476 protein-coding genes, 5 tRNA genes, 1 other RNA gene and 14 pseudogenes (2 of these 496 only partly in view) are annotated in these 461,373 nt (G+C 37.7%); 277 read left to right on the forward strand and 219 right to left on the reverse strand.

The features are described 5' to 3' along the window. The 6 genes from Sdiek1_RS06450 to Sdiek1_RS06480 all read left to right on the forward strand — a co-directional run. On the forward strand, window positions 1-185 hold the 3' portion of the coding sequence (locus tag Sdiek1_RS06450) for a CHAD domain-containing protein (protein ID WP_087438429.1). It extends 703 nt beyond the left edge of the window; only the last 185 of its 888 coding nucleotides appear in the window; the start codon falls outside the window, past its left edge; the stop codon is at window positions 183-185. A 2-nt stretch (window positions 186-187) separates the two neighbouring features. Further along, window positions 188-691 carry a M48 metallopeptidase family protein gene (locus Sdiek1_RS06455; protein WP_087438430.1) on the forward strand — a complete coding sequence of 168 codons (504 nt, stop codon included), beginning with the start codon at window positions 188-190 and terminating at the stop codon, window positions 689-691. Window positions 692-738: 47 nt separating this feature from the next. Then, window positions 739-1,011 carry a DUF4258 domain-containing protein gene (locus tag Sdiek1_RS06460; RefSeq protein ID WP_087438431.1) on the forward strand — a complete coding sequence of 91 codons (273 nt, stop codon included), beginning with the start codon at window positions 739-741 and terminating at the stop codon, window positions 1,009-1,011. Between the two features lie 3 nt (window positions 1,012-1,014). Beyond that, window positions 1,015-1,317: a hypothetical protein gene (locus tag Sdiek1_RS06465; RefSeq protein WP_087438432.1), complete on the forward strand. Its 303-nt coding sequence runs from the start codon at window positions 1,015-1,017 to the stop codon at window positions 1,315-1,317. 48 nt (window positions 1,318-1,365) lie between these two features. Next, on the forward strand, window positions 1,366-2,517 hold the full coding sequence (locus Sdiek1_RS06470; RefSeq protein WP_087438433.1) for a hypothetical protein: 1,152 nt from the start codon (window positions 1,366-1,368) through the stop codon (window positions 2,515-2,517). Between the two features lie 387 nt (window positions 2,518-2,904). Then, window positions 2,905-3,711, forward strand: coding sequence for a PhzF family phenazine biosynthesis protein (locus Sdiek1_RS06480; RefSeq protein WP_238099212.1), 807 nt, complete (start codon window positions 2,905-2,907; stop codon window positions 3,709-3,711). 15 nt (window positions 3,712-3,726) lie between these two features. Here Sdiek1_RS06480 and Sdiek1_RS06485 read toward each other — a convergent pair whose 3' ends face one another. From Sdiek1_RS06485 to Sdiek1_RS06515, 7 genes are all read right to left on the reverse strand, one after another. Further along, a complete protein-coding gene (locus tag Sdiek1_RS06485; RefSeq protein WP_087438435.1) occupies window positions 3,727-4,200 on the reverse strand; it encodes a hypothetical protein in 474 nt (157 codons plus the stop codon). Between the two features lie 195 nt (window positions 4,201-4,395). Continuing rightward, a complete protein-coding gene (locus Sdiek1_RS06490; RefSeq protein WP_087438436.1) occupies window positions 4,396-5,211 on the reverse strand; it encodes a hypothetical protein in 816 nt (271 codons plus the stop codon). Between the two features lie 24 nt (window positions 5,212-5,235). Beyond that, complete coding sequence (locus Sdiek1_RS06495; protein ID WP_087438437.1) at window positions 5,236-6,276, reverse strand: substrate-binding domain-containing protein; 1,041 nt, start codon at window positions 6,274-6,276, stop codon at window positions 5,236-5,238. Window positions 6,277-6,422: 146 nt separating this feature from the next. After that, window positions 6,423-7,613, reverse strand: a complete 1,191-nt coding sequence (locus tag Sdiek1_RS06500; protein WP_087438438.1) for an APC family permease — start codon at window positions 7,611-7,613, stop codon at window positions 6,423-6,425. 114 nt (window positions 7,614-7,727) lie between these two features. Then, window positions 7,728-8,642 carry an alpha/beta fold hydrolase gene (locus Sdiek1_RS06505; protein ID WP_087438439.1) on the reverse strand — a complete coding sequence of 305 codons (915 nt, stop codon included), beginning with the start codon at window positions 8,640-8,642 and terminating at the stop codon, window positions 7,728-7,730. 99 nt (window positions 8,643-8,741) lie between these two features. Then, a complete protein-coding gene (locus Sdiek1_RS06510; RefSeq protein WP_087438440.1) occupies window positions 8,742-9,617 on the reverse strand; it encodes a DMT family transporter in 876 nt (291 codons plus the stop codon). 53 nt (window positions 9,618-9,670) lie between these two features. After that, entirely contained in the window at window positions 9,671-10,273 is a 603-nt protein-coding gene (locus tag Sdiek1_RS06515) for a Crp/Fnr family transcriptional regulator (protein WP_087438441.1), read from the reverse strand. A 210-nt stretch (window positions 10,274-10,483) separates the two neighbouring features. On the opposite strand from Sdiek1_RS06515, the gene Sdiek1_RS15730 reads away from it, so the two are divergent. The 3 genes from Sdiek1_RS15730 to Sdiek1_RS06525 are packed head-to-tail and all read left to right on the forward strand — an operon-like array spanning window position 10,484 to window position 11,936. Further along, a complete protein-coding gene (locus tag Sdiek1_RS15730) occupies window positions 10,484-10,687 on the forward strand; it encodes a multidrug resistance efflux transporter family protein (protein WP_501207408.1) in 204 nt (67 codons plus the stop codon). Then, window positions 10,638-11,363: a DMT family transporter gene (locus tag Sdiek1_RS06520; protein WP_238099214.1), complete on the forward strand. Its 726-nt coding sequence runs from the start codon at window positions 10,638-10,640 to the stop codon at window positions 11,361-11,363. Before Sdiek1_RS15730 ends, Sdiek1_RS06520 begins: the two co-directional genes overlap by 50 nt. 48 nt (window positions 11,364-11,411) lie before the next feature. Continuing rightward, window positions 11,412-11,936 carry a hypothetical protein gene (locus Sdiek1_RS06525; protein ID WP_087438442.1) on the forward strand — a complete coding sequence of 175 codons (525 nt, stop codon included), beginning with the start codon at window positions 11,412-11,414 and terminating at the stop codon, window positions 11,934-11,936. Here the strand turns inward: Sdiek1_RS06525 and Sdiek1_RS06530 are convergent. After that, on the reverse strand, window positions 11,933-13,081 hold the full coding sequence (locus Sdiek1_RS06530) for a GGDEF domain-containing protein (RefSeq protein ID WP_087438443.1): 1,149 nt from the start codon (window positions 13,079-13,081) through the stop codon (window positions 11,933-11,935). The genes Sdiek1_RS06525 and Sdiek1_RS06530 overlap by 4 nt on opposite strands. A 112-nt stretch (window positions 13,082-13,193) precedes the next feature. Beyond that, window positions 13,194-14,048, reverse strand: coding sequence for a D-amino-acid transaminase (locus tag Sdiek1_RS06535; protein ID WP_087438444.1), 855 nt, complete (start codon window positions 14,046-14,048; stop codon window positions 13,194-13,196). A gap of 284 nt (window positions 14,049-14,332) precedes the next feature. Here Sdiek1_RS06535 and Sdiek1_RS06540 point away from each other — a divergent pair, with 284 nt between their 5' ends. From Sdiek1_RS06540 to Sdiek1_RS06565, 5 genes are all read left to right on the forward strand, one after another. After that, window positions 14,333-14,686, forward strand: coding sequence for a helix-turn-helix domain-containing protein (locus Sdiek1_RS06540; protein WP_087438445.1), 354 nt, complete (start codon window positions 14,333-14,335; stop codon window positions 14,684-14,686). Between the two features lie 34 nt (window positions 14,687-14,720). Then, window positions 14,721-15,212 (forward strand): AraC family transcriptional regulator, encoded by a 492-nt coding sequence (locus Sdiek1_RS06545; protein ID WP_087438446.1) that lies wholly within the window; start codon window positions 14,721-14,723, stop codon window positions 15,210-15,212. Window positions 15,213-15,354: 142 nt separating this feature from the next. Beyond that, entirely contained in the window at window positions 15,355-16,152 is a 798-nt protein-coding gene (locus Sdiek1_RS06550; protein WP_087438447.1) for an alpha/beta fold hydrolase, read from the forward strand. Between the two features lie 848 nt (window positions 16,153-17,000). After that, the gene (locus Sdiek1_RS06560; RefSeq protein ID WP_087438449.1) at window positions 17,001-17,756 is read left to right on the forward strand and encodes a hypothetical protein; all 756 of its coding nucleotides are present in this window, start codon (window positions 17,001-17,003) and stop codon (window positions 17,754-17,756) included. Between the two features lie 4 nt (window positions 17,757-17,760). Further along, entirely contained in the window at window positions 17,761-18,552 is a 792-nt protein-coding gene (locus Sdiek1_RS06565) for a DUF5677 domain-containing protein (protein WP_087438450.1), read from the forward strand. A gap of 267 nt (window positions 18,553-18,819) precedes the next feature. On the opposite strand, the gene Sdiek1_RS06570 is transcribed toward Sdiek1_RS06565, so the two are convergent. The 3 genes from Sdiek1_RS06570 to Sdiek1_RS06580 form a co-directional block, all read right to left on the reverse strand. Next, on the reverse strand, window positions 18,820-20,805 hold the full coding sequence (locus Sdiek1_RS06570) for a methyl-accepting chemotaxis protein (protein WP_238099216.1): 1,986 nt from the start codon (window positions 20,803-20,805) through the stop codon (window positions 18,820-18,822). A gap of 409 nt (window positions 20,806-21,214) precedes the next feature. Further along, the gene (locus Sdiek1_RS06575) at window positions 21,215-21,691 is read right to left on the reverse strand and encodes a GNAT family N-acetyltransferase (protein ID WP_087438451.1); all 477 of its coding nucleotides are present in this window, start codon (window positions 21,689-21,691) and stop codon (window positions 21,215-21,217) included. A gap of 48 nt (window positions 21,692-21,739) precedes the next feature. After that, window positions 21,740-22,204, reverse strand: a complete 465-nt coding sequence (locus Sdiek1_RS06580) for a hypothetical protein (protein WP_087438452.1) — start codon at window positions 22,202-22,204, stop codon at window positions 21,740-21,742. A gap of 180 nt (window positions 22,205-22,384) precedes the next feature. Here Sdiek1_RS06580 and nifH point away from each other — a divergent pair, with 180 nt between their 5' ends. From nifH to nifK, 4 genes are all read left to right on the forward strand, one after another. Continuing rightward, window positions 22,385-23,296 (forward strand): nitrogenase iron protein, encoded by a 912-nt coding sequence (nifH, locus tag Sdiek1_RS06585; protein ID WP_087438453.1) that lies wholly within the window; start codon window positions 22,385-22,387, stop codon window positions 23,294-23,296. Between the two features lie 115 nt (window positions 23,297-23,411). Then, window positions 23,412-23,771 carry a hypothetical protein gene (locus Sdiek1_RS06590; protein WP_087438454.1) on the forward strand — a complete coding sequence of 120 codons (360 nt, stop codon included), beginning with the start codon at window positions 23,412-23,414 and terminating at the stop codon, window positions 23,769-23,771. 30 nt (window positions 23,772-23,801) lie between these two features. Continuing rightward, the gene (nifD, locus tag Sdiek1_RS06595; protein WP_087438455.1) at window positions 23,802-25,256 is read left to right on the forward strand and encodes a nitrogenase molybdenum-iron protein alpha chain; all 1,455 of its coding nucleotides are present in this window, start codon (window positions 23,802-23,804) and stop codon (window positions 25,254-25,256) included. A 10-nt stretch (window positions 25,257-25,266) separates the two neighbouring features. Next, window positions 25,267-26,817, forward strand: coding sequence for a nitrogenase molybdenum-iron protein subunit beta (nifK, locus tag Sdiek1_RS06600; RefSeq protein ID WP_087438456.1), 1,551 nt, complete (start codon window positions 25,267-25,269; stop codon window positions 26,815-26,817). Window positions 26,818-26,852: 35 nt separating this feature from the next. On the opposite strand, the gene Sdiek1_RS06605 is transcribed toward nifK, so the two are convergent. Genes Sdiek1_RS06605 through Sdiek1_RS06615 form a run of 3 tightly spaced genes read right to left on the reverse strand, consistent with a single transcriptional unit; the run spans window position 26,853 to window position 28,901 of the window. Beyond that, entirely contained in the window at window positions 26,853-27,233 is a 381-nt protein-coding gene (locus tag Sdiek1_RS06605; RefSeq protein WP_087438457.1) for a hypothetical protein, read from the reverse strand. Next, window positions 27,230-28,279 (reverse strand): sensor histidine kinase, encoded by a 1,050-nt coding sequence (locus Sdiek1_RS06610; protein ID WP_087438458.1) that lies wholly within the window; start codon window positions 28,277-28,279, stop codon window positions 27,230-27,232. The genes Sdiek1_RS06605 and Sdiek1_RS06610 overlap by 4 nt, the downstream gene beginning before the upstream one ends. Beyond that, window positions 28,266-28,901, reverse strand: coding sequence for a response regulator transcription factor (locus tag Sdiek1_RS06615; RefSeq protein ID WP_087438459.1), 636 nt, complete (start codon window positions 28,899-28,901; stop codon window positions 28,266-28,268). The genes Sdiek1_RS06610 and Sdiek1_RS06615 overlap by 14 nt, the downstream gene beginning before the upstream one ends. A gap of 131 nt (window positions 28,902-29,032) precedes the next feature. Here Sdiek1_RS06615 and Sdiek1_RS06620 point away from each other — a divergent pair, with 131 nt between their 5' ends. The 3 genes from Sdiek1_RS06620 to Sdiek1_RS06630 all read left to right on the forward strand — a co-directional run bounded on the left by Sdiek1_RS06620 (window position 29,033) and on the right by Sdiek1_RS06630 (window position 31,573). After that, the gene (locus Sdiek1_RS06620; protein WP_087438460.1) at window positions 29,033-29,383 is read left to right on the forward strand and encodes a DUF1104 domain-containing protein; all 351 of its coding nucleotides are present in this window, start codon (window positions 29,033-29,035) and stop codon (window positions 29,381-29,383) included. Window positions 29,384-29,533: 150 nt separating this feature from the next. Beyond that, window positions 29,534-31,099: a bifunctional GNAT family N-acetyltransferase/carbon-nitrogen hydrolase family protein gene (locus tag Sdiek1_RS06625; RefSeq protein ID WP_087438461.1), complete on the forward strand. Its 1,566-nt coding sequence runs from the start codon at window positions 29,534-29,536 to the stop codon at window positions 31,097-31,099. A gap of 12 nt (window positions 31,100-31,111) precedes the next feature. Beyond that, complete coding sequence (locus Sdiek1_RS06630) at window positions 31,112-31,573, forward strand: ribonuclease HI (protein ID WP_238099218.1); 462 nt, start codon at window positions 31,112-31,114, stop codon at window positions 31,571-31,573. A 170-nt stretch (window positions 31,574-31,743) separates the two neighbouring features. Here the strand turns inward: Sdiek1_RS06630 and Sdiek1_RS06635 are convergent, their stop codons facing one another. From Sdiek1_RS06635 to Sdiek1_RS06655, 6 genes are all read right to left on the reverse strand, one after another. After that, complete coding sequence (locus Sdiek1_RS06635; RefSeq protein ID WP_087438463.1) at window positions 31,744-32,034, reverse strand: sll1863 family stress response protein; 291 nt, start codon at window positions 32,032-32,034, stop codon at window positions 31,744-31,746. 21 nt (window positions 32,035-32,055) lie between these two features. Beyond that, window positions 32,056-32,205, reverse strand: coding sequence for a lmo0937 family membrane protein (locus Sdiek1_RS14745; RefSeq protein WP_121494813.1), 150 nt, complete (start codon window positions 32,203-32,205; stop codon window positions 32,056-32,058). Between the two features lie 14 nt (window positions 32,206-32,219). Then, window positions 32,220-33,005 (reverse strand): BON domain-containing protein, encoded by a 786-nt coding sequence (locus Sdiek1_RS06640; protein ID WP_202819589.1) that lies wholly within the window; start codon window positions 33,003-33,005, stop codon window positions 32,220-32,222. Then, the gene (locus tag Sdiek1_RS06645; RefSeq protein ID WP_087438464.1) at window positions 33,002-33,238 is read right to left on the reverse strand and encodes a hypothetical protein; all 237 of its coding nucleotides are present in this window, start codon (window positions 33,236-33,238) and stop codon (window positions 33,002-33,004) included. The genes Sdiek1_RS06640 and Sdiek1_RS06645 overlap by 4 nt, the downstream gene beginning before the upstream one ends. Window positions 33,239-33,552: 314 nt before the next feature. Next, on the reverse strand, window positions 33,553-34,476 hold the full coding sequence (locus tag Sdiek1_RS06650) for a PA2778 family cysteine peptidase (RefSeq protein WP_087438465.1): 924 nt from the start codon (window positions 34,474-34,476) through the stop codon (window positions 33,553-33,555). Then, window positions 34,473-34,853 carry a PA2779 family protein gene (locus Sdiek1_RS06655; protein ID WP_087438466.1) on the reverse strand — a complete coding sequence of 127 codons (381 nt, stop codon included), beginning with the start codon at window positions 34,851-34,853 and terminating at the stop codon, window positions 34,473-34,475. Before Sdiek1_RS06655 ends, Sdiek1_RS06650 begins: the two co-directional genes overlap by 4 nt. A 258-nt stretch (window positions 34,854-35,111) precedes the next feature. Here Sdiek1_RS06655 and Sdiek1_RS06660 point away from each other — a divergent pair, with 258 nt between their 5' ends. Genes Sdiek1_RS06660 through Sdiek1_RS06670 form a run of 3 tightly spaced genes read left to right on the forward strand, consistent with a single transcriptional unit; the run spans window position 35,112 to window position 37,859 of the window. Next, window positions 35,112-35,825, forward strand: a complete 714-nt coding sequence (locus Sdiek1_RS06660) for a response regulator transcription factor (protein ID WP_161492008.1) — start codon at window positions 35,112-35,114, stop codon at window positions 35,823-35,825. Continuing rightward, on the forward strand, window positions 35,822-37,399 hold the full coding sequence (locus Sdiek1_RS06665) for an FIST N-terminal domain-containing protein (protein WP_087438468.1): 1,578 nt from the start codon (window positions 35,822-35,824) through the stop codon (window positions 37,397-37,399). The genes Sdiek1_RS06660 and Sdiek1_RS06665 overlap by 4 nt, the downstream gene beginning before the upstream one ends. A 34-nt stretch (window positions 37,400-37,433) precedes the next feature. Beyond that, entirely contained in the window at window positions 37,434-37,859 is a 426-nt protein-coding gene (locus Sdiek1_RS06670; RefSeq protein ID WP_087438469.1) for an ATP-binding protein, read from the forward strand. Between the two features lie 66 nt (window positions 37,860-37,925). On the opposite strand, the gene Sdiek1_RS06675 is transcribed toward Sdiek1_RS06670, so the two are convergent. The 10 genes from Sdiek1_RS06675 to Sdiek1_RS06715 all read right to left on the reverse strand — a co-directional run bounded on the left by Sdiek1_RS06675 (window position 37,926) and on the right by Sdiek1_RS06715 (window position 44,376). After that, complete coding sequence (locus Sdiek1_RS06675; RefSeq protein ID WP_087438470.1) at window positions 37,926-38,222, reverse strand: sll1863 family stress response protein; 297 nt, start codon at window positions 38,220-38,222, stop codon at window positions 37,926-37,928. Between the two features lie 12 nt (window positions 38,223-38,234). Next, the gene (locus Sdiek1_RS14850; protein WP_161492009.1) at window positions 38,235-38,378 is read right to left on the reverse strand and encodes a hypothetical protein; all 144 of its coding nucleotides are present in this window, start codon (window positions 38,376-38,378) and stop codon (window positions 38,235-38,237) included. 341 nt (window positions 38,379-38,719) lie between these two features. Continuing rightward, the gene (locus Sdiek1_RS06680; RefSeq protein WP_087438471.1) at window positions 38,720-39,559 is read right to left on the reverse strand and encodes an ABC transporter substrate-binding protein; all 840 of its coding nucleotides are present in this window, start codon (window positions 39,557-39,559) and stop codon (window positions 38,720-38,722) included. A gap of 147 nt (window positions 39,560-39,706) precedes the next feature. Further along, window positions 39,707-41,134, reverse strand: a complete 1,428-nt coding sequence (locus tag Sdiek1_RS06685) for a glutamate synthase subunit beta (RefSeq protein ID WP_087438472.1) — start codon at window positions 41,132-41,134, stop codon at window positions 39,707-39,709. A 1-nt stretch (window position 41,135) separates the two neighbouring features. Then, window positions 41,136-41,483, reverse strand: coding sequence for a hydrogenase maturation nickel metallochaperone HypA/HybF (locus Sdiek1_RS06690; protein WP_087438473.1), 348 nt, complete (start codon window positions 41,481-41,483; stop codon window positions 41,136-41,138). A 6-nt stretch (window positions 41,484-41,489) separates the two neighbouring features. Continuing rightward, window positions 41,490-41,963 carry a 4Fe-4S dicluster domain-containing protein gene (locus Sdiek1_RS06695; RefSeq protein WP_087438474.1) on the reverse strand — a complete coding sequence of 158 codons (474 nt, stop codon included), beginning with the start codon at window positions 41,961-41,963 and terminating at the stop codon, window positions 41,490-41,492. Between the two features lies 1 nt (window position 41,964). Further along, complete coding sequence (locus Sdiek1_RS06700) at window positions 41,965-43,053, reverse strand: hydrogenase large subunit (RefSeq protein WP_087438475.1); 1,089 nt, start codon at window positions 43,051-43,053, stop codon at window positions 41,965-41,967. Continuing rightward, window positions 43,046-43,540 carry an NADH-quinone oxidoreductase subunit C gene (locus Sdiek1_RS06705; RefSeq protein WP_087438476.1) on the reverse strand — a complete coding sequence of 165 codons (495 nt, stop codon included), beginning with the start codon at window positions 43,538-43,540 and terminating at the stop codon, window positions 43,046-43,048. Before Sdiek1_RS06705 ends, Sdiek1_RS06700 begins: the two co-directional genes overlap by 8 nt. Then, window positions 43,541-43,966: a 4Fe-4S binding protein gene (locus tag Sdiek1_RS06710; RefSeq protein ID WP_161492010.1), complete on the reverse strand. Its 426-nt coding sequence runs from the start codon at window positions 43,964-43,966 to the stop codon at window positions 43,541-43,543. Then, entirely contained in the window at window positions 43,963-44,376 is a 414-nt protein-coding gene (locus tag Sdiek1_RS06715; protein ID WP_087438478.1) for an NADH-quinone oxidoreductase subunit B family protein, read from the reverse strand. Before Sdiek1_RS06715 ends, Sdiek1_RS06710 begins: the two co-directional genes overlap by 4 nt. Window positions 44,377-44,578: 202 nt before the next feature. On the opposite strand from Sdiek1_RS06715, the gene Sdiek1_RS06720 reads away from it, so the two are divergent. Next, complete coding sequence (locus Sdiek1_RS06720) at window positions 44,579-45,142, forward strand: HDIG domain-containing metalloprotein (protein ID WP_087438479.1); 564 nt, start codon at window positions 44,579-44,581, stop codon at window positions 45,140-45,142. A gap of 1 nt (window position 45,143) precedes the next feature. Here the strand turns inward: Sdiek1_RS06720 and Sdiek1_RS06725 are convergent, their stop codons facing one another. From Sdiek1_RS06725 to cstA, 10 genes are all read right to left on the reverse strand, one after another. Then, window positions 45,144-45,935: an NYN domain-containing protein gene (locus Sdiek1_RS06725; protein ID WP_087438480.1), complete on the reverse strand. Its 792-nt coding sequence runs from the start codon at window positions 45,933-45,935 to the stop codon at window positions 45,144-45,146. Window positions 45,936-45,974: 39 nt separating this feature from the next. Then, the gene (locus Sdiek1_RS06730; protein ID WP_087438481.1) at window positions 45,975-47,186 is read right to left on the reverse strand and encodes an MFS transporter; all 1,212 of its coding nucleotides are present in this window, start codon (window positions 47,184-47,186) and stop codon (window positions 45,975-45,977) included. Window positions 47,187-47,195: 9 nt separating this feature from the next. Next, a complete protein-coding gene (locus Sdiek1_RS06735) occupies window positions 47,196-47,771 on the reverse strand; it encodes an isochorismatase family protein (protein ID WP_087438482.1) in 576 nt (191 codons plus the stop codon). A gap of 10 nt (window positions 47,772-47,781) precedes the next feature. After that, a complete protein-coding gene (locus tag Sdiek1_RS06740; RefSeq protein ID WP_087438483.1) occupies window positions 47,782-48,213 on the reverse strand; it encodes a MarR family winged helix-turn-helix transcriptional regulator in 432 nt (143 codons plus the stop codon). Between the two features lie 384 nt (window positions 48,214-48,597). Further along, window positions 48,598-49,071, reverse strand: a complete 474-nt coding sequence (locus tag Sdiek1_RS06745; protein WP_087438484.1) for an FKBP-type peptidyl-prolyl cis-trans isomerase — start codon at window positions 49,069-49,071, stop codon at window positions 48,598-48,600. A gap of 19 nt (window positions 49,072-49,090) precedes the next feature. Beyond that, window positions 49,091-49,504 (reverse strand): YiiD C-terminal domain-containing protein, encoded by a 414-nt coding sequence (locus Sdiek1_RS06750; protein WP_087438485.1) that lies wholly within the window; start codon window positions 49,502-49,504, stop codon window positions 49,091-49,093. After that, window positions 49,501-50,628: an aminotransferase class I/II-fold pyridoxal phosphate-dependent enzyme gene (locus Sdiek1_RS06755; protein ID WP_087438486.1), complete on the reverse strand. Its 1,128-nt coding sequence runs from the start codon at window positions 50,626-50,628 to the stop codon at window positions 49,501-49,503. Before Sdiek1_RS06755 ends, Sdiek1_RS06750 begins: the two co-directional genes overlap by 4 nt. Before the next feature lie 78 nt (window positions 50,629-50,706). Then, on the reverse strand, window positions 50,707-51,753 hold the full coding sequence (locus Sdiek1_RS06760) for a CobW family GTP-binding protein (protein ID WP_087438487.1): 1,047 nt from the start codon (window positions 51,751-51,753) through the stop codon (window positions 50,707-50,709). Then, complete coding sequence (locus Sdiek1_RS06765) at window positions 51,734-51,931, reverse strand: YbdD/YjiX family protein (protein ID WP_087438488.1); 198 nt, start codon at window positions 51,929-51,931, stop codon at window positions 51,734-51,736. The genes Sdiek1_RS06760 and Sdiek1_RS06765 overlap by 20 nt, the downstream gene beginning before the upstream one ends. 53 nt (window positions 51,932-51,984) lie before the next feature. Then, entirely contained in the window at window positions 51,985-54,108 is a 2,124-nt protein-coding gene (gene cstA, locus Sdiek1_RS06770) for a pyruvate/proton symporter CstA (protein ID WP_087438489.1), read from the reverse strand. 349 nt (window positions 54,109-54,457) lie between these two features. Between cstA and Sdiek1_RS06775 the strand changes: the two genes are divergently transcribed. From Sdiek1_RS06775 to Sdiek1_RS06795, 6 genes are all read left to right on the forward strand, one after another. Further along, entirely contained in the window at window positions 54,458-55,276 is an 819-nt protein-coding gene (locus tag Sdiek1_RS06775) for an aldo/keto reductase (RefSeq protein ID WP_238099220.1), read from the forward strand. Then, on the forward strand, window positions 55,269-55,586 hold the full coding sequence (locus tag Sdiek1_RS15175) for an aldo-keto reductase family protein (RefSeq protein WP_238099222.1): 318 nt from the start codon (window positions 55,269-55,271) through the stop codon (window positions 55,584-55,586). The genes Sdiek1_RS06775 and Sdiek1_RS15175 overlap by 8 nt, the downstream gene beginning before the upstream one ends. A 1-nt stretch (window position 55,587) precedes the next feature. Further along, window positions 55,588-57,225, forward strand: a complete 1,638-nt coding sequence (locus Sdiek1_RS06780; RefSeq protein WP_087438490.1) for an L-aspartate oxidase — start codon at window positions 55,588-55,590, stop codon at window positions 57,223-57,225. Window positions 57,226-57,235: 10 nt separating this feature from the next. Then, complete coding sequence (gene nifT, locus Sdiek1_RS06785) at window positions 57,236-57,445, forward strand: putative nitrogen fixation protein NifT (RefSeq protein WP_087438491.1); 210 nt, start codon at window positions 57,236-57,238, stop codon at window positions 57,443-57,445. An 83-nt stretch (window positions 57,446-57,528) separates the two neighbouring features. Next, window positions 57,529-58,926, forward strand: a complete 1,398-nt coding sequence (locus tag Sdiek1_RS06790; RefSeq protein ID WP_087438492.1) for a sigma 54-interacting transcriptional regulator — start codon at window positions 57,529-57,531, stop codon at window positions 58,924-58,926. Next, window positions 58,913-59,743 carry an SIR2 family protein gene (locus tag Sdiek1_RS06795; RefSeq protein WP_087438493.1) on the forward strand — a complete coding sequence of 277 codons (831 nt, stop codon included), beginning with the start codon at window positions 58,913-58,915 and terminating at the stop codon, window positions 59,741-59,743. Before Sdiek1_RS06790 ends, Sdiek1_RS06795 begins: the two co-directional genes overlap by 14 nt. 75 nt (window positions 59,744-59,818) lie before the next feature. Here the strand turns inward: Sdiek1_RS06795 and Sdiek1_RS06800 are convergent, their stop codons facing one another. The 3 genes from Sdiek1_RS06800 to Sdiek1_RS06810 form a co-directional block, all read right to left on the reverse strand. Next, window positions 59,819-60,211 carry a class II SORL domain-containing protein gene (locus Sdiek1_RS06800; RefSeq protein WP_087438494.1) on the reverse strand — a complete coding sequence of 131 codons (393 nt, stop codon included), beginning with the start codon at window positions 60,209-60,211 and terminating at the stop codon, window positions 59,819-59,821. A gap of 133 nt (window positions 60,212-60,344) precedes the next feature. Further along, the gene (locus tag Sdiek1_RS06805; RefSeq protein ID WP_087438495.1) at window positions 60,345-61,190 is read right to left on the reverse strand and encodes an HdrB C-terminal domain-containing protein; all 846 of its coding nucleotides are present in this window, start codon (window positions 61,188-61,190) and stop codon (window positions 60,345-60,347) included. A gap of 10 nt (window positions 61,191-61,200) precedes the next feature. Further along, window positions 61,201-61,878 (reverse strand): DUF5644 domain-containing protein, encoded by a 678-nt coding sequence (locus tag Sdiek1_RS06810; RefSeq protein ID WP_087438496.1) that lies wholly within the window; start codon window positions 61,876-61,878, stop codon window positions 61,201-61,203. Between the two features lie 154 nt (window positions 61,879-62,032). On the opposite strand from Sdiek1_RS06810, the gene Sdiek1_RS06815 reads away from it, so the two are divergent. From Sdiek1_RS06815 to Sdiek1_RS06835, 5 genes are all read left to right on the forward strand, one after another. Next, entirely contained in the window at window positions 62,033-62,857 is an 825-nt protein-coding gene (locus Sdiek1_RS06815) for a thiamine-phosphate kinase (protein WP_087438497.1), read from the forward strand. A gap of 96 nt (window positions 62,858-62,953) precedes the next feature. Next, entirely contained in the window at window positions 62,954-64,039 is a 1,086-nt protein-coding gene (truD, locus tag Sdiek1_RS06820; RefSeq protein ID WP_087438498.1) for a tRNA pseudouridine(13) synthase TruD, read from the forward strand. A gap of 12 nt (window positions 64,040-64,051) precedes the next feature. Next, an RNA gene (gene rnpB / locus Sdiek1_RS06825) (RNase P RNA component class A) lies at window positions 64,052-64,410 on the forward strand. Between the two features lie 27 nt (window positions 64,411-64,437). Continuing rightward, a complete protein-coding gene (locus tag Sdiek1_RS06830; RefSeq protein ID WP_087438499.1) occupies window positions 64,438-65,625 on the forward strand; it encodes a cation:proton antiporter in 1,188 nt (395 codons plus the stop codon). A gap of 4 nt (window positions 65,626-65,629) precedes the next feature. Further along, window positions 65,630-68,575, forward strand: coding sequence for a cache domain-containing protein (locus tag Sdiek1_RS06835; RefSeq protein ID WP_161492011.1), 2,946 nt, complete (start codon window positions 65,630-65,632; stop codon window positions 68,573-68,575). Here Sdiek1_RS06835 and Sdiek1_RS06840 read toward each other — a convergent pair. Beyond that, window positions 68,572-68,748 carry a helix-turn-helix transcriptional regulator gene (locus tag Sdiek1_RS06840; protein ID WP_439951338.1) on the reverse strand — a complete coding sequence of 59 codons (177 nt, stop codon included), beginning with the start codon at window positions 68,746-68,748 and terminating at the stop codon, window positions 68,572-68,574. The two genes, Sdiek1_RS06835 and Sdiek1_RS06840, sit on opposite strands and share 4 nt — an antisense overlap. A 186-nt stretch (window positions 68,749-68,934) precedes the next feature. Between Sdiek1_RS06840 and Sdiek1_RS06845 the strand changes: the two genes are divergently transcribed. The 9 genes and pseudogenes from Sdiek1_RS06845 (at window position 68,935) to Sdiek1_RS06880 (ending at window position 75,583) form a co-directional block, all read left to right on the forward strand. Continuing rightward, complete coding sequence (locus tag Sdiek1_RS06845; protein WP_087438502.1) at window positions 68,935-69,534, forward strand: GGDEF domain-containing protein; 600 nt, start codon at window positions 68,935-68,937, stop codon at window positions 69,532-69,534. A gap of 205 nt (window positions 69,535-69,739) precedes the next feature. Next, a complete protein-coding gene (locus Sdiek1_RS06850) occupies window positions 69,740-70,012 on the forward strand; it encodes a hypothetical protein (RefSeq protein WP_151897982.1) in 273 nt (90 codons plus the stop codon). Between the two features lie 32 nt (window positions 70,013-70,044). Further along, on the forward strand, window positions 70,045-70,848 hold the full coding sequence (gene thiD / locus Sdiek1_RS06855) for a bifunctional hydroxymethylpyrimidine kinase/phosphomethylpyrimidine kinase (RefSeq protein WP_087438504.1): 804 nt from the start codon (window positions 70,045-70,047) through the stop codon (window positions 70,846-70,848). After that, entirely contained in the window at window positions 70,845-72,056 is a 1,212-nt protein-coding gene (gene cytX / locus Sdiek1_RS06860; protein WP_087438505.1) for a putative hydroxymethylpyrimidine transporter CytX, read from the forward strand. The genes thiD and cytX overlap by 4 nt, the downstream gene beginning before the upstream one ends. Then, window positions 72,035-72,841 (forward strand): hydroxyethylthiazole kinase, encoded by an 807-nt coding sequence (thiM, locus tag Sdiek1_RS06865; RefSeq protein WP_087438506.1) that lies wholly within the window; start codon window positions 72,035-72,037, stop codon window positions 72,839-72,841. Before cytX ends, thiM begins: the two co-directional genes overlap by 22 nt. A gap of 70 nt (window positions 72,842-72,911) precedes the next feature. After that, window positions 72,912-73,427: a ferritin-like domain-containing protein gene (locus tag Sdiek1_RS06870; protein ID WP_087438507.1), complete on the forward strand. Its 516-nt coding sequence runs from the start codon at window positions 72,912-72,914 to the stop codon at window positions 73,425-73,427. Between the two features lie 702 nt (window positions 73,428-74,129). Continuing rightward, window positions 74,130-74,396, forward strand: a pseudogene (locus Sdiek1_RS15675) (methyl-accepting chemotaxis protein); the annotation flags it as partial. A gap of 144 nt (window positions 74,397-74,540) precedes the next feature. Continuing rightward, window positions 74,541-74,804, forward strand: coding sequence for a CZB domain-containing protein (locus tag Sdiek1_RS15680; RefSeq protein ID WP_238099282.1), 264 nt, complete (start codon window positions 74,541-74,543; stop codon window positions 74,802-74,804). 38 nt (window positions 74,805-74,842) lie between these two features. Continuing rightward, on the forward strand, window positions 74,843-75,583 hold the full coding sequence (locus Sdiek1_RS06880) for an MBL fold metallo-hydrolase (protein WP_087438509.1): 741 nt from the start codon (window positions 74,843-74,845) through the stop codon (window positions 75,581-75,583). A 3-nt stretch (window positions 75,584-75,586) separates the two neighbouring features. On the opposite strand, the gene Sdiek1_RS06885 is transcribed toward Sdiek1_RS06880, so the two are convergent. From Sdiek1_RS06885 to motA, 4 genes are all read right to left on the reverse strand, one after another. Continuing rightward, on the reverse strand, window positions 75,587-75,886 hold the full coding sequence (locus tag Sdiek1_RS06885) for a hypothetical protein (RefSeq protein WP_087438510.1): 300 nt from the start codon (window positions 75,884-75,886) through the stop codon (window positions 75,587-75,589). A gap of 39 nt (window positions 75,887-75,925) precedes the next feature. Then, window positions 75,926-77,752 carry an ABC-F family ATP-binding cassette domain-containing protein gene (locus Sdiek1_RS06890; protein ID WP_087438511.1) on the reverse strand — a complete coding sequence of 609 codons (1,827 nt, stop codon included), beginning with the start codon at window positions 77,750-77,752 and terminating at the stop codon, window positions 75,926-75,928. A 133-nt stretch (window positions 77,753-77,885) separates the two neighbouring features. Continuing rightward, window positions 77,886-78,680 (reverse strand): flagellar motor protein MotB, encoded by a 795-nt coding sequence (gene motB, locus Sdiek1_RS06895; protein ID WP_087438512.1) that lies wholly within the window; start codon window positions 78,678-78,680, stop codon window positions 77,886-77,888. A gap of 10 nt (window positions 78,681-78,690) precedes the next feature. Beyond that, on the reverse strand, window positions 78,691-79,464 hold the full coding sequence (gene motA, locus Sdiek1_RS06900) for a flagellar motor stator protein MotA (RefSeq protein ID WP_087438513.1): 774 nt from the start codon (window positions 79,462-79,464) through the stop codon (window positions 78,691-78,693). A gap of 191 nt (window positions 79,465-79,655) precedes the next feature. Between motA and Sdiek1_RS06905 the strand changes: the two genes are divergently transcribed. From Sdiek1_RS06905 to Sdiek1_RS06920, 4 genes are all read left to right on the forward strand, one after another. After that, window positions 79,656-80,315: a TetR/AcrR family transcriptional regulator gene (locus Sdiek1_RS06905; protein ID WP_238099224.1), complete on the forward strand. Its 660-nt coding sequence runs from the start codon at window positions 79,656-79,658 to the stop codon at window positions 80,313-80,315. Between the two features lie 110 nt (window positions 80,316-80,425). After that, entirely contained in the window at window positions 80,426-81,586 is a 1,161-nt protein-coding gene (locus Sdiek1_RS06910; RefSeq protein ID WP_087438514.1) for an efflux RND transporter periplasmic adaptor subunit, read from the forward strand. Between the two features lie 3 nt (window positions 81,587-81,589). Then, window positions 81,590-84,718 carry an efflux RND transporter permease subunit gene (locus Sdiek1_RS06915; RefSeq protein ID WP_087438515.1) on the forward strand — a complete coding sequence of 1,043 codons (3,129 nt, stop codon included), beginning with the start codon at window positions 81,590-81,592 and terminating at the stop codon, window positions 84,716-84,718. Further along, window positions 84,708-86,132: an efflux transporter outer membrane subunit gene (locus Sdiek1_RS06920; RefSeq protein WP_087438516.1), complete on the forward strand. Its 1,425-nt coding sequence runs from the start codon at window positions 84,708-84,710 to the stop codon at window positions 86,130-86,132. The genes Sdiek1_RS06915 and Sdiek1_RS06920 overlap by 11 nt, the downstream gene beginning before the upstream one ends. A 417-nt stretch (window positions 86,133-86,549) precedes the next feature. On the opposite strand, the gene Sdiek1_RS06925 is transcribed toward Sdiek1_RS06920, so the two are convergent. The 5 genes and pseudogenes from Sdiek1_RS06925 to Sdiek1_RS06945 form a co-directional block, all read right to left on the reverse strand. Next, window positions 86,550-87,293 (reverse strand): TIGR03915 family putative DNA repair protein, encoded by a 744-nt coding sequence (locus tag Sdiek1_RS06925; RefSeq protein ID WP_087438517.1) that lies wholly within the window; start codon window positions 87,291-87,293, stop codon window positions 86,550-86,552. Then, a complete protein-coding gene (locus Sdiek1_RS06930; protein WP_087438518.1) occupies window positions 87,293-88,525 on the reverse strand; it encodes a putative DNA modification/repair radical SAM protein in 1,233 nt (410 codons plus the stop codon). The genes Sdiek1_RS06925 and Sdiek1_RS06930 overlap by 1 nt, the downstream gene beginning before the upstream one ends. Window positions 88,526-88,679: 154 nt before the next feature. Further along, window positions 88,680-89,310: pseudogene (locus Sdiek1_RS06935) on the reverse strand (NAD(P)H-dependent oxidoreductase). An 82-nt stretch (window positions 89,311-89,392) separates the two neighbouring features. Continuing rightward, on the reverse strand, window positions 89,393-90,742 hold the full coding sequence (locus Sdiek1_RS06940; RefSeq protein ID WP_087438519.1) for a cryptochrome/photolyase family protein: 1,350 nt from the start codon (window positions 90,740-90,742) through the stop codon (window positions 89,393-89,395). A 2-nt stretch (window positions 90,743-90,744) separates the two neighbouring features. Beyond that, on the reverse strand, window positions 90,745-91,692 hold the full coding sequence (locus tag Sdiek1_RS06945) for a YbgA family protein (protein WP_087438520.1): 948 nt from the start codon (window positions 91,690-91,692) through the stop codon (window positions 90,745-90,747). A gap of 9 nt (window positions 91,693-91,701) precedes the next feature. On the opposite strand from Sdiek1_RS06945, the gene Sdiek1_RS06950 reads away from it, so the two are divergent. The 3 genes from Sdiek1_RS06950 to Sdiek1_RS06960 are packed head-to-tail and all read left to right on the forward strand — an operon-like array spanning window position 91,702 to window position 93,515. Further along, on the forward strand, window positions 91,702-92,964 hold the full coding sequence (locus tag Sdiek1_RS06950) for an HNH endonuclease signature motif containing protein (protein WP_202819590.1): 1,263 nt from the start codon (window positions 91,702-91,704) through the stop codon (window positions 92,962-92,964). Continuing rightward, on the forward strand, window positions 92,961-93,251 hold the full coding sequence (locus Sdiek1_RS06955) for a nucleotidyltransferase domain-containing protein (RefSeq protein ID WP_087438521.1): 291 nt from the start codon (window positions 92,961-92,963) through the stop codon (window positions 93,249-93,251). Before Sdiek1_RS06950 ends, Sdiek1_RS06955 begins: the two co-directional genes overlap by 4 nt. A gap of 24 nt (window positions 93,252-93,275) precedes the next feature. Further along, window positions 93,276-93,515 (forward strand): virulence RhuM family protein, encoded by a 240-nt coding sequence (locus Sdiek1_RS06960; protein WP_192866781.1) that lies wholly within the window; start codon window positions 93,276-93,278, stop codon window positions 93,513-93,515. Between the two features lie 205 nt (window positions 93,516-93,720). On the opposite strand, the gene Sdiek1_RS06965 is transcribed toward Sdiek1_RS06960, so the two are convergent. Genes Sdiek1_RS06965 through Sdiek1_RS06985 form a run of 5 tightly spaced genes read right to left on the reverse strand, consistent with a single transcriptional unit; the run spans window position 93,721 to window position 99,113 of the window. Then, window positions 93,721-95,019, reverse strand: coding sequence for a phenylacetate--CoA ligase family protein (locus tag Sdiek1_RS06965; RefSeq protein ID WP_087438522.1), 1,299 nt, complete (start codon window positions 95,017-95,019; stop codon window positions 93,721-93,723). Between the two features lie 15 nt (window positions 95,020-95,034). Next, window positions 95,035-95,469, reverse strand: coding sequence for an ACT domain-containing protein (locus Sdiek1_RS06970; protein ID WP_087438523.1), 435 nt, complete (start codon window positions 95,467-95,469; stop codon window positions 95,035-95,037). Next, window positions 95,466-96,767, reverse strand: a complete 1,302-nt coding sequence (locus Sdiek1_RS06975; RefSeq protein ID WP_087438524.1) for a phenylacetate--CoA ligase family protein — start codon at window positions 96,765-96,767, stop codon at window positions 95,466-95,468. The genes Sdiek1_RS06970 and Sdiek1_RS06975 overlap by 4 nt, the downstream gene beginning before the upstream one ends. Beyond that, entirely contained in the window at window positions 96,764-97,300 is a 537-nt protein-coding gene (locus Sdiek1_RS06980; protein WP_087438525.1) for a 2-oxoacid:acceptor oxidoreductase family protein, read from the reverse strand. Before Sdiek1_RS06980 ends, Sdiek1_RS06975 begins: the two co-directional genes overlap by 4 nt. A 1-nt stretch (window position 97,301) precedes the next feature. Then, window positions 97,302-99,113, reverse strand: a complete 1,812-nt coding sequence (locus Sdiek1_RS06985) for a thiamine pyrophosphate-dependent enzyme (RefSeq protein ID WP_087438526.1) — start codon at window positions 99,111-99,113, stop codon at window positions 97,302-97,304. 215 nt (window positions 99,114-99,328) lie between these two features. Here Sdiek1_RS06985 and Sdiek1_RS14855 point away from each other — a divergent pair, with 215 nt between their 5' ends. Continuing rightward, window positions 99,329-99,496, forward strand: a complete 168-nt coding sequence (locus Sdiek1_RS14855; RefSeq protein ID WP_161492012.1) for a symporter small accessory protein — start codon at window positions 99,329-99,331, stop codon at window positions 99,494-99,496. Further along, window positions 99,496-101,136 (forward strand): sodium:solute symporter family protein, encoded by a 1,641-nt coding sequence (locus Sdiek1_RS06990; RefSeq protein ID WP_087438527.1) that lies wholly within the window; start codon window positions 99,496-99,498, stop codon window positions 101,134-101,136. The genes Sdiek1_RS14855 and Sdiek1_RS06990 overlap by 1 nt, the downstream gene beginning before the upstream one ends. Before the next feature lie 23 nt (window positions 101,137-101,159). On the opposite strand, the gene Sdiek1_RS06995 is transcribed toward Sdiek1_RS06990, so the two are convergent. Genes Sdiek1_RS06995 through flaG form a run of 4 tightly spaced genes read right to left on the reverse strand, consistent with a single transcriptional unit; the run spans window position 101,160 to window position 103,886 of the window. Continuing rightward, a complete protein-coding gene (locus tag Sdiek1_RS06995; protein WP_238099226.1) occupies window positions 101,160-101,423 on the reverse strand; it encodes a hypothetical protein in 264 nt (87 codons plus the stop codon). Beyond that, window positions 101,398-101,775 carry a flagellar export chaperone FliS gene (fliS, locus tag Sdiek1_RS07000; RefSeq protein ID WP_087438529.1) on the reverse strand — a complete coding sequence of 126 codons (378 nt, stop codon included), beginning with the start codon at window positions 101,773-101,775 and terminating at the stop codon, window positions 101,398-101,400. The genes Sdiek1_RS06995 and fliS overlap by 26 nt, the downstream gene beginning before the upstream one ends. A 20-nt stretch (window positions 101,776-101,795) precedes the next feature. Beyond that, a complete protein-coding gene (gene fliD, locus Sdiek1_RS07005; RefSeq protein ID WP_087438530.1) occupies window positions 101,796-103,520 on the reverse strand; it encodes a flagellar filament capping protein FliD in 1,725 nt (574 codons plus the stop codon). Window positions 103,521-103,523: 3 nt separating this feature from the next. Next, on the reverse strand, window positions 103,524-103,886 hold the full coding sequence (gene flaG / locus Sdiek1_RS07010) for a flagella length regulator FlaG (protein ID WP_087438531.1): 363 nt from the start codon (window positions 103,884-103,886) through the stop codon (window positions 103,524-103,526). A 119-nt stretch (window positions 103,887-104,005) separates the two neighbouring features. Between flaG and Sdiek1_RS07015 the strand changes: the two genes are divergently transcribed. The 19 genes and pseudogenes from Sdiek1_RS07015 (at window position 104,006) to Sdiek1_RS07105 (ending at window position 119,321) form a co-directional block, all read left to right on the forward strand. After that, entirely contained in the window at window positions 104,006-104,368 is a 363-nt protein-coding gene (locus tag Sdiek1_RS07015) for a hypothetical protein (protein WP_087438532.1), read from the forward strand. Beyond that, a complete protein-coding gene (rsmD, locus tag Sdiek1_RS07020; protein WP_087438533.1) occupies window positions 104,358-104,945 on the forward strand; it encodes a 16S rRNA (guanine(966)-N(2))-methyltransferase RsmD in 588 nt (195 codons plus the stop codon). Before Sdiek1_RS07015 ends, rsmD begins: the two co-directional genes overlap by 11 nt. Next, window positions 104,935-105,639 (forward strand): DUF1003 domain-containing protein, encoded by a 705-nt coding sequence (locus Sdiek1_RS07025; protein WP_087438534.1) that lies wholly within the window; start codon window positions 104,935-104,937, stop codon window positions 105,637-105,639. Before rsmD ends, Sdiek1_RS07025 begins: the two co-directional genes overlap by 11 nt. Before the next feature lie 57 nt (window positions 105,640-105,696). Continuing rightward, entirely contained in the window at window positions 105,697-106,749 is a 1,053-nt protein-coding gene (locus Sdiek1_RS07030; RefSeq protein WP_191342090.1) for a flagellar basal body P-ring protein FlgI, read from the forward strand. Then, window positions 106,749-107,057 (forward strand): rod-binding protein, encoded by a 309-nt coding sequence (locus Sdiek1_RS07035; RefSeq protein WP_087438536.1) that lies wholly within the window; start codon window positions 106,749-106,751, stop codon window positions 107,055-107,057. The genes Sdiek1_RS07030 and Sdiek1_RS07035 overlap by 1 nt, the downstream gene beginning before the upstream one ends. 61 nt (window positions 107,058-107,118) lie before the next feature. Next, window positions 107,119-107,319 carry a flagellar biosynthesis anti-sigma factor FlgM gene (locus Sdiek1_RS07040; RefSeq protein ID WP_087438537.1) on the forward strand — a complete coding sequence of 67 codons (201 nt, stop codon included), beginning with the start codon at window positions 107,119-107,121 and terminating at the stop codon, window positions 107,317-107,319. 26 nt (window positions 107,320-107,345) lie between these two features. Beyond that, window positions 107,346-107,774 carry a hypothetical protein gene (locus Sdiek1_RS07045; RefSeq protein WP_087438538.1) on the forward strand — a complete coding sequence of 143 codons (429 nt, stop codon included), beginning with the start codon at window positions 107,346-107,348 and terminating at the stop codon, window positions 107,772-107,774. Between the two features lie 3 nt (window positions 107,775-107,777). Further along, window positions 107,778-109,625, forward strand: a complete 1,848-nt coding sequence (flgK, locus tag Sdiek1_RS07050; protein ID WP_087438539.1) for a flagellar hook-associated protein FlgK — start codon at window positions 107,778-107,780, stop codon at window positions 109,623-109,625. Continuing rightward, window positions 109,625-110,436 (forward strand): annotated as a pseudogene (locus Sdiek1_RS07055) (ABC transporter permease). Before flgK ends, Sdiek1_RS07055 begins: the two are co-directional and overlap by 1 nt. Beyond that, window positions 110,426-111,178 (forward strand): TIGR02757 family protein, encoded by a 753-nt coding sequence (locus Sdiek1_RS07060; RefSeq protein WP_087438540.1) that lies wholly within the window; start codon window positions 110,426-110,428, stop codon window positions 111,176-111,178. Before Sdiek1_RS07055 ends, Sdiek1_RS07060 begins: the two are co-directional and overlap by 11 nt. A gap of 8 nt (window positions 111,179-111,186) precedes the next feature. Next, window positions 111,187-112,881 carry a SulP family inorganic anion transporter gene (locus Sdiek1_RS07065; RefSeq protein ID WP_087438541.1) on the forward strand — a complete coding sequence of 565 codons (1,695 nt, stop codon included), beginning with the start codon at window positions 111,187-111,189 and terminating at the stop codon, window positions 112,879-112,881. A 4-nt stretch (window positions 112,882-112,885) separates the two neighbouring features. Beyond that, complete coding sequence (locus Sdiek1_RS07070; RefSeq protein ID WP_087438542.1) at window positions 112,886-113,092, forward strand: 2-hydroxymuconate tautomerase family protein; 207 nt, start codon at window positions 112,886-112,888, stop codon at window positions 113,090-113,092. A gap of 59 nt (window positions 113,093-113,151) precedes the next feature. Beyond that, complete coding sequence (locus Sdiek1_RS07075) at window positions 113,152-113,829, forward strand: F0F1 ATP synthase subunit A (RefSeq protein WP_087438543.1); 678 nt, start codon at window positions 113,152-113,154, stop codon at window positions 113,827-113,829. 11 nt (window positions 113,830-113,840) lie between these two features. After that, window positions 113,841-114,122: a hypothetical protein gene (locus tag Sdiek1_RS07080; protein WP_087438544.1), complete on the forward strand. Its 282-nt coding sequence runs from the start codon at window positions 113,841-113,843 to the stop codon at window positions 114,120-114,122. Further along, window positions 114,097-114,654, forward strand: coding sequence for a thiamine phosphate synthase (locus Sdiek1_RS07085; RefSeq protein ID WP_087438545.1), 558 nt, complete (start codon window positions 114,097-114,099; stop codon window positions 114,652-114,654). The genes Sdiek1_RS07080 and Sdiek1_RS07085 overlap by 26 nt, the downstream gene beginning before the upstream one ends. Window positions 114,655-114,669: 15 nt before the next feature. Continuing rightward, window positions 114,670-116,100, forward strand: coding sequence for an Asp-tRNA(Asn)/Glu-tRNA(Gln) amidotransferase subunit GatB (gene gatB / locus Sdiek1_RS07090; protein WP_087438546.1), 1,431 nt, complete (start codon window positions 114,670-114,672; stop codon window positions 116,098-116,100). Window positions 116,101-116,112: 12 nt separating this feature from the next. Next, entirely contained in the window at window positions 116,113-117,000 is an 888-nt protein-coding gene (locus tag Sdiek1_RS07095) for an NAD(P)H-dependent glycerol-3-phosphate dehydrogenase (protein ID WP_087438547.1), read from the forward strand. A gap of 75 nt (window positions 117,001-117,075) precedes the next feature. Beyond that, window positions 117,076-118,002 carry a glycoside hydrolase family 3 N-terminal domain-containing protein gene (locus Sdiek1_RS07100; protein WP_238099229.1) on the forward strand — a complete coding sequence of 309 codons (927 nt, stop codon included), beginning with the start codon at window positions 117,076-117,078 and terminating at the stop codon, window positions 118,000-118,002. A gap of 86 nt (window positions 118,003-118,088) precedes the next feature. After that, a complete protein-coding gene (locus tag Sdiek1_RS07105; RefSeq protein ID WP_087438548.1) occupies window positions 118,089-119,321 on the forward strand; it encodes an amidohydrolase family protein in 1,233 nt (410 codons plus the stop codon). Window positions 119,322-119,340: 19 nt separating this feature from the next. Here Sdiek1_RS07105 and truA read toward each other — a convergent pair whose 3' ends face one another. Genes truA through glmU form a run of 6 tightly spaced genes read right to left on the reverse strand, consistent with a single transcriptional unit; the run spans window position 119,341 to window position 125,060 of the window. Next, window positions 119,341-120,075, reverse strand: a complete 735-nt coding sequence (truA, locus tag Sdiek1_RS07110) for a tRNA pseudouridine(38-40) synthase TruA (protein ID WP_087438549.1) — start codon at window positions 120,073-120,075, stop codon at window positions 119,341-119,343. A gap of 6 nt (window positions 120,076-120,081) precedes the next feature. Further along, entirely contained in the window at window positions 120,082-121,071 is a 990-nt protein-coding gene (locus Sdiek1_RS07115; protein ID WP_238099231.1) for an LptF/LptG family permease, read from the reverse strand. A gap of 29 nt (window positions 121,072-121,100) precedes the next feature. Next, complete coding sequence (locus tag Sdiek1_RS07120; protein ID WP_087438550.1) at window positions 121,101-121,829, reverse strand: prepilin peptidase; 729 nt, start codon at window positions 121,827-121,829, stop codon at window positions 121,101-121,103. A gap of 6 nt (window positions 121,830-121,835) precedes the next feature. Further along, a complete protein-coding gene (locus Sdiek1_RS07125; RefSeq protein ID WP_087438551.1) occupies window positions 121,836-122,558 on the reverse strand; it encodes a hypothetical protein in 723 nt (240 codons plus the stop codon). Next, complete coding sequence (gene coaBC / locus Sdiek1_RS07130) at window positions 122,555-123,766, reverse strand: bifunctional phosphopantothenoylcysteine decarboxylase/phosphopantothenate--cysteine ligase CoaBC (RefSeq protein ID WP_087438552.1); 1,212 nt, start codon at window positions 123,764-123,766, stop codon at window positions 122,555-122,557. The genes Sdiek1_RS07125 and coaBC overlap by 4 nt, the downstream gene beginning before the upstream one ends. Then, the gene (gene glmU, locus Sdiek1_RS07135; RefSeq protein ID WP_087438553.1) at window positions 123,756-125,060 is read right to left on the reverse strand and encodes a bifunctional UDP-N-acetylglucosamine diphosphorylase/glucosamine-1-phosphate N-acetyltransferase GlmU; all 1,305 of its coding nucleotides are present in this window, start codon (window positions 125,058-125,060) and stop codon (window positions 123,756-123,758) included. The genes coaBC and glmU overlap by 11 nt, the downstream gene beginning before the upstream one ends. Before the next feature lie 124 nt (window positions 125,061-125,184). On the opposite strand from glmU, the gene fliP reads away from it, so the two are divergent. The 3 genes from fliP (at window position 125,185) to Sdiek1_RS07150 (ending at window position 127,422) form a co-directional block, all read left to right on the forward strand. After that, on the forward strand, window positions 125,185-125,919 hold the full coding sequence (fliP, locus tag Sdiek1_RS07140) for a flagellar type III secretion system pore protein FliP (RefSeq protein ID WP_087439854.1): 735 nt from the start codon (window positions 125,185-125,187) through the stop codon (window positions 125,917-125,919). Further along, window positions 125,873-126,727, forward strand: a complete 855-nt coding sequence (locus Sdiek1_RS07145) for a D-hexose-6-phosphate mutarotase (RefSeq protein ID WP_087438554.1) — start codon at window positions 125,873-125,875, stop codon at window positions 126,725-126,727. The genes fliP and Sdiek1_RS07145 overlap by 47 nt, the downstream gene beginning before the upstream one ends. 104 nt (window positions 126,728-126,831) lie before the next feature. Further along, complete coding sequence (locus Sdiek1_RS07150) at window positions 126,832-127,422, forward strand: NAD(P)H-dependent oxidoreductase (protein WP_087438555.1); 591 nt, start codon at window positions 126,832-126,834, stop codon at window positions 127,420-127,422. Window positions 127,423-127,458: 36 nt separating this feature from the next. Here the strand turns inward: Sdiek1_RS07150 and Sdiek1_RS07155 are convergent, their stop codons facing one another. The 4 genes from Sdiek1_RS07155 to Sdiek1_RS07170 are packed head-to-tail and all read right to left on the reverse strand — an operon-like array spanning window position 127,459 to window position 131,364. After that, window positions 127,459-127,974, reverse strand: coding sequence for a diacylglycerol kinase (locus Sdiek1_RS07155; protein ID WP_087438556.1), 516 nt, complete (start codon window positions 127,972-127,974; stop codon window positions 127,459-127,461). 51 nt (window positions 127,975-128,025) lie between these two features. Beyond that, window positions 128,026-128,337, reverse strand: a complete 312-nt coding sequence (locus tag Sdiek1_RS07160) for a thiamine-binding protein (RefSeq protein ID WP_087438557.1) — start codon at window positions 128,335-128,337, stop codon at window positions 128,026-128,028. Between the two features lie 21 nt (window positions 128,338-128,358). Further along, window positions 128,359-129,606, reverse strand: a complete 1,248-nt coding sequence (locus tag Sdiek1_RS07165) for an MgtC/SapB family protein (RefSeq protein WP_087438558.1) — start codon at window positions 129,604-129,606, stop codon at window positions 128,359-128,361. A gap of 42 nt (window positions 129,607-129,648) precedes the next feature. Then, window positions 129,649-131,364, reverse strand: coding sequence for a YgiQ family radical SAM protein (locus tag Sdiek1_RS07170; protein WP_087438559.1), 1,716 nt, complete (start codon window positions 131,362-131,364; stop codon window positions 129,649-129,651). Between the two features lie 116 nt (window positions 131,365-131,480). Here Sdiek1_RS07170 and Sdiek1_RS07175 point away from each other — a divergent pair, with 116 nt between their 5' ends. Beyond that, window positions 131,481-132,746, forward strand: a complete 1,266-nt coding sequence (locus Sdiek1_RS07175; protein WP_087438560.1) for a glucose-6-phosphate isomerase — start codon at window positions 131,481-131,483, stop codon at window positions 132,744-132,746. A 27-nt stretch (window positions 132,747-132,773) separates the two neighbouring features. On the opposite strand, the gene Sdiek1_RS07180 is transcribed toward Sdiek1_RS07175, so the two are convergent. After that, window positions 132,774-133,163, reverse strand: coding sequence for a tellurite resistance TerB family protein (locus Sdiek1_RS07180; RefSeq protein WP_238099284.1), 390 nt, complete (start codon window positions 133,161-133,163; stop codon window positions 132,774-132,776). 137 nt (window positions 133,164-133,300) lie between these two features. Between Sdiek1_RS07180 and Sdiek1_RS07185 the strand changes: the two genes are divergently transcribed. The 10 genes from Sdiek1_RS07185 (at window position 133,301) to nikR (ending at window position 144,871) form a co-directional block, all read left to right on the forward strand. Beyond that, entirely contained in the window at window positions 133,301-133,870 is a 570-nt protein-coding gene (locus Sdiek1_RS07185) for a TetR/AcrR family transcriptional regulator (RefSeq protein WP_238099233.1), read from the forward strand. Beyond that, entirely contained in the window at window positions 133,867-134,757 is an 891-nt protein-coding gene (locus tag Sdiek1_RS07190; protein WP_087438563.1) for an NADH-quinone oxidoreductase subunit B family protein, read from the forward strand. Before Sdiek1_RS07185 ends, Sdiek1_RS07190 begins: the two co-directional genes overlap by 4 nt. Then, a complete protein-coding gene (locus tag Sdiek1_RS07195; protein WP_087438564.1) occupies window positions 134,744-136,087 on the forward strand; it encodes a nickel-dependent hydrogenase large subunit in 1,344 nt (447 codons plus the stop codon). Before Sdiek1_RS07190 ends, Sdiek1_RS07195 begins: the two co-directional genes overlap by 14 nt. Window positions 136,088-136,329: 242 nt before the next feature. Next, complete coding sequence (locus Sdiek1_RS07200; RefSeq protein WP_087438565.1) at window positions 136,330-137,487, forward strand: hydrogenase small subunit; 1,158 nt, start codon at window positions 136,330-136,332, stop codon at window positions 137,485-137,487. 15 nt (window positions 137,488-137,502) lie between these two features. Continuing rightward, window positions 137,503-139,251, forward strand: a complete 1,749-nt coding sequence (locus tag Sdiek1_RS07205) for a nickel-dependent hydrogenase large subunit (RefSeq protein WP_087438566.1) — start codon at window positions 137,503-137,505, stop codon at window positions 139,249-139,251. 20 nt (window positions 139,252-139,271) lie between these two features. Then, a complete protein-coding gene (cybH, locus tag Sdiek1_RS07210; protein WP_087438567.1) occupies window positions 139,272-139,949 on the forward strand; it encodes a Ni/Fe-hydrogenase, b-type cytochrome subunit in 678 nt (225 codons plus the stop codon). Between the two features lie 12 nt (window positions 139,950-139,961). Continuing rightward, window positions 139,962-140,501 carry a HyaD/HybD family hydrogenase maturation endopeptidase gene (locus Sdiek1_RS07215; protein WP_087438568.1) on the forward strand — a complete coding sequence of 180 codons (540 nt, stop codon included), beginning with the start codon at window positions 139,962-139,964 and terminating at the stop codon, window positions 140,499-140,501. Next, entirely contained in the window at window positions 140,498-142,171 is a 1,674-nt protein-coding gene (locus tag Sdiek1_RS07220) for a hypothetical protein (protein WP_087438569.1), read from the forward strand. The genes Sdiek1_RS07215 and Sdiek1_RS07220 overlap by 4 nt, the downstream gene beginning before the upstream one ends. Further along, window positions 142,161-144,380, forward strand: coding sequence for a carbamoyltransferase HypF (gene hypF, locus Sdiek1_RS07225; protein WP_087438570.1), 2,220 nt, complete (start codon window positions 142,161-142,163; stop codon window positions 144,378-144,380). Before Sdiek1_RS07220 ends, hypF begins: the two co-directional genes overlap by 11 nt. Window positions 144,381-144,457: 77 nt before the next feature. Further along, window positions 144,458-144,871, forward strand: coding sequence for a nickel-responsive transcriptional regulator NikR (gene nikR, locus Sdiek1_RS07230; protein WP_087438571.1), 414 nt, complete (start codon window positions 144,458-144,460; stop codon window positions 144,869-144,871). Between the two features lie 3 nt (window positions 144,872-144,874). On the opposite strand, the gene Sdiek1_RS07235 is transcribed toward nikR, so the two are convergent. Further along, on the reverse strand, window positions 144,875-145,558 hold the full coding sequence (locus Sdiek1_RS07235; protein ID WP_087438572.1) for a hypothetical protein: 684 nt from the start codon (window positions 145,556-145,558) through the stop codon (window positions 144,875-144,877). A 102-nt stretch (window positions 145,559-145,660) separates the two neighbouring features. Here Sdiek1_RS07235 and hypB point away from each other — a divergent pair, with 102 nt between their 5' ends. The 7 genes from hypB to Sdiek1_RS07270 all read left to right on the forward strand — a co-directional run bounded on the left by hypB (window position 145,661) and on the right by Sdiek1_RS07270 (window position 150,463). Continuing rightward, on the forward strand, window positions 145,661-146,512 hold the full coding sequence (gene hypB, locus Sdiek1_RS07240; RefSeq protein WP_087438573.1) for a hydrogenase nickel incorporation protein HypB: 852 nt from the start codon (window positions 145,661-145,663) through the stop codon (window positions 146,510-146,512). A gap of 2 nt (window positions 146,513-146,514) precedes the next feature. Beyond that, window positions 146,515-146,784, forward strand: coding sequence for a HypC/HybG/HupF family hydrogenase formation chaperone (locus Sdiek1_RS07245; RefSeq protein ID WP_087439855.1), 270 nt, complete (start codon window positions 146,515-146,517; stop codon window positions 146,782-146,784). Between the two features lies 1 nt (window position 146,785). Then, window positions 146,786-147,901: a hydrogenase formation protein HypD gene (gene hypD / locus Sdiek1_RS07250; RefSeq protein ID WP_238099286.1), complete on the forward strand. Its 1,116-nt coding sequence runs from the start codon at window positions 146,786-146,788 to the stop codon at window positions 147,899-147,901. After that, on the forward strand, window positions 147,898-148,902 hold the full coding sequence (hypE, locus tag Sdiek1_RS07255) for a hydrogenase expression/formation protein HypE (protein ID WP_087438575.1): 1,005 nt from the start codon (window positions 147,898-147,900) through the stop codon (window positions 148,900-148,902). The genes hypD and hypE overlap by 4 nt, the downstream gene beginning before the upstream one ends. After that, window positions 148,902-149,243: a hydrogenase maturation nickel metallochaperone HypA gene (gene hypA / locus Sdiek1_RS07260; protein WP_087438576.1), complete on the forward strand. Its 342-nt coding sequence runs from the start codon at window positions 148,902-148,904 to the stop codon at window positions 149,241-149,243. The genes hypE and hypA overlap by 1 nt, the downstream gene beginning before the upstream one ends. A gap of 78 nt (window positions 149,244-149,321) precedes the next feature. Then, a complete protein-coding gene (locus Sdiek1_RS07265) occupies window positions 149,322-149,822 on the forward strand; it encodes a GNAT family N-acetyltransferase (protein WP_087438577.1) in 501 nt (166 codons plus the stop codon). A gap of 5 nt (window positions 149,823-149,827) precedes the next feature. Further along, window positions 149,828-150,463: an HAD family hydrolase gene (locus Sdiek1_RS07270; RefSeq protein ID WP_087438578.1), complete on the forward strand. Its 636-nt coding sequence runs from the start codon at window positions 149,828-149,830 to the stop codon at window positions 150,461-150,463. Here the strand turns inward: Sdiek1_RS07270 and Sdiek1_RS07275 are convergent. Further along, window positions 150,456-152,840 (reverse strand): YhdP family protein, encoded by a 2,385-nt coding sequence (locus Sdiek1_RS07275; protein ID WP_238099235.1) that lies wholly within the window; start codon window positions 152,838-152,840, stop codon window positions 150,456-150,458. The two genes, Sdiek1_RS07270 and Sdiek1_RS07275, sit on opposite strands and share 8 nt — an antisense overlap. Before the next feature lie 269 nt (window positions 152,841-153,109). Between Sdiek1_RS07275 and mltG the strand changes: the two genes are divergently transcribed. The 9 genes and pseudogenes from mltG (at window position 153,110) to Sdiek1_RS07320 (ending at window position 162,325) form a co-directional block, all read left to right on the forward strand. After that, window positions 153,110-153,901: an endolytic transglycosylase MltG gene (mltG, locus tag Sdiek1_RS07280; protein WP_238099237.1), complete on the forward strand. Its 792-nt coding sequence runs from the start codon at window positions 153,110-153,112 to the stop codon at window positions 153,899-153,901. Window positions 153,902-153,974: 73 nt separating this feature from the next. After that, entirely contained in the window at window positions 153,975-156,212 is a 2,238-nt protein-coding gene (locus Sdiek1_RS07285) for an NADP-dependent isocitrate dehydrogenase (protein ID WP_087438579.1), read from the forward strand. Window positions 156,213-156,243: 31 nt separating this feature from the next. Then, a complete protein-coding gene (mdh, locus tag Sdiek1_RS07290; protein WP_087438580.1) occupies window positions 156,244-157,197 on the forward strand; it encodes a malate dehydrogenase in 954 nt (317 codons plus the stop codon). A 123-nt stretch (window positions 157,198-157,320) separates the two neighbouring features. Next, window positions 157,321-158,491: pseudogene (gene sucC / locus Sdiek1_RS07295) on the forward strand (ADP-forming succinate--CoA ligase subunit beta). A gap of 2 nt (window positions 158,492-158,493) precedes the next feature. After that, window positions 158,494-159,366, forward strand: a complete 873-nt coding sequence (sucD, locus tag Sdiek1_RS07300; RefSeq protein ID WP_087438581.1) for a succinate--CoA ligase subunit alpha — start codon at window positions 158,494-158,496, stop codon at window positions 159,364-159,366. A gap of 96 nt (window positions 159,367-159,462) precedes the next feature. Next, window positions 159,463-159,759: a 4Fe-4S dicluster domain-containing protein gene (locus tag Sdiek1_RS07305; RefSeq protein ID WP_087438582.1), complete on the forward strand. Its 297-nt coding sequence runs from the start codon at window positions 159,463-159,465 to the stop codon at window positions 159,757-159,759. A gap of 31 nt (window positions 159,760-159,790) precedes the next feature. Continuing rightward, entirely contained in the window at window positions 159,791-160,924 is a 1,134-nt protein-coding gene (locus Sdiek1_RS07310) for a 2-oxoglutarate synthase subunit alpha (RefSeq protein ID WP_087438583.1), read from the forward strand. Further along, window positions 160,924-161,757: a 2-oxoglutarate ferredoxin oxidoreductase subunit beta gene (locus Sdiek1_RS07315; RefSeq protein ID WP_087438584.1), complete on the forward strand. Its 834-nt coding sequence runs from the start codon at window positions 160,924-160,926 to the stop codon at window positions 161,755-161,757. Before Sdiek1_RS07310 ends, Sdiek1_RS07315 begins: the two co-directional genes overlap by 1 nt. A gap of 10 nt (window positions 161,758-161,767) precedes the next feature. After that, complete coding sequence (locus Sdiek1_RS07320) at window positions 161,768-162,325, forward strand: 2-oxoglutarate:acceptor oxidoreductase subunit OorC (protein WP_087438585.1); 558 nt, start codon at window positions 161,768-161,770, stop codon at window positions 162,323-162,325. Window positions 162,326-162,398: 73 nt separating this feature from the next. Here Sdiek1_RS07320 and Sdiek1_RS07325 read toward each other — a convergent pair whose 3' ends face one another. Then, a complete protein-coding gene (locus Sdiek1_RS07325) occupies window positions 162,399-164,081 on the reverse strand; it encodes a ShlB/FhaC/HecB family hemolysin secretion/activation protein (protein ID WP_087438586.1) in 1,683 nt (560 codons plus the stop codon). A gap of 12 nt (window positions 164,082-164,093) precedes the next feature. Next, window positions 164,094-168,479, reverse strand: a complete 4,386-nt coding sequence (locus Sdiek1_RS07330) for a beta strand repeat-containing protein (protein WP_087438587.1) — start codon at window positions 168,477-168,479, stop codon at window positions 164,094-164,096. Between the two features lie 193 nt (window positions 168,480-168,672). Between Sdiek1_RS07330 and Sdiek1_RS07335 the strand changes: the two genes are divergently transcribed. Then, entirely contained in the window at window positions 168,673-170,433 is a 1,761-nt protein-coding gene (locus tag Sdiek1_RS07335; protein WP_087438588.1) for a 7TM diverse intracellular signaling domain-containing protein, read from the forward strand. Here the strand turns inward: Sdiek1_RS07335 and Sdiek1_RS07340 are convergent. The 3 genes from Sdiek1_RS07340 to Sdiek1_RS07350 all read right to left on the reverse strand — a co-directional run bounded on the left by Sdiek1_RS07340 (window position 170,430) and on the right by Sdiek1_RS07350 (window position 171,555). Then, the gene (locus Sdiek1_RS07340; RefSeq protein ID WP_087438589.1) at window positions 170,430-171,089 is read right to left on the reverse strand and encodes a response regulator; all 660 of its coding nucleotides are present in this window, start codon (window positions 171,087-171,089) and stop codon (window positions 170,430-170,432) included. The two genes, Sdiek1_RS07335 and Sdiek1_RS07340, sit on opposite strands and share 4 nt — an antisense overlap. 65 nt (window positions 171,090-171,154) lie before the next feature. Continuing rightward, window positions 171,155-171,454 carry a hypothetical protein gene (locus Sdiek1_RS07345; RefSeq protein WP_087438590.1) on the reverse strand — a complete coding sequence of 100 codons (300 nt, stop codon included), beginning with the start codon at window positions 171,452-171,454 and terminating at the stop codon, window positions 171,155-171,157. A 26-nt stretch (window positions 171,455-171,480) separates the two neighbouring features. Continuing rightward, window positions 171,481-171,555: transfer RNA gene (locus Sdiek1_RS07350), tRNA-Gly, on the reverse strand. 111 nt (window positions 171,556-171,666) lie between these two features. Between Sdiek1_RS07350 and Sdiek1_RS07355 the strand changes: the two genes are divergently transcribed. The 4 genes from Sdiek1_RS07355 (at window position 171,667) to Sdiek1_RS07370 (ending at window position 175,072) form a co-directional block, all read left to right on the forward strand. After that, window positions 171,667-172,539: a VIT1/CCC1 transporter family protein gene (locus tag Sdiek1_RS07355; protein WP_087438591.1), complete on the forward strand. Its 873-nt coding sequence runs from the start codon at window positions 171,667-171,669 to the stop codon at window positions 172,537-172,539. Window positions 172,540-172,636: 97 nt separating this feature from the next. Further along, window positions 172,637-174,028, forward strand: coding sequence for a class II fumarate hydratase (gene fumC, locus Sdiek1_RS07360; RefSeq protein ID WP_087438592.1), 1,392 nt, complete (start codon window positions 172,637-172,639; stop codon window positions 174,026-174,028). A gap of 109 nt (window positions 174,029-174,137) precedes the next feature. Beyond that, complete coding sequence (locus tag Sdiek1_RS07365; protein ID WP_087438593.1) at window positions 174,138-174,635, forward strand: thioredoxin domain-containing protein; 498 nt, start codon at window positions 174,138-174,140, stop codon at window positions 174,633-174,635. Then, window positions 174,632-175,072 (forward strand): ankyrin repeat domain-containing protein, encoded by a 441-nt coding sequence (locus Sdiek1_RS07370; protein ID WP_087438594.1) that lies wholly within the window; start codon window positions 174,632-174,634, stop codon window positions 175,070-175,072. Before Sdiek1_RS07365 ends, Sdiek1_RS07370 begins: the two co-directional genes overlap by 4 nt. 30 nt (window positions 175,073-175,102) lie before the next feature. On the opposite strand, the gene Sdiek1_RS07375 is transcribed toward Sdiek1_RS07370, so the two are convergent. Next, window positions 175,103-176,404, reverse strand: coding sequence for a TolC family protein (locus Sdiek1_RS07375; protein ID WP_087438595.1), 1,302 nt, complete (start codon window positions 176,402-176,404; stop codon window positions 175,103-175,105). Between the two features lie 130 nt (window positions 176,405-176,534). Between Sdiek1_RS07375 and Sdiek1_RS07380 the strand changes: the two genes are divergently transcribed. From Sdiek1_RS07380 to Sdiek1_RS07395, 4 genes are read left to right on the forward strand one after another with little or no spacing between them, the layout of a single operon-like run. Next, entirely contained in the window at window positions 176,535-177,692 is a 1,158-nt protein-coding gene (locus Sdiek1_RS07380) for an HlyD family secretion protein (protein WP_087438596.1), read from the forward strand. A gap of 32 nt (window positions 177,693-177,724) precedes the next feature. Then, a complete protein-coding gene (locus Sdiek1_RS07385) occupies window positions 177,725-179,314 on the forward strand; it encodes an ATP-binding cassette domain-containing protein (RefSeq protein ID WP_238098866.1) in 1,590 nt (529 codons plus the stop codon). Next, window positions 179,311-180,393: an ABC transporter permease gene (locus tag Sdiek1_RS07390; protein WP_087438597.1), complete on the forward strand. Its 1,083-nt coding sequence runs from the start codon at window positions 179,311-179,313 to the stop codon at window positions 180,391-180,393. The genes Sdiek1_RS07385 and Sdiek1_RS07390 overlap by 4 nt, the downstream gene beginning before the upstream one ends. A gap of 35 nt (window positions 180,394-180,428) precedes the next feature. Continuing rightward, entirely contained in the window at window positions 180,429-181,490 is a 1,062-nt protein-coding gene (locus tag Sdiek1_RS07395) for an ABC transporter permease (protein ID WP_238098868.1), read from the forward strand. 70 nt (window positions 181,491-181,560) lie between these two features. On the opposite strand, the gene Sdiek1_RS07400 is transcribed toward Sdiek1_RS07395, so the two are convergent. Next, on the reverse strand, window positions 181,561-182,079 hold the full coding sequence (locus Sdiek1_RS07400) for a MarC family protein (protein WP_238099289.1): 519 nt from the start codon (window positions 182,077-182,079) through the stop codon (window positions 181,561-181,563). A 154-nt stretch (window positions 182,080-182,233) separates the two neighbouring features. On the opposite strand from Sdiek1_RS07400, the gene Sdiek1_RS07405 reads away from it, so the two are divergent. The 3 genes from Sdiek1_RS07405 (at window position 182,234) to Sdiek1_RS07415 (ending at window position 184,998) form a co-directional block, all read left to right on the forward strand. After that, window positions 182,234-182,839, forward strand: coding sequence for a hypothetical protein (locus tag Sdiek1_RS07405; protein WP_087439857.1), 606 nt, complete (start codon window positions 182,234-182,236; stop codon window positions 182,837-182,839). A 74-nt stretch (window positions 182,840-182,913) separates the two neighbouring features. Then, window positions 182,914-183,570 (forward strand): DUF1847 domain-containing protein, encoded by a 657-nt coding sequence (locus tag Sdiek1_RS07410; protein ID WP_087438598.1) that lies wholly within the window; start codon window positions 182,914-182,916, stop codon window positions 183,568-183,570. Window positions 183,571-183,618: 48 nt separating this feature from the next. Then, the gene (locus Sdiek1_RS07415) at window positions 183,619-184,998 is read left to right on the forward strand and encodes a diguanylate cyclase (RefSeq protein WP_087438599.1); all 1,380 of its coding nucleotides are present in this window, start codon (window positions 183,619-183,621) and stop codon (window positions 184,996-184,998) included. Here Sdiek1_RS07415 and Sdiek1_RS07420 read toward each other — a convergent pair. The 10 genes and pseudogenes from Sdiek1_RS07420 to murJ form a co-directional block, all read right to left on the reverse strand. Then, window positions 184,991-185,668 carry a YggS family pyridoxal phosphate-dependent enzyme gene (locus tag Sdiek1_RS07420; RefSeq protein WP_087438600.1) on the reverse strand — a complete coding sequence of 226 codons (678 nt, stop codon included), beginning with the start codon at window positions 185,666-185,668 and terminating at the stop codon, window positions 184,991-184,993. The two genes, Sdiek1_RS07415 and Sdiek1_RS07420, sit on opposite strands and share 8 nt — an antisense overlap. After that, complete coding sequence (rseP, locus tag Sdiek1_RS07425; RefSeq protein ID WP_087438601.1) at window positions 185,658-186,716, reverse strand: RIP metalloprotease RseP; 1,059 nt, start codon at window positions 186,714-186,716, stop codon at window positions 185,658-185,660. Before rseP ends, Sdiek1_RS07420 begins: the two co-directional genes overlap by 11 nt. Beyond that, entirely contained in the window at window positions 186,716-187,258 is a 543-nt protein-coding gene (pgsA, locus tag Sdiek1_RS07430; protein WP_087438602.1) for a CDP-diacylglycerol--glycerol-3-phosphate 3-phosphatidyltransferase, read from the reverse strand. Before pgsA ends, rseP begins: the two co-directional genes overlap by 1 nt. After that, window positions 187,255-188,022: an enoyl-ACP reductase gene (locus Sdiek1_RS07435; protein ID WP_087438603.1), complete on the reverse strand. Its 768-nt coding sequence runs from the start codon at window positions 188,020-188,022 to the stop codon at window positions 187,255-187,257. The genes pgsA and Sdiek1_RS07435 overlap by 4 nt, the downstream gene beginning before the upstream one ends. Continuing rightward, window positions 188,022-188,915, reverse strand: a complete 894-nt coding sequence (dapA, locus tag Sdiek1_RS07440) for a 4-hydroxy-tetrahydrodipicolinate synthase (RefSeq protein WP_087438604.1) — start codon at window positions 188,913-188,915, stop codon at window positions 188,022-188,024. The genes Sdiek1_RS07435 and dapA overlap by 1 nt, the downstream gene beginning before the upstream one ends. A gap of 1 nt (window position 188,916) precedes the next feature. Next, window positions 188,917-190,176 carry a M16 family metallopeptidase gene (locus Sdiek1_RS07445; RefSeq protein WP_238098870.1) on the reverse strand — a complete coding sequence of 420 codons (1,260 nt, stop codon included), beginning with the start codon at window positions 190,174-190,176 and terminating at the stop codon, window positions 188,917-188,919. Between the two features lie 48 nt (window positions 190,177-190,224). Further along, the gene (locus Sdiek1_RS07450; RefSeq protein WP_087438606.1) at window positions 190,225-191,289 is read right to left on the reverse strand and encodes a quinone-dependent dihydroorotate dehydrogenase; all 1,065 of its coding nucleotides are present in this window, start codon (window positions 191,287-191,289) and stop codon (window positions 190,225-190,227) included. Window positions 191,290-191,363: 74 nt separating this feature from the next. Then, a complete protein-coding gene (locus Sdiek1_RS07455) occupies window positions 191,364-193,079 on the reverse strand; it encodes an ABC transporter ATP-binding protein (protein WP_087438607.1) in 1,716 nt (571 codons plus the stop codon). After that, window positions 193,080-194,479: pseudogene (cysS, locus tag Sdiek1_RS07460) on the reverse strand (cysteine--tRNA ligase). It lies immediately after the preceding gene. Beyond that, a pseudogene (gene murJ, locus Sdiek1_RS07465) lies at window positions 194,466-195,876 on the reverse strand (murein biosynthesis integral membrane protein MurJ). Before murJ ends, cysS begins: the two co-directional pseudogenes overlap by 14 nt. Window positions 195,877-196,007: 131 nt before the next feature. Here murJ and Sdiek1_RS07470 point away from each other — a divergent pair. The 9 genes from Sdiek1_RS07470 to Sdiek1_RS07510 all read left to right on the forward strand — a co-directional run bounded on the left by Sdiek1_RS07470 (window position 196,008) and on the right by Sdiek1_RS07510 (window position 205,629). Beyond that, window positions 196,008-197,939 (forward strand): flagellar assembly protein A, encoded by a 1,932-nt coding sequence (locus tag Sdiek1_RS07470; RefSeq protein ID WP_087438609.1) that lies wholly within the window; start codon window positions 196,008-196,010, stop codon window positions 197,937-197,939. Then, window positions 197,936-198,493 carry a Holliday junction branch migration protein RuvA gene (gene ruvA, locus Sdiek1_RS07475; RefSeq protein WP_087438610.1) on the forward strand — a complete coding sequence of 186 codons (558 nt, stop codon included), beginning with the start codon at window positions 197,936-197,938 and terminating at the stop codon, window positions 198,491-198,493. Before Sdiek1_RS07470 ends, ruvA begins: the two co-directional genes overlap by 4 nt. A gap of 13 nt (window positions 198,494-198,506) precedes the next feature. Further along, window positions 198,507-199,541 carry a D-alanine--D-alanine ligase gene (locus Sdiek1_RS07480; RefSeq protein ID WP_087438611.1) on the forward strand — a complete coding sequence of 345 codons (1,035 nt, stop codon included), beginning with the start codon at window positions 198,507-198,509 and terminating at the stop codon, window positions 199,539-199,541. Window positions 199,542-199,594: 53 nt separating this feature from the next. After that, entirely contained in the window at window positions 199,595-199,819 is a 225-nt protein-coding gene (locus tag Sdiek1_RS07485) for a type II toxin-antitoxin system Phd/YefM family antitoxin (RefSeq protein WP_087438612.1), read from the forward strand. Window positions 199,820-199,930: 111 nt separating this feature from the next. After that, a complete protein-coding gene (locus tag Sdiek1_RS07490) occupies window positions 199,931-200,530 on the forward strand; it encodes an alpha/beta fold hydrolase (protein ID WP_238098872.1) in 600 nt (199 codons plus the stop codon). Further along, window positions 200,527-200,796: an acylphosphatase gene (locus Sdiek1_RS07495; protein WP_087438613.1), complete on the forward strand. Its 270-nt coding sequence runs from the start codon at window positions 200,527-200,529 to the stop codon at window positions 200,794-200,796. Before Sdiek1_RS07490 ends, Sdiek1_RS07495 begins: the two co-directional genes overlap by 4 nt. A 5-nt stretch (window positions 200,797-200,801) precedes the next feature. Further along, window positions 200,802-202,241 carry a Mur ligase family protein gene (locus Sdiek1_RS07500; protein WP_238098873.1) on the forward strand — a complete coding sequence of 480 codons (1,440 nt, stop codon included), beginning with the start codon at window positions 200,802-200,804 and terminating at the stop codon, window positions 202,239-202,241. 71 nt (window positions 202,242-202,312) lie between these two features. Next, a complete protein-coding gene (gene pta / locus Sdiek1_RS07505) occupies window positions 202,313-204,421 on the forward strand; it encodes a phosphate acetyltransferase (protein WP_087438614.1) in 2,109 nt (702 codons plus the stop codon). After that, window positions 204,418-205,629 carry an acetate/propionate family kinase gene (locus Sdiek1_RS07510; RefSeq protein ID WP_087438615.1) on the forward strand — a complete coding sequence of 404 codons (1,212 nt, stop codon included), beginning with the start codon at window positions 204,418-204,420 and terminating at the stop codon, window positions 205,627-205,629. The genes pta and Sdiek1_RS07510 overlap by 4 nt, the downstream gene beginning before the upstream one ends. 48 nt (window positions 205,630-205,677) lie before the next feature. On the opposite strand, the gene Sdiek1_RS07515 is transcribed toward Sdiek1_RS07510, so the two are convergent. Continuing rightward, window positions 205,678-206,124, reverse strand: coding sequence for a GatB/YqeY domain-containing protein (locus tag Sdiek1_RS07515; protein ID WP_087438616.1), 447 nt, complete (start codon window positions 206,122-206,124; stop codon window positions 205,678-205,680). 81 nt (window positions 206,125-206,205) lie between these two features. Here Sdiek1_RS07515 and flgH point away from each other — a divergent pair, with 81 nt between their 5' ends. Next, the gene (flgH, locus tag Sdiek1_RS07520; RefSeq protein ID WP_087438617.1) at window positions 206,206-206,913 is read left to right on the forward strand and encodes a flagellar basal body L-ring protein FlgH; all 708 of its coding nucleotides are present in this window, start codon (window positions 206,206-206,208) and stop codon (window positions 206,911-206,913) included. Window positions 206,914-206,937: 24 nt separating this feature from the next. Then, window positions 206,938-207,381 (forward strand): hypothetical protein, encoded by a 444-nt coding sequence (locus Sdiek1_RS07525; protein ID WP_087438618.1) that lies wholly within the window; start codon window positions 206,938-206,940, stop codon window positions 207,379-207,381. 48 nt (window positions 207,382-207,429) lie between these two features. Here the strand turns inward: Sdiek1_RS07525 and Sdiek1_RS07530 are convergent, their stop codons facing one another. From Sdiek1_RS07530 to Sdiek1_RS07600, 16 genes are all read right to left on the reverse strand, one after another. Beyond that, a complete protein-coding gene (locus Sdiek1_RS07530) occupies window positions 207,430-208,671 on the reverse strand; it encodes a type II secretion system F family protein (RefSeq protein ID WP_087438619.1) in 1,242 nt (413 codons plus the stop codon). Then, entirely contained in the window at window positions 208,668-210,419 is a 1,752-nt protein-coding gene (locus tag Sdiek1_RS07535) for a GspE/PulE family protein (RefSeq protein ID WP_087438620.1), read from the reverse strand. The genes Sdiek1_RS07530 and Sdiek1_RS07535 overlap by 4 nt, the downstream gene beginning before the upstream one ends. 64 nt (window positions 210,420-210,483) lie before the next feature. Further along, complete coding sequence (locus tag Sdiek1_RS07540) at window positions 210,484-211,224, reverse strand: tetratricopeptide repeat protein (protein WP_161492013.1); 741 nt, start codon at window positions 211,222-211,224, stop codon at window positions 210,484-210,486. 138 nt (window positions 211,225-211,362) lie between these two features. Further along, entirely contained in the window at window positions 211,363-212,172 is an 810-nt protein-coding gene (locus Sdiek1_RS07545) for an ATP-binding protein (protein ID WP_087438622.1), read from the reverse strand. After that, window positions 212,165-213,634, reverse strand: a complete 1,470-nt coding sequence (mshL, locus tag Sdiek1_RS07550) for a pilus (MSHA type) biogenesis protein MshL (protein WP_087438623.1) — start codon at window positions 213,632-213,634, stop codon at window positions 212,165-212,167. Before mshL ends, Sdiek1_RS07545 begins: the two co-directional genes overlap by 8 nt. A gap of 81 nt (window positions 213,635-213,715) precedes the next feature. After that, a complete protein-coding gene (locus Sdiek1_RS07555; RefSeq protein WP_238098874.1) occupies window positions 213,716-214,117 on the reverse strand; it encodes a hypothetical protein in 402 nt (133 codons plus the stop codon). After that, the gene (locus Sdiek1_RS15190) at window positions 214,114-214,452 is read right to left on the reverse strand and encodes a hypothetical protein (RefSeq protein ID WP_238098875.1); all 339 of its coding nucleotides are present in this window, start codon (window positions 214,450-214,452) and stop codon (window positions 214,114-214,116) included. The genes Sdiek1_RS07555 and Sdiek1_RS15190 overlap by 4 nt, the downstream gene beginning before the upstream one ends. Window positions 214,453-214,486: 34 nt before the next feature. Further along, on the reverse strand, window positions 214,487-214,732 hold the full coding sequence (locus Sdiek1_RS15195; protein WP_238098876.1) for a hypothetical protein: 246 nt from the start codon (window positions 214,730-214,732) through the stop codon (window positions 214,487-214,489). A gap of 23 nt (window positions 214,733-214,755) precedes the next feature. Continuing rightward, on the reverse strand, window positions 214,756-215,262 hold the full coding sequence (locus tag Sdiek1_RS07565; RefSeq protein WP_087438624.1) for a hypothetical protein: 507 nt from the start codon (window positions 215,260-215,262) through the stop codon (window positions 214,756-214,758). A 5-nt stretch (window positions 215,263-215,267) separates the two neighbouring features. Then, window positions 215,268-216,167, reverse strand: coding sequence for a hypothetical protein (locus tag Sdiek1_RS07570; RefSeq protein ID WP_087438625.1), 900 nt, complete (start codon window positions 216,165-216,167; stop codon window positions 215,268-215,270). A gap of 175 nt (window positions 216,168-216,342) precedes the next feature. Then, window positions 216,343-217,233: a GTPase Era gene (gene era / locus Sdiek1_RS07575; RefSeq protein WP_025344631.1), complete on the reverse strand. Its 891-nt coding sequence runs from the start codon at window positions 217,231-217,233 to the stop codon at window positions 216,343-216,345. 13 nt (window positions 217,234-217,246) lie between these two features. Further along, complete coding sequence (hslU, locus tag Sdiek1_RS07580) at window positions 217,247-218,572, reverse strand: ATP-dependent protease ATPase subunit HslU (protein WP_087438626.1); 1,326 nt, start codon at window positions 218,570-218,572, stop codon at window positions 217,247-217,249. Further along, entirely contained in the window at window positions 218,569-219,114 is a 546-nt protein-coding gene (hslV, locus tag Sdiek1_RS07585; protein WP_087438627.1) for an ATP-dependent protease subunit HslV, read from the reverse strand. The genes hslU and hslV overlap by 4 nt, the downstream gene beginning before the upstream one ends. 5 nt (window positions 219,115-219,119) lie before the next feature. Then, entirely contained in the window at window positions 219,120-219,566 is a 447-nt protein-coding gene (gene rplI / locus Sdiek1_RS07590) for a 50S ribosomal protein L9 (RefSeq protein WP_087438628.1), read from the reverse strand. 13 nt (window positions 219,567-219,579) lie between these two features. Further along, window positions 219,580-220,002 carry a rhodanese-like domain-containing protein gene (locus Sdiek1_RS07595; RefSeq protein WP_087438629.1) on the reverse strand — a complete coding sequence of 141 codons (423 nt, stop codon included), beginning with the start codon at window positions 220,000-220,002 and terminating at the stop codon, window positions 219,580-219,582. A gap of 6 nt (window positions 220,003-220,008) precedes the next feature. Beyond that, window positions 220,009-221,238 carry an argininosuccinate synthase gene (locus Sdiek1_RS07600; RefSeq protein WP_087438630.1) on the reverse strand — a complete coding sequence of 410 codons (1,230 nt, stop codon included), beginning with the start codon at window positions 221,236-221,238 and terminating at the stop codon, window positions 220,009-220,011. 156 nt (window positions 221,239-221,394) lie between these two features. On the opposite strand from Sdiek1_RS07600, the gene Sdiek1_RS07605 reads away from it, so the two are divergent. Genes Sdiek1_RS07605 through Sdiek1_RS07625 form a run of 5 tightly spaced genes read left to right on the forward strand, consistent with a single transcriptional unit; the run spans window position 221,395 to window position 225,050 of the window. Continuing rightward, the gene (locus tag Sdiek1_RS07605; RefSeq protein ID WP_087438631.1) at window positions 221,395-221,640 is read left to right on the forward strand and encodes an RNA-binding S4 domain-containing protein; all 246 of its coding nucleotides are present in this window, start codon (window positions 221,395-221,397) and stop codon (window positions 221,638-221,640) included. Beyond that, the gene (trpD, locus tag Sdiek1_RS07610; protein ID WP_087438632.1) at window positions 221,640-222,623 is read left to right on the forward strand and encodes an anthranilate phosphoribosyltransferase; all 984 of its coding nucleotides are present in this window, start codon (window positions 221,640-221,642) and stop codon (window positions 222,621-222,623) included. The genes Sdiek1_RS07605 and trpD overlap by 1 nt, the downstream gene beginning before the upstream one ends. After that, window positions 222,620-223,051, forward strand: coding sequence for a tRNA (adenosine(37)-N6)-threonylcarbamoyltransferase complex ATPase subunit type 1 TsaE (gene tsaE, locus Sdiek1_RS07615; RefSeq protein ID WP_087438633.1), 432 nt, complete (start codon window positions 222,620-222,622; stop codon window positions 223,049-223,051). Before trpD ends, tsaE begins: the two co-directional genes overlap by 4 nt. Continuing rightward, window positions 223,038-223,760, forward strand: coding sequence for an LPS export ABC transporter ATP-binding protein (gene lptB / locus Sdiek1_RS07620; RefSeq protein WP_087438634.1), 723 nt, complete (start codon window positions 223,038-223,040; stop codon window positions 223,758-223,760). The genes tsaE and lptB overlap by 14 nt, the downstream gene beginning before the upstream one ends. An 18-nt stretch (window positions 223,761-223,778) precedes the next feature. Next, a complete protein-coding gene (locus Sdiek1_RS07625) occupies window positions 223,779-225,050 on the forward strand; it encodes an RNA polymerase factor sigma-54 (protein WP_087438635.1) in 1,272 nt (423 codons plus the stop codon). On the opposite strand, the gene Sdiek1_RS07630 is transcribed toward Sdiek1_RS07625, so the two are convergent. The 3 genes from Sdiek1_RS07630 to Sdiek1_RS15435 all read right to left on the reverse strand — a co-directional run bounded on the left by Sdiek1_RS07630 (window position 225,047) and on the right by Sdiek1_RS15435 (window position 226,842). Continuing rightward, entirely contained in the window at window positions 225,047-225,877 is an 831-nt protein-coding gene (locus Sdiek1_RS07630) for an adenylosuccinate lyase (protein ID WP_087438636.1), read from the reverse strand. The genes Sdiek1_RS07625 and Sdiek1_RS07630 overlap by 4 nt on opposite strands. A 64-nt stretch (window positions 225,878-225,941) precedes the next feature. Then, window positions 225,942-226,667 carry an arginyltransferase gene (locus tag Sdiek1_RS07635; RefSeq protein WP_087438637.1) on the reverse strand — a complete coding sequence of 242 codons (726 nt, stop codon included), beginning with the start codon at window positions 226,665-226,667 and terminating at the stop codon, window positions 225,942-225,944. Between the two features lie 52 nt (window positions 226,668-226,719). Beyond that, window positions 226,720-226,842 (reverse strand): hypothetical protein, encoded by a 123-nt coding sequence (locus Sdiek1_RS15435; protein ID WP_256363552.1) that lies wholly within the window; start codon window positions 226,840-226,842, stop codon window positions 226,720-226,722. 636 nt (window positions 226,843-227,478) lie between these two features. Between Sdiek1_RS15435 and Sdiek1_RS07640 the strand changes: the two genes are divergently transcribed. The 28 genes and pseudogenes from Sdiek1_RS07640 (at window position 227,479) to Sdiek1_RS07770 (ending at window position 255,562) form a co-directional block, all read left to right on the forward strand. Continuing rightward, a complete protein-coding gene (locus Sdiek1_RS07640; protein WP_087438638.1) occupies window positions 227,479-228,597 on the forward strand; it encodes a metallophosphoesterase family protein in 1,119 nt (372 codons plus the stop codon). Next, on the forward strand, window positions 228,584-230,953 hold the full coding sequence (locus tag Sdiek1_RS07645; protein ID WP_087438639.1) for an AAA family ATPase: 2,370 nt from the start codon (window positions 228,584-228,586) through the stop codon (window positions 230,951-230,953). Before Sdiek1_RS07640 ends, Sdiek1_RS07645 begins: the two co-directional genes overlap by 14 nt. A 26-nt stretch (window positions 230,954-230,979) precedes the next feature. Beyond that, a complete protein-coding gene (locus tag Sdiek1_RS15440; RefSeq protein ID WP_202819540.1) occupies window positions 230,980-231,783 on the forward strand; it encodes an AAA family ATPase in 804 nt (267 codons plus the stop codon). Between the two features lies 1 nt (window position 231,784). Beyond that, a complete protein-coding gene (locus Sdiek1_RS15445) occupies window positions 231,785-232,576 on the forward strand; it encodes an ATP-dependent nuclease (protein ID WP_202819541.1) in 792 nt (263 codons plus the stop codon). A 52-nt stretch (window positions 232,577-232,628) separates the two neighbouring features. Further along, entirely contained in the window at window positions 232,629-232,940 is a 312-nt protein-coding gene (locus Sdiek1_RS15000) for a hypothetical protein (RefSeq protein WP_202819542.1), read from the forward strand. Further along, window positions 232,937-234,055, forward strand: a pseudogene (locus tag Sdiek1_RS07660) (UvrD-helicase domain-containing protein). The gene Sdiek1_RS15000 and the pseudogene Sdiek1_RS07660 overlap by 4 nt, the downstream one beginning before the upstream one ends. Window positions 234,056-234,068: 13 nt before the next feature. Then, window positions 234,069-234,920, forward strand: a complete 852-nt coding sequence (locus Sdiek1_RS07665) for a hypothetical protein (RefSeq protein WP_087438642.1) — start codon at window positions 234,069-234,071, stop codon at window positions 234,918-234,920. A gap of 91 nt (window positions 234,921-235,011) precedes the next feature. Beyond that, on the forward strand, window positions 235,012-235,578 hold the full coding sequence (locus tag Sdiek1_RS07670) for a hypothetical protein (protein WP_087438643.1): 567 nt from the start codon (window positions 235,012-235,014) through the stop codon (window positions 235,576-235,578). Window positions 235,579-235,753: 175 nt separating this feature from the next. After that, window positions 235,754-236,251 (forward strand): hypothetical protein, encoded by a 498-nt coding sequence (locus Sdiek1_RS07675; RefSeq protein WP_087438644.1) that lies wholly within the window; start codon window positions 235,754-235,756, stop codon window positions 236,249-236,251. A 4-nt stretch (window positions 236,252-236,255) separates the two neighbouring features. Continuing rightward, window positions 236,256-237,749 carry a DUF2779 domain-containing protein gene (locus Sdiek1_RS07680; protein WP_192866729.1) on the forward strand — a complete coding sequence of 498 codons (1,494 nt, stop codon included), beginning with the start codon at window positions 236,256-236,258 and terminating at the stop codon, window positions 237,747-237,749. Further along, the gene (dgt, locus tag Sdiek1_RS07685) at window positions 237,736-239,172 is read left to right on the forward strand and encodes a dGTPase (protein WP_087438645.1); all 1,437 of its coding nucleotides are present in this window, start codon (window positions 237,736-237,738) and stop codon (window positions 239,170-239,172) included. Before Sdiek1_RS07680 ends, dgt begins: the two co-directional genes overlap by 14 nt. 939 nt (window positions 239,173-240,111) lie before the next feature. Further along, window positions 240,112-240,333, forward strand: coding sequence for a hypothetical protein (locus Sdiek1_RS07690; protein WP_025344651.1), 222 nt, complete (start codon window positions 240,112-240,114; stop codon window positions 240,331-240,333). Window positions 240,334-240,526: 193 nt separating this feature from the next. Beyond that, a complete protein-coding gene (locus tag Sdiek1_RS07695) occupies window positions 240,527-241,369 on the forward strand; it encodes an OprD family outer membrane porin (protein WP_238098878.1) in 843 nt (280 codons plus the stop codon). A gap of 156 nt (window positions 241,370-241,525) precedes the next feature. Continuing rightward, a complete protein-coding gene (locus Sdiek1_RS07700; protein WP_025344653.1) occupies window positions 241,526-243,412 on the forward strand; it encodes a methyl-accepting chemotaxis protein in 1,887 nt (628 codons plus the stop codon). A 2-nt stretch (window positions 243,413-243,414) separates the two neighbouring features. Next, window positions 243,415-244,047 (forward strand): HD-GYP domain-containing protein, encoded by a 633-nt coding sequence (locus Sdiek1_RS07705; protein ID WP_025344654.1) that lies wholly within the window; start codon window positions 243,415-243,417, stop codon window positions 244,045-244,047. Window positions 244,048-244,093: 46 nt separating this feature from the next. Then, complete coding sequence (locus Sdiek1_RS07710) at window positions 244,094-244,747, forward strand: hypothetical protein (RefSeq protein WP_025344655.1); 654 nt, start codon at window positions 244,094-244,096, stop codon at window positions 244,745-244,747. Between the two features lie 38 nt (window positions 244,748-244,785). Further along, window positions 244,786-246,027, forward strand: a complete 1,242-nt coding sequence (locus Sdiek1_RS07715) for a PDC sensor domain-containing protein (protein WP_087438646.1) — start codon at window positions 244,786-244,788, stop codon at window positions 246,025-246,027. Between the two features lie 49 nt (window positions 246,028-246,076). Beyond that, window positions 246,077-246,469, forward strand: coding sequence for an ATP-binding protein (locus Sdiek1_RS07720; RefSeq protein ID WP_087438647.1), 393 nt, complete (start codon window positions 246,077-246,079; stop codon window positions 246,467-246,469). Further along, window positions 246,450-247,139, forward strand: coding sequence for a response regulator transcription factor (locus Sdiek1_RS07725; RefSeq protein WP_025344657.1), 690 nt, complete (start codon window positions 246,450-246,452; stop codon window positions 247,137-247,139). Before Sdiek1_RS07720 ends, Sdiek1_RS07725 begins: the two co-directional genes overlap by 20 nt. A 343-nt stretch (window positions 247,140-247,482) precedes the next feature. Further along, window positions 247,483-247,863, forward strand: a complete 381-nt coding sequence (locus Sdiek1_RS07730) for a cytochrome c3 family protein (RefSeq protein WP_084011027.1) — start codon at window positions 247,483-247,485, stop codon at window positions 247,861-247,863. Beyond that, a complete protein-coding gene (locus tag Sdiek1_RS07735) occupies window positions 247,839-248,498 on the forward strand; it encodes a cytochrome c3 family protein (protein ID WP_223809794.1) in 660 nt (219 codons plus the stop codon). Before Sdiek1_RS07730 ends, Sdiek1_RS07735 begins: the two co-directional genes overlap by 25 nt. A gap of 91 nt (window positions 248,499-248,589) precedes the next feature. Continuing rightward, a complete protein-coding gene (locus Sdiek1_RS07740) occupies window positions 248,590-250,299 on the forward strand; it encodes an FAD-dependent oxidoreductase (RefSeq protein WP_025344660.1) in 1,710 nt (569 codons plus the stop codon). Window positions 250,300-250,427: 128 nt separating this feature from the next. Beyond that, a complete protein-coding gene (gene ribA / locus Sdiek1_RS07745) occupies window positions 250,428-250,991 on the forward strand; it encodes a GTP cyclohydrolase II (RefSeq protein WP_025344661.1) in 564 nt (187 codons plus the stop codon). A 9-nt stretch (window positions 250,992-251,000) separates the two neighbouring features. Next, window positions 251,001-252,071 carry a bifunctional 3,4-dihydroxy-2-butanone 4-phosphate synthase/GTP cyclohydrolase II gene (locus Sdiek1_RS07750; protein WP_025344662.1) on the forward strand — a complete coding sequence of 357 codons (1,071 nt, stop codon included), beginning with the start codon at window positions 251,001-251,003 and terminating at the stop codon, window positions 252,069-252,071. Window positions 252,072-252,279: 208 nt separating this feature from the next. Further along, the gene (gene ribH / locus Sdiek1_RS07755) at window positions 252,280-252,750 is read left to right on the forward strand and encodes a 6,7-dimethyl-8-ribityllumazine synthase (RefSeq protein ID WP_025344663.1); all 471 of its coding nucleotides are present in this window, start codon (window positions 252,280-252,282) and stop codon (window positions 252,748-252,750) included. A gap of 194 nt (window positions 252,751-252,944) precedes the next feature. Continuing rightward, entirely contained in the window at window positions 252,945-253,478 is a 534-nt protein-coding gene (locus Sdiek1_RS07760) for a carboxymuconolactone decarboxylase family protein (protein ID WP_025344664.1), read from the forward strand. Between the two features lie 360 nt (window positions 253,479-253,838). Continuing rightward, a complete protein-coding gene (locus tag Sdiek1_RS07765; RefSeq protein ID WP_121495801.1) occupies window positions 253,839-255,341 on the forward strand; it encodes a reductive dehalogenase in 1,503 nt (500 codons plus the stop codon). Continuing rightward, window positions 255,338-255,562: a hypothetical protein gene (locus Sdiek1_RS07770; protein ID WP_025344666.1), complete on the forward strand. Its 225-nt coding sequence runs from the start codon at window positions 255,338-255,340 to the stop codon at window positions 255,560-255,562. The genes Sdiek1_RS07765 and Sdiek1_RS07770 overlap by 4 nt, the downstream gene beginning before the upstream one ends. Window positions 255,563-255,958: 396 nt before the next feature. On the opposite strand, the gene Sdiek1_RS07775 is transcribed toward Sdiek1_RS07770, so the two are convergent. From Sdiek1_RS07775 to Sdiek1_RS07785, 3 genes are all read right to left on the reverse strand, one after another. Further along, window positions 255,959-256,375, reverse strand: a complete 417-nt coding sequence (locus Sdiek1_RS07775) for an iron-sulfur cluster assembly scaffold protein (RefSeq protein WP_025344667.1) — start codon at window positions 256,373-256,375, stop codon at window positions 255,959-255,961. A gap of 149 nt (window positions 256,376-256,524) precedes the next feature. Beyond that, window positions 256,525-258,132: a sensor histidine kinase gene (locus Sdiek1_RS07780; RefSeq protein WP_069478035.1), complete on the reverse strand. Its 1,608-nt coding sequence runs from the start codon at window positions 258,130-258,132 to the stop codon at window positions 256,525-256,527. A 212-nt stretch (window positions 258,133-258,344) separates the two neighbouring features. Continuing rightward, window positions 258,345-259,016: a response regulator transcription factor gene (locus tag Sdiek1_RS07785; protein WP_025344669.1), complete on the reverse strand. Its 672-nt coding sequence runs from the start codon at window positions 259,014-259,016 to the stop codon at window positions 258,345-258,347. 239 nt (window positions 259,017-259,255) lie between these two features. Here Sdiek1_RS07785 and Sdiek1_RS07790 point away from each other — a divergent pair, with 239 nt between their 5' ends. Beyond that, window positions 259,256-260,737 carry a reductive dehalogenase gene (locus Sdiek1_RS07790; RefSeq protein WP_025344670.1) on the forward strand — a complete coding sequence of 494 codons (1,482 nt, stop codon included), beginning with the start codon at window positions 259,256-259,258 and terminating at the stop codon, window positions 260,735-260,737. After that, window positions 260,734-260,958 carry a hypothetical protein gene (locus tag Sdiek1_RS07795; RefSeq protein WP_025344671.1) on the forward strand — a complete coding sequence of 75 codons (225 nt, stop codon included), beginning with the start codon at window positions 260,734-260,736 and terminating at the stop codon, window positions 260,956-260,958. The genes Sdiek1_RS07790 and Sdiek1_RS07795 overlap by 4 nt, the downstream gene beginning before the upstream one ends. Window positions 260,959-261,094: 136 nt before the next feature. Here Sdiek1_RS07795 and Sdiek1_RS07800 read toward each other — a convergent pair whose 3' ends face one another. Further along, window positions 261,095-262,894, reverse strand: a complete 1,800-nt coding sequence (locus Sdiek1_RS07800) for a sensor histidine kinase (protein ID WP_087438648.1) — start codon at window positions 262,892-262,894, stop codon at window positions 261,095-261,097. 24 nt (window positions 262,895-262,918) lie between these two features. After that, entirely contained in the window at window positions 262,919-263,590 is a 672-nt protein-coding gene (locus Sdiek1_RS07805) for a response regulator transcription factor (protein ID WP_087438649.1), read from the reverse strand. A gap of 310 nt (window positions 263,591-263,900) precedes the next feature. Between Sdiek1_RS07805 and Sdiek1_RS15585 the strand changes: the two genes are divergently transcribed. The 35 genes from Sdiek1_RS15585 to Sdiek1_RS07980 all read left to right on the forward strand — a co-directional run bounded on the left by Sdiek1_RS15585 (window position 263,901) and on the right by Sdiek1_RS07980 (window position 291,489). Next, window positions 263,901-264,068, forward strand: a complete 168-nt coding sequence (locus tag Sdiek1_RS15585; protein ID WP_439951343.1) for a hypothetical protein — start codon at window positions 263,901-263,903, stop codon at window positions 264,066-264,068. Window positions 264,069-264,440: 372 nt separating this feature from the next. After that, window positions 264,441-265,088: a 4Fe-4S dicluster domain-containing protein gene (locus Sdiek1_RS07815; RefSeq protein ID WP_025344675.1), complete on the forward strand. Its 648-nt coding sequence runs from the start codon at window positions 264,441-264,443 to the stop codon at window positions 265,086-265,088. Beyond that, entirely contained in the window at window positions 265,075-265,932 is an 858-nt protein-coding gene (locus Sdiek1_RS07820; protein ID WP_087438651.1) for a 4Fe-4S binding protein, read from the forward strand. Before Sdiek1_RS07815 ends, Sdiek1_RS07820 begins: the two co-directional genes overlap by 14 nt. Before the next feature lie 361 nt (window positions 265,933-266,293). Then, window positions 266,294-267,205, forward strand: a complete 912-nt coding sequence (gene cbiB / locus Sdiek1_RS07825) for an adenosylcobinamide-phosphate synthase CbiB (protein WP_025344677.1) — start codon at window positions 266,294-266,296, stop codon at window positions 267,203-267,205. Further along, the gene (locus tag Sdiek1_RS07830) at window positions 267,190-268,368 is read left to right on the forward strand and encodes a norcobamide biosynthesis serine-O-phosphate decarboxylase (RefSeq protein WP_025344678.1); all 1,179 of its coding nucleotides are present in this window, start codon (window positions 267,190-267,192) and stop codon (window positions 268,366-268,368) included. The genes cbiB and Sdiek1_RS07830 overlap by 16 nt, the downstream gene beginning before the upstream one ends. Further along, complete coding sequence (gene cobU, locus Sdiek1_RS07835; RefSeq protein WP_038533193.1) at window positions 268,365-268,916, forward strand: bifunctional adenosylcobinamide kinase/adenosylcobinamide-phosphate guanylyltransferase; 552 nt, start codon at window positions 268,365-268,367, stop codon at window positions 268,914-268,916. Before Sdiek1_RS07830 ends, cobU begins: the two co-directional genes overlap by 4 nt. An 8-nt stretch (window positions 268,917-268,924) precedes the next feature. Next, window positions 268,925-270,409 (forward strand): cobyric acid synthase, encoded by a 1,485-nt coding sequence (locus Sdiek1_RS07840; RefSeq protein WP_025344680.1) that lies wholly within the window; start codon window positions 268,925-268,927, stop codon window positions 270,407-270,409. Beyond that, window positions 270,406-271,440, forward strand: coding sequence for a nicotinate-nucleotide--dimethylbenzimidazole phosphoribosyltransferase (cobT, locus tag Sdiek1_RS07845; protein ID WP_167748976.1), 1,035 nt, complete (start codon window positions 270,406-270,408; stop codon window positions 271,438-271,440). Before Sdiek1_RS07840 ends, cobT begins: the two co-directional genes overlap by 4 nt. A 1-nt stretch (window position 271,441) precedes the next feature. Then, the gene (locus tag Sdiek1_RS07850) at window positions 271,442-271,699 is read left to right on the forward strand and encodes a cysteine-rich small domain-containing protein (RefSeq protein WP_025344682.1); all 258 of its coding nucleotides are present in this window, start codon (window positions 271,442-271,444) and stop codon (window positions 271,697-271,699) included. After that, a complete protein-coding gene (gene cobS / locus Sdiek1_RS07855; RefSeq protein WP_025344683.1) occupies window positions 271,696-272,418 on the forward strand; it encodes an adenosylcobinamide-GDP ribazoletransferase in 723 nt (240 codons plus the stop codon). The genes Sdiek1_RS07850 and cobS overlap by 4 nt, the downstream gene beginning before the upstream one ends. Continuing rightward, window positions 272,415-273,056 (forward strand): histidine phosphatase family protein, encoded by a 642-nt coding sequence (locus tag Sdiek1_RS07860; protein WP_025344684.1) that lies wholly within the window; start codon window positions 272,415-272,417, stop codon window positions 273,054-273,056. Before cobS ends, Sdiek1_RS07860 begins: the two co-directional genes overlap by 4 nt. 1 nt (window position 273,057) lies before the next feature. Then, entirely contained in the window at window positions 273,058-273,960 is a 903-nt protein-coding gene (locus Sdiek1_RS07865) for a sirohydrochlorin cobaltochelatase (protein ID WP_025344685.1), read from the forward strand. Then, window positions 273,950-274,975, forward strand: coding sequence for a FecCD family ABC transporter permease (locus tag Sdiek1_RS07870; protein WP_202819543.1), 1,026 nt, complete (start codon window positions 273,950-273,952; stop codon window positions 274,973-274,975). Before Sdiek1_RS07865 ends, Sdiek1_RS07870 begins: the two co-directional genes overlap by 11 nt. Then, window positions 274,972-275,739 (forward strand): ABC transporter ATP-binding protein, encoded by a 768-nt coding sequence (locus tag Sdiek1_RS07875; protein WP_025344687.1) that lies wholly within the window; start codon window positions 274,972-274,974, stop codon window positions 275,737-275,739. Before Sdiek1_RS07870 ends, Sdiek1_RS07875 begins: the two co-directional genes overlap by 4 nt. Window positions 275,740-275,748: 9 nt before the next feature. Continuing rightward, complete coding sequence (locus Sdiek1_RS07880; protein WP_025344688.1) at window positions 275,749-276,657, forward strand: ABC transporter substrate-binding protein; 909 nt, start codon at window positions 275,749-275,751, stop codon at window positions 276,655-276,657. A gap of 2 nt (window positions 276,658-276,659) precedes the next feature. Further along, window positions 276,660-277,304 carry a precorrin-8X methylmutase gene (locus tag Sdiek1_RS07885; RefSeq protein ID WP_025344689.1) on the forward strand — a complete coding sequence of 215 codons (645 nt, stop codon included), beginning with the start codon at window positions 276,660-276,662 and terminating at the stop codon, window positions 277,302-277,304. 3 nt (window positions 277,305-277,307) lie between these two features. Beyond that, the gene (cbiD, locus tag Sdiek1_RS07890; protein WP_025344690.1) at window positions 277,308-278,426 is read left to right on the forward strand and encodes a cobalt-precorrin-5B (C(1))-methyltransferase CbiD; all 1,119 of its coding nucleotides are present in this window, start codon (window positions 277,308-277,310) and stop codon (window positions 278,424-278,426) included. Continuing rightward, window positions 278,401-279,066 carry a precorrin-6y C5,15-methyltransferase (decarboxylating) subunit CbiE gene (cbiE, locus tag Sdiek1_RS07895; RefSeq protein WP_202819544.1) on the forward strand — a complete coding sequence of 222 codons (666 nt, stop codon included), beginning with the start codon at window positions 278,401-278,403 and terminating at the stop codon, window positions 279,064-279,066. The genes cbiD and cbiE overlap by 26 nt, the downstream gene beginning before the upstream one ends. Then, a complete protein-coding gene (gene cbiT / locus Sdiek1_RS07900; protein ID WP_025344692.1) occupies window positions 279,047-279,625 on the forward strand; it encodes a precorrin-6Y C5,15-methyltransferase (decarboxylating) subunit CbiT in 579 nt (192 codons plus the stop codon). The genes cbiE and cbiT overlap by 20 nt, the downstream gene beginning before the upstream one ends. Then, complete coding sequence (gene cobI / locus Sdiek1_RS07905) at window positions 279,618-280,322, forward strand: precorrin-2 C(20)-methyltransferase (RefSeq protein WP_025344693.1); 705 nt, start codon at window positions 279,618-279,620, stop codon at window positions 280,320-280,322. The genes cbiT and cobI overlap by 8 nt, the downstream gene beginning before the upstream one ends. Next, on the forward strand, window positions 280,315-281,079 hold the full coding sequence (gene cobM, locus Sdiek1_RS07910; RefSeq protein WP_025344694.1) for a precorrin-4 C(11)-methyltransferase: 765 nt from the start codon (window positions 280,315-280,317) through the stop codon (window positions 281,077-281,079). Before cobI ends, cobM begins: the two co-directional genes overlap by 8 nt. Beyond that, window positions 281,076-282,068 (forward strand): cobalt-precorrin 5A hydrolase, encoded by a 993-nt coding sequence (cbiG, locus tag Sdiek1_RS07915; RefSeq protein ID WP_025344695.1) that lies wholly within the window; start codon window positions 281,076-281,078, stop codon window positions 282,066-282,068. Before cobM ends, cbiG begins: the two co-directional genes overlap by 4 nt. Further along, window positions 282,058-282,786, forward strand: coding sequence for a precorrin-3B C(17)-methyltransferase (cobJ, locus tag Sdiek1_RS07920; protein WP_025344696.1), 729 nt, complete (start codon window positions 282,058-282,060; stop codon window positions 282,784-282,786). Before cbiG ends, cobJ begins: the two co-directional genes overlap by 11 nt. Before the next feature lie 13 nt (window positions 282,787-282,799). Further along, the gene (gene cobA / locus Sdiek1_RS15590; protein WP_025344697.1) at window positions 282,800-284,317 is read left to right on the forward strand and encodes a uroporphyrinogen-III C-methyltransferase; all 1,518 of its coding nucleotides are present in this window, start codon (window positions 282,800-282,802) and stop codon (window positions 284,315-284,317) included. Further along, on the forward strand, window positions 284,259-285,017 hold the full coding sequence (cobK, locus tag Sdiek1_RS07930) for a precorrin-6A reductase (protein ID WP_025344698.1): 759 nt from the start codon (window positions 284,259-284,261) through the stop codon (window positions 285,015-285,017). The genes cobA and cobK overlap by 59 nt, the downstream gene beginning before the upstream one ends. 113 nt (window positions 285,018-285,130) lie before the next feature. After that, window positions 285,131-286,741 carry an ABC transporter ATP-binding protein gene (locus tag Sdiek1_RS07935; protein ID WP_238098880.1) on the forward strand — a complete coding sequence of 537 codons (1,611 nt, stop codon included), beginning with the start codon at window positions 285,131-285,133 and terminating at the stop codon, window positions 286,739-286,741. Next, a complete protein-coding gene (locus tag Sdiek1_RS07940; protein ID WP_025344700.1) occupies window positions 286,741-288,003 on the forward strand; it encodes a cobyrinic acid a,c-diamide synthase CobB in 1,263 nt (420 codons plus the stop codon). Before Sdiek1_RS07935 ends, Sdiek1_RS07940 begins: the two co-directional genes overlap by 1 nt. A 24-nt stretch (window positions 288,004-288,027) precedes the next feature. Then, the gene (locus tag Sdiek1_RS07945; protein WP_025344701.1) at window positions 288,028-288,228 is read left to right on the forward strand and encodes a cysteine-rich CWC family protein; all 201 of its coding nucleotides are present in this window, start codon (window positions 288,028-288,030) and stop codon (window positions 288,226-288,228) included. Between the two features lie 25 nt (window positions 288,229-288,253). Beyond that, window positions 288,254-288,409, forward strand: a complete 156-nt coding sequence (locus Sdiek1_RS15595; RefSeq protein WP_369688504.1) for an NAD(P)-dependent oxidoreductase — start codon at window positions 288,254-288,256, stop codon at window positions 288,407-288,409. Between the two features lie 16 nt (window positions 288,410-288,425). Next, complete coding sequence (locus Sdiek1_RS07955; RefSeq protein ID WP_439951344.1) at window positions 288,426-288,851, forward strand: precorrin-2 dehydrogenase/sirohydrochlorin ferrochelatase family protein; 426 nt, start codon at window positions 288,426-288,428, stop codon at window positions 288,849-288,851. Further along, the gene (locus tag Sdiek1_RS07960) at window positions 288,835-289,395 is read left to right on the forward strand and encodes a TetR/AcrR family transcriptional regulator (protein ID WP_087438654.1); all 561 of its coding nucleotides are present in this window, start codon (window positions 288,835-288,837) and stop codon (window positions 289,393-289,395) included. Before Sdiek1_RS07955 ends, Sdiek1_RS07960 begins: the two co-directional genes overlap by 17 nt. A gap of 145 nt (window positions 289,396-289,540) precedes the next feature. Continuing rightward, window positions 289,541-290,191 (forward strand): flavodoxin family protein, encoded by a 651-nt coding sequence (locus tag Sdiek1_RS07965; protein ID WP_025344707.1) that lies wholly within the window; start codon window positions 289,541-289,543, stop codon window positions 290,189-290,191. Between the two features lie 10 nt (window positions 290,192-290,201). Continuing rightward, a complete protein-coding gene (locus tag Sdiek1_RS07970; RefSeq protein ID WP_025344708.1) occupies window positions 290,202-290,621 on the forward strand; it encodes a Rieske (2Fe-2S) protein in 420 nt (139 codons plus the stop codon). A 78-nt stretch (window positions 290,622-290,699) separates the two neighbouring features. Then, window positions 290,700-291,098, forward strand: coding sequence for a pyridoxamine 5'-phosphate oxidase family protein (locus Sdiek1_RS07975; RefSeq protein ID WP_069478041.1), 399 nt, complete (start codon window positions 290,700-290,702; stop codon window positions 291,096-291,098). A 31-nt stretch (window positions 291,099-291,129) separates the two neighbouring features. Next, the gene (locus Sdiek1_RS07980) at window positions 291,130-291,489 is read left to right on the forward strand and encodes a hypothetical protein (RefSeq protein ID WP_025344710.1); all 360 of its coding nucleotides are present in this window, start codon (window positions 291,130-291,132) and stop codon (window positions 291,487-291,489) included. A gap of 357 nt (window positions 291,490-291,846) precedes the next feature. Here the strand turns inward: Sdiek1_RS07980 and Sdiek1_RS07985 are convergent, their stop codons facing one another. The 6 genes from Sdiek1_RS07985 to Sdiek1_RS08010 form a co-directional block, all read right to left on the reverse strand. Then, on the reverse strand, window positions 291,847-292,191 hold the full coding sequence (locus tag Sdiek1_RS07985) for a hypothetical protein (RefSeq protein WP_025344711.1): 345 nt from the start codon (window positions 292,189-292,191) through the stop codon (window positions 291,847-291,849). Window positions 292,192-292,284: 93 nt separating this feature from the next. After that, window positions 292,285-292,653, reverse strand: coding sequence for a hypothetical protein (locus Sdiek1_RS07990; RefSeq protein ID WP_025344712.1), 369 nt, complete (start codon window positions 292,651-292,653; stop codon window positions 292,285-292,287). A gap of 15 nt (window positions 292,654-292,668) precedes the next feature. Continuing rightward, window positions 292,669-292,854, reverse strand: a complete 186-nt coding sequence (locus Sdiek1_RS07995) for a hypothetical protein (protein WP_025344713.1) — start codon at window positions 292,852-292,854, stop codon at window positions 292,669-292,671. After that, window positions 292,854-293,051, reverse strand: coding sequence for a hypothetical protein (locus tag Sdiek1_RS08000; RefSeq protein WP_025344714.1), 198 nt, complete (start codon window positions 293,049-293,051; stop codon window positions 292,854-292,856). Before Sdiek1_RS08000 ends, Sdiek1_RS07995 begins: the two co-directional genes overlap by 1 nt. Beyond that, window positions 293,048-293,245 carry a hypothetical protein gene (locus Sdiek1_RS08005; RefSeq protein WP_025344715.1) on the reverse strand — a complete coding sequence of 66 codons (198 nt, stop codon included), beginning with the start codon at window positions 293,243-293,245 and terminating at the stop codon, window positions 293,048-293,050. Before Sdiek1_RS08005 ends, Sdiek1_RS08000 begins: the two co-directional genes overlap by 4 nt. Before the next feature lie 417 nt (window positions 293,246-293,662). After that, window positions 293,663-293,962, reverse strand: a complete 300-nt coding sequence (locus Sdiek1_RS08010; protein WP_025344716.1) for a hypothetical protein — start codon at window positions 293,960-293,962, stop codon at window positions 293,663-293,665. A 264-nt stretch (window positions 293,963-294,226) separates the two neighbouring features. Here Sdiek1_RS08010 and Sdiek1_RS08015 point away from each other — a divergent pair, with 264 nt between their 5' ends. The 4 genes from Sdiek1_RS08015 (at window position 294,227) to Sdiek1_RS08030 (ending at window position 296,964) form a co-directional block, all read left to right on the forward strand. Beyond that, on the forward strand, window positions 294,227-294,445 hold the full coding sequence (locus Sdiek1_RS08015; RefSeq protein WP_025344717.1) for a helix-turn-helix domain-containing protein: 219 nt from the start codon (window positions 294,227-294,229) through the stop codon (window positions 294,443-294,445). A gap of 1,052 nt (window positions 294,446-295,497) precedes the next feature. Then, on the forward strand, window positions 295,498-295,725 hold the full coding sequence (locus Sdiek1_RS14860) for a hypothetical protein (protein ID WP_025344718.1): 228 nt from the start codon (window positions 295,498-295,500) through the stop codon (window positions 295,723-295,725). Between the two features lie 238 nt (window positions 295,726-295,963). Next, window positions 295,964-296,440, forward strand: coding sequence for a hypothetical protein (locus tag Sdiek1_RS08025; RefSeq protein WP_025344719.1), 477 nt, complete (start codon window positions 295,964-295,966; stop codon window positions 296,438-296,440). 245 nt (window positions 296,441-296,685) lie between these two features. Further along, window positions 296,686-296,964: a M48 metallopeptidase family protein gene (locus Sdiek1_RS08030; RefSeq protein ID WP_202819545.1), complete on the forward strand. Its 279-nt coding sequence runs from the start codon at window positions 296,686-296,688 to the stop codon at window positions 296,962-296,964. Window positions 296,965-296,987: 23 nt separating this feature from the next. On the opposite strand, the gene Sdiek1_RS08035 is transcribed toward Sdiek1_RS08030, so the two are convergent. The 4 genes from Sdiek1_RS08035 to Sdiek1_RS08050 form a co-directional block, all read right to left on the reverse strand. Further along, entirely contained in the window at window positions 296,988-298,019 is a 1,032-nt protein-coding gene (locus tag Sdiek1_RS08035; RefSeq protein WP_025344720.1) for a hypothetical protein, read from the reverse strand. After that, on the reverse strand, window positions 298,016-298,552 hold the full coding sequence (locus Sdiek1_RS08040) for a hypothetical protein (RefSeq protein WP_069478043.1): 537 nt from the start codon (window positions 298,550-298,552) through the stop codon (window positions 298,016-298,018). The genes Sdiek1_RS08035 and Sdiek1_RS08040 overlap by 4 nt, the downstream gene beginning before the upstream one ends. A 73-nt stretch (window positions 298,553-298,625) precedes the next feature. Then, window positions 298,626-299,063 carry a hypothetical protein gene (locus tag Sdiek1_RS14795; protein WP_145923246.1) on the reverse strand — a complete coding sequence of 146 codons (438 nt, stop codon included), beginning with the start codon at window positions 299,061-299,063 and terminating at the stop codon, window positions 298,626-298,628. Window positions 299,064-299,141: 78 nt separating this feature from the next. Beyond that, entirely contained in the window at window positions 299,142-299,345 is a 204-nt protein-coding gene (locus tag Sdiek1_RS08050) for a helix-turn-helix transcriptional regulator (RefSeq protein WP_025344723.1), read from the reverse strand. Window positions 299,346-299,640: 295 nt separating this feature from the next. Between Sdiek1_RS08050 and Sdiek1_RS08055 the strand changes: the two genes are divergently transcribed. Together Sdiek1_RS08055 and Sdiek1_RS08060 are read left to right on the forward strand one after the other, a co-directional pair. Continuing rightward, entirely contained in the window at window positions 299,641-300,048 is a 408-nt protein-coding gene (locus Sdiek1_RS08055) for a helix-turn-helix domain-containing protein (RefSeq protein WP_025344724.1), read from the forward strand. Window positions 300,049-300,052: 4 nt separating this feature from the next. Continuing rightward, window positions 300,053-300,610: a hypothetical protein gene (locus Sdiek1_RS08060; RefSeq protein ID WP_025344725.1), complete on the forward strand. Its 558-nt coding sequence runs from the start codon at window positions 300,053-300,055 to the stop codon at window positions 300,608-300,610. A 25-nt stretch (window positions 300,611-300,635) separates the two neighbouring features. On the opposite strand, the gene Sdiek1_RS08065 is transcribed toward Sdiek1_RS08060, so the two are convergent. From Sdiek1_RS08065 to Sdiek1_RS08080, 4 genes and pseudogenes are all read right to left on the reverse strand, one after another. Continuing rightward, complete coding sequence (locus Sdiek1_RS08065) at window positions 300,636-301,565, reverse strand: tyrosine-type recombinase/integrase (RefSeq protein WP_087438655.1); 930 nt, start codon at window positions 301,563-301,565, stop codon at window positions 300,636-300,638. A gap of 72 nt (window positions 301,566-301,637) precedes the next feature. Then, window positions 301,638-301,763 (reverse strand): annotated as a pseudogene (locus tag Sdiek1_RS15685) (Arm DNA-binding domain-containing protein); the annotation flags it as partial. A gap of 286 nt (window positions 301,764-302,049) precedes the next feature. Further along, a tRNA-Leu gene (locus Sdiek1_RS08075) sits at window positions 302,050-302,134 on the reverse strand. 82 nt (window positions 302,135-302,216) lie between these two features. After that, window positions 302,217-302,495 (reverse strand): HU family DNA-binding protein, encoded by a 279-nt coding sequence (locus tag Sdiek1_RS08080; protein ID WP_087438656.1) that lies wholly within the window; start codon window positions 302,493-302,495, stop codon window positions 302,217-302,219. 165 nt (window positions 302,496-302,660) lie between these two features. Here Sdiek1_RS08080 and Sdiek1_RS08085 point away from each other — a divergent pair, with 165 nt between their 5' ends. The 5 genes and pseudogenes from Sdiek1_RS08085 to Sdiek1_RS08105 all read left to right on the forward strand — a co-directional run bounded on the left by Sdiek1_RS08085 (window position 302,661) and on the right by Sdiek1_RS08105 (window position 310,675). Next, window positions 302,661-305,333, forward strand: coding sequence for a flagellin N-terminal helical domain-containing protein (locus Sdiek1_RS08085; RefSeq protein ID WP_087438657.1), 2,673 nt, complete (start codon window positions 302,661-302,663; stop codon window positions 305,331-305,333). 192 nt (window positions 305,334-305,525) lie between these two features. Beyond that, window positions 305,526-305,909 (forward strand): DNA translocase FtsK 4TM domain-containing protein, encoded by a 384-nt coding sequence (locus Sdiek1_RS15215; RefSeq protein ID WP_238098882.1) that lies wholly within the window; start codon window positions 305,526-305,528, stop codon window positions 305,907-305,909. A 139-nt stretch (window positions 305,910-306,048) separates the two neighbouring features. Beyond that, window positions 306,049-307,530: pseudogene (locus Sdiek1_RS08095) on the forward strand (DNA translocase FtsK); the annotation flags it as partial. A gap of 31 nt (window positions 307,531-307,561) precedes the next feature. Next, a complete protein-coding gene (gene acnB, locus Sdiek1_RS08100; RefSeq protein ID WP_087438659.1) occupies window positions 307,562-310,120 on the forward strand; it encodes a bifunctional aconitate hydratase 2/2-methylisocitrate dehydratase in 2,559 nt (852 codons plus the stop codon). Between the two features lie 123 nt (window positions 310,121-310,243). Further along, a complete protein-coding gene (locus tag Sdiek1_RS08105; RefSeq protein ID WP_238098884.1) occupies window positions 310,244-310,675 on the forward strand; it encodes an FKBP-type peptidyl-prolyl cis-trans isomerase in 432 nt (143 codons plus the stop codon). On the opposite strand, the gene ppsA is transcribed toward Sdiek1_RS08105, so the two are convergent. Beyond that, window positions 310,672-313,053: a phosphoenolpyruvate synthase gene (gene ppsA, locus Sdiek1_RS08110; protein WP_087438661.1), complete on the reverse strand. Its 2,382-nt coding sequence runs from the start codon at window positions 313,051-313,053 to the stop codon at window positions 310,672-310,674. The genes Sdiek1_RS08105 and ppsA overlap by 4 nt on opposite strands. A 150-nt stretch (window positions 313,054-313,203) precedes the next feature. Beyond that, window positions 313,204-313,941 (reverse strand): MipA/OmpV family protein, encoded by a 738-nt coding sequence (locus tag Sdiek1_RS08115; RefSeq protein WP_161492015.1) that lies wholly within the window; start codon window positions 313,939-313,941, stop codon window positions 313,204-313,206. Between the two features lie 136 nt (window positions 313,942-314,077). On the opposite strand from Sdiek1_RS08115, the gene Sdiek1_RS08120 reads away from it, so the two are divergent. Then, window positions 314,078-314,962 carry a helix-turn-helix transcriptional regulator gene (locus Sdiek1_RS08120; protein ID WP_087438663.1) on the forward strand — a complete coding sequence of 295 codons (885 nt, stop codon included), beginning with the start codon at window positions 314,078-314,080 and terminating at the stop codon, window positions 314,960-314,962. Window positions 314,963-314,966: 4 nt separating this feature from the next. Here the strand turns inward: Sdiek1_RS08120 and Sdiek1_RS08125 are convergent, their stop codons facing one another. Further along, window positions 314,967-316,193 carry an MFS transporter gene (locus tag Sdiek1_RS08125; protein WP_087438664.1) on the reverse strand — a complete coding sequence of 409 codons (1,227 nt, stop codon included), beginning with the start codon at window positions 316,191-316,193 and terminating at the stop codon, window positions 314,967-314,969. Between the two features lie 58 nt (window positions 316,194-316,251). Next, window positions 316,252-316,329 (reverse strand) — tRNA-Pro (locus tag Sdiek1_RS08130). 114 nt (window positions 316,330-316,443) lie between these two features. Here Sdiek1_RS08130 and Sdiek1_RS08135 point away from each other — a divergent pair. From Sdiek1_RS08135 to trmA, 3 genes are all read left to right on the forward strand, one after another. After that, window positions 316,444-317,958, forward strand: a complete 1,515-nt coding sequence (locus Sdiek1_RS08135) for a B12-binding domain-containing radical SAM protein (RefSeq protein ID WP_087438665.1) — start codon at window positions 316,444-316,446, stop codon at window positions 317,956-317,958. 24 nt (window positions 317,959-317,982) lie between these two features. Next, the gene (locus tag Sdiek1_RS08140; protein WP_087438666.1) at window positions 317,983-318,693 is read left to right on the forward strand and encodes a DUF445 domain-containing protein; all 711 of its coding nucleotides are present in this window, start codon (window positions 317,983-317,985) and stop codon (window positions 318,691-318,693) included. Between the two features lie 73 nt (window positions 318,694-318,766). Further along, a complete protein-coding gene (gene trmA, locus Sdiek1_RS08145; protein WP_087438667.1) occupies window positions 318,767-319,870 on the forward strand; it encodes a tRNA (uridine(54)-C5)-methyltransferase TrmA in 1,104 nt (367 codons plus the stop codon). Window positions 319,871-319,888: 18 nt separating this feature from the next. Here trmA and Sdiek1_RS08150 read toward each other — a convergent pair whose 3' ends face one another. Then, window positions 319,889-321,070 (reverse strand): methyl-accepting chemotaxis protein, encoded by a 1,182-nt coding sequence (locus Sdiek1_RS08150; protein ID WP_087438668.1) that lies wholly within the window; start codon window positions 321,068-321,070, stop codon window positions 319,889-319,891. A gap of 124 nt (window positions 321,071-321,194) precedes the next feature. Here Sdiek1_RS08150 and Sdiek1_RS08155 point away from each other — a divergent pair, with 124 nt between their 5' ends. Together Sdiek1_RS08155 and ilvA are read left to right on the forward strand one after the other, a co-directional pair. Next, entirely contained in the window at window positions 321,195-321,629 is a 435-nt protein-coding gene (locus Sdiek1_RS08155) for a CoA-binding protein (RefSeq protein ID WP_087438669.1), read from the forward strand. Between the two features lies 1 nt (window position 321,630). Beyond that, a complete protein-coding gene (ilvA, locus tag Sdiek1_RS08160; RefSeq protein WP_087438670.1) occupies window positions 321,631-322,842 on the forward strand; it encodes a threonine ammonia-lyase in 1,212 nt (403 codons plus the stop codon). A gap of 32 nt (window positions 322,843-322,874) precedes the next feature. On the opposite strand, the gene Sdiek1_RS08165 is transcribed toward ilvA, so the two are convergent. From Sdiek1_RS08165 to Sdiek1_RS08185, 5 genes are all read right to left on the reverse strand, one after another. Further along, on the reverse strand, window positions 322,875-323,327 hold the full coding sequence (locus Sdiek1_RS08165; protein WP_226372173.1) for a hypothetical protein: 453 nt from the start codon (window positions 323,325-323,327) through the stop codon (window positions 322,875-322,877). Window positions 323,328-323,353: 26 nt separating this feature from the next. Continuing rightward, window positions 323,354-324,100, reverse strand: a complete 747-nt coding sequence (locus tag Sdiek1_RS08170; protein ID WP_087438671.1) for an amino acid ABC transporter ATP-binding protein — start codon at window positions 324,098-324,100, stop codon at window positions 323,354-323,356. An 8-nt stretch (window positions 324,101-324,108) separates the two neighbouring features. Beyond that, the gene (locus Sdiek1_RS08175; protein ID WP_087438672.1) at window positions 324,109-325,194 is read right to left on the reverse strand and encodes an amino acid ABC transporter permease; all 1,086 of its coding nucleotides are present in this window, start codon (window positions 325,192-325,194) and stop codon (window positions 324,109-324,111) included. Between the two features lies 1 nt (window position 325,195). Then, on the reverse strand, window positions 325,196-326,350 hold the full coding sequence (locus tag Sdiek1_RS08180; protein ID WP_087438673.1) for an amino acid ABC transporter permease: 1,155 nt from the start codon (window positions 326,348-326,350) through the stop codon (window positions 325,196-325,198). 70 nt (window positions 326,351-326,420) lie between these two features. After that, entirely contained in the window at window positions 326,421-327,446 is a 1,026-nt protein-coding gene (locus Sdiek1_RS08185) for an amino acid ABC transporter substrate-binding protein (protein ID WP_238098886.1), read from the reverse strand. 256 nt (window positions 327,447-327,702) lie between these two features. Here Sdiek1_RS08185 and Sdiek1_RS08190 point away from each other — a divergent pair, with 256 nt between their 5' ends. Continuing rightward, a complete protein-coding gene (locus Sdiek1_RS08190) occupies window positions 327,703-329,067 on the forward strand; it encodes a class II 3-deoxy-7-phosphoheptulonate synthase (RefSeq protein ID WP_087438675.1) in 1,365 nt (454 codons plus the stop codon). Between the two features lie 42 nt (window positions 329,068-329,109). Here Sdiek1_RS08190 and Sdiek1_RS08195 read toward each other — a convergent pair whose 3' ends face one another. Genes Sdiek1_RS08195 through Sdiek1_RS08210 form a run of 4 tightly spaced genes read right to left on the reverse strand, consistent with a single transcriptional unit; the run spans window position 329,110 to window position 331,844 of the window. Further along, the gene (locus Sdiek1_RS08195) at window positions 329,110-329,388 is read right to left on the reverse strand and encodes a DnaJ domain-containing protein (RefSeq protein WP_087438676.1); all 279 of its coding nucleotides are present in this window, start codon (window positions 329,386-329,388) and stop codon (window positions 329,110-329,112) included. Window positions 329,389-329,399: 11 nt separating this feature from the next. Continuing rightward, a complete protein-coding gene (locus Sdiek1_RS08200) occupies window positions 329,400-330,020 on the reverse strand; it encodes a DedA family protein (RefSeq protein ID WP_087438677.1) in 621 nt (206 codons plus the stop codon). A 7-nt stretch (window positions 330,021-330,027) separates the two neighbouring features. Further along, window positions 330,028-330,612, reverse strand: a complete 585-nt coding sequence (locus Sdiek1_RS08205) for an ATP-binding cassette domain-containing protein (RefSeq protein WP_087438678.1) — start codon at window positions 330,610-330,612, stop codon at window positions 330,028-330,030. After that, window positions 330,609-331,844, reverse strand: coding sequence for a glutamate-5-semialdehyde dehydrogenase (locus Sdiek1_RS08210; RefSeq protein ID WP_087438679.1), 1,236 nt, complete (start codon window positions 331,842-331,844; stop codon window positions 330,609-330,611). The genes Sdiek1_RS08205 and Sdiek1_RS08210 overlap by 4 nt, the downstream gene beginning before the upstream one ends. Before the next feature lie 119 nt (window positions 331,845-331,963). Here Sdiek1_RS08210 and Sdiek1_RS08215 point away from each other — a divergent pair, with 119 nt between their 5' ends. Genes Sdiek1_RS08215 through mnmH form a run of 9 tightly spaced genes read left to right on the forward strand, consistent with a single transcriptional unit; the run spans window position 331,964 to window position 340,861 of the window. Continuing rightward, window positions 331,964-332,917 carry an NAD(P)-binding domain-containing protein gene (locus tag Sdiek1_RS08215; protein ID WP_087438680.1) on the forward strand — a complete coding sequence of 318 codons (954 nt, stop codon included), beginning with the start codon at window positions 331,964-331,966 and terminating at the stop codon, window positions 332,915-332,917. A gap of 16 nt (window positions 332,918-332,933) precedes the next feature. Next, a complete protein-coding gene (locus Sdiek1_RS08220; RefSeq protein WP_087438681.1) occupies window positions 332,934-334,931 on the forward strand; it encodes a hypothetical protein in 1,998 nt (665 codons plus the stop codon). Continuing rightward, window positions 334,924-336,261, forward strand: coding sequence for a coiled-coil domain-containing protein (locus Sdiek1_RS08225; RefSeq protein WP_151897983.1), 1,338 nt, complete (start codon window positions 334,924-334,926; stop codon window positions 336,259-336,261). The genes Sdiek1_RS08220 and Sdiek1_RS08225 overlap by 8 nt, the downstream gene beginning before the upstream one ends. A 2-nt stretch (window positions 336,262-336,263) precedes the next feature. Further along, window positions 336,264-336,962, forward strand: a complete 699-nt coding sequence (locus Sdiek1_RS08230; protein WP_087438683.1) for a tRNA1(Val) (adenine(37)-N6)-methyltransferase — start codon at window positions 336,264-336,266, stop codon at window positions 336,960-336,962. Further along, window positions 336,950-337,330: a YkgJ family cysteine cluster protein gene (locus Sdiek1_RS08235; protein ID WP_087438684.1), complete on the forward strand. Its 381-nt coding sequence runs from the start codon at window positions 336,950-336,952 to the stop codon at window positions 337,328-337,330. The genes Sdiek1_RS08230 and Sdiek1_RS08235 overlap by 13 nt, the downstream gene beginning before the upstream one ends. Before the next feature lie 42 nt (window positions 337,331-337,372). Beyond that, window positions 337,373-338,578, forward strand: a complete 1,206-nt coding sequence (locus Sdiek1_RS08240) for a tetratricopeptide repeat protein (protein ID WP_238098889.1) — start codon at window positions 337,373-337,375, stop codon at window positions 338,576-338,578. After that, on the forward strand, window positions 338,575-339,363 hold the full coding sequence (gene trpC, locus Sdiek1_RS08245) for an indole-3-glycerol phosphate synthase TrpC (protein WP_087439861.1): 789 nt from the start codon (window positions 338,575-338,577) through the stop codon (window positions 339,361-339,363). Before Sdiek1_RS08240 ends, trpC begins: the two co-directional genes overlap by 4 nt. Next, the gene (locus Sdiek1_RS08250) at window positions 339,363-339,854 is read left to right on the forward strand and encodes an HIT family protein (RefSeq protein WP_192866731.1); all 492 of its coding nucleotides are present in this window, start codon (window positions 339,363-339,365) and stop codon (window positions 339,852-339,854) included. Before trpC ends, Sdiek1_RS08250 begins: the two co-directional genes overlap by 1 nt. Next, window positions 339,848-340,861 carry a tRNA 2-selenouridine(34) synthase MnmH gene (mnmH, locus tag Sdiek1_RS08255; RefSeq protein ID WP_087438686.1) on the forward strand — a complete coding sequence of 338 codons (1,014 nt, stop codon included), beginning with the start codon at window positions 339,848-339,850 and terminating at the stop codon, window positions 340,859-340,861. Before Sdiek1_RS08250 ends, mnmH begins: the two co-directional genes overlap by 7 nt. Here mnmH and Sdiek1_RS08260 read toward each other — a convergent pair. The 9 genes from Sdiek1_RS08260 to Sdiek1_RS08300 all read right to left on the reverse strand — a co-directional run bounded on the left by Sdiek1_RS08260 (window position 340,858) and on the right by Sdiek1_RS08300 (window position 348,027). Further along, window positions 340,858-341,610, reverse strand: coding sequence for an energy-coupling factor ABC transporter ATP-binding protein (locus Sdiek1_RS08260; protein ID WP_087438687.1), 753 nt, complete (start codon window positions 341,608-341,610; stop codon window positions 340,858-340,860). The two genes, mnmH and Sdiek1_RS08260, sit on opposite strands and share 4 nt — an antisense overlap. Window positions 341,611-341,624: 14 nt before the next feature. Beyond that, window positions 341,625-342,152 (reverse strand): hypothetical protein, encoded by a 528-nt coding sequence (locus tag Sdiek1_RS08265; protein WP_161492016.1) that lies wholly within the window; start codon window positions 342,150-342,152, stop codon window positions 341,625-341,627. After that, window positions 342,116-342,424: a PDGLE domain-containing protein gene (locus tag Sdiek1_RS08270; protein WP_087438689.1), complete on the reverse strand. Its 309-nt coding sequence runs from the start codon at window positions 342,422-342,424 to the stop codon at window positions 342,116-342,118. Before Sdiek1_RS08270 ends, Sdiek1_RS08265 begins: the two co-directional genes overlap by 37 nt. Then, window positions 342,421-343,068, reverse strand: a complete 648-nt coding sequence (gene cbiM, locus Sdiek1_RS08275; protein ID WP_087438690.1) for a cobalt transporter CbiM — start codon at window positions 343,066-343,068, stop codon at window positions 342,421-342,423. The genes Sdiek1_RS08270 and cbiM overlap by 4 nt, the downstream gene beginning before the upstream one ends. A 111-nt stretch (window positions 343,069-343,179) precedes the next feature. Further along, complete coding sequence (gene pdxA / locus Sdiek1_RS08280; RefSeq protein ID WP_087438691.1) at window positions 343,180-344,115, reverse strand: 4-hydroxythreonine-4-phosphate dehydrogenase; 936 nt, start codon at window positions 344,113-344,115, stop codon at window positions 343,180-343,182. Beyond that, the gene (locus Sdiek1_RS08285) at window positions 344,112-344,891 is read right to left on the reverse strand and encodes a pyridoxine 5'-phosphate synthase (protein WP_087438692.1); all 780 of its coding nucleotides are present in this window, start codon (window positions 344,889-344,891) and stop codon (window positions 344,112-344,114) included. Before Sdiek1_RS08285 ends, pdxA begins: the two co-directional genes overlap by 4 nt. A gap of 60 nt (window positions 344,892-344,951) precedes the next feature. After that, window positions 344,952-346,085: a cytochrome b/b6 domain-containing protein gene (locus Sdiek1_RS08290; RefSeq protein ID WP_087438693.1), complete on the reverse strand. Its 1,134-nt coding sequence runs from the start codon at window positions 346,083-346,085 to the stop codon at window positions 344,952-344,954. A 56-nt stretch (window positions 346,086-346,141) separates the two neighbouring features. After that, window positions 346,142-346,519, reverse strand: coding sequence for a c-type cytochrome (locus Sdiek1_RS08295; RefSeq protein ID WP_161492017.1), 378 nt, complete (start codon window positions 346,517-346,519; stop codon window positions 346,142-346,144). Window positions 346,520-346,551: 32 nt separating this feature from the next. Next, window positions 346,552-348,027, reverse strand: coding sequence for an NAD(P)/FAD-dependent oxidoreductase (locus Sdiek1_RS08300; RefSeq protein ID WP_087439862.1), 1,476 nt, complete (start codon window positions 348,025-348,027; stop codon window positions 346,552-346,554). Between the two features lie 204 nt (window positions 348,028-348,231). Between Sdiek1_RS08300 and Sdiek1_RS08305 the strand changes: the two genes are divergently transcribed. The 6 genes from Sdiek1_RS08305 to Sdiek1_RS08330 all read left to right on the forward strand — a co-directional run bounded on the left by Sdiek1_RS08305 (window position 348,232) and on the right by Sdiek1_RS08330 (window position 352,834). After that, window positions 348,232-348,456 carry a hypothetical protein gene (locus Sdiek1_RS08305; RefSeq protein WP_087438695.1) on the forward strand — a complete coding sequence of 75 codons (225 nt, stop codon included), beginning with the start codon at window positions 348,232-348,234 and terminating at the stop codon, window positions 348,454-348,456. 2 nt (window positions 348,457-348,458) lie between these two features. Further along, window positions 348,459-349,364: a Ppx/GppA phosphatase family protein gene (locus Sdiek1_RS08310; RefSeq protein WP_087438696.1), complete on the forward strand. Its 906-nt coding sequence runs from the start codon at window positions 348,459-348,461 to the stop codon at window positions 349,362-349,364. A 96-nt stretch (window positions 349,365-349,460) separates the two neighbouring features. Beyond that, window positions 349,461-351,152, forward strand: a complete 1,692-nt coding sequence (locus Sdiek1_RS08315) for an acetolactate synthase large subunit (RefSeq protein WP_087438697.1) — start codon at window positions 349,461-349,463, stop codon at window positions 351,150-351,152. A gap of 12 nt (window positions 351,153-351,164) precedes the next feature. After that, a complete protein-coding gene (ilvN, locus tag Sdiek1_RS08320) occupies window positions 351,165-351,626 on the forward strand; it encodes an acetolactate synthase small subunit (RefSeq protein WP_087439863.1) in 462 nt (153 codons plus the stop codon). Further along, complete coding sequence (lpxD, locus tag Sdiek1_RS08325; protein WP_087438698.1) at window positions 351,626-352,576, forward strand: UDP-3-O-(3-hydroxymyristoyl)glucosamine N-acyltransferase; 951 nt, start codon at window positions 351,626-351,628, stop codon at window positions 352,574-352,576. Before ilvN ends, lpxD begins: the two co-directional genes overlap by 1 nt. 12 nt (window positions 352,577-352,588) lie before the next feature. Beyond that, entirely contained in the window at window positions 352,589-352,834 is a 246-nt protein-coding gene (locus Sdiek1_RS08330; protein ID WP_087438699.1) for a hypothetical protein, read from the forward strand. A 50-nt stretch (window positions 352,835-352,884) separates the two neighbouring features. On the opposite strand, the gene Sdiek1_RS08335 is transcribed toward Sdiek1_RS08330, so the two are convergent. From Sdiek1_RS08335 to murA, 20 genes are all read right to left on the reverse strand, one after another. Next, complete coding sequence (locus Sdiek1_RS08335; RefSeq protein ID WP_087438700.1) at window positions 352,885-354,081, reverse strand: NAD(P)-dependent oxidoreductase; 1,197 nt, start codon at window positions 354,079-354,081, stop codon at window positions 352,885-352,887. A 122-nt stretch (window positions 354,082-354,203) separates the two neighbouring features. Continuing rightward, window positions 354,204-355,373: a pyridoxal phosphate-dependent aminotransferase gene (locus tag Sdiek1_RS08340; RefSeq protein WP_087438701.1), complete on the reverse strand. Its 1,170-nt coding sequence runs from the start codon at window positions 355,371-355,373 to the stop codon at window positions 354,204-354,206. An 86-nt stretch (window positions 355,374-355,459) separates the two neighbouring features. Further along, on the reverse strand, window positions 355,460-356,782 hold the full coding sequence (locus Sdiek1_RS08345) for a nitrogenase component 1 (RefSeq protein WP_087438702.1): 1,323 nt from the start codon (window positions 356,780-356,782) through the stop codon (window positions 355,460-355,462). 41 nt (window positions 356,783-356,823) lie between these two features. Continuing rightward, window positions 356,824-358,362 carry a sigma-54-dependent Fis family transcriptional regulator gene (locus Sdiek1_RS08350; protein WP_087438703.1) on the reverse strand — a complete coding sequence of 513 codons (1,539 nt, stop codon included), beginning with the start codon at window positions 358,360-358,362 and terminating at the stop codon, window positions 356,824-356,826. Window positions 358,363-358,446: 84 nt separating this feature from the next. Next, complete coding sequence (locus Sdiek1_RS08355; RefSeq protein ID WP_087438704.1) at window positions 358,447-358,992, reverse strand: pyridoxamine 5'-phosphate oxidase family protein; 546 nt, start codon at window positions 358,990-358,992, stop codon at window positions 358,447-358,449. A 67-nt stretch (window positions 358,993-359,059) separates the two neighbouring features. After that, window positions 359,060-360,454, reverse strand: coding sequence for a Fe-only nitrogenase subunit beta (gene anfK, locus Sdiek1_RS08360; protein WP_087438705.1), 1,395 nt, complete (start codon window positions 360,452-360,454; stop codon window positions 359,060-359,062). A 13-nt stretch (window positions 360,455-360,467) separates the two neighbouring features. Next, window positions 360,468-360,845 carry a Fe-only nitrogenase subunit delta gene (anfG, locus tag Sdiek1_RS08365; protein ID WP_202819546.1) on the reverse strand — a complete coding sequence of 126 codons (378 nt, stop codon included), beginning with the start codon at window positions 360,843-360,845 and terminating at the stop codon, window positions 360,468-360,470. A gap of 11 nt (window positions 360,846-360,856) precedes the next feature. Further along, entirely contained in the window at window positions 360,857-362,425 is a 1,569-nt protein-coding gene (gene anfD / locus Sdiek1_RS08370; protein ID WP_087438706.1) for a nitrogenase iron-iron protein, alpha chain, read from the reverse strand. A 256-nt stretch (window positions 362,426-362,681) separates the two neighbouring features. Beyond that, a complete protein-coding gene (cysE, locus tag Sdiek1_RS08375; protein ID WP_087438707.1) occupies window positions 362,682-363,395 on the reverse strand; it encodes a serine O-acetyltransferase in 714 nt (237 codons plus the stop codon). Next, a complete protein-coding gene (speA, locus tag Sdiek1_RS08380) occupies window positions 363,392-365,236 on the reverse strand; it encodes a biosynthetic arginine decarboxylase (protein ID WP_087438708.1) in 1,845 nt (614 codons plus the stop codon). Before speA ends, cysE begins: the two co-directional genes overlap by 4 nt. A gap of 11 nt (window positions 365,237-365,247) precedes the next feature. Continuing rightward, a complete protein-coding gene (gene hisS, locus Sdiek1_RS08385; protein ID WP_087438709.1) occupies window positions 365,248-366,456 on the reverse strand; it encodes a histidine--tRNA ligase in 1,209 nt (402 codons plus the stop codon). Beyond that, entirely contained in the window at window positions 366,449-367,033 is a 585-nt protein-coding gene (gene tmk, locus Sdiek1_RS08390; RefSeq protein WP_087438710.1) for a dTMP kinase, read from the reverse strand. The genes hisS and tmk overlap by 8 nt, the downstream gene beginning before the upstream one ends. Beyond that, window positions 367,024-367,506, reverse strand: coding sequence for a pantetheine-phosphate adenylyltransferase (gene coaD / locus Sdiek1_RS08395; RefSeq protein WP_087438711.1), 483 nt, complete (start codon window positions 367,504-367,506; stop codon window positions 367,024-367,026). The genes tmk and coaD overlap by 10 nt, the downstream gene beginning before the upstream one ends. Then, on the reverse strand, window positions 367,503-368,030 hold the full coding sequence (locus tag Sdiek1_RS08400) for a UbiX family flavin prenyltransferase (protein ID WP_087438712.1): 528 nt from the start codon (window positions 368,028-368,030) through the stop codon (window positions 367,503-367,505). Before Sdiek1_RS08400 ends, coaD begins: the two co-directional genes overlap by 4 nt. Continuing rightward, window positions 368,027-368,764: a flagellar basal body P-ring formation chaperone FlgA gene (gene flgA / locus Sdiek1_RS08405; protein ID WP_087438713.1), complete on the reverse strand. Its 738-nt coding sequence runs from the start codon at window positions 368,762-368,764 to the stop codon at window positions 368,027-368,029. Before flgA ends, Sdiek1_RS08400 begins: the two co-directional genes overlap by 4 nt. A 155-nt stretch (window positions 368,765-368,919) precedes the next feature. Beyond that, window positions 368,920-368,994, reverse strand: a tRNA-Gly gene (locus Sdiek1_RS08410). 97 nt (window positions 368,995-369,091) lie between these two features. Beyond that, on the reverse strand, window positions 369,092-370,588 hold the full coding sequence (locus Sdiek1_RS08415; RefSeq protein ID WP_087438714.1) for a methyl-accepting chemotaxis protein: 1,497 nt from the start codon (window positions 370,586-370,588) through the stop codon (window positions 369,092-369,094). Next, entirely contained in the window at window positions 370,563-370,718 is a 156-nt protein-coding gene (locus tag Sdiek1_RS14865) for a hypothetical protein (protein ID WP_161492018.1), read from the reverse strand. Before Sdiek1_RS14865 ends, Sdiek1_RS08415 begins: the two co-directional genes overlap by 26 nt. Window positions 370,719-370,836: 118 nt before the next feature. Then, window positions 370,837-372,033, reverse strand: a complete 1,197-nt coding sequence (locus Sdiek1_RS08420; protein ID WP_087438715.1) for a molybdopterin molybdotransferase MoeA — start codon at window positions 372,031-372,033, stop codon at window positions 370,837-370,839. Between the two features lie 3 nt (window positions 372,034-372,036). Further along, entirely contained in the window at window positions 372,037-373,305 is a 1,269-nt protein-coding gene (gene murA, locus Sdiek1_RS08425) for a UDP-N-acetylglucosamine 1-carboxyvinyltransferase (RefSeq protein WP_087438716.1), read from the reverse strand. 103 nt (window positions 373,306-373,408) lie between these two features. On the opposite strand from murA, the gene Sdiek1_RS08430 reads away from it, so the two are divergent. Beyond that, the gene (locus Sdiek1_RS08430; RefSeq protein ID WP_087438717.1) at window positions 373,409-375,310 is read left to right on the forward strand and encodes a pilus assembly protein PilZ; all 1,902 of its coding nucleotides are present in this window, start codon (window positions 373,409-373,411) and stop codon (window positions 375,308-375,310) included. 542 nt (window positions 375,311-375,852) lie between these two features. Here the strand turns inward: Sdiek1_RS08430 and larB are convergent. The 7 genes and pseudogenes from larB to Sdiek1_RS08470 all read right to left on the reverse strand — a co-directional run bounded on the left by larB (window position 375,853) and on the right by Sdiek1_RS08470 (window position 383,216). Continuing rightward, complete coding sequence (gene larB / locus Sdiek1_RS08440; protein WP_087438719.1) at window positions 375,853-376,599, reverse strand: nickel pincer cofactor biosynthesis protein LarB; 747 nt, start codon at window positions 376,597-376,599, stop codon at window positions 375,853-375,855. Window position 376,600: 1 nt separating this feature from the next. After that, the gene (gene larE, locus Sdiek1_RS08445) at window positions 376,601-377,410 is read right to left on the reverse strand and encodes an ATP-dependent sacrificial sulfur transferase LarE (protein WP_087438720.1); all 810 of its coding nucleotides are present in this window, start codon (window positions 377,408-377,410) and stop codon (window positions 376,601-376,603) included. Then, window positions 377,394-378,611, reverse strand: coding sequence for a nickel pincer cofactor biosynthesis protein LarC (larC, locus tag Sdiek1_RS08450; RefSeq protein WP_087438721.1), 1,218 nt, complete (start codon window positions 378,609-378,611; stop codon window positions 377,394-377,396). The genes larE and larC overlap by 17 nt, the downstream gene beginning before the upstream one ends. Window positions 378,612-378,708: 97 nt before the next feature. After that, window positions 378,709-379,978 (reverse strand): annotated as a pseudogene (locus Sdiek1_RS08455) (lactate racemase domain-containing protein). Window positions 379,979-380,221: 243 nt separating this feature from the next. Further along, window positions 380,222-380,785, reverse strand: coding sequence for a Fe-S-containing hydro-lyase (locus tag Sdiek1_RS08460; protein ID WP_087438722.1), 564 nt, complete (start codon window positions 380,783-380,785; stop codon window positions 380,222-380,224). Between the two features lie 10 nt (window positions 380,786-380,795). Further along, window positions 380,796-381,647, reverse strand: coding sequence for a fumarate hydratase (locus Sdiek1_RS08465; protein WP_087438723.1), 852 nt, complete (start codon window positions 381,645-381,647; stop codon window positions 380,796-380,798). A gap of 159 nt (window positions 381,648-381,806) precedes the next feature. Beyond that, the gene (locus Sdiek1_RS08470; protein WP_087438724.1) at window positions 381,807-383,216 is read right to left on the reverse strand and encodes a DASS family sodium-coupled anion symporter; all 1,410 of its coding nucleotides are present in this window, start codon (window positions 383,214-383,216) and stop codon (window positions 381,807-381,809) included. Between the two features lie 262 nt (window positions 383,217-383,478). Here Sdiek1_RS08470 and Sdiek1_RS08475 point away from each other — a divergent pair, with 262 nt between their 5' ends. The 6 genes from Sdiek1_RS08475 to Sdiek1_RS08495 are packed head-to-tail and all read left to right on the forward strand — an operon-like array spanning window position 383,479 to window position 388,143. Then, window positions 383,479-385,293: a sensor histidine kinase gene (locus Sdiek1_RS08475; protein WP_238098893.1), complete on the forward strand. Its 1,815-nt coding sequence runs from the start codon at window positions 383,479-383,481 to the stop codon at window positions 385,291-385,293. A gap of 29 nt (window positions 385,294-385,322) precedes the next feature. Further along, window positions 385,323-385,532, forward strand: a complete 210-nt coding sequence (locus Sdiek1_RS15220; protein WP_238099292.1) for an ATP-binding protein — start codon at window positions 385,323-385,325, stop codon at window positions 385,530-385,532. After that, window positions 385,529-386,179 carry a response regulator transcription factor gene (locus Sdiek1_RS08480; RefSeq protein WP_087438725.1) on the forward strand — a complete coding sequence of 217 codons (651 nt, stop codon included), beginning with the start codon at window positions 385,529-385,531 and terminating at the stop codon, window positions 386,177-386,179. Before Sdiek1_RS15220 ends, Sdiek1_RS08480 begins: the two co-directional genes overlap by 4 nt. Beyond that, on the forward strand, window positions 386,169-387,302 hold the full coding sequence (locus Sdiek1_RS08485) for an MFS transporter (protein WP_238098895.1): 1,134 nt from the start codon (window positions 386,169-386,171) through the stop codon (window positions 387,300-387,302). Before Sdiek1_RS08480 ends, Sdiek1_RS08485 begins: the two co-directional genes overlap by 11 nt. 12 nt (window positions 387,303-387,314) lie before the next feature. Further along, window positions 387,315-387,596, forward strand: a complete 282-nt coding sequence (locus Sdiek1_RS08490) for a hypothetical protein (protein ID WP_087438726.1) — start codon at window positions 387,315-387,317, stop codon at window positions 387,594-387,596. A gap of 46 nt (window positions 387,597-387,642) precedes the next feature. Next, complete coding sequence (locus tag Sdiek1_RS08495) at window positions 387,643-388,143, forward strand: SixA phosphatase family protein (protein ID WP_087438727.1); 501 nt, start codon at window positions 387,643-387,645, stop codon at window positions 388,141-388,143. On the opposite strand, the gene Sdiek1_RS08500 is transcribed toward Sdiek1_RS08495, so the two are convergent. From Sdiek1_RS08500 to tgt, 3 genes are read right to left on the reverse strand one after another with little or no spacing between them, the layout of a single operon-like run. Further along, the gene (locus tag Sdiek1_RS08500; RefSeq protein WP_087438728.1) at window positions 388,140-388,925 is read right to left on the reverse strand and encodes a CorA family divalent cation transporter; all 786 of its coding nucleotides are present in this window, start codon (window positions 388,923-388,925) and stop codon (window positions 388,140-388,142) included. The genes Sdiek1_RS08495 and Sdiek1_RS08500 overlap by 4 nt on opposite strands. Continuing rightward, window positions 388,922-389,986: a tyrosine-type recombinase/integrase gene (locus tag Sdiek1_RS08505; protein WP_087439865.1), complete on the reverse strand. Its 1,065-nt coding sequence runs from the start codon at window positions 389,984-389,986 to the stop codon at window positions 388,922-388,924. Before Sdiek1_RS08505 ends, Sdiek1_RS08500 begins: the two co-directional genes overlap by 4 nt. A gap of 1 nt (window position 389,987) precedes the next feature. Continuing rightward, window positions 389,988-391,109, reverse strand: a complete 1,122-nt coding sequence (tgt, locus tag Sdiek1_RS08510; RefSeq protein WP_087438729.1) for a tRNA guanosine(34) transglycosylase Tgt — start codon at window positions 391,107-391,109, stop codon at window positions 389,988-389,990. A gap of 56 nt (window positions 391,110-391,165) precedes the next feature. On the opposite strand from tgt, the gene Sdiek1_RS08515 reads away from it, so the two are divergent. From Sdiek1_RS08515 to Sdiek1_RS08550, 9 genes and pseudogenes are all read left to right on the forward strand, one after another. Further along, window positions 391,166-392,557 (forward strand): COG3400 family protein, encoded by a 1,392-nt coding sequence (locus tag Sdiek1_RS08515; protein WP_192866732.1) that lies wholly within the window; start codon window positions 391,166-391,168, stop codon window positions 392,555-392,557. 45 nt (window positions 392,558-392,602) lie between these two features. Then, a pseudogene (aroB, locus tag Sdiek1_RS08520) lies at window positions 392,603-393,652 on the forward strand (3-dehydroquinate synthase). Further along, entirely contained in the window at window positions 393,645-394,094 is a 450-nt protein-coding gene (locus Sdiek1_RS08525) for a hypothetical protein (RefSeq protein WP_087438730.1), read from the forward strand. The pseudogene aroB and the gene Sdiek1_RS08525 overlap by 8 nt, the downstream one beginning before the upstream one ends. 517 nt (window positions 394,095-394,611) lie before the next feature. Then, window positions 394,612-394,773 (forward strand): annotated as a pseudogene (locus tag Sdiek1_RS15605) (mechanosensitive ion channel family protein); the annotation flags it as partial. A gap of 525 nt (window positions 394,774-395,298) precedes the next feature. Continuing rightward, window positions 395,299-396,483 (forward strand): tRNA (N(6)-L-threonylcarbamoyladenosine(37)-C(2))-methylthiotransferase MtaB, encoded by a 1,185-nt coding sequence (gene mtaB, locus Sdiek1_RS08530; RefSeq protein WP_238099294.1) that lies wholly within the window; start codon window positions 395,299-395,301, stop codon window positions 396,481-396,483. Beyond that, window positions 396,470-398,131: an AAA family ATPase gene (locus Sdiek1_RS08535; RefSeq protein ID WP_087438731.1), complete on the forward strand. Its 1,662-nt coding sequence runs from the start codon at window positions 396,470-396,472 to the stop codon at window positions 398,129-398,131. Before mtaB ends, Sdiek1_RS08535 begins: the two co-directional genes overlap by 14 nt. Continuing rightward, the gene (bioV, locus tag Sdiek1_RS08540; RefSeq protein ID WP_087438732.1) at window positions 398,118-398,627 is read left to right on the forward strand and encodes a pimelyl-ACP methyl ester esterase BioV; all 510 of its coding nucleotides are present in this window, start codon (window positions 398,118-398,120) and stop codon (window positions 398,625-398,627) included. Before Sdiek1_RS08535 ends, bioV begins: the two co-directional genes overlap by 14 nt. Next, window positions 398,624-398,986 carry a thioredoxin family protein gene (locus tag Sdiek1_RS08545; protein ID WP_087438733.1) on the forward strand — a complete coding sequence of 121 codons (363 nt, stop codon included), beginning with the start codon at window positions 398,624-398,626 and terminating at the stop codon, window positions 398,984-398,986. The genes bioV and Sdiek1_RS08545 overlap by 4 nt, the downstream gene beginning before the upstream one ends. 177 nt (window positions 398,987-399,163) lie before the next feature. Next, window positions 399,164-399,841: a hypothetical protein gene (locus Sdiek1_RS08550; RefSeq protein ID WP_151897984.1), complete on the forward strand. Its 678-nt coding sequence runs from the start codon at window positions 399,164-399,166 to the stop codon at window positions 399,839-399,841. A 44-nt stretch (window positions 399,842-399,885) separates the two neighbouring features. Here the strand turns inward: Sdiek1_RS08550 and Sdiek1_RS08555 are convergent, their stop codons facing one another. Next, on the reverse strand, window positions 399,886-400,881 hold the full coding sequence (locus Sdiek1_RS08555) for an LLM class flavin-dependent oxidoreductase (protein WP_087438735.1): 996 nt from the start codon (window positions 400,879-400,881) through the stop codon (window positions 399,886-399,888). A gap of 201 nt (window positions 400,882-401,082) precedes the next feature. Between Sdiek1_RS08555 and Sdiek1_RS08560 the strand changes: the two genes are divergently transcribed. From Sdiek1_RS08560 to Sdiek1_RS08585, 6 genes are all read left to right on the forward strand, one after another. After that, window positions 401,083-401,664, forward strand: a complete 582-nt coding sequence (locus tag Sdiek1_RS08560; protein WP_087438736.1) for a pseudouridine synthase — start codon at window positions 401,083-401,085, stop codon at window positions 401,662-401,664. 35 nt (window positions 401,665-401,699) lie between these two features. After that, complete coding sequence (locus Sdiek1_RS08565; RefSeq protein WP_087438737.1) at window positions 401,700-402,038, forward strand: DUF3465 domain-containing protein; 339 nt, start codon at window positions 401,700-401,702, stop codon at window positions 402,036-402,038. A 182-nt stretch (window positions 402,039-402,220) separates the two neighbouring features. Continuing rightward, entirely contained in the window at window positions 402,221-403,945 is a 1,725-nt protein-coding gene (gene poxB / locus Sdiek1_RS08570) for a ubiquinone-dependent pyruvate dehydrogenase (protein ID WP_087438738.1), read from the forward strand. 197 nt (window positions 403,946-404,142) lie between these two features. Further along, window positions 404,143-404,217 (forward strand) — tRNA-Gln (locus Sdiek1_RS08575). A gap of 341 nt (window positions 404,218-404,558) precedes the next feature. Beyond that, window positions 404,559-404,852 carry a hypothetical protein gene (locus Sdiek1_RS08580; RefSeq protein ID WP_087438739.1) on the forward strand — a complete coding sequence of 98 codons (294 nt, stop codon included), beginning with the start codon at window positions 404,559-404,561 and terminating at the stop codon, window positions 404,850-404,852. 153 nt (window positions 404,853-405,005) lie between these two features. Next, window positions 405,006-405,677 carry a DsbA family oxidoreductase gene (locus Sdiek1_RS08585; protein WP_087438740.1) on the forward strand — a complete coding sequence of 224 codons (672 nt, stop codon included), beginning with the start codon at window positions 405,006-405,008 and terminating at the stop codon, window positions 405,675-405,677. A gap of 4 nt (window positions 405,678-405,681) precedes the next feature. On the opposite strand, the gene Sdiek1_RS08590 is transcribed toward Sdiek1_RS08585, so the two are convergent. Continuing rightward, a complete protein-coding gene (locus Sdiek1_RS08590; protein WP_087438741.1) occupies window positions 405,682-406,707 on the reverse strand; it encodes an AraC family transcriptional regulator in 1,026 nt (341 codons plus the stop codon). Window positions 406,708-406,798: 91 nt separating this feature from the next. Between Sdiek1_RS08590 and Sdiek1_RS08595 the strand changes: the two genes are divergently transcribed. The 6 genes from Sdiek1_RS08595 to Sdiek1_RS08620 all read left to right on the forward strand — a co-directional run bounded on the left by Sdiek1_RS08595 (window position 406,799) and on the right by Sdiek1_RS08620 (window position 413,588). Further along, window positions 406,799-407,224, forward strand: coding sequence for a CopD family protein (locus Sdiek1_RS08595; protein WP_161492019.1), 426 nt, complete (start codon window positions 406,799-406,801; stop codon window positions 407,222-407,224). Window positions 407,225-407,314: 90 nt separating this feature from the next. Then, window positions 407,315-407,938 carry a TetR/AcrR family transcriptional regulator gene (locus Sdiek1_RS08600; RefSeq protein WP_087438743.1) on the forward strand — a complete coding sequence of 208 codons (624 nt, stop codon included), beginning with the start codon at window positions 407,315-407,317 and terminating at the stop codon, window positions 407,936-407,938. Further along, window positions 407,926-409,155 (forward strand): TolC family protein, encoded by a 1,230-nt coding sequence (locus Sdiek1_RS08605; RefSeq protein ID WP_087438744.1) that lies wholly within the window; start codon window positions 407,926-407,928, stop codon window positions 409,153-409,155. The genes Sdiek1_RS08600 and Sdiek1_RS08605 overlap by 13 nt, the downstream gene beginning before the upstream one ends. Next, window positions 409,152-409,850 carry an efflux RND transporter periplasmic adaptor subunit gene (locus tag Sdiek1_RS08610; protein WP_087438745.1) on the forward strand — a complete coding sequence of 233 codons (699 nt, stop codon included), beginning with the start codon at window positions 409,152-409,154 and terminating at the stop codon, window positions 409,848-409,850. The genes Sdiek1_RS08605 and Sdiek1_RS08610 overlap by 4 nt, the downstream gene beginning before the upstream one ends. 3 nt (window positions 409,851-409,853) lie before the next feature. Then, window positions 409,854-412,880, forward strand: a complete 3,027-nt coding sequence (locus Sdiek1_RS08615; RefSeq protein ID WP_087438746.1) for an efflux RND transporter permease subunit — start codon at window positions 409,854-409,856, stop codon at window positions 412,878-412,880. 225 nt (window positions 412,881-413,105) lie between these two features. After that, a complete protein-coding gene (locus tag Sdiek1_RS08620; RefSeq protein ID WP_087438747.1) occupies window positions 413,106-413,588 on the forward strand; it encodes an outer membrane beta-barrel protein in 483 nt (160 codons plus the stop codon). 33 nt (window positions 413,589-413,621) lie between these two features. Here the strand turns inward: Sdiek1_RS08620 and Sdiek1_RS08625 are convergent, their stop codons facing one another. Beyond that, complete coding sequence (locus tag Sdiek1_RS08625; protein ID WP_087438748.1) at window positions 413,622-413,834, reverse strand: hypothetical protein; 213 nt, start codon at window positions 413,832-413,834, stop codon at window positions 413,622-413,624. 193 nt (window positions 413,835-414,027) lie between these two features. On the opposite strand from Sdiek1_RS08625, the gene Sdiek1_RS08630 reads away from it, so the two are divergent. Together Sdiek1_RS08630 and Sdiek1_RS08635 are read left to right on the forward strand one after the other, a co-directional pair. Continuing rightward, a complete protein-coding gene (locus Sdiek1_RS08630; protein ID WP_087438749.1) occupies window positions 414,028-414,342 on the forward strand; it encodes a hypothetical protein in 315 nt (104 codons plus the stop codon). Next, on the forward strand, window positions 414,329-414,928 hold the full coding sequence (locus tag Sdiek1_RS08635) for a pyridoxamine 5'-phosphate oxidase family protein (RefSeq protein WP_087438750.1): 600 nt from the start codon (window positions 414,329-414,331) through the stop codon (window positions 414,926-414,928). Before Sdiek1_RS08630 ends, Sdiek1_RS08635 begins: the two co-directional genes overlap by 14 nt. Before the next feature lie 55 nt (window positions 414,929-414,983). Here the strand turns inward: Sdiek1_RS08635 and Sdiek1_RS15690 are convergent, their stop codons facing one another. The 13 genes and pseudogenes from Sdiek1_RS15690 to Sdiek1_RS08695 form a co-directional block, all read right to left on the reverse strand. Next, window positions 414,984-415,613, reverse strand: a complete 630-nt coding sequence (locus Sdiek1_RS15690; RefSeq protein WP_369805714.1) for a methyl-accepting chemotaxis protein — start codon at window positions 415,611-415,613, stop codon at window positions 414,984-414,986. Window positions 415,614-415,847: 234 nt separating this feature from the next. Beyond that, window positions 415,848-416,999 (reverse strand): annotated as a pseudogene (locus Sdiek1_RS15695) (FIST signal transduction protein); the annotation flags it as partial. 504 nt (window positions 417,000-417,503) lie between these two features. Next, on the reverse strand, window positions 417,504-418,154 hold the full coding sequence (locus Sdiek1_RS08645; protein ID WP_087438752.1) for a ferritin family protein: 651 nt from the start codon (window positions 418,152-418,154) through the stop codon (window positions 417,504-417,506). Between the two features lie 82 nt (window positions 418,155-418,236). After that, the gene (locus tag Sdiek1_RS08650) at window positions 418,237-418,830 is read right to left on the reverse strand and encodes a hypothetical protein (RefSeq protein ID WP_087438753.1); all 594 of its coding nucleotides are present in this window, start codon (window positions 418,828-418,830) and stop codon (window positions 418,237-418,239) included. Window positions 418,831-418,970: 140 nt separating this feature from the next. Then, complete coding sequence (locus tag Sdiek1_RS08655; RefSeq protein WP_087438754.1) at window positions 418,971-420,779, reverse strand: menaquinone biosynthesis decarboxylase; 1,809 nt, start codon at window positions 420,777-420,779, stop codon at window positions 418,971-418,973. Window positions 420,780-420,791: 12 nt separating this feature from the next. After that, on the reverse strand, window positions 420,792-421,736 hold the full coding sequence (gene hemC, locus Sdiek1_RS08660) for a hydroxymethylbilane synthase (protein ID WP_087438755.1): 945 nt from the start codon (window positions 421,734-421,736) through the stop codon (window positions 420,792-420,794). 150 nt (window positions 421,737-421,886) lie between these two features. Further along, entirely contained in the window at window positions 421,887-422,594 is a 708-nt protein-coding gene (locus tag Sdiek1_RS08665) for a DsbA family protein (protein ID WP_151897985.1), read from the reverse strand. Continuing rightward, the gene (locus tag Sdiek1_RS08670; RefSeq protein ID WP_238098897.1) at window positions 422,591-422,971 is read right to left on the reverse strand and encodes an FxsA family protein; all 381 of its coding nucleotides are present in this window, start codon (window positions 422,969-422,971) and stop codon (window positions 422,591-422,593) included. Before Sdiek1_RS08670 ends, Sdiek1_RS08665 begins: the two co-directional genes overlap by 4 nt. Further along, complete coding sequence (locus Sdiek1_RS08675; RefSeq protein ID WP_087438757.1) at window positions 422,968-424,671, reverse strand: proline--tRNA ligase; 1,704 nt, start codon at window positions 424,669-424,671, stop codon at window positions 422,968-422,970. Before Sdiek1_RS08675 ends, Sdiek1_RS08670 begins: the two co-directional genes overlap by 4 nt. Then, window positions 424,671-425,972, reverse strand: a complete 1,302-nt coding sequence (hemA, locus tag Sdiek1_RS08680) for a glutamyl-tRNA reductase (RefSeq protein WP_087438758.1) — start codon at window positions 425,970-425,972, stop codon at window positions 424,671-424,673. The genes Sdiek1_RS08675 and hemA overlap by 1 nt, the downstream gene beginning before the upstream one ends. Continuing rightward, window positions 425,972-426,868, reverse strand: a complete 897-nt coding sequence (locus Sdiek1_RS08685) for a polyprenyl synthetase family protein (protein WP_087438759.1) — start codon at window positions 426,866-426,868, stop codon at window positions 425,972-425,974. Before Sdiek1_RS08685 ends, hemA begins: the two co-directional genes overlap by 1 nt. 10 nt (window positions 426,869-426,878) lie before the next feature. After that, complete coding sequence (locus Sdiek1_RS08690) at window positions 426,879-427,343, reverse strand: hypothetical protein (protein WP_087438760.1); 465 nt, start codon at window positions 427,341-427,343, stop codon at window positions 426,879-426,881. After that, on the reverse strand, window positions 427,336-427,614 hold the full coding sequence (locus tag Sdiek1_RS08695; protein WP_087438761.1) for a DUF2018 family protein: 279 nt from the start codon (window positions 427,612-427,614) through the stop codon (window positions 427,336-427,338). The genes Sdiek1_RS08690 and Sdiek1_RS08695 overlap by 8 nt, the downstream gene beginning before the upstream one ends. 423 nt (window positions 427,615-428,037) lie before the next feature. Here Sdiek1_RS08695 and Sdiek1_RS08700 point away from each other — a divergent pair, with 423 nt between their 5' ends. From Sdiek1_RS08700 to Sdiek1_RS08720, 5 genes are all read left to right on the forward strand, one after another. Further along, on the forward strand, window positions 428,038-429,300 hold the full coding sequence (locus tag Sdiek1_RS08700) for an O-acetylhomoserine aminocarboxypropyltransferase/cysteine synthase family protein (protein ID WP_087438762.1): 1,263 nt from the start codon (window positions 428,038-428,040) through the stop codon (window positions 429,298-429,300). 9 nt (window positions 429,301-429,309) lie between these two features. Continuing rightward, a complete protein-coding gene (locus Sdiek1_RS08705) occupies window positions 429,310-429,723 on the forward strand; it encodes an RrF2 family transcriptional regulator (protein ID WP_087438763.1) in 414 nt (137 codons plus the stop codon). Window positions 429,724-429,733: 10 nt separating this feature from the next. Beyond that, the gene (gene cysK, locus Sdiek1_RS08710) at window positions 429,734-430,663 is read left to right on the forward strand and encodes a cysteine synthase A (RefSeq protein WP_087438764.1); all 930 of its coding nucleotides are present in this window, start codon (window positions 429,734-429,736) and stop codon (window positions 430,661-430,663) included. A gap of 82 nt (window positions 430,664-430,745) precedes the next feature. Next, window positions 430,746-431,531 carry a GGDEF domain-containing protein gene (locus Sdiek1_RS08715; RefSeq protein WP_087438765.1) on the forward strand — a complete coding sequence of 262 codons (786 nt, stop codon included), beginning with the start codon at window positions 430,746-430,748 and terminating at the stop codon, window positions 431,529-431,531. Between the two features lie 60 nt (window positions 431,532-431,591). Further along, window positions 431,592-434,222: a valine--tRNA ligase gene (locus Sdiek1_RS08720; protein WP_087438766.1), complete on the forward strand. Its 2,631-nt coding sequence runs from the start codon at window positions 431,592-431,594 to the stop codon at window positions 434,220-434,222. A 53-nt stretch (window positions 434,223-434,275) separates the two neighbouring features. Here the strand turns inward: Sdiek1_RS08720 and mog are convergent, their stop codons facing one another. The 6 genes from mog to Sdiek1_RS08750 form a co-directional block, all read right to left on the reverse strand. Next, window positions 434,276-434,806 (reverse strand): molybdopterin adenylyltransferase, encoded by a 531-nt coding sequence (gene mog / locus Sdiek1_RS08725; protein ID WP_087438767.1) that lies wholly within the window; start codon window positions 434,804-434,806, stop codon window positions 434,276-434,278. Between the two features lie 2 nt (window positions 434,807-434,808). Continuing rightward, complete coding sequence (locus Sdiek1_RS08730) at window positions 434,809-435,744, reverse strand: ketopantoate reductase family protein (RefSeq protein WP_087438768.1); 936 nt, start codon at window positions 435,742-435,744, stop codon at window positions 434,809-434,811. Beyond that, on the reverse strand, window positions 435,741-437,042 hold the full coding sequence (hisD, locus tag Sdiek1_RS08735) for a histidinol dehydrogenase (protein WP_087438769.1): 1,302 nt from the start codon (window positions 437,040-437,042) through the stop codon (window positions 435,741-435,743). Before hisD ends, Sdiek1_RS08730 begins: the two co-directional genes overlap by 4 nt. Window positions 437,043-437,068: 26 nt before the next feature. Continuing rightward, the gene (locus Sdiek1_RS08740; protein WP_087438770.1) at window positions 437,069-437,941 is read right to left on the reverse strand and encodes a 1-aminocyclopropane-1-carboxylate deaminase; all 873 of its coding nucleotides are present in this window, start codon (window positions 437,939-437,941) and stop codon (window positions 437,069-437,071) included. A gap of 46 nt (window positions 437,942-437,987) precedes the next feature. Beyond that, window positions 437,988-439,064 carry a class II fructose-bisphosphate aldolase gene (fbaA, locus tag Sdiek1_RS08745; RefSeq protein WP_202819548.1) on the reverse strand — a complete coding sequence of 359 codons (1,077 nt, stop codon included), beginning with the start codon at window positions 439,062-439,064 and terminating at the stop codon, window positions 437,988-437,990. 198 nt (window positions 439,065-439,262) lie between these two features. Continuing rightward, window positions 439,263-440,075 (reverse strand): peptidylprolyl isomerase, encoded by an 813-nt coding sequence (locus Sdiek1_RS08750; protein ID WP_087438771.1) that lies wholly within the window; start codon window positions 440,073-440,075, stop codon window positions 439,263-439,265. Window positions 440,076-440,191: 116 nt separating this feature from the next. Here Sdiek1_RS08750 and nth point away from each other — a divergent pair, with 116 nt between their 5' ends. Continuing rightward, window positions 440,192-440,833 (forward strand): endonuclease III, encoded by a 642-nt coding sequence (gene nth, locus Sdiek1_RS08755; RefSeq protein ID WP_087438772.1) that lies wholly within the window; start codon window positions 440,192-440,194, stop codon window positions 440,831-440,833. A gap of 1 nt (window position 440,834) precedes the next feature. On the opposite strand, the gene Sdiek1_RS08760 is transcribed toward nth, so the two are convergent. Beyond that, window positions 440,835-441,398 (reverse strand): thioredoxin family protein, encoded by a 564-nt coding sequence (locus Sdiek1_RS08760; protein WP_087438773.1) that lies wholly within the window; start codon window positions 441,396-441,398, stop codon window positions 440,835-440,837. A 3-nt stretch (window positions 441,399-441,401) separates the two neighbouring features. Further along, window positions 441,402-442,691 (reverse strand): zinc-binding metallopeptidase family protein, encoded by a 1,290-nt coding sequence (locus tag Sdiek1_RS08765; protein ID WP_087438774.1) that lies wholly within the window; start codon window positions 442,689-442,691, stop codon window positions 441,402-441,404. A 45-nt stretch (window positions 442,692-442,736) separates the two neighbouring features. Here Sdiek1_RS08765 and Sdiek1_RS08770 point away from each other — a divergent pair, with 45 nt between their 5' ends. The 3 genes from Sdiek1_RS08770 to Sdiek1_RS08780 all read left to right on the forward strand — a co-directional run bounded on the left by Sdiek1_RS08770 (window position 442,737) and on the right by Sdiek1_RS08780 (window position 444,571). After that, window positions 442,737-442,967, forward strand: coding sequence for a hypothetical protein (locus Sdiek1_RS08770; protein WP_087438775.1), 231 nt, complete (start codon window positions 442,737-442,739; stop codon window positions 442,965-442,967). 6 nt (window positions 442,968-442,973) lie between these two features. Further along, the gene (gene cmoB, locus Sdiek1_RS08775) at window positions 442,974-443,873 is read left to right on the forward strand and encodes a tRNA 5-methoxyuridine(34)/uridine 5-oxyacetic acid(34) synthase CmoB (RefSeq protein WP_087438776.1); all 900 of its coding nucleotides are present in this window, start codon (window positions 442,974-442,976) and stop codon (window positions 443,871-443,873) included. 152 nt (window positions 443,874-444,025) lie between these two features. Continuing rightward, a complete protein-coding gene (locus Sdiek1_RS08780) occupies window positions 444,026-444,571 on the forward strand; it encodes a thioesterase (RefSeq protein WP_087438777.1) in 546 nt (181 codons plus the stop codon). Here the strand turns inward: Sdiek1_RS08780 and Sdiek1_RS08785 are convergent. Beyond that, complete coding sequence (locus Sdiek1_RS08785) at window positions 444,566-445,159, reverse strand: MBL fold metallo-hydrolase (protein ID WP_087438778.1); 594 nt, start codon at window positions 445,157-445,159, stop codon at window positions 444,566-444,568. The genes Sdiek1_RS08780 and Sdiek1_RS08785 overlap by 6 nt on opposite strands. 134 nt (window positions 445,160-445,293) lie before the next feature. Here Sdiek1_RS08785 and Sdiek1_RS08790 point away from each other — a divergent pair, with 134 nt between their 5' ends. Genes Sdiek1_RS08790 through kdsB form a run of 6 tightly spaced genes read left to right on the forward strand, consistent with a single transcriptional unit; the run spans window position 445,294 to window position 451,224 of the window. Beyond that, a complete protein-coding gene (locus Sdiek1_RS08790; protein ID WP_087438779.1) occupies window positions 445,294-446,061 on the forward strand; it encodes an NAD+ synthase in 768 nt (255 codons plus the stop codon). Between the two features lie 9 nt (window positions 446,062-446,070). Continuing rightward, entirely contained in the window at window positions 446,071-447,204 is a 1,134-nt protein-coding gene (locus Sdiek1_RS08795; RefSeq protein WP_087438780.1) for a DegT/DnrJ/EryC1/StrS family aminotransferase, read from the forward strand. Then, entirely contained in the window at window positions 447,197-448,135 is a 939-nt protein-coding gene (locus tag Sdiek1_RS08800) for a tetraacyldisaccharide 4'-kinase (RefSeq protein WP_238098899.1), read from the forward strand. The genes Sdiek1_RS08795 and Sdiek1_RS08800 overlap by 8 nt, the downstream gene beginning before the upstream one ends. 33 nt (window positions 448,136-448,168) lie before the next feature. Then, entirely contained in the window at window positions 448,169-449,020 is an 852-nt protein-coding gene (gene argB, locus Sdiek1_RS08805; RefSeq protein ID WP_087438782.1) for an acetylglutamate kinase, read from the forward strand. A gap of 12 nt (window positions 449,021-449,032) precedes the next feature. Then, entirely contained in the window at window positions 449,033-450,523 is a 1,491-nt protein-coding gene (thrC, locus tag Sdiek1_RS08810; protein ID WP_087438783.1) for a threonine synthase, read from the forward strand. After that, complete coding sequence (gene kdsB, locus Sdiek1_RS08815; protein WP_087438784.1) at window positions 450,520-451,224, forward strand: 3-deoxy-manno-octulosonate cytidylyltransferase; 705 nt, start codon at window positions 450,520-450,522, stop codon at window positions 451,222-451,224. Before thrC ends, kdsB begins: the two co-directional genes overlap by 4 nt. A 34-nt stretch (window positions 451,225-451,258) precedes the next feature. Here kdsB and Sdiek1_RS14930 read toward each other — a convergent pair whose 3' ends face one another. Together Sdiek1_RS14930 and dsbD are read right to left on the reverse strand one after the other, a co-directional pair. Then, window positions 451,259-451,549: a hypothetical protein gene (locus tag Sdiek1_RS14930; RefSeq protein WP_192866733.1), complete on the reverse strand. Its 291-nt coding sequence runs from the start codon at window positions 451,547-451,549 to the stop codon at window positions 451,259-451,261. Further along, window positions 451,550-453,313, reverse strand: coding sequence for a protein-disulfide reductase DsbD (dsbD, locus tag Sdiek1_RS08820; RefSeq protein ID WP_192866734.1), 1,764 nt, complete (start codon window positions 453,311-453,313; stop codon window positions 451,550-451,552). Window positions 453,314-453,479: 166 nt separating this feature from the next. Here dsbD and ppk2 point away from each other — a divergent pair, with 166 nt between their 5' ends. Next, a complete protein-coding gene (gene ppk2, locus Sdiek1_RS08825) occupies window positions 453,480-454,322 on the forward strand; it encodes a polyphosphate kinase 2 (protein WP_087439868.1) in 843 nt (280 codons plus the stop codon). Between the two features lie 25 nt (window positions 454,323-454,347). Here the strand turns inward: ppk2 and Sdiek1_RS08830 are convergent, their stop codons facing one another. The 7 genes and pseudogenes from Sdiek1_RS08830 to rpsO form a co-directional block, all read right to left on the reverse strand. Beyond that, window positions 454,348-455,379 carry an HD-GYP domain-containing protein gene (locus Sdiek1_RS08830; RefSeq protein WP_087438785.1) on the reverse strand — a complete coding sequence of 344 codons (1,032 nt, stop codon included), beginning with the start codon at window positions 455,377-455,379 and terminating at the stop codon, window positions 454,348-454,350. Between the two features lie 182 nt (window positions 455,380-455,561). Then, window positions 455,562-457,452: pseudogene (dnaK, locus tag Sdiek1_RS08835) on the reverse strand (molecular chaperone DnaK). Window positions 457,453-457,554: 102 nt separating this feature from the next. Then, complete coding sequence (gene grpE, locus Sdiek1_RS08840; protein WP_087438786.1) at window positions 457,555-458,121, reverse strand: nucleotide exchange factor GrpE; 567 nt, start codon at window positions 458,119-458,121, stop codon at window positions 457,555-457,557. Between the two features lie 3 nt (window positions 458,122-458,124). Beyond that, complete coding sequence (locus Sdiek1_RS08845; RefSeq protein WP_087438787.1) at window positions 458,125-458,928, reverse strand: HrcA family transcriptional regulator; 804 nt, start codon at window positions 458,926-458,928, stop codon at window positions 458,125-458,127. A 166-nt stretch (window positions 458,929-459,094) separates the two neighbouring features. Next, window positions 459,095-459,265: a hypothetical protein gene (locus Sdiek1_RS14935; protein ID WP_167749077.1), complete on the reverse strand. Its 171-nt coding sequence runs from the start codon at window positions 459,263-459,265 to the stop codon at window positions 459,095-459,097. Further along, window positions 459,262-459,510, reverse strand: coding sequence for a helix-turn-helix domain-containing protein (locus tag Sdiek1_RS08850; protein WP_087438788.1), 249 nt, complete (start codon window positions 459,508-459,510; stop codon window positions 459,262-459,264). The genes Sdiek1_RS14935 and Sdiek1_RS08850 overlap by 4 nt, the downstream gene beginning before the upstream one ends. 332 nt (window positions 459,511-459,842) lie before the next feature. Further along, window positions 459,843-460,121 carry a 30S ribosomal protein S15 gene (gene rpsO / locus Sdiek1_RS08855; protein ID WP_087438789.1) on the reverse strand — a complete coding sequence of 93 codons (279 nt, stop codon included), beginning with the start codon at window positions 460,119-460,121 and terminating at the stop codon, window positions 459,843-459,845. A 239-nt stretch (window positions 460,122-460,360) separates the two neighbouring features. Between rpsO and Sdiek1_RS08860 the strand changes: the two genes are divergently transcribed. Both Sdiek1_RS08860 and flhA read left to right on the forward strand, forming a co-directional pair. Further along, window positions 460,361-460,765 (forward strand): RrF2 family transcriptional regulator, encoded by a 405-nt coding sequence (locus Sdiek1_RS08860; RefSeq protein ID WP_087438790.1) that lies wholly within the window; start codon window positions 460,361-460,363, stop codon window positions 460,763-460,765. Between the two features lie 9 nt (window positions 460,766-460,774). Next, window positions 460,775-461,373, forward strand: partial view of a flagellar biosynthesis protein FlhA gene (gene flhA, locus Sdiek1_RS08865; protein WP_087438791.1) — the start only. The gene runs 1,594 nt beyond the window's last position; only the first 599 of its 2,193 coding nucleotides appear in the window; it begins with the start codon at window positions 460,775-460,777; its stop codon lies beyond the right edge, outside the window.

Consider the following 461,373-nt stretch of genomic DNA (forward strand, 5'->3'; position numbering starts at 1 on the left):
ACACTCAGATTGAGCGTATCAAACGTTATAATAGCGCCAACAGTGTGGCACTCCAAAAGGTCATTGCGCTTTTAGAAGAAGAGATCGACAATGATAAGCGTGTCTGCATCGAAAAATCGACTAAGGATACCCTTCAAACCATGCACGAAAAATTTGAAAAAATCTTTACATGTAAAGAGTCTTAATTGTGCCAGATTTAGAATACATCGCTCATTATCCTGAATATCTTAAAGATCAGATTCGCCATCTTGTCCAAGTAGAAAAACTAGGAGCGTACCTACTTTCCAAGTACCCAACCACGCACAATCTGACAAGTGACAAGGCGTTGTATGCTTATGTGATGGAGATACGAACAGAATTTCTTCGAAAAAGTGAACCCATCACCAAAGTGCTTTACGATGGTAGAATAAACGACATCAACGACGCATTAGGCTTGCACCGTGTGACCATTAAAAACCACGGAGGACGCCTTAGAAGTAAAAGCGAAATCCGTGTGGCAACGCTGTTTAAAAACACCCCTGAATCTTTTTTAAAAATGATCTGCGTGCACGAACTCGCTCACCTCAAAGAGAGAGAACACAACAAAGCCTTTTACGCCTTATGCGAAAAAATGGAGCCAAGCTACCATCAGTTAGAGTTTGATGTCAGGCTTTATCTGACGCATTTGGATTTATTTGGGAAGTTGTATTAGATGTATATTATAATTATGATATAATTATTTTGCTATGAGGAAATGGCATGAAAAAAAAGATAGTTTGGGATGAAGCGAAGAACCAGCTTTTAAAAGAACAACGAGGCATATGCTTTGAAGAGATACTCCAAGTGATAGAAGAGGGTGGTATTTTAAATATTTATAAGCACCCAAATACTGAAAAATACCCCAATCAAAAAATGGTCGAAGTTCTTTTTAACAAGTATGTATGGGTCATTCCTTTTGTTGAAAACGAAGACGAAATCTTTTTTAAAACAGCATTTCCAAGTCGCAAAGCAATGAAAAAAATCAAGGAGTAATCCATGAAGACAAAACAACTGCCACTTGATGCAGAAGAAAAAGCATTGATGGAAAGCCTAGAAGCGGGTGAATGGCAAGCTCTGGATAAAACAGAATTCAAAGCAACCAAAGCGTTACTTGAAAATTCGGCGAAAGAGACACGCAAACAACAACGCATGGACAAAAAACAAATCACCATCAAGCTAGGCACTGCGGACATTGAATTTATCAAAGCCAAAGCCCAAGAAACAGGCATTTCGTATCAAAATATTATCAGCGCTTTGGTGCATAATTATACGGTGGGGAAAGTTAAGTTGGAGATTTGAAAAGCTAATCTATATCTTTACATGTAAGGAAATACTATTTTAAGTAATATGAAATCGATATTTGAAAAATTAATTCATTCTAATCAAGTTCAAGAAAATAACCACGATATTGACATGGAATATTTTCATAATGAAAAAGATCCAAAAGATAATTTAGAAACCACGCCACCAAGCGATGAAAAAATAAGAATACCCTGTATTTGGGCTTTTGAAGTTTTTCCACCAGAATATATAGGCAATTTTTATGAAAGTATAGATAGGCTTGGATGGTTAGATGAAAAAATCGATTCATTAGATGATTTCCAAGATACATTACTTGAAATGCGCCATCGTGTAGGTAGTAGTGGGTGGTTAAACCTTGGCGTAATTGTTGATAAATCTGATAAACGCCATTGGATAAGCCCAAGGAAGGCTAATTTACCCAAAGGTGTGAGTTATATTCGTGCATCTATCTTTCAAGCCATTCCAAGTACAACCATGTTGATCTGCCAATTTAATTTCGAAGATGATTTGGCAAATATATTGGACGAACCTCTGCGAAAGTCTTATAAAACATATACCAAAAAGCATAAACGTGGATATAGAATCATTGGTGTTGAACATCAAAAGAAAGATGCCGTTGATTTAAATAAAGAGTATCTCAATAGCATTTGTTCTACGTGGCTAAAAGAAAATTTTGCAGGGTTGTATGCTTCTGATGCAATTAAAGATGAACATCCCGTTTGTATGTTTCTTACATTAGAGAAAGATACACCTTTTGTTCATAACCAATCATTACACAATTATATGGCTATTCTTGACATAAAAAGTCGATGGGAAGTTTGGATTAGTGACAAATTAGAAGGACTTTATTTACAATTTACAAAAGACAAAAATGCTATTCGTCGAAGTTTACTTTTAACAGGAAATATTCATCACATATTACAGAATGAAGATATTGAGCATTATGGAGAAACTAAAGAAGCACGTGTTGTAAACTATTTCCAATATTTAGATGATAATCTTGGAACATGGGTTTTGAGTGAATTATTGGATTCCTATATTTATAAAATAACTGATTTAAGAGATTTATATGGAAAAATGGATATGAATAATCTTCATCAGTCCATTAAAACTATGACAAAATTAGACCATCAAGTTCTCAAATCACAAAAGAACATCATTCCTTTTATGATTGAATTAAAAAAACTACTGCAATAATACAGGTATTTATATGCATAATATATATGAATTTCAACAATGTGAACAGAGCCGTTTTAATAGAGGAAATTTATTTAGCAATATAAGAGAATCAATGATACATCGTATTGATTTGTTAATCGAAAATGAAAAAAATATTAAAAAGAAACAGCCAATGCTACGCGACAAATCAGTACAACCATTTCTTCTGATAATGTTGCTGAAACCAATATGCGTTTACAAAAAAGTATGCGTAAAATGACTATTGTAATGCTTTTTTTAACTATTATTTCAACATGCGCAACTCTTATCACAATTAGGGAGGTTGAACCCATAAAAAGTATGATAACTCAGATGACGATTTTATATCATAATATACAAAAATAATTTATAGAATAGGACACAATAATGCTCCAAATCCAACTCCCCATCTACATCATCGATGCCTTTACCAAAGAACTTTTCAAAGGAAATCAAGCCGCTGTTGTGCCTCTGGATCGTTGGCTACCAGAAAGCGTCATGCAAAGCATTGCCTCTGAAAATAACCTTTCTGAGACAGCCTTTTTTGTGCGAAATGATGCAGGTGTGTATGAGATTCGTTGGTTCTCTCCGCTCAAAGAGATCGACTTTTGTGGGCATGCGACGTTGGCGAGTGCGTATGTCGTTTTTAACCATCTTGGTGAAAAAGGTACGATTCGTTTTTGGGCAAAAGCGGTTAATACCATCGAAGTCAATGAGCGTGAAGATGGACTTATCGAGATGAGTTTTCCTAATCGTGCGCCTGAGAAACTAAGCACTATTCCAGAAGCACTTCAAACGGGGCTTTCCATATCACCGCTTGAATTTCACAAAAACCAACAAGCTTACTTTGCGGTGTATGCAAGCGAGGACGATATTAAAAATGTTGTGCCCGATCTTGAAAAGCTCAAAACCCTTGCTCCTTTGGACGTGGTTGTTACCGCTCCAAGCAAAGCGTATGACTTTGCATCACGCTACTTTTGGCCTGCCAATGGCGGTGTCGAAGACCCCGTAACAGGCTCTATCCACGCAGGGCTTGCACCATTTTGGGCGAAGCGCTTGGGCAAAAATGACCTTATTGCTTTACAAGCCTCTGCGCGTTCAGGCGTACTGTACTGTCGTGTGAGTGAAGAGCGCATTTTTATCTCTGGTGCATGTAAAGCGTATTTGGAAGGCAGTATTAGCATCCCATGTTAGCTTTATATGTAAAGATTAGACTTTGATTTTGGACTTTTCTTCTTGCTCAATCGTAGCGCTTAATTTTTGGTAGACACCAAGTGAAACGATCAAAACAGCGGAGACAAAAAGTAACCAAGCTGGGTAGATTAAAAGCGCCATGTTCTCTGTTCCCGCCTTGAAGATATAGACTAATCCTTCGATACTCACGGCGATTGTAATAATAACGATGATTTTCGTGAGTGTACGTCTGGCTTCTCTTGGGTCACGAAGTTCTTTGTTCATAAAAACTTCTTCTTCGATCATATATTGCGCCACATCAATAATCGCGGCGGAAATAACGATAGCACCAACAGACTGAAGCATTCTGGGGATGAACTCGCCTTTGAGTGGAATACTTGCGATGACTTCATAAACCGCCCAGCCCATAATGAGCAGAGACATCACAATGAGAATTAAAGCGGCAAATAGGTGGATGGAGTTAAGTAAATAGGTAAATAGTTTTTGCACGGAAGCTCCTTAGAAAGCGAGTGTTTTAGTAAGGGGTGGAAGTAGTTTTCATTATAGGCTTATGAGACTTAAACGAAGTCGGCAGAAGTTTTACATGTAAAAGAGTGGAGGCACTTCAAATGCCTCTATATACGTGTTTTAACATTTAGACTTTTTACTTCAGATAATTTTTTGACATTGTCATTTGATCTGAGGTTATATGTCTTTTTCAAGTGTGAAAACAAGTGCTTGTGAATTATTCATCATGCGTGGGACAACCTCTTCAAAAGCACTTGAAACTGTTGCATGTTTGGTTTGAATATTTTTCGTTAAATGCTCAAATCCTTGGTTATAAAGACCAAAGGCTTCTTTAAAGGATTTGATGCGTTTTAAACTCTCTTTATTATCCACAAGCATCTCAATTTTATTGGCATGTTTTTGAACTTCCTCTTTTAGCTCATTGGATCGGATGAGAAAAAATTGATTGTTATTGAGGCTATAGGAAGCAACTGCCAATTTGTATTTTAAGGAAGCATCTAAAAGGTGTGCGGCACTGTTTCCGCTCACGGGATCATTGTCTGTAAACGCTTGAAACAAAATATGATTGGGGTGTTCTTCCAAAAGGGTATTGTATTGGTTAAACACGGTGCTTTCTATTTTTGTATTTTCGGCTTCTAAGCTTACAATCTTTTTGAATAAGGTATCAAAACTTTGCATATCTGCACGCAATGCTTTGATCTTCTCCGATACGGTTGAATCTTTGGAAACGCTTTCTAAAGAATCAAGAAGTGATAAAAACCGTTTTGTCTCTTGTTCAAAATCCAAAATATACTTTTTATCTTGAACCATAAGATACTCTTTGACATCAAGGCGCAGCCTCATTAAGGTGGGCTCAACAACATTGGAGGTTTGTGAGAGGACTTGGGATGAGTTTGTAGATAAGTGCAATACGCCACCAAACTGAACAGCCAACACAATCGTTACCATAAGGCTCAATATTATAATAATATGAAAAGGTGAAAAGCGTTTCATAAAATGTACCATCCTGTCGATCATTTATGGAAGAATGGTATTTTTCTTAACCATTTCTTCGCTCAATTTGGTTTTCGCCAATACCACTTTTTGAACTTCTTTGTATTCATCGCTGTGCATAGGAACTAAACCGATTTTTCGTAAAGCTCCTTGATTGCCAACCATTTTTTCATGCATGTAAAATTTCAAAAAGGCATCCATCCCACTGACTTGATTTCTGTGTGCATTTTTAATGTAAATATAAAGACCTCTTGAAAGAGGGTATTTACCAGAAGAGATGGTTTCAAAGTTTGGTGAAACAGCATCAATCAATGTACCATTGATCTTTTTACCATTTTCTTCAAGGTAGCTGTACCCAAAAATACCAAAAGCCTCCACATCTCTCGTGAGCGCTCGCACCACTAACTCATCATCTTCTGCTGCTGGAACATAAACATCGTCTTGGCGAATGGCTTTGTACTTACCTTTTTGTGCTCCGTATGCTTCAAAATGCTCTGAAGCATGCTCCATAACCATCTCTTCAAAAGAGTCTCGTGTGCCAGAAGTGGTTGGTGGTCCATAAACTGTAATTTTTCTGTTAGGAAGTTTGGAGTCGATTTCATTCCATGTTTTATAAGGGTTTTTAATGAGAGACGTACCATCTTTGCTTGGAACTTCTTCTGCAAGGGCTAAAAAGATCTGTTCGCGTGTTAATGAAATTTCAGCATTACCTTTTGATTGCGCAAAGGCAATGCCATCAAATCCCACTTTCATACCAGTGATGTCTGTGACACCATTTTTAACACAGGTTTCGTATTCATTTAGTTTCATAGGGCGTGAAGCATCGGTAAGATCAGGTGTATCAAGACCCACCCCCGCACAAAAAAGTTTCATGCCGCCGCCTGTTCCTGTTGACTGAACATCTGGGATGGGATGGTTTGTTTTAATATGAAAATCTTTAGCCACATAACTTGTAAAAGGGTAGACGGTGGAAGATCCCACAATTTTGATTTGATCTCTAGCAACTGCAGACACGCTTAAAGAAGCAACACAGAAAAGCACCATGGTATATGATTTGATGGTCATTTTAGAACTCCATTGCCGAAATTTAAAATGCCATTATAGGTGTGATTTGTTACGCGTAGATTACAATAACCTTTAATTCCATGATGGCTAATAGTGTCCTAAGCCTATGCATGAGGTTTACATGTAAAAGTGTTTTGAGTGTGATATTATCGTAAAACTTTCCATGCCAATACGGCGATAATGCAAAGCACAATCCAATGAGAGGTCAAGAGCATACATCCAAACAGTATCGACAATAAAAGTGCTGTATAGCGGAGAATGTTTGTGGTTGCGAGTTTATAAGCGGCTAGGAGTGCAATGGTTGCATTGGAGATAAAAAATCCATCGGCTAATGCAACGAGGTCTTCCGTCGTAAAGATTTTCAAATCAACCAAGCCTAAAACGATGGCATTGACTGAACATAAAAAAAGAGTTGCACCTATTGGGACGTCATTTTTAAGACGACGATTTAAAAGAGCTAATACGCCTTTTGATTGGGCGGTAAGCCCGCTAATGAGTCTTGAAACACCACCAAGAAAAAGCAAAACCGTACTCAAACAAAGAAGCATCGCTAAAATACCAATGACTAAATCACTCGATGTTCCAAATAAAGGGTAAATAAGCGCTGTGATAGCGTTGGCATGATCTAAAGAGGCAAATTGGATGGCACATACGACTAATAGGTAGATAGCAGAAATAATAACAGCACTGATCTTCACAGCCTTTGGGATCATGTGCTCAGGCTCTTTTACTTCTTTAGAGTAATTACCTACAACTTCCCATCCAACAATGGCCCAGAATGCAAGCAATAAGGCTTTTGAAATAATCGAAATATTCAAAGGTGCATTAAGTGAAAAAGAAGTCTCATGTCCTAATAAAATAGCCAGACTACCAAGGCTTAAAATAATACCAATAATCGTCGTTACAATCAGAGAAAGTGTTCCTAAAAAATGAACAGGGCGAAGCAAGGCAAAAAATGTAAACACTAACATTGTGAAAGCAAGCGTGTTGGTGTCGAACCCCAAAAGTGGTTGGAGAAAATGAGCTCCTATGAGATAGACAGCGACAGGACCAAAAAAGACTGCACTGATGAGATAGTAGGAGGTGAGGTATTTGAGTTTTGTGCTAAATGCAGCTTGTACCGCATTTGTAACCCCTTCATCACCTGGGAATTTTATGCTCAAATTTCCAAGAACCAAAGCAAAAGCGAAGCCTAATGCTAAAATAACGAGCCAAACAAGTATGGAAAGATTGCCCGTAAGGTCATAAACAATAGGAGGTAAAAGGATGATACCTGAGCCTAAAATTGGACCTATCATGAGTCCAGAAAGGGTTAATGTATTGAGTTGCTTTTTCATAACGTTACTTTGAATAAAATAGGCAAGAAGTCTATCACCATCTGGCTTTAAACTTCTCCTTTCTTAGATGATTCAAAGATAAAGAAGCTCTTTGTAGAAGACATTCATCAATGTTTACAGGGCTTTTTTCATGTCTAAAAATTTCAATAACGCTTCTAAAACAACCTTTGGCTTCTCCTCTGGTACAAAATGCCCGCAATCTTGCACTCCAAAACCTTGGACATCCGAGGCATATTTTTGCCAGCCCTCTAAAACATTCCAAATATTTCCAACGACACCGTTAGCTCCCCAAAGAACGAGGAGGGGCGTTTTGATGGTAAAAGGTCTGTCGATTTTGTCATGCTCCAAGTCGATCCCCGCTGAAGCTCTATAATCTTCGCTAATGCCATGCACCGTTGCGGGATTACTGTAATGGCGAATGTACTCTTGTAACACATCTTCAGGAAAGTTTTTTTGTGCCTCAGGGGTGGCTTTTTTAAGCAGGTTATTGCGGATAAAATACTCAGGATCAGCTCCTAAAAAACGCTCAGGAAAGTCGTACGCTTGGATGTAGAAGAACCAGTGCCAGTATTTGGTTGCAAACTCGCAGTTGGTCTGTTCGTACATATCTAAGGTAGGGAGGATGTCCATCATGGAACAGGTGAGTACCTTTTGTGGGTGGTCAAGCATGAGACGGTGACATACTCGCGCTCCTCGATCATGCCCCACGATGTGGAACTTTGAAAAGCCCAATTTTTCCATAACCGTGACTTGGTCTTGTGCCATCACACGTTTAGAGTAGTTGGAGTGGTCAGGTAAGCCTTTGGGTTTGGAGCTATCGCCGTATCCTCTAAGGTCAGTTGCGACAACGGTGTATTTTTGGGCAAGCTCAGGAGCAATGTCTCGCCAGATAAGGTAACTCTCTGGATGCCCATGCAGCAGTAAAATGACCTCTTCACCCTTGCCACCAATGAGTGTGTTGATCTGGACATCATCACCCACGTCGATCATTTTTCGCTCAAACCCTTTGAAATAATCCGTTATAGCCATTGCCTCTCTCCACCATTGTAATATGTGATATTTTATCACATGATGAGAAATTATGCTTTAAAATCTTTACATGTAACGCTAAAAAGATACTTTTGTGTTTCATTTTAACAATAAAAATGTTGCAATAGTAGAAATGACAATGCCGACACACACTTCAGTTGAAAGTGTTGCACCTTCAAAAAAATAAAGGAGTAACGCGATGCTTGCAGGACTAAGATAGATATACGCCATGACTTTTTTGGGACCAATAAGAACCGTACCGCGTTGGTACAGATATGCCGTAATAAACGTCGCAATGATGGAAAGGTAGAGCAGATAACTTAGGTCTTTTATACTAAGGTTTTGCCATTCTAAAGGGATATTCCAGAGCATTTTGGCACCCAAAAGCCACAATGTTCCGCTTAAAAGCGTCATCAAAACAAGCACGCTCATATCATCCTCTTTTTTATGGACGATCTTCATAAATATAGAGTAAAGCGCCATGCTCACAACAGCACCCAAAAAGATAAATTCGCCTTGACCGAGTGAAAAGCGTAACAGGAGTTGTATGTCACCTTTGAAAACGACAATAAGCGTACCGATGATACCGCAGATGTAGATAAAAAGTTGTTTTAAAGGGATGCGGTCACGAAAGAAAAAGATGCACAAAATAGCGGTAACAAGGGGAACAAGTGTGTAAAGTGTACCGGTACTCAGGGCATCAGTGTACTCCAAAGCCTTGAAAAAAAGAAGAAAATAGAGCACATAAAAGAAGCTGATGAGCATAGCTCTTGGAAACGTTGAAAAAATGAGAGCGCGTTTTTTCGCATGAAAGAGAACGAAGGGTGCAAGGACAAAGGTTGCAATCGTAAAACGAAGCAGGGTCAGCGAAATAGGGTGAACAATACCTGCGAGTTTTTTGGAGAGAATAAAGGAACCTGCGACCAAAAATGTCGCAAGAAGTACCATAACGTGAGCTTTAAATTCGTTTGACATTAAAATCCTTTGATAAATCTAGAACGTTATCGTAGCGGATTTATGGGGGATTGTCATTTACATAGGTTGAGGCTTTTACGAATGCGGCTTAGTTGTGTAGGGGTAATGCCAAGATGACTTGCGATGTGATGTTGTGAAACTCTTTGCTCAATGTCAGGGTATTTTTTGAGGAAGTTTTGATAGCGTATGGTTGCATTGTCGATGATGAGAGAAATTTCATTTTTTTCTTTTTCAATGATCCAGTTTTGTTCGATGTATCGGATGTAAAAATTCTTAAAAGCATCATGTGTCTCGATAAGGTGACGATAGCCTTCATAATTAATTTCGATGATGGTGCTTGGTTCTAATGCTTGAATACACAAGTACGAATTTTCACCACTTAAAAGCGAAACAACAGAGGCAGAAAAGTAGTTTTCCATAAAAAGGTTTTTGGTGTAGATCGTGCTTTGTTCATGAAGATAGTAGGTACGCAACAATCCTTTGCAAATAAAATAGATTGCATGTGCAGGCGTGTAGTTGTCTTGAAGTAACTCTCCTTTTGGTATACATCTGAGTTTGAGGTAGGGTTTGAAGAGTTCAAATTCATCATCACTAATGGCTGTATAACGGTTTAGGACTTCATAAAATTGTTCATAATAGGGCGTCTCATTCTCCATTCTTTCTCCTTGTAAAAACAATTCTATCATAATCAATTTTAGGTTACATGTAAAGTGCAAAAGCCTATTTTTCAACCACTGCTTTGGCGTAAGTAAGGGTATAATGGTGTATTAGTTAGAATATGTAGGAAAGATATATGGCAGCATTGATCGCTCTTGGTTTGGTATCGGGTCTTTTTTTTTAGCTCAACTTTTGTACTCAATCGTCTGATGAGTTTAGAAGGAGGTCATTGGGTCTGGTCAGCATCCTTGCGTTATGTTTTTATGATACTGTTTTTACTCATTGTTATTCGCCTTTTTCAGGGTCGTAAAACAGTTGTAGCCCTTTTTATACTGTATGTGGAACATTGGTTTTTTTTGGACGGTGGCAGGCAGTATTGGCTTTGGGTGTTTTTACGCACTTTTGTGTTTTAGTGCCGATTATGCGCCTGGTTGGGTCATTGCGGCAACTTGGCAGTTAACCATTATTGCTTCGTTGTTTGTTCTTATGTTTTTTGGTAGGGTGTTTCCTAAGAGAATTTGGGTGTTTTCAACGATTGTTGTGGTAGGCGTAGGGCTTATTAACACATCGCATATTACGACCTTTCACTTTGCGGAGTTTGCAAAAGGCGCTTTTCCTGTATTGATTGCGGCGTTTTGTTATCCGTTTGGTAATCAGCTTGTTTGGGAGTCCAAACATGGGCATAAACATTTTCCTAAAATTGATTCACCTTTGTTGGAGAATGCTTTTAACAAAGTCTTGCTTCTCTCTTTAGGTTCGTTGCCTTTTTGGATTCTCTTGGTTCTTTTTATTGATCCACCAATGCCTTCCATGGGACAAGTGCTCAATACTTCTTTAGTGGCACTTCTTTCAGGGTTAGTGGCGACCACGCTTTTTTTACTGGCACGCCATCAGGCGCATACGTCCAGTGAACTTGCTGCTGTCGATGCAACTCAATCCAGTGAGGTAATCTTCGCCCTTTTAGGTGAGATGCTTTTTTTAGGTACAGCACTACCCAATGCGCAAGCATGGTTAGGGATTATTTTAGTTTTTATTGGGCTTGGATTTTTTATCTATTTTCAAAAAAAAGAGTGCGCGGTTCACGATTGATTCATAATAATGCGTTACAATACTACAAAATATAGAAGGATTTTTGGAATGAAAACGCTTAAAAAAGCATGTTTGATTTTAGGTTTAGCTTTAGGGGTGTGTGTGTACGCTGAGACTCCTAAGATGGCATTGCCATTTAACATTACTCCTGAGATGTATGCAACCTTTATGGCTCAAAATTTAGCACCTAGTTTACCGCATACTTTTACGCAAAAAGATCTGTCCCTTGTTGTGACTAACGTCCATGCCGAGCAAAATAAGGTCTTTTTTCATTCAAAAACAACTCAGTACAAACAAATTCTTGCTGAGTTAAACAAATACCATACTTTGCCAGATGATTTGAAAAAGCAATGTAAAGATTTTTCTAAAATTGCAATGGTCGATAAAGGGGTTGAATACTATTTAAGCGTTGAAGAAAATGAGAAAAAATTTGTTGTGAAATATGACAAAGAAGCATGTTCTGAAAGCTTCGATCCTGCACAAAAAATCTTTATCGGTGGATACAACCGTTATGGTTATGACATTAATGGTGCGAGCAAAAAAGACAATTTTGCTAAACAATCTTTACATTAACGAACACAATTACGTCCCGCATCTTTTGCTTCATAGAGCTTTGCATCAGCTTTGATGTAAAGTTCATCAAGTCTTTTGATTTCAGGTGTACACATTGCTAAACCAATGCTAACCGTGAAATTGAGAATTTTGCCTTCATCATAAGGTATTTCAAGACTGCTCAGCTCTTTGCGCAAGGTTTCCATCTTAGCTCTAGCTTGCTCTTCGTTTACATGTAAAAGTAAAAAGGCAAACTCTTCACCGCCAATACGAGCCATAATGTCTGTTTCGCGCAAACTTTTCAAACAGTGCTTGGCAAGCGTTTTTAACACAGCATCACCTATAGGGTGTCCTAATGTGTCGTTAATACTCTTAAACTGGTCAACATCAAGAACAGCAAAACAGATAGAACCGTTGTAACGTACAGCACGTGTAAACTCTTGTTCGGCTACTTCAAGGAAATACCGACGGTTATGAAGACCTGTTAAGGTATCGGTTTGGGCGAGGTATTGCAGTTCTTTTTCCAATTCAATACGTTGTTCTATCTCTTCTTTGAGATTCATTTGCTCTAAAAAGAGTGCTTTGTGGCTTTTCATGGACTCTTTTTGATAACGCGAACGATGATACTCAACCCAACTACTAATAAATGCAACGGTCATATAGGTAACACTAAAACGCACTTGAAAAGGAGTGCTATACGTTGTATGAATTTCGGGGACAATGCCAAACAGTAGAATGATCATGCCCAAAAGAAAACAACTGTACAAAAAACCAAGACGATTGCCAAATAAAAAGATTGTTCCAATAGGATAAACATATGCCCAAAGAATGCGAGAATTATCTGTATCGGTAGCATTGAAAATCATATATAGAATTAAAAAGGCATAGAGTAAGTTGGAAATATGATAGATTAAAAATGTCTCTTTCATCTTAGGAATAAATACTAACGATCCAATGAGATGAGTGGAAAAGAGAATCACCAAAAAAGACAATGTAAAATTGTGGATATAAGCATTGTAAGCACTTGTTCCCAAGGCTACGGGTGCCATTAAAAGGGTAATCCAAACATAATGATTGAGTCTTGAAAGTTCTGTTTTATCCTGACACAATGATTTGGAAACGATAATATCAACAAAATACTGAATATTTTTGGCAAGTGTAATCATAATAGTTCTTGTTCCTTAAAATGTACATTCTAAAATGCAGGAAAGAAGGCCACTTTTTACATGTAAAGCAAAATGAGGCACTGCAAAAGTTGCAGTGCCTCGTGGTACTGAATTACGCGTTTGCTTCTTTGAGCGCTGCTTCAACGTAAAGTGCGCGAAGTTTTTTAACCATTTCACCAGGTTTTCCACTACCAATAGGCTTACCATCAATCTCGATGATCGGAAGAAGGAAAACCGTCGCACTTGCCATAAACGCTTCATCGGCATTGAGTGCTTCTTCAATGCTGAAGAGACGCTCTTCGACTTTAATACCATGTGTATGCGTAAGTTCCATCAACACTTTACGACGAATACTTGGCAAAATAGCATGAGAAAGTGGACGTGTAATAATGACGCCATTTTTAATGATAAACGCCGCAGAAGATGTTCCTTCTGTTACAAAACCATCTTCAACCATCCAACCTTCAAACGCACCTTTGTGGTGGACTTCTTCTTTCGCTAAAACTTGACCTAAAAGTGAGATTGATTTGATATCACGTCTTTTCCACCTAATATCTTCACAACTGACAACTTTGATGCCCTTTTCTGCAAGAGGATGGTGAATGATCTCTTTTTTAAAGGTAAACGCCATAAACGTTGTTGGGGTATTTTCAGGGAAATAAAATTCACGAGGTGCGACACCGCGTGTGACTTGCATATAGATGCCACCTTCAACGATCTCGTTTTTCGCAATTAACGTATCCAAGATGGTAATAATCTCTGTTTTGCAGAAAGGTGCTTTAAGACCAATTTTGCTCATGCTGCCTTCAAAACGCTCAAAGAAAGGCTCTTTATCAATGACTTTACCATTAATAACAGGTACCACTTCGTAGATACCATCGCCAAAAAGATACCCACGATCAAAAATAGATACTTTCGCATCTTCCTCTTTACAAAAATCTCCGTTTAGAAAAACAATACTGCTCATTACAGACTCCAAAAAAAATAATACGACATTGTATCAAAAGGTTTCTTAGGCGGGTGTGCAATAAGTAGGCAAAAATGCTTTTACATGGAAGAAATTGGAAAAGATAGAGCTTGCTTTTAAAGATGAAAGCGATATTATTTTTGATGGGTATTGGCGTTTATGTCAAATCGGGTTAGGGTAGAAAAGTTAAAAGTTTAGCCCTCTTAAATTTTAAATTTTCGTGTTTTCGTAACCCCTTTATCTCTGTATATAACATTACGATCAATTTTCCAAAAGGAGTTATATTGCCGAAAAAATTAGAGACAAATAAACTGCATTATGAACAGATCAATTTAGCACTAACATATATTTATGAAAATTTGGCTACAACAATTACTGCAAAAAAATTAGCGATGGTCAGTGGGTATTCAGTTTTTCATTTTCACAGAATTTTCAAAGAATTAATGGGCGAAAATATAAATGATTATATAAAAAATACCCGATTAGAAAGAGCAGCAAATTTACTTATTTATAATCAACATAAAACCATTCAAGATGTAGTTATAGACTCTGGATTCGCAACAGCAACAGGATTTGGTGTAGCTTTCAAAAAAAAAGTTTGGTATTACGCCAAAACAATGGAGAGACAGCGGTTATGACAAAAATAACTTCCAATCTTTAAAAAATATTAAAATGCATGAAGAATTTGACATAGGAGTACCAACTATTGTTAATGAAGAAAAAGTTCCAATGGTATACATGAGAGTTTATGGTTATGAAAATGATATGAGTGAAGTTTGGAATTATATGAATGAATGGTGTGATACGCGAGGAATATTACAAAAAGAACGTAGGTATATAGGACTTTTCCTTAATCATCCTTCTTTTACTATACACAATAAAACAAGATATTTAGCGTGTATTCAAACAGATGCAAATGTATTTAGAAGTGGCAAAGTTGGGAAATGTGTTATAAGTGAAGGAAAATTTGCGAAATTTAACTTTACATGTAATCATTTGGAACTTTATCAACTTATGCATATTGCTTACATAAAATGGCTATTTAATTCAAAGTATGAAGTAAGAAACTTTCCCGCTTATGTAGAATATAAAAATCCAAAAAATCTTTTAAAGAATGAAATTTTAGAAGTTGATTTTTATATGCCTATACAATTGATATCATAAGCACATTTAAAATAGCACATATGATTGATTATATTCACACAAATGTACTATATTTAAAAATAATTAATCTATATACTGACATCACTTACTTTTATTTTTGTTACATTAATTTAAGTAAGTAATATATTATTGGAGAAAGATTATGAACAATCTAACTAGACATACTGCAACAGTATATGGTCAAGACATTAGTTTCCTTGAAATGGGAAGCGGTTCTCGCTGTATTTTATTAATGCATGGCTTGGGTACACAAGGCGCTAATTGGGAACCTATTTTAAAACTTTTAGCTAACGATGGTTGGCATGTAATTGCTCCCGATCATTTGGGTTTTGGCTTATCCTCTAAACCTAATATCAAAATAAAGCCTTCAACATTGGCAGATGTTATGGAAGAGTTTATAAAAATTCTTCAGCTGAAAAATCCCATTCTTGTAGGACAATCAATGGGCGGTCATATTGCAGGGTTAATGGCATCTCGTTCACCAAAAAGTTATAGTGGTTTAATCTTATCTAACGCTGGTTATGGTGTAGCTTTACCTAAAAATTCTGACGGACATACACCAGGTGGCTTAAAAATGCTCAATCCAAGTAATAAAGAAGAGACTCAAAAATTACTATCCGCTGTCTTTTATAATAAAGAAAAATATGTGACACCTGAAGCTGTTGATGAATTGTTTGCTTGGCGGTTAAGCGTACAAGATGGTCAGAGTGTTGCTTCTATAATTGACTCATGGTCCAATGGAGATGAACCTCTAGATAATATTTTACATCTATTAGTTCAGTTGCCTATTTTAATTATTCAATCAACAGAAGATGAAATTACTCCTGTTCATTTAAGTCATAGACTACATGAAGGCATCGCTGAGTCTGAGTTAGCATTAATTCAAGAGTGTGGGCATGAACCTGCCACTGAAGCAACCGAAAAAGTTTTTACAAAATAGTAAAAAAATTTTTTTGATTAAAAATAAAATTGTCAAAATAATAAAAGTTTAAAACAAAAGAAAAATAGTCAAGTGAAATGCTAAAAATTGCAAAGGTAGAGAGTAAATTTTTAATTCTCTACCAAATTTATTAGATGAAAAAATAGAAAAATAGAGTTCAAAAGTGAATTTTTGACTTTATACGCATTGCTACATTCCAAACAGTGTCTTGAAGTATCTCTATCCCCTAAGTACAACCCATAAAAAGATAGCAACAACTCAACTCCCAAGACGATATTAAGCGGCAATAAAATAAGAAAAAAAGGGTCAGAGATAAACTTTAAACTTTTGTCCATATATGGAAAAGTAGCCTGTCCCCATTTATGATGACAGACTCCAAAAAAATAATACGTAATTGTATCAAAAGGTTTCTTAGCCATCTGTGCAATAAGTAGGCAATGCCTTTTTCTTTACATGTAAAGCGTTGAATAAGAAGTTTAGTTCATTTTCTATTCTGCTTTTAAAGATTAAAGAGATATTGTTTTTGGATGGGTGTTCGCGTTTGTGTCAAATCGGCTTAGAATACAAAAGTTAAAAGTCAAGCCCTGACCCCAAAGTTAATACGTAATTGTATCAAAAGGTTTCTTAGCCATCTGTGCAATAAGTAAGCAATAGATATTTCTTTACATGTAAAGCGTTGAAAAAGAAGTTTGGGTCATTTTCTATTTTGCTTTTAAAGATTAAAGAGATATGATTTTTGACTGGGTGTTAGAGTTTGTGGCAAAGCGGTTAGGGTAGAAAACGTTAAGTCGCCTCACCACGCGAAGACGATTAATCGTCTAAAGTGCTCAACAAGGCGTTAGACATAAATGTTTGAGGAACAAAAAGTGGCAAAAAATAAGAAAATTTTAGAAGACCACAAAAAAGTTGGAAAGAAGCTTATACCCCCAATGATGTACTCCGTTCCTCTCCAGGAAACAAACTATATAGAAGAATTATTGCCAGAAATTATCTGGATGGGTCTGATTCATGATGAACTTGGTTACCACAAAGGCATTGATATTATCAGGGCATTTATCAAATCTGCGTCTGATTCTTATACGTCAGAAAATTACATTAATTTTTCTCTTGCAAGTAATCTAAGAAAGTTAGCAGACCATGAGAAAGAAAAATTTGTACAAAAGTTAATTAAAAATGAACTTTATTTGGACGTTAGTGAACTACTTGCTCCCCTAGTTTATTTTTATGATGATTCACCATTTTCATTTCTGAATAAAAAAGTTGATTTGAGTATATCGGAAGAGAAAGAGCTTTTGGAAAAATTGAAAACTTCTATCGACCGTTTATTTGATAGATATGATACTCCAAGTGTTGTCGCTCAACTGAATGTATTTTATACCAGGGTTTTAGATGGGAAAATTTCTTTTCCAATGGGAATGGATATACCAGATTTCAACGCTTTGATAGATGACCCTCATTCAGATGAAGCAAATAAAGCAGCTGGTTTCGTTCGCAATAGTGTCAAATCTGAGTATATGTTTGAATTCACCAAACATGATTCTAGTTGGGCAACGTCTTTTTGGAACCAAAGCTACAAATTAGATAAATGTGAATTTGAAAGATAAATGTATGACTGATCAAGAATATACAAAAAAGATAACGCAATTCATGGAATCTTATAGCGAGCTTGTACAAAGAAGTTTGGATGAACGATGGGTGAAAATACCCCTTAATCTTTATGATGCAGAAGTCTACGAGGTGATAGGTGGTTTACTAGCCCGACAAGCAACACTCAGTATTCAACTAGCTCAGAATCCTATGATCTGGAATCCACATATCGCACCACTAATTCTTCGCAGTATGACAGATGCACATATTACACTTGCTTGGATTCTATCTGAAGACTTTGAAAAGCGTGCAAAGCAATATATCTTATATGGACTTGGCCAAGAAAAAAAATTAGTTGAACACTTAAAAAATGAGTTAGAAGAAGATGCTGATATACAAAGTCTTATAGATTTCAAAGAAAAGTGGATAGAAGCGCAACGTTACCCTTTTCTTACAGAAGTTAATTTAGGAAGCTGGTCAGGCTCCAATACTAGAGTAATGGCACAAGAAGCTGATTGCGAGTCGTTATATAAATTTGCATATGAACCTTTTAGTGCAGTTGCCCACAATATGTGGCAACATATAAGTGTTTTCAACCTAAAACAGTGTACAAATCCATTACATAAGTATCATAAAGTACCTGTCATCCATGACGTACCTTTATCAGAAGATTATGTTTTTAGATCATCAAAGTATTTGAGCAAGTCTTTTGAATCATTCGACAAAAAATTTGAACTCTCAATCGATATTCAACTGCCGATTGATTGGTATCTTGAAAATATCGAAAAGGTTTATAATGAAGGCAATGTCTAAAAAAAAAGCGACGAGCTATTTTAATGAAACTAGACAATAAATCTTTTACATGTCAAGAAAAAGTAGCCTAAAAGAAAAAAGGTGAAGAAAAAAAGGTGACAGGCTACTTTAATGAAATTAAGCAATTAAATCTTTACATGTAAAGTGAAAAATTTAAAAAGTAGCCAGTGCCGAATGGCACATGGCTTAAACGCTTTTTTTCAACAAAACTGATGGATTACGTGGCACGAAAATCAAGTGATTAAAGCCCTAAAATAGGGCTTTAACTTATGTTCTAAATTGATTGAGGATAGCGTTGAGTTGGGTGGTGAGTTCATTGAGATGCTCACTCGCCCCTGCGATTTCTTCCACACTTCTGGTATTTTGCGTTGCTAACGTATTGATCTCTTCGATTTTGGAAACGATGGTATCGATTTTTTCACCTGTTTGGATATAGTCGTTAACCGTTTTTTCATTGAGTTTGGTTGCAACATTCATCATAGAAACAGTGTTATCCAGTTTGCTTTCCACATCCCCCGCGAGCGTGTTTAATTCTTGGATTTGTGTTGAATTAACATTCATTCTCTCTGAGCTATCCGTGATAGCTTGAACAATGACATTAATGGTTACGTTGATTTCAACCAAACTTTTTTGGGTGCGCTCTGCTAAGTTGCGTACTTCATCGGCAACGACTGCAAAGCCTCTTCCATGCTCTCCTGCACGTGCAGCTTCGATGGCAGCATTGAGTGCTAGAAGGTTTGTTTGATCAGCAATATCGCTGATGACGGTAAGAACATTTTTAACTTGGTCGGCATCAGAGCTAAGTTGTTGGATTTTTTGTGCAAGTTCTTGCTCTGTTTGCGCGCTCTCTTGAACACTCTGTCCCAGTTTTTGAAGGAATTTACGAGCACTTTGGAGTTCATTATTTGCCTTAACAATCTCTTCTTTTGAAGCTTTTGCTTCATTGACGGAAGAGACAATTTCTTGTTTGGTCTCGCTTGACATGTGTGTGGCTTGAGAAATGATGATTGAAGAGTCTTCCACGCGTTTGCCCACTTGCAGGGTTGTCGCTAAGAGCTCATGCGCAATCGATGCATTTTCAGAACTGGTCTCTTTTGCTAATTTGATGGTTGAGTGAACTTTATCGATAAATTGGTTAATCTCATGGGAAGCATCACCAATTTCATCTTGATTTTTAATGGCTAATTTTTTGGTTAAATCACCATCACCCGTTGCCAAATCATGAGCAGTTTCTTTAAGGCTTAAAAGAGGTTTGGCAATCATACTGGTGGTAAGGAAATAGATAGCAATAATAGCCAGTAATGCAACGATAAAACCAGCGACAACTTGCATTGAAGCGTTGCTGTAAAGTCGATCGCTCATATTTTTATCAAGCTCCAACGCTTTCGCCAAGATAATGTCCCGTGGTACTTGAATCAAAACTGCCCAAGGTTTGCCCGTTTGTCCAAGCTGGATTGGGGCAACCGTTTCTATCATTCCACTATCATCGTTGATACGAACTAACGCCTTACCCGCTTGAATCGCTTCGTACATTTTTTCCCAACCTTTAGGCATCACTTGTTTGAAATGACCTCCGATCATGGAAGGATTCTCGCTTTGGGCTACCAAAAGACCATTGTCTGCAATGATGGAGACTTGTCCATGCGCTTTAAACAATTCAGCATCAACTTTTTTAGCAAGTTGCTGAACAAAATCTAAGTTATAATCCGCACCGGCAACACCATAAAATTTACCATTGACATTAATTGGCACAGACATCGTTGCTAGGAATACTTGCTTACCTTGTACGATGTAAGGCAAAGGTCCAAGGACACTCTCTTTATTCTGCTCACGTGGAGTTATATACCAGCCGCCTTTAAGAACACCGTTAGGATGCTTGTCGTAGGTGTCGTACTCGACTAACGGTTGAACGGCAATGTTGCCTTTATCATCACGCGTCCAATAAGGGGTAAAACGCCCTGTAGTTGGATTGTTACCGTCTTTGTTCACACGGAAGTTTTCATCAGTGCCATCGATGGCATTTGGCTCCCAACAGGAGTAGGTACCATTAAAGCCCTTGTTGTGTTTTAATACATTAAGAAGCACAGCATTGAGCTGATCGCGGCCAATGTTCAGAGCTTCTTTACCATCTTTGGGTTTAAGTTTACTCACTTCAAAGGTGTTAGCCATCGTACGCGCAGCATCCAAAGCCAATTCCAATTCGGACTGAATGGTACCACTTTGCTCACCAGCTAAATTTTGCAGTCTCTCCATGTTGAGTTCCGTCAATAAAGAAGAAACCTCCGAGGATACGACATCTTGTGTGCTTTTTAGATGAATACAACCCATACCCCACCAATAGAATCGCTGCTGAAACCAAGCAAAGACCAGCTATCAAAACAATTTTAGTTTGAATCGACTTAAATATCATCACGCACCCCCTTTGTTGTTAATTGTATATAAAAATATGCAATTAGTTAATCTATTCTAGATAAAAATTGATTCAAAGTCAATGATTTTATTCGTCCATAATATAGGGCACTGAGGGGTGTTTTCTAAGATAAACTATAAAAGGGCAAAAAGGGGAGATACTTTAAATTAAAACCTTTACATGTAAAGGTTTTAATTTAAAAAATAGCCTATTTCTATTGACTCTTTTAATGGCTTATTGAAGTAAAAAAAGCTACTTAAAATTCAACAGATAAACTAGCCTTTCTCCTCTATCTGTCAAAATAGTTTTTTCGTATTTGAGTCCAAGTTTTTCTATGCATTTTATAGAGGCAACGTTTTCAGGATAAACGGTTGCGACGGCTCTGTTTTTGAGCAAAGCATTTTTGATTGATTCTATTTGGGCTTTGCCGATTTCGCTGGCATATCCTTGTCCCCAAAATTTTTTTGCCAAGATAAAACCAAATTCATAGTCATCTTCTTGCAAATAAGAACAAGGCAGAACACCTGCTAAACCGATTATCTCATGTGTCGTATTGTTTTCTAAAACCTTTAAGCCTATTTGTTTTACATACTCATAGACGTTTTGTTCTGCAATCGTATCTTTCCCGAAGGTATATTTGATAACATCTTTATCACTAAAAATCAGTTCATATAACGTTTTGCTATCTTCTTGGTTTAATGTTCTTAGTCTTAATCTTTCTGTTTTCATGTGGATTCTTTGTATATTTTTTGAAAAAGTATTTTATAAAAAAACATCTTAACCTCTGAGCATAACCCCTAAGAAGATGGCGACAATTCCTAAGACAATATTGATAGGCAGTAAAATCGTAGGTAGCAGTCGCATGTGCTCTTTCGCATTTACAAAATTGCCTTGATCAAAACTTTTTTGTGCAAGGGTTCGTTTGATGTACATATACGTATAGTTAAGCGTCATCATCGTCCAAATCGCTTCTTTAAGATAGATCAACTCACCTGTATAGCCAGTCCCTTTGATGATGAGAAGCGCGCAAATAAGGCTTAGGGCAATAAAAGGCATTACAAGATGAAACAGTCTGCCGACAATGCGTAAGCTATTGCCAAGTCGTATTATAGGTTCCTCAATCGTTTGAATCACGGGATGTACGGCAAATTTAATCGCAATCATACCACCTACCCACACGACCGCCGAAAGAATGTGTAAAAAGATAATGATTGTTTTGTAGTGTTCGAAAAATGCCTGCATCTTTTCTCCTCTTTCATATTATATAGCGATTGATTATATCCAACCACTCAGCTTTGAACATTGACATTTTACATGTAAATATTTCGCTTTATATTGTTTATTTTTTTCAAGTGTATTTTTTCTACGGAACACTATATGCAAAAGTGTGTGGTGAAATATAAACTCACAAAGGAGAACAAAATGGCTGAACTCAGACAAATTGCTTTTTACGGCAAAGGCGGAATTGGTAAATCTACCACTTCACAAAATACATTAGCGGCAATGGCGCACTACTTCGGTAAGAAAATTCTTATCGTTGGATGTGATCCTAAGGCAGACTCTACACGACTTATCTTGCATGAAAAAGCACAATGTACCATTATGCAACTAGCAAGTGAGGCAGGTACTGTTGAAGACCTCGAACTTGAAGATGTATGTAAACCAGGTGCTGCTGAGTTTGATCCAGATAACACAGATATTACTGAAGGTTTTATCATGTGTGCAGAATCAGGTGGACCAGAGCCAGGAGTTGGTTGTGCAGGACGTGGTGTTATTACTGCGATTAACTTCCTTGAGGAAGAGGGCGCTTATGACCAAGATTTAGATTTCGTCTCTTACGACGTACTCGGTGACGTTGTTTGTGGTGGATTTGCAATGCCAATTCGTGAAGGTAAAGCACAAGAAATCTATATCGTTATGTCAGGTGAGATGATGGCGATGTATGCGGCTAACAACATTTCTAAAGGTATTTTGAAATACGCAAACACAGGTGGTGTTAGACTTGCTGGACTTATCTGTAATGCACGTATGACAGACCGTGAATACGATCTTGCAAAACATCTTGCAGAGCAAATCGGAACACACTTGATTCACTTTGTACCAAGAAGTAACCACGTACAACGTGCTGAGCTTCGTCGTATGACGGTTGTTGAGTTTGCTGATAAAACAGACCAAGCATTTGAGTACAAAGAACTAGCTCGCAAAATCATTGCTAATGATCTTAAAGTGATCCCTAAACCACTTGAGATGGATGATCTTGAAGCGTTATTGATGGAATTTGGTTTGGAAGAAGAAGTCGAAGCAGACGCTATCGGCAAAAAAGCAACAGCGTAATAACCGAAGAAAACTCTGCCAACATCGTTGGCAAGCTTTAGTGCCCCAGTGGCAAACGTAGTCAAAAGAGCTTTGCCCTTTTGATGTTATAAAAAAATAAAAAGAGGAGCATATTATGTTTATTTGCGGATACCACTTCCCAGCATCTATGGGAAATAAAATTAGTCATGAGCAAGTCGTAGAGAGAGTTACAGCAGAAGTTGGCGATCTTTCAGATGTCAGTTACGCAGTCCTTACCAGTGAAAACCGTGATGGTATCAAACAAGAAGACCTAAGAGTTGAAAAAGGTTCATTCCTTTTCACAGCATTGGCTGATTATTATAAAAAATCAGACATTGAAGGCGAATACAAAATGATTTTTTATACCAACAAGTACCAAATGAGTGAAGTTTCAAAAGCAGTCGATGGTGGTAAAACAGCAGACGTTTGTAAAAAACTTGACGATATGCTTCTCTACAGGGTCAAAGTCGCGTAAGCGTACTTTTTAAATAGAAAGGAAAATAGCATGACAACAGAAACATTGCTAAGCCAACAAGAAGCCGCAATTGCGGAAGTGCTTGCTGCTTACCCTGAAAAGGCGAAAAAAAGTAGAGAAAAACATCTTGGCGTTGATATGCCAGAGGGTGTTAAAGGTGCTTGTGATTCAACCAAGAGTAACAAACAAACCGTTCCAGGTGTTATGAGTCAACGTGGTTGTGCTTATGCTGGAAGTAAGGGTGTTGTTTGGGGTCCAGTGAAAGATATGATTCATATCTCTCATGGACCGGTTGGTTGTGGTCAATATAGCCGCGCAGGTAGAAGAAACTATTACATCGGAACAACAGGTGTTGATACCTATGTAACAATGAACTTCACAACCGACTATAATGAAAAAGACATCGTTTTTGGTGGCGATAAAAAACTCAAAGCTGCTCTTGCAGAGATTGATGCGCTTTTCCCACTCAATAACGGTATTTCCATCCAAAGTGAGTGCCCAATCGGTTTGATTGGTGATGATATTCAAGCGGTAGCCAAAGGCTACAAAAAAGAGTCTGGCAAGCCTACGGTTGCAGTTTCATGTGAAGGTTTCCGTGGTGTTTCACAAAGTTTGGGTCACCATATTGCGAACGATATGATTCGTGATGAGGTTTTACCAGATAATTCGTATAAAAAAGATTTTGAATCAACTCCGTATGATGTTGCGATCATTGGCGACTATAACATCGGTGGGGATGCGTGGAGTTCAAGAATTTTACTTGAAGAGATGGGTCTTCGTGTTATCGCTCAATGGAGTGGTGATGCTACCTATAAAGAGTTAACTATTGCTCCAAAAGCGAAAATCAACCTTCTACACTGCTACAGAAGTATGAACTACGTTGTTCGTCACATGGAGCAAGAATTTGGTGTGCCTTGGATGGAATATAACTTCTTTGGTCCAAGTAAAACAACAGAGAGCTTACGCAAAATTGCAGCATTCTTTGATGAGACAATTCAAGCTAAAACTGAAGCGGTTATCGCTAAATATACTGAGATGACTGATAAAGTCATTGCAAAGTATCGCCCGAAATTAGAAGGCAAGACCGTCATGTTGTATGTCGGTGGATTACGTCCTCGCCACGTTATCGGTGCTTACGAAGATTTGGGAATGAAAATTATCGGTACAGGTTATGAGTTCGGACATGGTGATGACTATAAACGTACCAAAGATGAGCTTAGTGGCTCAACCTTGATCTATGACGATACGAACGAGTACGAATTAGAGCAATTTGTCAAAAGACTTAAACCTGATCTTGTAGCCAGCGGTGTAAAAGAGAAGTACGTTTTCCAAAAAATGGGTTTACCATTTAGACAAATGCACTCTTGGGATTATAGTGGTCCGTATCATGGATACGATGCCTTTGCAATTTTTGCAAAAGACATGGATTTGGCGTTGAACTCCCCAGTATGGGCTCACACCAAAGCACCATGGGAATCTAACTAAGGAGAGCACAATGCAAGACGTAGAAAACATAGTAAATGGGCAGAAGCTCTTTTTAAAACCAGAGTATCAAGATGTTTTTAAAAATAAAAAGCAATTTGAAAGCAGTGCGGGTTCAACTAACCCTGAAAAAGTAATCGAAGTTGCTAAGTGGACAACGACATGGGAATACCGTGAAAAAAACTTAGCACGTGAGCACATCACGATTAACCCAGCCAAAGCGTGTCAACCTTTGGGCGCTGTTATGGCTGCCCTTGGGTTTGAAAACACTATGCCGTATGTTCATGGAAGTCACGGTTGTGTGGCTTACTTTAGAAGCTACTTTACACGTCACTTTAAAGAGCCAACACCCTGTGTTTCAGACTCTATGAGTGAAAGTGCAGCGGTTTTCGGTGGTTTGGCAAATATGAAAGAGGGTTTACGTAACTGTAAAGCACTTTACAAACCAGATATGATCGCCGTTTCTACGACATGTATGGCAGAAGTTATTGGTGATGACCTCAATGCGTTTGTGATCGGTGCTCGCAAAGATGCTGAGGGTGAACTTGATGGTACTCCGATTCCAGCGGCACACACTCCATCATTTGCAGGTAGCCACGTTACAGGTTATGACAATATGATGAACGCCATTTTACAAGAGCTCAATCCTGTTGAAGGTCGTGAGATCGTAAAAGATAGCGAGTGCATCAATATCATTCCTGGTTTTGAACCATACCTTGGAAGCTTGAAAGAAATTAAGAAAATGGCTGCTATGTTTAGCGACAAAATCGTTATGATCGGTGACCATGAAGATCAATGGAATACACCAGCAGGCGAGTATAAACTCTATGCAGGTGGCACACCTTTAGCCGTTGCAAAAACAGCAAGCAGTGCAAAAGCGACTATTTCACTTCAAAAGTACTCTACAATTGCTACTGCGAAGATGATAAAAAATGATTGGAAACAAACATATGCTACATGTAATCCAATCGGTTTAGGTGGAACAGATGAGTTTGTAATGAAACTCAGTGAACTTACAGGCAAACCCGTTCCTGCTGAGCTTACAAAACTTCGCGGTCAACTTGTCGATGCGATGCAAGACAGTTATCCGTATATGCACGGCAAAAAATTTGCTATCTGGGGAGATCCTGACTTCTTGTTAGGTGTTGTCTCTTTCTTGGTTGAGATGGGTGCTATCCCTGTACACGTTCTTTGTCATAATGCGCCTCGTAAAAACTGGGAAAAAGAGATGCAAGCGATCCTTGACAAATGTACATTCAAAGAAGAATGCCACATTTGGATGGGAAAAGATCTATGGCATTTAAGAAGCCTTATTTTCACTGAGCCAGTAGATTTCATGATCGGTAACGTTTATGGTAAAGAGTTGTATCGTGATACAAAAGTACCTCTTATCCGTATCGGTTTCCCAATCTTCGATAGACACCACTTACATAGATACTCTATCAGTGGTTACGAAGGTGCGCTTAATCTTTTAACTTGGATTACCAACTCCGTCCTAGACGCGTTGGATGAAGAGACAAAAGATATCGCAAAAACAGATTTCTTCTTCGACTGCGTAAGATAGTCACTTAAGTTGAGGGCTTCGGCTCTCTTCTTCTTTTATTTTCCGCCTTTTCCTCCTCCGCCACCACCTTTACCATTTCCGCCTTTTCCACTTCCATTGCATGCGCCAGCAGAAGCGTTCGAACTGTTCCCATTGGCATTTCTTCCCGTAAGAGTATTGATCTGTTGTATTTGAATTTCTTCACGTTTTTCAGCACTTAGCTCGGACATCAGTTGCTCTCTCTTAGCCTCATTTTCAACTCTAGTACGTTCTTTAATCGCCTGAATATAGCGGTGTCGGTACTGTCGTGGTGCAGAGTGCATTTGAGTGGTGAGCTCTTCCATATTTTGTGTTTTTTGTATCTCTTGTGTAATATCATTATCATCAAGGGCATAAAGCTGCAACGTAACTAGAGCAAGCAGTATGGTATGTTTCATGCCATTTTCTCTTTAGAAAAAAGAAGTGTAATCGATGTTCCTGTCTCAGCATTACTTTCAAGGGAAATTTTAATGGCTAATATATCACAGAGTTTTTTTACGATATTGAGCCCTAGTCCTAGCCCTTTTTCGTTCTCTTTATAGTATCGATCGTAAACAAGGCGACAGTTTTTAATACCAATCCCTGTATCACTGATGTTGACACTATTCTCTTTATTACTCAGTTTTACGGAACCATTTTTGCGATTGTACTTGCAGGCATTGGAGATGAGATTGTCAAAAATGCGTGCAATCGAATCAGGGTCACTATGAATGATGCAAGGTTCTGTTTCAAAAATAAAAGTCAGTTTTGGGTAGAGTTTTTGATAGAGTTTAGCCCTTACATGTAAAAGTTTTTCAAGATCAACATCACCTTTTTTAGGGATAAATCCTTGGTGTAAAATTTCTAAATTTCGGTACAAAGAGGCGATGGTTTTTGCTGCGAGTTCTATACGCTCTAAGGCTTCAGAAGGAGCTGTCTTTGCAATGGATTTTGTATTGAGAAGAATGGACGTTATGGGCGTGTTGAGATCGTGAATCATATCTTTAAAAAAACTCTCTAAAAGATAGAGCGCATGCCTAAGGGGATAGAGTGCATAAAACGAATAAAAAAGTGAGAAGGCGATGATGGCACATAAGAGGGCACTATAGATTAAGAGAACTTTGTTTATAAGAAGATGCAGTTGTGTCTTATACTCCTTGTCAGATATAATGACTTTGAACATAGAATTTTTTGTGCTTGGAATTGCAAAATAACCGCACATTCCACGATCGCAAGGCTGTAAATTGAGCTCATCTACGGTGTTATCGTAAGGGATGACATCAACCTCGAAGGTATAATTTTGAAAATCATACGTAAATGATTTCATTTTTGAAAAAATCTGCTCTTCCATAATATGTTTTTGTTCGCTGTAATAAAAAGAGGCAACCAGAGTGGTAAGCAGCATTAATGTGGCAAAGAAAATACCAAATGTTTTAAAAAAAGCCTCTTTCTCATATTTTTTCAAGACGGTATCCTATCCCTTTGATATTGATGATTTGCAGGGAAAAACGCTGTTTGAGTTTAGTGATATGCACACGCAAGGCACTATCGCTAGGTTTTTCCATTACATCAAAAAATTGCTCTTTGAGAACGGTTTGGTTAAGATTTCGCAGGAGTAGATCAAAGATTTCTTTCTCAACAGAGCCCAAATCTACCTCTTTATCCTGTTGAAAGATGCGTTTATTGAGAAGATCGTAGGTGATTGAACCATACGCTAAAAGGGGATTTTTTTTCAGAATATGGGCTTTAATACGCACTAAAAGCTCATCAAACTCAAACGGTTTTTTGATGTAGTCATCACATGCACTATCAAACGCTTTGGTGATGGTTTGAATGTCTTTATAAGCACTGATAAAAAAAGCGGGTGTTGTATCGCCACTTTCACGTAGAAGTTTAAGCAGATCAAGACCGTTAAGTAGGGGGACATTGATGTCAAAAAGATAAAGATCAAACGAGTTTTCATACGAATAGGTGAGTGCTTCTTCACCATCACTAGCATGCACCACTTCAAAACCTTCACCCATAAGTAGACTTTTGAGGGTCTCACTTAAAAGGTAGTCATCCTCAAGCAGTAATATTTTTGACATAGCTCTCTCCTTATGCTAAGAATAGCAAATATCTGTTAATGAAGTGTTAAAGTAAAAAAAAATTTGTCCTTAACAGTTTATTAACACTTTCTTCGTATAGTTTCAATATACATATCAACAAGGAGTCAAAGATGAAAAAGAGTCTATTCGTGTGGATGGTTTTAGGTGTCGTTGCCTTTGCCACAGACTATTCAGCCATGAGCGCAACTGAGCTAAACGCTATGAGAGGAACAGTTCCAGTAGAAGATAGACCCGCTTTTCAAGCGGCAATGCAAGAAAAAATGCAAACGATGAGTCAAGAAGAGCGTCAAGCTTTCACGCAAGCTCGTACTTCTAACCCAACAACTGGCACTATGGGGGCAAATACAGGTGGTATGAATGGTGCTGGTGCTGGCGCCGGTATGGGCAATGGTGGTGGCATGGGAATGGGCGGCAATGGTGGCATGGGTGGTGGAAAAGGCGGTGGTCGAGGAGGACGATAACACTCTGATCTGTTAGAGAGCTTCGGCTCTCTTTTCTTTTGTTTTTGATTTGTTTCTAATCCTATTCTTCAATCAATCCTAAATCCAAACTGTGATAAGATAACTTCCACAATTTTACCTCTACACGTGTAAAAACAAAGGAAATTTTTTATGGGAAATAGTGACGATCTAAAACAGACCAACAAGCTTGTTCTTCGTAATTTGGAACTGGAAGATTACGAACAGGTTAAAAGGATTATGGATAGAGTTTATCCGACATTGGGTGGATGGACACCTCTTGAATTTAAAGCACAACTAGCGACATTCCCTGAAGGGCAAATCTGCATCGAAGATGATGGCAAAGTCATTGCCGCAGCTCAGAGCTTGATCGTTGATTACGATAAATTTGGCGATCGCCATACGTACAATCAAATCACAGCTAACGGTCTTATCACAACGCATGATCCTAAAGGCAATACGCTTTATGGCTTAGACATTTATGTCGATCCAGATTATCAAGGGCTTAGGCTTGGACGTAGGCTTTACGATGCACGTAAAGAGCTCTGCTATAGGCTTAATTTAAAGCGTATTATCGCAGGGGGGCGTATTCCTGGATATGCGGCACATGCCCATGAGATGACGCCTTCCAAATACATTGATCTTGTTAAAGACAAAGAGCTGAGAGACCACGTTTTAGGCTTTCAACTGGCCAATGACTTTCATGTCAGGCGTGTGTTAAAAGGCTACCTCAAAGGGGACGCGGCATCTCGTGAGTACGCGACACTGTTAGAATGGAGTAATGTGGATTATGAAGAGCCGCATACCAACCCAACGGTGAACCGCGGTATCGTGCGTGTGGGCATTGTGCAGTGGCAGATGCGTAGCGTTAAAAGTGTCGAAGAGTTTTTGGATCAAGTCGAGTTTTTTGTGGATGCGATGGCGGGGTATAATGCCGATTTTGTCCTCTTCCCTGAATTTTTCAATGCGCCCCTGATGGCTTTGCGCTCCGATGAAAATCCTGAAACGGCGATTCGTACCGTTGCGGCGCATACGGACACGTTAGTCGAAAAAATAGGGCAATTTGCGGTGCGCTATAACATCAACATCATCGCAGGCAGTATGCCCGAATATGATGGCAATACGCTCTACAATGCAAGTTATTTGTGCCGTCGTGATGGTACGAAAGACTCGCAGAAAAAATTGCACATCACGCCCGATGAAGAGGCGTACTGGGGTATGCATGGCGGCGATAAACTCTGTGTGTTTGAAACCGATGTGGGACGCGTGGGCATTTTGGTTTGTTATGACGTCGAATACCCCGAACTTCCACGTCTTTTAGCCGATCAAGGCATTGATATTCTCTTTGTTCCCTACTGGACAGACACCAAAAACAGTTACTTACGCGTACGTCGTTGCGCGCAAGCTAGAGCCATCGAAAACGAGTGTTATGTTGCCATCTCTGGCAGTGTAGGAACCCTTCCTCGGGTTGAAAATATGGACATTCAGTACTCCCAATCCGCGGTCTTTAGCCCGTCCGATTTTGCGTTTCCACACGATGCCACCATCGCTGAAGCAACGCCAAATACGGAGATGACCTTGGTTGCCGATCTTGATTTGAGTCTTTTAAAAGAGATTCGTGAACGAGGTAGTGTCCGTAATTTACATGCACGTCGCACGGATTTGTACAGTTTGCGTTGGAAAGGCGACAAAGATGATTTTGTTGTCGTTAGTGGCTAGGTGATACGCCTTTTGAGTGATGGCAGCGTCAATACCCAAACCCACGTTGGGTTTGGCGCGTATCTCATTGTCCCTGAAAATACACCTTTAGAAGCGTTTGAGACTTTACATGTAAAGGTTAAAAAATTTACGCAAACTTCATCAACGAAGCTTGAACTTCAAACATTGCTCTGGGCATTGAACGAGGTGAAAGATTTTGAAGAGGAGATTATGATTTACACCGATTCGCAAAATATTATCACGCTCCCTAGCAGAAGAGAGCGGTTTGAGCGCAATGGGTATGCGACAAAACAAAAGAAGATTCATGAGCATGCAGCATTGTACCAAGTGTTTTATAGGGTGATGGATGAGATGAAGTGTTCTTTGATGAAAGTGAAAGGGCATAAACAAGCATTTGATAAAGATGTGATAGATCGTTACTTTACGTTGGTTGATCGCGCCTCACGCGAGGCACTTCGCAAAAGCAGTTTATAATCGTTTACATGTAAAAGGAAAAGCGCCTTAAGCATGCGGGCTTTCTGCCAAGAAAACCCAATAGTAATATAGCTTTTTTTAAGCTTTACTTTGAAAGTGTACTTAGGATTCTTGCTGAACTCATTAATGAGAAAGTTGGGGATAACTTTCTCATTAATGAGTGGCAAAGATTATTTGCCAAAATGCTTTGAAGCGTGGTGTAGGGTAGATTTGGTAGATTGCCAAATGGACTCAACCCCTTTTTTCATAGACTCAAATTTATCTTCACTTGCGTCTGCAAGCTCTTTAAGTTTAGCTTTTCCCTCATGCATTTTTTCTTCAAGTTCTTTGATTTGTTTATGCATTTCTATTTGAACATCAGCACTCGCACCTGAAGCTTCGGCTTTAAATTTATCCACTTGGGCTTTGCAGGTATCAAATTCTGCTTCTATTTTTTGTTCATAAAGTTTTTTATCACTCATGATAGATCCTTTATAGTTTATTTAGAGAACACGTCTTCCTTGAATAATTCGTACGAGCACTACGATCAGAGCGACGACCAAGAGAACGTGTATAAACCCTCCCATGGTGTAGCTTGTTATAAGACCGAGTGCCCACATGATAATCAGTAAAAGTGCAACTGTATAGAGCATGTGAGTCTCCTTGTTTAATTTTTTGAATTTCCATCAATACTCATGGTATTGATAATTCTTAATACACCATCCACATCTTCGACAAGTTTGGTGACTAAGTCTACTTCAGCAGCATTTTGTGCTTTTCCGCTTACCGTGACAACACCATCTTTGGTGGTAACACTGGTGCGAATGGCACTTGTTGAAGCATGAAGCACTAACGTCATTTTAACTTGAGCTGTAATGGAGGCATCATCCATTTTATCACCTATGGTTTCAGATTTTGAAAGTTTCATATTGTTGATGACACTTTTAACACCTTCCACATTTTTAGCATATTCGGTTGTCAGTTCTTTTTTAGCAGAACTACTCGCATCGCCTTTTAGGGTAACAACACCGTTTTTAACAGTGACATCTGTTGTACTTGCGCTGACATTGGAATGAAATACAAGTTCAGTTTGCACTTTCATCTTAATCCATGTATCGGAATTTGCAGATGAATGATCTTTTTGTATAACGATCTGGTTGTCAACGCTTTTAACGCCAACGATTGCTTCTGCTGTATTGCCTGCCATTGGTTTATGCGCATCATCCAAAACTTCGCCAGAGAGTGTAACAACACCCTCTTTTGAAGCAATTTTGATGTGCTCGTCTTTTAAATAGGTTCTGTAAACAAAACTCTTTTTAAACGATGATTCAATTTGGCTATCCAGATCAGACGCATACGCTGAGATGCTCATAGAAAGGATAACTGCAACAATGGCTGCTGCTATAAATGCGTATTTCATCATAACAGCATAGTGATTGACTGAGGTTCTCAATGTTTGATCGTTTCGTCTTTTTTAGGATCAACTTTAACATTTTCTTTACCTGGCTCAATTACTTTGTTAGCATCTTTTTTAGGATCGCCAAATGCACCGTCTTTTTTTGCAGGATCGATTGGTGTCGTTGAGTTGCTGTTTTTTGTTTTTGTCGTTGTTTTTGTCGTTGAACATGATATATCCTTATGTTTTGGTCGATAGATATTGGGTCTTGGGTGGAGATTGAAAGGCACAGGGCTTACAATCTATTTTTGAACGCTATCTTAGAAAACGCTCGTAAATGCCTAAACGTTATAAGGTCACCTCTTAAAGCTCGTAGAAGCTACTGGATACCTAAGTTATCTTGACCAATTTTATCCAGCCGGTGGTATAAAGTATGTAAGATTAAGATTTCAAAAGAGTTATCATCCATTGTAACTCTCTCTTGGAATCTCTCTTACATGTAAATATCATACGATGTTGTGGTTACTTTTCAGTTATTTTAAAAGAAAAATTTAACAAATATCTTTACATGTAAAATAGATTACATGTAAAGATATTATAGATATTACTCTTGCAGTCTTCGTTTGATCTCTTCGAGTGTTTTTTGGTATTCCACTAAAAAGATACCACCGATATCAACGGCTTCAAGCGCATACTGTTTTGCTTCACGCAATTTATTTTCTCGCATGAGTGATTGCGCTAGATTGTTTAAAAGCACAGGATCATGAGGTTTTAAGGCAAGGGCACGTTTGTACTCTATTGTTGCATTGAGATAATCTTGCATCTCCATATACATATTTGCCAACATCACCGAGCCTAAAGTAGATGCTGGATAGGTTGACACATAGTTAATGGCTGAGAGTTTGGCCTGCTCTTTATAGCCCACATCATACATGTCGGTAATGGCACGTACCATTTCCGCTTCATTAGAAGCAATAGGCAACAATGGAGGTTTGAGTGCTACGATTGACCAGCTTCCTCTTCGTTTTGAGAACATATCGAAGTCATCAAAACTCATCCATGTTTGATCTCCCTTAGGTGCTGAGAGAAACACTTTTTTCTCTGCCTTATCAAAACCTGTGACCACCGCATAGTGCCATGCAGGAAGTGGTGTAAGACCAAGATTGAACAGAACCAAAACAGGTGTGTTGTTGGATACTTCACTTAAAACGGGAGCAAGTCCCTCATTGAGTACATAAGGAATGAGCCCGTAACGTCTTGCTGTTGCTTTCATCTCTATTTGTAAGGAGCCTAAAAGCTCTGGTGTAAAGGTTGTTCCTACGACATCGCCATAAACAAACTCAACATTTTGTTGGGTAAGCAGGGTTGCTAAAGAAGCGGGACCACAAAAATATGCCTCTTGTGGGTAAATAGTTAATTGAAGTTTCTTTGATTCTACAATGGATTTATCCGCAGATAAATAGTCGTAGTTTTTGGAAACACAGCCTGTAAACAGTAAGAGTGCTATGCACAGAAGTATGCCTTTCATCGGGCACTTTTCGTAAAATTAAACACTTTGGTAAATCCTAAAATATCGGTAATTAAAAGAACGATAAAAATAAAAACTAAAACACCCAAGATAGCTCCACCTGCATTACCACCCGCTGGCATTGAATCAATTTTTTGATTGATTTGTGCTATCTCTTCATCGGTTAAAGAGGCGATTCTTTCTTGAATCGTTTCACTGCTAACGCCCAACTCTGCCAATTTGGCTTGCACTTCTTGTTTGGCTAAAAACCCATTAATAGAAACGTTTGAACTGGATTCATGCAACACATCTTTGGTGCTGATAACGCCGGCAAACATTGTGGTACTAAAGAGAGAAAGCGAAATAAAAAAGGCAATAATCAGTTTTGCAACATTCATAATGAACTCCTTACATATAAAGGGATCGATAAGCTTATCGTAAGCACAGAGGTTACTTTCGTGTGATTTAAGGTCTTCAGCCTTAAATCTTTAGTTCTTCACACACGATTCATCGTAATCTACTTGGGTTATTTTTTAGTCACTTTTATTAAGAGACGTCTGAGTAGGGAATTAGAATGGCATGCAATGAAAGTGTAAATATTGGGATATAGTGGAATAGGCTAAATGTATTTACACACACATTGTAAAGGAGGCATTATGTTAGATTTAGGTGTTATGTCTTGTTGCAATCGCTACACGGTTTTATGTGTTGATGATGAAGAAGAATTTTTAGAGTATCTCTCTTCGATTCTTAAAAAATATTTTTTAAAGGTTTTCTCCGTTGCTTCTGCTAAAGAAGCTTATACCATTATCGAAGAGAATCCGATTGATATTGTGATTACCGATTTATACATGCCAAAGATCAACGGAATTGATTTTATTAAAAAGATACGCGCTGAACGCTCTTCCATTTCTGTTATCTTTTTAACAGCCTGTTTTGAAAAAGATTTTTTGCATGCGGCTGTTCCTTTGGGACTGGATGCTTATCTGATTAAACCAGTCTCTTTAGAAAAGCTTTTTAAAACATTACAACGAACGGTCGAAATTATTGAAAAACGTTCGGTGAAGACCTATACAATCAAAGGCGGAGTTTCGTTTGATTTGTGCGATCAACTCGTGTATGAAACTGCCAGTCGCAAGATTATAGATCTGACTCAAAAAGAGCTTACATTGCTGTGCTTGCTCATTAAAAATCAGCATACGATTTTAAGTAAGAGTGTCATTGAAAACTATTTGTGGGAATTTGAATCCATTGCTGAGAGTTCTGTGAAGACACTCATGAATAAACTCAGAAAGAAAATTGGAAGTGATGCTATCGTCACGCACAGTACGATTGGATATTCTATTGCCCTTGAGGAGCTTTCACCATGAAAATATACACTTACCGTTTTGTCTCACATGAAGACTTCGCTCTGTTTATCGCGTTAAAAGAGCTCAACTTAGCTTCCAATATTTTTGTGATGTGTTACTCAGGCATTGACGATCAAGCGATCAATCAAGAGATTCTCAATAGCATCAAAACGCTTCTACCCCAAGCTTCCATTATGGGCTCCACCACCGATGGCGAAATCTTTGAAACCGAAGTAATGGTACACTCTTTTGTCCTTTCTCTAACAACGTTTGAGAGTACCACTTTACAAATCGAACTTTTTTCAGCAGAACAGGACTCTTTTATTGCAGGGCAAATGATCGCCCATGAAGGGGTAAAACTTGGGGCAAAAGTGGCCATCATCGTTGCCGATGGCATTGTCACCAATGGTGATTTTTTGATGGATGGTGTCAACTCCATCGCTCCTGCTTTAGTCGTAGCAGGTGGGCTTGCAGGCGATAATGGACGGTATGAAGAGAGTTTCGTCTTTTGTGATACGAAGATTCAGTCCAAATCCATTGTCGTAGGCTATCTCATTGGCGACAGATTAGAGGTATATCACACGAAAAGCTTTAATTGGGCACCTATGGGACCCAAATTTAAAGTGACTCGTGCCGAGAAAAACTGCATCTACACCGTCGATAATATCTCAGTGATTGAGTTGTACCGAAAGTATTTAGGTTCGGCTCTTGCACAAAAACTTCCTCTTGGAGGTATTGAATTTCCATTCGTATTTTACAAAGAGGGACATTTGATCGGTCGAGCACCCCTTCGCCTCAATGGTGATGGCTCTGTCGTTTTTGCAGGCAATATTTCTGAGGGTGAGATCATCCAGTTTGGTTTTGGTGACATCGATGCTATCTTATCAGACGCACGGGAAATTATCTCTGATCTCGCCGAGTTTGGTCCCGAAAAAGTGATGATCTTCTCCTGTATGACACGCAAAAATTTCTTGGGTGAAGATGCGCACAATGACTTTGAAGGGCTTGCTTCCATAGCCCCTACGACAGGGTTTTTTACCTATGGCGAGTTTTTTCACGATTCAGATCATCAATGCAATTTTTTACTCAATGAAACCATGACTGTTTTAGGGCTTAAAGAGGCAACTGAAACATCCAAAATTACCAAAAAACAACTGAAAAATATTTCTCAAAAAAATCTTTCGCGTCATCATCGCTACTCCGAAACGTTCGATGCCCTTTTACATATTGGCAAGCAAACCGCTTTAGAGTTGGGAGTGCTGAATTCAACACTCAATGCTAAAGTGGATGAAGCCGTCAAACGGTATCAAGCTTCAGAAGAGTTGATCATCATTCAAGCGCGTTCTGCCATCATTGGTGAGATGTTGAGCATGATCGCCCATCAGTGGCGCCAACCGCTTTCCATCATCGGAATGGTCATCAATAAAATTAGACTCTCCGCACTCACTGCTGTCGAAAAAGATGAAGAGCTTTTAACTGATATTAGTGTTGTCGATCGCAATGTGAGCTATCTCTCTAACACCATCGAAGATTTTAAAAACTTTTTTAAACCTGAGGTCAAAAAAAGAGTGGCACACCGCTTCAAAGATTTGTGAGCAACTGCGATCCTTAGCCGATCCGATTCTTAAAATGTACAAAATTGATCTGGACATTAAGCTCAAAGATGAGAAAAAATTCTTTATTTATGGAAGTGAACTGGTGCAAGTGCTACTCTCTATTGTTTCTAACTCTAAAGATGCCATTGCTGAGCAACAAAATGAGGAAGGAAAAATCACCATTGTGTGTGAATATAAACCGCTGAAAGACATCTACCGTTTTACCGTTTCTGACAATGGTGGAAGCATCGCCGCCGATATGATCAAAGTAATGTTTGAGCCTTATATCTCGAGTAAAGGCATTACGGGAACGGGGCTTGGACTTTATATGGCTAAGACGATTATTGAGAAGCATTTTAAAGGAACGATTAGTAGTAAAAATATTGAGGGTGGGGCATGCATAACCGTTGATTTTCCCATAGCAACCAAAGAAATTACTATCAGTGAAATACTTCCCTAACGTCAAAAATAGCTTTACATGTAAAGAGATTAAGATCAGAAGAGAGGTCTCTCTCTTCTGAATCGTTTATGCGGTTGCTTTAAATTTCACAGAAGCGTCTTCAAAAGCAGTGACAATAGATTCCCATGTTTCTTCAAAGCTTTTTTTAGTTGATTCAAAGTTGCTTCCTGTCGTTTTATTGAGTTCTGCAAGCTTACATCTTCCCTCTTCAAGCTTACTCTCAAGCATTTTGACATGCTGATTGAGCTCTACTTGAACATTGGTTCTGGCTGCAAAAGATCGGGTTCTAAACAAGATCATTCCTGTTTTCCACTCGTTAAGTTGTGTCTGTTTGGTTTGTTCATAAAGTTCTTTGCTGCTCATTGAAATCCTTTTTTAATGTTTAGTTTTTGCATCTTTTTTGGGGTCAAGTTTCGTCTCATCTTTGTGAGGTTCGATGACTTTAGCAGTCTCTTTTTTAGGATCTGTAGTGCTCATGCCCTTTTTAGGGTCGATTTTATTTGTGCAATTGTTATACATTTTATGTGTCCTTGGATTGGTTCATAGGTAGATAGTAAAAAAGTGTTGAAACATGAAATGCGCAGGGCTTACAAATGTTATTGAGCGATTCTTCCTCTCAGGACACGCTCGAATACGCCTCAGTATAAAAAATGACATTTAGAATACGGACGATAAGGGTTGTGACGGATGTTACAAAGTCAGTGTTCCTATCAACCTCTTTCACTATACTCTTATTTGAACGATTGTGGTGCTTTTTTAAAATAGAATTGAAATAGAGGGGTGTTTCTTCTTAAAGTACCCATTTTAATGACGTCTTTGGTTTGAGGATGAAGAGAGCATGAACTCTCTTCATTGCGATATTAGCGGTCGTATTTTTTAGCGTACTCAGCATCGTTATAAATAGCTTCACCGTAAAGCTCTTTACCAAAGCTACGGATCACTTTTTGGCCATCCCCTTTGGTTACAAATTCAATAAACTTAGCACTCATATTTTTTTGAGGTGTCTCTAAGCCATTTTGTTTGAGCGCATTATAGGTATTGACTAAAAAAATATCACCTCTAAAAAGAATCTTCATGTTTTTGAGCTCTTTTTGAGCGGCGACCCATGTGCTGCTATCGGTCATAAAGTAAGCCCCTGTGGTATCGGCTTTTTTAAGCGTTGCGAGCATAAAATCTTTATTGATGGTATACCAACTTCCTTCAGGTGAAATATTGGCTTTTTTCCAGATCTCAAGCTCTTTTTTATGTGTTCCTGAATTATCGGCACGGGTATAAAAAAGGGCTTTTTTGGCAGCAATGCGTGAGTATGCTTCGACAACACTGGAAGAGTCTTTAATCAATGCGGGGTCTTTTTTAGGACCTGTAATGTAAAATTCATTCGACCCAATGAGCGAACGATCACTCGCCCAACCCTCTTTAAGCGCCTCTTTCTCACCTTTAGGTGCATGCACCATAATCAAATCAACCTCTTTGTTTTTAAGCAATGAGAGTGATTCACCAGAACCTGCTTTGATCCAACACAGTGTTATATCGTTTGATTTTGCAAACTCTTCTGCTAGGACTTTAACAAGACCCAACTCTCCGGGGCTTCCGGTTGCAAGTTTGATTTCTAATGCACCTTTGCCATAACGCTCTGTACAGTTTGCCGCAAACATGACACTACATAGCGCGAGTGTGGTAATGAGAACTTTTGAAAGCATAGAAACTCCTTTGGTATGTGTTTAGAATAACGTATCGCAAAGTGACTAATCTCTAATTTAAAAAGATGCGTTTGAAACTAAAAAAATGACAAATATTATAAATTAGCATATTTCTGTTTCTCAAAGAAGCAATCAACCCAGAAGCTTTTACATGTAAAGCTTCTGATCTTCAACAAGTCCTAGTTTTCGAGCAATCGCTATAGCCGCTTCTCTTCCATCAAGAGCAGCATTGACAACCAAGTTTGCACCTCTGACCACATCGCCACCGGCAAAGATAAACGGATGACTTGTCTCTTTATGTTCATCCACAATCAGCGTATTGGATTTACCGATGGCAAGGTTTAATTCATCGTAAAAATCAAAATGTTTGGCTTGAAAGCCAAGGGCTAAGATGATACTGTCGGCGGGTAGTGTTTGAAAGCTTTGTGGTTTGGTTTGAAGACGGTTATTTTCATCGGTATAAGTTTCAAGAATTTCAAGCCCAACAACACGATGCTCAGCATCTACAATCGCTTTTTTGGGTAGAGCATTGAAAATAAACTGAACCCCTTCTTCTTTGGCGTTAATCACTTCTGCGCGGCTTCCTGGCATACTTGCTTCATCTCTACGGTATACACAGGTCACACTTTTAGCTTTATGGCGAATGGCGGTGCGAAGAGCGTCCATTGCGGAGTCTCCACCACCGATGACAACAACATGTTTATTGCGTAAAATGGATTTTTGAAGCGCATGGTCGAAAAGATTTTTCTGTGTTTGGGTGAGGAGTGTCATGACTTGATACACGCCATTGGCATCTTCATTTTCCATGTCGGCACTGCGTCCTTTGGGCACACCCAAACCTAAAAAGACGGCATCAAACTTTTCTTGAAGTTCATGGAGACTGACATCTTTACCCACTTCGGTATTTAAATGGACTTTCATACCTGCTTCTTTCATCCACTCAAATCGTCTTAAGATGACACTTTTGGGTAGTTTGAAGTTAGGAATACCGTACATTAAAAGTCCACCTACACGGTTTTCTCGTTCAAACATTTCCACTTCAATGTTGGCACGAAGTAAGAATGTCGCACAGCTCAAGCTGGCAGGACCACTGCCTACAACCGCAACTTTGAACTTTCGTCCCTCTTTTTGACCATAATCAGGAATGGCGCCTTGTTCATACGCTGTTTCATTTAAAAAGACTTCCACATTGCCGATGGATACGGCATGGTACTCTGTTTTTTCCAGCGTACATGAACTTTCACACAGTCCTTTTTTGGGACATACGCGACCCAAAATTTCAGGGAAAGGAGATCTGGCATTGGAAAGTTCAAACGCACCCAAATAGTCTTTTTCATAGGTCTTTTTAAGCCATCTTGGAATGTTGTTGTTCAGTGGACAACCCGTACGACAAAACTTGAACTCACTCTCAAGTCCACGTAAAAGATCAATAGGACATTGCAAACAACGACTGGCTTGCGCTTTGGCTTCACTCTCTTCAAAGTTATGATATATAGGGTAATAATCCTCAATGCGCTCAACGGCTGGGCGTTTTTTTTTTGGATAGGCTTTTGCGATTGTTTTATATTCTCTCATGCTATTCCTCTATGATCTCTATACTTTTTACATGTAACTCTTGTCCACCTATCATGGCGACATCTTCACTATAACATTTCGGGCAGATAAAATGGTTCTTTTCTACAATACTTTTTTCATGACACGAAGCGCATAAAAGCACCACTTCGCACAGCTCTATACTGAGAGTTGCATCATGGCAGATGGTCTCTTCTTTAAAGGTATCAAAACACTGTTCCAAAAAATGAATCTCAATGCCACTGAGTCTCCCCACACTTATTGTAAGGCTTTTGATGGCTTTGGCATGATGCTTCTTCGCCTCTTTCTCGCACAGGTCAATGAGTGAAGCGACGATGGAGTATTCATGCATAAAAACTTAGCCTTTTTGCGCCATCAATTGTGTGTATTCGTCATAGTCCACTACTGAAATGGCACTGGTTGTACAGACACGAATGCACGAAGGTCCCTCTGGGCGTTTGAAACAAAGGTTGCATTTGAGCGCAATACGACGATCATCTTTTTGGATCATCGTGATAGCGCCATACGGGCAAACCAGTGAGCAACACCCACACCCGACACACGCCTCTTCATGAATCTTGATAAAATCATCCATTTTTTCAATGACACCATGAGGGCATACCGCCAAACATGAAGGCGATTCGCAGTGCATACATTGAAGTGGTGATGTTTTACCGTCCACTTTGATAACACGGTTACGCGAAATAAGCGGCAATTTTGTCTCATAAGCTTCTTCAAACGTAATGCCTTGGAAACTGGCCGCACAGGCTAACTCACAACTTAAACATCCGACACATTTGGTACTGTCTGCAAATATAAAATGGTTTCGCATCTTAACGCTCTGTACAGGAGATACAAGGATCGATGCTATTGAAAATGAGTGCAACATCATCAATGTTATTGTTTGGCATCATCACTTTAAGCGCCTCCCAGTTCATGTAGGTCGGCACACGCCACTTCATACGCTCAGGCTTTTGTGTGCCATTGGTTTTAAGATAATAGACCAGCTCTCCTCGTGGTGCTTCGGTGCGAGAGACGGCTTCCCCTTCTGGAATGAGTGTGCGTGTTGGAAGCACAATATCTCCCGTTGGCATAGAATCAAGTGCCTGATGGAGCAGTTTCATGGATTCTAAAATTTCATAGAGCCTTACTTTGGCACGAGAGAGCACATCGCCATCTTGTTGAAGTACAACATCAAAATGAAGGTTGGCATACGCGGCATAAGGAGCACGTTTGCGTACATCGTTGTTGACACCACTTGCTCGTGCTACAGGGCCTACAACACCCAGTCTGAGTGCGTCTTCATAACTGAGCACGCCAACGCCTCCGATACGTGCGATCAGCGTTGGGTCGGTTTCAAACAGGGCGATAAACGCTTCAATTTTACTTCTGTTCTTATCTAATGTCGCTTTGATAGAGGCGATGAGTTTTTCATCAAGATCAAATTTCACACCACCGATGGTATTTGCACTTAAATCCATACGGTTACCCCAAATGGCTTCTTTCAGGTCTTGAAAATCTTCACGTGTCTCTAAAAACTGTGTCATCAACGTTTTGTTATGAATGAGATGGCTAAGCATACCAAGGTTAAAGAGATGACTGGCAATACGCTTGATCTCATCGGCTACGACACGTAGGTAAAGGGCGCGTTCTGGTAAGCTCAGTCCAGCGATTTTTTCCACCGCCATACAGTAGGTGAAGGGATGGTTGTTGGAGCAGAGTGCACAGACTTTTTCGGTAATAATCAGGTTTTGTAAGAAGTTTCGTTGAAGTACGATAGATTCAATGCCACGATGAACAAACCCATTAATCATATCAACACTGTGAATCGTTTTTCCATCACTGTTAGGTTCGATTTTAAAGTAAACGGGCTCTTCAAGTGCCACATCAAAAGGTCCTAAAATAACGTTTGTTTTATCCACGGTTGACCCCTTCTTCTGCTTTAACTTTACTCCAAAGTTCTTGGCTTACTTTGCCACTCATGGCTGAAGAGAGCGAGTAATACTCTTCAAGTACACTCTCTTTAATGGATTCATCCAAAAAGAGACGTTTGGGATTGGGGTGATTGAGAATGGCAATGCCATAGATTTCACTCAGTTCTCGCTCCGTCCAGTCAGCGCTTTTAAACAGAGGAGTGATGGATGGAACACTTTTATCGGTGATATGGAGTTTCAGATTGAGCATGACGCCATCAAGATCAAAATGATAGACCAATTCATGTTCATCGCCTTTTTCATAAGCAGTGATCATGCAGACCCGCGCATTCATCGTTTTGAGGATTTCAGCAAGCTGTAAAAGTAGATTTTTATCGGCAATATCACACCAGAGGCTATCACCGTTAGGTTCAAAATGACAACGAAGTGCCAATGATTTGGTGACCTCATTTAGCTTTACATGTAAAGATTTCATTTAAAGGGCTCGCTTTGCAAAAGTATGGTCACGTCTGCATTTAGGGCAGAGGTTAAAGAGCGATACAAGCTCTTCACTCACGTTTTTAAACCCTTTTTGCAGCATGGTTTGTGGTACGTTTATCATGGGTTCATGACATTTTTGGCATTCACCATATTCAACCATATTGGCAGTAATTGCGGTGTATTTTTCACTTTGCGGTGTTGCTTCCGCTAAGGTGTTACTTAACGCAATAGCGCCTGTGGGACAAAAATAGGTACAGTTACCGCATACGGTACAGGTGTTGTGCCAGATAATGAAGTCATAGCTTTTGTGCGGTTCAACACACGAGATATTAATCGCTCCTGCGGGGCAGACAAAAGCACAGGTTTGGCAGAGCACACATTGCTCTTTGTTAAAGGTGATTTTTCCTTTGTAGACATTCATGCGTTCACCTTCTCTTTCCATAGTGCACAAGCTTGAATGAGTCCATCCACAATGCTTTGTGGAGATGGAGGACAGCCTGCGATGTTGACATCAACATTTACAAAACGATCTAATGGTCCTTCAATAGAGTAACTATCGCGAAATACACCACCGGTAATGGGACAAATTCCCATGGCAACCACAACTTTTTCATCAGGTAAACGTTTAAGTGTAGCTTCTAAAAAAGGTTTGGAGCGTGTGGTGATAGAACCCGTGACGATGACAATATTTGCCTCTTCAGGGTTGTTTGTGTAAGTACAATGAAGGGTATCAAAACCAAATTTTGGGACAAGAATGCTCGCCAAAAGCTCGACATCACAGCCATTACAGGAACCTGCGTTGATACGATAAACGTTGATATTATCTACCATAAAGGGTCTCTTTAAATTGCAATTTTTTTAAAAATAAATTAATTAAATCTGTAAAGATTGAATTAAAGTTTGTATTGTAACACAATAATGAATGATTTTAGAAGATTTAATCATGTATTACATCATAAAAAAAAGAGTTCTATTGCAAAGAATTTTGGGATGAAAAAGGTAAAATACTCTATTTTACATGTAAAGGATCAAAATGCCAAAAAGAGAAGAGGCGTTTGCTTTGCTTAAAGCCTATAACGGCGATGCGCTTGTGACCCATGGGCTTGCCGTTGAGGGAACGATGCGTTACTTTGCAGCCAAAGCGGGTGAAGATGAAGAAACGTGGGGTATTGTCGGGCTTTTGCACGATGTGGATTATGAAAAATTCCCTGAGCTTCACTGTCATAAAGGTGCGGAGATACTCAAAGAAAAAGGGTATTCAGAAATCATTATTCGCGCGATGATGTCTCATGGATGGGGTATTTGCACCGACGTTGAACCACACAGTAAAATGGAAAAAACACTTTATGCGGTGGATGAACTGACCGGTCTTATTACCGCATGTGCACTGGTTCGACCTAGTAAATCAGTTATGGACTTGGAGCTTTCCTCGGTGAAGAAAAAGTTTAAGACAGCTTCATTTGCGGCAGGGGCGAGTAGGGAAGTTATTCAAAAAGGTGCGGATATGCTTGGTGTGAGTCTAGATGAACTCATCGTTGATGTGATCGCTGCTATGAGAGCAATCGCACCAACACTTGGATTAGAGCTCAAAAACTAATTTAACGACGACGCCTTTTAGCAGGCGTTGGAGCTTTTTTCACAATAGGGCGGTAATCAACAATGGTTGCTGTTCCTTTTCCAGGGTAACGATTCATCTCAAAATGCTCACCCAATTTGGCAAGAAGCGATGTAATCTTACTTGACCCATAAGTGCGCGGGTCAAAGTCGGGCGATTGGCGTTTGATGTATGCACCTGCGGCGGATACACTTGCCCAACCCTCATCATCTTGTGTTTTTTCCCATCCTATCAATAGTAGTTTGATAAGCTCTTTGAGACCATCATCATTGGATGCTTTATTGGAGGTTTTAATTTCTTCAGGCACATCTTCAAGGGTTTCGGCGGCATTAACGCTGAGATTTTCGGTGAAGATAAAATCATCACACGCATTACGAAACGAAATAGGTGTTTTGTGTTCGCCAAATCCGAAGACATAAATCTCTGATTCTTTAAGGCGAGAGGCAAGCTTGGTAAAGTCACTGTCACTGGAAACCAGTGCGAAGGCATCAAACTTTTGGGTGTACAGTAAATCCATCGCATCAATAATCATAGAAGCATCTGTCGAATTTTTCCCTGTCGTATAAGCAAACTGCTGAATAGGTTGCACCGCAAGCTCGTTGAGAATCTCTTTCCAGTTCTTAAGGTAACTGCTCGACCAGTCGCCATACGCTCGCTTAACGATGATATGGCCATGTGTGGAGAGTTCTGCAAGAATAAGTTCGATCTTGCTTTGTTGGGCATTATCTGCATCTATGAGGACAACGATTCGTTTTTCTTCACTAATATTTTTCATCGAAATGCCTTTAAATCTAATGGAAGCATTATAGCCTAGTTATGGTCTCTTAGCGTTCCATAAGTAGGGCAAAAAGAGTGCGATGATAAGAAGGGCAGAACATCCTTCTAAAAGGAGGGTTTCCGCCGCTCCGATATAATGTGAGATGGTTCCTATTAAAAGCGCCCCAAGAGGTTGCATACCAAAGAAAGCCATCGCAAAGTAGCTAATGACACGTCCGCGCATCTCACTTGAAGAGGTGGTCTGTAGCAGGGTATTGATGATCGTGACATGTAACATCATACCAAAGCCTGCAAGGATGCAAAATAAAAAAGAAAAAATGAGTGTATGGGAGAGTGCAAAAAAGAGTATCCCTAAGCCAAAAAGCGTGCTAGCAATGATCAGTAATTTTCTGAGATTGCTATTGGTTCTTAAAGAAGCCAACAGTATTGCACCACTCAAAGCTCCAACCCCCACAAAACTGTTCAAATAGCCATAAATTGTCGCATCTCCTCCCAATGTTTCCTTAGCAATAATAGGGAACAAGGTTGTATAGGGAAGTACGAGCAGACTCATCAATGAGAGCAGTAAGATTAAGATACCAAGAGAGGGCGTTGATTTTAAATAATGCAGCCCATCTTTGAGATCAGTAAGCATTTTTTGAGTATGTGCTTGGGGAATATAGGTGGGTAATTTCATTGCAAGCAGTGAAACAATAACTGCGATAAAACTCAAGGCATTGAGCATAAAACAGATACCTGCCCCAAAGGTTTCGAGGATAAACCCAGCAACGGCAGGACCGATGAGGCGTGCGAGATTGACCATGGTGGAATTCAGTGCTATGGCATTGCCAACATCTTCTTTACGTTCAACCATGTAATGCACTAAAGACTGACGTGCAGGGACATCAAAGGCATTGACAATGCCAAGTAAAACACTAAGACAAATCAGTTCCACCACCGAATAATCCGTAAAGACAACCACCAATGTCATCACAATGGCTTGTACCATTGAAGCAATCTGAGTGAAAAGAAGCACTTTAAAACGATCATACCTATCGGCGATCGTACCGCCAAGCAGTGAAAATAGAAACGAAGGAAATTGGCTTGCAAACACACTAAGACCCAGTATAAAAGCAGAGTTCGTTTGCATGTAGATAACCCAGTAAACAGCAGTACGTTGCATCCATGTGCCCATAAGAGAGATGGATTGTCCTGCAAAAAAAAGCCGATAATTGCGGCTTTGAAAAGCTCTGAATGTGTTGATGTTCATTTTTTGCTCTTATTTTCTATTGTGTAATGCTGTAATAATATGATCGGTGTCTCCTATCTCACCAATACGGGGGAAAATAGTGTTAATACTGTGCTGATGCGCCTCTAAAATTGAGTCACTCATCGCATCAATTGCAAAGCTAATGTTGTAGCCAAGTTCACTGGCTGCACGCGCTGTTCCTTCCACTCCAATACTTGTGGCAATTCCCGCTAAAACAATGCCTGTGATATTTCGCTTTTGTAGAGCATCTTGCAAAGGTGTATTGTAAAAAGCATTCCATGTCTGTTTGGTAATCAAAATATCTTCAGGCTTTGTGTGAATCTCTTCTACAATTTTTGTAAAATCAGCACTCAGTGTTAGTGAAGCATGTTGAGTCGTATTTTCTTTGCGTGACTTTGTCCATGGTGCATTGGTTGGATCAACATTAACGATGACAATGGGGAGTGATGCAATACGAAAAGCATGGATGAGGTCTTTTACTTTGGCAAGAAGTTCTTCTCTTGGGTGAATTCGAGGAACATGCACGATACCTTCTTGTAAATCAATTAAAATAAGGGCAGTATGCTTATCAAGAGCTGTTATCATGGTAATATCCTTAGTCTTGTTGATCTATGAGTTTATGCAAAATAGGGAGTGCTTGTTCCAAGAGTAAAACTTCTTGCTTATTCAATAGAGCTTCAATTGTATTTTTTAGCCATTCATTTTTATCTTTTTTCATCTTCTCTAACATTTGTGTGCCATACGCCGTAAGAGAAATATAGATTTTACGTTTATCTTTAGAACAGGGTTTTCGTTGAATCAACGCATCATTTTCGAGTTTATGCAGTATTTGTGACATGGATTGTGTTTTGACACGTGTTAATGTCGCAAGTTGTGAAGGTAGCAAAGCAGGGTTCTTTGATAAATGTGCAATGGTTTCTAACTCTGTCATGGAATAGATACTGACCAAGGAGATATGCTTGCGTAACTCTTTATGAAGTGTTGTGATCGTTCTTTGCAGAGAAGAAGAGAGCTCAAAAATATCCATAATGCGTCCTTTTGTTCGTTAGACTTGTAAGTTTAACGAACAAAATTATAACGTTATTTATGCTGATAGTCAATAAAATGAATTAAAATAAGTATAATTTTATGTAATATTATATGTAAATAATACAAATAGACTTCACAAAATATCTAAGGGCTATGGTATAAAAAGGCTTTACATGTAAACATCAAACAGGCATGCAAACACCAATGCTACGTTTTTGTGGGTTAGAAAAAACCTTGCTAAAAGGCCCATCCTATGGGTGCACTATTTTGAGAAGCTATACGTATCGTACAAATATCTTTGCTTTTTACCAGCCACTTTTTAATTTGAGGGGAAAAGACCGCTAATTGAAGGTTTTATCTGTAGCGGTCTTTTACGTGTTATTTATCTTGCGTGTTCTTCTTTGATCTCTTTTGCAGTGGCTTTACGCACGTCTAATACTTTTGCTGTAAAGATAACATCAATGCCTGCAAGAGGATGGTTGCCATCTAAGGTGACATTGTCTTTGGTGATCTCTTTGATGGTGTAAGAGATTTTTTGATCTTCCACGGCATCGTCTTCATCTTCAATGATTTCAACAAATTGCTCTCCCACAAAGATTTGGTCATCAAATTCACCACGTTCTTCAATGGTGACTAAGGAGTCATCGTATTCGCCAAAAGACTCTTTAGGAGTGAGTTGTACCGTGATGCTATCGCCTACTTTTTTGCCATCCAATTCTTTTTCAATTTTAGCAAAAATATCATTGTATCCACCGTGAAGATAGATAAGTGGATCTGCACCTGAATCAAGTAGATTTTTAGCGGTATCGGTAATGGTATATTCGAGTGTTACCACCGAATTTTTAGAGATGGTCATTCGTTTTCCTTTTTTGGTATTAATTTATTTTTTGGATAAACCACTCAAATCGTCCTGAGCAGGTTAAAATCTCATTGGTATCTTTTATCTCCACGTCAACGCTGATAGATGCGCGACCTTTTTTTGCCAATTGCTCTTCAAATTTTTCTTTCGTGACATGATCAATGTGTGCCAAACCATAAATCTCACTCGTCGCTGGTTTCTTGAATTTTATCTCTGATTCTCTTAAAATAGGCACTACATGACCTACAAGATGAGGAAATGTCTTCTGTAATGCTTCACCACTAAGGGTTTCAGCAAGTGTAAATTGTGCGCTTGCATGAATGGTTTTGATGTGGTTTTCATTACTTTTATCCATAGGTAATATTAACTTGCCTTTTTCATTATGTGTTAAACCTACTTTTTGAACAAATGGTATTTCTAACACATTCATCGTAGGGTCTCTCTTTTGGACAAATAATCCCTGAGTCGCTCAATGCCTTCTCGCATATGTTTTATATTGCGTGTGTAGGCAAAGCGGAGGTAACGGCTTGTGTCATTGCTTCCAAAGTCAATGCCTGGTGTCGTTGCTACATGAATATTTTCTAAAAGTTCTTTCGCAAAAGCAAAGCTGTCATCGGAGTATTTTGAGATGTTTGCCCAAATGTAAAATGCACCTTCAGGTTTTGCGTCGATCTCAAAAAGTGTGGAGAGTTCGGTGTATAAAAAATCACGGCGGGCTTTGAATTCGGCTTTGATGGTTGCCAAGTAGGTTTCGTCAAAGGCTTCAAGCGCTCCATATTGGCTCAGTGTTGGGGCGGAGATGAAAAGATTTTGCGCAACGATTTCGGCATGGCGAACTTTTTCTTTAGGCACAATCACCCAACCCAAACGCTGTCCAGGCATGCAGTAATACTTGGAAAAGCCATTGATGACCAAGACATTTTTGCTAAACTCAAGCGCACTATGGGCATTTTCTTCATAGGTCAAACCATGATACAACTCATCGGAGATAAAGGCAATATTATGGGTTTCACAGTATTCAACGAGTGCTTTAAGATTCTCTTTTTTATAAATATTTCCTGTAGGATTGGCAGGTGAAGAGATTTGAAGTGCATCAAGATGATGCGGTGTCAAATCCTTTACATGTAATTCAAAATCATCCTCTTTACCGATAGGCATAAACAGAGGTTTGATGTCAAGAAGATGCGCAAAATTTTTGTAACAAGGGTAAGAAGGATCGCTCAGTCCCAAAGTCGCGCCACCTTTGAGTGTGAGCGCATAAGCGATCAAAAATGCACCGCTGGTTCCGGGCGTTAAAAAGATTTGATCGATGTCAATCTTAACGCCATAGGTTGTAGCATAATGTTTGGCTATTTTTTCACGAAGTGCAATAAGTCCATGACTTTGTGTATACGAAAAGCAGTTTTCATCAATGCTTACATGTAACGCTTTTTTAACCTTAGGGGAGGGGGGAAGATCGGGCTGACCGATCTCAAAATGGATACTATCTTCAAATTTTTCAGCTTCTTTGACAATGTCCATGACAATAAAAGAACTCATTTCTTTGCAACGCATATTATTACCTTTGGATTTTAAAACGGATATTATAGCTCATTTGAAAGCAGAGGGAAGTGAAGGCTTCCCTGAAAAAGTTTACGAAGCTATGGTTTGGAGAAATTCGGTTTTGAGCTTTTCGTAAGGCAGATAACGACCAATGACGACAAGTAAAGATTTGCGCTCACCCACAAAAGGTGTTCCAAAATCAAAGCCAACGACTTTGTGTACCCCTTGAACAATTAACCGTCGCTCATCGCTAGAAACCGCTAGGACACCTTTGTAACGTAGCATATCGTTGCCATACGCTTCAACAAGATTTTCCATAAAGGCACCGATTTTTTTGATGTCAAGTTCTCCCGCCTCAAAGACATAGGAAGTGATATCATCATTCCAAGATTGTGTCTGTTTTTGAGCACTAAAACTCTTGAATTGGATGTTTTGGACATCTTTAGCTTGGTAAAAACCTTGGTTTACATGTAAAGAATCACTGAGATCAAACGCCCCAATACCGATCCAAATCTCTTTGGGTAAAGCACCGTTAAAGGCTTCAAAAATTTCGGCTTTGGAGTTGATAGCATTGATACGTGAGAGTACACGCTCTTTGTGTGTTTCATCAACACTGTCCGCTTTGGTAAGAATAATTCTATCAGCAAAACCAATTTGAGAAGCGGCAACTCTATGTTCATCAAGCTGTTTGATGATATGAATGCTATCGACTAGGGTAATAACCGCATCTAACATGATGCGCTCACGAATAATCTCATCAACAAAAAAAGCTTGAACGATGGGTGCTGGATCAGCCAGTCCTGTTGTTTCTAAAAGCAGGCGATCGGCCTTAAAAGCACCAGAGTCTATTTTTGCAAGCAATTCGTGAAGTGCTTGGGTTAACTCGCCTCTAATGCTACAGCAGACACAGCCGTTGCTGAGTTCAACGATTTCAACATCAGAATCTTTTTTCAACAGTGCACCATCAACATTAACAGCGCCAAACTCATTTTCGATAATGGCGATACGCTCACCGTGATTGTGTTCTAAAAGATAATTGATTAGTGTGGTCTTGCCTGCTCCTAAAAACCCCGTAAGGATTGTCACAGGAAGGGGTGCGGTATAACTTAAATTCTCATCAACAACAGCGTCCGCCATTTTTGCCTCCATAACGTGCTTCAACTCTTTCTCTGTAAAACTCTTCGTAACTCATAGGTGTTTGTTCAGGATGCGTTAGACGGATATGTTGTACATACGTGTCATAATCAGGCACTCCCACCATTAAACGTGCGGCTTGACCCAAATATTTTCCAGCTTTTGCAAGGTTTTCAAACATCGTTTTCCTTTAAAGATTATGAAGAGGTGTTACCACCTCTTCATGTTTATAATTTAGTGTGCAGTACCACTCACAATTGCTTCTGCGTTGGCAGGCATTGGAGCATAAGGAACTTCAACAGCTGTTGGTTTATCAGATGCAAGTGCTTTAAAGCACGCTTGGAGTGTAAAGCCAATCATGACGACGACAACAACCATAAATCCAATGATCAAAATACCATCCAATTGATTGTTGAAGATAACGCGTTCAACAGCCTCTTGAGATTTAAAGACAGCATTGGGTTTAAAATTACCACTTGCAAGGAGTGCTTGTAGTTGGTTTGCTTTTGCAAAGAAGCTGATGGCGGGATCAGAACTAAATGCTTTCAACCAACCAGCACTCATCGTACAAATCACCAACCAAATCGTTGGCACAATGGAAACCCAAGCAAAGGCTTGTTGTTTCATTTTGAAAAGTACCACAGTACACAGCATCAAGGCAATTGCGGCTAGCATTTGGTTGGTAATACCAAAGAGTGGCCATAAGGTGTTAATACCGCCCAATGGATCAACAACACCAACATAGAGGAAGTAACCCCATGAAGCAACAACCAAGGCCGTTGCAAGTAGGTTTGCAAACCATGAGTTCGTACGTTTAAGGTTTGGATTGATGAGTCCGAGTAAGTCTTGTAACATAAAGCGTGCTGAACGTGTTCCTGCATCAACTGCTGTTAAGATGAAGAGTGCTTCAAACAAAATGGCAAAGTGATACCAGAAAGACATAGAGCCAAGTCCACCAAGAGCACCATGAATGATATGCGCCATACCAACAGCGAGTGTCGGTGCACCACCTGCACGAGAGATAATACTTTTCTCACCCACGTCGGCAGCAATTTGAGTTAGAATATCAGGAGTGATAACAAATCCCCACGTACTCACAGTTGAAGAAGCTGCAGCTGCAATATCTGCCAATCCAGTTGGATTAAGAGCACCCATAGGAGAGTTCATTGCAAAGTAAACACCTGGATCAATGATTGATGCTGAAATCAACGCCATCATTGCAACGAAGGATTCCATAAGCATACCACCGTACCCAATCATACGTGCTTGAGTTTCATTTGCAAGCATTTTGGGTGTTGTACCTGATGAAATAAGAGCATGGAAACCAGAAACGGCACCACAAGCAATCGTAATAAACAAGAATGGGAAGAGTGTTCCTGCCCATACTGGACCATGACTATCAAAAGCGTATTTGGTAACAGAAGGCATTTGCATCATAGGCATCATGATGACAATACCAATGGCTAAGCCAACAATAGCACCAATTTTTAAGAAAGTAGAAAGGTAATCGCGAGGGGCTAGGAGTAGCCATACAGGAAGTACGGAAGCTACGAAACCATAAATAACCAACGCCCATGTTAAAGTAACACCGCTAAGATCAAAGAAAGGCGACCATGTTGGGCTAACTGCAACTTGTCCTCCAAGGATAATTCCAAAGATAAGACCTGCAATACCAAACACTGAAGCTTCAAGAATTTTACCTGGACGAATAAAGCGGAGGTAAATACCCATAATGAAAGCAAGTGGGATTGTAAATGCAACGGTAAAGGTTCCCCAAGGACTGTGTGTAAGAGCTTTAACAACAACCATTGCAAGGACAGCTAAGATAATGATCATGATCATGAAACAAGCGATCAAAGCAATAACACCAGGGATTGTTCCCATCTCTTCTTTGACAAGCTCACCGAGTGATCTACCATCGCGTCTTGTGGAAACAAAGAGAACCATATAGTCTTGTACAGCACCCGCTATAACAACACCAATTAAGATCCAAAGCATACTTGGTAGGTAACCCATTTGTGCCGCTAAAACGGGTCCAACAAGTGGACCAGCACCTGCGATGGCTGCAAAGTGGTGACCAAAGAGAATGACTTTGTTGGTTGGGACATAATCAAGTCCATCATTATGGCGAAATGCTGGCGTCATACGTGTCGCATCAACTTTTAAAACCTTGTCCGCGATGTAAAGGCTGTAGAAGCGGTATCCAATTAAATAGACACACACCGATGCGGTCAATACCCACATAGCATTAATCGATTCACCTCGATTTAACGCAATATAGCCAAACGCAAAAGCGCCTAAAATGGCTACAAATAACCAAGCGATCTTCGTTGAAGTGCTTGTACTGTTTGTCGACATATCTTACCTCCATATAAAATTTGCAATCGTAACGCGCTCAAGGTAAACCTGAACATTGTTAAAGTGTCTCTAATAAACGAAATACCTTAACAACGCCAAAAAGTTAGCATATATTTTTTTAGTTTAGCTTTAATTGTACGTATCTTTAATAAAAGATAACGTATTTGCAAGAACAGTGTTTCAAAAAGTGTTTTTCTCTCAAACTAGGGAGTTTCAGCAAATTTACAATAACCTAAAAATTGTTTTTTATAGGGTTGATTTAAGGTTAAAAGAACTTGCACGGAACGCTTCTTGTATAATAACAACGAGGGTCTATTATAAAGTAAATTCAATTTATGTGAGGTACACAATGCGTTTTTCTCATGCAACTCCTGAAGCGACTTATGGTTTTGCCAAACGTTTTGCGCATTACAAAGACTTTTATACAAGGCATGATGGACTTATATTTTCTAAACTTGGCTTTGGAACCTTTAAAAAAGAGCCTTATAAAGAGGAAAATTATATATTTGACTATAAAGATGCTCTCAAAACAGCCATACACTATGGTGTGAATGTCATCGACACTGCCATCAACTACCGTTATCAACAAAGTGAACGCGAGATTGGTGAAGTTTTGGAAGAACTTTTTGAGCGTGGTGACGTGAAGCGTGAAGAGCTTATCATCTGTTCGAAAGGTGGATTTGTACCGCTTGATTTCCCTTTTCCTGAAAATCCTTATGAGTGGATTAGTGAACATATTCTCCAAAAAGGTTTAGCGACTTCTTCTGATATTGAATTAGATCAGCACTGTATGACTCCTGCTTTTTTAAATGATTCGCTAGAACGCTCTCTTGTTAATTTACATGTAAAGTGTTTGGACATCTATTTTTTGCACAATCCAGAGACACAATTGACTAAAATTGGTTATAACCATTTTTTGAAGCAACTTGAAGAGATTTTTGAAAGTTTTGAAGCGCGTGTGAGAGAAGGTAAGATCAAAGCGTATGGCATTGCCGTATGGAATGCTTTTACGTATGAAGAGGGCAACAGCGAGTATATTAATCTTGAAGAAGTCTATGATATTGCACGTAAAGTTGGTGGTGCTAGCCATCATTTCAAATACATTCAACTTCCTTTTAATATTGCGAAAACGAACGCATACAGTGTCCCTAATCAAAAAAATGTCTGATGGCAAGTATTATACGCCACTGCAAGTAGCCCATAAACTAGGGCTTGGCGTGATGAGTAGTTCTTCTCTGTTGCAGATGCATCTTTTTCAAAAGCCTTTTAAGCCTGAAATTGGTTATTTATTAGATTCTCATATGGAGTTACAAAGTGATATTCAATTGGCGCTTCAATTTGTACGCTCAACAAGAGGCATTGTAACGTCACTGTTTAGTTCTTCTAAAAGTGAACATGTCAGTAGCAATCTAGAAATTGCCACGACGAATGCTACTAACACTACGAAATACAATCTTCTTTATAAAGTGGAGCGATAACATGACATATGATGTAGTCGTAATTGGCTCAGGGATCGCAGGTCTCATGGCGGCAATCGAAGCAAAAAGTGAAACGAACAGTGTCGCTATCATTACTAAAAGCAATATTTTTAAATCTAATAGTGCCGTTGCCAGTGGCGGTATTAATGCTGTTTTAGATGAAAAAAATGAGGTCGAGATTCAAAAACACATCGATGACACGATGAAAAGTTCCAAAGAGCTTGGAAACAAAAAAGCGATCAGTTACCTTTGCCATCAAGCACCGTTAATTATCAAAAAATTAGAAGCGTATGGTGTAGCGTTTGACCGTGATGAAAATGGGAAAATTTTACAACGCAGTTTTGGTGGTGGAAGTTCTAAACGTACCTGCTTTGTCGGTGATAGCACAGGTTCAGCCATTACTCAAGCACTCATTAAAAAAGCAAAACTGGTGGGTGTTGATTTCTTAGTCAATCACTTTGTGATGGATATTACCAAAATAGAAGAGTATATCAGTGGTGTAGTTGCACTTAAAAAACTCGACTCTACCGTAACGGTTTATCCTGCCAAAGCGGTGGTGTTTGCGGGTGGTGGCTATGCTGGAATTTACAGGGGATTTAGCACCAATGCACAAGATTGTACAGGAGATCTTTTAAGTATAGCGCTTCGTGCGGGGATGAGTTTAAAAGATATGGAGTTTGTGCAGTTTCATCCGACAGGTTTTGCAAAGACCAGTTATTTGGTGTCTGAGGCAGCACGCGGGGAAGGTGGGTATTTAGTTAACAGTGAAGGTGAACGCTTCGTCAATGAACTAGGAACACGTGATGTACTTGCACGCGCTATTTTTGAACAGATTCGATCCGGTCAAAAAGTCTATCTTGATATGCGTCATATCTCCAAAGATATTTTGGAAACACGCGTTCCTTCCTTATACAAAAGTGCCTATACCCAAGTTGGCGTCGATTTGTCTTGTGAGCTTTTAGAAATTAAACCTGTTGCACACTACAGTATGGGAGGAATTGCTTCTTCGTTGACTTCAAGTGAAGTCAAAGGGCTTTTTATTTGTGGTGAATGTGCTGCACTTGGTGTTCATGGTGCCAATCGTTTGGGTGGTAATTCACTCTTAGAAGGTGCTGTTTTTGGGGAACTCGCAGGTAAAAAAGCGAGGGAGTATGCGTTTAATAAAGAGTTCTTACCCATTGATTACAACGTAGTGATTAAAAATATGGATTTGGTACAACGCATTTTTGATGGGGATTGTTCCAAAAACTTCAATGCAATGCGTATCTCTGTGGGGAAAATTATGTTTGATAAAGCAGGAATTTTCCGTAATGAAAGCTCTTTGCAAGAGGCGTTTGATTATATGAAATACTTACGTCTTGAATCAAATACTCTGCATTGTATTGATAAAGGCAAGCACAATAACGTCGAGCTCATCTCCATTTTAGAGCTTAGAAATGCGCTTGAACTCTCTGAAGCTATCATCCTCTCAGCCATGCAACGACGAGAGAGTAGGGGGGCACATTTTAGAGAAGATTTTGCCTTTACATGTAAAGAGGGAAAAGATCATGTTCTGATTAAAGAACTTCAAAAAGGGTTCTTTAAAGTGCATTATGAAGAAAGCGGATTGACCAAATGGTTGAAAAAAATCTTAACATAAGGAAAAATGAATGGCAAAAGTAATGCTAAGAGAAGAAAATGGGGAAATCTGCTTTTATATCGCAAAAAAAGATATGGAAGAAACAATTACAAAAATTGAGTTTAGTTCAGAAGAAAATTGGGGTGGCGAAGTCGTGCTAAGTAACGGTGAGACATGGTGGATTCAGCCAGGTCGTAAGAGTCTTCCAAAAGAGGAAGTCTGCAAGAAATTATCGGATTGATTTGATTAAAATATAAACATAAAAGGTGAGTACAAATGACTCATCTTTAACTATAATATTTTAAACAGATGAAGGAGTGCAAAATGGTTCAATTTGATGCTAAGTGTGGAGATTGCCTCACTACCAGAGAACTCATGACACTCTATGAGACAGCAACGGTCGTTTCTAACTCATTAGATTTAGTTGCTTCACTCGAAAAAGCATTACTTATTTTAAAAAATAGATTACATTTAGAAAAATGTGTGATTCATACGCTGGGTGAAGACAGTCTTTTAACGGTTTATGCTGGTATTGATTTTAGTAAACATCAAAAAGAATTAGCAACCTATAAATTGGGCGAAGGTGTGACAGGATATGCTGCCGAGAGTAAAGAACCTGTCGTCATAGAAAATTTACATAACGATATGATGTTTCTCAATAAATCAGGTAATCGTGATCAAAATGCCATTTCATATATCGCTGTTCCCATGTTAGTTGACCAAGAAGTGATTGGAGTATTGGGTGCAAATATAACCAAAACAACCGCCATTAATTTTGAAAGTACCATTCGTGTTTTAACGATTTTAAGTTCAATTTTTGCTCAGTCTATCAGGTCACATGACATCAATCTTAAAGAAAAAGAGCGTTTAAAAGAGCTCAAACTTTATTACAAGATGGAATGGGACTCTAAGGTACACAATTTTGGGGATATTATTGGTGAGAGCCCAAAAATGAAGATGGTATACAACGTTGTTGAACGTATTGCTGAGAGCAATGTGACTGTTTTAGTGCGTGGTGAGACAGGAACAGGAAAAGAGCTTGTTGCCGCTGCTATTCACAAACGTTCTAAACGTCGCGATGAGCCTTTCGTCAAACTTAATTGTGCTGCTATTACTGATACTCTTATTGAAAGTGAGCTTTTTGGACATGAAAAAGGAGCTTTTACCGATGCGAAAGATGCACGTAAAGGGCGTTTTGAATTGGCCGATGGTGGAACACTCTTTCTAGATGAAATTGGTGATATTTCTTCTTCGGCTCAAGTGAAGCTTTTACGTGTTTTGCAAGAACGTGAGTTTGAGAGGGTAGGTGGCAGTAAAACGATTAAAGTCAATGTGAGACTGGTTGCTGCAACCAATCGAAATCTTGAAGAGATGGTTAAAAATGGTACCTTTAGAGAAGATTTATATTATCGTCTGAACGTCATTCCTATTGATTTACCTGCCCTTTGTGAGCGTGGTGATGATATTCCACTTCTAGTCAATTTCTTTTTGCAAAAATCGATGAGCAACCACAAAAAACGTGTTGTTATTACCGATGAAGCAATGGACATACTCTGCCAATATACATGGCCTGGTAATGTGCGGGAACTTGAAAATACCGTTGAGCGAATAGTGCTTATGGGGAGTGAAGATGGCATAACTGCTGATGAGATGTTACTACTACTTCCCGCCTTTAATCAAAAATTGATGTGTCAACGAAGGATCATGAGTGAAGAAGAGTGAATTAGAAGCACAAATCAAAGAGGGTCGTTTGATTCCATTTATTGGAATGGGTGTCTTTAAAGAGACTAAAACAGAAGATGGTGAGCAAATACCATTTGATAGTGATTCAATGATCTTGCGTTTAAATGGTGGTCGCGCAATGTCTCAACGTTTGATGTATGAGTATTCTCGTGCAGCGATGAGTTTGGAACAACGCAAAGGGCGACCTTTTATTGAGCAGATGACCAATCATATTTTTACGTTTAAACCTTATCCCCTTCCCGCAGTCTATACGTGGCTTAAAACATTAATGCCTCGTTATGTGATTGATCTTAATTTAGATGATTCACTTTTGAAGCTTTATGCGGATAGAGACCATTTTTTAGTGACTGGAGTGAGCCGTATTATGGCAGGGTATGATCGCTTTTTGGTTTACATGTACATGGCTTCAAGTCAAGAGTATAAACGTGTAGATAAAGAGTTACTAAGCCAAATGTTACCCATTCTCTTTAAGCCTTTGGGTTGCACCGTACCTGAAAAAAGCTTTATTATTAGTGATGCAGACTTTGTGGATTGGCTTACCGAAGCCATGGGTGGCTATGCTCTTCCTCCTTTTTTAAAAACGTTTAAAAACGACAAAAGTTATCTTTTCTTAGGAATTGATTTTGACCGTGATACCTATAGAATGGTGGCAAATGAAGTTACATTAGGATTGAGTGGTGGCTATTTAGTCAATGATAAAGAAGAGATGAGTAAAAAAGAAGAGAAGTTTTTAACATCCCATAAAATTGAAAAGCTTAACACTTCGCTAGCATCTTTTTTAAAGAGTGATATGTAGGTTTTGAGGATTTTTATGAATTCTTTGTAGTTCTCCAAGCAAAACTTGGAAAACTACACTATTGTTTTAAAAAGATTATTCTTCGACAGTTACTTCGACAGGATCACTTTCCCAAACACCATGTTTTGTACAGTAGCTTTGTGCAACGAGGTTCAGTTTTTTACCTGTTGGAACGATGGTAAAAGTCACTTCTGCTTGTCCCTTTTTATCTTGTCCACCAAGGGTTCCAGCAATAAAATCAGCACGTGCTAAAAGTACATCTCCATTGAAAAGTTGTACATTGGCAATGTAATGATCAAAATCATCTGGGTGAGTATAAGCATTTCCAACTTTTACAGTCACTTTAAACGGTGAATTTTGTTTAGCTGTTGCAGCAGCTGTGATGAATGGAGAGTGTCTATCGATATAATCTTTACGTGCTTCTCTCTCAACAGTGTCAATATCAACATAACGATTGATTTTTGGCATTTATAACTCCTTTTTAATATTTTGTAATGAAATGATATTACATTTTCATGCAAATGTCTCTTAAAAAAGGGATAAAATAAGTCTTATTTAGATTTGTTTAAGGAGCAGAAAGTTTCTGCCCCATGAAAAAGTTTTAGATAAGTGTAATGGCAACTTTGTGTTGGTCGAGTCCAATACTCTTTTTATGTGTTTCGCCAAAAGCGAGAAGAAGGAGTTCTGGGAGGCTTAAAACACTCAAGCCGATCTCTCGACCAGCAATTTTTTCAAGCTCTTTTTGATAGAAATCAAACATGATAAAGCTGCGGGCATCACTCACGAGTACAAAATCAGCAGCATTGTCAAACAGATCAAGCATTACTTTCGAAGCAAGTTTTTTGGCCAAAAGAGGCGAAGCATCATAGACTTCAAAACCATCGCTTTCAAACGTACTTGCATGTTTAATTTGGTTAAGTTTGATGAGATTAAAGAGTTGGGTGAAAAGCTCTTCTTTGCGGTATTTTTTTGCACGGCAAGAATTTGAGCCTAAAAAAAGAGCTGTTTGAAAGTTGCTAAATGGTTTTTTGAGCAAACTTGTTAGTTTTTCAGTGCCAATCTCTTCTATAAGAAGTTCTTCTAGTGAAATGACATTGGCATTGAGGTTGAGAGAAAGATTGTGTTTTTCCAATCGCAATGCAATTTCAAATTTAAGATTAGGATCATTGAGTAAAATCTCTTTGGTATGGGCATGGCACACAAGAGAGCTTTGTTCAAAACAGAGAATATCACGTTTTTGCTCAGCTGCCAATGTAAGATTGTACGCATAATGCTCTAAAAACTTGAGACGATCAAGTCCCATATATTCGCTTCCAAGATCATTTTTTGCCCCTTTGAAGGAGATGGCATCTATCTCTAAAAATTCGATGAGTTTTTTCGCTGATGTGATCAAGGGTGCAGTTTTTTCACGGTGAATAATAGCATCAAAAAGAAGATAACTTTTCATAATGGTTTCCTTACATAAGATCGATGTGATGAGAAAATTTTTCAACGAGAGCATTAGCATAAGGTCGGTGTTTGATCACTTCATTTTTAAGCTCTGTAATTTTTTTCTCAACATCTGCGCCACAAGGATAAATTTTCTTGCACAATCTTACATGTAAAAAAACACCAGTATGTTCATTGGCAACAATTTCTAAGATTTCACGTTTTCGATCAGGATGTTTTTGGATCATATCATAGGCAAACGCAAAAAGGGCATCGCCTTGAAAATCTTCCACAAAGTCAAGGACACTTGAAGCGTAATAATAGATGATATACTGCTCATACAGTGCTTTATCTTTTGTATCAACGAAAGCTTCAAGCAATTTAAATTTTTTGTCAAAATTGTCTGTATTGATGATCATATCTTTGGTAACATGTTTTGTATTGAGAGGCTCTAATGTCAGTGATTTTCCAAAAGAGTTGATAATGCCATCGATGGAGACATTACTAAAAAGTGCTTTTCCATTAATTTTAAGGGCAGCCAAGTCGCTTTTTGGGTAGTCAAAGCTACCATCTTCTTCTTTGATTTGCGCTAAAAGATCGTTCACACTCAGACTTCGATCAATAGTAATAAAATGCTTTTTATAGTAAGGCAAAAAATCCGTTTTAGCGTCAAAGCGAAAGACGCTCAACTCAAGCTTACACTCCATAATTGAGGACTCCTTTTAGGTATATAATCTATTTTATCGCATCTTTACTTAAGTATAACTCTAATATTTTAAGTGATTTTCGTGTGATTCAGGAGACTAATGGCTTCTTAATGCACAACATCTTACAATAGGAGAGTTTAATCAAAGAGGCTCTATGTCAAAAGAGGCGTTTTTTATTTCAGAATTTTCCAGTCAACACATTGGCGATGATGGTGCCGTTGTTGGGGATTTCGTCTATTCAAAAGATCTGTTTTGCGAAGATATTCACTTTAAACGCTCGTGGATGAGTTTAACGCAGATCGCACAAAAAAGTATGCTTGTCAATCTTTCCGATGCAATCGCTATGAATGCAAAACCTAAGTGGATCCTTATTGGTATAGTGATGCCAAAGCATTTTACATACGAACAACTACGCGAATTAAGTACAGGGTTTCAAAATGTAGCACGAGCTTATGGAGCTGAGATTATTGGTGGCGATACGACAGCAGGGGATAAGCTGATGATCTCCATCACCATCATTGCCAAACGCCCTTCCAAAGTGCTTTACCGCAGTGGTGCAAAGGTTGGAGACTTGGTTGCCTTTACGGGAACATTGGGGCGCTCTTATCACGAACTTACACGACTGTTGCGTGGAGGTCATGTAGGCAAAGATTCACGCTTCATGAAGCCTCAGCTAAAAGCAGATTTTCTCTACAAAGCCGCCAAGCATCTTCATGCAGGTATGGACATCTCCGATGGACTTTCTAAAGACCTCTCTCGCCTTCTTAAAGCGAGTGGAAATTTAGGTTTACATGTAAAGCGAAAAATGTCCAAGCGAATTCTGTGTAGTGGGGAAGAGTACGAGATGCTTTTTAGTTTTGATGCGCGTAAAAAAAAGAGCATAGAACGCATTGCCAAACAGACACGCACACCGATTACGATTGTAGGCAAAACAGTGCGCAAACAGTATGTTTGCCATTGTAAAGAACACCATTTTTGATTTTTACACGCTTTGCAAGCCAAGCTTGAAATCTACGTTGACCACTAGGGTACTAAAGCTAGCCTCTTTGAGGCAGAAACATTTTAAGGATATTTTATGACTCGACAATTTTTTCTCACCCATTCGCCGATTAATGCGATGTTTACCAAAAATAGCAGTGACTTCGTTGTCAGTGAAATTCCTCTTTATCCTTTTAGCGGTGAGGGTGAGCATCTGGTTTTACATGTACGGAAAAAAGACATGACAACGTGGGATATGTTGCAGTATCTTAGCGAAGTGACAGGATGCAAAGTGCGTGATTTTGGCTATGCGGGTCTGAAAGATAAAGATGGCATGACTACGCAGTACATCTCACTGCATAAAAATTTCGAGCCAAAGCTTGCTAACTTTACCCATGAAAAGATCAAAATACTCGACACGACATACCATAACAATAAAATTCGCACAGGACATCTCAAAGGCAATCGCTTTTTTGTGCGCCTGAAAAAAGTCAACCCCATTGATGCCAAAAAGCTTCAAGATGGACTTAAAAAGATTAGCAAAGAGGGTTTCCCTAACTTCTTTGGGTATCAACGCTTTGGCATCGATGGCGATAACTATGTTAAAGGCAAAGCGATTTTAGAGGGCAAACGCAAAGAACGTAATCCAAAAATGAAAGAGTTTTACATCAATGCGTATCAGAGTTATCTGTTTAATAACTGGCTTAGTAAGCGCATCGAAATCAGTCGTTTGATCGAAGAGTTTAATGTAACGGATGCAACAAGAGCAACCAATTTACCCAAAGAGATGGTCGAAACTCTGAAAAAGCAACCTCAATTCTTTAAACTCCTTCATGGCGATGTTCTGCATCACTATCCCGCAGGAAAAGCCTTTATTTGCGAGGATGTTGCAGAGGAATTACCACGCTTTTTAGAACATGGCATTACGATTGCAGGTTGGTTACTCGGCGGTAAAAATATCCGAGCGGAGTATGAAGCAGGTGTGATTGAAAAACAAATCTTTGAAGAGTGCGAACCTTTTTTAGACAAACTTAATGGAAGCAGACGTTTTGCATGGAGCTTTGCGGAAGAAGTTGAAGGTGTTTACAAAGAGGAAGAGGCATGGTTTGAAATGCACTTTTCATTGCCTAAAGGCTCGTATGCCACTGTTATTATAGAAGAGCTAATAAAAGTTTCGCTATAATCTGATCTTCAAAAGGTACAGTAGGTGATTGCTTGAGAGTTTCTCTTAAGAGGAAAGTCCGGGCTGCATATGAGACATGGTTCCGTCTAACGGACGGCTAGGGTAACCTAAGGGATTAGTGCAACAGAAAGTAAACTACCATCATGTCATGCTTGCTTCGGCTTGTTTGATGTATGGAAAAGGTGAAACGGCGGGGTAAGAGCCCACCAGTGCTTTAAGTAATTAAAGCAGCTATGTAAACCCAACCTGCAGCAAGAAGGGATGGTTTTGGTCTCATACACGATAAACCCTTCGCTAGAGGTCTACCGTAAGATAGATCGTAGATAAATAATCACCCACGACAGAACCCGGCTTATCGCTGTACCTTTTGTCAACAAAGCCTAAAAAAAGGATGTTTTTTGGAAAACCTTATCTTTTTAGCGCATGTTGTGCTTTTGATGGTACTTTCACCTATTATTTCGCGTGTATTTCGTCTTCCTACCCCCGTTGTTGAAATTTTACTAGGCTCTTTTGCTGTATGGGCTGGATTTTTGCCTGTAGATAATGAAGTCTTCCGCAATCTATCAAAAATCGGTTTTTTTTACTTAATGTTTTTAGCTGGACTAGAAATAGATATTCAGCGTTTTATACGCTATCGCGATCGTTTTTTAAAAAAAGCTATTCTATACTTTATCTGTTTGTATAGTATCTCTTTTATTTTATACCTTTCATTTGGTCTTTCCCCTGTGTATATTGTTGCAATTCCAATAGTCTCACTTGGAATGATTATGGCGCTTATCAATGAGCATGGACGTGAGCACAAATGGTTAGAGCTTTCGTTAATTATTGGTGTGATTGGTGAGCTTTTAAGCATTGGAGCACTCGTTGTTTTTGATGGCGCCATTACGCATGGTTTGGGATGGAGTTTTTTCAAAAGTATTCTGATGTTAATTGCCGTTCTGATTTCTTCATATTTCTTATACCGATTGCTCAAAATTATTTTTTGGTGGTATCCAAATCTTAAACGAATTATTATGCCCAATAACGATACGATGCATCAAAGTTTACGTTTTAGCATGGCGCTCTTTTTTGTCTTAATTGCTACGATGCAATGGCTTGAAATTGATATGGTCTTAGGCGCTTTTATTGCAGGTATTTTTATTTCTAACTTTTTTGCCCATAAAAAAGAGCTTCCACATCAACTTTCAATGTTTGGTTTTGGTTTTTTAGTGCCTCTGTTTTTTATTTTTGTTGGGACAACACTTGATCTAAATATGGTCTTTACATCACATATCTTAACACATGCAATTTGGATTGTTATTGCAATGGTAAGCGCACGCCTTGCGAGTTCATTTGCTGCTTATTACAGTTATTTAGGGCTTCGTAGTACCTTTCTTTTCAGTCTTGGTGACTCAATGCCTTTAACTTTCTTAGTTGCTATTGCAACAATTGCTGTGAAAAATGGTGCGATTGGAAGTGAAGAGTATGCTTCTTTTATTGTGGCAGCTTTGATGGAAGGTATTATTATTATGACGCTGATTCAGCTTTTGATGTATCTTTTTAAACGCTATGATAAACAAAATAAAGAAAAATTTAATGAAGGATAAGAAGGTGAAGATACGTCAAAAAATAAGTGTTTTCCGTTATTTTCACATTATCACGCTGGTTCTGTTTTTAACCTTTGCCATTATATTTTTTGTACTTAATTTTTACAATGCACGCATGGCTTTTGAGCGTGAATCAACCAATTTACAAGAGCACTACATTGAAACCCAAAAAGGTATTTTAATTGCTCAAGTGGATCAATTTACAGAACACATTATTAATGAACGTAATAAAGCTTATACAAAAAATCAAAAACTGATCCAAACGCGTGTTAACCGTGCCTATGATATAGCGACACAGATTTATGAAAAATACAAGCAAACACACGATAAAGCGTTTATTCAAGAGAAAATTATAGAAATACTGAGATTTTTGCACTATGAAAATGGTTACTATTTTATAACACAATTAGATGGTTTAGAAATTCTCAATGCGGATCAGCCAGAGATGGAAGGTCACAATATGCTTACGTTAGAAAATCATGATATGGCTTTAGCGATTCAGCAGATACTCACCATTGCACACAATGATAAAGAAGGTTTTGATGACTATTTTTGGACTAAACCGCAAAATGATTCTAACGAACTTTTTCGCAAAATTACCTATGTAAAACTTTTTGAACCCTATGAGTGGGTTATTGGAACAGGCATCTATCTTGAAGATATAGAGCATGATCTTAAAGAAGAACTTGCGAAGGATAAAGAGCGTTTATTGTTTAATGAAGAGAGTGGTAATTATATTTTCATTGGAACATGGGATGGTCTTAGTATTGCTGGTCCAAATCAAGGACAAAATACCTACAATCTACGGGATAGTAATGGTAAATATCTGGTTCAAGAGTTGATTCATAAAGCCCAAGATGGAGGTGGGTTTGTTGAATACGTTACCCCTGATAACAATAAGCAAGATAAGATGAGCTATGTGGTTCCTTTGTATGGCTGGAAGTGGTATGTTGGTTCTGGAATTCATCTTAAAAATGTGAATGAAGAGATCGCAAAATTGCGTGATACCATGTCTAAAGAGATGCAACATACTTTTTTTACTATTGTGATATGGCTCATTACTTTGAGCGTTCTTACATGGATTGCTCACCTTTATATCAGTCGTAAAATTAGTAAAGATTTTGCTGTTTTTATCGATTTTTTCGATTCTCTAGCCAATAAAGACAAGTATATTGATCTCTCTAAAGTGCGATTTCGTGAGTTTGAAGAGCTTGCAAATCATGCTAATACCATGTTAGAAGCAAAAATTTCCAGCAACAAGCATTTAGAGCAGTATAAAAAAATTGTTTCAAGTTCAGATGACTTTTTAGCATTAATTGATCGTAACTATATATATCTTGCCATCAGTGAAGCATATCAGAAATTTTTCAATAAGCAACAAGACGAGATTTTACATCATACTATGGCTGAGTTACATGGGACACAGTATTTTCTTGAAGACTTGAAGCATTTAAGCGATAGAGCATTATCAGGTGAAAATTTTGAACATGAAATGTGGGTTCTCTCTTCCTATGGTAAGCGATTTTTACATATTAAGTATTTTCCTTATTTTGAAAAAGATGGCGATGCCTTGCCGATTGCCTATGTTGTTTCTGCTCGTGACAATACAGAGAAACAAGCGAATGAAGAGCGATTGTTGGCTTCTGAAAAAGAGCTAGAATTTTTAGCTCATAACGATGTTCTAACGGGTCTTCCAAATCGATTACTTCTGAGCGATCGTATTGCGCATGCGATTGAAAATAGTAAACGCCAAGGTGGTATGATTGCGGTCTGTTTTCTTGATCTAGATAACTTTAAAAAGATCAATGATAGTTTTGGACACTCTTATGGTGATGAAATCCTGAAGCAGTTTGCCTTGCGTGTTCGAGGTAAAATTCGACATTGTGATACATTGGCACGTGTCGGTGGTGATGAGTTTATTTTATTGGTTGAAAATATCAAAGAAAAACATGAAATTGAGATTATTCTCTCTAAGATTCAAACGATTTTCGAAGAACCATTTGTCAACAAAGATCAAAAATTCTTTCTTTCTGCCAGCATTGGCATTAGTGTCTATCCAGAGCATGGAACCGAGGGAGAGACGTTGATTAAAAATGCAGATGCGGCCATGTATAAAGCCAAAGATGCAGGTAAAAATACGTATCTCTTTTATACGATGGCGATGACGGTAGCATCATACGAGCGTATCGGTATGGAAAATGCCTTACGTGAAGCAATCAAAGAGAATCAATTTATCGTTTATTATCAGCCACAAATTGATCTTAAAACGCATGAGCTTATTGGTCTTGAGGCTCTTTTAAGGTGGAACCATCCCTTAGAAGGTATCTTGCCACCAGGGCGTTTTATTGCCTTCACTGAAGAGACACGCTTAATCGTTGAAATTGGAGCATGGATTTTGAAACAGACATGCTTTGATGTGGTAGCATTACATGAAGAAGGAATTTTTAAAGGTACCGTTTCCATAAATATTTCAGGTGTCCAAATCGAATATAGTGATTTTCTAAGAACGCTTAAAGAGACTTTGAATGAGACAAAAATTGATCCCAAAATCGTTGAAATGGAAGTCACAGAATCATTCATCATGCACGACCCCGAACGTTGGATCACGCTTTTAAAAGAGATGCAAAAATTAGGACTTAGCATTGCTATTGATGATTTTGGTACAGGGTATTCTTCGTTAAGTTATTTGAGAAAACTGCCTATTAACAAGCTTAAAGTCGATATGTCTTTTGTAAAAGATATTCCAAAACAAGAAGATGCCTGCGCGATTGTAAATTCCATCATTACTTTGGCTCAAAATATGAATATTACGACTCTAGCAGAAGGTATTGAGCATAAAGATCAAGAGGATTATTTAGCGGAACATGGATGCAAACAAGGGCAGGGGTATTTGTATTCAAAACCATTAAGCCTTAGTGATCTCAAATCTTGGATTAAAATACATTTTTAGATGTGATGCGGTAGAAAAAATTCACAAATATCGACTTCTAAAACAGCTGCAATTTTATAAAGATGCTCAATGTTATAATGTTTATTTTCCAATCCAGCTTCAATTTTTGCGATTGTACTGACAGATTTATGTCCAATCGTGAGCGCTAAGTCTAGTTGTGTAATTTTTTTCATTTTACGTATACGTTGAACATTATGTGCAATGCATCGATAAAAGTCCTGAATTTCTATTTTAGTAAACTCTTTGTATACCAGCATTTTATTTCCCTATAGTGAAGTATTATTTAAGTTTATAATGGTTAGAATCTTTTATAAATTCCCTATAGTGAATATTTAAAATAAATTTTTTGGTACAACTGAATGATGGATACAGAGACGCTTTATGAGCTTGTTATTGTAATATTAGCTATTTTTATGACTCTACTCTATTTTTACTATAAAAAGAAGGTATGTGTATTAAAGTTACATAACACGCAATTAGAACAGCTAAGTCAATACGATGACTTAACGCAAATCTTTAATCGGCGTTACTTTTTAGAGATCGTTAATTATCATTTTAAGATCATTCACCAAAAAAATAGCTCTGCAATTATGATGATTGATATTGACAATTTCAAACAAATTAATGATACGTATGGGCATCTTCTCGGTGATGATGTTTTGAAATATACGGTAAAACAAATTAGTGAAAACTTACGCGAAGATGATATATTCGCGCGCTATGGCGGTGATGAGTTTATAGTCTTTTTCCCTTTTATCTCTAAAAAAGATATTCATACGATTGCTGCACGCATCCAGTCTAAACTTGAAGAACATAAAACCTATGATTTTCCTGTAACATTGAGTATGGGAATATGTGTTTTTAGCACATTATCACCACTCATCAATATAATTGAATATGCAGATAATGCGCTTTACTTAGCAAAAAGCAAGGGACGCAACCGCATCGAGTTTTATTAAGCTTGAAAAAAACCATAAATCAGTACAATTGTCCTTAATCGTTCGTGCTAGGAGGGCTGGTAAACCAGCTGAGATAAAGAATGGTGATTCTTTGATCCTTATACCAAGCGCACCTATCTATCGCATCAATAGCTTGTTAAGCACCAAGTATCATGAGGCGACACTTTGAAAGTGTAGTCAAACTACACTCAAAAGTCTCAACGAAATGAGACGCCGTGTGATTGACAAGCCCTACGGGAACTTTTTTAAAATCATCTTTGGGGCGTTAAAGATACTTGCTTTGCACTTAGCAAGGTTGCGCATCTTTGCCTACCAAACACAATTTTTAAAAAGTTCTATTGACGTGATAGATAGATGCGCTTGGTATCTACCTGATCTGGGTAATGCCAGCGTAGGAAAGCTCAATCAAACCAACACACATCCTCTTTTGATACCTTCTCACAACTTTTTTATCTTTACATGTAAAGCTTACATGTAAAAGCAATTTATTTTATTTTACGAGGAAAATGTATGAAACATTGTTTAACTATAGCGGGCTCGGACAGCTGTGGCGGAGCGGGCATCCAAGCCGATCTTAAAGCCTTTAGTGCCAATGGAACGTATGGCATGAGCGTTATCACCGCTATTACGGCGCAAAATACGCAAGGTGTTTTTGATGTGCAAGACATTAACCCTTCCGTGATACAGCATCAAATCGAAGCAATTTTTGATGATATACATGTGGACGCTGTTAAAATCGGTATGGTTTCTCGTCCTGAAACCATTGAGATTATCGCGGCAACCCTTAAAAAATACCCCCTACCACCCCTTGTGATTGACCCTGTGATGATCTCCAAAAGCGGGTATGATCTTTTACAACCTGAAGCTAAAAAAGCACTCATCGAAATTCTCTTACCTATGGCTACGCTTATCACCCCAAATCTTCCTGAAGCCGAAGTGATCGTAGGCTATAAGATCGATACGATAGAACTGATGCAAAAAGCCGCTCTTGATCTGCATAAACTGGGTTGTAAGTATGTACTGGTTAAAGGAGGGCATTTAGAAAACGACGCTACCGATATTCTTTACGATGGTGAAGCATTCCATCTTTTACACTCTAAACGATTAAAGACGATTAACACGCATGGAACGGGCTGTACGCTCTCTTCAGCAATTGCTGCTAACCTCGCAAAGGGTTTACATGTAAAGGCTGCTGTTGAGGAAGCCAAAGCGTATATCACCGAAGCGATTATGCATGGATTTAAACTAGGGCATGGCGTGGGGCCAGTGCATCATTTTTACGCACTTTACAAAAAAGCAGGGGTTGAGTCATGATGGAAGAAAAAACAACGTTAAGCGGTTTTGGATTGTTCACACTCTGGTTTGGTGCGGCAGTCTCGATGGCAGAGATTTTTACGGGTGGTCTTTTAGCGCCACTGGGGTTTAGTGAAGGTTTAAAAGCGATTCTTTTAGGGCATCTTATCGGTGGTTTGATTCTTATTTTGGGTGGCTACATTGGAGCCAAAAGTAAGCTTCCAGCCATCATGTCCACGCGCATCTCCTTTGGGCGTTATGGCTCCTACCTTTTTTCACTCTTAAATGTGCTTCAACTCATAGGCTGGACAGCCGTGATGATCATCTCGGGCGGGCGTGCTGCGAATGAACTTGGCATTAGTTTGTTTGGATTTGATAGCATCAATACTTGGGCGATTGCCATTGGTGTTTTTATAGGACTTTGGATTTGGCTTGGAAAAGTAGGCTTTCAAAAGCTCAATGTCGTGGCGGTTGTTCTTCTGTTTGCGCTCACATTGATTTTGTGTGGCGTGGTTTTTCAGGAGGGAAGCATTTTACATGTAAAACCCACGGGTGAGATGAGTTTTGGCTCTGCGCTCGAACTCAGCGTCATTATGCCACTTTCGTGGTTACCACTCATTTCTGACTATACACGTTTTTCAAAAAGCAAAAAAAGTGGACTCATCGGCAGTTTTACAGGTTATTTTGTAGGAAGTTCTTTGATGTATGCCATTGGTCTAGCCATTGCCCTTTATGCTCAAGATGCCAGTGTGGGAACGATGATGATGGCACTGCATTTAGGTTTTGCCGCTCTTGGCATCGTACTTCTCTCCACTATTACCACTACTTTTTTAGATGCTTACTCAGCGGGTGTCACGTTTACCAATATTTTTCCAAAAATGAGTGAGCGTAAAATTGCTTTTGTGATGGCACTACTAGGATTGGTCGTGGCGCTTATGATGCCTATTGAGGAGTACGAAACCTTTTTGTACGCGATAGGTTCTGTGTTTGGACCACTCTTTGCGATACTGTTGAGTGATTATTTTATCTTTAAAAAAATGCAAATTGAGCCCATGTTGGCTTTACATGTAGGTGCGTTGATCGTTTGGGTTATAGGCGTTGGCTTGTATTATTGGATGATGACGCTTGATCTTCCATTAGGTTCAACCCTTCCAACGATGCTGGCAACAAGCATTATTTTTATTATTACGAAAAAGGTTATGGCATCATGGACATTAAAGAGCAACTAAACGAAGTATTTAAAGCACTACAAGCTAAGCGTGCGCTTATTCATCATATTACCAATTATGTAACAGTCAATGACTGCGCCAATGTTGTTTTAGCCATTGGTGCTTCACCGATTATGGCTGATGAGATCAGCGAAGTTGAAGAGATGGTGGGCATTTGCGATGCGCTGGTTTTAAACATTGGAACGGCGAATGAGCGTACCATCACTTCCATGTTAAAAGCAGGACGCGCAGCAAATACCAAAGGGATTCCCGTTGTGCTTGATCCTGTCGGTGTCGGAGCGACTTCTTTTCGTCATGGGAGTGTCGCTAAACTTATGAAGGCGATCTCTTTTAGCGTGATTCGGGGCAATATGGCGGAGATCAAAACGATTGCAGGACTTGAAGCGAAGAGTGCAGGGGTTGACTCTCTAGAAGAAGAGAGTGATGGCGCTAAAATCGCTTTGAATTTGGCACAAAAACTAAACTGTGTGATTGCGATTACGGGTAAAACTGACATGGTATCCGATGGTAAAGTTTGCTATGCCCTAGACAATGGCGCTATTGCATTAACGCAACTAACAGGTACGGGTTGCATGAGCACCTCACTCATTGGGAGTTTTATGGGTGCTTCTAAAAATGCCTTAGGTAGTGCTGTTGCAGGTATTTTAACGATATCTATAGCTGGTGAAGTGGCTGAAAAAAGCAGAGGACTGGGAACATTTCATACGTCATTGATTGATGCCATCAGTCAAATGGATGTGAAAACTATTTTTGATAAATGTAATGTAAGCTTGATTAAACAATAAAAATTATTATTTAATATATAGTTTAGTTTTTCTACTGTAAGATTGTTCCATTACCTCAAAGGAGTCAGTCATGGCAAGAGTTGGAAATTCAATTATCAAAGGGATCGAGGTTCAAGAGATTATCACAACGCTCAATCGTGCGTATGCGGATGAATGGTTGGCATACTATCAGTATTTCATTGAAGCAAAAGTGGTCAAAGGTTTGATGAAAGATGCGGCAATCGCTGAATTAGTACAACATGCTGCTGATGAACTTCGTCATGCCACGATGGTAGCTGATCGTATTATTCAGCTTGGAGGATCACCTCTTCTTCATCCTGCAGATTGGCTCAAACAGACGAATTGTGGATACGATGCACCCAATGATTTTGATGTCGTAGCCGTTTTAAATGATGCGATTAAAGGAGAGCAATGCGCCATTGCCACCTATTCAAGTATCGTTGATTTGACACGCAACAAAGACATCGTTACCTACGACATGGTCTCTCAAATCTTAGCAGATGAAGTTATGCACGAAGAAGATCTTCAAAACTTGCACGATGACATTACTGAATTTATCAGCGATCTTAAAAAATCAATGCAATAGGCTACTCTTAAAACACTTCTTTAAAGGGTGCAGGTATGAATGATTTTAGTTGAAAACTTCATACCTCACTTTTTTTTACTTAACGAACACCTCTGCTCTTTACTCTAAAATTATAGTTTCACTGTAAACTTTTTACGTCATTTGGTTACATTATGAATCTTAATTTGAATTTTTTTTTGTCACACTGTAAAATCGTGAGAGAGCATGAATAGTATTGTGTTAACATTAGAAGTTTTCTTGATGGAATTTTAGAAAATAACTACAATGAATAAGGGGTACTTGTGTTTGGAAATAATAGGGCTTTAGAAGATGTCAATAAGAATTTGAATAAAGAAAATGAAAATTTAAAAAGACGAGATTCTTTCGCTTAAAGCAGAGATCGAAAAATTAACAGAACAAAATGAAAAAAACAAAAGTTTATTACACGGAAATAACCTTTTTCAAGAGTTAAACAGTAGTATGCTCGGAGGATGTAAAAAAGGTATCAGCGAAATTCAGAAAGATATTGAACAGAATTTAGAGGCATCCAAAGAGATCGTTGGTATGAGTGAAGCGACGGTTTCTACCATTTCTACACTTGATTCAACGACTTCTGAGCTCATTGCTTCACTGACACATATCAATGAATCTGCTAGCGAATCAAGGCAACTTGCTGAAAATCTCCATCACAGTGTGGATGAAATTTCGAGTGTGATCAATCTTATTAAAGATATTTCTGATCAAACCAATCTTTTAGCGCTTAATGCTGCCATTGAGGCTGCGCGTGCGGGGGAGCATGGTCGTGGTTTTGCGGTCGTTGCGGATGAAGTCCGAAAACTTGCAGAGCGAACGCAAAAGGCAACTTCAGAAGTTGAGATGAACATCAATGTTTTGAAACAAAATGCAGGCTCTATGTTTAAGCAAAATGAAGAGGTTGAAAGTGTTGCTTTAGCATCAAATCAGCATATAGAAACGTTTAAACAAGAGTTACAAAAGATTCAAAGCAGTGCGGTAGATATTCAAAATGACTCTTCCAATATATCGTATGCAATTTTTGTCGCACTTGCTAAGTTAGATCATATGTTCTTTAAAACTAACGGTTATGGTGCTATTTTTGATGCAGAACACAAGGTTATGTCAGATCATTATAATTGCCGTTTAGGCAAATGGTATGCCGGTATTGGTAAAGAAAATTTCCAAAATACAGCTGGCTATAAAGGTCTTGATGAACCCCATAAAATCGTTCATGAGTCGGTTAATAAAGCGATTATGTGTGTCAAAGAAGGGACGTGTTCCAACGATCCTTCTTTGGTTATTAATTATTTTAAAGAGGCTGAAAATGCTTCTGTTAAGCTCTTTGAGTTACTCAATCAAATGCTTTTAGAAAAGAAACAGTAATTTTTGTATAATTTCACATTTTTTAATAAGGCAATAATGTGAAATTCGAGTTTCTAGGAACGGCAGATACCGGGGGAATTCCTCTGCATCAGTGTCACTGTGAGATGTGCGAGGCAGCAAGGCAAAAAGGGGTGAGCAATCGCTCCACGAGTGCTTATTTAGAACTGGATGATGGCAGTGTTATTTTGTTTGATGCTGGGTATGACCTCTTATGTGATCGGTTTAATACAACACGTATCAGAGCCGTTTTTCTCACTCATTTTCATGCCGATCACTGTTTAGGGCTCATTCGCCTTCGCAAATCAGTCGACACCATTGCGTGCTATATTCCTGATGATACAGAGGGTTTTGGTGATCTTTTTGTTCATAAAGATTCCATTGATTATCAGGTCATGCAACCGTTTGAAGCCAAAGAGATTGAAGGCGTTAAAATTGTTGCGGTTCCACTGTTGCACTCTAAGCTGACACATGGCTACGTGATCTTTACATGTAAAGGTGTTGTAGCGTATTTGACGGATTGTGCGAGCATTTCCTCGGAATCACTTGCTTATCTAAAAGCTCAAAAAATTGACCATCTTTTTTTAGATGCGGCGTATACGCCATGGTTTGCTTCCAATAAACATTTGAATTGGGAAAGTGCAGGGGAATATATTGAGAGTATTAATCCAAAAAACGGCTATCTCATTCATGCGAGTTGTAAAACCTTACTCCCTTTACATGTAAAGAAAATAAGGCTGAAATATCCTTATATTGAACAAGGATTTGCGGTCGAGGTGTGAAGATTATTCTTCATCCTCATCATCGTCAAAAGCTTCTTCGCCATCTTCATCTTCAAAGTAGATGTTATCTTCATTGCCATCGTAGTTATAGTCGCTTTGATAGATGGGGTCGTCTTCATCTTCATCCAAATCGTCATCATCCTCTAGGTCTTCTTCGTACTCTTCTTCATTCATTAAAATATCTTCAACTTTGTCGAGGAACGCATCAATATCACCGGTAAAGAGGTGTTCAAAACGCATTGCATCAAGAATAAATTCACTCGAACAACCGCTTTCAAGGAGGAGTTCTTTTAAGTCACGCATACTTTTTACCTTTGCTTTTTCTGCAATTCTACACTAATTTTAAATGTTTTTCAATTGTATTTCGTAAGTATCAAAAAGGGTATCATGGTTTACATGTAACGTTTCAAATTGCTCATAAAGTTTTTCAAGTGTCTCTTCAGCACTCTTTATTTCTTTAGAAAGTCGTCCTAGTTCGCCAATATCATTTCCTGAAGAACAAGCAATCAGTGCATCGTTTTTTACTTTGATGTCCTCTTCAAGTTTCATGATTTTTGCTTCACACTGATCAATCTGTTTTTTGAGAGGCGAAAGTTTGGAACTTCGTTCTTGAATCAGTTTCGCACGCAGTTTCTTATTTTCATTGTAGTCATTTGAGACTACTTTTTTAGGTGCCACATCGATCTCTTCTTCCCAGCCAATTTTCTCTAAAAATGCATCATAATTGCCATCAAAAAATTCCGCTTTATCGTGATGAAAAATGATGAGAGCATCGGCGAGTTCTCGAAGCATCATTTCCGAGTGCGTGACTAAAATGGTAGAACCTTTAAAGTTTTTGATCGCTTCGCACAGAGAGTCGATGGAGTACATATCAAGGTGGTTGGTTGGTTCATCCAAAAAGAGAAGATTCGCCGGTGTTGCGATGATTTTGCCTAGCATTACACGACTGCGTTCGCCTCCAGAGAGAATACTAATCTCTTTTTCTGCCATCTTTCCGCTAAACATCATGCCACCACAGATAGCACGAACACGCGTAATGCCTAAGAGTGGATCCACTTCATAAATCTCGTCAATAATGCTATTTTTAAGGTTGAGTCTTTGAATATTGGTCTGTCCAAAGTGTGCAAAGGTTGTTTCAGGATGAAAGGAAAGAGTGCCTTGTTGGAGCGGTAATTCTCCTGCTATTACGTTAAGAAGCGTTGATTTACCTTTACCATTTTTACCAATGATGGCAAGACATTTTCCTTTTTCCAATTTAAAAGAGAGACTTTGAAAAAGAGGGTGGGCAGGATCATACCCAAAGCTGACATCTTTTGCTTCAAGCATGATTTTAGCAGGCGTTTTTTTATAGTTAAACGAAAAGTGAAGGCTACTTTCGACCTCAAGATCATCCATTTCGCCCATTTTTTCAAGCTGTTTTGCTTTACTTTGTGCCATGACTGCTTTAGATGCCCGTGCTTTCTGCCGTGTCACAAAATCTTCAAGTTCGGCACGTTTTTTATCTAAATTGGCTTTGGTTTTAAGATAACGCTCATCGTCTTCTTCTAATTTTGCATAGTATTTTGAGCTGTTGCCCTCAACGATCATCAAGCTTTTTCGCCTCAGTCCCATAGTATGCGTGGTGACAGCATCCATAAAATCACGATCATGGGTAATCAAAATAATCTCACCTTTAAACTCTTTGAGAAACGTTTGGAGCCAACGCATTGAAATAATGTCAAGGTAGTTGGTCGGTTCATCTAAAAGGAGTAAAGAGGGGTTTGTGGCAAGTAGTTTGACCAAATTAAGGCGAATTTGGTAGCCGCCTGAAAAATTCATAGGATCTTTGTCTAAATCTTCTTGCGAAAAACCAAGTCCAAAAAGCATTTTTTCGATCTTATAAAGATCAAACGCTTCATCGCCATGCAGTGCAGAAGCACACTCTTCACGTACCGTTTTATGGGTAAAAAGAATGTGTTGTCTGAGCGTTCCAATCGTGTAGTTTTTAGGGATAAGAATCTCACCAGAATCGGCTTCTTCTTCTCCTAAAAGAATTTTAAAAAGGGTGGATTTTCCTGAACCATTACGCCCAACAAAGCCTATTTTATTGCCATGGGCAAGGGTGAAACTGATATTTTCAAAAAGGGTTTGTACACCAAAGTGTTTAGAAAGATTAGTGACTTGAATCATAGGTCAAACTCATTACATGTAAAATTTTTTCTTCAAGAAGAAGTGCGTGGTATTATAAAAAAAAGTTTTGCAAGAACTTGATTAAACGTTATTGTTATTGATGAACGTAGTTTAGAAAGCTTGAAAATAAAATTTATTCAGCTTTCTTATTGATGGCATTGAGTGTATCTAAGATAGACTCTTTTTTTGTCGAATTATCCGGTCCTGAAATACGCATTGTAAATTCAACGCGACCATTCTTGTCACGACCTTCCGCCGTATCGTTATTTGTGAGAGGTTTTGTATCTCCATAACCTGCTGAGCTTAAACGATCTTTGGCAATACCATTACGAATGAGAACACGGATAACAGCATTGGCACGAGCACTGGAGAGTTCAAGATTGTCTTGGTATTTAGAGCCATGTGGAAGTGCCGTTGCGTCAGTAAATCCCTTGACGATGACTTCAACATTTTTAGGAAGCATCGCAATAATGTCAGAAACACGTTTGAGGAAAAGCATGGAGTCACTGTTAACAATCTCAGCAGAACCTGGTGCAAAAAGAAGTTTAGTAGGGAGTTTTAAAATTGCACCATCAACTTTTTGCTCTAATGATCCTTCTCCAATATTCATTTTCTCAATCATTTGTGCTAAACGAGCAATTTCTTCAAGTTGCGCAGAAGTTCCACCCGCATTGCCTTTGTCTTTATCTTTAGCGGCATCTCCCGATTTAATAGACATGCTCATAACAGGGGTTGCTTCTTCAGGTTTCGCGCTGTAGTCGTAGATTTTGACAAACTCTTCTTTGAGGGCTTTCATTTTTTCAGTGTTAGTAGAGGCAATAGCAAAGAGTGCGATAAAAAGAGCAAGTAAAAGACTAAAAAAGTCCGCAAAAGGTACGGCCCATTTTTCACCTGCTTCACATTCAACTTTTTTGCATTTTTTACCCACTTAGTATCCCTTATTTGTCAAATTGGCTTTTTTTCTCTTCAAGAGGAGAAAGATAATTGAGAAGTTTCATTTCAAGCGTACGAGGATTGTCACCATGAGAAATACCTAAAATTCCTGCTAAGATGACACGTTTTTCTTTAACAATATCTATTGATTTTCCCTTAAGTTTATGTCCCCATGGGCCTAAGAAGATATAAGAACCTGCAATACCAAAAACAGTCGCAGTAAAGGCACCACCAATACCCATCGCCATTTCAGCAGGGTTGTCTAATTTTTGAAGTGCCAAGATCAGACCCAAAACAGCGCCAATGAGTCCCATAACGGGGCAGGTTTCCCCTGCATGTACCCAATAGTGTGCAGAGCCATGATAATACTCTTCCGTCTGTTCAATCAAAATATCGAGTGTCTCTTCAATCTCATGCGCTTCAACACCATCAACGGCCATACTAAGACCTTTTTTGAAGAACTCATCGTCCATTTGATTGGCATGGGATTCAAGCGCTAAAATGCCATCACGCCTTGCAATAATGGCAAAGTCAATAATTTGTTTAATACGTGCATGAAGATCAACCGATGATTTTTTGAAGATAACTTTAAACTCTTTAAAGGCACCTCTAACATATTCTTGGGGAGTTGCAGACATCGCTGCTGCCATAGCGGTTGGAATAACGATAATAAATGACGTGATGTGCAAAATATGAAGAGGATTTCCACCTTCTAATATATCACCGGTAGAAATAGTGGTGATGGCGAGTACCATGCCCAAGATGACGGTTAAGTCCATAAAGTCAGCTCCAAAAAATAGTATAAAACGTTTTCAAGCATTATCGGTTAAAATGCAAAAAACTTTACATGTAAGGCAATAATATAACAATCTTCCTTAGATAAGATGCTATTATTGCTACGCTTAAAGTAGAAAAATTGATTTGTAGTATAATTGCAAAAAGTGTCAAATAAAGGAGTAAGTTAACATGAGTGAAGAGAAATGCAGATGTTTTATCAGTTCTCTCGTTGATCGACTCAGTGGTAAAGCTGAATCACGTTGCACGAAAATTATTGATGTGGCGTATCGACTTTTTTTTAGATAACGGCTATGAAAACGTCAGTATGAATGATATTGTCAAGCATGCAGGGGGGTCACTCGCGACATTGTATAAGCATTTTGGCAATAAAGAACAACTGTTTATTTACATTTTGGAACAAAAATCAGAAGAAGTTTTTGGTGAATGGGGTCGTAAAAGTGTCTGTTATGAGGGGCGTATTGAAGAATTTTTAACGGAAACAGGAAGGATGTTTTTAGATTTGGTGACAACACCAGATGCCATTTTATTTCACCGTTTACTTATATCAATAGGGTATATTAATGATTCCAGACTCAATAAAACGCAGATCCAGAACCTTATGTCAGTTCCCGTCATTATTATTGCAAATTATTTAGAAAATGAAAAAGTAAACGGTCATATCGAAGTTGAAGATACCTATTTAGTGGCAGAGCAATTTTTAAATGCTGTCAAAGGGCCATTTCTTTTTCAGACAATTTTGGGGATTCAAATTGATATCTCTGAAGAAACGCGTTTAAAAGCTTTAAAACAAGTCGTAACCATTTTCTGTCGCGGCTTACATGTAATACAATAGTTACTTTTTTTTCCGTTAGTGAAATTAGCTTGATTTTTTTACTCTTTTCGGATACAATTTCGCCCATAAAGTGTAATGTATATTACATTACATAAAATTGGGAGCGAAAAATGACTACAAATAGAGTGTATTTAACGTATGCTAGATATGCATTAATAGGTGTTTTGGGAGCTTTTTTAGTAACAGGATGCTCAAGCCAAGATAAGAAAGCAGCAGGTGGGATGCCCGCGATGCCTCCTTTAAGTGTATCCACCTATAAAGTGATCACTAGTGATGTTCCTGTTTCTCTCGAATATCCAGCAAAAGTCAAAAGTATGCAACAAGTGAATATTGTTGCGCGTGTGAGTGGTGTTTTAGAAAAGAAACACTTTACCGAAGGTAGCTTTGTCAAAGCTGGCGATACACTCTACCAAATTGACTCAGACCGTTATGAAGCCTTGATGCAAGAAGCGGTGGCAGATGTAGGAATGAAAGAAGCAACCCTTAAACAAGCAACGCGTGATTGGGATCGTACTAAAGCTTTGTTTGAGCAAGACGCCGTTTCTCAAAAAGAGCGTGACGCTGCACTCTCTGCGTATGAGTCAGCAGGAGCTTCGCTCAAATCTTCACAAGCAGCGCTTAAAAAAGCAACGATTGATTTTAACTATACTAAGGTTAAAGCAACCATTAGTGGTATGACTAGCCTTAATGCCCAAGATGTTGGAAGTTATGTAGGCTCTAGTAGCGATACAATGACATTAACAACCATTACTCAAACCGATCCTATCTATGTTGAATTCTCTTTGCCCGATATTGAACTTTTGAAAAAACGTTATGTCATGGGAACAGGAAATTGGAATAGTTTAGCTCAAGCCAAACTTCCTATTCAACTCAGCACTCCTGATGGTTCAAAATATGCCAAAATGGGAACCTTAGACTTTATTGATAGCTATGTTGATGCTGAAACCTCTACCATTAAAGCAAGAGCCACCTTTGCAAATCCAAATAATATTTTAATACCCGGTCTTTTTGTGCGTGTGAATGTAGAGGGCTTAGTCTATAAAGATGCGATTAGTATTCCTCAAAAGGCACTCTTACAAGAAGCCATTGGATCATTCGTGTATGTGGTAAAAGAGGGTAAAGCGACTAAAGTACCTGTCAAAGCAGGAACCGTTCATAATGACACCTATATCATTGAAAGCGGTTTGAGTGCAGGAGATGTAGTTATTACAGATAACCTCACTAAACTACGCCCTGGCTCAGCGGTTAATGTTATAGAAGCGAAGGAATAAAGTATGTTTTCTAAATTTTTTATCAACAGGCCTATTTTTGCAACGGTTCTTTCGGTCGTTGTGATTATAGCGGGCTTGATGGGTATTAGAGGCTTGCCTATTGAGGAATATCCTCAAGTGACACCGCCACAAGTAACCGTTAAAGCAACGTATGCAGGAGCAAGTGCCGATACCATTTCTAAAACGGTTGCTGCACCGATTGAGCAACAGATTAATGGTGTTGAAAATATGATCTATATGTCTTCAACGGCTTCATCAACAGGTTCTTTATCGATCAATGTCTATTTTAAAATTGGAACCAATGCTGATCAGGCGACGATTAACGTCAATAACCGTGTTCAAGCAGCTCTCAGCAGTCTTCCAAGTGAAGTACAAGCACAAGGCGTTACGGTACGTAAACAATCCTCTACGATTTTAAAAGTTATTTCGATTATTTCACCGAACAACAGCTATGATAAAATTTACATGGCGAACTATGCACTTGTCAACGTTATTGATGAACTTAAGCGCGTTAATGGTGTGGGTGATGCCTCTTTATTTGGTAACCAAGATTACTCTATGCGTATTTGGATGAAGCCTGATCAACTCGCCAAATACAATCTTTCACCAACAGATGTTATTAATTCGATCTCAGAACAAAATGCTCAGTTTGCAACAGGACGTTTCAATCAAGCTCCTACGAAAGCGGCTCAAGCCTATACCTACACGGTAACAACACAAGGGCGATTTGATAAAGTCGAAGAGTTTGAAAATATCATCTTAAAATCGAACAAAGATGGTTCAACTTTACGCCTTAAAGATGTTGCACGTCTTGAACTCGGTGCTGCATCGTATGATGTATCGGCAACGCTTAATGGACAAACGATGGTACCGATTGGCATCTACTTACAATCCGGTGCAAATGCGTTGGAAACAGCCAAAAAAGTCGATGCGGTCATGGAAAAACTTTCAAAATCTTTTCCTGAAAATATGACCTATGTAACGCCATACGATACAACAAAATTTATTCAAATTTCGGTACATGAAGTGGTAAAAACACTCATTGAAGCCCTTCTTTTAGTTGTTATTATTGTTTACATGTTCTTGCAAAATATGCGTGCGACAATTATTCCTATTTTAGCAATCCCTGTTTCGATCATTGGCTCATTTGCAGGTATGTATGCACTGGGTTATTCGATTAACCTTTTAACCTTATTTGGTTTGGTGCTTGCCATTGGTATCGTTGTCGATGATGCTATTATCGTTATTGAAAACGTTGAACGTATCTTGCATTCTGAAAAAGATATTACCGTTAAAGATGCAACGATTAAAGCGATGCAAGAAGTAACTGCTCCTGTTGTTGCCATTGTTCTTGTTTTATGTGCTGTTTTTATCCCTGTATCGTTTATGGGTGGTTTTACAGGACAAATGTACCAACAATTTGCGATTACAATTGTTATTTCGGTCATTATTTCAGGTATGGTAGCGTTAACCTTGACACCTGCATTGTGCGCCATTTTCCTCAAGAAAAAAGAGCCAAAACCGTTTTGGTTTGTCAAAAAATTTAATGAGTTCTTTGATGCTTCAACCAACTGGTTTACCAGTGGGGTTAGTTTGGTGGTACGCCATGGTATCATCAGTATTATCATCTTTGCCGCACTGATGGGCATGACATATGAACTTTTCCAAAAAGTACCTACAAGTCTTGTCCCAATGGAAGACAAAGGCTTTTTACTTGCCGTGACTGCATTGCCTCCTGCTTCTTCACTCAATCGTACAGAAGGTGTGAGTGCAGAACTCAGTAAGATTACAGCCAATGTGCCTGAAATCGAATACACTATTGCTATTTCAGGGTTTGATCTTATCAGTGGTGCCGCTAAAACCAATGCCGCAACAGCCTTTATCAATCTAAAAGATTGGAGTGAGCGAAAAGCAGCAAACCAAAATTCAGAAATACTGAGCGGTGCACTCAACGGTGCCTTCTTCGGTGTACCGGATGCCACCATCTTTGCACTGAATCCTCCACCGATTATGGGATTAAGTATCTCAGGTGGTTTTGAGATGTATTTGCAAGATCGAACGGGTGGTTCATTGGAAGAGCTCGGTAGAATTACCAATGCCATTGTCGCAAAAGCAAGACAAAGACCAGAGCTTACGATGGTGAGAAGTACCTTTGATACGGCTGTACCTCAATTTAGAGTGACATTAGATCGTGAAAAAACGAAAGCATTGGGTATTTCAATCAAAGATGTCTTTACCACATTGCAATCAACCTTTGGCGCCTACTACGTCAATGACTTTAACCTCTTTGGTCGTACCTATCAAGTCAATGTTCAATCAGAGGCTGATTTTAGAGAAAAACCTGAGGATATGAAAAATATCTTTGTGAAGTCAAACACAGGAAAATTGATTCCTATCAGTTCATTGGTGACGTATGAACGTACCATTGGACCAGATATTGTAGATCGTTTTAACATCTTTACAGCCGCAAAAATTGTTGGTGAACCAAAACCGGGTTATACATCAGGGGATGCGATTAAAGCAATTGAAGAAGTGGTTAAAGAAGTCGCACCTGAGGGTTATACCACAGGATGGGCTGGAACATCATTCCAAGAAAAAGAGATGGAAGGTAGTGGCTCACAAGCGTTTATCTTCGGACTCGTCTTTATCTTCTTGATTCTATCAGCACAGTATGAGAGGTGGCTCATGCCACTTGCGGTTATTACCGCTGTTCCGTTTGCCGTCTTTGGTGCGATTATGGCGGTTTATTTACGAGGACTGAGTAACGACATCTATTTCCAAATCGGTCTTTTGGTACTGATCGCTTTATCGGCTAAAAATGCGATTTTGATCGTTGAGTTTGCAATGCAAGCCCAAGAAAAAGGTAAGTCAATTTTTGACGCAACCCTTGAAGCGGCACGTTTACGTTTCCGTCCGATTGTTATGACCTCACTTGCCTTTACTATTGGTGTTTTACCGTTGGCGATCAGTTCAGGTGCCGGTGCGGGAAGTCGTCATGCGATAGGAACGGGTGTTATTGGTGGTATGATTGCCGCAACAACGATTGCGATCTTCTTTATTCCACTCTTTTACAACTGGCTCGCTCAGCTTAATGCGAAGTTTTCACGTAAAGGAAAAAAAGATGAAGAATAGTCTTTATTACAGTGCTGTACTAGCCTTAATTCTCAGTGGATGTTCGCTCTCTCCAGAGTTGAACGTCCCTACAACACAGTTTCCGCAGACGTACCGTGCAGATGTGAAGAGTGAAACACCGTATGTCGATGCGGCATGGTGGAGTAATTACCATGATGCAAAATTAACCGCTTTAATTGAAGAGGCATTGACAAATAACTATGATCTTCAATCAGCGATGGCCAATATCTCTTTGGCGCGTGCAACGCTTTCACGAAGTACATCGGATCGTTACCCAAGTATTGATGTCCAGGGCTCTGGCCAACGTATCAGAAGCAGTGGCGATACGTTTAACTCTAAAGCACATAATACGTACAATGATTTTTCACTCAGTGCAGTCCTTAGTTATGAGCTTGATCTTTGGGGTAAATACAAAGAAGCTGAAGCTTCCTCTCGTGCTTCTTTGATTGCTACATATGCGGCAAAAGACACGGTAAAAATCTCTTTAGCTGCCAGTGTTGCCGATAGTTACTTTACACTCATTAGTCTGTATGAGCAGCTCGACATCACCAATGAGACAATCAAAGCAAGAGAAGAGGGGCTTAAACGCAATGAGGCGAAGTACACTCTTGGTGCTATTTCTAAAGGAACTCTTGCCTCCGATCGTGCAGAGCTGAACAGTGCTCAAATCACTAAAGATGCGCTAGAGCAAGCGATTTTACTCCAACAAAGTGCGCTGGCTGTTTTAGTGGGTAAATCACCTGAAGCCATAGCGGCGTTTAGCAAAGATGGCTTACCGCGTGTTTTACCAAGCGATGTCAACGTCCCTGCTAATTTGCCTTCCGAGCTTTTAAGCAAACGCCCCGATATCACCCAAGCCGAAGAGAATTTAAAAGCGGCCAATGCAAACATCGGTGTGGCACGTGCTGCTTATTTTCCAAGTATTAGCCTCTCAGGTGCACTTGGATTTGAGAGCACACAGCTTTCTAATCTGATGAAATCCCAATCAGGCATGAACAGCTTTGGTGGAAGCCTTGCCTCACCACTGTTTAATATGGGAAAAACTAGTTCCAATGTAGAGAGTGCAAAGGCAAACAAAGAGCTAGCAGAGATTGCGTATGCAAAGACGGTTCAACAAGCGTTTCAAGATGCCTATGATGCCCTTAACAAACGACATACGCTCACTCAAAAACTAGAGCATCAGCTCTCCTATGAAAAGAATATTGAGCAAGTATACTTACTGGCTAAAAAACAGTATGAAAATGGCTATGGCGATTATTTAACACTATTAGATGCAAAACGTAATCTGCTCTCAGCAAAGCTTGCTACATCCCAAACCAAACAAGCACTGCTTAGTTCGGGTGTCTCTCTTTACAAATCACTCGGCGGTGGTTGGGATAAAGAGGTGTTTGACAGGCACGCTGATACCCTATAACTGTCTTACATGTAAACGTCTAAACTTTCTGTTTGGGCGTTTACATCCTTGCTCAAAACATCTTTACATGTAAACGTAAAAAGCGTTTACCTCTTCTTTTTAATCATTCTTTTATGAGCTTTATATAAATAATTATGTTTGCATGAAAACTAAAAAATAAAAAATGAACAAATATGCAAAAAAGACTCTTTGAAGAACCTTTATTTGATTAGAATTCTTTTGAAAATTCAAATAAGGTTAAAAAATGAAATTCAAGCTTTTTGTTCTGAGTGTTTTTGCATTATGGTGTTTTACTGTTAATTTTGTTTTTATTGGAAGTTGTCATACATGTAATGAAACAATTCAATTTCATACACAAAATTTAATTAGTACAAATGTGATTAGTACCAATATAAATTAGGGAAATCATTCGATATTCTATGTGGCGTTTGTGATATTAAATTCGCTCATATACGTTCTATAAAGTAGGGGAACCCAGCTTTTTTGGAGCTTTGGATTGTACCTACTTTCTACGGCGGCTGATTTGAAGAACACTTTCCACAGTGCTTTAAATTTTTCTTCTTCGCTAGAATAGGTTGGAGTATCAAATGTGGCGATTGAGCGAATTTCTCGCAGTTCATCGTTTTTCACAAAGGCAAGAGCACGTTTGACATCGTGGATGATAAAAGGGATGTTTCCTAAGCGTTTGCAAAAATGATCCCCTAAAAAAGGGACAATATTAAATTTTGTCTCAATTTTGGCATACAATGTACCATCTTCCAACTCTTCAAAGCGGGTAAATCCGTACATCTTATGCACCAAACACAACAGCTCTTTTTCGAGATTTTGGATGTAAAAAAGGGAAGCATTAGTAATGTTTCGAAGCTCTTTAGGGTTTTTAAATCCGATGCGAATATACTCTAACAGTGCCATCTCATAGTTTCGTGTGTCGCATAATACACTATGAAAAATGGTGCGTTGTTGCTCTTTATTAAAGTGCCTAGTCATGGCATCTAAGACTTTACGCGCTTTTATTTCATCGGAAAAAACTTCATGAAAACGCTCAAACAGAAGTGTTTCTGGCATTTTTTTGACAATGGCGCTTACCTCTAATTTTTCATAATAAACTTCATACACTAAGCTCAAATACCCTTCAAAACTGCCATCGTACAGCAAAATCATCACAGCTCTCCTGTGTAGATGGAGGTATCAAAAAGTGTTGGCTGAATGACGTTTGAGCCTTGGTGTATGAGAGCAAGTTTGATCTTTTCGGTATATAAGCTTGTGCTTCGATGAAAATCTTTACCAGCGATGATGAAATAACGTGCTTTTTTGAGCGATATTTTAAGATTGACGAGGTCTTCGAAGCTGAGTTTCTTAAACCGTCTTGCTTGTAAAATTTTTAGTGCACCCCGTATGCCTATACCGGGGATACGCACTAAAATCTCTTGGGGTGCATGGTTGACATCAATCGGGAAAAGATGCAGGTTGGAAAGTGCCCAAAAGGTTTTTGGGTCAAATTGGATGTCAAGGTTTTGGTTTTCGCTCAAAATTTCATCGTATGAAAAGCCGTAAAAGCGCAACAACCAATCAGCTTGATAGAGTCTGTGCTCCCGAAGCAAAGGAGGTTTGGAAAGTTCAGGAACGGGCAAGTGCTTATGGTTATTTACCGCAATATATGCAGAGTAATAGACCCGTTTGAGCAGTGCCTTTTGATAGAGTGATGATGAGAGTTTTAATATCTCAAAATCGCTCTCGCTCGTTGCTCCTATAATCATTTGGGTACTCATAGAGATGGGTTTAGCACTTCGTTGCAGTGTAATGTCACGCGCGTGTTTCAGTGGTGAGAGGAGCTTCTCTTTGGTTTTATCGGGTGCGAGTAGGGCAAGGCTTTTAGCACTTGGAAGTTCGATGTTGGAGCTAACACGATGGGCTAAAAGCGTGGCTTCTTCGATGAGTTCTTTTGAAGCTCCGGGAATAAGTTTGACATGAATGTAGCCATTAAAGCGATACTCATGGCGCAATATACGCAAGGTTTGAAGGAGCAAGCTCATCGTATGGTCTTCGTTTTTGATGATGCCAGAGCTTAAAAAAAGTCCTTCGATGTAATTGCGTTTGTAAAAGTTAATCGTCAGATCGGCAAGTTCTCGTGGTGTAAAAGCAGTACGAGGAGTGTCATTGCTTACACGGTTGATGCAGTAGGCACAGTCGTAAATGCAAACATTTGTCAACAATACTTTCAAAAGTGAAACACACCTGCCATCGCTCGTAAAACTGTGGCAAATACCACTGTTATGGGCACAGCCAAGCTCGCCTGTTTTGTAGTTGTTCTCACTGCCACTGGAAGAGCATGAGACATCGTACTTGGCACTGCCTGCTAAGAGGGAGAGTTTATCTTCGGTTGTAAGTTTCATGCGAGCATGGTACGATTTTTTTTACATGTAAAGACTAAAATATTTCAAAATGAAATGTGAGAGAGTTTATTTTTGCCTCGTATGAAGTAAGCTTGAGTGCCATAGTGGCTAATGTAGTCTCTTGAGCTTTGCCCAAGAGACGCGTAAAAATAGATTATTTAATAAATTCAACCGCTTCGTTAAACGGTATGCGAAGTTGTGATGATTGTGGGTTGATGCGATATCCAAAAGGAAGTACCATAGAGACTTGGTATTTGCTCGTATCGAGTCCCAAAACTGCTTCGACTTTCTCTTTTTCATAGCCTTCAATCGGACACGAATCAATACCAATAAATGCCGCTGCGGTCATCATGTTGGAGCACGCAATATAGCTTTGTTTTGACGTCCAAGCATAGATGTTTTTATCTGAACTAAGGGTTTCTTTGAGGTGATTGGCGTAAAGATTAATGTAATAATCTTTTTTCTCTTGAGGCATTTCTCGCCTTGCAAAACGCTTCATAGGAATCCCACTCTCCACTTTGACAGCATCAATTGCCGCTAGAATAATGACAAGATGCGAGCATGTCGTAATTTGCGGTTGATCCCAGCATACGGGGCGTAGTTTTTCACGAAGTTCATCGTTGGTGACGACTAAAAACTTCCAAGGCTCCATACCAAATGAAGAGGGTGACTTGCGACCTGCTTCTAGGATAAAGTGCATCTGCTCTTCACTGATTTTTTTTTGTTTCGTCAAATAGTTTGCACGCGTGGCGAAAGTCCATCGCTTTTGAAAAGTCGTTTTGCATTGTATGTTCTCCTAATATATTTTCAAAATAATAACGTTAATAAACTTTATTTTCTCTTACATTACTTTTGGTAAGTATTGAATTAAGAAAAGGTATTTAAAAACCGTTTTCGAGCACTCTCATGCCCTATGATGGGCTTTGGATAACCTGCAATCTCATGGCTCGTCAAGTATGCTTCTTTGTGCAAACAGGCACTTGGAATATCGTTTAAAATGGGAAGAAACCGTTTGATGTAGCATGCTTCCTTGTCAAACTTCAATGACTGCGCATAGGGATTGAAGATGCGAAAATAAGGTTGCGGATCGATCCCCGTTCCTGCGCACCACTGCCACGAGAGCACATTGGCACTCGCGTCATAATCCAAAAGATACTTCGCAAAAAATGCCTCTCCCTTTTGCCACGGCAACATCAAATGTTTTGTAAAAAATGAACCTACCACCATACGCGCGCGGTTGTGCATCAGACCTGTTTCTAAAAGCTCCGTGATCGCCGCATCGACCAGCGGATAGCCCGTTTGTGCCAAGATAAAACGCTCATAGGCTTCTGCATCGTTGGAAATGGGCGGCGTGTATTTGTAATTTTCCCATGCAAGTCTTGGAAAATGGTAGAGTAAGTAAGCATAAAATTCACGAAAAATCAGCTGTCTAAAAAAAGGCTCTGTGGTGTGGCCTTGCTGTTTGAGCGCGACCAAATAACGCACCACTTCACGAATGGAGATCGTTCCAAAACGCAAATGCACACTCAAGTGAGAGGTCGCGTCTACGTCTAAAAAGTCGCGCATTTGCTCATACGAATCGATTTTACATGTAAAGATTTCCAACGCTTTTTGAGGCTCTATAATGTTTACATGTAAAGGCTCAAAACCGATACTTTCAATCTTTACATGTAAAGGCGTTTGAGCGTGCCCTTGAATGCTTAGAAGCTCTTTGTAGTTGAATTGCGCAAGGCTTTGGTTACCTCTTGCGTATTTTAATGCGTAAAATTGTGTGTAAAGTGCTTGGCAAGCGTGGTAATATGGGGTGAAAACAAGGTAAGGCGTGCCATCTTTTTTGAGCACTTCATTGGGCTCAAAAAGGTAACAGTCATTCAAAAAATGAAAACGAAGCATCTCTGCAATTTCGCCATCGCGCTCTTTGGCGTAGTCATCGTAATCCACACTGCTATAAACATCTTCAAAGCCGAGTGTTTTAAGGTAGGTAAAAACATCAAAAGGCGTGCCATAAAACAAAGCAAGGTCAAGTCCAAGTGCTTTCAGATCGGCTTTGAGTTTAAGCACCTGCTCAAATATAAACGAGACTCGGCGATCTTTTGTATCAAGACCCCGTAAAATCTTCGTATCGAAGATAAAAATGGGCAAAACCTCGCCATCCTGTGCTAAAAGCATCGAGTCATGAACACGAAGATCGCGTCTAAACCAAAGGACTTTTTTCATGCTTATTTCCCTTCTTGAATGGTGGAACGCAGCGCCAAATCTTTAGGGTAGGGGTTTAAAAACTTCTGTCCTAAGAGGTAATGTACTTCATACTTTTTAGCCAAAAATTCGATGGTATTCATCACAGCAATGAGCGGAACGATCTCATCGCGGAATGCTTCGATCTGAATGTGAAGATCCTGTTTTTCGGCACTTGTTAACTCTTTTTTGAAAAAACCCACCAGATGTTGAAGCACGTTGACCGTTTTGCCGATGGAACCTTTGTATGCAATCGTCTTTTTAAACAGAGCAAGGTAGTCATGCGTCACGACATGCAGGCTTTTTTTCTCATGGTTGGCGACGATTTTGCCCAAAAGTCGGTAGTTTGCTTCATGCTTGCTTTGCAGTAAAAACTTATACGCGGTGTGAAAACTCACAAGCTCTTGCATGGTTTGGATGTTGTGTTGAAGTTGCATTGCCTCTTCGTACGCAAAGAGCTGCATCACAAAGTTTTCCCGTAGCCACGGATCGAGCAAGCGTGCCTCTTCCTCAATGGGAAAATCTTCAAAATGCGCTTTACATGTAAACGCAAAAAGCCCATCTTTCTTCCCCTCACTCATCGCATCGCTGTAATACTTAGCACTGCCAAGCCCACAACTTGGTGATTTGGACTTAAGAATGATGCCGCAAATTGCTTCGTTTTGGATTTTATGCAGTTCATGCTCCACAGCCTCATTCATCGCTTGGGTAACATCATTTTTAGAAAAGACAGTGATGACCTTTTTATGCTCATTGTCAAGCACAATGCGTATCGTCTCACGCGGTGTTCCAAAGGCTAAATGCTCAGGACAAAACGGAATAAATGAAGCGTATTTACCAAGCTTGTCGGTAATAAAACGATCCCGTTGACCCGTTTTATCGTAACGAATAGGCTCGCCTAGTAAACAGGCAGAAACAGCAATTTTGAGCATGAAATTCCTTTGAAAAGAGCTTTGACTATTATAGCCACTCCTTTTGATAAAAGGCTTAGTGGGGATTTGGTAGACTATGGAGAATTTATAAAAGAAATTTTTTATTTAAAGAAAAAGGATAGAAAGATGGCAAGAAAGGCTATTCCAGAATATATTCAAAGGCGACTCTACGCAGAGTCTATGGGAAGATGCATGAACCCTGCTTGTGGAAAAGATTTGTTGTTAACTAATGGTGACATTGTAGAAAAGGCACATATTATTCCTCATTGCGATTCTGCTGATAATTCCTTTGAAAATTTAATTCTTTTATGCCCAAATTGTCATACAAATTTTGATAAAAATTCAGCTTTTACTGAAGAAGAAGTTCGAATATGGAAACGTGAAAGACAACAACAGGTATCACAACTTTTTTCACAAAAATTTGATACATTTGAAAAACTTGAAGAACTTGTTAAACCTCTTCTTACAGAAAATAAAACTATTTATGAAAGCTATTATTTAAATGACAAGCGAAAATTATGGGAAAAATTTGAAGAAAAGATATTGATTAATAATCAAAAGCTGAGATTTTTGCTAAGTAAAAATAGAGATTTATTTCAAAAGCATCATGATGAATATTTTTCAAATTTAGCAATCATAGATCAGTTAATTTTACATATTGATGAGTTTAGGGATACTAGAAAAGATGATGAAAAAATACGAACAGTTTTATTTCCTGAAGAGGTTAATTCAATATTTGGATTAGAATCATCTTTAGAAGGTATGTTGCCTTCTGTTGAATCATTGGAATGTTTAATTTGCAAATTACAAAACGAAGATAAATTTGTAGGAATTACCTTAGGAATTGAGGATCCATTTTTAATATACAAAGAACATGATGAGTATGTTCAATTATTTTTGAGTGATGCTCCAAGAATAAGACAAATGTATTTTTCATATCATTGTCTAAAAAGTGTAGGAATTAGGTTAGGAAGTTTAAATTTTGCCTTAAAATATTTAGATAATAATCATATTGCATTTAAAATAGAAAATTGCCAGAATTTATCTAATGTAACTGTCAAAGAAAAGTCTTTTAAATTTATTTATGAATATTGTTTAAGTAAAGCTGAACTTATTTCACTTGCACCTAAAAAAGGTTTGATTATAGTTAATTTGCACAATTGGAATGGTGGGAGTTGTATTTCTAATGAAGCATATGAACAAGCAAAAATTATGGGTGTTACATTGTTGACTATGGATGATTTTTATGTGTATATCCAAAATTTAAAATGAATAAAATAATCTATTTAATATCTACACATATTAATATATTTGAGTTATTTACAGAGGTCTATATTTTTGGTTCTATCGTAAAAAATAGTGAGTTTCCAAATGATATTGATTTATTGCTTGTATATGAAGAATATACAAAAGAGATTGAAAATGAAAAAAATATAATAGACGAATTCTTAGCAACATTATTTAAACTAGAGATAGATATTACACTTTTAAGTGAGAAAGAGTTAATGCAAACTAATTTTTTAGAAAAAATTTCTTTTAACTATCAAAAACTGAAATAATATATAAAAATTGGGAAAGATAATATGATCAACACCACACCAACATCAAATATTCTTATTTACCCAAATGAAGATGGCAACACAAAAATAGAAACAAGACTTGAAAATGAAACGGTTTTGCTCAATAGAAATCAATTTTCAGAGCTTTTTGGGCGTGATGTCAAAACGATAGGAAAGCATATCAATAATGTATTTTCAGACGGTGAACTTGAAGGACTTTCAGCTGTCGCAAATTTTGCGACAGCTGACGGAGACCAAAATTAACTACCGTTCAACTATTGCCAAAAAGGAAATAGTTCAAAATAGAAAAAATAGACATATAATTTAAAAAAGCAATAATTATTTATAAATTAGTTGTTGCAAATTTTGCAACAACTAACAAAATCAAAGTAAAACATTATAATCTCATTTTTTTAGAAGGATAGAAAGCGTTTTACATGTAAAGCCAAAAGACTTTACATGTAAAAGATTATTTCGGTCGTTTGTCCACCACGCGCGTCGCTTTTCCCTCGCTTCGTTGAAGTGATTTAGGCGCGACGAGTTTGACTTCGACGTTGATGTAGAGATTGTTTAAAAGAGAATGTTGGAGCTCTTTTTTGAGGTTTCCGAGGTAGCTGACATCATCGCTGATGAGATGTTCATCGAGTTCCACATCGATTTCGAGTTTATCGAGGTAGCCTTTTTTGTCGGCGATGATTTGGTAGTTGAGTGTGATGCCTTCTTGTTTGGAGAGCACGTGCTCGATTTGCGATGGAAAGACGTTGACGCCGTTGATGAGAAGCATATCGTCACTTCTGCCGACGATACTTTCTATCCTGCCGATGGTTCTGCCACAGCGACACGGAATGCGTGTTAAAGAGGTAATGTCACCCGTTCGGTAACGAATGATCGGCAAGCCTTGTTTGGTGAGCGTCGTGATGACAAGCTCGCCTCGCGTGCCCTCTGGTAAGACTTCGCCCGTTTTTGGGTCGATGATCTCAGGGTAGAAATGATCTTCATGAATATGCAAAAGATTGGAGTGTTTGCAGTTACACGCTACGCCCGGTCCGATGATCTCAGATAGTCCATAAATCTCGTGGTAGTCGATGCCCCAGATATGGGCTATCTCGTTTTTAAGCCCTTCACTCGTAGGCTCCGCTCCGAAAAATCCCACGCGAAGTTTGAAATCTTTTTGGATGTCATAGCCCTCAGCCTTAGCCACTTCTGCCATATGAAGCGCAAAAGAAGGCGTGGCGGTCAGTACGGTTGCGCCGAAATCTTTTAAAAGAAGGAGTTGGCGAGAGGTAAAGCCTGTGGAGCTTGGAATGACGGCGATTTTCATGCGCTCAGCGGCATTATGAAAGCCAAGCCCGCCCGTGAAAAGTCCATACCCATGAGAGTTTTGCATGATGTCTTGGCAGGTCACGCCACCCATCGTAAAGGCTCTTCCCATCACTTCCGCCCAGATGTCCATGTCGTGTTCGGTGTAGCCCACGACGGTGGGCTTTCCCGTGGTTCCGCTACTGCTATGGATGCGCACGATCTGGTCCATATCGACCGAGAACATGCCAAAAGGGTAGTTGTCTCTAAGGTCATGTTTTTTGGTGAACGGAAGTTTGGCAATATCTTCAAGCGTTTTAATATCTTCAGGTAAAACACCATGTTCATCGAACTTTTTCTTGTAAAAAGGCACGAGATGATAGACGCGAAGCAGTGTTTCTTTGAGATGTTTGAGCTGCCAAGCCTGAAGCTCGTCACGGCTTAGGCTTTCATTTTTACTGAATGTCATGGGTTTTTCCAACCTTTACATGTAAAAGTGTTTAGCTTGAACAATCTCAATATTTTGAGCTTGAAGTGCAGCAATCGCGTCGTCAAATCGGTCTTTATCGACACTGAAAATAAAAATGCCTGTATTGGCTTCATAGAAACTATAGGTATAGAGAATGTTAATGCCTGCCTTTGAAAGGGCACTCACAGCTTTATCAAAGCTTCCTACGACATCTTCGATCTTGACACCAAAGACATCGGTGAAACGTACGCTAAAGCCTTCATCTTCGAGTACCGTTTTAGCTTTTTCAGGATTGTCAACGATGGTGCGAATGAGACCAAAATCGGTTGAATCCGCTAGTAAAATTGACTTTATGGAAATGCCATTTTTTGAAAGAATTCCCGTAAATTCAGAGAGTTCGCCTGCTTTATTTTCTAAAAAAACCGATAGCTGTTTAATGTTGCATTTCATGAGTTATTCCTTTTGTCGATGACGCGCACGGCCTTGCCGACACTGCGTTCTATGGTTCTAGGCTCAACAAGTTTGATCTCTGCGTTAATGTAGAGGTTGTTGAGCAGTTCATGTTGGATTTTTTTCTTTAAAGCTTCTAAAGAGCCGATGCTATCCAGTGGCATCGCTTCGGTGACTTCGACCATGATTTCGAGTTTATCAAGATAGCCTTTTTTATCGGCGATGATTTGGTAATTGAGCGTAATGCCTTCGATGTTGGCAAGAACGTGTTCCACTTGCGATGGGAAGACATTGACACCATTGACGATGAGCATGTCATCCACACGTCCCATGACACTTTTCATGCGCACATGCGTTCGTCCACACTTGCATGGCGTGCGATCCAGAGAGGTGATATCGCCTGTGCGGTAACGAATGATGGGAAAGGCTTGTTTAGTAAGGCTTGTGATGACCAGTTCGCCTTTTTCACCCAATGGCAAGACTTCGAGTGTTTTTGGGTCGATGATTTCTGGATAGAAATGGTCTTCAAACACATGCAGGTCACTGCTTTCAAAACAATTTGCTGAAACACCCGGTCCGATGATCTCAGAGAGTCCATAAATCTCGCAGTAGTGAATGCCCCAAACGCGCGCGACTTCTTCTTTGAGCCCAAGACTAGTCGGTTCTGCGCCAAAAATGCCGCATTTGAGTTTGAAATCTTTTTTTATGTCATAGCCCTCAGCCACCGCGGCTTCTGCCATATGCAGGGCAAAGGAGGGTGTTGATGTAAGTACGGTTGCTTCAAAATCTTTCATGAGCATCAGTTGGCGTGAGGTAAAACCACCTGAGCTTGGAACAACCGTTGCACCGACGGTTTCAGCGCCGTAGTGAAGCCCAAGACCCCCTGTGAAAAGACCGTAACCATACGCATTGTGTGAAGTGTCTTCGCTTGTGACGCCTGCCATTGTAAAGACACGCGCCATGACTTCATTCCATGTATCAAGATCTGCTCGTGTGTAACCAACAACGGTGGGTTTGCCTGTTGTTCCACTGGAACTATGAATGCGTACAACCGCATCTTTTTTCACGGCAAAAAGCCCAAAAGGGTAGTTGTCACGCAAATCTTTTTTCTTTGTAAATGGAAGTTTGACAATGTCATCAATAGACGTAATATCAGCAGGCGTAATGCCGAGCTCTTCAAACTTTTTTTGGTAAAACGGTACGTTGGTATACACGCGTGCGACGGTGTCTTTGAGTCGTTCTGTTTGAAGTTCAGTAAGTTTATGACGAGGTAATGTCTCTTCTTTTGACCAGATCATTTTTTCGCCTTTGTATCGTTGATACCTTGGTGAAGTACAGCGATATTTTTCTCCGCTACTTTCGCGTTCATCATCGTAATCGCCTCTTCAATCTCTTTACATGTAAACGGAAAATGTGCATCAAGTGCGAGTGTAACGCCTAGCATATAGACGTTGAGTGCATCGATGGGAAACTCTTTAGCTTTCGCTTTTTTAAACGCATCAATGCTGTGGGTTTCAAAGTCAACTTTGGGAAAGTTCTTCGGTGCATTCATCACTATGACACCTCTTTCTTTACTCAAATACTGAATGTTGCGAAGTGCTTCATTACCCTCAAGTGCGATTAAAAGATCGGCTTGTCCTTCATCAATCGCAGGAGCGTAAAAATCGCCGATTTTGACATAACACGAAACGGAACCACCCCGTTGGCTCATACCATGATTTTCAGTTCCTAAACATTTTTGGTTTGTAATTGCAGAAGCGATGCTGAGCACTTTAACCAAAAAGACCGCACCTTGTCCGCCAATTCCTGCGATAACAATTTGATACTTCATCTTACTTCTCCTCTTTTTTCACAAACGCATCGGTCGGACAGATCACGTCAAGGCATGAACCACATCCTGCACATAAGAACGGGTCAATCTCCATTTTTCCTGCATCGTTGTAGTGCATTGGTGGGCATTTGTAGTTAGTGATGCACGAATCACAGGCGACGCATTTGTCTTCATCAACTTCTACAACTACATTGCCAAGGCGTCCTAGCGCATTGTCTTTATCAAGGACACAAAACTCTCGTACGACAGCAACGACAGGTGAAGTGGCTGTTTTGTAGGCTTCTTGGAGTGACTTCATGAAGTCAACCGTTTTCGTGAGGTCTTGCTCGTAAACGTATTCGTGACATGCGATGCCACAGCCTTCAATGATGCGTTTGATGTCGATTTGGTTTGGATTGGTTCGCTCAGGTATCGTTTGACGACCTGTCATTGCGGTGGTGGAGTTGTCTAGGATGATCAGTACAAATTTATGGTTTTGATATACGGCATTAATGAGTGGCGCAACACCTGAGTGCATAAAGGTACTATCACCAATGGTGGCAACAACGGTTTTATCAGGATCCGAGATGCTAAAACCACTCGCCATTGAGATGCTTGCTCCCATACACAAAATCGTATCGATGGCTGCTTGATTGAGCCCTAACGTGTAACAGCCGATGTCGGATGTGTAGATAGATTTTTTCTTTTTAAAGACTTTGGTAATGGCGTAATGCACATCACGGTGTGGACAACCTGGGCACATATTGGGTGGACGCTTAGGAAGCTCTTGATCGTACTTTTCACTTTGATACGCATGACTTGGCGCTATGACGTCTGCTTTTGCAAGCGCAGCAAGGACTTTATCTTTTGAAAATTCATCGATGAGATGTACGTGTTTGGTTAGTTTCCCGTAGAGTTTTGGAGAGCTCAACTGCTCTTCAATACAAGGAAAACTCTCTTCAAAAACAATGATTTTGTCGTAATTAACAAAGAGTGCTTCGAGCTTTTCTTTGGGAAGTGGGTAGGGCATATCAAGTTTTAAAATATCTGCTTTGATCTCTAATTCGCTCATAGCTTCTCGTACATAACCATCACCCGTTCCACTGGTAAGACAGAGAATAGTTTCACCTTTGAGTGCATGGGTTTTAGGTTTGATGAGATGATCCCAGTTCCAAGCTTTGATGGCTTCTAAACGATCAATCTGTTCTAAGCCTTGTCGAAATCTTCCCGCAGGAGGAACAGCGCCCCATCGAGGAATATTGCGCTCAAAATTGCCTTGATTTGCCTTTACATGTAAACCATCGTCAACTTCACAAATCTCTCTGGCATGGCTGACGCGCATAACAGGGCGAAGCATGACAATCGATTCAAATTCATGTGAGAATTCAATACCCAGTTTGACCATATCGTAGGCTTCTTGGGGTGTGCTAGGATCAAGGACAGGAATACGTGCAAATTTAGCGAAACTGCGGCTGTCTTGTTCGGTTTGAGAGGAGTAAAATCCTGGATCATCACATGAAATCAACAACATCGCACCTTTAAGTCCAATGTAAGAGGCACTCATCAAAGCGTCACTCGCCACATTGAGTCCTACTTGCTTCATGGTCGCACAGGTACGTTTACCAGAAATTGCTCCCGCATAAGCAACCTCAAAACCGACCTTTTCATTGGTTGCCCATTGTGCATAGGCTTCTAGTTTGTTTTTATCGCGAAATTTTTGGAAATTTCCCAAAATCTCACTCGAAGGCGTTCCTGGATAGCCTGAAACCATATCCACACCCGCGTGAATCAATCCCAAGGCAATCGCTTCATTCCCCATCAAAATCTGTTTCATATCGTTGTGCTCCATCGCTTTTACGTAGTAATTTTAAAGGGTATTGAAACTTAGTTTATAAAATACTTATCTAAGCCATTGTGTCAAAAACGTTACTTATAAAGTGGGCAATTTTGAAACTAATCACTTTTTTTATAATCTATTAATGAAAGAAATAAAGTTTCGTTAAAGCTTTTTATATTATTTTAAGGAACTTTTAAAAGGAAAGGGATGGTATGGGAACATTTGATTTAGGTGTTGGGTTAGCCTTCTGGTTAATGAATGCGAGTGCTCTCTTATGCGTTGTTTACGGCATTATTTACTGGAACAAAGATAAAGAAGAGAAGGTGCTTGAACGCAAAACGTGGGATAAAAATGAAGCTAAAATCAATAAGGATCTGTGATGAATTTAATTGAAAATATTGTCATTATACTTTACCTCGCAGTGCTTGCCTACCTAGGTTTTGTGGGGTATAAGCAGACGAAAAGTTCAGCAGACTATCTTATCGCAGGTGGAAATACGCATCCGTTTGTTATGGCACTGAGTTATGGTGCAACCTTTATCTCTACCGCTGCCATCGTGGGGTTTGGTGGTGTCGCGGCATGGCTTGGAAATTCACTCTTGTGGCTTACGTTTTGTAACATCTTTATCGGTGTCTTTATCGCGTTTGTTTTTTTGGGCAATCCAACGCGAAAAATGGGCATTCGACTTAATGCACACACCTTTCCTGAATTATTAGGACGACGTTTTAATTCTAAGTTTATTCAGGTATTTGGTGGCATTCTTATCACAATTTTTATGCCACTATACACTTCAGCAGTTTTAATTGGTGGAACAGAATTTTTAGTCGCTTACTTCAAAGTGGACTATCACCTTGCTCTTCTTGTGATGTCAGTGATTGTAACGGGTTATGTTTTAGCAGGCGGACTTAAAGGCGTTATGTTAACCGACGCGCTACAAGGGGTCATTATGTTTGTAGCGATGATCATTTTGATGGTGATGGTGTTTAATGCCATCGGTGGCGTTGACGTGGGACTTTCAAAGTTGGAGATGGTTTGGGATAAAACCGTTGCACCGCTTTCCAACATTTCTATCAAAGAGCTTGCCGTGGGAAGTCCTGATTTTTTAATGAAACTCTCGATGAACTGGGGATTTCAAGGGTGGAATAAAATGCCTGTTTTCCTTTCAGAGGGATGGCTTTTTATTATTACAACCATTGCGATGGGTGTGGGTGTAGGTGTTTTGGCACAACCACAACTCGTGGTTCGTTTTATGACCGTTAAAAGTAAAAACGAACTCAATCGTGCGGTTTTGATTGGCGGTATTTTTATCATTGCTATGACGGGGATCATCTATCTGGTTGGTTCAGTGACCAATGTGTGGTACTATGAGTTTAATGAAGGTAAAAATGCACTTCAAAGTACCGATGGTGTGGGAAAAGTGATTCCTCATTTTATCAATGCTGCAATGCCAAGATGGTTTTCATTTATTTTTTTATTTGCATTAATATCAGCGGCTATGAGTACACTTTCCAGTCAGTTTCATGCAATGGGGACGGCAATAGGTCGTGATGTTTTTGAACAACTAGCAGGAAAGCATAATCCAAATTCACTCCTCATTACACGGGTAGGTATTGTAGTGATGATCGTCATTTCAGTCATATTAGCTTACTTTTTCGATAAACAACCCGCTATTATTGCCCGCAGTACCGCCATCTTCTTTGCGCTTTGTGCGAGTATATTTTTGCCAACTTATTTTGGTGGACTTTTTTGGAAACGTATGACTAAAAAAGGCGCGATTGCTTCGATGTTTGTTGGTACGATTATTACAACATTTTGGTTGGTTTTCGTTCATTTTCAAGAGGCAAAAGAGTTAGGTCTGTGTAAAATGCTTTTTGGAGTCAATAGCCTTTTAAGCGGAAAAATTACCTTTGTGGATGCAATGATGGTTGCTTTACCTCTTTCGCTTTTAACTGCAGTGGCTGTTTCGCTCATGACAAAACCAGAGAGTCCAGCATTAATTAAAAAATGTTTTGAAGATTAGAAAAGAGAAGAGGGTAGAGAGTTTTACCCTCTGTACTCTTGTATGTACGATTCTGTGGATGTATCAATAAACTGACGTGTTTTTTTAAGTTTTTGCATCGCTTCAAAAGTGCTTTCTTTTTCTCTCTGTATAATTATTAAAGCTTCTTGGATCAGCGCACAAGCGGTGATCGCTTCATCAACCGTTTCAAATTGAGGAACACTTTCAATAAGATCACCAATGTGAGTGTAATTTTCTTCAATAATAGCGATTGTAAAAGATTCAATCCACGACATTGTCCGTCTCATCTTTCCATGCTTGTAATAATTCTTTGGCAACGTTAATAACTTCATCTAATTTAGAGGTATCATTGTTGAGATTTGCTTCAGCAAGAAGTTTAACTTGGTGAACATAAAGACCACTGAGATAATAAGCAATTTGCCCACCATCGTAATTAAGCGAGTTGATAAGCTCCGTAAAGATTGCGGACGTACGATTGATCCAATACGTTCGTTTTTCGATGCTACCATCTTCTATGGCTCTTTTAGCTTGTGATGCAAAGCGTAAAACGCCTTCATATAGCATCCTAATCAACTTTTCAGAAGATTCAATTGAGGCGTTATTCTGTGAGTAAGTTGAATATGCTAAGTTTGAATACATTATTAATTCCTTTATTTTAGTTACGATTTAGAGGTAGTGGATTGTTTGATGATAGTAGAAAGACTGCTAAACTCATTGGTTAGTTTGCTAATCATACTGTCATAAGCAGCAAATTTTGTTGCCATTGCGTTATATTTAGTATCCAAACGTGAAACGGCGGTTGCTCTAGATGTTGTTAAAGCTGTTTTGAGCGTTGTTAAGCTTGTGTTGTACTGAGTTAGCGTTCCATCCGTGGTATTGACGTAACCATTCATGATGCTATTAAACGTTGAAAAGATACCATCTTTGATAGTCGGGGAAGAGTAAACATTATTTGCGGCAAGTCCTAAAGAAGCAAGAGCTGTAGTGTCACCCTTAATAACAATATCCGCACCTGCAGTACCTTTTAAAACAATGTTATTATTTGTGCCAATACTTGCAGTAATGCCTGAAAGTCCAGCATTATTAATGGCTGTTTTAATGGCAGCCAAGTTATCTGCTGTCGTTGCACTAGCACCTGTTGTAAGCGTAATAGCCTTGCCATTAATTGAAAAGGCACTTGAACCGATACTCAATGCTCCTGCTGCAACAGATGAACCATTGTAAGAAGTGCTACTGTAGGTTGTTGAACCTTGAAAATAGTCTTTAATATCAGCAGGATTAGCAGCTACTTTAGCATCAAAGGTCGCTGAATTAAATGACAATACGCCTGTACTATCCATGGAGATACCATAATCACTCAATCCTCTGCCTTTGCTATCAACACTTAACACTTCTTTACGAATAGCAGAACTCAAAGAACTCACTTGCGTTACTCCTTGAAATGTCCCCGCTGTTTTTGCAGTTGTATCATAAGTGGTTGTGCTTTTGAGTTTGCTCATCAGATCATTGTACCCAGAGACAAGTGATTTAAGATTGGTCGTTATATTAGTCCAGTCTTGTGTAACGGCAACTGTTGTATTGGTTGTTGCGTCTGTTTGTTCTTTATTTAAAGTCAGGCTTAGTCCAGAAACAAGATCCGATACTGTGTTGGATGAACGATTGATCGTAACGCCATTGTAGACAAAGGAGGCATCTGTTGCCGTTTGAAGATGATTAGCCGCTGTATCCAGACCCAAATCAGTGAGTGCCGTTCCTGTACCAGTGGAGGATAATGTAATGGCATTATTCGCTCCCGTTGAAGTTGATTTAATGACAAGCTTATAAGGATTAGTTCCACCAACGTTAAGAATAGAAGCAGTGACTTTTCCGCCAGTCCTATCATTGATCATATCTTTAAGATCAGACAGTGTTGTTGTTGAAGTTATATCAAGAGTATAATTGCTTGTCCCAATTTTGAGGTTAAGTGTGTCACTTGCTGATGTAAAAGAGCTTGTTTGGCTTGAAAAACTGGTTGATTGATAAATATCTTGTTTGGCTAGTGTATTCACATGCAGTGTAAAGTTTTCTACCGCTGCACCACCACTTGCGGTGACGGATACTGCATCATTAGAGACGGTTGTCGTTCTTTTGAGATAATTATTCTCATCCGATAGTACATTGGTAGACGACTTCAACGCATTTGCGAGTGATAGAATCGATGCCAAATCCGTTTGTTTGGTTGCATTGGCAGTTAATTTATTATCAATAGGTTTTACAAGTCCTGATTCGTCAGCGGCACGTAATTTATCCAAAACATCGCTTGTTAATACACCACTACCAAGACCCAATGAACTCAAACTACCGGTCGTACTACTTGTGGTGGTAGTCGTTGAAGTTGTTGCCATTATCTATCCTTTTTTATCAAAAATTATCCCTACAATCTCTTTCATTTTTTCAGAAAGTTTCATTGCTTCATCGGTAGGAAATTTACGAATGACCTTGCCTGTGCTTTTTTCCATTACATTAACATACATTACATCAATTTTATCATTAAAACCAAAAGTGAGATTGGTATCAAGCAAATCCATTTGCTTATTAAGTTCTTTAACGGTATCTGTTAAGGTTTTTTTAGTATCAGTATCTTGGCTTTGTTGTTGGTTGACTTTAGTCGTGTCCGCCGTTTGCTCAACTTGTCTTGTTGGTATAGGATTTGATACCTTGGGAGCGGTTGCTGTTTCGACTTGTTTGCTGGTTGCGCTAAAAATGTCCATAATTGCCCTCCTTGACGTTTTATAATTTTCTATTAACCAAATCGACACATAATTGTTTTTGTTTAACAATTAAGACTTAGTGTGTTATATTTCGATATCTTTTATCCAAAGGGTTATCTATGAAAGTCGCATTAGTTTGTCAATCGCTATTGCTAAGTCGTGCACTTAAAAGTTTTTTAGGCGATTTAGTCGTTCCTTACAAACAGTGTGATTTTGTCATTAGTGATAAAAAAATTGAACTTGATAAACCTATTTTTTATATTTCCTCAAACGACGGCAATTTAATCATTCCTTTTTCCAAATCCTCTTTACTCATTGAGCTTGATAAATTTTTTCAACGCTTGATTATGTTTCAAGGCAATGTGGATGATATGATGCCTCAATCTAAACATGCATTCGATTTAGAAGAAAAAATTACAGTTTTAACCGAAAAATTTAGAGAAGAACTGATACAAACCATTCGAGGGTATTATGGCAATTAAGCCTCTATTTACAACCATTAGTGCGGGTAAATATAAAGGTAAAAAGATTATGCTTCCTTCCCTTGATAGCACACGAAGTACCAAAGCAATTCTGAAAGGTTCTCTTTTTGATAGCCTGCAATATGATATTGTGGATGAAGTTTTTGTTGAAGTGTTTGGTGGAAGTGGGTCAATGGGGTTAGAAGCGCTGAGTCGCGGAGCAAAGCAAGCCTATTTTATTGAGAAAGATAGAGCAGCATTTTCAGTGTTAAAAAATAATTGTAAAGAAATTGATGAAAAACATACAACACCGCTACAGGGTGACAGTTTTTTACTCTTTCCAACACTCCTTTCTACGCTTACATGTAAAGCCTATTTTTATTTTGATCCGCCTTTTTCTATTCGTAATGGGATGGAAGATATTTACCAAAAGGTACTCGACCTTATTGCTTTGATTCCTCCTCAAATGGCTCATTTAATTGTCATTGAACATATGAGTAGTCTCGTCCTTCCAGAAGTGATCGGCGTTTATGCCCTACACAAAACTAAAAAATTTGGGAATAGCGCTTTGAGCTATTATCGTTCAAATGAAAACTAAGACATTTATTAGTGATATTTCTGGTAAATCATTTCCGCTAACGGAGCGGATCTCCTCTAAGGCTATTCGAGGATCCATTTTAAAATACATCCAAGATGCGAATCCCACTTTTAATGAACAAAGTTATTTAGCCAATACCGAACTCAATATTTTTCGAGAAAAATATATTACAGATTATTTGACTCAAGAGTTAGGCCAACTTTCTACGTTAGAGCACAAGGTTATTGACTCTTTTCAAAATCACTCTATCCTGACCGACAATATAGAAGATGATGATAAAACTGTTTTGACTTTCGGGCAAAAAATAGCCGATAAAGTAGCTACTTTTGGTGGCAGTTGGACATTTATCCTTTCATTTTGTTCTTTTCTCATTATTTGGATACTCGTCAATGTATATTGGTTTCACAACCAAGGATTTGATCCATATCCTTATATTTTACTCAATTTGATTTTATCGTGCATTGCTGCATTGCAAGCTCCAGTGATTATGATGAGTCAAAATAGGCAAGAAGAAAAAGACAGAATGCGTGCCAAAAATGATTATATGATCAACCTTAAATCCGAACTTGAAATTCGCATGCTTCATGAAAAAATCGACCATCTTATTATGCATCAACAAGAAGAACTCCTTGAAATTCAGAAAGTACAAATTGATATGATGGAAGATATTTTACAACGCGTTAATCAAAAATAACTCTTGGAACATTAATTGCTTTAGAATTGGCATGAATGTCAAATTTAAAGGAAATTGATGAAGATCGTCAAACTATCTTTCGTATTAATTTCAGCGCTCAGTACGCTTTATGCCCAAAGAATAGGCGATATTGCTAATGTTATTGGTGTGCGTGATAACCAATTAATAGGCTATGGTCTTGTCGTTGGACTTAATGGTACGGGTGATGGCTCGTCTTCACAGTTTACTTTGCGTTCACTTTCGAATCTTTTACAAACAGTGAATGTCAAAATTGATCCTGCTGATATTAAATCCAAAAACGTTGCCGCTGTTCTTGTTACCGCGAAGCTTCCCGCTTTTGCTAGACAAGGTGATAAAGTGGATGTTTCTGTCTCCTCTATTGGAGATGCGAAGTCATTACAAGGTGGCAATTTGATTCTAACACCTCTTAAAGGTGTGGACGGCAAAATTTACTCTCTCGCACAAGGTTCACTCACCATTGGTGGTATGAATGGTAAAGAAAAAGGACAACTCAACCATCCTGCTTCTGCCAATATTTTTGGTGGAGCGATTGTAGAGCGTGAAATCGAAAATAATCTGCATGATCAAGAGTATGTGAACCTCTCACTCAAAGAGGCAAATTTCAACACAGCAGTTTCAATTCAAAATGAACTTAACAAAAAATTTGGTAAAAAAGTGGCAGTAGCTACGGATTCAAGAACCATTCGTATGATGCGTCCTGAAAATTTAACAACGGTTGAATTTTTAGCGAAAACATTGGATGTTGATGTGAAGTATGAAAAAGAGGACAAAATTGTCATTGATGAACGTACTGGAACGATTGTTTCAGGTGTTAACATTAAAGTTGACCCTGTTGTGGTAACACATGGTGACATTACGATTAAAATTGAAGCCAGTGATGTGCCGCTTGATGATAAGAGTGTGGATATTGGTGGAGATGTACAAATTGCTAGCACTGAAAATCGCATCAAAATCAAAAAAGAGAGCATGACTGTTGCGAATATTGCACGTGCACTTACAAAGCTTGGAGCAAAGCCAAAAGACATTATTTCAATTTTGGAAAATATTAAACGCTCTGGTGCTATTACTGCTAGTTTGGAGATCATCTAATGCAAACAACCGATAGCAGTGTAGCGCTTGTCAATGCTAATTATAGTGGAGCCATCAAGCATGTAGATACCAATGCTAAAAATGATGCCACCCTCAGAGAACAAACCGATAAATTTGAAGCTTTTTTTGTGAAACAAATTCTTGATATTGCTATCAACAGTGAGGACAACAATGAAAATAGCCTTTTCCCGAAAGATGCGGGCGATAAGATTTATAAGTCGATGTATAACGATACAATGAGTAATGCTCTAAGCGGAAAATTAGGATTAAGCGAGATGCTATTTACATATTTAAAAGAAGGTCGTTAAAGTTTTATCATTTTGGACGATATGGTAGTTAAGAACTTCCAAACCAAAAAAAGGGTTTAAAATGATTTCAAAAATTCAGACGTCCAATGTGGCGTATATACAACAAAGTGCCCCCAAAGATGATTCATCTAAAGGGATAAACAAAACAGAAAAAACTGAAGGTGTAGATAAAGTCTCCGCACTCAAAGAGCAGATCGCAAATGGAACGTATAAAGTCGATCTAGCAAAAACTGCTCAAGCAGCCGCGGAAGAGTTGATCTAAATCCTTACATGTAAAAGGATAATAAGATGTTGACACACTACTTACACAATGCGATTAAAGATATTGAAAACCTCATTGAACAAACACAAAAAGATATAGCAGCTATTAAAGTCGCAAATCATAGTGAGGTTTTTGAGAGAGCAAAAATTAAAAATGATTTAATTCAGTCTTTTGAAACAAAAAAGTCTCTTTTGGACAATGAACTCATGAAGATGCTCAAAGTAAGTGGTAAAACATCTCTAGAAGAGTTATTGAGTGTTGAACAAAAAGAGCTTTTAGCACAAATGAAAGTGAAACTTTCAGAATTAAAAACGTGTAATAAACAGTACGCAAAATACGTTGTTACCATCAGTCAATTTTACAATGTTTTACTCGATAGTATCTTTCCAAGAGATATGGAAGGTTATAAAATATCAGATCATCAACCCGCATCTTTACTTAAAGTTAGGGCATAAGTTATGAGTAACTTATTTGGGATTTTAAATACAGGTAATTCTGGATTAAATGCTGCTCAAGTAGCGGTGGCAACCACGAGTCAAAATATTGCCAATGCCCAAAATACTTTTTATACACGCCAAAGAGTGAGTTTTAGTGCAAGTCCTGCGCTTAGTTCTCAAGGGGTGAGTGTGGGCTCTGGTGTGACTGTCACATCTATTGTACGTATTCATGATGAATTGGTTTTTTCTAAGCTCAGAAGTGCTGCTACAAGTCTTTCATACGATACAAATTCATCTCAATCACTTCAAGAAGTTGCAAAATATTTTCCAGATTTAAGTGATGCAGGTATTGCAAAAGATTTAACATCGTACTTTACTGAATGGAATAATCTTGCCTCCAATACCACAGCTGGTTCTCAAAAAATAGCATTAGTACAAGCTGCTTCAACTTTAGGAGGAGATATTCAATCAACCAGAGAAACCATTCGAAACCTTCAAGACTCTGTGAATACTCAGCTTAAAAGTACAGTTGATGAAGTGAATAGTATTGGTCAGCAGATGGCTGACGTTAATAAACAAATTGCCACCATTGAATCTCAAAAAGGTAATTATGCCAATGATCTTCGTGATAAACGTGACCAATTAGAATTGACACTGTCAAATCTAATTGGTTTTTCTGTTTCAAAAGGTAATCTCATCAGTAATGACAGTGTCGATGCAAATATGACAGATACTGGGACACAGTATTATCTCAATATTGCAGGAGCAACGCTTGTGGATGGTTCAACGTTCCATCCGCTTGTGATTGACAATAGTTCTAATGGAAGTAGTTATTATTCTATTTATTCTGAAATTCAAGATGGAACACGTTATAACTTAACGGAGCAGTTATCGGGTGGTAAGATTGGTTCCATGTTGGATCTTAGAGGTCGCGTGATTGATCCTTCTGTCAATGGAGGCTATCCTCAAGATGGTACGATTCAAAGTTATATCAATAATCTTGATACCTTCGCTCAAAGTGTTATCACAGAAACGAACAATATTTATGCAAACAGTGCTCAAAAAAGTATGCAAACACCCAATTTAGACCTTAAAAGTAATACCTCGTTGCAAAATGCCTATAATAACGTTGAAAATGGCAGTTTTGATATGATTGTTTATGATAGTGCCGGTAAAGAAGTTGCTCATAAAACGATTACCATTGACAATGCCACAACCATGGGTGATGATACTTTTTCAAAAAGTATATTAACTCAAATAAATACAAGTACCGATGATAATAAAGATAACAATTCGCTGAATGATGTTGATGACTATTTCAAAGCAACATTTGCAGACAATGGAGCATTCTCTCTTTCGCCTACAATCAATAATAACGGCTATACAATCGCAATTAAAGATAAAGGAACAAACTTTCCTGGTACTGTGGGTATAAGTCAATTTTTTACAGGCACAGACGCTTCCAATATTGATGTCAAAGCAGAATATAAAAAAGATTCTTCATTAATACAAGGCTATGGTGCACCAATCAGTGGTAATCAGGATGTTGCCAATGCTATGTTGCAATTACAATACAATAAAATCAATTTTTATGGGAAAAGTGGATCGGTATCGAGTGATACAATTTCAGGATATTACAGCGCTGTTACAACAAAAGTTGCAACAGATGCATCCGCTTCTAAATCAAGTTATGATACCAATGAAGCACTGTATAATACAATTAATACACAATTTCAATCCATTAGTGGTGTGAATAAAGATGAAGAGTTAGCAAATTTAATACAGTACCAAAAATCATATACCGCAGCAGCAAAAATCATTACAACCATTAATGAAATGTTAGATACTCTTTTAGGCATTAAACAATAGTGAAAAAATTTCCTTTTTTGAGCACTTTCATCTTGGTGCTCATTTTCCTATTCTGTTTTGTATTCCCTTCTTTCTATACAGGATCAGCTTATGATCTGAATCCTTCCGCAATTTTATTGCCCCCTAGTTTAGAACATTTTTTAGGTACGGATAGATTAGGGCGCGATCTTTTTGCTCGCTTGATGATAGGAGGACAAGTCTCTTTGATTATTGGTGTTTTAAGTGCATTGATTTCTAGTTTAGTGGGACTGATGATTGGGATTAGTGCAGGATTTTTTCAAAAAAATGTCGACAAGTTTATTATTATTGTAATTGATCTTTTTCTAACGTTTCCTACTTTTTTTCTTCTTTTAGCTTTGATTAGTTACATGAGTGCTTCTGTATGGGTGCTTATTTTTATTATCTCTATCACAGGATGGATGGGGATGGCAAGGATGATACGCTCTGAAAGTTTTGCTATTTCGAATGCTCCATTTATTAAAATTTTAAAACTATCCAATGTGAATATGTTGAAAATTATTTTTAAATACTTCGCTCCTTTGCTTGCACCTATTTTTTTTATTAGTTTTACCTTTGGTGTCAGTGGAGCAATCTTAGCAGAGAGTGGCCTTAGCTTCTTGGGTATTGGTATTACACCTCCTCAAATGAGCTGGGGTGTGATTATTAGTGAAGGAAAAGAGGTTATTGACATCGCATGGTGGCTTAGTTTCTTTCCAGGTTTTTGATCTTTTTAGTCACTCTGTCGCTCATTAATCTCTCTGATTATTTGCAAAGCAAGAGTAATGAAAAAGATATTTTAAATGACATTTGATCAAATTGCAAAACGCCTCAAAGAAGAAGCTCTTAAGCGTAATCATATAGAAGAAATATCCTTAGATCGCCCTGATCCTTTAATGATTGCTTCTCGTTATAATGATGAATTTAGTGCGTTAATCTGTGCTTTGTTTGCGTATGGTAATGTTCCAGCAATCATAAAATTTTTGGAAAGTTTAAATTTTTCACTCTTAGATAGTGATGAGACTACAATTCAGGAAACACTAGATCATCATTATTACCGTTTTCAAAATTCTCAAGATATTCAAGCCCTTTTTATCACATTGCATCGTCTTAAAAAAGAAGGTTCATTGGAGTCCACTTTTGTTTCAGCGTACCAAAAAAGTGCTAATGTTATGGATGGTCTCCGCGCACTAATAGCCATGTTATATGATTTGAATCCTTACCGTTCACGTGGCTATCAGTTTTTATTGGGTACAATACCATCTATAAATCCACACTCTCCTTATAAACGATGGCATATGTATCTTAGATGGATGGTGCGTAAAGATCATCTTGACCTTGGTCTTTGGCAGGGCGTTAATACCAAAGATTTGCTCGTACCTCTTGATACTCACACCTTTGCATTGGGAAAGAAATTAGGCTTAATTCAGCGAAAAACGTATGATTTTAAAGCTGTTTTAGAGTTGAGTGAGTCATTTAAAAAGATTGATCCAAGTGATCCTGTCAAATACGATTTTGCACTCTATCGCTTAGGACAAGAGAAAATTTTTCTTTAAGGTTCAGAATGAATATAAAGTATTGGCTTCCTAGGAGTTTTACTGTTTTAAGGGAGGGGTACTCTGTTGCAAAGTTATCGTCTGATATTGTAGCAGGGTCTACCGTTGCGATTATTGCCTTGCCTTTAGCAATGGCATTTGCAATAGCAAGTGGAGTTAGTCCCGAAAAAGGATTGTTTACAGCGGTTGTCGCGGGAATTATCATCTCTCTCTTTGGTGGGAGTAGGTATCAGATTGGAGGTCCTACAGGGGCTTTTGTTGTGGTACTTTATGCAGTTATTTTAAAACATGGATACGATGGTTTGGTCATTGCTACATTTTTAGCAGGTATCATGCTCTTTTTTATGGGAATTTTTAGACTTGGCAACATTATCAAGTATATTCCTTATCCTGTTACAGTTGGTTTTACCACAGGAATAGCGCTGATTATCTTCTCTTCGCAGATCAAAGATTTTTTGGGACTTCCTATTGCCAAAATGCCAGCAGAGTTTATCGATCAATGGAAACTTTACTCTATTGAATTTTTACATGTAAACTATTATGCATTGGCTATTGGAGCCGTGAGTATGGCTCTTTTGATTAAATTACGTCATCGTTTTCCTCATATTCCAACGCCCATTATTGTTATTATTCTCTCAGCGCTAGCTGTGTATCTTTTTAAACTTCCTGTGGAGACGATTGGTTCTAAATTTGGTACACTCCCTGCTACTTTACCTTATCCATCTATTCCCGCTTTTTCACTGGAAAAAGTGCGTGCTGTTTTTCCAGATGCTATTACCATAGCGCTGTTAGGGGCCATTGAATCACTACTTTCGTGTGTTGTAGCTGATGGTATGACAGGAGATCGTCACCACTCCAATAAAGAGCTTATGGCTCAAGGTGCAGCCAATATTGCCTCTGTCCTTTTTGGTGGTATTGCAGCTACAGGTGCGATTGCAAGAACAGCAACGAATATTAAAGCAGGTGCTTATAGTCCCATTGCAGGTGTCGTACATTCACTAATGTTACTCATTTTTATGTTCTTGTTCTCCAAATTTATTGTGTTGATCCCTTTAGCAACATTGGCTGCTATCTTGATTGTTGTCGCATGGAATATGAGTGAATTTCACCATTTTAAAGCCATTGCTCTCAAATCCGAACGTAATGATATCGTTGTGCTTTTAATGACTTTTTTCCTCACAGTTTTGATTGATCTCAATACCGGTGTGCAAACAGGCATTATGTTAGCAGGACTGTTGTTTATTAAGCGTATGATTGATGTGACAGGAATAGTGGATACCAAAAATACCATTGGAATGCCTTTAGATGAAGATGATGAACCTTTAGAAGTTGAGGATACAAATGCCATCTCTAAAAAAATTGTTCCCAAAGATGTTGAAGTTTATGAAATTGATGGACCTTTCTTTTTTGGCGTTGCCGATCGTCTCAAAAATATCCTTAGTGAAGTAAGTCAAGCTCCCAAAGTCTTCATTTTACGCATGCGTCATGTACCTATGATTGATGCAACAGGACTTCATGCGTTGGATGAATTTTTTGATCTTTGCCAAGGCAATGGAACGATTCTTGTACTTTCAGGGGTTAATGAGCACATTAAGCTTAAAATACGTCGTCTTGGATTTGAGAAAAAAATAGGGACAGAAAACATCACCGACAATATTGATATGGCACTTAGCCGTGCACATAGATTATTAGAAAAGGAGTAAATAGATGCCTTATGTTAATATCAAAATCACCAAAGAGGGTGCAACGAAAGAGCAAAAAGAAGAGCTTATTGCAGGAGTCACGAACCTTTTGGTGAGTGTCCTTGGTAAAAATCCAGCCACAACGGTTGTTACGATTGATGAAGTGGATATGGATAATTGGGGAATTGGTGGGCAACAGGTCAGCGAACTTCGCAAAAAGCCGAAGCCTTAAACTACTATTAAATGATTTATCGGTACAATCACGCAAATTATTAACGAAGGAAATGTGTAATGGGCGAAATGTTTACATTTTTAGGTCTTATTAACCACACTCATGACTTCATCTTTGTATCACATGTTTTATTGGTTGGTGTTATCAGTCTTGCCTTGGCAAAACTGGCAACGTCTAAAATGCAACTGGTACCAAGTGGTGTTCAAAATGTCATGGAAGCATATCTTGAGAGTGTCGTCTCTATGGGTAAAGACGTCATTGGAGAAGAATTGGCGCGTAAATATCTACCATTAGTAGCTACTATTGGTTTAATGGTATTTATTGCAAACGTTATTGGTATTATTCCTGGTTTCGAATCACCTACGGGTAACCTTAATATGACATTAGCACTTGCATTGATGGTGTTTGTCTATTATAATTACGAAGGTATCCGTGTAAACGGTGTTGTTCATTATTTTGCACACTTTATGGGACCATTGAAAGTTTTAGCACCTTTGATGTTTCCTATCGAAGTTGTTTCACACTTTTCAAGAATTGTCTCTTTAACCTTCCGACTTTTTGGAAACATTAAAGGTGACGATCTTTTCTTAGCAGTTGTTTTGATGCTTGCTCCTTGGATAGCACCACTTCCTGCCTATGCGCTTTTAACATTCTCTGCATTCTTGCAGACATTTATTTTTATGATCTTAACATACGTTTATCTTGCAGGTGCTGTTTTAATTAGCGAAGAGCACTAAAAAGTATTCTCTTGTTACACCAACAAACGTGTTTTGAAAAACTCCTCAGCTTTTTGCAAGGTGCCTCTTGGGCTCTTGCAATCGCTGGTGGAGGTTATACCTTCCTACTTTTTCTTCCTTTTGGTTTTATCATTGCTTCCATTATTGCGCTTTTTATTTTTCTTGCAGGGTGCTTTTTTGCCATTATATGTGAGATGGCACAGCTTCAGTTGGATAAACTAGATGAGCTTAAAAAACAGACGCATTTTTTAGAGAAACTTTCTCTCAATGATCAAACACTATCTCATCACTGATCCTGCTTTTTATACTTCCAATCCCGAAGAGGTTGTTCAAAAACTTTTACATGTAAAGACAAAATATCAGCCTGACTATATCTGTCTCCGCGATAAAATAACCTCAGATTATGCCTCACTTTCCAAAGCTGTCGCAAACGCTTTCTTGCAAGATGCAAAAACGAAACTGTATTTGCATACTGATTTTAGATTAGCGCATGCATTAGGATGTAATGGTGTACATTTACCTTCTACTGCGTTACATGTCATTGAAAAAGCTAAAGCCTTAGGTTTAGAAGTGATTGTAAGTACGCATACCTTAGAAGAAATAGAAGAAGCTGAAAAAAGAGGAGCGGATGCAATCACATTTAGTCCAATTTTTGCGACGCCCAATAAGGGAAAACCGCTTGGTTTAGAGAAGTTAAAAGAAATAAATGATAGAATCAACATTAAATGTTTTGCGCTTGGTGGCATCATCAACATAGAACAAGTGAAAGCTTGTGAAGAGATTGGTGTATACGGTTTTGCCTCAATTCGCTTTTTTTTAGATTAATCCAAAGGGAAGTTAATGAAATTTGAAGTCGTTATTGGACTAGAAGTTCATGCTCAATTAAACACTAAAACCAAGATTTTTTGCAGTTGCCCCACCAGCTTTGGCGACGAACCCAATACCAATGTGTGTGAAGTCTGCTTAGGACTTCCAGGCTCACTGCCTGTTTTAAACAAAGAAGCGGTGAAAAAAGCCATCGCGCTTGGTACAGCTATCAATGCGACCATCAATCAAAAATCTATTTTTAACCGTAAAAATTACTTCTATCCCGATCTTCCAAAAGGGTATCAAATCAGCCAATTTGAGATACCTATCGTTGAAGCGGGTGAAATTTATATTGACTTTGAAGATGGTACAACGAAGCGTATTGGAGTCACTCGTGCGCACCTTGAAGAGGATGCTGGTAAGAACATCCATCATGGTAGTGTCTCTCATGTAGATTTAAATCGCGCGGGTACACCACTTCTTGAGATCGTTAGTGAACCCGATATGAGAAGCAGTGAAGAGGCAATTTTGTACCTTAAAAAATTGCATGCGATTTTGCGTTACCTCGACATCAGTGATGCAAATATGCAAGAGGGAAGTTTCCGCTGTGATGCGAACGTTTCCATTCGCCCCAAAGGTGATACGAAGCTTTATACTAGAGCAGAGATTAAAAACCTAAATTCATTTAAGTTTATTCAAAAAGCGATTGATTATGAAGTTGAACGTCAAAGTAATGCATGGGAAGATGGCGTGTATGAACGAGAAGTGGTTCAAGAAACGCGTCTTTATGACATTGATAAAGACGAAACACGCAGTATGCGTTCTAAAGAAGACAGTGCAGAGTATCGCTATTTCCCAGATCCTGACCTATTGCCAGTGCTTATTCCTGATGATATGCTCGCAGAGTGTATCCAAATTCCAGAACTCCCCGATCAAAAGCGTGATCGTTTCCTTAAAGAGTATGGTATTAAAGAGTACGATGCCAATGTAATTACATCCAGTGTTGAAATGGCTCAATTTTATGAGACAATGATCCAGGAGGGTGCAGGAGCCAAGAACTCTGTGACATGGCTCACCGTAGAGCTTTTAGCACGTTTGAGTCATGGTGTGACCCTTACCACTTCACCTGTTGATGCCGTAAAATTAGCCTCTATTGTCAAACGCATTGAAGATGGAACCATTAGTGGCAAAGCGGCAAAAGAGGTTCTTGATTATTTGATGCAAAACAGTACCCATGTTGATGACGCCATTGAAAAACTTGGACTGAAACAAGTGAGTGATGATGGTGCAATTTTGGCAATTATTGATGCCATTATCAGTGCCAATGCTGATAAAGTAGCAGAGTATAGAAGTGGTAAAGATAAACTTTTTGGTTTCTTTGTAGGACAAACGATGAAAGAGAGCAAAGGGACTGCAAATCCTACAAAAGTGAATGAACTTTTAAAATCTAGACTTGATGTATAAGCAGGTATTGGCGTGAGCATAGCAGTTATTGGAGCGGGGAAATGGGGGCAAGCACTTCAGTTTGCGCTCTCTCGCAATTTTACATGTAAGATTACTTCGCGCCAACAAAAATCTATTGAAAATTTTGTAAACCTTGAAGAAGCATTAACCTGTCAATATCTCATTTTTGCACTTCCTGCACAAGTGGTTCGTGGTTGGTTGGAAACGCATTTTAGCTTTAGTGGTCAAAAGATTTTGGTTGCTGCTAAAGGAATCGAGCAGGGAAGTGGGGCATTTTTAAATGAAATTTTTGCAAATTTTGTTCCTGAAGATCATCTTAGCTTCCTCTCAGGTCCTTCGTTTGCAAGTGAAGTGATACAAGGGCTTCCTACCGCTCTTGTCATCAATTCTACTAATGATATACTTGCTAAAGAGTTTGCTTCATTTTTCCCTTCATTTATCAAAACTTATACTTCAAAAGATGTTATTGGTGCAGAAGTCTGTGGTGCTTATAAAAATGTTCTCGCCATTGCCAGCGGTATTTGTGATGGATTAAGGTTGGGAAATAACGCAAGGGCTAGTTTAATCGCCAGAGGGCTTGTGGAGATGCGCCGTTTTGGTAAGTATTTTGGAGCACAGGATGAAACTTTTTTAGGTTTGAGTGGCGCAGGTGATCTGTTTTTAACAGCTTCCAGTACACTTTCACGTAATTATCGTGTGGGTCTTTTTTTAGCTGAAGGCAAAAAACTTGAAGATATTTTGATCGCTCTTGGTGAAGTTGCTGAAGGTGTTTTTACCTCTGCAGCCATTTTTGAGCTCTCTTTGAAACATACCATTTATACTCCCATTGCGCATGAAATAGCATTGATCCTCAAAGGTAAAGAGCCTCGTATCAGTGTTAAAGATTTATTGGCTGATTGATGATGTTTAGGCTTCTCCTTTCCTGCTTTTTTTTTCTCCACACTTATGTATGCAAAAACACCTTCGCTCGAAGAGATGATTGCCCAAATGATTGTGATTGGTTTTGAAGGGGTAAAAGAAGGCGATAAATGGGTGGATCAGATTGCTAAAGATATTAAGCGCGAAAAAATTGGTGGAATTCTTTTAACCGATAAAAATATCCAAAATCCAGCACAACTGAAAAAACTCAATGATTATTTAAAAGCTGAAGCACCAAAAGGATTGCCACTGATTGTTGCTGTCGAACAAGAGGGTGGTGAAAATAGTATATTGAGTGCTAAAAAAGGGTTTAGTGAAATTCCTTCTGCTGCTAGACTTTTTAAGACAAAAGATATTGCTGAGGCGGAAGATCTTTATAAAAAATTGAGCAGTGATCTTACAAAAGCAGGTATTAATGTAGATCTTGCACCGGTTTTAGATCTTCAACCTAAACGAGATAATCTCGATAGCCCTAAGGTGCAACGCAGCTACTCTAGTTATGAAGAAATTGTGACAACCTATGCAATGCTTTTAATCAATGCTCTCCATGCGGATGGTGTGACACCTGTTGTGAAGTATTTTCCTACGGCGGGCGCTAATCTTTGGAATAATTTTTCCAGCGAAGAAGATGTAACGAATACATGGCGCTTCGAGCAGCTCAAACCCTATTATGATTTAATTGCTTTTGGGAAGATGGATGCTGTTTTGATCTCACATATTATGCAAAAAGAGATTGATCCTAAAAACCCAGCACTGTTTTCAAAATTGGTTATTCAAGGATTGCTTAGAGATAAAATGCATTTTGAGGGAGTTGTCTTTGCTGATAATTTCCGAACAAGCTCAATTTCCAGCAGTATTGATTTTAAACAGCGTATTATTCGAAGTATTGATGCAGGAGTTGATATTATCATTATGCCTAATTATTTCTCTGAAAATGCGAGCACTCCTTTGACAATTCAAAAAAATTATTACAGATGCTATTAAGAATGGTGAATTAAGCGAGGAGCGTATAGCGATTTCTTATGAGCGCATTAATCTTTTCAAACAAAAACTATTAAAGAGAGGAAGCCATGTTAATTAAAAATGCTTTAGTACACACGAATGAGGGACTTATTCCTAAAGATGTACTGATTAAAGAAGGTAAAATTGTTTCAATAGCACAAAATATTACCACTTCTTTAGACGATGAAATGATTGATGCAAATGGGCTTTACTTGCTTCCAGGACTCATTGATCTTAATGTACGTTTTGCAAATAGCACTCTTAACAAAGAACATATTGATAAACTCTCTTCTAGTTGCCTAAAAGGGGGTGTTACAACAGCTGTGGTTATGTCTGATTTTACACCACGGCTTGATAGTGCCACACTTTTAGAATTAGTCAAATTTAAAATTGATCAAGCCAAGATAAATCTTCATATGAGTGCTCCTTTGGCTGATGAAAAAGAAGACCAACTGCATAATATAGCAACGCTTCTTAATAATGGTGCTGCAGCCATTTTGGCAGATTCCCATCGTAATGCTAACCTTCTAAGACGTGGCATGCAATATGCGATTATGAAAAAAAGACCTCTTTTTGTACAGTGTTATGAACCAAACCTTGATGATAATGGTTTGATGAATGATGGCTTTAGTGCTTCAAAAATGGGGCTTTCAGGCATCTCCAAAATCTCTGAAACAGCTGAAGTGGCTAAAGTTTCAGAAATGGCACATTTTTACGGTGCCAAAGTGGTGTTAAAATCCCTTTCAACCAAACGCTCTTTAGAGATTGCCAAAGAACATAAAGCCCTTAAATCAGACTTGTATGCCGAGGTTTCAATTCATCATCTTGCCAAAAATGACACCAGTTGTGATGGCTTTAATACGTATGCTAAATTGATGCCACCCCTTCGTGAAGAAGATGAGCGCAAAGCTTTAGTGGGCGCTTTGAAAGAGGGAATGGTTGATATTTTAACATCAGCCCACTCACCCAAATCAATCCTTTATAAAGACGTGGCATTTGAAGATGCGGCATTTGGTATTGGTTCCATTGAAGAGTTCTTAACACTGGTATACACCTTCCTCGTTAAAAATGAAGTGATTGATTTAGGTGAACTTATTCGTATTTGTTGTGTGAACCCTGCTCAAGTGTTAGGCTTAGAGCATAAAGGGTTGATTCAAGAGGGGTTTGATGCAGATTTAGTGCTGTTTGATCCTAAAGAGAGCTATGAAGTAACCAATAAACACTCACTCTATTTTGGTGATACGCTCTATGGAAAAGTGAAAAAAGTAATTGTTGATGGAACGTTACTGTTAAATCAATAAATTCTATGTTATGACTCAATCAGTAAAATACCTTTGAAAGATAGAGTCCACACGCTGGTATCAATGTTGTGGACACTTTCATTTTCCGTTCGCGTTGGGCTATCAAATCATCTAGCGAGAGTTCGTTATGACATACTTTGAGTAAACTACCACACATCATTCGTACTTGCGAACGTAAAAAAGCATCTCCTAAAAAATAGATAATGATTAAATTTTTATACCGATAAGCGCCTGCTTTAAAGATGGTGCGTTCATCTTTAGTTGTCCCACCACCAAGCTTTTTAAAGTATTCAAAGTTATGAAACCCTACAAAAACTTGTGCATATTCATTTAATTTCATCACATTCAGTGCTTTTACATGTAAAGCATAATTGGCCAAAAATGGCTGATATGCACCATCGTAAAGTATGTAACGGTACAATCTTTTCTTCGCATTAAAGCGGGCATGAAAGGAAGCGTCAACAGGGATGATACTTTGAATAAAAATATATGGCGCTAAAAAACCATTCAGATGCGATTGAAGTTTTTCAAGATCATTCCAAAAAACTGGAAGGTCTATATGTATAACTTGATGCGTTGCATGCACTCCCGTATCGGTGCGTCCACTTCCGACAACTGTCGCATCAATATTGACACGTCTAAGTGCACGGGTAATAGTTCCTGCAACGCTTTGACATGTTTTTGTCTCATTTTTTTGAATTTGAAAGCCAACAAAAGCGCTTCCATCATAGCTTAGAGTGATTTTAACACGCATAAGAGTTTAAAAGATGGCACGAATGCGTTTTTGATATATGATGTAAGCAATGAAAAAAGTCAGTACAAAAACAATGATCGGTGCAAATTGTGGTTGCCATGTTGAGACTAACGTTGTCAACAGAAGATACGTTGAGATCGTGACAAACATAGCAACATAAATACCACTTTTATTATAACGATAGGTCACAATACCAATGCTCAGTGCAATCAATGTTGAAGCCATGGGGAAGAGGGCTATGAGGAGGAAAAATGCAAGGTCATAGGCACGTCTTTGGTCGACAAAAACGCCACTCCAATACTCTTCAATACTCTGAATCGCACCAACAGGTGTTTTCGGATTAGAATTAAGATGCATCTCATCAAAATTGATCTGCTGAATGGTATCTTTTGAAAATTCAAAAATCTTACCTTTGTCAAGATTAAGTCTTAGAATACCTTTTTCATTATCGATCGCTGCTGTGGTAGCGACGATCAATTTTTCATCTTCATTTTCCATAGGTGCTTGGTAGAGTGTAACCCCGCTGTAGAGTTTAGTGTCATCGCTGTGTTCAATGTAAACGAGCCAATCAGCGAACTTTTGACCAAATTCATTGGCTTTGATATTAAATTTAGCTTCAGCTTTTTTGTATTCAATAAAATTGTTATTCAGTTGCTTTGAAATAGGAATCAGCACAAAAATATCCAGTAAAAGCACCAAGGAGAGTCCTGATGCGAGCGTTAAAAAGAGCTGTGCTATTTTTTTAGGATTGTAGCCAAGGGTAAAGAGGACAATGGTCTCATTCTCTTTTGAAAGATTAAAAAGAGTAATACACAGTGCAATAAAAAAAGTGATGGGAAGTGTGTAAACCATCGTTCTGGGTAAAAGATAAATATATAGCGTGCCAAGTTCCAAGAAATTCATTTTAATAATCGCAGTAAGCGCTGCAATCTTAATGAAAAAGACAACGGAAGTGATAAAAAAAAGAATAAAAAATAAAAGAGCTGAAGAGCTCACTGAAGTGTTTTAAAAGATAACGACTGACTCTATTCATAGATAAATTCCATTACATGTAAAATTGGTAGATCAAAAAACCACGTGATTAAAAGCCCTAAAGAGAGAAAGGGGATAAAGGGCAATTCATACCCGCGTTTACGTACAATAACAAAAGCAACAAGTGCAATTACGGCTGCTAAATAAATTGCCACAAGCCCAAGCTTGATACCAAGAAGTGCTCCTATGATACCCGCGATAATACTATCTGCTTCACCCATTGCCTCTTTTTTTGTCAGTGCTGAAACTAAGAAGCGTAAAAGGGTAAATGCACCCATCAATAAAAGTCCATTTTGAAATGATTGTAACGGTATTGCTGTACAAAAAGCAATTAAAAGTGCTGGTAAACTTAAGCTGTCTGGAACGGCTTTATAGCGAAGATCAATAATACTAAGGGCAAGTAAAAGTGAAAAGATAGAACCCACCAAAAGAGTTTGTGTAAGATTTTCTAAATGAACATAGCAGAGTCCGTATATTACGGCTGAACTCAGTTCAACGAGGGGATATTGCATAGAAATTGAACTTTTGCAAAAAGCACATTTCCCCCGTAGTGCCAGCCATGAAACAAGGGGTATGTTGTGATACCATTTAAGGGGATGGAAACAGTGTGGACAGTGTGATGCAGGAAGTGAAATGCTCTCACCTTTGGGCAAACGCAAAATGGCTACGTTGAGAAACGATCCAATGCAGAGTCCAAAAAGTGTGATTAAAATAACTTCCATTACCTACTAGCCCTTTAAATCTAATACTATATCGCTCAGATCAAAAAGAGGTGAAATCTCTTCTTGAAGAGTAATGTGTGTAATCATACCCAATTTAGGGCTCTCTTTTTGTAAATAATGGAAACTTTTTTCATACATCGTTGCCATCTGAAGTTTTGTTGGGCTTAAAATTCCCCGTAAGGGTCCAAGATGTTCCAATGCCATATAAAACAAAAGTGTTTCATCGCCTTGAACTTGGAATTGCAACATGACTTTTTTACCATCATAAGACAAAGGAAGATGAATCGTGGCTTTTGAAAGGGCGAGTAGCATGTAGCTTAACGTTTTAAACAGCGTTTTGGAAATGGTCTCATCACTCAGTTGTTTGAGTAAAAATGATTTAAAATCGTTATAGGAAAACGTTTTTGAGTCAAAAAAATGCTTATAATCAAGTGGCAAAAAATACTCATCCTTTTCAAACAGTTGGGGCTGTTTATAAAGCGCTGAGATGGTAAGGATGCCCCCTTGTTTTTCTGAAAAATTTGCCCAATATTTTTGTCCCTCTTTGAGGTTTTTACTGCTTTTCGTTGTCAGCTCTTTGCGCCCAAGTTTGAGACGATAACGTGTAGCATCAATCTGCTTCATGACTTCGATGCTGACAGGTAAATTGGCATTAAAATTAATGCTTGAACTACTTGTGTGCCCAATGTCTGAGCCAAGACCCGCTAATTTTTGAAGTGTGGAGATCATAGATGGCTACAGTGCTCCACAATCTGTTCAGCAATTTCAAATTTGCCAGCGAGTGAAAATTTTTGGACATGAGAGGGAGTAATAAAACTGATCTCATTTTTAGTGCTTCCAAAGTTATTTTGATCTTTTAAAATATTGAGACACACGGCATCCAGCCCTTTTTTCTCCAGCATTTTTCCTGCATTTTCCAGTGCTTTGCTTTCGTCTATTTCTGCTTTAAAGCCAATGACTTTAAAATCGCGTTTGGGAAGCGAAGCAAGGACATCGACATTGCGTTTAAGCTCAAGGCTATAAGTTTCACCTAATTCTTCTTTTTTGAGCTTACCTTCATGTACTTTGATCGGTACATAATCACTGACTGCTGCAGCCATGAGTAAGTACGGAGTTTTATCATTTTTTGTGACATATTGCATTTGTGAAAGTAGGGCACTTTGAAGCTCGGTGGTACTCTTTACATGTAATGTGTTGATTGCGTTTATTTGGGGTGTTTCTCCGCTGCTAATGAGCGTCACATTGGCTCCCCTTAGGAAAAAAGCGAGTGCAAGTGCTGAAGCTTGCTTTCCACTGGAAAAATTGGTGAGGCATCTCACATCATCGATTTTTTCCATTGTGCCACCACCGGTAATAATGACTTCTCGATCAGTCCAAAAAGCTTCTTTCAGAAGCAGTCTTGCACAGTGATAGAAAATTTGCTCAATGTCAGCAAGCGCACCTACCCCTTCATCGTTACAGGCAAGCAGTTTGGATTGCGGTGCAACAATTTCGTATCCAAGAGAAGTGAGCTTTAAAAGGCTCTCCTGGGTAATGGGATTTAGCATCATGTTGGTGTTTGCTGAAGGGGCAAGCACGATCGTTTTGGTAAAAGCAATCGCCGTTTGGGTTAAAAGATTGTCTGCAATGCCGTGACTGAGTTTATTGATGGTGTTCACCGAAGCGGGAGCTATGAGAAAAAGGTCTGCCCATTTGCCCGTGTGAATGTGGCTAAGCCCTTCACTCCAGCTTTCGGTTTCTACATGTAAAACCTTGTTTTGACTGATGGTCTCAAAGGTAAGGGGAGCAATAAAACGTTTGGCATCTTCACTCATCAGTACCTTAACCTCAGCACCCGCTTTGATAAAAAGTCGAATCAGCTCTAAGGCTTTGTAAATGGCAATGCTTCCCGTCACACCTAAAAGGATTTTTTTCCCTGCAAGAAGATTATTTCGCATCTTTTTTCCCGAAGAATTTGTAAAAGAATCCCTCAATAATTTTAAGAGGTTCACGGTTGATGGCTAAAGCGCCTTTTGGGATATTCTTTGTGACCGTTGTACCTGAAGCAATCAACACATCATCACCAATGGTAACAGGGGCAACCAGTTGTGAGTCGCTACCTACAAAGACGTTTTTACCGATGATCGTTTGGTATTTGGCTTTGCCATCGTAATTACATGTAATCGTTCCACATCCAATGTTCGTTCCCTCATCAATGATGGCGTCGCCTAAGTAGCTGAGATGCCCCGCTTTGACGCCTTTGAGCGTTGATTTTTTGATCTCAACAAAATTTCCGATGTGCGTATCTTCGATATGTGAGTCAGGGCGAACACGTGCCATTGGTCCAATGTCAGAATTTTTAATGACACTTTTTTCAATGACGGAGTGCGCTTTGATATGCGCATTTTCTAAAACCGTGCCTTTGAGTAGGGTAACACCGTTTTCAAGTTTGCATTCGCCGCTCATCTGGACATCCGCTTCAATGTAAATCGTTTGAGGCAGGCGCATGCTCACCCCTTGTTCCATAAAACGACGTTTAATGCGCTCTTGCATCAGTTCTTCGGCTTGGGAGAGATGGTATTTGGAATTCACACCCATAAACGTCGCTTCATCGACAAACAGCGCTTTAACACTTTTCTTCTCGGCATTGGCTAAAGCAATAAGATCGGTGATGTAATACTCTTTTTGACTGTTATGATTGGAAAGCTTTGGAAGATTCTCGTTCAAAAAGTCAGTTTTAAAGAGGTAAACACCTGCATTGACCGCCGTTACTTTTTTCTCTTCCGCAGTCGCATCTTTCTCTTCAACAATTTTTTGGACGTTTAAAGACTCATCCATGATGACGCGCCCATAACCAAAGGGCTCTTTACATGTAAAGGCGCTCATGACCACGTCTGCATCTAAATGTGTAAAATTTTGCATATTTTCAGCTTCAAGCAGTGGCATATCGCCATTGAGTACGAGTAAATGCTCATATTTTGGCTTCACACCACGAATCGCACCGCCCGTACCTGGGAAGTTTTGATGGTCTTGTATGCTATAGTGGATATTTGAAAAGTGACGGTCCATTTTCTCTTTGACAAGGTCTGCTTGATGGTATAAAATGACATGAATGTCGTCGCTGATCTTTTGTGATTCTTTGATGATGTGATACAGCATTTCAAAGCCGCTGATCTCGTGAAGGACTTTAGGTAAGCTTGATTTCATGCGTGTCCCAAGCCCTGCCGCCATAATTGCAATTGATATATTCATAAATAGTGTTCCTAACAATCAGATGAAATCTATTTTAACGAAAAGTTGTTTAAAGATTAAATGGTTTTTAACGCAAAACCAACTAAAATCATGGGATAACATTGAAGGAATCCATTTGAAGAACGTGAAGAGAATTTTACTTGTACTATTGATCTGTATGACGCCGATGGCTTTTGGTGCCGATACAATCCCTACAGTCAACCTCTCTTTAAGTGCGCCCAATTCGCCACAACAGTTGGTAACCAGTCTTAATCTGCTTGTTGTTCTTACCATTTTGGTTCTTGCACCTTCTCTTATTTTTATGATGACCAGTTTCTTACGCCTTTTGATCGTTTTCTCATTCCTTCGCCAAGCACTGGGAACACAGCAAATGCCACCTTCTCAAGTGATGGTCTCTTTGGCAATGATCTTGACGTTTTTCATTATGGAACCGGTGATGAATGAGTCCTATGAAAACGCTATCAAGCCTTATTTGGCGGAGAAAATGACTTATCAAGAGGCCTTTGAAAAAGGTGCCGCTCCTTTTAAAGCTTTTATGATTCGCAATACCCGCGAGAAAGATTTAGCGCTTTTCTTTCGTATTCGTAACCTTGAAAACCCAAAAAACATTGAAGATGTTCCTTTGACCGTGGCAATGCCAGCATTTATGATCAGTGAGCTTAAAACTGCCTTTGAGATCGGCTTTTTACTTTACTTGCCATTTCTCGTCATTGACATGGTTGTCAGTTCTGTCTTAATGAGTATGGGTATGATGATGTTACCGCCTGTTATGATCTCTTTACCGTTCAAACTGCTTATTTTTGTACTTGTTGATGGTTGGAACTTACTGGTACAAAAACTCGTGGAGAGCTTCCATTAACACGCACTACCTAACAACCACAGCGTTGGGGTTTGAACTGCACCATCCTCTCTTTGATGCGACTATCTTAAAACAAGGTGCTCAACTGATCCATTTTCAGCCTAAAGAGGGCGAGCCACTCTTTTGGTGTGCCGATCTTTCCACTTTTGAAAAAGGCAAGGCCTTTCGTGGTGGCATTCCTCTGTGTTGGCCATGGTTTGGAAAAGCAGGTATCCCTTCTCATGGGTTTGCGCGCATTGTTGAATGGACATTACTCTCGCATGTCGCAAATGAAGAGGGTATCAAGTTAGTGTTTGAGCTATCTGATTCAATGACGACACGCGCTATTTGGCCTTATGCGTTTAACGCACATCTTACGATGGTATTAGGAAAAGAGGTTGCACTCTCTTTACATGTAAAGGCAGACAAAGAGAGCACCGCAGCCCTCCATTCTTATTTTACATGTAAACAGATCGATGATGTCAACGTTACGGGACTAGGTCTCACCTACATCGACGCGTTACTCGGTGGAAAGCCATGCGAAGAGGTGAAAACACCTTTACATGTAAACCGTGCGATTGATCGTATCTACACGCGTCCTGATGCCAAAACGATTCTCCAAGAGAAAGAGCGAACGATCACTATTACGCATGAAAATCACAGCGATGTGGTCGTGTGGAATCCATGGTTGGAAGGCAGTGAAAAACTTTCCGACATGAACGAAAATGACTATACAAAAATGCTCTGCATCGAGAGCGCTAGAATTACAAAACCTTTAAAGTGTGATGATCGTTTACATGTAACGATCCATGTGGAGTGTCGCTCCTAAGCTTCAACGCGAATACTTTACAATACTTACCTAAAGTATTGTAAAGATAAATTAAGTATATTACATCTATAATATTCCCAATAAACAAAAAAAAGGAAGACGCGATGAAAAATGTACTGATTATCAATGGTCATCAATACTATGAACATGTTGCCGAGGGAAAACTCACACAGTTTTATATCGATACAGCGACAGAGTTTTTTCACAAAGAGGGCTATGCCATCAAACACAGTGTTGTCGAGAGTGACTACAACATCAAAGAAGAAGTCGAAAAATTTGCATGGGCAGATATTATTCTTTTCCAATTCCCAACGTATTGGATGGGCGTGCCTTGGCTTGCTAAAAAATATATTGATGAGATTTTTTCAGCAGGAAAAGATACTGCAACCTATGTGAGCGATGGTAGAACCAGAAGTGACGTAACAAAGCGTTATGGAAGTGGCGGATTGATGCAAGGTAAAACGTATATGCTCTCCATTACCTATAACTGCCCAACGAGTGAATTTAGCAATAAAGAGGGCTTTTTTGAAGGGCTTAGTCTTGATGAAGCCAATGTTGCCACACATAAAACCTTTCAATTTTGTGGTGCAGAACCTTTAAAAACGTTCTCTGTTCATGATATTTTCAAAGGTGATTTGGATTTAGCAAAAGAAAAAGTACGTTTTCACACACATTTAGAGAAAACCTTCAAATAACCCTTAGGGTGGTATGCTCTCATACCACCAACCCTTTTACATGTAAAGATCAAATCCCTGTTGCTGTTTTAAAATACGATCAAACAATTTTTGTGCTTTTTGGAGCATTTTTTCGCTTTGATTGTGTGATTGTTCTAAAATCTTATCCAATGATTTAAGTAGGCTATCATTGAGGTAATTTTGGGTATTGAGATCTTTCGTTTTCGGTAAGATCGAGTTGATATCAAATGCAGTATTGGTGGTTGTTGCATCTTCTGAAGAGGAGGATTGAACTGTTTTGAAGTATTCATCCATTTTGGGTTGAATGGTTTTCATCGCAGCATCTATCTCTTTTTGATCGTTAGCATCAATGCCATTTCCTTTGTAATGAAAATGGTAGCCATAGGCATGAGAAAGTGACAGGGTTGTTGTTTGTGCGGTATCACTCTGTTCTTGGGAAACACTCAACGAGCGCTCATCATACAAACTAAGGTCAATGACATCACCACTGCTGGTTTGAAATGAAAACCCAAAATGGTTAGAACTGTAGTTATTTGCCCCTATGGTTTGCATAAGTTGCCCCCTTATTTAAACATAATAGCAAATCGGCATAATGAAAAATTTTTAAATGGTAATAAGGCAGTCGAGTTTATTCTGCACAGATTCAATTTTTTGGTGCATACCATCGACTCGGCTTGGTCTTATGTCGAACTTTAGGCATGCATAAACGCGTCCGCATGCTTCTAAGAGCGCATAAGCCTCTTCAATCAGTTTAAGTGCTTCACCTATTGTAGCTGTTTCAACCACCGTACTCATAGGTGTAAGCTTGTAACTGTAACCACTCTCATGAATCATCTGAACAATACGTGCAACATCCGCACTTTTACTGCCTTCTCCCTCTAAGGGAAACATACTAAATTCCATTAAAACTGACATATTTTTTCCTTTACATGTAATCTACAATAGTGCATAATAAACACCACAAAATGTACCCATTGTGAGTAAGATATAGCCCGCAACATAAGAGGCAATGTTACGCGTACCTAATAGAAAAACAATCAGACTTTTAAGCAATGAATTAGCGATGATCGCAAGTGTGATAGCGTTTAATGCAGTTGTCACATCTAACCCATTTTTGGATAAGGATGCAAGCGAAAGTGCTATGGCATCCGTGTCTGTTAAGCCTGAAATAAATGAGATAATATAAACACCTAATTCACCAAACGAAGTGTCTGCAAATTTGACAAGGGCGATGACGACACCAAACAAAAGCCCTAAAATAAGTGCTTCAGAGAGTTGAAAGGGATTTTTAAACACGGTCTCTTGAATGATTTTCTCTTTTTCAGTAGTCGCATAGAGAATGCCAAGATAGAGATACCCAACACAAGAGGCTATCAAAACAGGGTATAAAATCTTATGAGCCAGTACAGCATTCATGATCAAAAGCTCAATGTAAATACGAAACAGCATAATGGAGCAGGCAAGTCCTACACCAATAGCGAGGTTTTTAGAAAGCGAAGGATTTTCTTTGGATCGTCGTGCAAGACTAAGGGCAACAGCCGTTGAAGAGACAATACCGCCTAATAGGCCTGCCAATCCAATACCATGTTTGATGCCCACAAGACGTACGGCGATATAGCCTAAAAAAGAGATGCCTGCAACCAAAACGACCATCAGCCAAATCTTGTAGAAATTAAAATAGCCCCAAGGATCAAGCGGTTCATCGGGAAAAAGAGGCAAAATAACAAAGCTCATCATTAAAAAGAGAATCATAGCGCTCAGATCTTGTTTCTTAATCACTTTTTCATAGGTTTGGATCTTCTCTTTAAGATTGAGAATAAAAAGGACACTCATGGCAACAAAAACAGCCAGTGTTATTTTCTCATAAGCGAGCAGGACTCCTAGGAGAAAAACTACCAGCGCTGAAAACTCTGTGGTCATCCCATTTTCAGTAGGCGTTCGGTTGAGAATATATGCCCCCATCAATAAAGCACCTAGAACGCACACAGAAGCAATGAGCACATACGGAACAGACATATTCAGCCACGCAGAGAGATAGCCTATCAGTGAGATGAGTGCAAACGTGCGTGCCCCTCCAAAATCTTTCTTTCGGTTGGCATACAAAAGATTCATTTCACGCTGCACCCCAATGAGCAGTCCAAGAACAATAGCGATAATGATGTTTTGAAAAACAAGCGTATCCATTGTTGACCTCTTTGGGAATTATTTTATCTAAATTTGGTTACATCAACTGTCAAGTCCACTGTGAAATTTACGCTCTTTCGCCACAACAATCTCTTTTTGCTTCTCTTTTTTGAGCGTATCTTTTTCGACAAAAAGAGGTTGACGTGTTTTAAAATGAAGCCCTGTATAGTACATAAGCGTAGAGTATGTAGAAGGTGTTGGCGTAAAGACTTGCGCTTGTTCAGGATTGATTTTGAGTACAGTGCTCGCAAACTGCTTGAGTGAATGCATATGTTTCTCTTCACAGCCAGGATGTGCAGCAATAAGATAGTAGGTCAAAAATTGTTTTTTACCTGACTCATGCGTTAGCCTGTCAAAGAGTGTTTTAAATTCAACCAAAGCTTCTTTGCCCGGTTTGCCCATTAACCCCAAAATTTCATCATCAATATGTTCAGGTGCAATCTTCATTTGTCCACTGATATGATGCTCGACAATCTCTTTAAGATACTCATAACCATACACTTTGTCTTCGCTAATGAGATCATAACGAATACCAGAAGCGACAAATGCTTTTTTAATTCCCGGAAGCGCTCTTACTTTTCGTAGCAAATCCAATTGTTTTTTATGCGTAGGTTTAAGTGCTTTACAGAGTTTGGGGAACATACAGCTTTTATCTTCACATGCACCTTTGGCAAGTTTTTTGGAGCATTCATAACCGTACATATTGGCTGTAGGTCCACCAAGGTCAGAGATAATGCCTTTAAAATCTTTGTACGTTGTAAAGTGTTTGGCTTCGTTGAGAATAGAACTCTCACTACGACTTCGAATTGTTTTGCCTTGATGCACAGTAATGGCGCAGAAGTTACACTCACCATAACAGCCTTGATGCGTTGAAATAGAAAATTTGATGGTCTCGAGTGCTTTAACGACACCCTCTTTTTTGTGGTAAGGATGGACATCGCGCATAAAAGGTAGGCTACTCACTTCATCCATCTCTTCTGTGGTAAGGTAAAGTGCCGGCGGGTTTTGAATGAGATAACGATCATCTACTTTTTGGCAGAGTCCTTTGGCTGAGATTGGATCATTATTATGATAAAACAGATCGAACATATCCATAAATTTAAGTTTATCCACAAGTGTTTCAGCATGGCTTGGAAGGGCGATATACTCAGCTTTTGGCTCTTTGGAAATGTAAGAGAGTCCTTTTACATGTAAAGGCTCAATTCCCTCTTTAAGTGCGTCGGCAAATTCCACAATGCTCTTGTCAGACATTCCGTACAAAAGGTAGTCCGCCTTAGCATCAAATAAAATGGGTTTACGAAGTTTATTGCTCCAAAAATCATAATGCGTGATACGTCTAAGGCTGGCTTCAATACCACCAAGCATAATAGGCACTGTATTTTTAAAATATTGGCGGATGAGGTTGGTGTACACTAAGCTTGCACGATCAGGTCGTTTGTTGTTGATACCACCCGGTGTATAATCATCACTGTTTCTAAATTTCTTTGTCGCCGTATAATTGGAGACCATAGAGTCCACACTTCCACCACTGACACCCCAAAAGAGTTTGGGCTCACCCAAACGGGTAATGTCAACATTACTTTTGACATCTGGTTGACCGATAATACCTACTTTATAGCCTGCATGTTCGAGTACACGCCCAACAACAGATACGCCCATATAAGGGCTGTCAATATAAGCATCGGAGGTGATAAGGATGATGTCAAGTTGCTTCCATCCTCTTTGGTTCATCTCTTCACGTGTTGTAGGTAAAAACATAACGCTCCCATCGGCTTTTTTTTAGTCTTATTACTATAACAAAATCTCCATTTTGTTTGGCTTTCTTTAAGATTCTTCGTAGTAATATCACACCAATTATCATTTGGAGGATACGTTTGAAAAATTCACTCTATTTTAACATTAAAGTAGAAGAGGGCATCTTTGAAAAAATCATAGCCGAACAAAATACTATTGGCTATTATGCATTGCCCGATCAAGAAATTAGTTATCTCGAAGACTACTTAGCAGATTTTAAATCTAAAAATGATTATGATGCGATTAAAGATATCGCTATTATTGGTATTGGTGGAAGTTCTTTGGGACCAAAAGCAATTTTTAGAGCGTTACAAGGTATTCGTGATTTTGACAAACGCTTGCATCTGTTTGAGAGTACCGATCCTGCATCTATTCGTTCAACACTCAATAAATTGGATATCAAAAATACGCACTTCTTTGTCATTAGCAAATCAGGTACAACCATTGAGACGATCTCTGTTTATAAGTATGTCCTCTCTTTGTTGAAAGCTAAAGATATTTCACTGGATTATCGCTTTACCTTTGTGACCGATGATGGCTCAAAACTGGAAGCACATGCCAAAACATTTAACTCGTTTGTTTTGCACATTCCTGTCAATGTTGGTGGTCGTTTTTCTGTTTTAAGTGCGGCAGGATTAGCACCACTATTACTCGTTGGTGTGGATATTCAACGATTACTCGATGGAGCTAAAGCGATTAAGAAAAGCTTTTTTGAAGATGGCTACATCAAAGAGACCATTCTAAAAAAAGCAACCTATTACGCTAAAAACTCAATGCACTATAACATCAATACCCTTTTTGCCTATTCTGAGAGTTTAGACAGTTTTACAGACTGGTATGTACAACTTTGGGGTGAGAGTTTGGGTAAAAAACAGAAACAAAGTAGCATTAACGTAGGTCTTACACCCGTTGGTTTAATTGGTCCAAAAGATCAACACTCTTTCTTACAGCTCATTGTTGAGGGACTTCGTGATAAAAGTGTTACGGTGCTTAAAATCGAAAATTTTGATGATAAAATCAAAATCCCTGCGATTACACTTAAAGAGCTAGAAGGGTTGGATTTGATGAATGGCATTGCATTCTGTGACCTCATTAACTTGCAAGCCGATTCTACCATCGAAGCACTTTTAGATAAAAAAGACATTCCTATTGACACGATTACCCTTCAACATATTGATGAAGAGAACATTGGTAAATTAATTTTTTATTATGAACTTTTAACATCACTTGTAGGACAAATGATGAATGTCAACACTTATGATCAACCCGGTGTTGAGAGTGGCAAGAAGATTTTGGAAGGTAAATTAATCGAAGAGAAGAAAACCTTTCCTAAAAAAGGTAAATAAAAAAGAGGTTGGGATTTCCCAACCTTACTAAACTGCCGTGAAGACAAGTGCTTGTTCGTACAAGGCTGAACCCATTTTCCCCCACATTGAAAAAAGATTAATCTCTTGTTCTGTAAGATTGAAATGTTGTGCAATTTTATCGATTACTCTGTTTTCATTAATACCAAATTTATCATCAACATGGACTAAGACCATCAACGCAAGTAAGATAATTCTTTGACTTTGAGATGATCTAAAAATTGCTAAAGTATCTTCTAACACAAAATACTTTAAATCAATTTCTATATTTTCAATGCCCATTTCAGTGCAGTATTCTTCGACAATCTCACGCTCTTTAGGACCATATTCACCATCAAGATTGGCAACATACTGAGAAAGCTGTAAAAAAGCAAATTTTTCTTCAGATTTTAGTTTCATAAGTAACAATTTGTACTCCTTTAGTAATGGATCAGTGAAATTATAGTAAAACATTTTAAATAAATATTAATAAACATGCTAAAATTAAAAAAGTCCATTTTGAAGGATTTATCCCGTGAATAAAAAAATTCGAAAAAGTGAAAAAAATTTTGGATGCAGCATTACTGCTCTTTTCAACACGAGGTTTTTACGCCACAACGATTCCCGATATTGCAAAAGCTATGGGAATGAGTGTTGGAAATCTCTACAATTATTTTTCTTCCAAAGAGGTTCTTGCTAAAGAAATCATTAAATACTCTTCCGATATTTTAGGTTCTGCTATACGTACTGTCAACGAAGAAGCGGGGAGTGCAAAAGAAAAAATACGCAAAATTGTTGCGATTTATTTTGAAATGGCAACCTCGAAACCACAGCATATTAATTACTTTCTACGCGTTTATCTTGCCAATAAAGAGGTTTTTAAAGATGGTTGCGAAGGGATGCTTTGTGTCTCTTCTTTTGTCACAGAACTGATGATTTTTTTTGAAGAGGGTGTTGCTTCTGGTGAGCTTCGTAACCAAGATTTTTTTTCTGCATTTGGACTGTTTATGGGGTATCTTGGTGGTTTTGTTTTTCTTAATGGTGAAGGCGTATTGGAAAAAGATCTTAATTATTACGTCGATGATATTTCCCTTAACATTTATAATGCACTTAAAAATAGCCAATGAAACACAAATCAACCATTGTTTGGCTTCAAGGTCTTACATGTAATGGCAACAGTCACTCTTTTTTGAATTACCCTCAGATGCCAAGTTTTGCCTCTTCATTTGAGATGATCTATCATCCTTTAATCTGTGGTGGACAGAGTTTTAAGACATTATTAGAGAGTCATGAGAAATTTGATTTTTTGATTTTAGAAGGGGCATTAAGCCATGATGAGCGTTTGCTTCAACGTTTTGGCATCCCTTTTTATGACATTCTTGATAATTTTGCGAGAAGAGCAAAACATATTATTTGTGCAGGTAGCTGTGCAAGCTTTGGTGGCATTTTCAGGCTTCGCGATCCTGAAAAAATTACGGGAGCTTTGTTTAGTGGTAAAGAGAAGGGTGGTTATTGGTTAGAAAAGAGCAATGTTGTTAATATCCCAGGTTGTCCATTGCATCCAAGATGGCTTGTTGAAACACTGTTCGCGTTACGAGATAGAGGCACACTCTTTTTAGATGAATTTTTGCGTCCAAAAGAGGTCTTTGCGTATCTTGCACATCATGGTTGTTTACGCAATGAGTATTTTGAATGGAAAGTGGATAGCAAACAGTTAGGCGAAAAAGAGGGGTGTTTGTTTTACGAACATGGTTGCCAAGGGCCTATGACTCATGCTAATTGCAATAAAATTCTTTGGAATGGTATTAGTTCCAAAACGAGAGCGGGTTCACCTTGCCTTGGATGTACAGAATTTGACTTTCCTCGTCGCGCTCTGTTTGAAACACATAAAAATATGTCATTACCTCAAACACCTTTTGGTATCAGTAAACGTGCTTATTATACAGTTGCAGGTGTTGCTAAAAGTTTTAAAATAGACAGACTTGAAAAGAAGCTGATAGATGAAAATAACTAAAGAGATTATCGAACGAATAGAGGGTGAAGCTACCTTAGAGCTTGAGTGGGACAACGAACAGGTCACCTTTGCCAAAATCAAATTTTTTAATTACCGTGGAATTGAAGAGATTTTGAAAAAGCGCCCTTTGCTCGATGCATTAGCTTTAACGCCACGTGTATGCGGTATCTGTTCACATTCTCATGCTATCGCTTCAGTATTAGCGATTGAATCTATTTTTGAAAATCAAGGTGAATCTTTACATGTAAGCCAAAAAGCCAAAGATATTCGTGAAATCGCACTGAACGCTGAGAAGATTCACAATCATATCAAATGGTATTTTTTCTCTATTTTGCCTGAACTCAAAAAGATTGCTGATTCAACGTATGAAGGGAATGCTTTTAAAGAGAAGCAGTGGTTTCAAGCGCAAAGTGCCATTATGGAAAGCCTAAAAATGGGCGCTCATTTTACAGGTCAATGGCCTCATGGCTCTTTTGTAATGGCAGGCGGTGTGACGTGTGATCCACTCCAAAGTGATGTTGTAAGCGCAATTGGTTGTTTAGATTCTGTGATTTCATTTTGTGAAGAGCATTTTTATGGCATGCCTTTAGAAGAATTTTTGAGTTTTGATTCGGCTCTCCAAGTCATGTCAGTACCTTCTGCACTCTCTTATGGCATTGATGAGATGCTCAAACTAGGATTTGATCGTTTAGGTAGAAGTTATGACCGCTTTTTAGCACTGGGAAAATCTTACCTATACGAAGGAAGCCTTAAAGCTTCCAAAACAGTTGTTCTAGGGGCAGATGTCAAATATGTACAGGAGAGTTTAGAACACACCTTCTTTGAAGATAAGCACAAGGGGTATACTTATTCAAAAAGTGCTCAGTACAAAAAAAGCTATTGTGAAGTAGGGCCATTGGCACGTATGATGGTGGCAAAAGAGCCCTTGATGCGTGATTTTCATAGACGCTTTAAAGATGCAGCGCTCACACGCGTAGTAGCTCGTGCAGTAGAATGTGCCCATTTATTATCGCGTACCACGCAACTTCTCTCTAAGCTTAATCTAAATGAGCCCTCTTTTTATCCTCCCAAAAAAGATATTCACAGCATAAGTGGAGAGGGTGTAGGTATTGTTGAAGCACCAAGAGGAACGCTCATTCATCAGGTGAATGTTCGCAATGGAATCATTGAGTTATACAATATTATTACTCCTACTGTTTGGAATCTTGGAAATGGTAATCGTGAAAATCCTTCCACCGCACAAAAGGCAATTATTGGTCTAAATTCATTTACCAAAGCCGATTTTATTCTGAAAAGTTTTGATGTATGCTCCGTCTGTACGACCCAATAATCAGGTCATTATTGGTGTGACAATTTAGCCATTTTTAATATAATACACTTTTTATCTTCTTTCTTTGTTACATTTTTACTCTATTACTTTAAATTGCACTTAATATTGTCTGTTTTCTGCTTATTGTGAAATGTTTTTTGATTTAATTCTAAGTGAATAGTCATTCAGGTAAATAACTATTGTCTATTTACTGAATAATGCCTTAACTTTTTGATCTTGGAAAATTTACACAGGAGAGATTTATGGAACACGCTAAACTGTACGAAAGGCTTGCTGAGCGACTTAGCAATCTTGAGAAGTTCCCCCGTATTAAGGAGGACAAATCTATTGCGGCACTAATGGAAGAACATGGAATTAGCCGTAGAGATTTTATGAAGTGGGCAGCAGGTGTCACTGCAATGTTGTCTTTACCTTCAGAATTTACACCACTTATGGCGCAAGCTGCTGAATTAACAGATCGTTTGCCTGTTATTTGGTTGCATATGGCAGAATGTACGGGCTGTAGTGAGAGTTTGCTTCGAACAGACGCTCCAACAATCGATAGTTTGATTTTTGATCATATCTCATTAGAGTATCATGAAACTTTGATGGTTGCTTGTGGTTGGCAGGCTGAGCACAATTTAGAGAGTGCTATTGAAAAATATAAAGGTAAATACATTTTAATGGTTGAAGGTGGTATTCCTGCAGGAAGCAGTGAATTCTTCTTAACCGTTGGACCGCATGGCCAAACAGGTCAAAAAAGTGCACAAAAAGCAGCAGATTCTGCAGCAGCTATTTTTGCTATTGGCTCTTGTTCAAGTTTTGGTGGTATTCAAGCGGCTCATCCAAATCCTACCAATGCACAACCACTTAGTAAAGTAACCAATAAACCTGTTATTAATGTTCCAGGCTGTCCTCCAAGTGAGAAAAATATTGTCGGTAACGTACTTCACTATATTCTTTTTGGCACACTTCCAGCACTTGATGCATACAATCGTCCAAAATGGGCTTATGGTTTTAGAATTCATGACCTTTGCGAAAGACGTGGTCACTTTGACGCGGGCGAGTTCGTACAAGAATTTGGCGATGCTGGTGCAAAAAAAGGTTTCTGTCTTTATAAAGTAGGTTGTAAAGGTCCTTATACTTTTAATAACTGTTCACGTGAGAGATTTAACCAACATACTTCTTGGCCAGTTCAAGCAGGTCACGGCTGTATTGGCTGTTCAGAACCAGGTTTCTGGGACAATATGGGACCATTTGAAGAGCCATTAGGTGATAGACTTTATAAAACAGTTTATGGCGATGGTGCTGATAAAACTGCTGATAAAGTTGGTGTTGCGCTTCTCACTGCAACTGCGGTAGGTATTGCGGCTCATGCGGCAATTGCTGCGGTTAAGGGCAGTGGAAAAACTGAAGAATAAGAGAAGGATAAGTAAATGAGTAAAAGAATCGTAGTAGATCCAATCACCAGAATTGAAGGACACTTAAGAGTTGAAGTTATTGTAGATGATAACAACGTTGTTACAGAAGCATACTCTTCTTCAACACTTTGGAGAGGTATTGAAACTATCCTTAAAGGCAGAGATCCAAGAGATGCTGGTTTTATGGTACAAAGAATTTGTGGTGTTTGTACATACTCTCACTATAAAGCAGGTATTATGGCAGTTGAGAATGCTCTAGGAATTGAGCCTCCTCTTAATGCAAAACTAACACGTACATTGATGAACAATGCACTTTTCTTGCATGATCACGTTGTACACTTCTATCATCTTCATGGACTTGATTGGGTTGATGTTGTTTCAGCGCTTAAAGCAGATCCACGTAAAGCTGCGGAAGAGGCATTTAAATACACAGACTCTCCTGTTGCATGCGGTGCAGACATCCTTATGGCAACTCAAAAAAGAGTAGCGGAATTTGTTAAAAAAGGAAATCTTGGACCATTCGCTAATGCGTATTGGGGACATGCAACCTACAAATTAACACCAGAGCAAAACTTAATTGCTGTTTCTCACTACCTTAAAGCACTTGAACTTCAAAGAACTGCTGCACAAATGATGGCTATCTTTGGTGCAAAACAACCACATCCACAAAGCTTAACCGTTGGTGGTGTAACGTGTGTTATGGATCTTCAAGACCCAGCTCGTTTGGGTGAATATATGACGAAATTTAAAGAGATGGCAGACTTTGTAAATCATGCTTACTATCCTGATGTTGTTATGGCTGGACTTGCTTATTCAAAAGAGCCAAGTGTCACAGGTGGTTTGGGTGTTGCAAATCTCTTTACTGAAAAAGAGTTCCAAATTAATGCCAAAGACTTCTTGTTTGAGAGTGGTGTTATGATGGGTGAAGATGTGGTTAATTTAATCACTGGCAAACCATTTAAAGTTCAAACATTGGATGAGAGTAAAATCACTGAAGAAGCAACACGTTCTTGGTATAAAGATAACGCTGCATATCATCCATACGAGGGTCGTCAAGAGCCTAATTATACTGGCTTTAAAGATGCACAAACTGTTAATGATAAAGGTGAGCTTGCTGCAACTAAAGTTATTGATGAAAATGGTAAATATACATGGGTTAAAGCTCCTCGTTATGATGGTAAACCACTTCAAGTTGGACCATTGGCAAATATCGTTATTAACTATGCGCTTGGTAACAAACGCGTTAAAGTCGTCGTTGATAAATTCTTGAAAGATACAGGACTTCCTATTACTGCTGTAGCTTCAACACTCGGTCGAACAGCATGTCGTATGATTGAAGCCAAAGTTGTAGCTGATAACGGTATGGAAGCATTTACTTCATTGATTAATAATCTTAAAGTTGATGATGCTACCTGTGCAAGCTATAAAATCGACAAAAATAAAGAGTACAAAGGTCGCTATATTGGACATGTTCCTCGTGGTGTTCTTAGTCACTGGGTTAAAATCAAAAATGGCGTGATTGAAAACTACCAAGCAGTTGTTCCAACAACTTGGAATGCAAGTCCAAAAGACGCTAAAGGTGTTAGAGGATCTTATGAAGAGTCTTTAATTGGTTTAAAGATCACTGATCTTTCTCAACCGCTTGAAATTGTAAGAATCATCCACTCTTATGATCCATGTCTTGCATGTGCTGTACATGTAATGGATACAAAAGGGAATGAGATGAGCAGTTATAAGGTCAATGTTAACGGCGCGTCTTGCTAAAAGCGAAAGGGAGTCTAACAATGAAAAGAAATGTAGAATTTGAGTTCTCAGCAGGGCTTCGTTGGACGCACTGGCTAAGGGCAATTGCTATTTTTGTATTAACGGTGACAGGGTTTTATTTGGCCTATGTATTCATCGCTCCTGAATCATCAGATGAGCCTATCCTCTTCTTGAATGCAAAGTTCAGAATGTGGCATGAAATTGCAGGGTTTTTATTGATTGCAATTACACTTTACAAAACGTACCTTTTTTGCCTTGATGGTATTAGTTCAAAAGAGAGAGTATCGTTTGTAGATTTCATCAGTCCGAAGATATGGTTTCAACAGCTTAAATATTACCTTTTTATGGGAGAACATCCTCATTTAAAAGGTGTCTATAATCCGTTGCAATTTATCGCTTATGTGGGACTTTATGCAATGATTTTTATCATCAGCTTAACAGGTCTCATTTTGTATGTCAATTGTTATCAAGGTGGCGGTATTGGTCTCTTCTTATATGACTATATGCGTCCAATCGAAGCAATGATGGGTGGACTCGCAATGGTTAGAGAAATTCACCACATTGTTATGTGGGGTATTTTGATCTTCTTACCAATTCATATCTATATGGCAATCTTTAACTCAATCATGGGTAAAGAGGGCTCTTTGGATGCGATTTTCAGTGGTTATAAGTTTCTTAAACACGATCCAAAACACTAAGAGAGTTTTTACTTGAAAGTGTTGATTTTAGGCATTGGCAATGTGATGTTCTCCGACGAAGGCGTCGGAGTTCATCTTTGCCGTCTTGTTGAACAAAAATATGCGTTTTCTTCTCCCGAACATACCCTTACCTTTATTGATGGTGGTACACTAGCGGAGCGTTTAATTCCCATTATTGCTGAGTATGACTATGTCATTGTATTAGATTGTGTTGATACAAGAGATGGAGAAATTGGAGATGTTTATTTCTTCGATTTTGAAAATGTTCCTAATACAATCACATGGCAAGGGAGTGTTCATGAAGTCGAGATGCTTCAAACACTTAATATGATGGATATGGTAGGAGATCGTCCTCCTACAAAAATTATTGGTATAATTCCAGAAGTTATAGAAGATACAACGTTACAACTTACAGATGCTGTCGTCAAAGGCAGTGGTATTATGGAAAATGTTTTACTAAAACATTTGAGTGAACTTGGATTTACATATCAGCAAATCAGTGATATTGACATCCAAAGTGTGGCAAATACGTCCTGTTTGGGGGATCGATGATTTTAGCATTTGAGTTTAATTATATATCACATAATGGTATTTTAGAAAATTTATTGAAAGACATTGCAAATGATTTTGGTATTGTACATAAAATTATACGTAAAGAATCGATTGTAACACTGTTTGTTGATGCCGATGAAGTTCGTTTAGGCGCTTTTGCAGACACTCTTTCTTCTTCGCTTCCATTGTCTATCTTTTTTAAGTCTTCCAGTGTTGAAGTTTTAGAAAGCATGTCTGAGGAAGAAGAAGTATTGCCATCAATGGCATATACCGTAGAATTTACACCTAAAATTTTAGCTTCAGTGGATGCACCAAGTTCTCCTCAGTATCTTTCTCCTTTTGTTGTTGTACCAAAAGATGCGTCTATTCATCTTGTACATGAGGGGAAAAATCTTTTACATGTAAACATGACAGAAGGCTATGAATCGCTTTATGAAAAAGTTTCTGAACTGATTGTTGCAGGTGAAAATATAGCCATCCAAACTAAAAATGGCCATTTTGTTTTTGGCAAAATTGAAAACATCTCTGCATGTTCTCATGTTGTATTTCCTGAAGTGATTGCAACGGATTTATCGGTTGTTGAGCGTATGGTTGTCAGTAGAGAAAATGAGATCAAAGCGCTTGCCTCTTTAGAGCGCCCTTCAATTCGTTTTAAAGTAAATGCACTGTTCGCACAAAAAGAGATTTTTCAAGAAGCTCGCGTCATGTTAAGACTTGCAGATGATCTTTTCTTGTATCAACTCTCTAAACGACTCTTTGCAAAAGGGGTTCATTTCCTTTTTAAAGCTTCTCCTAAAGAGTGTCAAAGTCTGTACAGCGTTGATTATGAACAAACTTTGAAAGCGCTAGAGCCATTAGTGGTAAGTGTCCTTGAAAATGGGACTATTTTAATTGTTCAAGGTAAAAGTTATGCTTCTGAGGCGCTCAAAGGAAGTTTGAAAAAATTTGATGAACCTTCCCATGCAGCATTGGCTTCTATTTTACAAGAGCATAAGCTTTTTGATACAGCGTTGAGCTGTTTTTATTTTAGTCGAACTCATAATGATCGTGTCATGCACTACTCCAAAGAAAATGGCATGCTTAATCTTGTGGAAATTTTACTGCCAAGTTCATTTACTGAGCTTTTTGCAGAAATTGAGAGAAGTAGTCCTAGTGCTGAGCGTCTGGTTGCAAGTTATAAGGAACAGTTTCCTGAACTGTACGAAAAAGCGATTCATACAGTTATTCCAAACACATTACCAAAGAGTATTTATTCCCTTTGGAAAATTGTAGCAGTCGTACTAGGCATTAGCGATAATTTTGATCGCGCTGCTGAACAACTCATTGAAAATGCCGAAGATTTTGGTGGTCAAAAAGGTCCACGAATTGACTATTATTTGGAAAAAGAGGATGCACTCAGTTCTGATTTGAATTATGTTAGATTGCTCCGCAGTGGTATGAGTTACAAACTCGCTGGAACGGACACAATAACATTGAGTTTTGGTTGTATGGAAAGTCTCTCTTTTTTCCTCTCCGATATGGCTGATTCTCACAAAGATAATCTTACTTCAAGTAAAATTGCTTTGTGTGGTTCACTGTTTGGCTATAAACGTTTTACAGAGATGCTTTCAAAAAACATCAAGCCAAATCATACGATCTGTTTGAATAAAGAATTGCCGATTGATCAGTAAATTTCGTCTGATTTATCATATAGAAGGTATTGTCCAAGGGGTTGGTTTTCGCCCCTTTGTCTATACACTTGCCTTACGCTTTCATTTAAAAGGTTTTGTGCTTAACAATTCTAAAGGTGTCATCATTGAGATAGAAGGATTTGAAGAGAGCCTTGATTCGTTTGAACAGGCTTTGTTTAAAGAACTTCCTCCACTTGCGCGCATTGATTTCTGGCAAAAAAATAGGCTTACATGTAAAAATGATACACGCTTCGAAATTCGACAAAGTGATGAAGCAAGTACAAAATCTTCTCTTGTATTACCAGATATGTCCATTTGTGATGATTGTCTGAAAGAATTGTATGATCCAAACAACAGACGCTATCACTACTTTTTCATCAACTGTACACATTGTGGACCTCGCTATTCCATTATCAAAACTGTTCCATATGATCGTCCATACACTTCAATGCAACCCTTTGTAATGTGTGAAGCGTGCCAAAGTGAATACACAAATCCTCTTGATCGCCGCTATCACGCGCAACCTATCAGCTGTCCAACATGCGGCCCAACACTCTCTTTGTGTTCCATTAATGGAGAACTATTGGCAACAAATGAAGCGGCGATTGTTAAATTAGCGGATTTGATTAATGTTGGGCATATTGTAGCACTCAAAGGCATGGGAGGTTTTCATCTCATTTGTGATGCCACAAGCGACAGGGTGTTAGCGAGCTTGAGAGAGCGTAAACACAGACCTTCCAAACCGTTTGCTGTTATGTTTAAAACTATAGAAGCGATCAAAGAAGAGTGTATTTTAAGTGCTCAAGAAGAAGAGGGTATTTGCTCTCTGCTTCGCCCGATTGTTCTTGTAAAGCGCAATGTTAAGGCTTCTAAAATCAGTGGACTCATTGCCCCTCGCATCGATCGTCTTGGTGTTTTCTTACCTTATACACCTTTACATGTAATGCTTTTTGAGTACCTCAAAAACCCTATCGTGGCAACCAGTGCCAATCGCTCTGGTGAGCCCATTATTAGCGAAGCAACTGTTTTAAAACAAAAGCTTCATGACGTTGTGGAGTATTATCTGGATTATAACCGTGAAATAGTCAACTCCAGTGATGACAGTGTTTTACAATACCTTGGTGATAAAACGCTTTTGATGCGCTCTTCTCGTGGTATTGCTCCAAAGAGCTTTCGAGTTGATTCATCGGATGAGCGGAAAATCTTAGCCGTAGGCGCACATCAAAAAAATGCGATTGCTATCTATCTTAATCACCAAATTATTGTGAGTCCTTATATTGGTGATTTGGATAATATTGCCTCGAATGAACTATTTGAAAAGATGATAGAGCGTTTTTCACGATTTTATGATTTTACACCCGATCTGATCGTCGGCGATTTGCATCCAAATTATGTATCAACACAGTGGGCAAAAAGGCAAAATATTCCTTTTGTTCAGGTGCAGCATCACTATGCACATATTCTCTCTGCTATGTGTGAACATAAACTGAGCGGAAAAGTGTTAGGCATCGCATGGGATGGTACGGGGTATGGTGATGATGGTACGATTTGGGGTGGTGAGTTTTTAGTGTGTGATCCTAGTGGTTATGAACGTGTATGTTTTTTTGAACCTTTTCCTCTTTTGGGTGCAGATGCGAGCATTAAAGAGATTAAACGCATTTTAGCTTCGCTTCTGTGGGATGTATTGGGTGACGAGGCTGATGCATTGTTATTAGACTATTTTGATGAAAAGGCACTCAAACGTCTCAAACAAATTTACACCAAAAAGATTAATTCACCCTTATGCTCATCAGTAGGAAGACTCTTTGATGCCGTTGCCGTTTTATGTGGAATGGAAGGAAATGTAAGTTATGACGGAGAAAGTGGCTTGCTTATTGAAGCTCTGTATGATCCTGCCATTACAGATCGCTATACATTTGAAATAGACGATAAAATGATTCGTTATAAACCTATGTTTGCTCAAATGCTTCACGATAAAGAACCACGTCTAATTGCTTCAAAATTTATCAATACATTGGTCGAAATGGCTCTTACCATAAGCCATCGTTACACTTATCCAATCGTTCTTGGAGGTGGAGTGTTTCAAAATCGCACACTCATGGAACAAATACTTCAAAATGTCACACAACCTCTCTATTTTCCGTTACAATTAGCAATCAATGATGGCGGAATTTGTGTTGGACAGATCTACAAATCACTTCAAAAGTAATATTAATATTTTTATCTTTAAATAAATAAAGAATAGTATGATTAAAATGTAGTTGAAGTATATAAAAAGGATACACCATGGATAAAATTATTCGTTTTAGTGTTTCACTTCCAGAAAAACTTTTAGAAGAGCTTGACAAAAAAGTTGATGCTCAAGGTTATGCTTCACGTAGTGAATTTACCAGAGACCTAATTCGCGAGAAAATCGTAAAAGATGATTGGCAAGACGATAACAGCGATGTTATAGGTGTTTTGACAATGATCTATACGCATCATCAAAATGAGCTCGTGCAGAAGATTTTGGAAATTCAACATGATGCAAAAATACATATTATGTGTAATACTCATGTACATGTAAGCCATGAAAATTGTCTCGAAACCATTATGGTGACGGGAAAAGTTTCTGAAGTGAAAGACTTTGCACAGAAGATTGCAGGGCTTAAAGGGGTTAAATTCTCCAAACTTGTTGAAGCATCCATTCCCGCTTCATAATCTTTACATGTAAAGATTTTTCTTCCATAGCGTCTCTAAAATGAGACGCTGTTCTTCTTGAGTATAATTAAATTTAAACTCCGCTTCTTTTAGATAATAGATAAAATTCTCTTTACTCACACCTTTAAAGTGATCCATCCAGCTCTCTAAAAATTTCCAAAAGCGTGTTAAGACGTTGTCAAAACTCTCGTAGTGCGCAACTTTATGCTGGTTAAGATAGCGTGCATAGGTCTCTTTTTCGATGGAATTTTCATCTAAATTTTTCAGGTGTGCAAATTGATCTGGGAGTAAGAGGGTGTGAATAGAGTCGCCGTACACCATACTTAAAATACCGATAGCATCGAAAAGATATTTATTTTTTCCTCTTTTACATGTAGGAAGGTAATAGTATTCGTCATACTGTGAAAACGTCTGCGTTTGTTCTGCATAAAGAGCTTCACAGTGACTTATCAGTAAAAGACGTAGTTTTTGATATTTTTTTGCGATGGTAAGATAGTTCAATCCTAAAAGCGTAGCACATTCATACGCACTGTTATTATCGATAAAACACTCCAAAATAGTCATCTCTTGTGCATACTTTACATAGCTAAATGTTCGTTTACATGTAACGCATCGGCATTGCGTATTAGAGACGAAATAAAGTGCTTTGTTCCCGCAAAAAATGCACTGCTTTTGATCTGTTTTCATGAGTGTATTTTTCCTAAAAATAACTAAGAAACATCTTTTTTTATCTCTTGTTTAAAGACTTCTACTATAATAGAGAAAAAAATAGAGACAAGGACTTAAAAAATGTGTAAAGATTGCGGTTGTTCAATTACTCCTACTCAATGGTCAGCGGCACATGCGCACGAACACGATCATGATGGTCACACGCATAGTCATTCGCATGATCATGACGACCATACCCATCACGATCATCCTCATGCACATGATCATGATCACCATGAGCACAAAAATCATGATGAAATTCATGCCAATCCTCAATTAAATGACAAAAAAACCATTGCTGTCATTACGAAGATTTTGGATGCGAACGACACACAAGCATCGCACAATAGAGCGCATTTTGAAGAGCATGGTGTTTTGGCGATCAATCTAATGAGCAGTCCCGGCAGTGGAAAAACAACACTTTTGGAAGCAACGATTGATACAAAAGAGATCAAACTAGCAGTTATAGAAGGCGATCTTGAGACCAATCAAGATGCCGATCGTATCACTGCAAAGGGGGCATTGGCTCATCAAATCACTACAGGTCAAGCGTGTCATTTGGATGCGTTTATGGTGCACGAAGGGCTTCATCATTTACCGATTGATGGGCTTGATGTTGTGTTTATCGAAAACGTGGGCAATTTGGTGTGTCCTGCTAGTTATGATGTTGGAAGTCACCTTAATGTCGTACTTCTTTCCGTTCCAGAAGGCGATGATAAACCTGCCAAGTATCCTGTAATGTTCCGCAGCGCTGATCTGTTTTTAATTACGAAATGCGACCTGTTGCCATATTTTGATTTTAATGTTGAAAAAGCAATTCGTGAGGCTCGAAAGCTCAATCCAAAAGTCGATGTCATCGAGATAGACAGTAAGTCTGGTAAAGGGATTGATCAGTGGATCAATTACTTAAAAATGAAAAAAGCATTGAGGTAATCATGTGTTTATCCATACCTTCTAAAGTCATCGAAATTGATGAAAATAATTATGCAACCGTCGATACCATGGGTGTTAAGCGTAAAGTCACGCTTGATTTGATTGCCGAAGAAGTGAACATTGGCGATTACGTGCTGATTCACGTGGGATTTGCGATGAATAAAATCAGCAAAGAACATGCCGAAGATAGTATTGCGGCTTATAATGAGATCGCTGAAGCGATGCGTGATGGTGAGATCAGTGATGAAGAAGGAAACAGTAATTATGTTTGAAGTGGATCTCATTGAAGGATTTCGCGACCCTGAACATATGAAGGCTTTGGCGGCACTCATTAAAAAAGAGTGCAAATCCAAAATCAATATTATGGAAGTGTGTGGCGGTCATACACATACGATTATGAAGTTTGGGCTTTCTCAAATTTTGCCTGATTTGATCGAATTTGTTCATGGCCCTGGATGTCCAGTGTGCATTATGCCTAAAGAGCGGATTGATCATGCCATAGCATTAGCAAGTATGCCCAATACCATTTTAGCCACGCTTGGCGATATGATACGCGTCCCAGGCAGTAAAACCTCTTTGCAAAAACTTCGCGCCGAGGGTAAAGATATACGTTCACTTTATTCGCCGTTGGATGTCATTAAAATTGCGCAGGAAAATCCTGATAAAAACGTGGTTTTTTTCGCCATTGGTTTTGAAACCACAACGCCGATGAGTGCGGTTTTGATGCAACAAGCCATCGCCCATAAACTGACCAATGTCTTTTTTCACATCAACCATGTCACCGTGCCTGAAGCCGTAGAGGCGATTATGGGAGATGGAAATGCCCTTATTGATGCGTTTCTTGGACCTTCGCATGTGAGTGTCATCACAGGGTATAAAATCTATGAGCCGATCGCTGAAAAATACCACACGCCAATCGTGGTTGCAGGGTTTGAACCCACCGATGTGATGGAGTCGGTTTTGCGCATTGTGCGCCAAGTGAATGAGGGCAAAAGTGTTGTTGACAATGAATATGCCAGAGCCGTTTCACGCGAAGGCAATCTCAAAGCGCAAGAGCTTATCAATACCTATTTTGAAAAACGTGATCACTTTAGATGGCGTGGTATTGGTGATATCCCCAAAAGTGCGTTGAAGCTTAAAGCAGAATATGCTGCTTTTGACGCTGAGATTGTGTTTGATGCAGTGTTGCCTAAAACAGAACTTAATGACCATAAAATGTGCATTTGCGGTGAGATTCTCAAAGGTCGCGCCAAACCGTTTGACTGCAAAGTTTTTGGCAAAGCATGCACCCCAACCAATCCAATGGGTTCGTGTATGGTTTCGAGCGAAGGGGCGTGTTCGGCGTACTTTAAATATGGAAAATTGAACCTCAAAGGAGCAAGGGCGTGAGTAAAAAGATACTTCTCTCTCACGGAGGTGGCGGTGAAGAGACCCAAAACCTTATTAAAGAGCTATTTTTTAAACATTTTGATAACGAAATTTTATTGCGTATGGAAGATGCTGCAAGCCTTGTGATGAATGACCATAAAATTGCATTTACAACTGACTCTTTTGTTGTTTCACCGCTTTTTTTTAAGGGTGGAAATATTGGTAAGCTTGCGATTGCGGGAACGGTGAATGATCTTTCGATGATGGGGGCAAAGCCTCGTTATATGACCTGTTCTTTTATGATTGAAGAGGGGTTTTTATATTCTCACCTTGAAGAGATTGTTATCACGATGCGTGATGAGATGGCAAAAAGCGGTGTTAAAATTGTTGCTGGTGATACCAAAGTAGTACCAAAAGGTGGGGTTGATGGACTTTTCATTAACACAGCTGGTATTGGTGAGATCATGTATGAAAATATTTCTGCTCATAACTTAGAAGAGGGTGATTGTATCATCGTTTCTAATGAAATTGGCAATCACGGCGCCTGTATCTTAGCAACCCGCGAAGAGATAGAGCTGGAGAGTGATCTTCAAACCGATTGTGCAAGTTTATGGAAACCTGTTGAAGCGCTTATTGATGCAGGTGTGAAGATTCATGCGCTCAGGGATGCGACGAGAGGAGGGCTCAGTGCGGTTTTGAATGAATGGGCTGAAACTTCAAAGGTGTGCATCGAAGTCGATGAGGCAAAAATTCCTGTGGCGCAAGAGGTCAAAGGTGTTTGTGAGCTTCTCGGTTTTGAACCGTATGAATTTGCCAATGAAGGAACCATGGTGATTTGTTTGCCTCAAAGTGAAGCAGTAAAAGCACTTGAGGTCCTCAAGAAGTTCCCTGAAACAGCAAAAAGTGCCATAATAGGAAAGGTGAGCAACACCTTTACATGTAAAGTTGTTTTACATACGCCTTGGGGGTCAGAGCGCTTTTTAGAACCACCTAAAGGTGAGTTACTTCCGAGGATTTGCTAATGCATGAGTTTTCCATCGTTAACGCCCTTTTAGAGATGTGCGAAAAAAACGCAAAAGAGCATAATGCGACAAAAATCACTAAAGTTGAAATTAAAATAGGAAAACTCAGTGGTGTTGAACCCTATTTATTGCAAACGGCATTTGATACCTTTAAAGAAGAGACCATTTGTGCTGAGGCAGAATTTATCGTTCATCTGCAAGAAATTGTCATTCATTGTGAAAATTGTCACAATGAAGTAACGCTCACACACAATGAATTTGTTTGCCCTACTTGTAGCAGCACTGATTTACGCGTCATCGATGGAGAAGAGATGTACCTCATGCATCTTGAAATGGAGTAAAGAGAGGCTAAGAGTGCATAATGTATAATCAATGATACTATATTATGTTTCTACACGAAAACTTTACTAAGGATGCCAATGCTAAATGAGTTACGACATGCAACCCTTGAAGATTTGCCTGAGATCATTAAGATTTATAACGAGGCAATCAAAGATGGTATTTCTACTGCGGATAGCAAAACGGTGAGCGTAGAAGACAAGATAGAGTGGTTTAAGGCTCACGATGCCTTACACCCAATCTTAGTTAAAGAGTATCATGGTCGTATTATTGCGTGGATCAGTTTGCAACCTTTTTATGCCAACTTATTGGCCTATGCACACAGTGCTCGCATCAATATCTATATTGATAAAAACTTTCAAGGTAAAAAGCTTGGACAACAATTTTTATGTGAAGCAATTGAACAAGCTAAAAGCTATGAAATTAAAACACTTTTAGCGCTTATTTTTTCTGAAAATACACCTAGTTTGAAGCTTTTCAAAAAATTAGGGTTTAAAGAATGGGGTAATCTCAATCGTATCGCTACGATTGAAGGAATGGATAAAGACCTTTTAATACTTGGGCATCGTATTCAAGAATAGTGACGATGAAAAAAGAAGTTTCGATTATCTTTGATATGGATGGTACTTTGATTGACTCTAGTGCCGCAATGACACACAGTGTCAATTATGTGCGTAATACGTTAGGGCTTGCTCCTATTGCCAAAGAGTATTTGGAGTATTATATTAACCAACCTGATCAGCATCTACCAAAGATTTTTTACAATACAGATGAATACGATCCCGCACATCGCGCTTTGTTCAAAGAACATTACATGCACTTTTCACCCAGTATGATTTCACTCTATCCTGATGTCGAAGAGCTATTGCATGTTCTGAGTGAAAAAGCCTACTTGAGTATTGCTACGAATGCAAGTGATTTTTTTGCACGCCATATGCTTCAAGAACTCAACATCATTGATTATTTTTCGAGTATTGTGGGTGCCAATAATGTGGCTGAGCCAAAACCAAGTCCATTGATGGTGTACCATTTGATGGAGGAGTTAGGAAGTGCCCCTTCCAAGACTATTTTAGTGGGGGACAGCATCAAAGACGAACTTGCTGCCTCAAATGCTGGAATTCGTTTTATTTTTGCGCTATGGGGTTATGGTACAAGCGAAACAGCAAAGCTTCGTGCTCATACTATTCATGACCTTTTAAAACTTCTTAACACGTTTATTTAAAAAGCTCCAACGGCAATTCAAGTGTTCGTTGGAGGATATGCACAGGTGTTTTAATCGTATCCATGATTAAATGTGTTTCAATCTTCGGATCTGTTGTTTGTCCTGTCACATTGACATTGGTTGCAATTCTTTTATCTTCTCCCAATATAATACCTCCCACTAAAGGAATCATATCAATGGCAGAGCTAAAGGATTTAAGTGTCTTGATTTGTAATTGAAGATCCAATGAGCTAGTGTTTAAATCGACCGTACCTGCACCTACAATATCTGCATTCGATCCACGAAGTTGAAGCTCTTTAACGTGTAATGCCTCTTTGGTTTGATTATATTCTATATAACCATTATCCACAAAATAGCCTTCAGAATTAAAGTTTGGATCATTAAAGACAAGTAGGGAAGGGATGGCATTGATCGTAGCCATAAGATTATTGAAAAATTTAAGGTCTTTGATAAATGTTTTATGCATGATCAATGTACCTTTCATCGTGTTACTATCTTTGCCTTCAATCGTCAGTGAAAAATCACCTTTATGGAAATAAGGTCTATTTAAAAGGGCATTAGCTGCATCCGCATCCATTGCCGTCGCTTGGATACCAAAGCTTCCTTTTTGTTCCTCATATTCAAAAGAAGATTTACCACGTTTTGAATTAAGGTGAACTCGATCTTTATAGAGTGTCATTGTATAGCGTTCACTCAAGACGGTTCTGTTGTTATCTGTATCGATTAAGGAGGAGTTTTCGCCAAAAACAGTGGTCTTGATTGGTATATTAAGAGGATCATCTCCATGGGGTAGAGAGATATTAAGATCTTTTACATGTAACGTCAAATCTTTGTCAAAATGAAGCGAAAGTTTATTGTTTGTTGTGCTGGCATCCAGTGTTTTAGTGTTTGTTTGTAATGCGATTTCATAATCACGTATAGGCTCTCGGTTTTCTAAAAGAGGTGTGGAAACATTATGAAGATTAATTTTGGCATCAAAGTTTTCAAAGTCTTTTGTTTTGAGAAGGACTGAGCCTTGATTGAGCGAACCACTTTGCATAAAAGGTGAATGGTCTGCTAGTTTAGAAAGATCATTGATAATGAATTGGTTATTGTCTTTTTCAAACATAATCGTCGTATCAAGGTCGGGTAAAAGCATTTGTGTCGTGTTGTTTTCAATGACAAAAGAGGCTTTTTGATTGAGAAGATTTGCAAAGGATAACAGTGTTGTACCGCTAAAATCAAGGAAGAGTGAATTAATATCAATAGATCCATCATAGCGGCTCTTTTTTGCATCAAAAATGCCAGTTGCATTAATATCAAAAAGGTTTTTATAACGCATATTGGTATGATCAAGTGTAATGGTAAAATTGTCCAGTTTGACTTCTCCCGCTTTAGTAGACATGGGAACGCCACTTAAAATAAAGTTGCTAGGAGAGAGTTTGAAAGTACCTGTTGCATTGATATCATAGGGAAGAAACTTAATATCAAGTCTAACATGTGCATCTGTTTTTCCAGAAGTCTGAGTGATAGGAACATCAATTTTAAAAGCATGTAAAATTTTATGTATTGGTGCATCAAGCTTCGATGTAGCCGTAAGATCAACGACGATACCTGTCCCTTTTGCAATGAGGTTATAGATATAAACGTCTGCTTTATCAATGACTTTTTGCTCATAAGTTGGATCTTTAATGTCAAAAAGAAGTTTATCATTTTTAAATTCAATTCCAATCTCTTTGACATGGGCTGCTGGAACGCTTGGCTCAAAGCTAACGACAGCATCTTTAACCGTTGCACTTCCATGCATGGATTGTGGAAAATAATCCAGTGTTTCAATATTGAATTGACCTTCAAAAAAATGAAGAATATACTCTTGCCCCACAATGTTTTTATCGATCCAGTCTTTTGCAATCTGATCAAGTTCAACCTGTGATACAATAAAATCCATGAGATCTTTGAGATTTTTATTGTTAAAGGGTTCACTTTGTAAATGATAGGTTAGAAGCTTATCTTTAAGATCGAGAATTGCAGTACCTTTGAGTCCAAATGTCTCAAAATCTCCTTCAAAAGAGTAGCGCTTCTCCTTAAGATTTATTTTGGTTTTTCCTTTTACATGTAAAGCTAAATCTTTGAGATATGCTTCTTGAATCTCAATGTCCAAGCTCCACTTTGCAACAGGCGTAATAATAAGATTGACGCTCAGATGTTGACTATCTAAAATAAATGTATTTTGTTCGTAGCGTAGTTTAATTTTTTCGTTCTCATAGATCAAATTATCGATGATGATTTGGCTAAAAAATTGATCAAGATACGGAAAGTTTTTAATAATTTCAGCACTCTCATCCAAGGATGTCGTATTTTGCGTTTGTTTCTTGATTTCAAGCGTTTGGATATTCACAATCAATTTTTTTATCTAGTTTAATATATAATTGATCAATTTTTAACGTTGGTAATGTTAGATTATCGATCGAAATGCCATTTACTAAGGTCCCAATTAATGCTACGACAGAAAGAACTATGAATAGTAAAAGTATCCAAATATTCCTAATAGTATGTGATGTTGCTTTAATAATCATGTATTCACTTCTCTTTCACTTGTCCAGACCTATGACTTCTAGCTCAGTTGCTTTTGTGCCACAAGGCTCAATAGGGCAAATTATATCATATATGGTCGATAAAAATTTTGACCTACATGATAAAGTGGATAAATATCTTCTGTATATTATTGGTAAACCACAATCAGGGTGGGTGAGTATCAATCCTAGTCCTCTTACTCGGGGTGATTTTCTGTACAAGCTTTCTCATGCTAAAGCGCCGTTAAAGGTTGTTACATACATTCCCGGTGAGACTAAGGAGCTTTTATTTGTCCAAATTGCCCTTGCATTTGATCTCTCCTACGAAAAATTAATGCAAGAATATGCCCTTGCAACTCCTTATGTTGAAGGATTCCTTGTACCGGATACGTACTATATTCCTGTAGGTATTAATGAAAAACATCTGGTGCATTTTTTACTTGCCAATGCTAAAAAGTACCATAAAGATGTTTTCGAAAAGATCTTTGGTGAGTTTAATGAAGCAAAATGGCAAAAGTTTCTTATTATTGCTTCCATTATTCAAAAAGAGGCAGCCAATGCTGAAGAGATGCCTTTGGTATCATCGGTTATCTACAATCGTCTTAAAAAAGATATGAAGCTTCAAATGGATGGTACGCTAAACTATGGGCAATATTCTCATACAAAGATAACACCACAGCGTATTCGTGAAGATACTTCGCCGTATAATACTTATATGTATAAAGGTTTGCCACCTAATCCTGTGTGCAGTGTGAGTAAGGAGGCGATTTTCGCCGCTATTTTTCCAAAGCAGACGAATTATCTCTATTTTGTGAAAAATAAAAATAATGGTACACACACATTTTCACAGACTTATGAGACACATTTGGAAAATATAAAAAATTAATGACGTAACTTTAATAAAGCAAAATAAAGAAACTGGTAGCATTAACAAAATCTAGTTAAAAAAAGGGGTAATTATGGTTCAACAAACAAGTAAAATCATCTATACGAAAGTCGATGAGGCTCCCGCTCTTGCGACGTACTCTTTATTGCCGATTATTCAGGCATTTACTGCAAGTTCTAACATTGAGATCGAAATCCGAGATATCTCATTGGCCGGTCGTATTTTGGCAAATTTTCCTGAAAACCTAACGGCAGCGCAAAAGGTTAATGACGATTTAACGTATTTAGGCAAGCTTGCTAATCAGCCAGAAGCCAATATTATTAAACTTCCAAATATTAGTGCCTCTTTACCACAACTTCAAGCAGCCATTAAAGAGCTTCAAGAGAAAGGTTATAATGTTCCTAATTACCCAGAAAATCCTTCCAGTGAAGCTGAAAAAGAGATCAAAGCACGTTATGCCAAAGTTCTTGGAAGTGCAGTAAATCCTGTCCTTCGTGAAGGAAACTCAGACAGACGTGCTCCATTATGTGTCAAAGAGTATGCCCGTAAAAATCCACATCGTATGGGAAAATGGACCAGTGACTCTGCTTCTCATGTTTCGTATATGACTGAGGGTGACTTTTACGGCAATGAAAAGTCAGTGACGGTACCAGAAGCAATGACTGTGCGCATTGAGCTTTTAGGAAAAGATGGCAAAACAACTGTCTTAAAAGAAAAACTTGCTCTTTTAAAAGATGAAATTATTGATGGAACGTATATGAGCAACAAAAAGCTCTCAGCATTTTTTGAAGCACAGATGGACGAAGCTAAAAAAAGTGGCATCCTTCTCTCGTTACATCTTAAAGCTACCATGATGAAAGTCAGTGATCCGATTATGTTTGGCTATGCAGTGAAAGCGTTTTTTAAAGATGTTTTTGAAAAATATGCCACACTTTTCAAAGAGATTGGTGTCAATGCCAACAATGGTCTAGGTGATCTCTATACCAAAATTGCTACGCTTCCAGAAGCTCAAAAAGCGGCGATTGAAGCAGATATTATGAATACCTATACCAAACGTCCTAAACTTGCAATGGTTAATTCTGAGAAAGGCATTACCAATTTACATGTACCAAGCGATGTGATCATTGATGCATCTATGCCAGCATGTATTCGCGAGTCTGGCAAAATGTGGGGCGAAGATGGAGCTTTACACGATACCAAAGCACTCATTCCTGATCGCTGCTATGCACGCATATATGAAGAAACCATGAATTTTTGCAAGAAAAATGGTGCACTTGACCCTAAAACAATGGGTTCAGTCCCTAATGTTGGCTTAATGGCACAAAAAGCAGAAGAGTATGGCTCTCACGATAAAACGTTTCAATGCGAAGCTGATGGTGTTGTCCGTATTGTAGATACCGCTAATGGAAATGTGTTGATGGAACACAGTGTTGAAAAAGGTGATATTTACCGTGCATGCCAAGCAAAAGATGCACCGATTCGTGATTGGGTAAAACTGGCTATCAATCGTTCGCGACTCAGTAAAACACCCGCTATTTTCTGGCTCGATCCCGTTCGTGCACATGATAGAGAAATGATTAAAAAAGTTGAAAAATACCTCAAAGAATACGATCTTAAAGATCTTGACATTAAAATTATGACACCAGAAGAGGCAATTAATGTTTCCCTTGCACGTATTGTAAAAGGGTTAGACACAATTGCAGTGACAGGTAACGTTTTACGCGATTATCTCACCGATCTTTTCCCTATCTTAGAAGTAGGAACATCGGCTAAAATGCTCTCTATTGTTCCTCTCATGAGTGGCGGTGGCTTATTTGAAACGGGTGCTGGTGGTTCGGCTCCTAAACACGTGCAACAATTTATCGAAGAAGATCATTTGCGTTGGGATTCACTCGGTGAATTTATGGCATTAACCGCTTCACTTGAACACCTTGATAACGTTGTTGGCAATAAAAAAGCTTCTATTTTGGCAAAAACACTCGATGCTGCCACTGGTAAGTTTTTAGATAACAACAAATCACCATCGTCAAAAGTAGGTGAGTTAGACAATCGTGGTAGCCATTTTTATTTAGCAATGTATTGGGCAGAAGCGTTGGCTGCGCAAAATGATGATAAAGAGCTTGCAGCGCAGTTTAAACCACTCGCTGAGACACTCAAAGCCAATGAACAAAAAATTATTCATGAGCTCAATGCTGTCCAAGGCAAGCCTGTTGATATGGGTGGATACTATATCCCGAATTTTGAAAAAACGAGCCAAGCGATGCGTCCTAGTGCTACGTTAAATAAAGCTTTGGGTGAGCTCAAAGCGTAATTTTTGATTTACATGTAAAGAAGGAGTCTCATTGTCACAAGGAAAAAAAGTCTCTATTATCGGAGCAGGAAATGTTGGAGCAACGATTTGCTATTGGCTCGCGATGCGTAAAAGTTGTCGCGAAATTGTGATGATAGACCTTGTTGAGGGTGTTGCCATTGGTAAGGCCCTTGATATTTCTCAAGCGACGAGTCCTGAGGGTAGCCATACACTGATTAGTGCCTCAAGCGATTATCAGCATATTTCAAACAGTGATATTGTGGTTATTACTGCAGGCAGTCCAAGAAAGCCTGGTATGAGCAGAGATGATTTGTTAATGATTAACGCGAAAATTACCAAAGGTATCATTGAACAAGTAAAAATTTATTCGCCAGATGCCATTGTCATCACCGTTTCTAATCCATTAGATGCCATTACCTATGTTGCTATTAAAGCAGGTAACTATCCACGTGGGCGTGTTATCGGTATGGCAGGTATTTTAGACAGTTCTCGGATGGAAACATTTATTTCACGAAAACTTGGATTTGGTTACGGACAAGTAACGGCAAGTGTTATGGGTGGACATGGCGATGATATGGTTCCACTACCCCGTTACTCTTCTGTCAACGGTGTAGCGCTTACGGATTTACTCAGTGATCTTGAAATTGATGAGATTATTGATAAAACACGTCATGGTGGAGCAGAAATTGTGGGTTATATGGGAACATCAGCTTATTATGCCCCCGCTAACTCAACTGTCAAGATGATTGAAGCTATTTTGAGTGATTCACGTGCTGTTTTCCCTTGTGCTGTCTTACTGGATGGTGAGTATGGCTACCATGATACCGTTAACGGCGTACCCGTTGTTTTGGGCTCAAATGGTGTCGAAGAAATTGTAGAATTACCACTCAATTTAAATGAACAACATCAATTTGCAAAAAGTGTGAATTCTGTTAATGTTTTATTAGAAACATTACGTAAAAATGAGTTTTTCCCCGTCAAATAGAATTTTATAACTTAAACGAGAGACAAAAAAAAGATATAGTTGAGTTTTTTATTGATTATGATGTTCAGATAACTATAGAGTCTTGGAATCGAAAGTTTAAATTAAGTCAAGCAGGGAGGTTTTATGAATATTCATGAGTATCAGGCAAAAGAGATCTTTAAGAGATACAATGTTCCCACACCCAACGGCTATGTCGCCTTTAACGTTGAAGAGGCTGTAGAAAACGCAAAGAAACTTGGTGGTTCTATTTGGGTGGTAAAAGCTCAAATTCACGCAGGTGGACGTGGTCTTGGTGGTGGTGTAAAACTCGCCCGAAGCCTGGATGAAGTGAAAACACTTGCAAATGAAATTCTTGGTATGACTTTGGTCACACATCAGACTGGACCTGCGGGCAAACTGGTTCAAAAAGTCTACATTGAAGAAGGTGCTGATATTGCTGATGAGCTTTATCTTGGAATTGTCTTGGATCGCGCTCGTGAAATGCCAGTGATTATGGCATCACGCGAAGGTGGTATGGAGATTGAAAAAGTTGCAGCAGCAACTCCTGAAAAAATTATTAAAGTAGCCGTTGATCCATTTATCGGTTTTCAAGCCTTTCATGGCAGAGAACTTGCTTATGGTTTAGGACTTGCAAAAGAAGAGATCAGCAATTTTATTAAATTTGCAGCAGCACTCTACAAAGTGTATATGGAAAATGATGCAGAGATGATCGAAATTAACCCTTTGGTTAAAACAAAAAGTGGTGCATTTATCGCATTGGATGGCAAGATGGGTTTTGATGATAACTCGCTCTTCCGACATCCTGACATTGAAGCAATGCGCGATCCAAGTGAAGAAAATCCCATAGAGCGTGAAGCTTCAGGGTATGGATTGAGCTACGTTAAACTCGATGGTAATGTTGGTTGTATGGTCAATGGTGCTGGTCTTGCGATGGGTACGATGGATACAATTAACTACGTGGGAGGCACTCCTGCAAACTTCCTCGACGTGGGCGGCGGAGCGAATGCTCAAACCGTTGCTAAAGGCTTTGAAATCATTCTTAAAGATCCAAACGTCAAATCAATCTTTGTCAATATCTTTGGTGGTATTGTACGCTGTGACCGTATTGCCAATGGTATCTTGGAAGCAACGAAACTGGTCGATGTTCACGTTCCTGTGATCGTTAGATTGGATGGTACAAATGCAAAAGAAGCCGCTGAAATTCTTAAAAAATGCCAACATCAAAAATATTATTACGGCAACTGATCTTAACGATGGCGCAATTAAAGCCGTTGCGTGTGCTAAAGGAAACTAATTATGAGCATATTGATTGATAAAAATACAAAAGTAATTGTTCAAGGTTTTACGGGTAAAGAGGGTAGCTTTCATGCTGAACAGTGTTTGGCGTATGGTACGAAAATCGTTGGCGGTGTAACACCGGGCAAAGGTGGCACAGAACATTTGGGTCAACCTGTCTTTAATACAGTACGTGAAGCTGTTTTGGCAACTGGTGCAACTGTTAGTATGGTATTCGTTCCACCTGCCTTTGTTGGGGACGCAGTTTTAGAAGCGGCCGATGCAGGTATTGAACTCTCTGTCATTATTACAGAAGGCTCACCTGTTCGTGATATGCAAAGAGCCAAAGCGTATGCCGTTAAAAAAGGGATGAAAACCATTGGACCAAACTGTCCAGGGATTATCACGGCGGAAGAGTGTAAAATCGGCATTATGCCAGGTTCTATTTTCAAAAAAGGAAATATTGGCTTGATTAGTAAATCAGGCACATTGACTTATGAAGGTGCAAACCAAGTGTGTAATGAAGGCTTTGGTATTACTACCGCTGTAGGTATTGGCGGTGATCCTATTATTGGACTTTCTTACTTGCAACTTCTTCCACTGTTTGAAGCAGATCCTGAGACGGAAGCGATCGTTATGATCGGTGAGATCGGAGGCGATCTTGAAATTCAAGCAGCAAAATTTATTAAAGAGCACATTAAAAAGCCTGTCGTTGCTTTTATTGCGGGTCAAACTGCACCAAAAGGTAAACGTATGGGACATGCCGGTGCGATTGTAAGCGGTAGTGCTGGAACAGCAGCAGAAAAAATGGATGCGCTTACAAAAGCAGGAGTTCATGTCGTCAAATCACCTGCTGAGATCGGGAAAAAGATCGCAGAGGTTTTGAAAAAATAATACATTAAGTCTGCTAGATGTTACACTATTGTACAATCTAGTAAAGTCTTTTACTAAGCATTTGATATTTAGAGTTAAGATAAAGGAGAATGAAGAATGGGTTTAATTACTGCACCCAGTAATACACCAGTATGGGTTAATGTCTCTAGGTGTAAAGCGTGTGATATTTGTGTCAGTATGTGTCCAGCAGGTGTTTTGGGAATGATTCAAGCACCTAACTCGACATTGGGATCAATGATAGAGGTTGTAGCTCCAGATTCCTGTATTGGATGTAAAGATTGTGAATTACATTGTCCAGATTTTGCTATCTATGTAGCAGATAAAAGTGAATTTAAGTTTGCGAAGCTTTCAGAAGCCTCTAAAGAGAGAGCTGAAAAAAGTGAAACAAAATAAATTTAGAAAACTAAGCGCATAAGGATCATTGATGGCAAGAGAAGTAATATCAAGCGGCAATGCCTTAGTAGCAAAAGCGGCAGTGGAATGTGGATGTAAATTTTTTGGAGGCTATCCTATTACGCCTTCAAGTGAAATTGCTGAGGATTTAAGCAAACTGCTTCCAAAATTTGGTGGAAAATTTATTCAAATGGAAGATGAGATCGCTGGTATCTGTGTAGCACTTGGCGCTTCAATGAGTGGTACCAAGTCGATGACAGCTTCATCAGGACCTGGAATTTCTCTTAAATCAGAGCAAATTGGTTATAGCTTTATCACGGAAGTGCCTTTGGTTATCGTCAATGTTATGCGTGGTGGTCCTTCCACGGGTCTTCCAACGCGTGTTTCTCAAGCAGACATCGGTCAAGCAAAATACCCAACCCATGGTGATTTTGCTTCTATTTCACTCTGCCCTGGTAGTTTAGAAGAAGCCTATACTGAAACTATTAGAGCATTTAACATTGCTGAAAAATACATGACACCGGTTTTTATTCTTTTAGATGAAACATTAGGACACATGCACGGTAAAGCCATTCTTCCTGATCTTGCAGAGATTGAGAAAAGTGTTGTAAAACGTGCCGAATTTACAGGCGATCCAAAAGATTATAAACCTTATGCAGCCGCTCCAACAGAACCTGCGGTTTTAAATCCTTTCTTTAAAGGCTATCATTACCATGTAACAGGTTTACATCATGGTGACATGGGATTTCCTACCGAAGATGGAACGATTTGTGAGTACAATATTGAGCGTTTGGTCAATAAAATTAAAACAAAATCTGATGATTTAGTGCATTACGAAGAGTTTATGCTAGATGATGCGGATGTCTGTATTATTGCCTATGGAAGTATCAGCCGAGGGGCTAAAGAAGCGGTGATGAAACTTCGTCAAGATGGTATCAAAGCGGGTCTATTTAGACCAATTACGCTCTGGCCAAGTCCTGTTGCTAAGTTCCAAGAGATTGGTAAGCGATTTAAAAAAATCATGGTCACTGAGCTTAATATGGGACAATACTTAGAAGAGATTCAGCGTGTGATGAAACGAGATGATTTTGCGACATTGCATAAAGCAAATGGTCGTCCAATCGCTCCACTTGAAATGGTTGCTAAAGTTAAGGAGATGATGTAATGGCATTTAATTACGATAAATATCTACGTGTAGATAAAATGCCAACCTTATGGTGTTGGGGTTGTGGTGATGGTGTAATTTTAAAATCTGTTATTCGTGCAATCGATACAATGGGTTGGGATATGAATGACGTCTGTATTGTCTCTGGTATCGGCTGTAGCGGACGTTTTAGTTCTTACATTGATTGTAACACGGTTCATACAACGCATGGTCGTGCGATTGCATATGCTACAGGTATTAAACTTGCCAATCCTGAAAAACACGTTGTTGTTGTCACTGGGGATGGTGATGGTTTAGCCATTGGTGGTAACCATACCATTCACGGGTGTCGTAGAAACATCGATCTTAACCATATTCTTATTAACAACTTTATCTATGGTTTGACCAACTCTCAAACGAGCCCAACCACACCACAAGGTATGTGGACAGCAACAGCAAACTACGGTAACGTTGATCCGACATTTGATGCTGCAAAATTAGCTGATGCAGCAGGCGCAACATTTGTTGCTCGTGAATCTGTTTTGGATCCACAAAAACTGGAAAAAGTTTTGGTTGCAGGTTTTTCTCATAAAGGATACTCTTTCTTTGATGTGTTCTCTAACTGCCATATTAACCTTGGACGCAAGAACAAAATGGGTGAAGCAGTTCAGAACCTGAAATGGATTGAAGGTCGCATTGTGGGTAAGAAAAAGTTTGACCTTTTAAGCGATGAAGAGCGTGTGGATAAATTCCCAACAGGTATCCTCAAACAAGAAGAGGGCAAACTCGAATACTGTGATGCATATGACAAAGTCATTTACGCAGCACAAAATAAAACCACAGTACAGCTATAAGGAGCCCCTGATGAGAAGACAATTACGTTTTGTAGGTGTAGGTGGTCAGGGTGTTATCTTAGCGGGTGAAATTTTGGCAGTTGCAAAGATCAAAGAGGGTGGATATGGTGTAAAAGCCTCTACCTATACCTCTCAAGTACGTGGTGGACCTACTAAAGTTGATATTTTGCTCGATGAGAGCGAGATCCTTTTCCCATATGCTAATGAAGGTGAGATCGAGTTTATGATCGCTACAGCGCAAGTAAGTTTTAACCAGTTTAAAGGCGGTGTAAAACCAGGCGGTCTCATTGTTATTGAACCAAACTTGGTTACTGTTAACGAGGAAGATCGTAAAAAATGGAAGATTATTGAGATTCCATTGATTACCATTGCGAAAGAAGAGGTTGGAAATGTTATTACTCAGTCTGTCGTTGCCTTGGCAATTACCGTTGAGATGACACATGTTCTAGCACACGATTTAGTCCGTGATGTAATGCTTTCAAAAGTACCAGAAAAAGTTCATGCTGATAATATTAAAGCGTATGAACTTGGGATCAAATACGCCAAAGAAGCGCTCGCTAAACTCTGAAACTTCAAGCTCTTCGGGATAAAACCTGAAGAGCGAACTGCTTTACATGTAAAGCAAGCGAAGCGAAGAGTCATTAGTAAACATACCCGATTTGTAAAAGGAGTTTTGTAGAGTGATCAGACTCGCTGGTGACCTTTTCTCCACCTACCACTCTAGCGAGTTGAGCCTTCGCAAAGAACTGTTTATAGTTTGCTTGGTAGCCTAGACCGATATCGGAGAGCTGTCTTCTTTCACTATTGGCGACTGGGTTTTCCATTTTAGCGTAGCCTGTATCGGCAAAGATACTCGCTTTATGAGCGACACCTTCAACACTTGGAAGGGCATAGAAGAGTTCTGCTCCTAGAAGGTAACCATCTTCTGCACTGTGCTCACTATCTGGAAAAGCTCTTACCCCATACGCTCCTCCTAAGGAGAAGTCTTCTGAACCATCAAGGTTTTTATTGCCCAGCGCTTTTTGAAATCTTAGGCTTGTGGTAAGGGAGTATTCGGGATTAAATAAAATAGCTTTTTCAATACTTCCACTGACTTTGGTATAGTCTCCATCCGTTCGTGCTCCAGCTTGATCGAGGGCACGTGCAGCATCATCTTTAAAACTTAAATTACCTTGGGTCAGTGTCATGCTTGCATTGGTTGAACTTTCTAAACCAAAGAGCATACAGCTTCGTGTATAGGCTAAAGTTAGATTAGCCGCATTGGACTCTTTTTTCGTCACCGTGTCGGTACTGCGCACTTCATCTTTCATGTTTTTATGGGCGTAGCCTAAACTAATATCAAAGGTTTCTTGGCGTGATTTAATCATCGGATAAATCAAAGAAGCTTCCAATGTTGTTGAATGACCGAGTGCATCCAAAGCGGCATACTCTTCTGCTAAGGAGTACGTTGTTCTTGATGCACTGATTTCACCTCTAAGACCATTACTCATCAGTGGGAAGTTATAGTAAGCTTTTCCATTTTTAAGATCACCTGTTGTAGACATTACGCCATTGATGCCTAGTTTATCTCCGTATCCCAAAGGAGAGTTAGCACTTAAGCCTACATTGGTTCTATAACGTCCTGTGTATTTACTGCCATAGTTATCCCCTACAATATAAGCACTGTAAGGATTCGTGGCTTCAGTGGTCATATCAAAGTCGGATGTTCCTACTTCTGCTCCTGGTTTAACATCGGCTCCTGTGACTTTCACACCAGGAGTATCATTGATGATCAGCATGGCTCGCTCTAGGGTGCTGGTACTGACAATATTATCGCCTTTAATAGCATCAAGCATTGCTTGAACTTGGGTATCAGAGACTAAAGAGCTATTGTTAAGATAAAAGGCTCCATAGTTTCCTTCAATGACGGCTATTTCTAAGATACCTTCACTTATACTTTGTTTAGGGATATACGCTCGTGCTACGAAGTAGCCTTCTTCTCTGTATTTTTGGGTAATCAAAGAGGTTATCTTTTCGAGTTCACCTAACGTATAGCTTTTACCTTCGTAGGGTTTTAACAGTTCTTGGAGAAGTTCTAGTTTTACATGTAAAGCGCCAGTGAGTTTAAATCCTTTGATCTCGACACTCTTTCCTCCCATATCGCTCATGACTGGTTTTAGTTCTTGTGTGGGGATGGAAGGGATAGCATTATTCATCCCACGGTCTACCTCTTTGAGTGGTTGGACTTGTTTTTCTATATCACCGATCGTGGGTGCGGCGCCAAAGAGGAGTCCGCTTGTTGCGAGTGATAGGGTTATAATGCTTTTTAGTTTTAATGTTCTCATCGTCTATTCCTCTTATCTTTGTGCCATAAAAAATTGTTGCTCTACGCCGTCTGGTAAATGCACGCCACCGTTCACCAATTGAATGAGTGAGTTTGACCATAATGGTACGCGGGTATCACCTGAGCTTGCAGTATGAAGCATCCCTTGCAATACCTCTAGTCTTACCAATTCTGATGGTGTATTATTGGATGGTATTTCCAAAGTTCGTGTTGGTTCATTAAAGAAAGGAGGTCGAACGGCTACCCCATTTTCGATATACGCAATATTGGGTTCATGAGAAATAGAAACTGTAGGGGCTAAAGTGATCATTAGAACACCATCTACATAACTTAACGTATAGTTACCACTGCTAAGCCCCATAGGTTTAATAACATAGGTTCCTTCCGTAGTAGCGCCTTGAGCGGTGCCACCATAACTAAGAGCGCCTCCTAAAACAGAAGCGGTTTCATGGTTTACAAAACCACTGTAACTCACACCATTTCCTCCACTGTAAGCTAAGCCATCTTTTGTTTTTGAAGCATTATTAGCAGTCACGGTTAAAGAGGCAGGTGTGATAGTAAGAGAGCCATTGACAAAAGTAAGGTTATAGTTAGTGTCAACGCCATTAAGACTTATCGTATGTTCTCCTACATCTGTACCGCCTATTGCAGTGACTCCACTTAAGACACTCTTAGTTTCACCATTAACCAGTCCTGTGGCACCAAAGCCCAACGATTGACTCAGTCCATTGTAAACTAAAGAGCCACTATTGGCTGTTACTGTTGCGTTGGCTTTGGTGATGGTGAGTTTACCATCGACAAAGGTTAAGTTATAGTTTCCATCCACGCCACTAGCCGTAAGCGTGTATTCACCGGCATTGGTTCCACTACCACCCGTGGTGGTCACACCGCTTAAGACACTTTCGGTTTCACTATTTACCAGACCTGTGGCATGAAAGCCACTGATGGATTGGGTTAATCCATTATAGGTTTTCGTATCAGAATTGGCAGTGATCGTTGCATTGGCTTTGGCAATGGTGAGTTTTCCATTGACAAAGGTTAAGTTATAGTTTCCATCCACGCCACTAGCCGTAAGCGTGTATTCACCGGCATTGGTTCCACTACCACCCGTGGTGGTCACACCGCTTAAGACACTTTCGGTTTCACTATTTACCAAGCCTGTGGCATGAAAGCCACTGATGGATTGGGTTAATCCGTTATAGGTTTTCGTATCAGAATTGGCTGTTACTGTTGCATTGGCTTTGGCAATGGTAAGAGACCCTTTTGTGTTACCGCTACTAGCTTCTGTATAGCCATTTTTAAGGATATCAACATAAAGATTGCTGTATGTTCCTGCATTGGTATAGCTTGTTACAACATTGCTATTTGTATCTAAGAAGACATAGTCTGTTCCATAGACCCATGAAGCATGGTTTGAACCAAAAAGAGTAATTGCACTCCATAAAGAGCTTAAGTTAACAGCGTTACCACTGTATGTATACCCTAAATTGATCGTTGAAAGGGTATAACTTACTGTCTCCGGTAACATTGTCCAAGCATGTGTTCCGCCCATACTTAAAGAGGGGGTTGCGCTTGTACCATTAATGATATCCCAGCCTACATCAGCAAAAGTGCTAAAGAGTTGAAGTTCTGCGGTTGTTTTTCCAGTCCCACCTGAAGAGCTACTCTGTCCACTGGTTTCGGTGTTCCAAAAGCTAGCTATGATGGTCCCAGTATCGTTATATCCTACCAATCCACCAACATCATTCGTTCCGCTCACACCGCCTGTAGCATAAGCATTGGTAATGGTTCCATGATAGTTATATCCCACCAATCCTCCGACAAGATTCGTCCCGCTTACACTACCTGTGGCATAGGAATCGGTAATCGTTCCATAATTGATTCCCACCAATCCTCCGACTTGAAACGGTCCATTCACACTAGCCATGGCATAGGAGTCGGTAATGGTTCCTTGATAGTTCAATCCCACCAATCCTCCAACAGTATTAGTAGTTCCGCTCACACTACCAGTAGCGTAAGTATCTGATATGGTTCCATAATTATTATATCCCACCAATCCTCCAACATAGTTGTGTCCCATGATATTTACATTGGTTAACCCGATATTCTCAATCACAGCCCCTGTTCCTGCATAGCCAATAAGCCCTACATTATCTGAACTTGAGCGATTAATCGTTAAACTATCAATGACATAGCCTTTTCCATCAAGTGTTCCCGTGAAGTTGTTGGTACTATCTCCAATCGGTACAAACCCAGTGCTACTCCACATGCCATCGTTTGCATAGGTGATGTTGTTAGATAGAGTGTATGACGCGCTTAAGTTCATTGCCATGAGTTGAAGTTGGTGGTCGTTGGTGATGGTCGTAGAGTATTCGCTTCGTAAAAATGGTCGAGTAGAGCCCTCTATCATATACCAAGCGCCTGTATTACTGAAATCAAACCCTGTATAAGTTGCTTGAGTAAAGGCATTTATCGTAGAAGTTGAACTGTAAATGCCCGTAAGCGTTGCCGAACCTTGGTTCAGTTCTATGCCAGTTGTTTTTCCACTGGTATCAATGTCCCAATAACTATTGGAAATAGTTCCAAAATTATAACCTATCAGCCCACCAATTAAAGTACCACTACCATTGACACCTCCTGCGGCATAGGCGTTGGTGATCGTTCCCTTATTGCTTCCCACGAGTCCACCGACAGTATTGTTTCCATGCACATTGACTATGGCATAGACATTGGAAAGAGTTCCAGAAGAGTTATATCCCACTAATCCACCAACAGTATTAAGATTCCCATGAACACTTCCAGTTGCATAGACATTGGCGATCGTTCCACCGTTGTTATACCCCACCAATCCGCCCACCTTATTACTTCCAGTGATAGTAACATCACTCAGCCCGATATTTTTAATGGTTGAACTTGGGCCAATAACACCAAAGAGTCCTACATTATCGGTATATAAACGGTTAATCATTAAGTTATCGATTGTATAGCCCTTTCCATCCAATGTTCCCGTAAATTGATTAGTATCATCTCCAATCGGTACAAACCCTGCCCCACTGTTCCAAGGAGTACCTGACGCGTCAATGTTGGCACCTAATGCATACTTTCCCGCTAAGGCGGTGTTAATCCATTGGAGTTGATACGGGTTATAGACCATCACTTTGCCATTGGCTCCAAAGACAACTTTATTCGTTGTATTAGCTGCATTAAAGTAGACACCACCATTGGTTGTATTGGTATTAGCGATGGTGGCATTGACGTAGATGGCATTGTCGGCATGGAGTGTTAATTGTGAGGTGGTTGCCCATGTAATATCTGAATTTACTGTAATGTCACCTGTATCACTTCCTGCACTGGTTGTGGTGATAGTGGCATCACCTAGTGCAAGTTGCCCTTCAAGGGTTGTGGCTAACGCCGCATCAATGGTGACATTCACAGGATCAATCAACCACTCTTTGGCTTTAATACGTGTTCCATCTTTTACATGTAAAGCCTCTCCACTGGTTTCAACAAAGCCCTCATTTGCTTCAATGGTTCCTGTAAGGTTGGTGGTTCCACCATGGGCATAGAGTTCTACTGTGCCTGTGATATCATCTAGGTAGTTCGCTTCAATAACACCAGTATTGTTCACGACACCTTTTAAGAGTTCATTCGCAGCATTGGTCGTAAGATAAATCTTTCCACCATCGGCGATGATCGCTCCTTTATTTTCCACTAAAGCATCTAAGACACCTTTATCGACTTTGAGGTTAACTAAGGAGTTTCCATTAAGATTAATGGTGGCTTCATTAGCTCCCGTTAACGTAATGGTTCCTTTAATGGCTTTAATCGTCCCTTCATTGGAGACACTGTTGGCAAGCAGTGATGCGTAACCGCCATTGTTAATATCAATGGTTCCTAAGTTAATGACCGAAGCGGTTGAATCACCTTTAAAACTATAGTTTCCTGCTTGGAAGTCTGCGTCACTTAAGGATTGGGTGGTAGCTAAAAGTCCTGAGGTATTGATAGAGGCATTTTTACCGAATAGCACACCATTAGAATTAAGTATCCATACTTGACCATTAGCATTCAGTGCTCCATCAATCACACTTTTTTCATTACCTACGATTCTGTTTAATGTGATGGAAGAGACATTGGGTTGATTGAAGTTAACGGTTTCGGATGATCCGATGGAGAAGGTATTCCAGTTGATAGAGGCTTTATTGGTACTTTGATGAATGGTGGTGGTGGTTCCGCTTTGAATAATGTTCGCATTCCCACTGGTGACAACTCCACCCAAGGGTGCAGAGTGTAGCAGTGTGGTACTGGCTATAAAAGCCGATACTACCAACGATATTTTTCCGCCTTTGAGGATACGAAAACGTGAACCGTAGTCACATAGTTGTAGATAAGCGTTACGCATTTGTTTACCTTATGATTTTAGGATGTTTTTACTAAAATTACAACTCAATGGGAATCATTGGTTGTGACATTTCTCTTTGAATATATTGTATCTTTCACGCGTTACGTGTGGCGTTATATTTTGAAAGATGTACGATTATTTATAAAATTTATCGTACGCAAGGTATACTTTTAGAAAAAAGGCGTAGGTAACAATGCAACAATTTCTTCTGTGGTGTCTGTGTATTTTCTCTTTGTCGGCAGCTCCTATTGAGATAGGGCAGAGGAGTGATGTCTCTATCTTAGAACATGCAGAAATTTATATCGAGCAAGATGCAAAGTTTAAAGTAGGAGATGTTCCCTCACAGGACTTTTTTAGACCGTATGATTCCAACTTTATCACACGAGGATATACCGACGATGAAGCTGTGTGGCTGCACTTTAGTCTTAAAAATGATAGCCATGAAGTGATCAAACGCTTTTTACATGTAAACAATTCTATGCTCGATAGTATTGTGCTATACACAAGTAGTGGGGATGTTTATACCCGTGGTGTGATGTATCTTCCTCCTATTGGTGATACTTTAGACTATTCTTTTTTAATTCAATTAAACCCTTTAGAAGAGCAAAGCTTCTATCTCAAAGTGCTCAGTAACAGTTGTGCAACCTACTTTAACCTTTATGCCGAAAGTGAAGATGTGTTGTGGAAAAAAAACTTAAATAAACAGCTGATTTTAACATTCCTGTTTTCCATTATGGGAACGCTCCTTGTCTATAATATGTTTATTAATTTTTTTACAAAAGAACGTGTTTATTTTATGTATATCCTCTATATAGGTGTGACACTTTACAATGCTCTTTCATATACAGGGATGCTTTTTGTTGTTATGAAGCCTTTTTTTTCCAATAAAAATATGGTTGCATGGTCTGCTATTGATACGTATTTAGGACCCTTGTATACTCTTGCTATACCTATTTCTGTATTGTTTTTTATACTAGATTTTATGCACATTGAACGCTATACAAAAATTTATCTCAGCTTTAAATATTTGATTCTAGTATTTGTCGGTTTTGCTTTCATCTTTCTGTTTAGCAGTTATGATCTTTATGAGTGGATTATGTATTATATGTGCCTCATTTCACTCTATATTTTAGCAATTGCGGTTTATCTGGTTTATAAAAAAGAAGAGAATAGTATCTATTTTTTAGTGAGTTGGGGTGTAAATACTACAGGGACATTTCTATTTTTACTTTACAATATGGGAATCTACATTCCTCTCAACGGAGAATACTGGTACTTTTATGAGTTGAGCGTGGTCTTTGAGGGACTTGTGTTTTCCATCATTCTTTCCAAAAGGCTCAACCACACTAAAACACTTGCAAGTTCTTTATCAACATATCAGGTTTTAGTGAGGGAATTGCATCACCGTGTTAAAAACAATCTTCAGTTTATCGTTTCACTCTACCGTTTAAAACTGCGTAAATACTTGGATGCTGATGGTAAAATCATGCTAGCTGAAGCAGAACAAAATGTCCGCTCCATTGGTAAAATTCATGAGATTCTTTATGCGCATCAGGACATCACAGCCTTGGATGCCAATGATTACTTTGAAGAACTGATCGCTGAAATCAAACGAGGGTATCCCCATACGCACATTGAAATTGAGATCAATGCGAAAGAGAGTTTACTACTTGATCAAGCGATCTATTGTGGGCTAGTGGTAAATGAGCTGGTCACCAATGCACTCAAATACGCCTTTGATGAACAAGGTGGCACCATCATCGTTTCACTTGAAAAAGAACAGGCTACATTTATCTTAAAAATTGAAGACAATGGAAGAGGATTTGATGTGAATGCCCAGCAAAGCTCCTTTGGAATCTCACTGGTTGAAAGACTGGTACAAGATGAATTGAACGGTAAAGTGAATTTTAAAAGCAGTGAGAAAGGAACACAATGCCTTATATCGTGGCGCTAAAGATTCATCTTATAGCCACTGTATTTGACAATCTCAAAAGTGAGTTCGGGTAGTTTGGTGCGAATACGGTGCAAGAGCTGTCGCCTGGTTGTATTGGAGACACTTTCATCATACCAAATGACATCATCGATGTACGATAGCGGAACAACACGGCCTCTACTGTTGAGTAAGAGTAAAAAAAGTTGTTGCTCTTTGGATGCTAGAACAATGTGTGTATCGTGAAGAAAAAGCTGTTGGAGTTTGGTATCGTAGATATACCCATAGCCTATGTCTAAAAGTACTTGGTCAACATCTAATTTTAAAGCGCATAGTTTCAAAGAAGCCACCAAATCTTCTTCCCTGAAAGGCTTTAAAATATAACCAGAAACGTTCAGTTCTGAAGCTCTCGCTAATGTAGGTTCATCGCTATAAGATGTTAAAAAGATAAGTTGCGAATGGTACAGGTGCTGTAACGTTCTAGCCGTATCGATGCCATCCACTAGCCCTTTAATATGAATGTCTGCCAGTAAAATATGTAAGGTATGTTTATGCGCAATTTTCAAAGCACTGGGCATATCTGAAGCAATGAAACCGTTAAACCCTACTAAATCATCCACAATACTTTTAATATCAAGTGCGATAATAGGATCATCTTCTAAGATAAGAACATTAACCATGAGAATTTCCTTACAGGAAGTGGTAGTTCTAGTATAACACGCTTGCGTTATGCCTTGGGTTATATTTAGAAAAACAACCAAACCAGTAAAGCAATTCCGAAACTAAGATTGAACCAGCTTACACCATCTTCAAAGAGGTAAATGAGGAGGTCATAATTGTAGCTCTCAATCCTTGTTGGATGCATTGCCAAACCATTTTGTGCAAAATGAACAATGTCTGTTGCGTAAAAATAAGCGATGATTTCAGGAGCAATAAAAAAGAGAATAATTCCTAAAGCACTCCAAAGAGTTTTTTTAGGTTTCATATCGCTAAGGGCTTTTCGTGTGGCAGGGTGGCGCGCTATTTTTTGGAGTTTATCTCTCACGAAAGACCTTTGGGAAGTTTTGAATGTGGAGCGGGTGACGGGAATCGGACCCGCTACTTTCAGCTTGGGAAGCTAACACTCTACCAATGAGTTACACCCGCATTTTAGAGGTGACATTATAGCATATCAAACTGATGTATACTTTTACATGTAAAAATTTTAGTTTGAAAGTGGAGTATAATGTTTGAGCATTAAATGGCAAAGGAGCTAAGATGACACACGGTATAAACGTTAAAAAGGCATTGAAGCAGCAACAAAATGAACTCGATGATTTTACAATTTACAGTATGCTCTCCAAGTCTGATAAAAATGGAGCCAATCAAACCATTTTTCACAAAATTGCTGAAGAAGAGAAAAGACATTACCTCTATCTCAAAACCTATACGAATCAAGAACAACGACCTCGTCCTCACGTTGTTTTCTTTTATCTTTTACTTTCCAAAATTGTGGGTATCTCTTTTACGCTAAAATTTTTAGAGAAACGTGAAGAGGGTGCTAAAGCATTTTATCAAGAGCTTATCGCCATCGATCCAAAAGCAGAAGGTATTTTTGAACAGGAAATGCACCATGAAATAGAGCTCATTGACATGTTACATGACAAAAAGCTCCTCTATGCCGGTGCTATTGTTTTAGGAATGAACGATGCCTTGGTTGAGTTAACGGGAACACTCAGTGGTATTGCTTTGGCATTTGATCGAAGTATTGTGGTAGGTGTTACAGGGCTTATTATGGGTATTGCAGCAGCACTGTCGATGGCAGGTTCTGCCTATTTGGAATCCAAAGAAAATATAGGGGATGAAGTCAAACCCTTAACGTATGCTCTTTATACAGGCATTTCGTATATTTTGACAACAGCACTGCTTGTTGCGCCTTTTTTTATCATAAATCAGATATCCGTAGCGATTATTTGGATGTTTATTGGAGCAATTTTAACCATTTTTTTATACAATTTTTATATTTCGGTCGCAAAAGACTTGTCGTTTTGGCTACGTGTGCGTGAAATGTCTTATATTACCTTTGGTGTTGCGCTGATCTCATTTGGTATTGGTTATGTGGTTAAACACTATTTTGGCATTGAAATATAAGATGAATGATAGAATTTTGATGTAATTTTTAAAAAGAGAGATTTTTTTTAAAAACTTGCCTGTGCCATAATGACTCATATGAGATAAAGGAGTTACTATGGATTATAGAATTGAAAAAGATACTATGGGTGAGATCAAAGTTCCTAATGAGCGTTACTGGGGAGCTCAAACTGAGAGAAGTTTGGAAAATTTTAAAATAGGTACAGAAAAGATGCCAAAAGAGCTTATCCGAGCCTTTGCTCTTTTAAAACGCTCTTTAGCAACGGTTAATCAAAAACTGAAAAAACTGGATGGCACAAAAGCAGAGGCGATCGTTCAAGCGTGTGATGAAATTCTTGCTGGCAAATTTGATGGTGAATTTCCTCTTGCCATCTGGCAAACAGGCAGTGGTACACAGACCAATATGAACCTAAACGAAGTTATCGCTAACCGTGCAACTGAGATTTTAGGAGGAGATTTCCGAAAAGAAAAACTCATCCATCCTAATGATCATGTCAATATGTCTCAAAGCTCAAACGATACGTTTCCAACAGCCATGCACATTGCCAGTGTTATTGAAATAGAAGAGCAACTGCTTCCTTCACTTGAAAAGCTCAAGGAAGCACTACAGGCGAAAGAAAATGAGTTTGCTGGCATCATTAAGATTGGTCGAACACATTTACAAGATGCAACACCCCTGACGCTTGGACAAGAGTTTAGCGGGTATCGAAGTATGTTAGAACACTCTTCTTCGCACATTTTACAAGCACTGGAATCTTTACGTGAACTTGCGATTGGAGGCACAGCTGTAGGAACAGGTATTAATGCGCACCCCAAACTCAGCGAATTTGTCAGTGAAGAGCTGAGCAAACTGACAGGGAAACATTTTGTCTCAGCTCCCAATAAATTTCATGCCTTAACTTCCCATGATGCCCTTGTCTTTGCAAGTGGTGCCAATAAAGGCTTAGCAGCAAACTTGATGAAAATTGCCAATGACATTAGATGGTTGGCTTCAGGTCCAAGATGTGGCATCGGTGAACTCTCTATTCCTGAAAATGAGCCAGGAAGTTCCATTATGCCAGGCAAAGTCAATCCGACTCAAGCTGAAGCGGTCACGATGGTCGCCTGTCAAGTATTTGGTGCTGACACTGCTATTGCCTTTGGTGCAAGTCAAGGAAACTTTGAGCTCAATGTCTTTAAACCAGTTATTATCCTCAATTTTTTGCAACAAGTCAGGCTTTTGAGCGATGTGATGGAGTCATTTAGAATACATTGTGTGGAAGGTATTGAAGCCAATAGCGAAAAGATTGCGTTCAATCTTAACAATTCATTAATGCTCGTCACGGCACTTAATCCCTATATCGGCTACGAAAATGCAGCAAAAGTCGCCAAATTAGCGCATAAAGAGCATTCAAGTCTTAAAGAGGCATGTGTGAAACTTTCACTTTTGACACCAGAAGAGTTTGATCGTTATGTCATTCCTTCTGAAATGATCCATCCAAAAGCGTAAAAAATGTAGAGCGTAGTAACTTCTTTTTGCTACTACGCTTTACATGTAATAGTTTTGTGACTACGGTATGCCTTTTGCATAAACTCCTTTAAATTTTTAAGGAGTGATTATGGAAACAATCATCAAAGGTGTCAGCAAACCATTATTGAAAAATGAGCGGAAAATAGGCTCAGAGGCTCCTGCAATCATTTTAGAAATGCTCAATGGTGAGATGAAAGTCATCGGTATGATGGCAACCAAAGTGCAAGTGATGATCACCTTACCTTTTCAAAATTCATTGAGTAAAGAGCTTTTAAACATCATTGAGAAATACCAAGAACAAGCATTTATTTATCTTATCTGTAGTACCAAATTAGAAGAAGAGGTCAATATAGAAAATTCATCTGTTGATTTTGTAGAATTTTCAAAGAAATTTGGGGTTTATATTGATGAAACACTCTGTGCAAAATCTCTTTTTATCATCAACAAAGATGGTCAATTTGTCTATAAAGAGATCACCAAGGATGTTGAAGATGCATTTGATCTTGAGATGTTTGAGACAAAGCTTGATGAAGCGATTCATTTCAAGAAAAAAGGGCACGTACATGAGACTTGGATGGGCGCATGAGTGAGCAAACTTTACTTTGGCTTTCAGCTAATGGCTATGATGCCAATGATTTAAATTTCGTTGGTAAGTATGGTAACTCTGCACTGATGAAAGCAGTGCGGGAAGCCAATATTTCCGTTACCAAAGAGCTCATCGAAGCGGGAGTGGATCTGGAACTTAAAAATATTGATGGCAATACCGCCATTTGGAATGCCTGTTTTGGTGGGGACTTCACCTGTGTGGAACTTTTGGTAAAAGCGGGTATCCAACTGGATAATCAAAATGACAATGGTGTAACGGCATTGATGTACTGTGCCAGTTCAGGGAAAGAGGAAATGACAAAGCTTTTGTTGGCATCTCATGCTGATACAACCATCGCGAATTTAGATGGCTTTAAAGCAATTGATCTCGCGAGCACACCGACTATTTATAAGATGCTAAAAGCAAGTATTCACTAAAAAATATCTTTACATGTAAAGATGGTTGGCTCACTGTTGAGTGAGGACTTTTTTTTCAAAAATGCCCCAACCACACTCAAGCCAGAGACGTGCACTTTGATTAAATAGTTCACTTTGTAGGGTTGCTACTTTAGCTTTTGTACTTGCCAAGTTGGCAATAGCACGGCTAAGTTCATCGGCACTGATGAGTTGGTTATCAAAACGTCCTTGTGTAAGGTTGGTATAGGATTCACTGGCTTTTTCTTCGAGTTTTGCGCTTTGAAGCTCGGCATTAAGTGTTTTAATCTCAAGCTCTGTATTTTCCACTTCAAGGGCGACTTGTTGCTTGTATTCTTCTAAATTGAAAAAAGCAGACATCTTAGAAGCGCGTGCTGCATCAATGGTATGTGTATCACTAAAGCCATTAAATAGATTCCATGAAGCACTCAATCCTACATAACTTTTATCAGCATTGGTATAGCCATCACCATTGAGCTCGAGTGAGTCACCTTGCCCCTTCAAAACACCCACCATCGCAATGGTGGGATAATTTTTACTTTTGGCAAGCTCAACACTGCTTTGTGCGACGTCAATCGCTTTTGCCATGACATGTAAATCTTCACGTTCATTTAAGGCGATCTCTTTTGCTCCATCACCATTGGGTATTTCAAAGGTTTGAAGGGTATTTGCTTGAAGCGTTTCTATTTTGGTATTGACGATCAGTGAGAGTTGGTTGAGAAGCTGTTTTTTTTGATTTTGATGGTGAAGCAGTTGCGCTTCAATATCATATTTTTTAGCTTCGATCGCGTAGAGTTCGCTTTGAGCCAAAAGTCCATTGGTGTAAAATCCTTTGGCTTTTTGATATGCTTGATTAATGGCAAGCTCTGAGCTTTTTAAAGCGTCAATAACTCTCTCTTCAGCGATAATAGCGCTAAAAAGTTGCGTGACATGCATGGCAAGATTTCGCTTCAGATTGGTCAGTTTAAGCATTGCTTGCTCATTTTCTAAGCGGGCTTTATCAATGGTTGCTGAAATAGCAAAACCCGTAAAAAGTGGATAACTTAAAATGAGTGCACCCTCAAGATGTCTACGTGTCCCCACATCGGCTTTGGTAACAGGAAAAGAGGGAAGATGGAGCGTCATGTTAGGAATTTCATTAAACTCAATGGCGCTCAGTGTAGCATCCAAGGCTGGAAGGTTTTTCCCTAGTGCTGCTTGATAGAGTGATTCTGAAGCACTTTCAAGTTCTTTAGCACTTTTATAGCTATTACTTTTCTCCAACAAATTTAAAAGTTCCGTGTATGTTTGTGCACAAAGACACAAAGGAAATAAAAGTAGCAGTAAACGTCGCATGAACCGTCCTTGCGAAACATCATGATTATAGTGTTAATAGTATTGCTAATAGCGTTAAATTGCTCTTAATTTAGGTAAAAATATACCAAAGAAGTTATATAATAGTTTACTCTTCAACCAAGGAGCGTGAATGTTAGAAAAACTCAAACAGTATCGTTTAGGTGTGGCTATTTTAGCTTTGGTCTTAATTGCTTCGGGACTTATTATCCATAAACTCATTGCTCCAACGCTTGCAGCCAATTTAGTTCAAGGTTCTGGACGTATGGATGGTGATTTGATAAATTTAAATGCCAAGTATGCAGGGCGTATTTCTACTTTAAACATTCAAGAAGGGCAACACGTTGAGCTAGGTCAAAACATAGCCGTCCTTGCAAGCGAGGAATATGAAGCGCAAAAGGCACAAATAGAAGCCCAAATAAGTGCACGAACACAAGAGTTAAACGCCAAAGAGACAGAGCTTGAAATTGCTTCCAAAACCATTCCTGAAACACTCTCAAAAGCCAAGGACAATCTCTCTATTAAACAACATCAACGCACAGAACTTGATAAAAATATCGCCTCACAAACCAGTATTTTAGCGCAAGACAAGCACGATCTTGAGCGTATGAAAAATTTGTTTGAACACAATCTCATCGAAAAGCGTCAGGTGGAAACCGCAGCGCTCAAATTCCAAACCAGTGGCGATTTACTGGCAGGATTACAACAAAAAAGAGAGCAACTCAGTCTTGCAATCAATGTTGCCAACAGCGAGCTCATCGAAGCAACAGCGCATCAAAAAACATTACGTGCCTTGGAACAAGGTATCGAGGCACTCAAGTCATCCCTGAAAGCGTTAGAAGCGTCTAAAACTCAAATCGAAGCGATCTTACATGAGATGATATTGCGTTCTTCTGTGAATGGCGTTGTCGTGGAAAAAATTGCCAATCAAGGTGAAGTCATCGGGGCTGGAAGTGTGGTTGCTACCTTGCTTGATCCAAACTCCCTTTATCTAAAAATATTTGTCGATACCAAACAAAATGGAAACCTTCAGGTTGGCAATGATGCCGTCATCTTTTTAGATGGAAAACCCAATGAACCCATCCAAGCTAAAGTCGTGCGCATTGAGCAAAAAGCGGAGTTTACTCCCAAAGAGGTCAGTGTTCCGAGTGATCGCATTCAAAGGGTTTTTGCTTTACATGTAAAACCCCTTTCACCACAACCAACGCTCAAACTGGGCATTCCTGCTGTTGGTGTTGTCTCCATGGATGGCAAAGGGTTACCAAAGAGTTTAAACAACGTTCCTGAATGAGTCTAGTATGGAATTAAACGTTCATAACGTCAGTGTCCATCATAAAAAAACGTTTAGGCATTGCTGGGGCAAATTTATCTGCACAAGAGGGTGAGATCATCGGCTTTATTGGTGCGGATGGTGCTGGTAAAAGTTCTCTTATTCATGCTATAGCAGGGGTTATTCCATTTGAAGGTGATGTCACATTTAACGGAGTGACATACCATTCACCTAAAGAGGCTGAACCGCTTAAAGCCTCCATCGGACTGATGCCTCAGGGTATTGGGTTGGTGCTGTATGAACTTTTAACCATTGATGAGCATCTTCGTTTTTTTGCCAATATTCACAATATCTATCAAGACAGTGTCTTTGAAGCCTACAAGCTACGTCTTTTAAAAATGGCTGGTCTGGATGCCTTTCAAGATCGTCAAGCAGGAAAACTGAGTGGTGGTATGATGCAAAAGCTCTCACTGATCTGTACACTCTTACACCGTCCCAAACTACTCCTTTTGGATGAGCCGACCACAGGTGTTGATCCATTGAGCCGTATTGAGCTCTGGGAAATTCTTGATGAGATACGCAAGTCTGAAGGAACAATCTCTATCATCAGCACTGCGTACATGCAAGAAGCTGCTAAGATGGATAGAATCTTACTCTTTGACGAGCAAGAGATCATTGCGCAAGGTACTTCAAGTGAATTGATAGATTCTGTTCGATCAATGAGTTATGTTGAGGGTATCACAACAGAAGAACCTTGCATTCATACCTTACATGCGACTTATTGTCTGAGTGCTTTAGAGGAAAGACATATCGAACCGAGTCTTGAAGCGCTCTTTTTTGTTAATGCCCTTCAAAAAGGCAGAAAAATGCCCCTCATTGAGATTACCAATAAAGAAAAAACCATTGATTTACCCGATATTGTTATGGAAGCCAAAGGACTCACCAAAATTTTTGGTAGTTTTATTGCCAATGAAAATGTCGATATGACACTTCATAAAGGTGAAATTTTAGGACTTTTGGGTGCAAATGGTGCAGGAAAAACGACATTTATCAAAATGCTTTTAGGACTTTACCCGATTGATGGAGGAGAGTTAACGCTTCTTGGAAAATCCATTCAAACGCAAGAAGATAGACAAGCACTGAAAGCGAGCATTGGTTATGTGAGTCAACATTTTGCACTTTACAATGATATGAGTGTTGAGGAAAATCTACTGTATGCTGCATCGATGCGGGGTATTACAAACGATGTTGCCAAAAGCCGTATTGCACGTTATGCGTTAGAACTTGGATTTGATGAATTTCTAAACTCGATGCCTCAAGAACTGCCTCTAGGTATCAATCAGCGCTTTTCGATCGCTTCCGCACTCTTGCATGAACCAGTTATTTTATTTTTAGATGAACCTACTTCTGGGGTTGATTCCATTGCAAGAGCAAAATTTTGGGAGCTATTAAAACTTCTTAAAGAGCGCTGGGAAATCGCTATTTTGATCACCACCCATTATATGAGTGAAGCCGAATTTTGTGATCGTGTCGTATTGTTGCGTCAAGGCAAAAAGATCGCCGATCATACGATTGCGGAGTTTTACGCCAAACACCCTAAAGCGCAAAGTTTTGAGGAGATTTTCTTGGAGTATTACCGATGAAATTGGGTGTCATCAAGGCCTATGTGCTCAAAGAGCTTACGGAGATTGTACGATCTCGCCTAATTATTATGGTTTATTTGTTACCTACGATGGTATTGGTACTTTTTGGGTATGGTATTCGAATGGAAGTAACGGGTGCACGTACACTTATTATTGACAACGATCAGAGTCATTATTCACAGCTACTTGTGAGTAAGTTTGAACACTCTAAATACTTTGATTCTACCATTGAAAAACGAGGTGAAGCTAAGGCGCTTGATGAAATTCATAAAGCTAAAAGTGACATTCTCATCATCATTCCTGAGAGCTTTGAGAAGCGGCTTTTACATGGGCAATCTACCCAAATCGGTGTCTTTGTGGATGCCGCTTTCCCGATGCGAGGCTCAACAATGGAGAGTTATGTCAAAGGTGTTGTCCTAGATGCTGCCAGTCAGATGTTTGAGCGCTTAGGAGGCAATGCTCCAACGATTAGCATCAACCAGAGGACACTCTTTAACCAAGCAATGCGTGATGAAGATGCTATCGTTCCAGGACTTATTGGGCTTGTTTTACTCATTGCTCCAGCTATTTTGGCTGCCCTTTTGATCGTTAAAGAGAAAGAGCGAGGGACTATTTTTAATTTTTATGCATCACCACTTTCAAAAGGGGAGTTTATTGCGGCTAAGCTGATCCCCGTGTTTCTACTGCATTCGATCAATATTTTTATCCTTTTTCTTTGGGCAACATATCTGTTTGAAGTGCCGTTTCGAGGTAGTTTCTTGCTCTATTGGCTCACGTCTGAGCTCTATTTGATGATTAGTCTCTCCATTGGGATGCTGATTTCTATCGTAACCAGTACGCAAATTGTAGCGGTGGTTTTAACGGTCATTGTGACCATCATTCCTGGATTTTTGTATTCAGGTATTTTGATGCCGATCTCTTCAATGATTGGTGTTTCACGCTATGAAGCGCACATTTTTCCGGTGATGTACTACAACCATATTCTTTACGATGTCTTTTTAGTGGGAGAAGGGCTGGCTTCATCTAAAACTGTAATGTACATTGTTATTTTGGCCTTTTTATGCTTTTTTTTATGCTGACTCTTGGAAGTTTTTTTACTTAAAAAGGAGCTCAAATGAAAATATTTTGGGCTGTTGTGGGGAAAGAGTTACTGAGCTTTATACGTTCATGGCAGTTGGTTTTTGTTGTTCTTTACGCCTTTAGTTTTGAAGTTTACATTGCTGGCAGTGGCATTGAACTTAAACCTCGTAATATCGCCGTTGGCTATATTGATGCAAGCGGAGGAGGGCTGAGCCAGAAGTTTTTGAGTTACTTCCATGCGCCTGAATTTTTAGAACCCGTTTTATTTGAGTCACAAGAAAAACTCTCTCAAGCGGTATTTGATAAAGAGATCATGGTAGGCTTAGTATTTGATGATACGTTTGAGCAAAATTTTCGTAAAAAACATGCGACTACTTTGAATGTTTTACTCGATGCCACAGCAGCATCACAAGCCTTTACAGCTCTAAGTTATTTGCAAAATATCGCGATTAATTTCACAGCACATTCCTTTCCTGTGGAACTTGTGACCCACAAACTCTTTAATGAAAACGCCGACAACCACACTTTTATGGCGCTGACAGAACTGCTCTCGATCACAACGCTTTTATCGGTCATTTTAACCGCCGTCGTGTTTGTGAAAGAGAAAGAGGAGGGGACATGGGATATTATGCTTTTGATGCCAGTGAATGCAAAAATTATCATTTTAGCAAAGTCTTTTTCACAGGTGATTATTGTGATGGTGGGCATTGTTATCTCGGTGGGCTTTGTGATTTTTGGAGTGTTTAATACGCCAATTAATGGTTCGTTTTTTGCCTTTTTACTGCTCAGTTTTCTCTATGCTTTTACAGGCGCTGGTATTGGACTTTTCATTGCAGCGATTGCTAAAGATGTCATGCAAGTCGCACAACTTGCCATCGTCATCATGCTTCCTCTCATTTTTCTCAGCGGTGCGTGGACACCCATTTATGCGATGCATCCGTTGTTGCAGAAGTTCTCACTCATCTCGCCACTGCGGTATTACATCGAAGGAACGGAGAGTATTTTTTTTTCGCGGAACACCTATTTTGGAGCTTTACCCGTATTTCTTGGGGGTAACAGTAGTCGGGAGCGTGCTTTATTTTATTGGTTTTCGTAAGATTGGGCGATTGTTTTGATGTTACTGAAGCTTATCGACTTTTATTGGCAGAATTTTTTACATGTAAAGATTAATGTAAGAAATTTTTGATACCTGTAAAAATGAGCTGAGCTGAGAGTGCAGAAAGAACCAGCCCTGTTACTTTACTAAAGACAACAAGTCCCGTGCGTCCAATGAGCCTTTCGATATGCCCTGAGAGATACAATAATAACCCAATGCTAAAAATAGCCACTAAAAGTGCGCTTGAGCCTAAGATAAGATCTTCAAAACCATCCATATCGGCTCCCATAACCATTAAAGCACCCACGGTTCCTGGTCCTACGGTAACTGGTATTGCCAAAGGCACAACGGCATGTTTTAAGATATCGGCTTTACATGTTGGTTCTGCATTAATGTCTTTTTGAACCAAATCAACAGCGGTTAAAAAAAGTAGAGCACCAGCTCCAATACGAAATGCATCAAGGGTAATGCCAAAGAGTTCAAAAATATATTTTCCGAAAAAAAGAATAATAAGACATGTAATAGAAATAGCCAATGTCACTTTAACTGCAAGACGCTTTTTATCACTCTCATCAATCCCTTTGGTCATCGACAAAAAGATGGTCGTAACAAAAAAATGGTGTCATAATAAAAAAGAATTTGACATAAATTGCAAAAAAAAGTTGAGAGGTGAATCATGTATGCTCCTTAAAAAGAGTTGGCATTATAGCACTTTTTCAGTTCCTCTTTGGCAGAATAGGGGCATGAAAAAAGAGATCCTTTACCTAACCGAATACTTAGCTAAAAGTGAAAGCGAGCAAGAGCGAACTTTTTATGCACTATTGATTCAAAACCTTGCCGACTTAGAGGTGTACTCACCGACTAAATTGACACAAGCGCAGATTGCCTCTTTGATGTCACGACAAGGATTGAGCGTTCCTTCTAGTTTTAAAGAGGGAATTCAAGCACTCGATACTTTATTTGAATCATTCATTCCAAAGCCACTTCAAGAGGCAAAAAAAACTCTTTTTATGACTCTTCTTCATGCAAACTTTCCTAAAAAGAAAGGTTTTTTGAGTGTCTCTTTAGAGCTTTTTCTCTCACAACTAGAACCTGTTGAAATGAGCATCTATGAGAGCCTATTAGCCTATGTTGCTGGACTCAACCGTGCTCTTGCTCTTTTCTTTATCTTAGGTAAAGAAGATACTCAAAACTTTACACCTGAGCGTTTAGTTGCTTTTGGAGAATCTTTACATGGTAAACTTTTAGCATTTCTTTTTAATGAAGAAGAGACGGCACTTTTGAATCAAGGTCTTAAAGAATTACTGGGTGTTTACCTCAGTTTATATGGCAAATATCTTTACATGTAAATCGAAAACAGTCAATTTTAGTCTTTTGCTTACGTTATAATTGTCATTATAAATTCTAAAGGTTTAGAAAATGAATGAAGAAGAAAAAAGAACTCAGTTGCGCTGAATGTGGAACACTGAATTGCCATAAACATGATAGTAGATATCCTAAATTTTGTTTAACAACCAATGTTGATGAGCAGATGCTAGAAGAATCTCTTGCCTGTTATAAAGAAGAAGAGGGAATGGATCGCAAAATTGCACTGGCCGCTGCTGATATTGAAGGTAAATACTATGGACAATTAACACGTGTTGAAGAAATATTAGCCTTTGCAAGACGCATTGGTGCAAAGAAAATTGGTATTGCATCCTGTGTTGGCTTAGCTGCCGAGTCCAAAATTTTTGCTGAGATTCTTAAAGTCAATGGATTTGATGTTTTTATGGCAATTTGTAAAGTAGGTTCTCGTGATAAATGCGATATTGGGCTTGAAGAAGAGCAAAAAATTCGCCCAAACACGTTTGAGCCGATGTGTAATCCTATTCTTCAAGCCAAATACCTCAATAAAGCAAAGACAGATCTGAATGTGATTATGGGGTTGTGTGTTGGACATGACTCATTGTTTATCAAATATGCGAAAGCAACCACAACGTATCTTGTAGTCAAAGATCGTGTTTTGGGGCACAATCCTATTGCCGCATTGCATTTAACACAGACGTACTATAAAAAACTTTTAACACCTAAAGCGTATTAATTGGTTATACTCTATCAATAAAGAGAATTGAAAGGCGGAAAATACAAAATGTATTTTTGGATAATGATGATATTTTTCGTACCATTTTCTCTTTTTGGTGTTGAACTATCGTTAGATGAAAATACTTATCTTAAAAAACTAGGCACTGTTAACGTCTGTGTTGATCCCGATTGGGAACCTTTTGAGATGATAGATCAAAAAGGGAATTATACAGGTATTGGTGCTGATCTTTTGCATCTGGTTGCCCAACGCATTGGGCTTAAGATTACTGTTTTGCCGACAAAAGATTGGGACGAGAGTATTGCGTATTCCAAAGCAGGTAAATGTCAAATCATTAGCTTTCTCAATCAATCTCCTTACCGAGATACATGGCTTTTGTTTACAAAACCACATTTTAGTGATCCCAATGTTTTTATTACTCGAGAAGAGCACTCTTTCATTGGTGATCCTCATGATTTGGTCAATGAAAGCATTGTTTTTCCCACAGGAACAGCGATGGAAGAGCTTGTTCGCACAGAGTATCCAAATCTCAACATTATAACCACGCACTCTGAAATGGATGCTTTCCAACTGGTCTCCAATAAAAAAGCAGACATCGCAATGCGCTCACTCATTGTGGCAGCGTATACACTGAAAAAAGAAGGAATGTTTAATCTCAAAATTGCAGGGCAATTACCCGATTATATCAATAAAATGCGCATGGGAGTCATACAAAGTGAACCGATGCTTCGGGACATTTTAGACAAAGGTATTGCAACCATTAGTGCTGAAGATCGAGCGAATATTGTCAATAAATATGTGGCAATTAAAGCTCAAACCGTTTACGATTATAGCTTACTCTTGAAAATTGTTTTTGGGTTTATGATTTTGGGTCTATTGTTTCTATGGCGTTATTATGAGCTCAAAAAATATACTAAAGAGTTATTGTACCTTTCAGAAACAGACATTCTTACCAAAATGTACAATCGAATGAAGATCGAAAAAGAGTTGGTTATGCAAGTTGAGCGTGCTAAAGCCATGAAATATTCTTTTTCTATATTATTGATTGATTTTGATTTTTTTAAGATCATCAATGACACCTTTGGTCATCCTATTGGTGACAAAGTCTTGATTGAAATGGCAGACCTTATTAAGCGAAGTATTCGCTCTGATGATAGGATTGGACGTTGGGGTGGAGAAGAGTTTTTAGTGCTTTGTCCACAGAGTAATGAAGATGAAGCACTAAATATTGCCAGACGTATTCAAATGGCAATTCATACAGGTGTTTTTTCGACCCATAAACATCATACGGTTAGTATTGGTATACGAACATTAACAGATGAAGACATACCTTATACGCTAATATCACATGCTGATGACGCACTGTATAAAGCAAAAAATACAGGTCGCGATACAATTTGTTGTTCTTCTTCTAGCACATCTATTTAAATAAAATACTTCCCAAACGAATCATGTTAGAACCACAGGCAATTGCTAATTCAAAATCTCCACTCATACCCATTGAACAATATTTCGCACCATAATTTTGGAGTGATTCAAAGATTTTATGCGTGGTTTCAAAGCTCTTTTGAATAACAGCGCACTCTTCGGTATGTGCACCAATACTCATGACACCTTTAAGCTGAAGGTGTTTACATGTAAGCACGATTTGTTCATACACTTCGATTGCTTGCTCAGGCAGAACACCCGCTTTTTGTTCTTCATAGGCACTGTTGATTTGAAGCAGAACGTTCATGGTTTTATTCTTTACATGTAAACGTTTGTCGATCTCTTGGGCAAGCTCTAAAGAGCTTAGAGAGTGCATCAATGATGGCTCTAAATCGATGAGTTGGTTGATTTTGTTGGTTTGTAATCGTCCTATAAAATGCCATTCAAGTGGGAGGCGTGAAAGTGCATGAACTTTGTCACTCATATCTTGAATTTTATTTTCACCAAAACAACGTTGACCTGCATGGTACATCGCTTCAATCATAGAAGGATCAGCGCTTTTACTTGCTGCAACAATCTTAACAATCAAGTGTTGATCGACACTCAAACGCGCTTTTTCAACGCGTGTGAGAATATCATCCAAAGTATTTACAAAATTTTTAGTTTCCATTGGTTAGCCTGTAAATATCATTAAAAATACTCAAAGCCATAAGGCTGAGTAAAAATATCCATCCCATTGACGTCATAGCCGTAAGTACACGCTCACTGGGTGCTTTTTTGGTCAACATTTCGTAGGCATTAAACATAATGTGTCCACCATCAAGGGCAGGAATTGGTAAAAGATTGAGAACGCCAAGGTTAACAGAAATAAGTGCCGTCAATGCAAAAAGCGCCACAAGACCAGCAGCGCTCGCCTCTGAAGTGACTTGAACAATCGAGATGATACCCCCTAACTCTTTAGGTGAAACAACCCCTTCAATGAGTTTTTGAAGACTGGTTAAAATAAGTGTGGTTGCCTTTATGGTTTGTTCATAAGCAAATCCTGGAAGTTCACTGATGCTATAAACCATTTCAATCGTTTTACCGCTTGGGAGAACACCAATCATTTTTTTCTGTTTTGTCTCTCCAAACATATTTTTGTATTCACTAATTTTTGGTGACAAAACAATCGTTTGTACGCTTCCTGCTCGCTCAACTTTCATTTGCATTGAACCACTATTTTTTTGAATGAGTATACTCACTTCATCCCAAGTTTCAATGAGTTCGTTATTAATCATTACAATGCGGTCATTCTCTTGGAGACCTGCTTCTAAAGCAGGGGAGTTTGGACTAATTTTACCAATAATTGGAGCAAATTTTGTTACTCCCATCGTCCCTACAGCAAGAAAAAGCAAGAAAGCAAGTAAGAAGTTCGCAAAGGGACCTGCAAAAAGGATAATAATACGTTTCCATGGTGCTTTGGTTGTATAACTGTCAGCATCATAACTGACTTTTGTTGGATCACGATCGTCTTGTCCCTTCATCTGCACATAGCCACCTAACGGAATGAGACTTAGACAATACTCTGTATGACCAACGATTTTTGAAAAGATCTTTTTTCCAAATCCAATGCTGAAAACTTCAACGTGAACACCAAAAAATCGAGCGGCAAGAAAATGTCCTAATTCATGAAAAAAAATGAGAAACGAGAGAACCAATATTGAGGTCAGTGTACCCATCAGTTGCTCTCTTTTTTTGTGTAGCCAATGATATATTCATAACCAGAGTACAATGTAAGTCCAACAGCAACCCATAAAAGTAACTCAGCATAAGGCCAGTTCATCATTAAAAAGCCAATGGCAATCATCTGAAAAACAGTTTTGACTTTACCCGCCATACTCGCAGCAATATTCTTACCTTCACCCATTGCCGCTACACGAAGTCCTGTAATAAAAAATTCACGTGTTAGGATAAGAAAAATGGCCCAAGGGTTAGCCCGATCAATCATCATCAGTCCCAAAAATGCCGCTAAGGTAAGCATTTTATCAGCAAGTGGATCAAGAATAGCACCCAGTTGTGTTTTCTGATTCCAATTACGTGCAATATAGCCATCAAAAAAATCTGTTGCGCTCGCAATAACAAAAATAAGTGCAGCAAAGTAATCTAACCAACTTACATGTAAGCCCTTAAACAAGGGTAAATCACGATTGACTAAAAGAATAAACATAAGGGGTGCTAAGCCAATACGCATAGAGGCTAGAAGGTTTGGAAGATTCATCATTTAAACGTTGTACCACCATCAATCAGCATGGTGTGCCCTGTAATCCATGATGCCTTATCTGAACAAAGGAATAAACAAGCTCCAGCTAAGTCTTGTGGTTGCCCCATACGACCTAAAGGTGAAAGTTTAGCGGTGATATCACGAACCTCTTCATAGTTAGTAAAAGCTCTTAAAGCATCGGTTTCGATAGGCCCACCACTCACAGCATTGACACGAATACCTTTACAACCAAGTTCCGCTGCAGCATAACGAACCATTGTCTCAACAGCCGCTTTTGCGGTACCATGACCTGCATAATTTTCAATATAAACGAGATTTCCAGTAGATGAAAGAGAGATAATACTTCCCCCTCCAATTTTTTCCATACGTTTAGCCGCTTCTTGTGCACCCACGACAAAAGCATTGACCGTTGCTGTAAAGATGTTGTTAATACCACGAGGTTTAAGTTTCATAAACTTGGTATATCCACCCACAACTGGTCGACCAGAAATGATCGCGTTAGAGATAAAAAAGTCTACACGATCAAAATCTTTGTCAATTTCCAAGAAAAGATCTTTATAGGTCTCTGGTTCTAAAATATTGAGAGGATATGCTTTGGCTTTAATGCCAAATTTTTCTTCTAAATCTTTCACTTGCTCTTGTGCTAACGCTTCATTTGAATTGTACGTAAATGCAATATTCACACCTGCTTGGGCAAATTCATGAACAATGGCTTGACCGATACCTCTGGTACCGCCGCTAATGACAAGTGTTTTTCCCTTCATTAAAATCCTTTAATCGTATATTTTTTAAGTGTATTTTCAATGCGTTTCATATTGTCGTTGCTTGGAGCACACAGAGGCAAACGATATTCCAGTGTTTCAAGCAAACCAGCAATATACATTGCCGCTTTTATAGGAATAGGATTACTTTCGCAGAAAAGTGTTTTATTGATCTCATACAGTGAATCATTAATGGCTTTTGCCCCATGAAAATCACCTTTAAGCGCTAAGTGTGTAAGCTCTGCAATTTGGTCAGGTAGAATATTTGATGTGACGGAAATTACACCTGAGCCTCCATTGGAAAGAATAGGGTAATTGATCGCATCTTCACCGCTAAAGACAGAGAGTTGCGGCTGATGTGCGAGTAAATCTACACAACGATCAATCGAGCCTGTTGCCTCTTTGACACCAAAAATATTAGGACAAGCACCAAAAAGTCTAAAGATGGTATCGGGGAGTAAATCACATCCTGTACGTCCTGGGACATTGTACAACAACACAGGAATATCAACAGAACCTGCAATCGCTTTATAATGTTGAAAAAGACCTTCTTGTGTTGGTTTGTTATAGTATGGTGTTACAGAAAGAATAGCATGCGCTCCATGTGCTTGTGCAAATTTAGCCAATCCAATGGCTTCATGGGTTGCATTACTTCCAGCGCCTGCAAGAACTTTGACAGCACTATGTGAGCAAACATCGACTGCTATTTCAATACAACGGCGGTGTTCATCATGATCTAGTGTTGCACTTTCACCTGTTGTTCCAACAGGGACAACAACATCTATGCCATTTTTAATCTGTCTTTCTATGAGTTTTGCATATTGAACTTCATCGAGTTTTCCATTTTTAAAGGGTGTGATAAGAGCGGTCATTGCTCCTTGTAACGCCTGTTGCATTTTAATAATCCTTTCTTAATATAACGGTAGTAGATGATTGTGGAACTAAATATTTATTAACAACTTTAATTATATCTTCTTTTTTGAGCTTGTTAATACCTTCTTCGTAGTTCAAAAGGGGTGTAATATCCCCTTTTGCAAAGTAGGAACCAAAAAGTGTTGCAAGATCGCTAGAGCTTTCTAAATTATGAATAAAATCAGCCTTTGTATTGATCTTAATTTTTTCAATATCTTTATCACTGACATCACCTTTTTTAAGGCTCTCTATAATTTTAAGTATTTCAGTTTCAACGCTCTCAGCTTTGACGCCAGGATTACACACAGCTAAAAATAAAAAGACAGAAGGGTCTTTTGCTTCCATCGCATAGCCGTAGATTTGATTGACAAGTTTTTTCTCATCCACTAAAATACGGTGCAGTTTACTACTCTTACCACTGCTTAAAAGCTCACTTAAAGCGGAAAGTGCTACTTGATCTTCATGTAAAAAATTTGGAATTTTATAGGCAATTGCTACCATTTCTACTTCACTCTCTTTTTTAATGAAAAGACGTTTTGCTCCATCTTGTTGTGGCTCTACTTGATGATGTGCTTTTGGAAGAGGTGTAGAATTTTTAATTTCACCGAAATATTTTGTAACATTTTTGAAAACATCTTCAGGTTCAATATCACCAGCAACCACAACAATAGCATTGGACGGTTGATAGTATTTAGCGTGAAAACTACGAATATCCTCAATACTCCAATTTTTGATATCGTCTATAAAACCAATGGGTGTCCAATGGTATGGATGGTAGGTAAAGGCATTATTGAAAAGTCTAAAATAGAGATAACCTATAGGTGAATTATCGGTTCTCCATAGCCTCTCTTCTAAAACAACATTACGCTCTGGTTGAAACTCTTCATCCGTGAGTTTAAGATTTTGCATCAGTTCTGCAAAAAGCTCCAATGATTTTGGTAAATTTTTGGATGAACTTTTGATAAAGTAATGTGTATAATCAAAACCTGTTGAGGCGTTATTGACACCACCAAATCCTTTGACAATTTCATCAAATTCACCTGTTTTAAGGTTTTTGGTTGACTTAAAATTGAGGTGCTCAAGCATGTGAGCTATACCACTTTTACCCATAATTTCATTGCAGCTACCAACTTTGTAAAAAATATCTGTTGTAATGACATCGCTTTTATTGTGCATGGGAATAACAACAATTTGAAGCCCATTCTCCAATGTTTTGCTAAAATGTTCAGGTAGAGAATTAGCCATTAACGCTCCTAAAAATATTAAAAATAGTAGTATCTGTTTCATTGTTTATCATCTCCTATCGCTTCCTATAATTTCGCTAATATGACTAAATCCATCTTTTTCCATGCGCTCTAAAATACCAAGGTTGATTGCACGGTTAAGGGATGGTCCTTTAAAAATAAATGCTGAATAAATTTGGATCAAACTTGCCCCAGCTTTAAGTCTTCGATAGGCTTCATCCGCTGAATCAATACCTCCAACAGAAATCAGTGTCGTTTTACCAAAAAACTCTTTCGCAAGTGCTTCAAACATAACAAAACTTTTTTCAGTGAGTACCTTACCACTGAGACCTCCAAAGTCTCTTGCATTGGGAATCAAAGAATAGTCGATGGTTGTGTTTGTTGCTACGATGCCCGCTGCCCCATTTTCTAATGCAACAGAGCTTACATGTAAAGCATCGTTGATTTCAAGATCGGGTGCAATTTTAAGAAGTACCGGTTTTAAGGTTAACTCTTTTGCCATCACAAAAAGATCTTTGATAAATTGCTCATTCTGCAAATCCCGTAGACCTGGAGTATTGGGAGAAGAGATGTTAATAACCAAATAATCGCTTAAATCTTTGAAGCGTTTAATTAATTTTTCATAGTCTTTGAGCGCATTTTCAGCCGTAGTCGTTTTATTTTTTCCAATATTGGCACCTAAAGGTGTTGCAAATGGGTAAAGTGACTCTAAACGCTTTCCGACTTTATACATACCTTCATTGTTAAATCCCATTGCATTTTGAATGGATTCTTGTTCTACGTAGCGAAATAACCTTGGTTTTGCATTGCCATTTTGTGGCTCAGGCGTAATCGTTCCATACTCAATATGACCAAATCCAAGAGCGGTAAGCATTTGAATCATCGTTGCATTTTTATCAAAACCTGCACCAAGACCCAGAGGATTTAAAAATGTTTTACCAAAAATAGTTTGTTCCAAACGTTTATCATGAATAAAAAAATGCTCAGCCAATGGTGAAAGAATAAAAGGAGCATAGGTGGCACCATTCTTAAAGAAAAATTCTGCAATATGGTGGGCATTCTCAGGAGAGAAGTTAAACATGAATTTTTTCATCAGGCCATAATAATCAAACATCTTCTATTTCCTTCAATATAAAGTACGCGATTATACTCCACTAAAGATAAAAGATGGTTGATTTTAGCCCTTTTCTAGTGCTGTAAACCTTTGAGCTTAAGATACTCTTGGGAGTTAGCCAATAGCTCCTCGTCACTTCCAATGGCACAAATTTTACCATGTTTAAGAAGCGCAATTTTATCTGCTTTTTTGATGGTACTCAGGCGATGGGCAATGACAAAAGTAATTTTATCTTTGATGAGATTTTCAATCGCCTCCGTAATTTTTTGCTCACTTTGAGAATCAAGTGCCGAGGTTGCTTCATCTAAAATAAGCACTTGAGGATTGGTATAAATGGCACGGGCTATGGCAATACGTTGCCTCTGTCCTCCTGAAAGGTTCGTTCCAAATTCATCCAAATGCGTATGAATACCTTCAGGAAGGTTTTGAATAAATTCGTAAGCATTTGCTTTTTTCAGAGCATCAATCACGTTATTTTCATTGATTTCTTTACCATAAGCAACATTGGCAGCAACACTATCATGAAAAATATAAACACGCTGTGTTACCATGGCAATATTGTGACGTAAATCGTGAAGATCAAAAGATTTAAGATCAATGCCATTGATACAAACACTTCCTGATGTTGGATCATAAAAACGCATCAGCATATTCATTAAGGAGCTTTTCCCTCCACCACTATCACCAATGAGAGCTATCATTTCGCCCGATTTTGCTTCAAGACTCACATTCTGTAAAGCTTCTTTTTCGCCATAACAGAGAGAGACATTATGAAAAGAAATCGTATCGATTTTAGAAGGTAACATTTTTGTTCCAACGGGGATAGATGAGCGTTGATCTAGTAAAAAGAAAATACGTTCACTGGCAACTAATGCATCTTGCATTTTGTTATAAAGTCCTGATATTCTCTTAATAGGTGTGTAAAGCATAAAAAGAGCTGTTAAAAAAGAGAAAAATGCTCCAACACTCATACCTCCTTCAATAACCTCTTTACCACCTACGAGAATCACTACGGCAACACCAATAGAACCTAATGTTTCCATTACAGGACTGACAAGTTCATTGACTTTAACCGATTTCATCGTCAGTTTGAAGTAACGCTCATTGTCTTTTTTGAAAAGTTCGTGCTCGTATGTTTGTGCATTATTGGCTTGAATAATCTCAATATTGTTAAAAATTTCACTGAGTTTTGCTGTGATATCCGAAACTTTTCTTGCGATTGACGTGAGACTTTTTTTCATTTTTTTAGAAAGCACACTCAAAGGGTAGATTGCTAAAGGCATAATAATGAGTGCATAAAAAGCAAGTTCAGGACTTTGGTAGATGACAACACCAATCAAGCCAAAAATAGTCAGCGTTTGGCTTAGAAATTCAGGAATGAGATTGGAGACAACGGTTCTAACACGCTCTACATCATTCGTATTACGACTGATCAGCTCGCCCGTTCGGTACTCATGAAAAAAGGAGAGGTCAAGTTTTAAAAGATTTTCCAAAATCATGTCACGAAAGCGTTTGATAATATCCTGGCCAATATAGGCGGTATAGTACGCTTGTGTATAACGACCTGCTTCTTTGAGTGCATAAACAGCGATAATCGCATAGGGCAAAAGTTCAAGCATCTCTTTATCTTTGGCAATGAAAATTTCATCCAAAAGAGGCTTTACAAGATACGCTGAATAGGCAGTTCCTCCACTGGAGAGAAGCATTCCAAAAATCGCTAAGAGAAAATAGGGGATATAGTCCTTAAAAAAAGGAGAAAAACGGGCTAATACACCTTTAATACCGAGCATTTAGTTCACCTTTTCCCACTGTGTCCCCATCGCTGTATCCATGAGTTGTATCTGCTTGGACTCTAGTAGTGTGCGAATTTCATCTGCTTTTGCAAAATCTTTGGCTTTTTTGGCAACTATTCGGTTTTCAATCAATGCTTCAATCTCCGCTTTTTCAGCGTCACTAACACCGATTTGAAAGTACATGTAAGGATTGTAAAGTCCAATGCCTAGGAGCAATTCAATCCATTGTAAATTGGCATGTGTGGTTGCTTTGAGTGCTTTATCTTTAGGATTAAGATCGAGCATTTCATTCGCTGAAGTGATCATCTCATCCAAACTTGCAAGGGCTTTGGAAATATTAAGATCATCACTGAGTGCTTCCAGCATTGCCTCTTTAAAAGGAGCCGAGACTTCACTTGGTATGTTTTCAAAAACTCTCTTTTTCAATCGATAGAGTTTATCAAGGCGTTTTTTGGTGTTTAATAGATCTTCTTCGGAAAAATTGAAATTCGCACGATAATGTGTTGCAAGCAAGTAAAAGCGAAGCACTTCGCCACTGTAAATGGCAAGTGCATCTTTTAAAAAGAAACTATTTCCTAGTGATTTACTCATTTTTTCGCCGCTAATGGTGACAAAGCCATTGTGCATCCAGTATTTGGCGAGTTCTTGATGACTTTTACATCTGGTTTGTGCCGCTTCATTTTCGTGGTGTGGGAAGAGAAGATCGGCACCTCCTGCATGAATATCGATCTGAAAATTGCCACTGCTCGCAAGATGTTTTTCAATCATCGCAGAACACTCAATATGCCATCCCGGGCGTCCTACACCAAATGGGGCAGAGTAGCTAGGTTCATTGGCTTTTGAGAATTTCCACAATGCAAAATCTTTTTGATCTTTTTTCTCTTCTTTTTGCTCGACGCGTGATTGACTCGCATCTTCTTCAATGTTGCGGTGACTGAGGCTAAGGTATTTGGCATCTTTTGAGGTATCAAAATAGATCCCATCACTGGTTGCATAAGCGACTTTTTTGCGAAGCATTTCATCCACAAACGAAATGATTTCCGACACCGTCTCCGTCGCCTTTGGTTCAATGTCCGCATCCTTTACATGTAAAGCATGCATTTCATTTTTGTAGCGCTCAATGTAAAAAGAGGTAATCTCCTCAAGTGACTTTCCACTCTCTTTCATTTTGTTAATAATTTTATCATCAATATCAGTGAAGTTCTTAACAAACGTTACGTGATAACCAAGAGCAATAAATACACGACGTAAAAGATCAAAAGCAATAGCACTTCTTGCGTGTCCTAAATGAGCATCATCATATACAGTTGGACCGCAGACATAAATTTTTAACTTCATTCTCTTGAATAGGAATAAACGATACTTTTTTTCTTCTGTACTGAATCATAAATAAACATGCATAAGTTCCTTTACATAGAGTAATACACCCCATTCTACAACAAGGAGTATGACTAAAATAGCTAATTTTTTAGTATATAGTATAGCAAAAAACTTTCCTAGCCCAAATGATCGGAGCGTAAAAAAGAGTAGAACAAACGCTGAAAGCGATCCAGCAAGAGCAAGGCCTGCAGCGCCCATAGGCTTGATAAGGCTAAAGGAAAAGATTAGGTTGGCAATGAGTGAATACATTGCGATAATGGCCGCTTCTTTTTGTCTCATCCCTGCATAAAGCCAAAGGGAGAAGAGTTTTGCTAAACCAAAAGGGATCAGTCCTATCATATACATTGCTAAAACAAAACCTGTATTAGCTGTATCTTGAGTCGAAAAAGAACCATGTTGAAACAGTAATTTAACAATTTCTTCACTGAGGATAAAACCACCCAATGTTGATGTTGTGAGTAAAAACGCTAAAATCCAAAAGCCTTGAGAAAGTAAATTGGAAGCTTCTTCCTCTTTATTGGCTTTGAGGAGTCGGCTAATTTTTGGAAAAATTCCTGTGGTGAGTGCTATCGCAAAAAGAGCCAATGGAAGTTGAAAAATACGGTTCCCATAGTAGAGATAACTAATACTACCTGTCACTAAAAAGCTTGCCAGTGTTGTATCGACAAAAGAGACGATTTGTGGTGTTGAATTTCCAATAACAGAGTGCCAAAAAGAGCGATTAAAGTTTTTGTTGCTCTCTTCTAATGCCGCATCTCTCTTATGACGATACTTAAAACCCAGCGCTAAAAATTTAAAAAAACGCTCTTTCTTAAGTGCAAAAAGATGGGCAATCACTTGCAATACGCCACCCACTAAAACACCATAGCTTAAAGCATAAACGATCGTTTTACGATCATACCCTTGAAAAAGAAGGAGGGCACCTATCATACCGATGTTAAGGAGTGCTGTTGAAAATGCTGAAACGGCAAAATGGTGCTTGTATTGAAGCAATGACCCAAAAAGGGTGACACAGAAAATAAGAGGTAAATAGTAAAAGTTAATAGCAACAAAAGGTGCTGAGAGTGCTACCGTTTCATCATCAAAGCCAAAGGCAATTATTTTGGCAAAAGATTCGCTAAAAAGTGTAACAATCAATGAGAAAATAATAAGAAAAAGTAAAAAGCGTGAGAAAATAGTATAGGTAAAAAGTGCCTTACGTGATGTTTTAATAAAACTCGGGATAAAGCTCTGTGTAAAAGCGCCTTCTGCAAAAATACGGCGAAAAAGATTAGGAAATTTAAACGCCACGAAAAAAAATATCGCTATAGATATTTGCTCCTAAAATTGAAGCACTCAGTATATCGCGAATAAAGCCAAATATACGAGAAACAAGGGTTCCAATACTGTTTGTGAAAAATGATTTAATAAGCATTGCGTATCTTATCAAAAAATGGTTTAAACAATATTTTTATCTATTTTTCGCTAAGATTTCCTAACATTATAAGCAACATTTGTCGATATTAGAGCAAAATTGAGAGTTTATTCAAAAAACAGAGGTGCACATTGGGGCTATTTGATAAGATTAAAGGTCATAATACGGATACGGGTACACAAAATGATGGTGACGTGTCTGAATTTAAATCTATTGTTATAGACACTATTAACGTCATCAAAGAACTAAAAAATGTTGCTATTGCAAGTCATCTGAAGCCTTCTGAACTCTCTTTTAAGCTTCTACGTACAACAACGTACTACAGTGATGAAAAGAGTGAAAATAATGAGATGAATGAAGAAGAGTTAAAGCTTTTATCGGATGATAACTTTTTACTCAATCCCAATCTCAAACTAACACAGCATTATCGTGTTGAAATTTACAAAATTGCCGATCAAGAAGAAGATCATACGATTCTTCCTGATATAACACTCAGTGGAAATAAAACTTTAACCAAGATTATTGCAATGGTTGCAAAAAACCATGATGTCAAATATACCTCAAAACTTGAAGAAAAAATAATCGAAGATATTCAGATCAAAAAGATTAAAGCAGGTATTTTAGTAGGTATTCGCGATCAGAATATGTACAAAGAAGTCAAAAAAATTGTAGCTAATATTCGGGTGAATGGAATCATCGATCAAAATCAGACCTTTGTTGTCTGTCAAGGCGTGGATGAGATACCTTCCATCAATGATGATCTTATTTATCATTATAAGAAGAAAATCAATGCTAAAAGTACCGATGGCAAAATTGACTATGCTAAACGAGGATACGTATTAGCTGTCGATAAAGATGAATGTATTATTGAATATATTAAACCGCAGCTTGGGACTCCTGGACGTAACTGTAGAGGAGCATTTTTGCCAGTGAAAGAGCCTCGCAAGTCAAATGATACACCCATTGCCATTACGGCTAATCTCGTTAAAAAAGAGAGCGAAACCAGTATCAAATATATTGCAAATCGCGGTGGATATGTCAATTTTGACAAAGGCACTTATGATATACAAGATCAAATGGAGATCAACGAAATCAGCTTTAGATCCACGGGTTCTATCGATGCAAGTTTGGGATCAAACATCAAAATTAATATCAAAGAAAGTGATATTCTTAAAGATGCCATAGGTGCTGGTATGAGTGTTGAAACTTCCGAAGTGCATGTTCAAGGCAACATTGGAAGTGGTGCTAAAATTAAAGCAAAGATTGCTGAAATTGGTGGACAAACACATCAGAGTGCCTATATTGAGGCGGATAAAATTATTATTTCAGTTCATCGTGGTGAAGCCAATGGTCAAGACATCGAAATTGATCGTTTGGAAGGTGGAAAAGTCATTGGTCATACGGTGCATGTTAAACAGATGATTGGTGGCGAAATTATTGCCAATAGTGTGAAAATTGACAATCTTCTTTCCAATGCAAAAATAACAGCGTGTGATCTTATCGAAATAACAGAACTCAAAGGCAATAACAATAAACTTATTATTGATCCAAGTGTTACAAAAGAGTTCAATGAAATGATTGATACGATTAATACTAAGATTGAAAAAATTGAAGAAGAGCTCAAAGCTTATCCAAGACAACTGAGTTCTAAAAAAGAGTTTATCGATAAAAACAAACCCATGGCAGAGATGGTTAAAGATAAGATTATGGAGCTTAAACGTAATGGCGTTGAACCGCCTATGACACTTTTTGCTAAGATCAAAGATTTTCAAGAAAAAGTGATTGACTATAATACGTTTTTGCAGACCTTTAAAGATAAAAAAGAAGAGTTGCAAGAGTATCGTAAAGAGCTCAATCAAGTCCAAAATAAAGTGTTCTTTGCCAAAATTATTAACCATTCTGCTTGGAAAGAGTTTAATGAAGTACGATTTAGACTCATTTCTCCACCCAAAGATATTACCTACAACCCAAAAGAGCATGAAATTGTACGTGAAATTACGCTTAAAGATATGGGCAATGGCGAGCATAGAGTAATGCGTTCCGCGGAGTATAGTAGCAAATGATTGTGGGTATTGAAGGAAAAGTTGTTAAAAAAGAGGTGACGTTTGTCCATGTGAAAACAGCTGCTGGTCTAACGTATAAAGTGTTTGTTTCATTGTCATGTCTTGGAAAAATCAGTAGTGAACTAATCTCTTTACATGTAAGCCAAATTATCAGAGAAGATCAGCACAGTTTGTATGGTTTTATCGACGAAAATGAGAAAAAAGTATTTGACACACTGATTAAACTAAATGGCATTGGACCATCAACGGCTTTAGCGGTTTGTTCGACGCTCAGTCCCGATGATTTTGCACAAGCCTTGGTGAGTCAAAATGTTCAAGCTTTTCAAAAAGTTCCTGGCATTGGACCCAAGAGTGCCAAACGTATTTTAGTAGAACTGAGTGATTTTTCGTTGCAACTTAGTTCTGATGATCATAACTCGAGTAGTATGATTGAAGCCTCTTTAGCCCTTGAAAGTCTTGGATTTAAAAAAGAGATGATTAAGAAAGCATTGAGTACTTGTCAAGGGGTAGATACTCAAACACTTATCAAAGAAGCTCTTAGAAAGCTTAGTTAAATAAAGGATGAAAATGACTGTAGCCGTTTTGTTTGGCGCCCAAAGTTTTGAGCATGAGATTAGCGTGGTAAGTGCCATTGCTCTCAAAAAAGTGCTAAAAAGTGACATTGTTTATATATTTTGTGATTATTACCGTAATTTTTATTTGATTCCAACCGATAAAATTACTTCAAAACGTTTTAGCAGTGGTGAATATAAAAAAGATAAACTGCTCTATCTTAAGCAAGGTGGTTTTTACGCTAAAAAAATGTTGGGTGAAGAGAAAATAATGTTCGATGTCATGATTAACCTCGTGCATGGCATGGACGGAGAAGATGGAAAACTTAGTTCTATGCTTGATTTCTTTGGTGTACCCTATATTGGGCCTCGGATGGAAGGTAGTTGTATCAGTTATAACAAACTTTTTACAAAGCTGTATGCCAAGGAAGTGGGGGTTAATGTATTAGACTACCAAGTGCTTCGTAAAGGAAGTGGTGCATCAATTAAAATTGCTTATCCATTTATCGTCAAGCCTCTACGACTAGGAAGTTCTATTGGAATAGGGATTGTTAAAGAAGAAAAAGAGCTTGCATACGCACTTGATGTTGCTTTTGAATTTGATGATAGTGTCCTAATAGAACCGTTTATAAGTGGTGTAAAAGAGTACAATCTTGCAGGTTGTAAAACCGATATGTTCCACTTTTCTATTATAGAAGAACCTCAAAAAGATGAATTTTTAGATTTCGATAAAAAATATTTAGATTTTTCTCGTACAAAAAGAGTGAATGAGGCTGCACTAGATATCAAAGCAGAAGAAGGAATTCGTGACGCATTTATGAAGCTTTATGATCCACTTTTTTTAGGGGCACTTATTCGTTGTGATTTTTTTGTGATTGATGGAATGACGTATCTTAATGAAATCAACCCAATTCCTGGTAGTATGGCCAATTATCTTTTTGATGATTTTGATAGAATAATTAAAAATCTTTCAAAATGGTTGCCAAAAAGTATCACGATTCCAAAAGAATACCGCTATATCAACTCCATTCAAGCAGCTAAAGGTAAGTAAAAGTCTTGTTTATGTAGGATATTACATAAAATTTTGCACAAAGGCTCGAATCGATGACCTATGCTAAAAACGAGATAATGACTGCAACAGACATGGTGCGCAACTTTAGTTCTGTGTTGGGTAGTATTACCAAAGGGAAAAGTAAACGTGTGGTCATCGTGAAAAATAACCGTTTTGAAGCGGTTATGATCACGGTGGATGAATACGAAAAAATGAGTGAAGCCGTTAATATTTTGGAAAAAATCTATGCCAACACGAAAAAGAAGAGTGATGGCTAAGAAAGAGATCGTATTTCAAAATACTTCTTACGAATTATCGTATGAGTTGTTAAACCAAAACCAACCGCAAACCATTCTTTTTTACATGGTTGGGGCAGTAATAAAGAGATTATGAAGCAAGCATTTGGGAAGACGTTTTCTCAGTACCAGCATCTCTATCTTGATCTTCCTGGTTTTGGGCACTCTTCAATTCATGATGTCATCACTACAGGAACTTACTCAGACATTGTATCTGTCTTCTTAAAAGCGTTACATGTAAAACCTCTTATCATTGTGGGACACTCGTATGGTGGTAAAGTGGCAACATTGCTGCAACCAGAGGTCTTGGTTTTGCTCTCAAGTGCTGGTATTGTTCCACCAAAATCTTTGAAAGTCAAACTAAAAATAGCGCTTTTTAAACTGCTAAAACCCTTTGCTCCACGCTCTTTTTACCGCTTTTTCGCGACCAAAGATGTGGAAGGGATGAGCCAAACCATGTACGAAATTATCAAGCGGGTCGTCAATGAAGACTTTAGTGAGCAATTTCTTACATGTAAAGCAAAAACGTTTCTGTTTTGGGGCAAAGAGGATAGTGCAATGCCACTTTTCTGTGGAGAAAAGATGCACTCTCTCATTAAGGGAAGTCACTTTTACCCGATGGAGGGTGATCATTTCTTTTTTATGAATCAAGCAAAACAGATCGAAAAGACACTTGGGGAGTTTGGATTTTGAGTACTTATAGATTGATTGTAACAGGACGCGTACAAGGTGTTAATTTTCGCCGATTTGTTGTTGATATAGCGCATGCATTGAATTATGTGGGGTATGTCAAAAATAGTGCCGATGGCAGTGTTGAAGTTGTGATTAACTCTGCTTATGAGGAAGATTTGGAATTTTTTATTAGTAAACTCTATGATGGTTCAATGTTTTCAGATGTTCAAGACGTTACATGTCAGAAGATTGAAAGTATGATCTTTGATGATTTTGAGAAGAGATAAAGAGCATGGAAATAATGGTTACAAGCATCACTCACCTCTGTTTTATTTTAGGGCTTAGCTACTACTTTATAATAGCAATGCAATGGTACAGTTATAGGCTAGAGCGTATTGTATTTCATTACAATCGTTATGATTGGCACGTGTTCTACTTTTTAGTTCCTTTAGTAGGTTACTACCTTCTAAACGGTGTTGTACTTTCTCTTTTTGTTGCACTTTTTTTTGATCTCCCTTTTCATATGGCAGAAAAAAATGGACAAAAAACTTGTTTGGACAGCACGAGTAAAGCGATTTTTCTCTTTTTAGTTTTAGCGACTCTTTTTCAAGATCTTTTGTGTACGGTATTGGTTGCATCATGCTTGAAGTTAGGTGTCATTATTCCTTTAATGGTGGCGCAAATAGCAAGTATGTTCTATGAAAAGATGCTTTTTCTTAGCTTTAAAAAAGAGGCTCAGAAAAAATTGATGGCAAACAGTGCGTTAAAAGTAGTTGCCATTACAGCGAGTTATGGTAAAACCAGTATTAAAAACTTTTTAGCACAAATTCTTTCCACAAAGTTTAATGTCTATAAAACACCACGTAGTGTCAATACAATAGGTGGCATTATTAAGGATATTAACAACGATTTGCCTGAACAATGTGATGTTTATATTGTTGAAGCGGGTGCTCGAGCTCGTGGAGATATTGATGAAATTGCGAGACTTGTCAATCCACATATTGCCGTTGTTGGGTGTATTGGCGAGCAACATATTGAGTATTTTAAAACATTGGAAAATATCCGAAATACAAAGATGGAACTCCTTCACTCCTCTAGGCTTGAAAAAGCATTTGTGCATGAAAGTACCAATGTCAAAGGATCAGAATCTATTCTTTCTTTTGGCGCTGAGCTTAGTGATGTTGAGGCTTCTTTGCAAGGGCTAAGTTTTTCAATGCTCCTAAATGGCGTAAAAGAGAGTTTTACATGTAAACTTTTGGGTGCTTTTAATGCGATTAATATAGCAGCAGCCATTCACGTTGCACGCACACTGGGTCTTTCTATTGAAGAGATTAGGTCTGCCGTATCGCATTTAGAAGGGGTTGAGCATCGTCTTCAAAAAATTGAAGCAGGTGGAAAGCTCATTATTGATGATAGTTTTAATGGTAATTTAGAAGGCATGTTAAGTTCCTATAATCTGGTTGCACAGCATCAAGGGCGTAAAGTTATTATTACGCCAGGTATTGTTGAAAGTACAGAAGAAGCGAATAGGATACTTGCCAAAAAAATTGATGATGTTTTTGATCTTGTCATGATTACAGGTAAAATAAACGTTACTATTTTACACGATAACATTCATAAAGCTCAAAAAATTATCATTTCCGATAAATCAAAGCTCCAAGAGACCTTATCAGAACAGACATATGCAGGAGATGTGATACTTTTCTCCAATGATGCACCAACTTTTCTCTAATAATCGTATCCTTTTTATATTCCTATTATCTGTTGTAAAGTATGATGGGCAATCAATTTAAAAGGAGTGAGATGAAAAGTAAGAGTTTGTATATCTCATCGCTTGCACCTGCCGCAGGCAGTTTGATTGTAGCGATGGGCATTATGGAACTATTAAAAGGGCGTCTTGGTAAGGTTGCTTTTTTTAGACCGGTTATTTTAGATGCGAATGAAGTTGATAAAGACATTGATTTCATGCTGGAATATTATGCCCTTAAAATGGACTATAACGCTACTTATGGTTACACTGTTCATGAAGTTGAAAGTTTAATTGCTGAAAATAAATACAATGAAGTTTTGGAAAATCTTATTGATAAATTCAAAATTTTAGAGAGCCAGTATGACTTTGTACTCATTGAAGGACTTAACCAAGCGAATTTTTCACAAACTCTTGATTTTGATATTAATCTTTCAATCGCTAAAAACTTGAGTAGCCCTTTTATCAGTGTTTTAAAAGGCAAGCAAAAAAGTGTTAAAGAGGTGTTGGATGAAATATCTATTGAGGCAGATGCCATTAAGGGTGCTGGATGCCAACATTTTGCGACATTTGTCAATCGTTTAGGTGACCAAGAGGTTCAAGAGCTTAAAGAGCTCAATCGCGCTAAACCAATTCAAAATGTTCCTGTCTATTTTTTACCTGAGGTGCCAGAGCTTGACACTCCGACTGTTGCTGAGATAAAAAATAAGCTAGGTTGTTCCCATATCTATGGTGAAGAAAAAGATTTACGTAGAGTTGTCAAGCAGAGTAAAATCGCTGCAATGAAACTTGATAATTTCTTAGAATATATTGAAGATGGTGACTTGGTCATAACTTCAGGGGATAGATCGGATATTATCGTAGGATGTCTTAGTACCGTATTTTCTAATAATTATCCAAATATCTCCGGCATTTTGTTGACTGCAGGGATGATGCCTCATAAATCCATTAACAAACTTATTGCTGGGTTTAAAGACCTTTCCATTCCTATTTTAAGTGTCGACAATGGTACTTTTGATACTGCTGTCAATGTCTCCAATGTTCCAGCGACAATTACACCACAAAGTGTACGCAAAATTGCATTGGCTATGGGACTTTTTTCAGCGAATGTCAATATTGAAGAAATCGAAAAAAGTATTGATACTGAATCCACCACGAGTTCTATTACTCCAATTATGTTTGAGTATGCTCTTTTTGAACGCGCAAGGAGAAATCGTAAAAAAATTCTTCTTCCTGAGAGTAATGATGAGCGTATTCTTCGAGCAACGGAGATTTTATTACGTCGTGATGTAGCTGATATTATCCTTCTCGGTGTTGAAGAAGAAGTACGTCGCAAGAGTGCAACACTTGGACTTGATATAAGCAAAGCGACTATCATTGATCCTTTAACATCACCTCTAATGGAAGAGTTTGTCACTTCTTTTTACGAAATGCGTAAAGCCAAAGGTTTGAGCTTAGATGTTGCTCGTGATAGTATGATGATGAAAAATTATTTTGGAACAATGATGGTTTACCTAGGTTATGCTGATGGTATGGTCTCTGGTGCAATTCATACAACTCAAGAGACGATTCGTCCAGCACTTCAGATTATCAAAACCAAACCAGGTATCTCTATTGTTTCAAGTCTTTTCTTTATGTGTTTAGATACAAGAGTCTTGGTTTACGGTGATTGTGCGGTTAATCAAGATCCAAATGCAGAAGAGTTGGCTCAAATTGCTATTTCTTCTGCAGACACGGCTAAGATATTTGGTATATCACCAAAAATTGCAATGCTTTCATATTCTACAGGTGATTCAGGGAAGGGTGAAGAGGTTGAAAAAGTGCGTTTAGCCACTAAAATTGTTAAAGAAATACGACCTGATCTTTTGGTAGAAGGACCTATTCAATACGACGCTGCCATTGATCCTATTGTTGCTAAAACAAAATTACCAAATAGTAAAGTCGCTGGTGAAGCCACCATCTTCATCTTTCCAGATCTTAACACGGGTAACAACACTTATAAAGCGGTTCAAAGAAGTTCAGGTGCTGTTGCCATTGGTCCTGTACTCCAGGGACTTCGAAAGCCCGTTAATGATCTTAGCCGAGGTTGTTTAGTTCCAGATATTGTCAATACCGTCGCCATTACAGCTATTCAAGCACAAACCAATGATGGAGCTAATAAGTGAAAATTTTAGTCTTAAATGCGGGTAGTTCTTCTGTCAAATATCAACTTTTCAATATGGCCAATAATGAGGTTTTGGCCAGTGGAGTGATTGAGCAAATTGGCGAAAAAGAGTCAATGGCTAAAATAAAATATAAAAAGCCAGCGGGTGATGAGCAAAAAAGAGAAGAAAAATGCTCTATCCACGATCATGATGCAGCCTTAACATGGATGAGTGAGGCATTGATTCAATCAGGTGTTATTCACAACCTTAATGATCTTGATGCGATTGGTCATCGTGTTGTACAAGGGGGCTCTTCGTTTCAGGAACCAGCAATGGTTGATGACTATGTTATGTCAGAGATTGAGCGTTTAATTCCTCTTGGACCATTGCACAATCCAGGTCATCTTGCTGGTATGAAAGTTTCGGTACATCAAAGCCCTAATGTTCCCCAAGTGGCTGTTTTTGATACCGCATTTCATTCGACATTACCTAACTATGCTTACATGTATGCTATTCCTTACAAATACTATGAGGAATTACGCATCAGACGTTATGGCTTCCATGGAACTTCGCACTATTATGTTACTAAAGTAGCAGCAAAATATTTAAAGCAAGACATCAATACACTTAATGCCATTACGCTTCATTTAGGCAATGGAGCAAGTGTTACAGCGATTGAAAATGGTCAAAGTATTGATACATCGATGGGCTTAACACCACTGGAAGGGCTCATTATGGGAACACGAAGTGGTGACCTTGATCCAGCTATTCTCTTCTATTTAGCACGTAAGCGTGGACTTACTCTTGATGAACTGGATAAAATGCTCAATAAAGAGAGTGGATTAAAAGGAATATGCGGAAGTAATGATATGCGTGAAATTACACGTATGGCAGAGGAGGGTGATGAAAGAGCACAGCTTGCTTACGACATGTTCAATTATCGCCTTAAAAAATATATTGGTTCCTATTCTGCTGTTCTTGGTCGGGTAGATTGTATTGTTTTTACAGGAGGTATTGGCGAAAATGCAAATGATGTTCGCCTCAAGTCTTGTGAAAAATTGGAGAATTTTGGCATCAAAATAGACCCAATCCTCAATAGCGTTCGATCAAGTGAAATTAGAACGATTAGTGCAGACGATAGCAAAGTAAAAGTTTTGGTTATTCCAACCAATGAAGAGCTTGAAATTGCAATAGAAACTTTGGAAATGATCCAAAAGCATCACTCGTAAAATATGTGTTTACATGTAAAGAAAATCTTTACATGTAAACCTTCTTGTTTAGCTCAAAAGTTCTTTCGCAATCGTATTAATACGTTTACCATCAGCTACACCTTCACATTCAGCAAGAACTCCAGCCATGATCTTACCAATTTCTTTTAAACTCGTTGCTCCAGTTGCAAGAATGTGTTTTTGAATGATGACTTTAAGGCTTTCATCGCTAAGTTGCTGCGGTAAATAACTTTTTAAAATGGTTGCTTCTGCCAACTCTTTTTCATAAAGATCTTCTCTTCCTGCATCTTTAAAAGCAGATAAGGCGTCTTCGCGTTGCTTGAGTGATTTTTGGATAATTTTTACAATATCAGAATCACTAAGTTCTTTACGTTCATCGACTTCAATTTGTTTAAGTGCACTCATTAAAAAACGGATAACATCACGTTTAAAAGTATCTTTGGTTTTCATCGCATCTTTTAGATCATCTTGAAGTTTTGACTTTAGTTCTGACATCTTTTTTCCTTAGAACATAATTTACTTTAGAGGTGAGTATTTTATAGTATAATAGTAAAAAATAGAATAAAACGGAGTCGTATGAAAGTTTTTACATGTAGCTTTATAGCCGCTCTTTTTTTGGCAGGCTGCTCAGTACATCCAGCCGATCCAAAAATTAGCATGAAAGCACCTGTATACGTTGATGAGACGCCTTCCAAAGTGAATGAATCAATGCCTTCTAATGCAGGTAGCCTTTTTGGACAAGGTGATAACCCTTTATTTGCCGATCTTAAAGCAATGCATGTTAATGACGTTGTAACTGTTACCATTACTGAAAAAACAGCACAAACATCTACGGGTAAAAAAGCTTTAACAAAACAAAGTAGTGATTCTCTTGGTGCTGGTATTACCACTGCTGCAGGTGGTGGTGTTTTAGGTACAGTATCAAAAAATTTAAATGATGTTGGTAATATTGGTTTTACGACGGGATCCAATAATTCTTTTACAGGCAACGGAAGCAATACTCGTAATGAAACCTTTAGTACGACTATTTCAGCTCGTGTCATCAAGATTTTAAATAATGGACATTACTTTATTGAGGGTAGTCGTGAATTATTGATTAATGGTGAAAAGCAAATTATTCAAGTGAGTGGCGTTATTCGACCTTATGACATTGATAAAAATAACAACATTGATTCAAAATACATTGCGGATGCAAAAATTCTTTACAAAACAGAAGGTGATATAGATCAAACTACGACTAAGCCATGGGGTGCCAAATTCATGGAAACCATTTGGCCATTTTAATGTAACTATACTAAAGGATATTTTTTGGAAAACAGTAACCCACCTAAGTTTATTGAAAGAGACAAAATTTTTAAGGCAAAAGATATTATTGTTGCACTTAAATATTTTGGTGTCAGTTTTGATAAACTTAAAACAAATACACCCAATCGTGCTCGTGCTATTGTTTTAGGCTATAAAGCATGGCGATTAGGATTGAATGAAACACAATTACGCTCTGTCATTGAACGCAAAATTGATGATAAAGAAATTATTGAGATTCTTGAATATAAAGAGAAAAAAAGTATTCGAAGTTGGAGTATTTTTACAAAAATTAAAGAAGATGACTATAAAATTAAAGTTGAACGTTTATGGTGTAAAAAGCTAGGGGCACTTTGCTTAATTGCAAAAATAGGGCAAAAAGAACTTATTACGCTCGCATGTGAAACATTCAAAGATCAATTAGATTGCACAATTCCTAAAGAGTTTTAGACCCAATTTGCCTTACATGTAAAACCATATAAGGCAAAATTCTCTCTTTTATGATTTAACAGCTTTTGCCATGTCCCACATAGGCATGAAAATACCTAAGGCCATCAAAAGTACCATAGCTGCAATAAAGCCCAAAAGAATAGGCTCAATATAACTTGCGATATTGTCGATAATTTGGCTAAAACGTGATTTGAAATAAAGGGTGACTTTTTCCAGCATTTTATCCAGAGTACCACTTTGTTCACCTGCTTGAATCATTTGAATAAGCATACCTTCAAAAAGTCCTGTATCACGAAATGATTCTGTTAAGGAAATACCTCTTTGTACTGAGATCTTAACACTGGAAAGTTTCTTTTTAAGATGGGTGTTTTCTAACGTTAATAAAGCTGTATCGAGCGCATCCGCAATAGGAATACCTGCACGAATAAGTTCCGTAAAAACAAGGCAAAAACGGCTCAGTGTTGCATAAAAAATAATATTTCCAATTAAATAGACCTTAAGAATATAGATATCAAATTTTTTCTTAAAGTCTTCATTATTTTTGAGTAAATACTGAAATAGTAGAATAGTGCCAATAATGCCAGATAGAAGGTAGAGACCATAATGATTAATAAGGTTTTCCATAAAAAGAAGGATTTTGGTTGGTAGGGGCAATTCCGCTTTAAGTTGAGCAAAAATTTCTTTAAATTTTGGGACAACATAGATCATAAGTATTGAAAAAGCAACAGCAATTGCAATAACAACCGTAATAGGGTATCGCATCGCTTTTTTAAATTTTTGTCTATTTTCTTCAATTTCTTCAAGAATTTCTGAGAGTTTTTCTAAAGATTCTGCCATATTTCCTGTACTCTCACCTAACTCAACCATAGCAAGGGTCACGTCACCTACTTCATTGCGATATGTCATCAATGATTGCGTAAGGCTAAGTCCAGAGTTTAGATCATCATTAACGCTGTTAAATATTTCTTTCAGTGTCTTGTCTACGGTAGCATTTGCAACTTCTTTAACACTATCATGAATAGAGATACCAGCATTGGTCATAACACTGAGCTGTCTCATTGCAGCAATAAGGTTTGGCATTTTTATTTTTTTGCGAAAGAGAGCATTCATGATTTGGTCTTTTAATTCGCCTAACTGATCTTCAAGGGGGGCTGAAGTTTCTTTAATATTTAAAATTACGCCTGGTATTTTCAATTTTGCTATTGATATTGCATCATTACGTGTGGGCGATTTGACAACAGTTTTAGTCTTTTGCCCTTTGAATAGGTAGTTTACTTCAAAATATTTCATTCTTTTGCCACCCTTATGATTTCATCTAGCGTTGTAATGCCATGTGCGGCTCGGGTAATACCATCTTGGAACATATCGACAAAGCCTTCTTTGATTGCCTGCTCTTTAATATCACTTTTACTGCCACCTTGTGCAATCATACTTGAAATTTTTTCACTTATAGGAAGAATTTCAGAGATCATTTCACGCCCTAAATAGCCTGTTTGTGAACATTTTTCACAACCATTATTTTTATAAAATTGAAAATTTTCAGGAAGCATATCTTTAATTTCATCATGAGCAGTTTTTGGTAGTGTATATTTAGTTTTGCAATAAGGGCACAATTTACGTACTAGCCTTTGTGCTTCAATTGCAATTAATGATCCACTAATTAAATACGGTTCAATTCCCATATCTACAACTCTTGTAACGGCACTGATTGAATCATTTGTATGAAGTGTTGAAAAAACCAAGTGACCTGTAAGTGCTGCTTGCACTGCAATACGAAGGGTTTCAGTGTCACGAATCTCACCAATCATAATAATATCTGGATCTTGTCTTAAGATAGAACGTAATGCCGTTGCAAACGTTAAATTAGCCTTTTCATTAACTTGCACTTGTTGCGTTAAATTGAGTTGGTACTCCACTGGGTCTTCGACGGTAATAATTTTACTTTGCACACTTTTAATAGCATTTAAAGCCGCATAAAGCGTTGTGGTTTTACCACTTCCTGTTGGCCCTGTAACTAAGATAATACCATAGGGAGACTTCATAGCTTGTGCAAACTTAATGTAGTTATTAGGATGCATACCAAGATCTTCAATTTTAATCATCACTTTAGATTTATCTAAAATACGAATTACAATGGATTCTCCATTAATTGTAGGCAGCGCAGAGATCCTGAAATCATACTCACGGCCTAGAATCGTAGCTGAAAAACGACCATCTTGAGGCTTTCTTTTTTCAGCAATATCCATATTGGAAAGCAACTTCATCCGTGAGCCCAGAGGAGGGTATATATCTTTATCAAAAATGAATGTTTCTGTGAGCATTCCATCAATACGGCTACGAACAATGCAATTGTTCTCTGTTGGTTCAATGTGAATATCACTAGCACGTGCCAAAATAGATGTTTTAAGGATAATTTCTATGAGTTTTAAAATCCCAGAAGATTCTTGTGGATTTTCAGCAGCACTGGAAGTAATCTCTTTGCGAATTTCGCCAATGAGTCCTTTGATACTTTCACCTAACTCCATTTTAATCAGGTATTTATCAATTTGTGTAGGCTCTGCAATGATAACTTTGAGTAGTTTTCGTGGAAAAATTCTTTGAACGCCTTCTTGAGCATTGATGTCCAATGGATCTTTTAATGCAACAAAAATATTAATTTCATCTTCTCTAATAGGGAGTGCTTTAAATTTCTTGAGTTGAGCAAAAGGAAGTTTTGAGGCAAGACGATAATCAATGTCTATTGAATCAAGATCAAGGTACTCATAATTAAGATTTTTAGCCAAAGATTGTAAAAACTTTTCACTGTCAATTGCAAAATTAGCGTTAACATCTTCTAAATTTAGATACCCTTTTTTAAAAAATTCAATGACTAAAATAAGAAGATCTTCTTTTGTAAAAAAATTATTTTCTAAAAGAATTTCACCTAATACTTTATGATTATTCTGTTGTGTTTCTTCTCTTATTTTAGCAGCACTATGTTCATCAATTATACGGTTGTGAATAAGATATGTTAAAAGTGTTGTTGTAATATCATTCATTTTTTACCACTATTTATAAATTTTTTCTATTGTACCATTTATTAAAAAAAGAAAACAAATTCATTTAGTCAATAACTTCACCTACACTAATTTGATTCAGTAGACTTTGAGCTGCTTTTGATTTATTACTTTTTAGGTAGGCTTGAAGCGCAAGGACAGCATCTTCTTTATGACCAAGTTTAACTTTAGATTTAGCAAACCAAATCCAACTTTTTTCACTATCAGGATCTGCATTGTTGGCCATAAGAGCCCATTTATTACATTCCGTATAATTTTTCATTGCATAATATTCTTCTGCAAGCATTAATGCAAAGGTAATGTTATGTGTTTTTTCAAATTTATCTTTCAGGTATTGTATGGAATTCACCTCATGTGTCTCAATTTTAATAAGACCCTTGGGTTTTTGTTCATCCATAAGAGGTGGGGGCAAAAGAGCTGTGTCAACTTTATCTTCTTTATTGCGATAAAAATTTTCTTCATCAATAGTTGGCATTTTTCGCATTAAAACTTTATTGTCAATATCTTCTTCTTGGATGCCAAGACTTGACTTCTTTTCAGCAATCTCAGGTACATAAGAGGACTTCTTTTCTACTTTATTTTTGTTAATAATTGGAAGTTGGAGAAAAAGTATTTGATTCTCTTGCTCCTCTACAACAAGAGGAGGAGTATATTTCTTTACACTCATATTTACATCAGAAGCATTTAAGGACTGTTGTTGAATACCCGTAATGTTAGTATCAAGAGGTTTGATTGATTCTGCTATTGTTTGAACATTATTAGATAATGATGCATTGGTATCTGTCAAGGGAACCATCGTAGGATAGAGGAAAATGGCAGTAGCACCTATTAGTAAAATAATTATACTTACGATGATGTAATGTACTCTTTGTTTAATTCTATATTTGAAGACTTTTTTTTTTCGAGTTCCATAATTTCTATAGCACTAAGCATGGATCATTCCTAAACTTATACCTGCCATTTCAATATATTTTACATGTAAAGCATTCGTTTTGATAAGGGAGGGTTGATGCATATCATAATATTCCAAAATTTCAAAAAGTTTGTACATCAGTTTATTAATTGTTCTCAAATTTCCATCCGTAACTTTTAAAATAAGTTTATAATGTTTGTCTTTAAAAAGGTTAAGATATTCAAAGCGATTATGGAACAAGAGTTTTTTTTCAATATATGTTTTAATTTCATTCTTTGAAGCATTGTCAATTTCAATTGTTTCCCAAATACGTGTCTGAAAATAGTCTTTAGCTAGAACATCTTCTCTCTCTGTTTTGTGAACCGTAAATAAAAATTTAAATAAACGTGAATCTGCCATAAGACGGATTTTTTCAATCAAATCTGTTGGATAGAGCTGCGCTTCATCAATTAATACTGTAATAGATTGATCTGTAGATGTGATATGCTTACTTAAAAGTGCTAAAAATTCATTGTAATTTGAAAATCCAGGAGATTTCTTTGCAAAAATATGCTCAAACAAGGCATCAATAAAAACTTTTTCTTCAAAAAAAGGTCTTGGAAAAAAAATAATCCGTTTTTTTGTTCTTAAATCATTAAAAATTTTTTGGAGTAAAAAAGTTTTTCCAGTTCCGGGCTTGCCATAAAAAAGGATTAACTTTAGGGGTTTATCTAAAGTCTGCACCAACTTATCATACGTTGTTGCAGACTTATCAAGATTGATATAATCAAAAACTTCACCATCAACAAAGATGGTTTTAAGGTCACTATAATGGCTATTCATTTATCTTTTGACTGTATCCAAGATCTTTAAGTGTTGCTTTATCCGTGCCTTTTGCTCCAATAATACGTGGGGTAATGACAAAAACAAGTTCATTAGTGGACAATGTATCAGCCGAATGTTTAAAGGCTTCTCCAATAAGAGGAATACTACTGAGTAATGGCACACTAGAGTCTTGTTTTCCTTTAGTATTTGTTATAAGTCCTCCTAAAATAATCGTTGAGCCATCTTTAACTTTTACAACTGTTGAGAGTTTTTTTTCAGAAGTATCTGGCGCAATAACCCTAGGGTCAGTTGTTTTAACATCATCGGCAGAGTATTTAAACGTACTAACAGACGGATTGATTCTAAGAATAATCTCATTATCTTCCGAAATTTCAGGAGTTATATTTAATAGGACACCAATAAAAATAGAATAATTGGTATAGGTTGTTGCTAAAGTAGCAGTTCTTGTTGTGCTTGCGGCATTGGTCGTCTCAGGAACACGGTAATTAACATTATCACCAATAGTAATGAGCGCTTGTTGATTGTTCATTGTTAAGACTTTTGGACTTGATACAACTTTTGTTTCGCCGCTTGAACCTAAAAAATCAATCAGTCCTGCAATAGAAAACGATACATCATTGACAACTGTTAAATTATTGAGGTTACTCGAAGCATTTGCTGTGCCAGTACTAGCAGAATTATATAAAGTATTTGGATTGCTAGCAGACAATGTTCCTTGATTACTATTGTTAAAAATAGAGTTACTTCCGATATTCAAAGAAAACTTACTCCAATCAACACCTGATGTATTGCTATTATTTAATAATACTGAGACAATTGAAACATCAATTAACACTTGCCTATGAAGCCTCTCTTTGAGTACATCTATATATTCACTGACACGATCTAATTGTCTTTTGGTAGCTGTAACTGTAATCATGCCCGCATTTACATTGATGATAGGTGATTGTGCTTTATACGTTTCTCCTCCGGTATTTAGAACTGAGGTGAGTTCTGTTGCAATAGTTTTCCAAAAATCAAAAGATTCATTTGAAGAAATTGTATTTTGCCCTTGTGAAACTGTATTCTTTGTACCACTTGTACTTGTTTCAGTCGGTGTGGCATCAACTGAAGCATTGATAACTGCTTTACCTTCACGGATTGATGAAATGTAATCTACTTTAAAAGATTTTGTGGATAAAGCTGAAATCTTTAAATAATTTTTATCATAGGTATAAAAAAGGTCATTATCTTGAATAATTATTTGAAAAACTTCATCTAAAGAGAGATTCTTGATATTAACCCCATTAAGATTTTTAGCAAGCACCTTTTCTGCTTCAGTATCTTTGACAACAATACTAAAATCACAAACTTCTGCAAGCTCCCCTAAAAGCTCTAAGCCTGTTGCTTTGTTGTTTGTTTTGATATTAAATGTACGATACTCACATGATGATGCGCGATTATTTTTTTTCTGCTGCATGTATATGTATAGGCAAAAGAGCAATCGTGCAAACTGTAACCAATGCAATAATTTTACTTGGAAAATATTTTAATATTGCTATCATCTTTTGTCCTTATTACAAGTTCTTTTTTTTTCAATTTCATTTTGGAGAATAACACTGTTGTATGTAATTTTTATCAGCATATAAGATCCTACAAGATCATTTTTTTTGTACCAATTACCATTTATTTTTGCTTTTTGATTAAAAATTGCTTCTAAAACATAAGCAGGCGCTTGTGCGGTTGCATTGCTTTCACTTGCATTCTGTTCTGAAGAAAGAATAATAAAAGGATTTTCGAGCTTATCAATCATAATCGAATCAGCACCGGATCTTCTCTCCGCAATTTTTTCAAAAATTTTATCATACTCTTTAACTTCACTGCTTGAAGGTAATTTGTCTTGTGCCTCTATAATGGTAAGTATGACTAATAATCCTAAAATAGGCTTCACTAAAGTTTTCAATATTTCATCCCCCAAACAGCGATATTGAATTGACCTTCAATGTCTTTTTGACCTGTACAGTTGAGCTCATAAATATCAACAACCAATTCACTCTCTTCAATAGCATTCATGTACTTCATTGTATTTGCAAAAGAACCATTAAAAGAAACTTTTAGAGTTAAAATTTGCTCTATTTTTTGAATGCTCGGTTCATTGATTTTATTTTCAATAACTTTAATACGAACAGAATATTTTTGTGCTAATTGACTAATTGTATTAAGAAATTTTGCCCAATTTTCATCATTGAATAACAGATACGAGAGCTCTTTGAGTTTATTATCAACGTAGTCATTCATATAAATTGTTTTTTCTAAAAGGAGTTTTGAATTTTCAATGTCTGACTTTAATTTTTTTAATTAAAAAAGTTGCATCACCATCTCTTGATACAGAAGATAAATAAGCTTGTTCATCATGCAACTTCTTTTCAATATCTTTTGCACTTCTCATTGACTGATTCAATATTTTTTCTGTTACGGGATAAAGATAGCTATAGAAAATAAATCCAATGACGACAAAGGCCATTGCAAAAATTAAGTAAATTTCATTATTTTTTTTTATCTTTAAAAAAAAGATCAATTTTATCTAAAAGTGAATCAATACTATTCATTGTTCAATCCTATAGAGATTTTACTGGTATAAAGTTTAATCTTGTCATCCTGTATAATCTTTTCTGTATTGACTTTATATTTTTTTAGAGCGGTTAAATCTTTAATGAATTCTGTAATCTTTTTTTCATTTTTATTTCGAACAAAAAAATCAAGTTGTTGTTTTTTAAACTCAATTGCCTCAACTTTACAACCATTTTGATTTGAAAGCTGAAATATTTCCAATAGCATTAACGCTTTCATAGGATATGATATTTTTTTATTATAAATTTCGCCCAAAAGCTTTTTTCTAAATTCAAACTTCGTTGTTTCATTCTTAACCAAACCATCAACTTTTTCTTTTTCAGTTTTTAAAAGAGAAAGTTGTTGTCTAATATCAGATGTCTGTTTGTATAATTCATTATACTCACTTGTCTGTTTAACAATGACCAAACTTAAAAAAGTATGGTATGCAAATTGATAAGCAGGGTATGCAAGGCTAATAATAACACTTGCAGCCATAATACCTAGAAATTTTCCTGAAGCTCTGTATTTAAGGGAGGAGGTCTTTTATAAATGGAAAAATTAAGATTATCATCTGGATTTTCAATGTAAAGTTGTGCACTGAGCATCATCAAGATGTGAATTTGATCAATATACCACTCTTTAGAATTAATCGCTATACTAAAATTAAACTCATATGATTCTAATCCCAAATAACTTTTTCCATATTCTTCAATACCTGAAAAAGTACCAATTTCTGATCCTAAATAGATTTTATCAATAAAATCTATATTGTAAGAACGTTTTGTAAAGACTAAGACATCATTAATATAGAGAAATATTTCACCAAAAAGTTGCATTAAGCTTTGTTGATATTGGCTATTAGTAGCCCTTAATCCCTCGTTAGTAAGAAGTTTATAAAAATCTTCTTCATCAACACGCTCTCCAATCAGCTCACAAAATTTTTCATTGATCTCTTTGAGTGAATAATGAAGTGATTTTGAATAAACATACTCACCATTTTTATAAATTACTAAAAAGGCATCTGTCTTTTGAAAATAAACAAAACAGTGTGTACCATCTGCTTCAATAAAATTTTTACGGTAAAGAGATTTTATGAGAAAAGGCGCCGAGGTTACATAATCAATATATCGTGTTTTTTCTTTAATGGGTGTCAATTTTGTATAAATAAGTGTTGCATCAATAATAAAAACATTAAAAGAGCGATTTTTAGAATCTTTTGATTCAGTTTCGATATAACTTATAGAATATTCAATAGCAGAATCTAGGGCTAATTCATCATACACTTTTATTTCAATAGCATCTTTAAGATCGCTGTCAGGAATATTACGACTTACATCAATAGTAGCACTTATAACATCACGCGTTTGCAGATACGAGGTATAAAACGCATTTTTTATCACTTTTTTTCTAGCTTGTTAAGTTTGATTTCATTTTTTTGAATAGGTATAGGAGACGAGCGATAAAGGGTCTATTGATACAATTTCTGAGCTCAAACGTCTATCCTCAGTTACGGCCATTTTAAAAACCCCTTTTAAATAATTATATCTCTATGATAACGATGATATTACAGTAACTTTATTCTACTATATAACCAATTTTCTTCAACATTTCTTTATCTTGACTCCAACCCTGCTTCACCACAACAACAAGTTTCAGAAAGACACGTTTTTGTGACAAGGATTCAATGAGCAAACGAGCGCTAGAACCGATTCTTTTGATCGTTTGACCTTCTTTACCAATTACAATACCTTTCTGACTTTTTTTATCAACAATAATAGTAGCATAAATATTATCGATTGTCTCTTTTTCATCTACTTTATCAATGATTACATCCGCAAAATAGGGGATTTCATCACTCGTATTTTCGAAAATTGCTTCTCGAATCAGCTCTTTATAAATGTCACGTGAGCGCTCTGTTGTAAGAATTTCAGGGTCATAAAGATAAGGATGCTCTGGCATATATTTTGAGATCGCTTCTAAAAGATAGGATTGTGAGATTCCTTTTTTTACTGAAACAGGGATGAGTGCCACAAATTTATCTTGATAGGCTTGATATTCTGTAATCTTGTCAAAAAGTGCTGTTTGAGAAACACTGTCTGTTTTTGTAAGGAGAACCATATGGGGAATATTGTTTTTATTAAGGGATAAAAAATCTACATAGTGCTGAAGGGCATCGCTTGCGGGAGCTAAAAAGAGAATGAGATCACAATCACCCATAGCTTTCATTGCTTCTTCAAGCATAAATTGGTTTAACAAACGTTCTTGTTCATGAATACCAGGAGTGTCAATAAAAATAATTTGTGTATTTTCGTGCATTGCGATGATATTTAAACGTTTTCGTGTTGCATTCGCTTTATGTGAAACCATTGCAAGTTTTTCACCTACAAGCCAGTTGAGTAGGGAACTTTTACCCGCATTGGGTCTGCCAATAACGGCTACGTACCCTGTTTTTGTTTTTTCAGTCATTTGTCTTCTTTACTTATAAAATATAGCGACTACTATCTTCGCTTTCTACGATGGCATCTAGTTTAGCATGAACTAGTTCTTTAGTGACATGTAATATCTCTCCAGAATGCTCATCGGCTGTATAACTGATATCTTCTAATACTTTTTCAATAATGGTATGCAATCTTCTTGCTCCAATATCTTCTGTTTTTTCATTGGTAATTTGCGCAATTTTTGCAATCGAAGCAATAGCATCATCATCAAAAACAAGTTCAACACCTTCAGTTTTTAAAAGTGCTTGGTATTGGCGTAAAAGTGAGTTTTTAGGTTGTGTTAAAATTTGGTAGAGAACCTCTTCTGTCAATGAACTGAGCTCTACGCGGAGAGGAAAACGCCCTTGTAATTCAGGGATAAGATCACTTGGTTTACTCAGATGAAATGCACCTGCTGAAATAAAGAGAATATGGTCGGTTTTAATGCTTCCATATTTGGTATTGACATCACTACCTTCAACGATAGGGAGAAGATCGCGTTGAACACCTTCTTTACTTGGATCACTTCGGTGAGATTGTGAAGAGCTTACGGCAATTTTATCGATCTCATCAATAAAAATAATACCACCATTTTGAGCTCTCTCTCTGGCTTCACTTTTAACAGCTTCCATATCCAAAAGTTTTTCGCTTGCTTCAATTCTAAGTGCCTCTTTGGCATCTTTCACTTTCATCTCTTTTTTAATGTTACCTTGACCTGTACCTAGTATTTTAATAAAAGACTCTTGTACTTTAATCATTTCAGGTGGCAATGAAGAATCCCCTAAATCATTACTGTTTTGCGAAATCTCTACTTCAATTTTAAGATCATCGAGTTCACCATCACGAAGTCTTTGACGCATTTTCTCATAACTTTTTTCATAGTCTGCTTTTTTCTCTTCGCTAACCCCTTTAGGAAGTGGCGGAAGCAGCTTTTCGATGATAGCTTTTTCTACATGTAGAGCAATATCGTCTTGATTTTTCTCTTTGTGTTCCGCTTTGACAAGGTTAATGGAAGCCATCATTAGATCTCTCACCATGGATTCAACATCTCGTCCTACAAAGCCAACTTCGGTGTATTTACTCGCTTCCACTTTAACAAAAGGAAGAGAGAGCATTTTTGCCATACGACGTGCTATTTCTGTTTTCCCTACACCTGTTGAGCCAATCATTAAAATGTTTTTTGGCATCACTTCTTCTGCCATTTCACCTTCAAGCTTCAATCTTCGGTATCGATTTCGAAGGGCAATAGCAATAGATTTTTTTGCATTAAATTGCCCAATGATATACTCATCTAAGTAGGCAACAGTTTGTTTGGGTGTTAAATTCATGCTTCTTTACTCTCTAAAACATATGTTTTAATGTTATCGTTAGTGTAAATACAAAGTTCACTAGCAATTTTTAAACTCTCTTTTACGATCGTTTCTTCATCAAGATTTGTGTGGCGATCCAGTGCACGTGCAGCCGATATGGCGTAGTTTCCACCGCTTCCAATTGCTGCGATTTTACCGTCCTCTGGTTCCACCACATCTCCATTACCACTCAAAATGAAAATGTGATCGCAATCTAAAACAATCATCATCGCTTCTAAACGACGCAACATTTTATCTTTACGCCACTCTTTTGAAAATTCAATCACTGATTTGTACAAATCACCTTTTTTTTGCTCCAAAATACCTTCGAACATATCAAAAAGGTTAAATGCATCAGCAGTGCTTCCTGCAAATCCTGCAAGGATTTTGCCATTATAGAGTTTACGAATTTTAGTGGCATTGTTTTTAAGCACGGTATTACCAAAGGTGACTTGTCCGTCTCCGCCAATAACTGCTTTCTTATCACCGCGACATGCAAGGATGGTGGTTGCTTCAAACATAAAAGTTATTCTCCAAGAATAATAAGTGTTAAGGTAGCGTGAATACCGTGCCCTAACTTAATACTCACATTAAAATTACCGGTTGTTTTGATCGCTTGCTCAAGTTCAACAGTTTTTTTATCAATATCTATTGAGTATTGTTCTTTGAGTTCATGCGCAATCTCGTCTTTGGTAACGGCACCAAAAAGACTTCCATTTGCACCAAGTTTACGTTTAACGGTGAGTTTAAGTTCACCAAGTTTCTTTTCAATGGATTTAAGATTTGCAATTTCCTCAGCTTCCGCAGCTGCTTTTTTACGTTGATCTGATTCATATTTTCGCATGACTTCGTTGGTCGCTAAAAGCGCAAAGCCTTTACCAATGAGGAAGTTTTGACCATAACCGTCTTTTACCTCTTTGATTTCGCCTTTTTTACCTAAATCTTTAACATCTTTAATCAATAATACTTTCATTTTTTTCCTTTTATCATGATCGAATATTTTTGGGAAATGGAGCATTTTTCAGTTTTTCACCATGAAAGGCATCAATGCCACCACTGAGTTGGGCAATGTTTGAAAAGCCCATTCTTCGTAAAATAAATATCATTTGTGTTGTGCGTCCACCAATATGGCAGTAAAAAATCAAAAGCTTATTGGCGAGTTTTTTAAGTTCGTCCATGTGTTGATGAATGGTTGAAGTTGGCATAAGGATGTCTGTTCCTCTGATGCTTGACTCAGAATACTCATACATCTCTCTGATATCAATAAGTACAAAATCGAGCCTTTTTTGCGCTCTGAGATTTAGCATTACATGTAACTCTTCTCCACTGACTTCGCAGCTTTTTGTTACGGTTTTGACTAAATTCATCATCGCTTCTTCACTCCATTCATCGTTAATTGGCTTATCCACTGGGGTTTAAGCTTTGCCTTGATTTCTTTTATTCTTCCCGCTAATGATAAAACGTAGGGCATTAAGTTTAATAAAGCCCGCTGCATCTTTTTGGTTATACACTTCATCTTCTTCAAAGGTGCAGAATGCTTCACTGAAGAGATTGTTGGTCTTAGAATCTCTTCCGATGACCGAAACATTGCCTTTATACAGTTTAAGTTTTACGGTGCCGTTTACGGTTTCTTGCGATTTATCAATGGCTGCTTGCATCATCTCACGCTCTGGAGAGAACCAAAATCCGTTATAAATGGTTTTCGCATACGTTGGCATGATCTCATCTTTAAAGTGTGCCGCTTCGCGGTCTAGTGTAATGCTCTCAATGGCACGGTGCGCTCGAAGCATAATCGTACCACCCGGTGTTTCGTAACAGCCTCTACTTTTCATTCCCACAAAACGGTTTTCAACGATGTCGATACGACCGATACCATGTTTACAGCCAAGCTCATTGAGTTTGGTAAGCATTGTGGCAGGACTTAATTTAATGCCGTTTAGTGCGACTGGATCACCTTTTTCATAGGTAATTTCAATCACTTCGGATTGATCAGGAGCTTTTTCAGGGCTGACCGTCCATCGCCACATGTCTTCTTCTGGCTCTGCTGCTGGATTTTCAAGAACAAGTCCCTCATACGAGATATGAAGCAAGTTTGCATCCATAGAGTAGGGTGATTTACCCGGTTTTTTCTCAATTTTGATACCATTTTTTTCTGCATACGCGAGCAGTTTTTCACGAGAATTTAAATCCCATTCTCTCCACGGTGCAATGATGACAAGATCTGAATTCATGCTCAAATATCCCATCTCAAAACGAACTTGATCATTGCCTTTACCCGTAGCACCATGACTGACGCCATCAGCACCCACTTGTGCTGCGATTTCTGCTTGACGTTTTGCGATCAAAGGTCTTGCGATTGATGTTCCAAGAAGATACTCACCCTCGTAAATGGCATTGGCTCTAAACATAGGGAATACGTAATCTTTAACAAATTCTTCTTTTAAATCTTCAATAAAAATATTTTCTGGCTTTATGCCCAAAGAGATGGCTTTTTTGCGCGCTGGCTCTAACTCTTCACCTTGACCGATATCGGCTGTAAAGGTAACAACCTCACATTTATACTCATCTTGGAGCCATTTTAAAATAATACTGGTATCAAGTCCACCTGAATAGGCTAAAACTACTTTTTTAACATCTTTTTTCATAATACGAATCCTCACAGAATTTATAGAATTGCGTGATGGTAGCGCAAGTTTGTAAAAACTTTGCTTATGCTTTAGAGAGGCTTTTACATGTAAAGTCAAAAAAGCAAGTTTAAATATTCTTTTGATAGAATGAGCATTAAATCCTAAGGATGGGGTATGAGAGTCGATAAATTTTTAAACAGCGTGAATATCACCAAACGTCGCGCCATATCGGAAGATATGTGTAAAAATGGCGTTGTTTGCATCAACAATGCCATTGCAAAGCCTGCAAAAGATGTCAAAGTGGGTGATATTATTACGATTAATTATCTTGAAAAAGCAATGAAATACGAAGTTTTACAAATTCCTGAAGCCAAAACCATTCCAAAAACGAAACAAAACGAATACGTAAGGGAAGCGTAATGAATTACCAAGAGGCCTATGAACAGTTTAATGCGCTCTTTGAAAATGAACTAAGTTCCGAAGCAGCAGCACAATTTTTAGTCGAACTCTACGATCGAGGTGAGAGTTTTGAAGAGATCGCAGCCGCGGCAAATGTGATGCGCGAACACAGCATTAAGCTCGATATTCCAGCACACTTGAAAGCTGAATTGATTGACATCGTAGGTACGGGCGGTGATAAAAGTGGAACGTTTAACATCTCCACAACAACATCCATCGTTTTAGCCGCACTTGGGTGCAAAGTTGCCAAACACGGCAGCGGTTCTGCCACTTCACTCTCTGGCAGTGCCGATGTACTTAAAGCCTTAGGACTCAACCTGAGTTTAACACCTGAAAAACAGATCAAAATGCTTGAAGAGTGCGGCTTTGTTTTCATGTTTGCAATGAATCACCATCCGTGCATGAAGCATATTATGCCCATTCGAAGAAGTCTCTCACACCGTACGATTTTCAATATGTTAGGACCTCTTGCCAATCCTGCGGGTACTCAAAAACAGATGATTGGTGTTTTTCATGTCGATTACATTGATCGTTTTAGCAAAGCGTTACGTGAGCTTGGCACAATGAAAAGCATGGTGGTAAGTTCTCTCGATGGTTTGGATGAAGTGAGCATTACGGCTCCAACGCGTTACACGATGATTGAAAATAAAATCATCACAGAAGGCGAAATCAATCCAGAAGCATTTGGCTTTACCTTTGCTCCACTTGAGGCAATTAAAGGTGGTGATAGCATCCAAAATGCTGAGATTACGCGCTCAATTTTAAGAGGTGATGAGAAGGGTGCAAAACGTGATGTTGTACTCTTAAATGGTGCCTGTGCTTTAGTGCTAGATGGAAAAGCGAGAGATATACAAGAAGGAATTGCGCTCATGAAAGATGCCATTGAAAGCAAAAAAGCATGGGATAAACTGGGCGAAATTATTAAGCTCTCTTATCTTATATGAATCAATGTTATGAAAAAGTGTGTGATTTAGCGCACTTAATTGCTTTTGCTGAAGAGATAAAAAGTAAACTTGGGAATTCAGGTGTGCTTTTATTACGAGGGAATCTCGCAAGTGGAAAAACCGCTTTCGTTAAAGCGTTCGCTAAAACACTAGGACTTGAAGAAGCAATCTCGTCGCCAACCTTTTCGATTTTGCATGAGTATGATGAAAAACTGTTTCATTATGACATTTACCAATGTGGAAGTAATGGTTTTTTGCAAAGTGGATTGATCGAAAAATTAGATGTTGAAGGTTACCATCTCATTGAATGGGGTGATGCTGAGTTTGAAAAATTACTGCACCATTTTGGTGTTGAGTATAGTACAATCGATATCGAAACAATGGATTTAAAACGCAATTATAAGGTTCATATTAATGCATACGCTTAAAGTTCAAGAATTACAAAAAGTGATTAAAAAAACAGAAATTATTAAAGGGGTGTCCCTTGATGTTCAAAGTGGCGAAGTTGTAGGACTTTTAGGTCCCAATGGTGCGGGTAAAACAACCATGTTTTATATGATTTGTGGACTTATCCCTCCAAGCTCTGGCGTTGTTTTTCTAGATAATCAGGATGTCACTCAAATACCTTTACATGTAAGAGCAAAATTAGGTATTGGTTACCTTCCTCAAGAATCAAGTATTTTTAAAGACCTGAGTGTGGAAGAGAACATTATGCTTGCCGCTGAAATTGTGTATCCCGATAAAGAGGAAGCAATGAAGCGCGTGGAAGAGCTTTTAAACTTGCTCAATATTGAACCTATTCGTAAACGCAATGGTGTGAGCCTTAGTGGTGGTGAGCGACGTCGTTGTGAAATTGCGCGTTCATTGGTTTTAAAACCCAAATTTCTCCTTCTTGATGAACCTTTTGCTGGGGTTGATCCTATTGCTGTTGCTGATATTCAAGGCATTGTACAAGAGCTCGCAAAACTGGATATTGGTGTTTTGATTACGGACCATAATGTACGCGAGACTCTCGCTATTTGTGATAGGGCGTATGTACTCAAAGATGGCGCACTGTTAGCCAGTGGCAGCAGTGAAGAAGTTGCTCAAAACAAACTGGTGAAGACGTATTATCTTGGTGAAGATTTCAGGTTTTAATAGATAAGGAGATTGGTTTTGAAACTTAGGGTTTCTAGCACACAAACAACCAAACAAAAGTTCTCCTCAACGCTAAGAGGTTGGCTTCCTATACTTCAAGCCAATTTGGATAGTTTGGTGGAAACATTAGAACCCTTTGTGCAAGAAAATCCTTTTATCAGTGTCAAATCAGGTTCAGAAACACCTGAAAAACATTTTGAAAAGAAAAGTTTTTTCTCCGAAGTGGCTAAAACATCGGTTTCAGATACCATTGAGGCACTGACTTTAGATAAAAAATCACTTTATCAAGTTCTCAATGAACAGGTCAATCCACCACTTTTTCCTACTGAAAAATCGCAACAAGTCGCGTATGAAATCATTGAAAATATTAATTCTGAAGGATATTTTGAAATAGCAGCATTAAGCGAAATTGCAAAAAAGTTAGGCATGAAAATTGAAGAAGTTGAAAAGATACGACAGCGCTTTGCTTACCTTGAGCCTTTGGGTATTGGAGCTCTTGATTTAAAAGAGACCTTCTTATTCCAACTTCAAGACCTTTCATTAGACAATGAACTCTATGACATGGTAGAAATGCTGATTATCAACTTTGAGACTATCGAATCCTTTAGTAAAGAACCACTGTTTCATGATGCCCTCGCTATTATTAAACGATTCCACAACCCTCCTGCAATTGATTTTATGGAAGATGAAAAAGAGGTTATTCCTGATATTTTTATCTATGATCTTGAAGGTGCAATTGAAGTCAGACTCAATGATGCGTATTATCCTGAAGTGATTCTCGACACTGAAGGACTTGATGAAAATCATAGTTTTGTCTCTCAAAAAATTAAAGATGCTAAAGACCTTATTGACGCTCTTGAGATGCGCAAAGCAACGCTCTATAAGATTGGATTGATGATTGTGGAGTATCAGTACGATTTTTTCTTTGGCAAAGCGATAAAGCCGATGAAACTTAAAGACTTAGCTGATGATCTAGGACGTAATCCCTCAACCATTTCACGTGCCATTGCGGGAAAATACCTTTCCTGTAGCCGCGGTGTTATTCCTTTAAAACAGTTTTTTGCTACGGCGCTTGAAGAAGATATTTCGAACAGTGCTATTAAAGAATATATGATTGAACTTGTTAAAAATGAGAGTAGAATAAAACCTCTGAGCGATATTAAACTTCTAGAACTGATAGAAGGAAAATTTAACATCAAAATGGTACGAAGAACCATTACAAAATACCGACAACAGTTTAATATCGCAAGCTCATCTGAGCGTAAAAAACTCTACACTCTTAAATTTTAAGCACTCTTTGCATCGGCATGCCTGAAGTGCATTTTGAGCATTTCATAGGCATTTTGAACCTCTTGAAACTTTGCCACATACTTTACATGTAAATCACCATCATAAAGGCCACAACTATCTGGATGATATTTTTTTACCAGTGTAAGATAGTTACTGCGAATCATATCAAAAGAGTCTTCCATTTTACATCCAAGCACACCAAAATACTCTTCAAGTAAAGAGAAGAGGGCGTTATGTCGGCTTCTCTTAGCACGTTTTGATACAAAACTCTTTTTGTAGGCTAAAAAATCGTCCATAAAATAAGAAAACTCTACAAAACAACCAAACAACTCTTTTTGTGCCAAGAGTTTTTCTAAAAGACGCACAGTAATATCTGAGTTCGGATAGAGCGTAATCGTGCCATTTTTTGGGCGAATTCTGACCAAATGGTCTTTAAAATAGCTTTTCAGATAGGAAGCAAAAAGCGTATTGTGTGACCCCATGTAAAAGACAACAGCATAATTGTCTTCAATGGAGAGATTAATGCTCATTTTTTGAAGGACTTGATTGGATTTGAGAAGCGAAATCTTGATGCTTTTATCTATTGTATTTTCGATGATACGTGCTTGTTCGACATTACCTGTTTTTCGCAAATAAATTTTACTGATCAATTTTAAAAAGTAACGGCGTTGCACTAACTCATCTTGCTCTTTAAAAATAATCATTTTATCTTTGCGTCCAATCTTTTTTTGAAAGTTTTTATCGGCAATATTTTGCAAAAAATAAAAGGTTTTTGAATCTTCTTGTATTGTAAGTGCAAGCATATCATGAGAGAGAGAAAGGTGCATCTATCCATCCTTTTTGTATCAAGTTATTTACCTTGAAGCAAAAAGAATTCCAAGTTTTAAAAAATTATATCCAAATGGCATCTTCATCTAAATTTGGATTGCCTTGAAGTGTCTGATAAGGGGTATAAGACGCTTTATATTTAAGGCTTTGACACTCTTTGACATAATAGCCAAGGTAGATCCATTCAAGATCATACTCTTTTGCCAAAATGATCTGCTCGTAGATGGAAAGTCTTCCTAAAGAGAGTTTTTCAAAATCAGGATCGTAGTAAAAATAGATCGAGGAGATGCCATCGTCTAAAAAGTCAATAAGATCAACACCGATAAGCTTTTCACCCTGAAAATAAAGTACCTCTTTTCCAAAATTATGTGCGCCACTTACATAGAGTTCGTGGTAACTTTGTGGCTTCAGGTTGTAGTATTGCCAGCCTCGTTTTTGTTCCATATGACGATGATATTTATCATAAAGCTCAAGATGTTCCGTGCTAATGGTTGGTGCTTGAATGACATAACGAATACCTTCTGCTTTTTTGAAAACACGCTTAGCAGAACGTGAAAAATTGTAATTTATAACATCAATACGTAGGCTTAAACACAATTTACAGTTTTGACATTGTGGTCTTGAGTAGTAGTTTCCAAATCGTCTCCACCCACGTTCAATGAGTTCTTGATTGAGCTCCATTGTCGCATTTTCAATGTACTTATATTCCATGCGTGTTTTACAGTCATCAAGGTATGAACATTTCGTTTCTAATGTTGAAAATTCAATAATGCGTGAAAATGATCTCATGGATTAGTCTAGTTTTCTAACTCCAGAGTTTTGCATAAACTTTTCAAATTGGTCATGAAGTTTTTTTTCTTTTTTCTTGCTTTTGTTCTGTAATAAGTTTTTCTTGAACATTTTTTTCTTCTTGACTTATTTTCTCTTTGAGTGATTTAAGATCATCAAATAAAATTCCTTGCATTGCGTATGCCTTTACATGTAAAAATAAACAAGGTTTGATTATAGCAAAATTTCGTATGAAGAAGTTGCAATACATTCTGACAATGTTTAATGGATTGCCAAGCGAAGTACAGAAGTCATTAGTTTTTTAAATCAGAATACTCCCAATCAAGCTCTCTAAACTATGTATATCCTAAATCATAGTTTAGAAATATTCTGAAAAATCAGTACGTTTTGAACTTTTCAATCACCTTTTTTAAATGATCCATACGCATTGTGACATCGGATATGTACTTTTCTTATTGAGAGCAGGATAGGAAAAGAAAGTTAGGAGTGTCGCGGAATAAAAGCCTACTTGCAAAAGAATAAGCTATACCGAGAGGGTGGTGACGAAGAGAGAAGGAAGAAGCAGTGATTTAATAAGTATTAACTTATCATTGAGGTATGGTTTAAGCTAAGAGTCTATACTTTCACTTGTAACACACATACCTCCTTTCTGTAAATAACCTACCAATTTTTAAGATGAATGCTCGAATTGCCCGGTTCGAGCGTTTCTTTTTCTTCCAAATATCTTAAATACTTCCTTTTTCATCACAAATTTCTTCTAACCGATAATATTATTGGCTATAATCGAATGAATTAATCATAAAGAAGTATCGTGAAACTGATTCATTTTTCGGACACGCATTTAGGCTTTAACGATTTAGATGTCATCAATGAGCTCGGTATCAATCAACGTGAGGCTGATTTTTACGATGCTTTTTCGCAAGTTATTGAGCAGATTAAAGCGATAAAACCCGACTACATCATCCACACAGGCGATCTCTTTCACCGTCCATCTCCCAGTAACCGAGCTATCACTTTAGCTCTTGAGCAATTCAAAATCATCGAAGCGCTTAACATCCCATTTATCATGATAGCAGGCAATCACTCCACCCCACGTACCAATTTAAGCTCTCCCATCCTTAAGATATTTGAAAACTTTAAAAATGTTTATGTTTCGTACAATCAAGAGTACAAAAAAATTGAGTTTGAAGATGTCGTCTTTCACACTTTGCCGCATATGCACGATGAGACAAAAGCCCTTTCTCAAATCGAACTGTGCGAAGCAAATATTGATACAACCAAACGCAACATCATGATGCTTCATTGCTCTGTCGGTGCGCACTATCTCATGGCAGAGTTTGGCGAGTGGGTGTATCCGCACGATAAAGAGAGCCTTTTTCCCAAAGTGGATTATGTAGCCCTTGGTCATTGGCATGGCTTTGGAAAAGTAGGCAAACACGAAAACGTTTACTATGCAGGTTCCACTGAACGTACCAGTTTAAACGACAAACGAAACTCCAAAGGTTTTGCTCTTGTCACGCTCGAAGAATCTTTACATGTAAACTACCACGAGATACAAATTCGCCCCATTAAAACCTATGAGATTGATTGTGAAGACTACGAGCGCTCCGTTGAGTCTTTACATGTAAACGATACAAAAGACGCTCTTGTCGAAGTCAAACTGACCAACCTCACCCCATTGCAGTCCATCGACATCCAAACACGTGACATCAAAAATCTCTTTGGCGAAGCCTTACATGTAAGTATCAAAAGAGAGTTCAAACAAACCAGCGGTGAAGCTACACTAAATGACATCGAAGCCCTCTCGTTGGAAACGTACTTTTTAGAACACATCAAAGAAGAGAGTCAGCCTGAAGAGTTTGAGCGACTCAAAGGAAAAATCCAAGGCTTGTTTAGTGCCTACGAAGAGGTGAGCGATGATACTCTCTAAACTCCACCTTGAAAACTTCAAACGCTACACTTCCTTTGACATTGAGTTTGGCGAGGGGCTTATCGGCATCATCGGTAAAAATGGCAGTGGTAAATCAACCCTCTTTGAAGCCATTCTTTTTGCGCTATATGGCGAGCTTCGAAATAAAAAATTTAAAGAAGTCATCCGAAACGCCAGTGCGAGTGATAAAGATGCTGTTTTAGTGGAGCTTGATTTTGAATTTGAGAGCATAGCGTACAAAGTCATGCGTGAGTTTCGTGGAAAAGCCCTCAGTGCGAACGCCAAGCTGTATAAAAATGGCGAGCTTACCACCAGTGGCGCGAGAGAAGTTACCGTGGCTATCACGAAACTAACGAAGATGAGCAAAGAGGCATTTTTGCATACGCTTTTTGCCTCTCAAAAAGAACTTACTAGTCTCAGTACGCTTAAAAATGAAGATCGAAAAAAGATGATACGCAAACTTCTTGGGCTTGAAAAGATAGACTTTGTGGAGAATGAACTTATCGAAAAAAGCAGAGAACTCAAACGCGACATCGCCGCAAGTGCAGAGTTTCTCTTAGGCGAGGAAGAACTCAAAAGTAAAACAGCGTTGATAAAAGAAACTACCGCTACAAAACAAGCGTTTGAAAAAGAAGTAAAAACCAAATCCACAGAACTAGAAACCACTAAAAAACAAGAGTTACATGTAAAGAGTGAATTAGAGCTTTTTGTCAAAACAAAAGAGCAGAAACAAAAGCTCATCAGCGAACTTTCCCTCATCAAAAACTCTATAACTTCAAATCTAGCTACGCAAACCAAACTCATCGAAGAGCTCAAAACCTTAGAAACAAAAGCCAAAGAACTTAAAAGTTTAAGTACCATTAAAAAAGAGTACGAATCTTTACATGTAAAGCTCAAAGAACACGAAACTCTCAAAAATATACAGATAAAAAAAAGAGGGCTTAGAAAAGAGCAAACCCAGTTGCGTGCCCAGTACACCAAAGCCAAAGCAGACATCGCAAATTTGGAAGAACAAACCAAACCGTATGAGACACTTTTAGGGCAAAAAAAAGAAAATGAAGCTTTACATGTAAAGCTAAAAACCGAACTTTTGGGTAAGCAAACAGAGCAAAAACAACTCCAAAATGAACTCTCAGCCGAACAGCGAGTTGTATCTGACACACAACAAAAGATAGCCAAGCTACAAAGCTTAGGTAGAGAATCAAACTGTCCTACCTGTACACGACAACTACTCGATGAATACGACAATGTCATCGCATCCCTCAACGACATCGTGCAAAAGACGCAAAGTCAAAAGATAGACAAAACCAAAGCAAAACTTGAACTCCTCACCAAACAGATAGCGGAGCTTGAACTTCAAAAAGAGCAAACGCAAAAAGCCTTACATGTAAACGAGACGGCACTAAGTTTGATACTCAGTAAGCAAAAAGATTTGGCAAACGCCAAAGAGCATTTTACGAAAGTCAGTGAACAAGGCAAACGCAATAAAGAAGAGCTAGACAAACTCGCACAACACGCTTACGATGAAGCTTTACATGTAAGCCTACAAAAAAGCTTTTTGGAGCTAAAACCAAAGTATGAAGCCGTTCTAAGTCTTGAAACAGAACTCAAACGAGAGCAGGGCGTGAGGGAGGATTTGGCGCTTACATGTAAGAGTGCAGAAGCTTTACATGTAAAGGCAAAAGAGAAAGAATTGGAAGTGCAAAAAACACTGTACGATGAGCCAAAACACACCGCAAAACAAAGCGAATACGACGAACTTCAAAAGCAAAAAGAGAAACAATACAGCGTTATTTCAGAGCTAAAAGAAAAGATAGCCAAAAATGAGGGCGAGATAAAAACCTTGCAAAACGCTCTGGAAAATAACGACATACAACTTAAAAAAGTACAGAGTAAAAAAGACGATTTGCAAGACTATGAAAAGATAAAAGTCAGCCTCAGCGAGTTTAAAACAAAACTCAACTCAAAAATAGCCCCACGCATCTCACAAATCGCCTCCCAAATGTACGCCACCATCACCAAAGGCAAATACCAATACATCGAAGTGAACAACGACTTTGACTTTTTCATCTACGATGAGGGCAAATGCTACCCCATAGAACGCTTCAGCGGCGGCGAGATAGATCTTGCCAACCTAGTGCTTCGCATTGCCATTTCCAAAACACTGAGTGAACTCAGCGGTGCAAGTAGTGTCGGATTTTTAGTTTTTGATGAAGTGTTTGGAAGCCAAGACGAAAACCGAAGAATGGAAATCTTAGAAGCGTTTCATACCATAAAAGAACAGTACAGACAGATATTTTTAATAAGCCATGAGATGGAGATAAAAGAGATGTTTGAGAGAGTTGTGGAGTTGTAAAAAATTAATAAAAAAGGAATAGGTAGATGAATATATCAAAAATAAAAATAAAAAACTTTAGGTTATTAAGAGATTCAGTATTAGAAGTGAAAAAAGATTTATCTTTATTGATAGGTAGAAATAACAGTGGTAAAACTTCGCTTTTGGTTTTATTTGAGAAATTTTATAGCAATGAAGATTTTACATACGATGATTTTAGTTTATGTTTGCGAGAACAGATTCATGACATAAATGATACTACCAATATTCAAGATTTATCAATACAAATGATTTTAGAAATAAATTATGATGGGACTGATAATTTAGAAAAACTATCAGAATTTATTTTAGATTTAGACCCAGAACAAAATGTGGTAAAGATACTGTTTGAGGTAAGCATCAAAAAAGAAAAAATACTGCCTATTTTAGAATTACTTAATGAACCTGATAAAAAAACTAGATATATCAAAAAGAACTTTCAAAATTTTTTGACAACAACCATATATTCATTTGAAAATGATGAAGATTTACTAGAGGAAAATAGGTATAAATTAATTAAGAAAGATTTAAAACAAGTTAAAAATCTAATAAATTTTCAAATTATTCATGCTAAAAGAAATGTTTCTAGTTCAGATGACAACAAAGGCAAAAGAATACTTTCAAGTATGACTACGAAATATTTTAATCAAAAAAGTATTGTAGACCCAAATTTTTCAGACATTAATCAAATGATGATAACCATGGATGGTACTCTTAATACAGAGTATGATACAAAAATTCAAAAGATTTTTTTAAAAATTGGGAAAAAGACTTTTTTAAAATATTTGATACTTTTAAAAAGTTATATCTGACTTGGAATCAAATGAAGTAATAAGCAATTCTTCAAAGGTTGTTTATGGTGATGCTTCTAATCATTTGCCAGAACATTTAAATGGGTTGGGATATATGAATATTTTATATCTTCTTTTAGATATAGAAATGAAAAAAAAGAGTTTCAAAGAAGAAGGAAAAGATATTAACTTACTTTTCATAGAAGAACCAGAAGCTCATACTCATCCGCAAATGCAATACAAATTTATAGATAAGATAAGAAAAGTTCTTTTTGAAATATCGAATTTGCAAACGGTCATTACAACACATTCTGCCCAAATCGTGGCAAGATGTAATTTCCAAGATATAAGATATTTACTCAATATCAATAATGAAAACATAAAAATTAAAAACTTTCATTCTGAATTAAAAGCACAATATGGTACAGAGGAAGAAGAATTTAAATTTGTAGAACAGTATTTGACTTTGCAAGCATCAGAGTTATTCTTTGCCAATAAAATTATATTTATCGAAGGAACTACAGAAAAAATGTTACTTCCTTATTACATTAATAAATTTGATGAAGAGAGGAAGAGTATTCCTAATTACATACCAATTTCTTCTCAAAATATTTCAATTGTAGAAGTTGGGGCTAATGCAGAAGCTTTTGATAAATTGGTAAGATTTTTAGATATTCAAACTCTAATAATTACAGATATAGATACTACATTAAAAACAACTAATACATCAAGTACTGCTTATCCCGCACATGAAGTTGAAGGAGCAACTCATACTAGTAATGAAACAATAAAAAAAATATTTTCATGCACCTGATGTAAACTCTGCAGATTTTCCGCAGTGGTTTGAAAATTTAAAAAATAATACTTTGTCAATTACTGATGCAAGCAAAATTAAAATTTTTTATCAAATAAGTGAAGATAGTTATCATGCTAGAAGTTTTGAAGATGCTTTTATAAAAGTTAATTTGACTAAGTTAATTGATCAAAAAGATAACTTGAGAGGTTTACAAAATAAAAGTGAATTAACTAACACTACAGGAATTTATGATTTGACAGAGAAAATATTAAAGAAAAAATCTGACTTTGCATTCTCTTTATTGTATTTGGCTTTATCAAAAAATATAGACTGGCAAATGCCTTTATATATTAAAAAATGCTTTAGAATGGATCCAAAATGACGCCTCTTGATAGTATTAAACAATGTATTGAAGATAAAAAATGTTTTGTTCTTCAAGGTGGTGCAGGTAGTGGTAAAACAGAAACATTGAAAAATGTCTTAGAAAATATATCTGAAAACTATCCCAATAAAAAAGTTGCTTGTATAACACACACTAACTTAGCCGTTGATGAGATAAAATCAAGAGTTGGTGATAAATATACAATTAGCACCATACACTCTTTTTTAAATTCAATAATTAAAGATTATAAAAAAACATTTTTCAATGTATTTTTGAGCTTTTTAAAGTTGAGAAAATAGAACGAAACGAGGTGGATTTTTACGGCGGTGACGAAAGAGAACAAAAGAAGCAAGAGCATGAAAAATATAAAAAGGTATATGAAAAATATGCCAAAAAAGCTTTTTACTGTAACGCATGAAAGAATAGATAAGCCAGAAGGAAAAAGAATCTATGATGTTAATCCAGTAGCATATAATACAAGTTTAAATACTAGAATTGAGGCATTAAATGAAATCATTAAAAGTCAAATAGAAGCAAAAGACTACAATAAGATTCAATATAACGAAACCCGTTTTGATAGTTATAATGATTTAACTTTTGGACATGATGGGTTATTAGAAATCGCATATCAACTTTTTAGCTCTTTCCCTAAAATTGGTAAAATTCTTCAAGATAAATTTGATTATATTTTTATCGATGAATATCAAGATACCAATGAAAAAATTATACAAATTTTTTTAAGGCATCTTCCACAGAACGATAAAACAGTAGTAGGTTTATTTGGGGATGCAATGCAATCAATCTATAAAGATGGAATTGGGGATGTTCAAAACTATATAGCTGATAGTACTTTAGAGGAAATAATCAAAGAAGATAATTATAGATGTTCTGTTCAAGTAGTAGAATTTATCAATAATATTAGAACAGATGGACTAAATCAAGAAGTTCAATTAAAGCATGATGAATCTACTTTGGATGAAAGACAAGGTATTGTCAGTTTTTTTTATTCTATTGTTGATAGTAAGCCTACGGCATTTTCAACCAAAGAAATCAAAAAGTCAATATATCGAAAAAATAAACAGTTTAATCGAACATGCAAAGAACAATCAGCCTAATTCAAAATTTTTAATGTTAACAAATAAATCTATTTCAATAGAGGTAGATTTTCAAAATCTTTATGAAACTTTTGCGCAAAGGTATCAAGAGCCAAAAGAATATATTGATGAAGTATTGATAAAGTTACAACTTATAGATTTAGTAGAACTTTGTCAATCCTATGAAAATGGGAATTATAATTTTATATTGACTGAATTGAAAAAAGTTGGATACCCTATAAAAACCATAGCGGATAAACAAAAATTAAAAGAAGATATTGAATATTTATTAAATTTTGAAGGTGGTGCGATAGAGGCACTACATTATGCTTTTAATAATAGGTTAATTAAAAAATCAGAATCCTTTAATGCCTACATATCAAGAAAAGAAGCTTTTTCGTTGAGTTTAGACAATGATGAATATAGAACATTTAAAGAAAATTATATTTCTGGTCAGAATACATATACAAGAATGACAAGTGCTGGAATTGAAATTGAAGAAGAACAATTTAATGAATTAGAAAAAGAGTTAAAAAAAGAAAAATTATTTGAAGGCTTGTTTTCACCAATAGTTACTTTTAAAGAAGTGGTCAATTATTGTAATTATATGAGTGAAAAAGTCGAATATATAACAATGCACAAAACAAAAGGCTCTGGAATTGAAAATGTCATTGTTGTTTTAGATGAGTATTTTTGGAATGAATATGACTTTTGCAAAATTTTCGATACAACTATTAGTGATACTAAAAAAATTGCAAGCCAAAAACTTTTTTATGTTGCTTGTTCAAGAACAGAAAAGAATTTGACTTGTATAAAGTTAATTACACAAGATGAGGAAAGTTTGATACAGTCTTTTTTTCAAAGTGCAATAAGAATAGATTTATAATTTCTAACAGGAGTAACTTATATGACTTTATATGAAAATGTAATTATAGGCAATTTTTTTATATGGGTTAGGACTTGATATAGGGATATCATTGGGCTTAAATAATGAAGATGTAGATTTACCAAGTATTGTAAATTTATTACAACAAACCCCAGCTGATAAAGAATTGGGAGATATGTTGTTAGAATTTCCTGGGGTTGTAAAAGTACTAGAATTTAAAAATGCAAAAAATCCATCAAAAAAAGAAAAAAAAAGAGTAGAAAAATTAGAAAAAGCTTTGAAAGATAATGAAAGAATGAAATATGTATCAAGAGAGATTCATTGGTATATAGAAACTGAGCCTTTTAATAAAATTTGTGCAAATAAGATTGTCCCTTATTTGGATGCATATAATGGAACTATAGGAATGGACACCTTGGAAAATTTTATTAAGAGTATTTCAATTGAAGTAAATAATCCTACATCTGGTATTACACATGAAGAGCAAAAACATTATTTGTCTTTGGTATCAACATGTCAAGGTTCTGGAAAAGTTGGCACGGGTGGATTAATTGTATCTGTTTCAAAAAAAGGTATTAATTATGTAGAATTTTCGCAAATAGAACAACTTCAATTGCAGCATAAAGAATTTAAAAAAAGAAATGCAACACAAATGTGAAAGTATTATGAAAAGTGAATACGAATTAGAACAAAATCGTTCAAGAGATAGAAGTAACAATTTGCATAGGAGCCTTTAATGGATAGCGAAGAAAAAGAGAAAATTATTTTTTTGTTCAAATCAGCATCAAATCTTTTAGACTCAGTAGAAGAAAGTAAAGAAAAATCTTGATAAGTTGATTGAGAATTATAATTTACAGAATAGCAATCTTCAGCTCAATAATAGAAATCTCAATAAATCAATTCAAGAACTAAATAATAGTGTAGCAAATATAAATGAAAAAATTCAAAAAGAGATTCAATCTAAAAGTTATGCAATAGCGGATACTGTGGTAAATCATATAAGCACAAATTTTAAAGAAGCAAATAAATATGCAAATGAAGCTACAGAACTTTATAAAAAGGCGAGTAACTCTATAATCTATAAAGTTTTTTTTATTAGTCTGATTTCTTTTATGTTTTTTACAGGAATGGCTTATTTTGGATATACATTTTATTTACAAAAAAGTATTGAAACATTAGAAAATAAAAATATATTGTTAAAAAATATGACAATAGCTATAACTAATAATGACAGATATTTGTTGGTGAAAAGTGTTGATGGAAAACTTCATGATGGGAATGATGGAAAATATATAATTGCAGTAGATAAATTAGGTCCTGATTTTAAGTAATAACATGACCCTCTCAAAATCCCTCTACACCCGAGCCATTCAATGCCCAAAATCTCTCTGGCTGAAAAAGTACAAACCAGAGGTTTTAACCTCACCCGATACCAGTGCCAAAGCACGGTTTGAGACGGGTAATATTGTGGGGGATTTGGCGTGTAAATTGTTTCCTGATGGGCGTGAGATACCTTTTGATGCACACGATTTTAAAAGCATGGCGAGGCTGACCCAAGCGTATCTTGATGAGGGTGTGGAAAATATCTACGAGGCGACGTTTATTTACGAGGGTATCGTGGTGATGGTGGACATCTTGCGCCAAACGCCTCTTGGTTTAGAGCTGTATGAAGTGAAGAGTTCCACCGATGTGAAGCCTATCTATCTGCATGATGTTTCCATTCAGCTGTATGTTTTAGAAGCCCTTGGGTTTAGGGTTGGGGCGTGTCATGTGGTGCATATCAACTCTGGCTATGTGCGAGAAGAAGCGTTGGAGCTTGAAAAGCTTTTTGTGGTGGTCGATGTCAGTGGTGAAGTGCGCGATTTGCAAGCTGCAATTCCAAAAAGACTTGAAATGTTTGAAGCGTATCTGGACGATAAAATCCATGAGCCAAATATCGACATCGGAAAACAATGCAATGACCCGTATGAGTGCGATGCAAAGGCGTATTGTTGGAGGGTTCAGCGAAATATCCCAGAGTACAGCATCTTTAATATCTTCAACCTTGGCAGTAAAAAACAACAAGAGCTTTATGCACAAAACATCGTGACTATCGAAGCTATACCCGAAGACTTTGCAATGACACCCATTCAATGGCAAAAGGTTGAGAACTGGAAAAAGCAACACACGTTCATCGACCATGAGGCGATTGCCGAGTTTTTAAAAACACTCACCTATCCCATTTATCATCTCGACTTTGAGACCTTCCAACAAGCCGTGCCTTTGTGGAGTGGTGTCAGTCCTTATCAACAAATACCGTTTCAATACTCTTTACATGTAGAACACCGTGATGGCACTTTGGAGCATAAAGAATTTCTAGCAGAGTCAGGAAGCGACCCAAGACGTGCTTTGGCGGAGAAATTGGTCGAAGACATACCTTTACATGTAAACATTTTGACATACAATATGAGCTTTGAAAAGGGCGTCATCGCCTCACTTGCCGAGCTGTTTCCAGATTTACATGTAAAGCTTATACACCTACACAACAACATCAAAGATTTGATGATTCCATTCCAAAAAGGACACTACGTCACCCCGAGTATGCAAGGTAGTTACTCCATCAAATACGTCCTTCCTGCACTTGTTCCTGAGATGGAATTAGCCTATAAAAAACTTGAGGGCATCCAAAATGGTGGAGACGCCATGAACGCCTTTGCATCTTTACATGGTAAGAGTTTGGACGAGCAAATGAAAGTGCGTGAGCAGTTGTTGAAGTACTGTGAGTTGGATACTTTGGCGATGGTTAGGGTATTGCAAAAATTGAGAGAGGTTTTAAATGATAGATTATAAACAAAAACTAACCACCGATAGAGAATTTTACCCCATTGAAAATCTAGAATACTCCATCGAAAGTGATCGTGGGCGCATTCTTTCTTCTCCTGCTTTTCGTAGACTTCAAAAGCGTACTCAGGTATTTGCACTGGAACTCAATGCTTCGATTCGCACCCGCTTGACGCACTCTTTGGAAGTTTCGCAGACGGCACGGTTTATTGCTAAAAACATTTTGAGTAAGCTTGAAAAAGAGGAGGGCTATGAGCTCAAAGGACTTGAAAATGCCTTTGTTTCTACTGCAGAGATGACCAGTTTACTGCACGACATCGGCAATCCTCCCTTTGGGCATTTTGCAGAGCAAACCATCAATAAATGGATAAAAGAAAATGCACTACCTTTCATTGAAACATTTCCTGCAAACACTGATAAAACAAAAAAACTCAAAGTGACGCTCTCGCAAGACCTGTGTAACTACGATGGGAACGCGCAAGCCACTCGTGTCATTACTAAATTACAGCGACTCAATCTCTCTTATACCCAAATAGCCTCTGTGGTTAAATATACACGTGGTGCATACGAAGAAAAGCCTCAAAAAGGTGAGCCGTTTGATTACCTGATGAAAAAACCAGGGTTTTACTACAGCGAGAAAGGTTTCATTGAAAAAATTCAAGATAAGCTTAATATCAAACATGGTTGTAGATTTCCTCTAACCTACATTATGGAAGCTGCAGATGACATCTCTTATTTAACCGCTGATTTGGAAGATTCTGTCGAAAAAGGCATTTTGAATCTAGATAAAGTCTATGAGCTTATAAAAGCAGAGTGTGATAAAGAGGGGGAAACCTATCTTTTAGAAGTTATTCAAGAGAGATATGACCAAGCAAAGAAAAACGATGAGCCATATCAATTTAGTATGTTTTTTACATTAGTGCGTGCAAAGCTAGTAACCTCTTTGGTTTATCACGTAGTTGATATTTACATCAACAATCATGAAGCGATTTTTGAAGGATCATTTAACAGTGCTTTACTTGAATATGACAAAGAGAGTAAATACTACAAAGCGATAAAAATCTTACAAGCGATTTCTGCGAAGCATATTTATCAAAATAAAGATGTTCAAACGCTAGAGTTGCAAGGCTATACGATTATCAATGGACTTTTAAATATTTTCAAACCCTTATTGGAGCTTACATGTAAAGATTTTGAAGCACTGCTTCATGATGAAAAAATAGAGTGCTTTATTGCAATGAGGTTGATTAAGCGTATTTCTTCCAAGCAGATCGTAGCGTATCAAAATGATGTTAAGGCATTGGATCGCGAAGATGAAGAGCAATTTGAACTTCTTGAATGGTATCATAGGGTACGCCTTGTCATTGACTACATTAGCGGCATGACTGACGATTTTGCATTGCATGAATATCAAACATTGTTAGCACTTTAAGATCATAGATTATAGAATGAAACAGATGAAGTCAATCGCAATCATTATATGGGAACAATAACAGTTGATATCGGCAAAATAATTGCATGATTTTGACAATTATTGACACCTCGTTGACACCAGTAAAGTTTAAGGTTTGGAATATCGTATTTTAGGGAGTTAGGGTGGTACTGAGGCCGGACTAAAATATATGCTTCAACTACAGTAATATCAGTCTTTAATTATTTTAATGTGGACAAGTACTGTCAAAAGTACTGTTATTTTAAAGTGTTTCAACTATCAGCTTATGCGTGATCTAGTTTTTAGGATGGGAACATAATTGTTATATTATTTTAATAGTAAAATACAAAAATCACTTCATTCAGTTAAAACAATATAATCTGCGATTCGTTTTATAACCCCAAATTAAATACTTTTTCTGAACCAATACTCATTTAACTATAAAATATTTTAATTAATAAAAAAAAATTGAAGTATTTAAAACTTATCTACAATTTCCCTACAACTTAAATGTATATTTACCATGAAAATATATAAATTTAGATTAATAATGATGAAAAATAGTTAGAAGGAGGATTATATAAGTTCGGTTAGTTATTGTTTTGTTGACTTACTGTTTGTAGTTTGCTCTCTTTAATTTTAGTGTTTTACTATTGATTAAGAGTATTGGTGACGTCTTTTTGTTTTGCTGTATGTTACCAATTGTTAAAAAACGAACAAGTAACTTTTTTTATGGATCTGTGGTAGTTACAATTATCATAGGTCTTCATGTTAGCGTTAATAAATATTTATTAGCAAATAAATACAAAAATCAAGGTGCTAGCCCTATTACTTTCAGATATATATCAAAGTAAAGGTTAATTTAAGATTCAAATGAGATTTTAATTAGAATATGTTTTTATACTAGTTGAAACAAAACTATTTTTAGGAGGAGTTTATATGAAATTAGCAAAGTTAAGTTTGGCGACATTGATCGCTATGAGTTCAGTTGTGTATGGCGCGGATACACTGGAAGATGCATTTAAAAATGGTAAGGTTAACGGGGAAATTAGAGCATTTTATTTTGGTCGTGATTATGATGCTGCTGCACATGGTGGTCCTGGAGCAACAGATTCTTCGTTAATGGCTTTTGGTCTAAGACTAAGCTATGAGGACGGCTGAATTAAAAGGATTTAGAGTAGGATTAGGTTTTCAAGGACAAAGTACTCCATGGGCTGATACTGATACGAAGCTGGACCATATGTTACCATGGGATTTAGGTGCATCAGGTGCTATTTTATCTGAAGCATACCTTTCTTACACTATGAATAAAACAGTCGTTAAAGTTGGTCGTCAGTACTTTGATAAGCCACTTATGAGCAGCGATAATCATGACGTAATAAAACAAGCAATTGAAGGTGTTACAATTGTTAGCAATGACATTCCTGATACAACACTTTATGCAGCGTATGCATGGAGAATGTCTTGGATGAAGGATAATGGGGTTAATAATGATTTTGCAAATTTTGGCAAGTTTGGCCTTTTGTATAATGTTATTCCTGGTGCTGAAGGTGGCGACTATGCTTATGTGGTGGGTGCGATCAATAAATCACTTCCAGATACAACATTGACATTGGCTTATGGTGAGGAAGATAAATCTCATTCTCTTTTTTTAGCACAAGCTGATTATATGCCAAAGATTAATGATAGCGTAACGTTAGTCACAGGTCTTCAGTTCTGGAATACAGAATTAGATGAAAGAAGTGTGGCTTGGGCAGATTCAACGGTTTACTCAGCCAAACTTGGTCTTAATGTTGGACCTGTTGGGGCTTATGTAGCGTATGCTAAGATTAATGATGGACGTGGCGCTTGGGGCGTTGGTATGACAGATGATCGCCCAAGACTGTATACTTCAACACTTACAGATGCTGGACAATTTGAAGCGTCAACTCAGTATGCTGTTGATGTACATGCATTTGTTCCTCAAATCGCAACCGTTCTTGGCGTGCGTTATGTCAATATTGATTTAGATGAAAAAGGTGCAGCATCATCACAGGTTGGTATTGGAAAGATTGATCAAACAGGTTTCTATGCTATACACAACTTCAGCGGTTCACTCAAAGGTCTCTACTGTATGGGCTTTTATGAAATTGCAAATAATAGTAATGATGCATATAGCAGAGATGAAATCCGTTTTAGAGTTGGTTACGAATTTTAATAGCAATATATTTTTTCTAACGAAACAAGTATAGATCTCCTTGTAATAAAATGGGTTTTGCATGTAAGTATGCAACGCCCATTTTTTATTTACATGTAAAGCTTTAAATGTATGGCTTTACATGTAACTAAAAATACATGCTCAAGGATTACAGATATGAAATTGCAACAGAAGATTACACTTTCTATTGTGTTAGGATTGGTCACTGGATTTGTTGTTTTTTTAGTCATTAACCATTCGATGATGAAAGAAACGACAAGTTCAGAAATTTATGAAAAGCTTAAAGATAAGTCATTTGGGTTGACTCAAAACATACAAAATTGGTTTGAATCAAAGCAACAAATCGCAAGTGCGTTAGCAGATGTTGCGCAAAAGATTGAAGATAGATCCCCTGAAAATTTACGAAGCTATTTGAATCTTGTCAATAAATCTGCGAAGATAGATGCTTCTATGGTTTACTATAAAGGTATGCCACTTCGTCATACCGATCCTAACTGGGCACCTTCTCCTGAGCAAGAAGAAGCCAATATGCCATATCAAATGATGCTCTCCAAAAAATTTAAAGAACAAGCGATCAGTCCTATTATTAAAAGTCCTATCGATAAAGTGACTGATTTGTTGGTTATTGTCTCTCCTTTTAATGGTGACAGTGAAGTGACCTTGGTTGTTGAGATTAAAGATATTAATGAAAAAGTACGTGAGAGTAAGTTTGAAGGTGGTTATGCTGCGTTGATAGGGGCTGATCACAAAATTATTGTTGATCCAAATGTAAAGATGCAAGGGAAGTCACTTTCTGAAAATGCTCCTGAATTAAAGTGGCTGGAAGAGGAAATTTTTTCTAAAAAATCAGGTTTAGCTGACTATAAAATGGCGGGGAAAGAATGGATAGCAGTATTTGATACCGTTGAAGCTACCGGCTGGAAAGTTGTCGTGACCGTAGACAAAGAAATTGCTTTTTCTAATCTAAATGCGCAAACTCAAAAATTACTCTTTATTAGTTTTGGCTTTTTCTTGTTAGGTTTGATTGGAATTTATGCTCTTTTAAAATGGCAGTTTAAACCACTGCACGCATTGCAGACGATGGTGAAAGATTTGTCATCAGGAGAAGGGGATCTCACTCAGCGTTTGAAAGTGCAAAGCAAGGATGAGTTAGCGGATATTGCTACTTCAGTAAACCTTTTTATTGAAAAGATTCAAATTTTACTTACCAACTCAAAAGAAAGTAGCAGTGAAAATGCATCGATTGCGCATGAACTTTCTACCACCTCTTTATCGGTAGGGAAACGCTCAGAAGAAGAGAGTTTAATCGTTTCCGCTTCCGTTACAGAGGGGCGCAATGTTTTGCAAGAAGTACAAAACGCTGTGAGTATTATCAAACATAACAGTGAACAATTAGATTTGGCAAATGTAAATTTTAAAACTATTCAAAAAGAGATGGATACAGTCAATTCAATACTACAAGTGGGTTCGAAAAAAGAAATAGAATTAGCAAAAAAACTTCAAGTTACTTCTGAGAATACAGAAGAAATAAAATATGTCCTAACCGTTATCGCTGATATTGCGGATCAAACCAACTTGCTTGCACTTAATGCCGCCATTGAAGCTGCACGAGCTGGAGAGCACGGACGAGGTTTTGCTGTGGTCGCTGATGAAGTTAGAAAATTAGCAGAACGCACTCAAAAAAGTTTGAGTGAAATTAATACCACCATTAATGTTGTTGTTCAATCAATTGCTGATGCAAGTGGAGAGATGGATTTTAACTCTAAAGAGATATTTAAACTTGCAGAGTTATCCTCAGAGCTCAAAACTATTGTAGGTGATAATGCAAAAATACTTGAATCTACAATTGCGAACAATCGTCAAAGTGTTCAAGACTTTGTACACGTCAATGAATCAGTCGATACTATGATTAAAAAAATACAAGAAGTAGATACTATTGCAAGTGCTAATGCTAGAAGTATTGAAGAGGTAGCAAGTGCTAGTGATCACCTCTCTTCGATGACTAATAAACTCGATAATGAACTTAAAAAGTTTAAAGTTTAAGCATGTCAGATATGTCTTCATTTTTGTGTCAAGACTGTATTGTTGATTTTAAGCAAGATGTGATGAATATGCTAATTCACACCATAGAACTAAAAGATATCTATACATCAGGCCATTCAGAGCAAGTGGCTCGTTATTGTTGTTCAATTGGTAATGCTCTTAACTTAGGGTTAAAGGATACAATTCTTTTATACCAATCTGCTTTTATGCATGACATAGGAAAAATTCTTATTGATCCTAAAATTTTGCAAAAAAATGATTATTTGACGAAAGAAGAATATGAGAGTGTTAAAAAACATTCTACTTTTGGAGCTCAAATGCTTCAAAATATCAATTTATTTCAAGAGCATGCTCAAATCGTTAAACATCATCATGAAAGATGGGATGGAACAGGCTATCCAGATGGTCTTACAAATAAAAAGATACCATTTTTTTCCAGAATCATTGCGATAGTTGATGCTTTTGATGCTATGACATCTATGCGAAATTATAAAAATAAATGCACATTTGATGAAGCTCTTAATGAGTTGGATCGTTGCAGTGGAACGCAGTTTGATCCGGAACTTGTTTCAATTTCCGTGAAAGTCCTCAGTGCATTTATTAACAACAACGCATTCAATAAAAAAATATGTTAAAGTTTAATAATGACATATAATAAAGTTTGATGAATAAAGGAAGACTATGTTAGATGAAATAAGAACAATTACCATCAAAGAATTAAAAGAAGAGATCAAAGAAAATCTAGAATATGCTCATCCCGAAAAAAATGAAAGTGTAGCTGCTGCCAATGCCTTTGGTGTACACTATGGATTTAAACCCTATGTAAATGATATTTTTTTTGCAACAGAAGATGAAGCGGTTGCCTATACGTTTAACACAGAAACAATCTATCAAAACATTAAAGAGCTTAATGATAGTGCAAAAGTTATTGAAAGTTATGATGATACAGAAGATACCTTGTGCTATGCTATTTTTAATGATATTGATAAAATTGCTCTTAAACAAGTCTTTTTTAGCCCCAAATCACAAAATGAAATTACAATCAAATTTCTCTTTGAAGAAGAGCAACTTTGTGTCTCTGATGAGAGTTCTCTAATGTTTACATGTAAACTAATGGATAGCGGTGAGACTGTATGGAACGAGGAAGAAAGTATTGAATTAATGTTCGAAAAAGAAGGGATTTTATACCCTGAGAATATTCGTAAGTTAGTAGAGGGCTTGTGGCTTTCTTGGAGAAACTATGAAAGAACTCTTGAAGAACTTGAAAAAGATCTAAATGCTTTAGTAGCATGGATTAATGCAATGACAAAAACAAAGCCCAATTTTATAGAATAAGTTGAAAGTTTTTATAATTCATGAGAAAGGAAAGCTAAATGAAGTTGGAAAAAAAGATTATCCTTTCTATTATGGGAGGTATGCTCTTAGGATTTACGGCATTTCTTAGTATCAACTATTCTATGATGTATGAAACAACCAGTACAGAAATCTATGATAAACTTAAAGGTAAATCTGCTGATTTAACACGAGATATTGAAGAATGGTTGGGAGATAAGCAGCGAACAGCTCTTGCTTTGGCTCGGCGTGCACAGAATCTTCAAGATAGATCACCTGCTAATGTACGAAACTATCTCTACCTCGTCAATCAATCTGCCAATATTGATGCTTCTATGGTTTACTACAAAGGTCAAACCCTCATTCATACAGAACCTGACTGGGCACTTACTCCACAAGAGGAAGAAGCCAATATGCCTTATCAAACGATGTTGGCTAATGGTTTTAATCCTACAATCAGTAAAGTTTTTAAAAGCCCTATTAATAAAATTGATAATATGGTTGCGGCGATTGCTCCTTTTAATGGAGATAGTGTGGCAACGTTGGTTGTTGAGATTAAAGATGTGGAAGAAAAAGTTTCTTCGAGTAACTTGGATGGAGGTTTTGCAGCACTTATCGATGTAGACCGAAGACTTCTTGTTGATCCAAATCCTAATTTTATCGGTAAGAAAATTTCTGAATTTAATCCAGAACTTGGCTGGATGGAAGAAAAAATATTTGCACTAAAGTCAGGATATATTGAATACCTTGTAAAGGGGAAAGTTTATTTGGCTTTTTTTGATACGATTGAATCTACAGGATGGAAAGTGGTACTCACGTTAAAAAAAGAAACTGCTTTTGCAAATTTGACGGTGCAAACAAAGAAGTTGATCTTGATTAGTGTAATCTTTTTTATTCTAGGTGCTATATTTATTGTTATCATTAATATTTTACATGAATATTGGAGACGCGAAATTGAGCTGAAACGAGATGAATATGAGTTTATTTTAGCACATCGTTCTCGCATCAGTGAGATAGGTGAACTCATCTCTGGGATTAATCATCAATTGCATCAACCTTTGAATTCTTTAAGTCTTTTATCCTCTTCAATGCTTTCCAAATCAAAAAATAAAACACTGACTTCTGAAGTTTTAGAAGAGAACCTTATCATGTCTCAAAAAGCTATTGCGCTTATGTCTACGACTATTGGGATGTTTCGAAACTTTTATAGGTTTGATGGAAATGCCACTACTTTTTGCTTAAAACAGTGTATAGACGGGGTTTTACAAGTTCTTTTATATTGATTTTTCTCGTCACAATATCAGTGTTGAGATTGACTGTGATAGATGTGACATGTTAAACATTACTTCTGTAGATAACTTCATTCAACAAGTATTACTGGTTCTGCTTCAAAATGCAAAAGAAGCATTACTGATGACGAATGACAGAATAGATAATAAAATACAAATCCATGTTTCTCTTGATGGTGAATTAGTCAACGTTGATATTGCAGATTGGGGAGAGGGAATTAGTAAAGCGATTGAAGAAAAACTTTTTGACAATATTAAAAGTTCTAAAAAAACTTTAGGCAGTGGTATTGGGCTTTATTTTGCAAGAAAATTAGCCAGAGAAAAACTCAAAGGTGATCTTGTATTGGTGCAATCTTCAATGCCAACAATATTTAGATTTTCTTTTAAAAATTATTTATCTCCAAAGGAGCAAAACGATGCATCTGCAAACGCTTAATTTACTTAATGATATCTGTGTACTTATAGTCGAAGATGATGAGATTGCAAGAACGACGATTAAACAAGATATTAAGCCCTATTGCAAAGCTTGCTATGAAGCGGCAGATGGACTAAGTGGATTGCAAAGTTTTAAAGAACATCATATTGATGTTATTATCACGGATATTCATATGCCTGGTATTAATGGACTGGATATGATTAAAGAGATATTAAAACTCAAATCCGAACAATTGTTTATCGTTATGACTTCTTATGATAATGATAAAAACTTGATTGAGAGTATGAAAGAGGGAGCGTGTAGTTTTTTGCGTAAGCCTTTAGATATAGAAGAGTTACAAACAGCTCTTATAATGAGTTTAGGAAGAATCAAATATACGACAAAAATTCTTAGTGAAAGTGTTTATATTGATTACCAAAAAGAGATTATATATATAGATAATCAACCTGTTTTTCTCTCACATACAAGCAATAAAATATTTTGGTTATTGTCTTACAATATAGGTCGTTTGGTTTCTTATAATATGATAGAAGATTACATTTACGATGGCGAATCTGTTAATAAAAATATCTTACACAATGCTATCCTGAGAATTAAAAAACAACTTCACTCTATTGATATTGAAAACATCCCAAGTGAAGGATATATTTTAAAAGTTAAAACATTGTAATTAGTTTTAGCGAGTCAAATTAACTATCAAAAAATTTATTTCTGAAGCAAATGATTAAATGTACAGGACAGAATAGTGTTTTTGTTTGTGTACAAGGATATTTTATAAAGTAAAACTACTTCATTACATGGTTTACATGTAAGCATTTTCTATCTTCAACACCTCCTTTAATTTTAAGTTTTTTTTAATTTTCAGATGAGTTCTCTGATAGTGTATTGCTTTATACTTAAACTTAGAAATTAAAAAGAAAGGTTGTAACGTGAAAAGAGTTTTTCCAATACTTGGCATCTTTCTTTTTTCCATTGTGTTACTGTGTATCTCTGTACAGGCTGTTGACAATGCTATGTCACCTACTACTACAGCCAAAGAGGCTACACCTGTGATAGAAGTAAGCAAGGAATTAAGAGACCAATACCCAATCAAATCGCACCATGCGAAGTTATCCATAGATTGTATTCACTGTCATGATGACCAAGGACGTGTTCCTGCTAAATTTGAATACATTGGGGATAAAGGGTGTCTTAGCTGTCATGGAAGTAAAGAAAAAATGGCCAAACGAACAGGATTTATGGATATGTTCCATACCAATCCTCATAATTCCTATCATGATGGCCCAACATTATCATGTGATGAGTGTCATAAAGAACATGAACCTTCACAAAATAGATGTATGGAGTGTCACGAAAAAGAGGTTCCTAATTGGATGAAGAAGGTAATGCCATGATAAAAAATATTTTTACGTCTATTAAAAAGAAAATTCCACTTCTTTTAGTTGTAGGAATTGTTGTAGGCTTTATCGTTTCTTATACATCCTATGAAGCAATATCAAGAACAGGAACGCCTCAGTTTTGTGTTGTTTGTCATGAAATGGCGCCGATGAGAGCATCATATGATAACGATGTTCATGGTGGCAACGGTAAAACAGGCATAAGAGTCAATTGTGTTGATTGCCATCTTCCTCATAATAATCTTGTCAATTATGTTTTTACAAAAGCAAAAAATGGAATGTCTGAAGTAGGTACTCATTTTTTTGGAAATCCAGATGCTATAGACTGGCAACAAAAGAGAGAAGAGCGAGCTAAATTTGTTTATGATGATGGATGTATTAAGTGTCATAGCAATTATGCAACAAATGAAAAAATAAGTCCAAAAGCTCGACAAATGCATGAGCATTATAATGGACTTCTTGGTACAAATAAAGAATTGGGTTGTGCAAGTTGTCATGCAGAGATAGGACATAACGGACTTAATAATATGTTAAATATTTATAAGCCAGAACACGCTCTTTATGAAAAAGGCTCTGCAAAAGAAAAAATTAAAATAAATGAAAAATTATACGGAAAAGGAAGTTCTAATTAACAAAGTATCCCCTAAAACAAAAATAAAAAACAGAACAGAATAAGGTGCTCGCAAGAGTCAATACATACGAAAAATCAAAAAAGGAAAAAAGATGACAAATCAATCAAGACGAAATTTTTTTAAGACCAGTGCAATTGGTACAGGAGTTGTGGCATTAGGTGCAACAGGAATTGGTTCAAGTTTGAGTGCTGCAGAAAAAGGTCCAGATTTAGATAAAGCAGCTGCGCAACCTTTTATCACTGAAAGAGGAATTGCTCCTTCAAAAAATCCTGCATATCCAAATACTTTACCAAAAGTTGATGCAAGCCAAGTTAAAGAGACTGTTGAAGCTGATATTATCGTCATTGGAGCTGGTTTTGCAGGTATGTGTGCAGCTATTTCTGCTGTAGAAGTTGGTGCAAAAGTAATTGTGTTGGAAAAATATAAAAGACCAGGTGCCCGTGGTGGCCATATTACTGCATTTGGTTCAGATTTTCAAGATAAACACGGAATCACTAAAGATATTCATCCAAGACAAATCGCGAAAGAACTTGAACGATGGGGACAAGGACGTGTTGATGAAGACTTACTAAGACTCTTTATTGAAAAAAGTGGCGCATGTATGGATTGGCTCGATAACACATTGAAAACAAAAGGCTTTCAAAATGGTCAATGGTTTGAAGGTTGTAAAGATCCATTCTATTATGAACACCCAGTAACACATATGTTTAGAGATAAAAATGGCGTACCTGGTAACGCACCTGTGGTTGATGCTCTTGTTGAAATTGCAAAAGAGAAAGGCGTAGATGTAGTTTTTGAAGCGAGAGCACTTAAACTTGTTAAAGATGGTAATAAAGTTACAGCAGTTATTGCTAAAACCAAAAAAGGTTATGTTCAATATGCAGCTAAAAAAGCTGTTATTATAGCATCAGGCGATTATGCTTCAAATCATGATATGGTTTCTTACTACTCTCAAACATCATCACTTGCAGATGCTCAAATTTATTTTCCAAGTAAATCCAATACCGGTGATGGTCATATGATTGCTATGGATATTGGTGGTGCTATGCAAAGAGATGCAAACCATGCTGCAGTTATTCACTTAGAAGCAGGTGCAAAAAGTTATAACTTTTTACATGTAAACGCATATGGTAAACGTTTTAAAAATGAAGATATCAATACACAATCAATGAGTTGTGGTAAATTGTATCAAAAAGATGGCATTGCTTGGTCTGTTTATGATGCAAACGGTCTTAGCTATGCAGAAGAGATGATGAAGAAAAAAATTGGTGGTGGTTTATTCTTTGGCCAACAAGATAAAATTGTAGGCGTTAAAGAATGGAGCATGGACGATGAAAAACATATGCTTGAAAAACATATTTCTGAGGGAAAAGTTGTTGTTGCTAACACTCTCGAAGAACTTGCAGATAAAATGGGTGTTCCAAGAGCAGAATTTGTTAAAACTGTTAAAAGATACAATGAAATTGTCAAGGTTAAGAATGATACAGATTTTGGTAAAAGATCTGAATGTCTTTATCCTGTTGAAAAGGCACCTTTTTATGCTGGTAAGCTTTTGGCAACATTACTTACAATGTGTGGCGGTCTTAGTACGGATGATAGAATGCTTGTTCTTGATAAAGATGATAAAGCATTTGATAACCTCTATGTTGCTGGTGCTGCACAAGGTAACTTCTTTGCAGGCGATTACCCAACAATCTGTCCAGGTATTGGTCATGGACGTTGTATGACATTCGGACGCCTTACTGGTCTAGTTGCTGCAGGTAAGAGTGTTAATGATGTTAAAACAAAAATGACACTATAAGTTACATTTTTGAGATAGGTCTGCTTGTAATAAGCAGACCTTGTATGTACCCTTGCGAGGTTATATACAAGGTCTTTTATCTTATATCTCTACATAGCAATAGATAAAACGTTATTAAAGGATATGGAATGAACATTAAAATCTCAAATATTGCTAATCTTCCATCCAAATTTGGAAATTTAAAAATCCAATCTTTTCAAGAAGGTATTAAAGAGCATTTAGTGATTTTCAAAGAACCTCTTGGGCAGATTCCATTGGTTAGAATTCATAGTGAATGTTTAACAGGGGATGCACTTGGCTCTTTAAAATGCGATTGTGGTGAACAGCTTGAGTTTGCATTGCAGAATATCTCATCACTTGGTGGAATGATCATTTACTTACGTCAAGAAGGACGCAATATTGGTTTGTTTAATAAAGTAAATGCCTATGCGCTACAAGATCAAGGGTTCGATACTATTGAAGCAAATCATCAGTTGGGTTTTAAAAGTGATGAACGTAGTTATGAAGTGGTAGAAACTATTTTAGAGCATTTTAAAATTGATAAAATTCGTTTGCTTACGAATAACCCTAAAAAAATGAGTTGTTTAAAAAACATTATGATTATTGAAAGATGGCCAATTATTATACCTTCAAATAATCATAACGTTGATTATTTGAAAACTAAAAAAGAAATGATGGGTCATTTACTTTAAAGGAAAAACATGAATGCAATATTAAGCGATCAAAAAACATTCCAGGCTATTATCCGCGTTAATCAAGCGATTGAGGATATTAGACAAGGCAAGATGGTTGTTATGGTAGATGATGAAGATAGAGAAAATGAAGGTGATTTAGTTTATGCTGCTTCTTTTTCTACACCACAAAAAGTTAATTTTATGGCAAGTCATGCAAAAGGGCTTATCTGTGTTGCTATTTCAAAAAAGATAGCAAATAGATTGCAATTAGAGCCTATGGTCAAAAAAAATGATTCATCATATGAAACCGCTTTTACAATTACAGTCGATGCAAGAACAGCAGCAACGGGTATATCTGCAGGTGAGCGTGATATGACCATAAAAATTTTAGCAGATGGTGGATCGCATGAATCAGAACTCGTTCGTCCCGGCCATATTTTTCCATTGATTGCTAAAGAGGGTGGTGCATTAGTAAGAATAGGTCATACTGAGGGTTCTGTAGATTTATGTCGTTTAGCAGGACAGGGTGACTCTGCCGTTATTTGTGAAATCATGAAAGAAGATGGAACAATGGCTAGACGTCCTGATCTGGATATCTTTTGTGCGAAGCATGAATTAAATATTGTCTATATTTCTGATATTGTAGAGTATCGCATGATGAATGAATCACTTATTCGTGTTATTGCCGAATCAACAACGCAATTTTTAGGCAAAGATGCCAGACGTTATGACTTTGTGGATCATAATGATAACCATCATATAGCCTATGCGTTTGGAAATATTAAAAATAGATCAGCAGTAAAATTTCATAGTATTATGCCTGATAATGAACTTTTAGCTGATACAAAAAAATATAATAGCTTAATTCAAGCCATACACTATCTGCAAAAAAGTGGTGGAGTATTGATTTTTATGGATAATGGAACACAAGATATGTCTAAAATTCGTGAATACGGTATAGGTGCGCAAATAATTAAACATCTAGGTATAGAAAATATAGAACTTTTAAGTGATAGTAAGAATAAAGAGTTTGTTGGCATTAGTGGGTTTGGCCTTAGCGTCATTAAAAGTACGAATGTTAATGAAACTGTTGCTTAAAATAACAAGTATTTATTGTCAATGAAAATAAAGAGTAAAAAAGGTATCAGTGTAATGGGTTTCTATCTTGTAGCGTATGGTTTAAGTTGTGTTGTGTTGGGAATGATGATTGGCACATGCATTCAATTCTCTAAAATTAATAAATGAGTCTGCAATGGATTATATCAGTATATCCATTTTGTTAAAATGTATGATATGAAGGATAATAATGAATATTGTAGAAGGTAAATTGTCCCTAAATGGTGACGAAAAAGTTGCTATTATTAATGCACGCTTTAACCATATCATCACAGATCGTTTGGTAGAAGGAGCGCGGGATGCCTATTTGAGACATGGTGGCAAAGATGAAAATTTAGATCTTGTTTTGGTACCGGGTGCATTTGAAATTCCAATGGCACTTAATCGTCTTTTGGCTTGTAGTAAATACGATGCAGTATGTTGTTTAGGTGCAGTAATACGTGGTTCAACGCCACATTTTGACTATGTGTCTGCAGAAGTGACCAAAGGTGTGGCCAATGTAGCACTTCAATTTGCTAAACCAGTCGCTTTTGGTGTCCTGACAGTGGATAGCATTGAACAAGCAATTGAACGAGCAGGTAGTAAAGCAGGTAATAAAGGTTTTGAAGCAATGGTTACTGTCATTGAACTATTAAGTCTATACTCTGCATTAAAGAATTAAGAAAAAGTTATAGATGTAGATATTGATAGAATTGATGGTGTTTTTTTGAGCATCGAGATAGATAGAAATACTACTGAATATTATTTAATGATTAAAGAATTAGTAGAAAAATTATTATTATCTACAAACAACCTATAATTATTTTCTATACTTACATTTATAATAATTAAATATTTTAAAAATAAGGATAGAATATGGCACACATAGCACTTTGCGTCTATGAAAATATGAGTGATTCTGTTAAAAAACATGCGGATAAGAAATTGGAAAAAACGGGTAGCTTGGGTGAGATATTTCAGCTACTTGCATTAAATGAAGACGTTTATTTTGCTACAGATACTATGGTTTCCAAGTTTCTCTTGAAAGAAACATTACTCCCTTATGTCACCAAACAAAGAATTGCAATATTAGTATCATTGGATAATGGGTGTAAAATGTGTGCAGGTGTACACAAGCAACTTGCACGGGCTTTAGGTGTGAGTGAGGTTGAAATTGAAGAAATAGCATTAGGTATTGATGCCCTAAGTTGTAGTGAAGCTGAAAAAAGGTTACTTCATTTTTGTATTCGTGCCTCAAAAAAAGATAACTATAAAATCATGAAAGAAGATATAGAAGTTATCAAGGCGTTTGGATACAGTGAAAAAGAGATCTTTGAAGCGGTTTGTATTGTTGGATATTTTAATTATATCAATACCTTATCTAATACATTTGGTCTTGGAAGCGAATAAAACATAAAATATTAGGGACGACTTTTTATCTTACTTTTTTTTTTAAAAGCGTTCCTTTAACACAAATTATTGTCTGATATATTGACAAAATCTTTATAAAATCTCCAAAAATATAAAAAAAAGAAAAGTATTTACTTATTACTTCGTAAATATTATTAACTTTCATTATTTTAAAATTAAAATCTATATCTTTCCTATAACAAAGCTATAACTTTTGTATATCATTCTTAAAATGTGAAATTAATTCATAAACACATTAAAAAATAAATAACTGTACTTGGGGTTATTTATAAAAGGTTACAAGAAGGTTTGAATACCACTGTGTAAGTTGTTACTCTTGGTATTTTTTAAGGAGGAAGTATGGAAAAGAAAAAAAAGCCTGAACTCTCAAGAAGAGATTTTGGTAAGTTGATTATCGGAGCTGGAGCTGCAGCAACGATAGCTCCATTTGGTGTACCAGGTGCAAATGCAGCTGAAAAAGAGAAAAATGCAGCTGAAATTCGTCAACAATTTGCAATGACTGCAGGTTCTCCCATCATAGTTAACGACAAATTGGAAAGATATGCTGAAGTACGAACAGCGCTTACTCATCCAACCTCAATGTTTAAACCAAACTACAAAGGTGAAGTGAAACCTTGGTTTTTATCAGGATTTGATGAGAAAGTACGTCAGATTGAAAATGGTGAAAATGGTCCTAAGATGAAAGCTAAAAATGTAGGAGAAGCTAGAGCAGGTCGTGCACTTGAAGCTGCTGGATGGACCTTAGATAATAACTTTGGAGGTAACTTTGGAGGTTATCCAAATAGATTTTCTATGTTATGGTCTGGTGAGACTATGCATAACACCCAAATGTGGGCACCAGTAGGGTTAGATAGAAGACCTCCAGATACAACTGATCCTGTGGAACTTACAAATTATGTAAAATTTGCTGCACGTATGGCAGGTGCTGATTTGGTAGGTGTTGCAAGATTAAATCGTAACTGGGTTTATTCTGAGGCAGTAACTATACCAGATGAACAATCTTGGCCTAAAGAGATTGAAAAGCCAATCGTTTTCAAAGATGTTCCACTACCAATAGAAACTGATGATGAATTAATTATCCCTAATACTTGTGAAAATGTTATCGTTGCAGGTATCGCTATGAACCGCGAAATGATGCAAACAGCTCCTGCCAGTATGTCATGTGCAGCAGCAGCATTTGGTTATTCACGTATGTGTATGTTCGATATGTGGTTATGCCAGTTTATTCGTTATATGGGTTACTATGCAATTCCATGCAGTAATACTCTTGGACAATCAGTTCCCTTTGCTGTTGAAGCAGGTTTAGGACAAGCTAGTCGTATGGGTCTTTGTATTACTCCTGAATTTGGACCAAACGTAAGACTTACAAAAGTCTTTACAAATATGCCTTTAGTTCCAGATAAGCCTATCGACTTTGGAGTAACAGAATTTTGTGAAACATGTAAAAAATGTGCACGTGAGTGTCCTTCAAAAGCAATTTCTGAAGGTCCAAGAACTTTTGAAGGACGAAGTATTCATAATCAATCAGGTAAATTACAGTGGCAAAATGACCATAGTAAATGCTTAGGTTATTGGGTGGAATCTGGTGGATATTGTGGTATATGTGTAGCTGTTTGCCCCTTTACAAAAGGCAATATTTGGATTCATGATGGCGTTGAATGGCTTATTGATAACATAAGATTCTTAGACCCATTAATGCTTGGTATGGATGATGCATTGGGCTATGGTGCAAAACGAAATATTACAGAAGTTTGGGATGGAAAGATTAATACATATGGTCTAGACGCAGACCATTTTAGAGACGCTGTAAGCTTTAGAAAGGATAGGGTTAAAAAATCATGAAATTATTAAATATTTTAAATTATAAAGCGCTTGGTTTGAGTTTACTTTATTTGGCATTGATTTTGGTTACTTTCCAAATTTCAATGGGAAGTTATGGAGAGGATGAGCCACAAGCTGGTAGTATATTAATGGTTGCTGGATTGATTTTTTCGATCATCGGCGTTTTTCTTTTAATGAAGTTCAAGCCAACATATATTTTATGGGAAAAGCTTAAGCGTTAATTTCTAAATCTATGCATAAAGTAGGGTTTACATCATTACATGTAAACCCTACTTTTCTCTTTTTCTAAGTCATAAATATGCTTAAATATACAGCACGTTTAGCTTGACATTCCCATTATTTTGGAGTGACTCCAAAGCGCTGATGAAGTGGCTGACTTGATTATGACATTTATGCAGGGATTACGAGTTCAATCACGAAATCAATACTCTGGTGATGCAATCAAGCGAGCCATAAAAACATTTTTGGCTTTGATAAAGTCAATGGAAAAGAAAAAAAGTATATTTTTAGGTTTGTAATTGATATAAGAAAACGTTATAACTTTTTTTTCAGTTTTAAGAGAGATGACTTGGTAAATAACTCTCTTTTGAGCTAGATCGCCAATTATCTCTCTTGTTTTAAAAAGTTAGAGTCGTAATGCGCTCTTCTTTCTCTTTTTCATAATAAGCTTCTACGCACTCTTTATACGCTGTTAAAAATAACATGCTGCATCGTGATTCTTTAGAATCGTCATCTTTGATTTGTTTCAAAATATTACCAGCTAAAATGTAAGTCTCTGAAAGCGTAGCATTAAAAGCAGAATCTAAATAAAGCGAAGCTTGTGCAAGCAGTGATGGGCAACCTTTGATTTCAAAACCACATCTGACAGTCTTATCATCTTCAATTTGCATAGTAAGGACAACTTTACCTTTTCCATCGGGGTGAAGGCATGTCGCTTTGGCATTGTAATTATCTAATAGTCCATAAAAACGAGGGTTTTTCATATGGTCTTCTAATTGGCTTATGAGCCCTGTGTAGTCAAAATCATCACGCATAGTGTTTATTCCTTTAGTTATAATTTTAATTATGGCAAAAAAGTATAGGACGTTTATAGGTAAAATATAAGTTAATTAGACGAAAAAACCTATTATCTCATACTGCGCATTCCTAATGTCTAGAAGTATTTTCATACAAATATAGCATATTAATTAACATGGCTAAGATCAATGATAAATTTTGCGCCTTTTTTAGAATTCTTTACATGTAAAGAACCACCGATGTTTTTTTCTATGATAATTTTTGCCATATAAAGCCCCAAACCAGTGCCATTTTTTTCTTTTTTAGTGCTAAAGTATGGGTCAAATATCTTCTCAATGATCTCAAGATCAATTCCTTCTGCATTATCTTCTATGAATATTTCTTTGTTTTTGATAGTAATCCATATCTGTTTGTCTTCTTTGGTTTTCAAGGCATCTTTGGCGTTGCTCATGAGAATGGTTAAGACTTGAATGAGTTCATTTTTACATCCAATGATAGTACTTTCATCGCTCTTTACATGTAAAGAAATTTGTTCTTGTTTAAAAGGTGTTCGGAGTAATACCATGGCACTCTCAACGGCGCTTTTAAGGAGAAAAACACGCTCCTCTTTTTTTGTAGAAAAGAAATTTAAAAAATCATTGATAGTATTTGACATGTATTTTATCTGTGTATTGGCTTCATGGACCTTTGTTTTCAATTTTTCATGTGAAAGCATTTGAAGTTCACTGGTCATTTCAATGTTGGCCAAAGTTGTTGAGACATTGTTAAGAGGTTGTCGCCATTGGTGAGCGATACTTGCAATCATCTCGCCCATTGCAGCAAGGCGTGATTTGGCTAAAAGCTCTTTTTGAAAAGAGAGTTTTTCATAAAAGAGTTTACTCAACCTGATATAAATAGAAAAGCACAGTAAAATTGCAGCAATAGTATTGGTGACCTGCATATTGTTGATGTAGGTGCCCTTGTTTAAGTAGGTATCAAAGAATTTGATATCAAATGAAGAAAAATAGAAGATAAATGGGTAGTAGATAAAGGCTGAGCTGATGATGTATAAAACGGAGACTGTGAAATCTTTTTTGAGGTTGACAATACCAACCATGAAAAAAAAGGGTAGAATTAATGCTGCTATAATGTAGCTGTAGTGGTCAAAGATAAAATTGTAGATATTTAATATTAAAGAGAAGAGAAGGCTTATATTGATAAATTTATCAACCCAAAGATAATTATTTTCTGTTTCAAAAAAGTATTTAGTAAAGAGTAGAAAAGTGATAATGTGAAGGGCAGGGAAGAAGATATTAAAAAGGACAATGATATTTTTATTGGAAAAGTTTAACCACTCTAATAAGACGACAATATCAGGAGAACAGTAGAGTGTTGGGGGTAAAAGTACCAAGCAATAGTATCCCAAACTTTTTTCTTTGATAGAAAAAAATACGATTAAGTTAAAGAAAAATATACTAATTAAAATTCCGAAAAAGAATCCATTGTCAAAATAAGACTTATCTGTTGAAATAACACTAAAGGTTTTTTCTTGATTAACTATTTTTATGGATTTAAAGACATCATACCCTTTTTTTTCATTAGATTTTACATATAGGGTTAAAGTTTCATTGGGGCTAATGATAAAATTATCAAATACAAACCCAGTGCGATCTTGGTCATAAAGTGAAGAATGTTTTAGTATTTGATTATGTTTAACATAATAAAGATCCAATTTGGCGTTGTACCAAAAGAAGATAATGCTTTTTTCAAGTTGTTGAACATTATTATTGGACATAGGTATTTTTATCCAAAAATTTCTGTTATCTAAATTTCGCATATCAGAGTATTGTAGATTTACTTTCGAAAAACTAGGATTATTAATAGCTTCATCAATAGATATATCTTTTTTAAGGAGATACGTTGATGGATTTTCTAAATTAATATAAGGCAAAGCACAAGCAGGAGAAAGTATTAATAAATAAACAATCAAAAAAGAGCGTAGTAGTTTCATTTATAGAGTTTCAATTTATAACCAAGTCTTGCTACATTAATAATAGTCTCTGGAGGCAAATGTTTTCGGATATCTCGTACTAACGAACGAATAGCGGCACTACTCATACCTTCTTCCCAGATATTATTTTCAAACTCTTGATAACTAACAATTTCATTAACACGTTTTAGTAAATATTCTAAAAAAGTGATTTCACTTCTTCTCAAAATTACATCTTTCTCATTGACAAAAAGAGCACGTTTAATAGTGTCATAATAAACTATATCAGAAAAATAAATTTTTTCATTTTTATTGTTTTTAAGATTAGCAACACATTTTTTAAGAGCATTTTTGAGATCAATCGCGGTGACAGGTTTTAGGATATAAGCTGCTAGATTAAGTTCAACGGCTTTTAAAAAATACTCAGTGTCTGTATAAGCAGTAGCAATGACAAGAGGTATTTTTTGGTTAAATTCACGAATTTGTTCACACACTTCAAGTCCATTAAAGTAGGGCATTTCGATGTCAAAAATAGCAATATCAATAGTATTGTTTTGAAAGATTTGAAGAGCTTCTTTCCCATCTTTGGCTAAATATACTTTTTTGCAAAAAAGAGAAAGTATTTCTCCTATGTTTTCACGAGTTTGTTCTTCATCATCTGCATAGAGTATTGTATAAGAAGCGAGCATGTTAAATCCCTGAAATTTTATGAATAATGTACGTATTATAAAAAAGAAATATAGAACTTGTAGATAAAAAATATTTTCCTTCTATTTTAGTTATACAACGGTTGCATAAGTTTTAAATACAATTTTCATAATAAGTCAGATGTTAAATGGTTGTACTTGGGATCATTTAATTAAAGGTTACAAGAAGGTTTAAAATCATTATCATGATTGTATGGTAGATGATTTTTTAAGGAGTAAATATGGAAAAGAAAAAACCTGAACTTTCACGTAGAGATTTTGGAAAGATAGTTGCTGGCGTTGGTGTTGCGGTTACTATTGCACCATTTGGGGGCACAGATGCTCATGCAAAAGAAAAAGCATCGCAAGAGATTCGTCATCAATTCGCGATGCCAGATGGGGTATCTCCTATCAAAATCAATGAAAAGTATGAAAGATTTAATGAGGGGCATGTGGCATTTTATCATCCCTCTTCAGTGATGATTCCAAACTTCAAAGGAGAAACTAAGTTTTGGGTGTTTTCTATGATGGACCAAAAGCAAAATTTGATTAATACAGCACAACATGCACCTGGCGTTAAAGCTCCAAGTGTTGCTGAGGCAAGATCTGCTAGAGCATGGGAATCAGCTGCGTGGACACTGAATGAAATGCTAGGATATGGAAAGCCAAATAGAAAGATGCATTTATGGGATAATTTTAAAGCAGCAAAGGATTGGCCACATATCTATAACAAAGCACCAGATGAAAAAGATCCTGCCATATTAACAAATCAGATTAAATACGTTACAAGATTAGCAGGGGCTGACTTAGTGGGTATTGCAAGATTGAACCGAAATTGGATCTTTAAAGAGGCTTTTACTACAGTATCAGATAAGCCTGAGGATGATAATAACTTTATCACAAAGCCAATTAACTTTAAAGATATTGAAAAACCAACGGAAACAGAAGATGAATACATTATTCCAAATAGCTTTGCCAATGTTATCGTTTCTGCTTTTGCGATGAACCGTGATATGATGCAGTGTTTGGCTACTTCTATGGCACATGCAGCTGCGGCACTTTGTTACTCTCGTATGGTGGCGCATGATATGTGGATTTGTCAGTTTATTCGTAACCAAGGCTACTATGCAATACCAAGCTGTAATGGTGTTGGACAATCAGTTGCCTTTGCTGTTGAAGCAGGTTTAGGACAAGCTAGTCGTATGGGAACTATCATCACCCCTGAGTATGGACCAATGGTTCGTCTTTCTAAGATCTTTACCAATATGCCTCTTATTCCCGATAAACCAATTGATTTTGGTGTTACAGAGTTTTGTGAAACATGTAAAAAATGTGCAAGAGACTGTCCTTCCAAGGCAATCTCAGAAGGGCCACAATCCTATGAAGCACGAGATATTCATAATGCAAATGGCCGCTACCAATGGCACAATGACCATAAAAAATGTTTACAGTATTGGGTTGAATCGGGCGGAGACTGTGGCATATGTGTAGCTGTTTGCCCCTTTACAAAAGGCAATATTTGGATTCATGATGGCGTTGAATGGTTGATTGATAAAACAAGATTCCTTGATCCTGTAATGCTAGGTATGGATGATGCACTGGGTTATGGTAAAACACGAAATGTAGAAGAAGTATGGAAAGGTAAAATCAATACCTATGGTTTAGATACATCTCACTTTAAAGATACGGAGACAACAGGAAAGGATAGGGTAAAAAAATCATGAAATTATTAAATATTTTAAATTATAAAGCAATTGGTTTGAGTTTACTTTATTTGGCATTGATTTTGGTTACTTTCCAAATTTCAATGGGAAGTTATGGAGAAGATGAGCCACAAGCTGGTAGTATATTAATGGTTGCTGGATTGATTTTTTCGATCATCGGTGTTTTTCTTGCAATGAAGTTTAAGCCAAACTATATTTTATGGGATAAACTTGAGCGTTAATCTTTGAATTGATTATTAAATAAAAGGTACAAAGTCTACCATTTTTTGGAAGTAATGTACCTTTTTTGTTTTGTATTTCTGTTAAAGCGATATTTTTGGGAGTAATGGCGATAGTACTATTTTAAAAAACAAGAGACTATGGAAGTTTTAAGATAAACTCGGCTCCTCTTTTATTGTTTGCAACTTGAATACTCCCTTTTATATTATTTTCCATAATGATTTTTGCTGTGTAGAGTCCAAGTCCTGTTCCATTCTTTTCAAGTTTTGTTGAAAAATAAGGCTCAAAAATTCGATGAATAATTTTGCTATCAATTCCCCCTGCATTATCGCTAATGGATATCTCATTTTTACTTGTTTTAAAATAAATCTTTCGATCTTCTTCAGGATTATCTTTGAGTGCATCTTTTGCATTCGTTAAGATGGTGATAATGACTTGTATAAGTTCATTTTTATATGTATTGATTTCAAACATTGCATCGCACTGTGTGTAAATTTGAATATGATTGCTTTCAAAGGATGTGCGCATAAAAGAGAGTGAATCATCAATGATTTCTTTACATGAAAAAGTAGATTTTTGCTTTTTCTGAGAAAAAAAGTTCATGAAATCTTCTATGGTATTGGTCATATGACGAATCTGCAAATGCATCTCATTGAGTTTGTCTTGTAAGGTTTTTGGTGAGAGTTTATCAAGCTGGCTGTGCATGTCTATATTGACAACGATAGAGGAAAGATGACTCAGTGGTTGCCTCCATTGATGGGCAATATTGGCAATCATTTCTCCCATCGCACTAAAGCGTGAGCGTGCAAGTATCTCTTTTTCAAATTGCCTTTTTTCTTCTAAGATCGAGAGTAGCTTTATATAGGTTACAATGCTTAGGCATAAAGAGCATAGTGTGCTGGTGACTTGAAGGTAATTGTTCATATTTTGTACACCATCAAAATTGAATATTCTAATAAAGGACTCCATAAATAGAGGGTAGATTAATAAAATCATCGCGATAGAATAAAGGGAAGCTTGCAGTTTGTCTTGTTTTAACATAATGAGACCAATTAAAATAAAACCTGGTAATAATATACCTGGATAAAAAATAATCAAAGATCCATTTGAAAAGATGAACTGTATAATTACCATTAGTATACAAGAGAGCATGTAAAAATTTAAAATGCTATTAATCGTGGCATGCTTATATTTGAGATCAAAAAACTCTTTGGTGAAAAGGGTAAGTGTCATCAAAATACTAAAAGGATTAGCCACTTTCATAATGTTATAGAGTATTGACTTTTCAAGGTATGGACTCAGTGCTGAGTAAAAGCTCCAGTGTAAGTTTGAGGTAATGAAGATAATGGACATTACAAACAAGACATAATAAAAGTAGCTTTTTAAGGATGTCATAAAGTACATAAATAAACTTGCAAAAAGAATGGTAAGTAAAATACCAAATAAAAGACCATGTTTATAAACGCTCTCATAGTTACTAATTTCTGATATAAGTTGTTCAGTATTGATGATATAAGCAGCAGAAAAATCATCCACTAATGGGTGATCATTGACTTTGATATAGATGGTACTTTCTTCATTAGGTCCTATAATGAAAGAGTAGTAAGAAATACCATTGTTTATGCCATCACTTACAGACTTAGTTTCGATGATTTTATTGTCTTTGCTATAGTAAACTTGGAGGTTGATATTCTTCCAGTAAAAAAGAAGTGTTTTATCTAGCTCTTTATTGAGTGTGTTTTTGAGAGGTATTTTTAACCAATAGTTCTTTGTAAATTGCTTTCTTAAAAAAACGGAAAGGTTATTGTTTTTGATGAAATCGCTATGCTTGAGAGCATCTTCTATAAAGATATTTTCATTTAAAAGATACGTATTTCGATGTAATAAGAGTTTCTCTTCATTTAAAGTAATTACGCCACTAAATAAAGAGAGTGTCAAAAGAAAAAAAAAGAAAGAAGAACTTCATTTTTGAAGAACCAGCTTGTATCCAACTTTTGGAATATTTTGAATGCTCTCTTTGGTTAGGTGCTTTCTTAGATCTTTGACAAGGGTTCGAATAGCTGGACCACTCATCCCTTCTTCCCAAATATTATACTCAAATTCACTATAGTTGATAACTCTATTAGGATTTTTCAACATATATTCAAGAAATTGCATTTCAATATTCGTTAATCTGACTTCACTATTATTGATATACAGTGTTCGTTCACCTACATTATAATATGCGCTCTGATTGATGTGAATTTCGCTATTTTTAGAATAACTTAATTGCTCTTCACATTTTTTAAGTGCTTTTTTCAAATCAGAAGTTTCTATTGGTTTTAAAATATAAGAGGTTAGATTTAATTCAACTGCTTTTAAAAAATATGCCGTGTCTGTATGAGCTGTAGCCATGACAATCGGGATATTTTTATTGCTTTTTCTGATTTTTTCGGCCACTTCTAAGCCATTAAGATAGGGCATCTCAATATCGAGTACCATGATATCTGGAGACTCATTTTGATACAATTCATATGCCTTTTCCCCATCTTGTGCTAGAAGTACATCATCAAAAAGAAGAGAAAGAATTTCTCCAATATTTTTACGAATTCCTGCATCATCTTCTGCATAAAGTACTTTATAGTTTTTAAACATGTGTGAACCTATCCTATAGTTTATAACTATGATTCTATCAGATATTTTGTTAAAAATTAACTTAAAAGAGTAAAAATTATCTATTTAATAGTTACCCTATATTTCACCTATAAGTTACCTATAAATATTCATAAAATTCAAGGTTCTCTCTTTATTGCACACAAAGTTACTACAAGTTTTATGTACTATGGAGTTTTAGTGTTGAATGTTGATTGTATTAATACAAAAATAAAGGAACGACATGTTTAGACAAGTAGTATCGTTGACGTTATTGGTTTCATTGCTGGCAGTTGGGAGCTCTGGTATTTTGATGATTATACTGAATAGTTTTGAGTTTCAGTTTCAGATGCATCCTGTTCATAAGATTTTTGGAGTCTTGATGGTTTTATCCGGTAGTCTACACCTGTATCTTAACTTCGGTTCAGTAAAAAAAATACTTGAATATAAAAAAAGATGGCACTTTTTACAGGAGTATTGAGCATAATAATGGTTTTACTTTATGGTGTAGGTATTAATAAACCATTAAACATAGAAAAAATAAAGCAGATGGAAAATATTGCAAAAACATTAGAAGAGTAAACAAAATTTCCTCAGAACTGGGTTAAAACTTCTCTGAATATCTACACATAATGAAGGACTTTATGATAAAAGTCCTTCTTCTATCTTATTTGATTTTATGACTACAAAGAGATAAAACTTTATGTTGTATTAAAAAAAAAAGGTAAAATTTTTTATTCATCTATTTTCTCCGCACAACTTATCTATTTTTTTTTCTTATCATTACATAGCAATAAAAATAAGTAATGATAAGAGAGTCTTAGTGCTAGGACAATCTTTAAGAGAGAAAAAGATGAATTTTAATCGAAGAAAATTTTTAATTTACAGCGCAGAAGCAGGAGCGATGTTCGGTCTTGTTGGAGCTGTTCCGTTAATGTCAGGAGAACATCACTACTTACGACCTCCAGGCGCCATTAAAGACGATACTTTTTATAAAGCATGTATTAAATGTGGTGCTTGTGTTTCAGCATGCCCCACTAAAGCGGTGACACTTATTGATCTTTGTTGGGATGTTAAAAATATCGGCACACCTATAATTGATATCAAAAATGGTGGCTGTATTGCTTGGGGAAAAGAGTGTCTTTTATGTGTTAAAGCTTGTCCAACAGATGTTTTGAGTGTAGTTAAAGATTTAAAAGAAGAAAAGCTTGGTCTTGCCATTATAAAAGAAGAAGAGTGTGTGAATTGTATGGTTTGTTTTTTACATTGCCCCATTGAGGGAGTAGTACTCTTTCCAAATCCAGAAGTTCCTGATAAACCTTATACTAAAGAACGTGATATACCTACAAAAATAAAACTCAAAGATTCCCCGTTAAAGCCTTATATTGTTAAAGATAAATGCATTGGGTGTGGATTGTGTGCTCATTATTGTCCTCCACGGTGCATTGATATGATTCCTATAGCAGACGTAAAAAAGGTAGCAAAAAATGAATCAAATTAATAAAGTTATTAATGTAAAAAAATTACAAATCATTAGAAAAAGTGTACATAACTTTTCTATGCTAAGCATTATACTAGGTGCATTTGGCATCATAACTGTTGCCGGAACATGTTATGTAAGTATTGGTTATTTTAGGCTTATTTGTCCAGTTGGTTTTATAGAGCTCTCTCTAGCAACACACACTATTAATACAAAACTTATCGTACCTTTTTTAACAATTTCAGTTCTTCTTTTTTTAGCGGGAAGATCGTTTTGTTCTTGGGGTTGTCCTACGTCTTATATGGGCGGAATTATACGTAAAATGACATCTAATGAGACCTATAAAAAATACACTAAAGTAAAAAATAAAGTGCAAAAGTATGTACCGCAACCTGGTATGGATGATATCTTTGTCATGATGATAGGTACATTAATAGGAATATTTGTATTTCAGTATCCACTACCTTGCACAATTTGTCCATTAGGAATCATTTCACGGGCTCTTATTGAAACAGTCAATCATTCTACAATTACGCATTTTCACATTGCACTACGTTATGACACTTTATTGTTAATAATTCCTATCGTATCTATGTTTTTATTTGTAAGAGGTTGGTCACAAGTTTGCCCTGTCGGTTCATTGAAAGGGCTTATGTCAACGTATAACAAGACAATCGTTCCTTCAACAACAGAAGCATGTGTCAACTGTAAGTTATGTGAACAAGTATGTCCTGTTAATATTGGACATCGTAGAGGGCTTCCTGATATGAGTATTTGTATCAAATGTATGCTATGTGCAGAATATTGTCCGCAACATGCCATAGACATTGTTGCTTTATACGAGCATAAAAAAAACAAAATTTAAAGAAGTAAAAGATGTGAATGTACTGAATACATCCATTGAAACAATGAATAAAACAGCTTAATTAACTTTACAAAAGGGATTATAAAATGGGCGTAACCAATGGTTACAAGAAAAAGTATATAAGTTTGGCGGCTATTCTCACTTGTGCCGTTAGAACAATATTTTTTTCTGAAGAGGTTAAAGTGAATAATATTGAAACTATATCGGTTCTTTCCTTTTTGAGAAGAGATGATTATGTGTGTTATTGAAGATACTTTTAATATCACAAGCGCTCTATCTCACGTTGCATTAATACAATGTCTTAAATTGTTTAACTAAAGAGGTTATCTCTTTGATTAAACTCAAGAAAAAAGGATAAAGAATGAATACCGCATTAATAGCTTTTTTTGCGTATATCGTCGATAAATTTGTTGGTGAATTTACAGTTATAACGCATCCAGTCATTTTTATTGGGCGTTATATAAGTTGGTTTGAAAAAAAATTTTATAAAAATACTTTTCAACGAGGCTTAGTGCTTGCTGTGAGTACATTAGGACTTACATACGTAGCTATTTGGCTGTTAGAAACTCTTTTATCTTCTCTTCCACATGGTATTTCAATATTTATTTCAATCGTGATTGCTTCGATGTTTTTGGCGCATCATATGCTCTATCATTCTGTTTTGGACGTCATCAATTCTTCTGTTCCAAAAGAAAAAATAAAGTATTTAGTCAGTCGTGACACTGAAGATATGGATGACCACGAAATCTACAAGGCATGTATAGAAACGTATACTGAAAATATTAATGATGGGGTTATAGCACCTTTATTTTATCTTCTTCTTTTTGGACTAAAGGGGCTTATTATTTTTAAAGCGATTAGCACATTAGACTCCATGGTGGGTTATAAAAATGAACGTTACTCTCATTTTGGAACTGCAGGAGCAAGGTTGGATGATATTGTAGGATGGATTCCTGCTCGTATTAGTGCATTACTTATTTATTTAGCTGCTAAAGGATCGTACAGCTTTAATACGTTAAAAAAGTATGCTTCAGGGCATGAAAGTCCTAATTCAGGCTGGCCCATTGCAGCAGCTGGATTGGCATTTCATTTAAAACTTGGTGGTCCTACACGCTATTTTGGTGCAATCAAAAATAAGCCTTATCTTGGGGATGGTTCCCTTCCCTTAACACAGCAAGACGTATGTAATGTACTCACGCTGCATTCAAAGATTGACTATATTGTATTGGGAAGTATGGCAGCAATGATTACATTTCTATGGTTGATACAATGAATGCACGTAACACTCAATTTACGAAAGCGTTTCATGCGTTAAAACAGAATGCGGGAAGTCATAGTCCAAGTATGGAAGACTTGAAAAAAATGTTCCCAACATTGGAAATCAAGATCGATGCATGCTATTTGTCAAATCCTTATGCTTCTGAGCTAGTACTTGATTATATTGACCGTGAATTAATTCAAACCAATGCCTATAAAAAGGTACTGACACACTACCCATCACAGCAACGTTCTTTGCAAAAAGTTATGGCGGAGTCTTTACATGTAAAGCCTGAAAATATATTTATCGGGAATGGTGCCACTGAAATTATTCAGATGCTTCTACAACAAGAAGAGGTTCAAAAAGTTGCCTTAATGATTCCTACTTTTTCATCGTATTATGAGTTTGTGGGCAAAGGGTGTGAAGTTGTTTATTTTCCATTGAATGAACGTGATGATTATAGCTTTGATGCGGATAAATACTGCCAATTTATTGAAAATGAACAACCCGATACCGTTGTGTTGATTAATCCAAATAATCCAAATGGTGCCTATCTTTCTTTAGAAAAGATGCACATTTTATTGAAACGCTTAGCCTTTGTGCCGCGCATTATTATTGATGAAAGTTTTATTCATTTTGCCTATGAAGACGAGGCATTGACATGTCTTAGCTCAACTGTTTTATTTGATATGTATCCTAATGTCATCATTGTTAAAAGTCTCTCTAAAGATTTTGGCATAGCAGGGGTTCGCCTTGGGTATGCCTTGATGGATTCACGTAAGATTGATGCACTTTTAGAGCATGGATTTTTATGGAATATCAATGGTATTGGTGAGTATTGTCTTCGACTTTTTGTAAGGGAAGATTTTTTAAAGCGCTATGAAGAAGCTAGAAAGCAGTATATCAAAGAGATGTGCAGATTTAAAGAAGCGCTTTTAGGGATAGAAAATGTGTATGTCTATCCTTCGATGGCTAACTTTGTGATGCTCAAACTTCCGTCTAGAATAAAAGCAAGTTTTGTGATTAGTGCACTCCTTGTTGAGTATGGAATTTATGTTCGCACCATGGCAGATAAAATTGGTGTTGAGGGCGAATGTATTCGTATTGCAGGAAGAACGCGTGAAGAGAATAACTGCATCGTTATGGCGCTCAAAAGCATACTAAAGGATAGTAAGTGATTACATTTATCACCGGTGGTGGACGTAGCGGGAAAAGTCTGTTTGCAGAAGATAGGGCTAAACGCTATAAAAATAAATGCTACGTAGCAACCGCCATTGCTTTTGATGACGAAATGAAATACCGCGTTAAAAAACATTTAGAGCAGCGTGGAAGTGATTGGGTTACTATTGAACAATACGAAGGTATCGCAAAAGCTTTACATGTAAAGGCAAAAGATGCACAGGTTGTCTTGGTAGATTGTTTAACAAATTTGGTCAGCAATATGATGATTATGAACCGCGATGTGGATTGGGAAACGCTCAGTGATGAAGCAGTTTATGAAATTGAACAAGAGATATTAGAAGAAGTGAATGCATTGGTGCTGTTTGGGCATGAGTTTGCTGGTGAAATGATTATCGTGTCCAATGAAGTAGGTATGGGACTCATTCCTGAATATCCCTTAGGACGTCGCTTTAGAGATATTGCAGGACGAATGAATCAGCACGTAGCACGTGCAAGTGATGAAGCATACTTGGTAGTCGCAGGATTACCGATGAAATTAAAATAGAGACACTAATGAAACATAAAAATTTAATGGTTTACGGTACAGGTTCGGATGTTGGTAAGAGCGTTATTGTGGCAGGATTATGCCGTATTCTTAAGCAAGATGGTGTGCGAGTTTGCCCTTTTAAATCTCAAAATATGGCCTTAAATTCTTATATCACCAAAGATGGAAAAGAGATGGGACGTGCCCAAGTGGTGCAAGCAGAAGCCGCAGGGCTGGAGCCTGATGTGATGATGAATCCTATATTGCTGAAACCTTCAACAGACCGCAAGGCACAAGTCATCTTGCATGGAAAAGCTTTACGCAATATGGATGCTCGAGAGTATTTCACCAATCGTGGTGCTATGAAAATAGAGGTTATGAAGGCTTATAACAAGATACGCGAAAACTATGATGTATCTATTATCGAAGGAGCTGGAAGTCCTGCTGAGATTAATTTGAAAGTAGATGACTTGGTCAATACCGGTATGGCAGAAATGGCTGATGCGCCAGCTGTTTTGGTTGCAGACATTGATAAAGGAGGCGTTTTTGCCTCAATATATGGAACGATAAAACTTTTGGAAAAACATGAAAGTGCTCGTATCAAAGGGGTTATTATCAATAAGTTTCGTGGTGATGTAACCTTACTTGAACCAGGGCTTCGTATGATTGAAGAAAAAATCAATATTCCTGTTCTTGGCGTTATCCCTTATATACAACTGGGTATTGAAGAAGAAGATGGTTTTGGTGATAGGCATTTAGAAAAAAAAGCACGTGGGGCAATTGATATCGCCGTTATTGTACCTAAGCGCATTTCAAATTTTACCGACATGGATGCCCTTTTGAGACACAGTGATGTAACCGTGCGTTATGTTCGAAAAGTACATGAGATTGAAAATCCAGATGTTATTATCTTGCCAGGGTCAAAAAACACTATCGAGGATATGCTGGATCTTCAACAAAGAGGCATGGCCGAAGCGGTGATTAAACATGCAAAAAATGGGGTGATTATCTTTGGTATTTGTGGTGGATTTCAGATGTTAGGTCAAAAAATTCAAGATGAATTTGGAATTGAATCTTCCATTCAAGAAATAACCGGACTGGGTCTTTTAGATATCGAAACAACGATGTTAAAAGAAAAGACAACGACGCAATTTGAAGGCTTACTCAGTTGTAATACAGGTTTTCTTCAAGGAATGACTAAATGCCGTATCAAAGGATATGAAATCCATCAAGGCATCACGTATGGCAATGAAGCCAATTTATTTGAAGGTACTGAGGCATTACTCGGGGCAATACGGGACAATGTTATAGGAACCTATATCCATGGGGTGTTTGATAATTCTGACTTTACCACTGAATTTTTAAATCGTATTCGTGAGAAAAAAGGCATTACAAAAGTCGATGAAGTCTTTGACTATGACGCTTATAAACAAGGTGAGTACGACAAGTTGGCTTTATTGTTACGTGAAAATCTAGATATGAGAGCTATTTACAACATTATAGGAGTTGAATGATGCATCTATTAGAAGAGACTTTACTTGCTATAACCGGAGTAAATGAAGAAAACCAAAAAAACCAAAAAGAATATATTGCGACATTATTGAAGACGCCTGATGGGCTTGGTAAATTAGAAAAGATGAATATTCAACTGAGTGGAATAGAAAAAGAGTACCGCGTTAAGAAAAAAGCAGTCGTCGTGATGGCTGCAGATAATGGTGTTGAAGAAGAGGGCGTGAGTGCTTCTAAGCGTGTGATAACACAATATGTCGTTGAAGCGATGGTTGCGGGGGAAGCGTCTATTAGTTCACTGTGCAAATCATTGGGCAGTGAACTTTTTGTGATTGATCTTGGCATTGATTCGACACGTGTTTTCAAAGGGGCAATTACGCATAAAATTATGCCTACAGGGACATATAACATTCGAAAAGGCCCAGCAATGAGCCGTGAACAGGCCATTGAAGCTATTGAAGTTGGTATTGATATCGTTCGTGAACTCGTAGAAAAAGATTACAACCTTTTTGCTGTGGGTGAAATGGGTATTGGCAATACAACAACTAGTAGTGCCTGCTTAAAAGCCTTAACGAATCTTCCGTTAGTTGAACTTGTGGGATATGGCAGTGGTATTGATGAGCGAACATTAGGATTGAAAATAGCCGTTGTAGAGGATGCCGTTCGTATCAATAAGCCTGATGTGAATGACCCTATCGACATCATCCAAAAATTGGGTGGTCTTGATATCGCCGCCATGACGGGGGTCTATTTGGGTGCGGCTAGGTATAAAGTACCTATTGTTTTAGATGGCCTTATCTCAGGCGTTTCTGCCTTGCTTGCATACCGCATGAACGCGCATGCAAGAGATTACATGATTCCTTCTCACATCAGTGAAGAGCCTGGTGCAAAGTGGATAATGGAAGCACTTTGCTTTAATCCGATGCTTCATATGAACATGAAACTTGGTGAAGGTAGTGGTGCGGTACTCGTGTTTCCTTTGGTTGAAGCGGCTAGTAATCTAACACGCGATATTCGTGTCTACCCAGAGGTATAAGATGAGCTATAAATTTGTACAAAATAAAGCGTGTGAGTATTTTCCTTGTCATAAGATAGAAGAGGACACTACCTTTAATTGTCTTTTTTGCTATTGCCCTTTGTATGCTTTGGGTGAGCAGTGTGGCGGAAAATTTACCTATACAAAAAATGGAATCAAAAGTTGTGTGGAATGTGATGTTGTTCATCATAAAGATACGGGCTATGAATACGTCCAAGCGAAAATGCATTACATCATAAAACTGGCAGTACAGAAATGAACGGGATACTGTTATTAATTCAATTTATGACACGCCTTCCTGTATTTAGTAAAACAACCTATGACCCTATTGCGATTGGGCGTGCTATAAAGTTTTTTCCCTTCGTTGGTTTGCTTATCGGTTTAATTTTATGTGCGGTGTTTATGGTCATCAATCCTTTGATTGACAATAAATTAATTGTTGCCTTAATCATTGTTGTAGTTGAGATTTTACTCACGGGAGGGCTTCATCTTGATGGTTTATCGGACAGTTTTGATGGCTTGTTTAGTTACAGAGATAAAGAGCGCATCTTAGAGATTATGAAAGACTCTTGTATCGGGGTCAATGGGGCGTTAGCGCTTATTGTCTATGTGGTTGCCAAAATTTTATTTCTGAGTGAACTTGGCTGGGAATATATCGTTTTTATACCTGTCGTGGCACGTTTAAATACTGTTCTTCATGCAGGCTTAGGAAGGTATGCAAGAGAAGAAGGCATGGGAAAAAGTATTGTGGATGAAACGAGTATCCAAGGCGTATTTTTTGCCATTTTGAGTGTCTTAGTCATAGGCTTTATCCTCCTAGGTTTAGATGCGCTTTGGCTTGTTGTGGGTGCTTTGAGTTTTGGTTTTATGAGCCTTTATTATATTCAAAAGCGCATTGATGGCATCACAGGTGACACGATGGGAGCAGTATTAGAATTAACATCTTTAGTTGTGTTATTTATAGGAGTACTTTTATGAAAACAGAAATTTACCTTCTTCGCCATGGAGAGACAGGATTAAATAGGCAAAAAGTTTATTTTGGCCATTTAGATGCTGCTATGAATGAGTTAGGCAAAGAATGTATTGCGCATGTGGCAAATAACTTTTTTGGGCCATTAGATGTGATTATTTCTAGTGATTTGGAGCGTTGTGCCGAGTCAGCAAGAATATTTAGTCGCTCAAAAAAGATTAAGGTCACCTATGATCAGCGTTTACGTGAATTGGACTTTGGTGTCTTTGAAGGACGAACCTATGCGTCATTAATGGAAGAGTTTCCCAAAGAAGCTGAGCAGTTTTTTAGTGGCGATTATGATTTTGTGATACCCAAAGGTGAAAGTGTCAAAATGCTTTTTGAACGCACATATGAAGCGTTTGAAGAAATCATAGCAAACCATGCTGGTAAGCATATTCTTATCTCAACACATGGTGGCGCGATAAGGGCAATTCTTTCTCGCTACCTTGCAGGCAATAAAAAAGCTTACTGGAAGTTTGCCGTTGAACATGCTTCTTTGACAAAGCTCGTCCATGAAGATGGCTTTGTGTACCTGGAATACCTAGGAAGAGGAGAGAAAATTCAACAATTAGCCGTGAGTACAAAGATGAAAAAAGGAGCATGAAATGAAAAAAACTATAATGCTGATCTCTATGATGATGATAGTGTTTATATTTAATGGGTTTACGCTGTTTCAAAACAAAGACAAAAAAGCGATTCTTTTTGTTAATTTTGGAACGACATATAATGATACAAGAGTCGCTACAATTGATACGTTGCAGAAAAAAATAGCAGATACCTATAAAGACTATGATGTTAGATTGGCGTATACATCAAGACAAATCATTCGAAAACTCAGTGAGCGTGATGGTATTCGAATCGATACGCCCGAAGAGGCTCTTAAAAAGTTAAAAGCTGATGGATACGGTACGGTTATCGTTCAAGCAACGCATATCATTAATGGTGAGGAAGCGGATTATCTTAAACGCGAAGTTGCCTCCCTAAAAGATGATTTCTATGTCATTAAATTAGGTCATCCACTTTTGACGCATATTAAAGATTATGAGTTGACAATGAAGGCGCTTCAGTTGCAATATTCTGAATTAAAGGCAGATGAGGCTGTTGTGCTTATTGGACATGGTACACATCATCCTTCTACCTCTGCGTATGCCATGATTGATTATTTCTTCCAAGACGCATCTCAAAATGTCTATTTTGGAACCGTGGAAGGGTTTCCCTCTTATGACAATGTTCTCACAAGACTTAAGAAAAATGGTATTAGAACAGTAACTTTGATGCCGTTTCTATTTGTAGCAGGCGATCATGCAAACAATGATATTGCCGGTGACGAAGAAGATTCTTGGAAAAGTATGCTTTTAAAAGAGGGTTTTAACGTCAATGTTTATCTTCATGGCTTAGGTGAAAACGAAGCGATTCAACAGATTTTTATTGAGCATATTGAACATGCAATTACGAATAAAGAAATAGATATGAAACGAAAGAAAGCAGGTTATGCACTTGGCAAGTAAAACACATTTTCTATCATCCGACACCAAATTTTTAGTTTGGACGCTTGGTGGAATTTTATTAACGCTTAGTGGCGTGATTGCATTTGCCGGAATGGGATATATCGATATCCCCTTCTTTGATGTCTGTAAAATCATGATAGGCAGTAAAGAAAATGTAATAGGTTCTACGGAGTGGTTTGTCGTGCATGATATACGATTGCCACGTATTTTAACAGCGATTTTAACCGGCGTTGCATTAAGTTTAAGTGGGCTTGTCTTTCAAGGGGTTCTCCTTAACCCTTTGGCAGACCCTTATACTTTAGGTATCTCCTCAGGTGCATCATTTGGTGCCGCATTAGCGTTGTTATTAGGATTGAGTGGCGTGATGATTCAAGGAAGTGCTTTTTTCTTTGCGATAATCAGCCTTGGAATTGTGTTGCGTTTGGCAACGTTTGAAGGGCGCATCATTCCTGTATCGTTGATTCTATCCGGTGTTATCATTGGAGCTTTTTTCTCCGCAGGGCTTAGTTTTTCAAAATACCTAGCAGGGGATGAAATAGCGTCTATTTTCTTTTGGTTATTAGGTAGTTTTCAAGGTAAAACATGGATGGAAGTGATGATTCTTTTGGCTGTTGTTTCCTTTGGCTCTATGGTGATTTACTTTTATGCCGAGGAAATCAATATTTTGTCATTGGGAGAGAAAAATGCTAGCTCAATGGGCGTAGATACACACCGTGTACGTCTTATTTTACTCGTTGTTGCCTCATTGATGTCCTCAGTGACCGTATCTATTTGTGGGATTATCGGTTTTGTGGGATTGATAATCCCTCATATGATGCGATTTTTAGTGGGAACGGACAACAAAAAACTCATCATTGTTTGTTCTTTGTGGGGCGGAATTCTTCTCTCAATGGCTGATAATGTTTCTCGTGCGTTACTTCCACATGAAGTCCCTATTGGGATACTCACAGCGCTTTTAGGTGCACCATTCTTTGCCATAGTTTTTAGAAATAAGATGCGAGGGAAAAAGAGATGAGTGCTTTACATGTAAAGAATCTTGGCTATAAAAGTGGGTCTACTTCTATCTTAGAAAACATCAACTTGAGCCTTGAGGTGGGAAAATTCTATGGAATTTTGGGGCCTAATGGCAGTGGTAAAACAACACTATTGGATTGTTTGGCTGGTTTAGTACCAAAATCACATGGTGAGATTGAAATATTTAATGTGCCTTGTCATACCTATTCTCGTAAAGAGTTCGCCCAACAAATAGCACTTGTTCCTCAAAATTTTGATATTTCCTTTCCCTATAAGGTTCAGGAAATCTTAGAAATGGGACGTTATCCCTTTAAAAAAAGAATGCATGGGCTTTCAGCAAAAGAGTATGCCTTAATTGATCAGATTAAGGATGTTTTTGAATTGAACTTTTTGGTAGATAAAGAGGTTACAAACCTCAGTGGTGGAGAAAAGCAACGCGTGGCTTTCGCTAAAGCATTAATTCAAGATACGCCTATTTTATTTCTGGATGAATCAACATCAAACATGGATCCTTATTTTGCACATTTTGTTTTAAAAGAGGTGCAAAAACGAACGAAGAATGAACAAAAAACAGTTCTTGCGGTCTTTCACGATATGAATCTTGCCTCACGTTATTGTGACGAGATCATCATGCTTAAAGATGGAGGACTTTTAGAAATGGGTACTACAAAAAAAGTATTAACACCGATCAATATCAAAAGACTTTTTGGTATCGAAAGTATTGCCGTTCATGATAACGACAAGAGCTATATTATTCCAGTTTAAGGAGCGAAAATGAAAATATTATGGTTAGTGGCTTTGCTGATATCAAGCCATCTTTATGCGCTAGAAATTGAAGATCAGAATGGAAACAAAATTATTTTTGACAAACCTTTTAAACGTGTTATCTCTTTATATCCTGCACATACAGATCTTATCGATGATTTAGGAGCAGGAGCATTATTAATAGGTGTTTCTATTGATTTAGATAATCCTGATAAATTCAAAGATATACCTACGTACTCCTATTATGATAATGCAGAAAAGTTCATTAGTGCAAAGCCTGATCTTATCTTGATTCGACCAATGATTGCCAATAAATTCAAAGGTATGATAGACCTTTTAAAATCACGAGGAATTGAAGTTGTTTCACTCCAACCTTCAACCTACCAAGAGTTACCAACGTATTGGAATAAGATTGGAAAATTAGTAGGAAAAGAAGAAGCTTCCACTCGATATGTAGAATCTTTTGAGAATGAAGTTGCAAAGATTAAAGCTAAGGTAGCTTCCATTCCTAGTGAAAATAAAAAAGGACTTTTCTTTGAAACGCGTCATAAAGATTTTTTGACAACCAGTCCTGGAAGTATGCCTTATACAATCATTGAGATTTTAGGTGTAAAAAATATTGCGAAAGATGCTAAATCAATCAGAAATGGTTCCACTGTTGCGCCCTATGAGATTGAAAAAATTCTTTCTCATGCGCAGGATATTGATGTTTATATCGCACAGAATGGAGCGATGAACCGTGTTAGTGAAGAAGATATTTATAATACACCTGGTTTTAAAGCAATTAATGCCATCAAAAATAAACACGTCTATTTAATTCCTGAAGAGATCGTTTCAAGGCCCACAAAAAAATTGCTTGACGGAATGTGGGCACTCGGTCAGATTATCTATCCCAATTATTTTAAAGAAAGGATTTAACCATGTCGTATGAAAGACGGCCAATGAGTATTGAACAAAAGAGTTTTGAGATTATTACCCAAGAGATGGGAAGTGCTATTGATGCCTTTGATGCTACGTTGCAACCTGTTGTTAAACGTGTCATTCATACCACGGCTGATTTTGAGTATACCGATCTTTTAGATTTTTCTGATGATGCAGTCCAGAGTACGTTTGATGCCCTCAAAAGTGGATGTAAAATCTATTGTGATACCAATATGATTGTTAATGGCCTCAGTAAAGTTGCCTTAGGGAAATTTTCTTGCAAACCGTACTGCCTTGTGAGTGATGAAGATGTCAGTAAAGAAGCTAAAGAACGTGGTGTTACAAGATCAATTGTAGGCATGGAACATGCGGCAAAAGATCCAGAAACTAAAATATTTTTAATCGGCAATGCCCCAACAGCACTTTATACTCTATTGGAGATGATTAAATCAGGTGATTGTGCAAAACCTTCCCTTATCGTCGCTGTACCTGTTGGATTTGTGGGAGCGGCTGAATCTAAAGAAGAAGTTCTAAAATATGATGTTCCTTATATTCGAGTAAGAGGTAGAAAAGGTGGAAGTACGGTTGCCGTTGCTATTTTACACGGTCTTATCTACCAAATTTTTCAAAGAGAAGGCATCTAAAAAATGCAAAAGTATGTGATTCATGAGGGAAAGAAGCTTCGATACGGTTTTACGACTGGCTCATCCGCTGCAGCTGCTACAAAAGCGGCATGTATGTTATTAATGAATGCGCCTTTAAAAAAAACCGTTGCAATCACTTTACCAACAAATGAAATATTACACATACCTATTTATACGGCAAAGAAAGAAAAAGAGTTGGCAATTGTTACTGTTATTAAAGATGGTGGTGATGATGCAGATGTGACGAGTGGACTAGAAATAGGAGCACGCGTCTCTTTTTCTGAGGAGAGAGGCATTCATATCAAAGGAGGCGAGGGTGTTGGTGTGGCAACTAAAAAAGGCTTACCTATTGGTGTAGGCGAACCCGCTATCAATCCAGTCCCTCAAGTGATGATTAAACAAAGCGTGATTGAGGTGATAGATATTTTAAAGCAAGGGATTGAAGTAGAAATTTTTGTTCCAAAAGGTGAAGAGATTGCCAAGCGAACGCTTAATTATAAATTAGGAATTCACGGGGGTATTTCCATATTGGGATCAACTGGTATCGTTAAACCTATGTCTGAAGAAGCATATAAAGACTCTTTGTCTATTGAGTTAAAAGCAATGTACCAACAGCAAGATACCGATACCTTTGTCTTTACCTTTGGTAATTATGGACGCAAATTTGCCACAAACAATCTTGGATTAGTGGATGAAAATATCATCATTATCAGTAATTTTGTAGGATTTATGTTGGAGAAGGCCTGTGAGTTTGGTATCAAAAAAATACTGTTTGTTGGCAATATCGGAAAGATTGTCAAAGTAGCTGGAGGTATATTTCATACCCATAGTCGCGTATCGGATGCAAGGCTTGAAATTATGGCGGCAAATGCAATAAAAGCAGGAGAAAAACTTGATGTTATTCAAAAAATACTCAAAGCCAATACCACAGAAGAAGCAGTGGAAATGTTAAACAGAAAAGATACGTTTGACATAATGGCACAAGAAATACGAGAAAAGTGCGAAACTCATGTGAGACGTAGTGGATATGAGTTAGAGGTGGCTGCATTGATTTATTCAAGTGAACAGGGAGAATTAGCGCGAACGGATAATTTTTATGTTGGAAATCATACCAATGCTTAAGATTCATATACTTGGAATGGGTCCTGGAAGTATAGATTTTATTGCACCTTATGTGCTGACATGTATAAAGGACGCAGACATACTTATTGGTGGAAAAAGACATTTTCAAGAGATAGAAGTGGAAGCATCAGGAAAAGTCTGTCAATACATAAGTAGTGATTTATTAGGACTTGTGGATTACATCAAAACAAACAGAAATAAAAAAATTGCGGTATTGGTCTCTGGTGACCCAGGATTTTATAGTTTTTTAGTGTATTTAAAAAAGCATTTTAGCAATGAGGAGTTAGTGGTAATACCAGGACTTTCTTCTATGCAGTATATGTTTTGCAAGATTGGGTTACCTTGGCAAGACGCTGTGATTAAAAGTCTTCATGGTAAAACGTTTGATTTTATTGAAGCTTTAAATGATTCTGGACTTGTAGGGGTGCTAACGGATAGTGCTTTTACACCTCAATTGATCGCAAAAGAGTTAGTAACTCACGGACTAGGAAACGTATTAGTATATGTAGGAGAAGAACTTTCTTATGCGGAAGAAAAAATAACAACGATGATAGCAACGCAAATGGCTAATAATGAACGAAATTTTGGCATGAATGTTGTGGTTATTGAAAGGACTGAAAATGTTTCATATAAAAGATAGTGAATTTATTAGGGGCAATGTGCCTATGACAAAAGATGAAGCACGTGTTGTTTGTATATCAAAACTTGAACTTGATAGCAATAGTGTCTTGATTGATGTGGGTGCAGGAACAGGTAGTGTCGGTATAGAGGCTAGTAGGTATTTAAGCTCTGGTAAAGTCATTGGTATAGAAGTTAATGAAGAAGCCAATGCTTTGATAGAAGCAAATCTAAAAAAATTTGACATAACGAATTACGAGTTATACAAAGGTTATGCTCCACAAGAACTACCAACTATTGCCTTCGATGCCATGTTTATTGGTGGCTCTAAAGGGAAACTTGGTGATATATTTCAGTATTTTGATGATCATGCCAAAGTAGGCGCTAGGTTGGTTATTAATGCCATTGTCCTTGAAACTTTTACTAAAACACTTAGTTTGATGAAAGAGTATGGCTTTCATGACATTGAGGTTGTTTCATTAAATATCTCAAAAAATAGATTACTTGGTCAATATAACATGATGATGGCTGAGAATCCTATATTTATTTTAAGTGCGAAAAAAGGAGAAAAAAATGTCTAAATTAATAGGAATTGGTGTAGGAGTTGGCGATCCTGAAATGTTAACCATCAAAGCAGTGAATGCTTTAAGAGAAGCAGATGCGGTCATCTTACCAAGGGCTAATACGAAAACGTATAGTACGGCTTTTGAAATTGCAAAGCAGTATATGAAAGATGATATTGAAAAAATCTATGCAGATTTTACAACGGTTGATGATGATAAGCTTAGAGAAGAAGATAGATTACTGTATGCCAAGGTAGTCAATGATTGTATTAAAGCTGGAAAAACAGTAGCGTTTATCACCATTGGTGATCCTATGACGTTTAGTACTTTTGTTTATGTCATGGAACTTTTAGAAAAAGATGTAGAAGTCCAAACTATACCAGGGATAACATCATTTGCTTCCATTGCTGCACGTCTGAATACTCCACTTGTTATGGGTGATGAAACACTCAAAATAGTACCTATTTCAAAAGATACAGATATTGTAAAAGAGATTAATAGCTCTGATAACGTTGTTTTTATGAAAGTTACACGTAACCTTGAACGACTCAAAGATGCTTTTAAAAAAACAGGCAACATGGATAATGTCGTACTTGTTTCTAATTGTGGAAAAGCGGATGAAAAAGTAATTTATGATCTTGAAAATATAACGCGTGAGGATATCTCTTACTTCTCAACCATTCTCCTTAAAAAAGGAGGGCTGAGTTATGTCTAAAGTTTATTTTATAGGAGCAGGGCCGGGTGATCCTGAACTTATTACTATCAAAGGTCAGCGCCTTGTAAGGGAAGCAGATATCATCATATATGCGGGCTCGCTTGTTCCTATAGAAGTTATTGCATGTCATAAGGAGGGAGCAGAAATTTATAACAGTGCCAGTATGGATTTGGATGAAGTGATGGATATTACTATTGCAGGTGTTAAAGAAGGAAAAAGTGTTGCAAGAGTTCATACAGGAGATCCTTCTATCTATGGGGCTCATCGTGAACAAATGGACATTTTGGAGAGTCATGGTATAGATTTTGATGTCATACCAGGTGTTAGCTCATTTTTAGCATCAGCAGCAGCCCTTAAAAAAGAGTTCACGCTTCCAGATGTATCGCAAACGGTTATTTGCACACGATTAGAAGGTCGCACTCCCGTTCCAGAAGCAGAATCCTTAGATAAATTAGCCTCTCATCAAGCTTCTATGGCTATCTTTTTATCCGTTCAAATGATTGATAAAGTAGTGGAAAAACTTGTGCTTCATTACCCGCCTAATACTCCAGTAGCAATTATTCAGCGTGCTAGTTGGCCGGATCAAAAAATTGTTGAGGGAACGCTTGAGACTATTGAAGAAAAAGTCAAAGAAGCCAATATCACTAAAACAGCGCAAATTCTTGTGGGATGGTTTATGGGAAATGAGTACTCTAAATCTAGGCTATATGACAAGTATTTTACCCATGAATACCGAGAAGGTATGGCACGCTCATGAAAAAAGAACTTGCCATTATTAGCGTAAGTAAGCAAGGATTAGAGAAAGCAAATTCTTTACATGTAAAGAACGCAGACATTTATGCCTTGCCAAAATACAGTGATGGCAAGTGCATAGAGATGATAGAGGGTTTTACACTTACAGTAGAGCGAATTTTTTCTCAATACAAAACGCTTTTGTTTATCATGGCTAGCGGGATTGTGGTTCGTACCATTGCGCCACTTCTTAAAGGTAAAGATATAGACCCCGCTATTTTGGTGATGGACGAACAAGGTATCTTTGTAAACTCTTTGCTTAGTGGCCATTTAGGTGGAGCAAACGAGATGGCAGAAATCATTGCCAAAGCATGTGATGCAATTCCTGTGATATCAACAGCCTCTGATGTCAGTCATAAAATAGCCGTTGATACGATTGCTATGAAATTAAATGCAAAAATAGATTCTTTGAAAAAAGCAAAGAATGTGACTGCTTTGATACTTAATGGGCAGAGAGTAGCGCTATGTTTACCTGAGAATATAGTCGTTGAGAATAAAAATATATCAGGGGTTATTGTGGTGTCAAATAAGTTACATGTAGAGATGAGTCAAATTATTCCACAAAATATCATAGTGGGTATTGGGTGCAAAAAAGATATCCCAAAAGAGGCGATTATTGAAGCTGTCAAAAAAGAGTTTAAAAAATTAAACCTTAGAGAAGATTCGATTAAACATTTTGCGACAGGATGGGTAAAAGCAGAAGAAAAAGGTCTGCTTGAAGCCGTTAACTATTTTGAGCGAGAGCTAAAAATAATAGAAAAAGAAGAAATAAGAGCAGTACAAGATAAATTTTGTGGATCAGATTTTGTAGAAAAAACCATTGGTGTACGCTCCATCTCAGCACCTAGTGCCTATGTAAGTTCTAGTAAAAAAGGAGTGTTTTTGTTAGAAAAAAATAAAAATTGCGGAATTACCATTTCGATTTATGAAGAGGAAGTTGGAAATGAAAAATAATATTTATGTTGTAGGTATCGGGCCAGGCTCATTGGAACATTTGAGTTTTAGAGCATATCATGTTTTAAAAGAGGTAAATGTCATCATTGGGCATAAAACCTATGTCAATTTAGTAAAAGAGTATTTTCCTGAGAAAGTGTTCATTAAATCAGGAATGAAAAGAGAAGTGGAGCGTTGCCTCGAGACTTTGGAAATAGCCAAGAGTGGTAAAAGTGTCGCCCTTATCTCTAGTGGTGATGCCGGAGTTTACGGCATGGCGGGCATTATGCTAGAAATTGCTCTTGATAATGGCTTTAATGTAGAAATTATCCCAGGGATTACCTCTGCCAATGCCTCCGCTTCAGTCGTAGGTGCACCCATTATGCATGATCATGCGACGATTAGTTTGAGTGATTTATTGACGGATTGGGAGCTCATCAAAAAGCGTGTTGATTTGGCATCACAAGGAGATTTTGTGATCTCTTTTTACAATCCTAAAAGTAAAAGTCGTCTAACTCAAATTGCTGAAGCAAGAGAAATTATGCTGAAGCATAAAAATAAAGATACGGTTGTTGCCATTGTGCGAAACACGGGACGAGAGGGCGAAAATCACGTTCTTACATCATTGGAAAATATGTTAGAGCATGAAATTGACATGTTTACGACGGTAATCGTTGGAAACTCAAAGACGTTTATCAAAGAAAACAAAATGATCACTCCTCGTGGGTATCACTACTAAAACAGGAAAAAAGATGAAAACAGGAAAAGTATATATCGCAGGTGCAGGTTGTGGAGATTTTGAATTGATGACATTAAAACTCAAGATGTTGATTGAAGAAGCAGAGTGTATTATTTATGATCGTCTTGTTAATAAGGAAATTCTTGCGTTAGCACCCAAAAGTGCCGAACTTATTTATTATGGTAAAGATAATTGCGAAGGCGGCCTTATCCAAGAAAAAATTAATGCAACATTAATCGAAAAAGCCAAAGAGGGCAAGAATGTTTTACGCCTTAAAGGAGGACACCCTTTTGTCTTTGGACGAGGTGGGGAAGAGGCCTTGGACTTAGTAGATGCAGGCATAGAATTTGAAATTATTCCAGGTGTTACTTCTGCTATTTCAGTACCCGCTTATGCAGGCATTCCTATAAGCCATAGAGGTATCAATACATCATTTCATGTTTTTACAGGACATAGTAAAGATGATGGAGAAAAAATTGACTTTGAAACAGTATCCAAGCTGAGTGGCACTTTAGTTTTTTTAATGGGTATTAAAAATATAGAGATGATCACTTCAAATCTTGTAAATTTTGGAAAAATATCATCCACACCTGTTGCAGTAATTGAAAATGGATCGACATGTCATCAACGAACGGTTGTCGGAAACCTAGAAACTATTTCAAAGATTGTTGAAGAAAATCATATTCAGTCACCTTCTATCATTATTATAGGTGATGTAGTAAATTTACGCGAAAAACTTGCTTGGTTTGAGCATAAAGCATTGCACGGGCATAAGGTTCTGGTAACATCAGAAAAAACCCAAGCAAAAGTGACTTCACGGTTGGTCCGAAGTTTAGGTGGAGAGAGTGTAGAATGTCCTTTTTTTACATTAGATAAAAAATCGTTTACTATTCCAAGACTTATTAATTTTGATACTGTGCTCTTTACAAGCCCTCAAAGTTTACATGCTTTTTTTGAAAAAATAGAAGATATACGCCAGTTACTTCATTTGCGTATTGGTGTGGCCGGCGAAAAAACTAAAGAAGCATTAAACACGTATAAATTACAAGCCAATATTTATTCGAACAGCTATCGCACACAAGAGTTGCTTAATCTCTTAACTGAAAAAGAAGAGAAAGTACTTTTAGTCAGATCTACCTCAATTTCAGCAGAACTTGCTGTATATTCTCAATCTATTACTGAACTTGAGACCTATTATGTTGATAAAGTTTTGCGAAGTGATGAAGAAGTAATTGCTTATATCAATGATGTCGATATTATCGCTTTTCCTAATGCATGTACGGTTAAAACATTAATAGATAGTGTAGGGCGTGAAATATTAGCCACCAAATTAATTATTGCTTCAAATGAAAATACAGCATTAAAAATCAAGTCTTATGGTTTACATGTAAACGCTTTTGGCAATGGTGAAATCACAGAAGAAACATTTAAAACATGCATGGAAACAGAGCATTGTATCAAAGGGAAAAAAGATGGTGTGGTTAATCGGAGGAACAAAGGATTCACGCATTCTGCTCGAGCAGCTAGTTGAATATCACGACCAGTTTATCGTGAGCATTACTACGAGTTATGGAAAAAAACTTTTAGAAAATTATAACGTTAAAATTATTGATAAACGTCTCAGTAAAGAAGAAAAAAAAGTATTGATAGAAAATGAATGTATAACTTTAATTCTTGATACGAGCCATCCTTATGCGGAAGGAATTTCGCATAGTGCTATGGAAATAGCAAAAGAGTGTGGTGTTGAGTATTTACGCTTTGAGCGCAAAAATCTTGAATATGAGGGTGCTAAACATTTTGAGGATATTACGTCATTGGTAGACTATATTAATCTTACATGTAAAGGTGAAAAAGTGCTGAGTACGTTAGGCATAAAAAACTTGGAAGACCTTCAAAAAATCAAGGATCAAGAAAACCTTTTTATTCGTCTTTTACCCGTCGTTATATCAATACAAAAAGCAGAAACTTTGGGTTTTTTAGCCAAAAATATTATCGCGATACAAGGACCTTTTAGTAAAGAGTTTAATACTGCAATAATTAAAAACTATGGGATACAATATCTTATAACAAAAGAGAGTGGTGATGAAGGAGGAGAGATGGAAAAAGTTTTAGCGTGCAAGGAAGAGGGAGTTCAACTTTTAGTACTAAAACGTCCTTTTATCAATTATCTAAAGACATGGGACTCTCTTCAAGAGATTGTTGACGAATTAAAGTGTAGATTGAGTTTATGATGCGCTATATTTGGAGCTATTATCAAAATCACTTATCATTGTTTTATACAACGGTGGCCAGTACTTTTCTTTTAGCTTTTTTGGATATTTTATTTCCTTATATTGTACAATTAATGATATCTGAGGATTTCATTGCTTCCAATGGAATGAAGATGACATTGATGTTTTTACTTTTGGGTGGGATTATTATTTTACGCTCACTTGCCGTATGGGTACGGAACTATTGGGGAAGCTTGCTTGGGATAAATGTTGAATTCGATATGCGCAATGATTTGTTTAAGCATATCAATACGCTTTCCTTTTCGTATTTTGATAACACCAAGACGGGTTCATTAATGTCTCGAGTGGTGAGTGATATCGCTGAAGTTTCCAAAGTTGTTACGGAGATTCCTAGAGATTTATTGCTTATTCCTATTACGTTAATTGGGGCCATTGGTGTGATGCTTAGCCTTAATTTAAAACTGGGAATGGTTGTACTGTTATTGATGCCTGTTTTGATTTTCTTTACATACTATAAAAACACCAAGTTACGACATGCGTATATGTCCTCAAAGCGTAAAATTGCACATCTAAACGCTCAGTTAACAGATAGCTTTGAAGGCATTCGTGTCGTTCAAGCGTTTAGCAACGAAGCCCATGAGATGCATAAGTTTAAGCAGAGCAATCAAGCCTATAAAGAGATGACAGCCAAAGCGTTTAAGGCATTGGCAGACTTGCGAAGTATCAGTAACTTTTTCTCGGGAGCCTTGCAAGTTATCATTATCGCTTATGGTATTTACCTTGTGCAGTACGAACACATGTCTATAGGTGTACTATTTGCCTTTGTCCTTTATATCGATCGTTTTATGCGCCCCATTCGAAATTTTATCTCATTGACAGAGGTTTATCAAAAAGGTTTAGTTGGCATGGATAGGTTTCAAGAGTTGATGCAAATAAAGAGCACTGTGCGAGATGATGCAAAAGAAGAGATGGAATCCGTTAAAGGGCATATCGCCTTTAATAATGTAAATTTTACATATGAAGAACAAGGGGAAGGTATTTTAAAAGATATCAATTTTACTATCACTCCTCAAGAGCATATTGCATTAGTGGGAGGTACGGGTAGTGGTAAAAGCACCTTGTGTGCGTTGATTATGCGTTTTTATGAGCCTCAAATTGGCTCCATAAAGATTGATGGTAAGGATATCAAAGAGGTGTCTGTTAAGTCATTAAGAAGGCAAATCGGCATTGTACAACAAGATGTTTTTTTATTTAATGGAACTATCAAAGAAAATATTTTATACGGACGTTTAGAAGCAAGCGAAGAAGAGGTCATAGCAGCCGCTAAAAAAGCAAATATTCATGAATTTGTGATGGGATTAGCAGAGGGGTATGAGAGTGTTGTTGGGGAGCGTGGGATAAAACTTTCAGGTGGTCAAAAACAGCAACTTTCTATTGCCCGTATCTTTTTAAAAGATCCGGCTATTTTGATTTTAGATGAAGCAACCTCTGCCCTTGATAATATCACAGAACATTATGTGCAAAAATCACTTGATGCCTTGGCTCAAAATAGAACGGTTATTACCATCGCTCATCGATTAAGTTCAGTGAAAAATGCATCAAAGATTTTGGTCATGAAGAATGGAAGGATTGCAGAAGAGGGGACACATAAAGAATTACTTTCTTTTAATGGGGTATATCAAACACTGCATGACTTACAGTTTCGGGAAGGAAAAGAGCGTTAATGAAAAAAGCAATTTGTATTGGTGCAACGAAATCTAATGATGGTAAAACACTTCTAACAACGGCACTCTTGCACCATTTCAAGAAAGATGTATCAGCGTTTAAATGTGGACCAGATTATATCGATCCACAGTTTCATGATGCCATTACAGGAGGCCATAGCGTCAATCTTGATGGTTATTTGATGAATGAAGAACAACTTCGATGGACATTTGAGCATTATCATCACAACTCTTTCGCAGTTATCGAAGGTGTCATGGGTTTTTACGATGGCATGGATAAGGGTGCTAGTGCGTACGATGTGGCAAAATCTTTACACGTTCCAAGTGTCATTGTCGTGGATGCCAGTGGAAGCTATATCACTATTGCCGCGGTCATCAAAGGATTGTTAACCTTTAGAGACGATCATACCATCAAAGGAGTGATTTTAAATAAAGTTAGTTCATCCATGCATTTTTCACTTTTAGAAAAAGTAATAGAAGAAGAATTGCCTCACATCGCCGTTCTTGGTTGGATAAAAAAAGACCTCATTACTTTAGAATCAACGCATCTAGGGCTTGATCTCGAACATTTGGATAGGGAGCTTTTAGCACTCGTTTCAAAAGAAGTTTTAGAACATATCGATTTGGAGCTTCTGATGAGTTTAGCTACGTTTGAGCCTTTACATGTAAAGATTTATCCATTTGAAAAAATACCAAAAATACCACAAAAATTAGCCATCGTTCATGATGCAAATTTCTCTTTTTTATACCATGATAATGTAAATTTTTTAAAAGAGGTCTTTGATGAGGTTGTGATGGTATCTGCTGTGAATGACGAAAAATGTGAAGCAGATGTTTTATATATCCCTGGAGGGTATGTCGAAACCAAAGAAGCGTATAAACGCATCGAAAATTCTCACACCTTTAAACACAGTGTGCTAGAGCATGCAAAAAACAAGCCAATTTATGGTGAGTGTGCAGGACTTATTTTTCTTGGAAAAAAGATTGATGAAAAACCAATGCTTGGGCTTTTAGATGTTGAGTTTAGTTTGCAAAAACGTTTTAAACGCATGGGGTATTATGATGCTGATTTTGATGGCATAAACACCAAAGGTCATGCTTTTCATTATAGTAGCCCCCATGATTTAGCAAACGGATATTTTCCTCTAGTTAAAAGAGATAACGGAGAGAATGGCGTATGGAAAAAAGATAAAGTATTTGGAACTTATTTACATACTTTTTTTAGAACGAATCCCCATTTGATCAAACAATATTTTAGTTAATATTTTTTAAAGTAAAGTGGCATTATGAATAATAAAGATGAAAAAATTTGTCCATTGTGTGGAGAACGTAATGCTTGTCAGGTTGGAACTTCAAATCAATGCTGGTGCCATACTATTAAAGTGCCACAGGATTTATTAGACAAAATACCGCAAGAGAAAAAAGGTAAAGCTTGTATTTGTTATTTGTGTATTAAAGAATATTTACAACATCAAAAAATAAAATAGTAGACTAGGACTAAAAATGACATACATGCCTCTTTTATTTTCTCTGGAAGGAAAAAAAGTTTTGTTGATAGGTGCTGGTGCTATTGGACAACGAAAATTGGAAAAACTTTTGAATTATACTAGCTCAATTACTATTATGACAAAAGAGTGTTCTCACTCAATGGAAAAAAATCATACATGAAAACAAGCTAATATTAATTACTAAAAGTTATGAACCAAATGATGTAAAAGACTATGATATTATCATAGCCACTATCGATAATCTTGATCTTCAAAAAAGCATCTATCAAGAGGCTAAGAAGTACTCAAAGCTCTATAACTGTGTTGATTTCCCAGAATATTGTGATTTCATGTTTCCTTCTATTGTACAAAAAGGAGATTTACAAATAGCGTTTTCAACAGGAGGGTATTCTCCTGGATTAGCAAAAGCGTTACGTGCGTTATTTGAGAGGATTATTCCTGATGCTGTAATTCCATTTTTAGAGGAAATGAAAGTGTTACGAAAAATGCATCCGAAAGGAGAAAATAGGCAAAAAATTTTTCATGATAAAGTTAATGTATTTGTAAAACAGCACTTTATAATGCCTACTAATGGAGAAGATTTAAATGGCAAGACCCGTTAAATACGATTTAATAAAAATACTTGATGATGCAATGGAACTTTTTTGGGAAAAAGGGTTTGAAAATGTATCAATTGTAGACTTGATTCTACATACAGGTATCAATCGAAGTACAATGTACTCTTTATTTTCAGATAAAGAGGCGTTATTTAAAGAAGCACTCCATCACTATTATGCAAAAAGAGCTTCAATGATGATAGGAATATTGCAAACGAATACCGGTAAAAAAGGTGTAGAACTATTTTTAGGTAAGTTCATTTTTCGTGAAGAATTTAGAGCTTGTCTTTTTAGCATCTGTATGGGAAAAGGCGACTTTATGCGAGAAGAAGTATTTGATGTTCCAAAGAAGTTTTTTTTAGATTTAAGACAGCAACTTGAAAAAAATTTAATGGATGCCTCTGCAAATGGTGAATTTAATGGTAATGCAAAAGCAATAGCACTTACCATCGTAACTATAGTTCATGGCTTTAGCATTCATGGTAAATATAACCACCAAAAAGAAGATGGCGAATTAATTATACAAACCATACTAGCACTGCTCAAATAATCACACAACTCCTAACTAAGTTTAAATTATCTTAAATAGTATTTTGGAACAAATATTCCAGAATACGTGATTATCTACTTTTACTCCACAAGTTACCTATATATTTTCATTAAAATCTTCAAATATAACAAAGAAGGAAGAACAAATGAAAGTTTTAGGAGTATCCGGCTCACCGATTAAAAATAGTAATAGTGATCGTGCTTTGCAAGCTGTGCTCGACGCAATTGGATTGGAATCAGAATTTATTAAATTATCAGACTATACCGTTGGACCATGCAACGCCTGTTTGGGATGCGTGACAACGAATCGTTGCGTTATAAAGGATGATGGAAATACATTGTGCGATAAAGTTAAAGAAGCGGATGTTCTAGTGGTATCAGGATTTACTCCCTATTCAACATTAGATTCAAGAACAAAAGCCTTTATGGAGCGGCTCTACCCTTTGCGCCACAACAATGGATATTTGGCCGGTAAACTCGGTGCTGCTGTTATTACTTCGTGCGTAACTGCACCAAGTGAAATGTTGCCTCCTGCTGCACAATTGGGTGCAAATGCTATTCATTATTTTATGATGGAAGAAGGAATGAACTTTGTAGGATCACTTCTAGTCCACGGTAATGTCCCTTGTGTTAAGTGTGGGAATGGCGATGTATGTCAAATGTCTGGATTTAAAATGCTCTATGGTGCTGAGGCTACGGTTGATTCTGTGGGTATTCATGCGTTTGAAAATCAACTAGAAATCATACAACAAGCAAAAGATTTGGGAAAAAAACTACGAGAATCATTAGTATTTTAAAGGATTATATATGGATAACATTACATTTTTAAAGAGAGGATTTTTTGAAAGAGTTTCAGGAAAACCTGCAACACATGAGCCTAAAGATAGTAGTTGTTGGGGATATTTAGATGGGAAAATTTGTATTGACCTAAATAAGGCTGATGAATTAAAAATACGTGGTGGTGCAGTTCGTCTTGAAGGGAAAAGCCTTCCTTTAAGAGTGTTGGTAATACAGAGTAAAAGTGGAGAATACAAAGCATATCAAAATAAATGTACACATATGGGAAGGCGGTTAGATTTAGTGCCTGGTACGGATACAGTGCAATGCTGTAGCTTGAATAAAGCGACCTTTGATCTTTATGGAAATAAACTTTATGGTCCTGTTTCAAAATCTATCAAGTGTTATACTGTGATAAAGGAGGATGACAATCTTATAATTTCAATTTAAAATCATTACTTTAGGCGTAGGTGGACGGTGTATAAAACTTGTCTCAAAATGATAAAAAAATTAAAAAAGGAAAATAGTATGATCACAATACCAGATAATGTAGCAACTTTGCTCAATGACGACGGAGCATCAAAAGTTTTAACAACAGTAGCTGAAGACGGTGTACCACACTCTATTGTTGTAGGCAGCATCATGGCGCCAGATAGTCAAACAATTTGTGCAGCTGAAATATTGATGAAAAAAACTGCTAAAAATCTAGAGACCAATAAAAACATCGCAGTTTTATGTCTTAAAGGAACAGAGTCTTATCTTGTAAACGCTACTGTCGTTGAAAGACAAACTGAGGGCGAGTTATTTGAGAGCGTAGCTGCGCAAATGAAAAAAGCAGGATTACCAATGAGTGCTTTATGGATATTTAAACCAACAGCTATATTTGATCAAAGTGCCGGAGAAAATGCTGGTACACAAATCGCATAATCAATACAATAAATTTTAGAGGATGTATACTATGAGTTCATTTCAAATTGATTTTTTAGGTATGTCAATTATGAATAATACACCTGGTCACTTTTTTCTTTCAGGGATAATGATAGGTTTATTCGTTTGGGCAACATTTTTTGCAAATGAAGAGCAAAAAGTAAAAGCAGTAAAAATAATGAAAGTTTGGTTTGCTTTGGTCTTGTTATCTGGATGTTACGTGTGGACGCTTGTTCCTTTTAGCATTCCATTACTCATCAAAAGCGTTGGTGGAATATTCTTGTTTTGGTTTATGCTACAAATTGTTAAAGATCCAACAAGTAAACCATTTTGGGGTCTTGCTGTGCTTACAACAATTGTCGGTCTAGGGTTAGCATTCACTGTTATTTAAAGCACAGAAAATTTATAATAAAAGAGTTTCCCTATAATTTTATATTGAAGCTATAAACCTTTCATCTTTTCATAAACGAAGAGTGAGACTATCGATTTAAAATAGATAGTCTCTTTAAATAATCTTAAGGTATTGTCTTTTGTCATACGAATAGCAATATTAAACGTATTATTAAAAACATATGCTTAATTTAGGATTTAGTGTAAATTTATCATTTATAAAATTGAACTTCGTCTGCTATTTGGTTCTTTTTTTACGTGTTTGTCGTGAGTTTTAGCCCTTTTTTCATTTAAAATTTTCATCATTTCCTCATGAAAAATAAAGTGATCTTTGTTGGCTTTATTTTTGAGGCGCTCTTCAATCAAAGGGGGCAAGCTCTTTAGCCTCTTCTTTGTCATAACACTCTTGTAATATCTTATACTCCGCATAAGGCAGTAAAACACATTGAGGAATTTCTTTTTCATCGGTGATAATCACACTTTGAATTTTATACGAAGCCACTTTGTCTAAGATTGTCCATAGATGTCGTTCAAACTTGACACGGGTGGTGGTGAGAAACATAACATAATCCAGTAATGCCTTTTCTTCCTGACGGCGTTGTGCACGCTGTTTGGATTCCTCTTTTTCAATCTTGTATAACCAGTAGGCTACAGCCATCATAAATAGGCATATAATCGCTTTCCCTAGTGTTGTTTCACCCATTATTTCTTCTCCTTTATTTGCCTTAAATAATAGACCCATAGAGCCAACGCGGTTACGAATATCATTGTTGGTGTTATTTCCATTATATTTCTCCTATTTTCTCCATGCCGAAAAAAGCCATCGAGTGCTTTTACGTATCGTTTGTATCAGCTGCATCTGTTGAAGGATGCGTTTTGCGGTGAAATAATCCCATAAGAGCCAAGCAAGTACCATGACCACCAAAGCAGCATAGATTGAAACAAAGCAGAGCATGTATAAGGCAACTGCATAGATTCCTGCTACAAGAGTGGCAAAAGGGTATTTAAACACCTTCACATCCCAAATCCTAACAGCCCAATACCATCCTAACCAATAAGCAGGTATCAGGATTATCATTACAAGTATGAGTCCTAGAATAAGTGCGATACCACCTCCTGCTTCTTCATTGTTAATACACCACTGTGGTCCATAATTATCGGACATAGCTTTTTCTCCTTCTTAAAATAAACGATCCAGCCATTTCTTCACCCAAGGATGATGACCAAATAGCACAAGCCCTAAAGCAACTATGCCTAAGAACACACAATAGAGTAAAAAGACAACCATCTCTGTTTTCATCCCTGGTTCATAGAGCACGTAAGAGCCCAAAAACAAGAACAGTGCTAGTGCACTGTTGTTAAACATTAAGACTCCTCTTTTAGTGCTTGAATGGGATGGCTATCAGCAGCCACTAAACGCCTAAACTCTTTAAGCGCACTCTGTAGCATTAAGTCCTCTTTAGCTTCTCTTTGTTCATGATAGTTAGAGGAGATAAAAAGTATCCAGAAAATAAAGAGAGCTGGCCACACTAGCGCAAGGGTAGGGAAATCAAAGCAGCTCATATCTTTTTCTCCTCTTTAAGACTTTCATAAAGTTTTCGGGCTATGGTTTTAGCCAATAGAACATCTTCAATATGTGCTTGCCTTCTCTCTAAGCGGTGTAATATCCCGTATACAATAGCGCCAATACTGATTCCCACGATAATGGTGATTAGAAACGGTGTGTTAACACAGATGAGATGGTTTAAATCCATCATGCTTTCTCCTTTTTTTAGGCATAGTTTTATCCTTGTTTTTTTTCTAAAAACCTGTTTTTTTAGACAGAACTAGGGTAGGGTGGTTTTTACATAATGCTCAAATGGTTAGGAAATATTCCCTTAAAGAATAAGGGCTAAGAAGGCAGTGATCCACGAGGGAGATGCGAAAAGAAAAAAGCTTGGTATCTAAAAAGCACCATGGTTTTACAAATGAACTTGATGGTTAAACACATGGTCTTTTACTCCTTTTTTCTTTTTTTACACATCATATTATAATCCTAAAATAATGCAAAGTCAAGCGGGTAAATGCCGATAGAATAGGGCTTAGATGCATTGTTGAGCGCTTTGATTTTTGAATAATTTTAGCTATAATGGCGCACGCACGCACTCCTGCTAAGAGAAATTTAAGCTCTTTTTTCATTTTTTCAAAAGGGTATCATTTAAATTCTCTTGTTTTTTATCACCTAAATCGTAAGAGGGTGTTATAACACTATGATAAAGCCCATGGCTTTTTACCCAATCGTATAAACACTTTTCACAAATATCCATGTTGAGTCTACTTATATCTTCCAATAAGGCACCGTCATACCCAAAGGTATGCTCACTGTGTATCAACTCTTTATGCAAGCTATTACTTTCATAATGTTCACCACAGACATCACACCGTATTTGGTTTAAGACATCCACTTCTTGTAACTCTTTTTTAAAATAATGCATGAGCTCTTCTTGCTACAGAGCATGCACAAGATGCACAATAAACTCAACACTAATGACAAACAGTGCATAATGATGCTCTCTAGTAATCAGTTTTCGCTCGTTTATTTTTTGTTTCATGTTCGTATTCTCCTTGTGTTTTAGTACAGTAATTATAAAATAAATTCGAAAAAAATACAAGAGCCTAAATATTTAAATAAATACAAAGAATAATTATAATATAATTATATAAGCATAAAAAGCACTAAAAGTCAAGCAAGGAAAACCATGGAGCGAGAAAAACTCAATACACTTTTTAAACACGCAGGCCTCAGTAAAAAAGAGTTTGCTCAAAAGCTATCAATGAATTACCAAAGTGTTAACCAATGGGAATCTACCCAAAACGCTCCTTTATGGGTATGGTCTTGGTTAGAGAACTATGCTAAAGCGAGAAAGTTTGATGAAATGATGGCATTAGGGAAAAGTATGGAGGAGGGTAAGCGATAGATTTCTTTATTGCTCGTCGTCTGTCAATAATACTATTAAAGCTTTTTATAGAACACAAAATCCCATATTAATGCAAAATGCTTTGATGCTTTAAAAGCTGAAGCGAATAGTTATAAAGAATATTCATTTATAGTAAAAACATTATTGAAAAACAAAGAAATTCTATAACAAAACCTAGCAGTGAACGCATGGCGTCACTGAAGTAAAACATTAAATGATAAAACTACTATCACATCATAAAAAATCATAACTCTCCTTATGTTGTATTAACTACACTCTGCGGTTGTAGTGACCGAAAACTCAGTTGAATATAGTCTGCACTTTTATAGCATTGCATCGTGCTTGATAGAAGCTTTCTATCCCCTTTGAGAGCGAAGGTTGGCGCGTTATGTAACGTAATGTACATAAATGATACGCGTGTAGGCTATGCGCGTAACACCTAATAGCTAATTTGTAGCTATATAACAAGAATAGTAAAATAATAAGATAGTGAAAGTATAGCATGTAAATAAGTCTCTCTTTGCCTTTTTACCGTTTTGGTATAGAAATAAAAATGCGTTTATAAAGATAATAAATGCTTATTGGCGGGCTTTAAAACAAAAAAAATACAATCACAATTTATAATTATTCAATACTAAAATTCAATTATTTTTTCAACGTTTTATATCGATTGAACATGCTATTACAAAAATATTATTAAATATATCAGTAAGAAGACTAAGTACTATATCTTAAAACAAACAATGCAAAAGTAAAATAAAAATTACAAAATTCAATTTGGAGTATTTTAAATTTGCAAGTAAAAAAAGTTTTTTGACTTTATAATAACTATCAATATGACATTGAGTATCTTAATAATACAATGTAAGTAAATATATTTATCAGGAATAGGTACAGTGAACTTTGTACGAGTGCCGATGAACTTCAAGGCAGAATGGATGCAAGTGAGTATAAAAATTATATATTTACTTTACTATTTTAAAATATTCACAGATAAAAAAAGATGATGCAAGCAGTTTAATAGAAGTGCCAGAAAGTGCAAGTTTTATGATATGGAAAAGCTTGTAGTTGACAAGATCAACAAAATCATCTCAGCTCTTGCAGAAGCAAATAACTTAAAATGTGTCATCGATAAAGCTGATTTTAATGACAAAACTAAGCTTGGCGATTGCAAGAACTCTATCAAAATATTTAACAATCTTGAGCTTGATGGCAACACCGCAGAAGGCAATGATATACTTGGTAATACGCTACTTTGCAACAGAATGTGGCAAAAGTAAAAGACAGTTTTATAGACCATCTGAAGTCTCCAATATTATATCGCAAATTATCGTCATAAAGAAAAATACCACTCAAAATCAAACGATTTATAAAACAAAACATGTGGAAGTGTGTCGCTCTTTTTAAAAGCCTTTTCTAATTCTTTTAAATTTAAGTTTATTTTAACATTCCTATGAGACATTGGTTAGTTCTTTTATCTAAAATACTATTGATAAAATTTATTTAAAGGAACTTACCATGAAAAAGACGCTTAGTCTGCTTGTTAGTAGTGTTGCGCTATTGGCTGTAACAGGAGGTGCATTAAACGCATCTGAACAAATTGCAAAATATGACAATTTAAATCATGTTGTCAACCCGGATGGCAAAAAGGCATATGTCTTAAACTATGTTGAAACAGCGGATGGAAAGCCTGATAAAAAACTAACAATTAATATTCCAGAACTTCCCTACAAAGCCAGCTTCAATTTATGTCCAAATGTTGAAGAAGCAGATAAATGCAAAGGGTCTGTCTTTGTTAGAAAAAATGACGCTGAATTTTTAGTAGACTACAATGTAGTATTTTTAGACAGCATGAAAGACAAAAAACCAGCTATAACACAAATTGAGAGTACAGAGGTCCCAATGGCTCTAAATGTCAAAAGCGATGAAGAGGAATTGTTTCTTTACCAAACATTGAGCGTTCACAACCGTTATTGGATGTTAAAAAACAAATAAAACCTTGTGAAGAAGTGGGTTTTAACAAGAAAGAGCCTGCTTCTTTTTAAAACATTGCTCTTACCTTTCTATTTTTCTATTTTAACATCGTTTTTAAGCCATAAAACTTAATCAAAAGTGCCGTCCCTCTTTTTGAAGACTTAATATATCAATACATTCAGATTATGATTGTGTACTTGAAGATGAAATACTCACGCTTGAGAGTTACAGATTTATTATGCGTTTAAACTTTAAAGCTTGAAATTTTGAATCAATGGATAAACAACTCATCAGAAACTATTTCATCATTAGCGGCAAAAGAGCGATTGATTAGCAAAAAGTGTATTAAAAAGAAAAAAATACTCTTAAATTTTGAGCTTGCAAAACAGCCTATTGAGTGTATAAAATATATCATCGTTCATGAGATGATTCATCTACTTGAGCGATACCACAATGATAATTTTAAATCTTTGATGGATAAATATATGCCAAATTGGATTGAGAGAAAAAAACTCCTTGAATATTATCCTCTTTGTTGCTGTTGATTGAAATAATTATACTGGAGTTTTTACCCTAAATAATGCTCTGAGATATTAGCTCTTTCATGTTTCATGGCCCAAGAAACCTCCTGAAGAGCTTGTACGTAAGAAAGCCCACCAATAACTTGAATTTTAAAAAATCGCTCTTGTGCGTAATTCCATCGTAATCCATGAGTCGCATCATATTTTTGCCCTGTCTGATTTGCTGCTTTTTTAAGAGCTAATCGATACTTATTTTTATTAATAATGAATTTTGAGTGTTGTATAAGATAAGCTTTTAGCTCTTGATAAGTTTCAACTTTAACCGATAAGTTCCCTGGCTTTCCTCCTTTCTCAACATCAAATATTCTTCCTTTTTGCATAGCCTCATATGTGTCGTATTCGTAGCCTTGCAGTTGAGGCACGCTAGAGTATGTATCATCTACTCTTGCATACTCAATAGTGTCACTTAGCGTATTATCTTTTAACTTATGCGTTTGCACTCTCATATATTCATCAATACGTAAGACCCCTTCTAATCTAGCCCCTGATTCATATTGAATTTTTGCAGCAAGTTTGTACAAAGGATCTTCAATAGCATTAATAAGTGCTTTGGGGTTTTCATAAATGCGTGAAAAGTTAGGATCAGCACTGGTCTCTATCACGAGTTTGTGTTTTCTTGCATCATTAAGGATGGTTTGGCGAATGCTAAAATCGTATACATAGTGCGTATTCGTTGCATATCTTTGTTGTTCTTCAATAAATTTCTCATGAAGCATTGTTAATGCATGTTCAAGCTTACCAATTGCGCAACTAATGGTTTCAAGATATTGTTCACTTACTCCTTGAAATACCTTTTTCATCATAAAGCCCATGATATACTCTGGGGTAAGCTTTTGAAGATCTTTAATGCCATAGTTGTCTTTTACATAATTACCTAATTGATTCCATATCTCTCTATATGTTTGAATCGTCCTAGTATTGGCTAGCTCTCCAGTTTGTTTTTGAAGAGCCTTGGATAGTCCTGGATGAAAAATGACTTCTGAGAGTAGTCCTGTTTGGTATTCAATTTTACTTCTCATTCGTACACCTTAGGTGTTTTGAGTTTAAATGATTTTTCACTGTAAAAACATTCGACACTTTCATTGAGTGCTTCTTCAACGATTGTCCCACTATGTAAATAGTAATGCAATTGTCTTACCAAAATACGACATTCAACTTTACATAATGTTTCAGCTAAGATAAAATTCTTTGCTTTCCTATCAAACACTTCGATACAAATATTGGTTGGCTTTTTAGGGTGCAAATAGAGCTTGATTCCATTCGCTCTTTCATAATTAAATATGGCATAGTTCTTTTGACTCATAAGCTGGGAATGGATAAATGCCAGTAGAATCTCTTGAAAATGAATAATGAAGATACGATTCACCAAAGGTGTTGTTCTCCAATAAAGTGTATCTATTTCGTAATAGGGATGACTTTTTTGTAACACATACCCACTCTCAATTTTTCCATTTTTCCCAGCACTGGTTGGGATAATCTTATTTTCTGGGATTTCTATTCTATCTGTAGCAAGATAAAACTCTTGAATCAATGGTATTACATGTAAACTCATACGAACTCCTTATATAGTTTTTTTGTAAAGATAAAACCCTATAGATACTATTCGTTTTAAAAAGCATAATTTTTTAAAAATCACTCTTTACTTGCCTTACAGCATATTTAAGATCTTCAACTTTTTGTTTTATGTTGGGATAAAGTCTGGCTATAAGAGTATGATCTACTTTGAAAGAATGGTGTTTTGCTAAAAAGGCCTTTACTTTTGGAAAACTAAAATGTTCTTCTTTAACTAAGCGATAGACCAAAGGGGCATAGTGTCCTAATAGCTTAGACGACTTGGTAACCTTTTTCTTTTTGTGGGCTGCTAATGTCACTTTTATTTGCATGTTAAATTTCTCCTCTAGGGTAGTTAATTCCTTTGAATGCTTTTTTGCAGAACCAAGGTGTAAGGTATGGTAATGTGCTTCAAGGGAGAATAGAAGCGCACTATGTAAAAGATGAGAGCGATTTAGCTTAGAATCATTTCGTGATTTAAGAGCGTAGTAACGCTCTAAACTATTTTCCAAAATTTCACATTGCGTTACATCTGGTATTTTTGAAAATTTCCGTAAAAGCTGCTCTTGGGTATATGTTTTCAAGAAATATTATTTAGATTTATTTTGTAGATTTATTTCATAAGCTATAGGATCTTTTAAATATTCCATTAATTCACTTTCCCTCCACCGTGGGCTCCTAGAGCCTAAATAGATGGGAGAAGGCGCTTTTTTTAATTTCATTAGATTGCGCCAGCTACCTTCTTTTTTATTAACTATTTGAAGTACATTTGCAAGACGATATAATTTATCCATTTTTTATTCCTAGTATGATATATTTTTTACAAAATAAATCTGCATTTATTGCGGTATAATATTGTATATTTTATTAATATTAGCTTATAAATGCAGTTATTTGCATATTTTACGGTTTATTTATACTACTTTAACTATTTAATTATATGATATTGTCTAATACTTCACTTAGATGATAAAACTTTTTTATCATTCCTTGCCTTTTTTGTGATATAATGATGTAATTAAGAATTTAATGCGCTTTATTCGCGGTATATTATTGTATTTAAATTTAATAAGCTTTAAAAGGGGATATATGCAGTTTAATGCAAATTATTTTATCGACCGATTACTTGATTACTATAAAGTTGCAACCATTGTTGCACTATCTTCTAAAATGCAAATATCGCAACAAACTATAACGTCATGGCGGACACGTAATTCTGTTTCAGCAATTCGTAAAAAGTGCCGAGAATTAGGTATTTATCACGATATTTTTAATAATTTAATATCTTCAAACAATAATTTTCAAAATGCAAATTTAAGTGGCGGTGCTACTGGAGTTGAAATTGGCTCCATAAACAAATCAATTCATTCTATTGCGAATAATGATTTTGGTTGTGATGATCTTGTCAAATCTCTTGTTAAAGAGCTTTGCAAGAAATATAAAGACGATATGGACACTCTTAAAACTTTATTGTTTCAACTAACTCTCCAGAAGTAAAAAAATGGATAATTCAGATATTACTACTTCTATTGATACGATAAAGAATGATTTTAGAGATGCAAATTTCCAAGATGAATCAGCAGGGGTTAAATTAAATAATTGCAAAATCAACTTATTGACTAATCAATTTAATTTCCCAAAACTTCATTGCATCTTTGATAAACCAAAATTTGATTCTCAAAAATTTATACAAACTGGGGCACATACTCTTGTCTATTTTTTAATTATTATTGTTAGTGCTTTTTTGATTTTAGTAACTGTATTCGATTCGCAATTTAAAAATTTAAAAGATTTAGAACCTTATCTTGTAAAAATTCTAATTGATTTAATTATGTTGGTTTTGGTACTTGTGGCTTTTTTTGAGGTTTTCTATCGAAAATATAAAATAAATTTTTCAAATAAGCTATGCTCTATTATTAGAAAAAGTTTTCTTTTCTACATTTTACTTTTTACTTTTTTAACATTATTATATATTTATTTTGGTTTGTACAAGTTTGCATTGCTATTTTTTATGGCCGCCACATACACTTTAGTTATTTTATTTCTGGTAAAAAAATAACTATAGTAGTTTTAAATTAATTTGTTTAAATACTTAACTTCAACTGGTCTAAATAATCACTCCACCATTGCATTAATATCTTTCTTTCTTTTAAATATTCAGCATGATTGTATGCGGCTTTTACACCAGAGCGTTCAGCGTGAGCCAATTGCCTTTCTATAGCATCACTATGAATTCCATGCTCACTGATTTGTTCATGTAAGATTGTTGAAGCCATTGCGCGAAATCCATGATAGACAATTTCTTCTTTTGAATATCCTAACCGTCTCAGAGCATAGTTAAGCGTGTTTTCACTCATTATTTTTATATTAGAGATTGAAGAAGGGAAAACATATAGACTACAATGTGCATTAATTGAATATGCGTGTTTCAAAATTTCTATTGTTCGATCTGTAAGTGGAACAATATGAGGAGCTTTCATTTTCATTTTAGCTGCTGGAATTCTAATTTCTCTTTTTTCAAAATCTATTTCTTTCCACTCTAATGATCTTATATTAGAAGACCGTAAAAAAATATAAGGTGAAATCATCAAAGCTAGTTTAGTGTTAATATCACCTTTGTAGCCATCAATAGCGCGGAGGAGGGCACCAACTTCTTGTGAATCTGTTATTGTTGGGAAATGCCTACGCTCTTGCGCTTGAATAACCATACTTTTTTCAATATCGGCAATAATATTATGCTCAACAATTTGCATAGTAACAGCATAACGCCAAATATTATTGAGCATGTTTAAAACTCGATCAGCTACTTCAAAAGCACCTTTATTTTGGATTTCTTTTAATATAGCTATTACTTCTAAACGACTAATTGTTTTGATATCCTTTTGCCCAATACTAATATATACATGATTAACTAAAAAGCTTTTTTTCTTTTGAATAGTTGTTTGAGCAAGTTTTCCAGCTTTTATATTAAACCATTCTTCTGATATATTTTGTAGAGTTGTACAATGTGCCAATTCTTTTTTATTATCTTTACGCTCTTGAGACGGATCAATGCTCTTGAATATTTTTTCTTTTGATTCCTGTCTTAACTTTCTAGCTTGTGCAAGTGTTATTTCTGGATATGTTCCAAAAGAGATTGTTTTTCGTGTACCTTGAAATCTGTAATCAAAACCCCATCTTTTATTTCGTTCTTTTTTAGACCAAATAATAATATATAGTCCATCACCATCATAAAGTTTATAGTCTTTTTCTTTTCGCTTAGCATTTTTTTATCTGCATCTCAGATAGCGGTATAATCGACTTAGCCATGATAAATGACAGTACCTCACTTTATTTTTTTTGTAATTGTAGCATGTACTGTCAAAAATACTGTCATATATTTTGAATGTCAGTAAATTTATCTGATGTTATTTGAAGGTAAATAGAGCACATAAAGCGCTATTTAAAAGGGTTTTATGAGGTTAAATGAACTTTTATGATTGTGTTTAAAAGAAGAGATGGTACCTGAGGCCGGACTCGAACCGGCATATGTCTCCATACTAGATTTTGAGTCTAGCGCGTCTACCAATTTCACCACTCAGGCACTGTAAATAAGAGTTGGAATTATACAAAAAAAAGCTTAAACATCAGTAAAACTGAATGTCTAAGCTTTTTGAGGTGAAGAATTAAGCTTTTGCTACAACGTCTTTAAGTTTTTTACCAACTTTAAATTTGACAGCTGTTGTTTTAGCAACATCAACGACTCTGTTTGTACCAGGAACTCTAGCTTTTCTAGCTGCTCTTGTTGCAGTACTAAATGTACCAAAACCGATAAAGCTTACGTCTTTGCCAGCAACTAGTGCTTCGCTGATGGCTTCTAAAGCTGCATCAATAGCTTTTTGACTATCTTTTTTAGAAAGACCCGCTTTCTCAGAGACCGCTTGGATAAATTCCGCTTTTTTCATTGCTCATTCCTTAATATAAAGTGTTTGTGTGAGGATTGTACAATTTTTTTTTAAAAAAAGACAATAATTTTTTTTAAAAAGTTAAAGAATATGCCCAAAAAGTCGATATTTTATACAAGGAATTAAAATTGCTTAGGTGATTAAAGAAAATCTTTGGAGTAAATCATGAGAATCACAAATTCACTTTTATTTAACACGTCAATTCGTAACTATCGTAGCGCTACAGAGAAATTGTACAATATTAATCAACAAATTGATAGTAAACTAAAGATACAAAATAGCTATGAGAACACAAGTGTCTATGTAGATGCAATGCGTCTTAGTAATGAAGTCGATACATTGGACCAATCTAAACAAAGCAGCTCCAAGGCTAAGACATTTGCAGACAATACAGATTCTGCGTTAAGTAGCTTTACTTCATCCTTAGATCAATTCAAATCAAAACTGGTTCAAGCATCAAGCACTTCCAACTCAACAACAAGCTTACAAGCACTTGCCAATGACTTACAAGGTATTAAAGATAATTTAGTGAGTTTGGCAAATACTTCTGTTAATGGACAATTTTTATTTTCAGGTTCAGCATTATCTCAAAAACCAATTGCAAATGATGGTACGTATCGAGGAAATTCAGAAAATTTAACCGCAGTGATAGGCTCAGGTGTTCAACTTCCCTATAATATTACAGGACAATCTCTCTTTTTAGGAAAAGATTCAGACTACAATAGAGTCGTTTCCACCAATGTATCAATGTATAATCAATCAAAATTACATCCTGATATTATGACTACAAACAGTCAAAATACTGCCTCTTCTCAAGTATATTTACAAGAGTCAGACACCATTAGAGATCTTGTTGGTGATACTAACAATAGTGCAACAGACGATGGTAAAGCGGTATTCTATCTTTCTGGTAGAAAAAGCGATGGAACGACTTTTTCAAATGTACTCTCTCTCGATACAAGTTCAAAAGTTTCTGATTTACTCCAAAGTATTGGAAATTCTTACGGTAATACAGCATCCAATAAAGTAGTTGATGTGAGCATGAATGCTCGAGGACAAATTGAAGTGAAAGATCTCAAATCGGGAAGTCAGCTTTTAGATATGAATATCTTTGGAGCCATTGATCGAAATGCTCTCCCTGGTGAGACAGGCAATGCAAAACAAATTATGAATGTAGATAATTTATTGACGCAACCAAATGTGGACATCATTGCATTCAACAAAAGTAACTACGAAACAACTGCATCAAGTCCTGATTTGACGATGCGTTCTGTTTCAGTGACTACAGGTACATTTGCCATAGATTTTCCTATGCAAAATAAAACTGATTCCAGTATGACATCGACAACACTTCTGAGCAGTGTTTTTCCTTCTGATGTTGACCATTTAGATTTTGGTGCGACATCGTTTTCAACCAGTGGAAAAACCGTACAAGATTTGATGACAGCAGTTGAAACAGAATACGGGTTAGCGGCGGGTTCTGTTACTGTTTCCAACGGACGTATGTTGGTAAATGATCCTACTAATACATTTAATACCGTTATACAACCGAAAAATGCCTCCAATGTCTTAGCCCATGGTGATTCAATTCCTGACGCAATGAATTATGCGCGAAGAGGTTTTGAGAAAGACGGCAGTACACTTTCAAGCAATATTTCTCAAGTGATAAAAAGCACAAGTGATTTTGCAACGTCAAGTACAAAACTTGTTGATGTTGCAGGTGTTAATAGTTTGAATGGTAAACAAATCGTTCTCAATTTTACGGATAAAAATGGCGTACAAAGAACAGGAACGCTTAATTTAGATATTTCTAATACAACCTTTTCAGTTGATCTTGATGGCAATGGTGTTGCAACATCAGATCCTACCAATCCTGCATATAATCCTCTATCACCCAATGAAACCTTTTCTATCTATAATGGTAGCGGTGATCCTTTAAATTTAAATACAACTGCTGATAATATGACCTATCAACAGCTTAATGACCTCATTAGTATGGCAACTTCTGGTAATCTACCTAAACAAGGCGTTTCAACGGCTGCACAAACAGCCATTAATAATGCCATAGCTTTTGGTGTTGCAGGTGATGCTGCAAACCTTGCAGCACAAACAACTATTGCAAAAACGGGTATTTCTACCGAAACTGCTGGTTACATTCAAAAAGCTATTGATGCTGGTATTATCAGAGATAATCCTGCCTCTTCTCCTGCTGAAGTCACCAAAGCAACAAGTGATTATAACAATGCTATCGGCAATGCAAATCTTGCTGAATATAATTTTGCTCTAAGCACTGCAAAAAATAGTGTTGATGTAAATCTCGATTCTCAAGGTAAAATTGTTATCAAAGACAAAACATCGTCTGCATCGAAGATTGATTTTACAATGTATGATGCAAGTGCTACTGACTTTACAGGTGTCGGGAGTTCTGCTCTTACCTTTATGGCAAATAATTCGGTAACAATCTCTAATCCATCGATTGATATGTTTAAGCAACTTGATGAGATGATAGCAGCAGTGCGTACTGGTACATTTCGTATGGACTCAACATCGGATGATCCACGCAATATAGGTATTCAAAATGCATTAACACAGCTTGATCATATTGCAGATCATGTAACAAAAGCGCAAACAAAAATTGGTGCGTTAACAAATGCATTAACGGATGCAAATACACGCTCTGAAATGCTTAGCGTTAATGTAAAAGCTGTCCAAAATAGTGTTATTGGGGTTGATACAGCAGAAGCATACTTAGAATTTCAGTCAATCAATACTGCTTATCAAGCAATGTTATCGACTATGTCGAAGATAAATTCAATGTCACTGTTAGATTACATGTAATAATTTGTTATAATATCAATACTATTATTACATGTAAAGGATCTATTATCTTAAAAGAGACTTTTTTTATTATTTTTATTGCTATTGTCCTTTTCTTAGGCGTAGCAACTATTTTACCTGATGCTTCTGTAGTTGGAAAATTTGGCGCATATCTTGGAAAATTAAATCAAAATACGTTTGGTTATCTTGCTTTTGTCTATCCATTTTTGTTTGATTTTACCTTCTTTTACACTTTACAAAGAGAGTAAACTTACAGAACGTCGTATTGGAGTCTTCCTTGCTTCAATGATTCTTCTATTTGCTTTTTTAATGGCTCAATCTATTATTATCAAAAACGAATTACATGGTACGTTTGGTCGATCAATCGTTGATATGTTAATGGCTTCTATTGGTATTATGGGAGTCTGGCTTTTTATTGTTGCTATTTTTTTACTTTCAATGACACTGCTTGTTGAGTCAAGCATTAGTGATTTTCTAACCTTTATGAAACCAGCATTTACCAAAACAAAAATTAAAGAGTATAAGGGTGAAGAGGAAGAAAGGTCTGTTGCAGAAGAAAAAAAAGACAAAAAATAGTAAAAAACAGACATCTCTTAGTGAGCATAAAATCATTTTAAATGATGATATTCCAGATGAAAATCCAGCTATTATCGCGCCTCTTTATCCTGAAAATGAAGAGCCTCACAAGCCACTTGTTCGCCTTAAAAGTGCTAAAAAAGTCGAGATATTAAGTGAAGTAGCGGAGAATACCAAGTTACTTTCAGAAATTGATCAAGGTGAATGTGACAAACCCAAAGATTTTAAACTACCACCGCTCTCTTTTTTAGCCAATCCTCCTGCAAAAGCGATACATGTAAACGAGAGTGAGATTGATCAAAAGATTCAAGACTTATTAGAAAAACTCAGACGTTTTAAAATTGAAGGTGACGTGGTACGTACGTATTCTGGTCCTGTGGTCACAACCTTTGAATTCAAACCAGCACCTCATGTAAAAGTTTCGCGTATCTTAACCCTTCAAGATGACCTCGCAATGGCATTAAAAGCGAAAACAATTCGTATTCAAGCTCCAATTCCAGGCAAAGATGTTGTGGGAATTGAAGTACCCAATCAAAAGATCGAAACCATTTATCTCAAAGAAATTTTAGAAAGTGACATCTTTAAGAAGTCTTCATCACCGCTAACAATCGCGCTAGGTAAAGATATTGTTGGCAATGCTTTTGTCACCGATTTGAAAAAGTTACCACACTTACTGATTGCAGGAACAACGGGTAGTGGTAAAAGTGTGGGTATTAATGCAATGTTACTTTCTCTTTTATACCGCAATTCACCCGATACGTTACGTTTTTTGATGATTGACCCTAAAATGTTGGAATTTTCGATTTATAATGATATTCCTCATCTTTTAACACCTGTTATCACAAAACCTAAACAAGCCATTATTGCTCTTGCCAATATGGTCAGTGAGATGGAGCGACGTTATCAAATTATGAGTCGTTCTAAAACTAAAAATATTGAAAATTACAATGAAAAAGCCAAGAGTATTGGCGTCGAACCACTTCCTTATATTGTCATTATTATTGATGAATTAGCAGACCTTATGATGACCAGTGGCAAAGATGTTGAATTTTATATAGCACGTTTGGCACAAATGGCACGTGCAAGTGGAATTCACATTATTGTTGCGACACAAAGACCATCTGTTGATGTTGTAACGGGTCTTATTAAAGCAAACTTACCTTCTAGAATTAGTTTTAAAGTAGGGCAAAAAATCGACTCAAAAGTCATTTTGGATGCCATGGGAGCTGATTCATTGCTTGGAAATGGCGATATGCTTTTTACCCCTCCAGGCACTTCTGGACTCATCCGTTTGCATGCTCCATACACCAGTGAAGATGAGATTGACCGAGTGGTTGAATACCTCAAGAAACAGCGCCCAGTCGTATACGATGAGAGTTTTCTTAAAGAGAGTGAAGAGGGCTTTTCTTCTTCATCAGGAAGCAAAGAAAGTGGTGAATTGGATGAGCTTTTTGATGACGCAAAAGCCATTGTCCTTAATGAAAGAAAGAGCTCAATTTCTTATATTCAAAGAAGATTAAATATTGGCTATAATAGAGCCGCAACGATTGTAGAGCAACTGGAAGCCATGGGGATCCTTTCATCTCAAAATGCTAAAGGTCAGCGCGAAATCATTGTTTAACGAATCAATCACATACAAGGAGTCAGTCACAATGAGTTTTTTCCAAGCGTATGAAGCAGAAGTGAATGAAAGAGCAAAGTTAGGTGTTCCTCCTTTGCCTCTTGATGCCAAAAAAACAGCAGAGGTAGTCGAGCTTTTAAAAAAAGAGGAGGGTGATCAAGCCTTCTTAAGCGATCTTCTCGCAAATAGAGTTCCACCAGGAGTGGATGAAGCCGCTTATGTAAAAGCAGCTTTTTTGAATGATGTGGCTCAAAAAAAAGTTACATGTAAAGCAATTTCACCTGTTTATGCCATTGAACTTTTGGGAACTATGTTTGGTGGATATAACGTTCAACCTCTTGTCGATGCTCTTAGTTCAAAAGACGATGCCGTTGCGCGTGCAGCTTGCAATGCTCTAAAACATACTGTGCTTGTTTATAGCTCATTTAATGATATTGAAACTTTAGCAAAAACAAATGTCTATGCTAAAGAAGTGATGACTTCTTGGGCAAATGCAGAATGGTTTACAACAAAACCAACTATCTCAGAAAAAATTACCGTAGCCGTTTTAAAAGTATCAGGTGAGACCAATACCGATGATCTTAGCCCTGCAAGTGAAGCGTTTACGAGAAGTGATATTCCTCTCCATGCTAATGCAATGCTGGTTAAAAGACTTCCCGGTTCCAATGAAAAAATTAAAGAGTTGATTGCAAAAGGGTATGAAGTTGCCTATGTCGGTGATGTTGTAGGAACAGGAAGTAGTCGAAAATCAGGCATTAACTCTATCCAATGGTGGATGGGACGTGAAATCCCCAACGTTCCAAATAAAAAAACAGGTGGTTTAATCTTAGGTTCGACCATCGCACCAATCTTTTTTAACACAGCAGAAGACAGTGGTGCATTACCGATCGAAGTCAATGTTGAAGGTTTAGAAACAGGCGATTTGATTGATGTCTATCCTTTAGCTGGTAAAATTGAAAAAAATGGTAAAGTAGTTTCAACATTTAAACTTTCACCAAATACCCTAGCAGACGAGTATCGTGCTGGCGGTAGAATTCCTCTTATCATTGGTCGAGGATTGACCACAAAAGCTAGAATAAGTCTTGGAATGGGTGCAGAAAATATTTTTGCAAAACCAGAACAACCAAGCGAACAAAAAGGGGTAGGGTATACACTTGCACAAAAAATGGTCGGACGTGCCTGCGGAGTTGAAGGTGTTCGTGCCGGTATGTATGTTGAACCACATACACTTACCGTCGGAAGTCAAGATACCACAGGACCAATGACCAGAGATGAGATCAAAGAACTTGCAGCCCTTGGCTTTAGTGCTGATCTTGTCATGCAAAGTTTCTGTCATACGGCAGCATATCCAAAACCGAGCGATGTTAAACTTCACCATACGTTACCCGCATTTATAACTTCTCGATCAGGTGTTAGCCTTAAAGCAGGAGATGGCGTTATCCATTCCTGGCTTAACCGTATGGTCCTTCCCGACACAGTAGGAACGGGTGGAGATAGCCATACTCGTTTCCCAATTGGTATTTCGTTCCCAGCGGGTTCTGGTCTCGTTGCCTTTGCTGCCGTTACAGGGAGTATGCCTCTTAATATGCCTGAATCAGTCTTGGTGCGTTTTAAAGGTGAAATGCAACCAGGTATTACCCTTCGTGACCTTGTCAATGCTATTCCTTACTATGCAATTAAAAAAGGGTTGCTCACTGTTCCAAAGAAAAACAAAAAAAATATCTTTGCAGGACGTATTTTAGAGATCGAAGGGCTTCCAAAACTTAAGGTTGAACAAGCGTTTGAGCTTAGTGATGCAAGTGCTGAGAGAAGTGCAGCAGCATGTGCTGTAGCATTGGATGTTGAGCCAATCGTTGAATACCTTAAATCGAACATTACGTTGCTTGAAGCAATGATTAAAGCAGGCTATCAAGATGCTAAAACTTTGCAAAGACGTGCCGATAAAATGAAAGCATGGATCAAAGATCCTAAACTTCTTAAAGCGGATGCCAATGCACAGTACGCTGAAGTCATTGAAATTAATCTTAACGAAATCAAAGAGCCAATTCTTGCTTGTCCAAATGATCCCGATGATGTTGCAACCCTCAGTGAAATTCTTGCAGATGATAATCGCCCTAAAAAAATCGATGAAGTCTTTGTTGGAAGTTGTATGACAAACATTGGTCACTACAGAGCCCTTGGTGAGGTTCTTCAAGGCGAAGGAAAAGTTCCTACTACCCTTTGGGTCGCACCACCTACCAAAATGGATAAAGATCAACTGACAGCTGAGGGTTATTATTCTATTTTTGGTACTTCTGGTGCTCGTATTGAAATTCCAGGTTGTTCTCTCTGTATGGGTAACCAAGCCAATGTTAAAGAAGGTGCTGTTGTCTTTTCAACATCCACCAGAAACTTCGATAACCGTATGGGACCAAACTCTAAAGTTTATTTGGGTAGCGCAGAATTAGCAGCTCTATGTGCACTTCTAGGTAGGCTTCCAAGTGTTGAAGAGTATATGAGTTTAGTGCCTAAAAAATTGGCGGGTAAGACCGATAAAGTCTACAAATATCTCAATTTTAATCTCATAGAAAATTACGAACTCGTCAATTAATACCTCAAAAGCCACTCAAAAAGAGTGGCTTTTACTTTTTACATGTAAGGACTCTTTTGACTATACAAAAAAAATTGTATCGTAACACTCGACTACACTGTTTTTGACACTGAGAATAACCTTTTGGACAGTGGCGCACAATCACTTGTGTATCTTCATGGCGGATACGGTGATATATTTGAAAAAATTGAAAAAGCCTTGGAAGGCAAAAGTGTAGGAGAGAGTATTCATATGCAATTGTCTCCTAAAGAAGCATTTGGTGAGTATAAACAAGAGCTTGTATTGGATGAAGAGCGAAATATGTTTGAAGATGATCTTGCAGTAGGGCAAAATGTTGAAATGGTTTTTAGTGAAGATGCCGATGATGAGATGATGCTTTCGTATACAGTCATTGAAATTTTAGAAGATCGCGTTATCTTGGATGCAAATCATCCTCTTGCTGGTGTAACAATCATATTTGATGGAACGGTCATTGGTCTGCGCGAGGCCACAACTGATGAAATTGAGAAAAGACTCTTCAGCCACGAAGAGTCCTTATCTGCCATGCAACATTAACGCAATTTTTCTTCCAAATTCTCAACCACTTGGTGCATTTTATACAGTGAATCAGGGTTTAATGAGATCGAATCTATCCCATTTTTAACTAAAAACTCCGTAATTTCAGGATAATCAGAAGGTGCTTGCCCGCAAATACCAATGTATTTTTCTCTTGCTTTACACGCGTCAATCGCCATTTTTAGCATTTTAGTCACAGCTGGGTTGCGTTCGTTAAAAATATGAGCAATCATTCCACTTTCTCTATCCACACCTAAGATAAGTTGGGTAAGATCGTTTGATCCAATCGAATAGCCATCAAAGATATTTAAAAAGTCATCGGCGATGATGACATTGGCAGGTATCTCGCACATCGCGTAAATTTTAAGTCCATTCACACCTTGTATTAAACCTTGGGTATTCATGATGCCGATAACTTTCTGCCCTTCTTCAGGTGTACGTACAAAAGGAAGCATGATGACAACATTGGTAAGCCCCATATCATCTCGTACACGCTTGAGTGCTTCACACTCCCACGCATAAGCCTCCTTGTAACTTTCATCATAGTATCTACTTGCTCCACGAAAGCCTATCATTGGATTTTCTTCGACTGCTTCGAACGCCAGACCTCCTAGCATATTGCGATATTCGTTGCTTTTAAAATCACTGGTGCGAATGATGACGGGTTTGGGATAAAACGCCGCGGCAATCATCCCAACACCTTCACTGATTTTTTGGAGAAAAAACTCTTTAGCATCGGTGTAGGGGCTCATAAAAGCTCTAATGGCATCCTCATCTTGCACAGGATTTCTTTTGTGCATATTCACCAGTGCCATCGGATGAGCATTAATGGAATGCGTCATTATGAACTCCATTCGAGCAAGGCCTACACCATCATTTGGCATTTTAGCAAGATTAAACGCTTCAGCAGGATTGCCCACATTCATCATTAGTTTGGTCTTCGTCTGCTTTAAAGAACTGAGGTCTATCGTTTTACATGTAAAGGCAATTTCACCCTCGTATATATGTCCTTCATCGCCCTGTGCACAACTAACGGTTACTTTTTGAGTATTGCTTAACACTTCGGTTGCATTGCCACACCCGACCACCGCTGGCACGCCGATCTCACGTGCAACGATAGCAGCATGACACGTTCTACTACCTCTGTTAGTGACAACGGCTGAAGCTTTTTTCATAATAGGTTCCCAATCAGGATTGGTTGTGTCGGCAACCAAAATATCACCTTCTTTAAATAAAGCAAACTCAGAAGTTTTATGGATAATTTTGACCTCACCACTGCCAATTTTTTCACCTATCGCACGACCAGAAGTGATAAGTTTTATATCTTTGGTGCGATTCAGCGTATATTTTTCGATGGTAATACTGTTTTGAAGCCGGCTCTGAACTGTTTCAGGACGTGCTTGAACGATATAGAGTTTGCCATCTAAACCATCTTTCGCCCACTCAATGTCCATTGGACGTTTATAATACTCTTCAATAATCAGTGCTTGATGCGCTAGAATCAACACTTCCGTATCCGTAATGGAAAAATGATTTTGCTCTTCCTCTGTTGTGGGAACATTGATAGTATGAGCTTCATCGCTGTAAAGCATTTTCTCTTTTTTACTGCCTAAAGAGCGTTTTAAAATGGTATTGATCCCTTTTTTAAGGGTTGGTTTAAAAACAAAAAACTCATCAGCATTGACTTTACCACTAACGACATTTTCACCCAATCCCCAGATAGCATTAATTAAAATAAGATTTTCTGAGCCGCTCTCTGTATCAATGGTAAACATAATACCACTACTAGCAAGATCACTTCGTACCATCTTCTGTATGCCAACAGAAAGGGCAACTTTAAAATGGTCAAACCCTCGACTTGTTCGATAACTAATGGCACGATCTGTAAATAACGAAGCGTAGCACTGTTTCACACTTTGTAAAAGTTTTTCAGATGTATTGATATTGAGAAAGGTCTCTTGTTGCCCTGCAAAACTAGCATCAGGTAGATCTTCGGCTGTTCCAGATGAACGCACAGCAACATCAATATGTTCTGAACCATATTCTTGAGAGAGCATATGATAAGCACTTTCAATCTCTTGGATAAGCTCAGTAGGCAGTGTTGAAGCCAAGATAAGCTCTCTGATGGCAAGACCACGCTTTTGAAGTGAAAGCGTATCTGAAATATCTAGGTTTGCTAAAAGCTTTTTGATTTTTTCTTTGATACCGTTTTCTTTAAGTAACAGATGGTAAGCCTCGCTGGTTGTCGCAAAACCATTGGGAACTTTGATACCTTTGGTAGATAGCTTTTGGTACATTTCACCGAGACTTGCGTTTTTCCCGCCTACAAGGGGAATATCGCTGATATGGAGTTCATTGAAGAAACGAATATAACGCATAATAACCTCCCATAAGAAAAGTTATATCTATGGTAGCACAAAATAGAATCAGGAGTGCTATAAAAAAGAGATTACATGTAAAGTGAAAATGAAGAGTATTTCAAAAGTCCAGAGGACTTTTGAAACAGATAGAAGCAAATAGCGACATCTTTAGAAGCTATACATGATAGACAAGTATCCAGCCACTTGATAATGGTCATCCACAATAGGGCTTTTATAAATTGTGCTGTCAAATCTCTTGTATTCGACATTAGCAATGATCGACCATGTCTCACTAAAGGCAAAGATTTGCGTTAAGCCAATAAAAGGGTTGAGGGCACCATCGGCATGGTAACTTGGACGTGCGAAGGTTGCCTCTTTATCTTTGACACCGTAGTAATAATTGCTTTTCTTATCACTGAGGTATTCTGCGCCCGCATAGAGTGACAGACCTGAATTTCTTGTCTCAAAAAGTGTGTAGTTATACGCTGCATTAAAGGTATAGCCATCTGTGGTACCGCTGACATCACGCGAAACAGTACCGCTTAAAAAACTATTCTCAAAATTGTATTTCATTCTGAGTCCGCCTTCTAAGGACATATTTCGATTGTCCATACCTTTTAACTCATTACTATCTTTGCCTTTATAGCCTGCAAGTACAGGAAGTAGGATAACTCCAACTTGTAAGGTTTTGGTATCGTAAAAATTGTATCCCATATTGATACCTTCAATAAAAGCACTTTTGTACGTAAGCTCAATATCGGGTAAGGGCATTGTAACACTTGAAACGCCTTTGTAAGGGCTTGTACTCGTTGTTGCGCCCACACCTACTTGGAGTGCCAAGTCATCACTGGTTGCACATAGGTGAGTCAGCAAAACACAGGACACTAAAATTAGCTTATTCTTCATCATCGAATCTCCATTGTCGTTTAAATGCTGAAAGTGTATATAAGCGTGATATTTTTTTATAGTAAAAAAGCGAACAAAGAGTTTGGCTATTTAGTATATAATTCGATGATTGTTTTAAGCTTTTTGAAGGAAGAAAATGTTTGTAGATACGGGAATGCCGCCTCATGGCGATTACACAAAAGCATTTCCAAAAACTCCATCTCTGTTACCTTATATTCATTCATATGTCTCTATCATCAGTGCAGTAGAAGATACCCGTGAGCAGTATATTACACGCTTTTTCCCCTCCTTTATGACGCAGTTTGTCTTTGATTTTTATGGAAGTTTGAATGAAGTTATTGAAGAAGGAAGTATACAGCTTGATATTGACAAAGGAACCTATGTAAAAAGCGGCATTGGCACATGGATGGACTTTTTTCAAAAAGAGAGTTTATCGTCTAAACGATTAGTCAAAAGCTTTAAAGTAACGCTCTATCCGCATGTCCTCTACGAAGTATTTGGTATTTCACCTTTTGAAATTCGAAATGAAGATCTGAGTATCAACGATATATGGGGAAAATACGAAGGAGAATTGCTTTTTGAAGAGTTAGAGTCTATGCCCACAGGAGATGGGATGATTGAAGTTTTTGAGCGTTATTTTATGAAGCAATTATCAAAAAAATATTGTTTTCAAAAAAATATTTCAAATTATCTTATGGGTGGACATGATTATCCTTCTTTAAAATTATTATCGCAAGAGTGCGGTTACAGTGAAAGGTGGATCCAGAAACAATATCTTGAAGTCTTTGGAGAATCCTTTAAGCACATTCATAATAATGCACGATTTATCAAAACATTAAGGATGATGAATAGCGCTGTTTTACGAGGTGAAAGTCATCTTAAATTTGTCTCCATAGCGTACGAGTGTGGCTATTTTGATCAGACACATTTTATTAAAGAGTTCAAAAAATTTACAGGACTCACACCCTCTTATTATTTCCATACATTTAGAGACAAAATTCCACTTTCGTGGCTTTGGTAACTATTTAAAGCGATCGCTTCTGCTTATACCAACTATTTGCACATACCCATGTCGTTCCTAGCAAAATAAGTGATGCGAACCAAAAAGAGGCATAAGGGTGTAAAAATTGGTTCATCCCATATGCGAGCATCGGTCCAAGCGCCGCACCAAAGTCAATGAGTAACGAGTAGGTTGTCATTATTTTAATCCTTGCTCCATTATTTGATGCCGTATCAGCAGCTAAAGCATCAGCAATAGTTGTAAGTGAAGTTGCTGTAGCTTGGAGTAAAAGAAGTATTCCAATCCATATCCAAAAAGGCAGATCAAAAGAGACCAACGCAAATGAAATACTTGCTAATACTGTTGAGATAAGAAGAAGAGGATATCGACCCACATTTCCATCCGTCAAACTACCAAATAAGGGAGCTAGAAATGGCTCAAATCCCCAACGAATCGCTTGCAATATGCCCGCAAGTGAAGAAGCTCCAATGAAACATCCAAAAATTAAGACAACAGAGCCGTTGTGAATTTCAATCAAGTATGAAAGTGTGGATGTTACAATTCCTTGATAAATCAAAGCAAAAAACATCCCAACACCTAAAACGGATAGGACATTACGATGCTTCCACAAAGAGAAGTGTCGCTCACTTTCGACATGCTCAGAAACCATCCCTTGATGGGTTGGCTTAATAACGATAAAAACAATAGGCAAACAACAGAGTGTTACAAGACTAAAAATAATTGATGTGGGCAATAAACCATAAATATCTGCTAAAAATCCTCCAACGAGCATTCCCACTAAACTTCCAAGGCGATACAATCCATTGTAAAGTCCCATACTTTTGCCTCTAGTCGTATCTGTAGCATATTCCAAAATCGTAAAATAAGCTCCTAGTCGCAAAAATCCCCACGCAATTCCCCAAAAGCAGCGTGCAATCAAAAGGGCAATAAAACCGTGCAGTAAACCATAGGAGAGGGTTGTTAAAAATGCCAATAATACAGCAATCAAAACACCGGTGCGCGCACTGATTTTCGTGTAAAGCCATCCAATAAGAGGATTCAGAGGAAGTCTGATTAAACGGTTAATGGAGAGTAAAATACCCACTTGCCATAAAGAGGTAAGCCCAGCTTCTTCAAAGTGAGTAGGTAAAACAACGTAGAGCATTGAATCCCCCACCAAACAAACAGCTGTAAGCAGGGCAATGATCACGATAGGTTTTTTGTGAAAAGTTTGAAGCGTTTCAGGTTGCATAAAAACCAGCTGTAGGAATGAATTTTAAGTGTATTAACAAAAGAAGCACACAATCAAATGGTCGGAGTGACAGGACTCGAACCTGCGACCTCTACCACCCCAAGGTAGCGCGCTAGCCAGGCTGCGCTACACCCCGACACATTTAAGAATTTTGATTTTAACCAAGATAACCAAAAAGTTTTATTATAATAATAGATCTATATTAAACGGATATACAACCGTTTTTATAAAAAATCAACAATGGCCCTTCATGAAAGAAATTCTTTTAACGACCTTTAATGCACGCTATACACATACATCTATTGCTCAACGCTATCTTTTTGCCAACCTTGAAGAGCTTCAAGAAAAAGCGAAAATTTTAGAGTTTGTCATCAACTCACAAGTCGCCGATGCCGCAGAAGAAATCCTTAGTTATAATCCAAAAATTGTAGGCATTGGTGCATATATTTGGAACGCTTTAGAAGTACAAGAGCTTATAAGTATCCTCAAAAAAGTAGCACCTCATATTCTCATTATATTAGGAGGTCCTGAAGCGAGCTATCTCCCTCATCGTGTTGATTTTAGCGGAGCAGACTACATTATTCAAGGAGAAGGTGACATCGCTTTTTATGAGCTGTGTAAAACGCTATTTGAGGGTCATAAACCAAATGAGCGCGTCATCAAAGCGCCGATGGTTCATTTGAATGCCATAAAACTGCCATATGACTACTACACAGATCACGACATCAAAAACCGTTACTGCTACGTTGAGGCAAGTCGTGGATGCCCATTTACCTGTGAATTTTGTCTTTCATCTGCTGATAAAAAAGTGCGAGATATCGAAATAGAACGTTTCATTGACGAACTGGAAAAGCTCTGGCAAAGAGGGGTGCGTAATTTTAAGTTTATTGACCGTACGTTTAATCTGAGCATCGAAAATGCCACCAAACTACTGGATTATTTCCTCTCTAAAACCGAAACGTATTTTGTCCATTTTGAAGTGATACCTGACCATTTTCCAAGCTCTCTTCGAGAAAAAATAGCACAGTTTCCTCCTGCAGCGCTGCAACTCGAAGTGGGTATTCAAACGCTTGATCCTGAAATCTCTAAAAATATTCATAGACGCCTCAACATTACTAAAATCGAAGACAACCTTGCCTTTCTACAACAGCAAACGCATGCGCATTTGCATGTGGACCTCATTATCGGTTTACCAGGAGAAAGTTTAGAAGGTTTTGGTCGCAATTTAGACAAGCTTTATTCGCTGACACAGTGTGAGATTCAAATCGGCATCCTCAAAAAACTCTCAGGTACAACTATTTCGCGTCACGACGAGATCTACGGTATGAAGTATTGCGATAAGCCACCCTATGATATTTTGCAAAACAACCTTATCCCTTTTAAAGAGATGCAAAAGATGAAGCGTTTTGCTCGCTTTTGGGATATGGTGTATAACAGTGGTAATTTTAAGAAGAGTGCAATACACTTATGGCATGATGGCAAAGTGTATGATGGCTTTTATGCTTTTAGTGAATGGCTTTATACGCAAACAAAGTCTACATGGCAGATTTCATTGGATCGCCTAGCGGAGCTTATTTTTCGCTATCTTTGTGAAGAGCTAGGACATGAACGTGAGTTTATTAAAGGAATGTTGATAGAAGACATTATGACCATACGTGGACGTAAAATGCCTTCTTTTTTACGCGAAAATTACGTTCAAGAGGAAGTGCATAAAGAGGGTACTTCAAAACTTAATAAACGCCAGTTAAAACATGCCACAGTATAATGGCAATTTTTTTAAGGAGAAATAATGAAAATTGATAAAAGTTGGTGGACGGATATTATAAGTGTCAGTTTGATTGGAGTTTCATTTTTGATACCAGCGCCTTATGCGCATTGGTCACTCTTAACAGGACTTTTCGCCTTTTCAGGCGCAGTAACCAATCAAATAGCGATTCATATGTTATTTGAAAAAGTACCTTTTTTATATGGAAGTGGCGTTATACAGTTGCAATTTGAAGCCTTTAAAGCTTCGATCAAAAATTTGATGATGGATCAGTTTTTTACTAAAGAACAGTTGGATGCTTTTTTTGCAAAAGAAGAAAAAACGCTTGATTTAAGCCCAGTGATTGCAGAAGTGGACTTTTCTCCTGCCTTTGATGCACTGACTAAAACGGTGATGGAGTCCTCATTTGGCGGAATGCTCGGGATGTTTGGAGGTGCTGGCGCATTAGAAGGACTTCGAGCGCCTTTTAGTGAGAAACTCAAAGATTCTATCATTGAAATTAGCGAAAGTAATGTATTTCAACAAAAAATAGCACAAACTATACAAAATTCATCACTTACTGATGATATGCTTATTACCATAGAGCAGATGATTGATGCAAGGCTAAATGAGCTGACACCACAGATGGTAAAAGAGATCGTACAAAATTTCATTAAAGAGCATTTAGGTTGGCTAGTGGTTTGGGGTGGTTTTTTTGGTGCATTGATTGGTCTGCTTTCAACATTGGTTATTTAAGTATCGCTATGCAGATTTACAAAGTTTAAAATACATATAATTATATATAAAATAATACAAATAAAGGAGTTTTATGGAGTGTTCTTATTTTGGGGAATGTGGTAGTTGTACACTTTATACATTGGACTATAACGCGCAGTGTGCGCATAAACAAGCACATATGCGTATGTTATTTGAACCTTTACATGTAAAAGCATTTGACTTCTTTGATTCTCCTTCTGAACACTACCGTGGGCGCTCTGAATTTCGTATCTGGAAAGAGGGTAATACTCTTCGCTATGCCATGGGAACTATGGATAAAAAAAGCACTGTTTGCATTGATGCGTGTCCGAAAGTGGAAACAAAAATTTATACTTTGATGCCTGAACTCTTGAAAAAAATTGAAAACTCTGCGATGCTTCGTGAAAGACTTTTCGCTATAGAGTTTCTTGCTTCCTCTAAACATCTTTTGGTGACGCTCATCTACCATAAACCTTTACAAGATGAGTGGGACGAGGAAGCCAAAATGCTGGAAAATATGTTTGGAATTTTTATCATTGGGCGCAGTCGTGGTATTAAACGTGTGCTGAGTCAAGATTTTGTGGAAGATCATCTTGAAATCGCAGGAAAAAGCTATTGTTATCACATCATTGAAGGTGGTTTTTCTCAACCTAATCGTTTGATGAATCAAACAATGATTGGCTGGGTATTAGGTCATCTTGAAAACTGTGAGGATTTGTTGGAACTCTATTGTGGTTATGGTAACTTCACGATTCCAATGGCTCAAAAATTTCGTAAAGTTTTAGCAACCGAGATTTCTAAAACATCCATCAAATCTGCACTCATAAACTGTGAACTCAACGATGTTCATAACATTGCTTTCTTACGCATGAGTGCAGAAGAGCTGACATCTGCACTAAAAAAAGAGCGCGAATACAACCGCTTGTCGGACATCAACCTTGAAGACTACAGCTTTAGTCATGTCTTTGTTGATCCACCCCGTTCTGGTATGGATGAAGCCAGCCTAGCGTTTATCTCTCAGTTTGAGAACATCATTTACATTTCGTGCAATCCAGAAACGCTTAAGCGTGATTTGGAAGTTTTAACGTCTCAGTACGCCATTCTCCATTTTGCCCTGTTCGATCAATTTCCGAACACTGAGCATTTGGAGTCTGGCGTCATTTTAAAACGACTTTAACCTTTTACATGTAAAAGGTTAAATCTTAAAGAGCGCAAGTTTAGAAGCAAGTGTATTAGAAAGATTCAAAAGCTCATCTGATGAAGTGTTAAGGTTTTCAACATCACTACTGTTTTGTAAAGATGATTCATAAATCTGACCAATATTTTTAATGATCGTTGCTGTATTTTGGGAAAGACGTTGAGAAACTTCCGAAGCAATTTGTGAAGCATCAGACGCCTCTTTGATGATCGTTTCCGTGTCGCTAATCTTAAGCTCAACCTCTTCAGAATTAATCGCCATTTGCTCAATAAACTTATAATTCTCACTCATCTGACCACTGGCATCCATAATGTTTTGCACAATCACATTAATCGTTGCATTAATTTCCGTCAGACTTCGTTGCGTACGTTCTGCCAGATTTCTAACTTCATCGGCAACAACGGCAAATCCACGACCATGTTCACCTGCTCGTGCCGCTTCAATAGCAGCATTAAGGGCTAGAAGATTGGTCTGATCGGCAATGTCAGCGATCACAGTGAGTACACTTTTAACTTGATTGGCATCCTGACTGAGTTGTTGAAGCCGATCTGACGTGTGCGATTCAACTTCAGAAGCTTGCTGAATATTGGCGACTAAATTTTTAATCTCTTGTGTTGTTGTATAGAGTGTTTGAGACGCATTAAAGATATTTTCACTAGTTTGCGTTGCGTTGAGTGTATTTTGTTCCAAGGTTATTTTCATAGCATCACCCAAATCTTTCGTCTGTTTGACAAAATCACGCTCTGCTACCATTCGTTTGTCCACTTCGTGCGAAATGGCTGAAAATTGATTTGCCATAGTTGCACTCTCTGTAGACGTTTTTGTTGAAGCAACAATGGTACTATGAATCTTTTCAATAAAGTGATTGATATTTTCAGATAAATCTGCTATCTCATCTTTAGAATTAATTTGAATACGTTTGGTAAGATCGCCACTTCCTTTGGCAAGATCAAGTGTAATGATGGAGAGTGCATCAATAGAATTGGTCATACTGACAACCATAACACGGGTAAAAATGAAGAAAAATACCATTCCACCAACAGATCCAGCAATTAAAATCAATCGCTCTGTCCCTGTAATTAAAAATGAGACTAATATAATATTTGCCATAAAACCACATAAGGTTCCAATTGCTAAAAACCAGCCCTTCGTTTTAATCTTAATCTGATTCAAAAACATTAACTCTCCTTGTAAATATAAACCAATCGATTATAACAAATTCATACAATTAAAGCCATGGATAATCGCGCCAAAAGATTGTGTGTGCTATACTCACGACTTAAATTTTTTTAAAGGAGCAATAATGGAATGCGATATTTCAAATATTAGCATGCCTGGTGATGCGGGCATTAAAGACATTTTTTCGATGTGTAAGAGTATTGCCATTATTGGTTTATCTCCAGATCCGACCAAAGATAGCCATAAAGTGGCACGCTACTTGCAAGAACATGGGTTTAAAATTTATCCGATCTATCCTAAAGAAGAGATAATTTTAGGTGAAAAAGTTTACCGAACTCTTTTAGATATTCCTGAGAGTGTGGATATGGTAGACATGTTCCGCAAGCCTGAAATTGCGGATGGTTTGATCGAAGAAGTTTTAAAAAAAGGTGATGTAAAAGTCTTTTGGTTACAACTGGGCATCGTCAACAATCAAGCGTGTACAAAAGCACATGAAAATGGCTTGATTGCAGTACAAAATCGATGTACCAAAGTAGAATATGAAAGGTTAATGAAATAAAATGATAGCTCTTAGTGAAATAGTCAAAGCAAAACGACAACTTAACAATGTTATTACCCAAACGCCGTGTTCTTTAGCGCCTCATTTAAGTGAGGAAGTAGGAGCGCAAGTCTATCTTAAAAAAGAGAATCTCCAAATTACAGGGGCTTATAAACTCAGAGGTGCTTACAATAAAATAGCCTCTTTAACCAAAGAAGAGCGCAAAAAAGGTGTTATTGCGGCAAGTGCTGGCAATCATGCACAAGGTGTTGCCTACTCTGCGCGTAGCTTTGGCATTAAAGCAACCATTGTTATGCCTGAAGCGACTCCCCTTTTAAAAGTCACGGGAACTAAAGATTTGGGTGCAGAAGTGATACTCAGTGGTGATAATTACGATGAAGCGTACGCATATGCGCTAACGTATGCCAATGAGCATAGCTTAACGTTTATTCATCCTTTTGAAGATGACAAAGTCATAGCAGGTCAAGGCACTGTTGCATTAGAAATGATGGATGAAGTGAATGACCTTGACATCATTGTTATTCCAATAGGAGGAGGAGGGCTCATCAGCGGCATGGCTTCGGCTATCAAGCAAATTGATCCTAAAATCAAAGTCATTGGCGTCAATGCTTCGGGCGCTCCTGCGATGTTTGAGTCCTACTGTGCTAAAAAAGCGATTAATTCTAAAAGTGTACGTACCATTGCTGATGGTATCGCAGTACGGGATGTGAGTGAATCCAATTTAGCCCATATTTTAGAGTGTGTGGATGAAGTAGTCACGGTGGATGACGAAGAGATAGCTGCTGCAATTTTATTCTTGCTTGAGCGCCAAAAATTAGTCGTTGAAGGTGGCGGAGCTGCTAGTGTCGCCGCCATTATGCATCAAAAATTTGCCTACACAAAAGATATGAAAATAGGTGCAGTGCTAAGTGGCGGAAATATTGATGTACAGATGCTTTCAATCATCATTGAAAAAGGTCTCATCAAATCACACCGCAAAATGAAATTGGTGATTACGCTGATTGATAAACCGGGCTCACTGATGCGCCTGACAGACCTATTTAAAAATGCCAATGCCAATATTATCCAGATTGATTATGACCGATTCTCAACAACACTGTCGTATGGTGATGCACAAATAACCATTATGCTAGAAACTAAAGGACTTGAGCATCAAAAGATGATTCGTACGCTTTTAGAAGAGGCTGGGTATCTCTTTAAGGAAGAGGTTTAAAAGAAGAGAGTGAGGCTATAAAACCTCACTCTTTAGTTCAGTTGTTCGTACGCTTTTAAAAGTCTTTCTCTGAGTTGATCAGAAAGAGCTTCTCCCTCGACACAATACTCTTTGAGAAAATCATCTAAATGACTTAAAAGATCAAAAAGGTCAGCTTCGATCTCTTTTGAGCTCTTTTTCTTGGCCATCATGGTTTCAAAAAAGACCAATTTACGAATAAAATTAGAGAGCAATTCAAGTGCTTCTTCTTCGTTTTTTCCCTCTATCAGTTTAAAGGGACGTTCAATGGGTGATTTGGAACTATCAAGGCTCTGTTTAATCTCACGCACATGCTCTTGAATAATAGCCGAAAATTTTGCATAACGATCATAGGCACTCTCATCCGCAAAAGAATCAAATTTATTGGTTAACTTGCCTATCTGTTTTATCAAAATAAACGCCACCATCGCAACAACCATCACAACAGGAATTAATTGCTCCATCATTTCTTATCCTTACATGTAAAACAAAATCAATGTGATAAGATTTGCTCCAAAAAGAGTTTAAGACGATCGGACTCAGGATTTTGGAAAAACTCTTCAGGTGTGTTTTCTTCAACGATTTGACCGGCATCCATAAAGATGATTCTATCAGCCACTTTTTTTGCAAAGCCCATTTCATGAGTAACACACACCATTGTTTTATCTTCACGTGCTAATTCTATCATAACATCCAAAACTTCAGCAACCATTTCAGGGTCAAGGGCAGAAGTTGGCTCATCAAAGAGCATTATCTTAGGGTTTTTACACAAACTACGTGCTATTGCCACACGTTGTTGTTGTCCTCCTGAGAGTTGATTGGGGAATTTATGGGCTTGGTTAGCAATGCCAACACGCTCTAGGTATTTCATTGCCATGGCTTCTGCTTCTTTACGTGGCATTTTTCTAACCCAAAGAGGTGCTAACGTCAGGTTGTCTAAAATCGTTAAATGAGGGAAGAGGTTGAAGTGTTGAAACACCATAGCCACTTCTTCACGAATCGCTTTGATCTTTTTAACATCGTTAACAAGCTCAATGCCATCAACCAAAATACTACCTTCTTGGAATTGCTCAAGGTAATTAATACAACGAATGAGGGTTGATTTACCTGACCCTGAAGGTCCACAGACAACGATGATTTCACCTTTATTGATGGTAAGGTTAATATCTTTTAAAACGTGAAAATCCCCGTACCATTTGTTTAAGTTTTTAATTTCTATGATTTCTTTTCTATCTTTCATCTTCTATCCTATCTCAAATTGGTATTAAATCGTTTTTCAAGCTTTTGGCTAAAGTTAGACATTGAGTAACAAAAGAACCAAAAGATAAAGGTAACAAACACATAGCCTTCAGTCTCATAACCCAACCAATACGAATCGGCAGCACTTAAACGTACCATGGCGAGGAGATCAAAGAGTCCAATAATAAGTACCAGCGTTGTATCTTGGAAAAGAGCAATGGAAACGCCTACAAGGTTAGGAATAGCTACTTTGAGGGCTTGAGGCAATATGACTAAAAACATTTTTTGCCAATAAGAAAGGCCTATCGCATCAGCAGCTTCATACTGTCCTTTCGGAATAGATTGAAGTCCACCGCGGATATTTTCAGCGATATAAGCTGATTCAAACAATGCGATACCAATGAGCGCACGTAGAAGTTTGTCAAAAGAGATACCTTCAGGAAAAAAGAGTGGCAAAATAATCGATGACATAAAGAGAATTGTGATCAGTGGCACACCACGAATAAACTCAATGTAAGTCACACTGATACTTTTTATAATCGGCAAATGAGATGCTCGACCTAGAGCCAAAATAACACCAATGGGGAATGCTGCGACAATACCTACCGCGGCAACCACAATGGTCAGCATTAGTCCACCCCATTTATCGGTTGGAACAACTTGCATGCCAAAAAAGCCACCGTGGACCAAGAAAAAACCGATGATAAAATAGACATGTGCCAACACAATTTTTGCTACTGAGTTTTTAAGGTACTTAAAAGATGCAAGCAAGACGAAAAAAAGTATATAAATACTATTGACTCTCCATCTAAGTTCTGAAGGGTAGAAGCCATACATAAACATATCGATCTTCATACGTATAAATACCCAACATGCTCCGCCACTCACACAATCTTCACGCGTTGATCCTGAAAAATTAGCATTAATATATGCCCATTTGATAAAAGGAGGAATGATCCAAAAAAGAATCATCACACCTAAAAGCGTCAAGGCGACATTCATTGGTGAAGAGAAAAGGTTTTCTCGAATCCAAAAGGTAGCTCCTTTGGTATTGATAGGAGCTTTACGTTCTTGTTTTTTTTCATAAATTGCCATATTAACGCTCCTGAATCTTCATTTTGTGGTTAAACCAGTTGAGTATTGCTGAGACAATTAAACTGATGATGAGATAAACGAGCATGGTCATCGAAATGATCTCAATCGCTTGCCCCACCTGATTCAGAGATGTGCCTGCAAAAACAGTCACAATTTCAGGATAACCAACGGCTGTTGCCAAAGAGGAGTTCTTAATAAGGTTAAGATACTGATTGATAATTGGAGGAATTGCAATACGGATTGCTTGGGGAAGAATAACCAATTTTAAAGATTGGTACGGACTAAAACCCATCGAAGCTGCTGCTTCTTTTTGACCATGTCCTACGGCCTCAATACCTGAACGAACTGCCTCAGCAATAAATGTTGCCGTATAGATCGTTAATGCAAATGTGAGTGCCAAAAACTCAGGTGAGAGTGTTTTGCCACCTTTGAAGTTAAAGCCTACGAGTTCTGGAAAATTAAAATTAAGATGAGTTCCACCAATAAAATATGCAAGGATAGGGAAAACAATAAACATTCCTATTGCAAAAGGGTAGACCATAAAATCTTGCCCTGTTAGAACTTTACGTTTATTTGCCCATGCGTTAAGTGCAAAAGAGGCACAAAGTGCCAGAAAAAGACTTGCAAGCATAACAAAAAAGGTAGTATTGTACTCAGGTTGGGGGAAATAGAGACCTCTGTTATTAATAAAAATTGTATCAAAAAAGTTGAAACTCTGTTTAGGATTTGGCATGGAACGAAGAACAACGTTATACCAAAAGAGTATTTGAAGAAGAAGAGGTATATTTCTAAAAAAATCGACATACGATTTTGCAAGTTTTGCAATCAACCAGTTGCGCGATAGTCTCAATATGCCTATAATGAGTCCTACAATGGTTGCACAAAGGATACCAACAAAAGCGATGATAAGTGTATTTAAAAGCCCTACAACAAAAACGCGTCCATGGGTACTCTCTTCTGAGTACGCAATAGGAGATTGATCGATACCAAATCCAGCTGTGCCATTCAAAAAGCCAAAGCCTGTTTGAATGCCTCTTTGTTCTATATTGGCGACAGTGTTGGTGCCAATATACCACAAAAAAGCAACCAAGCCAATAACGGTTAATAATTGGAAAAGAATTCCTCGAATCTTTTGATTTCTCAAAAGTACTAGCATACGTGTCCTTTATACGTTAAGATTAAGGGCAGAATGATCTGCCCTCAGTGTTTTACTGTTTTTTAATCTACTATCTAAAAGGAGGAGCGTATTGTAAGCCGCCTTGATTCCAAAGAGCGTTATAACCTCTTTTAATTTTCAGTGGAGAGCCTTCGCCTACAGTACTTTCAAATGACTCACCGTAGTTACCGACTTGCTTGACGATGTTATAAGCAAAATCTTTTTTAAGACCTAAATTCTCACCCATTTGACCTTCAACACCTAAAAGACGTTTGATGTCTGGATTGTCAGATTTAAGCATTGCATCAACATTTTTGCTCGTTACGCCAGATTCTTCTGCAGTAACCATCGCATAAAATGACCATCTCACGATATCAAACCATTTACCATCACCTTTACGAACAACAGGTCCTAAAGGCTCTTTAGAGATAACTTCAGGAAGTACGATAGAATCTTCAGGTTTTAAAAGTTTGATTCTCAAGCCGTAAAGTTGTGATTGATCAGAAGTTAAAACGTCACATCTACCACTTTCATACGCTTTAACAACTTGATCATTAGTGTCATAAGATACGATTTTATATTTTAGTTTATGACTTCTAAAGTAGTCAGCAACGTTAAGTTCTGTTGTGGTTCCTGTTTGAAGGCAGATAGAAGCGCCATCAAGCTCTTTAGCACTTTTGACACCCAATTTTTTAGTGACCATAAAGCCTTGACCATCATAGTAGTTAACACCGGCAAAGTTTAAACCCAAAGAAGTATCTCTGGTTTCTGTCCATGTTGTGTTACGTGAAAGCATATCGATCTCGCCTGATTGAAGAGCTGTCAAACGCTCTTTAGCATTAAGAGCAATGTATTTAACTTTTTTAGCATCGCCAAAAACGGCAGCTGCAACAGCACGACAAACGTCAACATCAATACCTTTATAGATACCATCACTTCCTACTTCAGAAAAGCCTGGTAATCCACCATCAACACCACACTTAACAAAACCTTGTTTTTGTACTTCGCCGAGAGTATCCGCACTAAGTGTTGTTGCGCCAAAGCCCAACACAGTAATTGTTGCTAAAGAGATTTTAGCGAGTTTAGATCGTAACATCATTATCTTCCTTTCAAAGTTGATGCAAGAATTCTAACACTAAATTTTATTTTTTGGCGAAAAAACTGCCTATTTATTAATCAGTTACAGCAGGTGAGTAGAATCTACATTCTTTAAAGAAATATTTTATTTTTGCATATTTTATAAGATAAAACCACCTTATACCCTCATAGATTTATGCGTGTTATCTGAACCATTCAATTCTCTTTAAAGCCAATCACATTATAATAAGTAAAAATTCAATTAAGGGTCTTTTATGAGTTCTTGGACACGCGCATCATGGAGAGAAAAACCAATTAAGCAACAACCAACGTATACCAACCAAGAGTTGTTGAAAAATATTGAACAAGAACTGAGCAAATATCCTCCCCTTGTTTTTGCAGGCGAAGTTAGACAGCTCAAAGCCTCATTAGCTGATGTTGTCGCTGGAAAAGCTTTTTTACTTCAAGGTGGAGATTGTGCAGAAAGTTTTAGCGAATTTAACGCTGTTAATATTCGTGATATGTTTAAAGTTATGCTTCAAATGGCGGTTGTTTTAACCTTTGCAGGTGGTTGTCCCATCGTTAAAGTAGGGCGACTAGCGGGTCAATTTGCCAAGCCTAGATCATCTGATTATGAAGAGATGAATGGTGTAAAGCTTCCAAGTTACCGTGGTGACATCATCAATGACATTGAATTTACCGAAGATGCAAGAATCCCAAATCCAAAAAGAATGCTCAAAGCCTACAACCAATCAGCGGCAACAATGAATCTTTTACGTGCCTTTTCACGCGGTGGTTTGGCGGATCTTCACCAAGTCCATAAATGGACGTTAGGCTTTGTATCAGCCAGTCCTTTGGGCAAACGTTACCAACATCTTTGTGATCGCATTTCTGAGACATTGGCTTTTATGGAAGCGTGCGGTATCACCTCTGCTAATACACCAAATATCAACGAAACAGTCGTTTACACTTCCCATGAAGCATTGCTTCTTAACTATGAAGAAGCATTGACACGTCAAGATAGCTTGACGGGGGACTGGTATGATTGTTCAGCTCATATGCTTTGGATTGGTGATCGCACCCGTGATGTGGATGATGCGCATGTGGAATTTCTCACAGGGGTTAAAAACCCTATTGGCATCAAAGCAGGACCTAGCATGACGGCTGAGGGCTTAATGAAGCTTATCCATAAACTAAACCCTGAAAATGAGCCAGGGCGTCTTAATATCATCGTGCGTATGGGTGCAGACAAGATTGAAAAAGAGTTCCCAAAATTGGTGCAGGCGGTTAAAGCTTCTGGTGCACATGTGCTTTGGAGCATCGATCCAATGCACGGTAACACCATCAAAGCATCCAATAATTACAAAACACGCTCGTTCGATGAAGTGTTGCGCGAAGTTAAAGGCTTCTTTAAAGTCCACGAAGAAGAGGGTACTTTCCCTGGTGGCGTTCACTTAGAAATGACAGGACAAGATGTGACTGAGTGTATCGGTGGAGCCCAAGATATCACCGAAGAGAACCTTGCATGCCGCTATCAAACACAGTGCGACCCACGCCTCAACGCCAACCAAGCCTTAGAGCTTGCATTTCTGATAGCAGACTCCCTCAAAGACGCTCGTCAACGATTTTTAGCGCAATAAAATTGCTTTACATGTAAAGGTGAAAATCTTTACATGTAAAACTCATCTTCCACTCAGCCAATCACTCTTCGAGAATGGATACTGTTTTTTAAACTCTACTTCATCAAAATCAAAACGGTAATTTTCCATATACGTTTTTACTAACTGGTACGCATCGTTGATTGCTTGAAATTTGACAGTATCGCCATTTGGGGCGTCTGGATGAAATTCTTTGGAGAGGGAAAGGTAAAGTTTGTGAAGAGTCTTTTTATCGGTTTTGGAGACAACGCCCAAGGTTGTGAGTGCTTTTTCAAAATCACTGTACTCTAAACCTTGGAACATCGCTTCTCCTTTTAAAGCTTCTTAGCGCTTCGTTTGCGCTCTTTTTTCTTGTGTAGCCAAATGTAAATAGCAGCAAAGATAACAATAAAAACGATCAATGCTATTGATATTGTGTGTAAATGCTCATTGAGGAGCGCTTCATTTTGACCAAAGAAATAGCCTAAAAATGTCAAAATACTAACCCAAATACCCGCTCCAAAGCCTGTGTAAAAACAAAAAAGTCCTAAATGCATACGTGCCAAGCCAGCAGGCAAAGAAATGTAGTGGCGAATCACAGGAATCAGTCTTGCGGTAAACGTTGAGAATGAACCGTGTGTTTTAAAAAACAGTTCGACTTTTTCCAGCGTTTCTGGCTTAATAAAAACATAATGTCCATACTTCAAAATCAACTTTCGACCTAACTTGACTGCCAAATAATAGTTCAAAAGTGCACCTGAAATGCTTCCGAGCGTTCCAAGGGCAATCACAACAACTAAATTCATCTCGCCTTTGGCACACAAATACCCAGCGGGTATCATCACCACTTCGCTGGGGAGTGGGAAAATACTGCTTTCAATCAACATCATTATAAAAATACCAAGGTATCCTAAAACTCCAACGGTTTGAACAATCCAATCAATAATAGCGTGCATAAAACTCCTATTTTGTTTCTTTTAACTCAATCATACGATCACTGCACCACGATGCTAAATCTTTATCGTGTGTGATAAGCAAAATACCTATTCGGTCTAAAAACTGCATCAACAGTTGCATGACATGTAATCCTGTAATGTTATCGAGCGCAGAGGTGGGCTCATCGGCTAAGATGAGGGCAGGTTTCATCAATAGTGCTCTTAAAATAGAGCATCTTTGAAGCTGTCCACCACTGAGTTGATGCGGTTTTTGAGCCAATACCTCCGTGTCAAGATCAAGTGCATCGCATAACTGATGCAAATCGTGTAAAGGAGCAACATCGCTGATCTGATTGACAATGGTATAGGTCGGATGAAACGATGTGTAAGGGTCTTGAAAAATCTGCGAAAGTTTCATCGCATGAATCGTGCCACTCTTGGCTTTCAGGTTTCCTGCAATGAGCTCAAAAAGTGTACTTTTCCCACTTCCACTTGCCCCCAATATGGCAACGACTTCTCCAACCTTTACATGTAAAGAAAAATTGTCATATAAAAGCTTGGAATTTGGGTAGGCAAAGCTTAGATTTTCAATGCGTAAAACCTCTTGGCTCATGCGCGAATTTGCCCTTTGCCATAAACTTTGAATTTGTAAGTGGTCAGGTCATTAATGCCCATAGGTCCACGTGCATGAAGTTTGTTGGTGCTGATGCCTACTTCCGCGCCAAAACCAAACTCACCACCATCTGTAAAACGGGTGGAAGCATTGGCATAAACCGTTGCCGCGTCAACTTCATTTAAAAAGCGTTCAACGGTAGTATAATTTTCACTCAAAATGGCTTCAGAATGCGAAGAGCCAAACTCCGCAATATGGGCTATTGCTTCATCTACGCTTTCAACGATCTTGATATTGAGAGCATTACGAAGGTGTTCGGTATGGTAATCTTCCTCACTGGCAAGCTTTACATGTAAAAGATTTTGAGTCTTATCACATCCTTTTATCTCCGCTCCAGTCAGCTCAAGCGCCTCTTTCATACGGGGTAAAAAACTTTCCGCCACAGATTCATGAACTAAAAGCGTTTCCAGTGAATTACACGCACTTGGGCGTTGGCATTTGGCGTTTAAAACAATTTCGATGGCTTGGTCTAAATTCGCTTCTTTATCCACATAGGTATGACAGACACCTTTGTCATGTTTTACCACAGGAACGGTTGCATTTTCACTCACAAAACGAATCAACGCCTCACCGCCGCGAGGGATGATAAGATCAACATATTTGTCCATTTTGATCAGCTTAGCAACGCCTTCACGACTGGAATCGGGCAAAAGCGAAATAATCTCTATAGGGAGGTTGAATTTTTCGAGCACTTCTTGTAAAATGGAAGCAATAACTGCATTGCTGTAAAATGCCTCTTTACCACCTTTTAGCACACACGCATTGCCACTTTTAAAGCAAAGAGCGGCGGTATCGCTGGTCACATTGGGACGACTTTCATAGATGATACCCACCACACCAATAGGAATGCTGACTTTTTCAATTCTGAGTCCACTAGGAACAACCCAACCTTCTAAAATACGCCCTACAGGCTCTTTGAGCGCTGCAATTTCGCGAATGGCATTTGCCATATCTGCTATGCGTTGCGTGTTGAGTAAGAGTCGATCAACAAGTGCCGAACTTAAATTGTTTTTCTTGGCTTCCTCTAAATCTTTTTGATTTTCGGTTATGATAAGCGCACTGTGTTTCTCTAAAGCCTCTGCCATATGTGCTAAAACATCCATTTTTGTTTTAGGATCAAGGGTGGCGATAATTCGACTGGCAGATTTGGCATGTTCTAGAAAAGTTTGCACGTTGATAGTTCCTTACAATGGCATTTGATGGGATTTTACACTTTTTATATTTAATGTGTCATAAGTAAGTTCGGGATATAATAGTTAGCATCAGTAGATAATCATACAAGGACACAAGAATGCAACAAATTTACGATTTAGTCATTATTGGTGGTGGACCTGGCGGTATTGGTGCAGCGGTTGAAGCAAAGGTGCTTGGACTGAAACATATTATGATGATTGAAAAGGGTGATAACCATTCACAAACGATCCGCAAATTTTACAAAGATAATAAACGTGTTGATAAAAACTACAAAGGTCAGGAGATCGAACTTAAAGGCTCTATTGATTTCCGTGATGGCACCAAAGAGAGTACGCTAAACTACTTTGACTCACTTTTGGATTCGGGTGAGATTGACTCGGCATTTAACAGCGAAGTTGAGAGTATCATCAAAGAGAACAATGAATTTCGTATTGTGACAACCAAAGCAGGATACAGAGCCAAAAATGTTATCGTTGCTATTGGCACGATGGGAAAACCCAATAAACCCGATTACACACTACCTCTCTCACTCAAAGAACGCATCAATTTCAACTTAGACAAATGTTCACAAAATGAAAAACTATTGATTGTGGGTGGTGGAAACTCTGCCATAGAGTATGCGATAGAGCTTTCCAAAACCAATAACGTTACTGTTAATTATCGTCGTGACACCTTTAGTAGGCTCAACGACATCAATCTTAAGATGATTCAAGAGTTCAATGGACAAGAGAAACTTCGTCTTCGCCTTGGTATGGATATTGTATCGGTAGAAAATGAAAATGGTCTTGTCAAAGTTAACTTTACCGATGGCTATTATACGATTTACGATCGTGTGGTGTATGCAATTGGCGGAACAACACCGGTTGATTTTCTACGAAAATGTGGGATTTCACTTGATAGCGAAGGAAAACCTGAGTTTGATGAAAATTATGAAACCAAAACCAAAGGGCTTTATTTAGCAGGTGACATCGCGGTTAAAAGTGGTGGAAGTATCGCTATTGCGCTTAACCATGCGTATTCTATTGTGTCACATATTTTAAATTCAAAATAATTAAGGCTTTTGATTAATGGCAAAAATTGCTCTCTCTTCTTCGCAGATTTTAAATATAGCACTTGGTGCAATTATCGTAGTTGGAAGTTTAGCTTCTGTAAAATATGGTAATTTTGGTGGAGTCTCTTTTGACGAGCTCGGTGAAAAATACATCAGTAAAAGCGATGTTAAATTTAGTGATCTACCTCAGGATATGCAAAAGCATTATATAGACAAAGACGCGACGATTGAGCAGGGCAAAGATGGCAATCTCTATGAAGATGAATACTTTGACGAACAAGGCAAACCTATTCCTGATTCTGAGTTAACACCTCAAGACTTTAAACGTATGGTCAATAAATTGCAAAAAACACTCCTCTTTGTTCAGCACGATAACCTTTTAATGGCCAATGAAAAAAATGAGCTTTCTAAAAAACTCGAAGAGCAAGACAACGAACTTGAAGAGCAACGCAATCAATTAACCAATAAAAATACCGAACGCCTTAATGAAGCAGAGCAGCAACACTATCGCAACATCAGTGATTTGACGATGAAAATCAATGAGTTGCAAAAGGAAAATGTTGTCATCGCTCAAAAAGCAAACATTGAAGCCAATACCTTAAGAGGTCAAATAGAAGAACTTAAAGCTAAGGCTGTCGATGATGAAGATAAAAAACGTATTGCCATTCAAAAAGCACGCGAAGAAGAGCAAGCAAAGCTAACGGATTACAAAGAAAAAATCAAATTTTTGAACGATCAGATTGCGCTTTTAAACGAGCAAATCAATACAAACAACGAGACAGCTAAAAATGCTTTTACACGTAAGCAAGATGAGATCAACAAACTTAAAGAAGAGATCGTACAAGCGGCAAAAGAGAAAAATGAACTCTTAAATAAACAAACACAATCCTTGCTCCTTTCAGACCAAAAGCATAAAGAAGAGATTGGTAAATACAACGCTACCATAGAACAACTCAAAGCAGATACTGAAAAATTGATTGCTAAAAATCGCCAAGATATGGCGCTTCAAGATGACGATCATCTCAAGAAAATGGCACTTGAAGAGGAAAAAATCAAAGGTCTAAATAATGAGATTGCCAGTTCTAAAAAACATATTGATGCACTCATCCTTGAAAATGAGAAGGATTTTAATAAATTTAAAACCTATCTTGAAGATGAGAAAAAACTCAATAAAGAACTCTCTGCTGCTAATAAAAAGCTTGAAGAAAATGCACAAAACAGCGAAAAAAATCTCAATGCATCCATCTTAAAGCTCAATGAGGAAATTGCTAAAAGAGAGGCTAAGATCAAAGAGTTAGGCGATAAAATAGTAACAATGAACACAGAAAAGCTTAACGTTGAGGAAGAGGTCAAAAAACGAGTCGATGAAAACGACAAGATTCACAATAAAAACTATAAAGTATTTAATGAAAAAATTGCCAGTTTTGATAATGTCAAAAAAGAGTTGATGGCTAAATTTGACAAACAGTTAAGTGATTACAAAGCAACCGTGCAAGAAAACAGTGATCGTATGCAGTTTCATACCGATGAACTCACTGCATCTAATAATGATCTAAAACTCAAATACGACGGAAAAGAGAAAGAGTTACAAGCCCTTAAAACACAACTCGTTGCCTATAAAACAGAGACACAAAAAGGTAAAGAGAGCGATGATGGAAAAATCAAAGAACTTCGCACAGCATTAGATGAACTCAAAGCAAATAGCAAGGCTCAAGAAAACGACTACATCGCTAAAATACAGTTACTTCAAGCAGATATTAAAGAAAAAGAGACGGCGATTGTTTCCAACCGTAAAGATGAAGTTCTCAAAACTTCTGCTTTAGAAAAAGAGATTAAAAGTAAAGCACTTGAGCTCCAAAAAATTCAGACAGAGAATGCACGCAATGAAGGAATGGTTCAAACATTACATGTAAAACTTAAAGATTCAGAAGACAATGCAACAAAGGCAACCAACAAAAAAGTTGAAGAGCTTAAAGCGCAACTTGCAACGATAGAAAAAAAATCGTGTGAGTGAAGATTCAAAAATGGTTGGACTTAAAGACGAACTTCGCCGTAAAGAGATTGAGTATTTAGATGCGCTCAAAGAGAAAGACAAAGAGATTAAAGCTAAAGAAGCGACAATTCTTGCAACCAAAGAGGGGATGAAGAAGATTGAGGGTCTCAAAGCCTCAACAGATGAAAATCTAACGAAACTTAAAGAAGAGTCCAAACAAAAAGAGCTTCAACATTTAGAAGCCACCAAAGCACTTCAAAACGAGATCAAAGCCAAAGAGGCACAATTAACAGCTTCCTCTAAAGAAGAAACCCTTAAAAGCATTGCTTTGGACAAAGAGCTTAAAGCCAAAGAGGCACAACTCTTAGCCTCTAAAGAAGAGATGAAAAAACTTGAAGCGCAAAGAGTTGCAACTGAAGACAAACTCGCCAAACTCAAAGAAGAGTCAAAACAGCAACAGCTTCAAAACTTAGAAGCGACCAAAGCATTGCAAGCAGAGCTAAAAGCAAAAGAGAGCCAAATTGCCTCATTTAATAAAGAAGAGACACTTAAAAGTATCGCTTTAGAAAAAGAGCTCAAAGCTAAAGAAGCCACAATTGTTGCCAATAAAGAGAATTACAAAAAGACAGAAACACTTAAAGCTTCACTTGAAGAGAATATAACGAAACTCAAAGAAGAGTTCAAGCAAAAAGAGCTTCAATATTTAGAGGCGGCGAAAGCACTCCAAGCTGACATCAAAGGAAAAGAGACGCAATTAGGAGCTAGTAAAAAAGATGAAACCCTTAAAATAATTGCACTCGAAAAAGAGCTCAAACAAAAAGAGAGTGTTTTAGCGCAACAACAAGATGATTTTACAAAACGCATTGCTTCCAATGAGCAAACAATCAAAACGCTCAATGAAAAAATAAAGCTGTTAGAAACGGCAACACCAAAAACAGTTGTAGCCAAAACGTCAACACCTTTGCAAAAAGGTCATAAGCCTGTGATGGTTGACAAAGTAACGTGTACCGATATGGGAACAGGTGTCAATGCTATCTCTGAAACCTGTAAAAAAGAGGTTCAGACCTTCCTTGCGAAGTATGACAGCTCTTACCTCTTTGAGGTTGCGCCTATTGTTGACAATGGTGGTTTTGCATCACTCAAGCTGATTAAAAATAAAAAAGTGGGCGTAGAAGATAGTGAAATTGATCGCATTAGTGGACTTGCCAATATTGGACTTGGAAAAGCCAGAGCAAAAGCGGGTGGAGAGCTCGTTGAAACCTATGTAGGAGAAGGCGCAAAAATTAGCTATGCACTTTCAAATATAGAGCAAGATAAAGCACGAGGCTTCCAGATAAGGGTGTATCAATAAAAATGAACTTATTTCAGCCAGAACAGGGGTATCGCTACAACAGTGATACCCTTTTACTTTATGATTTTATCGCCTCATTCACACCAAAAGGCGAATTACTAGATGTTGGTTGTGGTTGTGGCATTTTGGGGCTTTTGCTCAAACGCGATTTTCCAGCTTTACATGTAAATCTTTTAGACATTCAAGCTCAAAATTGTGAAATCTCAAAAGCCAACGCACATGCGAATAACATAGAGATCGCCAGCTTTACATGTAAAGATTTTTTAGAGGCGAAATTCGAGCATAAATTTGATATGATTGTATCAAATCCTCCTTTTTACCATAAAGGCGGTGTTAAAAGTGAAAACGATGCCCTCTACCTTAGTCGTCACAGTAGTGCGCTTCCCTTTACGGCATTTGCCTCTAAAGTTACCAAAAGTCTTTCCAATCGTGGTTATTTTTTCTTCTGCTATGATGCCAAGCAACTGGATAGTTTGATGGCGGCACTGCTTGCCAATGGACTGAATGTGGAAGATCTTCGTTTTGTGTACCCCAAAGAGGAGAGAGAAGCTTCCTTGGTGCTGATTCGTGCACGTAAAAACTCAAAAACTTTGTGTAAAATTCATCCACCACTTTTTATCTACAATGGTGAAACATTTAGTCCTCAGGTACAAACCATTTTTGAGCGATCCCAAACAAAGAGTGTGACATGGAAAGCATAATGAAATGTGAAGGCTATCCATACGCTTTTGATCCAAAAGCGTGTCAAAGCTGTACTGGAAAGTGCTGTATTGGAGAGAGCGGATACATTTGGGTGAGTCAAGAGGAGATAAGTGCGATTGCTTTGAAACTTTCTTTATCAAAAGAAGAATTTATCAATAACTATTTACTAAAAATTCGCTATCGTTTCACGATTAAAGAAATCGCATACGAAGGCGGCTATGGTTGCATCTTTTTCGATATGGAAAAAAAGATGTGTCGTATCTATGACGTACGTCCACAACAGTGCCGTACATTCCCTTTTTGGGAATATTTTAAAGAAAATATTGACGAGGTAGTCACAGAATGTCCCGGTATTATTCGTTTATAATCGTCCTTTTTTTATTGGCTGGTTGCGCCACCAAAGAAGTTGTTGTTACTAAAGAGACAACAAAAAAAAGTTTTTGAAGAAGAAGACAACCTTATTTTACAAGCATTAGATTATCAGCAAAATGGCGACTATGTCAATGCACGCAAAATTTATCATACACTTTACGAACAGAGCCAAAAGAAAGTTTATCTTACTGAAGATGCAGGTCTTGCCTTTGTCTTAGGTGATCCTGATGCACGTGATCTTATTCTGCAAGGTATTCAAAAATACCCTGAAGAAAAGAACTTTAACCGTCTTCTTGTGGGGCAACTTGTTAAAGAAAAACGCTACGAAGAAGCTGAAAAAGAGATTCTTAAACTCATTGAGTACGATAAAACAGTACAGCATCTCAGCATCGCTGGTAATCTTTATTTGCAAATGAAAGAGTATGACTTAGCTCTTAAATATTTTGAAAGTGCCTATAAACAAGAGCAATCTGAAGATCTTTTACTCAATATCGTTGAACTTCTATACCGCTTTTTAGGACGTAAAGATGACGCAGTCGCCTATTTGGAAACATATGCAAATGTAGAAGGCTGCGGAGAACATGCATGTTTTAAACTGATTGAAATTTACGGACGTGATCGTAATGTTCAAGGGCTTATTGCCACGTATAAAAAACTGTATAAAGAACAACCAACGGATGAAATTGCCAAAAAAATCGTTGAATTAATGCTGTACACAAAAGATATCAAAGGGGCAACTCATTTCTTGGAAAAAACAGGCTTGAACCAAGACATGTTGATTCAAATTTATGCAACACAGAAAAAATTCACAGAAGCCTATGCTCTTGCAGAAAAGCTTTACGAAGAGAGCAAGAACCTTGATTATCTCGGCAAAATGGCTATTTATGAATATGAGCTCAATAAGACAAAACTGACACCTGAAATATTGCAATCCATTTCCAAAAAATTTGAAGAAGTCACAGGATTGCTAAAAGATTCCGTGTATATGAATTACTATGGCTATCTATTAATTGACCATGATATTGATGTACCAAAAGGGATTCGTTTAGTACAAGATGCCCTTGCATTAGAGCCAAACTCACCTTATTATTTAGATTCTCTTGCTTGGGGGCTCTTTAAGCAAGGTAAATGTGAAGAAGCGTATGCCATCATGAAATACTTTGGTGACAATGTCATCGAAGAAGAGGTGAATGCTCATATTGAAGCCATTAAAAAATGTTTGAAAGAGAAAAAGCCACAATGATTTTAGATGAAATCATCAAACGAACCCGTGAAGATTTAGAAAAAAAGAAAAAAGAGTATACGATAGATTGGTTAGGCAGGAGTCTTGCCTTTAACCCTTTTATGCCTCGCGATGTAAAACCTTATCTGAAATCTACGCCAGAAAATCCTTACCGCATTATTGCGGAAGTCAAAAAAGCAAGTCCAAGCAAAGGTATTATCAAAGCTGATTTCGATCCTCTTACCATTGCTAAAGCGTATGAACTCGGTGGGGCTGATGCTATCTCCGTTTTGACAGAACCTCACTATTTTCAAGGTAATTTAGAGTATTTAACCCAGATTCGACGTTATGTACCAACGCCTCTTTTACGCAAAGACTTTATTGTTGATGAATACCAAATATTAGAAGCCCTTGTTTACGGTGCTGACTTTATATTATTGATTGCAAAAGCACTGACAAAAGCTGAATTAAAGCATCTTTTAGAGTACGCATTACGACTTGGACTTGAAGTTTTAGTCGAAATCCATGATAAAGAAGATCTTATAAAAGCCATCTTTGCAGGAGCCAATATTATTGGTATCAATCACCGTAACCTTGAGACTTTCGAAATGGATATGAGTTTAACCGAAAAGCTCATGCCACTGATTCCACAAGGTAAAATCATTGTTGCGGAGAGTGGATTAAACGACAAAGAGATCATTAAGCATTTAAGTAAGATGGGGGCAGATGCCTTTTTGATTGGCGAATATTTTATGCGTGAGCTTGATATTCAAGCCTCACTTGAAGCCATTAAAAAGGTCGATTGATGAACTATCTGTATGCTCCGTGGCGTGATGCTTATTTTAGTGATAAGCCCGAAGGATGTGTCTTTTGCAATATTAGTGCACATCCCGAAAAAGATGAAGAGTATCATGTACTCTATCGCGATAAACTCTGTTTCATTGTTATGAATCGTTACCCTTACTCACCAGGGCACTTTATGGTTATTCCCCATCAGCATACAGACGCCATTGAAGAGCTTGATCCAGAAGTATGGTTACACATCTCTTTGATCGTACAGCGTTGTGTACAGATGCTTAAACAGGGTCTTGGAGCACACGGTGTCAACTTAGGTATGAATCTTGGTAAAAGCGGTGGAGCAGGTATTGCTGAGCATATACATTACCATGTTATACCACGTTGGATGGGTGATACTAATTTTATAACGACAATTGCAGACACAAGAGTTTATGGAACTGATTTTGAAAAAATTTACCAACATCTTAAAGGGCTTATTCCTGAGTATATTGCATGTTAAATGATGTCGAGATTGATGCCTTTATTACCCAAAAATCCTCTTTTGATCTTTTGATTGATGCACGTAGTCCCAAAGAATTTAATGAATCACACATTCCAAATGCTCAAAATTTCTATGCGTTAAATGATGCTGAGCATCAAGAAGTGGGTACCATCTATAAACAAGTTTCTCGTAATGATGCAAAAATACTAGGAGCTCGTTATATTTGCCAAAATGTTGCACTCCACCTTCAAGAGATTTCCAAACATTACAAAATTGGTGCAAGAATTGGTATCTATTGTGCAAGAGGAGGGCTAAGATCTAGCTCTATTGCCATTATTCTCTCTCATATTGGCTACCAAGTGTATAGACTAACGGGCGGCTATAAAAACTACCGTTTACATGTACTAACGTATCTTGAAACTATTCCACACCACCATTTTATTTTACTTGGGGGCAATACAGGTTGCGGGAAAAGTGAGCTTTTACAAATTCTACAACCGTCCATTGATCTTGAAATGCTTGCCAATCATTTAGGTTCGAGCTTTGGTAGTATTAAAGGAGCTCAACCAAGTCAAAAAGCCTTTGAAAATATTTTATGCGAAATTTTATGTAAAATTGATCCAAATACCTATATATTCATTGAAGCAGAGAGTAAGCGTATGGGAAAATGTACCATCCCAGCCCTGTTACATGAACGTATGCAACAAGGATTTCGTGTCGAAATTACTGCCCCTCTTGAACAACGCGTTGAACGAATTCTCAAAGATTATGTGAGCATCACAACCGATTTTTTTAATCAAGTCATGCAAATGATTTCACCTTATATTAAGAAGAGTGCAAAAGAAGCCGCCCAAATAGCATATGAGAGCAATCATCTCGCAGAGGTAGCAAAGATACTTTTAGTAGAGTATTACGATGTAGTCTATAAAAAACCTCGTAAGGTTGATCTGGTCATAGATAATGCCGATCAAAGCCAGAGTATTCAAGCACTTCAATCTTTACATGTAAAGCTTAGTAACGTTTAGAAATGATGCATATGATAGTGTGAGTGCTGAAAGTCTTTGTGTTTATGGGCATGAAGATGCAGTAAATTTCCCTCAATCAGTATCTTTTTATCTTTCATTAGCGCTTCAATTTCGCCATTATAAATCAACTGATGTTTATCGTTTAAAACAAGTGCTCTATCACCAAGTTCATAGGCTAAAGAGATATTATGGGTTGAGATAAGGGTTGTAATATTCATTTCTGAGAGCAGATCAACAAACCATCCTGTTGTTTTTGGATCCATATTGGCAGTAGGTTCATCTAAGAGTAGGAATTGTGGCTCAAGAACCAAAATAGCGCATAACATAACTTTTTGCTTTTCGCCACCGCTCAACTTAAGAGGAGAGCTTTGAAGATGGTGCGTTAAATGAAATTTTTCAGCTATCGCATGGACACGTTCGTCGACATTTTCCACATCAAACTCTCTAAGCCCAAAAGCAATCTCATCATACACTGTTGGATTAAACATCATTGTTTCTGGATTTTGGAATAGAATCCCTATCTCTTTACGAAAGGTTTTACCAACGCTTTTTTTTGTTATCAATTGATCTTTATAAAAATAGTTTCCCTCGCCAAAATAAAGTCCTGCAAGAATGCGAAGCAGCGTGCTTTTGCCACTTCCATTATTTCCTAGTAAAACAACTTTTTCACCCGCTTTAACTTCAAATGAGAGTTTATCTAAAACACATTGTGTTTCATACTGATACGCTAAATTGTCAACTTTTATCAAAAAATCCCCTTGCTTTAAGCGCCAAACTTTTTTTCTTCACTATCATACAATGCCTTGGTAAAAAAATAACCAAAGACAGAGGTAATAAACTCTTTTTGAGCACGTTCACTCATTTTTTTAATCAATCTACTTTTAAGGGCTAACATGAAATTTTCATAACTCTTCTGGTAGCTGTAAATTTGTGAAAGTGAAATGCTCAAGAGAAAACTCAATGTTTTTGAAAAGGAGAGGGCAAGTGCGATATTGACATAATGGGAAAAAAGCATTGTCGTCAGGGTTAAGTCAAAAACACGTAAGTTAAACAGTAGTAAATAGTCCAACCAAGGTTTTTGCTGAACAAGGGCAATTATCAAATATCCAAGGGTAATGGCTATGTTAAAAAAAACAATCGCTTTAAAAGATTTTTTGAGCATTTTAAGCCACTGAGAACGAGCCAATAGTAACAAGATAAAAGCAAAAAAGAGTAATAGATAAGAAGAATGGCTAGCTAGAATAACAGCTAGCCCTAAAAGATAGAGTCCAAAAAGAGTTCTATCGCGCAAATTTTTTTCCCGAGAAAATAGAAAATTCCAAAAATCAAAGCAACTCCCAACATCCCTGAAAGATAGTAAGCGATGACATCGTTTAACCCATCTATCGTATAATCAGGTGCTAGTGCTCTTAAGTGAAAAGCATTTTCAATCCCTCTGGGGATAAAACCTAAAACCTCTTGATAGTATTCATTGTCCCACTCAGCCCACGCAGGATTTTCACTCAATAATCCAAGAGGTATCAGTATAAATAAGATAAGTATGGGATAAAGTATCTTTTTCATGCATTCGCTCCTTTATAAATACGGTTTTTGACAATGTACCGATAGGCAATCGCTGTAAAGATACCTTCCACCACACCAAAAAAGAGTACATGAGAACCCACAACGGCAGGAAAGGTCAAAGCAAAATCAAAAGGAAAATAGAGGGGCTGACCATCGGCGCTTGCGATTAAGGGTTGGACACCAAGGAAAAGCGACAGAATAATTGATGCACAAACAATACCAACCCAACCACTTAAGAAAGAAGCAAAGGCTTTCTGTTTAAAAATATTAAAAATATAATAAGAAGAGAAAGAGGCAGCAAAAGCCATTACAAGGGCATTTGCCCCAAATGTTGTAATACCGCCATCACCAAAGACGAGTGCTTGAATCAATAAAACAAGACTGATACAGACAGATGCAACCCATGGACCGAATAAAATCGCAATGAGTGACGCACCTACAGCATGTCCACTGGTTCCGCCCGGAATAGGGATGTTAAACATCATAATAATAAAACTGAGTGCACTCAAAGAGGCTATGAGGGGAAGTGTTGTTTCATTCAGTTCTTCTTTGAGTTTTTTAAATGCGATAACCCACAGTGGTAATGCAGCAGCATACGTTGCGATACATGTGATAGGAGAGAGATAGCCATCTGGAATATGCATAATACGTGACCTCCAAAGATGTAATATTAAGATAATAATTAGGCAATATTTAAATATTACTTAATTAAATCTAGTATTATTATTACATCTTTAGTCTTAGTATTACTTGAATTAAAATGTCAATAATGTTTTTCCAGTGGCAAGTTTAACGGCCTCTTTGACGGCATTAATATAACTAAGCGTGGAAGGATTTTCATTTTTATAAGCGATGTCAAAAGCCGTTCCATGGTCTACAGATGTGCGAACAATACCTGCATTAAGGCTTACATTAATACTCTCATCAAAGTAAAGTGCTTTAAGAGGAATCAACCCTTGATCATGGTACATACAGACAAAATAACGAAATTTTGCACGATTGACTTTTGAAAATGCCATATCAGGGACGAAAGGTCCTACAAAGACTTCACGTTCCAAAAAGTTATTTGCTTTTTCAATCGCTCGCTTAATCTCTTCATCTTCATCGCCAATCACACCGTGATCACCTGCATGAGGGTTAAGTCCTAAAACGGCGATACGATCTTCGCCAATTTCTTCATACACTTTCAGCAAAAAAGGTTTGATTTTTTTTGCTTTAATTTCATGCGGAACATCGCGCAGTGGAATGTGATGAGTGTAAAGTATGGTAAACATCTCTTCGCATCCTAACATCATAATGGCTTCACACCCCAAAAGATCGCTCAGTGCATCGGTGTGTCCCTTATACTCAAGACCTGCTAAGGCCCATGACTCTTTGTTAATAGGAAGCGTGACGATACCGCTAACTTCATTGCTTTTAGCCAGTGCAACAGCGGTAATAAACGAATCGTATGAGCTTTCACCCGCTTCAGCGCTACAAACACCCGCTTCAATCTCAAAAACTTTGCCACAATCACGTATTTCAAAGTCACTAGGGACATCTAAATCTAAAAGTGCAGCGCCCCAACCAAGCATATTTTCGTTGATACAATAAATTGGATCGCAGAGCTTTTGCACCTCTTGATGTGCGCGCAGAGCAATCTCTAAACCAATACCATTTAAATCTCCAATGCTAATCGCTATTTTTTTCATCGTATTAATCCTAACAACTCTTTAACGGCAGTCTCAAACCCTACAAAAATGGAACGTGCGATAATACTCTGCCCAATATTAAGCTCACAAATCTCTTTGATATCTAAAATACGCTTAACATTTTGGTAGTTTAGTCCATGCCCTGCAGCTACCTTAAGCCCTAATTGCTGTGCTTGTTTTGCAGATCTTTCAAGCTCATGGGTTGCTTCAAGGAGCTTTACATGTAAAGATTCACGATCCAGTTCAAGCTCTTTGATACTGTGTCTTGAACGTGATAGATTAGAGTAGAGCATCGCATAAATATTGGCATACAATCCCGTATGTAACTCAATCCACTCAGCGTTGATCTCTTTTGAAGCTTCGATCATAGCACTATTGGGATCAATAAATAACGAAAGTTCAATATGCTCTTTTTTAAGTCTTTTTGCGATCTCTGTAATGATCTCTTTGTTTTTAACAACATCCAGTCCACCTTCTGTTGTCACTTCTTCACGCTTTTCGGGAACAAGCGTAGCTCGATGCGGATGTAATTGAAGCACTTTGTCAATAATTTCGGCATTAATAGAACACTCTAAATTGATAGGAAGTTGAGACGTTTCAATAATTTTTTTAGCATCATCATCATTAATATGGCGTCTATCTTCTCGCAAATGGATGGTAATCTGATCAGCTCCGGCACGTTTAACCAAAGAAACTGCATCAAGTGGATCAGGATCATTAATCTTTCGTGCCTCTCTAAGCACTGCAATATGATCGATATTTACGCCTAGAAGCATTATGACATCCTTCGTTTTTAGGAATTATTATAGCCAAAATATGATTTCGAAAAAGTTTCATCATGATCTAGGTATATGGATACGTCTATTTTCCAATATCCCATATTCAAAATCTTCATGGCAGGCAAAACAATTTGAAGCATTTTTTACATGTAAAGATTGATAGACTTTTTTATCAATATTTTTATGTGCTTCTCTCCAATAGGGAACTTTACTCATGGAAATAGGACGCATCTCGCCCAGTGATTCTAAGGTTTTAAAAGCAAGTTTATGAGATGAACTCTCTGCACTATGGCTTAAAAGATACGCTTTAATATTCATTTGCTCACTTTGAGTAATGTTATTTTCTCTAATCTGTTCACCAAAGTGGTTTTCAAGACCATCCATAAGACGAATCCATGAGTCATGTGGTAACATAAATGGTGGATAGATCTTATGACATTTACTGCATTTTTCATAAAAAGTGCTATTTTCAGCTTTAAAATCTCGCCGCTCAAATAAGCTCTTTGTTAAAAAAGTATCTTGAGGTTGCGCAACAAAAAAGAGCGTCATCATAGATAAAATAATTGCTGAATAGGCAAAAAGATGTCGCACTATCGAAACAGCCGCATCTTGACCTTCCGCTTTTTTATACCCTGTAATCATCGCAAAAAGCATATGTGTCTTATGGTAAAACTGTTCAATTAAAACACCCACAATATGGATCATTGCCCAAGTAAAAAGGAGATAAGAAAGTATTTCATGAAACAATAGCAATGCCGAAGAAAAACGAAAATAATGCGCATTTAAACGTGAAAAAAGACCGCTTGCTTCTTGTGTCCCTTGCAGTAAAAGTCCACTCAAAACAATCCAACTCCCCAAACCTAGAACAATCAGTGTAAACCAACTTGATGCGGCATTATGTCCTGCATGAATTTTTCGCCATCTGTTTTGCACTTTTTCAATAAAATAGCTTTGAAGCTCACTGTATTTTAATTTGAACGTTTTAAACGTTGCATAATTAGGACCAAAAAATCCCCAAATAATTCTAAAAAGCAACATGATTCCAAAAATAAAACCAAAAGCAAGATGCCATTCAAACAGAGTGCGATCGAAAGATGTCACAAAAGAGAGGAGAAAAGAGGTAGCAATAATCCAATGAATAATACGTGTACACAACGGCCAAACAAAAACTTCATCAGATCTTTTATTCATAAGTAACTTTCAGATGTTTTTGGTGTGCAACACACCAAAAACATCATATTCAAATTTTATTTAGCAACGTAGAACGCATTGTGAAGGTAGTTTGCCATCATTTTAATATCGTAGTCGTAGCCTTTTTCAGCCAGCTTCTTCATATTATGTTCCATAATATCATGCTCACTTGCTGTGGACTGTCCAAGACCACCATTTTTAATATCAAAAAGTGACATTTCAAGTTCTTGAATACTTTGCTTGGTCAGCGCAGGTGCTTTCTTCTCAGCGATACCTTCGCCTTTTGGACCATGACAATGTACGCAAGTCTCAGCATAAACTTGTGCTGGAGTATATTTATAAGTAGCAACATCCGATTTTGGTTTATCACCACACCCGCTTAAAACAACTAAGGCAACTGCTGCTAGAGAAAGTGCTAAATTCATTTTTTTCATAAGTTTTTCCTTTTTATGTATCATCAACAAAATTAGGCTCTGCCAGAGAGCATGCCATAAACTGTCATAGGTTTAAGTGCATAGACTTTAAGCAACCACCAAATCCAGCGCTCTTGTGTTGGATCAAGAGGGAAAGAAGGTGTAGGTTTTGCTGTCCAATTAAACTCAGCAAGCATAACCGTTCCAATACTCGTAATCAAAGGACAAACCGTATAACCATCGTAGGCAGCAGGAAGTTTTTCTTGTTTTTCCATAACAGCAATGAGGTTCTCTGCAACAACAGGATATTGTTTACGCGCACTACCACCTGTTTTTCCCATAGGAACAGCAGCAATATCACCGAGGGCAAAACGTTTTTTATAGGTTACATGTTGAAGGGTTTCTTTCACAACAGGAACCCAGCCTTTGCTTGAACCAATAGGCGATTTACCAACAATATCTGATGCTTTTTGTGGAGGAGTAATATGAATAAAATCGTAGTTTTTATCAACTTTTTTACTCATAGAAACCATGGTATATTCTTTAAGGTCTTCGTCATACTCACCTTTTTCAAGCCATTTTTTCTCAAATGTCGCTACTTTTTTCTCTGTATCAATCGCTACTAAATTGGTTTTAAATTCCCATTTAAAGTCTCTTGCTTTAAATTGCTCTAAAATAGCAGCGCTATATTCAGGCACACCAAACATTTTATCACCTGATGGGCAGAAGGTTAATTCTACTTTATCGCGAACACCTGCTTTTTTGAGTAAATCATGTGTGATGTACATAATTTTCTTAGGAGCTCCACCACATTTAATAGCAGTATCAGGATCGGTAAAAATTGCTTGGAGTTTTTCGGATCCCTTATGCGCTTTTGCTTTAGCAATCAGTTCTTCAATACCTTTTTGTGTATCAACAGCACCATCTGCAAAATAGATAGAGTAAACACCATCTTTTCCTACTTTATTACGAACAACGTCATTATTGGCACCAGAAGAAGTAATTTCGCCTTCTAGCCCTTTTATAGCACCAAAATTAAGCATTAATCCTGTTGCGACAACAAGATAATCGTAGCTAATTTCCGTACCATCGGCTGTTTTTACTTTATTATTTTGTGGATCAAACGTTACGACAGAGTCTTTGATCCATTTCACACCTTTAGGAATAAAATTTTCAGTTTCATAGGTAATGTCACTTTTTTTCCACACACCAGCAGCGATCAGTGTTTGCCCAGGCTGATACGAAACTGATTTTGGGTTTGGTTCAATAATTGTAATATCAGGATTAGAGAGTCTGTGTGTCAATTTTGCAGCCGTTGCAACACCTGCAAGGCCACCACCCACAATGACTATCTTACCAGTAGCATTGGAACTAGAAGCATGTGCTTCTGTTGCCGTTGCAGCGCCCGCTAAGACACTCGCAGCAATTGGCGATGCTGCTAAAAGTTTCATCGCATTACGGCGAGACATCCCACCTTCATGCTTCTCAATCTCAATGAGTATTTCCTCAATGATTTTGTCTGATTTCATAGTTTGCCCATCCTTTTTGTTTGTATGATCTCCCCATTCTACTTCCAACATTCTGAGGCTTCCCTTGGTTAAAAAAAATTATACCTCATTATTTTAGTTATTTATAATATTCTAAAATTGTCGTTATAATGTTATATTATGCAACCTATTATTAAGTTTTGTTTACATAAAATCATCTATTTATTATTATTGCGAAGGTCTTTATTGAAAAAAGAATTTTTTATATTTATCCTGATTTTTATTGTCTTGTCATTGGGAATGCATATGAATCAATGGCTGACACACCCTATAGAGCATCTAATGCATCTGAGTACACAAAAGATGCCATATCATCCACTTTTGTATACGACGATTGTTTATCTCTTTTTAGGTCTTGTACGCCTTATTATCAGCGCTTTTTATGAAGCTCTTTCGAAAAAAATAGGCTGAAGATGATTGGCTGTGATTTAGGTTCCAATACCTTGCGAATTGTACAAATGGATTGTCAAACAAAAGAGCGTATTCATGTTTATGAAAAAATTGTGCGCACAGGTAAAGATTTACATGTAACGGGATTGATTTGTGAATCTTCCAAACAAAATATCTTGAATGCCCTATATGAAGCCTCTCATATCTTTGATTTTAAAAATGAACGCTGTTTCTGTGTAACCACTGAAGCGATGCGCATTGCTTCGAATGCTGGGGAAATTTTAAAAGAAATCGAAACAATTTTTGGCCTTACTTTTCAGATTATAACAGGTGAAAAAGAAGCATATCTCACATCACTTGCTGTTGAAAATGCCCTCAAGCGCGAAGGGTTTAAACATCAAACCTATGCCTTATTTGACCTTGGTGGAGGTTCAACAGAATTTACCTTTTGCAAAGATGGTACAAAACAGTCACAAAGCTTTCCTTTTGGAATTATCAATGTAGCGGAGAGATATTCACTTGATCGTGAATTACATGTAACGCGTATCGTTAATTCCATTGATGATTTTATGACTCAACACGATCCAATTTCTTCCAATTTTTTACAATTAGTAACAACAGCAGGAACACCAACAACGGTTGCCGCATTTTTAAAAGGCTTGGATTATGCTCATTATGATGCGACTATTGTGAATGGAACCGTTTTACATGTAAAGGATTTTGATGAAGCCTATGAGCGTTTATTTGCCATGAATGAAGAAGATGCAGAGCGTTATACAGGCACGAATCGTAGGGATTTAGTCGTTGTTGGTATCTTAATTGTCAAAGCAATTATGAAAAAACTTGGCTTTGAAAGTTGCATCGTAATTGATGATGGACTCAGAGAAGGTGTCGCACTTGAGCAGTGTTACAATTTGAACAAATCATAACATATGCCCCAAAAATGAGCCTTCTTTAATCTTTATTTGCTATAATAACCCACTTTTTTTACAAGAAGTATCATCAAAAATATGAAAGGAGAGGTCATGGAGTTAAGCGGTTCCCAAATGGTCATAGAAGCACTACGTAAGGAGAATGTCAGCGTCGTCTTTGGCTATCCTGGTGGTGCTATCATGAATGTTTATGATGAAGTTTACAAACAAAACTATTTTAAACATATTTTAACACGACACGAACAAGCAGCTCTGCATGCAGCAGATGGTTATGCACGCGCAACGGGTGATGTAGGCGTTGCCTTTGTTACCAGTGGCCCTGGTTTTACCAATGCTGTCACAGGTCTTGCAACAGCGTATATGGATTCTATTCCTATGGTTGTGATTAGCGGTCAAGTTCCTATTAGTATGATAGGCACAGATGCTTTTCAAGAGATTGATGCTGTGGGTATTAGTCGTCCTTGTGTCAAACATAACTACTTAGTTAAAGATGTCAAAGATTTGCCACGTATTTTAAAAGAGGCATTTTACATTGCACGAAGTGGCAGACCAGGTCCTGTTCATGTCGATATTCCAAAAGATGTCACAGCACAAATTGGCCATTTCGCCTATCCAAGTGAAATTAAAATGCAAACCTATAAGCCAACCTACAAAGGCAATCCAAGACAGATTAAAAAAGCGATTGAAGCTATTGCTTTAGCAAAACGTCCTGTTCTTTATATTGGCGGTGGTGCGATTAACTCAAATGCAAGTGATGAAGTACGTGAATTTGCAAAAATCTGCGGCATTCCTGCGGTTGAGACGTTGATGGCGCGCGGCGTTATGGGCGATGAAAATCCATTACTACTTGGAATGCTTGGAATGCACGGCTGCTATAGTGCCAATATGGCCATGAGCGAAGCAGACCTCATGATTGCTTTTGGACCACGTTTCGATGATCGTGTTACAGGAAAACTGAGCGAATTTGCAAAACATGCTAAAATCATTCATGTCGATATTGACCCAAGCAGTATTGGGAAGATTGTTCCGATTGATTACCCCATTGTAGGTGATCTTAAAAATGTTGTAGAGGCGATGATCCCTTTAGCCAAAGAACAAATTGATGAAAACAAATATAAACCTTGGCGTGATTTGTTAAAGCGTTATGGTGAAATCCATCCATTGAAATATGAAGATTCAAATGAGATTCTTAAACCACAATGGGCAATAGAACGCGTTGGTGAGATACTTGGTGATAAAGCCATTATCTGTACAGATGTTGGACAGCACCAAATGTGGGCTGCACAGTTTTATCCTTTCTCTTATCCTCGTCAATGGATTACGAGCGGTGGACTTGGAACGATGGGTTATGGTCTTCCAGCAGCCATTGGCGCCAAAGTAGCGGTGCCTTCCAAAACTGTTATCAATTTTACGGGTGATGGTTCTATTTTGATGAATATTCAAGAGTTGATGACTGCCGTTGAAAATAAAGTAGCAGTGGTTAATATCATCTTAAATAATCAGTTCTTGGGAATGGTTCGCCAATGGCAAACATTCTTTTACAATAAACGCTACTCTTCAACCGATCTTTCCGTCCAGCCTGACTTTGTCAAACTGGTTGAGAGTTTTGGAGGACGTGGTTTTAGAGTTAAAACCAAAGATGAGTTTGATAAAGCCCTTAAAGAGGCTGTTGAAAGTAACACTGTCTGTATGATTGACGTTCAAGTTGATCGCTTTGAGAACGTTTTACCAATGGTTCCAGCAGGTGGAACGCTTTACAATATGATGCTTGAGTATAAGGAGTAAGCGATGGAACATATCAGAAGAGTTTTATCGGTTATCGTTTTAAATGAAGACGGTGTTTTGTCACGTATATCAGGTCTTTTTGCGGGACGTGGTTACAATATTGACTCACTTACAGTTGCGCCAATACCTAAAACAAATCTATCACGGTTGACGATTGTGACCTCAGGCAGTGCTCCTGTTTTGGAACAAATTGTAAAGCAATTGCATAAATTGATACCTACGTACAAAGTCATAGAATCAGGTCAGTTTGTTGAAAAAGAGATGGCGCTGGTCAAGATTCCTTTAAATGAAGACTTTAATGGGCTTGATGCCATGCTTAAAGCGTATAATGGAACAATTGCTAGTAGCGGTGAGGATTTTATCGTTGTCATGGTTGCAGATGATTATGATCGTATCGATAATTTTTTAAAAGCGGTTAAAAAATACAACCCAACAGACATCGTAAGAAGCGGCTCTGTCGCAATGGATATTTAATGAAACTCAGCCTTCTTGCTCAAGCAATTTCGCTTGAATTTTCAGGTATAGATAAGGAAGTTACCTCTTTTGCAACACTCAAGGAGGCAACTTCCTCTCAAATTACTTTCTTTGACAATCCAAAACTTTTAACTGACTTGCAAAATACAAAAGCAGGCGTTGTGATTCTTTCCTCAGCGTATCAAGAATATCTACCCAAAACATCTCAAGCGCTTATCAGTGACAATCCCCATTTAAGTATGGCGTATGCAAGTGTATATTTTGCTAAAAAAGCCTTTGATACCTCTTCACCTGCCCATATTTCAGAAAAATGTTTCATTAGTCCAAATGTGGTTATTGGTAGCAATAGTGTGGTTGAGGAAGGCACAGAGATTATGCCGCACGTCACCATTGGTGCCAATGTTAAAATTGGTAAAAACGTTAAAATTTTCCCTAATGTTGTTGTGTATGATGATTCAATCATCAAAGATAACTGTATTATTCAAGCAGGGGCAATTATAGGAAGCGATGGTTTTGGCTATGCTCATACAAAAATGGGTGAGCATATTAAAATCTATCATAGTGGTAATGTTATCCTTGAAGAAGATGTTGAAGTGGGATCAAATACAACAATTGATCGTGCTGTTTTTGGATCCACTATTATTCAAAAAGGAACAAAAATAGATAATCTGGTTCAGATTGGACATAATTGCGAAATAGGGCAAGCCTGTATTTTAGTGGCTCAAACAGGTATTTCAGGCTCGACAAAACTTGGACGTAATGTCATTATGGGTGGACAAAGTGCCACAGCTGGACATTTGGAGATTGGTGATTTTGCAACCATCGCAGCACGTGGTGGTGTTTCAAAGTCGATTGAAGGCGGTAAAATTTACGGCGGTTTTCCACTCACATTACAAAATGAGTGGTTGAAAACGCAAGCAAAACTCGCAAAATTTTTTAAAAAGAATTAAAAGGATCACGTCATGGGCGGAAAAAACACAATACTTACTAAATTTCCTTTAGCAGGAACAAAAAATGGAATGATTTCAGTCTCTCATTTGGAAGAGCCATATGGAAATGGATCATTTCCTGTTGTAAGTATTGGTATTGCACTGAAAAAAAGTGGGGAAGAGCCTGATTGGAAAGCACATATTCCTTATGAGAATCTTGATGAACTTATTAGTGCTCTTCAAGATGCAAAAGCACGTTTTGGAACAGAGACAAAATAATATTTAAGAGTTTTACATGTGAAGCTTTTACATGTAAAACTCATTCTCTCCTAAAGTGTATCGATATACTCTTCGATAGCCACAGCAACGCGTTTTGAAAAGGCAACTGCTTCAACAACCGTTCTGGCTCCTGTGACCACATCACCTGAAGCAAAAACGCCTTCCATGGTAGTTCGTCCACACTCATCCGTCACAACCAAACCTTTACCATCAACTTCAATCTGTTTCGCAGTTTGAACAATGTTATCTTTAGGATTTTGGCTAATAGCAACTAAAATAGAATCTGCTTCAAGTAAACCCTCTTCACCACTTTCATCCGTGCTACTGTAAATAACACCTTTTTCTGTAATCTCTATCGGCTGTTTATAAAGATCAAACTTAACACCATCAATTTTGGCACATTCGACTTCATGATGCGATGCCGGAATGTTCTCCATACCTTTACGGTACATAATGATCACTTCACGAGCACCGTGTCTGACTGCTGTTCTAGCAACATCCATAGCAACATTTCCCGCGCCTAAAACCACAACGGTTTCTCCTAAACGATATACCGAAGGATTTTTGAGATAGTCAATAGCAAAATGGACATGACCTAAACTTTCACCTTTAATACCAAGTTTTTTAGGAGACCAAACCCCTGTACCAATAAAAACAGCTTTAAATTCATCTCTAAAAAGATCACCAATGGTAATGTTTTTACCCACCGTTATATTAGGGCGAATTGTTACATCCAATTGGCGTAATTTCGTTTCAATCGTGTCTAAGATATCTTTATTGAGCCTAAAATCAGGAATACCGTAGCGTAATACTCCACCAATTTTATCGTGAGCATCGTACATTGTAATTTCATAGCCTTTTGCACCTAAAATAACGGCTAAAGAGATACCCGCAGGACCACTTCCAATAATCGCCACTTTTTTACCATTTTTTACAGGTTTTTCAAACTGAAGATCGTTTATGTAAAGATCAGAAATATAATTTTCAATACTTCCAACACTGACTGCCGTTCCTTTTTTATTGAGAATACAGTGACCTTCACAATGTTTTTCATGTGGACAAACCATAGAACAGATAACAGAAAGAGGATTATTGTCAAAAGCATTTTTTCCTGCTTTTTTAATTTCTCCTGCTAAAAAAAGACGAATCATTTCTGGAATGGGTGTGCCAACAGGACATCCCGTACGACATGATGGTTTCTTACAGCCCAAGCATGTTTTCGCAAGTGTGATGACATATTTATTCATGTCTAACCTTTATAAGAATGTGTATGTAAAAATAATGTCGGAATTGTACCAAAACCATATTAATATTGAAGAATATTTTTGAAAGAAGTGGGCACTTTTTAAAAAGTGCCCTTCAATAAGAGTTATTTGTAGTTTTCAACAAACGCTTTAATACGTCCTATACCATCTTGAATCGTGGTATCGTCGGTTGCAAAAGAGAGTCTAAAATAACCATCTGATCCAAAACCAAGACCTGGAACCACGGCAACACCTTTTTCTTCTAAGAGTTTTGCACAAAACTTCATTGAATCATTTTCAACAGCTTTGGTATTGACATAAAGGTAAAAAGCACCTTCTGGTTTCATGACTGAAATACCTTTAATATTGTTCAGTAAATCATATGCCATATTTCTACGTCTCTCAAAAGCTGCACGCATATTTTCAATATCATCATCTACAAGGCCATTAAGTGCTGGAATGGCTGCTTTTTGTGTAATAGAATTGATATTAGAGGTACTTTGACCTTGAAGATCAACAATCGCATCTACAATCTCTTTAATAGGGCAGGCTAAATAGCCAAATCGCCATCCTGTCATCGAGACAGATTTACTCAAACCGTTGACAGTAATAGTTCGGTTGAACATATCTTCACTAATCGATGCAACAGAGGTGAATTTCAAATGATCAAATAAAATTTTCTCATACATCTCATCCGAAACCACTAAAACATTGGTTCCCTTAAGAACTTCAGCTAAACCTTCAAGTTCGACTTTTGAATAAACAGCTCCCGTTGGATTGGATGGCGTATTGAACAAAAGCACTTTTGTTTTAGGTGTAATGGCAGATTTCAGTTGTGCTGGTGTTATTTTAAAGCCAGTTGCTTCATCTGTCTCTATAAACACAGGTGTACCACCAGAGTATTTCACAATTTCAGGATAGGTTACCCAATAAGGTGAAGGAATAATCACTTCATCACCCTCATTAAGAATCGCCTGGAAAATGTTAAACAATGAGTGTTTTGCACCAACGTTGACTACAATTTGAGAAGGCTTGTAATCGAGGTTATTTTCACGCTTAAGTTTGCCAGCAATTGCTTTAAGCACTTCGGGCGTACCTGCTACTGCAGTATATTTTGAAAAACCATTTTGAATGGCTTCAATCGCGGCATCTTTGACACGTTGTGGTATGTCAAAATCTGGTTCACCAGCCGAAAAGCTAAGAATATCTCTTCCTTGAGCTTTAAGATCTCTTGCTAAAGCCGTAATAGCCAAAGTTAAAGAGGGTGATAAGACTTGGATTCTTTTTGATAGCATGAAACATTCCTCTATAAAAATATCGTGCAGATTATAGCGAAAATTCAACCGTTTTCTGAAGTTTTCTTTTAATTTTTTAAATAAATTTATCCTAACCAAGGAGCTTCACGGTAAACGATTTTAAAGAGAGGATTTTTCAAGGTATTTTCAAGAATGTAAGCAAATTCTAAAATACCACGGTACCCCACATAATTTTTTTCTTTTGCCTTCTCTATATTGAGAAAGGGGATTTTTGTTTGAACTGCGGCATAGACATTATCACTGTTTGTAATCAAAAGATCAATCTTCTCTTCTTCAATAATATCCATTTGCTCATTTTCTGGCTCATACATAAACATTCCTTTGCCAAGTAGAAGACGAATCGCTTGTTCTTTATCATCCTCTGTTATATTTTCAATAGACGTTGCGACCACATGCATATCTAGCTCTCGTAAAAGAGGAATATACGCCCACGATAGCGTTCCTTGAAGATTAATAAGAACTTTTTTTGCATACAAGCTATCTTTGAAAAGCTCTAATTGCTCTGCCAATTTTTTTTCTTCAAAAGCAATGACCTTTTGTGTATTGCGACTCAATTTTCCATCATTAAAAACTTCAGCAATCGTACGTAAAGCATCGGATGTGGCATATTTTCCAAAAAAAGAAACCTGAATCCAAGGAATTCCCCATATTTTTTCCATTTTTCGTGCCATGGTCGCGAGCGGTTTGGCTGAAATCAAAATATTGAGTTTGGCTTTATGTGCGTACATAATGGGTTCAACAGAATCACCACTCCCAAAAGTGGTCAGTACACGTAAGCCTATGCTCTCAATCAAAGCACAATAGGTTTTCATCTCCTGTAAACTGGCATCACAACTAAGTAAATTAACATCGTAAGGAGTTATTTCTTTTGGCTCTTTACGTCCTATAAGATGTTCACAAAGTGTCATACTTGCAATGCGTGCTCCAAAATTTTCAACACCCAAAAAACCAGCTGCTAAAATGGGGACAATCCGAACACCAAGTGCGTGTTGCTTCTGTTGTGCAATGGCATTGACATCTTCACCAATGAGCGAAGTAACACACGTTATATAGATAAAAATAACTTTGGGTTGGCAGAGAGTTACGATTCGATCCAGTTGGAACATCAGTTTTGAAGTGCCACCAAAGATAATATCATTGAGGTCTAGGTTACTGCAAAAATAGTTTGAATGCTTTTGTTGGGAAGATTTTTCAATGAATGTGGTCGTAAAGCACGTCGACGATGAATAGATCAGATGGGCACAATCTTCATATGAGCTTAAAAACTTAAATGCTCCTTCTAAAGCACAATCACTGATGGATGATCCAGGATGAAGTCTTTCACAAATATTTTTTTTCTCTTTATCTCCACTATGTGAACACGAAGACTCATTATAAAGCTCCTTAATTGAAAAAAAAACGTGACATCATGGCTTCCTTTAATCGTTCATTACTCCAGATATTCTTGCATGCAAATCTCATATTTTTGAATTTTATAACCAATTTGACGATTGGTTATGCCCAATTTCTTGGCTGCTTTTATTTTAATGCCTCTTGATTCTCGTAACACTCTTATAATGGCTTGTCGCTCCAAATCTTCCAAATCAGCCTTAGTTTCAACTTCTTTAGTAGGAATTTTTGTCTTTGCTGGAAGTACGGAAAAAATTACTTGAGCGTTTACATGTAAAGAGGGAGCAAGAAGAACAATACGTTCCATACTGTTTTCCAACTCTCTAATATTACCAGGCCATGTGTACTCTTTGAGCATCATTTGTGCATCAGGCAACAAGGTACGCTCTTTGCCATGACGTCTGCAAAAACGCTCCAAAAAATAGCATGCAAGCAAGATGATATCATCACCTCGATCACGCAAAGGAGGGGAGTGAATGGGAATGACATTGAGCCTGTAGAAAAGGTCTTCTCTAAAGCTTCCTTGGCGTACCATCTCTTTAATATCACGATTTGTGGCCGCCACAATGCGCACGTCAACTTTAATCGTCTTTGTTCCACCAAGTCTTTCAAACTCCTGCTCTTGCAGGACTCTCAGCAGTTTTGCTTGGAGACTTAGACTTAGATCGCCAACCTCATCCAAAAAAAGTGTTCCTTCATGTGCCAGTTCAAAACGACCTTTACGCATCTCTTTGGCATCCGTAAAGGCCCCTCGCTCATGTCCAAAAAGCTCTGTTTCCAAAAGATTTTCAGGAATGGCAGCACAATTGAGTTTGATGTAAGGCTTCTCTTTACGATGACTGTAATTATGAATAGCTTTTGCGATAAGCTCTTTGCCCGTTCCCGTCTCACCGCTGATAAAAATCGTTGAATTGGTACACGCTACTTTGCCAATAATCTCTAAAACATCTTGAATTACAGGACTGTAACCTATGATTTCGTTCTGCTTTAATATCTCCTCTTTGTAGTAGAGTTTTTCTTCTTTAAGACGCTTTTTTTCATCATTGATTGTTTGGTAGATTTGTTGTGATTGCGCCATGAGCGAAGCGGTAATGGTTAAGATTGTCACCATCTCTTCAATATTGCAAAGCGACTTTTGAGTTAAACTCACACCTAAAACACCAAAAAGTTTATTTTGAGAAAGGGCTGGTATGGCAAGATAAGAAATCTCACTCTTTTTTAAACTGCAGCTTTTATTGAGAAAGAGAATATTTTGATGGATATTTTCAATCACAACAGGCTCTAAAAATTGTGCACATAATCCCGTTGCACCTTCGCCCACTTTATAGGTAGCTAAGACTTCTTGCCGTTTACTTAGCCCTGCCGAACTTAACACTTCAAGTTCATTACTTTCATCATTAAGCGCATAATAAATACTTTTATCCATATAAAAATGCCTCTTAAGAAGGCTGAGCGTCTTTTCAAATGCTATTTCTATGCCAAGTTCACTCCCTTTTAAAGCGAGTGCAATTTCATATAAAACTCTGAGCTCTTGATAGCGTGGGCAATCTTGGATAGGGCTGATGCAAATCGTATCCACTGTGTATCTCCTCAGATGGGATGAATGTCACCTAAACGTAGTATAGTTATTTATACTACGTTATTTTACTGCTATGTTCTAGTCTCATTCATTCAAAAATGCCTCTTTATTAAACAATTCACTCTCTTGCGCTATATTTTCTTTAGCGGTCAATGTTGTTGGTTCAATTTTAAAAACAGAAACAGCTTTTCCATCATGTGTGGAACGATACTTTTCGATCAAACTTCCTGATAATTGATGTTTGTAGTAATTGGGTGTGTATTTGTCAAGTAATTTTTGAAGAACTAAGGCTGATTCTTCAGCGTCCATTACTTTTTCTGCCTTACCAAAAATGACAACACTACGGTATGCTGTATCTGCATGACACGGAACGGGGTCAACTACGGTACCGTATTCATGAAAAAGAGTAAAACAAACAGAAGGCCTTTGAAGTAATAGACTCTCTTTTTTTCCACTTCCCATACCATGAAAATAGATAGCCCCTTTATGCCAAACATAATTGACAGGTATGGCATAAGGAAAATTCTCTTCATCAACCATCGCCACAATGCCTACGCGTGTCTCTTGCAAAAAGGATTCAATCATCGCTTCATCGGTACAGATTCTCTTGTTATAACGAATTGTGTGCATATTTTTTCCTCATTCATAATGAAGGGATTTTAGCTTTACATGTAAAGAAAAAATCCCTCTTTTTTTTCTACCAAACGTTGAGTAACCACTCTTTGTTACGTTTATATTCCATATCACGAAAAAGCGTGTTGGCGATCTCTTCGGCAAGCCAAATCGCCCCTGCATACCCCACAACAGGATGACGGTAAAGACCCGCACGATCAAAGGTAGGAAAGCCCACACGTACCATGGGGACATTATTGTCAATGGAGGTAAATCTCCCTTTGGAGTGCCCCATAATGAGATCTAGCTGTAAGCCTTTGTTTTTGATACGATCTTCAAGTTCCCAAAGATCCGCATTGGTAATAATCTCCATATCAAAGTCCACTTTGGATTGAAGATTTTTAATGCGCGCATCTTTTTTGTACCCTGAGTTGTCATCGCCCAAAAGGAGCAACACAGGTTTCATCTCCATATCGATACAAAATTCCGCCAAACCAATGACAAGATCAGCATTGCCGTAAATCGCCACACGTTTATCGGCTAAGAACATATGCGCAAGATCGGTAATGGCATCTATGGCAATACCCCGCTCTTTGACCAACGCCTCAGGGATGGGCTTGCCCGTCATCTCTTTGAGGCGTTGCAAAAAGGTATCGGTATTGCGAATCCCAATAGGCGTAGGTCCGATGATCGCAGGTACTTGGAAATTTTTCTCCAAGTATTTTGCCGCTTTGCCCCCTTCATAACGATTGAGTGCAATCGTGCCAATCGCATCGGCAGTGCCTATCATATCTTCCACCGTCGTATCACCATGAGAGACTTCGCATTGCCCGCTTGGCATTAAAGGAGAGTCAAAACTCTCGATCTCAAACAGAACCGTCGCATCAATCCCCATCATTTTCAAAAGATGTTTAAGGGCTGTTACATCGCCCGGATTCACCCAGCCCGTGATCAGATTGATCTTGCCATTGGGTGTATCCGTTTTCTTTGCAAACGCTTTGAGCATCGACTCAACGGCAACATCATACCCACTGACCATACTGCCTTTAAAGCTGGGCGTATGCACGGGAACGAGATGTACTTCACGCCCTTCGTATTTGTCTTTTAAAAGTCCGTTATTGAGCTTAGTGATGACACCTTCAATATCATCGCCTATGATCTCTGTCGAACAGGTTGTAATAATCGGGATGACTTTAATATCAGGGTAACGCATCAAAAGGACATCGACGGCGGTTTCAACCCTTCCCGTTGCTCCAAAAACGGCACTGTCTTCATGCAACGAAGAAGAGGCGATGTCAAAGTTATCTTTAAAATGTTGCGCAAACAGCATCCGCACAAACATAACGCACCCTTGTCCACCATGAACGATGGCAATACAATCTTTGATGCCAATACTGACGTATTGTGCGCCACACGGCTGACATGTAAAGATCGGGTTAATAATACCCGTACGCTCTTTTGCTCTGAGTTCACATGACATGGTTTATCCTTTGTTAGTATCGAGCAACTGTCAGCTCTTTGTTGAGCGAACCGCTAATCGTGACGTAGTCAATACGTTCTTTAAGCTTTTCTATCAGCACCTTGATACTCTCTTTATCCATTTCCGCAAACCACGCAAAGCGCGCTCTAAAGGCTTCGGCTAAGGAGAGGGCATCGACCCAGTAGCAACGATCTTCGGGCGTCTCTTTTGCCACTTCTTCATCACACAGAAGTTGCTTTGCTTTGCTTAAAACCCCTTCGTTTTGTCTCTCTCTATCCCAAGACCTAGAGTGAAACTGCCAAAGGCAATGTTTCATAATATAATCTTCCATCTGAGCAATCCGAACGCTTTGTGTCGACTGCATTTGCATATTCACTTTTTCATCGCTCATTGTTTTCTCCTTTAAACTGCTGCTGACTCGTGATTACGAGACAATTCAGGATCGTATACTTTGCCTCTTAGTCGTGTCACACAATCAAAATCGCCCGTATACGGTCTTTCGCCCTCAACATTGGCCTCTTCTGGAGTCAGTTTGACATCAGAGATCATTTTACGGGTCATAAAACCTTTATCGATGGCAATCGGATCTTTACTAATATCAATCCCTGAGAGTTGATGAATCGGAGAGAACGCTGCATTGTAAATATCGCGTGCAAAACGTACCCAACCCTCATACCCTTTGTAGGGTCCATTATGATAGGCATGCGCATTGAGGTATTGAACACGGCGTTTTTTTGCCACTTCTCCTGGGCGCATACCCGTAAAGATGACATCAGGTTTGAGTGTTTCCATCGCTTCGATACCCTCTAATTCATTGGGATCATCAATCGCGAGCGTGCCGGGTTGGGCTCGTGCCACACCTTTTTCCATATCGCCTTGGTGACCAAATTTGGTATACAACGAGACGACTTCAACGCCCATCTCTTCATGAATGACGTTTGCCCAGTGCCAGAGTTTTGATCCTCCTGGCCACAAACAGACTTTCACACCCGTTAGACGTTTTTTGTACCAGTCAAGTTCAGGTTTCCATCTGGCAGTCTCTTCATCAATGATCGCTTGTGCGCGATCTTCCAGTCCAAAAAAGCGTGCCACTTTCATCAATGAATCGGAAAGTGGTTCAAATCCAAATCCATCGATGTCAAGTCGTGGAATGCCATACTTCACACGAAGTTCATTACAGATGTATTCAGCCGAGCGTGCACATTCAAGGACATTGAGATGTGCTCCGTGCATGCTACGTAAATCATCGTATGATCCATTGCCTGTAAAACTTGAAAGCACTTGAATACCCATACGTTTGAAGTAATCGCACATCACTTCACAATCGCCTTGAATGTTATAATCCCCAACATAGTTGATGACATAGTCACTCGTAATTTTGGGTTCAACCGTTCCAACTTTTTCATTGATCCACGCGATGTTGATTTTATGATGGCCTCCTGATTGACTAGGACCAGCAAAGCCTGGAGAGTTACAAACAAAGATATCTTTATCAGGCATTTCTTTAAGAACGTCTCTGGTGATCGCTTCCATATCATCCCCAATCAATGCCGATGCGCAGGTTTGATACACGGTCATTCGGTTGATTTCAGGATGCGCTTTAAAGGCTTCAATGATGTTCTTTTTAAGCAAATCGCCGCCGCCAAACACCACATGGGACTCTTTCATGTCGGTCGCATAGGTGTATTTGAGTTGAAAATTGTCATTGTCACTGATGTAACGTTTGGTATGCCATGTGTCATACGTACATCCAACAGGGCCATGACTCATATGAATCGCATCTTTCATTGGAGTTCCAATAACATGTTTGGCTCCACAATACGCACAACCTCGCTCTGAAATGGTTCCAGGGATGGTGAGAAGATGTCCTTCTGGAAGACAAGAAGTAAGATCCTCGCCTTCACCTTTCACAACCGCATGTGATTTTCTCTCTGGAATGCAGGTACTGCATTCAAATTCATGATGTGGCATAGCGGGTTTCTCCTTTTTAATATAGTCAATCATCCCAGCACTTATTGCATGGAGTATTCCTGAGTTAAAAAGTGAAGAAAAGTGGCTATTAAAGGGCTTTAAAAAGATATGAAAGAAAAATAATTGAGGGCATATATACAAAATTGTAAAACAATAGGTTTACAAAATAGTGAAAATGTAAAGCTTACATTTAAAGAAGTTTAGAGTGTAAAAAGTTAAAAGAAAGGAAGTAAAAAGAGTAAACAAACGTAAACATTTACTCTTTAACGGATTCCAAATAGCATTTATAAATGGCTTCGAGTTCGTCGTCTTTGATTTTAAGATCTTTGTTGGTGGTTAGCACAGCTTCTTCCAAAATCTTAATACGCTTGAACATATAGATAAAAAGCTCTTTGTTAATATCAGGGATTTTATTGTGTGCCATTGGGTTTTTATCGCGTCCTTTGTCTATGATACGCGCAGGAACACCTACAGCAGTGGAGTCGTTGGGAATACTTTTTACCACAACTGAATTGGAACCAATGCGGCAATTTTCACCGATGATAATATCACCCAAGATTTTAGCACCCGAACCAATAACCGTATGATTGCCAATAGTAGGATGGCGTTTCACACCGCGATCTAAGCTAACACCACCCAGCGTGACCCCTTGATAGATCAAAACATCATCTCCCACAATCGCTGTCTCACCGATGACCACCCCAAAGGCATGATCTAAAAAGACACGGCGACCAATCGTGCTAGCAGGGTGAATGTCAATGTTGGTAATAATCTGTGAAATGCCCATAATAGCGCGAGCAAGGGTGCGAAACCCTTTTACATGTAAAGCATGTGCGATGCGGTAATTTGCCAAAGCCCATACGCCTGGATAGTTGAAAAAAAGCTCTATTTTAGAGTTTATGGCTGGGTCATGCAGAATCGGTTGGGAAAAATCTTCTTTAATTTTTTCCCACAAGGAGACAGAGTTCATTGCACATTATCCTCATTATTAATCGTTTTAAGATAGCCGTTGTCATTTAAGAAGAGATAAATCTCACCTAAGATGTGTTTTTTCTCTTTTTCACTGATATTATCTGAAGCTTCAATACGATCATTGAGATTTTCTTGAACCTCTTTGATATCATAATCAAGATCTTCTAAAATATCACTAATACTTTGGGATTCCAGCATATTCTCAATTTTATAGCCATCATCGTCAATGACAATAGTAGCTTCTGTTGGATGAGTAAAAAGGTTGTGTTTCATACCCAATACTTCCTGATAAGCCCCCACTAAGAAAAAGCCTAAGAAATAGTCACGATTTTTAATGTCTACATCATGCAAGAAGAGGGGTGTTTCGGTGTTAAACCCAATTTCGCCATCGCTATCGCAGGTAATATCCCATAAAGAGGCGGAACGTGTTGGGACTTCATCCAAACGATCCAAAGGCATGACAGGAAACGTCTGACCAATCCCCCAAAAATCTGGCAAGCTCTGGAAGAGTGAGAAGTTAACCAAATAGCGCTCTTGAACACGGTCTTGAATGTCTAGAATCTCACTGAGTTTTTTATCTGCAACCAAACCAACGGCTTTTTTGATGATCAGATTGACCAAAATTTCGGTGTTGGAACGATCTTGTAGATCAATATAACCCAAATCAAACAAAGTCAGTAAGGACTCCATATGATCAATACTATCATGTAAAAATTCCAGGGCATTTTTACGGTTCATAGTACCTAAAAGATCATACAACTCTTGAACAAGAGGAGGGTTAACCTCTTTTGGTCTAAGTTTCATATCGGTATATTCTTGCGAGAAAAGCTCTAAAACAGGAGCAACCAATACCGCATGATGCGCGGCTACAAAACGACCTGATTCGATGAAAATATCGGGTTCATGAACCCCTTTTTGTGTCGCAATATCTTTGAGTAAGTACACAACGTCGTTGGCATACTCGCTTAAGGTATAGTTTTTATGAAGCGTTGTTTTATGTTGTGAATACTCAACGGCTAAACCGCCACCAAGATTAATCGCACGAAGATGCGTTGCACCCATGCGACAGAGTTCCGCATAAATATTCCCCGCTTCTCGAAGGGCTTTTTTCAACGGTGCAATGTCGGTGATTTGAGAACCAATATGAAAGTGAATCATTGTAAATTTATCGAGTAAATTGGCATCACGAATCATGTTAACCGCTTCAAGAAGCTCTGTAGAAGTCAAACCAAACTTGGAATTAATACCGCCACTCTTCGCCCAAATACCAATGCCTGAGCTGTGAAGACGAATACGAAGACCAATATTGGGCACGCACCCAAAGCGATCTTTGGCAATCGAAATGATGCTCTCAAGCTCATTAAGTCCTTCAATCGTTAGCGTAATGTCATGCCCCATCTCCTCAGCAATAAAGCCTAAAGAGATCATTTCGTTGTCTTTGAAGCCATTGACCGTAATAGGCGAATCTGGATTGTTGTACGCCATCGCTAAAATAAGCTCCGCTTTACTGCCAGCTTCTAGCCCATAGTGATATTTTTCTCCTAGAGAGACAAGGTTCTTCACAAAATTAGGAAACTGATTGACCTTAAGAGGATAAACCGCACTAAATTTTCCCTCATAGTTAAACTCTTTCTTCGCATCGGAAAAACTTTTGTAAATCATACGGATCTGCTTTTGAATCAGATGAGGAAATCTTAAAAGAATAGGACCACGGATACCATCTTTGCGTATCTCTTGAATAATCTCTATTAACGAAGGCTCACAGCCTGTGTTAACTTTTACTTTACCATCTTCGATAAAAAAGTTATCGTTTCCCCATGTTTTAATGCCGTAGTCCAATGTCTTGCTCCTTAAAAATGCGCAATATTAATAATTTTTTCTTCTTTACTCACAAGATCTTTGATCCAAACACTCTGCTTTGAAAGCTCATCCTCACCGATACATACGCAAAATTTTACAAAGTTTTTGTCAGCGATTTTAAGATGATTTTTGAGCGATTTTGCATCATAATCGGTGAGGACTTTTTCCGTTTTTCGTTTGCGATCCACCAATTCAAAAACAACATCTAATGCTTCATCACACAAGGCACCGATATAGTATCCCTCACGTTCGATTTCTGGCATTTTTACCAGTTCCATTAAACGCTCAATACCCATTGCAAAACCAACCGCGGGTGTTGATTTTCCATCTAAAAATTCCACCAGACGATCATAACGTCCACCACCAGCGATAGCACTTTGTGCACCAATTTCAGAGCTTACAAATTCAAAGGCTGTTTTGGAGTAATAATCAAGTCCACGAACCAGCTTTGGATTGACCAAATAAGACACGCCAAATTGATCTAAGATACGTTTCAATGTTGTAAAATCATCTTTACATGTAATGCATAAATGCTCGGTAATTAATGGAGCATCTGCAAGCAATGTTTTACAGTGTTCGTTTTTACAATCCAGTACACGAATAGGATTGGTAAGCTTTCTTCTTTCACAATCTTCGCATAACCCTTCACGTGTCTCTAAAAATTTGACCAGTGTTGTACGATACTGTGGCATACAAGCAGGGCAACCTAATGAGTTAATTTCTAGGGTAAACCCAATGCCAAGCGCTTCAAACATCGCTTTTAGCATCAAAATAATCGTTGCATCTTCTCTAACATCACCTTCACCAAAACTCTCCGCCCCAAACTGATGAAATTGTCGTAGTCGTCCTTTTTGAGGTCTCTCATAACGAAACATTGGACCGTGATAGAAAAAGCGTCTGTTACCACCTGCTTTATCAAACTTTTGTTGAATAAAGGCTCTTACAATGCCTGCAGTGCCTTCAGGGCGCAAACAGACATCGTTTTCACCTTTGTCAATAAACTGATACATCTCTTTACCAACAATGTCGCTACTTTCACCTACGCTGCGTTTAAAAAGCGCTGTTTCTTCTAAAATCGGCGTTTCCATAAACGAAAAACCATAATTTTGCGCAATACGAGTGCATGTCGCAATAATATATTGATAAATTTCACTTTGTGGGGATAGGGTATCTTTCATTCCACGTAATGCATTAATCATTTAAAAATTCCTCGATTTGTTTATAAATTGTTTCTATTTCGTGCGAAGCATCCACTTCTAAAACCTGAATTGGTAAGGTTTTAACAACGCGACGCATTATATCTTGAATCTGTAACAAATAGCTTACACCACGTTCTTCAATGGCATCATGTACTTTAGCACTTAGCCTTGTTTTTATCAGTGTTTCATTTGTTAAGAAAAGTACCATTTTTTCAGGATAATTTTCTTCAAGAGCTAAACGATTCATTTGGAGTAAAAACTCACCATCAACCTCACAATGGTTGGCACAGGCATAGGCAATTCCTGATAAAAAACCACGATCACTAATGACTAAACGCTCATTGCGTACGGGTTTAACAACCGTATCATAATGCAATGCTCGATCAGCTAAGAACAAAAAAAGTTCTGCGTTAAAAGAGCCTTTCAGTGCGCCGCCCAACAACATTTCTCGAAGTTTGATTCCCGTAGGTGTTCCACCGGGTTCTTTCGTGGCTAAAACATTATGATTTCTTTGAGCGAACAATGCCACTTGGGTACTTTTCCCCGTCGTATCAATACCTTCAAAAATCACATACATGTAAATCTACTTTGCAAATAAGGTAAGACCATTGGTGGAACTAAATGAGAAACATCGCCACCATGTTTTACAATGGATCGAACGACAGACGAGCTAATAAATGCATTTTTAAGGCTTGGCATCAAATAAACCGTCTCAATTTCACTCCACAATGAAGCATTCGCATAGCCCATTTGGAGTTCAAATTCAAAATCACTCACCGCCCTAAGTCCACGTATCATAACGCGAATATTTTTTTCTTTGGAAAAGCTCACCAACAGATTATCAAAAGGTTCAACTTCAACACCATCCATATCTTTAATGGCAGCTTGCACCATTTCAACACGTGTATTTATGTCAAAGACAGGGTGTTTCTCTTCAGAGAGTGCTACCGCAACTAAGACTTTGTCAAAAAGCTTTTGAGCACGCTTAATGACATCCATATGACCATTGGTGATGGGATCAAACGTCCCTGGATAGATGGCTACTCTCATGCTCCCTCCCAACGTTGAAAAAGATTATGTTCAATTCCTAAAAGATCAAACCATTTGCCAATGAGAAAATGCTCCATCTCTTCAAGACTAGAAGCCTTGGCATAATAACCAAGCACAGGAGGTGCAATATGGATGCCAAGCATGGAAAGTTTAAGCATATTTTCTAACGCAATTGCCGAAAAAGGCATCTCACGAGGAGCGAGCAGAAGAGGGCGTTTCTCTTTAATCATCACTGATGCCGTACGAGTAAGGAGATTGTCTGCAATACCATAAGTGATCTTAGCAAGCGTATTCATACTACATGGAATAATCGCCATAGCGTCACATTTAAAAGAGCCAGAAGCCGTCACAGCTCCAATATTCTCATCATCAAGTAAAACAGTATTGGCTTCTTTAGCAAAAACTATTTTGGCATGCTCAGAGATAATAACATACTTTTCAATGTCAGAAGGAAGTGCTTTCAGAAAAGAGAGACCAAGTTCAACACCACTGGCACCACTGATGCCTACAATGATGCGCTTCATTCGAGGATTACCGCTTCTTTAGATGATACAATTTTTGCATTCAAAATTTTGCCTTGTTCTGTTTTAATCTTAACAACATCCCCAATATCAGCATCTTCTACAAGCGTCGCTGGAACTTCTATCACTAAGCCACCTTCTTTTAGGAGGGCTCTTATACTATCTTTTTTTGAGAGAGTTTTTCTCACATCAAAATGATAATCTGCTATAACCTGTCCCTCTTTAATGCTGGTTTTTGTCATCGCATTTTGTGGTATTTCATTTAGAACAGCTCTTGAAGGAATGCCTTCTAAACTCATCCAAATGCTCTCGTAGTCATCGTTTGTGAGGATTTTACCGTTAAGCAAATTACGTTTTGCTTTAAATACAAGCATCTTAGCGTTCATTTCATAAGAAAAATAGAGTTTTTTTTCTCTGTTTCCTACTTTAAAAATTGCGACAAATGAACCACTGTTTTTTTTGAGTGTATTTTCAGGAATGTGCACATCAATCAACTGATAACGTTTAAAATCCGCAGGGAGTGAAGATTTGGTTGAAATACGCGGTTTTTCATCAATAAGAACCGAGGGAGAAGCTTCTTGAAATTTTTTCAAAAAAGCATCTTCAATTGCGTCTGCCTTGCCCATTAATGTACAATTATGTTTAAAAATAACAACGCCATCACTGCTATCAATCACAGTCACATTGCGATCTGTTAGAGCGGAAACAAGTACATTAGAGTTAATTGAATACTGCATGCGATCTTTTGGAATTTGGACTAAAACAGTATCATCTTTGCCTTGATAGCCAAAAAATGAAGCTTTAAGTTCATCCTGTTCAATACAATAAGTTTTATCAATATAAATTGGTTCTGATGAAAGAAGTGAAGATAAAAAAAGAAGTGAAAATAGAATGGAGCGGGAAACGAGGTTCGAACTCGCGACCCCGACCTTGGCAAGGTCGTGCTCTACCACTGAGCTATTCCCGCAAAACGGACGGAATTCTACCAAAAAAAACCCTTTATGTCAATCTATTTGGACTACAATTGTAGCACAAATAGATTTTAAAGGGCTTAGAGAGCAATTTTATACCTTAAAAATAGTAATCTCTTTCTCTAGTTCTGCTGTTGAGAGATTGAGGTTAGTTGAGACACTCATTAAATTATCAGCAATCTTTTTATTCTCATGGGCAAGACCTGTTGCTGCTTCCACTCCTTGCGTGAGATTATCAATCTCCTTACTGATACTGAGTGCCTTTTCATAGGCTACATTGGTAATCTCTAAACTTTTTGAAGTCTTCTCTTTTGTTTCATTTGCCATTGATGAAATTTTAATGGCATCTTCATTGAGATTAACCACTTTTTGGCTATTTTCTTTGATATTTTCACTGGCACTTGATACACTTTGAACCACAACACTGATGGTAACATCAATTTCGGAAAGTGATTTTTGGGTACGCTCTGCAAGCTTTCTCACTTCATCTGCAACGACAGCAAAACCACGTCCATGCTCACCTGCACGGGCTGCTTCTATGGCAGCATTCAGTGCCAAAAGGTTCGTTTGATCTGCAATATCTTTGATCATATCCAGTACAGAACGAATCTGGGTTGTCTGCTCTGCCAAATCATGCATCTGAGAGGAGATATGTTGTTCATCTTGACTAACACTATTAATGCTTTCAACAATTTGATCAAGCGTTTTAATCATTTCATCGAGCATGACATAATCTTCCTTCATATACGTTGCTGATGTCTCTGAAATATCTCGTGATTCTTGTAATTCACGATTAATTTTAGAGGTAAGTTTTTTAACATTTTCCACAATACGATCTTGATCTTCAGCAAGATCATTAATTTTTTGAGAAGAATTTTGTACATTTTTATTGATTTCAGAGTTGGTTGTCATCGTTAGTTTAGCTTTAATCAAGGCCTGTTGAAGCGTTGAAAGGAGGGTATTAAGATGTTCGCTGATATGCCCAATTTCATCATGGTTAAGGACTTCTAAAGGACGGTTAAGTGCCAAATCCTGTGTGATGTCAGAGAGATGGTCTCCAATACGTCCAATACGTTTGACAATATAACGGCTAATAGATAGAAGAAGGCTAGAAGTAATGGCTAAAACCGCTAGTGAAATAGCAATGACTAAATAAAGATTTTGTTTGAGTTTTGTGCTTATTTCTACACTAATATCTTTCACTCTTTGATTGGTAAATTTTGAGATATTATCAAAACGTTGTGATATATATTTGCAATCTGCCTCAATCTCAACTGCCATATCGCCTATATCTTCACGATTATCTTTGACATACAATGCATAGATACGTTGATATTGTGGTGCAATTTTTTGACTATAACGGTCATACGCTTCATTAAGGTTTTGCTTTAAAGTAGGATCAGAATAAAAATCACTTTTGAGCGCTTTATCAAAAAACTCTTTCATATTTTTTTCAATCATCGGAATATGATCTTTTGCCTGACCAGTAGGTAGAAATTCACTTGTGACATGAATCAGGTCATTTAAAACCATTTCAAAAGTGCTACGTGCCGCGGTAATTTCACTATCGGGCACTACATTTTTTTTCATAAATCGTTTCTAATGAGTTTTTACCAATCACACTAGAGTTAATGCTCACATAAGCGAGAATAATCAAACCAAGAACGGTAACAAACGAAATAAAAAGAAGCTTTGTAGAGATTCTAATTTCAGTAAACATCACATACCTTTATTTGGAACATTTCCTTATTTTCATAGCTGCATAATAGCCAAAAAATATTTAAAAGGTCAAGTTTTTTAAACTATTTTTATAAATAAAAAATATTAAAACTAAAGAATCAGAATAACAAAAGTTTAATCTCTTCTCCCGATTCTACATGCGTTGTTGTCTCATCACTGATCCAAAGCGCATTACTGTTTACAAGGGGTTTAACCATGCCTGAACCGTATCTATTGCCATCAAATGCATAAAAAGCTCCCTCATTGTATGTGCCCAAAACAAGGTTTATACGACCTGATTTAACTTTAAAAGGCTCACTGTTTTGTGCATAAATCACTTCAAAATTAAACTTTTTTTGACCTTGAAATTTTTTGAGTACAGGAATGAGAAACAAAAACGCATTGACATAAGCAGCTAAAGGATTTCCTGGCATAGAAGCCACAATTGTCTCTCCCATCTTGCCCATCATCGTCGGTTTTCCTGGTTTGATGTTAATACCATGAAATGAAGCTTTAAAACCATTTATGAGCAGTGCCCGTTCCACAAAATCCGCTTCGCCCATACTGACACCCCCACTGGTCACCAAAACATCATACTGTTTCATTTGTGCAAAATAGGCGGTTGCAGCTTCTAAATTATCGGGAATAACGCCACAATACTGCGCAGCGAAGCCATGCTCGCGCAAAAGAGCCATTAAAGAGAGCGCATTGATATCGTAAATTTCATCTTCGCTTGCAATTTCCCAAGGAGATTTGAGCTCATCACCTGTTGAAAAAACAGCGATAGCAAGCTTTTTATAGACTTCAACCATACTGATACCCTGCGAGGCAAGCAAAGCGATATCCCGTGAACTTAAACACGTTCCTTCACTGAGTAAAAGAGCACCAACGCGTTCTTCTTCTCCTTTGAGACGAAGGGCATTGCCTTTTTTCACATTTGGAGAGAGAATGATTTTATGCTCATCGTATAAAAGACAATCTTCAAAAGGAATAATAGTATCGGCATCATCAGGGACTTTGGCACCTGTCATGATTTTATAGCACTCATTCTCGCCTAAACTTGGTTCAACCACATTGCCCGCTAAAATCGTTGTTTTAATCAAGAGTTCACTTAGCCCTTCTTGATGTTTAAAGGCAAACCCATCCAAGGCTGCGTTGTTATAAGAAGGGAGATTTTTTTTACATATAATATCTTTGGCAAGTGTTCGCCCAAGAGCTTCAAAGACACTAACCCATACACAATAAGGTTTAGTCGATACGAGATCTTGACTTAGCGCGACTGCCTCATCAAAACTAACCACTTGCCCTTTATTCATTGATTACTCCTCAAGTCTTTCAATATGCGCACCTAAGTGTGAGAATTTACCTTCAAGATCTTCATAACCACGATCAAGGTGATAAATTCGGTGAATTTTGGTTGTTCCCTCTGCCACGAGTGCCGCTAAAATAAGCGCTGAACTTGCTCGAAGATCGGTTGCCATAACATCAGCAGCATTTAGTTTAGCTTTTCCCTCAACGGTGGCACTATGACCTTTAAGTTTAATATTTGCCCCCATACGTGAAAGTTCACTCACGTGCATAAAACGATTTTCAAATAAGCGCTCATCAATGATACTGGTGCCTTTTGCTTGCGTGCATAGCGCCATGAATTGCGCTTGAAGATCCGTTGGAAAACCTGGATATTCAGTTGTTTCGATGTCAGAAGGTAGAATTTTTTCACAAGGATGAATGGTGAGGGTATCGTCTTTTTCATCGACCTTAAAACCCATTTGTTGAAGCTTCAAAATAACTGCATCTAAATGTCTAGGATTAACTTTTTTCAACGTGATTTTTGAATTCGTAATAGCACCTGCGCACAAATAGGTACCAGCTTCTATGCGATCCGGAATCACACGAAAATCTTGAATATCTAAGAGCTTTCCACCACTGCCTTGGATGATCAATTTTGAAGTTCCAATACCTTCAATACTCACACCAGACTCAGCTAAAACTTCACACAATTGCACCACTTCTGGTTCTTTTGCAACATTGACCAGTGTCGTTACGCCATGCGCAAGTGCTGCTGCCATGATGATATTTTCACTACCTGTCACTGTCACTTTATCAAAACTGATTGTTGTCCCTTTAAGCCCTTTAGGTGCTTTGGCCAAAACATATCCTTGTTTAATTTCAATGACGGCGCCCATTTTTTCTAACGCTTTTAAGTGCAGATCGATCGGGCGCTGACCAATAGCACATCCACCTGGAAGCGAAACCTCGCAATGTCCAAAACGCGCTAAGAGTGGTCCTAGTGTTAAGATAGAGGCACGCATTTTTCGAACAATATCATAATTGGCACAGGCTGAATTTACCGTTGAAGCATCTACTTCAACAACATTTTTTTCTTTACATGTAAACGTCGCGCCTAAATTTGTAAGCAGTTGCAACAGTGTTTTCACATCGGCGACTTGAGGCATATTTGAAATTGTGATGGGTCGTTTTGAGAGGAGTGTTAACGCTAAAAGGGGAAGTGCGGCATTTTTTGCCCCAGAAATTGAGACAGAACCACTTAGTTTTTGTTTCCCTTTGATCGCCAAATAATACATCATTCATTGTTTCCTTTTAAAAGATTCAGTTATTGTAGTTAAAAAATGATTAAAATTCCTATGAATTTGGGTAGAATTTGAATTACTATGATTGTGAGGAATTCAGATGCTTTTAGAACAGTTTTTGCATGAAACACGCTATCAATCTATTGCTCATCTCTATTTTGATGAAGTAAAATTAACCATTTTAGATCGCGCTAAAAAAGAACATACCTCTTTTCAATCGTTTGATCTTACCAAAGATATCAAATCTGCCCCTCTTGCAGACATACTTTTCATTGAAATAGGCGATGGCAATAAAGACAAACTCAAACTCCTTGTCAGCCTTTTTGCCAAACGTAAACCAATTATTGCTTATCTTTTTGCCGATGATGTGGAAAATAGACTCTTACTCAAATTTGCATTGCATTTTGGAATTACTGACGTTTTACCGCTTAAAAATGAAGAAAATCTCCTCTTCTCGATCTTTTCTAAAAGTCCCAATAAACTCGATGATAAACTTTTCACGTTTCAAAAAATTGAACTTGAAAAGAAGATAGAACATTTTTTTCCTTTTTTAGTGTTCCAAGGTGAAACCCTGACGTATGCGAATGCCAAAGCAAAAATGCTTTATGAAACCAATGACCTGATGGCACTTCAAACGAAAATCAACCGTGATGAGGAGTTATGTGAAGCGCTGAAGGAAGATGGAGATGCACAAGGGAGCATTGTTATTGAAACAGCTTCCGCTGAAAAAGAGATCTATCTTTGTGTCATCAAATCTTTTCCGCAAAGTAGTGAAAAAATTGTCACCCTCATTAATTACGAACCTGAAAGTGAACCTAAAAACTGCTCATCTATTATGAATCGCTTTGATTTTGTCGATAAACTCAAAGATCGTCTTGCACAGCAAAGTGTCACGCAAACGCCTATTTCTCTTATTTTTATTAATATTTCCAATCTGGATAAGCTCAGTAAAACGTTTACCAGTACAACACTCTATGATGCATTCAAAAATTTGATGCTTCAACTCTTCAAGCTCAAAGAGGAGGGGCAAGACCTCATCCAATGGAGCCCCAATCTTTATATTTTGATGGGTGAAAAAGAGACCTTTGAACACGCTTGCGATCAAACACGGTATATTCAGCAAGAGCTCATCTCGGCAACGGCCAATGAAAAGATAACACCTATTATTCTCTCCTCAGCCTTCCAGATAGAGATGGATGATCTTAACGAAGTCATTGATTACATTGAAAAGATCAATACCAAAAATCTCTTGCCACATGATATTGAAAAAATAAAATATTATGAGCTTGATTACCTTGATAATGTTATTGAAGAACAAGAGCAAATTTCTTATTTGATGCACAACTGTGTTAATAATAAAATTCCTATCAAACTGCTCAATATCTACAAAGGTTTGTGTATTAACACCAATTCAGCCATCATAAAAATAGCCCAAGACAGCTACCAAATGAGCTGCGAAAACCTTCAAGGCTACGCGATGCAACTCGAAGGGGAAACCGTCCTTCAAGCGCCTAATTTTCCAAAAGACATCAAAGCCGAAATCTCTTTGGTCGATATTAAACGCTCACTTGTCATCATTAAAAACCTCAAGTTTCTAGCCTCAAGCGCCAATAACAGGCAACATACGCGGGTACAAACCAGTGTACGAACACCTGTTCTTATCAAATACGCCCATCGTTCTTCCGCACAAGGCGAGATTATCGACATCTCAGTCAATTCTATTGCGATGAAAGTCACCAAATCTTTCCGCGAAGAAGAGATGATGAACCAATACGTACGACTCAATTTTTCACTTCCATGTGAAGAGGGTGAAAATGGATATGTTATCATGGATATTGAAGCAAAAGTAACTTATATAGGGCACACCGATGAATATACAAAAATTGTTGTAGCTCTCGAAAATTTACCAAAACCATATGATGACTATTTGCTTCGTTACATGTACACTCGCCAAAAAGAGCTCATTTCAGAAATCAGAAGAGCAACCAAAGTGTATAACTAAATCTTTACATGTAAAGATTTTTAAAGTGTGAAAAGTTTACATGTAAAAGTCATCTGTTTAACCTTTTTGACTCACAAATTAATAAAAATTATGAAATTTTTAATTTTTAATATATAATCAATTGAGCTATAAAAACATCAGATTAAGGGATAGTATGAAAAAAAATATTACTATTAATAGGATTACTCACGAGTATGTATGCAATGCCACCTTGCGAATATGAGACCGAACAAGTATGTATGTATTTGTACAAAAGTCCTATGAGTGCAGAAGTAAACGTTATTAATATGACACAAAAAAGAGTTGTTGTTCAAGCAGAAGCAAGGCTAGATAAAGTCTATCGAAAAATAGATAATCTTGTGCTAGAGCCCAATCAAACAATGACTCTTATCAAGACACGATATAACAATTCGTCAACAAAGCCAAGTTACATTTCTAGAAAATTTGCATTCAAATACATCAATTAAAAATAGTTTTGTATTAAAGAGGCGACTTCAAGACTTTCTATTATTTAAGTTACATGTAAAGCCTCAAACTCTCAATTAGAGATGATTAATAATACTTGCATTATACGCCGCTCCAAAGCCATTGTCGATGTTCACAACACTCACACCACTGGCACAGCTGTTGAGCATGGAAAGAAGCGCTGCAACACCTCCAAAACTCGCACCATAACCAACACTTGTTGGTACAGCGATGACAGGTTTATCGACCAGACCTCCGATAACACTTGCAAGTGCACCCTCCATTCCTGCGATAACGATGACCACTTTGGCATTTTGAATGACATCTAAGTGTGCAAACAAACGGTGAATCCCCGCAACGCCAACATCGACAACCTTTTTAACATGATTGCCTAAAATACGCGCTGTTTCATACGCCTCTTCGACCACATAAAGATCTGACGTTCCTGCGGCTATAATGGCGATGTAACTCTCTGGTGGCGTCATGATTTCTCGCTCGATGGTAATCGTTCTCCCCATCACATTGTACTTTGCTTCGGGGGCAATGCCAAGAACAACTTCATAGGCTTTTTCATTGGCACGGGTGATAAGAATGTTATTTTCTCTATCAAGAAGTTTTTGGGTAATTTGAGCAATCTGTTCAGGTGTTTTACTCTCCCCATAGATGACTTCCGGATACCCCAAACGAATGCCACGATGATGATCTATCTTTGCAAAATCCAACTCTTCAAACGGTTCTGCTTTGATCTTTTTAAGTGCATCATGAATGCTAATATCACCATTTTTAACTGCTTCTAAAAGCTTTTCTATTCCTTGTCCACACATATCATACCTTTTCCAAAATACTTAATGACTCTGCAATAGAACCATGTCGATAGCCTTCAAGATCTAACGTTACATGTAAAAATCCAAGCGATTTAAGATGTTCCGTTACCTCGTTTAAATGGCTATCATTCAAAAGGCGAATAGCCTCATTTTGAGGCATTTCAATACGTGCTAAACCCTCTTCATAACGAACGCGCATTTGGGGATACCCTTGCGCGATCATATACGCTTCTGCCTCACTTACCATCATGAGAGCTCCTTCTGCAATAGGCTTATCATACGCAAACCGAGTCAATAAACACGCATAAGAGGGCTTATCCCATGTACTCAGTCCAAGTTTTTGAGAAAGAGCGCGAATCTCTTTTTTACTCAATCCTGCATCTAAAAGAGGTGTTTTAATACCAAGTTCTCCAAGAGCAACACGTCCAGGGCGATACTCCAAGGTATCATCCACGTTACTACCCTCAGCGATGGCACTAAAATTGTGTTCTGTTGCAAAAGAACCTAAAGAAGAGAATAGGGCGTGCTTACAAAGATAACATCTGTTTTCAGGATTGTGGCGAATGGCATCAATCCAAGGCTTTTCCATCACCAAATGTGAAACACCAATCTCCTTGGCAACTCGCCTAGCATCATTAATTTCCCATCTGGCAATATACGGAGTCGAAACGGTGATAGCCAAAGCGTTAGATCCTAAAACATCGTATGCAGTTTTAAGTAAAAAGCTACTATCAACACCTCCAGAAAACGCCACAATAAGACGTTCATAGGAAGCAATAATCTCTTTTAAATGTTCATATTTTTGAGTCATCTTTTTTATCTTTCATTGCCATAGTTACACTCTCATAAATCTTTAAAATTGGTACATTATGTTTGAGAGCTGCTTGTTTGCACTCTTCGTATTCCGCTTTATATTTGAGCATTTTCCCCTGTAAAAAAACACATTTCACACTAATTTCACCGAAGGGTGTACCAACACGTTTCATCTCACGCTCTAACATAATTTTGTGAACAAGTGAGCGTCTCAGTCCAATGGAAGAAGTCTCAGCAAAAATAATTTCCATCGCTTTTGCCTCTTTTTGTTGACTAACCAAAACGCTTAACTTCACACCCAAACGATTTTTTTTAGTGGTAATAGCGGTTGTATAGACATCTTTAGCACCCGCTTCAAAAAGTTTTTCTTGTACGTATGCAAGTATTTCAGGGCTCATATCATCAATATTGGTTTCTAGTACCACCTCTTCAAGAAGAGCCGCTTCCTCTTCTTCACCCAAGAAAACACGCAATACATTGGGAATTGAAAAATCTTTATGACCAATGCCATAGCCTATTTTTTCAATTAGCAAAGAGGGCATCTTCTCATAAACATCCACATTGGCTTTAATGATAGCCGCACCCGTGGGTGTTGTTGTTTCAAACGCCACGCGCCCCAATGTGACTGGTACATTTTTTAAAATCTCAAGCGTTGCAGGAGCAGGGACGGGCAGTGTGCCATGTGCGCACTGCACAAACCCGCCACCAAGCTCAATTTTTGAAGCCATAATCTTCTTTACATGTAAAGCTTCCAAACAGATCGCAGCGCCTACAATATCGACGATAGAATCAACTGCCCCCACTTCATGAAATCCGACTTCTTGAGGCTCTTTACCATGGATTTTTCCCTCAGCCATTGCCACCATCCAAAACATTTTAAGACTTCGTTCTTTGATGCTTGGAGAAAGGGTACTGTTGTTAATGATCGCTTCAATGCTTTTAAATGTTCGATGTTCATGATGATGATGTTCATGATGATGTGCATGTATATGCCATTGAGGTGTGAGTTTGACGGTTACTTTTGTTCCACCAATGCCCATTTTACTAGCTTTTTGAATCACGAGTTCAAAGGCAGAGTCCAAAGAGAGTTTTGAGAGTTCTTGTCTAAGATAGGCTTCTTCCACACCCACATCAAGAAGTGCGCCAAGATTCATATCGCCACTGATACCACTCAAACAGTCATAGTACAAAACTCTCATCATCAATCCTTATTTCTATTCTTGACGTAGGTTGCAAAGCAAAGCTCTAAAACCTACGTTAACACTAGGTAATCTTGCGTAGAAAGCCCACGTGCCTTTAACACTCTTTATTATTTAGCAGTTTTGGAACGGTAATCGAACCAAAAGGAAGTACGATAATGCTGGCATTTTCACCTTTTTCTTTGATTGCATCAGCGAGAGCTACATGTAAATCATGGTATGGCTTTAAGTGTACCGCTTTCATCTCCTCATCACTGAGTTCACTCACCGCCCAACTTTGAGCCCAAAGGTTAATCTCCGCCATTTTAGCTGCTTTGTGGTAACCTAGTTTATAGCCACATTTGATTTTATCCAACACCGCTTGAGCTGAATGTGCGGAACTCATGAGTTTAAAAAATCCTTCTTCGCCAATACCAGTACGGCATTTTGCTACCATAATGAGAATACCTTTATCTTTAAGCGCCAATTTCCCATTGTCAAGTGCTTTTTGAGACTGATAAAGGTCAATGTCCATAGGATACGGAGCAACAGAGATAACAATGTCCGCTTTTTGGGGGATATTTACGCAAAAAACTTCATCTGCTTTATCAATACCAGCATAGAATGAATCACTCAAATCACCCGCAGTAACCGCGCAGATGTCGTGGTCACTGTCTAAAACGGTCATAATGGCAAAGACATCAATATGTTGAAGTACGCTCATCGCATCCATCATATCTTCATGCACAGGATTACCTTTTAAAGAAAGGGCTTGCGCATTAGGATGAAGCGCTAAAAGATGGTTTTGCTGGATCGTATCGTACGCCGCAACACCGGGTAAAAACGCTTTTCGTCCACCCGTGTAGCCTGCAAAATAATGTGGTTCAACCGAACCAATGGCACACACTTTTTTAGCTTCCGCTACGATTTTATTGAGATACATCTCTGTCCCATTAGTCGATTTGCCAAGGTAAACCATTGCATCATTGTGCGAATCATGGCTCCAAAGGCGATTTTTTGCTTTGAGATCTTCGTATATCTCTTTACCTAAGATAAAATGCCACTCTTCCTCAGTGGGTGCTCTATGACACCCCGTTGCAACAATAAAATAAATATCTTTGTCTTTAATTTTGGGATAGATGCGCGCAAGTACTTTTCGCGTTGGAGTAGGGCGCGTACCATCATTGACAATAAAAACGATACGTTCATTGGTATCACTAAAATGATCAAAACTCTCCTTCCCAAGAGGATTGGCTAAGGCATCATCAATCGCTTTATTGTAATCAATTTTGGGAACACCATTTGGATTATATACACCTACCAACTGTTTATCGTTAATATCCAACTCAAATTTTTTCGTCCTTTCCATAGCCCACACTAACTTTCATACATTATCCTTTATCACCGTTTATATATTTTGAAACTTATCGTATTAAGTCAACTACGCACATTATCTAACCAACAAAAACAATATAATCTTTAATGCGTGATATTTTATCACCGTTAAAACAAAAAAAAGAAAAAATTTATCAAAAAAACTCTGAGACAGAAATTCTAAATAGATTTTGATAAAATTTTAATAGTAAAAGAACACAAGAGAGCCTAGCGGCTCTCATTTTTATAATGAAGGTCTATGAGAACACTTCGTATTGTGCACGACCCATTTTGTAAAGATCTGCACCAAAGGTATCATTAATAACCGTTAAAGGAAAATCAACGACTTCAAGTCTTCTGATGGCTTCAGGGCCAAGTTCTGGATAGGCAATCACTTCAGCTTTTTTGATTTGACGTGCGAGAAGTGCACCCGCACCACCCGTTGCACCAAAATAAATGGCTTTTGATTTAACACATGCATCTAAAACTTCTTGGCTACGTTTACCTTTACCGATCATACCTTTAAGACCTTGCTCATTGATAAGTTTTGGTGAGTATGAGTCCATTCTGTATGACGTTGTAGGACCTGCACTACCGATTGGATCGCCTGGTTTTGGAGGAGTTGGTCCAACAAAATAAATTACTGCACCTTTCATATCGAAAGGAAGTGCTTGTCCTGCATCTAAAAGATCAACTAATTTTTTGTGTGCTGCATCACGTGCTGTATAGACAACACCTGTTAAATAAACAATATCGCCCGCTTTAAGTTGTACTACATCTGCTTCACTAAGTGGTGCTGTTAAATGATAAGTTTTGCTCATAATTTTCTCCTTATAGCTTGATATGCATGTGACGTGAACTGTGGCATTGAACGTTAACGCTCACTGGCAAGCTCGCAATATGGCATGGGTTTTTCTCAATATGAACGCCAAGAACTGTATTTGTTCCACCCATTCCCATAGCACCAATACCTAAGTTATTAAGAAGAACCATTAACTCTTCTTCCATTGACTCCAAAACTGGATCTGGATTTTTGCTTCCAAGTTCCCTAAAGAGAGCATGTTTTGAAGAGATAACCGCTTTTTCAAAGGTTCCACCAATACCAACACCGACAGTTAATGGAGGACAAGGATTTGGACCCGCATCAGAGATCACTTGTTTAACGTATTCAACAATACCTTTTCTTCCTTTTGCAGGAGCAAAGACAGTTGCACGAGAAACGTTTTCAGAACCGCCACCTTTTGCAGCATATTCAATGTCTAATACATCCCCTTCAACAAGGTCAAAGTGAATCACCGCTGGAAGGTTGTAACCGATTTCATCTTTTAAGTTTGCACGTGTATCCCAATGACAGGTAGACGCTCTTAAGTAACCCTCTTTATAGCCTTGTTCTGTTCCCTCGTTGATCGCTTTTTTCAAACTACCACCAACAACCTTAACATCTTCACCGACTTTGACAAAAAAGACGGCTAAGCCCGTATCTTGGCAAAGAGGTCTTGCTTCATTGGCTGCGATGTCCGCATTGTCCAAAATTTGTTTAAGAACTTGTTTACATACTTCACTTTTTTCAGTTTTGTATGCATCTTCCAACGCTTTGTAAGCATCTTTTGGCAAGTTGGTTGCACTATAAAGGATCATATCCTTTACACTTTTGACGATCTCTTCGTACTTAATTTCTCTCATTTTTCATCTCCGAAAAAGTTAGTTTTTGTCACACACATAGTACTAAGCGTAGAGGTGCAATGTTCAAGTTTACATTTAAAAGGAGGGCACCTCTACAGATCTTTACATGTAAAGATCTGTAAAAGTGTACATCCCACAAAGGGGATGTACCTTATAACATTATACAAAAATGAATACGCCTAGAAGTAAAACGGCAAGATAAATCACAGCAAAGAGTGCACCCAATGCCCACCAACGTGCTTGTGAAATATAACCAGCACCGTACCAAATTGGAGATGGACCTGTACCATATGGAGTGATAATACCCATAATACCTAGACTTCCTGCGAAAAGAATCAAAAATGCTGGTAATTGCTCAGGAGCAATAAATTTAACAGCGATCAATGCAAAAACAGGAACCAACGCTGAAACATGTGCTGTAACGCTTGCAAAGAAATAGTGTAGCAAGAAGAATACAACAAGCATAGAAATCATCAATGTCATTGGAGGAAGACCTGTTAGAGAAGATTCTGCTAATGTACCAATCCATTTAAGGATGCCTACTTTTGCTAAACCACCGGCAAGTGCAACAAGAGTGGAGAACCATACTAAAACGTTCCAAGCACCTTTGTTACCAATAATATCATCCCAAGAGATTACGTTACAAAGAACCATTAAACCAACAATAGAGATCGCTGCGGTTGTAGCATCAATATGCAATTCTTTACCGAAAATCCAAAGAACGAGTGCTAGCACAGCAAACAACAACATCATAATCTCTTTAAATGAGATAGCTCCCATTTTTTTAAGTTCATTAGCAGCCCAAATTGGTGCTTCTGGAGATTTTTTTTGTGTTGGAGGATATACGATGTATGCCAACAATGGAGTTAATAAGAAAAGAGGTAACATCAATGGAATCATGATTTTTGCCCATGCTCCCCATTCAATGGTCACTTTTGCACTTTTAGCAATAAGGTCAATCGCTAAAAGATTTGGAGCAAGTGCCGTCAAGAACATAGAACTTGTCACACATGTTGCAGCCATTGCTACCCAAGTAATATATGCACCGAGTTTTCTTGGCTCATTTTCGGGAGTAGAGTTAAAGATTTGTGGGATGTTGATCGCGATAGGGAAAATCGTACCACCACTTCTTGCGGTATTTGATGGCATAAATGGAGCAAGAAGGAGGTCAGCAAATGCCACAGCATAGCCAAGACCGAGTGAACTTTTACCCATAAATTTAACCATGATAAGAGAAATTCTTTTACCAAGACCTGTTCTTTGATAACCTGCAGCGAACATAAATGCGGCAAAGATCAACCAAATAATAGAGTTGGAAAAGCCAGAAAGTGCCCACTTAATACCCTCAGCAGGTTTGGGATCAATAATGCCCAGTAAGGCAACTAAACACACACCAATCCAACCAACAAGTGCAGCAGGGACTGGTTCAAGAACAAGACCTACAACAACTCCTAGAAAAATTGCTAAAAAGTGCCATGCATTAACACTCAATCCCTCAGGAGCAGGGATAAACCACACAACTAACACTACCAATACTGGAATCAGCATAGATATTGCTTTTTTCGACATCGCGAAACCTCCATCAATAAATTTTACTCAACATCTCATAATTAAGACTGATGTAATTATATGGCGATAAAAGAGATATAAATGAGACTTTTTTGATAGAATTACAAAAAAACAAGGCATTAAACTTATGGAATACTTAAAAATTCTAATCATATTGTTTTTTTACAGCTCTTTTTTATATAGTGATGAAATTTTATTAATACATTCCTATAATAAAGGCCTCAAATGGAGTGATGGAATTTCACGTGGTATTGAAGATATTATGCTTAAACATCCACAATATGAACTTACTACTGAATATATGGATAGTAAAAAGATAGAATCAGAAAATTATTTTGATGAATTACTGGATCTTTATCGAAAGAAATTTCGTAATCGTCAATATAATGCCATCATCGTTGCCGATAACTACGCCTATGATTTTGTTTTAAAATACCACCGTGAACTTTTTCCAAACACCCCCGTTATTTTTTGTGGTGTGGAGAACTTTAACCCTAAAGAATTAGATACATATCTCAAAAAATATGTAACGGGAGTTATTGAATACAAAGATATACGTACAAACCTAGAACTGATCTATCAACTCTTCCCTGCGACAAAGATGGTCTATATTATCAGTGATGATGCTTATTCTTCTCTCGCCATTAAAGAACAGATTATTGATGAATCCAATAATTTTCAAGATAAATTCCGTGTGGTCTTTGACAACAAAATTGATTTTAATAAAATTGACGAAAAAATTGACAAACTTCCTAAACATAGTGTCATTCTTTTTACCAGCTTTTACCGTGATATGTATGGGGTTTACATACCTTATCATAGACTCAGATCCTTTTTCCAACGCTCAAAATTTCCTGTTTTTGCACTGAATCATATTCACTTAGGAGAAGGTATCATTGGTGGGTACATGATCAACCCTTATGATCAAGGGGCATTGGCTGCGAAAAAAGCATTTGAGCTTATTAATGGCAAAAAGATTGCTTCAGTTCCTATTGAAACACCTTCGAGCAGTTATTTTTTTGATAATAATATTTTACGTAAATACGGTATACCCCTTAGCGATGTTCCAAGTCCTGCTGAAGTCATTAATGGTGTTGAAAGTTTTTATGAAAAACACCGTAGGTTTGTTGAAAATGCTTTTGCACTTATGCCATTACTCCTTTTACTCACCACTATTTTGGTTTTAAATATTATTAAACGTATCTCATTGGAAAAAGAGCTCTTACGTCAAGGAAAATTGGATTATGTACTTTTAAATAACATCCAAAGTGCCATTTTTTGGAAAGCGAATGATGGTAAGATTTTGGGATGTAATGATCTTCTCTGTGAAATCCTTGAGCGTGATAAAATTGATATCATTGGTAAAAATGTTCAAGAAATCATGCCTGGTTTTTGCGATAAAATTCAAGAAGTTCCCCTTGATTGTCCCACTAGTGCTGAGATTGTGATGAAAATGCCATTTAAAGACAAAATTATTTTTTCGGTTCGAAGGACATACTATACCGATGAAAACAACCAAGAAGCAGGCGTTGTCACCATTTTAACCGATGTCACAGAAAAAAGACGTATTGAAACAGAGCGAAAACGCCATGAACAGTTTGTTATCCAGCGTTCAAAACAATCCGAAGTGGGTGAAATGATCGCCAGTATTGCCCATCAGTGGAAAACGCCTCTAGTCGAAATCTCCGCTATTGCGCAAGAACTCATTTATAAACGCCGTAAAAAAGTTCTTGGGGAAGAAGATACCCAGAAAGTTGTCGATGACATTATGACGCAAGTAAAATATATGTCCAATACGATTGATGATTTTAGACAATTCATTAAGCCTTCATCCACGCAGACAGCCTTTGATGTACGTGAAGCCATCGATACCCTTTTAAGTGTTGTCAATCATAATGTAAAGTACAATTACATTACGATCAATATTGTCCAACCCTCCAAAGAGCCACTCTTAGCTTTTGGTTATCCTAATGAATTTAAACAATGTGTTTTAAACATCATTAATAATGCAAAAGATAGTATTGTGAAAAAGAGAGAGAGAGTAAGAATACAGATGGTATCATTGAAATTGAGTTAAGCAATGATGACACGCATATCTATCTCTCCATCAGCGATGATGGTTGTGGTATTGAAAAAAGTAAACTTGAATCTATTTTTGACCCTTTTATGAGTACCAAAGAGCATGGAGATGGATTTGGGCTTTACATGGCACGTTTGATTATTGAAGATAAAATGGGTGGAAAAATTATTGCTAAACAAAAAGAGAATGGTGCACAAATCTGCATTACCATTAAAAAAGCCAAGGGAGCTGCATGAAAATATTGATACTTGAAGATAATGAACGACTCGGTAACCTTATGGTTGAAGCACTTGAGCAGAAAAAGTACCGTATTGACCTTTTTAAAGATGGGAAAATAGCGTTAAAGGCCATTGATAATGGCTATGACTGTTTTATTTTAGATATCAATGTCCCTGGTATTGATGGTCTGAGTCTTCTAAAAGAGATCCGTGTTATGGATGCTTCTACACCCGCTATTATCATCAGTGCCAATGTTGAGTTGGATACAATTCAAGAGGCTTACAGTAAAGGGTGCGACGAATATCTCAAAAAACCTTTTTACATGTACGAATTAGAAACTAAAATCGAAAAACTTTGCAAACCAAAAATTTGTCTCGTTTCACTTCCTGAAGGTTTTAGCTACTCTATGGAGCAAGAAATTCTTCTTGATGGAGAAGGAGAAGAGGTGAAGCTTGCCAAAAAAGAGATTTTACTGCTCAATCTTTTTACTAAAAATCTCAATAAAAATATCTCTTTCGAACGCATTGAACAGTATGTTTGGGGCGGAGAACTTACAACGACCGAAAATATAAGGGCACTCGTCAAGCGCCTTCGCAAAAAACTCCCTGAAGATACTATAGAAAATCAAGGTGGTATAGGGTATCGCCTACATTATGAACATTAAATCTTTCTTTGCTACACGTGAGCAACTTCTCTATCTTTTAGCGGCTGCTGTTCCTATTGCTTTTACAACATGGAATGCTCTTTTAAATAACTTTGTGGTTGAAGTGGCTAGGTTTGATGGTGAAAAAATTGGTTTACTGCAAAGTATTCGTGAAGTTCCTGGGCTCCTAGCCTTTAGCATTGTCTTTGTTTTGATAATTTTTCGTCAACAAACAGCGGCTTACCTCTCTTTATTACTCTTAGGACTCGGAACACTTTTGACAGGTTTTTTCCCTTCAGTCGTCGGACTTTACGTTACAACGCTCATTATGTCTGTGGGATTTCACTATCTTGAAACATTACATAGTTCTCTTTCACTGCAATGGATTAGTAAAGATCAAGCGCCTTCCTTTCTTGGTAAAATCTCAGCCCTTCGATCTTTTATAGCACTCTTTACGCTGGCAATACTTTATGTCATGATGAAAATCTTTGATATAGGCTATATCGCTGTTTATGTGCTCAGCGGTGGAATCACTATGCTTTTAGCCATCGCAACATGGATCGGGTTTGAACATTTTAAAGACGATATTGTCCAAGAAACCAAGCTGTTTCTACGCAAAAAATACTGGCTTTTTTATGTACTCACTTTTCTTGCTGGAGCACGCCGTCAGATTGTGGTTGTTTTTGCAGGATTTCTTTTAGTTGAGAAGTTTCATTTTACTGTTGAAAATATGCTTTTACTTCTCATTGTCAATACGATTTTAAATATGGTCTGCGCACCTTACGCAGGAAAACTCATAGAACGCTTTGGTGAAACGCTTTCCTTAAAATTAGAATATATTTCAATTGTTCTCATTTTTATCCTATATGGTTTGGTACAATCACAAACGATGGCAGTATCGCTTTATATCTTAGATAATCTCTTTTATACCATTGCTATTGCCTTAAAAACGTATTTTCAAAAAATAGCCGATCCAAAAGATATAGCCGTCACATCAGGGGTTGCTTCGGCTATTAACCATATTGCGGCTGTTTTTCTGCCTTTTACCTTAGGAATTGTTTGGATTTATTCTATCAGTGCTGTCTTTTTTTATAGGAGCAGCCATTGCGATGATTGCATTTTTATTAACATTTTTACTACCTAAAAAGGAGCGTGTGTGAGTTTACATGTAAAGGAAGATTTTTTACAATTTGATGACTATCAACCCGATAAGAACACCTACAATGAAACCACTTTTTTTGAAGCAGAAGGAAGTGAAAAATTTGATAAAACCTCAGCACCCCAAATGCTCATGATGATGAACCGCGTTGCAGATGATTTACGATTGGATGACTATTCGATGAAAAAACTTGAAATTGTCCTACGAGAAGAGCTTCCTTTCTTTGCGGTTAACCGAAGACTCGTCTTAAATTGGATCAATGAGAATTTTTTATTTTAATCTCATCCTTTGTCGTCTATAATAGAGCATACGAAAAAGAGGACATATGAAAAAAATCTATTTAATCAGACATGCCAAGTCAAGCTGGAAAGATGAAACCATAGATGATTTTGAAAGACCCCTTAATAGTAGGGGAAAACGCGATGTTGCGTTTATGGGAAAGCGTCTTAAACTGTTTGATGTGAAGCCCGACATTATCTATACTAGCCCTGCGAAAAGAGCTGAAAAAACAGCTAAAGAGCTTGTGAAAGAGATGAATTACGATAAAAAGAAAATAAAACTTATCGATACTCTTTTTGAGAGTTCATATGAGCAGTATATGGAGCTTATCCATGCTACAGACGATCACTATAGTTCGATATTTATTATTGCACACAACCCAACCATCACCGAAGTGGGTGAGCGTTTAAGTGGTGCTATTTTAAGTAATATTCCTACCTGTGCCATCGTTTGTATTAGTTTTGAGATGGAGAGCTTTAAAGAAATTACCGAAGAGAGCGGACACATTCTCTTTTTTGATTATCCCAAAAAGCACCTCAAAGATTAAACTTTTTTACCAAAATATAAAATAACTCCCGCCATTAACATGGCACAACATCCCAATAAAAATGCAACAATTGTTGATCCATTAGCGATGCCATCTAGGGGCAATCCATGTGTATTCATACCAAAATAACCAACAATGAGATTTAAGGGAAGAAAAATTCCAGAGAAAATTGTCAAAAGGTAGATGGTTTTGTTCATGCGTTCATTATTGCGACTGGTGTAAAAATTATAAAGGTTATTTAACTTGTCGATTGCCAGTAAAGAGGAGCGATTGGTACGACTTAAATGTTCGTGAATATCTTTAAAATGAATGGATAAAAAATTTTCTTCTTTGAGATAGCTTTCAATAAAACTCTCCAAAACTTCAACACTCAGTGTTAGAAGGCGGTTAATTCGACTGAGATCTTTTTTTGTGTTAAGCCAATAGCGCATAAATGAACTCAACTGAGCATTGTCATATAACTGCTCTTCCATCCAATCAATACTTTCATGCAAAGAAGTTAACATTTTCATTGCAATATTTGTTTTTTCATTCAGTAATTCATAGACTTTTTCCATCGTTTTAAAATCTATAAATTCTTGCACGTTTTTATCGTACCAATAGCATGAAGTTCCATCGAACACAAAAGCATACGAGTCAATTTTAAGCTCTTTGTCGCGTGAGGTGGGTAGCGCTAAGATTAAAATATCATAGTTGGATTCTTCCACAAACATGGAAGGATGAGTTGCATTTTTAATATCTAAAAGGTGGAAACGATCGATCTGGTCGTATAAATGTTTCATTGTACGTCATCCATAGTATTAGCTGCAATTTTTAAACGCTCTTTATCAAAATGGGTATAAATGCGAGAGGTATTCAAATCAGAGTGTCCAAGTGCTTCTTGCACCAAAATAAGGTCTCTATTTTTTTGATAAAGCAGTGTTGCAAAGGTATGGCGCAACATGTGCGCACCGTTTTTTTCTTTTCTAATCCCCGCCGTCATGAGGATTTTATCCATGATATAACTGACATACGCTTGCGTCAACGGTTTACCCGTACGGCTTTGAAACAAAAGGGGATTTTCAGAACTTCGGTAACTCATCCATTCGCTCAAATCATGCTCAATCTGTTCCACTTTAATCATCGCCGTGCGAGGTTTATTGCCTTTACCTCGAATCTGAAAGATGTAGTAATCCTCATCTTTTACCATATCTTTCAGTTTTAAGTCCAAAGCTTCACTGACACGCATACCTGTAAAAATAATCATCTTAATCAAAAGTCTATTTTTTGCCTGAACATAGGGTTTAAACTCCGTCTCTTCGATCGCTTTGAAAAAGCGTGAGAGCTCTTCTTTATACATGTGAGCCGGAAGTTTCTCACCCTTTTTACCACCAAGACCTCCCCAGTTCTTAAGCTCGATACGAAATTGATGTGAATTACCTTTAGCGTCTTCGTTCTGTTTGTCAATAAATTTAAAGAGTGAGACAACCGCCATACGGTAATTTTTCTTTGTGGCATCGGAGAGTGAGCCTGTTTGAGAGGCAAGAAATTCACTCAAAAGTTCTTCATCAATCTCTTTAAGAGACGTCAACCCCATAGGTACAATGTAATAGTAAAATTTCTCCAGCGGATTGATAAAAAGATTGATGCCAATTAGCCCAATATTACGTGCCTCTTTAGCAAGATTTTTTAGCTCATCCATCGTTGCACTACCATGATTGAGCGCGCCAATAATGGCGGAGAGCTTGGCATTTTCTTCGACATGGCGGTTGGAAAGAGAGGTCAGTTTCGACTTAATAAACCGATCAAGCCAAAAGAGCAAACTTAACTCAAAACGCTCTTTCGCATCCACCGTGTAGCGCATTTTATTTGGCTCGTTTCGCGTAAAATTCTGCTTTAAAAGCAGCAAAGCGTCCTTCAAGGATCGCTTGGCGCATCTGTTTCATTAAAGTCAAGTAGTAATGAAGATTGTGAATAGACGCAAGTCTAAAGTAGGTCAGCTCTTTTGAGCGGAAAAGATGGTGCAAATAACCACGTGAGTAATGTTTACATGTAAAGCAGTCACACTCAGGATCAAGCGGTGCTTCATCCCTTTGAAACTTAGCATTTTTGATGCTGATTTTTCCAAATGAGGTGAAGAGTGAACCGTTACGCGCATTACGCGTTGGCATGACACAGTCAAACATATCCACCCCTCGCTCCACGTTTTCCACCAAATCCTCAGGCGTTCCAACTCCCATCAAATAGCGTGGTTTATCCGTTGGCATCAGAGGCGTGACGTATTCAACGATTTCATACATCTCCGCATTGCTTTCACCCACGCTGAGTCCTCCAATGGCAAATCCATCAAAGGGTAGGGCACACAGCTCATTCGCGCTGATACGACGAAACTCTTTATCGGTTCCTCCTTGAATGATCGCAAAAATGTTTTGATGAAGTCCAATACCCTCAGATTGTTTTTGTTTATGGTAGGTAATCGCACGTTGTGCCCAATCGGTTGTGCGCTTAATGGACAGAGCAACACGCTCTTTGGTTGCAGGAAGGGCAACAAGATCATCCAAAATCATCATAATGTCAGAATTAAAGTTGTACTGAATATCAAGCACCTTCTCAGGCGTAAAGTAGTGCGATGAGCCATCAATATGGCTTTTAAACATAATGCCATTGACATCGGCTTTGGAAATATCACTTAAACTAAAGGCTTGAAATCCACCGCTATCGGTTAAAAAACTGTTCGGAAACTTGGTAAAGCCATGAAGCCCACCAAAATGTTTAATTACTTCATCATTGGGACGTAAATAAAGGTGGTACGTATTACCTAAGATTATCTTAGCTCCAAGCATTTCGCTCATATCAACAGCATCTAAGCTTTTCACACTGCCCACCGTTCCAACGGGCATAAATACAGGGGTTTGGATGGTACTATGTGCCGTTTTTATCGTACAAGCACGAGCACGTCCATCGGTTTTATCTATCTGAAATTCCATTTTAGTTACAATATCCTCTTTAGTTTATGGGGAGTCTTTTACAATGAAAAAAAATTTTGATCATCGCTGATGGCATTCTAGCAAAACAATTTTTAGAAAAGGTTATGGAAACCGAAGCAGGCGAAAATAGTTACACCATTGTGACCTATAAAGAAGAGACTATACCTAAAAAACGCCCTGAAAATTTTAAATTTTTCGAATTTGATCCTACAAGTTACGAAAAGCTTGCGATCATTCTCAATGAGCAGTTTTTTCAAATCATGATTATTATGTCCAATGAACTGGATGTTAAAGCCACCTACACCAACATTAGACGCGTGGACAGTAAAGTGCGCATCGTCATCATGGACAGATGGGATTTAAAAATTGAAGATAAACGTCTTTTGATGCTCAACTCCCGTGAAATTCTCGCTTCTCGTTTCACCGATCATCTTCCAAACACGCCGATTGTCGCTCAAAATATCGGACTTGGCATTGGTGAAATTATGGAAGTTTCTGTGCCTGTGGGAAGCTCTTACGCCTACCGACATCTCGCTTCTATTGAGCAGAGTAAATGGAAAATTGCAGCCATCTACCGCTCAAATACACTTATTTTACCGCGTCCTGCATTGATGCTTCTTCCTAATGATCTTTTGCTGATGATTGGTGATCCTAAAGTGTTGCAAAGTGTCTTTAAAAGTATCAAACGAGAATTGGGACAATTCCCTTCACCCTTTGGAAGCAGTATTTACTGTATCATTGACATGCTAAGGATGGATGATACAGAGATTGATACACTCATCAACGATGCCTTGTTATTGCACTCCAAACTTAATAGCAACAAATTACATGTAAAGATCATCAATCCGACGTACTCCAAGACACTCGAAAAGATCAAAGGCTACAGTAATCACCATATACACGTTATGATTGACTATTTTGAGACCAGCCCGCGTAAAGTTTTGCGTGAAGATACAGAAAAAATGGACATCGGTTTGATTGTCGTAATGAACAACTTTTTCCAAAAAAACAAACGTACACTCTATAAAACAAAATTGCCGATTTTTAAGATGGGTAAACGTGGCTTTGGTGGTCTAAACCAAGGGGTAGTTCTAAGCAATGACGCCCATGAAATTGAGCAAGAATCTTCGGTGATTTTTGATGTGGCAACCCAACTCTCACTTGAACTCAAACTCTACAGCTATAACCCTGACCATGAAAATGCAAAAAATAGCTTGATTGAGCATTTTGACAACCTTTCAAAGATCTTTGGGCGTGAAGTGGATGTGGTGCAAAGTGATAAAAATCCATTGGTAAAGCTTCGTAATAAAAACAATATTTTGCAATTCATACCTTTTAGCCCTAAAATTTTGGAAGCTAATTTTTTCTCTATTTTCTCTACAGATATGGAAAAACTTCACTTTAAACTTGCCAATAATTATCAGCTATTTATCCCAATCAATGCATAATTAAGTGCTTTTTGAGTATGATAAATAAAAAAATATGGATAGATAATGCAAGTCAATGTTGTCTTAAATAAAACCACTTCAAAAGATTATAGCGTCACAATAGACTCTTTTAAAAGAGCTTATTTTTGATACAAAAGTTTTAATCGTAACCAATACCACGGTAGCAGCTCTTCACCTTGAAGCGCTCCAAAAAAAAACTTTTTGCCAAAGAACTTTATACGGTTATTTTACCCGATGGCGAAATGTATAAAAAATTTTGAGAGTCTCAATCTTATTTTAGACGCATGTTTTGAACATCGCTTAGATCGTCAATCTCTTTTAATTGCCTTTGGAGGAGGGGTTATTGGTGATATGACGGGGTTTGCTGCTTCGATTTATCAACGAGGTATTAGCTTCATTCAAATTCCTACAACGCTTTTAGCGCAGGTCGATGCGAGTGTGGGTGGCAAAACAGGTATCAACAACCGTTATGGCAAAAACCTCATTGGCTCTTTTTGGCAACCATGCGCCGTTTATTGCGATAGTGCGTTTCTTAAAACTTTGCCAAAGCGTGAATTTGCCGCAGGTGTTGCAGAAATTATCAAAATGGCAGTCACGTTTGATAAAGATTTTTTTGAGTGGCTTGAAACACACGATCTTCACGATGAAACTCATCTTACAACGGCCATTCATAAAAGCATCGCTATCAAAGCCGATGTTGTTTCACAAGACGAAACAGAAAGAGGCATACGCGCCATTTTAAACTATGGACATACGTTTGCGCATGTGATCGAAAACCAAACTCAATACAGCACCTATTTACACGGTGAAGCTGTTGCCATTGGTATTGTGATGGCAAACGCTTTAGCACAAAAACTGGGGCTGTTAAGCAAGGAAGAGGGCAGTCGAATAGAAGCCCTCTTAGAACGTTACGCGTTACCAACACACTATGATATTAGTGATCCAGAAGCTTTTTACGATGCTTTTTTCTTAGATAAAAAAAGTGCTCATGACAAAATAACATTTATTTTAGCCAATGGAATTGGTGGCAATGATATGCGTAACAACATTACCAAAGAGGTTGTTTTAGAAGCATTAAAGGACGTCAATGTGTAAAAAAATTCTTTGGTTGATTTTCTTTACATGTAATCTTCTTTTAGCAGAAACAAACAGCACTTTAAAGCTTGAAGACGCCATGAAAACGGAAGTTCTCCATCAAAAAGTGGCTGCCATTGATGAAACCATCCAAAACAATCTCTGGTACAAGCGTTATGGCAATTACCTAAGTTATCAAAAATTGATCGAAGAGTTATCGACAGTCGATGCCGAACTTAAAAAAGTAAAAACGGCCAAAGACAAAGTTTCTGTAGAAAAACGTGAAAGATTGACGAGCAAACAAGAGTCACTTGAAAAACAGATCGAACTTTTGCAAGAGTTTAAAAACTCTCCTTTTAGCAAAATAATTGAGTCAACTGATTTGGAGACGTACCCAAAAATCACGAATCCGCTTGCTATTATTTCAGCACTTTCGTACATCAAAAAAAATCAAACAAGATAGTATGGATTATAAAGCACAAATTGATCGTTTAGACTTGCTGGTTACAAAACTCAAAGAAAAACTGGCTCTAATCGAAGAAATTTACCAAATTGAGCCTATAATTACCAATGAAGACATGATCTATGAGGCACAAAAAGAGCTTAATGCCTTTATCGTTGCACAAGAGATTGCGAGTACCAGTTACTCTTTACATGTAAAGAAAGTCGAAGAGGCAACGATTCGTATTACGCAAGACATTACTTTACAAATGAAACGTGCCTTCAACATCGGTATATTCATTGTTGTTGTCATTGTTTTTACGCTTTTACTCAAATTTTTTGCTAAACGTTATATCAAAGACAATGAGCGTTTTTATACTGCCAATAAAATTATCAATTTTGCCAACGTCACACTGATTATTCTTATTTTACTTTTTTCCTACATCGAAAATGTCTCCTACCTTGTAACTGTTTTAGGTTTTGCCTCTGCGGGTATTGCGATTGCGATGAAAGACTGGTTTATGAGCATCTTAGGATGGATGGTCATCATTTTTGGGGGCAGTTTCCACGTTGGAGATCGTATCAAAGTTAAAAAAGATGGTCTGCCTTATGTTGGCGATATTATCGATATTTCACTCCTGCGTATGACGGTACTTGAAGACATTACCTTAACATCGTATATGGAAAACACGCGCTCAGGAAGAATTTTCTTTGTGCCTAACAATCTCATTTTCTCTGCGGTTATTTCAAACTATACACATGGTACAATGCGCACTGTTTGGGATGGCATTAACATCTACATCACCTTTGGTTCAAACCATAAAAAAGCGGTTCATATAGCACGAGAAATTACCAAAAAATATTCAAAAGGTTACACAGACATTGCACGCAAACAGCTCAATTTACTCCGCAATCAGTACAGCCTTAAAAACACAAACGTTGAACCTCGCATATTTTCATTCGTTGAGCCACAAGGATTTTGTATCAACTGCTGGTATATGACAAACTCGTATGCAGCACTCTCACTTCGTGGAACGATTGGCTGTGAAATTATTGATGCTTTTATGCAAGAAGATGACATTACGATTGCTTACCAAACACATAATATCAATATTGGGAAGCAAGAGCGACCCTCATTTCCACCCGATGAACTAAAGAGTCCTGATGAAAAAAAGTCTTTTTTTAAAACGTTCGGATGTCGCACCAACATCTATGACACCCAAGTGATGATGGAAAACCTTACTGATTTTGAAGTGACCGAAGTCGAGCAAGAAGCCCAGATCATTGTTGTCAACTCCTGCACGGTCACCAATGGTGCGGACACAGGCGTGCGAAGTTACATCAACCACGTCACCAAAGAGGGTAAAAAAGTCATTTTAGCAGGCTGTGGAGCGATCAGCAAAGGCGAGAGTCTTTTTAGCCAAAACAAAGTTTTTGGAGTCATGGGTCACTCAGAAAAAGGGCAGATCAATACGCTTCTCAAACAAGAGATACCGTTTTATCAAATCGGTGATCTCACCTCTTTAGATGAGACAATTGTTCACGAATACACGGGCAAAACCAAAGCGTTTATCAAAATTCAAGAAGGGTGCAATTTTAGGTGTTCCTACTGCATCATTCCTTACGTCAGAGGCAATGCGAGAAGCCAAGATGAAAGTAAAATCATTGAACAAGTGCAAAAACTAGCTCTCAATGGCTATGGTGAATTTGTACTGACAGGCACAAATATCGGCAGTTACGGCAAAGACAAAGGTAGTTCTCTGGGAAAACTCGTTCAACGTTTAGGCGCTATCAGGGGAGTTAGACGCATTCGTTTGGGGAGTATTGAACCTGTGCAGATCGATGAGAGTTTTAGAGAAATTCTAGGCGAACCGTGGTTGGAGCGACATTTACATGTAGCGCTTCAACACACCTCTGAGCGTATGCTAGAGCTTATGCGAAGACGCAACAATGTCAAACGCGACTTGGAACTTTTCCAAGAGCTCAGTGAGCGTGGCTTTGCGCTAGGAACGGATTACATCACAGGACATCCGGGCGAGAGTGAAGAGATTTGGCATGAAGCGTTCACGACTTTAGAACAATTTCCCCTCACACATCTACACGCTTTTACTTACTCAAAACGTGATGGCACGCCTTCAAGTACGATGAAACCCGAAGTCAAAGGTGATGTTGCCAAAGAGCGACTTAAGAGTATAGAAGCCCTTGTAGAGTCGAAAAACATTACTTTTAGGCAAAAAAATAGTGCAATACCTTTAAACGTCTTGGTCGAAGAGTATAAAGATGACCACTACGTCGGATACGACCAATTTTTCAATAAAGTCATCATTCAAAGTAATCGTGACATTCTAAAAGAGTGGGTGACTATCGAAAACTATGCCATCAAACAGGAGGCTAATTATGCGCATTTTTAAATCCCAAAAACTGATGCTTGCCATCATGGCACTGAGCATATTTGCTGTGCTACTCGCATTTGGGTATTTACGTATAACGCCTAAAATTATTGATCTACCAACCTATCATGCACTTTTAGAAAGTGGTGGGATCAAAAAAGCCAAAGTCGAAGACAATGAAGTATGGCTATACGGTCTTAACGATCAATTTGTCATCATCAAAGATGGTATTGACATTGGAGAACTTCTTAAAAAAGTACCCATTGAAGTCCAAAAGTCCAATCCTTTTTTTGAAGACCTTGTTATTTTAGGTATGCTCGGAAGTCTTCTATTTGCACTGTTTTTTTATGCACGTAAAAAGAGGGCTGAAGATATTAAAAAAGAGCAAGAAACCAACCAAAAAGCCTATGCAAGCTACGATCCATTTATGAGTAGCATCATCAGACCTGTCAGGGCACACGTCAGCTTTAAAGATGTTGCGGGCATTCAAGATGTCAAGGAAGAGCTTGAAGAGATCGTAGATTTCCTCAAAAATCCCGCACGCTACAAACGTTATGGCATTACCCTTCCCAAAGGTGTGCTTTTAGTTGGTCCTCCGGGCGTGGGTAAAACGATGATCGCCAAAGCCGTTGCAGGCGAGGCGAGTGTGCCGTTCTTCTACCAAAGCGGTGCGACCTTTGTGCAGATTTACGTAGGAATGGGTGCGAAGAGGGTTAAAGAGCTTTTTTCCCAAGCGAAGGCTCATGCTCCCTCCATCATCTTTATCGACGAAATTGATGCCGTGGGGCGCGCGCGTGGTGGCATGCGAAACGACGAGCGCGAATCAACACTGAATCAACTTCTTACAGAAATGGACGGCTTTGAAGACAGCAGTGGCGTCATCGTCATTGCCGCGACCAATAAAATTGATATCATCGACGAGGCACTGCTTCGCTCAGGTCGATTTGATAGACGTATTTTTATCTCTCTTCCTGATAAAAACGATCGTTTAGAGATCATCAAAGCGTATATGCGCAACAAACCAACCGAAATCAATTTGGAAGAACTCGCCAATATGAGTGTCGGCTTTAGTGGCGCAGCACTGGCAACGTTTGTCAATGAAGCCGCCATTAACGCGCTTCGCCGAGGCTCTACCATCCTTGAACTTGCTGATTTTGTAGCCGTACGTCAAAAAGTGTTGATGGGTAAGAAGAAAGTGCTTAGCTTCTCCGATGAAGAGAAGAAAATCCAAGCGCTCTACCAAGCCGCAAAAGCACTGTGTGCATACTGGTTTGAAATCGATTTTGATAAAATTAGCATTGTCAATGACCGCCTTAAAGATATGGATAGAGAGATCGAGTCTAAAACACAAATGCTCTCTCGGATCAAAGTCTATCTTGCAGGCATGGTTGCAACGAAACTCGCGTACAATGAAAAATTTACCAACGCCACAGAAGATCTCAGTCGTGCAACTGCGATCGCCAAAGAGATGGTTGAAGTCTATGGCATGGGCGAAAAACTCATTCCCTATGAGAGCGACGTCTTACTCATTTTGGAAAATTCACAAGCAGAACTTGAGCACTTTTTAGAAGGTATGAACACCATTCTCACCAAAATTTCTGATGAGCTTTACAGTGTAGAGAGCATCTCAAAAGTGCGTTTAAAAGCCATTATCGATGAAGTTCTTTAGTGGATTTTGCCTTGCAAACGAGCAAGAACTCTTTTCTTCGTACCTAAACCAAAGCGATTTCACCGTCGCTGGGTTTAGTTACGGAGCGATTAAAGCTTTTGAATACACTCTTACATGTAAAGAGCGCATCGACACCCTCCAACTCTTCTCACCTGCCTTTTTTGAGGATAAAGATGCCAAATTCAAAAAGCTTCAAACCTTGTCTTTTTCCAAAAACAGTGAGCTTTATACACAAAATTTTATGCAAAATATTGTGTATCCTTCCACGTTTGATATGCAACCATTTTTGAAACAAGGAAGTTTGGAAGAGTTAAATGAGCTTTTACACTACACGTGGAATGAGGAGCGTTTATGCGCTTTGAAAGAACGAGGCGTGAACATCGAAGTCTATGTAGGCGAGTGTGACACCATCATCAATGCTTTACATGTAAAGGATTTTTTCGTACCTTATGCAAGTGTTTACTACCTCAAACGAGTAGGGCATATTTTAAAATGATGCAACCTTTAGATGAAGCCGCCGTTTTAAAACGCTTACAAAAACCATCCCCTCGTGCTTTTTTCCTTTTGTTCTATACTAGCCAATGCACTCAATGCAAAATCGCCCACACAAGAGTAGAACGCGTCATGCAAAAGGAAACCTTTGAAGTGGACTTTTTTACATGTAATCTTGATGATGCCCCCAAAGTGAGTGAGCATTTTGGCATTCGCTCTGTACCCGTGTGTATGACTTACAATAAAAAAGGCGAGCAACAAAGGGTCGAATACGCCCTCAAATCCGAAGCCGTTTATGAGAGTATGGTACTGGGCGTGAATACGCAAAAAGGCGACCCGAAGTCACGGTTGTTGGGGTTTTAGAGATTAGGTGATACTTTTACATGTAAATGAAAATAGAAGTCTAACTGCACCTCTTTTATTCTGTTGATAAGGAATTACTCAATGAAAAAAATCATTCTTGCTTTAGTCGTAGTAGTATTGCTCATTGGTATAGGAATCAACATATCGTTTCAATCGCATAGCAATGTTCAAATCGAGATGTCAAATGACATATCGCAATTAGCTCCTGGTAAAACCTTAAGACTCGAAGTACCTCAAGTTCTAGCCAATGATAGTAAACAGAGAGTTTTTGAGATACGAATACCTGAACACTATAAACCTGATGATAGTATACCTTTACTGGTATGGTTTAGCCCAGGTAATGGTTCAAATAGCATTAGTTCTATTCCTCCGATTGTAGATAAGACCAAATTTCTTTTAGTAGCTATACCCTATCCAGATAATCAATTACCAAGAGTAGCTATTGAAGCCAACACAATTGATAATTTTTGGGACTATGAAAAACCTATGTTGGACTATGTAAAGTACATGATTCCCAATATTGATCCTAACATAAAAATTGCTGCAGGTTTTAGTAGCGGAGCACATTTAGTCGGATCAGGATTGGATCGAAATTGGATTGGTTTTACCGATTTTTTTACCGTTTACATTTTACATGAAGGCGGAGGCTCTCCTAGTAATACCTATCAAGGGGCAAAGAGCACGCATAAGATATTGGTTACATATGGGCTACAGAATAACAGCTATGGGCAAGTGGTTGTGGTAAATATGAAAAAATCAGGCATCGTTCCAGATGTCATCAAACTAACGAATACAGGGCATACGATGAGCCAAGAAAGTATTGATGCCATAAGAAGATGGGTTAATGTTTTATAAGAGAAAGAGATAAATGTTAACCGCTTTTATATTTTATAATTACCTCACTCAAACCAAACCCTCGAAATCAACTCATAGGATTTGATTCTTTCCTCGGGGTTATGTATCATAGCGTTGATCATCACTTCATTAGCACCCGTTCGCGATATAAGGCTTTCTAGTCTTTCTTTGACAAAGTCGGGCGTTCCCCAGATGGACTCTCTGGTTTTATGGCGTATGTTCTTTTCTTCCCACGCTTCCCATAAATGACTCATATCGTGTGTGGGTTTACTTAACGGACTATTATCACCACGTTGGAGATGCAGAAACTTTTGAAGTTCGCTGGTTGCTAGGTAGTGGGCTTGCTCCGTTGTTTCGGCACAAATGACGTTAATGCAAATGATCATATACGGCTCTTGTAACGCTGAGGGCTTAAAATTAGCACGATAGAGTCTTATGGCATCTTCCATGTCATCGGGCGCAAAGTGGGAGGCAAACGCAAATGGAAGTCCTTTTTCTGCCGCTAATTGCGCGCTAAACGTACTTGAGCCAAGCAACCAGATGGGTATGTCGAGTCCATAGCCCGGAACGGCTTTGATGCCTTTAGTACCCGCACGATTGGATAAAAAGTATTGCAACTGTTCCAGCATACTAGGAAAGTCTGAGCCGTCATTAGTGGTGTCTCGTCTGAGGGCTAGCATGGTTTGCCTATCCGTTCCCGGAGCTCTTCCTAAACCCAAATCAATTCTTTTAGGATACAAAGACTCTAATGTTCCAAATTGCTCAGCGATGACGAGTGGTGCATGGTTGGGAAGCATAATTCCCCCTGAGCCTATTCTGATCGTGTGCGTTTGTGAGCCAATGTAACTTAAAATAACCGATGTTGCGGCACTGGCAATTCCGCTAAAATTGTGATGTTCTGCTACCCAATAACGCGTATATCCAAACGCTTCAACCCCTTGGGCTAGTTTGGTACTGTTCTCGATGGCTTGTGCTATGGTGAAGCCTTCTCCTACGGGAATTAAGTCTAAGACCGATAGTGGTATTTTTGGACTATTCATGTTTCTCTCCATTTAAGCAGCGTGTATAAACATTTCTCTCACTATAGTCAAATAAAATTATAATAAGATTACCTAAAAATCTAACGTTTAAAATTTCAGCTAGTTTGATCTTAGTGGAGGGCAACTTTAGATGGCTATTTCAGGCTATTGTTTATATAATGTTTTGTTAAAGATGTTCAAAAACTTCAAGGAATCCTCTGTATGAATGAAACACCACACGATTCAAAAGAGCTGTTGGCCCTCAATAAACCCAAAGGTTATCTGGTCACGCGCTCGGATGATCTGGGGCGCAAAACTGTTTATGATCTTTTGCCTGAGTGGGCGTTTAGCGAGGGTTGGATGCCGATTGGACGGCTTGATCTGGAATCGAAGGGGCTTTTACTCTTTACGACCAACAGCAAAATCAACCATGCATTGACCACACCTCAAAACTGCATCAAGGTCTATGAGATTTGGGTCAGAGGTCATGTGAGCGACGAGCATATCGCAGAGGCGTTAAAAGGGGTGCAAAGCCCACATGGACTGCTCAAAGCGCTTGAAGTCGAAAAAGTGGGCACTGGTGGCGCGAAAACAAAACTTAGGGTCAAAATTGACGAGGGAAAAAATAGGCATATCCGAAGGCTTTTTGGAGCGCTGAAAGATTCAAAATTTGGTACACCTTTAAAAGTTTTAGAGTTAAAGCGTGTCAGCATTGGCAGTTTTAACCTCGACATCGAAAGTGCTCAGTGGCGTTTTCTTTCCGTTGAAGAGGAAAAAATGCTTATTAAAAACCTTTACATGTAACCTTTTTTAGAATTAAAATGAAATGGAAGTTTAAAATGAAAAAAATAGTATTGATACTGCTGATAAGCCTCGAGATATTTGCTGGCTCAGTTATGTGCGATTCGGGAAATGTAACAAAACTCCTAAGCGATGACATGACAGGCAGTCGCCATCAACGGTTTATCGTCAAATTGGCATCGGGCAAAACATTGCTTATTGCGCACAATATTGATATAGCGCCGAAAGTATCTTCGCTTACCGAAGGTAGTTTTATAAAATTTTGTGGCGAATATGAGAGTAACGCCAAAGGTGGCGTAGTGCATTGGACACATCACGATCCACACAATCGTCATGTTAACGGTTGGATAGAATACAACGGACACAAATATGAGTAGTCAAAACTAAACGCTTAACGTTTTACATGTAAAGATTTAACGACTCAAAAATCTTTACATGTAAAGATAAAAACAGCTTTCTCCACCTACCCTTATTTTCCAAAATCACACTCAATATTTTATTTTCATCAAGCATAAAAGGATTACAATGTAACTATGTCAAAAGATAGAAAGGATTTTTCATGAATGACAACATTGCGATGTACTTTGCGAAGCTTTTAGCCGAAGTAGGCATCAAACGCATATGGGGAATTACAGGGGATTCGCTCAATGGATTAAGTGATAGTTTGCAAAAATTGGGAAAAATTGAGTGGATGGGAACACGGCATGAAGAAACGGCAGCGTTTGCGGCAGGTGCCGATGCAAAAATCAGCGGAAAACTCGCTGTGTGTGCAGGCTCTTCTGGACCTGGAAATCTGCATCTGATTAACGGTCTTTTTGATTGCCACCGAAAAGGGGTTCCTGTTTTGGCGATTGCTTCGCACATTCCTTCGAGTGAAATCGGAAGTAATTATTTTCAAGAGACGCATCCCGAAAATTTATTTAAAGAGTGCAGTGTTTATTGTGAGTTGGTCACCAATCCTGATCAGATGCCACATGTCTTAGAGACGGCGATCAGACAAGCCATTTTGAAAAAAGGAGTAAGCGTCATCGTCATTCCAGGCGATCTTTTACTCCGTCCGATGCCCAAAGATGCTAAGTATCTGTGGAGCGAACCGCATTTGCCAAAGGTGTTGCCATGTGTTGAGGACATCAATGAGCTTGCAACAATTTTAAATGAGAACAAAAACATAACATTTTTGTGTGGGGCAGGGTGCAGTGATGCGCACGATGACGTGGTTGAACTTGCCAAACGGCTTCATGCGCCCATTGTCCATGCGCTTGGAGGCAAAGAGTCGATGGAAGGAAACAACCCCAACAGTGTTGGCATGACAGGCCTCATCGGCTATGAATCGGGGTACTACGCGATGGAAAACTCCGATGTCCTGCTCATCTTAGGCTCAGCGTTTCCGTACAAAGCGTTTTACCCTCAAAAGGCTAAAATCGTGCAAATCGACATCAAACCTGAAGCACTCGGAAGACACACCCAAATCAGTTTAGGCATCGTGGGCGATGTGAAATCCAGTCTAGAACTCTTAACGCCTAAAATCAAACAAAAAGAGAATGACACCTTTTTAAAAAGTGCCCTAAAACACTACCAATCAACGGTCGAGACCTTTGACAAACTCGCCAGTGGAACCAGTAAAGAAGGCTTAATTCACCCGCAATACTTAACCAAATTGATCGACAAATACGCCAGTGAGGACGCGATCTTTACGTGCGATGTCGGCACACCCACGGTTTGGGCGGCACGTTACTTAAATATGAATGGAAAGCGAAAGCTCATCGGCTCGTTCAATCACGGTTCGATGGCCAGTGCCCTTCCACAAGCCATCGGCGCAAAAGTAAGCGCTCCTGATAAAGAAGTCATTGCTCTATGTGGTGATGGCGGTTTTGCAATGCTCATGGGCGATCTGCTCACACTGGTTCAGCACACCATCAAAGCCAAAATCGTGATTTACAATAATAGCTCCTTAGGCTTTGTCGCCATCGAGATGAAAGCGGGTGGCTATCTATCGGACAATACCGAATTAACCAACCCCGACTTTTCAGCCATTGCCAAAGCCGTTGGTATAAAAAGCTTCAGAGTTGAAAAACCTGAGGAGTTAGAAAGCCGTGTCAAAGAGTTCCTTGCCTTTGATGGAGCGGCACTTTTAGATGTCACCACCGCCAAACAAGAGTTAACCATGCCACCAAAAATCTCTTTTGAAAATGCAAAAGGATTCAGCATTTACATGTTAAGAGCGATTATTAACGGCAAAGGCGATGAATTGGTCGAAGTGGCAAGAGAGAATTTAATACGCTAAAAAGATTTTAGGTGGCAGGCTCTTTTTATCCAAAGGAGCTCACCACCGTTTTTTAATTTTTGTTCAAAAGTATTGACATGTTTTTAGTGATAATGCTCACCGAACACTTTCAATTTGCATTAATCTAAGTAAAGATAAAATTTCGCTCGAAAAGTTTTTAGATAACTCATTGCTCACTCTATAACTTAACATTATTTTGGGGTGTCGCCAAGCGGTAAGGCTCTGGTTTCTGGTACCAGCATTCAGGGGTTCGAATCCCTTCACCCCATCCATCTCTTTACTCTAAAATAAAATCATTCAAAACCTTTTACATGTAAAGCCATTTTCCACTTGCTAAAATCAAAAGTTTAGCCCTGATGCTCTTTATGCAAATTCAGACTGCGTACTATATAATAACAGACACAACTATAATCAGTGAAGGAGGGCACAATGGAACTGTTAGAAAATGTCAGTAATGACATACGAAAACTACTTGGGAAATTAGACATTATCTTAAAAAAATGTAGATATTAACAAGGTAGCAACAAAAACAAATTCGCAAAATAGAACCATCAGACAAATTGTAGGTCACCTGTGCGATTCAGCATCCAACAACACCCACAGAATCATCCATTTGCAGTATCAAAAAAGCCCTTTAATCTTCCCCGATTATGCCAATCTTGGTGTGAATGACATCTGGATAAAAATTCAAAATTACAACAATTACGAGTGGGATGATTTAATTCATTTACTCAAATACACAACCTTGCATGTCGCACACGTCATCCAAAATGTTGACCGCTCAAAATTGCAACATCAATGGATAAGCGCTTTAAATGAGCGCATTACATTAGAAGAGATGATTGTTGATTATCCTCGCCATTTTAAACTCCATTATGATGAGATCGTCGACCTCATTGCTCAATAGATAATAAAGCAGCCTCTTTTTATCTGATTTTTTCGTCAACAAAATGCTTTGGGATTTTCAATATGGAGTCATTCTATGGAACGATTAATTTTTTGTTGCAATAATTCGTATAAAATAAGCAGAGAAAATCGTATCGTACTTTAGGAGTTTAACATGACACTCTCCAATAAAATCAGAATTGACATCATCTCTGACGTCGTTTGTCCTTGGTGTATCATCGGTTATAAACGTTTAGAACACGCCATGAAAGAACTCGGTGTGGAAAATAAGTTTGAACTTGTGTGGAATCCCTTTGAGCTCAATCCAACGATGTCGCTTGATGGCGAAGATGCCGTTTCCTATTTGGCGCATAAATACACGATGAGCGTAGAACAAGTGAAATCTACTCAAGCAACTATCACAAAAAATGGGTCGGAACTAGGGTTTACGTTTAATTACTATGATGGAATGAAGACGGTCAATACGCGCAATGCTCACATCTTGCTCGATGTTGCAAAAGAATTTGGAAAGCAAACGGAACTTAAAATGCGACTCTTTAGCGCTCATTTTACAGAGAAAAAAGATATATCAAACCGCCATACGTTAGGAGAGCTTGTACAAAGCATTGGATTAGACAAAGATCTCTTTTTGGCAAAACTGGATGATGAAAGTGCGAGAATGAAAGTGCAAGAGGCAGAAGAGTATTGGCATAAACAAAACATATCTGCAGTTCCCACAATGATCTTCAATAACGAACTGATCATGAACGGCGCCTATCCTGTTGAAACGTATCAAAAAGTTTTAACAGAATTACTGGAAAAGAGGCTTAAAAAGAGTTACATGTAAACGTTTAACTCTTTACATGTAATCCTAACCACACCTTTGGGCTCACGCCATACCACTTCTTAAATGCCCGTAAAAAGGGGCTTCGTTCGGCGTAGCCTAGATAGGAAGCAATCGTGGGAGTCGTCAGACCTTTTTGAAGATAATGCGTTGCTAATTTTTGGCGCACTTCGCCCAAGAGTGTCACAAAACTTACCCCTTCTTCTTTGAGCTTTTTTTGAAGGGTTCGTGGGTGCATGCCCACTTTGTGAGCCACACTTTCCAAGGAGACATCTAACTCACCCGTAGCAATGAGTATACAGCCTAAAACCTGTTCTTTAAGGCTTCCATGCACACTCATGCCCAAGCTTTGTTCTGCCTCTTTTTCAAAGACACTGAGCAGATACGGATTGTCATAGCTTGTTTGCATTGCCAGTTGCGTTTTGTCGAAGAAGAGGGCGTTTTCCACCTCATCAAAGAGAATATTTTCGCCAAATATTTTCTGATACGCTTTTACATGTAAAGGTTTAGTGTGCCTAAATGTCGTTTGGATCGGGTAAATTTGCGTTGGAATAATTTTATTAATGAGATGAAGAAGTGCACTTAAGTGAATCTCAGCACTGTATTTTTCAAGATGCTCCATCTCGCCTTCTCTATGAATCAGCAGTGTCAATTTATACATGTCATTTTCAGCCACAAAAAAGGGCTTGAGTGTTTTGCCAATCAGTGGATAGTAACGGCACAGCTTGATGATCGCTTCTTCAACATTACCTGAATGCAGCATCAAATACCCCAAAACGCCAAGCTTGTTGGGATTGACAGACTCGGACAATTTAAACAATACACTAGAATCACCAGCATAGACGATGGCCTCTTCAATCAGTTCATTGATATACGCTGCATTGATTTTAGCACCCTTTATGTGCAATGCTTGCATGCTGATATTGCGTGCGTTTATAAAAGAGCTTGCATCAAACCCATAGTGTTTGGTTAAAAATGTGAGAATAAATAAAAATGCTTCCGCAGGGGCTTGCTTTTGAATACCTAGTCGCAAAATGTCATACCTTGAGTCGTAAAATGTCACTAGAAATTTCTGAGCAAATTATATACTAATGGCTATTAAACTTACTGAGAAAGGAGACGAAATGAATAGTTACAGTCTTGTACTCGCATTTCACGTTATCTCTATTGCGACATGGATGATTATGCTTGTATATCTGCCTAAACTCTTTGTCTATCACATCAATGCACCACGTGATGCTCAAGCGGTCATCGCGTTGCAAGAAACTAGTCTTTATAAAGTTGGAACCATTGCTATGGTCTTTTCGATCACATTTGGACTTATCTTACTTTATCTCAACCCAAGCTTACTCCAAAGTGGAGGGTGGCTACATCTTAAGCTCGCATTGGTGGCCTGTATGGTGGGCTATCACTTTACATGTAAAAAATATATTATCCAATTAACCAATGAAGATGCTTCAAACAGGATACGATTTTTTAGGCTTTTTAGAGTTATCCCTGAGATCACCACTTCTTTAATTATTCTTCTTACCATCATCAAGCCATTTTAACATTTGGCTTGATATTTCATTGACAAATTTACTTAAAAAATGTACTATTTCAAAAAATGAATGACCGTCAGTCATTTAAAAAGGGAGTACATGGCTCGTCTTATTGATAAAGAAGAGAAACGCTTCGACATTGCTCGTGCTTCAATACCATTTTTTGCCCAAAAAGGTATTGCTCAAACGAGTATGGATGAAATAGCAAAAAGTGCTGGTGTTGCGAAAGGAACGATTTATCTCTATTTTAAAAATAAAGAAGAGATTATCCTTACGATTTGGGACATGTTAGCAGCACGTCATCAAGAGGTCTTTCATGCACGTATTACAGAAACAATGAGTGCCACAGAAAAAATTGTAGAACTGTTTAATTTTAGTGAATGTAAAGAAGAGCACGATAAAGAAGAACTTTTGATTCTCTACCAAAACTTTCTTAGTACCATGCTGATTGACAAAACGGGGCTTTATACCAATTATTTTGCAACCATTTGCCAAAGAGATTATGACATTATCTTCCAATGCATCCATCAAGGTATTGCCAAAGGTGAACTTGAAGTACACGATGTTGATATACTCACTAATACGATTATTATTTTTATGGAAGGAACTGTTATTCAAGCCAAGATGAACAATCTTAATTTTGAACAGACACAATCGCGCCTAACCAAATACATTACCTTTTTACTCGATCAATACACAAGGAAAGAACCATGCAAAAATTAACACTTTTATGCCTCTTCCCATTGTTTGCTTTTGCAGGGAACTTACCTGAACTTCTCAGTCTTGCCGAAGCCAATAAACATGTGGAAGCCTCACGCTATGAGCTTGAAGCGGCAAAAGAAAAAGAGTACGCCACTAAAAGTGGGTATCTACCCAGTCTCAGTTTTGGTGCAAACCAAACCTATAACCAAGAGGAGAGTATGCTGTATCCCGAAAAGAGTCGCACAGGGTCTGCCATAGTCTCATTTACCATTTACGATGGCGGAAAACGTGAAGCGTTGTTTGACCAACAACAAGCCCTTGTAAAATCTGCCACATTTTCGCTCGCGTCGGTGCAAAACAATACCTCTTTAAACGTTATCTACTACTATTACAATTACATCAGCACCCTTGCAAGTAAAGAAGCAACGCTTCAAAAGATGGAACAACTTGAGGCAGAACGTTACAGACTTGAAAAATTTCTCTCTGTTGGGAGTGCAACCGCTGATGAGTTGCAAAAGATCATCTCAACGATTGAGCAAACCAAAGTCGACCTTTTAACCCTAGACAATACCCTCAACAACATTTCAAACACCCTAGAATATATGACAGGGAAAGAGGTACGTGTTGAGCCAGGTTCAACCATAGCATTTCAAGAAAGCAAAGTAAATGACGCAACACGCTTTGATATTTTAGCGTTAGAGCAGAGCGTTCAAAGTGCTAAAGCAGAAGCAGAAGCGGCAAAATCACCGCATTTGCCAACCATTAAAATAGAGGACACCTATTCACGTTTCAAATACGACTATGCAAACCCTGCATGGGAAACGGATGCAGACCACCAAAATACCGTACAACTCTCGATGCAATGGAAAATCTTTGACTTTGGTTCCACTTCAGCCAGTTACCAAGCCGCACAAAAGATGTACCTTTCCAAAAACAGTGACTTAGCTTACGAAAAAGACAAAGCTAGAGCCAGTTTTAAAAGTGCTCAAAACAGCTACACAACAGCCCTTGCAAAAATAGAAGCGGCCAAAGCAAGACTTAGCGCATCTGAGATGACGTATGAGCTGGTTAAAAAGAAATTTCAACAAGGTATTGTGAACAACGTCACCTATCTTGACGCTCTTACTGATAAATTTAATGCACGCTCACAACTTCAAACCGCTTTAAATGAAGTGGAATACCAAAAAGCCGTCTTACTCTACGAAATGGGTAAAGAGATAAAAGGAGCCATCCAATGAAAAAAATTTTAATTACAACCTTATTTCTGTTTCAAGCCCTTGTCGCAGGGGAAGTTTACGCAACCTTTGATGTTGTCAGCGAAAAAAGCTCCGAACTTGGTCTTTCCATTTCAGGCGTTGTTGGCGCTTTACATGTAAACGTTGGAGACAAAGTCAAAAAAGGTGATTTGCTACTTGCGTTAAGCAATGCACAAGAAAAAAATGAGTATGAAGTTGCACGCAAAAATGCAGAACATTCGGTTAAAATCTATGATCGTTATGCCAAAATCTCTGATGTCATCGACAAGGAGAAGATGGAAAACTACCTCTACGATAAAGATATTCAGCTTTTAAATGCTCAAAACAAAGAGATTATCTTCAAAAAAACAGAACTTCGCGCACCGTATGATTTAGTCGTTACAAAGAAAATGACAGAACTTGGCAATATCGTTCTAGGTTCACAAACCAAGCTTTTAACCGTTGAGAGCACTCACGATGTCAAGCTTGTGCTTAAAATGGATGAAAAATACTGGACTACGGTTAAAGTAGGGCAAAAATTTGTCTATAAAGTCGATGGAAGCGATAAAAAATATGAAGGTGTGATCAGTAAAATCTACCCAACCATTTTGCCAAGTACACGTGAAATGCAAGCCGAAGTGAAAGCCGTCGATCTCATGCCAGGTCTTTTTGGCAACGGCATGATCAGTGTGGACTAACCGATGTATCAAATAGCCATCAATCGTCCCATTACGACCCTAATGGGCGTTTTAGTATTTATTGTTTTTGGTTTGATGTCTTATAACACCATGCCAATCAATCTCTACCCCAATGTTGACTTTCCTGTCGTTACGGTTCAAACAAACTACAATGGTGCTGATCCCTCCACCGTAGAGTCCAAAGTGACCGATAAGATCGAAGAAGCGGTTTCTGGCGTGGACGGCATTGATAAACTGATGTCAACCAGCTATGAAGGATTTAGTTCGGTGGTCATTCAATTTAAACTCAATAAAAATATTGATGTTGCAACCAATGATGTCCGCGATAAAATAGGCGCACTGAACCTTCCTGTTGAAGTGGATAAACCTGTGGTGAAAAAACTCGGCGCATCAGGAGGTGTGATTAAGCTTTTCGTCGCCAGTGATGGCAAAAATGACATCGCTTTGATGCGCCTTGCCGATGAAAAACTCAAACCTAAATTGCAACGCGTCAAAGGGGTGGGTGAAGTCAATATTATTGGTTTTCAAGAGCGTGAAATTCGCATTTTTATCGACCCATTTTTACTGAACAAATACAACCTCAGCGCCTCTGATCTTAGTGGCATCATCTCTAAACAAAACATCAAACAGGGTGCGGGGAAGATGATCGATCAAAAGCAAGAGATCGTCATCAAAGCCGAAGGCGATGCAGCCAATATTGATGAAATCAAAGACCTCCTCGTCAAACCAGGTGTGCGCCTTAAAGACGTTGCAACCGTCGTGGATGGGCTCAGTGACCCTAAGAGTTTTTCATCGTATAACGGTCAAAGAGGTGTTACGCTCGAAGTGAAAAAGATTGCCGGTGAAAATGTTCTGAACATCATCAAAGGTGTTAAAAAAATCTTGCCCGATATGCAACTGCTTGCAGGTAAAAACAACGAAATTAAAATCTTGCAAGACCAGTCTGAAAAGATTATGATTAACATTGACAATGTTCGCTTTGACCTTATTTTTGGTGCTTTTTTATCAATTGTTATCGTTTTTGCCTTTTTGCGTAATGTAACGGCAACGATTGTTTCAGCCCTTGCTATTCCAACGTCGGTTATTGGTACGTTTGCGATAATGAATGCGCTTGGGTACGACCTTAACCGCCTCACACTCATTGGTCTGACCCTTGCCATTGGTATTTTCATCGATGACGCGATTGTGGTTATCGAAAATATTATGAAAAAGATGGAAGAGGGCATGAGACCCTTTAAAGCCTCGTTTGAAGGAATTAAAGAAGTGGCATTCTCCATTTTGGCGATCTCTTCGGTTCTCTTAGCCGTCTTTGTTCCCGTTGCCTTCATGGACGGTATCGTAGGTATGTTCTTTAACTCCTTTGCGATGACAGTAGCTTCAGGTATTGTCATTTCGTATCTTGTGGCGGTTATGTTTGTTCCATCCATTGGAGCGCGTCTTCTCAGTGCCAAAGAGAGCAAGTTCTACTACGCAACCGAGCCCATTTTAAAAGCGGTTGATAGAGCGTATGTGAGCATTTTAAAGCCGCTGATTCGCTTTAAAACCATCACGGTCTTGGTGACTTTTGCCCTTTTGTTTGCCTCGTTGACCCTTAAAGTTGGTATGGATTTCCTACCAATGCAAGACAACAGTGAATTTCAAGTTACCATCAAAGGACCTGTGGGCATCAATCTTGAAACCATGAAACAAAAGGTCATTCCCGTTGATGAGATGCTAAAAGGTGATCCATCGATTGCTTATTCCATCATTTCAATCGGCTATGATTCCGCAAAAAGCCTTCATAAAGCACGTATTTACGTTAAGTTAAAACCCGTCAAAGAGCGAACGGTTTCCCAACTTACCTTAATTCAACAATACCGTGAAAAGATGAAAGGGATGGAAGGATTGACTGTTTCTGTTGAAAAAGTGGATGATTTTGACACGGGTGATACAACAGCACCTTTGCAAGTGGTTATCACGGGGGATCAATTTGATACTTTAGATCAAACGTCTATGAAACTCATGGAGTTCTTAAAAGCAACGCCTGGTCTTGTGGATGTGGATAGAGACTATGAGAGTGGTAAACCTGAGATGAAAATCACCATTCTTCGTGAAAATGCGCAAAGAGTAGGGGTGAGTGTTAAAGAGATCGCCGCCGTTTTAGGTTCAGCGTACTCTAGTGATAGTGCTATCTCCTACTACGAAGACAATGGTAAGCAATTTGACATTACGATCCGTTATAGAGATGATTTTAGAGCCTCTTTGGAAGATATGAAAAAACTGCAAGTCCGAAATGCCAATGGCGATTTTGTCGCACTGGAAGGTTTAATTGCCTTTGAAAACAATTTAGGAACAGCGTCCATCAACCGTTTTGATCGTGAGCGAAAAATCCTAGTGACGGCTAACATCGTTGGCACATCCCTTGATAAAGTGGTCGTCCAAGTCAATGACAAAATGAAAGAAATTTTACCAGAAGGGTATCATTACCGTTTTACAGGTGACGTTGAAAATATGAACGACACCGCCAAAGCCTTTGGTGCAGCGGTTCTTTTGGCGGTTATTTTGATCTACTTGATTTTGGCCGCGCTTTATGAGTCACTGATTCAGCCTTTTATCATCATGATTTCGATGCCGCTTTCGCTAACGGGTATCATGGTGGCGCTTTATTTAAGCGGGTATACGTTCAGTCTGTTTGTTATGATCGGTATTATCTTACTCTTAGGAATGGTTGGAAAGAATGCCATTTTGGTCGTTGATTTTGCCAACCGTGCAGTCAAAGAGGGCAAAGAGATCGATGATGCACTGCTTGAAGCGGGTGAGAAGCGTTTAAGACCTATCTTAATGACCACCTTTGCGATGATAGGTGCAATGATGCCTCTTGCCTTTGGTAGTGGAGCAGGGCACGAAGCGAATGCTCCAATGGCACTTGCGATCATTGGCGGACTTTTAAGCTCGACTGTTTTAACCTTATTGGTTGTTCCTGCCATCTATAAATTTATGTACCCAATGGATCGATGGTTACGTAAATGGTATGAAAAAGGTACGATTTAATCTTTACATGTAAAGAGGCTGTAATACCCATACAGCCTCTTAATTTTCCTCAACGCTCCACACATTTCTCAAAATCGGCACACTATTTGCTTTTTAGTAACTTGGATTAAGGTTCTCCTCTATGGAGCTGATATAAGAGCAACGCTCTTCAAAACGTGATGACGCTTGATGCTTTCACGTTAAAGTCCGTTTTTCGGATAGGTAAATGCTTTAAGGACACGTGTGATGAAAAAAATGGTATGTCTCATTTCAGTAGCAGCAGTGCTTGGAATGAATGCTTACGCAAGAGATTATGTTGAAGATGTTCATGGTGGCATCTCCCATGCAAGTATCGATGGAGAGCACAAGGCTGCTTACGATATCGGTTATGGCATTACAAAAACATTAGACAATAAAGTGCTTTTTGGTGTTGCTTTTAATGGCGAATATGCCAATCTAAGTGATGGCTCAATGTATGGCGCTGGTACAGATTTTAAACTCGGTTACAATGTCTGGGAAAAACTGAACGCTTATGGTATCGTTGGTGCAAAACTTCAGTCTGTTGATGGTAACGCTGGCTATGGTTTAGGTTACGGGTTAGGGGTTGATTATCCTATTACAAGGGCTATTTCTGCGGCAGTGGAGTATAAAAGCTATAACATGAATGCAAGCAATATTCCTGATTATGACTACAAAACATTAGGGCTTAATCTCAAATACGCGTTCTAAAATACTTTGCAGGGAAACAATCCCTGCACATTGTTACTTATTTCTTTTTCGATCTTTTTTAGCTTGTTTGGCTTTAGCTTTGGCTTGCGCTTTACGAGCATCACTCATTTTTGCTTTATCAGAGTTCACCTCACCCACATTTGTTTGTTTTCCAATATAGGGAACCGTATGTTTTTGCTGTGTTGAAAGTGCTGCTAGTTTATAACCTTTTTCCATTTTAACGCTATTGTTAAGTAATCCGCCCATGTTATGTCCTTCTTGCGATATTAAATGTCATTGGAGAAAAATCGTTGAGAGTTTTGTAACGATATGTAGAGTTATTATACTTTATCCTTGCTTCAACCCATGTAAAAATCTTTACATGTAAAGATAATTTGCTTTTCTTTCAGACTAATTGATTAAAATAGCGCGTAATGTTTTTACATGTAAAAGGAAAAATATGGTAGAGCAAAACCTCATAACCGCCCAACAATACGCTATCAAGCATAAAATGAGTACCTTTGCTGTTCTCAAACTCATCAATGCCAAAACACTCAAAACGATCAAAAAAAGTGTTCATAACGAAGAGATAGAGTTTATCATCGATGAAACACTCCCAAGTAACACTACCATTCAAAATGAGGCAACAACTAAGCCAGACAAAAATGAAACAATAGACTATGAGGTCGAATTTCATAAACTTTTGAGCAAATACATCGAACTACAAGAAAAATACACCCGACTGATTGAGGAAAAAAGCCATGCGACGAAATGAATTTGAAATCACCGATAAAGAGATAATTCATACTTTACTGAGTGAATGTGAATACGGAACCCTCTCACTGATTGACAATAATGTTCCATACGGAATACCGCTTAATTTTGTTTGGTGGGAAGAGGGTATAGCATTTCATGGAGCAAAAGAGGGTAAAAAGATAGAACTGATTGCGCAAAATCCCAATGCTTCATTGAGTATTGTGAAACCCTATTCGTTACTTCCATCATACTTTAGTGAAACAACTTCGGCATGTCCAGCATCGCAGCTTTATGCGAGCATCATCATGCAAGGAGTCATCACGATCATTGAAAGTAATGAACACAAAGCCAGTGCACTAAACGCTTTAATGGAAAAGCTCCAACCTGAAAAAAGGTATGAAACCATTACTGCTGAAAATCCTATGTACAAAAAGCGCATTGAAGAGATCATGATCTTAAAACTTATACCAAAGAGTATTTCATGTAAATTAAAAATGGGACAAAACCTTCCTCCTGAGCGAAAGAAACTTTTGTTAAAACACTTGGAAGAGCGTGGCACACCCCTAGATCTTTTAAGTGCAAATGCCATACGTCAGTTAAGTTAAAAGCTTTACATGTAAAGAAAGAGGGCATTTTACAATGCCCTTAGAATGGAGTCGTTTAGTGATTTAAAATATCGAGTGTTTTTTCATAAACACCCAGTTTGCTAAGCTCATTATTGAGCTCTTCAGTCAATTTGGATTGAGACTTTAATTCACCAGAGATGAGCTGACTCTTCTCGGCCAAATTTTCCATATCTGAAGAGAGAGCATTGCTTTTGGAAGAAACGGCTAAAAGCCCACTGCTCACATTACCCATTGTTTTGCTAATACTCTCTACCGCCTGAATGATCGTACTTACCGATACATTGGTCTCTGAGAGGCTTTTTTGGGTACGTTCTGCCAATTTGCGCACTTCATCTGCGACAACAGCAAAACCGCGTCCATGTTCTCCTGCCCGTGCCGCTTCTATGGCTGCATTAAGGGCTAAAAGATTGGTTTGGTCTGCAATGTCTGCAATAACGCTTAAGACAACGCGAATATCGCGGACATTATTCGTAAGATTATCAACCTCAATAGAAAGACTTGCATTGTCCGAGCTTCCTTGCTCCATACTGGAGGAGAAGAGGTTAAATTCACCTTTGACCTGCCCCAGTTGTGATTCTATCGCATCAATGGCCGTTACAGCATCTTGCAATGTACTACCAATCGTTCGAAGTAACGGCATACTTTGTTTCATCTGCTCAAGCATTGCTTTGTTAAGGTTATTGATGATCGTTTGGCGATTGATTTTTCGTAGTAAAAAATAACTTTTAAATCCTGCGTATTTTTGAACAAAATTATCAATGTAGTCATCTTCAAAATTACCTCCATCAACCTGATAGAAAAAGATTGCGGTTAATGTTTGGTTGATATTGACACCAAGGAGCTCACCAAAGGTTGAAAAACCTACGACAGGAATCTCTTTAAATGTGTCCAATCGATTGAGTACCTCGGCATTACAGAGACGTCTTAGAATACAATCATTAAAGATCGCACCAATGGCTTTGGGTTTATTGCGGCTAAAATCAGCAAAATCATGGCTTGTTGTCTGCACAAAGTCAGTTTTTTCTAGTAAAACAAGCTCTTCACCCGCTTCAATATCACAATAAAAATGAATCGTATCGTTTGCGATATCAATAGAAGCAATGGAGCGAATATAAATCTCTCCATCAATGGCAATACCAAATGTATAATTTGCAAGTTTAAAGTTGAGTTCATTTGCAGAGCAATGGAAATGGCTGGTTAACGCTTCTATAACACTGACATTTACATTGGTTTTACGATCCAAAAATGCTGTAACCGTACGGGTAATTGGATTTGCCGCCAAAACAGTAAATACCGTGGCCGTTGGTCTAAAATTTTGACTTTTAAAGACACCAAAACGGTATTTTGGAGCAAGCTTTATAAACGTAATAACCGCATGATGGCGAAGTGTACGAGTTCCATCATAAATATAAGTGTTTTGAAAATCTAATTTACCACCAGCACTACCTCCTATCAGCAAACAGGGGAATTTCCCTATATGATAGACCGCTTCCATAAAAAAGCTCTCACTCGCGCTCAATCCGTCAATAAGTGTATATCCAAGGGTATCATCTGAGCGCATTTTAAAAGGAACACGCACTTTTTTAACCTCTTCAGCAATCAAAGCGGAACGTTCAGCCGCTGTTTTTTTACTGGTTGCCATATCTTCGCTTTTGAGCGGAATTGAAGCCACATAAATATCGCTCACCATATCAGGAGAAAAGAGCATCAAAACAATATTATCGCCTTCGCCAGCATTGGCAGAAGAATAAAGGGAAGGAAGGGGATTAGAGCGATCCAAACTGCATAATTCACCTGCAGTCGTTGAAAGAATTAATGTTGTATCGTTAGGAAGCAGCTGTTTAATTTTTGAAGAGATAGCACTAAAATCAAGAGCAGGGGAAACAAACCCTAAAACAATTTTTGGATTAAAAGGAAGCTTTTCAAGAGCGGTTGTCATCGTTTTTTCTTGAAGCGTTAAAGTTAAAATAGCTTGATTGGGTAGTCCACTTGATGATGAACTGCTAGATTGATGCGATGATTCGGTTGATGAGCGAAAGAAACTTAACATGAGATACTTTCCTTAAAATAAATTTTTTGTTATTTCTAATTATGAATTAAATACTTGCTTAATTGGCATCATTCATTCATCAAAGTGCTATACCAGTAAAGCCAAAAAAACACTTGACAAAAAACCAATTTCTGCATCTTTGTTCATGCTAACGCACAAAAAATAAAGGTGTACTTAAAAAGCCTTTGAATGAAGCCTCCTTGTATGGGAGCCGAAAATATGGTAACTTCTTTTATTTATTAATTATTGAAAACTTAAATTTTCATAGTTAATTATCAAATTCTAATATAACAAATATTACATTAAGTTCGTAGCATGAAAATAGCTTCTATGGAGTTAAAAAATAAAAACTCCCCTTATATAAGAGGTTTTGAGCTTTTACTGATAAATGAAGATAAGGCAATATTGAGAGATTTTGAAACAATAAATATACTATTATGCACAACAGCAGAAATATTCTCGCATAACAAAAGTAAGCAATATTTCTGCCATTGTTTTTTTAACTTAGATGCCTAAAGATTGTCTTTTAAAGTACTCTTTACCCGCTTTACATAATGGACATGCATTGGGTGCCTTTTTGCCTCTATGAATATGTCCACATACTTCACAGACCCAAATTTCTTCTTCTGCATCTGCAAAGAAACCATCTTCTTTCATTGCATCTTGAAGAGCTTTGTATTCACGTTCATGTTCAACTTCTACTTTACCAATGGCATTAAAAAGACGTGCAAGCTCTTTATGACCCTCTTCTTCTGCAATTTTTGCAAAACCTGGGTACATTGTTGTATGCTCATAATTTTCACCCGCCATCGCTACATCAAGATTTTTGAGTGTAATTTCAGTCTCAGCACCATCTACAAGCTTATGATAAGCTTTAAACTCTGCACGTGCATGCCATTTTTCATTCTCAGCCGCTTCTCTAAAGTGACGTGAAACTGCATGCCAACCCTCTTCTAATGCAATGTCAGCAAATAAGTCATATTTGTTACGAGCTTGTGATTCGCCTGCAAATGCTTTCATCAGATTTACCGCTGTGAGGTCTTTGGTGATGCACTCCATCTCTTGACCACAACAGGTAAGTTTTCCGCCACCTACATTTTGAACTTCAACTTCGTTACCACATTTACTACATTTATATGTCTCATACTGTTTCATTCATACTCCTTTAAATTTGTGCTGAAATTCTAATACACCCTTACTTAAATTGTAATTAATTGTAATTAATAATTTTTATTATCTATAAAATCCCTTTTTTGATAAAAAAATCTTCGATGACTTTAGGTGCAAACGCTTTATCGTACATATAAAGCTCTTGCCATGTTTTTCCTTCTAAAAAGCTCTTTGTCTCAATCTGATATTTTTGCTTCATTACTGTTACAAACTCCAAAACAGCACTAAACAAAAGAGCGTACTGTGCAGCTGTAAATTTTTTGAGAAGATCAAACAATCGGTAGTAATTTACCATCTTTTTACTTGACTCTTCACTCATGCGAAGCGACCAAATTCGTCCTGCAAAATCATGTTGGTACTCAACACCACTACGAATTTCGAGAGAAAACTCTCTAAGTCCTTTTAAAAATGTCTCTTTGGGTAAAAAATCTGTGGTATTGTGAAAGAAAAGATAGATACTAAAAAGAAAAAGATCCTCAATACATGGCGCATAGCTTTTAATCTCACCATATGTCTCTTTTTCAACGCTTAACTGCATTCTTAGATACGCTAGGTGCTTCACACGCCAGTTATCTTTTTGCTCAGCCCTCTTCTGCCACTCAATCAATGTAGGTCTAGGAATATCGTAACGCTCAACTAAAGGCTTGTAAGACGTCTGCATAGCTTACTCCCAAGTCAGAATAGACTATTCTATTACATTTTTTTGAAATATTTCAATATATAAGGGTTTAAAGAAGATTAAAAGGAGAAATGTATACCATTTGTTCACGTTAAAAACAGATGGTATACATCAAAAAGAGATTAGATATGAAAGTGTTTTAGAAACGCTGGGTTATTCTCAACCAAACCAAGCTCAATCAGGCGCTTGATCGTAGTTTGATCGCAGTCGGTGTCTTTTGGCCACTCTCTTGTGTAGCCATCCAGATCATTTTTAGTCGTTGCATCAATGCCGATGAACTCTTCTTCCACAAAAATGTCACGAAGTGCATCAATGTTATTGACCACGCGCCAAATGAGCATATACGCATTGTCCACGCTATTACCTTCATGATCCACCACGATCAAAAGTTTCATATGCTCGATTAAAGGTTTGAGTGCTTCATACACCTCTTTACCTGCCCTCTTCTTGTCGATGGTCATGACGGTAATCGGTGTTTTTGTCTGCGTTTTATACTGCTTAAGCGCACTGACTTCAGGAACCAACGTCGTGACTTTAAACAGAAGGTCACGATCACTCAAAATGGTTTTTGAAGGAGCATCAATGACACCTCCGGTACAATCCACCCCAAGCTTACCACCAAAGAGTGCATTGGGCGAAGCGTGATCAAGGGCATCACACACGCCTTCACTGATGAGCAATCGTTTGGCACTGATACGATTGAGGATATAATCACTCAAAGGCTCATAATCTTCCAGTTCAGGGGCATTTTCGTCCACAAAAATAGCATGTTTGACAAAACTCATCTGCCCTACACCCCAAAACGCGTGCATAAACTGTTTAGCGTGTCCTGGGTAAAGTACATTCATTTTTGCCAAAATGAGGTTATGGAAAACGCCATTTTCAGGCATGTTATAATCAATCAAATCTGGCGCTGTCGTTTTGAGAAGTGGTAAAAAGATGCGTTCTGTCGCCCAACCCATGTATTTATCTTCTAAAGGAGGTTTACCGACAACAGTGGCTTGGTAAACAGGTTTTTCTTTACATGTAATGCAGGTCACATCCATCACAGGGTACGATTCTTTAAGCGTATAGTAACCAGTATGATCGCCAAAAGGCCCTTCAATCTCCATAAGGCTTGGATCAACCCAACCTTCGATGACAATGTCCACATCTTCGGGTACATAAATAGGATTGGTCAGTGATTTAACCAAGCGAGCGTTTTTATCTTTGATAAAACCGTACAGTAAAAGTTCAAACATACCAATCGGCATCGGCGCTTGTCCACACCAAATGTAGAGAGGATCACCACCAATGCCAACACTGACAGGCATTTTTTTGCCCGCTTTTTGGTACTCATGGAAAAAATGTGCGCTGTCTTTGTGAATCTGCCAGTGCATGCCCAAACGATTTTTATCGTACACTTGCAAACGGTACATACCTAAGTTTTGCTTTGTGCCATCCAAGCTTTGCGTATACACCTGCCCCATCGTAATGAATGGACCGCCATCTTCTGACCATGTGGTTAGAATCGGAAAATCATAAAGGTTTGGTTCATCATACACTTTGCTTTGGCAGACACCTTTGCCTTTGAGTCGTTTGGGAAGCGCATTTTTAAGGTTAAACAGTGTACCTAACATGCCCATTTTATCCATAAACGATGTGGGTGGTTTCATGTGCATCAGTGCTTCGATCTGCTTTGAGACAGCATTGGGATTTTTACCAAAAATAAGCTCTGTTGCTTTGGTTGAACCAAAAACATTCATCAAAACGGGAATATCAAAGCTTTTCCCCAGTCTTTTGCTCACAGGTTTTGTAAAGAGAAGTGCTTTTGAATCCTCTTTTTTGACCTCAATATAAGCCAAATGCGGGATTTCCAAGTCAATATCAAGCTCATCATCAATCACACGTAAAAGATCGTTTTGGCGTAAAAGCTCAATGATTCTTTGCATCCCCATGATCCTTTAAAAAATTTCGTTTAACGCAATATGTTCCGCACGTTCTAAAAGCGCTTTTGCCCCTCGATCAAGGACTTTTTGTGCTAGAGCTTTACCCACATTGGCATACTCTGCGCGTGTTGTGCTTATCTCTTCTTTGAGCATTTCAGAACCATCAGGAAGTCCAATAATCGCTTTTACATGTAAAGCATCGCCACGAAGTTCCGCATTCACACCAATAGGCACTTGGCAACCACCTTCTAAGATGGTGACAAAGTCGCGCTCAACACGTGTTTCGATAATGGCATCTTCATCGTTGAGTACCGAAACCAAACGTTCCACTTCGGCATCACAGACAATTTCAATACCAAGTGCTGCTTGCCCAGAAGCGGGGATCATAACCTCTTTTGAAATCGGCGTAAAATGTGTCACTTCACTAGCAAGTCCCAAACGGTTAATGCCCGCACTCGCTAAAATAATCGCATCAAATTCGCCCTCTTTGAGCTTGCGAATCCGTGTATTGACATTGCCTCTTAGGTTTTTAATCACAAAATCAGGACGAAGTTTCAAAAGTTGCATGCGACGTCTCAAACTCGTTGTTCCAACGACTGCACCATGAGGCAGTTCGTCTAACGAAGCGTATTTTTCTGAAAGCATGGCATCACGGACATCTTCGCGTTTGGTAATAACCCCTAGTTTAAGCCCTTTGGGAAATTCCATCGGAACATCTTTAAGACTGTGTACCGCAATGTGCGCTTCACCACGAAGCATCGCCTCTTCAAGCTCTTTCGTGAAAAGCCCTTTGCCGCCAATTTTTGCCAAAGCAACGTCTAAAATTTTATCACCTTTGGTCATCATGATAGAAAGCTCCACCTCAAGTCCTGGGTGTGCTTTTTCAAGTTCCGCTTTAACATGTTCGGACTGCCAAAGGGCAAGTTTACTTCCACGGGTTGCAATAATTAGTTTTTTCATTTAGACTCTTTTATAAATTTTCTATAACTTCGTTTTGTATCGTCTTTTTTACCATCAAGATAAATCGTAGGAGTGCCATTGACCATTAAAGCATTTGCTAGCGCTTCATCATTACTAAGTTTTTGGAGAATTTGTGCTTGATTGATCTGCTCAAGTGTGAAATTTTTTATTTAAAGCTTTGTTGAAAATATCTAAAATTGCTTTTTCATCCGTCTCTTTAATATCAAAAAATTCTTTATAAACTTTCTTGACAATCTCATGATCACCCTTCTCTTCTGCAAAGATCATTGCTTTGACAAGCGTTGGAGAGGCAGGATGGATGTTAAGTGGAAAATGGTAATAAAAAAGCGCGAATGTTTCAGGATGATTCTGGACATCGGCAAGAACTTCTGGGACAAAATCCATACAAAAAGGACATGATGGATCACTAAATACAACGATTTTATGAGGTGCATTAAGGTTGCCTGCTAAAAGATGCTCTTTGTTGTAGGCAGAAGCATCCATATCAAGCGAATAACTTCCTTTGACGCTTCGACCGTTGTTCAGATTTGAAAAATCCTTACTCAAAATTGTACCATTCGTAAAAACCATATCATTGACGGAGAGTTTTTTACCCTCTTGCTTGACTAAATTAAGATCAATACGGACAAAATAGACCATCCAGTCAGGCATCTCTTTCATCGCTTCTTTTTTGAGAATAACAACTTTATCAAACGTATAATTTTCATTCGGAATAATGGCTTTTTGTAAAAATGTCGTGACTTTTGTGTCAAGATCAGCATTTGCATCTGCAGCAAAAAGTGAAAGACTACTTAAGGTGATTAGTGTCGTCAATAACTTCAACATCAATGATCTCATCTTTTTTTTCCTTCCGTAAAATATTCAGTAGAACTGTTTTCATCTTTTACATGTAAAAATTTTGAAGCAATCAGTGTCACAATAGAGCTAAATTGCAACAATAATCCTACAATATCGCCTAGAAAGCCTGGCAAAATCAGTAAAATTGCACCGACGATTGTCCAAAGATTCAGTCGTTGAAAAGATTCAATACTAATCTCTCCTTGCATCAATGCATTGAGGTTTTGCATCAGCGTAATACGCATATTTGCAAGTAAAATAAACCCGAGCACTGCAGATACGACAAGCTCAATAAACGTTGCAAATGCACCTATAGCAGAAGCAATATTGACACTTACCATGACCTCTAAAAAGAGATAGATTAAAAAATATTTCACGCTAAAAGTTCCTTGAGTTTCAAAAGAGCTTCCTCTTTTTTGACAACAGTTTTTTCCAATGTCTTACGCTCTACAATCTCCACAAATCCCTCTTCCAACTCTTTGCCAACAATCAGTGCATATGGAAGACCGATAAGTTCATAATCTTTCATTTTAAATCCAAAACGCTCATTGCGATCATCTAAAAGAACACTGAAATGCTCTGCTTTTAACGCCATGTAAAGCTCTTCGGCATAACTGTTTTGCGCTTCATCTTTAACGTTGGAGACAATAATATCGAGAAGATAAGGAGCTGTTTGTTTATTCCAAATACACCCTTTTTCGTCATGGCTTGCTTCAATCATCACCGCGACCAAACGACTTACGCCAATACCATAGCATCCCATATAAAACGGTTGAGCTTTGCCATTTTTATCAAGGAATGTTGCGCCCATGGCTTTAGCATATTTTTGTCCGAGTTGGAAAATATGCCCGACTTCAATACCTTTGGTCACACCCAGTTCGCCACCGCAACAAGCGCATTTATCGCCCTCTTTAACACTCACGAGATCTTTATAACGATCTTCGTTGAAGTTAAACATGGAGACACCCACCATGTGAAAGTCTGTCTCATTAGCGCCACAGATAAGATTTTTGGCTTCTTTAAGCTCTAAATCTATGTAAAATTTTACACATTCTAATCCAACAGGTCCAATAAAGCCCGCTTTGAGCCCTGCACGTTCAACTTCTTCCAATGAAGCATCTAAAAGATCAAGCGCACCGCATGCATTTTGGGCTTTAGTCTCTTGAAGTTCATCATTTCCTCTAACAAAGAAAACAACCACCTCTTCTTTATCGACATAAACGGCTTTTTTAACCACCGCTTTAATGCTGTAAAACGGATCAACTTTAAAGAAATTGCAGACATCATCAATCGTTTTCATATCAGGCGTTTTAAATTTAGACATATTAGCTTCTGGCGCTTCTGCTTCAGTTATTTTAGGGGCACGCTTTGCGGCTTCTATGTTTGCCGCATACGAGCATTTCTCACATACAACAATGTCATCTTCGCCATTTTGTGCCAACACCATAAACTCTTTACTGCCACTACCACCAATAGCACCACTATCAGCATCGACCGCTCTAAAATCAAGTCCTAATCGCGTAAAGATTTTGGTGTAGGTTTTTTCCATCACATCAAACTCTTTTTTCATACATGCTTCGTCTTCATGAAAGCTGTATCCATCTTTCATGGTAAATTCACGCCCACGAAGCAGTCCAAAACGAGGACGTGCTTCATCTCTAAATTTTGTGGTAATTTGGTACAAATGCAGTGGTAATTGTTTGTAACTGTTGATACGATTGCGCACAATGTCTACGACCACCTCTTCATGCGTTGGTCCTAAAACAAATTCATTCTCTTTTCGATCTTTAAAGCGGCACAACTCTTTTCCAAAAAAGTCGTAACGTCCACTTTGTTTCCAAAGTTCCGCAGGTGTGACCACATCCATTTGGATCTCTTGGGCACCCGTTTCATCCATCTCTTCTTTAACGACATTTTTAATCTTATCAAAAACGATTTTTCCCATCGGTAAAAAGTTATACAGTCCACTACCTACTTGAGAGATAAAACCGCCACGCACCAAAAATTGATGGCTCGGAAGGGTTGCATCTTTAGGCGCATCTTTGGTTGTTGGTGCATATAATTTTGAAAACTTCATTACTTAACTCCCATTTGGTATTCACATTTATACATATTCATTCGCTTCGTTTGATCTTCATTGATATTAAAAATATATTGAACCGCTTGGACAATCGTATCGGCTTCTGGTTTTTCAGCTACTTCTTTGAGGTTTTTAGTGGGTGAGTGTAAGAAAGAATTAAACGCATGATGCAAGAGTTTTTCCACTTGATCTTGCAACTCTTCAGGAATATAGCCTTTTTTAACCGCTTTTTCTAACTCTTGTAAAGAGCACTCTTTGGCATGATCACGAATCTCTTTGATGATAGGGTCAACACACATACTTTGCAACCATTTAAAAAAGTCCATCGTAGCTCGCCCCACAATAGAATAAGCAATCTTTGCTTGCTCTTCACGAAGAGACATATTTTGATTCACAATCTCTTCCAAATCATCAACCGCAAAAATATGTAAATCTTTATGCTCATTCACGTCAATATCACGAGGAACCGCTATATCGAACCAATACCGTGAGAACTCTCGCTCTTCAACCATATCATCGGTAATAACACTATGAGGTGCCCCCGTAGCGGTAAAAACAAGGCGGTAACGATTGATAAATTCTGTCAATTTTGAGTATGGTGCAATTGTTGCCAATTCGCCTAATTCAGTGGCTAACGCTTGGGCATGTTCTAAATTACGGTTGATAATAATAATGTTAACACCACTGGAAATTAAATGTTTTGCTGCTAATTGACTCATCTCACCAGCACCGACAACCAAAGCGGTTAAGCCTCCAATATTGCCTAATAAATCTTTCGCTTTGCTTACCGCAACACTTGAAACGGAAACAGGACTTTTTGAGATATCGGTTCGACTGCGTACTTCAGCAGCACAGCGAAAGGCATGGTGCATTGCACGTCCCAATTTTTGTGCACAGTAGTTATTCTCAAAAGCAAATTTAAATGCTTCTTTAAGTTGACCCGCAATTTGTGTCTCACCAATAACCAAACTATCAAGAGAAGAACAAACAGTAAAGAGATGATGGATCGCACCATTATCTTCATAGACGTCTGCCCTCTCTTCTAATTCTTCACGCGAAATACTCGAAACACGACTGACAAGATCGAACATATCATTCAGCGCTGATTCACACTCTGACACACTGGCAATCACCTCTACGCGATTACAGGTAGAGAGTAATATTACTTCATTAACAGCTGCGCAACTTGTCAGTGTGCCCATAAACGTACGGCATTTTTCTTCCGAATTAAAAGCTAATTTTTCACGAATACTAATATCTGTGTTCTTATGTGTAAAACTCATAGTGAGGTAATGCATTAAAAATTCCTCTCAATCATCTCTTTAATAATAGTGCTCAAACCCACATCTTCTTCTTTAGCAATGACCTCTAACGCTTCCAACCCTAATTTTCTTGCATACGAAATGGAGTCTTCTAAGGCGTTTGTCTCATTCATTTTTGTCTTGATCCATATTTTTTGCGTTTCATCGAGTTCTTGTTGGAACAAAGAGAGCAGTTTTACTTGATCCGAGGAAGAGAGTTTACGGTACATGTAAAGATAAGGTAAAGTTGTTTTTCCCTCTTTAAAATCATTTAAAGAAGGTTTTCCAAGTGTTTCACTGCTTTGAGTAATGTCTAAAATATCATCGATTATCTGAAAAGCAAGTCCTAAATTTTTGCCATACAGCGCATAAATAGTAGCATTTTTACCAGCAAGCAATGCCGCAGCTTTAGCGGAAGCTTCGATTAAGGAAGCTGTTTTTTTATAAATCATATCGAAATAACGCTCTTCACTATCATTGAATGCATGGGAGAGTTCAACATCCAAGAGCTCGCCTACAGAAAGAAGTGCAACAGCGTGAGAAACACTATATGCCACCTCATTTGGCATAAATGTCAATTCACTAAAGCCTTTAGAGTAGAGTATATCGCCTAGCATAATGGCTGTTTTATTGCCAAAAAGCGCATTAATGGAGTCTTCACCTCGTCTTGTGAAAGCATCATCAATCACATCATCATGTAATAAGCTTGCTGCGTGAATGAGTTCAACGATTGCCGCTAATTTAAGCGAAACATCGCTAGCACCTGCAATTTTTAAAATAAGTTTTGCTCGTAAACGTTTACCTTTCGGAACTCTATGAAAGAGTTCAACACTACGTGCGTCGCCTAAAGAAGCGACCATTTCTACCATCAAATTTTCAACTTTTCCTAACACCTGTGCGATCCTACGGTTTCTTTTTTGGTTTAAATTCAACTTCTATACGTTGTAAATTGTCTTCTATAAATATATCTAAAATTGCCTCTTTATTTCTTTGATCGAAGTCATTAAAAACAATCTTCAAATACGTTTGAGCAAGCATTTTATTGTCACCGTCAGGCAACAATGGAATAACCACTGTTTCTAAAGGATGTTTCTTCTGCATTATATATTGCATTGGATATCCTCTGTAGTTGACCAATACCGTCAACATATTATTTGTATACAGTGTCCAACGTAAGCGTAAAATGTACTCATTATTGGGATTATCGGCTGTAGGTTTTTTCGTAACCTCTTTATGGTTAATTAAAACCAACCCTATTTCATCCTTTTTGAGAATGAATTGATGGGTGTATTCATAATTAATCCCTGCTGAGAGAGCACATGTGCACGCTAATATCCAACAGACAAATCCTAGCCCTATTTTACTCATTTTGAGTTAATATTTCTCCCATTGTGCTAATAAAAAGATCATTATTGTGTTCAACAACAGAATCTGTCTCATCCATTAACACCGTAGAAATCAATCCTTCAAGAGCATCGACTCCAAACTGTTTTTCAAGTAAAATTTCCATGGCACTGTAACGATCTACGATTTGTAAAAGCTTCATTTTGACAAGATCTTGGTTAGCATGAAAGAGAATATCAAAAAATTTACTTTTGGGACTTCCCATAAAAAAGTCATCTTCATCTTCGTATAACATCAAATTCTCCTGTGCTTTTAAAAAGATAAGATTATAGCACACTAAAACTTGGCTCATCTAAAAAAGCTACTTTATTTTGAGCGTTTTAAATATAGTAGCGACTAACAAAGCGTTAGTTGATATCGTATTTAGTCTATTAAATATTCTCATAAAACATACCATAAAATAGATATTTACATATAATTATATGTAAAATAATCTGTTAAATTTACACTGTTAGTTTATACGATATAAATAGAAATTTACGTATTATTTCTTACATATACATCTTTACATGTAAACACTCTTTATCGACATCTACCCCACCCTCTTCTAAAAATATCAATCTCTACTTTTTTAATCATTAGTTGCTTGATAGAGTTACTTGACATTTAAAAATATTTAGTCTATACTTTCAGCAACAATACATCAAAAGGATGAAAGATGAATCAGGAAACCCTCGCCTTACATTACGGATATGATAAACAACACTTTGGAACAATGTCAGTACCTATCTATCAAACCACTGCCTATGATTTTGGAAGTGCAGAGACTGCCGCCAATCGTTTTGCCCTTCGTGAACTTGGACCTATTTACACACGTCTGAACAATCCAACAACAGACGTCCTTGAAAATAGAATTGCTGCTGTTGAAAATGGCGAAGCAGCCATTGCAACAGCAACAGGTCAAGCGGCTATCTTTTTCGCCATTGCTAACTTAGCAGAGGCTGGAGATAATATTATTGTTGCGAAGAAAGTATATGGAGGATCTACAACACTTTTAACGCATACATTAAAACGTTTTGGCATTCAAGGCAGAGTCTTTGAAAGTGATGATGCCGATGATTTGGAAGCCCTTATTGATGACAAAACTAAAGCAATCTTTTTTGAATCACTTTCAAACCCACAAATTGCAATCCCAAACATCGAAAAAATCGTTGCTGTAGCTCAAAAATACAACATTATTTCTGTATGTGATAACACCGTTGCAACACCAATTCTCTTCCAGCCACTTAATCATGGCATTGATGTCAGCGTTCATAGTGCTAGCAAATACATCTGCGGTCAAGGCAGCGCAATGGGTGGATTGATTGTGGAAGCTAAAGGGCTCAATGCGAAACTGATTGGCAATCCACGCTATCCACAATTTAATGAACCCGATGAGAGCTACCATGGATTAGTCTATGCAACATTACCATTCCCTATTTTTTCACTCAGGATTCGCCTCTCACTGATTCGTGATATTGGAGCGACCATTGCGCCCTTTAACTCTTGGTTGCTCATTCAAGGACTTGAAACATTATCCATTCGTGTGAAAGAGCATTCACGTAATGCTTATAAAGTAGCAAGCTTCTTAGAAGCGCATCCTAAAGTGAAAAAAGTCTCATACCCCGCTTTAGAGAGTGACCCTTTACATGGTAGAGCAAAACAATACTTTAAAGACGGTCAAACATCTGGACTGTTAAGTTTTGAAGTTGATGATTTTGAATTTGCAAAACACATTCTTAATTCAACAAAAATCTTCTCAGTTGTTGTGAATATTGGTGATTCAAAATCAATCATTACCCATCCAGCCAGTACGACCCACCAACAGCTTTCTGTTGAAGAATTAGAGCTTACGGGTGTTAAAGCTGGGCTTATTCGACTCAGCATTGGACTTGAAAATGCAGATGATCTTATCGAAGATCTTAAAATTGCTTTAGGTTAAGGACGCAAAATGTCATTACTCTCAACCAAAGGGATGTATGGTTTAAGTGCCATGTACCAACTCTTTTTATCAAAGAGTGCAAAGCCTTTACAAATTAAAGAGATCTCAGCACGTGCTGAGATTCCACAAAACTACTTGGAGCAACTTTTAATTCTATTGCGTCAAGCAGGTTTAGTCAACAGTGTTAGAGGTGCCTATGGTGGCTATCTTCTTGCCAAGAATGCTCAAGATATTTTGATTAAAGATATTTTGATCGCCCTTGAAGGAAACCTTGTCGTTACAGAAGGTGAAGTAAAAGACCCTGTACTTCGCATTTTCTATGAAGAAAGCAATGCAAAGATACAAGAGATTTTCAATTTACCACTTTCTGAGTTTGACGTTTATGCACAACGTCTTAACAATCAATTAAATTACAATATCTAAGGAGATTATTATGTATGCACACAATGTAACTGAACTAATTGGAAATACTCCTCTTGTCAAACTAACCCGTGCCTCAGAAGCTTCAAATGCTTTGGTACTAGGAAAATGTGAATTTCTAAATCCATCACATTCCGTCAAAGATCGTATCGGATTTAATATGATTAAAACAGCACTTGATAAAGGGTTAATTGATCTCAATTCAATTATCATTGAACCAACAAGTGGCAACACTGGTATTGGACTTGCAACTGTATGTGCAAGTATGGGACTTAAACTGATGCTTACTATGCCTAGTTCCATGAGTTTAGAGAGACGTAAACTTCTAGCAGCCTTGGGGGCAGAACTTGTATTAACGGAACCAGCCTTGGGAATGAAAGGTGCTGTCGATAAAGCGACTGAACTCTCAAAAGAGATACCAAACTCCTTTGTGCCACAACAATTTTCCAATGAATCAAACCCTGCAATTCACTATGCTACAACAGCGGAAGAGATTTGGAAAGATACCGATGGTAAAGTCGATATTTTTATAGCAGCTGTTGGGACTGGTGGAACCATCACAGGTACAGGAAAAAGACTAAAAGAGCTGAACCCTAATATTCAAATTATTGCCGTTGAGCCAGAAACATCACCTGTTCTTTCAGGTGGAAACCCAGGACCACATAAAATCCAAGGTATTGGCGCTGGATTTATTCCTTCAGTCCTTGACACAAAATTGTACAATGAAGTGGTCAAAGTCAGTTATGAAAACGCCATTGAAACCTCTCGAAATCTTGCAAAACAAGAAGGTTTATTGGTAGGTATTTCAGCAGGAGCAAATGTTTATGTTTCATCTCAAATTGCACTTAAACCTGAAAATAAAGGTAAAACAATTGTTACCATTTTATGTGATACTGGTGAGCGTTACCTAAGTGCGGGATTGTATGAGTATAAAGAGTCGTAAAACGACTCTTTATTTTATTTCTTCCTCTTTTATTCATTTTTATGGTACTATTTTCACAACATAAAAGGGGTATAGGTACGTTATGAAACGAATCCCACGCATTCTTCTTAAAAAGCCTATTTTGCTTGGTTCAATAACATTTGTTGTGAATCTTGTCATTAGTATGTCACCTGTTCTATACCTTCATGGGAAACACGTAGCACACTACAAAAGTATCCCTTCTTTCAATACGCAACTCCTTATCGAAGAGCAGGATATTGTTTACAGTGCCCTGTTCTATTCCTTTATTTTTGCGTTTATTATTTCCATTCTCATCACATTTCTAGCCTTTTTTTTAAAAAAATCTTACCTTGAAGTTGAAAACTTATCGCATTTTGATGGTCTAACAGGACTGTATAATCGTTTAATGTTTATGAGTGTCTTTCAAAAAGAAATACAAAAAGTAAAACGTAACCGTGACTATCTTTTTTTAGTCATCTTGGATATAGATGATTTTAAGCCTATTAATGACACTTATGGGCATCTTATAGGAGATGAGGCAATTAAAATAACGGCTAGTACATTACAACAACTTCTTCGTGCCTCTGAATCTATTGCACGTTTTGGCGGGGATGAATTCATTATCTCTATTGTTGATCAAGACAAAAATGCCGCTTCAACGATTGTCAATCGTATTTTAAATGAATTTAACAACAAAACAATTCCAGTTTCTCGCAATCACGATCAACAAGAACTTCAAATCAATCTCAGTATTGGCTACACACTCTATAGAAATGATGATGATTTTAAAACAATGCTGCAACGGGCAGATCAAGCACTTTATATCTCTAAAGAAGCTGGCAAAAACACCGCCACATTCCTAGCTTAAACCAAGTCTTACCCCTATTTTTGTATAATCTAACAAAAAATTTATAAGGTATAGATGACTATGAGTGAAAAAAGCACCGTTTACAACCCAAAAGAAATAGAAGAGAATTATTACAAAATTTGGGAAGATAGAGGCTATTTTGAAATTGACGGAAATAAAGCCATTCAAGAGCAAGGCAAAAACTTCTGTATTATGATGCCACCTCCCAATGTGACGGGAAGTCTCCACATTGGACATGCTCTTACCTTTACCCTTCAAGATATTATCACCCGATTCAAACGCATGGACGGATTTAAAACACTTTGGCAACCAGGAACTGATCATGCGGGTATTGCCACACAAAATGTGGTTGAGAAACAACTCCTTGCGCAAGGTATTAAAAAAGAAGAGCTGGGACGTGAGAAGTTTTTAGAAAAAGTTTGGGAATGGAAAGCGTACAGTGGTGGGCAAATCGTTCACCAAATGCGTAAACTTGGAGTCTCTCCTGCATGGAGTAGAGAACGCTTTACGATGGATGATGGACTTAAAAACTCTGTTAAAAAAGCGTTTGTAAAATACTACAAAGAAGGTTTGATCGTTCGTGGGAATTACATGGTTAACTGGTGTACTCATGATGGTGCTCTTAGTGACATTGAAGTGGAGTATGAGACCAACAAAGGTAAACTGTATCACTTAAAATACTTTCTCAAAGATTCCAAAGAATTTTTAGTCGTAGCAACCACCCGTCCTGAAACGTACTTTGGTGATACGGCTGTTATGGTTCATCCAGACGATGAGCGCTACAAACATCTCGTGGGTCAAAAAGTAGTTCTGCCACTTATTGGTCGTGAGATTGAGATTATTGCCGATGAGCATGTCGATATGAGCTTTGGAACAGGCTGTGTAAAGGTAACCCCAGCACATGATATTAATGACTATGAAGTCGGTAAACGTCACAATTTAGAGTTTATCACGATTTTTGATAGCAATGGTATTTTGAACAGTTACTGTGGTGAATTTCAAGGCTTAGAGCGTTTAGAAGCACGTGCACCTATTATGGCAAAACTACAAAGTGAAGGTTTTGTTGATAAAGTCGAAGATTATGAAAACCAAGTGGGTCACTGCTATCGTTGTAAAAATGTGGTGGAACCTTACATTTCCAAACAATGGTTTGTTAAAAAAGAGATCGCGGAAGGTGCTATTGCAAAGGTCAATGAACACTTAGCCGAATTTTACCCAAGTCACTGGCTCAATTCCTACAATGCATGGATGAAAGAGCTTCGTGATTGGTGTATCTCGCGTCAACTTTGGTGGGGACATCAAATTCCTGTTTTTTACTGTGATGCATGTGGACATGAGTGGGCGAGTGAAGCGGAGAGCGAGTCAGAATGCCCTAAATGCTATAGCAACAAGCTTCACCAAGACCCTGATGTCCTTGATACATGGTTTAGCTCGGGACTATGGCCTTTCTCAACACTCGGCTGGGAAAATGGTGATGCTTACAAAGATGAAAAATGGAATGAAAGTGACTTAAAAGATTTTTATCCAAATACCCTCCTCATTACAGGCTTTGATATCCTTTTCTTCTGGGTAGCACGTATGATGTTTTCAGGTGAACACACCCTTGGAAAACTTCCCTTTAAAGACATTTATCTCCACGCTCTTGTCAAAGATGAACATGGTCAGAAAATGAGCAAAAGTAAAGGAAACGTAATCGATCCACTGGACACCATCAACGAATACAGTGCTGATACCTTACGTTTTACCCTCGCCATTCTTGCTGTTCAAGGTCGTGACATTAAACTAAGTAGTGAGAAATTAGAACAAATTCGTAACTTTACCAACAAACTTTACAATGCTTCACGCTTTTTATTGATGAATGCAAGCTCATTTGAAGATTTAGATAAAATCGAAATTAAAACTGCACTTGGTTTATACATGAAAAGTCGTTTGGCTGTGGCCATGGAAGAGGTACGTGCTCACTTTAGCGATTACCGCTTTAATGATGCAGCAACCACACTGTACCGCTTCTTGTGGGGTGAATTTTGTGATTGGGGTATTGAGCTTAGCAAAGCAGACAAACCTGCTATTTTGGAGCTTGGAGCTATCTTTAAAGAGGCAATGAAGCTTATTCATCCCTTTATGCCATTTATCTCTGAATTCCTCTACCAAGAACTTTCAGATAAAACACTGGAAGAAAATGAATCCATTATGGTCAAACGCTATCCTCATGCACTCAAACAAGACGAAAAAATTGAGAAGACCTTTGAACTTGTTATCGAAGCGATTGTAGGCATTCGACGTGCCAAGGCCAATATTGATCTTGGAAACAAAAAAATAGAGCACGCTTTTATCAAAGTCTCTGATGCTGCAAACCTTAAAGATGCGTTGAAGTACATTAGCTTATTGGCAAAAGTTGAAAATATCGACTTTACTGAGGTTAAGATCGCTAACTCAGCCACCGATGTTGGAGATAATGTTGAAGTGTTTATTCCACTTGATGGTGTTGATCTAAGCCCTATCGTTGAGCGCCTCAATAATCAAAAAATCAAGCTTGAAAAAGAGATCATGAAACTAACAGGTATGCTCTCCAACGAGCGCTTTGTTGCCAATGCTCCCAAAGAAGTTATAGCAGAAAATCAAAAAGGGTTGGATGATGCTAACGCTAAAATGGCAAAAATTGAAGCAGAACTCATTTCACTCGGCATTTAATCTTTACATGTAAAACAGTTGGAGCTTTCAATCTCCAACTGTTTTGCCTCTTTTTAAGACTTTGGACGAAAAGGTTTGATCACTTCTTCGTTACATGTAAGAAAAGGTCCTTCTAAAAGGTCAATACAATAAGGAACTGCTGGAAAGACTGCATCTAAACATTCACGAATGGATTTAGGTTTTCCGGGAAGATTGATGATGAGGCTACGTCCACGAATACCTGCCGTTTGGCGTGATAAAATTGCTGTCGGTACATATTTAAGGCTGACTTGACGCATCAGTTCTCCAAAGCCTGGCATCATCTTTGAGCAAACGGCTTCCGTAGCTTCAGGCGTCACATCACGAATAGCAGGTCCTGTACCTCCTGTAGTGACAATTAAACAGCATTCATCATGATCTGCCATATGTTCAAGGGCTGCTTCAATCAGTGGCTGTTCATCAGGAATCACTTTATACACCCTTTCCCACTCACAGCTTAGATATTCACTCAATACTTGAATAATCGCCTTGCCTGAAAGGTCTTCATAAATACCTGCGCTGGCACGATCTGAGATCGTAAGAATACCAATTTTTATCTGACTCATATTTATTGCTCCATGTTAAATTCTAGTAACGCTTTAATCGTTTTGGTATACGGAGCATCAACGCCTATTTGATGAAGAGCTCGAATGACAACACCACAAATTTCTTCTATTTCTAACGTTCTACCATGTTCTAAATCAACCAACATGGATGGCTTAATCGAGTCAAACTGCTTAATTAGGGTAAACATTGCATCAACATCTTCTTGCGAAATCTTTACATGTAAACTACGTGCAGCATAGGCTGTCTCTTGCATAAGCCCATAAACCACTTCGCTAAGAGGACTTTTCTCAAATAAAATGCCTGTTTTGACACGAAGTAACGCACAAAGGGCATTCACACCATTGTTAATAATCAGTTTTTTCCAAAGTTCTTGTTTAATGTCATATGTTGTCTGGGTCGGAATACCAGCATGATTCAATGCAAGCGCCAATGTTTCTAAAAAGCGCTCATTTTCCATCGTCGTGTGCATCATGCCTAAAATAGTCTCGGCGCTACCAACTGCTTCTATATATCCAGGAAAAACCACATGTGCACCAATTTTTCGTGTCAAACCGCCCATAATATACTCTTCTGAAAAATAGTCACATAATATAGCCTCATTTTCAACGCCATTTTGCAAAGAGAGAATATACGGTGGTTTCATTTGAGCTCGAAGCCATTGAGCAAGTTGAATGGAGACTTCGCGTGTTGCAATTGATTTGGTTGCAAGAATAATCAGATCAAATGAAGTAGCATCTAATTCAGATAAACTCGGTAGATCAAGTGCTTGGATTTTTTGATTGAATTCTAAGCTCGGATGCTTTACATGTAAGCCCTCAGTTTGAAGAGCTTCAAGGTGTGCCCCTCGTGCAATAAAGACAACGTGATGACCATCTTGGAGAAGTTTGGCGCCAAAATAGCTTCCAACTCCTCCAGCACCTAGAATGATAATATTCATTTTTTTGATTGAGAAAGGCGAACGCGAACACTCGCTTCGTGAGCACCAAGTCCTTCAGTGTGTGCTAGCAGTGCACACGCTTCACCAATTTCATCTAGACCTTGTTTGCTCATACTAATGATAGAAGAACGCTTCAAGAAATTCTCAACGCCAAGAGGCGAGTAAAACTTCGCCGTACCACCCGTTGGAAGAGTATGATTCGGTCCTGCAATATAATCGCCAATGGGTTCAGGTGTATAAGATCCCATAAAAATAGCACCCGCATGGTGAATCTTTGGCAGGAGATCAAAAGGGTGAGAGGTAACCACTTCTAAATGTTCAGGTGCAATTTGGTTCATCAAATCTACTGCCTCGTCCATATCACGCGTCACAATAATCGCTCCACGCTCTTTGATAGAAACTTCCGCAATCGCTTTGCGATCTAATGTCTCAAGCCATGTATAGATTTCAGTGCGTGTTTTTTCCGCAATTTCAAGAGAAGGTGTAATCAAAATAGAACTTGCCATTTCATCGTGCTCCGCTTGGGAGAGCAAATCAATCGCTAAAAGGTGTGGATTGGCAGTCGTATCGGCTAAAACACCAATTTCACTCGGCCCTGCAATCATATCAATGTTGACTTCACCAAAAACAAGTTTTTTTGCTGTTGCTACGAAAATATTACCAGGTCCCGTGATAACATCGACTTTAGGAATACTCTGCGTACCGTATGCCATTGCCGCAATCGCACTCGCTCCACCCACTTTAAAAGCCTTCTTGATGTCACATAGATGCATCGCTGCCAAAAGCAGTGGATTGAGTTCATTATTGGGAGCAGGTGTACAAACAACAACCTCTTTCACCCCTGCCACAAGTGCGGGAATGGCATTCATCAAAAGACTACTTGGATATGCTGCTTTTCCTCCCGGAATATAAAGTCCTGCACGATCCACTGGCGTTACTTTTTGTCCCAAGACGGTGCCACTGTCTTCAAAATCAAGCCACGATTTGGGCATAAGCTTTTCATGGTACGCATAAATGCGCTTATAGGCTAACTCTAATGCCTCTTTGAGCTTGGTATCAAGGGCATCATACGCTTTTTTCATATCACTTGTTTTGACTTCAAGTGCTTCATCGTTTGCAACATGCCATTTATCAAATTTTTCAATATGGTTTTTTAAAGCACCATTGCCATCTGCTTTAATCTCTGCAATAATCGTTGAAACAATTTTTGAGACATTTTCCATGTCCATATTTCCACGACATAAAAGTGTATTGAACTGAACTTGAAAATTTTGTTCACTGGTTTTTAAAAGTAACATCGTTAATCCTCTTTATAAGTGCTTTATTATAGCATATTTGCCTTACGCGCATACCGAGCAATCATGGAACTATTGCCCAAAATTCCACCTTGATGCAAGTAAATAGGCGTCCCATCAAGCGATGAGATATGCTCTAATAACGTTTTCCACCCCACAGGATCATACACTAAATCAAACTCTACACCCATCTCATTCTTTAGAGATTTCCATAACTCAAAAAGCTCTGGGTACAATTTGCCATAGTGATATTTTCTCTTGGTTTCTAGTATGGTGGGTAATCGTGTCAAATCAGGTTCAACCATCTTCCACTGCTCTTCCAAATAAACACTATTACCTACCGTGTTACATGTAAAGACAGGAAAAGGAAGATGCTTTTGTAAAAACAGTGCTGTTGTACCCGTTCCTGAGGGAAAAAAAAGATAAGGGTTTTGAATGGAATGTGTTTGTATATCAGATAAAAGCTCATTGGCTAAAATTTTCATACCCTCTTCTGCTTCGCGTTGTCTGCCACCTTCCTTTACATGTAAACTTTTTGCATCAAGCCACTTTTCAGCTTCTTCTTCGCGCAGATGTGATTCGATGATGTTCATTCCATTTGCTAGTGCTGCTTTGTAATTACCCATCGGATTTTCTTTGAGAAAGTGTGACAAATGATCGCATACATAGATGAACTCCCACCCTTTAAGACGTGCTAAAACAGAGAGAGAATACATCGCATTGGACTGGTTTGATCCAGAACTTACCACGCGCTTTATATGAGGAAAATCATGCGTTAAGAAGTAGTAAAATTTACGTGCTTTATTACCTGAAAAATCTTTATCTAACAGATCATCACGTTTAATATAAAAGATCTGCTTGTTAAAAGTCCGTTTTTCAAAAGGAGAAGGAGGAAAAAACATCGTTACATGTAAAAAGGTAGAGACCTCAAAAGAGGTCTCTTAAGGATTATAAGCGATTGAGGCAATTAAGATCTTCAAAGGCTTTAAGTAAGCGACTTTTAATAGCCTCTTCACCTGGACGAAGCCATTTGCGTGGATCATAATATTTTTTATTCGGTTTATCGTCACCCTCTGGATTACCAATTTGACCTTGAAGATAAGGTGCATATTTTTCAATATACCCTTTAACCCCTTCCCAAAATGCCCATTGCGTGTCAGTATCGATGTTCATTTTAATGACACCATAACTAACGGCTTCACGAATGTCAGAGAGTTCACTTCCACTACCACCATGAAAGACAAAATTGACAGGTTTTGCATCGGTTTTAAATTTATCTTGAATATATTTTTGGGAATTATCTAAAATCTTGGGTGTTAAATTCACATTGCCTGGTTTATAAACGCCATGCACATTACCAAAAGAGGCAGCAATGGTAAAATTTGGACTAATTTTTAAAAGCTCTTCATAGGCATAAGCGACATCTTGCGGCTGTGTATAAAGGGCTGAATTATCCATACTGGTATTATCTACACCATCTTCTTCGCCACCCGTACATCCAAGCTCAATCTCCAACGTCATGCCCATTTTACTCATTCGTTTGAGGTATGAAACACACGTATGTACATTTTGCTCTAGTGGCTCTTCTGAGAGGTCCAACATATGAGAGCTAAAAAGTGGTTTATGTGTTTTAGCAAAATGCATCTCACTAGCGCTTAAAAGCTCATCAATCCATGGAAGAAGTTTACGTGCGGCATGATCCGTATGTAAAATCACGGCTACACCATAGGCTTCAGCAAGCGTATGGACATGTAAAGCACCACTAATGGCTCCAAGGACTCCTGCTTTTAGGCCATTCACACCTTTACCTGCATAAAATTCAGCCCCACCACTGGAAAACTGAATAATAACTGGTGAATTAGCTGTTTTGGCTGCCTCTAAAACAGCATTAATAGAATTTGTTCCCACAACATTGACAGCAGGGATTGCAAATTGATTGGCTTTTGCAATTGCAAAAACTTTCTGCACATCATTACCCGTAACAACACCCGGTTTTACAAAATCAAAAATTTTCGCATTCAACATGAAAACGCCCTTTATTTCAATTTTTACATACCTTTCTAAGCAAAGCCCAAAAAGGCTACATTACGCTATGCTCTAAAGCTTGACTCTTGAGGTAAATGTAACATACTTTTATACTGTAAGGCTTTTAGCCTCTATTTTAAAAAACAAGATTTTTGTGAAAAGCCTTACCTTTTCAGAGTAAGGCTCTCTTTTTTGGGGTTATTTAATGGTTACTTTTGCGTTTTTTCTAAGTGTTTGTGCTTTATCTTGTACTTGAATACGGAATTTTTCCATTTTCAAGCCATTTTCAATTTGTGGTTTTACTGTTTCAAATGTTGCTTTCTCAGCTGGTTTTGTATCTTCAACTAAGATAACATGGTAACCAAATTGTGTTTGAACAGGAGTTTTAGTAATTTCACCTTTTTTAAGTGCAAACGCTGCATCTGAGAAAGGTTTTACCATTTGATTTGCTGCGAACCAACCAAGCTCACCGCCACCTTGACCACTAGGACCTGTTGATTTAGTCGTTGCAAGTTCAACAAATTTATCATTGAGTTTTTGACCTGTCAATCCATCAAGTTCTTTGATAACATCTTTAGCTTCTTGCTCTGTTTTTACAAGCACATGTCTTGCTTTAACGGTTGCTGGTTGCATAAATTTGTCAGCATTTTTGTCATAATAATCTTTAACATCTTTTGGATCTACTTTAACAGCATCAAAGATTTTTTTCATCCAGACTTCAAGAGCAAGATCTGCTTTGATTTTTTTCAAAGCTTCCGTATAATCTTTCTCTTTTTCTACACCACTCTTCATTGCTTCTGTAGTCAAAAGTTTACGCTCTACTGCTTGCTCAACAATTTTTTGTTTTGCATCAGCAGGAAGTTCTTCAAACTTTGCGCCTTGCATAGCACGCATAAGAACAGCAATGTCTTGCTCATTGACATCTTCACCATTAACGGTTGCATATGTTGTCGCATTTAAACTTACACCTAGTACTGCAGCTGCAATACTACTTAGAATAACTTTTTTCACTAAAATCCTTTATTGAAGTAATTCGCGTATTGTACCCCAAATCTTATTACTATTTCTTAAATGAAATGTTAATTTTAAGGATTGTCGGTATAATTTTCGAAAAAATAAGGTAGATGATGAAAAAGGCCACACAAAAAGAGGTTGTAATTATTAAAGCTCTTTTTTTGGAACATTACCCCAAAGCGGTTACTGAACTCAAATATAGCTCTTTGTATGAGCTTCTTGTCTGTGTCATGCTCTCTGCCCAATGCACCGATAAACGTGTCAACCTTATTACCCCTGCTCTCTTTGAACGCTATCCTCATGCAAAAGAACTTGCAGAAGCGAATCTCGATGAAGTCAAATCATTCATCGCTTCTTGCTCTTTTTTTAACAATAAAGCTGTTAATCTTCTTAAAATGGCACAAAAAGTAGTTGAACTGTACGATGGAGAGATTCCTTTGGATGAGCAAAAACTCATGGGGCTCGCAGGTGTGGGACAAAAAACCGCTCATGTGGTCATGATCGAATACGCTTCCGCCAACTTAATGGCAGTTGATACCCACGTTTTTCGTGTCGCACACCGTCTAGGGCTTTCAAGTGCTAAAACAGCCATTAAAACGGAAGAAGAGTTAACTAAAATTTTTAAAAATGATCTTGCCACACTTCACCAAGCGATGGTACTTTTTGGCAGGTACACCTGTAAAGCGGTCAATCCCTTGTGTGAAACGTGCTTTTTAACAGAGCATTGTAAAACAAAACAGACATTTAAAGTTTAACTTAACCCGTAACGGTATCAATCCATTTAATGGAACACCCTTGCGAAGGATGCTGAATTTTAGGGGCATCTTGTTTACTAAAGAGCAACATGATTGCCTCTCTGAGATCTTCCTCTTTCACACTACGCGCGTCTTGCCAATTATCATCCAATCTTCCATGATAATAGAGTTTTTCTTCACCATCAAAGAGAAAAATATCAGGAGTACAGACAGCACCAAGATGTTTTGCCACATTTTGATTTTCATCAATAAGATAAGGAAACTCTAGACCCATCTCTTTGATTTTATCGAGCATATGAGCAGGCGAATCTTCTGGATAGTTAGGATGAATGTTTGGGTTGATAGCAACGGTGGTGATGTCCAGTTTTTTGGCAAACTCTGCAACGGCATTCAACCTCTTCCAAATAGCATTAGAGTAAGGGCAATGGTTACACATTACGGCAATCATAAATCCACCTTTGCCAAACAGTTCTTTGCTTTTAAAAATTTTTCCATTTGGATCTTCAAGTTCAAAATGTTCTAATTTATGACCTAGTTCCACTAAAGAGGAATGTATTAATGACATGGCTTACTCCTTATAGGTATTGATGATATTTTGAACAATGAACGCTGTATTTGAAACAGAGTTCATGTCGCACTCTTCTCTTTGAGAATGAGGATAGCGAATCGTCGGTCCAATAGAAACTGCTTCTATTTTTTTAGCTTGACGCATGATCAACTCACCACACTCAAGTCCTGCATGAATCGCTTTAAAGGTGGCATGAGGATAAAACTCTTTCATTACACTTTGTACGCTTTGCGCGAAAAGTGTCATTTCAGGCTTCCACGCTCCATGCCATCCTTCTTGTACGGCATCAAAACCAAGCGCTTTAAAGAAGGCAACAGTTTCATGTGCTAGTATAGCCAAATTTTCATCATCCATTGCACGTGCCGCACAGTCAAATCGAAGTACACCTTCAAAATCGGAAACAATACCAAGATTGATACTCATAGAGGGAATATCAAGTTCTCGATCCCATTCACGAACACCTTGGGCAAAAGCACCCAAAGCCTTTATAATAGAGCTTGATTGAGCAATATATTTTGTGTGAGATCCTTTCTCCAAACTCTTTACATGTAAACGTGTATCGTCTACATGTAAAGGCGTTTTAGATGCGACAATGGCTGTTGCACTTTTAGGAATTGCATTGCGCCTTTCCCCTCCACGCAATGAGACTAAGAGAACATCGTGTTTTAAAAGCTCATACCCTAAAGCTTTAATTGCTGAAGGGATTTTCTTATCAATATCAACGCCTGAATGTCCACCTGTAAAGCTAAACGCACTGATTTCATAGAGTTTAATCTCTTCTTCCAATGGCATATAGTGCAGTTTCAAAGAAGCAATAACATCCATACCACCTGCACAGCCAATGTAAATTTCACCCTCTTCTTCTGCATCAAGATTGAGAAGGTAAGAAGATTGTAGGGGAAGACGAAACTGCATAGCACCAATAAGCCCTACTTCTTCATCAACCGTAAAAAGGCACTCTAAATTTTCATTATGTTCCATGGCCCAAAACATAATGGCCATGCCCATCCCATTATCAGCGCCTAATGTGGAGTGTTTAGCTTTAACAAGAGTACCTTCCATAACAATTTCAATGGGATGGGTATCGCCAATACAGACCATATCGTAGTGCGCTTGTAAGCAGACTTTAGGAGCTCCTTTGTGGCATAAGATATTTCCTACATGATCTTCGTGCACACCAAAACCAAGAGAGTGGGCAAACGCACTGATATACTCTTTCATCTTTGTCGTATGATAGCTGCAACGCGGAATGGCAGTAATTGCTTTAAAATGCTCTAATATTGACTCCATTTAAGCCCTTGAAAATTTAATAAACGAAATGCTATTATACAACCCATGAAAACAATATTAATTTTACTCACTGCCATACTTTTACAAGGCTGCGTCTATTTTAATGACCGAGGCGTATCGGGACGCTATTATAATGATTGTACAGAATATTACGATGGTATGGGTATTTACCATAAAGATTGCGATGAAAATCTTGTCGACTATAAAACTGTAACAGATGGTGTTTCAAAAGGGGTCGACAAGAGTGTTAATGCTACCAAAAGCCTTTTTGAATAATCAATTATGAGTTTAGAAACAATCCGCCAAGAGCGTCTTGCTTGGCTAGAATGGAAAGACATTAAGCCGATGCGAGAGGCACTTACCTCTCTTCCTATGCTTGAAAATATCTCGTTTTCACTGAGTGATACTATCACGATAAAAGCTTTACATGTAAAGCTTTCTGATCAAGAAAAAATTAAACAGTGTGCCCTCGCTCTCAAACCATGGCGCAAAGGTCCTTTTGAAATTCTTGATACTTTGATCGATACCGAATGGCAAAGCTTCATCAAATACAATCTTTTAGAGCCCTATTTCAATTTAGAAGGCAAAGTTGTTGGAGATATTGGCTGTAATAACGGCTACTACCTTTTTCGCATGCTCGCACACAAACCAAAAAAACTGGTTGGGTTTGATCCCTCAGCACTCTATAAAACACAGTTTGATTTTATCAACCACTTCATTCACAGTGATATTGTTTATGAAATGCTCGGTGTTGAACATCTGCCAGAGTATGAGCACAAATTTGACATGCTTTTTTGCTTAGGCGTTCTGTACCATCGAAGTGATCCGATACAAACACTCAAAGCACTCTATCAAGGCTTAAACCCTAATGGTGAACTCATTTTAGATACCTTTATGATTGATGGAGACACACCTGTGGCACTGTGCCCTTCAAAAACCTACTCAAAGATTCCCAATGTCTATTTTGTACCGACTATTCCAGCGCTGACAAACTGGCTAGAACGTGCAAAATTTAGAGACATTGAAGTATTAGAGATCAAAAAAACTGATGACAATGAACAACGCAAAACTGAGTGGATTTACGGTGAAAGTTTAGAGCATTTTTTAGATCCAAACAACCCAGAACTCACTATCGAAGGATTTCCAGCACCTAAACGGGTTTACATTAAAGCAAAACGTTAAATCCGTCGATTTGTTATCAATTGTAAATTTATTGTGGAAAATTATAGCGACTAGGTGCGCAGACCCTCTGCCGAAGAGAACTCAGTGTTAACGCAGTTTTTAAAGCTTTGCTTTAAAAGCGTGTCAAAAAATAAAAATAGCAAGGATGCTAAATGGTAAAGAGTAAAGCGGGTTTAGTTCAAGAGATGCTTGATAACACCACTAATTTTGATGATGAGTCAGATAATCAGGATGAAAGTTCGCTCGATTCTACCAATTTTTTAAATGACGATCTCAAAACTCACATTAAAATTAAAAGTACCCTTGTGGGAAACCTCACAGAACTTAGTAAAAATAACTCCAAAGTCCTTTTACAAACAACCCATGAAATGAGTGTCGATGAATTTGGTTTGATTCATAGTGGTTTTCTTTTTGGTTCAGCAGAATATGCGGCGGTTGCGGCGGTTAATGAACCCAATGTTGTCGTCATTGGATGCCGTTCTAAGTTTTTTGCACCTGCAAAAGTGGGCGATATTGTCAACTTTGAAGCTAAAGGCCGTTTTGAAGATGCTCGTAAAAGAGAGATCAAAGTTATTGGCACAATTAATGAAATAAAGGTCTTTGAAGGTATTTTTCAAGCTGTCTTATTAGAACATCATATTCTAGAAACAAAAATTGAAGAGCTTCAAGCGAGCTTCAGTCCAAAAGAGTTTTCATAGGAAATTAAACCAATACGGCACATTTTGTTGCTCAACTTTAAGTGTCGTACTTTCTCCATGCCCCGGAAAAATTTTCCAATCAGCATCAATTTTTAGAAATTTTTCCAGACTTTTGCGCATTTGATCTCCACTGCTATACGGAAAATCATACCGACCAATCGAATTTTTGAAAATAAAATCTCCACTAAAAAGGGTATTATCAATTAAAATCGCACTGCAACCGGGTGTATGCCCAGGAAAATGAAAAAATTTGACACATATACCTTCAATATCAAAACTCTGATCACCCACAACTTTTACATTTGCATAACTAGGAGGCGTTCCTTGTCCAAAAGGATCATCTTCAAGCATAAAACAATCATCTATTGGCGCATAAATTGGGATGTTTAATTGAGCTGAAAGTTCGGCATTACTCCATACATGATCAAAATGACCATGTGTATTTAAAATAGCAATAGGATGATGCACATTGCGTAAAACCCAACTTGCTGCTTCCATACCTGGGTCAATAATAAGCTCTTTATCATCAATGGTGACGATATAACAATTGGTTCCATATGCCCCACATGCTCTACTTTTGATTTGCATTAGCCACTTCTTTTATGAATTTTTAAAAGTTTAACACATCTCCTCTTATTTTGCTTTAGAACCTTAAAAGATTGCATTAATTTTAAGTTTAGTATAATTAATCTATTGCTTAAATTGATTACGAGGTTACTGCTATGAATAAATACCAATCTATCGAAAATTATTTAGTTAAGTTTCTTCAAGATGAGGTGCGAAAAGCTGGTTTTTCCAAAGTCGTTTTAGGAATTAGTGGTGGCGTAGATTCGGCTGTTGTTGCCATTCTTGCCCACAAAGCTTTTAAAGATAATCTTTTAGGCATCATGCTTCCAGCCTCTACTTCAAGCAGTGCAAGCTTTGAGCATGCAAGTGAACTTACTCAGAAATTTGGTATTAAAACTGAAAAAATTCCTGTTGGTCCTCTTGTTGATACCTACTTCCACGATAAAAAAGATGCTTCGAAACTTCGCATTGGTAACTTTAGCGCACGTATGCGTATGGCCGTTTTATACGATATTTCAGCACGAGAAAATGCTCTTGTGTTGGGAACAGGAAATAAAAGTGAAATTCTGCTTGGATACGGCACTATTTTTGGTGACCTTGCCTGCGCAATCAACCCCATTGGTGAACTTTATAAAACAGAAATATTTGAATTTGCAGCACACCTTGGTGTACCAAACTCTATTCTTACCAAGGCACCATCGGCTGATCTTTGGGAAGATCAAAGTGATGAGGGAGAGTTTGGATTTAGTTACGCACAAATTGACAAAGTGCTTTACGCTCATATAGAAGAGAAAAAGAGTAAAGAAGCTCTCCTTGCTTCTGGTTTTGAGAAAGAACTCGTTGAAATGGCATTAGAGCGTATTGCAAGCAATCTTTTTAAAGGAAAACTTCCAACCATTGCTGATTTATCAGCGGTAAAATAAAGGATAAACATGAAAGAAATACCATTTTATAAACCATTTATCGATCAAAGAGAAAAAACACTTATCAATGAAGTTTTGGATTTGGAAAAAGCTAACAAAGTTGAAACACTCGAGAAAGAGTTTATAAAATATACTAACTGTGGCGATGCAATTTCAACTGTGAATGGAACAGCTGCTATGCATCTTGCTATGTGTGCATTAGATCTTAAACGCGGTGATAAAATTATCTGTTCGGTCAATGCTTTTCCTTCTGTAGCTGAAGTTGTACGTCACTTTGACGCTGAACCTATTTTTGTGGATATTGATAAAGATGATTTCAACATCGATATTGAACAATTAGAGAGTGTCCTTAAAAACAATAAAGCTAAGAAACTTAAAGGTGCATTCATCAGCCATATTGCTGGGCAACCTGCTGAACTTTCAAAAATCTATGAGCTTGCGAAGCAATATGACATTAAAATTGTCGAAGATGCAACAGCAGCACTGGGTGCTACGTATAACGGTCAAAAAATAGGCTCTCTTGAAGCCGATATTACCGTTTTTCGTTTCAATCCACAATCCAATAATTCTGTATCAAGTGCTGGCATTATGACAACCAAAGATCCTGAGCTTTCAGAACGTGCACGCCTTCTTCGCAATCATGCATTAGTAGGAGATGGTTGGGATAAATTTGGTAACCTTGGTTATGTCTATGACGTAGTTGATATTGGATTAAAATACAATCTTAATGAACTTAATGCAGCTTTTGCAATTGGTCAATTGGAAAAAAATGAAAGCTTTATTGAGCGAAGACTCGAAATTGCTGATATTTATAACCGTGAGCTTGCTTCCTGCCCACATGTTTCCACACCGATTAAAAAACGTGATCATACTTATGCACAATACATTATCAAAATTGATAAAAATAGGGATAATTTTGCAAAAGAGCTCAAAGAGCGAGGAATTTATACAGGACTTCATTACATTCCATTACATCTTTTAAGCTATTACAAACATAAATACAACTTACGTGTTAATGATTTTCCAAAAGCACTCAGTAATTATCAACAAATTTTATCGCTCCCAATCTACTCAAGCCTTAGTGATAAAGATGTGCTTCACATTTGTGATCAAATTAAAGAGATTGCTAAGAACCGTGTTTAACCGTTCACGTTTAGTTCTATGGGTAGAAGCCTATCTCTTCTACCCAACTTCCCTATTCCAACGATTTTTATCTTACCTATTACTACCATTGAGTGTCCTCTACTGTGCAATTGTTTTATCAAAGCGCTTCTTTGGCAGAAGAAGAAAGCTTTACTTTACGATTCCCATCATCAGCATTGGTAATCTTACCGTTGGGGGCAATGGCAAAACACCTTTTTGTATAGCCTTAGCTCAAAATCGCGACCATGTTGCTATTGTACTTCGTGGGTATGGGCGTAAATCACATGGACTCATTCTTGTCTCTGATAATGGTCAAATTATGTGTGATGCACCTGCAAGTGGTGATGAAGCAATGCTCTATGCCAAGTCTTTACCCAAATCAACCGTAATTGTGAGTGAAGATCGTGTTGAAGCAATCCGTTTTGCAAAGAAAAAAGGTGCAAAAATTGTCTTTTTAGATGACGGCTTTTCCAAAAGTTTTATTCATAAAATCGACATTTTAGTCAAACCAAATCCCGAACCAGAAAATAGTTTTTGTATCCCCAGTGGACCGTATCGTGAGCCAAGATTTCTTTACAAATACGCTGATATCGTTATCTTAGAAGCTATAGATTTTAAACGTCATGTTGAAGTTATTAATCCTAGTGAACGAATGCTTCTCGTAACAGCTATCTCCAAACCTAGTCGCTTGGATGCTTATTTGCCCGAAAATGTTATTGGAAAAATTAGCTTTGAAGATCATTACATGTACAATGAAAAAGAGCTTGAAAATCTTCTTTTGGAACATCATGCAACCACTATTTTAACCACACAAAAAGATGCCGTTAAAATGGCTACCTTTGATATCCCACTCTCTATTCTTAAACTTGAAGTCGAAATCTTCCCTGAAACACTCACAAAAATAAACACACTTTTAGCTCCTAAACGCTAAAATAAGGCTTTAACCTTTATACAAGGATTTGCTGTGCAACATAAAATACACCAAGCACAAATCTTGATGGACGCATTGCCGTACATTAAACTTTTTAATAAAAAAACCATTGTGATCAAATACGGTGGTGCCGCACAAATCAACCCTGAACTGAAAGAGCAATTTGCAAAAGATATTGTTCTGCTTTATCTTGTTGGTATCAAGCCTATTATTATCCATGGCGGTGGTAAAAAAATCAATGCACTTTTAGATAAGCTTGACGTGAAAAGTTCTTTCGTTGATGGCTTACGTGTGACAGACGATCAAGTGATGGAAGTGGTTGAAATGGTACTCAGTGGAAGTATCAACAAAGAGATCACCACCCTACTCAATCATCATGGTGCAAAAGCCATCGGCATTACCGGCAAAGATGCCAATTTTATCCACGCGCGACCGATGGATGATGGTAAATATGGACTCGTAGGAGATATTACAAAGATCGACAAGAAAGTGCTCAAACATCTGATGCGTGAAAAATTCATCCCCGTGATTGCCCCTATTGCATCAGGTGATACGGTGGATCATCCAGGCTATAACATCAACGCCGATCTAGCGGCTAGTAAAATTGCTGTGGCAATGAAAGCCAAAAAAATTATCTTTCTCACAGACACTCCGGGTGTTTTGGATAAAGAAGGAAATCTCATTTCAAGCCTTGATAAAACAAAAATCAAAGCGCTTAAAAAAGATGGCACGATCAGCGGCGGCATGATTCCAAAGCTAGACGCTTGCCTTGAGACAATTCGAGGTGGGGTTGAATGTGCACATATTATTGATGGAAGAGTACAACACTCCATTTTACTAGAGCTTTTTACCAAAGATGGTATTGGCACGATCATTAAAGAATAAAGAAGGAAATGTATGTTTATAGAAACCCGTGGAAATGATGGCATTAAGCCAAACAAAGTTCCTTTTTCATTTGCTATTTTAAATCCAAGTGCAAGTTTTGGCGGACTGTATGTGCCTGAGAACTTGCCTAAAATTGATATGGCATTTTTAGAGAGTGCTTCTAAAAAGAGCTACAAAGAGATCACGCTTGATATTTTAAGACTCTTCAACATTGACATTGAAGAAGAAGTTATGCAAAAAGCCGTTGCTTTGTATGACACATTTGATGATGCGAATGAGCCTACACCTCTATCACAAATTGAAGATGACTTGTTTGTCAATGAACTCTATCATGGTCCAACACGTGCCTTTAAAGATATGGCATTGCAACCTTTTGGCTACATTCTTTCCCACCTTGCGCAAAAGATAGATGAACAGTACCTCATTTTAGCTGCAACCAGTGGCGATACAGGCCCCGCAACGCTCGATACCTTTGCCAATAAACCCAATATCAAAGTCGTCTGTCTCTATCCTGATGGTGGAACCAGCGATGTGCAACGCCTACAAATGACCACACAAAAGAGTCCAAACCTCAAAATAATCGGTATTCATGGCAACTTTGATGATGCCCAAAATGCACTCAAAAGCCTTTTGGCTTCGCCTAGCTTTAAAGATGCACTGAGTGCCAAAAATATTAAACTCAGCGCCGCCAATTCGGTCAATTTTGGACGTATTATCTTCCAAATTATTTACCATATTTACGCGTATGTCGCCTTACTTAAACACAATAAAGTCGAACTTGGAAAGCCCTTTTATACGATCATTCCAAGTGGAAACTTTGGTAATGCTTTGGGTGCATATTATGCAAAAAAAATGGGACTACCGATTGAGAAAATTTTGATCGCATCCAACATTAATAACATTCTTACCGACTTGATTACGACGGGTGTGTATGACTTACGCAACCGAAGCCTGCTTCAAACAACCTCACCTGCGATGGACATTTTGATCTCATCCAATGTCGAGCGTGTTTTGTTTGACAAATTTGGCGCAGCGCGAACCAAAGAACTCATGGATTCGCTTAAAGAGAATAAATTTTATACGCTAAGCAAAGAAGAGCTTGCACAGCTACAAGAAGATTTTGAAGCGGTTTACTCCGATGACGCCTTTGGCAAAGAGCAAATCAAGCATTACGCTGATCAAGGCTACATCATGGATCCACACACCGCAACGTGTCTTAAAGCGTACCAAGAGCTCAAAACTAAGCCGCTTCCATGTGTGCTTTGCTCTACAGCCGAATGGACCAAATTTGCGCCAACGATGCTTAATGCGATTAATCAAAACAGCGTAAAATACAGCGATAAAGAGGCACTTGAGGGCATCAGCAACGCTTTACATGTAAAGATCCCAAACTGCATCAGCACGCTGTTTAACGAGCCTGTGATTCATGATAAAATCGTTGAAAAAGAAGGGATCGAAGCAGAGATTTTTGATTTTCTTACATGTAAAAAGGAATGCAAGTGATTATTATCCCCGCGCGCCTTGCTTCCACGCGTTTTCCCGGTAAAATCTTAGCCGATATCCATGGGCTTCCAATGGTCATTGCAACCGCCAAACGTGTACAAAATCTTGATGATGTCGCCATTGCCGCAGATACGGAAGAAGTCGTTAAACTCGCTTCAGATTATGGGTTTAAAGCCATTCTTACCTCACAAGATCACCAAAGCGGGACAGATCGTATTAACGAAGCAGCTTCTAAACTCAATCTTTCAGAAAATGAAATTATTGTCAATGTACAAGCCGATGAACCATTTATTGAAGAAGCCGTTGTCAAAAGTGTCATTGAGCGAGCCAAACGTACTGACGCGATGATTACCAGTGCGTGTAAGAAGATTGATCTTTTACATGTAAAAGATCCGAACCTCGTTAAAGTCATTTTAGATACCAACAAAAATGCTATTTATTTTTCTAGAAGTGTGATTCCCTATGACCGTGAAGGTGGATTTGAGGACTATTTTGGTCATATTGGTCTTTATGCGTTCCGTAAAAAAGCGCTTGAAACCTTTTGTGCCCTTCCTTACGCACCCCTTGAACATATTGAAAAACTAGAGCAGTTACGCGCATTGTATCATGGATACACAATTGCAATGGTAGAGGTTGAGAGTCAAAGTTTTGGCATTGATACAAAAGAAGATTTAGAGCGAGCACTGCATTTTTTTAAATAAACGATAAAGAGAGCCATAAATCTCTCTTTATCATTTAAACGGCTACTTGCTCGAAAGTATCTTTTTCATGATCAAAAAGATACGCTTCCATTGGGTTTTCACCCACTTGAAAAATAATCCTACATGACTCAAAACCAGATTTTTTAAGCCCTTTCTCTACCACCTCTAAGATAAAGGTACGTGTACTAAACATATGTGTTGTCGTGTTGCCTTCATAGGCAAATTCTTCATCAGGGATGGGTGTAAAGCCCTCTTTTTTGAGATGCTTTTCAAAAGTAGTTTTATCCGCTAAACCTTCGACTTCAACAATCAATATAACGTTCATTTAAATCCCTATTTTTTCAAGATGTGTTAAAAATTCATCAGCGTTTTTAAACCCAACCAGACGAAACTCTGCACTCTCTTTACCCTCTTGAAAAAATAAAATAGCAGGAGGACCATAAATCGTAAAAGTTTTTTGTAAAGCTTTGTCCTCTTCACTATTTTTTGTCACATCAATCTTTAAAAGCGTGAATTTTTCAAGTTTTTCTTTCACTCTAGCGTCACTAAAAGTAAACTTTTCAAATTCGACACAATTTACACACCAATCAGCATAAAAATCAACCATTACTGGCTTTGGGCTACTTTTAATGGCATTCTCAAGCTCACCCAGATTTTTAACCTTCGTAAAAGAGGAAGAAGATAATGATGAAGATACAGTCGCACTCTCTTTAGCTGTAAATTTTTCAAAAGGCGCTAAAGGATTGCTTGCGCCACTTAAAAAACCAATGAAAAGGGCTACACCATATACGAGTGCTATAAAGAGAAGGCTCTTAAATATTTTTTGCCACCCTTTTGTATGCTCATTTAAAGGCTCAAGTGCTCCAAAATAAATCGTAGCACTAATAATCAATACTGCCCACAGAAACATACTGATAAAACTTGGGATAATACGAGAAAGCATCCAGATAGCAACACCTAGTAGCATGACTCCAAAAAAGACACTGACATTACGCATCCACATGCCAGGACGTGGCATATATTTACCCGCCGTTGTCCCCAACAAGAGCAGAGGAATTCCCATCCCAAGACTCATCACAAATAAAGCACTTCCTCCAAGCAAGGCATCCCCACTTTGCGAAATGTATATAAGCGCACCAGCAAGAGGTGCTGCCACGCAAGGACCCACAATAAGCGCGGATAAAAAGCCCATAACCGCAATGCCAATAATTCCTTTAGCTTGTGCCTTACCTGTTTTTTGACTTACTCTATTTTGAATAAAATTTGGCATCTTAATCTCATAAAAACCAAACATAGAAAGAGCCAAGATAACAAAGACTGCACTAAAAATACCGATAACCCAAGGATTCTGCATTGAAACTTGAATATTCGCACCAAAAAGTGCTGCAAGAACACCCGCAATAGTGTAAGCCAAAGACATGGCTAAGACATACACTAAAGAGAGTAAAAAACCCTTTTTAGCATTCATTGATATACTAGGCTGTGAGACAATAATGGAAGAAAGGATAGGAACCATCGGAAAGACACAGGGTGTTAATGAAAGTAAGAGTCCAAAACCAAAAAAACTAAGCAAGACAAAAATGATATTGTTATTCATAAAACTTTGTGCAATTTCATCTTGTTCTGAGAGAGCCGTCTTGTTTTGTGAGACAATAAGAGAAGATCCTGTAAGATTAAATGTAAATTCTTTGGTAAGGGGTTGATAGCAAATACCAAGCTCTGAACAACCTTGATAGGAAAGTTTGAGCGTAAAATTGCCTTTTTTGACCTGATCTTCCAATAAGCTTTGTGGGACAAAAAGCTCAAAAGGCTTTCGTTGCGTTACATAATCGTGAAAGTTTTCTGCTTTAGGTCGTTCAACCCATCCCGTTATATCAATCACTTTAGGTTGAGTAAGTTCTAACTTTATCTTATCATCGTACATATAAATTTTTTCGCCTAAAACAATGCTGATAATAGCACCTTGAAGAGTGTGTGTCGCTGTTATTTTAAAAGCTTCTTCAGGTGTTAAAACTTTTGGCTTTTCGACACCAAAAAGAGAAACCATTAATAAAAAGAACAAAGCAGAATACCGTAAAATATGTTGCACAAAAGCACCTTTTATAAAATAATTGTTTATTGTATCAAAGAACTCTAAATGTTTTTTAAATTACAACGATTTTAAGAGTATTATCAAGGATTACATGTAAAAGCAGGAGCAGCATATGGGCAAAAGAAAAAAAGAAAAAATAGTCTTCCAAAATGAAGAACTGATCATGGACAAAGAACCCATAAAAAGAAACGATGACAAAGTTCAAATTTGGGTTAAGAAAAGTGAACTCAAATATGAAAAAGATTTAAAGAGACTTCAAATTGAACTGCTCAAATTCCAAAATCATGTCAAAGATAAAGGGCTCAAAGTGCTTATTATCATTGAAGGGCGTGATGCCGCGGGGAAAGGTGGAACGATTAAACGTATCACAGAGCACTTAAACCCTCGTGGTGCGAGAATTGTCGCACTCTCCAAGCCTTCCGATACGGAACGCTCGCAATGGTACTTCCAGCGCTATACGGAACACTTGCCTTCGGCGGGAGAAATCGTATTGTTTGATAGGTCATGGTATAACAGGGCTGGCGTTGAGCCTGTTATGGGATTTTGTACCCAAGAAGAACATAAAGAATTTTTGCGTGAAGTTCCAAAATTTGAAACCATGATCGCGAATGCAGGCATTATCTTTTTCAAATTCTATTTTTCAGTGGGCAAAGAAGAACAAGCAAAACGTTTTAAAGAGCGTAAGACAGACCCACTCAAACAGTTTAAACTCTCTCCCGTAGATGAAAAATCACAAGAGCTGTGGGATCAATATACGGTTGCGAAATACTCCATGCTTTTAGCTTCAAACAATCCAAAATGCCCATGGACCATTATTCTCTCAGACGATAAGAAAAAAGCAAGGATTAACACCATTAGACATATCCTGCAAAATGTTGATTACCCCGATAAAATCAAGAAAAAGCACCTAACGACCGATAGTAACATTGTGCGTTCAGGTAAACAAGAGATAGAAATTATGGAAAAAAGCTTACCAAGCGAAAACCTCTCTCATTTGAATGGATAAAGCTTTACATGTAAAAAGATTTGCGTTACCGTAAGTGTTTAATGAGGAGTTTAATATAGTCTATATCAAGCTTATTTTTAGACTCCTCTTGAATTAAGGATAAAGCATTGTAGGTACTATACGCACCTCTGTAAGGTTTTATTGTAATCAAGGCATCAAATATATCGCAAATAGCAATAATTTTTGCGAATGAACTGATACGAGAACTATCAATTCCGCGAGGATAACCACTTCCATCTAACCTCTCATGATGCTCCTTGATTGCATTAATGACAATTCTATCTTTTAAACCACTCCGTTTGACTAATGCTACACTAGCATCAACATGTGTCTGAATTTTTTTAATTTCACTCTCACTCAAAAAATCAGGCTTATTCAATAACTCATCATCCAGCTCATATTTACCAATATCGTGTAAAATTGCACCTAATACTAATTTTTTCTGATCCGTCATATCAATGCCTATCTGGCTACCAATAATTGAAGCAAAAAAAGCAACTTTCACACAATGCGCTGATAAGGAATCTTTTTCATCTAAAAAGTCATTGAATTTAGAAAGCGTAACACGTTCTTGATTGACGACAAACACCAACTCTTCTGCTAATATATCAATGGCTTCTATAGGGAGATATTTTTCTTCTTTATTCTTGATCCAAGCATCAAAAAGAGATTTGGAATGTGTATATATCAGTTTTAATTTTTCAGTGATCGCTTTAGTGCCTAATACGAGCTTATGAATATCAATACAATTTTTTACAGCCTCATCAAAGCTATAAAAGGTATTCTCTTCTGATACATCCCCTATTTTACGGACAGTTTCATCATGATATAACTTGTACTTTGGATAACTTTTGTTTTCTACATAAATTTGTAAATCAGGGTTACTAAGCTTTTGATATATTTCTTCGTTTAAAAATGTACCACTTTCAATTAAAATGACAAAGCCATTGAATCGTTGAATGTAGCAATCAAAATCCAAGACCGTCCCACGTCTAAAAGCACTATTATCTATCGGAGTAAATCCATGATTTAAAAATATTTTAACCACTTTGCTCATAACACTATACCTTGACCATTCAATCTTCAGCGCACTTATATTTTTTGATGGCAGACATTATATCATGCAAAAATGAAATAAATAGGATTATTTGTTTTTAGGAGAATAACGAAAGGAAAAGAGCTTCTCCTAGCCGTATTTACTGACCATAAATACGGCTAAGAAAGTAAAAAAAGAGGTTATTATTCTACTTCAGCGTCGATGACATCGTCATCTTTTTTTGCTTTTGGTTTTTCACTACTAGCGGCACCGCCTGCTTCACCTTGGTCTTTTTTTATACATTGCTTCAGCAAGTTTATGGCTCGCTTCGCTTAAAGATTTTACTTTGGCGTCGATTTGCTCTTTGGTCGCACTCTCGTTTGCAAGAACTTCTTTAAGGGCTTTAAGCTCTGCTTCGATTTTTACTTTCTCTTCAGCGCTGATGGCATCGCCCATTTCACCTAAAGATTTCTCTGTTTGGTGAGCAAGTGCATCGGCTTGATTTCTAGCATCAACCGCTTCTTTACGTTTTTTGTCTTCTTCTTTGTGAAGTTCAGCATCTTTAACCATTTTCTCGATTTCAGCATCATCCAATCCTGAGCTACCAGAGATTTTGATCTCTTGCGCTTTACCGGTTGCTTTATCTTTTGCAGAAACGGTCAAGATACCATTCGCATCAATGTCAAACGCAACTTCGATTTGTGGTACACCACGAGGTGCTGGTGGAATACTCTCAAGATTAAATTGACCAAGTGATTTGTTATCTCTAGCAAACTCACGCTCACCTTGTAGGGCATGAATGGTAACCGCTGGTTGGTTATCTTCCGCTGTTGAGAACACTTGAGATTTTTTAACAGGGATGGTTGTACCTTTTTCAATAAGTTTTGTCATAACACCACCCAAAGTCTCAATACCAAGGCTTAGAGGCGTTACATCTAAAAGAAGAATGTCTTTGACATCACCCTTAATAACGGCACCTTGAATAGCAGCACCAATGGCAACAACTTCATCAGGGTTTACAGATTTATTAAGATCTTTTTCAAAGAACTCTTTTACTTTTTGTTGAACTAAAGGAACACGGGTTGATCCACCCACCATAACGATCTCTTTAATTTCAGCTTTTTTCAAATCAGAGTCATTAACCACTTCTTTGATCTTTTTAATCGTAAGTGCGACTAAATCTTCGATCATAGATTCAAATTTAGCACGCGTAAGCTTTTTAACAAGGTGTTTTGGACCTGTTGCATCTGCGGTGATAAATGGCAAGTTAACCTCTGTCTCATTCGAAGAAGAAAGCTCTTTTTTCGCATTTTCAGCGGCTTCTTTAAGACGTTGAAGGGCCATAACATCAGATTTTAGATCAATGCCATTGTCATTTTTGAACTCTGCAACTAACCAGTCAATCAATCTATTATCAAAGTCATCACCACCTAAGAAGGCGTCACCACCGGTAGCTAAAACTTCAACAACATTATCACCTGTCTCAAGAACGGTAACGTCAAATGTTCCACCACCCAAGTCATAAACAACAATTTTCTCGGCCTCTTTTTTATCCAAACCGTAAGAAAGTGCCGCTGCTGTTGGTTCGTTGATAATACGAAGAACGTTCAAGCCTGCAATCGTACCCGCTTCTTTGGTCGCTTTTCTTTGAGAGTCATTGAAGTATGCAGGAACGGTAATAACCGCGTCCGTGACTTCTTCACCAAGATACGCTTCAGCATCTTCTTTAAGTTTCATCAACACTTTTGCACTGATCTCTTGAGGCGTATACACTTTACCATCGATTTCAATCGCACATGCGCCATTTCTATCAACAATAGCATACGGAAGACGTTTTTTAGCTTCAATCGTTTTCTCTTCATTGCTCATAAGACCCATAATTCTTTTAATGGAATAGATGGTTCTCTTTGGATTGGTAACCGCTTGACGCTTAGCAGTGTCACCAACTAAAACCTCTTCTTTATCGGTAAATGCAACAACAGATGGTGTTGTGTTTTTACCCTCTTTATTAGGAATAACTTTGCTCTCACCGCGCTCATAGACAGAGACACATGAGTTTGTAGTTCCTAGATCAATACCAATTACTTTTCCCATTTTTTATCCTTTGATTTTTATTTTTACTATTTTCTTGAACGTGAACAAAACCTGTCTTCAATTCATTGCACTAAAGCACAATCTAACGGTCATATTTTAATTTTATTTTACAATACTCACCATTGCTGGTCTTAAAATACGATCTTTGATCTTGTAGCCTTTTTGGAAAACCTGTAAAATCTCGCCACTCTTTTTCTCTTCGCTTTCTAATTGCATGACTGCTTCATGGAAATTTGGATCAAATGTTCCATCAATAGCGACCAATTCAACACCGTGTTTTTCAAACGCTTTGCGAAATTGATCAATCGTAAGACCTAAACCCTCTTTAACTTTTTCTAAAAGTTCACCACTCTCAATCTCTGTATTACTTCCTGCCAAAATTGCCATTTCTAAAGAGTCAATGACGGGTAAAAGGTCACGTGCAAACACTTCGTGTGCATACGAAATGGCTTGCATTTTCTCTTTTTCTAAACGCCGTTTCATATTGTCAAAATCAGCATTTGCTCGTAAATATCTATCTTCAAGTTCGGCAACTTTAGATTGGAGTTCTTCGAGTTCACTTTTCTCCTCACATTCGCATTCTTCGTCTTCCTGAGGTTCTAAACACTCAGGAACGATCTCAGCAGAAACATCAGAGACACTCTGTTCCTCTTTTATTTTTTCATCCACGTTTTACTCCTTCACTTGATTAAAGAACTCTTCAAAATCACTCTCGATGCGACCAAAGCAGAAAAAATCTACAGTTGTATCTTCATCTTTGAGTTGTGCTTTTTGTTTGATTGCCATGCATCCTTGAGGAACAAAGCCATCAAAGTAGAGTCCATCGGTAATAGATTCTACAAAATGAAGCGTTTGAAACCGTTGGATAAACGCCTCATTTTGGAGTTCTTGTGCAATGGAATACATTTCTCTTTCCCCTTCTCTCAAAATGGGTGCTTGGGAAAAAATGGCTGAGAGTTTTTCATGCAACTCATACAACCCAACTTGTGCTGAGATGTCTTTGAGTTCGCGCATTTGACAGCCAAAGAGTCGTTGTAAAAACTGCTCCACTTTAGCGTTAAACTTTAAAACAACCTCATGTTCATCAAAGACTAAAATCAAAAAACGATTCTGTACCGTTACTAACTCTTTAAAAGGAGAATTGGCTGTTTTTTCAACAATACAAAAAAGATTGTGTTCGTGGGATGAGCGTTTAATTTTATCAATATTTTTAATTTCTAAAGGATGGGTTGGATCCAATTTTTCTTGCCAATATCCCATTAAAGCACGGTGTGTTGGAACACGTCCGCCGCTTACATGTAACTGTTCTAGGGAACCCACATCAGAGAGTTTTTTAAAATAAATACGTATGGTTGAAGGAGAGATCCCTAATGTCATCTTCATCTGTAATTCTAAAGATCCAATAGGCATTCTTGATTTAAGATAGGTTTGAATAATGGCATCTAAAATCAACTCTTGCTTCGACGGTTTTTTCATTTTTAGCACTCTTCATGTTTAATTGCTGAGGAAATTATACAACATTGAGTGCATTGATGTCAAGTAATAAATAAAAAGGGCATGGGCATAGATTTACATGTAAAGGAAAAGCTCTCAAAAGGGCATAGTGATTTAATAATAAGGAAAGGTTTAAAAGAAGTAGTAATTAACGAATAGGATGTTTAAGGCGTTTTTTATTGCGCATTAAGAGAAGTTTGATGAAATGTTTTATTTCGCCTTTACTCTCTTTGAGCTTGGAGAAAAAAGTTTCTTTTTCAGTAATGGTGGTGAAGATGTCATTTAAAGCTTGTCTTTCATTTTGGGACAACGTACTCACTTTTCATCCTTTAGTTCATGTGCTATGCGTTGAATTAAACGCAAGGCATCGCCCTCTTCCAGTTCACCAAGCATTTTAAAAATAGCTGATGCTGCTTGAGGTTGTGAATTACCAAGTTTCCAATCTTGATAAGTTCGCATCGATACGCCCAATTTATCTGCCATCTCACGCTGAGAAATTTTCTTGCCTAAAAATTTAGACTCAACAGCATTATGAAGGAGATTAAAAATATCGTTTGTTTTCATGTATAGGATTCTAGCTAAGGCTGGTTTAATTATACATAAATACGATTATTTTATAAGTTATTATATCTAAAAAATAACATTTTAGTATGTTAATACTACATTATTTTGGTTAAAAATACTTTTTTTTAAGTATATTACTCATTTAATGTTTATTTTTATACGGTTTTACGTATATTATATAGAAAAATATTGAAAGAAAAAGAATTAAGAGTGAAATTTAGATACTTAGAAGTTAAGTAGTTGAATCAATTTTACATGTAATGAAGAAAAAAGAGAGGAAAGGGAAAAGAAGAGATGTAGGATGAAAATTTCATCCTACAGTAAAGCACTGACTATTTTTTATTATCTCTAATAGAAAGCTCTTTAATGATTTTGCTATATGTGACAAAATCTTTACGTTTAAGATATTGCATCAATCGTTTACGTTGACCGACGAGTTTAAGAAGTCCTAGTCTTGAAGAGTGATCTTTTTTATTACTCTGAAGATGTTCTGTTAAATCAACAATTCTTTTAGAAAGAAGCGCGATTTGTACCTCTGGAGAACCTGTGTCTCCCTCTTTTCTGCCAAACTGACTAACAATTACTTGTTTTTCCGCCGAACCTAAAGCCATAATGACCTCCTGATTGGTATTTAATTTTTGCTTTTAAACAAAAGCTTGAAATTGTAGCTAAAAAAATTAAAATTGTCTATGGGCACTCTGCCACAACCTTCTATCTTCCAAAAAGCTTCTGAGACAACTTCAAGTCTGTCAAGGATTTAGGAGTTATTTTCCTAATTAAAGCTAAATATAACGTTTATTTAGTACAATATTTATCTTATTTAACCTATAAATATGTCCGAGGGAAAACTATGTTATTAACTAAAGCGAGTGAGTATGCACTGCTATCATTGATTATTATTTCTCAAAAGAATAGCCCACAAGATGTTGATACACTCTCCAATCAACTCGGTATTTCCAAGAGCTTTTTAGCTAAAATCCTTCAAGCACTTGCAAAAGAAAACATTCTTAGCTCCTTTAAAGGTGCTCATGGTGGTTTTATGCTCGCTCAAAAGCCAGAAAATCTCACACTCAAAATGATTGTCGAATGCGCTGAAAAAAAGCAAACAATGGTTTTTGAATGTTCTCCTTCAACACAAAAATGTCCTGGTGGCAAAGGAACATACTGTCGTGTTTGGCCAATTCTTAATAAGCTTCAAACGAAAATTGATCTATTTTTAGATAATATGACACTTAAAGATATTATTGAAATTTAAGGGTGTTGATTGGCTAAAAATCAAAATGCGCTCTTCGCTAGGGTTATTCCTTACTTAGAGCCTCTTGTCAAAGCAAAAGATCTTACTGTTGTTGTTTTTATCGTCTCTATTATGGCGATTATTATTGTTCCGCTTCCAAGTGCTATACTCGATTTTTTCTTAGTCATTTCACTCTCTATTTCTGTTTTGATTATTCTGATTTCGCTTTATATTCCAAGGCCAACCGATCTTTCAACCTTTCCAACCCTTATTTTGATCATCACGCTTTTCCGACTTTCTTTGAATATTGCAACCACGAGAATGATTCTTACCAATGGACATTTAGGCCCTGATGCTGTGAGTGAAATTGTCTCTAGTTTTGGGCAATTCGTTGTTGGAGGTAATTATGTCATTGGTGTTGTTGTCTTTACCATTCTTGTTTTAATTAACTTTATGGTCATTACTAAAGGTTCAACAAGGGTTGCAGAGGTTGCAGCACGTTTTACCCTCGATGCGATGCCGGGCAAACAAATGGCGATTGATGCCGATCTGAATGCTGGTTTGATTGATGAAAAAACGGCACGTAAACGTCGCGAAGACATTATTCAAGAAGCTAACTTTTATGGAGC

It is taken from the genome of Sulfurospirillum diekertiae (assembly GCF_002162315.1).
GTDB lineage: Bacteria > Campylobacterota > Campylobacteria > Campylobacterales > Sulfurospirillaceae > Sulfurospirillum.

Bases quoted from the DNA above. Each gene is read 5' to 3' on its own strand.
- Sdiek1_RS08605 (WP_087438744.1), top strand. From the start codon at position 407,926: ATGCAAAAATTAACACTTTTATGCCTCTTCCCATTGTTTGCTTTTGCA.
- thrC (WP_087438783.1), top strand. From the start codon at position 449,033: ATGTTTATAGAAACCCGTGGAAATGATGGCATTAAGCCAAACAAAGTT.
- Sdiek1_RS06490 (WP_087438436.1), bottom strand. From the start codon at position 5,211: ATGAAACGCTTTTCACCTTTTCATATTATTATAATATTGAGCCTTATG.
- cbiE (WP_202819544.1), top strand. From the start codon at position 278,401: ATGTTGGAAATCATACCAATGCTTAAGATTCATATACTTGGAATGGGT.
- Sdiek1_RS06550 (WP_087438447.1), top strand. From the start codon at position 15,355: ATGAACAATCTAACTAGACATACTGCAACAGTATATGGTCAAGACATT.
- Sdiek1_RS15190 (WP_238098875.1), bottom strand. From the start codon at position 214,452: ATGAATGACTACGTTGATAATAAACTCAAAGAGCTCTCGTATCTGTTA.
- Sdiek1_RS07415 (WP_087438599.1), top strand. From the start codon at position 183,619: ATGTATTTTTGGATAATGATGATATTTTTCGTACCATTTTCTCTTTTT.
- Sdiek1_RS07785 (WP_025344669.1), bottom strand. From the start codon at position 259,016: ATGCTCGCTTCTTATACAATACTCTATGCAGATGATGAAGAACAAACT.
- Sdiek1_RS07085 (WP_087438545.1), top strand. From the start codon at position 114,097: ATGATCAAACACTATCTCATCACTGATCCTGCTTTTTATACTTCCAAT.
- rseP (WP_087438601.1), bottom strand. From the start codon at position 186,716: ATGGGTACACTGACCTCAATATTGGTTCTCTCGTTTCTCATTTTTTTT.
- Sdiek1_RS06680 (WP_087438471.1), bottom strand. From the start codon at position 39,559: ATGCTTTCAAAAGTTCTCATTACCACACTCGCGCTATGTAGTGTCATG.
- Sdiek1_RS07760 (WP_025344664.1), top strand. From the start codon at position 252,945: ATGGCACACATAGCACTTTGCGTCTATGAAAATATGAGTGATTCTGTT.
- Sdiek1_RS07780 (WP_069478035.1), bottom strand. From the start codon at position 258,132: ATGTCCAATAATAATGTTCAACAACTTGAAAAAAGCATTATCTTCTTT.
- cbiM (WP_087438690.1), bottom strand. From the start codon at position 343,068: ATGCATATTCCAGATGGCTATCTCTCTCCTATCACATGTATCGCAACG.
- Sdiek1_RS07370 (WP_087438594.1), top strand. From the start codon at position 174,632: ATGAGTGAGCAAACTTTACTTTGGCTTTCAGCTAATGGCTATGATGCC.
- Sdiek1_RS07980 (WP_025344710.1), top strand. From the start codon at position 291,130: ATGAGTTCATTTCAAATTGATTTTTTAGGTATGTCAATTATGAATAAT.
- Sdiek1_RS08000 (WP_025344714.1), bottom strand. From the start codon at position 293,051: ATGAGCTGCTTTGATTTCCCTACCCTTGCGCTAGTGTGGCCAGCTCTC.
- Sdiek1_RS07500 (WP_238098873.1), top strand. From the start codon at position 200,802: ATGGAAATAATGGTTACAAGCATCACTCACCTCTGTTTTATTTTAGGG.
- Sdiek1_RS07880 (WP_025344688.1), top strand. From the start codon at position 275,749: ATGAAAATATTATGGTTAGTGGCTTTGCTGATATCAAGCCATCTTTAT.
- Sdiek1_RS07060 (WP_087438540.1), top strand. From the start codon at position 110,426: ATGACATTTGATCAAATTGCAAAACGCCTCAAAGAAGAAGCTCTTAAG.
- nifT (WP_087438491.1), top strand. From the start codon at position 57,236: ATGGCAAAAGTAATGCTAAGAGAAGAAAATGGGGAAATCTGCTTTTAT.
- flgA (WP_087438713.1), bottom strand. From the start codon at position 368,764: ATGCAGTATTCAATTAACTCTAATGTACTTGTTTCCGCTCTAACAGAT.
- larC (WP_087438721.1), bottom strand. From the start codon at position 378,611: ATGAGAGTTTTGTACTATGACTGTTTGAGTGGTATCAGTGGCGATATG.
- anfD (WP_087438706.1), bottom strand. From the start codon at position 362,425: ATGCCACATCATGAATTTGAATGCAGTACCTGCATTCCAGAGAGAAAA.
- Sdiek1_RS07170 (WP_087438559.1), bottom strand. From the start codon at position 131,364: ATGTTTTTACCTACAACACGTGAAGAGATGAACCAAAGAGGATGGAAG.
- Sdiek1_RS07065 (WP_087438541.1), top strand. From the start codon at position 111,187: ATGAATATAAAGTATTGGCTTCCTAGGAGTTTTACTGTTTTAAGGGAG.
- trmA (WP_087438667.1), top strand. From the start codon at position 318,767: ATGGAGTGTTCTTATTTTGGGGAATGTGGTAGTTGTACACTTTATACA.
- ruvA (WP_087438610.1), top strand. From the start codon at position 197,936: ATGATTGTGGGTATTGAAGGAAAAGTTGTTAAAAAAGAGGTGACGTTT.
- Sdiek1_RS08335 (WP_087438700.1), bottom strand. From the start codon at position 354,081: ATGAATAAATATGTCATCACACTTGCGAAAACATGCTTGGGCTGTAAG.
- Sdiek1_RS08005 (WP_025344715.1), bottom strand. From the start codon at position 293,245: ATGATGGATTTAAACCATCTCATCTGTGTTAACACACCGTTTCTAATC.
- glmU (WP_087438553.1), bottom strand. From the start codon at position 125,060: ATGAATATATCAATTGCAATTATGGCGGCAGGGCTTGGGACACGCATG.
- trpD (WP_087438632.1), top strand. From the start codon at position 221,640: ATGAATTACCAAGAGGCCTATGAACAGTTTAATGCGCTCTTTGAAAAT.
- Sdiek1_RS08505 (WP_087439865.1), bottom strand. From the start codon at position 389,986: ATGCGCTACACGGTGGATGCGAAAGAGCGTTTTGAGTTAAGTTTGCTC.
- Sdiek1_RS08565 (WP_087438737.1), top strand. From the start codon at position 401,700: ATGAAAAAAATAGTATTGATACTGCTGATAAGCCTCGAGATATTTGCT.
- Sdiek1_RS07030 (WP_191342090.1), top strand. From the start codon at position 105,697: ATGAAGATCGTCAAACTATCTTTCGTATTAATTTCAGCGCTCAGTACG.
- Sdiek1_RS07775 (WP_025344667.1), bottom strand. From the start codon at position 256,375: ATGCGTGATGATTTTGACTACACAGGGCTCATAAGCCAATTAGAAGAC.
- Sdiek1_RS06710 (WP_161492010.1), bottom strand. From the start codon at position 43,966: ATGAATGTCTACAAAGGAAAAATCACCTTTAACAAAGAGCAATGTGTG.
- flaG (WP_087438531.1), bottom strand. From the start codon at position 103,886: ATGGACATTTTTAGCGCAACCAGCAAACAAGTCGAAACAGCAACCGCT.
- Sdiek1_RS07235 (WP_087438572.1), bottom strand. From the start codon at position 145,558: ATGAAAACAGATCAAAAGCAGTGCATTTTTTGCGGGAACAAAGCACTT.
- Sdiek1_RS08470 (WP_087438724.1), bottom strand. From the start codon at position 383,216: ATGTCGAAAAAAGCAATATCTATGCTGATTCCAGTATTGGTAGTGTTA.
- Sdiek1_RS14745 (WP_121494813.1), bottom strand. From the start codon at position 32,205: ATGCTCTATACAGTTGCACTTTTACTGATTATCATGTGGGCACTCGGT.
- Sdiek1_RS06760 (WP_087438487.1), bottom strand. From the start codon at position 51,753: ATGGCGGACGCTGTTGTTGATGAGAATTTAAGTTATACCGCACCCCTT.
- rpsO (WP_087438789.1), bottom strand. From the start codon at position 460,121: ATGGCTTTAGGTTCGGCGGAAAAACAAGTAATTGTTAGTCAGTTTGGC.
- Sdiek1_RS07375 (WP_087438595.1), bottom strand. From the start codon at position 176,404: ATGCGACGTTTACTGCTACTTTTATTTCCTTTGTGTCTTTGTGCACAA.
- Sdiek1_RS07865 (WP_025344685.1), top strand. From the start codon at position 273,058: ATGAAAAAAACTATAATGCTGATCTCTATGATGATGATAGTGTTTATA.
- Sdiek1_RS06705 (WP_087438476.1), bottom strand. From the start codon at position 43,540: ATGAAATCTTTACATGTAAAGCTAAATGAGGTCACCAAATCATTGGCA.
- Sdiek1_RS06670 (WP_087438469.1), top strand. From the start codon at position 37,434: ATGTACAAAATTGATCTGGACATTAAGCTCAAAGATGAGAAAAAATTC.
- Sdiek1_RS07885 (WP_025344689.1), top strand. From the start codon at position 276,660: ATGTCGTATGAAAGACGGCCAATGAGTATTGAACAAAAGAGTTTTGAG.
- Sdiek1_RS08215 (WP_087438680.1), top strand. From the start codon at position 331,964: ATGCAACAAATTTACGATTTAGTCATTATTGGTGGTGGACCTGGCGGT.
- Sdiek1_RS08460 (WP_087438722.1), bottom strand. From the start codon at position 380,785: ATGAGCAAAACTTATCATTTAACAGCACCACTTAGTGAAGCAGATGTA.
- Sdiek1_RS07740 (WP_025344660.1), top strand. From the start codon at position 248,590: ATGACAAATCAATCAAGACGAAATTTTTTTAAGACCAGTGCAATTGGT.
- cytX (WP_087438505.1), top strand. From the start codon at position 70,845: ATGATGGAAGAAAAAACAACGTTAAGCGGTTTTGGATTGTTCACACTC.
- Sdiek1_RS08630 (WP_087438749.1), top strand. From the start codon at position 414,028: ATGGTAGAGCAAAACCTCATAACCGCCCAACAATACGCTATCAAGCAT.
- acnB (WP_087438659.1), top strand. From the start codon at position 307,562: ATGAGTTTTTTCCAAGCGTATGAAGCAGAAGTGAATGAAAGAGCAAAG.
- Sdiek1_RS06650 (WP_087438465.1), bottom strand. From the start codon at position 34,476: ATGAAAGGCATACTTCTGTGCATAGCACTCTTACTGTTTACAGGCTGT.
- Sdiek1_RS06960 (WP_192866781.1), top strand. From the start codon at position 93,276: ATGATCAACACCACACCAACATCAAATATTCTTATTTACCCAAATGAA.
- Sdiek1_RS08190 (WP_087438675.1), top strand. From the start codon at position 327,703: ATGAGTTCTTGGACACGCGCATCATGGAGAGAAAAACCAATTAAGCAA.
- Sdiek1_RS08675 (WP_087438757.1), bottom strand. From the start codon at position 424,671: ATGAAGTTTTCAAAATTATATGCACCAACAACCAAAGATGCGCCTAAA.
- cybH (WP_087438567.1), top strand. From the start codon at position 139,272: ATGAAAAGAAATGTAGAATTTGAGTTCTCAGCAGGGCTTCGTTGGACG.
- Sdiek1_RS07320 (WP_087438585.1), top strand. From the start codon at position 161,768: ATGAGAAGACAATTACGTTTTGTAGGTGTAGGTGGTCAGGGTGTTATC.
- Sdiek1_RS08860 (WP_087438790.1), top strand. From the start codon at position 460,361: ATGTTATTAACTAAAGCGAGTGAGTATGCACTGCTATCATTGATTATT.
- Sdiek1_RS06840 (WP_439951338.1), bottom strand. From the start codon at position 68,748: ATGAAAAAAATTACACAACTAGACTTAGCGCTCACGATTGGACATAAA.
- Sdiek1_RS07025 (WP_087438534.1), top strand. From the start codon at position 104,935: ATGAAAACTAAGACATTTATTAGTGATATTTCTGGTAAATCATTTCCG.
- Sdiek1_RS15585 (WP_439951343.1), top strand. From the start codon at position 263,901: ATGATTATACTGAATAGTTTTGAGTTTCAGTTTCAGATGCATCCTGTT.
- Sdiek1_RS08740 (WP_087438770.1), bottom strand. From the start codon at position 437,941: ATGTTTTTTCCTCCTTCTCCTTTTGAAAAACGGACTTTTAACAAGCAG.
- Sdiek1_RS06525 (WP_087438442.1), top strand. From the start codon at position 11,412: ATGAAAACGCTTAAAAAAGCATGTTTGATTTTAGGTTTAGCTTTAGGG.
- Sdiek1_RS07120 (WP_087438550.1), bottom strand. From the start codon at position 121,829: ATGGAAGTTATTTTAATCACACTTTTTGGACTCTGCATTGGATCGTTT.
- Sdiek1_RS08150 (WP_087438668.1), bottom strand. From the start codon at position 321,070: ATGTTTTTGAATCAGATTAAGATTAAAACGAAGGGCTGGTTTTTAGCA.
- Sdiek1_RS08185 (WP_238098886.1), bottom strand. From the start codon at position 327,446: ATGTTACGATCTAAACTCGCTAAAATCTCTTTAGCAACAATTACTGTG.
- Sdiek1_RS07400 (WP_238099289.1), bottom strand. From the start codon at position 182,079: ATGACCAAAGGGATTGATGAGAGTGATAAAAAGCGTCTTGCAGTTAAA.
- ribA (WP_025344661.1), top strand. From the start codon at position 250,428: ATGAACATTAAAATCTCAAATATTGCTAATCTTCCATCCAAATTTGGA.
- Sdiek1_RS07850 (WP_025344682.1), top strand. From the start codon at position 271,442: ATGAGCTATAAATTTGTACAAAATAAAGCGTGTGAGTATTTTCCTTGT.
- Sdiek1_RS06530 (WP_087438443.1), bottom strand. From the start codon at position 13,081: ATGATTACACTTGCCAAAAATATTCAGTATTTTGTTGATATTATCGTT.
- Sdiek1_RS08135 (WP_087438665.1), top strand. From the start codon at position 316,444: ATGAAAGAAATTCTTTTAACGACCTTTAATGCACGCTATACACATACA.
- Sdiek1_RS08015 (WP_025344717.1), top strand. From the start codon at position 294,227: ATGGAGCGAGAAAAACTCAATACACTTTTTAAACACGCAGGCCTCAGT.
- nikR (WP_087438571.1), top strand. From the start codon at position 144,458: ATGGATAAAATTATTCGTTTTAGTGTTTCACTTCCAGAAAAACTTTTA.
- Sdiek1_RS15175 (WP_238099222.1), top strand. From the start codon at position 55,269: ATGTCTGATGGCAAGTATTATACGCCACTGCAAGTAGCCCATAAACTA.
- Sdiek1_RS15730 (WP_501207408.1), top strand. From the start codon at position 10,484: ATGAGTTTAGAAGGAGGTCATTGGGTCTGGTCAGCATCCTTGCGTTAT.
- dgt (WP_087438645.1), top strand. From the start codon at position 237,736: ATGATAGATTATAAACAAAAACTAACCACCGATAGAGAATTTTACCCC.
- Sdiek1_RS07945 (WP_025344701.1), top strand. From the start codon at position 288,028: ATGAATAATAAAGATGAAAAAATTTGTCCATTGTGTGGAGAACGTAAT.
- Sdiek1_RS06510 (WP_087438440.1), bottom strand. From the start codon at position 9,617: ATGTCAAACGAATTTAAAGCTCACGTTATGGTACTTCTTGCGACATTT.
- Sdiek1_RS06515 (WP_087438441.1), bottom strand. From the start codon at position 10,273: ATGGAGAATGAGACGCCCTATTATGAACAATTTTATGAAGTCCTAAAC.
- Sdiek1_RS07125 (WP_087438551.1), bottom strand. From the start codon at position 122,558: ATGATCTCCACACTTCAAAAATTAGCGGGTCTTGGCTCAGACATTGGG.
- anfK (WP_087438705.1), bottom strand. From the start codon at position 360,454: ATGTCATGTGAACTCAGAGCAAAAGAGCGTACGGGTATTATTAACCCG.
- Sdiek1_RS06790 (WP_087438492.1), top strand. From the start codon at position 57,529: ATGGTTCAATTTGATGCTAAGTGTGGAGATTGCCTCACTACCAGAGAA.
- truA (WP_087438549.1), bottom strand. From the start codon at position 120,075: ATGCGTGTTAAAATCACTCTAAGCTATGATGGAAGCGCTTTTGTTGGC.
- Sdiek1_RS06800 (WP_087438494.1), bottom strand. From the start codon at position 60,211: ATGCCAAAAATCAATCGTTATGTTGATATTGACACTGTTGAGAGAGAA.
- pgsA (WP_087438602.1), bottom strand. From the start codon at position 187,258: ATGATGAATCTTCCAAACCTTCTAGCCTCTATGCGTATTGGCTTAGCA.
- cobM (WP_025344694.1), top strand. From the start codon at position 280,315: ATGTCTAAAGTTTATTTTATAGGAGCAGGGCCGGGTGATCCTGAACTT.
- Sdiek1_RS07335 (WP_087438588.1), top strand. From the start codon at position 168,673: ATGCAACAATTTCTTCTGTGGTGTCTGTGTATTTTCTCTTTGTCGGCA.
- Sdiek1_RS08195 (WP_087438676.1), bottom strand. From the start codon at position 329,388: ATGTTCCAAGGTTTAGAGTACAGTGATTTTGAAAAAGCACTCACAACC.
- Sdiek1_RS08115 (WP_161492015.1), bottom strand. From the start codon at position 313,941: ATGAAGAATAAGCTAATTTTAGTGTCCTGTGTTTTGCTGACTCACCTA.
- Sdiek1_RS07730 (WP_084011027.1), top strand. From the start codon at position 247,483: ATGTCACCTACTACTACAGCCAAAGAGGCTACACCTGTGATAGAAGTA.
- Sdiek1_RS08155 (WP_087438669.1), top strand. From the start codon at position 321,195: ATGGAATGCGATATTTCAAATATTAGCATGCCTGGTGATGCGGGCATT.
- Sdiek1_RS08645 (WP_087438752.1), bottom strand. From the start codon at position 418,154: ATGAAACAGTATGAGACATATAAATGTAGTAAATGTGGTAACGAAGTT.
- Sdiek1_RS08625 (WP_087438748.1), bottom strand. From the start codon at position 413,834: ATGGGCGGATTACTTAACAATAGCGTTAAAATGGAAAAAGGTTATAAA.
- Sdiek1_RS07695 (WP_238098878.1), top strand. From the start codon at position 240,527: ATGAGCAGCGATAATCATGACGTAATAAAACAAGCAATTGAAGGTGTT.
- thiD (WP_087438504.1), top strand. From the start codon at position 70,045: ATGAAACATTGTTTAACTATAGCGGGCTCGGACAGCTGTGGCGGAGCG.
- Sdiek1_RS07200 (WP_087438565.1), top strand. From the start codon at position 136,330: ATGGAACACGCTAAACTGTACGAAAGGCTTGCTGAGCGACTTAGCAAT.
- Sdiek1_RS07545 (WP_087438622.1), bottom strand. From the start codon at position 212,172: ATGAATAGCCATTATAGTGACCTTAAAACCATCTTTGTTGATGGTGAA.
- Sdiek1_RS07995 (WP_025344713.1), bottom strand. From the start codon at position 292,854: ATGTTTAACAACAGTGCACTAGCACTGTTCTTGTTTTTGGGCTCTTAC.
- cobK (WP_025344698.1), top strand. From the start codon at position 284,259: ATGGTGTGGTTAATCGGAGGAACAAAGGATTCACGCATTCTGCTCGAG.
- Sdiek1_RS07480 (WP_087438611.1), top strand. From the start codon at position 198,507: ATGACTGTAGCCGTTTTGTTTGGCGCCCAAAGTTTTGAGCATGAGATT.
- Sdiek1_RS06925 (WP_087438517.1), bottom strand. From the start codon at position 87,293: ATGATTTTGCTGTACGATGGCAGTTTTGAAGGGTATTTGAGCTTAGTG.
- fumC (WP_087438592.1), top strand. From the start codon at position 172,637: ATGGATTATAGAATTGAAAAAGATACTATGGGTGAGATCAAAGTTCCT.
- Sdiek1_RS06535 (WP_087438444.1), bottom strand. From the start codon at position 14,048: ATGAGCAGTATTGTTTTTCTAAACGGAGATTTTTGTAAAGAGGAAGAT.
- Sdiek1_RS08230 (WP_087438683.1), top strand. From the start codon at position 336,264: ATGAACTTATTTCAGCCAGAACAGGGGTATCGCTACAACAGTGATACC.
- ribH (WP_025344663.1), top strand. From the start codon at position 252,280: ATGAATATTGTAGAAGGTAAATTGTCCCTAAATGGTGACGAAAAAGTT.
- cmoB (WP_087438776.1), top strand. From the start codon at position 442,974: ATGAGTTTAGAAACAATCCGCCAAGAGCGTCTTGCTTGGCTAGAATGG.
- Sdiek1_RS08560 (WP_087438736.1), top strand. From the start codon at position 401,083: ATGAATGAAACACCACACGATTCAAAAGAGCTGTTGGCCCTCAATAAA.
- Sdiek1_RS07455 (WP_087438607.1), bottom strand. From the start codon at position 193,079: ATGCTCGGTATTAAAGGTGTATTAGCCCGTTTTTCTCCTTTTTTTAAG.
- Sdiek1_RS08525 (WP_087438730.1), top strand. From the start codon at position 393,645: ATGTGTAAAAAAATTCTTTGGTTGATTTTCTTTACATGTAATCTTCTT.
- Sdiek1_RS08480 (WP_087438725.1), top strand. From the start codon at position 385,529: ATGAAAATATTGATACTTGAAGATAATGAACGACTCGGTAACCTTATG.
- Sdiek1_RS08330 (WP_087438699.1), top strand. From the start codon at position 352,589: ATGGGCGGAAAAAACACAATACTTACTAAATTTCCTTTAGCAGGAACA.
- cysK (WP_087438764.1), top strand. From the start codon at position 429,734: ATGTATGCACACAATGTAACTGAACTAATTGGAAATACTCCTCTTGTC.
- Sdiek1_RS06575 (WP_087438451.1), bottom strand. From the start codon at position 21,691: ATGAAAACAGAAAGATTAAGACTAAGAACATTAAACCAAGAAGATAGC.
- Sdiek1_RS07330 (WP_087438587.1), bottom strand. From the start codon at position 168,479: ATGCGTAACGCTTATCTACAACTATGTGACTACGGTTCACGTTTTCGT.
- Sdiek1_RS07105 (WP_087438548.1), top strand. From the start codon at position 118,089: ATGTTAATTAAAAATGCTTTAGTACACACGAATGAGGGACTTATTCCT.
- Sdiek1_RS07395 (WP_238098868.1), top strand. From the start codon at position 180,429: ATGAAAATATTTTGGGCTGTTGTGGGGAAAGAGTTACTGAGCTTTATA.
- Sdiek1_RS08175 (WP_087438672.1), bottom strand. From the start codon at position 325,194: ATGGCAATTTATGAAAAAAAACAAGAACGTAAAGCTCCTATCAATACC.
- Sdiek1_RS06495 (WP_087438437.1), bottom strand. From the start codon at position 6,276: ATGACCATCAAATCATATACCATGGTGCTTTTCTGTGTTGCTTCTTTA.
- Sdiek1_RS08085 (WP_087438657.1), top strand. From the start codon at position 302,661: ATGAGAATCACAAATTCACTTTTATTTAACACGTCAATTCGTAACTAT.
- Sdiek1_RS07405 (WP_087439857.1), top strand. From the start codon at position 182,234: ATGAAAAAAGAGATCCTTTACCTAACCGAATACTTAGCTAAAAGTGAA.
- tsaE (WP_087438633.1), top strand. From the start codon at position 222,620: ATGAATCAATGTTATGAAAAAGTGTGTGATTTAGCGCACTTAATTGCT.
- Sdiek1_RS07970 (WP_025344708.1), top strand. From the start codon at position 290,202: ATGGATAACATTACATTTTTAAAGAGAGGATTTTTTGAAAGAGTTTCA.
- anfG (WP_202819546.1), bottom strand. From the start codon at position 360,845: ATGAGCGATGAAAAAGTGAATATGCAAATGCAGTCGACACAAAGCGTT.
- Sdiek1_RS07860 (WP_025344684.1), top strand. From the start codon at position 272,415: ATGAAAACAGAAATTTACCTTCTTCGCCATGGAGAGACAGGATTAAAT.
- Sdiek1_RS06720 (WP_087438479.1), top strand. From the start codon at position 44,579: ATGCCAAAAAGAGAAGAGGCGTTTGCTTTGCTTAAAGCCTATAACGGC.
- Sdiek1_RS07935 (WP_238098880.1), top strand. From the start codon at position 285,131: ATGATATCTGAGGATTTCATTGCTTCCAATGGAATGAAGATGACATTG.
- Sdiek1_RS06695 (WP_087438474.1), bottom strand. From the start codon at position 41,963: ATGCGAAACCATTTTATATTTGCAGACAGTACCAAATGTGTCGGATGT.
- Sdiek1_RS08035 (WP_025344720.1), bottom strand. From the start codon at position 298,019: ATGAGAAGTAAAATTGAATACCAAACAGGACTACTCTCAGAAGTCATT.
- cbiG (WP_025344695.1), top strand. From the start codon at position 281,076: ATGAAAAAAGAACTTGCCATTATTAGCGTAAGTAAGCAAGGATTAGAG.
- Sdiek1_RS06985 (WP_087438526.1), bottom strand. From the start codon at position 99,113: ATGAAACAGATTTTGATGGGGAATGAAGCGATTGCCTTGGGATTGATT.
- cstA (WP_087438489.1), bottom strand. From the start codon at position 54,108: ATGTCGACAAACAGTACAAGCACTTCAACGAAGATCGCTTGGTTATTT.
- Sdiek1_RS07045 (WP_087438538.1), top strand. From the start codon at position 107,346: ATGTTGACACACTACTTACACAATGCGATTAAAGATATTGAAAACCTC.
- sucD (WP_087438581.1), top strand. From the start codon at position 158,494: ATGAGCATATTGATTGATAAAAATACAAAAGTAATTGTTCAAGGTTTT.
- trpC (WP_087439861.1), top strand. From the start codon at position 338,575: ATGATTTTAGATGAAATCATCAAACGAACCCGTGAAGATTTAGAAAAA.
- Sdiek1_RS07940 (WP_025344700.1), top strand. From the start codon at position 286,741: ATGAAAAAAGCAATTTGTATTGGTGCAACGAAATCTAATGATGGTAAA.
- Sdiek1_RS07875 (WP_025344687.1), top strand. From the start codon at position 274,972: ATGAGTGCTTTACATGTAAAGAATCTTGGCTATAAAAGTGGGTCTACT.
- Sdiek1_RS08665 (WP_151897985.1), bottom strand. From the start codon at position 422,594: ATGAGATCATTGATGTTGAAGTTATTGACGACACTAATCACCTTAAGT.
- Sdiek1_RS06690 (WP_087438473.1), bottom strand. From the start codon at position 41,483: ATGCATGAATACTCCATCGTCGCTTCACTCATTGACCTGTGCGAGAAA.
- Sdiek1_RS08180 (WP_087438673.1), bottom strand. From the start codon at position 326,350: ATGCTAGTACTTTTGAGAAATCAAAAGATTCGAGGAATTCTTTTCCAA.
- Sdiek1_RS07145 (WP_087438554.1), top strand. From the start codon at position 125,873: ATGGTTGGAACTTACTGGTACAAAAACTCGTGGAGAGCTTCCATTAAC.
- nifH (WP_087438453.1), top strand. From the start codon at position 22,385: ATGGCTGAACTCAGACAAATTGCTTTTTACGGCAAAGGCGGAATTGGT.
- rplI (WP_087438628.1), bottom strand. From the start codon at position 219,566: ATGAAAGTATTATTGATTAAAGATGTTAAAGATTTAGGTAAAAAAGGC.
- Sdiek1_RS07075 (WP_087438543.1), top strand. From the start codon at position 113,152: ATGGGCGAAATGTTTACATTTTTAGGTCTTATTAACCACACTCATGAC.
- Sdiek1_RS07165 (WP_087438558.1), bottom strand. From the start codon at position 129,606: ATGGATACGCTTGTTTTTCAAAACATCATTATCGCTATTGTTCTTGGA.
- Sdiek1_RS06655 (WP_087438466.1), bottom strand. From the start codon at position 34,853: ATGAATGTTGCAAAACTGATTATTGCCTTTTTTATTTCGCTTTCTCTC.
- Sdiek1_RS07565 (WP_087438624.1), bottom strand. From the start codon at position 215,262: ATGGCTGCAAGTGTTATTATTAGCCTTGCATACCCTGCTTATCAATTT.
- Sdiek1_RS08595 (WP_161492019.1), top strand. From the start codon at position 406,799: ATGAATAGTTACAGTCTTGTACTCGCATTTCACGTTATCTCTATTGCG.
- Sdiek1_RS06765 (WP_087438488.1), bottom strand. From the start codon at position 51,931: ATGTTTGAAAACCTTGCAAAAGCTGGAAAATATTTGGGTCAAGCCGCA.
- Sdiek1_RS07245 (WP_087439855.1), top strand. From the start codon at position 146,515: ATGTGTTTATCCATACCTTCTAAAGTCATCGAAATTGATGAAAATAAT.
- Sdiek1_RS06740 (WP_087438483.1), bottom strand. From the start codon at position 48,213: ATGGATATTTTTGAGCTCTCTTCTTCTCTGCAAAGAACGATCACAACA.
- Sdiek1_RS08025 (WP_025344719.1), top strand. From the start codon at position 295,964: ATGAAAAAGACGCTTAGTCTGCTTGTTAGTAGTGTTGCGCTATTGGCT.
- Sdiek1_RS07790 (WP_025344670.1), top strand. From the start codon at position 259,256: ATGGAAAAGAAAAAACCTGAACTTTCACGTAGAGATTTTGGAAAGATA.
- Sdiek1_RS06665 (WP_087438468.1), top strand. From the start codon at position 35,822: ATGAAAATATACACTTACCGTTTTGTCTCACATGAAGACTTCGCTCTG.
- Sdiek1_RS08845 (WP_087438787.1), bottom strand. From the start codon at position 458,928: ATGAAAAAACCGTCGAAGCAAGAGTTGATTTTAGATGCCATTATTCAA.
- lpxD (WP_087438698.1), top strand. From the start codon at position 351,626: ATGAAACTCAGCCTTCTTGCTCAAGCAATTTCGCTTGAATTTTCAGGT.
- Sdiek1_RS07420 (WP_087438600.1), bottom strand. From the start codon at position 185,668: ATGGAAACTAAAAATTTTGTAAATACTTTGGATGATATTCTCACACGC.
- Sdiek1_RS14865 (WP_161492018.1), bottom strand. From the start codon at position 370,718: ATGTTTACTGAAATTAGAATCTCTACAAAGCTTCTTTTTATTTCGTTT.
- Sdiek1_RS07700 (WP_025344653.1), top strand. From the start codon at position 241,526: ATGAAATTGCAACAGAAGATTACACTTTCTATTGTGTTAGGATTGGTC.
- Sdiek1_RS07635 (WP_087438637.1), bottom strand. From the start codon at position 226,667: ATGAGATCATTTTCACGCATTATTGAATTTTCAACATTAGAAACGAAA.
- Sdiek1_RS08290 (WP_087438693.1), bottom strand. From the start codon at position 346,085: ATGAATAAAAGATCTGATGAAGTTTTTGTTTGGCCGTTGTGTACACGT.
- Sdiek1_RS08690 (WP_087438760.1), bottom strand. From the start codon at position 427,343: ATGAGTAAAATAGGGCTAGGATTTGTCTGTTGGATATTAGCGTGCACA.
- Sdiek1_RS06625 (WP_087438461.1), top strand. From the start codon at position 29,534: ATGGGAAATAGTGACGATCTAAAACAGACCAACAAGCTTGTTCTTCGT.
- Sdiek1_RS07490 (WP_238098872.1), top strand. From the start codon at position 199,931: ATGAAGCAAGCATTTGGGAAGACGTTTTCTCAGTACCAGCATCTCTAT.
- hisS (WP_087438709.1), bottom strand. From the start codon at position 366,456: ATGATTAATGCATTACGTGGAATGAAAGATACCCTATCCCCACAAAGT.
- cobJ (WP_025344696.1), top strand. From the start codon at position 282,058: ATGAAAAATAATATTTATGTTGTAGGTATCGGGCCAGGCTCATTGGAA.
- Sdiek1_RS07515 (WP_087438616.1), bottom strand. From the start codon at position 206,124: ATGTCAGAACTAAAGTCAAAACTTCAAGATGATCTAAAAGATGCGATG.
- Sdiek1_RS07605 (WP_087438631.1), top strand. From the start codon at position 221,395: ATGAGAGTCGATAAATTTTTAAACAGCGTGAATATCACCAAACGTCGC.
- Sdiek1_RS06675 (WP_087438470.1), bottom strand. From the start codon at position 38,222: ATGAGCAGCAAAGAACTTTATGAACAAACCAAACAGACACAACTTAAC.
- Sdiek1_RS07285 (WP_087438579.1), top strand. From the start codon at position 153,975: ATGGTTCAACAAACAAGTAAAATCATCTATACGAAAGTCGATGAGGCT.
- Sdiek1_RS06965 (WP_087438522.1), bottom strand. From the start codon at position 95,019: ATGACATTCAGTAAAAATGAAAGCCTAAGCCGTGACGAGCTTCAGGCT.
- Sdiek1_RS06970 (WP_087438523.1), bottom strand. From the start codon at position 95,469: ATGAAATGCAACATTAAACAGCTATCGGTTTTTTTAGAAAATAAAGCA.
- Sdiek1_RS08355 (WP_087438704.1), bottom strand. From the start codon at position 358,992: ATGCACACAATTCGTTATAACAAGAGAATCTGTACCGATGAAGCGATG.
- Sdiek1_RS15680 (WP_238099282.1), top strand. From the start codon at position 74,541: ATGTCAGATCATTATAATTGCCGTTTAGGCAAATGGTATGCCGGTATT.
- Sdiek1_RS06460 (WP_087438431.1), top strand. From the start codon at position 739: ATGAAAAAAAAGATAGTTTGGGATGAAGCGAAGAACCAGCTTTTAAAA.
- Sdiek1_RS08550 (WP_151897984.1), top strand. From the start codon at position 399,164: ATGTCAAATGACATATCGCAATTAGCTCCTGGTAAAACCTTAAGACTC.
- Sdiek1_RS06605 (WP_087438457.1), bottom strand. From the start codon at position 27,233: ATGAAACATACCATACTGCTTGCTCTAGTTACGTTGCAGCTTTATGCC.
- fliS (WP_087438529.1), bottom strand. From the start codon at position 101,775: ATGTATTCAAACTTAGCATATTCAACTTACTCACAGAATAACGCCTCA.
- Sdiek1_RS07070 (WP_087438542.1), top strand. From the start codon at position 112,886: ATGCCTTATGTTAATATCAAAATCACCAAAGAGGGTGCAACGAAAGAG.
- Sdiek1_RS14855 (WP_161492012.1), top strand. From the start codon at position 99,329: ATGGGAACATTTGATTTAGGTGTTGGGTTAGCCTTCTGGTTAATGAAT.
- Sdiek1_RS07960 (WP_087438654.1), top strand. From the start codon at position 288,835: ATGGCAAGACCCGTTAAATACGATTTAATAAAAATACTTGATGATGCA.
- Sdiek1_RS06885 (WP_087438510.1), bottom strand. From the start codon at position 75,886: ATGCGTGACTTAAAAGAACTCCTCCTTGAAAGCGGTTGTTCGAGTGAA.
- Sdiek1_RS08730 (WP_087438768.1), bottom strand. From the start codon at position 435,744: ATGAATATTATCATTCTAGGTGCTGGAGGAGTTGGAAGCTATTTTGGC.
- Sdiek1_RS06615 (WP_087438459.1), bottom strand. From the start codon at position 28,901: ATGTCAAAAATATTACTGCTTGAGGATGACTACCTTTTAAGTGAGACC.
- Sdiek1_RS06580 (WP_087438452.1), bottom strand. From the start codon at position 22,204: ATGCAGGCATTTTTCGAACACTACAAAACAATCATTATCTTTTTACAC.
- Sdiek1_RS08140 (WP_087438666.1), top strand. From the start codon at position 317,983: ATGAAAATTGATAAAAGTTGGTGGACGGATATTATAAGTGTCAGTTTG.
- Sdiek1_RS07035 (WP_087438536.1), top strand. From the start codon at position 106,749: ATGCAAACAACCGATAGCAGTGTAGCGCTTGTCAATGCTAATTATAGT.
- cobI (WP_025344693.1), top strand. From the start codon at position 279,618: ATGTCTAAATTAATAGGAATTGGTGTAGGAGTTGGCGATCCTGAAATG.
- larB (WP_087438719.1), bottom strand. From the start codon at position 376,599: ATGTGTGGACAAGGAATAGAAAAGCTTTTAGAAGCAGTTAAAAATGGT.
- Sdiek1_RS07160 (WP_087438557.1), bottom strand. From the start codon at position 128,337: ATGTCAGTTTTAATGGAATTTAGTATGTTTCCCTTAGAGGGAGAAGGC.
- Sdiek1_RS06945 (WP_087438520.1), bottom strand. From the start codon at position 91,692: ATGCTCAAAATTGCTGTTTCTGCCTGTTTACTAGGCGAGCCTATTCGT.
- hslV (WP_087438627.1), bottom strand. From the start codon at position 219,114: ATGTTTGAAGCAACCACCATCCTTGCATGTCGCGGTGATAAGAAAGCA.
- flgK (WP_087438539.1), top strand. From the start codon at position 107,778: ATGAGTAACTTATTTGGGATTTTAAATACAGGTAATTCTGGATTAAAT.
- fliD (WP_087438530.1), bottom strand. From the start codon at position 103,520: ATGGCAACAACTTCAACGACTACCACCACAAGTAGTACGACCGGTAGT.
- Sdiek1_RS06910 (WP_087438514.1), top strand. From the start codon at position 80,426: ATGACTACAAATAGAGTGTATTTAACGTATGCTAGATATGCATTAATA.
- fbaA (WP_202819548.1), bottom strand. From the start codon at position 439,064: ATGTTGAATGCGAAAATTTTTGATTTTGTAAAACCGGGTGTTGTTACG.
- Sdiek1_RS06560 (WP_087438449.1), top strand. From the start codon at position 17,001: ATGTTTGAGGAACAAAAAGTGGCAAAAAATAAGAAAATTTTAGAAGAC.
- Sdiek1_RS07820 (WP_087438651.1), top strand. From the start codon at position 265,075: ATGAATCAAATTAATAAAGTTATTAATGTAAAAAAATTACAAATCATT.
- Sdiek1_RS06955 (WP_087438521.1), top strand. From the start codon at position 92,961: ATGAATAAAATAATCTATTTAATATCTACACATATTAATATATTTGAG.
- Sdiek1_RS07840 (WP_025344680.1), top strand. From the start codon at position 268,925: ATGAAACATAAAAATTTAATGGTTTACGGTACAGGTTCGGATGTTGGT.
- Sdiek1_RS14930 (WP_192866733.1), bottom strand. From the start codon at position 451,549: ATGAACGTTATATTGATTGTTGAAGTCGAAGGTTTAGCGGATAAAACT.
- Sdiek1_RS08850 (WP_087438788.1), bottom strand. From the start codon at position 459,510: ATGAAAACAAACGATATTTTTAATCTCCTTCATAATGCTGTTGAGTCT.
- Sdiek1_RS14860 (WP_025344718.1), top strand. From the start codon at position 295,498: ATGGAAAAGCTTGTAGTTGACAAGATCAACAAAATCATCTCAGCTCTT.
- Sdiek1_RS06995 (WP_238099226.1), bottom strand. From the start codon at position 101,423: ATGAGACGGACAATGTCGTGGATTGAATCTTTTACAATCGCTATTATT.
- Sdiek1_RS06660 (WP_161492008.1), top strand. From the start codon at position 35,112: ATGTTAGATTTAGGTGTTATGTCTTGTTGCAATCGCTACACGGTTTTA.
- Sdiek1_RS06635 (WP_087438463.1), bottom strand. From the start codon at position 32,034: ATGAGTGATAAAAAACTTTATGAACAAAAAATAGAAGCAGAATTTGAT.
- Sdiek1_RS08165 (WP_226372173.1), bottom strand. From the start codon at position 323,327: ATGATGGAGCAATTAATTCCTGTTGTGATGGTTGTTGCGATGGTGGCG.
- Sdiek1_RS06930 (WP_087438518.1), bottom strand. From the start codon at position 88,525: ATGAAACTTACAACCGAAGATAAACTCTCCCTCTTAGCAGGCAGTGCC.
- Sdiek1_RS06505 (WP_087438439.1), bottom strand. From the start codon at position 8,642: ATGGCTATAACGGATTATTTCAAAGGGTTTGAGCGAAAAATGATCGAC.
- Sdiek1_RS06685 (WP_087438472.1), bottom strand. From the start codon at position 41,134: ATGAGAGAATATAAAACAATCGCAAAAGCCTATCCAAAAAAAAAACGC.
- Sdiek1_RS06805 (WP_087438495.1), bottom strand. From the start codon at position 61,190: ATGAAAAGTTATCTTCTTTTTGATGCTATTATTCACCGTGAAAAAACT.
- Sdiek1_RS08270 (WP_087438689.1), bottom strand. From the start codon at position 342,424: ATGAAAAAGATACTTTATCCCATACTTATCTTATTTATACTGATACCT.
- Sdiek1_RS06590 (WP_087438454.1), top strand. From the start codon at position 23,412: ATGTTTATTTGCGGATACCACTTCCCAGCATCTATGGGAAATAAAATT.
- Sdiek1_RS07805 (WP_087438649.1), bottom strand. From the start codon at position 263,590: ATGTTTAAAAACTATAAAGTACTTTATGCAGAAGATGATGCAGGAATT.
- Sdiek1_RS08285 (WP_087438692.1), bottom strand. From the start codon at position 344,891: ATGCTTCTAGGCGTAAATATCGATCATATTGCAGTGCTTAGAGAGGCA.
- Sdiek1_RS07340 (WP_087438589.1), bottom strand. From the start codon at position 171,089: ATGGTTAATGTTCTTATCTTAGAAGATGATCCTATTATCGCACTTGAT.
- cysE (WP_087438707.1), bottom strand. From the start codon at position 363,395: ATGAACTCTGTCTCCTTGTGGGAAAAAATTAAAGAAGATTTTTCCCAA.
- hypB (WP_087438573.1), top strand. From the start codon at position 145,661: ATGTGTAAAGATTGCGGTTGTTCAATTACTCCTACTCAATGGTCAGCG.
- Sdiek1_RS08765 (WP_087438774.1), bottom strand. From the start codon at position 442,691: ATGGAGTCAATATTAGAGCATTTTAAAGCAATTACTGCCATTCCGCGT.
- Sdiek1_RS06480 (WP_238099212.1), top strand. From the start codon at position 2,905: ATGCTCCAAATCCAACTCCCCATCTACATCATCGATGCCTTTACCAAA.
- Sdiek1_RS07450 (WP_087438606.1), bottom strand. From the start codon at position 191,289: ATGTTTGATTATTATGGCCTGATGAAAAAATTCATGTTTAACTTCTCT.
- Sdiek1_RS06940 (WP_087438519.1), bottom strand. From the start codon at position 90,742: ATGAAAAAAGTCCTTTGGTTTAGACGCGATCTTCGTGTTCATGACTCG.
- Sdiek1_RS07965 (WP_025344707.1), top strand. From the start codon at position 289,541: ATGAAAGTTTTAGGAGTATCCGGCTCACCGATTAAAAATAGTAATAGT.
- Sdiek1_RS08700 (WP_087438762.1), top strand. From the start codon at position 428,038: ATGAATCAGGAAACCCTCGCCTTACATTACGGATATGATAAACAACAC.
- Sdiek1_RS08650 (WP_087438753.1), bottom strand. From the start codon at position 418,830: ATGCAGACGTCTTACAAGCCTTTAGTTGAGCGTTACGATATTCCTAGA.
- Sdiek1_RS08785 (WP_087438778.1), bottom strand. From the start codon at position 445,159: ATGCAAATCAAAAGTAGAGCATGTGGGGCATATGGAACCAATTGTTAT.
- mnmH (WP_087438686.1), top strand. From the start codon at position 339,848: ATGTTAAATGATGTCGAGATTGATGCCTTTATTACCCAAAAATCCTCT.
- tgt (WP_087438729.1), bottom strand. From the start codon at position 391,109: ATGGAATTTCAGATAGATAAAACCGATGGACGTGCTCGTGCTTGTACG.
- Sdiek1_RS06545 (WP_087438446.1), top strand. From the start codon at position 14,721: ATGCATGAAGAATTTGACATAGGAGTACCAACTATTGTTAATGAAGAA.
- Sdiek1_RS06775 (WP_238099220.1), top strand. From the start codon at position 54,458: ATGCGTTTTTCTCATGCAACTCCTGAAGCGACTTATGGTTTTGCCAAA.
- Sdiek1_RS07985 (WP_025344711.1), bottom strand. From the start codon at position 292,191: ATGGGTGAAACAACACTAGGGAAAGCGATTATATGCCTATTTATGATG.
- Sdiek1_RS08465 (WP_087438723.1), bottom strand. From the start codon at position 381,647: ATGAGAGAAATTAAGTACGAAGAGATCGTCAAAAGTGTAAAGGATATG.
- flgH (WP_087438617.1), top strand. From the start codon at position 206,206: ATGAAAGTTTTTACATGTAGCTTTATAGCCGCTCTTTTTTTGGCAGGC.
- Sdiek1_RS07380 (WP_087438596.1), top strand. From the start codon at position 176,535: ATGTTAGAAAAACTCAAACAGTATCGTTTAGGTGTGGCTATTTTAGCT.
- Sdiek1_RS08010 (WP_025344716.1), bottom strand. From the start codon at position 293,962: ATGCATTATTTTAAAAAAGAGTTACAAGAAGTGGATGTCTTAAACCAA.
- mltG (WP_238099237.1), top strand. From the start codon at position 153,110: ATGGTCGATAAAAATTTTGACCTACATGATAAAGTGGATAAATATCTT.
- Sdiek1_RS07795 (WP_025344671.1), top strand. From the start codon at position 260,734: ATGAAATTATTAAATATTTTAAATTATAAAGCAATTGGTTTGAGTTTA.
- Sdiek1_RS08300 (WP_087439862.1), bottom strand. From the start codon at position 348,027: ATGAAATCAGACAAAATCATTGAGGAAATACTCATTGAGATTGAGAAG.
- motA (WP_087438513.1), bottom strand. From the start codon at position 79,464: ATGGACTTAACCGTCATCTTGGGCATGGTACTCGCCATCACCACTATT.
- coaD (WP_087438711.1), bottom strand. From the start codon at position 367,506: ATGAGAGTAGCCATCTATCCAGGGACGTTTGATCCCATCACCAATGGT.
- Sdiek1_RS07600 (WP_087438630.1), bottom strand. From the start codon at position 221,238: ATGAAAAAAGATGTTAAAAAAGTAGTTTTAGCCTATTCAGGTGGACTT.
- ilvA (WP_087438670.1), top strand. From the start codon at position 321,631: ATGATAGCTCTTAGTGAAATAGTCAAAGCAAAACGACAACTTAACAAT.
- Sdiek1_RS08615 (WP_087438746.1), top strand. From the start codon at position 409,854: ATGTATCAAATAGCCATCAATCGTCCCATTACGACCCTAATGGGCGTT.
- Sdiek1_RS08040 (WP_069478043.1), bottom strand. From the start codon at position 298,552: ATGAGTTTACATGTAATACCATTGATTCAAGAGTTTTATCTTGCTACA.
- Sdiek1_RS07705 (WP_025344654.1), top strand. From the start codon at position 243,415: ATGTCAGATATGTCTTCATTTTTGTGTCAAGACTGTATTGTTGATTTT.
- Sdiek1_RS07355 (WP_087438591.1), top strand. From the start codon at position 171,667: ATGACACACGGTATAAACGTTAAAAAGGCATTGAAGCAGCAACAAAAT.
- hemA (WP_087438758.1), bottom strand. From the start codon at position 425,972: ATGCATTACCTCACTATGAGTTTTACACATAAGAACACAGATATTAGT.
- Sdiek1_RS07665 (WP_087438642.1), top strand. From the start codon at position 234,069: ATGTTAACAAATAAATCTATTTCAATAGAGGTAGATTTTCAAAATCTT.
- nifK (WP_087438456.1), top strand. From the start codon at position 25,267: ATGCAAGACGTAGAAAACATAGTAAATGGGCAGAAGCTCTTTTTAAAA.
- cobS (WP_025344683.1), top strand. From the start codon at position 271,696: ATGAACGGGATACTGTTATTAATTCAATTTATGACACGCCTTCCTGTA.
- Sdiek1_RS06815 (WP_087438497.1), top strand. From the start codon at position 62,033: ATGTCAAAAGAGGCGTTTTTTATTTCAGAATTTTCCAGTCAACACATT.
- Sdiek1_RS07180 (WP_238099284.1), bottom strand. From the start codon at position 133,163: ATGAAACTAAAATCTGAAGAAAAATTTGCTTTTTTACAGCTTTCTCAG.
- Sdiek1_RS07410 (WP_087438598.1), top strand. From the start codon at position 182,914: ATGAAGAAGAAAAAAGAACTCAGTTGCGCTGAATGTGGAACACTGAAT.
- Sdiek1_RS06810 (WP_087438496.1), bottom strand. From the start codon at position 61,878: ATGGAGTGTAAGCTTGAGTTGAGCGTCTTTCGCTTTGACGCTAAAACG.
- Sdiek1_RS06715 (WP_087438478.1), bottom strand. From the start codon at position 44,376: ATGGTAGATAATATCAACGTTTATCGTATCAACGCAGGTTCCTGTAAT.
- Sdiek1_RS08555 (WP_087438735.1), bottom strand. From the start codon at position 400,881: ATGAATAGTCCAAAAATACCACTATCGGTCTTAGACTTAATTCCCGTA.
- Sdiek1_RS08780 (WP_087438777.1), top strand. From the start codon at position 444,026: ATGGTAAAGAGTAAAGCGGGTTTAGTTCAAGAGATGCTTGATAACACC.
- Sdiek1_RS08715 (WP_087438765.1), top strand. From the start codon at position 430,746: ATGAAACGAATCCCACGCATTCTTCTTAAAAAGCCTATTTTGCTTGGT.
- Sdiek1_RS08125 (WP_087438664.1), bottom strand. From the start codon at position 316,193: ATGCAACCTGAAACGCTTCAAACTTTTCACAAAAAACCTATCGTGATC.
- larE (WP_087438720.1), bottom strand. From the start codon at position 377,410: ATGACTCAAAAATATGAACATTTAAAAGAGATTATTGCTTCCTATGAA.
- lptB (WP_087438634.1), top strand. From the start codon at position 223,038: ATGCATACGCTTAAAGTTCAAGAATTACAAAAAGTGATTAAAAAAACA.
- Sdiek1_RS06780 (WP_087438490.1), top strand. From the start codon at position 55,588: ATGACATATGATGTAGTCGTAATTGGCTCAGGGATCGCAGGTCTCATG.
- era (WP_025344631.1), bottom strand. From the start codon at position 217,233: ATGACTGAAAAAACAAAAACAGGGTACGTAGCCGTTATTGGCAGACCC.
- Sdiek1_RS08430 (WP_087438717.1), top strand. From the start codon at position 373,409: ATGCTTTTAGAACAGTTTTTGCATGAAACACGCTATCAATCTATTGCT.
- Sdiek1_RS08790 (WP_087438779.1), top strand. From the start codon at position 445,294: ATGAATAAATACCAATCTATCGAAAATTATTTAGTTAAGTTTCTTCAA.
- pdxA (WP_087438691.1), bottom strand. From the start codon at position 344,115: ATGAAAAAAATAGCGATTAGCATTGGAGATTTAAATGGTATTGGTTTA.
- Sdiek1_RS06570 (WP_238099216.1), bottom strand. From the start codon at position 20,805: ATGGAGAGACTGCAAAATTTAGCTGGTGAGCAAAGTGGTACCATTCAG.
- Sdiek1_RS07310 (WP_087438583.1), top strand. From the start codon at position 159,791: ATGGCAAGAGAAGTAATATCAAGCGGCAATGCCTTAGTAGCAAAAGCG.
- Sdiek1_RS06975 (WP_087438524.1), bottom strand. From the start codon at position 96,767: ATGATCTGGTCAAAAGAAGAGACATTACCTCGTCATAAACTTACTGAA.
- ppsA (WP_087438661.1), bottom strand. From the start codon at position 313,053: ATGCGTTATATTCGTTTCTTCAATGAACTCCATATCAGCGATATTCCC.
- Sdiek1_RS06870 (WP_087438507.1), top strand. From the start codon at position 72,912: ATGGCAAGAGTTGGAAATTCAATTATCAAAGGGATCGAGGTTCAAGAG.
- Sdiek1_RS07765 (WP_121495801.1), top strand. From the start codon at position 253,839: ATGGAAAAGAAAAAAAAGCCTGAACTCTCAAGAAGAGATTTTGGTAAG.
- Sdiek1_RS08695 (WP_087438761.1), bottom strand. From the start codon at position 427,614: ATGTTATACGAAGATGAAGATGACTTTTTTATGGGAAGTCCCAAAAGT.
- Sdiek1_RS07630 (WP_087438636.1), bottom strand. From the start codon at position 225,877: ATGCACCTTTCTCTCTCTCATGATATGCTTGCACTTACAATACAAGAA.
- Sdiek1_RS08200 (WP_087438677.1), bottom strand. From the start codon at position 330,020: ATGCACGCTATTATTGATTGGATTGTTCAAACCGTTGGAGTTTTAGGA.
- Sdiek1_RS08655 (WP_087438754.1), bottom strand. From the start codon at position 420,779: ATGCAAAGAATCATTGAGCTTTTACGCCAAAACGATCTTTTACGTGTG.
- Sdiek1_RS06915 (WP_087438515.1), top strand. From the start codon at position 81,590: ATGTTTTCTAAATTTTTTATCAACAGGCCTATTTTTGCAACGGTTCTT.
- Sdiek1_RS07485 (WP_087438612.1), top strand. From the start codon at position 199,595: ATGACCTATGCTAAAAACGAGATAATGACTGCAACAGACATGGTGCGC.
- Sdiek1_RS06980 (WP_087438525.1), bottom strand. From the start codon at position 97,300: ATGAAGTATCAAATTGTTATCGCAGGAATTGGCGGACAAGGTGCGGTC.
- murA (WP_087438716.1), bottom strand. From the start codon at position 373,305: ATGATGTATTATTTGGCGATCAAAGGGAAACAAAAACTAAGTGGTTCT.
- cbiT (WP_025344692.1), top strand. From the start codon at position 279,047: ATGTTTCATATAAAAGATAGTGAATTTATTAGGGGCAATGTGCCTATG.
- Sdiek1_RS08060 (WP_025344725.1), top strand. From the start codon at position 300,053: ATGGATAATTCAGATATTACTACTTCTATTGATACGATAAAGAATGAT.
- Sdiek1_RS06565 (WP_087438450.1), top strand. From the start codon at position 17,761: ATGACTGATCAAGAATATACAAAAAAGATAACGCAATTCATGGAATCT.
- Sdiek1_RS07725 (WP_025344657.1), top strand. From the start codon at position 246,450: ATGCATCTGCAAACGCTTAATTTACTTAATGATATCTGTGTACTTATA.
- Sdiek1_RS08760 (WP_087438773.1), bottom strand. From the start codon at position 441,398: ATGTCATTAATACATTCCTCTTTAGTGGAACTAGGTCATAAATTAGAA.
- Sdiek1_RS07190 (WP_087438563.1), top strand. From the start codon at position 133,867: ATGAAACACAAATCAACCATTGTTTGGCTTCAAGGTCTTACATGTAAT.
- Sdiek1_RS06920 (WP_087438516.1), top strand. From the start codon at position 84,708: ATGAAGAATAGTCTTTATTACAGTGCTGTACTAGCCTTAATTCTCAGT.
- Sdiek1_RS08295 (WP_161492017.1), bottom strand. From the start codon at position 346,519: ATGAAAAAAATGAATTTAGCACTTTCTCTAGCAGCAGTTGCCTTAGTT.
- pta (WP_087438614.1), top strand. From the start codon at position 202,313: ATGAAAAGTAAGAGTTTGTATATCTCATCGCTTGCACCTGCCGCAGGC.
- Sdiek1_RS15435 (WP_256363552.1), bottom strand. From the start codon at position 226,842: ATGCAAGGAATTTTATTTGATGATCTTAAATCACTCAAAGAGAAAATA.
- bioV (WP_087438732.1), top strand. From the start codon at position 398,118: ATGAAGTTCTTTAGTGGATTTTGCCTTGCAAACGAGCAAGAACTCTTT.
- Sdiek1_RS06470 (WP_087438433.1), top strand. From the start codon at position 1,366: ATGAAATCGATATTTGAAAAATTAATTCATTCTAATCAAGTTCAAGAA.
- thiM (WP_087438506.1), top strand. From the start codon at position 72,035: ATGGACATTAAAGAGCAACTAAACGAAGTATTTAAAGCACTACAAGCT.
- Sdiek1_RS07195 (WP_087438564.1), top strand. From the start codon at position 134,744: ATGAAAATAACTAAAGAGATTATCGAACGAATAGAGGGTGAAGCTACC.
- Sdiek1_RS07990 (WP_025344712.1), bottom strand. From the start codon at position 292,653: ATGTCCGATAATTATGGACCACAGTGGTGTATTAACAATGAAGAAGCA.
- Sdiek1_RS07535 (WP_087438620.1), bottom strand. From the start codon at position 210,419: ATGAATGATATTACAACAACACTTTTAACATATCTTATTCACAACCGT.
- Sdiek1_RS15595 (WP_369688504.1), top strand. From the start codon at position 288,254: ATGCCTCTTTTATTTTCTCTGGAAGGAAAAAAAGTTTTGTTGATAGGT.
- Sdiek1_RS08340 (WP_087438701.1), bottom strand. From the start codon at position 355,373: ATGCTATCAAAAAGAATCCAAGTCTTATCACCCTCTTTAACTTTGGCT.
- Sdiek1_RS15440 (WP_202819540.1), top strand. From the start codon at position 230,980: ATGAATATATCAAAAATAAAAATAAAAAACTTTAGGTTATTAAGAGAT.
- Sdiek1_RS08055 (WP_025344724.1), top strand. From the start codon at position 299,641: ATGCAGTTTAATGCAAATTATTTTATCGACCGATTACTTGATTACTAT.
- Sdiek1_RS06465 (WP_087438432.1), top strand. From the start codon at position 1,015: ATGAAGACAAAACAACTGCCACTTGATGCAGAAGAAAAAGCATTGATG.
- Sdiek1_RS07325 (WP_087438586.1), bottom strand. From the start codon at position 164,081: ATGAGAACATTAAAACTAAAAAGCATTATAACCCTATCACTCGCAACA.
- Sdiek1_RS08485 (WP_238098895.1), top strand. From the start codon at position 386,169: ATGAACATTAAATCTTTCTTTGCTACACGTGAGCAACTTCTCTATCTT.
- Sdiek1_RS08315 (WP_087438697.1), top strand. From the start codon at position 349,461: ATGGAGTTAAGCGGTTCCCAAATGGTCATAGAAGCACTACGTAAGGAG.
- Sdiek1_RS08205 (WP_087438678.1), bottom strand. From the start codon at position 330,612: ATGAGCCAAGAGGTTTTACGCATTGAAAATCTAAGCTTTGCCTACCCA.
- Sdiek1_RS08585 (WP_087438740.1), top strand. From the start codon at position 405,006: ATGACACTCTCCAATAAAATCAGAATTGACATCATCTCTGACGTCGTT.
- Sdiek1_RS07155 (WP_087438556.1), bottom strand. From the start codon at position 127,974: ATGCAAACCATAGGGGCAAATAACTACAGTTCTAACCATTTTGGGTTT.
- Sdiek1_RS08830 (WP_087438785.1), bottom strand. From the start codon at position 455,379: ATGAGCAAAGTGGTTAAAATATTTTTAAATCATGGATTTACTCCGATA.
- Sdiek1_RS08310 (WP_087438696.1), top strand. From the start codon at position 348,459: ATGATTGGCTGTGATTTAGGTTCCAATACCTTGCGAATTGTACAAATG.
- cbiD (WP_025344690.1), top strand. From the start codon at position 277,308: ATGCAAAAGTATGTGATTCATGAGGGAAAGAAGCTTCGATACGGTTTT.
- Sdiek1_RS07220 (WP_087438569.1), top strand. From the start codon at position 140,498: ATGATTTTAGCATTTGAGTTTAATTATATATCACATAATGGTATTTTA.
- Sdiek1_RS07750 (WP_025344662.1), top strand. From the start codon at position 251,001: ATGAATGCAATATTAAGCGATCAAAAAACATTCCAGGCTATTATCCGC.
- Sdiek1_RS07390 (WP_087438597.1), top strand. From the start codon at position 179,311: ATGAAATTGGGTGTCATCAAGGCCTATGTGCTCAAAGAGCTTACGGAG.
- Sdiek1_RS08120 (WP_087438663.1), top strand. From the start codon at position 314,078: ATGTTTGTAGATACGGGAATGCCGCCTCATGGCGATTACACAAAAGCA.
- Sdiek1_RS06725 (WP_087438480.1), bottom strand. From the start codon at position 45,935: ATGAAAAATATTAGTGAAGAAAAACGAATCGTTGTCCTCATAGATGCA.
- Sdiek1_RS08250 (WP_192866731.1), top strand. From the start codon at position 339,363: ATGAACTATCTGTATGCTCCGTGGCGTGATGCTTATTTTAGTGATAAG.
- Sdiek1_RS07040 (WP_087438537.1), top strand. From the start codon at position 107,119: ATGATTTCAAAAATTCAGACGTCCAATGTGGCGTATATACAACAAAGT.
- hemC (WP_087438755.1), bottom strand. From the start codon at position 421,736: ATGAAAAAACTAATTATTGCAACCCGTGGAAGTAAACTTGCCCTTTGG.
- cobT (WP_167748976.1), top strand. From the start codon at position 270,406: ATGATGCATCTATTAGAAGAGACTTTACTTGCTATAACCGGAGTAAAT.
- Sdiek1_RS08600 (WP_087438743.1), top strand. From the start codon at position 407,315: ATGGCTCGTCTTATTGATAAAGAAGAGAAACGCTTCGACATTGCTCGT.
- Sdiek1_RS06850 (WP_151897982.1), top strand. From the start codon at position 69,740: ATGAGACGCCGTGTGATTGACAAGCCCTACGGGAACTTTTTTAAAATC.
- mog (WP_087438767.1), bottom strand. From the start codon at position 434,806: ATGAGTCAGATAAAAATTGGTATTCTTACGATCTCAGATCGTGCCAGC.
- Sdiek1_RS07530 (WP_087438619.1), bottom strand. From the start codon at position 208,671: ATGAAATATTTTGAAGTAAACTACCTATTCAAAGGGCAAAAGACTAAA.
- Sdiek1_RS14850 (WP_161492009.1), bottom strand. From the start codon at position 38,378: ATGTATAACAATTGCACAAATAAAATCGACCCTAAAAAGGGCATGAGC.
- Sdiek1_RS08545 (WP_087438733.1), top strand. From the start codon at position 398,624: ATGATGCAACCTTTAGATGAAGCCGCCGTTTTAAAACGCTTACAAAAA.
- poxB (WP_087438738.1), top strand. From the start codon at position 402,221: ATGAATGACAACATTGCGATGTACTTTGCGAAGCTTTTAGCCGAAGTA.
- Sdiek1_RS08720 (WP_087438766.1), top strand. From the start codon at position 431,592: ATGAGTGAAAAAAGCACCGTTTACAACCCAAAAGAAATAGAAGAGAAT.
- Sdiek1_RS08500 (WP_087438728.1), bottom strand. From the start codon at position 388,925: ATGAAACATTTATACGACCAGATCGATCGTTTCCACCTTTTAGATATT.
- Sdiek1_RS08220 (WP_087438681.1), top strand. From the start codon at position 332,934: ATGGCAAAAATTGCTCTCTCTTCTTCGCAGATTTTAAATATAGCACTT.
- Sdiek1_RS07315 (WP_087438584.1), top strand. From the start codon at position 160,924: ATGGCATTTAATTACGATAAATATCTACGTGTAGATAAAATGCCAACC.
- Sdiek1_RS08235 (WP_087438684.1), top strand. From the start codon at position 336,950: ATGGAAAGCATAATGAAATGTGAAGGCTATCCATACGCTTTTGATCCA.
- Sdiek1_RS08400 (WP_087438712.1), bottom strand. From the start codon at position 368,030: ATGAAGCGCATCATTGTAGGCATCAGTGGTGCCAGTGGTGTTGAACTT.
- Sdiek1_RS07305 (WP_087438582.1), top strand. From the start codon at position 159,463: ATGGGTTTAATTACTGCACCCAGTAATACACCAGTATGGGTTAATGTC.
- gatB (WP_087438546.1), top strand. From the start codon at position 114,670: ATGAAATTTGAAGTCGTTATTGGACTAGAAGTTCATGCTCAATTAAAC.
- nifD (WP_087438455.1), top strand. From the start codon at position 23,802: ATGACAACAGAAACATTGCTAAGCCAACAAGAAGCCGCAATTGCGGAA.
- Sdiek1_RS08795 (WP_087438780.1), top strand. From the start codon at position 446,071: ATGAAAGAAATACCATTTTATAAACCATTTATCGATCAAAGAGAAAAA.
- Sdiek1_RS06730 (WP_087438481.1), bottom strand. From the start codon at position 47,186: ATGAACATCAACACATTCAGAGCTTTTCAAAGCCGCAATTATCGGCTT.
- Sdiek1_RS06620 (WP_087438460.1), top strand. From the start codon at position 29,033: ATGAAAAAGAGTCTATTCGTGTGGATGGTTTTAGGTGTCGTTGCCTTT.
- hisD (WP_087438769.1), bottom strand. From the start codon at position 437,042: ATGTTACTTTTAAAAACCAGTGAACAAAATTTTCAAGTTCAGTTCAAT.
- Sdiek1_RS07445 (WP_238098870.1), bottom strand. From the start codon at position 190,176: ATGGCTAATTCTCTACCTGAACATTTTAGCAAAACATTGGAGAATGGG.
- Sdiek1_RS06890 (WP_087438511.1), bottom strand. From the start codon at position 77,752: ATGATTCAAGTCACTAATCTTTCTAAACACTTTGGTGTACAAACCCTT.
- mtaB (WP_238099294.1), top strand. From the start codon at position 395,299: ATGATGGAAAACCTTACTGATTTTGAAGTGACCGAAGTCGAGCAAGAA.
- rsmD (WP_087438533.1), top strand. From the start codon at position 104,358: ATGGCAATTAAGCCTCTATTTACAACCATTAGTGCGGGTAAATATAAA.
- tmk (WP_087438710.1), bottom strand. From the start codon at position 367,033: ATGTATGTGATTTTTGAAGGTATTGATACGACGGGGAAAAGTACCCAA.
- Sdiek1_RS07710 (WP_025344655.1), top strand. From the start codon at position 244,094: ATGTTAGATGAAATAAGAACAATTACCATCAAAGAATTAAAAGAAGAG.
- Sdiek1_RS06750 (WP_087438485.1), bottom strand. From the start codon at position 49,504: ATGAATGTGTTAGAAATACCATTTGTTCAAAAAGTAGGTTTAACACAT.
- mshL (WP_087438623.1), bottom strand. From the start codon at position 213,634: ATGCAGCAGAAAAAAAATAATCGCGCATCATCATGTGAGTATCGTACA.
- Sdiek1_RS08420 (WP_087438715.1), bottom strand. From the start codon at position 372,033: ATGAATAAAGGGCAAGTGGTTAGTTTTGATGAGGCAGTCGCGCTAAGT.
- Sdiek1_RS07770 (WP_025344666.1), top strand. From the start codon at position 255,338: ATGAAATTATTAAATATTTTAAATTATAAAGCGCTTGGTTTGAGTTTA.
- cbiB (WP_025344677.1), top strand. From the start codon at position 266,294: ATGAATACCGCATTAATAGCTTTTTTTGCGTATATCGTCGATAAATTT.
- Sdiek1_RS08170 (WP_087438671.1), bottom strand. From the start codon at position 324,100: ATGAAAGATAGAAAAGAAATCATAGAAATTAAAAACTTAAACAAATGG.
- Sdiek1_RS08535 (WP_087438731.1), top strand. From the start codon at position 396,470: ATGCGCATTTTTAAATCCCAAAAACTGATGCTTGCCATCATGGCACTG.
- Sdiek1_RS06745 (WP_087438484.1), bottom strand. From the start codon at position 49,071: ATGACCATCTCTAAAAATTCGGTGGTAACACTCGAATATACCATTACC.
- coaBC (WP_087438552.1), bottom strand. From the start codon at position 123,766: ATGCGAAATAATCTTCTTGCAGGGAAAAAAATCCTTTTAGGTGTGACG.
- Sdiek1_RS07270 (WP_087438578.1), top strand. From the start codon at position 149,828: ATGAAAAAAGAAGTTTCGATTATCTTTGATATGGATGGTACTTTGATT.
- Sdiek1_RS08635 (WP_087438750.1), top strand. From the start codon at position 414,329: ATGCGACGAAATGAATTTGAAATCACCGATAAAGAGATAATTCATACT.
- Sdiek1_RS07975 (WP_069478041.1), top strand. From the start codon at position 290,700: ATGATCACAATACCAGATAATGTAGCAACTTTGCTCAATGACGACGGA.
- Sdiek1_RS07680 (WP_192866729.1), top strand. From the start codon at position 236,256: ATGACCCTCTCAAAATCCCTCTACACCCGAGCCATTCAATGCCCAAAA.
- Sdiek1_RS07205 (WP_087438566.1), top strand. From the start codon at position 137,503: ATGAGTAAAAGAATCGTAGTAGATCCAATCACCAGAATTGAAGGACAC.
- Sdiek1_RS06735 (WP_087438482.1), bottom strand. From the start codon at position 47,771: ATGATAACAGCTCTTGATAAGCATACTGCCCTTATTTTAATTGATTTA.
- Sdiek1_RS07150 (WP_087438555.1), top strand. From the start codon at position 126,832: ATGAAAAATGTACTGATTATCAATGGTCATCAATACTATGAACATGTT.
- hypA (WP_087438576.1), top strand. From the start codon at position 148,902: ATGCATGAGTTTTCCATCGTTAACGCCCTTTTAGAGATGTGCGAAAAA.
- Sdiek1_RS06755 (WP_087438486.1), bottom strand. From the start codon at position 50,628: ATGCGTTGCAAAGAAATGAGTTCTTTTATTGTCATGGACATTGTCAAA.
- Sdiek1_RS08415 (WP_087438714.1), bottom strand. From the start codon at position 370,588: ATGAAAAAAAATGTAGTGCCCGATAGTGAAATTACCGCGGCACGTAGC.
- Sdiek1_RS07265 (WP_087438577.1), top strand. From the start codon at position 149,322: ATGCTAAATGAGTTACGACATGCAACCCTTGAAGATTTGCCTGAGATC.
- cobA (WP_025344697.1), top strand. From the start codon at position 282,800: ATGAAAACAGGAAAAGTATATATCGCAGGTGCAGGTTGTGGAGATTTT.
- Sdiek1_RS08705 (WP_087438763.1), top strand. From the start codon at position 429,310: ATGTCATTACTCTCAACCAAAGGGATGTATGGTTTAAGTGCCATGTAC.
- hslU (WP_087438626.1), bottom strand. From the start codon at position 218,572: ATGAATTTAACACCCAAACAAACTGTTGCCTACTTAGATGAGTATATC.
- Sdiek1_RS07715 (WP_087438646.1), top strand. From the start codon at position 244,786: ATGAAGTTGGAAAAAAAGATTATCCTTTCTATTATGGGAGGTATGCTC.
- Sdiek1_RS08610 (WP_087438745.1), top strand. From the start codon at position 409,152: ATGAAAAAAATTTTAATTACAACCTTATTTCTGTTTCAAGCCCTTGTC.
- Sdiek1_RS08050 (WP_025344723.1), bottom strand. From the start codon at position 299,345: ATGGATAAATTATATCGTCTTGCAAATGTACTTCAAATAGTTAATAAA.
- Sdiek1_RS06845 (WP_087438502.1), top strand. From the start codon at position 68,935: ATGATGGATACAGAGACGCTTTATGAGCTTGTTATTGTAATATTAGCT.
- Sdiek1_RS08080 (WP_087438656.1), bottom strand. From the start codon at position 302,495: ATGAAAAAAGCGGAATTTATCCAAGCGGTCTCTGAGAAAGCGGGTCTT.
- Sdiek1_RS07720 (WP_087438647.1), top strand. From the start codon at position 246,077: ATGTTAAACATTACTTCTGTAGATAACTTCATTCAACAAGTATTACTG.
- Sdiek1_RS08475 (WP_238098893.1), top strand. From the start codon at position 383,479: ATGCTTAAACATCCACAATATGAACTTACTACTGAATATATGGATAGT.
- nth (WP_087438772.1), top strand. From the start codon at position 440,192: ATGAAAAAGGCCACACAAAAAGAGGTTGTAATTATTAAAGCTCTTTTT.
- Sdiek1_RS08495 (WP_087438727.1), top strand. From the start codon at position 387,643: ATGAAAAAAATCTATTTAATCAGACATGCCAAGTCAAGCTGGAAAGAT.
- Sdiek1_RS07690 (WP_025344651.1), top strand. From the start codon at position 240,112: ATGAAATTAGCAAAGTTAAGTTTGGCGACATTGATCGCTATGAGTTCA.
- Sdiek1_RS07815 (WP_025344675.1), top strand. From the start codon at position 264,441: ATGAATTTTAATCGAAGAAAATTTTTAATTTACAGCGCAGAAGCAGGA.
- truD (WP_087438498.1), top strand. From the start codon at position 62,954: ATGACTCGACAATTTTTTCTCACCCATTCGCCGATTAATGCGATGTTT.
- Sdiek1_RS07435 (WP_087438603.1), bottom strand. From the start codon at position 188,022: ATGAAGGGAAAAACACTTGTCATTAGCGGCGGTACCAGAGGTATCGGT.
- Sdiek1_RS08620 (WP_087438747.1), top strand. From the start codon at position 413,106: ATGAAAAAAATGGTATGTCTCATTTCAGTAGCAGCAGTGCTTGGAATG.
- Sdiek1_RS07830 (WP_025344678.1), top strand. From the start codon at position 267,190: ATGGTTGATACAATGAATGCACGTAACACTCAATTTACGAAAGCGTTT.
- ppk2 (WP_087439868.1), top strand. From the start codon at position 453,480: ATGGACAAAGAACCCATAAAAAGAAACGATGACAAAGTTCAAATTTGG.
- Sdiek1_RS06990 (WP_087438527.1), top strand. From the start codon at position 99,496: ATGAATTTAATTGAAAATATTGTCATTATACTTTACCTCGCAGTGCTT.
- Sdiek1_RS07100 (WP_238099229.1), top strand. From the start codon at position 117,076: ATGATTGCCCAAATGATTGTGATTGGTTTTGAAGGGGTAAAAGAAGGC.
- Sdiek1_RS07365 (WP_087438593.1), top strand. From the start codon at position 174,138: ATGGAAACAATCATCAAAGGTGTCAGCAAACCATTATTGAAAAATGAG.
- dapA (WP_087438604.1), bottom strand. From the start codon at position 188,915: ATGCAACAGGCGTTACAAGGAGCAATGACCGCTCTTATCACACCCTTT.
- Sdiek1_RS08770 (WP_087438775.1), top strand. From the start codon at position 442,737: ATGAAAACAATATTAATTTTACTCACTGCCATACTTTTACAAGGCTGC.
- Sdiek1_RS07645 (WP_087438639.1), top strand. From the start codon at position 228,584: ATGATACTCTCTAAACTCCACCTTGAAAACTTCAAACGCTACACTTCC.
- Sdiek1_RS07015 (WP_087438532.1), top strand. From the start codon at position 104,006: ATGAAAGTCGCATTAGTTTGTCAATCGCTATTGCTAAGTCGTGCACTT.
- Sdiek1_RS06500 (WP_087438438.1), bottom strand. From the start codon at position 7,613: ATGAAAAAGCAACTCAATACATTAACCCTTTCTGGACTCATGATAGGT.
- Sdiek1_RS15690 (WP_369805714.1), bottom strand. From the start codon at position 415,613: ATGCTTGAGCAGATGAAACAAAGTATGCCGTTACTTCGAACGATTGGT.